Annotated in this window: 391 protein-coding genes, 13 tRNA genes, 1 pseudogene and 1 other annotated feature (2 of these 406 only partly in view); of the genes and pseudogenes, 213 read left to right on the forward strand and 192 right to left on the reverse strand. The window is 62.0% G+C overall.

Going from position 1 to position 461,373, the window contains the following annotated elements; genetic code table 11:
• The 23 genes from I6L33_RS18975 to I6L33_RS19085 all read right to left on the reverse strand — a co-directional run.
• Window positions 1-1,590, reverse strand: partial view of a DEAD/DEAH box helicase gene (locus I6L33_RS18975; RefSeq protein WP_216973111.1) — the 5' end (the start) only. Its footprint begins 2,250 nt before the window's first position; the window shows 1,590 of its 3,840 coding nt (coding positions 1-1,590); it begins with the start codon at window positions 1,588-1,590; its stop codon lies beyond the left edge, outside the window.
• 223 nt (window positions 1,591-1,813) lie between these two features.
• On the reverse strand, window positions 1,814-2,467 hold the full coding sequence (locus I6L33_RS18980; protein ID WP_216973112.1) for a YceH family protein: 654 nt from the start codon (window positions 2,465-2,467) through the stop codon (window positions 1,814-1,816).
• Between the two features lie 132 nt (window positions 2,468-2,599).
• The gene (locus I6L33_RS18985; protein WP_216973113.1) at window positions 2,600-4,315 is read right to left on the reverse strand and encodes a PglL family O-oligosaccharyltransferase; all 1,716 of its coding nucleotides are present in this window, start codon (window positions 4,313-4,315) and stop codon (window positions 2,600-2,602) included.
• A 110-nt stretch (window positions 4,316-4,425) separates the two neighbouring features.
• On the reverse strand, window positions 4,426-5,508 hold the full coding sequence (locus I6L33_RS18990; protein ID WP_254204948.1) for an LPS O-antigen chain length determinant protein WzzB: 1,083 nt from the start codon (window positions 5,506-5,508) through the stop codon (window positions 4,426-4,428).
• A gap of 277 nt (window positions 5,509-5,785) precedes the next feature.
• Window positions 5,786-6,688, reverse strand: coding sequence for a dTDP-4-dehydrorhamnose reductase (gene rfbD / locus I6L33_RS18995; protein ID WP_017778587.1), 903 nt, complete (start codon window positions 6,686-6,688; stop codon window positions 5,786-5,788).
• Between the two features lie 6 nt (window positions 6,689-6,694).
• Window positions 6,695-7,966 carry a sugar transferase gene (locus tag I6L33_RS19000; protein ID WP_026141216.1) on the reverse strand — a complete coding sequence of 424 codons (1,272 nt, stop codon included), beginning with the start codon at window positions 7,964-7,966 and terminating at the stop codon, window positions 6,695-6,697.
• Window positions 7,967-8,025: 59 nt separating this feature from the next.
• On the reverse strand, window positions 8,026-9,453 hold the full coding sequence (locus I6L33_RS19005; protein WP_216973114.1) for a phosphomannomutase: 1,428 nt from the start codon (window positions 9,451-9,453) through the stop codon (window positions 8,026-8,028).
• Complete coding sequence (locus I6L33_RS19010) at window positions 9,453-10,901, reverse strand: mannose-1-phosphate guanylyltransferase/mannose-6-phosphate isomerase (protein WP_201891948.1); 1,449 nt, start codon at window positions 10,899-10,901, stop codon at window positions 9,453-9,455. The genes I6L33_RS19005 and I6L33_RS19010 overlap by 1 nt, the downstream gene beginning before the upstream one ends.
• A 1-nt stretch (window position 10,902) precedes the next feature.
• A complete protein-coding gene (locus tag I6L33_RS19015; protein WP_216973115.1) occupies window positions 10,903-11,901 on the reverse strand; it encodes a hypothetical protein in 999 nt (332 codons plus the stop codon).
• Entirely contained in the window at window positions 11,891-12,490 is a 600-nt protein-coding gene (locus tag I6L33_RS19020; protein WP_216973116.1) for a DapH/DapD/GlmU-related protein, read from the reverse strand. Before I6L33_RS19020 ends, I6L33_RS19015 begins: the two co-directional genes overlap by 11 nt.
• A 3-nt stretch (window positions 12,491-12,493) precedes the next feature.
• Entirely contained in the window at window positions 12,494-13,531 is a 1,038-nt protein-coding gene (locus I6L33_RS19025) for a glycosyltransferase family 1 protein (RefSeq protein ID WP_216973117.1), read from the reverse strand.
• Window positions 13,532-13,557: 26 nt separating this feature from the next.
• Window positions 13,558-14,190 carry a hypothetical protein gene (locus tag I6L33_RS19030; RefSeq protein WP_216973118.1) on the reverse strand — a complete coding sequence of 211 codons (633 nt, stop codon included), beginning with the start codon at window positions 14,188-14,190 and terminating at the stop codon, window positions 13,558-13,560.
• 586 nt (window positions 14,191-14,776) lie between these two features.
• Window positions 14,777-15,664 (reverse strand): glycosyltransferase family 2 protein, encoded by an 888-nt coding sequence (locus I6L33_RS19035; RefSeq protein WP_206866717.1) that lies wholly within the window; start codon window positions 15,662-15,664, stop codon window positions 14,777-14,779.
• A 3-nt stretch (window positions 15,665-15,667) separates the two neighbouring features.
• A complete protein-coding gene (locus I6L33_RS22160) occupies window positions 15,668-16,252 on the reverse strand; it encodes an acyltransferase (protein WP_080631936.1) in 585 nt (194 codons plus the stop codon).
• A gap of 2 nt (window positions 16,253-16,254) precedes the next feature.
• Complete coding sequence (locus tag I6L33_RS22205) at window positions 16,255-16,890, reverse strand: CatB-related O-acetyltransferase (protein WP_324002353.1); 636 nt, start codon at window positions 16,888-16,890, stop codon at window positions 16,255-16,257.
• Window positions 16,862-18,328 (reverse strand): hypothetical protein, encoded by a 1,467-nt coding sequence (locus I6L33_RS22100; protein ID WP_236664602.1) that lies wholly within the window; start codon window positions 18,326-18,328, stop codon window positions 16,862-16,864. The genes I6L33_RS22205 and I6L33_RS22100 overlap by 29 nt, the downstream gene beginning before the upstream one ends.
• On the reverse strand, window positions 18,328-19,155 hold the full coding sequence (locus I6L33_RS19055) for an NAD(P)-dependent oxidoreductase (protein ID WP_010633430.1): 828 nt from the start codon (window positions 19,153-19,155) through the stop codon (window positions 18,328-18,330). The genes I6L33_RS22100 and I6L33_RS19055 overlap by 1 nt, the downstream gene beginning before the upstream one ends.
• Before the next feature lie 2 nt (window positions 19,156-19,157).
• A complete protein-coding gene (gene rfbC / locus I6L33_RS19060) occupies window positions 19,158-19,709 on the reverse strand; it encodes a dTDP-4-dehydrorhamnose 3,5-epimerase (RefSeq protein WP_017765653.1) in 552 nt (183 codons plus the stop codon).
• Window positions 19,710-19,720: 11 nt separating this feature from the next.
• Window positions 19,721-20,584 (reverse strand): glucose-1-phosphate thymidylyltransferase RfbA, encoded by an 864-nt coding sequence (rfbA, locus tag I6L33_RS19065; protein ID WP_010633428.1) that lies wholly within the window; start codon window positions 20,582-20,584, stop codon window positions 19,721-19,723.
• A complete protein-coding gene (rfbB, locus tag I6L33_RS19070) occupies window positions 20,584-21,669 on the reverse strand; it encodes a dTDP-glucose 4,6-dehydratase (RefSeq protein ID WP_216973119.1) in 1,086 nt (361 codons plus the stop codon). Before rfbB ends, rfbA begins: the two co-directional genes overlap by 1 nt.
• A gap of 781 nt (window positions 21,670-22,450) precedes the next feature.
• A complete protein-coding gene (locus I6L33_RS19075) occupies window positions 22,451-23,860 on the reverse strand; it encodes an efflux transporter outer membrane subunit (protein ID WP_216973120.1) in 1,410 nt (469 codons plus the stop codon).
• Window positions 23,853-27,002: an efflux RND transporter permease subunit gene (locus tag I6L33_RS19080; RefSeq protein ID WP_216973121.1), complete on the reverse strand. Its 3,150-nt coding sequence runs from the start codon at window positions 27,000-27,002 to the stop codon at window positions 23,853-23,855. The genes I6L33_RS19075 and I6L33_RS19080 overlap by 8 nt, the downstream gene beginning before the upstream one ends.
• 17 nt (window positions 27,003-27,019) lie before the next feature.
• On the reverse strand, window positions 27,020-28,213 hold the full coding sequence (locus tag I6L33_RS19085; protein WP_216973122.1) for an efflux RND transporter periplasmic adaptor subunit: 1,194 nt from the start codon (window positions 28,211-28,213) through the stop codon (window positions 27,020-27,022).
• Between the two features lie 143 nt (window positions 28,214-28,356).
• Between I6L33_RS19085 and I6L33_RS19090 the strand changes: the two genes are divergently transcribed.
• The 3 genes from I6L33_RS19090 to I6L33_RS19100 all read left to right on the forward strand — a co-directional run bounded on the left by I6L33_RS19090 (window position 28,357) and on the right by I6L33_RS19100 (window position 31,113).
• On the forward strand, window positions 28,357-28,998 hold the full coding sequence (locus I6L33_RS19090; RefSeq protein WP_041203640.1) for a TetR family transcriptional regulator: 642 nt from the start codon (window positions 28,357-28,359) through the stop codon (window positions 28,996-28,998).
• A 237-nt stretch (window positions 28,999-29,235) separates the two neighbouring features.
• Window positions 29,236-29,739 (forward strand): bifunctional 2-polyprenyl-6-hydroxyphenol methylase/3-demethylubiquinol 3-O-methyltransferase UbiG, encoded by a 504-nt coding sequence (locus I6L33_RS19095; RefSeq protein WP_216974150.1) that lies wholly within the window; start codon window positions 29,236-29,238, stop codon window positions 29,737-29,739.
• Between the two features lie 195 nt (window positions 29,740-29,934).
• Complete coding sequence (locus I6L33_RS19100; protein WP_216973123.1) at window positions 29,935-31,113, forward strand: dicarboxylate/amino acid:cation symporter; 1,179 nt, start codon at window positions 29,935-29,937, stop codon at window positions 31,111-31,113.
• 66 nt (window positions 31,114-31,179) lie between these two features.
• On the opposite strand, the gene tesB is transcribed toward I6L33_RS19100, so the two are convergent.
• The 6 genes from tesB to I6L33_RS19130 all read right to left on the reverse strand — a co-directional run bounded on the left by tesB (window position 31,180) and on the right by I6L33_RS19130 (window position 36,413).
• A complete protein-coding gene (gene tesB, locus I6L33_RS19105; protein WP_216973124.1) occupies window positions 31,180-32,043 on the reverse strand; it encodes an acyl-CoA thioesterase II in 864 nt (287 codons plus the stop codon).
• Between the two features lie 201 nt (window positions 32,044-32,244).
• Window positions 32,245-33,168, reverse strand: coding sequence for a 23S rRNA pseudouridine(2605) synthase RluB (gene rluB / locus I6L33_RS19110; RefSeq protein ID WP_005302885.1), 924 nt, complete (start codon window positions 33,166-33,168; stop codon window positions 32,245-32,247).
• The gene (gene scpB / locus I6L33_RS19115; RefSeq protein WP_017780785.1) at window positions 33,161-33,757 is read right to left on the reverse strand and encodes an SMC-Scp complex subunit ScpB; all 597 of its coding nucleotides are present in this window, start codon (window positions 33,755-33,757) and stop codon (window positions 33,161-33,163) included. Before scpB ends, rluB begins: the two co-directional genes overlap by 8 nt.
• A 32-nt stretch (window positions 33,758-33,789) precedes the next feature.
• Complete coding sequence (locus tag I6L33_RS19120) at window positions 33,790-34,725, reverse strand: ScpA family protein (RefSeq protein WP_216973125.1); 936 nt, start codon at window positions 34,723-34,725, stop codon at window positions 33,790-33,792.
• Window positions 34,673-35,293: an L-threonylcarbamoyladenylate synthase gene (locus tag I6L33_RS19125; RefSeq protein WP_005302891.1), complete on the reverse strand. Its 621-nt coding sequence runs from the start codon at window positions 35,291-35,293 to the stop codon at window positions 34,673-34,675. Before I6L33_RS19125 ends, I6L33_RS19120 begins: the two co-directional genes overlap by 53 nt.
• A gap of 238 nt (window positions 35,294-35,531) precedes the next feature.
• Window positions 35,532-36,413, reverse strand: a complete 882-nt coding sequence (locus tag I6L33_RS19130) for a PHP domain-containing protein (RefSeq protein ID WP_216973126.1) — start codon at window positions 36,411-36,413, stop codon at window positions 35,532-35,534.
• 437 nt (window positions 36,414-36,850) lie between these two features.
• Here I6L33_RS19130 and I6L33_RS19135 point away from each other — a divergent pair, with 437 nt between their 5' ends.
• The 9 genes from I6L33_RS19135 to I6L33_RS19175 all read left to right on the forward strand — a co-directional run bounded on the left by I6L33_RS19135 (window position 36,851) and on the right by I6L33_RS19175 (window position 48,075).
• Window positions 36,851-38,485: an anthranilate synthase component 1 gene (locus I6L33_RS19135; RefSeq protein WP_216973127.1), complete on the forward strand. Its 1,635-nt coding sequence runs from the start codon at window positions 36,851-36,853 to the stop codon at window positions 38,483-38,485.
• Complete coding sequence (locus I6L33_RS19140; protein WP_076360037.1) at window positions 38,478-39,092, forward strand: aminodeoxychorismate/anthranilate synthase component II; 615 nt, start codon at window positions 38,478-38,480, stop codon at window positions 39,090-39,092. Before I6L33_RS19135 ends, I6L33_RS19140 begins: the two co-directional genes overlap by 8 nt.
• 10 nt (window positions 39,093-39,102) lie before the next feature.
• Window positions 39,103-40,116 carry an anthranilate phosphoribosyltransferase gene (gene trpD, locus I6L33_RS19145; RefSeq protein ID WP_216973128.1) on the forward strand — a complete coding sequence of 338 codons (1,014 nt, stop codon included), beginning with the start codon at window positions 39,103-39,105 and terminating at the stop codon, window positions 40,114-40,116.
• Window positions 40,116-41,624, forward strand: a complete 1,509-nt coding sequence (gene trpCF / locus I6L33_RS19150) for a bifunctional indole-3-glycerol-phosphate synthase TrpC/phosphoribosylanthranilate isomerase TrpF (RefSeq protein WP_216973129.1) — start codon at window positions 40,116-40,118, stop codon at window positions 41,622-41,624. Before trpD ends, trpCF begins: the two co-directional genes overlap by 1 nt.
• Window positions 41,625-41,700: 76 nt before the next feature.
• Window positions 41,701-42,894, forward strand: a complete 1,194-nt coding sequence (gene trpB / locus I6L33_RS19155) for a tryptophan synthase subunit beta (RefSeq protein WP_005347359.1) — start codon at window positions 41,701-41,703, stop codon at window positions 42,892-42,894.
• A complete protein-coding gene (trpA, locus tag I6L33_RS19160; protein WP_216973130.1) occupies window positions 42,891-43,697 on the forward strand; it encodes a tryptophan synthase subunit alpha in 807 nt (268 codons plus the stop codon). Before trpB ends, trpA begins: the two co-directional genes overlap by 4 nt.
• Window positions 43,698-44,647: 950 nt before the next feature.
• Window positions 44,648-46,828 (forward strand): tetratricopeptide repeat protein, encoded by a 2,181-nt coding sequence (locus I6L33_RS19165; RefSeq protein WP_216973131.1) that lies wholly within the window; start codon window positions 44,648-44,650, stop codon window positions 46,826-46,828.
• A 264-nt stretch (window positions 46,829-47,092) separates the two neighbouring features.
• A complete protein-coding gene (locus I6L33_RS19170; protein ID WP_005302916.1) occupies window positions 47,093-47,335 on the forward strand; it encodes a DUF3297 family protein in 243 nt (80 codons plus the stop codon).
• 197 nt (window positions 47,336-47,532) lie between these two features.
• On the forward strand, window positions 47,533-48,075 hold the full coding sequence (locus I6L33_RS19175) for a beta/gamma crystallin-related protein (RefSeq protein ID WP_216973132.1): 543 nt from the start codon (window positions 47,533-47,535) through the stop codon (window positions 48,073-48,075).
• Window positions 48,076-48,144: 69 nt separating this feature from the next.
• Here I6L33_RS19175 and I6L33_RS19180 read toward each other — a convergent pair whose 3' ends face one another.
• Both I6L33_RS19180 and I6L33_RS19185 read right to left on the reverse strand, forming a co-directional pair.
• Window positions 48,145-48,588, reverse strand: a complete 444-nt coding sequence (locus tag I6L33_RS19180) for an inhibitor of vertebrate lysozyme family protein (protein ID WP_021465168.1) — start codon at window positions 48,586-48,588, stop codon at window positions 48,145-48,147.
• Window positions 48,589-48,769: 181 nt separating this feature from the next.
• Complete coding sequence (locus I6L33_RS19185) at window positions 48,770-49,981, reverse strand: NupC/NupG family nucleoside CNT transporter (RefSeq protein WP_017765670.1); 1,212 nt, start codon at window positions 49,979-49,981, stop codon at window positions 48,770-48,772.
• Window positions 49,982-50,464: 483 nt separating this feature from the next.
• On the opposite strand from I6L33_RS19185, the gene I6L33_RS19190 reads away from it, so the two are divergent.
• From I6L33_RS19190 to I6L33_RS19215, 6 genes are all read left to right on the forward strand, one after another.
• The gene (locus I6L33_RS19190; protein WP_216973133.1) at window positions 50,465-51,619 is read left to right on the forward strand and encodes a YdcF family protein; all 1,155 of its coding nucleotides are present in this window, start codon (window positions 50,465-50,467) and stop codon (window positions 51,617-51,619) included.
• A gap of 367 nt (window positions 51,620-51,986) precedes the next feature.
• Window positions 51,987-52,961, forward strand: coding sequence for a taurine ABC transporter substrate-binding protein (gene tauA / locus I6L33_RS19195; protein ID WP_216973134.1), 975 nt, complete (start codon window positions 51,987-51,989; stop codon window positions 52,959-52,961).
• A 23-nt stretch (window positions 52,962-52,984) separates the two neighbouring features.
• Window positions 52,985-53,752, forward strand: coding sequence for a taurine ABC transporter ATP-binding subunit (gene tauB, locus I6L33_RS19200; protein ID WP_216973135.1), 768 nt, complete (start codon window positions 52,985-52,987; stop codon window positions 53,750-53,752).
• Window positions 53,749-54,579 carry a taurine ABC transporter permease TauC gene (gene tauC / locus I6L33_RS19205; protein WP_216973136.1) on the forward strand — a complete coding sequence of 277 codons (831 nt, stop codon included), beginning with the start codon at window positions 53,749-53,751 and terminating at the stop codon, window positions 54,577-54,579. The genes tauB and tauC overlap by 4 nt, the downstream gene beginning before the upstream one ends.
• Window positions 54,576-55,430: a taurine dioxygenase gene (gene tauD / locus I6L33_RS19210; RefSeq protein WP_216973137.1), complete on the forward strand. Its 855-nt coding sequence runs from the start codon at window positions 54,576-54,578 to the stop codon at window positions 55,428-55,430. Before tauC ends, tauD begins: the two co-directional genes overlap by 4 nt.
• 233 nt (window positions 55,431-55,663) lie before the next feature.
• Window positions 55,664-57,343, forward strand: a complete 1,680-nt coding sequence (locus I6L33_RS19215) for an alpha/beta hydrolase (protein ID WP_216973138.1) — start codon at window positions 55,664-55,666, stop codon at window positions 57,341-57,343.
• A gap of 113 nt (window positions 57,344-57,456) precedes the next feature.
• Here the strand turns inward: I6L33_RS19215 and I6L33_RS19220 are convergent, their stop codons facing one another.
• The 6 genes from I6L33_RS19220 to cyoA all read right to left on the reverse strand — a co-directional run bounded on the left by I6L33_RS19220 (window position 57,457) and on the right by cyoA (window position 63,960).
• Window positions 57,457-58,818, reverse strand: coding sequence for an MFS transporter (locus I6L33_RS19220; protein ID WP_216973139.1), 1,362 nt, complete (start codon window positions 58,816-58,818; stop codon window positions 57,457-57,459).
• 167 nt (window positions 58,819-58,985) lie between these two features.
• Window positions 58,986-59,879 (reverse strand): heme o synthase, encoded by an 894-nt coding sequence (cyoE, locus tag I6L33_RS19225; protein ID WP_117402857.1) that lies wholly within the window; start codon window positions 59,877-59,879, stop codon window positions 58,986-58,988.
• A gap of 11 nt (window positions 59,880-59,890) precedes the next feature.
• Window positions 59,891-60,223: a cytochrome o ubiquinol oxidase subunit IV gene (locus I6L33_RS19230; RefSeq protein ID WP_039213398.1), complete on the reverse strand. Its 333-nt coding sequence runs from the start codon at window positions 60,221-60,223 to the stop codon at window positions 59,891-59,893.
• Between the two features lie 74 nt (window positions 60,224-60,297).
• Entirely contained in the window at window positions 60,298-60,909 is a 612-nt protein-coding gene (locus I6L33_RS19235; RefSeq protein WP_005302934.1) for a cytochrome o ubiquinol oxidase subunit III, read from the reverse strand.
• Between the two features lie 4 nt (window positions 60,910-60,913).
• Complete coding sequence (cyoB, locus tag I6L33_RS19240) at window positions 60,914-62,890, reverse strand: cytochrome o ubiquinol oxidase subunit I (protein WP_216973140.1); 1,977 nt, start codon at window positions 62,888-62,890, stop codon at window positions 60,914-60,916.
• The gene (gene cyoA / locus I6L33_RS19245; protein ID WP_216973141.1) at window positions 62,890-63,960 is read right to left on the reverse strand and encodes a cytochrome o ubiquinol oxidase subunit II; all 1,071 of its coding nucleotides are present in this window, start codon (window positions 63,958-63,960) and stop codon (window positions 62,890-62,892) included. Before cyoA ends, cyoB begins: the two co-directional genes overlap by 1 nt.
• Before the next feature lie 607 nt (window positions 63,961-64,567).
• On the opposite strand from cyoA, the gene I6L33_RS19250 reads away from it, so the two are divergent.
• Both I6L33_RS19250 and I6L33_RS19255 read left to right on the forward strand, forming a co-directional pair.
• Window positions 64,568-66,493: an FAD/NAD(P)-binding protein gene (locus I6L33_RS19250; RefSeq protein WP_117402851.1), complete on the forward strand. Its 1,926-nt coding sequence runs from the start codon at window positions 64,568-64,570 to the stop codon at window positions 66,491-66,493.
• Window positions 66,490-67,683, forward strand: a complete 1,194-nt coding sequence (locus tag I6L33_RS19255; protein ID WP_216973142.1) for a cytochrome c — start codon at window positions 66,490-66,492, stop codon at window positions 67,681-67,683. Before I6L33_RS19250 ends, I6L33_RS19255 begins: the two co-directional genes overlap by 4 nt.
• Before the next feature lie 62 nt (window positions 67,684-67,745).
• Here the strand turns inward: I6L33_RS19255 and I6L33_RS19260 are convergent, their stop codons facing one another.
• On the reverse strand, window positions 67,746-68,081 hold the full coding sequence (locus I6L33_RS19260) for a DUF3634 family protein (RefSeq protein ID WP_042049182.1): 336 nt from the start codon (window positions 68,079-68,081) through the stop codon (window positions 67,746-67,748).
• Between the two features lie 121 nt (window positions 68,082-68,202).
• Window positions 68,203-69,171, reverse strand: coding sequence for a nucleoside hydrolase (locus I6L33_RS19265; protein WP_216973143.1), 969 nt, complete (start codon window positions 69,169-69,171; stop codon window positions 68,203-68,205).
• A 292-nt stretch (window positions 69,172-69,463) separates the two neighbouring features.
• Between I6L33_RS19265 and I6L33_RS19270 the strand changes: the two genes are divergently transcribed.
• The gene (locus I6L33_RS19270; RefSeq protein WP_216973144.1) at window positions 69,464-70,021 is read left to right on the forward strand and encodes a HutD family protein; all 558 of its coding nucleotides are present in this window, start codon (window positions 69,464-69,466) and stop codon (window positions 70,019-70,021) included.
• A 24-nt stretch (window positions 70,022-70,045) separates the two neighbouring features.
• On the opposite strand, the gene I6L33_RS19275 is transcribed toward I6L33_RS19270, so the two are convergent.
• Window positions 70,046-70,252, reverse strand: a complete 207-nt coding sequence (locus tag I6L33_RS19275) for a hypothetical protein (protein ID WP_005302947.1) — start codon at window positions 70,250-70,252, stop codon at window positions 70,046-70,048.
• A 192-nt stretch (window positions 70,253-70,444) separates the two neighbouring features.
• Window positions 70,445-70,885, reverse strand: a complete 441-nt coding sequence (gene azu, locus I6L33_RS19280; protein ID WP_005302949.1) for an azurin — start codon at window positions 70,883-70,885, stop codon at window positions 70,445-70,447.
• Between the two features lie 332 nt (window positions 70,886-71,217).
• On the opposite strand from azu, the gene I6L33_RS19285 reads away from it, so the two are divergent.
• Window positions 71,218-72,258 (forward strand): FAD:protein FMN transferase, encoded by a 1,041-nt coding sequence (locus tag I6L33_RS19285; protein ID WP_211028504.1) that lies wholly within the window; start codon window positions 71,218-71,220, stop codon window positions 72,256-72,258.
• Window positions 72,259-72,414: 156 nt separating this feature from the next.
• Here I6L33_RS19285 and I6L33_RS19290 read toward each other — a convergent pair whose 3' ends face one another.
• Both I6L33_RS19290 and I6L33_RS19295 read right to left on the reverse strand, forming a co-directional pair.
• Entirely contained in the window at window positions 72,415-73,620 is a 1,206-nt protein-coding gene (locus I6L33_RS19290) for an MFS transporter (RefSeq protein ID WP_095592348.1), read from the reverse strand.
• Window positions 73,621-73,875: 255 nt separating this feature from the next.
• On the reverse strand, window positions 73,876-74,301 hold the full coding sequence (locus I6L33_RS19295; protein WP_211052221.1) for an Hsp20/alpha crystallin family protein: 426 nt from the start codon (window positions 74,299-74,301) through the stop codon (window positions 73,876-73,878).
• Between the two features lie 255 nt (window positions 74,302-74,556).
• On the opposite strand from I6L33_RS19295, the gene I6L33_RS19300 reads away from it, so the two are divergent.
• The 5 genes from I6L33_RS19300 (at window position 74,557) to I6L33_RS19320 (ending at window position 82,798) form a co-directional block, all read left to right on the forward strand.
• Entirely contained in the window at window positions 74,557-76,203 is a 1,647-nt protein-coding gene (locus I6L33_RS19300; RefSeq protein ID WP_010633387.1) for a tetratricopeptide repeat-containing response regulator, read from the forward strand.
• Window positions 76,204-76,263: 60 nt separating this feature from the next.
• Window positions 76,264-77,226, forward strand: a complete 963-nt coding sequence (locus I6L33_RS19305; RefSeq protein WP_019840163.1) for an ion channel — start codon at window positions 76,264-76,266, stop codon at window positions 77,224-77,226.
• 112 nt (window positions 77,227-77,338) lie between these two features.
• Complete coding sequence (gene xthA, locus I6L33_RS19310) at window positions 77,339-78,145, forward strand: exodeoxyribonuclease III (protein ID WP_005302963.1); 807 nt, start codon at window positions 77,339-77,341, stop codon at window positions 78,143-78,145.
• Window positions 78,146-78,484: 339 nt separating this feature from the next.
• A complete protein-coding gene (locus I6L33_RS19315; protein WP_005302965.1) occupies window positions 78,485-79,684 on the forward strand; it encodes an efflux RND transporter periplasmic adaptor subunit in 1,200 nt (399 codons plus the stop codon).
• A 9-nt stretch (window positions 79,685-79,693) separates the two neighbouring features.
• Entirely contained in the window at window positions 79,694-82,798 is a 3,105-nt protein-coding gene (locus I6L33_RS19320) for an efflux RND transporter permease subunit (protein ID WP_017786317.1), read from the forward strand.
• 114 nt (window positions 82,799-82,912) lie between these two features.
• On the opposite strand, the gene I6L33_RS19325 is transcribed toward I6L33_RS19320, so the two are convergent.
• Window positions 82,913-84,097, reverse strand: coding sequence for an OmpP1/FadL family transporter (locus I6L33_RS19325; RefSeq protein WP_216973145.1), 1,185 nt, complete (start codon window positions 84,095-84,097; stop codon window positions 82,913-82,915).
• 256 nt (window positions 84,098-84,353) lie between these two features.
• Between I6L33_RS19325 and I6L33_RS19330 the strand changes: the two genes are divergently transcribed.
• The 5 genes from I6L33_RS19330 (at window position 84,354) to I6L33_RS19350 (ending at window position 92,157) form a co-directional block, all read left to right on the forward strand.
• Window positions 84,354-84,791 (forward strand): hypothetical protein, encoded by a 438-nt coding sequence (locus I6L33_RS19330; RefSeq protein WP_216973146.1) that lies wholly within the window; start codon window positions 84,354-84,356, stop codon window positions 84,789-84,791.
• A 293-nt stretch (window positions 84,792-85,084) separates the two neighbouring features.
• Window positions 85,085-86,602, forward strand: coding sequence for an efflux RND transporter periplasmic adaptor subunit (locus I6L33_RS19335; protein WP_216973147.1), 1,518 nt, complete (start codon window positions 85,085-85,087; stop codon window positions 86,600-86,602).
• 73 nt (window positions 86,603-86,675) lie between these two features.
• Complete coding sequence (locus I6L33_RS19340; RefSeq protein WP_216973148.1) at window positions 86,676-89,825, forward strand: efflux RND transporter permease subunit; 3,150 nt, start codon at window positions 86,676-86,678, stop codon at window positions 89,823-89,825.
• Between the two features lie 31 nt (window positions 89,826-89,856).
• Window positions 89,857-90,219 (forward strand): copper-binding protein, encoded by a 363-nt coding sequence (locus I6L33_RS19345; protein WP_017780702.1) that lies wholly within the window; start codon window positions 89,857-89,859, stop codon window positions 90,217-90,219.
• A gap of 402 nt (window positions 90,220-90,621) precedes the next feature.
• Window positions 90,622-92,157, forward strand: coding sequence for a glycosyl hydrolase family 18 protein (locus I6L33_RS19350; protein ID WP_216973149.1), 1,536 nt, complete (start codon window positions 90,622-90,624; stop codon window positions 92,155-92,157).
• A 207-nt stretch (window positions 92,158-92,364) separates the two neighbouring features.
• Here I6L33_RS19350 and I6L33_RS19355 read toward each other — a convergent pair whose 3' ends face one another.
• Both I6L33_RS19355 and I6L33_RS19360 read right to left on the reverse strand, forming a co-directional pair.
• Window positions 92,365-94,059, reverse strand: coding sequence for a pyridoxal-dependent decarboxylase (locus tag I6L33_RS19355; protein ID WP_201882288.1), 1,695 nt, complete (start codon window positions 94,057-94,059; stop codon window positions 92,365-92,367).
• Between the two features lie 188 nt (window positions 94,060-94,247).
• Window positions 94,248-95,264, reverse strand: coding sequence for a lipoate--protein ligase A (locus tag I6L33_RS19360; RefSeq protein WP_010633377.1), 1,017 nt, complete (start codon window positions 95,262-95,264; stop codon window positions 94,248-94,250).
• A gap of 437 nt (window positions 95,265-95,701) precedes the next feature.
• Here I6L33_RS19360 and I6L33_RS19365 point away from each other — a divergent pair, with 437 nt between their 5' ends.
• Entirely contained in the window at window positions 95,702-98,137 is a 2,436-nt protein-coding gene (locus I6L33_RS19365; protein WP_005302980.1) for a diguanylate cyclase, read from the forward strand.
• Window positions 98,138-98,206: 69 nt separating this feature from the next.
• On the opposite strand, the gene I6L33_RS19370 is transcribed toward I6L33_RS19365, so the two are convergent.
• From I6L33_RS19370 to I6L33_RS19390, 5 genes are read right to left on the reverse strand one after another with little or no spacing between them, the layout of a single operon-like run.
• Window positions 98,207-101,392, reverse strand: a complete 3,186-nt coding sequence (locus I6L33_RS19370) for an efflux RND transporter permease subunit (RefSeq protein ID WP_216973150.1) — start codon at window positions 101,390-101,392, stop codon at window positions 98,207-98,209.
• The gene (locus I6L33_RS19375) at window positions 101,385-102,434 is read right to left on the reverse strand and encodes an efflux RND transporter periplasmic adaptor subunit (protein WP_216973151.1); all 1,050 of its coding nucleotides are present in this window, start codon (window positions 102,432-102,434) and stop codon (window positions 101,385-101,387) included. Before I6L33_RS19375 ends, I6L33_RS19370 begins: the two co-directional genes overlap by 8 nt.
• A 36-nt stretch (window positions 102,435-102,470) precedes the next feature.
• The gene (locus I6L33_RS19380) at window positions 102,471-102,917 is read right to left on the reverse strand and encodes a YeeE/YedE family protein (RefSeq protein WP_017765698.1); all 447 of its coding nucleotides are present in this window, start codon (window positions 102,915-102,917) and stop codon (window positions 102,471-102,473) included.
• Between the two features lie 12 nt (window positions 102,918-102,929).
• Entirely contained in the window at window positions 102,930-103,343 is a 414-nt protein-coding gene (locus tag I6L33_RS19385; protein ID WP_010633373.1) for a YeeE/YedE family protein, read from the reverse strand.
• A complete protein-coding gene (locus tag I6L33_RS19390; protein WP_010633372.1) occupies window positions 103,343-103,657 on the reverse strand; it encodes a helix-turn-helix transcriptional regulator in 315 nt (104 codons plus the stop codon). Before I6L33_RS19390 ends, I6L33_RS19385 begins: the two co-directional genes overlap by 1 nt.
• 88 nt (window positions 103,658-103,745) lie before the next feature.
• Between I6L33_RS19390 and I6L33_RS19395 the strand changes: the two genes are divergently transcribed.
• The 3 genes from I6L33_RS19395 to I6L33_RS19405 all read left to right on the forward strand — a co-directional run bounded on the left by I6L33_RS19395 (window position 103,746) and on the right by I6L33_RS19405 (window position 105,652).
• Window positions 103,746-103,931, forward strand: coding sequence for a DUF2892 domain-containing protein (locus I6L33_RS19395; RefSeq protein WP_005302992.1), 186 nt, complete (start codon window positions 103,746-103,748; stop codon window positions 103,929-103,931).
• A gap of 426 nt (window positions 103,932-104,357) precedes the next feature.
• The gene (locus tag I6L33_RS19400) at window positions 104,358-104,732 is read left to right on the forward strand and encodes a hypothetical protein (RefSeq protein ID WP_005302994.1); all 375 of its coding nucleotides are present in this window, start codon (window positions 104,358-104,360) and stop codon (window positions 104,730-104,732) included.
• 191 nt (window positions 104,733-104,923) lie between these two features.
• Window positions 104,924-105,652, forward strand: a complete 729-nt coding sequence (locus I6L33_RS19405; RefSeq protein WP_005302996.1) for an MgtC/SapB family protein — start codon at window positions 104,924-104,926, stop codon at window positions 105,650-105,652.
• 61 nt (window positions 105,653-105,713) lie between these two features.
• Here the strand turns inward: I6L33_RS19405 and I6L33_RS19410 are convergent, their stop codons facing one another.
• The 8 genes from I6L33_RS19410 to grpE all read right to left on the reverse strand — a co-directional run bounded on the left by I6L33_RS19410 (window position 105,714) and on the right by grpE (window position 116,471).
• Entirely contained in the window at window positions 105,714-106,724 is a 1,011-nt protein-coding gene (locus I6L33_RS19410; RefSeq protein ID WP_216973152.1) for a substrate-binding domain-containing protein, read from the reverse strand.
• Window positions 106,725-106,751: 27 nt separating this feature from the next.
• A complete protein-coding gene (locus I6L33_RS19415) occupies window positions 106,752-108,167 on the reverse strand; it encodes a sucrose-6-phosphate hydrolase (RefSeq protein WP_216973153.1) in 1,416 nt (471 codons plus the stop codon).
• Entirely contained in the window at window positions 108,167-109,531 is a 1,365-nt protein-coding gene (locus I6L33_RS19420) for a sucrose-specific PTS transporter subunit IIBC (protein WP_216973154.1), read from the reverse strand. Before I6L33_RS19420 ends, I6L33_RS19415 begins: the two co-directional genes overlap by 1 nt.
• Window positions 109,532-109,612: 81 nt before the next feature.
• Window positions 109,613-110,569, reverse strand: coding sequence for an aminoimidazole riboside kinase (locus tag I6L33_RS19425; protein WP_216974151.1), 957 nt, complete (start codon window positions 110,567-110,569; stop codon window positions 109,613-109,615).
• A 115-nt stretch (window positions 110,570-110,684) separates the two neighbouring features.
• Window positions 110,685-112,175 (reverse strand): carbohydrate porin, encoded by a 1,491-nt coding sequence (locus tag I6L33_RS19430; protein ID WP_216973155.1) that lies wholly within the window; start codon window positions 112,173-112,175, stop codon window positions 110,685-110,687.
• A gap of 263 nt (window positions 112,176-112,438) precedes the next feature.
• Window positions 112,439-113,581, reverse strand: coding sequence for a molecular chaperone DnaJ (dnaJ, locus tag I6L33_RS19435; RefSeq protein ID WP_216973156.1), 1,143 nt, complete (start codon window positions 113,579-113,581; stop codon window positions 112,439-112,441).
• 114 nt (window positions 113,582-113,695) lie between these two features.
• On the reverse strand, window positions 113,696-115,624 hold the full coding sequence (gene dnaK, locus I6L33_RS19440) for a molecular chaperone DnaK (protein ID WP_005303009.1): 1,929 nt from the start codon (window positions 115,622-115,624) through the stop codon (window positions 113,696-113,698).
• A 271-nt stretch (window positions 115,625-115,895) separates the two neighbouring features.
• Window positions 115,896-116,471, reverse strand: a complete 576-nt coding sequence (gene grpE, locus I6L33_RS19445; RefSeq protein WP_005303011.1) for a nucleotide exchange factor GrpE — start codon at window positions 116,469-116,471, stop codon at window positions 115,896-115,898.
• A 266-nt stretch (window positions 116,472-116,737) separates the two neighbouring features.
• Here grpE and nadK point away from each other — a divergent pair, with 266 nt between their 5' ends.
• From nadK to I6L33_RS19495, 10 genes are all read left to right on the forward strand, one after another.
• Entirely contained in the window at window positions 116,738-117,622 is an 885-nt protein-coding gene (gene nadK, locus I6L33_RS19450) for an NAD(+) kinase (RefSeq protein WP_005303013.1), read from the forward strand.
• A 148-nt stretch (window positions 117,623-117,770) separates the two neighbouring features.
• Window positions 117,771-119,435: a DNA repair protein RecN gene (gene recN, locus I6L33_RS19455; RefSeq protein WP_211052274.1), complete on the forward strand. Its 1,665-nt coding sequence runs from the start codon at window positions 117,771-117,773 to the stop codon at window positions 119,433-119,435.
• 601 nt (window positions 119,436-120,036) lie between these two features.
• On the forward strand, window positions 120,037-120,930 hold the full coding sequence (locus I6L33_RS19460; protein WP_211052276.1) for a DHHA2 domain-containing protein: 894 nt from the start codon (window positions 120,037-120,039) through the stop codon (window positions 120,928-120,930).
• A gap of 378 nt (window positions 120,931-121,308) precedes the next feature.
• Window positions 121,309-121,749 carry a universal stress protein gene (locus I6L33_RS19465; RefSeq protein ID WP_095592330.1) on the forward strand — a complete coding sequence of 147 codons (441 nt, stop codon included), beginning with the start codon at window positions 121,309-121,311 and terminating at the stop codon, window positions 121,747-121,749.
• Between the two features lie 224 nt (window positions 121,750-121,973).
• Entirely contained in the window at window positions 121,974-123,137 is a 1,164-nt protein-coding gene (gene macA, locus I6L33_RS19470) for a macrolide transporter subunit MacA (protein ID WP_019840184.1), read from the forward strand.
• Window positions 123,134-125,077: a MacB family efflux pump subunit gene (locus tag I6L33_RS19475; RefSeq protein WP_117402802.1), complete on the forward strand. Its 1,944-nt coding sequence runs from the start codon at window positions 123,134-123,136 to the stop codon at window positions 125,075-125,077. Before macA ends, I6L33_RS19475 begins: the two co-directional genes overlap by 4 nt.
• On the forward strand, window positions 125,074-126,447 hold the full coding sequence (locus I6L33_RS19480) for an efflux transporter outer membrane subunit (RefSeq protein WP_216973157.1): 1,374 nt from the start codon (window positions 125,074-125,076) through the stop codon (window positions 126,445-126,447). The genes I6L33_RS19475 and I6L33_RS19480 overlap by 4 nt, the downstream gene beginning before the upstream one ends.
• A gap of 159 nt (window positions 126,448-126,606) precedes the next feature.
• The gene (locus I6L33_RS19485) at window positions 126,607-127,413 is read left to right on the forward strand and encodes a siderophore-interacting protein (protein WP_017780719.1); all 807 of its coding nucleotides are present in this window, start codon (window positions 126,607-126,609) and stop codon (window positions 127,411-127,413) included.
• A gap of 257 nt (window positions 127,414-127,670) precedes the next feature.
• Window positions 127,671-128,777 carry a 3-deoxy-7-phosphoheptulonate synthase gene (locus I6L33_RS19490; RefSeq protein WP_026141467.1) on the forward strand — a complete coding sequence of 369 codons (1,107 nt, stop codon included), beginning with the start codon at window positions 127,671-127,673 and terminating at the stop codon, window positions 128,775-128,777.
• Window positions 128,778-129,096: 319 nt separating this feature from the next.
• The gene (locus tag I6L33_RS19495; protein WP_139398470.1) at window positions 129,097-129,282 is read left to right on the forward strand and encodes a hypothetical protein; all 186 of its coding nucleotides are present in this window, start codon (window positions 129,097-129,099) and stop codon (window positions 129,280-129,282) included.
• A 55-nt stretch (window positions 129,283-129,337) separates the two neighbouring features.
• Here I6L33_RS19495 and I6L33_RS19500 read toward each other — a convergent pair whose 3' ends face one another.
• Entirely contained in the window at window positions 129,338-129,748 is a 411-nt protein-coding gene (locus I6L33_RS19500; protein WP_005303032.1) for an H-NS family nucleoid-associated regulatory protein, read from the reverse strand.
• Between the two features lie 401 nt (window positions 129,749-130,149).
• Window positions 130,150-130,572, reverse strand: a complete 423-nt coding sequence (locus I6L33_RS19505) for a GNAT family N-acetyltransferase (protein WP_005303034.1) — start codon at window positions 130,570-130,572, stop codon at window positions 130,150-130,152.
• 183 nt (window positions 130,573-130,755) lie between these two features.
• Between I6L33_RS19505 and I6L33_RS19510 the strand changes: the two genes are divergently transcribed.
• Window positions 130,756-131,256, forward strand: a complete 501-nt coding sequence (locus I6L33_RS19510) for an SRPBCC domain-containing protein (protein ID WP_005303036.1) — start codon at window positions 130,756-130,758, stop codon at window positions 131,254-131,256.
• A 75-nt stretch (window positions 131,257-131,331) separates the two neighbouring features.
• Here I6L33_RS19510 and I6L33_RS19515 read toward each other — a convergent pair whose 3' ends face one another.
• Both I6L33_RS19515 and puuR read right to left on the reverse strand, forming a co-directional pair.
• Window positions 131,332-132,609 carry an FAD-binding oxidoreductase gene (locus tag I6L33_RS19515; protein WP_019840188.1) on the reverse strand — a complete coding sequence of 426 codons (1,278 nt, stop codon included), beginning with the start codon at window positions 132,607-132,609 and terminating at the stop codon, window positions 131,332-131,334.
• A gap of 51 nt (window positions 132,610-132,660) precedes the next feature.
• Window positions 132,661-133,275, reverse strand: a complete 615-nt coding sequence (gene puuR / locus I6L33_RS19520; RefSeq protein WP_010633355.1) for an HTH-type transcriptional regulator PuuR — start codon at window positions 133,273-133,275, stop codon at window positions 132,661-132,663.
• A 310-nt stretch (window positions 133,276-133,585) separates the two neighbouring features.
• Between puuR and I6L33_RS19525 the strand changes: the two genes are divergently transcribed.
• The 6 genes from I6L33_RS19525 (at window position 133,586) to I6L33_RS19545 (ending at window position 140,038) form a co-directional block, all read left to right on the forward strand.
• On the forward strand, window positions 133,586-135,049 hold the full coding sequence (locus tag I6L33_RS19525; RefSeq protein WP_216973158.1) for an NAD-dependent succinate-semialdehyde dehydrogenase: 1,464 nt from the start codon (window positions 133,586-133,588) through the stop codon (window positions 135,047-135,049).
• 148 nt (window positions 135,050-135,197) lie between these two features.
• Entirely contained in the window at window positions 135,198-136,487 is a 1,290-nt protein-coding gene (gene gabT / locus I6L33_RS19530) for a 4-aminobutyrate--2-oxoglutarate transaminase (RefSeq protein WP_216973159.1), read from the forward strand.
• Window positions 136,488-136,722: 235 nt separating this feature from the next.
• Window positions 136,723-136,848, forward strand: a complete 126-nt coding sequence (locus I6L33_RS22165) for a hypothetical protein (RefSeq protein WP_005303046.1) — start codon at window positions 136,723-136,725, stop codon at window positions 136,846-136,848.
• A complete protein-coding gene (locus I6L33_RS19535; RefSeq protein WP_005303048.1) occupies window positions 136,845-138,188 on the forward strand; it encodes an APC family permease in 1,344 nt (447 codons plus the stop codon). The genes I6L33_RS22165 and I6L33_RS19535 overlap by 4 nt, the downstream gene beginning before the upstream one ends.
• Before the next feature lie 357 nt (window positions 138,189-138,545).
• A complete protein-coding gene (locus tag I6L33_RS19540; RefSeq protein WP_017765716.1) occupies window positions 138,546-138,695 on the forward strand; it encodes a hypothetical protein in 150 nt (49 codons plus the stop codon).
• Window positions 138,695-140,038, forward strand: a complete 1,344-nt coding sequence (locus tag I6L33_RS19545) for an APC family permease (protein WP_005303054.1) — start codon at window positions 138,695-138,697, stop codon at window positions 140,036-140,038. Before I6L33_RS19540 ends, I6L33_RS19545 begins: the two co-directional genes overlap by 1 nt.
• Before the next feature lie 93 nt (window positions 140,039-140,131).
• On the opposite strand, the gene I6L33_RS19550 is transcribed toward I6L33_RS19545, so the two are convergent.
• Complete coding sequence (locus I6L33_RS19550; protein ID WP_026141468.1) at window positions 140,132-140,512, reverse strand: hypothetical protein; 381 nt, start codon at window positions 140,510-140,512, stop codon at window positions 140,132-140,134.
• Between the two features lie 248 nt (window positions 140,513-140,760).
• On the opposite strand from I6L33_RS19550, the gene I6L33_RS19555 reads away from it, so the two are divergent.
• From I6L33_RS19555 to I6L33_RS19590, 8 genes are all read left to right on the forward strand, one after another.
• Complete coding sequence (locus tag I6L33_RS19555) at window positions 140,761-141,915, forward strand: sodium:phosphate symporter (RefSeq protein WP_017780726.1); 1,155 nt, start codon at window positions 140,761-140,763, stop codon at window positions 141,913-141,915.
• Window positions 141,916-142,074: 159 nt separating this feature from the next.
• Window positions 142,075-142,545, forward strand: a complete 471-nt coding sequence (locus tag I6L33_RS19560) for an FKBP-type peptidyl-prolyl cis-trans isomerase (RefSeq protein ID WP_010633350.1) — start codon at window positions 142,075-142,077, stop codon at window positions 142,543-142,545.
• A gap of 330 nt (window positions 142,546-142,875) precedes the next feature.
• Window positions 142,876-143,643, forward strand: coding sequence for a class III extradiol ring-cleavage dioxygenase (locus tag I6L33_RS19565; protein ID WP_017765719.1), 768 nt, complete (start codon window positions 142,876-142,878; stop codon window positions 143,641-143,643).
• Window positions 143,644-143,879: 236 nt separating this feature from the next.
• On the forward strand, window positions 143,880-148,763 hold the full coding sequence (locus I6L33_RS19570; RefSeq protein ID WP_216973160.1) for a PAS domain S-box protein: 4,884 nt from the start codon (window positions 143,880-143,882) through the stop codon (window positions 148,761-148,763).
• Window positions 148,764-148,774: 11 nt separating this feature from the next.
• Window positions 148,775-149,707, forward strand: a complete 933-nt coding sequence (locus I6L33_RS19575) for a diguanylate cyclase (protein WP_216973161.1) — start codon at window positions 148,775-148,777, stop codon at window positions 149,705-149,707.
• Between the two features lie 186 nt (window positions 149,708-149,893).
• On the forward strand, window positions 149,894-153,148 hold the full coding sequence (locus tag I6L33_RS19580) for a transporter substrate-binding domain-containing protein (protein WP_216973162.1): 3,255 nt from the start codon (window positions 149,894-149,896) through the stop codon (window positions 153,146-153,148).
• Between the two features lie 187 nt (window positions 153,149-153,335).
• Entirely contained in the window at window positions 153,336-154,013 is a 678-nt protein-coding gene (locus I6L33_RS19585) for a Crp/Fnr family transcriptional regulator (protein WP_216973163.1), read from the forward strand.
• 67 nt (window positions 154,014-154,080) lie between these two features.
• A complete protein-coding gene (locus I6L33_RS19590) occupies window positions 154,081-154,620 on the forward strand; it encodes a hypothetical protein (protein ID WP_216973164.1) in 540 nt (179 codons plus the stop codon).
• 53 nt (window positions 154,621-154,673) lie between these two features.
• Here I6L33_RS19590 and tsgA read toward each other — a convergent pair whose 3' ends face one another.
• The 3 genes from tsgA to I6L33_RS19605 form a co-directional block, all read right to left on the reverse strand.
• A complete protein-coding gene (gene tsgA / locus I6L33_RS19595; protein ID WP_095592317.1) occupies window positions 154,674-155,837 on the reverse strand; it encodes an MFS transporter TsgA in 1,164 nt (387 codons plus the stop codon).
• Window positions 155,838-155,890: 53 nt separating this feature from the next.
• Window positions 155,891-156,592: a purine-nucleoside phosphorylase gene (gene deoD / locus I6L33_RS19600; RefSeq protein WP_005303072.1), complete on the reverse strand. Its 702-nt coding sequence runs from the start codon at window positions 156,590-156,592 to the stop codon at window positions 155,891-155,893.
• 288 nt (window positions 156,593-156,880) lie between these two features.
• On the reverse strand, window positions 156,881-157,261 hold the full coding sequence (locus tag I6L33_RS19605) for a hypothetical protein (RefSeq protein ID WP_216973165.1): 381 nt from the start codon (window positions 157,259-157,261) through the stop codon (window positions 156,881-156,883).
• 636 nt (window positions 157,262-157,897) lie between these two features.
• Between I6L33_RS19605 and I6L33_RS19610 the strand changes: the two genes are divergently transcribed.
• Both I6L33_RS19610 and I6L33_RS19615 read left to right on the forward strand, forming a co-directional pair.
• Window positions 157,898-159,709 carry a hypothetical protein gene (locus I6L33_RS19610; protein ID WP_216973166.1) on the forward strand — a complete coding sequence of 604 codons (1,812 nt, stop codon included), beginning with the start codon at window positions 157,898-157,900 and terminating at the stop codon, window positions 159,707-159,709.
• 3 nt (window positions 159,710-159,712) lie between these two features.
• Entirely contained in the window at window positions 159,713-159,982 is a 270-nt protein-coding gene (locus tag I6L33_RS19615) for a hypothetical protein (protein ID WP_216973167.1), read from the forward strand.
• Between the two features lie 373 nt (window positions 159,983-160,355).
• Here the strand turns inward: I6L33_RS19615 and I6L33_RS19620 are convergent.
• Window positions 160,356-160,496 (reverse strand): annotated as a pseudogene (locus I6L33_RS19620) (threonine synthase); the annotation flags it as partial.
• A gap of 10 nt (window positions 160,497-160,506) precedes the next feature.
• On the reverse strand, window positions 160,507-162,102 hold the full coding sequence (locus tag I6L33_RS19625; protein ID WP_216973169.1) for an ATP-binding cassette domain-containing protein: 1,596 nt from the start codon (window positions 162,100-162,102) through the stop codon (window positions 160,507-160,509).
• 406 nt (window positions 162,103-162,508) lie between these two features.
• On the opposite strand from I6L33_RS19625, the gene I6L33_RS19630 reads away from it, so the two are divergent.
• A complete protein-coding gene (locus tag I6L33_RS19630) occupies window positions 162,509-163,411 on the forward strand; it encodes a hypothetical protein (RefSeq protein ID WP_216973170.1) in 903 nt (300 codons plus the stop codon).
• 113 nt (window positions 163,412-163,524) lie between these two features.
• Here the strand turns inward: I6L33_RS19630 and I6L33_RS19635 are convergent, their stop codons facing one another.
• From I6L33_RS19635 to I6L33_RS19660, 6 genes are all read right to left on the reverse strand, one after another.
• The gene (locus I6L33_RS19635) at window positions 163,525-163,773 is read right to left on the reverse strand and encodes a hypothetical protein (protein WP_017784809.1); all 249 of its coding nucleotides are present in this window, start codon (window positions 163,771-163,773) and stop codon (window positions 163,525-163,527) included.
• A gap of 322 nt (window positions 163,774-164,095) precedes the next feature.
• On the reverse strand, window positions 164,096-164,512 hold the full coding sequence (locus I6L33_RS19640; RefSeq protein WP_216973171.1) for an SgcJ/EcaC family oxidoreductase: 417 nt from the start codon (window positions 164,510-164,512) through the stop codon (window positions 164,096-164,098).
• Between the two features lie 94 nt (window positions 164,513-164,606).
• Window positions 164,607-165,881, reverse strand: a complete 1,275-nt coding sequence (gene thrC / locus I6L33_RS19645; protein ID WP_216973172.1) for a threonine synthase — start codon at window positions 165,879-165,881, stop codon at window positions 164,607-164,609.
• Window positions 165,878-166,858, reverse strand: coding sequence for a homoserine kinase (thrB, locus tag I6L33_RS19650; RefSeq protein WP_216973173.1), 981 nt, complete (start codon window positions 166,856-166,858; stop codon window positions 165,878-165,880). The genes thrC and thrB overlap by 4 nt, the downstream gene beginning before the upstream one ends.
• Window positions 166,859-166,860: 2 nt before the next feature.
• Complete coding sequence (gene thrA, locus I6L33_RS19655) at window positions 166,861-169,320, reverse strand: bifunctional aspartate kinase/homoserine dehydrogenase I (RefSeq protein ID WP_216973174.1); 2,460 nt, start codon at window positions 169,318-169,320, stop codon at window positions 166,861-166,863.
• Between the two features lie 68 nt (window positions 169,321-169,388).
• Window positions 169,389-169,522: a sequence feature (Thr leader region), on the reverse strand.
• A gap of 72 nt (window positions 169,523-169,594) precedes the next feature.
• Window positions 169,595-170,287, reverse strand: a complete 693-nt coding sequence (locus I6L33_RS19660; RefSeq protein ID WP_216973175.1) for a tRNA/rRNA methyltransferase — start codon at window positions 170,285-170,287, stop codon at window positions 169,595-169,597.
• A 195-nt stretch (window positions 170,288-170,482) separates the two neighbouring features.
• Here I6L33_RS19660 and aceK point away from each other — a divergent pair, with 195 nt between their 5' ends.
• Window positions 170,483-172,210, forward strand: a complete 1,728-nt coding sequence (gene aceK / locus I6L33_RS19665; protein ID WP_042009064.1) for a bifunctional isocitrate dehydrogenase kinase/phosphatase — start codon at window positions 170,483-170,485, stop codon at window positions 172,208-172,210.
• A gap of 109 nt (window positions 172,211-172,319) precedes the next feature.
• On the opposite strand, the gene I6L33_RS19670 is transcribed toward aceK, so the two are convergent.
• A complete protein-coding gene (locus tag I6L33_RS19670; protein ID WP_010633332.1) occupies window positions 172,320-172,718 on the reverse strand; it encodes an META domain-containing protein in 399 nt (132 codons plus the stop codon).
• Between the two features lie 172 nt (window positions 172,719-172,890).
• On the opposite strand from I6L33_RS19670, the gene I6L33_RS19675 reads away from it, so the two are divergent.
• On the forward strand, window positions 172,891-173,367 hold the full coding sequence (locus tag I6L33_RS19675; RefSeq protein WP_123245596.1) for a hypothetical protein: 477 nt from the start codon (window positions 172,891-172,893) through the stop codon (window positions 173,365-173,367).
• Between the two features lie 5 nt (window positions 173,368-173,372).
• Here the strand turns inward: I6L33_RS19675 and I6L33_RS19680 are convergent, their stop codons facing one another.
• Both I6L33_RS19680 and I6L33_RS19685 read right to left on the reverse strand, forming a co-directional pair.
• On the reverse strand, window positions 173,373-173,852 hold the full coding sequence (locus I6L33_RS19680; protein WP_010633331.1) for a putative 4-hydroxy-4-methyl-2-oxoglutarate aldolase: 480 nt from the start codon (window positions 173,850-173,852) through the stop codon (window positions 173,373-173,375).
• Between the two features lie 42 nt (window positions 173,853-173,894).
• Entirely contained in the window at window positions 173,895-174,311 is a 417-nt protein-coding gene (locus tag I6L33_RS19685) for a DUF3293 domain-containing protein (protein WP_216973176.1), read from the reverse strand.
• Between the two features lie 376 nt (window positions 174,312-174,687).
• Here I6L33_RS19685 and arcA point away from each other — a divergent pair, with 376 nt between their 5' ends.
• Window positions 174,688-175,407, forward strand: coding sequence for a two-component system response regulator ArcA (arcA, locus tag I6L33_RS19690; protein ID WP_010633329.1), 720 nt, complete (start codon window positions 174,688-174,690; stop codon window positions 175,405-175,407).
• A gap of 141 nt (window positions 175,408-175,548) precedes the next feature.
• Here the strand turns inward: arcA and I6L33_RS19695 are convergent.
• Window positions 175,549-175,623 (reverse strand) — tRNA-Gly (locus tag I6L33_RS19695).
• 94 nt (window positions 175,624-175,717) lie between these two features.
• Window positions 175,718-175,791, reverse strand: a tRNA-Gly gene (locus I6L33_RS19700).
• A gap of 201 nt (window positions 175,792-175,992) precedes the next feature.
• Between I6L33_RS19700 and cydD the strand changes: the two genes are divergently transcribed.
• The 4 genes from cydD (at window position 175,993) to I6L33_RS19720 (ending at window position 180,540) form a co-directional block, all read left to right on the forward strand.
• Window positions 175,993-177,762 carry a cysteine/glutathione ABC transporter permease/ATP-binding protein CydD gene (gene cydD / locus I6L33_RS19705; protein WP_216973177.1) on the forward strand — a complete coding sequence of 590 codons (1,770 nt, stop codon included), beginning with the start codon at window positions 175,993-175,995 and terminating at the stop codon, window positions 177,760-177,762.
• Window positions 177,755-179,500 carry a cysteine/glutathione ABC transporter ATP-binding protein/permease CydC gene (gene cydC, locus I6L33_RS19710; RefSeq protein ID WP_216973178.1) on the forward strand — a complete coding sequence of 582 codons (1,746 nt, stop codon included), beginning with the start codon at window positions 177,755-177,757 and terminating at the stop codon, window positions 179,498-179,500. Before cydD ends, cydC begins: the two co-directional genes overlap by 8 nt.
• Window positions 179,501-179,753: 253 nt before the next feature.
• On the forward strand, window positions 179,754-180,125 hold the full coding sequence (rcsF, locus tag I6L33_RS19715) for an Rcs stress response system protein RcsF (protein ID WP_010633326.1): 372 nt from the start codon (window positions 179,754-179,756) through the stop codon (window positions 180,123-180,125).
• 22 nt (window positions 180,126-180,147) lie between these two features.
• Window positions 180,148-180,540 carry a DUF488 domain-containing protein gene (locus tag I6L33_RS19720; protein WP_005303108.1) on the forward strand — a complete coding sequence of 131 codons (393 nt, stop codon included), beginning with the start codon at window positions 180,148-180,150 and terminating at the stop codon, window positions 180,538-180,540.
• A 70-nt stretch (window positions 180,541-180,610) separates the two neighbouring features.
• Here the strand turns inward: I6L33_RS19720 and I6L33_RS19725 are convergent, their stop codons facing one another.
• Window positions 180,611-181,591 carry an NAD-dependent epimerase/dehydratase family protein gene (locus I6L33_RS19725; RefSeq protein ID WP_216973179.1) on the reverse strand — a complete coding sequence of 327 codons (981 nt, stop codon included), beginning with the start codon at window positions 181,589-181,591 and terminating at the stop codon, window positions 180,611-180,613.
• Window positions 181,592-181,820: 229 nt separating this feature from the next.
• Between I6L33_RS19725 and tsaA the strand changes: the two genes are divergently transcribed.
• Window positions 181,821-182,528 (forward strand): tRNA (N6-threonylcarbamoyladenosine(37)-N6)-methyltransferase TrmO, encoded by a 708-nt coding sequence (gene tsaA / locus I6L33_RS19730; RefSeq protein WP_216973180.1) that lies wholly within the window; start codon window positions 181,821-181,823, stop codon window positions 182,526-182,528.
• Between the two features lie 39 nt (window positions 182,529-182,567).
• Here the strand turns inward: tsaA and I6L33_RS19735 are convergent, their stop codons facing one another.
• Genes I6L33_RS19735 through I6L33_RS19750 form a run of 4 tightly spaced genes read right to left on the reverse strand, consistent with a single transcriptional unit; the run spans window position 182,568 to window position 187,250 of the window.
• Window positions 182,568-184,013 carry an HD domain-containing phosphohydrolase gene (locus I6L33_RS19735; RefSeq protein ID WP_095592303.1) on the reverse strand — a complete coding sequence of 482 codons (1,446 nt, stop codon included), beginning with the start codon at window positions 184,011-184,013 and terminating at the stop codon, window positions 182,568-182,570.
• A gap of 50 nt (window positions 184,014-184,063) precedes the next feature.
• A complete protein-coding gene (locus tag I6L33_RS19740) occupies window positions 184,064-185,185 on the reverse strand; it encodes a beta-ketoacyl-ACP synthase III (protein ID WP_216973181.1) in 1,122 nt (373 codons plus the stop codon).
• A 55-nt stretch (window positions 185,186-185,240) separates the two neighbouring features.
• A complete protein-coding gene (locus I6L33_RS19745) occupies window positions 185,241-186,404 on the reverse strand; it encodes a VWA domain-containing protein (RefSeq protein WP_043169931.1) in 1,164 nt (387 codons plus the stop codon).
• Between the two features lie 3 nt (window positions 186,405-186,407).
• On the reverse strand, window positions 186,408-187,250 hold the full coding sequence (locus I6L33_RS19750) for a MoxR family ATPase (RefSeq protein ID WP_005303120.1): 843 nt from the start codon (window positions 187,248-187,250) through the stop codon (window positions 186,408-186,410).
• Between the two features lie 167 nt (window positions 187,251-187,417).
• Here I6L33_RS19750 and cysK point away from each other — a divergent pair, with 167 nt between their 5' ends.
• From cysK to crr, 4 genes are all read left to right on the forward strand, one after another.
• Window positions 187,418-188,386 (forward strand): cysteine synthase A, encoded by a 969-nt coding sequence (gene cysK, locus I6L33_RS19755; RefSeq protein ID WP_005303122.1) that lies wholly within the window; start codon window positions 187,418-187,420, stop codon window positions 188,384-188,386.
• A 442-nt stretch (window positions 188,387-188,828) separates the two neighbouring features.
• Window positions 188,829-189,086 carry an HPr family phosphocarrier protein gene (locus tag I6L33_RS19760; protein WP_005303128.1) on the forward strand — a complete coding sequence of 86 codons (258 nt, stop codon included), beginning with the start codon at window positions 188,829-188,831 and terminating at the stop codon, window positions 189,084-189,086.
• 44 nt (window positions 189,087-189,130) lie between these two features.
• Complete coding sequence (gene ptsI, locus I6L33_RS19765) at window positions 189,131-190,858, forward strand: phosphoenolpyruvate-protein phosphotransferase PtsI (protein WP_005303130.1); 1,728 nt, start codon at window positions 189,131-189,133, stop codon at window positions 190,856-190,858.
• A 43-nt stretch (window positions 190,859-190,901) separates the two neighbouring features.
• Window positions 190,902-191,411 (forward strand): PTS glucose transporter subunit IIA, encoded by a 510-nt coding sequence (gene crr / locus I6L33_RS19770; protein WP_005303134.1) that lies wholly within the window; start codon window positions 190,902-190,904, stop codon window positions 191,409-191,411.
• A gap of 78 nt (window positions 191,412-191,489) precedes the next feature.
• Here crr and I6L33_RS19775 read toward each other — a convergent pair whose 3' ends face one another.
• Window positions 191,490-192,452: a GGDEF domain-containing protein gene (locus I6L33_RS19775; protein WP_216973182.1), complete on the reverse strand. Its 963-nt coding sequence runs from the start codon at window positions 192,450-192,452 to the stop codon at window positions 191,490-191,492.
• A gap of 339 nt (window positions 192,453-192,791) precedes the next feature.
• On the opposite strand from I6L33_RS19775, the gene I6L33_RS19780 reads away from it, so the two are divergent.
• Window positions 192,792-193,337: a cytochrome b gene (locus tag I6L33_RS19780; RefSeq protein ID WP_010633316.1), complete on the forward strand. Its 546-nt coding sequence runs from the start codon at window positions 192,792-192,794 to the stop codon at window positions 193,335-193,337.
• Between the two features lie 83 nt (window positions 193,338-193,420).
• Here I6L33_RS19780 and I6L33_RS19785 read toward each other — a convergent pair whose 3' ends face one another.
• The 4 genes from I6L33_RS19785 to I6L33_RS19800 all read right to left on the reverse strand — a co-directional run bounded on the left by I6L33_RS19785 (window position 193,421) and on the right by I6L33_RS19800 (window position 199,109).
• Window positions 193,421-197,176 carry an AAA family ATPase gene (locus tag I6L33_RS19785; RefSeq protein WP_216973183.1) on the reverse strand — a complete coding sequence of 1,252 codons (3,756 nt, stop codon included), beginning with the start codon at window positions 197,174-197,176 and terminating at the stop codon, window positions 193,421-193,423.
• Window positions 197,173-197,355 (reverse strand): hypothetical protein, encoded by a 183-nt coding sequence (locus tag I6L33_RS19790; RefSeq protein ID WP_010633314.1) that lies wholly within the window; start codon window positions 197,353-197,355, stop codon window positions 197,173-197,175. Before I6L33_RS19790 ends, I6L33_RS19785 begins: the two co-directional genes overlap by 4 nt.
• Window positions 197,352-198,578 carry an exonuclease SbcCD subunit D C-terminal domain-containing protein gene (locus I6L33_RS19795; protein ID WP_216973184.1) on the reverse strand — a complete coding sequence of 409 codons (1,227 nt, stop codon included), beginning with the start codon at window positions 198,576-198,578 and terminating at the stop codon, window positions 197,352-197,354. The genes I6L33_RS19790 and I6L33_RS19795 overlap by 4 nt, the downstream gene beginning before the upstream one ends.
• A gap of 102 nt (window positions 198,579-198,680) precedes the next feature.
• Window positions 198,681-199,109, reverse strand: coding sequence for a GNAT family N-acetyltransferase (locus I6L33_RS19800; RefSeq protein ID WP_005303147.1), 429 nt, complete (start codon window positions 199,107-199,109; stop codon window positions 198,681-198,683).
• A gap of 180 nt (window positions 199,110-199,289) precedes the next feature.
• On the opposite strand from I6L33_RS19800, the gene rdgC reads away from it, so the two are divergent.
• From rdgC to I6L33_RS19820, 4 genes are all read left to right on the forward strand, one after another.
• Window positions 199,290-200,201 carry a recombination-associated protein RdgC gene (rdgC, locus tag I6L33_RS19805; RefSeq protein WP_005303149.1) on the forward strand — a complete coding sequence of 304 codons (912 nt, stop codon included), beginning with the start codon at window positions 199,290-199,292 and terminating at the stop codon, window positions 200,199-200,201.
• Between the two features lie 178 nt (window positions 200,202-200,379).
• The gene (ggt, locus tag I6L33_RS19810) at window positions 200,380-202,158 is read left to right on the forward strand and encodes a gamma-glutamyltransferase (RefSeq protein ID WP_216973185.1); all 1,779 of its coding nucleotides are present in this window, start codon (window positions 200,380-200,382) and stop codon (window positions 202,156-202,158) included.
• 387 nt (window positions 202,159-202,545) lie between these two features.
• Window positions 202,546-204,189: a YbaL family putative K(+) efflux transporter gene (gene ybaL, locus I6L33_RS19815; RefSeq protein WP_216973186.1), complete on the forward strand. Its 1,644-nt coding sequence runs from the start codon at window positions 202,546-202,548 to the stop codon at window positions 204,187-204,189.
• Window positions 204,190-204,587: 398 nt separating this feature from the next.
• The gene (locus I6L33_RS19820) at window positions 204,588-205,769 is read left to right on the forward strand and encodes a M28 family metallopeptidase (RefSeq protein WP_216973187.1); all 1,182 of its coding nucleotides are present in this window, start codon (window positions 204,588-204,590) and stop codon (window positions 205,767-205,769) included.
• 83 nt (window positions 205,770-205,852) lie between these two features.
• Here I6L33_RS19820 and I6L33_RS19825 read toward each other — a convergent pair whose 3' ends face one another.
• Window positions 205,853-206,056 carry a hypothetical protein gene (locus tag I6L33_RS19825; RefSeq protein ID WP_139726329.1) on the reverse strand — a complete coding sequence of 68 codons (204 nt, stop codon included), beginning with the start codon at window positions 206,054-206,056 and terminating at the stop codon, window positions 205,853-205,855.
• Window positions 206,057-206,360: 304 nt separating this feature from the next.
• On the opposite strand from I6L33_RS19825, the gene pykF reads away from it, so the two are divergent.
• The 4 genes from pykF (at window position 206,361) to I6L33_RS19845 (ending at window position 213,367) form a co-directional block, all read left to right on the forward strand.
• Window positions 206,361-207,773: a pyruvate kinase PykF gene (gene pykF / locus I6L33_RS19830; protein WP_019839755.1), complete on the forward strand. Its 1,413-nt coding sequence runs from the start codon at window positions 206,361-206,363 to the stop codon at window positions 207,771-207,773.
• Window positions 207,774-207,923: 150 nt separating this feature from the next.
• Window positions 207,924-211,247, forward strand: a complete 3,324-nt coding sequence (mscK, locus tag I6L33_RS19835) for a mechanosensitive channel MscK (RefSeq protein ID WP_216973188.1) — start codon at window positions 207,924-207,926, stop codon at window positions 211,245-211,247.
• 210 nt (window positions 211,248-211,457) lie between these two features.
• Entirely contained in the window at window positions 211,458-212,291 is an 834-nt protein-coding gene (locus I6L33_RS19840) for a hypothetical protein (protein WP_042007389.1), read from the forward strand.
• Between the two features lie 65 nt (window positions 212,292-212,356).
• Window positions 212,357-213,367, forward strand: coding sequence for a beta-propeller fold lactonase family protein (locus tag I6L33_RS19845; protein WP_216973189.1), 1,011 nt, complete (start codon window positions 212,357-212,359; stop codon window positions 213,365-213,367).
• A gap of 56 nt (window positions 213,368-213,423) precedes the next feature.
• Here I6L33_RS19845 and I6L33_RS19850 read toward each other — a convergent pair whose 3' ends face one another.
• From I6L33_RS19850 to I6L33_RS19865, 4 genes are all read right to left on the reverse strand, one after another.
• Window positions 213,424-214,164, reverse strand: coding sequence for a dienelactone hydrolase family protein (locus I6L33_RS19850; RefSeq protein ID WP_099359608.1), 741 nt, complete (start codon window positions 214,162-214,164; stop codon window positions 213,424-213,426).
• Window positions 214,165-214,209: 45 nt separating this feature from the next.
• On the reverse strand, window positions 214,210-215,736 hold the full coding sequence (locus I6L33_RS19855; protein WP_005303170.1) for a methyl-accepting chemotaxis protein: 1,527 nt from the start codon (window positions 215,734-215,736) through the stop codon (window positions 214,210-214,212).
• Between the two features lie 39 nt (window positions 215,737-215,775).
• The gene (locus tag I6L33_RS19860) at window positions 215,776-216,507 is read right to left on the reverse strand and encodes an ABC transporter substrate-binding protein (protein WP_017781973.1); all 732 of its coding nucleotides are present in this window, start codon (window positions 216,505-216,507) and stop codon (window positions 215,776-215,778) included.
• Between the two features lie 495 nt (window positions 216,508-217,002).
• Window positions 217,003-218,241 carry a uracil-xanthine permease family protein gene (locus I6L33_RS19865; protein WP_019839748.1) on the reverse strand — a complete coding sequence of 413 codons (1,239 nt, stop codon included), beginning with the start codon at window positions 218,239-218,241 and terminating at the stop codon, window positions 217,003-217,005.
• Window positions 218,242-218,546: 305 nt separating this feature from the next.
• On the opposite strand from I6L33_RS19865, the gene I6L33_RS19870 reads away from it, so the two are divergent.
• Window positions 218,547-219,773 (forward strand): Hint domain-containing protein, encoded by a 1,227-nt coding sequence (locus I6L33_RS19870; RefSeq protein WP_216973190.1) that lies wholly within the window; start codon window positions 218,547-218,549, stop codon window positions 219,771-219,773.
• Entirely contained in the window at window positions 219,770-220,111 is a 342-nt protein-coding gene (locus I6L33_RS19875) for an RT0821/Lpp0805 family surface protein (RefSeq protein WP_010633298.1), read from the forward strand. Before I6L33_RS19870 ends, I6L33_RS19875 begins: the two co-directional genes overlap by 4 nt.
• A 112-nt stretch (window positions 220,112-220,223) precedes the next feature.
• Here I6L33_RS19875 and I6L33_RS19880 read toward each other — a convergent pair whose 3' ends face one another.
• The 10 genes from I6L33_RS19880 to I6L33_RS19925 all read right to left on the reverse strand — a co-directional run bounded on the left by I6L33_RS19880 (window position 220,224) and on the right by I6L33_RS19925 (window position 231,954).
• On the reverse strand, window positions 220,224-221,939 hold the full coding sequence (locus tag I6L33_RS19880; protein WP_010633297.1) for an NAD-dependent malic enzyme: 1,716 nt from the start codon (window positions 221,937-221,939) through the stop codon (window positions 220,224-220,226).
• Between the two features lie 237 nt (window positions 221,940-222,176).
• Complete coding sequence (locus I6L33_RS19885) at window positions 222,177-223,148, reverse strand: formate dehydrogenase subunit gamma (RefSeq protein ID WP_216973191.1); 972 nt, start codon at window positions 223,146-223,148, stop codon at window positions 222,177-222,179.
• Window positions 223,145-223,804 carry a formate dehydrogenase FDH3 subunit beta gene (fdh3B, locus tag I6L33_RS19890; protein WP_005303185.1) on the reverse strand — a complete coding sequence of 220 codons (660 nt, stop codon included), beginning with the start codon at window positions 223,802-223,804 and terminating at the stop codon, window positions 223,145-223,147. The genes I6L33_RS19885 and fdh3B overlap by 4 nt, the downstream gene beginning before the upstream one ends.
• Window positions 223,805-223,808: 4 nt before the next feature.
• Entirely contained in the window at window positions 223,809-226,709 is a 2,901-nt protein-coding gene (locus I6L33_RS19895) for a formate dehydrogenase subunit alpha (protein WP_216973192.1), read from the reverse strand.
• Window positions 226,710-226,732: 23 nt separating this feature from the next.
• Complete coding sequence (locus I6L33_RS19900; RefSeq protein WP_005303194.1) at window positions 226,733-226,936, reverse strand: transcriptional initiation protein Tat; 204 nt, start codon at window positions 226,934-226,936, stop codon at window positions 226,733-226,735.
• 69 nt (window positions 226,937-227,005) lie between these two features.
• Window positions 227,006-227,626, reverse strand: a complete 621-nt coding sequence (locus I6L33_RS19905) for a molecular chaperone (RefSeq protein ID WP_017778418.1) — start codon at window positions 227,624-227,626, stop codon at window positions 227,006-227,008.
• Between the two features lie 10 nt (window positions 227,627-227,636).
• Window positions 227,637-229,367 carry a 4Fe-4S dicluster domain-containing protein gene (locus tag I6L33_RS19910; protein WP_216973193.1) on the reverse strand — a complete coding sequence of 577 codons (1,731 nt, stop codon included), beginning with the start codon at window positions 229,365-229,367 and terminating at the stop codon, window positions 227,637-227,639.
• 104 nt (window positions 229,368-229,471) lie between these two features.
• A complete protein-coding gene (locus I6L33_RS19915; protein ID WP_216973194.1) occupies window positions 229,472-230,074 on the reverse strand; it encodes a DUF3306 domain-containing protein in 603 nt (200 codons plus the stop codon).
• Window positions 230,067-230,645: a DUF3305 domain-containing protein gene (locus I6L33_RS19920; protein WP_216973195.1), complete on the reverse strand. Its 579-nt coding sequence runs from the start codon at window positions 230,643-230,645 to the stop codon at window positions 230,067-230,069. The genes I6L33_RS19915 and I6L33_RS19920 overlap by 8 nt, the downstream gene beginning before the upstream one ends.
• A 400-nt stretch (window positions 230,646-231,045) precedes the next feature.
• Complete coding sequence (locus tag I6L33_RS19925; protein ID WP_081050928.1) at window positions 231,046-231,954, reverse strand: hypothetical protein; 909 nt, start codon at window positions 231,952-231,954, stop codon at window positions 231,046-231,048.
• Between the two features lie 233 nt (window positions 231,955-232,187).
• Between I6L33_RS19925 and I6L33_RS19930 the strand changes: the two genes are divergently transcribed.
• Together I6L33_RS19930 and I6L33_RS19935 are read left to right on the forward strand one after the other, a co-directional pair.
• Complete coding sequence (locus tag I6L33_RS19930) at window positions 232,188-233,045, forward strand: formate dehydrogenase accessory sulfurtransferase FdhD (protein WP_216973196.1); 858 nt, start codon at window positions 232,188-232,190, stop codon at window positions 233,043-233,045.
• Window positions 233,046-233,134: 89 nt separating this feature from the next.
• A complete protein-coding gene (locus I6L33_RS19935) occupies window positions 233,135-234,001 on the forward strand; it encodes a helix-turn-helix transcriptional regulator (RefSeq protein WP_025201348.1) in 867 nt (288 codons plus the stop codon).
• Between the two features lie 139 nt (window positions 234,002-234,140).
• Here the strand turns inward: I6L33_RS19935 and I6L33_RS19940 are convergent, their stop codons facing one another.
• Entirely contained in the window at window positions 234,141-236,234 is a 2,094-nt protein-coding gene (locus tag I6L33_RS19940; protein WP_216973197.1) for a cache domain-containing protein, read from the reverse strand.
• A gap of 31 nt (window positions 236,235-236,265) precedes the next feature.
• Entirely contained in the window at window positions 236,266-237,621 is a 1,356-nt protein-coding gene (locus I6L33_RS19945; protein WP_010633286.1) for a sigma-54 dependent transcriptional regulator, read from the reverse strand.
• Between the two features lie 248 nt (window positions 237,622-237,869).
• Here I6L33_RS19945 and I6L33_RS19950 point away from each other — a divergent pair, with 248 nt between their 5' ends.
• From I6L33_RS19950 to I6L33_RS19975, 6 genes are all read left to right on the forward strand, one after another.
• The gene (locus tag I6L33_RS19950; RefSeq protein ID WP_216973198.1) at window positions 237,870-238,712 is read left to right on the forward strand and encodes a substrate-binding domain-containing protein; all 843 of its coding nucleotides are present in this window, start codon (window positions 237,870-237,872) and stop codon (window positions 238,710-238,712) included.
• A gap of 67 nt (window positions 238,713-238,779) precedes the next feature.
• Window positions 238,780-239,481, forward strand: a complete 702-nt coding sequence (locus I6L33_RS19955) for an ABC transporter permease (protein ID WP_005303218.1) — start codon at window positions 238,780-238,782, stop codon at window positions 239,479-239,481.
• A 115-nt stretch (window positions 239,482-239,596) separates the two neighbouring features.
• Window positions 239,597-240,292 (forward strand): energy-coupling factor ABC transporter ATP-binding protein, encoded by a 696-nt coding sequence (locus I6L33_RS19960; protein WP_017781957.1) that lies wholly within the window; start codon window positions 239,597-239,599, stop codon window positions 240,290-240,292.
• The gene (mobA, locus tag I6L33_RS19965) at window positions 240,264-240,902 is read left to right on the forward strand and encodes a molybdenum cofactor guanylyltransferase MobA (protein WP_216973199.1); all 639 of its coding nucleotides are present in this window, start codon (window positions 240,264-240,266) and stop codon (window positions 240,900-240,902) included. The genes I6L33_RS19960 and mobA overlap by 29 nt, the downstream gene beginning before the upstream one ends.
• A complete protein-coding gene (locus I6L33_RS19970; protein ID WP_216973200.1) occupies window positions 240,899-242,644 on the forward strand; it encodes a bifunctional molybdopterin-guanine dinucleotide biosynthesis adaptor protein MobB/molybdopterin molybdotransferase MoeA in 1,746 nt (581 codons plus the stop codon). The genes mobA and I6L33_RS19970 overlap by 4 nt, the downstream gene beginning before the upstream one ends.
• Window positions 242,645-242,707: 63 nt before the next feature.
• Window positions 242,708-243,766, forward strand: a complete 1,059-nt coding sequence (locus tag I6L33_RS19975; protein WP_216973201.1) for an FUSC family protein — start codon at window positions 242,708-242,710, stop codon at window positions 243,764-243,766.
• Between the two features lie 75 nt (window positions 243,767-243,841).
• Here the strand turns inward: I6L33_RS19975 and I6L33_RS19980 are convergent, their stop codons facing one another.
• From I6L33_RS19980 to I6L33_RS20030, 11 genes are all read right to left on the reverse strand, one after another.
• Complete coding sequence (locus tag I6L33_RS19980) at window positions 243,842-245,215, reverse strand: HD-GYP domain-containing protein (RefSeq protein WP_216973202.1); 1,374 nt, start codon at window positions 245,213-245,215, stop codon at window positions 243,842-243,844.
• Between the two features lie 87 nt (window positions 245,216-245,302).
• Complete coding sequence (locus I6L33_RS19985; protein WP_139398987.1) at window positions 245,303-245,923, reverse strand: DUF3332 domain-containing protein; 621 nt, start codon at window positions 245,921-245,923, stop codon at window positions 245,303-245,305.
• Between the two features lie 119 nt (window positions 245,924-246,042).
• Window positions 246,043-247,338, reverse strand: a complete 1,296-nt coding sequence (locus I6L33_RS19990; RefSeq protein ID WP_065016884.1) for a PAS domain-containing methyl-accepting chemotaxis protein — start codon at window positions 247,336-247,338, stop codon at window positions 246,043-246,045.
• A 209-nt stretch (window positions 247,339-247,547) separates the two neighbouring features.
• Window positions 247,548-248,009, reverse strand: a complete 462-nt coding sequence (locus I6L33_RS19995; RefSeq protein ID WP_017781951.1) for a GNAT family N-acetyltransferase — start codon at window positions 248,007-248,009, stop codon at window positions 247,548-247,550.
• A gap of 72 nt (window positions 248,010-248,081) precedes the next feature.
• A complete protein-coding gene (locus tag I6L33_RS20000; RefSeq protein WP_017781950.1) occupies window positions 248,082-248,525 on the reverse strand; it encodes a DoxX family protein in 444 nt (147 codons plus the stop codon).
• Between the two features lie 5 nt (window positions 248,526-248,530).
• A complete protein-coding gene (locus tag I6L33_RS20005; protein WP_216973203.1) occupies window positions 248,531-249,286 on the reverse strand; it encodes a DNA-binding domain-containing protein in 756 nt (251 codons plus the stop codon).
• Window positions 249,279-250,127, reverse strand: a complete 849-nt coding sequence (locus I6L33_RS20010) for a DUF692 domain-containing protein (RefSeq protein ID WP_024941847.1) — start codon at window positions 250,125-250,127, stop codon at window positions 249,279-249,281. Before I6L33_RS20010 ends, I6L33_RS20005 begins: the two co-directional genes overlap by 8 nt.
• A 63-nt stretch (window positions 250,128-250,190) precedes the next feature.
• Window positions 250,191-250,454 (reverse strand): DUF2282 domain-containing protein, encoded by a 264-nt coding sequence (locus I6L33_RS20015; protein WP_005303242.1) that lies wholly within the window; start codon window positions 250,452-250,454, stop codon window positions 250,191-250,193.
• Window positions 250,455-250,807: 353 nt separating this feature from the next.
• Window positions 250,808-251,623, reverse strand: coding sequence for a helix-turn-helix domain-containing protein (locus I6L33_RS20020; protein ID WP_216973204.1), 816 nt, complete (start codon window positions 251,621-251,623; stop codon window positions 250,808-250,810).
• An 18-nt stretch (window positions 251,624-251,641) separates the two neighbouring features.
• Window positions 251,642-251,974 (reverse strand): DUF6506 family protein, encoded by a 333-nt coding sequence (locus I6L33_RS20025; protein ID WP_216973205.1) that lies wholly within the window; start codon window positions 251,972-251,974, stop codon window positions 251,642-251,644.
• Window positions 251,975-252,193: 219 nt separating this feature from the next.
• Window positions 252,194-252,394 carry a YbfA family protein gene (locus I6L33_RS20030; RefSeq protein WP_216973206.1) on the reverse strand — a complete coding sequence of 67 codons (201 nt, stop codon included), beginning with the start codon at window positions 252,392-252,394 and terminating at the stop codon, window positions 252,194-252,196.
• Between the two features lie 214 nt (window positions 252,395-252,608).
• On the opposite strand from I6L33_RS20030, the gene I6L33_RS20035 reads away from it, so the two are divergent.
• Window positions 252,609-252,902, forward strand: a complete 294-nt coding sequence (locus tag I6L33_RS20035) for a hypothetical protein (RefSeq protein WP_010633270.1) — start codon at window positions 252,609-252,611, stop codon at window positions 252,900-252,902.
• Window positions 252,903-252,958: 56 nt separating this feature from the next.
• On the opposite strand, the gene I6L33_RS20040 is transcribed toward I6L33_RS20035, so the two are convergent.
• A tRNA-Cys gene (locus I6L33_RS20040) sits at window positions 252,959-253,032 on the reverse strand.
• 56 nt (window positions 253,033-253,088) lie between these two features.
• Window positions 253,089-253,164 (reverse strand) — tRNA-Gly (locus tag I6L33_RS20045).
• A gap of 249 nt (window positions 253,165-253,413) precedes the next feature.
• Here I6L33_RS20045 and I6L33_RS20050 point away from each other — a divergent pair.
• The 11 genes from I6L33_RS20050 (at window position 253,414) to I6L33_RS20100 (ending at window position 269,867) form a co-directional block, all read left to right on the forward strand.
• Window positions 253,414-256,851 (forward strand): ATP-binding protein, encoded by a 3,438-nt coding sequence (locus I6L33_RS20050; protein WP_216973207.1) that lies wholly within the window; start codon window positions 253,414-253,416, stop codon window positions 256,849-256,851.
• Window positions 256,852-257,267: 416 nt separating this feature from the next.
• On the forward strand, window positions 257,268-258,953 hold the full coding sequence (locus I6L33_RS20055) for an ABC transporter substrate-binding protein (protein ID WP_005303255.1): 1,686 nt from the start codon (window positions 257,268-257,270) through the stop codon (window positions 258,951-258,953).
• 119 nt (window positions 258,954-259,072) lie between these two features.
• Window positions 259,073-260,056 carry an ABC transporter permease gene (locus tag I6L33_RS20060; RefSeq protein ID WP_005303257.1) on the forward strand — a complete coding sequence of 328 codons (984 nt, stop codon included), beginning with the start codon at window positions 259,073-259,075 and terminating at the stop codon, window positions 260,054-260,056.
• Between the two features lies 1 nt (window position 260,057).
• Window positions 260,058-260,978, forward strand: a complete 921-nt coding sequence (locus I6L33_RS20065) for an ABC transporter permease (RefSeq protein ID WP_011706884.1) — start codon at window positions 260,058-260,060, stop codon at window positions 260,976-260,978.
• The gene (locus tag I6L33_RS20070) at window positions 260,975-261,997 is read left to right on the forward strand and encodes an ABC transporter ATP-binding protein (protein ID WP_216973208.1); all 1,023 of its coding nucleotides are present in this window, start codon (window positions 260,975-260,977) and stop codon (window positions 261,995-261,997) included. The genes I6L33_RS20065 and I6L33_RS20070 overlap by 4 nt, the downstream gene beginning before the upstream one ends.
• An 11-nt stretch (window positions 261,998-262,008) precedes the next feature.
• Window positions 262,009-263,001, forward strand: coding sequence for an ABC transporter ATP-binding protein (locus I6L33_RS20075; RefSeq protein ID WP_005303263.1), 993 nt, complete (start codon window positions 262,009-262,011; stop codon window positions 262,999-263,001).
• 114 nt (window positions 263,002-263,115) lie between these two features.
• Window positions 263,116-264,837 (forward strand): glycoside hydrolase family 9 protein, encoded by a 1,722-nt coding sequence (locus tag I6L33_RS20080; protein ID WP_216973209.1) that lies wholly within the window; start codon window positions 263,116-263,118, stop codon window positions 264,835-264,837.
• Window positions 264,830-265,702, forward strand: a complete 873-nt coding sequence (locus tag I6L33_RS20085; protein WP_216973210.1) for a BadF/BadG/BcrA/BcrD ATPase family protein — start codon at window positions 264,830-264,832, stop codon at window positions 265,700-265,702. The genes I6L33_RS20080 and I6L33_RS20085 overlap by 8 nt, the downstream gene beginning before the upstream one ends.
• A 103-nt stretch (window positions 265,703-265,805) precedes the next feature.
• Window positions 265,806-267,674 (forward strand): beta-N-acetylhexosaminidase, encoded by a 1,869-nt coding sequence (locus tag I6L33_RS20090; protein ID WP_216973211.1) that lies wholly within the window; start codon window positions 265,806-265,808, stop codon window positions 267,672-267,674.
• A 215-nt stretch (window positions 267,675-267,889) separates the two neighbouring features.
• Window positions 267,890-269,443, forward strand: a complete 1,554-nt coding sequence (locus I6L33_RS20095; protein WP_216973212.1) for a PAS domain-containing methyl-accepting chemotaxis protein — start codon at window positions 267,890-267,892, stop codon at window positions 269,441-269,443.
• A gap of 67 nt (window positions 269,444-269,510) precedes the next feature.
• Window positions 269,511-269,867 (forward strand): MGMT family protein, encoded by a 357-nt coding sequence (locus I6L33_RS20100; protein WP_017785210.1) that lies wholly within the window; start codon window positions 269,511-269,513, stop codon window positions 269,865-269,867.
• Between the two features lie 15 nt (window positions 269,868-269,882).
• On the opposite strand, the gene I6L33_RS20105 is transcribed toward I6L33_RS20100, so the two are convergent.
• Together I6L33_RS20105 and topA are read right to left on the reverse strand one after the other, a co-directional pair.
• On the reverse strand, window positions 269,883-270,050 hold the full coding sequence (locus I6L33_RS20105; protein WP_005303277.1) for a hypothetical protein: 168 nt from the start codon (window positions 270,048-270,050) through the stop codon (window positions 269,883-269,885).
• A 114-nt stretch (window positions 270,051-270,164) separates the two neighbouring features.
• Window positions 270,165-272,786 carry a type I DNA topoisomerase gene (topA, locus tag I6L33_RS20110; RefSeq protein ID WP_216973213.1) on the reverse strand — a complete coding sequence of 874 codons (2,622 nt, stop codon included), beginning with the start codon at window positions 272,784-272,786 and terminating at the stop codon, window positions 270,165-270,167.
• 361 nt (window positions 272,787-273,147) lie between these two features.
• On the opposite strand from topA, the gene astB reads away from it, so the two are divergent.
• A complete protein-coding gene (gene astB / locus I6L33_RS20115) occupies window positions 273,148-274,485 on the forward strand; it encodes an N-succinylarginine dihydrolase (protein WP_216973214.1) in 1,338 nt (445 codons plus the stop codon).
• 72 nt (window positions 274,486-274,557) lie between these two features.
• On the opposite strand, the gene sohB is transcribed toward astB, so the two are convergent.
• Complete coding sequence (sohB, locus tag I6L33_RS20120) at window positions 274,558-275,565, reverse strand: protease SohB (RefSeq protein ID WP_017785212.1); 1,008 nt, start codon at window positions 275,563-275,565, stop codon at window positions 274,558-274,560.
• Between the two features lie 233 nt (window positions 275,566-275,798).
• On the opposite strand from sohB, the gene I6L33_RS20125 reads away from it, so the two are divergent.
• Both I6L33_RS20125 and I6L33_RS20130 read left to right on the forward strand, forming a co-directional pair.
• Complete coding sequence (locus tag I6L33_RS20125) at window positions 275,799-276,554, forward strand: YciK family oxidoreductase (RefSeq protein ID WP_010633256.1); 756 nt, start codon at window positions 275,799-275,801, stop codon at window positions 276,552-276,554.
• Window positions 276,555-276,671: 117 nt separating this feature from the next.
• A complete protein-coding gene (locus tag I6L33_RS20130; RefSeq protein WP_216973215.1) occupies window positions 276,672-277,556 on the forward strand; it encodes a LysR family transcriptional regulator in 885 nt (294 codons plus the stop codon).
• Window positions 277,557-277,611: 55 nt separating this feature from the next.
• On the opposite strand, the gene I6L33_RS20135 is transcribed toward I6L33_RS20130, so the two are convergent.
• Complete coding sequence (locus tag I6L33_RS20135; RefSeq protein WP_010633254.1) at window positions 277,612-278,784, reverse strand: MFS transporter; 1,173 nt, start codon at window positions 278,782-278,784, stop codon at window positions 277,612-277,614.
• Between the two features lie 161 nt (window positions 278,785-278,945).
• On the opposite strand from I6L33_RS20135, the gene I6L33_RS20140 reads away from it, so the two are divergent.
• The gene (locus I6L33_RS20140) at window positions 278,946-280,085 is read left to right on the forward strand and encodes a MalY/PatB family protein (RefSeq protein WP_216973216.1); all 1,140 of its coding nucleotides are present in this window, start codon (window positions 278,946-278,948) and stop codon (window positions 280,083-280,085) included.
• Between the two features lie 221 nt (window positions 280,086-280,306).
• A complete protein-coding gene (locus I6L33_RS20145; RefSeq protein WP_216973217.1) occupies window positions 280,307-281,689 on the forward strand; it encodes a TAXI family TRAP transporter solute-binding subunit in 1,383 nt (460 codons plus the stop codon).
• Between the two features lie 70 nt (window positions 281,690-281,759).
• Here the strand turns inward: I6L33_RS20145 and I6L33_RS20150 are convergent, their stop codons facing one another.
• The gene (locus I6L33_RS20150) at window positions 281,760-282,668 is read right to left on the reverse strand and encodes a LysR family transcriptional regulator (RefSeq protein WP_216973218.1); all 909 of its coding nucleotides are present in this window, start codon (window positions 282,666-282,668) and stop codon (window positions 281,760-281,762) included.
• 191 nt (window positions 282,669-282,859) lie between these two features.
• Here I6L33_RS20150 and I6L33_RS20155 point away from each other — a divergent pair, with 191 nt between their 5' ends.
• The 4 genes from I6L33_RS20155 (at window position 282,860) to ygjK (ending at window position 288,356) form a co-directional block, all read left to right on the forward strand.
• Window positions 282,860-284,116, forward strand: coding sequence for an adenylosuccinate synthetase (locus tag I6L33_RS20155; RefSeq protein WP_005303296.1), 1,257 nt, complete (start codon window positions 282,860-282,862; stop codon window positions 284,114-284,116).
• Window positions 284,117-284,330: 214 nt separating this feature from the next.
• Window positions 284,331-284,867, forward strand: coding sequence for a YbhB/YbcL family Raf kinase inhibitor-like protein (locus tag I6L33_RS20160; RefSeq protein WP_216973219.1), 537 nt, complete (start codon window positions 284,331-284,333; stop codon window positions 284,865-284,867).
• An 11-nt stretch (window positions 284,868-284,878) separates the two neighbouring features.
• The gene (locus tag I6L33_RS20165; RefSeq protein WP_216973220.1) at window positions 284,879-285,691 is read left to right on the forward strand and encodes a helix-turn-helix transcriptional regulator; all 813 of its coding nucleotides are present in this window, start codon (window positions 284,879-284,881) and stop codon (window positions 285,689-285,691) included.
• A gap of 184 nt (window positions 285,692-285,875) precedes the next feature.
• Window positions 285,876-288,356, forward strand: a complete 2,481-nt coding sequence (gene ygjK / locus I6L33_RS20170; protein ID WP_216973221.1) for an alpha-glucosidase — start codon at window positions 285,876-285,878, stop codon at window positions 288,354-288,356.
• Window positions 288,357-288,435: 79 nt separating this feature from the next.
• Here ygjK and tyrS read toward each other — a convergent pair whose 3' ends face one another.
• Window positions 288,436-289,635, reverse strand: a complete 1,200-nt coding sequence (gene tyrS, locus I6L33_RS20175; protein ID WP_128836282.1) for a tyrosine--tRNA ligase — start codon at window positions 289,633-289,635, stop codon at window positions 288,436-288,438.
• Between the two features lie 114 nt (window positions 289,636-289,749).
• Here tyrS and I6L33_RS20180 point away from each other — a divergent pair, with 114 nt between their 5' ends.
• The 3 genes from I6L33_RS20180 to I6L33_RS20190 all read left to right on the forward strand — a co-directional run bounded on the left by I6L33_RS20180 (window position 289,750) and on the right by I6L33_RS20190 (window position 294,766).
• A complete protein-coding gene (locus tag I6L33_RS20180; protein WP_216973222.1) occupies window positions 289,750-291,063 on the forward strand; it encodes a peptidoglycan DD-metalloendopeptidase family protein in 1,314 nt (437 codons plus the stop codon).
• Window positions 291,064-291,311: 248 nt separating this feature from the next.
• Window positions 291,312-292,415, forward strand: coding sequence for an anhydro-N-acetylmuramic acid kinase (locus tag I6L33_RS20185; RefSeq protein ID WP_216973223.1), 1,104 nt, complete (start codon window positions 291,312-291,314; stop codon window positions 292,413-292,415).
• Window positions 292,416-293,500: 1,085 nt separating this feature from the next.
• Window positions 293,501-294,766: a RidA family protein gene (locus tag I6L33_RS20190; protein ID WP_216973224.1), complete on the forward strand. Its 1,266-nt coding sequence runs from the start codon at window positions 293,501-293,503 to the stop codon at window positions 294,764-294,766.
• A gap of 136 nt (window positions 294,767-294,902) precedes the next feature.
• On the opposite strand, the gene I6L33_RS20195 is transcribed toward I6L33_RS20190, so the two are convergent.
• The 3 genes from I6L33_RS20195 to tkt all read right to left on the reverse strand — a co-directional run bounded on the left by I6L33_RS20195 (window position 294,903) and on the right by tkt (window position 298,019).
• Window positions 294,903-295,274 (reverse strand): DUF1878 family protein, encoded by a 372-nt coding sequence (locus tag I6L33_RS20195; RefSeq protein ID WP_216973225.1) that lies wholly within the window; start codon window positions 295,272-295,274, stop codon window positions 294,903-294,905.
• Window positions 295,271-295,738, reverse strand: coding sequence for a hypothetical protein (locus I6L33_RS20200; protein ID WP_216973226.1), 468 nt, complete (start codon window positions 295,736-295,738; stop codon window positions 295,271-295,273). The genes I6L33_RS20195 and I6L33_RS20200 overlap by 4 nt, the downstream gene beginning before the upstream one ends.
• Window positions 295,739-296,027: 289 nt before the next feature.
• The gene (gene tkt / locus I6L33_RS20205; RefSeq protein ID WP_017765042.1) at window positions 296,028-298,019 is read right to left on the reverse strand and encodes a transketolase; all 1,992 of its coding nucleotides are present in this window, start codon (window positions 298,017-298,019) and stop codon (window positions 296,028-296,030) included.
• 342 nt (window positions 298,020-298,361) lie between these two features.
• Between tkt and metK the strand changes: the two genes are divergently transcribed.
• From metK to gshB, 5 genes are all read left to right on the forward strand, one after another.
• A complete protein-coding gene (gene metK, locus I6L33_RS20210) occupies window positions 298,362-299,513 on the forward strand; it encodes a methionine adenosyltransferase (RefSeq protein ID WP_005303314.1) in 1,152 nt (383 codons plus the stop codon).
• 69 nt (window positions 299,514-299,582) lie between these two features.
• Window positions 299,583-300,116 carry a SprT family zinc-dependent metalloprotease gene (locus tag I6L33_RS20215; RefSeq protein WP_216973227.1) on the forward strand — a complete coding sequence of 178 codons (534 nt, stop codon included), beginning with the start codon at window positions 299,583-299,585 and terminating at the stop codon, window positions 300,114-300,116.
• A 73-nt stretch (window positions 300,117-300,189) separates the two neighbouring features.
• Window positions 300,190-300,891 carry an endonuclease gene (locus tag I6L33_RS20220; protein WP_216973228.1) on the forward strand — a complete coding sequence of 234 codons (702 nt, stop codon included), beginning with the start codon at window positions 300,190-300,192 and terminating at the stop codon, window positions 300,889-300,891.
• Between the two features lie 130 nt (window positions 300,892-301,021).
• Window positions 301,022-301,753: a 16S rRNA (uracil(1498)-N(3))-methyltransferase gene (rsmE, locus tag I6L33_RS20225; protein ID WP_216973229.1), complete on the forward strand. Its 732-nt coding sequence runs from the start codon at window positions 301,022-301,024 to the stop codon at window positions 301,751-301,753.
• Window positions 301,754-301,867: 114 nt separating this feature from the next.
• Entirely contained in the window at window positions 301,868-302,821 is a 954-nt protein-coding gene (gene gshB, locus I6L33_RS20230; protein ID WP_043171821.1) for a glutathione synthase, read from the forward strand.
• 105 nt (window positions 302,822-302,926) lie between these two features.
• Here gshB and I6L33_RS20235 read toward each other — a convergent pair whose 3' ends face one another.
• Window positions 302,927-304,552: a methyl-accepting chemotaxis protein gene (locus I6L33_RS20235; RefSeq protein ID WP_216973230.1), complete on the reverse strand. Its 1,626-nt coding sequence runs from the start codon at window positions 304,550-304,552 to the stop codon at window positions 302,927-302,929.
• 118 nt (window positions 304,553-304,670) lie between these two features.
• Here I6L33_RS20235 and I6L33_RS20240 point away from each other — a divergent pair, with 118 nt between their 5' ends.
• The gene (locus tag I6L33_RS20240; RefSeq protein WP_005303325.1) at window positions 304,671-305,225 is read left to right on the forward strand and encodes a YqgE/AlgH family protein; all 555 of its coding nucleotides are present in this window, start codon (window positions 304,671-304,673) and stop codon (window positions 305,223-305,225) included.
• Window positions 305,226-305,271: 46 nt separating this feature from the next.
• Entirely contained in the window at window positions 305,272-305,694 is a 423-nt protein-coding gene (gene ruvX, locus I6L33_RS20245; protein ID WP_005303327.1) for a Holliday junction resolvase RuvX, read from the forward strand.
• A gap of 45 nt (window positions 305,695-305,739) precedes the next feature.
• On the opposite strand, the gene dtpB is transcribed toward ruvX, so the two are convergent.
• Window positions 305,740-307,242 (reverse strand): dipeptide/tripeptide permease DtpB, encoded by a 1,503-nt coding sequence (gene dtpB / locus I6L33_RS20250; RefSeq protein ID WP_005303329.1) that lies wholly within the window; start codon window positions 307,240-307,242, stop codon window positions 305,740-305,742.
• A 555-nt stretch (window positions 307,243-307,797) separates the two neighbouring features.
• Complete coding sequence (blaAQU, locus tag I6L33_RS20255) at window positions 307,798-308,949, reverse strand: AQU family class C beta-lactamase (protein ID WP_215269943.1); 1,152 nt, start codon at window positions 308,947-308,949, stop codon at window positions 307,798-307,800.
• 218 nt (window positions 308,950-309,167) lie between these two features.
• On the opposite strand from blaAQU, the gene I6L33_RS20260 reads away from it, so the two are divergent.
• From I6L33_RS20260 to I6L33_RS20270, 3 genes are read left to right on the forward strand one after another with little or no spacing between them, the layout of a single operon-like run.
• Complete coding sequence (locus I6L33_RS20260; protein ID WP_005298498.1) at window positions 309,168-310,088, forward strand: MoxR family ATPase; 921 nt, start codon at window positions 309,168-309,170, stop codon at window positions 310,086-310,088.
• A complete protein-coding gene (locus I6L33_RS20265) occupies window positions 310,088-311,074 on the forward strand; it encodes a DUF58 domain-containing protein (RefSeq protein ID WP_216973231.1) in 987 nt (328 codons plus the stop codon). The genes I6L33_RS20260 and I6L33_RS20265 overlap by 1 nt, the downstream gene beginning before the upstream one ends.
• The gene (locus I6L33_RS20270) at window positions 311,061-313,034 is read left to right on the forward strand and encodes a DUF3488 and transglutaminase-like domain-containing protein (protein WP_216973232.1); all 1,974 of its coding nucleotides are present in this window, start codon (window positions 311,061-311,063) and stop codon (window positions 313,032-313,034) included. Before I6L33_RS20265 ends, I6L33_RS20270 begins: the two co-directional genes overlap by 14 nt.
• A 241-nt stretch (window positions 313,035-313,275) precedes the next feature.
• Here I6L33_RS20270 and I6L33_RS20275 read toward each other — a convergent pair whose 3' ends face one another.
• Window positions 313,276-314,718 (reverse strand): sodium:alanine symporter family protein, encoded by a 1,443-nt coding sequence (locus I6L33_RS20275; RefSeq protein WP_005298492.1) that lies wholly within the window; start codon window positions 314,716-314,718, stop codon window positions 313,276-313,278.
• A 742-nt stretch (window positions 314,719-315,460) separates the two neighbouring features.
• Between I6L33_RS20275 and tal the strand changes: the two genes are divergently transcribed.
• Together tal and I6L33_RS20285 are read left to right on the forward strand one after the other, a co-directional pair.
• On the forward strand, window positions 315,461-316,411 hold the full coding sequence (tal, locus tag I6L33_RS20280; protein WP_010633233.1) for a transaldolase: 951 nt from the start codon (window positions 315,461-315,463) through the stop codon (window positions 316,409-316,411).
• A gap of 161 nt (window positions 316,412-316,572) precedes the next feature.
• Window positions 316,573-316,755 carry a DUF3545 family protein gene (locus I6L33_RS20285; protein ID WP_005298488.1) on the forward strand — a complete coding sequence of 61 codons (183 nt, stop codon included), beginning with the start codon at window positions 316,573-316,575 and terminating at the stop codon, window positions 316,753-316,755.
• Between the two features lie 51 nt (window positions 316,756-316,806).
• Here I6L33_RS20285 and I6L33_RS20290 read toward each other — a convergent pair whose 3' ends face one another.
• Together I6L33_RS20290 and ung are read right to left on the reverse strand one after the other, a co-directional pair.
• A complete protein-coding gene (locus I6L33_RS20290) occupies window positions 316,807-317,355 on the reverse strand; it encodes a hemerythrin domain-containing protein (protein ID WP_216973233.1) in 549 nt (182 codons plus the stop codon).
• 157 nt (window positions 317,356-317,512) lie between these two features.
• Window positions 317,513-318,181 carry a uracil-DNA glycosylase gene (gene ung / locus I6L33_RS20295; protein WP_005298484.1) on the reverse strand — a complete coding sequence of 223 codons (669 nt, stop codon included), beginning with the start codon at window positions 318,179-318,181 and terminating at the stop codon, window positions 317,513-317,515.
• 865 nt (window positions 318,182-319,046) lie between these two features.
• Between ung and grcA the strand changes: the two genes are divergently transcribed.
• Window positions 319,047-319,427: an autonomous glycyl radical cofactor GrcA gene (gene grcA, locus I6L33_RS20300; RefSeq protein WP_005298483.1), complete on the forward strand. Its 381-nt coding sequence runs from the start codon at window positions 319,047-319,049 to the stop codon at window positions 319,425-319,427.
• 130 nt (window positions 319,428-319,557) lie between these two features.
• Here the strand turns inward: grcA and I6L33_RS20305 are convergent, their stop codons facing one another.
• The 7 genes from I6L33_RS20305 to hemA all read right to left on the reverse strand — a co-directional run bounded on the left by I6L33_RS20305 (window position 319,558) and on the right by hemA (window position 326,662).
• Window positions 319,558-320,838 (reverse strand): dicarboxylate/amino acid:cation symporter, encoded by a 1,281-nt coding sequence (locus I6L33_RS20305; RefSeq protein WP_216973234.1) that lies wholly within the window; start codon window positions 320,836-320,838, stop codon window positions 319,558-319,560.
• 308 nt (window positions 320,839-321,146) lie between these two features.
• On the reverse strand, window positions 321,147-322,001 hold the full coding sequence (kdsA, locus tag I6L33_RS20310) for a 3-deoxy-8-phosphooctulonate synthase (protein WP_005298479.1): 855 nt from the start codon (window positions 321,999-322,001) through the stop codon (window positions 321,147-321,149).
• A 171-nt stretch (window positions 322,002-322,172) separates the two neighbouring features.
• Window positions 322,173-322,973: a SirB1 family protein gene (locus I6L33_RS20315; protein ID WP_005298477.1), complete on the reverse strand. Its 801-nt coding sequence runs from the start codon at window positions 322,971-322,973 to the stop codon at window positions 322,173-322,175.
• 14 nt (window positions 322,974-322,987) lie between these two features.
• Window positions 322,988-323,371 carry a SirB2 family protein gene (locus I6L33_RS20320; RefSeq protein WP_010633227.1) on the reverse strand — a complete coding sequence of 128 codons (384 nt, stop codon included), beginning with the start codon at window positions 323,369-323,371 and terminating at the stop codon, window positions 322,988-322,990.
• A gap of 43 nt (window positions 323,372-323,414) precedes the next feature.
• Window positions 323,415-324,263 carry a peptide chain release factor N(5)-glutamine methyltransferase gene (gene prmC, locus I6L33_RS20325; RefSeq protein ID WP_216973235.1) on the reverse strand — a complete coding sequence of 283 codons (849 nt, stop codon included), beginning with the start codon at window positions 324,261-324,263 and terminating at the stop codon, window positions 323,415-323,417.
• Complete coding sequence (gene prfA, locus I6L33_RS20330) at window positions 324,263-325,351, reverse strand: peptide chain release factor 1 (protein WP_216973236.1); 1,089 nt, start codon at window positions 325,349-325,351, stop codon at window positions 324,263-324,265. The genes prmC and prfA overlap by 1 nt, the downstream gene beginning before the upstream one ends.
• Before the next feature lie 51 nt (window positions 325,352-325,402).
• On the reverse strand, window positions 325,403-326,662 hold the full coding sequence (gene hemA, locus I6L33_RS20335; RefSeq protein ID WP_005298470.1) for a glutamyl-tRNA reductase: 1,260 nt from the start codon (window positions 326,660-326,662) through the stop codon (window positions 325,403-325,405).
• Between the two features lie 121 nt (window positions 326,663-326,783).
• Between hemA and lolB the strand changes: the two genes are divergently transcribed.
• The 15 genes from lolB to I6L33_RS20410 all read left to right on the forward strand — a co-directional run bounded on the left by lolB (window position 326,784) and on the right by I6L33_RS20410 (window position 334,817).
• Window positions 326,784-327,368: a lipoprotein insertase outer membrane protein LolB gene (lolB, locus tag I6L33_RS20340; protein ID WP_010633224.1), complete on the forward strand. Its 585-nt coding sequence runs from the start codon at window positions 326,784-326,786 to the stop codon at window positions 327,366-327,368.
• 26 nt (window positions 327,369-327,394) lie between these two features.
• Complete coding sequence (gene ispE, locus I6L33_RS20345; RefSeq protein ID WP_026140914.1) at window positions 327,395-328,264, forward strand: 4-(cytidine 5'-diphospho)-2-C-methyl-D-erythritol kinase; 870 nt, start codon at window positions 327,395-327,397, stop codon at window positions 328,262-328,264.
• Window positions 328,244-328,318, forward strand: a tRNA-Gln gene (locus tag I6L33_RS20350). The genes ispE and I6L33_RS20350 overlap by 21 nt, the downstream gene beginning before the upstream one ends.
• A gap of 309 nt (window positions 328,319-328,627) precedes the next feature.
• Window positions 328,628-329,575: a ribose-phosphate pyrophosphokinase gene (locus I6L33_RS20355; RefSeq protein WP_005298464.1), complete on the forward strand. Its 948-nt coding sequence runs from the start codon at window positions 328,628-328,630 to the stop codon at window positions 329,573-329,575.
• Between the two features lie 102 nt (window positions 329,576-329,677).
• Entirely contained in the window at window positions 329,678-331,669 is a 1,992-nt protein-coding gene (locus I6L33_RS20360; RefSeq protein WP_216973237.1) for a bifunctional UDP-sugar hydrolase/5'-nucleotidase, read from the forward strand.
• Window positions 331,670-331,863: 194 nt separating this feature from the next.
• Window positions 331,864-332,460 (forward strand): aminoacyl-tRNA hydrolase, encoded by a 597-nt coding sequence (pth, locus tag I6L33_RS20365; RefSeq protein ID WP_010633221.1) that lies wholly within the window; start codon window positions 331,864-331,866, stop codon window positions 332,458-332,460.
• Window positions 332,461-332,552: 92 nt separating this feature from the next.
• Complete coding sequence (gene ychF, locus I6L33_RS20370; RefSeq protein WP_005298458.1) at window positions 332,553-333,644, forward strand: redox-regulated ATPase YchF; 1,092 nt, start codon at window positions 332,553-332,555, stop codon at window positions 333,642-333,644.
• 235 nt (window positions 333,645-333,879) lie between these two features.
• Window positions 333,880-333,956, forward strand: a tRNA-Met gene (locus tag I6L33_RS20375).
• 8 nt (window positions 333,957-333,964) lie between these two features.
• Window positions 333,965-334,039, forward strand: a tRNA-Gln gene (locus I6L33_RS20380).
• 146 nt (window positions 334,040-334,185) lie between these two features.
• Window positions 334,186-334,260: transfer RNA gene (locus I6L33_RS20385), tRNA-Gln, on the forward strand.
• A 42-nt stretch (window positions 334,261-334,302) separates the two neighbouring features.
• Window positions 334,303-334,377 (forward strand) — tRNA-Gln (locus I6L33_RS20390).
• Between the two features lie 38 nt (window positions 334,378-334,415).
• Window positions 334,416-334,492 (forward strand) — tRNA-Met (locus tag I6L33_RS20395).
• Between the two features lie 45 nt (window positions 334,493-334,537).
• Window positions 334,538-334,612: transfer RNA gene (locus tag I6L33_RS20400), tRNA-Gln, on the forward strand.
• Window positions 334,613-334,648: 36 nt separating this feature from the next.
• Window positions 334,649-334,725 (forward strand) — tRNA-Met (locus I6L33_RS20405).
• An 8-nt stretch (window positions 334,726-334,733) separates the two neighbouring features.
• Window positions 334,734-334,817, forward strand: a tRNA-Leu gene (locus I6L33_RS20410).
• Between the two features lie 243 nt (window positions 334,818-335,060).
• On the opposite strand, the gene I6L33_RS20415 is transcribed toward I6L33_RS20410, so the two are convergent.
• A complete protein-coding gene (locus I6L33_RS20415) occupies window positions 335,061-336,893 on the reverse strand; it encodes an SLC13 family permease (protein WP_017765020.1) in 1,833 nt (610 codons plus the stop codon).
• A gap of 264 nt (window positions 336,894-337,157) precedes the next feature.
• Here I6L33_RS20415 and pnuC point away from each other — a divergent pair, with 264 nt between their 5' ends.
• From pnuC to I6L33_RS20460, 9 genes are all read left to right on the forward strand, one after another.
• The gene (gene pnuC / locus I6L33_RS20420) at window positions 337,158-337,880 is read left to right on the forward strand and encodes a nicotinamide riboside transporter PnuC (RefSeq protein WP_010633219.1); all 723 of its coding nucleotides are present in this window, start codon (window positions 337,158-337,160) and stop codon (window positions 337,878-337,880) included.
• Window positions 337,877-338,602, forward strand: coding sequence for a nucleoside phosphorylase (locus I6L33_RS20425; RefSeq protein WP_216973238.1), 726 nt, complete (start codon window positions 337,877-337,879; stop codon window positions 338,600-338,602). The genes pnuC and I6L33_RS20425 overlap by 4 nt, the downstream gene beginning before the upstream one ends.
• A 128-nt stretch (window positions 338,603-338,730) precedes the next feature.
• Window positions 338,731-339,402 carry a Crp/Fnr family transcriptional regulator gene (locus I6L33_RS20430; RefSeq protein ID WP_216973239.1) on the forward strand — a complete coding sequence of 224 codons (672 nt, stop codon included), beginning with the start codon at window positions 338,731-338,733 and terminating at the stop codon, window positions 339,400-339,402.
• A gap of 43 nt (window positions 339,403-339,445) precedes the next feature.
• Window positions 339,446-339,763, forward strand: a complete 318-nt coding sequence (gene yqfB / locus I6L33_RS20435; RefSeq protein WP_216973240.1) for a N(4)-acetylcytidine aminohydrolase — start codon at window positions 339,446-339,448, stop codon at window positions 339,761-339,763.
• 67 nt (window positions 339,764-339,830) lie between these two features.
• On the forward strand, window positions 339,831-340,232 hold the full coding sequence (locus tag I6L33_RS20440; RefSeq protein ID WP_216973241.1) for a DUF1622 domain-containing protein: 402 nt from the start codon (window positions 339,831-339,833) through the stop codon (window positions 340,230-340,232).
• Between the two features lie 201 nt (window positions 340,233-340,433).
• Entirely contained in the window at window positions 340,434-342,074 is a 1,641-nt protein-coding gene (locus tag I6L33_RS20445) for an alpha-glucosidase (protein ID WP_216973242.1), read from the forward strand.
• Between the two features lie 418 nt (window positions 342,075-342,492).
• Window positions 342,493-344,283, forward strand: coding sequence for a hypothetical protein (locus I6L33_RS20450; protein ID WP_216973243.1), 1,791 nt, complete (start codon window positions 342,493-342,495; stop codon window positions 344,281-344,283).
• A gap of 356 nt (window positions 344,284-344,639) precedes the next feature.
• Window positions 344,640-346,187, forward strand: coding sequence for an ABC-F family ATP-binding cassette domain-containing protein (locus I6L33_RS20455; RefSeq protein ID WP_211028316.1), 1,548 nt, complete (start codon window positions 344,640-344,642; stop codon window positions 346,185-346,187).
• A 12-nt stretch (window positions 346,188-346,199) separates the two neighbouring features.
• Complete coding sequence (locus I6L33_RS20460; RefSeq protein WP_216973244.1) at window positions 346,200-347,339, forward strand: MFS transporter; 1,140 nt, start codon at window positions 346,200-346,202, stop codon at window positions 347,337-347,339.
• A 133-nt stretch (window positions 347,340-347,472) separates the two neighbouring features.
• Here I6L33_RS20460 and I6L33_RS20465 read toward each other — a convergent pair whose 3' ends face one another.
• Together I6L33_RS20465 and I6L33_RS20470 are read right to left on the reverse strand one after the other, a co-directional pair.
• Window positions 347,473-348,882 (reverse strand): PLP-dependent aminotransferase family protein, encoded by a 1,410-nt coding sequence (locus tag I6L33_RS20465; RefSeq protein ID WP_010633210.1) that lies wholly within the window; start codon window positions 348,880-348,882, stop codon window positions 347,473-347,475.
• A gap of 170 nt (window positions 348,883-349,052) precedes the next feature.
• On the reverse strand, window positions 349,053-349,379 hold the full coding sequence (locus tag I6L33_RS20470; protein WP_010633209.1) for a hypothetical protein: 327 nt from the start codon (window positions 349,377-349,379) through the stop codon (window positions 349,053-349,055).
• A 509-nt stretch (window positions 349,380-349,888) separates the two neighbouring features.
• Here I6L33_RS20470 and I6L33_RS20475 point away from each other — a divergent pair.
• The 3 genes from I6L33_RS20475 (at window position 349,889) to nifJ (ending at window position 355,784) form a co-directional block, all read left to right on the forward strand.
• A complete protein-coding gene (locus I6L33_RS20475; protein WP_216973245.1) occupies window positions 349,889-350,914 on the forward strand; it encodes a hypothetical protein in 1,026 nt (341 codons plus the stop codon).
• A gap of 152 nt (window positions 350,915-351,066) precedes the next feature.
• Window positions 351,067-351,837, forward strand: coding sequence for a substrate-binding domain-containing protein (locus I6L33_RS20480; RefSeq protein WP_302054584.1), 771 nt, complete (start codon window positions 351,067-351,069; stop codon window positions 351,835-351,837).
• Window positions 351,838-352,250: 413 nt separating this feature from the next.
• Window positions 352,251-355,784 (forward strand): pyruvate:ferredoxin (flavodoxin) oxidoreductase, encoded by a 3,534-nt coding sequence (nifJ, locus tag I6L33_RS20485; protein WP_216973246.1) that lies wholly within the window; start codon window positions 352,251-352,253, stop codon window positions 355,782-355,784.
• Between the two features lie 67 nt (window positions 355,785-355,851).
• Here the strand turns inward: nifJ and I6L33_RS20490 are convergent, their stop codons facing one another.
• Complete coding sequence (locus tag I6L33_RS20490; protein ID WP_216973247.1) at window positions 355,852-357,216, reverse strand: MDR family MFS transporter; 1,365 nt, start codon at window positions 357,214-357,216, stop codon at window positions 355,852-355,854.
• 178 nt (window positions 357,217-357,394) lie between these two features.
• On the opposite strand from I6L33_RS20490, the gene I6L33_RS20495 reads away from it, so the two are divergent.
• Window positions 357,395-357,991, forward strand: a complete 597-nt coding sequence (locus I6L33_RS20495) for an HAD family phosphatase (RefSeq protein ID WP_017781617.1) — start codon at window positions 357,395-357,397, stop codon at window positions 357,989-357,991.
• Window positions 357,992-358,079: 88 nt separating this feature from the next.
• On the opposite strand, the gene I6L33_RS20500 is transcribed toward I6L33_RS20495, so the two are convergent.
• From I6L33_RS20500 to tapM, 18 genes are all read right to left on the reverse strand, one after another.
• Window positions 358,080-358,877, reverse strand: coding sequence for a DUF1338 domain-containing protein (locus tag I6L33_RS20500; protein ID WP_005298414.1), 798 nt, complete (start codon window positions 358,875-358,877; stop codon window positions 358,080-358,082).
• Window positions 358,878-358,940: 63 nt separating this feature from the next.
• Window positions 358,941-360,410 (reverse strand): succinylglutamate-semialdehyde dehydrogenase, encoded by a 1,470-nt coding sequence (gene astD, locus I6L33_RS20505; protein ID WP_026459006.1) that lies wholly within the window; start codon window positions 360,408-360,410, stop codon window positions 358,941-358,943.
• A 70-nt stretch (window positions 360,411-360,480) separates the two neighbouring features.
• Complete coding sequence (gene astA / locus I6L33_RS20510) at window positions 360,481-361,500, reverse strand: arginine N-succinyltransferase (RefSeq protein ID WP_005298408.1); 1,020 nt, start codon at window positions 361,498-361,500, stop codon at window positions 360,481-360,483.
• Between the two features lie 75 nt (window positions 361,501-361,575).
• Complete coding sequence (locus I6L33_RS20515; RefSeq protein ID WP_216973248.1) at window positions 361,576-362,793, reverse strand: aspartate aminotransferase family protein; 1,218 nt, start codon at window positions 362,791-362,793, stop codon at window positions 361,576-361,578.
• Between the two features lie 277 nt (window positions 362,794-363,070).
• Window positions 363,071-363,652, reverse strand: coding sequence for an aminodeoxychorismate synthase component II (locus tag I6L33_RS20520; RefSeq protein WP_017765005.1), 582 nt, complete (start codon window positions 363,650-363,652; stop codon window positions 363,071-363,073).
• Window positions 363,653-363,672: 20 nt separating this feature from the next.
• On the reverse strand, window positions 363,673-363,888 hold the full coding sequence (locus I6L33_RS20525; protein ID WP_005298403.1) for a hypothetical protein: 216 nt from the start codon (window positions 363,886-363,888) through the stop codon (window positions 363,673-363,675).
• Between the two features lie 124 nt (window positions 363,889-364,012).
• Complete coding sequence (gene trpS, locus I6L33_RS20530) at window positions 364,013-365,017, reverse strand: tryptophan--tRNA ligase (protein ID WP_005298400.1); 1,005 nt, start codon at window positions 365,015-365,017, stop codon at window positions 364,013-364,015.
• A gap of 39 nt (window positions 365,018-365,056) precedes the next feature.
• Window positions 365,057-365,725 carry a phosphoglycolate phosphatase gene (locus I6L33_RS20535; RefSeq protein WP_117402577.1) on the reverse strand — a complete coding sequence of 223 codons (669 nt, stop codon included), beginning with the start codon at window positions 365,723-365,725 and terminating at the stop codon, window positions 365,057-365,059.
• On the reverse strand, window positions 365,712-366,386 hold the full coding sequence (rpe, locus tag I6L33_RS20540) for a ribulose-phosphate 3-epimerase (RefSeq protein ID WP_010633199.1): 675 nt from the start codon (window positions 366,384-366,386) through the stop codon (window positions 365,712-365,714). The genes I6L33_RS20535 and rpe overlap by 14 nt, the downstream gene beginning before the upstream one ends.
• Window positions 366,387-366,655: 269 nt before the next feature.
• A complete protein-coding gene (locus tag I6L33_RS20545) occupies window positions 366,656-367,528 on the reverse strand; it encodes a Dam family site-specific DNA-(adenine-N6)-methyltransferase (RefSeq protein WP_017765003.1) in 873 nt (290 codons plus the stop codon).
• A 70-nt stretch (window positions 367,529-367,598) separates the two neighbouring features.
• On the reverse strand, window positions 367,599-369,206 hold the full coding sequence (locus tag I6L33_RS20550; RefSeq protein ID WP_216973249.1) for an SPOR domain-containing protein: 1,608 nt from the start codon (window positions 369,204-369,206) through the stop codon (window positions 367,599-367,601).
• Window positions 369,196-370,278, reverse strand: a complete 1,083-nt coding sequence (gene aroB, locus I6L33_RS20555; RefSeq protein ID WP_216973250.1) for a 3-dehydroquinate synthase — start codon at window positions 370,276-370,278, stop codon at window positions 369,196-369,198. Before aroB ends, I6L33_RS20550 begins: the two co-directional genes overlap by 11 nt.
• A 14-nt stretch (window positions 370,279-370,292) precedes the next feature.
• Window positions 370,293-370,811: a shikimate kinase AroK gene (gene aroK, locus I6L33_RS20560; RefSeq protein WP_005298388.1), complete on the reverse strand. Its 519-nt coding sequence runs from the start codon at window positions 370,809-370,811 to the stop codon at window positions 370,293-370,295.
• A 191-nt stretch (window positions 370,812-371,002) separates the two neighbouring features.
• Window positions 371,003-373,204: a type IV pilus secretin PilQ gene (locus tag I6L33_RS20565; RefSeq protein ID WP_201891794.1), complete on the reverse strand. Its 2,202-nt coding sequence runs from the start codon at window positions 373,202-373,204 to the stop codon at window positions 371,003-371,005.
• Between the two features lie 16 nt (window positions 373,205-373,220).
• Window positions 373,221-373,751 carry a pilus assembly protein PilP gene (locus I6L33_RS20570; RefSeq protein WP_005298376.1) on the reverse strand — a complete coding sequence of 177 codons (531 nt, stop codon included), beginning with the start codon at window positions 373,749-373,751 and terminating at the stop codon, window positions 373,221-373,223.
• Window positions 373,748-374,347, reverse strand: a complete 600-nt coding sequence (gene tapO / locus I6L33_RS20575) for a PilO family type IV pilus biogenesis protein TapO (RefSeq protein ID WP_005298374.1) — start codon at window positions 374,345-374,347, stop codon at window positions 373,748-373,750. Before tapO ends, I6L33_RS20570 begins: the two co-directional genes overlap by 4 nt.
• Window positions 374,344-374,922, reverse strand: a complete 579-nt coding sequence (tapN, locus tag I6L33_RS20580) for a PilN family type IV pilus biogenesis protein TapN (protein WP_216973251.1) — start codon at window positions 374,920-374,922, stop codon at window positions 374,344-374,346. The genes tapO and tapN overlap by 4 nt, the downstream gene beginning before the upstream one ends.
• Window positions 374,910-375,980 carry a PilM family type IVa pilus assembly protein TapM gene (gene tapM / locus I6L33_RS20585; protein WP_017787953.1) on the reverse strand — a complete coding sequence of 357 codons (1,071 nt, stop codon included), beginning with the start codon at window positions 375,978-375,980 and terminating at the stop codon, window positions 374,910-374,912. Before tapM ends, tapN begins: the two co-directional genes overlap by 13 nt.
• 287 nt (window positions 375,981-376,267) lie before the next feature.
• Between tapM and I6L33_RS20590 the strand changes: the two genes are divergently transcribed.
• Complete coding sequence (locus I6L33_RS20590) at window positions 376,268-378,757, forward strand: penicillin-binding protein 1A (RefSeq protein ID WP_216973252.1); 2,490 nt, start codon at window positions 376,268-376,270, stop codon at window positions 378,755-378,757.
• 69 nt (window positions 378,758-378,826) lie between these two features.
• Here I6L33_RS20590 and oxyR read toward each other — a convergent pair whose 3' ends face one another.
• The 4 genes from oxyR to I6L33_RS20610 all read right to left on the reverse strand — a co-directional run bounded on the left by oxyR (window position 378,827) and on the right by I6L33_RS20610 (window position 383,311).
• Window positions 378,827-379,723, reverse strand: coding sequence for a DNA-binding transcriptional regulator OxyR (gene oxyR, locus I6L33_RS20595; protein WP_010633192.1), 897 nt, complete (start codon window positions 379,721-379,723; stop codon window positions 378,827-378,829).
• A gap of 145 nt (window positions 379,724-379,868) precedes the next feature.
• Window positions 379,869-381,509 (reverse strand): methyl-accepting chemotaxis protein, encoded by a 1,641-nt coding sequence (locus tag I6L33_RS20600; protein ID WP_017764994.1) that lies wholly within the window; start codon window positions 381,507-381,509, stop codon window positions 379,869-379,871.
• Between the two features lie 218 nt (window positions 381,510-381,727).
• Complete coding sequence (locus I6L33_RS20605) at window positions 381,728-382,375, reverse strand: DsbA family protein (protein ID WP_216973253.1); 648 nt, start codon at window positions 382,373-382,375, stop codon at window positions 381,728-381,730.
• A 75-nt stretch (window positions 382,376-382,450) separates the two neighbouring features.
• Window positions 382,451-383,311 carry a Vmh family MBL fold metallo-hydrolase gene (locus I6L33_RS20610; protein ID WP_005298358.1) on the reverse strand — a complete coding sequence of 287 codons (861 nt, stop codon included), beginning with the start codon at window positions 383,309-383,311 and terminating at the stop codon, window positions 382,451-382,453.
• A gap of 127 nt (window positions 383,312-383,438) precedes the next feature.
• On the opposite strand from I6L33_RS20610, the gene I6L33_RS20615 reads away from it, so the two are divergent.
• Window positions 383,439-384,338, forward strand: coding sequence for a LysR family transcriptional regulator (locus tag I6L33_RS20615; RefSeq protein WP_017764991.1), 900 nt, complete (start codon window positions 383,439-383,441; stop codon window positions 384,336-384,338).
• 63 nt (window positions 384,339-384,401) lie between these two features.
• Here the strand turns inward: I6L33_RS20615 and I6L33_RS20620 are convergent, their stop codons facing one another.
• A complete protein-coding gene (locus I6L33_RS20620; RefSeq protein WP_216973254.1) occupies window positions 384,402-385,178 on the reverse strand; it encodes a BPSS1780 family membrane protein in 777 nt (258 codons plus the stop codon).
• 176 nt (window positions 385,179-385,354) lie between these two features.
• Here I6L33_RS20620 and I6L33_RS20625 point away from each other — a divergent pair, with 176 nt between their 5' ends.
• Together I6L33_RS20625 and I6L33_RS20630 are read left to right on the forward strand one after the other, a co-directional pair.
• Window positions 385,355-386,206: a hypothetical protein gene (locus I6L33_RS20625; protein WP_216973255.1), complete on the forward strand. Its 852-nt coding sequence runs from the start codon at window positions 385,355-385,357 to the stop codon at window positions 386,204-386,206.
• 43 nt (window positions 386,207-386,249) lie between these two features.
• Entirely contained in the window at window positions 386,250-387,074 is an 825-nt protein-coding gene (locus I6L33_RS20630; RefSeq protein ID WP_216973256.1) for a M23 family metallopeptidase, read from the forward strand.
• 87 nt (window positions 387,075-387,161) lie between these two features.
• On the opposite strand, the gene I6L33_RS20635 is transcribed toward I6L33_RS20630, so the two are convergent.
• Window positions 387,162-388,496, reverse strand: a complete 1,335-nt coding sequence (locus I6L33_RS20635) for an MATE family efflux transporter (protein ID WP_216973257.1) — start codon at window positions 388,494-388,496, stop codon at window positions 387,162-387,164.
• Window positions 388,497-388,651: 155 nt separating this feature from the next.
• Here I6L33_RS20635 and mscM point away from each other — a divergent pair, with 155 nt between their 5' ends.
• The 7 genes from mscM (at window position 388,652) to frdD (ending at window position 398,586) form a co-directional block, all read left to right on the forward strand.
• On the forward strand, window positions 388,652-391,930 hold the full coding sequence (gene mscM / locus I6L33_RS20640; protein WP_216973258.1) for a miniconductance mechanosensitive channel MscM: 3,279 nt from the start codon (window positions 388,652-388,654) through the stop codon (window positions 391,928-391,930).
• Window positions 391,931-391,952: 22 nt separating this feature from the next.
• Window positions 391,953-392,663 carry a glycerophosphodiester phosphodiesterase gene (locus tag I6L33_RS20645; protein ID WP_216973259.1) on the forward strand — a complete coding sequence of 237 codons (711 nt, stop codon included), beginning with the start codon at window positions 391,953-391,955 and terminating at the stop codon, window positions 392,661-392,663.
• 132 nt (window positions 392,664-392,795) lie between these two features.
• Window positions 392,796-394,673, forward strand: a complete 1,878-nt coding sequence (locus I6L33_RS20650; RefSeq protein ID WP_017764984.1) for a methyl-accepting chemotaxis protein — start codon at window positions 392,796-392,798, stop codon at window positions 394,671-394,673.
• Window positions 394,674-395,190: 517 nt separating this feature from the next.
• Window positions 395,191-396,975 (forward strand): fumarate reductase (quinol) flavoprotein subunit, encoded by a 1,785-nt coding sequence (frdA, locus tag I6L33_RS20655; RefSeq protein ID WP_005298339.1) that lies wholly within the window; start codon window positions 395,191-395,193, stop codon window positions 396,973-396,975.
• A complete protein-coding gene (locus I6L33_RS20660; protein WP_005298338.1) occupies window positions 396,968-397,702 on the forward strand; it encodes a succinate dehydrogenase/fumarate reductase iron-sulfur subunit in 735 nt (244 codons plus the stop codon). The genes frdA and I6L33_RS20660 overlap by 8 nt, the downstream gene beginning before the upstream one ends.
• A 16-nt stretch (window positions 397,703-397,718) precedes the next feature.
• Window positions 397,719-398,117, forward strand: coding sequence for a fumarate reductase subunit C (locus I6L33_RS20665; RefSeq protein WP_005298336.1), 399 nt, complete (start codon window positions 397,719-397,721; stop codon window positions 398,115-398,117).
• A 112-nt stretch (window positions 398,118-398,229) separates the two neighbouring features.
• On the forward strand, window positions 398,230-398,586 hold the full coding sequence (gene frdD / locus I6L33_RS20670) for a fumarate reductase subunit FrdD (RefSeq protein WP_005298330.1): 357 nt from the start codon (window positions 398,230-398,232) through the stop codon (window positions 398,584-398,586).
• Between the two features lie 118 nt (window positions 398,587-398,704).
• Here frdD and I6L33_RS20675 read toward each other — a convergent pair whose 3' ends face one another.
• The gene (locus I6L33_RS20675) at window positions 398,705-399,403 is read right to left on the reverse strand and encodes a hydrolase (protein WP_216973260.1); all 699 of its coding nucleotides are present in this window, start codon (window positions 399,401-399,403) and stop codon (window positions 398,705-398,707) included.
• 94 nt (window positions 399,404-399,497) lie between these two features.
• Here I6L33_RS20675 and I6L33_RS20680 point away from each other — a divergent pair, with 94 nt between their 5' ends.
• Window positions 399,498-400,139 (forward strand): TetR/AcrR family transcriptional regulator, encoded by a 642-nt coding sequence (locus tag I6L33_RS20680; protein ID WP_216973261.1) that lies wholly within the window; start codon window positions 399,498-399,500, stop codon window positions 400,137-400,139.
• Between the two features lie 139 nt (window positions 400,140-400,278).
• Here I6L33_RS20680 and I6L33_RS20685 read toward each other — a convergent pair whose 3' ends face one another.
• From I6L33_RS20685 to I6L33_RS20695, 3 genes are all read right to left on the reverse strand, one after another.
• Window positions 400,279-401,055 carry an ABC transporter substrate-binding protein gene (locus I6L33_RS20685; RefSeq protein ID WP_017787967.1) on the reverse strand — a complete coding sequence of 259 codons (777 nt, stop codon included), beginning with the start codon at window positions 401,053-401,055 and terminating at the stop codon, window positions 400,279-400,281.
• A 56-nt stretch (window positions 401,056-401,111) separates the two neighbouring features.
• Complete coding sequence (locus tag I6L33_RS20690) at window positions 401,112-402,332, reverse strand: winged helix-turn-helix domain-containing protein (RefSeq protein ID WP_216973262.1); 1,221 nt, start codon at window positions 402,330-402,332, stop codon at window positions 401,112-401,114.
• Between the two features lie 133 nt (window positions 402,333-402,465).
• Window positions 402,466-403,104 carry a class I SAM-dependent methyltransferase gene (locus tag I6L33_RS20695; RefSeq protein ID WP_216973263.1) on the reverse strand — a complete coding sequence of 213 codons (639 nt, stop codon included), beginning with the start codon at window positions 403,102-403,104 and terminating at the stop codon, window positions 402,466-402,468.
• A gap of 217 nt (window positions 403,105-403,321) precedes the next feature.
• Here I6L33_RS20695 and I6L33_RS20700 point away from each other — a divergent pair, with 217 nt between their 5' ends.
• The 7 genes from I6L33_RS20700 to I6L33_RS20730 all read left to right on the forward strand — a co-directional run bounded on the left by I6L33_RS20700 (window position 403,322) and on the right by I6L33_RS20730 (window position 409,787).
• Window positions 403,322-403,966 (forward strand): thermostable hemolysin, encoded by a 645-nt coding sequence (locus tag I6L33_RS20700; RefSeq protein WP_017764978.1) that lies wholly within the window; start codon window positions 403,322-403,324, stop codon window positions 403,964-403,966.
• On the forward strand, window positions 403,963-405,429 hold the full coding sequence (locus tag I6L33_RS20705; protein WP_216973264.1) for an AMP-dependent synthetase/ligase: 1,467 nt from the start codon (window positions 403,963-403,965) through the stop codon (window positions 405,427-405,429). Before I6L33_RS20700 ends, I6L33_RS20705 begins: the two co-directional genes overlap by 4 nt.
• Window positions 405,426-406,085, forward strand: coding sequence for a TenA family transcriptional regulator (locus tag I6L33_RS20710; RefSeq protein WP_216973265.1), 660 nt, complete (start codon window positions 405,426-405,428; stop codon window positions 406,083-406,085). Before I6L33_RS20705 ends, I6L33_RS20710 begins: the two co-directional genes overlap by 4 nt.
• On the forward strand, window positions 406,082-406,927 hold the full coding sequence (locus I6L33_RS20715; protein WP_005298312.1) for an SDR family oxidoreductase: 846 nt from the start codon (window positions 406,082-406,084) through the stop codon (window positions 406,925-406,927). The genes I6L33_RS20710 and I6L33_RS20715 overlap by 4 nt, the downstream gene beginning before the upstream one ends.
• Window position 406,928: 1 nt before the next feature.
• Entirely contained in the window at window positions 406,929-407,567 is a 639-nt protein-coding gene (locus I6L33_RS20720) for a tetratricopeptide repeat protein (protein WP_216973266.1), read from the forward strand.
• A gap of 82 nt (window positions 407,568-407,649) precedes the next feature.
• Window positions 407,650-408,339 carry a response regulator gene (locus I6L33_RS20725; RefSeq protein WP_005298307.1) on the forward strand — a complete coding sequence of 230 codons (690 nt, stop codon included), beginning with the start codon at window positions 407,650-407,652 and terminating at the stop codon, window positions 408,337-408,339.
• Entirely contained in the window at window positions 408,336-409,787 is a 1,452-nt protein-coding gene (locus I6L33_RS20730; RefSeq protein ID WP_017780549.1) for an ATP-binding protein, read from the forward strand. The genes I6L33_RS20725 and I6L33_RS20730 overlap by 4 nt, the downstream gene beginning before the upstream one ends.
• Before the next feature lie 42 nt (window positions 409,788-409,829).
• Here the strand turns inward: I6L33_RS20730 and I6L33_RS20735 are convergent, their stop codons facing one another.
• Entirely contained in the window at window positions 409,830-410,327 is a 498-nt protein-coding gene (locus I6L33_RS20735) for an ATP-dependent zinc protease (protein ID WP_216973267.1), read from the reverse strand.
• A 406-nt stretch (window positions 410,328-410,733) separates the two neighbouring features.
• On the opposite strand from I6L33_RS20735, the gene I6L33_RS20740 reads away from it, so the two are divergent.
• The 6 genes from I6L33_RS20740 (at window position 410,734) to I6L33_RS20765 (ending at window position 416,355) form a co-directional block, all read left to right on the forward strand.
• On the forward strand, window positions 410,734-411,777 hold the full coding sequence (locus I6L33_RS20740) for a GMP reductase (RefSeq protein WP_216973268.1): 1,044 nt from the start codon (window positions 410,734-410,736) through the stop codon (window positions 411,775-411,777).
• A 94-nt stretch (window positions 411,778-411,871) separates the two neighbouring features.
• On the forward strand, window positions 411,872-413,083 hold the full coding sequence (gene earP, locus I6L33_RS20745; protein WP_216973269.1) for an elongation factor P maturation arginine rhamnosyltransferase EarP: 1,212 nt from the start codon (window positions 411,872-411,874) through the stop codon (window positions 413,081-413,083).
• A gap of 45 nt (window positions 413,084-413,128) precedes the next feature.
• Window positions 413,129-413,695, forward strand: coding sequence for an elongation factor P (gene efp, locus I6L33_RS20750; RefSeq protein WP_005298294.1), 567 nt, complete (start codon window positions 413,129-413,131; stop codon window positions 413,693-413,695).
• Between the two features lie 139 nt (window positions 413,696-413,834).
• Window positions 413,835-414,461: a DUF2238 domain-containing protein gene (locus I6L33_RS20755; protein WP_216973270.1), complete on the forward strand. Its 627-nt coding sequence runs from the start codon at window positions 413,835-413,837 to the stop codon at window positions 414,459-414,461.
• A 67-nt stretch (window positions 414,462-414,528) separates the two neighbouring features.
• Complete coding sequence (locus I6L33_RS20760) at window positions 414,529-415,281, forward strand: DUF3530 family protein (RefSeq protein ID WP_054545388.1); 753 nt, start codon at window positions 414,529-414,531, stop codon at window positions 415,279-415,281.
• 117 nt (window positions 415,282-415,398) lie between these two features.
• Entirely contained in the window at window positions 415,399-416,355 is a 957-nt protein-coding gene (locus tag I6L33_RS20765; protein WP_017780553.1) for a D-2-hydroxyacid dehydrogenase, read from the forward strand.
• A 61-nt stretch (window positions 416,356-416,416) separates the two neighbouring features.
• On the opposite strand, the gene I6L33_RS20770 is transcribed toward I6L33_RS20765, so the two are convergent.
• Both I6L33_RS20770 and I6L33_RS20775 read right to left on the reverse strand, forming a co-directional pair.
• The gene (locus tag I6L33_RS20770) at window positions 416,417-416,884 is read right to left on the reverse strand and encodes a YMGG-like glycine zipper-containing protein (protein WP_005298287.1); all 468 of its coding nucleotides are present in this window, start codon (window positions 416,882-416,884) and stop codon (window positions 416,417-416,419) included.
• Between the two features lie 209 nt (window positions 416,885-417,093).
• Entirely contained in the window at window positions 417,094-418,653 is a 1,560-nt protein-coding gene (locus I6L33_RS20775) for a diguanylate cyclase (protein WP_216973271.1), read from the reverse strand.
• 288 nt (window positions 418,654-418,941) lie between these two features.
• On the opposite strand from I6L33_RS20775, the gene I6L33_RS20780 reads away from it, so the two are divergent.
• Window positions 418,942-419,544, forward strand: a complete 603-nt coding sequence (locus I6L33_RS20780) for a nitroreductase family protein (RefSeq protein WP_017780555.1) — start codon at window positions 418,942-418,944, stop codon at window positions 419,542-419,544.
• A gap of 46 nt (window positions 419,545-419,590) precedes the next feature.
• Here I6L33_RS20780 and I6L33_RS20785 read toward each other — a convergent pair whose 3' ends face one another.
• Window positions 419,591-420,241, reverse strand: a complete 651-nt coding sequence (locus I6L33_RS20785) for an HAD-IA family hydrolase (RefSeq protein ID WP_216973272.1) — start codon at window positions 420,239-420,241, stop codon at window positions 419,591-419,593.
• Window positions 420,238-420,483 carry a hypothetical protein gene (locus I6L33_RS20790; protein ID WP_017764966.1) on the reverse strand — a complete coding sequence of 82 codons (246 nt, stop codon included), beginning with the start codon at window positions 420,481-420,483 and terminating at the stop codon, window positions 420,238-420,240. Before I6L33_RS20790 ends, I6L33_RS20785 begins: the two co-directional genes overlap by 4 nt.
• 116 nt (window positions 420,484-420,599) lie before the next feature.
• On the opposite strand from I6L33_RS20790, the gene I6L33_RS20795 reads away from it, so the two are divergent.
• Entirely contained in the window at window positions 420,600-421,508 is a 909-nt protein-coding gene (locus I6L33_RS20795; RefSeq protein WP_005298273.1) for a LysR family transcriptional regulator, read from the forward strand.
• Window positions 421,509-421,565: 57 nt separating this feature from the next.
• On the opposite strand, the gene I6L33_RS20800 is transcribed toward I6L33_RS20795, so the two are convergent.
• From I6L33_RS20800 to I6L33_RS20815, 4 genes are all read right to left on the reverse strand, one after another.
• Window positions 421,566-422,522: a sensor domain-containing diguanylate cyclase gene (locus tag I6L33_RS20800; RefSeq protein ID WP_010633159.1), complete on the reverse strand. Its 957-nt coding sequence runs from the start codon at window positions 422,520-422,522 to the stop codon at window positions 421,566-421,568.
• Between the two features lie 162 nt (window positions 422,523-422,684).
• Window positions 422,685-423,347: an excalibur calcium-binding domain-containing protein gene (locus I6L33_RS20805; RefSeq protein ID WP_216973273.1), complete on the reverse strand. Its 663-nt coding sequence runs from the start codon at window positions 423,345-423,347 to the stop codon at window positions 422,685-422,687.
• A gap of 116 nt (window positions 423,348-423,463) precedes the next feature.
• Entirely contained in the window at window positions 423,464-424,030 is a 567-nt protein-coding gene (locus I6L33_RS20810; RefSeq protein ID WP_043171221.1) for a cysteine hydrolase family protein, read from the reverse strand.
• 33 nt (window positions 424,031-424,063) lie between these two features.
• Window positions 424,064-425,227, reverse strand: coding sequence for an FAD-dependent monooxygenase (locus I6L33_RS20815; RefSeq protein ID WP_201970656.1), 1,164 nt, complete (start codon window positions 425,225-425,227; stop codon window positions 424,064-424,066).
• 267 nt (window positions 425,228-425,494) lie between these two features.
• Between I6L33_RS20815 and miaB the strand changes: the two genes are divergently transcribed.
• The 5 genes from miaB to lnt all read left to right on the forward strand — a co-directional run bounded on the left by miaB (window position 425,495) and on the right by lnt (window position 431,221).
• Complete coding sequence (miaB, locus tag I6L33_RS20820) at window positions 425,495-426,928, forward strand: tRNA (N6-isopentenyl adenosine(37)-C2)-methylthiotransferase MiaB (RefSeq protein ID WP_005298264.1); 1,434 nt, start codon at window positions 425,495-425,497, stop codon at window positions 426,926-426,928.
• Window positions 426,929-426,983: 55 nt separating this feature from the next.
• Complete coding sequence (locus I6L33_RS20825) at window positions 426,984-428,027, forward strand: PhoH family protein (protein WP_139725028.1); 1,044 nt, start codon at window positions 426,984-426,986, stop codon at window positions 428,025-428,027.
• On the forward strand, window positions 428,024-428,488 hold the full coding sequence (gene ybeY / locus I6L33_RS20830) for an rRNA maturation RNase YbeY (protein WP_005298260.1): 465 nt from the start codon (window positions 428,024-428,026) through the stop codon (window positions 428,486-428,488). The genes I6L33_RS20825 and ybeY overlap by 4 nt, the downstream gene beginning before the upstream one ends.
• A gap of 95 nt (window positions 428,489-428,583) precedes the next feature.
• On the forward strand, window positions 428,584-429,468 hold the full coding sequence (corC, locus tag I6L33_RS20835) for a CNNM family magnesium/cobalt transport protein CorC (protein ID WP_005298259.1): 885 nt from the start codon (window positions 428,584-428,586) through the stop codon (window positions 429,466-429,468).
• 208 nt (window positions 429,469-429,676) lie between these two features.
• Window positions 429,677-431,221, forward strand: a complete 1,545-nt coding sequence (gene lnt / locus I6L33_RS20840; RefSeq protein ID WP_216973274.1) for an apolipoprotein N-acyltransferase — start codon at window positions 429,677-429,679, stop codon at window positions 431,219-431,221.
• An 87-nt stretch (window positions 431,222-431,308) separates the two neighbouring features.
• On the opposite strand, the gene I6L33_RS20845 is transcribed toward lnt, so the two are convergent.
• Entirely contained in the window at window positions 431,309-431,797 is a 489-nt protein-coding gene (locus I6L33_RS20845) for a zinc ribbon-containing protein (protein WP_005298255.1), read from the reverse strand.
• Window positions 431,798-431,942: 145 nt separating this feature from the next.
• Between I6L33_RS20845 and leuS the strand changes: the two genes are divergently transcribed.
• From leuS to I6L33_RS20920, 15 genes are all read left to right on the forward strand, one after another.
• Complete coding sequence (gene leuS / locus I6L33_RS20850; protein ID WP_216973275.1) at window positions 431,943-434,522, forward strand: leucine--tRNA ligase; 2,580 nt, start codon at window positions 431,943-431,945, stop codon at window positions 434,520-434,522.
• Between the two features lie 148 nt (window positions 434,523-434,670).
• A complete protein-coding gene (gene lptE / locus I6L33_RS20855) occupies window positions 434,671-435,153 on the forward strand; it encodes an LPS assembly lipoprotein LptE (RefSeq protein WP_005298250.1) in 483 nt (160 codons plus the stop codon).
• A 27-nt stretch (window positions 435,154-435,180) separates the two neighbouring features.
• A complete protein-coding gene (gene holA / locus I6L33_RS20860; protein WP_216973276.1) occupies window positions 435,181-436,212 on the forward strand; it encodes a DNA polymerase III subunit delta in 1,032 nt (343 codons plus the stop codon).
• Window positions 436,213-436,253: 41 nt separating this feature from the next.
• Complete coding sequence (nadD, locus tag I6L33_RS20865) at window positions 436,254-436,898, forward strand: nicotinate-nucleotide adenylyltransferase (protein ID WP_216974152.1); 645 nt, start codon at window positions 436,254-436,256, stop codon at window positions 436,896-436,898.
• A gap of 184 nt (window positions 436,899-437,082) precedes the next feature.
• A complete protein-coding gene (rsfS, locus tag I6L33_RS20870) occupies window positions 437,083-437,424 on the forward strand; it encodes a ribosome silencing factor (RefSeq protein WP_005298244.1) in 342 nt (113 codons plus the stop codon).
• A 22-nt stretch (window positions 437,425-437,446) separates the two neighbouring features.
• The gene (rlmH, locus tag I6L33_RS20875; protein WP_005298242.1) at window positions 437,447-437,914 is read left to right on the forward strand and encodes a 23S rRNA (pseudouridine(1915)-N(3))-methyltransferase RlmH; all 468 of its coding nucleotides are present in this window, start codon (window positions 437,447-437,449) and stop codon (window positions 437,912-437,914) included.
• A gap of 156 nt (window positions 437,915-438,070) precedes the next feature.
• On the forward strand, window positions 438,071-439,987 hold the full coding sequence (mrdA, locus tag I6L33_RS20880; protein WP_017765125.1) for a penicillin-binding protein 2: 1,917 nt from the start codon (window positions 438,071-438,073) through the stop codon (window positions 439,985-439,987).
• Window positions 439,980-441,083 carry a rod shape-determining protein RodA gene (gene rodA / locus I6L33_RS20885; RefSeq protein WP_005298235.1) on the forward strand — a complete coding sequence of 368 codons (1,104 nt, stop codon included), beginning with the start codon at window positions 439,980-439,982 and terminating at the stop codon, window positions 441,081-441,083. Before mrdA ends, rodA begins: the two co-directional genes overlap by 8 nt.
• Window positions 441,083-442,081 (forward strand): lytic murein transglycosylase B, encoded by a 999-nt coding sequence (gene mltB, locus I6L33_RS20890; RefSeq protein ID WP_042049677.1) that lies wholly within the window; start codon window positions 441,083-441,085, stop codon window positions 442,079-442,081. Before rodA ends, mltB begins: the two co-directional genes overlap by 1 nt.
• Complete coding sequence (locus tag I6L33_RS20895) at window positions 442,023-442,988, forward strand: septal ring lytic transglycosylase RlpA family protein (RefSeq protein WP_095592191.1); 966 nt, start codon at window positions 442,023-442,025, stop codon at window positions 442,986-442,988. Before mltB ends, I6L33_RS20895 begins: the two co-directional genes overlap by 59 nt.
• A gap of 194 nt (window positions 442,989-443,182) precedes the next feature.
• Window positions 443,183-444,379 carry a D-alanyl-D-alanine carboxypeptidase family protein gene (locus I6L33_RS20900; RefSeq protein ID WP_005298230.1) on the forward strand — a complete coding sequence of 399 codons (1,197 nt, stop codon included), beginning with the start codon at window positions 443,183-443,185 and terminating at the stop codon, window positions 444,377-444,379.
• A gap of 294 nt (window positions 444,380-444,673) precedes the next feature.
• The gene (gene ybeD / locus I6L33_RS20905) at window positions 444,674-444,937 is read left to right on the forward strand and encodes a DUF493 family protein YbeD (protein WP_005298227.1); all 264 of its coding nucleotides are present in this window, start codon (window positions 444,674-444,676) and stop codon (window positions 444,935-444,937) included.
• A gap of 95 nt (window positions 444,938-445,032) precedes the next feature.
• Window positions 445,033-445,725: a lipoyl(octanoyl) transferase LipB gene (gene lipB / locus I6L33_RS20910; protein WP_005298220.1), complete on the forward strand. Its 693-nt coding sequence runs from the start codon at window positions 445,033-445,035 to the stop codon at window positions 445,723-445,725.
• Window positions 445,722-446,687, forward strand: a complete 966-nt coding sequence (gene lipA / locus I6L33_RS20915) for a lipoyl synthase (protein ID WP_005298218.1) — start codon at window positions 445,722-445,724, stop codon at window positions 446,685-446,687. The genes lipB and lipA overlap by 4 nt, the downstream gene beginning before the upstream one ends.
• Before the next feature lie 161 nt (window positions 446,688-446,848).
• Window positions 446,849-447,418 carry an alpha/beta hydrolase gene (locus tag I6L33_RS20920; RefSeq protein ID WP_139431945.1) on the forward strand — a complete coding sequence of 190 codons (570 nt, stop codon included), beginning with the start codon at window positions 446,849-446,851 and terminating at the stop codon, window positions 447,416-447,418.
• 48 nt (window positions 447,419-447,466) lie between these two features.
• On the opposite strand, the gene nqrE is transcribed toward I6L33_RS20920, so the two are convergent.
• The 6 genes from nqrE to I6L33_RS20950 all read right to left on the reverse strand — a co-directional run bounded on the left by nqrE (window position 447,467) and on the right by I6L33_RS20950 (window position 453,126).
• Window positions 447,467-448,066: an NADH:ubiquinone reductase (Na(+)-transporting) subunit E gene (nqrE, locus tag I6L33_RS20925; protein ID WP_010633144.1), complete on the reverse strand. Its 600-nt coding sequence runs from the start codon at window positions 448,064-448,066 to the stop codon at window positions 447,467-447,469.
• 160 nt (window positions 448,067-448,226) lie between these two features.
• The gene (locus I6L33_RS20930) at window positions 448,227-448,520 is read right to left on the reverse strand and encodes a hypothetical protein (RefSeq protein WP_216973277.1); all 294 of its coding nucleotides are present in this window, start codon (window positions 448,518-448,520) and stop codon (window positions 448,227-448,229) included.
• A gap of 318 nt (window positions 448,521-448,838) precedes the next feature.
• Window positions 448,839-449,342: a GNAT family N-acetyltransferase gene (locus I6L33_RS20935; RefSeq protein WP_216973278.1), complete on the reverse strand. Its 504-nt coding sequence runs from the start codon at window positions 449,340-449,342 to the stop codon at window positions 448,839-448,841.
• 40 nt (window positions 449,343-449,382) lie between these two features.
• Complete coding sequence (locus I6L33_RS20940; protein ID WP_216973279.1) at window positions 449,383-450,564, reverse strand: MerR family transcriptional regulator; 1,182 nt, start codon at window positions 450,562-450,564, stop codon at window positions 449,383-449,385.
• 149 nt (window positions 450,565-450,713) lie between these two features.
• A complete protein-coding gene (recJ, locus tag I6L33_RS20945) occupies window positions 450,714-452,444 on the reverse strand; it encodes a single-stranded-DNA-specific exonuclease RecJ (RefSeq protein WP_216973280.1) in 1,731 nt (576 codons plus the stop codon).
• Window positions 452,407-453,126: a disulfide isomerase DsbC N-terminal domain-containing protein gene (locus I6L33_RS20950; RefSeq protein ID WP_025201270.1), complete on the reverse strand. Its 720-nt coding sequence runs from the start codon at window positions 453,124-453,126 to the stop codon at window positions 452,407-452,409. The genes recJ and I6L33_RS20950 overlap by 38 nt, the downstream gene beginning before the upstream one ends.
• Window positions 453,127-453,394: 268 nt before the next feature.
• Between I6L33_RS20950 and mscL the strand changes: the two genes are divergently transcribed.
• Both mscL and I6L33_RS20960 read left to right on the forward strand, forming a co-directional pair.
• Entirely contained in the window at window positions 453,395-453,805 is a 411-nt protein-coding gene (mscL, locus tag I6L33_RS20955; protein WP_005298202.1) for a large-conductance mechanosensitive channel protein MscL, read from the forward strand.
• 167 nt (window positions 453,806-453,972) lie between these two features.
• The gene (locus tag I6L33_RS20960) at window positions 453,973-455,511 is read left to right on the forward strand and encodes a sensor domain-containing diguanylate cyclase (protein ID WP_216973281.1); all 1,539 of its coding nucleotides are present in this window, start codon (window positions 453,973-453,975) and stop codon (window positions 455,509-455,511) included.
• Here I6L33_RS20960 and xerD read toward each other — a convergent pair.
• Window positions 455,508-456,407 carry a site-specific tyrosine recombinase XerD gene (gene xerD / locus I6L33_RS20965; RefSeq protein WP_216973282.1) on the reverse strand — a complete coding sequence of 300 codons (900 nt, stop codon included), beginning with the start codon at window positions 456,405-456,407 and terminating at the stop codon, window positions 455,508-455,510. The two genes, I6L33_RS20960 and xerD, sit on opposite strands and share 4 nt — an antisense overlap.
• Before the next feature lie 184 nt (window positions 456,408-456,591).
• Between xerD and fldB the strand changes: the two genes are divergently transcribed.
• The 4 genes from fldB (at window position 456,592) to I6L33_RS20985 (ending at window position 460,716) form a co-directional block, all read left to right on the forward strand.
• The gene (gene fldB / locus I6L33_RS20970) at window positions 456,592-457,110 is read left to right on the forward strand and encodes a flavodoxin FldB (protein WP_005298196.1); all 519 of its coding nucleotides are present in this window, start codon (window positions 456,592-456,594) and stop codon (window positions 457,108-457,110) included.
• Between the two features lie 298 nt (window positions 457,111-457,408).
• Window positions 457,409-458,809: a TldD/PmbA family protein gene (locus I6L33_RS20975; RefSeq protein ID WP_216973283.1), complete on the forward strand. Its 1,401-nt coding sequence runs from the start codon at window positions 457,409-457,411 to the stop codon at window positions 458,807-458,809.
• Window positions 458,809-460,149: a TldD/PmbA family protein gene (locus I6L33_RS20980; protein ID WP_216973284.1), complete on the forward strand. Its 1,341-nt coding sequence runs from the start codon at window positions 458,809-458,811 to the stop codon at window positions 460,147-460,149. The genes I6L33_RS20975 and I6L33_RS20980 overlap by 1 nt, the downstream gene beginning before the upstream one ends.
• Window positions 460,150-460,323: 174 nt before the next feature.
• Window positions 460,324-460,716, forward strand: a complete 393-nt coding sequence (locus tag I6L33_RS20985) for a VOC family protein (protein ID WP_043170234.1) — start codon at window positions 460,324-460,326, stop codon at window positions 460,714-460,716.
• Window positions 460,717-460,788: 72 nt separating this feature from the next.
• On the opposite strand, the gene I6L33_RS20990 is transcribed toward I6L33_RS20985, so the two are convergent.
• On the reverse strand, window positions 460,789-461,373 hold the 3' portion of the coding sequence (locus I6L33_RS20990) for a L,D-transpeptidase family protein (RefSeq protein ID WP_005298188.1). Its footprint extends 342 nt past the window's final position; only the last 585 of its 927 coding nucleotides appear in the window; its start codon lies beyond the right edge, outside the window; its stop codon occupies window positions 460,789-460,791.

Here is a 461,373-nt window from a genome sequence, read left to right on the forward strand (position 1 = left end):
CGCCCCTCGTGCGGCCGCGGCCGGGCTCAACACGGCCCCCATGCCCTGCTCGGTGGCCACGATCTGCAGCAGTGGCGCCGTGATGGCGAGCTGCAGCTTCTGCCCTCTGGCATTGAACAAACGGGAGTGGTTGGCCAGCGGCGCCCACACCTCGCGCGGCAGCCGCCCCATGTTGCGCGGCAGGGTACGCACCAGCGCCCAGTCCTCTTCGTCGAGCAGGGCGGCGTACTGGGTGGAGAGCAGGGCGGGATCGACCCGGCGACCGGCGGTCCACTCCCCCTTGGCGCTCTGTTTCTGGATCTTGCACTCGAGCTCGGGCCCTTCGGCGTGAAGCAGCCAGACCAGCCGCTCCTGCGGTTTGCGCACGCCGCTGGAGCGGCCCAGTCCCTGCAGCCAGTTGAGCCAGCTGGCCGAGGCGGGAGCCTTCTCCTCATCCTCAGGCGCACTCCCCTGCTCATCCGGCCCGGCGGCCCGCAGCTGCTGCAGCGGGGCGCGTTCTGCCCCCTGCCCCAGCAGCAGGCGCAGCAGATCCTGGCAGAAGGCCATCAAGCGGTGGCGGGGCGCGGCCTCCAGCACGTGGGAGAGATCCCACTTGTGCAGGATGGCCACCTGGGGACTCTGCTCGCCGTGCCGGGCCAGCGCACAGAGATCGAGCCAGAGGTAACCCCAATGGAGCTCCTCCAGCGGCAGTTGCAGGGTGTCGAACAGCCCGACCGCCTGGCCGTGGCGCTCCCCTGCCCACTGTCCCAGCAGATCGGCCAGCAGGGGGAACTGACTGGCCAAAGTGCGCAGCCACTTCTTGCGCTGCTCGCTGGCCAGCACGGGATCCGCCTGCTGCAGCCAGCCCAGCCAGAGCAGGGCACTGAAGGTGGCAGGCCACTGACCCGCGCCCGTCGCGCCCGCTGACGCCTGCCAGGCCCCCAGCGCAGCCAGCAGGCGCTCGGCCAGCGGCTGCTCGTCTTCCTGCTCCGCCAACTGTTGCAGGGCGGGCCAGTGAGTGGTCGCTTCCCCGCTCGGCTCGCCGCAGAGCCATTGCCACTCGGCGGCAAAGCCCTCGGTCAGACCGGCCAGCTCGGGCGCACAGTACTGGGCAAGCGGGGTGAGCGGCCACTGCGGTTGGGGCTCGGCATCGAGCAGGGTCTGCAGGGCGAAGTGCTGCAGCAGCAACCGCTGCCACTGCGGGCTCGAGCTGGCCAGCAGCAGCTGGGCGTCGGGCAGATCGAGCAGACTCAGCAGGTCGGCCGCCAGATAGTAAGCGGGCACTTGCCCGGCCTCCCCCAGACAGAGCTCACGCACCAGCGCCTGGGCCATCTCCTGACCGGTGACCGACGGCACCCGTGCCCAGTTCGGCATGGGGCAGTCGCCGCGGCGCACCGCCAAGATGAGTGCCAGCGTCCCCTCCGCCGTCAGGCTCCACTGCTGCTCCCCGCGCTGGCGAACCAGCCCCTGCTGCTGCAACTGACTCAACTTGTCGAGCAGGGCCTGCCCAAGCGGCAGCTGTTCTTGCAAATAGCGGGTACTGGCGGTGCGCTGCAACTGCAGCTCACCGAGCAGGGCATAACAATCTGAAGAGAGAGTGGACGCAGACATCGAGACTCACGGGCAGGTGCAAAAGCGGAATTTTAACGGGAAAGCGACTGCGGCTCGACCCTTAAGCGCGAAATAACGCAAAAAAGCTGGCGCCTGCTGGTCGGGCCGACCACGACGACGGGACGCAGACAACCCGTCATTGCCGCCCCCGCGGCCCTGACGGGGAAACACAGACATAAAAAAAGGCGCCGTAGCGCCTCTTGGAAAAGATCCTGTTCTGACGTCAGCCTTCCAGACGGGCCAGACGCTCGGCCAGCGCCTGCAGTTGCGCCTTGAGGCTCTCGACTTCTTCCTCCAGCGCCGTCAGTCGATCCGCCGCGGGCGAGGCATAGTTGCCGGTGGGGGTCGCCTCGGCCAACGCCTGCAGATCCACCTCGCCGCTGAACAGGTGGGCATAACGGGACTCCCGCTTGCCCGGCTCGCGCGGCAGCTTGACCACATAGGGGCCACGCTCGATGAGGGTCGCTAGCACCGCATCCACCTCGGTCACGTCATCGAAGCTGCACAGCCGGTTGGTGCGTGAGCGCAGTTCACCCGGCGTCTGCGGACCGCGCAGCAGCAGCTCGCAGATAATGCCGAGCTCCTGGGCGGTGAACTTCAGCTCGCCAAATTCGGTGTTGCAGAAGCGGTGCTGGTAACGGGGCACCCGAGCGTTGAAACCGGCGGTATTGACCACCAGCCGCTTGCGGATCAGCTCATCCACCACGGCCCGGATGTCGAGCTCGGACAGCTCGAGCACCGGCTCGCGGTTGCTCTTCTGGTTGCAGGCATTGACCAGCGCATTGAGAGAGAGGGGGTATTGATCCGGGGTGCAGATCTCTTTTTCGATCAGACAGCCGATCACGCGGGCCTCCAACGGGCCAAGCACTAACTCCATTTCATACTCCCTACTAAGCAAGACGTTGAGGCCACTATCTTAGCCATGGCGCCTCTGCCGTCCAGCAGTGGCCGCCATTTTTGCGAGGCGATGGGGCAGTTGATGAAACATCGCACAACCGCCCCGCCACCGTCAGGAGGATGGCTTGCGCTCCAGCGCCGTGGCCACGGATTTGGCGGCCGTGCCAATCAGCAAGGGATCTGCCGGGTAGAGTGCCAGCGCTTCGCTGCGCAGGGCCCGCGCCTCCTCTTTGCGTCCCAGCGCATCCAGCGCGATCACCATGTTGGCGTAGATATTGGCCCTCGGCGTGTGGCGCACGAAGGCTTGCCCCCACTCTAGATAGGCCTCCAGCTCCGCCTTGTTGCTGGTCTGCAAGCCTACCGCCAGCCGCACCGAGTTGACGTCAAACTCCACCCGGGTCAACCAGGCCATGGGATTGATGACATCGAGCAGCAGGGTCGGCTCCTTGTAGCCGCCGCGCTCGTACTTGGTCACCACCCAGGCGGTGTGCAGCGCCGTCAACATGAAGGGCGCCACCAGCAGGGGGATGGCAATGGCGGTAAAACGCAATAACAGCCAGGGGCGGTAAACATGCTCGCGCCAGCTGGCTCGTCCCGCTTCCAGTAGCCCCTCCTCCACTTCCGCGTCCAGCACATACACCAGCATCAACAAAGCCCACCAGAGCGCGATGGCGTGGTAAAGCGGGTATTCGGTCTGGGTATGCAGCAGGATCGGGGTCACCAGCGCCAGCAGGGCAGTGCCCTTGCGCCAGCCGGCCCGACTCGCCCGCCACAGCAGGACAACGCCCATCAACACCATGCCCAGCATGGGGGCTATCCCCCCCTCTACCGCCCAGTAGAGGAACTCGTTGTGGGGGTGATCGAGGTTGTATTCGATCTGCACCATGGCCGGGTTCAACGCCTTGTCGGCCATGTAGTGATGGAGGAAGGTGGTTTCAAAGCTGCCATAGCCCCAGCCCACCCAGGGAGACTGGGCAATCAGCTTGGCGGCATAGGGCCAGTAGATGGATCGCATGCCGCCGGATTGATAGGCCTCCAACCCACGCCTGAGGCCGTCAATCCAGTATTGGGAGGCAACTCCCAGCAAGATGCCGAGCGCGACCAGTGCCAACACCCTAGCCAGCAGACGATGACGACGCAGCTCGGGCACCAGCAGGAGCAGCGCCAGCAAGCTCCCCAGCTGCCCCACCCGGGATTGCAGCACCACCAACAGCAGGCTGGCAGCCAGGATCACCCCGTAGCGCAACCCACGTAGCCAGACATGAGGATTGCCGCGCAGCTCCAGCCAGCTGGCCAGCGCAAGCCCGGTCGCCATGAAACTGGCCATCACATTGGGTTGTTGAAAGATACCGTAGGGGCGATTGACGTGGGTGTCATAGCCGATCCAGTTGCCCGGTACCAGCAGGTAGTACTGCACCAGGCCCAGCAGCGCCTCGATGGCCACCGCCCCCAGCAACAGATAGAGCAACCGGTCACGGGATACCCGCGCCAGTTGCCACTGATAGAGACAGAACAGAAACAGCAGACCGGCGAACAGCCCCAGCAAACGGGGAATGGCATAGTCTTTCAGTTCAAAGCCGGGATAGGCCATGGGCAGCAGCAGCAACAATCCCCCGAGCCAGAGCCAGCCTTGCAAAGAGGAGAACACCAGCCGCTGCTGCAGCGTTACCCGCCACAGCCCCAACCCGATGACCAGGCTGGCGAAGATCCAGCCCCAGGCATTGAACGGCAGATAGAGCCCGGCCCCTCCGGGGTTGTGCATGAAAAAATGCATGCCCAGCAACCAGTACAGCGCGCTGACGGCAGCAAAGAGACCTGTATTGGTCATCTTCCTTGATCCCCTTTATGTTGTTGAGCAATGTTCATACGTCAGTGGCGCTGATGCAAACATCAAAAAAAGGGGGGCCATAGCCCCCCGTTTCTTATTTCATTTTGTCATCATACCTGTTCTGGCCGGCGAAAAGCATGCCGAGCCAGTACGATGCCGATCCCCAGCATACCGCCAAGCAAGGTGGCCAGCACGACTACCAGAGGACGCTTGGGTTTGTCACGGCTCAAAGGCTCGCTTGGGAAAGCCAAATAGGAAAAAGACTGGAACGATTGTTGCTCAAGTTTGATAGCCCTTAGACTACTCAGCTGTAAGCGAAGATCGCTCAAGGCTGGATTGAGAAGCTCAAGATTTTTCAATTCTTTTAATACCTTGAGCTTCTCAGCAAGCGCTTTAGCCCCCCACTCGATATTAAATCCATCACGAACATTGAGGTTCTCGACCGGGGTCTCGATACCTGCCGCACGGCTGATACGCAGGCTGTATTCTGTACGCGAAACATCATCCTTCAGCTGGGTAAGAGTATCTGCTTTGATGCTGTCATACTGGGACAGCAGGATCTTGATCCGGTTTTGCCAGATTGTCTCCAGTTCCTTGCTCTTCGACACAATCTCCTGTTGCTGGATGAAAGCTATGTATTGTTCCAGCCGCTGCTGAGCCTCAGTTGCAGTGGCCGCCCCAAAAGAGAGGGTAATGTTGTCACTCGGTGTATCCAAAGCCACCGCGCTGATCCCATTAACCATTTTCCTCAGCAGAGCACGCTTCCCTTTATCATCCGTTATCCCGGCAGCCTCTGCATCCATATCCAGATAACCCTTTTCAATCAGAAACTGTCGTTTGTTATTGAAACTGTTGAAGTTGCTCACAAAGTCGCCATAAAGCGCAGCTTTGTTAAACGAATCGAAAATAGTGGCTGGTATCTGAGCGTTAATCAGCTGGTTAACTCTAAGTTCGAGTGATTCAACTTCCTGCAATGACGGTGGTTTTATCTGAGACTGGCTAACCCAAACCTGTGGCGCCAGCAGGGCATAACCGATACCAGCAATAGCAAACACGACGGTGATCATCAGGATTTGTATTTTCTGACGCCACAGCACCGAAAACAGTTCATACAAGTCAATCTCATTACCTGAAGTTGCCTGCCAACCTTGTGGCAATTTATTATCCAAATTGTCTATTTGTTGTTTGTTCATATTCATCTCTAAAAATGAAAAAGTCCCAATAACGACATGCCACACTAACAACCTTCACAAGGCATAGTATAAACATCATTAATCAATAATTTAAAGCCGGTTTCCGTTCACAGCCTTGCATTAAACAAATCCAATAAAAGAATATGATTTAAAAACTAAACAGCCTAATTAAATAAAAGCTGATTCTGATTGCATCAAGAAAAACCATCACTGTTTTAACTATGTATAAGATCATCTAAATAAGAATTTGTTTAGCTGGACTGTTCTAATGAAAGCCTCATATTTCTTTCACCTCTGATATCTTAAGGCTAAACAGCCAATCTTTCATCTGTTCCTGCCAGTGTGGCTGCTCAGTTCCAAAGAGATCTGAAAAATGATGGCAATCCAACCTCGAGTTCAAAGGTCGGCGCGCCTGTTGTGGCCATTCATCCGAATGAATAGCGTGAACATTTATCTGCTCTTTCAACATGCCTAACCGAAACGCCTCATTCACCAGAGCAGAGGCAAAACCATGCCAGCTTGTCTCGCCGCGGCACACCAGATGGTATAGCCCAGCCTTATTAGGTGAGTTCAACACTTGCGACAGCGCCAATACAGATGCTCTCGCCAGCCAATCAACCTGGGTCGGAGCTCCCCACTGATCGTCAACCACAGCAAGTGCTTGCCCCTGTCTGGCCCGCGCCAAAATGGTGCGCGCAAAGTGTCTGCCTTCTCCACCGTACAGCCAGCCAGTGCGAATAATCAAATGATGTGGGCATAGGCGCTGTATGGCGAGTTCACCAGCATACTTGCTCATGCCATAGACATTCAGAGGTCTGGGTTGATCCGTCTCACGCCAAGGCCTGGCTCCTGTCCCGTCAAACACATAATCCGTTGAGAAGTGCACCAGCAACGCCCCCGCATTACTGGCTTCCCTCGCCATACACAACAAGGCCTGGTGATTTGCCATGTCGGCCAGTTCCTGCTCACTTTCAGCCTCATCGACTGCCGTGTAGGCAGCACAGTTGATGATGACATCGGGACGGCAAGCATCAATCCAGCCACACAAGACATCCGGAATCGTGATGTCGCACTCTTCCCTTCCAGGTGCATCCACTTGCCAATGAGGAAACATCTGGCGTAGCGCAGAAAAAAGGGCTCGTCCCAGTTGGCCACGAGCCCCCAACAACAAGATCTTCATCCGGGATCACCGGGCCCCAAAACCGGTCAGGATAGTCCGAATGGTTTTGAACACGATGAGAACATCCAGCCAGAGGGAGAAGTGCTTGATGTAGTAAAAATCGTGTTCGATCTTGATACGGGTATCATCAGCATCAGCTGCATAGCCATGCACGACCTGTGCCCAGCCACTGATCCCGGGTCGTACGATATGACGATACATATAGAAGGGAATTTCCCGATCAAATTGATCCACGAAAGTACGCTGCTCCGGTCTCGGACCTATCAGGCTCATATCCCCCTTGAGCACGTTGAAGAACTGAGGCAGTTCATCGATACGCAACTTGCGGATCACCTTGCCCACCCGGGTGACACGCATGTCTCCATCTTGGGCAAATTGAGCACCATGCTGTTCGGAGTTCTGACACATGCTGCGGAATTTATAAATCCTGAAATCCCGATTGCCCTTGCCCACGCGGTTTTGCAAAAACATCACCGGCCCCGGACTTTCAAGCTTGATCAACACGGCAGTGACCAGCATCAGTGGTGAAAACAGCGGTATGGCAATCACGGCAGCCAGTATATCAAGGCCCCGTTTGACACAGGCATAGACCGGGGAAGGCAGCAGAGAGCCGAGCTGGTTTTCATGCAGATGATCAATCTTCACCCTGCCGGTCAGGGTCTCACTGATCTGCTTGATGTGGTAAACAGGAATGTGGGCCAGTGCACAACGGGCCAGGAAGCGTTCCCATTCCCCTGCCAGGTTGTCATCACGTAAATCAGCGACGACGGCATCATAACGCACGGCTCCCAGATCTGGCTTGTCCAACAGACGCCACTCAACCCCGGTGTGATGCATGAGCGCCTGGTAATCACCAAACGGGAGCAATGCATATTTGGGGGTACGGTAACGACGACCGATAAAGTAGACCACCCAGCAGCAGAGCAGTGCAACGATATATGACTCAAAAAGAACCTGCCTGCTATAGGGAAGACGCAGGAAGAAGAGGACACCTACCAACGACCCATAGAGAGTTGTTACCGTCGGGATCATGTAGGCAACGGGGCTTGCTCCGGGATAACGCAGGAACCGATAAAGCACGATTCCGGTCAACAGGAAGGCGATGAAAGCACCACCCAAGGTATTGATTCTGACAGCTTCAAGATGCTCCCAAAATCCCCATCCCCAACGCTCAAGGGCGGGCAGACACACAGCAAGCAAGGCTCCCAGGAAAAACAGGGAAGGAGGACTGAACAATACACGCTCATACCAGCGTGAGTGACGGCGTTGATAACTCAATGTATTACCCCATGAGCTTAAAGTTTGTGCACATTGCTTTCCAGCAAGCGATTTTAAATCTATTTTTGCAAATAACCAAGACACTGATTCACAATGGACTTCGCCCCTTCCACACTATCAGACTCGGCATAACAACGAAGCTCAGGTGCATTGCCTGAAGGTCGAAGATGCAATACATCTCCTCCGACAAATAAAACTCTCAAGCCATCGGTTTGATCGACTGACATTATATCCAGTTTGTCAAAATTCAGCTTCAGCATTAATGTAGAAATATTGGTTTGCCCAAGCTCAATTATTTCTTTGCTTTTCTCTCTGGGAAAATTTTTTAGCCGATCGGAACAGGTAAATCTATGGGGCAGCGCCTCAACCAATGTTGATATTCTGGAAGTGCGTGAGCTGACAAACAATATCAAGGCCGGCAATACTGCATCCCGCGTAGGCAAAGGAGCCAAAGTTTGTCCATTGAACGTCACCTGACTACCAAGCAGGAATCCACCATTGGCTTCAAAACCAGCCACGGATCCATATTGAGCATTCAATATCGGAAATGCTTCCAGAACATAGGGTGAACCAATTTTGGTATGGGTCACATTGGCAAATTTTCCGGATGCACTAACAGCAGTATTGCAACTGACCGGAATAGCTACTGCTTCAATACCCAGATTGGCGGCACAGAGCAAACCCAGTATGTCGCCTCTCAACCAGTTGCCTGACTCATCAGCCACCAAAGGTCTGTCACCATCACCGTCCGTCGAGAAGATGGCATCAAGATTATGCACATGGGACCATTGTCTGGCCTTCTCTTGATCTGCCTCGGAAACAGCCTCAGTATCGATGGGCACAAAATTCTCGGTCCGCTCAAGAGAAATGACTTCGGCCCCCAATGCCTCAAAGAGTACGGCATAGAGGTCGCGCCCCGCGCTCGAGTGTTCGTAGATACCAAGCCGCATGCCAGTCAGCGGTGCATGTTGGAACAGCGATGTATAGCGTGCTATGTAGGCTGTAGCAGCATCATTTTTTGCCGCCAGGCTGACCAGGTTATTTGTAACACAAAAGGCTTCTTCTGCCGAGACAATGGCCAATTCATCACTCTTGGTGATCTCGCCGTCGGGACGATAAAATTTGAGCCCGTTGCGATCAAATGGAATATGACTTCCGGTCACCATGATGCAGGGGATCCCATCATTCATAGCCTTGTAAGCCAACGCTGGTGTCGGAACCACACCGTAATAGACAGGCTCCAACCCCATGGCCTCGAGGGCCGTTGCGCAGGCCATCGCCATATCATGACTGCTGGGCCGGTTATCAATGGCCAACGCGACCTGCTTAAAGCGATAAGAAGTCCTCATCACGGCAACAAAAGCACAGGTAAATGCAAAACATACGGGAATGGTAAAATCGGTGACAAGACCTCGTGCACCACTGGTACCAAATTCAATACCACTGTGCTTGATCACTTCACTGCTCACAAGATAGTCCTGCTTCATCATTTTTCTCCCCCATCAACTCGGCCATATTTATCACTGAAGCGAATGATATCATCCTCCTCCAGATATTTTCCGGAGCGTATCTCGATCAACTCCAGGTCAACCTTTCCAGGGTTTTCCAGAGAATGTATTGCGCCTATCGGGATAAATGTGGACTCATTTTCGGTGATCAGAAACTCACGTTCGGCATTGGTCACTTTCGCGGTACCTGAAACGACAATCCAATGCTCAGCTCTGTGATGATGCATTTGCGTCGATAGACGCTCACCGGGTCTTATCAATATTTTTTTGACTTGATAACCATTTCCATCATCAATGGAGTCGTACTGCCCCCAAGGTCTATATACCTCTCGATGAGTTTTATATTCCTTACGGCCACAACGTTTCAACTCTTCGACAATAGACTTGACGTCTTGTACCTTGTCTTTATTTGAAACAAGGATCGCATCCTTTGTTTGAATAATAACCAAGTTGTCCACACCTATGGTGGAGACAAGAATAGATTCGGCAGAAACATAGTTATTATGACTTTCGGTCAAAATAACATCACCACGACTGACATTGCCGCACGCATCTTTATCCGATATATTCCACAAGGATGACCACGAACCTACATCATTCCAGCCAGCGTCCATTGGGATAACCACCGCATCCGAGGTTTTCTCCATAATGGCATAGTCAATAGAGTCACTGGGACATTGCTTGAACTCATCATTGTTGATCCGGATAAAATCGAGGTCACTTCTGATATCGTTCATAGAAGCCAGACATGCCTGATATATATCAGGACGTGACAGCTTCAATTCGGCAAGATAACGGCGTGCACTAAACATAAACATGCCGCTATTCCAGTAATACTCGCCACTTGCCAGATAACCCTTGGCAACAGCCAGATTTGGTTTTTCGACAAATTGATTGACACCATATGCTTTTTCTTCATTTAGGAAGGATTTCAGTTCACTACCACGATGAATATAACCATAGCCCGTTTCCGGCGCATTCGGAACAATACCAAATGTAACCAGCTTGCCCGATTCGGCAAACGGGATGGCACTGTTTACCGCGTTGGTAAATGCCTGTTGGTCCTTGATCAAGTGATCTGCAGCCAACACCAACAAGATCGGATCATGCGTATCATCAACATCCTTCAGACTCTGTATTGCAGCCAACGCAATTGCCGGAGCAGTATTTCGCCCTACCGGTTCGAGAATGATGTTATTGGCAAGAATATCGAGTTGGCGAAGTTGCTCAGCCACAATAAAACGATGTTTTTCATTGCACAAGATAAGGGGAGCAGTACATTCTATCTCTGCAAGCCTGTTGACAGTCTCTTGCAGCATCGAATTATTGCCATACAAGTTAAGGAACTGTTTTGGGAAATGCTCACGAGACATCGGCCAAAGCCTGGAACCAGAGCCCCCAGCCATAATTACAGGAATAACAGCCATATTAATTTTCACTTCTTGCCAACAAGTTATCAAGCCATGTAGATATGGACAACGCATCTACACTCAGCGCGGAATTCGACATCACATCCAGGTAGCTAGTACACTGGGAATCAGACCATCGTTTTCCTGTATTCCGGTCAATCACAATGACCTCTCTCATGTCTGCATGACAGAGCACTGCCGCATTCGTCGTTACTAATTGATGACCATCACCCAAGGTTTCCCAAGTACGCATGGTGAGGCCAGTTTGATTGGCATTATGTATGTCGATAACATATTCGCTATGCTCAGCCACATCAGTAATTGTTGCCCTTGCCAGTGGCTTGAATGTGAGCCACTCCTTTGGTGCAGCACGCAAGGCAGGATCAAGAAGATAGTAAAATGCAAATTGCAATTTACTCTGAAAAAATATTTTTACATATGTACTGGCATCATGTTCATGGGAGAAGATGCGTTGCAAGACGGCTACACGATCACCATGATAACTACCGATGAAACTATATTTATATTCCTTGGCAACAGCATGACTATGGTTTTTTTTATCAGAATAGAACAATGGCAAATAGCCATAGCCATACTTTTCACAATCGGCGATATCAAATGTATATGCCGCATCGGCCTTGATTGCCAATAAAGGAAACGTCTTTATATTTGAAATGGAATCCCAGCTATAACAAATGACTCTTGTTTTTGGACTGAGCTTTTTAACTTTATCGATCAGGCAAGGAGAGATACAGGTCCCCTTAACAATAATTATCTCAGCGATTCCAGAAAGCTTGTCAGCAATCGCATCAAAAATTTCAGCGCTATATCTTTTGGCTGCAACTCTTGTATATCCAAGAATATTAAATTTTATCAAAGCCTTTTCTATGGATGAGCACTGTGGTCGGTCAGAAAAAGAGAGAACCGATTCGTAGCGATGTTCAAGTTCATCTGTAAGCAAATTTTTATAATCAAAAAAATCCGGACATATCAACACGGCACCAGCATTACTTCGCATCCACAGCCACCCATTGCCCGCATTGGAAATCAAACCGCTTAATCACTCTTGCCGGATTACCTACCGCAATGGAATTTGCAGGTATATCTCTGGAAACCACCGAATTTGCGCCAATGATTGAGGCCTTGCCAATCGTTACACCAGGCAACACGACTACACCTTCGCCAAGCCAAACATTTGACTCAATCAAGACCGGCTTAGTATGCAGCATGCGCTCCCTGCAAATGGAATCAGGATGAGAGTGCTCTTCTCCACTGTAGCTACCATGATTGAGGTCCGTGATAAACACCCTGCTAGCGATCAATACATCATCACCAATAACAATACTGTCCGCTGCAGCAATATGAACCGAGTCATTTATCTGGCAACGTTCACCAATTATAACTTTGGTACCTTCAGAACCATGCGCTTCTAGTCTGCAATATCTACCCGTAGTAAATCCGCGGCCAATCTTGAATAACTTTTTACCACGGCATTCAAAGGGAGTACGAATTATTTTTGCATTACGGAATATGACTTTTGTGAAAATCACCTCCATTATTAATCTAATACATCCCAAAATACCATAATGCTCTATATAAAATTTCATGCCTTACCCCATCAATTCATGATATACGCGCAAGGTATCTTGATAGCATTTTTCCCAAGAGAATTTTTTAGCCTGAATAAAGCCATCAGTAATTAATTGTTGTCTAATACTCTCAGATTCAAGCTGAGTAAAGGCAATCCTGAACTCATCAACTGTTGCCTCTTTGACCAACAATGCGGCATCCCCAGCAACTTCAGGTATTGAGGAGGTGTTGACCGCAACAACGGGGCATCCAGAACGCATAGCTTCGGCAACAGGAATACCGAATCCTTCATAGCTGGAGGGATAGAACAAACAGTAAGCCTGGTTATATAACTCATTTAATCCGCAATCGGAGACACGCCCCAACCACTTATATCTACCAGGGATACATTCTTCTAACAGAGCAGTCTCTTCAGGAGTTAGAGGTCCACCACCCACAATTCTGAGATTCAAATAAGGAAAGTGCTGCAATGTACGAACAGCGAGCACAAAGTTTTTATACCAACCTCGAGCCCCCACAAAGACAACATTGTCACTTTTCTCGACTCCATCAATTGGAGAGTAGGATTCAGAAACCCCGTTGTATACAACCCTGATCTTATTTCTGTCAATGGGGCAAAAGCGCATCAAATCATCAGCTGTATTTTGAGAGACGCAGATCACCAGATCGCTGTTTTTAATTGCTCGAAACTTTTGCCATGAATGCATCCAGCGGGCAGGCCCTTTCCTATACAACTCGTAAGTAAAATCATGCACTGTGGTTACTGTTTTTACTCTGCGAGTAGGCAATCTATAGTGTGTCGAGTGGAAGATAATGTCATCACCTAGTGAAGATGTATCAACATCACGCCAACGCTCAAGAAATCGTTGCTTTTGGGTTACCAAGATACTACGTTCAGCATCTAATTCTATATTTTCCCCCATCACGGGAAAAAAACGCATAAAGGTCAGAAAGTTTTTTTTATCTTTCTGAAGAAATGAAAGAAACTGATTGAAATATACAGTACAACCGCCATTATTCTGAAGGCTTTCAATAATCCCGTCTATAACTAACTTCATAACTTATTTCTTCCTCTTGGGATATATTATTTTCTCACTTTATCAGATAGATAAAAAATACTAACTGAAAACATAAACAATGACGGACTAAAATACCCTACACCCCGAACAAAAAACTCTAGAACGCTGGATATAAATACCACTGACGCAAATATTTCTTTCTTATTTTCAATTTGTCCTTTACGTATTTTACTGAACACCACAGCCAAACATGTAATATATATAAGCAGAGCTATCACACCGAAAATGCCAAACTCACCCACAATCTTAGGTGCCGTTGAACCACCATCAAACTGGTTAATATCGAAACCGAGTAACTGATGCAACTTAACAGTCGCTTCTCCAGTCAATGTGGTAATGCCGAATTGTTGAAAACCGCCACCAAACCATGACAGTTGCGTTAGTGTCTTTATTGCATTTTCCCATCCTTGGTAGAGCACTAATACAGAAAGATTATTACTGTTGCTAGAAAATGAGAGTCTATCATTAAAATAACTCAGGCTTTCAGCATCAGAAAAAATTAATAATATTACTGTTGCTATCACCAAGGCCAACATGGCTACTGCTATATTTTTCCGAGTCGATAACACAAAAGCCAGCAGTGCTGCAATTAACATTGTAAAATTTTGGATATAGCCAGCCCAAAAAACTACAAACAATAGTACAGCCGTTCCTTTAGATCGACTCGACGTCAAGCAATAATACGAAATAAATGGTGCGGCGACTAATGCGAAATGCGATGGCTCTAGATAAAGAAATGTGGGCTTTGCTAAACCAGTGGAAAAAACATCCACTTTACTCAATGAGAATATTGCATTGAACAACAGAATTAGCGATATCATCAAGCAAGATCGATGAAAGTACTCGTTATCAACATTTCTCAAAAACGACGCTATTGATAACGAACTGGCCAATACGAATATCAATATAATATAGCTAAGAGAAAATCGTTCAGTGTCTGCCTTATTAAAGTTAAATTCAACTAAATTAATTATGTAATAATGAGCTAAAATAAATAGCAACAAACTAATAAGCCAGAGCACACTGGATATACCATAAACTGTCTTCGCTCTTTCTCTACACAAGGATTCATAGACAAAAAACATCGATATAACAAGCAGAGAAGAGAGTAAAATACCAACAGAGAATGATGAGGCATTGTTAAAAATCATCAATAATGATGGAAGCGCAATAAGAATGAACCATCCAAACAATAGTCTCGTGGGAAAAAATGCTATTTTCATACTACATTTTCAACCCATCTAAAATCCCCTTACCAATAGCGCTACGCAATTCGGGATTTTTTATTGTCAGCATTCTGAGAACTCTAGTCATCAGTGTGTATAAAAGGCTGATGAACTTCTTCATACCTTTAATGTTCTTTTTGATAAAATAGATACGATTTCGAGTGAGGTGATACATTCCAAAACGGGAAATATCCCCTCCCGTAGAGCTACCAACCTTATGGTATATTAATGCACTAGGTATTAATTCAACTAAAAAACCTGACTGTACGATACGATATAAAAAGTCAGTATCATCATAATATGCAAAATAGCGTTCATCCATGAGTCCAACCTGCTCCCATACATCATGGGCAATCATGAGAAAACATGTAGGAGCATAAGTAAAACGTGCCCGTCTGATGGTTTGAGGCTGATACACCTCATCAATCATGAAATGTGGAGCAACCGCCTTGAGTTCATCGATTTCCCCACCTGCATACCAAATATTACCCGCAGGATAGTTTAGAATAAGCGGACTCAAAACCTTCACATTATCATCAGTTGCTACCTTGACCAGCTCCGAAAATACAGTTGGTTGCTCAAATAACAGATCGTTGTTAATAAATACTATATAGTCACAACCATCATGTCCTGCTGCAAGAGCCCCCTGATTATTTCCGGCAGCAACACCTACATTATTACCCTGATTATCGATAAATATTGTGCTAACTGCATACTGTTCTGATAAACTCTTAGCCAAATCCAGAGATTCACTGGTTGAGCTATTATCGACTACGTAAAGAGTATAGTTTTTATAATTCTGGCAAGATAGGCTCTTGAAAAAATCAGGTAATACAGAAGGAGTATTATATAAAACGGTGACCAGGCCCAATTTCGGCGATTTCATAATTTATACAGACTCCCAGCTTTGGCTGTCAAAATTGAATTTCTTTATTACTTTCGCAGGAGCACCAGCCACAACGGTATAGTCAGGTACATCTTTGGTGACAACAGAGTTTGCGGCAACCACTGAATTCTTACCGACTGATGCCCCAATTACACAGACATTTTCACCCAACCATGCACCTTCATTAATGGTAACAGACCCTTTGCACAATATCGGCTGATCTTTGATCGGCTTGCTAGTGTCATGATATTGATGAATATTATCAGATATGTATACTTTATCTGCAATTAATACATTATTACATATGTTTACATTTTTTATAGACACTATATGTGCATATCTTCCAACATATACATCATTACCAATATTTATATTAGGATTTATATTACTATCAGTTCTTAACGCTAAAATCCACAAACCCTGTTGAAAATGGGTCCGCTCACCGATACTGATAAACTTCATCCCTTGAAGCATGTCTGGCTTGTATATTGTAGATTTTCGACCAATTTTCTTAAAGCAAAAACAATAAATATAAAAACTCAGAATACCCTTAATTTTCCTACATACTCTAAAGTAAAATTCGTACACAATCATTCCTTTTGATTATCTTTATATATTTTATTTAGATAACAAGACAATTCAGCATCTTGTAACTCCCACCATGGCTTACCATCTATCATGTCAGGAATGGTTCTGTATTTAATTACACGGGCAGGAACCCCACCAACGACAGCAAAAGGAGGTACATCTTTTGTTACAACAGAACCTGCGGCGATGACGGCACCATCACCAATATTAACACCATCTAAAATAATAGAATCAGTCCCTATCCAAACGTCATTACCAATATTAATTCGCTTGGACTCTTCGTGACTTGGTAATGAATTAATGATTGCTTCATCTATTAATTTATATGGAAAAATAGTTTTTACGGAATACAATGCAGGATGAGTGGATATCAAGTTCAGAGGGTGTACCCCAACTCCAACCCTCACGCCATCAGCAATAGAACAAAAGGATCCTATCGTACAGTTATTTATATTTGCATAACCGGCTATATATGTATACCTTCCTATATCGGAGTGGCTAACATGGGCCATACGGAAAAGTATCGTCTTATCAGAGAATCTTGATGTACTATTTCGCACCTTATAAAAGGATGACTTTATTATTATTTTTCTTTTACTAATACTTTTCTTAAATGCTGTTAACAAGCCGCTTAACATTTTTTATTCCCCGGATAATAAATATAGCAACAGGAATTAATACTAGTAACTGTATAATCATTACCGTTTGTACATTGGAGTATAACTTGGAACTCTCTAGGAAAAAAACATTAATTACAGCAGCCAATGGAAGAATAAAGAAAGAGATTGACACTAGAATATACTTTTTATCCAAATTACAGTCTAATGTATATCTATATATGTAAGCCAGCATCAATACCAGTGCTGCACAAGTTGTGGCATATGCAATACCTAAGGCTCCATACTTGCTTACGAAATATATAGATAGGAAAAAATTTAGAACACCTTCTGCTAATGGGTAGTGAGATATACTCAATTGCCTACCTTCAGAGACCATCTTCATTCCATACGGCGATATGACCATCCTTATCGCAAATGCCACGAGCAAGTAATTGAAAATTATATTTGTTTGTTCTGCTTTATCTATACCTATCCATATAGAAAGTACAAATTCAGATATATAATGAGATATGTTAACACCAACAATGATAAACAATCCGAACAAAAATGAAAGAGTAATTACTAACTTGTCGACATCATCCTTTCTCTGTAGAGAGTTGAGTTTCACTATTGGCTGAATTATTGGGTTTATTAAAGCACCAATCACCCCAACAATTGCATTAATCATAGTTAGAGCCAGCATATAGTAGGCAAGGTTAGACACATCATACTTGCCAACTATGAACCCACCAGTACCGGATATAAAATACTGGGCCATATTCCATATAGCTAAACCGCCACAAAATGATAGTAATGACCTCATTCCTGAGCTTATTCTTAGGCTTACCCTTTTACGTTCCTTCCTCTTAAAGCATAAGAAAATAACAGCGTATGATAAAATGTTAACCAAGAGGTATGTAATAGCCATAGGTAACAAACCATACTTGGATGAAATAACTACTATTATTCCAAGAAAAACTCTAGAAGTAAGGTTAACCAAGGCTAATATATCATTCCTTTCGATTCCAGTAAAATATCCGGAGAATACTGAAGAAATAAGACCAAAAGAGAATGAGAGACAGACGATTATAAATGATAGCTTATATTCACCTTCATTACCATGTACAAGCTGTGGCATAAAAAAACTAAAATTGCTTACCACTACAGCTATAGTAATAAAAGATAGAAATAAACTAACAAGAGAAAGCACTAATGCATTTGACATTACTGCTTCAAATTCTGACTCATTTTTCGTGAATTTAGCTAAAGAGGTATATCTTCCAACTGCAATTTGGCTACCAAAACCAAGCAAACTAATAAAAATTCCTGATTGTAGGATAAGAGACCAAACAGAAAATTGCTCCAATGAAAGATTGGCCAATATAAAAGGGGATATAACTATCCCCAATATTACATTTGAAAAACCATTTATTATATTGGCCACTGAGTTCTTCAGCAGTCGATTAAATCCACTCATCAGTGTGCTGCCAAATGAGTTTTAAATTCCGCTATCATCAACTCAATGTCTTCGAGTACATTCCTTGGTTGATAATCAGGGATAAGAGAGATGATCTTACGAATAGCTGTCTGAGGGAAATTTTCATTCGGGAAAGCAATGTTATGCCACACGATTTCACATGCGGTGAATTTATGCAAGACATCCGCTATTTGCTTAGCCGTAATATTATATCCCGCAGCGATATTGATGATTTGACCCACACTATCAGGATGAGTGGCCAAGGTTATACAAGCACGGGCAACATCCGTTACCGAAACGTAATCTTTTGCATAATCTTGGTCAATATACATATCGACCTTGCCGTGATTGATTGCATTACGGGTGATTGCCGGCAAGAAGAGCGGACTGTGTAGCGCAACACCATAGACATTGCTAGGTCTGACGATGGTGATGTCACGGCCACTCTTCAAGCACAGTTCTTCTGATACCAGTTTGGTCAGGTTGAACAACCGGCGCTGATCATCGGAACATACCTTCAGGTCATCTCCTTCTACTGCCGTGTCCTGGTTCATGTATACACGGGTGGAAGAGACATAAAGGAGACGCTCAAACTTGCCTCGTGCCAACAGATCGGCCAGCAAACGACAATTTGCATCAAACACGCCCAGTGGAGCATTCTTGCAGTCACCCTGTCCCGCACTGTAGATCACCGTCCCCAGATCGGTGTCGAATACACTTTCATCGTCGCGCGGCGGAACCCAGACATTCTGGCCAGCAGCTTCCAGCATGCTGACGATCTCGCTGCCGATAAAACCCCGCCCACCAAACACTGTGTAACGTTTCATGCTCACCACCCATTCACCAGGTTGTCGCGGATCTGGGCCAGCGTTGGCTGAACACTGTCTTTCGGTGACAACAGCGGCGCCGTCAACGGCCACTCGATCCCCAACGCGGGATCATTCCACAACAAACCGCTCTCATCGGTCGGATCATAGTAATCGGTACATTTGTATTGGAAATCGGCAGTTTCACTCAGTACGCAGAAGCCATGGGCAAATCCAGGCGGAATGTAAAACTGGATCTTGTTTTCCCCCGTCAGCAAGACAGATTCATGCTGACCAAAAGTAGGAGAGTCTGGCCTCAAATCGACGGCAACATCAAATACACGGCCTTGGGTCACTGTGACCAGTTTTCCCTGTGGCTTGGTTTTCTGGAAATGCAGACCACGCAGTACATTTTGTGTAGAACGAGAACGGTTGTCCTGGACAAAATCCGGCGTGATTCCGGCAGCCTTGTAACGCGCTTCCTGGTAGGTTTCATAGAAGAAACCACGTTCATCGCCAAATACTTTCGGCTCAATAATCAGCAGATCTGCAATTTTTGTTTTGATTACATTCATGTCGATATCTCTTATTTGATCAGACTCAACAAATATTTTCCATAACCTGTTTTTGCCATACTATTGCCAATAGCCTTGATCTGGTCACGGCTCAACCAGCCATTGTTAAGCGCAATCTCTTCAAGACATGCGATCTTGAATCCCTGACGTTTTTCAACGGTTTGCACGAACTGAGAAGCTTCAATCAGAGAGTCATGGGTACCGGTATCAAGCCATGCGAAGCCACGGCCAAGCTGTTCTACCTTCAGCTGACCACGATCCAGATATGCCTGGTTGACGCTGGTGATTTCGAGCTCACCACGCTCGGATGGTTTGATGCTCTTGGCGATCTCGATGACGGAGTTGTCATAGAAATACAAACCGGTGACAGCCCAATTCGATTTCGGTTTTACCGGTTTTTCCTCAATGGACTTGGCACGGAATTCTTCATCAAATTCAACGACGCCAAAGCGCTCGGGATCCATGACCTTGTAACCGAAGACGGTAGCACCTTCCTGATTGGCTATCGCTTTTTGCAACTGCTTGCCGAAGGCCTGACCAAAAAAGATATTGTCGCCAAGCACCAGGCAGACGCTGTCCTGGCCAATGAACTCCTCACCCAGAATAAAGGCCTGGGCCAGTCCGTCCGGTGACGGTTGAACCGTGTATTGCAGATTGATGCCGAACTGCTCACCGTTGCCAAGCAGGCGCTGGAAACTTTCCGAATCCTCGGGCGTCGTGATGATCAAGATATCCTTGATGCCTGCCAACATGAGCACCGAGAGGGGATAGTAAATCATCGGCTTGTCATAAATCGGCAGCAGTTGCTTGGAAATGCCACGCGTGATGGGGTGAAGACGAGAGCCTGAACCACCTGCCAGAATAATGCCTTTCATTACTTCTTCTCCCCGTACTGCTGATCGATCCAGGATTGATAGGACCCGCTCTTGACATTGTTGACCCACTGCTGGTTATCCAGATACCACTGCACTGTCTTGCGGATACCTGATTCAAAGGTCTCTTGCGGTTGCCAGGCGAGCTCGGCGCTCATCTTGCTGGCGTCAATGGCATAACGGCGGTCATGGCCAGGGCGGTCGGCCACGTAGGTGATTTGGTCGCGGTAGGAGCCGGCCTTGGGCACCATCTCGTCAAGCAGATCGCAGATGGTATGAACGACGTCCAGGTTCTGCTTCTCGTTATGACCGCCGATGTTGTAGGTCTCGCCGATCACACCAGTGGTGACCACGGTATAGAGCGCGCGGGCATGATCTTCCACATAGAGCCAGTCACGGATCTGATCGCCCTTGCCATAGACAGGCAGCGGCTTGCCATCGAGCGCATTGAGGATGACCAGCGGGATCAGCTTCTCGGGGAAGTGGAACGGGCCGTAGTTGTTGGAGCAGTTGGTGACGATGGTCGGCAGGCCGTAAGTACGGCGCCAGGCACGCACCAGATGGTCACTGGAGGCCTTGGAGGCAGAATAGGGGCTGCTGGGGGCATAGGGGGTGGTTTCGGTAAAGAGCGGCAGTGCCACACCGGGGGCCACTTCATCCGGATGGGGCAGGTCGCCATATACCTCGTCGGTGGAGATGTGGTGGAAGCGGAAGGCCGCCTTGCGTACCTCGTCCAGACCGTTCCAGTAGGCGCGAGCCGCCTCCAGCAGCATGTAGGTGCCGACAATATTGGTCTCGATGAAGTCGGCAGGGCCTGTGATGGAGCGATCGACGTGGCTCTCGGCCGCCAGGTGCATCACGGCGTCCGGTTGGTGCTGGGCAAACACCCGATCCAGTTCGGCACGGTTGCAGATATCCACCTGCTCAAAGGCATAACGTTCACTGTTTGCGACACAGGCCAAGGATTCCAGGTTGCCCGCATAGGTGAGTTTATCGAGGTTGATAACTGAATCGTTGGTATCCCGAATGATATGACGAACAACCGCCGAGCCGATAAAGCCTGCGCCACCAGTGACAAGAATCTTCATAGTTATGCTCTTGAAAAGTAATAGAAATTCGGTTCTTTTTGAACCAGTTACCATTGTTCATAGTGGTGAAAATGCTCGCTCAAATGGCGGATTTCTGACACCAACCACGAAAAAGACAATAGCTACCGCCCCTGGGTTACAGCCCCCAGATTGCTGCTTTTGACCGGATTGTGTGTGCTGTTGGCCATAGCGCCCTCCAGCTTGGGAAAATTCTGTCACCGCTCCCTGATGACAAAAGTGCGATTTCTCTTGCACATTGAACATGCCAGTTTACAAAAAAACCGCCGTCAATCGTTGCCATGCCCCAAGGGCAAAGTCCGGATTTTAGCGCCTTTCCTGGCCGCTTGAACAGCCATAACAACCCTTCCTGAAGTAAGCGATTTACGCCCTCTCCCGTAGCGGTTCTCTGCTCTTCCAGCAGAAGGAGATGATCTGCCAACCACCAACAAAGCCTCCTTTGAGGCCAAAAAGGTCGTTGCCAGCCGGATTCAAAAGTAAAAATAGTGACAAGCAACGCATTAGTACGGAGCGCGCTCACAAGACCGCCACTTTTTGCCAATCCGGATGGAGACACGTAACACTTTCTTACAATTGCCCCCCGCCGCACACGTAAAAATTCAGCTCTTCCACCAGAGTCTGATACCGATCACAACTCTGTCTGCACGACGTATTATGTCACTTGGGCTTCATATGTATATGTTTTTACAGCAAACAAACAGGGCGAACCTGATGGTTCGCCCTGGGACGGTAAGATAACGCAAGGAGGGAAGTGTGGCTACTGTCAGCTTTTTCCTTTGCTACCCTCGCTATCGGCAGCTTGCCAGCCACCGCCGACGGCCTTGTAGAGCGCGACCTGGTTGCTGAGCTGCGCCAGACGGGTAGTGATCAGCCCTTGTTTGGCACTGAACAGCGAACGCTGGGCATCGAGCCGGGTGAGATAACTGTCCACCCCCTTCTCGTAGCGTACCTCTGCCAGCTTGAAGTAGGTCTGACTCGCCTTCACCAGCGCCTGCTGGGCCTGCAGTTGCTGCTGATAGTCAGCCTGGGCGCCGAGCGTATCCGCCACTTCCTTGAAAGCGGTCTGGATGCTCTTCTCGTAGCTCGCCACCGCCTGCTTGGTGCTCACCTCGGCTACATCCAGATCCGCGATGCGCTTGCCACCGTCAAAGATCGGCAGATTGATCTGCGGCATAAAGGTCCAGGTACCAGTGCCACCGTCAAACAGCCCACTCAACTGGTTGCTGGCGGTGCCCGCCGTCGCGGTCAGCGAGATAGTCGGGAAGAAGGCCGCACGGGCGGCGCCGATATTGGCATTGGCCGCTTTCAGGCTGTGCTCGGCCGCCAGGATGTCCGGGCGCTGTTGCAGCAGGCTGGATGGGGCGCCTACCGGGATGGCCGCCAGCTGCACCTCGGCCAGGGTCGCCGGCTCGGTCATCAGCGCGGGGACGCCGGTCCCGAGCAGCAGCGCCAGGCCGTTGCGATCCTGCTTCACCTGCCGTTGGTACTGGGCCAGGCTCACCTTGGCGCTCTCCAGCGCGGTACGGCCCTGAGCCAGCTCCATCTCGGAGGCGGCCCCCAGCCGGTACTTGTGCTCGGTCAGACCATAGCTCTCCTGCTCGGTGGCCAGGGTCGCCTCGCTCAGCGCCAGCAGTTCCTGATCCGCCAGCAGGGTGAGATAGGCGTTGGCCACCGAGGCCACCAGCGCGATCTGGGTGCTGCGCTGGGTCTCGATTTGCGCCAGATAGGTCTCCAGCGCCTGATCTTTCAGACTCTGGATCCGGCCGAACAGGTCCAGCTCGTAGGCGGTGATGCCGATGTTGGCGCCGTACTGGCTGCTGATGGTGCCCTGCCCCGTGCTGCTGAGATCGTCCGATCCCTGCTGGCGGGTACCCGAGCCATTGGCAGCCAGGGTCGGCAGCTGTGCCGCCCGCTGGATCCGGTATCTGGCCTCGTAGGCCTCCACGTTGAGGGCCGCGATACGCAGATCCCGGTTGTTCTCGAGGGCCGTGGCGATCAACTGCTGCAGGGCGGGATCGAGGAACTGCTTGCGCCAGGAGGAGACGGCCGCCTCCCCCGTCTGGTTGCTCTGCCAGGTGGCGCCTTGTGGCAGCTCGGGGCGCTGGTAATCGGGGGCCATGGAACAGCCCCCCAACAGCAGAGTCACGCTCAAGGCGATCAGGGTCTTAGTCATGTTTGATCTCCTCGGCGTGGGCCAGACGCGCTTGCTTGGTGCTGTGCTTGGTGAAATAGCGCATCACCAGCACGAAGAACAGCGGCACAAAGAAGATGGCCAGCACGGTGGCACTGATCATCCCCCCCATCACGCCGGTACCGATGGCGTTGCGGCTGCTGGCGCCGGCGCCGGTACTGATCACCAGCGGCAATACGCCGAGGATGAAGGCGAGCGAGGTCATCAGGATCGGACGCAGACGCAGGCGCGCCGCCTCCACCACGGCTTCGCTCAGCCCCATGCCCCTGTCATAAAGCTCTTTGGCAAATTCCACGATCAGAATCGCGTTCTTGGCCGACAGCCCTATGGTGGTAAGCAGACCTACCTGGAAGTAGACATCGTTCTCCAGCCCACGCAGGGTGGCGGCCACAATGGCCCCCAGCACCCCGAGCGGCACCACCAGCATCACCGAGAACGGAATGCTCCAGCTCTCGTAGAGGGCGGCCAGACAGAGGAACACCACCAGCAGCGAGATGGCGTACAGAGCTGGTGCCTGGGAGCCCGCCTGCCGCTCCTGATAGGAGAGACCGGTCCACTCGATGCCGATGCCTTCCGGCAGCTGCTTCACCATCTGCTCGATGGCGGCCATGGCGTCACCGGTACTCTTGCCCGGTGCCGCTTCCCCGACGATCTCCATCGCCGGTACGCCGTTGTAACGCTCCAGTCGTGGCGAGCCGAAGCTCCAGTCGGTGCTGGCAAAGGCGGAGAAGGGCACCATCTGACCGGCGCTGTTGCGCACGTACCAGAGCTTGAGATCTTCCGGGTTCATCCGGAAGGGGGCATCCGCCTGCAGGTAGACCTTCTTGACCCGGCCTCTGTCGACAAAGTCGTTCACATAGGCAGAGCCCCAGGCACTGGAGAGCGTGCTGTTGATGTCGCTGATGGAGAGCCCCTGCGCCAGCGCCTTCTCGTAGTCGATCTTGATGTCGAGCTGGGGGGTGTCTTCCATCCCGTTCGGGCGCACCCGCACCAGGTTGGGATCCTGCGCCGCCATGCCGAGCAGCTGGTTGCGCGCCGCCATCAGCTTGTCGTGGCCCACACCGGCCCGATCCTGCAGATAGAAGTCAAAGCCGGTGGCCGTCCCGAGCTCTGGGATCGGAGGCAGGTTGAAGGCGAACACCTGGGCTTCCTTGATGCTGAACAGGTAGCCCATGGCGCGGCCGATGATGGCATTGGCACTGCGATCCGGCGTGTTGCGCTCCTTCCAGTCTTTCAGCTTGATGAAGGCCATGCCGCTGTTCTGACCGCTACCGGCGAAGCTGAAGCCCGCCACCGTCAGCACGGAGTCGACATTGTCCTTCTCGTTCTTCATGAAGTAGTCGCGCATGTCGGCCAGCACCACCTCGGTGCGCTGCTTGGTGGCACCGACCGGCAGCTGCACCATGGACATGATGACCCCCTGATCCTCTTCCGGCAGGAAGGAGGTGGGCATGCGCATGAACAGGATGGCCAGTATCGCCAGCATGGCCGCGTAGATGATGCCGTAGCGCACCCCTTGCTTGACCACCTTGCGCACCCCGCTCTGGTAGCGGTTGGCGCTGGCGTCGAAGGCCCGGTTGAACCAGCCGAAGAAACCGCGCTTGGCACCGAACTCGCCATGCTTGATGGGCTTGAGCAGGGTAGCGCACAGGGCCGGGGTCAGGATCAGCGCCACCAGCACCGACAGCACCATGGCCGAGACGATGGTGAGGGAGAACTGGCGATAGATGGCACCGGTCGAGCCACCGAAGAAGGCCATCGGCACGAACACAGCCGAGAGCACCAGGGCGATCCCCACCAATGCGCCGGTGATCTGGGTCATAGACTTGCGGGTCGCCTCGAGCGGAGAGAGATCCTCCTCGCTCATCAGGCGCTCCACGTTCTCCACCACCACGATGGCGTCATCCACCAGCAAACCGATGGCCAGCACCAGACCGAACATGGTCAGGGTGTTGATGGAGAAGCCGAACGCCGCCATGACGCCGAAGGTCCCCAGCAGCACCACGGGCACCGCTATGGTCGGGATCAGGGTGGCGCGGAAGTTCTGCAGGAACAGATACATGACGCAGAACACCAGGAAGATCGCCTCCACCAGGGTCTGCACCACCTCCTCGATGGAGATCTTCACGAACGGCGTGGTGTCGTACGGGTAGACGATCTCCATGTTGGCCGGGAAGTAGGCGGAGAGCTCGCCCAGCTTGCTGCGCACCTTCTCGGCGGTATCCAGCGCGTTGGCACCGGTCGCCAGCTTGATGGCCACCGCCGCGGTAGGTTGCCCGTTGTAGAGCGCCTCGGCATCGTAGCTTTCACCGGCCAGCTCGACCCGGGCCACGTCTTTGAGCCGTACCTTGGAGCCGTCTTGGTTCACCCGCAGCAGGATGTCGTTGAACTGCGCCACGGTGGATAGCCGGGTCTGCCCCATGATGGTGGCGGTGAACTGCTGATCGGTCACCGCCGGGGTGCCTCCCAGCTTGCCAAACGCCACCTGGGTGTTTTGCGCCTTGATGGCGGCCTGCACATCCCCCGGGGTCATCTGCACCCGGTTGAGCTTGTTGGGATCGAGCCAGACCCGCATGGAGTACTGGCTGCCGAACAAGGTGATGTCCCCTACCCCGTCCAGACGACTGAGCGGCTCTTTGATGTTGGCCACCACGTAGTCGGCCAGGTCATCGTTGGTCATGGCGCCATCTTTGGAGATGAAGGCGGCCACCATCAGGAAGCTGCTGGAGGTCTTCTGGACCCGGATCCCCTGCTGCTGCACCTCTTGCGGCAACAGCGACATGGCTTGCTGCAGCTTGTTCTGCACCTGTACCTGGGCGATGTCGGGGTCGGTTCCCGGCTGGAAGGTGAGGGTGACCGACACCCGGCCGGAGGAGTCCGACTGGGAGGACATGTAGAGCAGGTGATCCAGCCCGGTCATGTTCTGCTCGATGATCTGGGTCACCGAGTCTTCCACCGTCTTGGCGGAGGCCCCCGGGTAGCTGGCGGAGATGCCCACGGCGGGCGGCGCAATGCTCGGATACTGGGCAACCGGCAGGCCTATGATCGCCAGGCTGCCCGCCAGCATGATCACCAGGGCGATCACCCAGGCGAAAATGGGTCTGTCTATGAAAAATCGTGCCATGAGGCGACTACTCCATCCTACTTGTTGACCGGGGCATTGGCCGGCGCCTGGGCAGACGGCGCAGCGGCGCCCTGTTCAGCCGGCGCCACGACAACCCCGGGTTTTACCTTTTGCAGGCCGGCGACGATCACCCGTTCGCCCGCCTTGAGACCAGATTCCACCACCCAGTCACTGCCGACGATGCGGCCCAGCTGCACTTCACGCAGCTCCACCTTGTTGTCCGCCGTCACCACCATCACGGTGGCGCCGCCTTTCGGGGTACGGGTCACCGCGGTCTGCGGCACCAACAGCCCTTCGGCGCGCTCGCCCTCCTGCAGGGTGGCACGCATGAACATGCCGGGCAGCAGCAGCTGATGAGGGTTGGGGACGATCACCCGCAGGGTCACCATGCCGGTGGTCTCATCCACGGTCACATCGGAGAACTGCAGCGAGCCCTCTTCACCGTAGGTGGAGCCATCTTCCAGCTGGAAGCTCACCCGGGCGCCTTTTTGCTCGTCCTGGGTCAGCTTGCCGGCCGCCACCTGGCGCTTGAGGCGCAGCAGATCGGCGGTGGACTGGCGCACGTCCACATACATGGGATCGAGCTGCTGGATGGAGGTGAGGCTGTCGGCCTGCTGGGCCGTCACCAGCGCCCCCTCGGTCACCGCGGACTTGCCGATGCGACCGCTGATGGGGGCCGTGATGCGGGTGTAGGCCAGGTTGATGTTGGCACTCTGCAGCGCCGCCTTGGCGGCACCGATCTCGGCCAGCTGCTGCTTCCAGGCCGCGTCGGCGTCGTCATACTCCTGGCTGCTGATGGCCTTCACCTTCACCAGCTCGGCATAACGCTTGGCCTTGAGGCGGGCGCTCTGCTCGTTGGCCTGCGCCTTGGCCAGGTTGGCCTTGGCACTGGCGACGGCGGCCTGATAGACGGCGGGGTCGATCTGGTACAGCAGCTGACCGGTCTTGACGTCGCTGCCCTCGGTAAAGAGGCGCTTGAGAATGATGCCGCTCACCTGGGGGCGCACCTCGGCGACCCGCAGCGGGGCGCTGCGGCCAGTCAGCTCGGTGGTGAGCTGCAACGGCGCCGTGTGCAGGGTGACGACATCCACCGCGGCCGGCGGCATCGCACCGGGTCCTTGCTGGGCGGGGCCCTGTTCGCCGCAAGCGGTCAGCAGACCGCTCGCCAGCAGCGCAAGGCCGACTGAACGTGCGAGAATATGTTTATGCATGAAAAACCTGAGCCTCTGTCTATCAATGAAAAACCACAGGGTTTATAGGACCCGGTTGGTAAAATTGGAAAGATGAGGCAATATACATACATTCATAAATGTATGTAAGTGACTTTTTTTACTTTTACAAGGTGCGCAGAGAGATGGCCAGAAGAACCAAAGAAGAGGCGCAGCAGACCCGCTGCCACATCATGAGTACGGCCCTGGATCTGTTCTGCTCACAAGGCCTGGCCAAGACCAGCCTGACCGACATCGCCAGGGCCGCCGAGCTGACCCGGGGCGCCATTTACTGGCATTTCAAGAACAAGGAAGAGCTGTTCGTCTCCCTCTGGGAGGAGCTCTGCCAGCCCCTCTCCCACCAGCTCGATGCCTGCGTCTCCGAGCAGGAGCCCGACCCCCTCGGCAAGCTGCGCAGCTTCCTCAAGGGGGTGATCATCAAGATAAGCACCGAACCCGCCCATCAGCAGATGTTCACCATACTGTTCAACCTGGAGTCGCTGGAGGGAGAGGCCATCTCCTTGCGCGAGCACATGCGCAGCCAGTCCAACAACTTCTTCCGGGATCTGGAGATCACCCTGGGCAATGCGGTGCGCCTCGGCCAGCTGCCGCGGGAGCTGGATCTGCAGCGGGCCGCCACCCTGCTGCACTGCACCCTGGATGGCTACATCATCAACTGGCTGCACTTCCCGGATCGCATCGACTTGCGCCAGGAGGCCGACTTTGTGCTGGACAACCTGTTCGCCCTGATCGCCCAGTCCGGCGGCCCGGCCACCCGCCGCACCTGACTCACAGCCGCTCAGCACGGGTCCATTGGCCGGCGCAAATACTCTCCAGTATCCTCCCCTTCCTTTGGCGCCCCGGCGCCAAATTGGCTCAAATTTGCTATAGTCACGCCCCCAAAACTGAGTAGCGTCCCCGAAAAAGTGCCCGCCATGTCCCGTTCGTCTCCCCATTGCCCGCCGATGTCCCTTGCCACCCCCTCAGCCGACCCACTGTCCGTCGCGCGTCAGCAGTTTCTGGCCTTGCTCCATTGTGGTGCCCATCTGCTGGAGGCGGGCTGCGGCGAAGGCGACGATCTCTGCTTCTTTCGCCAGCAGGGGCTGGTGGTGACGGCCTTCGATGCCCGCCTGGCACAGGCCAGGGTAGCCTCGCGGCGCAGCGGCCAGCCGGTGCGGGTCTGCCGCATCGATCAGCTGCGCAGCGTGGTGCCCTATGACGGCATCTGGGCGCGCGGGGCATTGCCGCTGCTCGCGGCCAGCGAGCTCAGCGAGGCGCTGGCGCACCTGGCTGGCCTGCTCAAGCCTGCCGGGCCGCTCTACTGCGCCTTTCCCCACCCCAGTGGCCAGCCTGCCTCCAGCGACGGCACCCCTGAGGCCGCCCCTCCCTTAGCCGAAGATCGCCTCTCCCGACTCGATGAGGAGGGGCTGCGCCGGCACATCGCCCCGCTGCCGCTGCAACTGCAGCAGTGCTGGGAGAGCGAGCAGACGGATGGCCGCTGGCTGCACGCCCTGCTGCTTCGCAGCTGAAGGGCCGCACCAAATTAATCACCCGCGACACTCCGCGATAACCTGGCCAGTGGCTATCACCACCACGATCACATTTAACAATATTTAACTCGACATTAACGCACCTACGACAGACATGATGCGGATTTTGTGTTAAAAAGCGGCATTAAAATCAAAATTAAATAACAAATCAGACACTAACACCTGGATTTACTTATGAAACTTGTCCTCAAACTGGTTGCCGGCATCCTCGCCGGTCTCTTGCTCGGTCTCTACGCCCCTGAATGGGTCGCACGCGTGCTGTTTACGGCCAAGACAGTCATAGGTCAGCTGATCACCTTCACCATTCCGCTCATCATCCTCTTCTTCATCATGAGCGGCATCGCCAGCCTGCCGAAGAACTCCGGCAAGCTGCTGGGCAAGACGGTCGCCCTCTCCTACTGCTCCACCATACTGGCGGGGCTGTTCGCCTTTACCGTGGCCAGCAACCTGATCCCGCGTCTGACCAGCGCCGCCGAGTCCACCGCCGAGAGCGCCATCAAGCTCACCTCCTACATCAATCTGGAGATCCCGCCGCTGTTCGGGGTGATGTCGGCACTGGCCGCCGCCTTCGTGTTCGGCATCGGCATCAGCGCCACCCAGGCCACCGATCTGCGCCGGGTCGCCGATCAGGGCCGCGACATCATCGACCGCCTGCTGGCCAAGGTGATCATCCCGCTGCTGCCGTTCTACATCGCCGGCGTCTTCGTCGAGATGACGGTGGAAGGCACCGTCTTCGCCACCCTGAAGACCTTCGGCGTGGTGCTGGTGATGGCCATCATCATGCACTGGCTCTGGCTCTCCGTGCTGTTCGTCGGCACCGGTCTGGCCCTGGGCCGCTCCCCGGCCCAGCTGATCAAGAACATGCTGCCGGCCTACTTCACCGCCCTTGGCACCATGTCCAGCGCCGCCACCATCCCGGTCGCCCTGCAGGCCAGCAAGAACAACGGCGTGAGCGCCGGCATCGCCAACTTCACCGTGCCGCTGTGCGCCACCATTCACCTGTGTGGCTCCACCATCACCCTGGTGACCTGCGCCACCGCCGTGATGTTCCTCTCCGAGCATCTGGCCATTCCGGGCATCGGCACCATGCTGCCCTTCATCATGATGCTGGGTGTCATCATGATTGCCGCCCCGGGTGCCCCGGGTGGTGGCGTCATGTCCGCACTGGGCCTGCTCACCTCCATGCTGGGGTTCGGTGAGGCCTCCATCGCCCTGATGATCGCCCTCTACCTGGCCCAGGACAGCTTCGGTACCGCCTGCAACGTCACCGGCGACGGCGTCATCGCCCTGTGGGCCGATCGTTTCGCCCAGAGCGACGAGCCAGCGCTCAGCGCCGAGCAGGACGCGGCCTGATAGAGCAAGACGACCATAAAAAAACGGGAGCCATTGGCTCCCGTTTTTTTATGGTCGTAGCGGCACTCACCCGCGGCGGCGGATCACCCCCTCCTGGGCCGTGCTGGCCACCAGCACCCCATCGCGGGTGAAGAACTGGCCGCGCACCAGGCCACGACCGGCGCTGGCGCTCGGGCTGTCCACCACGTAGAGCAGCCAGTCGTCCAGCCGGAAGTCCCGGTGGAACCACATGGAGTGGTCTATGGTGGCCACCTGCATGTCCGGCTCCCAGTACGACACCCCGTGGGGCTGCAGGGCGGTGAACAGGAAGTGGAAGTCGGAGGCGTAGGCCAGCAGGTATTTGTGCACCCGCTGATCGTTCGGCATCTGACCATTGGCCTTAAACCAGACGTGGCGCACCGGCTCGTGCACGTCGGGGCGGATCGGGTCGACCAGGGTCACCGGGCGAATTTCGATGGGCTTCTCGCACATGATCTTGTCGCGCAGGGCGGGCGGGATCTGCTGCTCGTAGGGGCGCACCAGCTCCAGCTCGCTCTTGAGCTGCTCGGGGGGCGTGATCCCCGCCGGCATGGCGATCTGGTGTTCAAACCCCTCGGCCTCGACCTGGAAGGAGGCGTTGAGATAGAAGATGGGCTTGCCGCCCTGAATGGCTTTGACCCGGCGGGTGGAGACGGTCTGACCGTCGCGGATGTTCTCCACGTCGTAGACGATGGGACGGTTGGCATCGCCGGGGCGCAGGAAGTAGGAGTGGAAGCTGTGCACCTGGCGATCGCTGGCCACCGTCTGCTTGGCGGCTGACAAAGCCTGCCCCATTACCTGTCCGCCAAACACGGCCCGCAGACCGAGATCCTGGCTCTGGCCCCGAAACAGGCCCTCCTCGATTTTTTCGAGCGCCAGCAACGCCAGCAGCTCATCAAGTACCTTGCTCATTATTATCTCCTGTGTCAGTGCCGGAAGGCTAACAAGCCCGCCCCCGCCGGGCAACCACCCCGGCCCCCGCCAGCCGCCTGCCTGGCCCCATTAATTCAGCAATCATGCACATTGAACAATAACGGACGCAGCAGGCGCCAACGAAAAGGCCCGCCGAAGAGGCGGGCCTTGAATGGTGCGACCTGACGGCCGACGCGGCGCTTACTTGCTGCCGGTGCCGGAGTTGCGGGTCGAGGCTTGCGGCTTGCGACGGGCGGTCGTGGCACGGGCGCGCGGCTCCTTGCCCTGCATCTCCTTGTGGCGCTTGACGGCGCGACGGATCTGGGCGGCCTGCTTGTGGCGGCTGGCCTTGCCATCCTGCTGCAGATCGACCTTGGACTCGGTCTCCGGCGGCAGGTTGACCAGGCCGCGCAGGTAGTTCACCTCGGGCAGTTTGAGCTCCTGCCAGCCGCCGCGCGGGATGCCGCGATCCAGCTTGACGTCGCCGTAGCGAATACGCATCAGGCGGCTCACCTGCACTTCCTGGGACTCCCACAGGCGGCGCACTTCACGGTTGCGACCCTCGGTCAGGGTAACGTTGAACCACTGGTTCAGACCCTCGCCGCCGGCCGGCTTGATCTTGTTGAACTTGGCCATGCCATCTTCCAGCTGCACGCCCTTGCGCAGGCGCTGCAGCATGGCTTCGGTGATCTCGCCAAACACACGCACCGCGTATTCCCGCTCCACTTCGTGGCTCGGGTGCATCAGGCGGTTGGCCAGCTCACCGTCGGTGGTGAACAGCAACAGACCTGAGGTGTTGACGTCGAGGCGGCCGACCGCGATCCAGCGGGCCCCTTCCATCTTGGGCAGACGATCAAACACGGTGGGACGACCTTCCGGATCGTGACGGGTACACATCTCCCCTTCCGGCTTGTGGTAAGCCAGCACGCGGCAGATCACTTCCTCTGCGGCGCGGGTCTTGACCTGGTGACCATCCACCCGGATCACGGCGTTCACTTCGACGCGATCCCCCAGCGTGGCGACCTTGCCATCCACGCTGACCCGACCTGCGGTGATCAGGGCCTCCATCTCACGACGGGAGCCGTGACCCGCGCGGGCCAACACTTTTTGCAGTTTTTCACTCATCGGGGTTACCTGATTGTTGATCGCTGCCCGTCTCTGCCAACGTCAGAGTGGACAACGAGGGTTGCAGTTCGGGATCAAGCTCGGGGAGCTGCTCCAGACTCTGCAGATTAAAATAATCCAGAAATTCTCGGGTGGTGGCGAGCAGCTCCGGGCGACCCACCACCTCCTTGTGACCTATGCTGCGCACCCAGCCACGTTCTTTCAGGGTATTCACTATCTGGCTCGAGACCGCCACCCCACGGATGGCTTCGATCTCGGCCCGGGTGATGGGCTGACGATAGGCGATCAACGTCAGCGTCTCCATCACGGCGCGCGAATAGCGCGGGGCCCGCTCGCTCCAGAGCCTCGAGAGCTCCTCGGCGTACTCCTGGCGGGCCTGAAAGCGCCAGCCGGAGGCGACCTCCTTGAGCTCCACCCCCCGCTCGCTGTAATCCTGTTTGAGCTCGGCCAGCAGCAGCTGCACGTAGCGGCTGGTGACCGGGTAGTCCGCCAGCACGCTGCTCTTGAGCTCGCTGACGTTGAGCGGACGCCCGGCAACGAACAGCGCCGCTTCGATCAGCGTCTTGAGTCGTTCAGCCGGCAGCGCCATGGTTCGCTCCTCGCATTATCGGCCGCAGCCGTTCAGTGGGCAGCGCCACGCTCGCTCTCCTCATGCTGGCCGGCCAGGGCAAAGTGAATGGGCCCCAGGGGTTCCGCCTGCAGGATCCAGATCAGTTGCTCCTTGCAGAGCTCCAGCAAGGCCAGAAACGTCACCAACACCCCCATGCGCCCCTCTTCGGCACGCAGCACCTGCTCCAGGCGCAGGGTCTGGCCCAGCGAGAGCATGGCGAGGATCTCCGCCATGCGCACCCGGGTCGGGATCTGCTCGCGGCGGATCTGGTGATGTTCAAAATGAGTCGCGCGTTTTACCACACTTTGCATGTAAAGGGCGAGCTCAACCAGCGAAACATCGGGCGCCAGTGGTTTGAGATCGCCAAAATCCGGCGCCATGGCGCTGGCGACAAAGATCTCCCGCTCCAGCCGCGGCAACTCGTTGACCCGCTCAGCCCCCACCTTGTAGCGCTCGTACTCCTGCAGCCGGCGGATGAGGGTGACGCGGGGGTCTTCCCCCTCCTCTTCGTCCTCCAGCTCCGGCGCCTTGGGCAGCAGCATGCGGGATTTGATCTCCGCCAACCAAGCCGCCATCAGCAGGTACTCGGCTGCCAGCTCCAGATTGAGCCCCTGCATCAGCTCCACGTACTCCATGTACTGGGCGGTGATCTGCAGGATCGGCAGGTTGAGGATGTCGAGCTGCTGGCGCCGGATGAGGTAGAGCAAGAGATCGAGCGGCCCCTCGAAGGTATCGAGAAACACCTCCAGCGCATCGGGCGGGATGAACAAGTCCTGGGGCAGCTCGTGATAGGGCTGCCCCAGCACCCGGGCAATGGGAGAGAGCGCCGACGGCGCCCCCTCGCCAGCCCCGGCGGGCGGCTGGGCGGGCGGCTGGGCGGCCGGTTCAACCGTATCACTCAAACGGGGTCGGATCCCCGGCACCGCGCCGACGCAGCACGGGTTCATCGTCGGAGAAGTCCACCACTGTGGTGGGCTGCTCGCCCAGATAACCGCCGTTGACCACCAGATCCAGCTGTTTGCCCAGCTTGTCGAAGATCTCCTCCGGGTCAAACTCCGCCATGTCAGATTCCGGCAGGATCAGGGTGGTGGAGAGCAGCGGCTCACCGAGGGCCTCCAGCAGCGCCTGGGCAATCTTGTTGTCCGGTACCCGGATGCCGATGCTCTTCTTCTTCTCGTTCATCAGGCGGCGCGGCACCTCCTTGGTGGCCTTGAAGATGAAGGTGTAGGGGCCGGGGGTGTTGTTCTTGATCAGGCGAAACGCACTGTTGTCCACCTTGGCATAGGTGGAGATCTCGGAGAGATCGCGGCACACCAGGGTGAAGTCGTGGTTGGGATCGATGCGGCGGATGCGGCAGATGCGCTCCAGCGCGCCCTTGTCACCCATCTGGCAACCCAGCGCATAACCCGAATCGGTGGGATAGACGATGACGCCGCCATTCTGGATGATCTGCACCGCCTGGCTGATCAGACGGGCCTGGGGGTTTTCCGGGTGTACGTAAAAGTGCTGACTCATGACTCGTTCTCGCAATGGGGGCAGCAATCTCTGCCCGCTTGATGGCCGCGAAGCCGGGCTTCACGACACTACCTTACTCTGTTTGGCGCCCGTTGGCGCACTGCAACTCCGGGGCGGTTACCGACTCGCCAGCAACTCTGCGTGTTGCTCAGTGGTAAGCCCGAAGTAACCGGGATACGCCAGCCATAAATATGGCCATACCCTCTTGTCCGGTGTGTTCCCTATTTCGCAAATGCTGTTACCGGCTCGCCAGCAACTCTGCGTGTTGCTCGGTGGTAAGCCCAAAGTGGCCGGGATACGCCAACCATATCGGCATCCCCTCCTTGGGCAACCAGAGGTGGCGCCCCAGCTCGGTCCAGTTGGAGGGGAAGTGAAAATCCGATCCCACCGAGATATAGAGGTCGTGCTCTTTGGCCCACTGGCCAAGATTCGCCCTCTCCTGGGGGCTCTGCTGGGGCAGCGAGACCTCCATGGCATCGCCACCGGCCGCCTTGAAGGCCACCAGCAGCCGCTTGATCCACTTGGCGGTGAGATCGTAGCGGCTCGGGTGGGCCAGCACAGCCAGGCCACCGGCGCCGTGAATGGCGCTGATCGCCTCGCCCATCTCGGGCCACTCTGCCGGCACATAGCCCTTGTTGCCCCGGCTCAGGTACTTTTTGAATACCTTCTGCATGTTGTCGGCCACCCCGCGCGCCACCAGCACCCGGGCAAAGTGGGCCCGGGTCACGGCTGCGTCGCCAGCAAGCTGCTTGGCCTCTTCATAGGTGCCGGGAATGAGACACTTCTCCAGACGACGCCCTATTTCCTGGGCGCGTGCTTCGCGGCGAGCCTGTTGGCCGACCAAAAAATCGGTGAGCGCCACATTTTTTTCATCCACCCCCAGCGCCACGATATGGATCTCGTGATGCTCCCAGCCGGTGGAGATCTCGACCCCGCTCACCAGCCGCAGCGGCAGTTGCTCGTTCTCTATGGTGCGGCGCACCTCATCAATCCCGGCAAGGGTATCGTGGTCAGTAACTGCTAACACCTCGACCTGTTTTTCGGCGGCGCGGCGCACCAGTTCGGCGGGGCTCAGCACCCCATCCGAGGCCGTGGTATGGCAGTGTAGATCGAATCTCATCAGATTATTCCGCTCTCGTGGTCAGGTCACCATGGGTACACATTCGGTGAAAGAAGGCTAAAAAGCGACTTGACTTGGCCGCGGCTTTATCGTTTTCTGTAGGCACTTCATTGCAAACATCTTTTTACAGGACTTTATCATGCAAACGACTTCCATCCTGACCATCTGGTGGTGGCACACTCCCTGACATGCGGGCGTGTGGTCGTTGCTGTACCTGTAAATCTGACAGCAAATAAAGAACCCAAAGAAAAAGCCCGCTGACCCCAGCGGGCTTTTTTATTATCCGGCAAATGGACCTGTGATGAAACCGAGAATTCAGACAAGCAAGCTGACCTGGCGATGGCGCCCCTGAACCAGCCACCCCGGACCCATTAAATTTTCAAGGAATTCAACGTCATGAACATCGGTAAACAGCATCACACGCGAGGGAACGCACTATGACAGCCAGCCATCGCCTTCCTCTGGGTGAATTCGATACCCTCACCCTCAACGCCCCCTATGTGGCCGATCCGCTGGCACTCTACAGCGAGCTCTGCCAGGGTCGCCCCAACAACCTGCTGCTTGAATCGGTGGAGATCGACTCCAAGGCGGGCAAACAGAGCCTGCTGCTGGTGGACGCCTGCCTGCGCATCGAGTGCCGGGGCCGCACCGTGCGGGTGCGCAGCCTCAACGACAACGGCGCCCAGCTGCAGAGCCTGCTGGCCGAACGCCTGCCCGCCGCCGTTGCCCAGAGCCTGGTGGCCGGCGAACTGCAGCTCGACTTCCCGGCTTCTGATCGGGAGCAGGACGAAGACAGCCGTCTCAAGGGGATCAGCGTGCTGGACGTGCTACGCACCCTGCAGCGAGAGCTTGATTGCCAGCTCGGCAAAGAGGCGCTGTTTATGGCGGGCAGCTTCGCCTACGACCTCATCGCCTCCTTTGAAGATCTGCCCGAGGTGCCGGAGGGGAGCAACGACTGCCCCGACTACTGCTTCTACGTGGCCGAGACCCTGATCACCATCGACCACATTGCGCGCTCCACTGCGCTGCTCGCCTGCATCTTTGGCGGCGACAGCGACGAGAGCCGGGTGGAAGACAGATACCACCGCCTGAGCGAGCGCCTCGCCCAGTTCAAGCACGCCTGCCAGCAAGCCCCCGCGCAGGCTCCGGCCACCCCGGCCCTTGCCGGCGGCATGAGCGTGGACAAGAGCGACAAGCAGTTCTGCGCCGAGGTGGAGAAGCTCAAGGGCTTTATCCGCCGCGGCGACATCTTCCAGGTGGTGCCGTCCCGCTGCTTCTCCCTGCCCTGCCCGAACCCCTTGGCCGCCTATCGCCGCCTCAAGCAGACCAACCCCAGCCCCTACATGTTCTACGTGCAGGATGAGGGCTTCACCCTGTTTGGCGCTTCGCCGGAGAGCGCGGTGAAATTCTGCGCCGCCAGCCGCGACGTGGAGATGTATCCCATCGCCGGTACCCGCCGCCGCGGCTTCAACCCCGATGGCAGCATCAACCGGGATCTCGATGGCCGCATCGAGCTGGAGCTGCGTCAGGACGAGAAAGAGGTGGCCGAACACCTGATGCTGGTGGATCTGGGCCGCAACGACATCGCCCGCATCTCGGAGCCGGGTACCCGCTACGTCAAGGAGCTGCTGAAAGTGGATCGCTACAGCCACGTGATGCACCTGGTCTCCAAGGTGGTCGGCACCTTGCGCGCCGACCTTGACGCCCTGCACGCCTATCAGGCCTGCATGAACATGGGCACCCTGACCGGCGCCCCCAAGATCCGCGCCAGCGAGCTTATTCGCATGGTGGAAGGCAAGCGCCGCGGCAGCTACGGCGGCGCGGTGGGTTATCTGAACGGCGCAGGCGAGATGGATACCTGCATCGTCATCCGTTCGGCCTTCGTCAAAGAGGGCGTGGCCCATGTGCAGGCCGGCGCCGGCGTGGTCTATGACTCCAAACCCCAGGCCGAGGCGGACGAGACCCGCGCCAAGGCGGCGGCCGTGCTGGCCGCCATCGCCGCCAGCCATGGCACCTCCCTGCAAGCATTGAGCGCCCAGCAGGAACAACACAAGGACGTGAGTCATGACTAACATCTTCCTGCTCGATAACTTCGACTCCTTTACCTACAACCTGGTGGATCAGTTCCGCTCCCTCGGTTATCCGGTGCGGATCTACCGCAACAGCCTGCCGGCGAGCCGCATCATGAGCGAAATCGCCGCCTGCGAAGGGGACGCCGTGCTGGTGCTCTCGCCGGGGCCGGGTGCCCCCCATGAGGCGGGTTGCCTCATCGACCTTATCAAGCTGGCCCGCGGTCAGGTGCCCATCCTCGGTATCTGCCTCGGTCATCAGGCTCTGTGCGAAGCCTACGGCGGCACCGTCGGCGCGGCGGGCGAAATCGTCCACGGCAAGCGTTCCCTGATTGAGCACAACGGCCACGGCGCCTTCGCGGGGCTGCAAAGCCCCTTGCCGGTGGCCCGCTACCACTCGCTGGTCGCCACCTATGTGCCGGAAGAGCTGACGGTGATTGCCCACTATCAGGGCATGCCCATGGCCATCGAGCAGCAGGATGAGCGGGTGCTGGGCTTCCAGTTCCACCCGGAATCCATCATGACCTCGGAAGGGGCCCGTCTGCTGACTCAGGCGCTCGCCCATATCACCCGTCCAGAAAGCATTTTTTCGACACGCGGCGCGCGGTAAGGAGACCAACATGCATCATCATCTCAACACCCTCTATCAGGGTCAGTCTCTGAACCGTGAAAGTACCCGCGACGCCTTCGGCCAGGTGGTACGTGGCGAAGTGGATCCCATAGTGCTGGCAAGCCTGCTGACCGCCCTCAAGATCAAGGGGGAGACCCCGGAGGAGATCGCCGGCGCCGCCGAGGCGCTGCTGGCAGAAGCGCGCGACTTCCCGCGTCCGGATTACGAGTTCTGCGATATCGTCGGCACCGGTGGCGATGGCCTCAACACCATCAACGTCTCCACCACCTCGGCGCTGGTCGCCGCCGCCTGCGGCCTGAAAGTGGCCAAGCACGGCAACCGCTCGGTCTCGAGCAAGTCGGGTTCGAGCGATCTGCTGGACAAGATGGGCATCAAGCTCGATATGAGCCCGGCGCAGGCGCGCCATTGCCTTGACGAGCTCGGCATCTGCTTCCTGTTCGCCCCCCAGTACCACGCCGGGGTGCGCCACGCCATGCCGGTTCGCCAGGCCCTCAAGACCCGCACCCTGTTCAATGTGCTGGGGCCGCTTATCAACCCGGCTCGCCCCACCTATCAGCTGATGGGGGTCTATGCCCCGGAGCTGGTGCGCCCCATCGCAGAAACCCTGCTGGCACTGGGGCTGAAAACCGGTATGGTGGTGCACGGCGCAGGCCTTGACGAGATTGCCATCCACGGCCCGACCCAGGTGGCCCAGATCCGTGACGGCGAGATCCGCGAATTTCTGTTAACCCCGGCTGACTTTGGTCTCGAGACCTATCCGGTCAGCGCCATTCAGGGCGGAGAGCCGGAAGAGAACCGCGCCATCACCGCCGCCATTCTGGAAGGGCGTGGCACCCCGGCCCACAACGCAGCCATCGCCGCCAACGTGGCACCGCTGCTGCTGATGGCAGGCAAGGCGAAGGATCTCAAGAGCGCGGCCGCCCAGGTGCTGGCGGTGCTGGCGAGCGGCAAGACGGCGGAGCTCGCCGCTCGGCTGGCCACCCTGAGTCATCAGGAGGCATGATGTCAGCCACCATGTCGCATAACAGTCATTCAGAACGCCCGCAGGGCAATAGCCAGCTTCGCAAGGATAACGAGATGTCAGACCTTATTGCCCCCCATGCTTTTCTGAACATGGCCTCCATCAGTCAGACCATTCTCGGCAAAATCGTGGCGGCCAAGCAGGAGTGGGTTGCCGCCCGCAAGCTGGCCCAGCCGCTGGAGAGCTTCCAGAACACGTTGACCCCCAGCGATCGGGATTTCGTCGGGGCGCTCAAGGCGGGCTCCACCCGCTTCATTCTGGAGTGCAAGAAGGCCTCCCCCTCTAAGGGCTTGATCCGCGACGATTTCAGCCCGGAGGCCATCGCCGACATCTATGGCAAATACGCCACTGCCATCTCGGTGCTGACCGACGAGAAGTTCTTTCAGGGGGATTTTGCTTATCTAAGCCGGGTGCGCAGTCGCGTCAGCCAGCCGGTGCTCTGCAAGGATTTCATGATTGACCCCTATCAGGTCTATCTGGCCCGCCACTATCAGGCGGACGCCATCCTGCTGATGCTCTCGGTGCTCACCGACGAGGGCTATCGCGCCCTGTTCGCCGTCGCCAAGGAGCTGGGCCTTGGCGTGCTCACCGAGGTGAGCAACGAGGAGGAGCTGACCCGCGCCATCGCGCTGGGGGCGCCGGTGATTGGCATCAACAACCGGGACCTGCGGGATTTGAGCGTCGACCTCGCCCGCACCAAACAGCTGGCCAAAGACATTCCAAGCGATCGGGTAGTGATCAGCGAGTCCGGCATCAACCACCGCGCTCAGGTGGCGGATCTGCGCCACCATGCCAAGGGCTTCCTGGTGGGCTCTTCCCTGATGGCCGAGCCGGATCTGGAGGCGGCGGTACGCAAGCTGGTACTGGGCCAGAACAAGGTGTGCGGCCTGACCCGCGCCGAGGACGCCGCCGCCGCCCATCAGGCGGGCGCGGTATTCGGGGGTCTTATCTTTGTGGCCAAAAGCCCGCGTTATGTGGACATTCCCGCCGCCCGAGCCGTGATGGCGGGCGCGCCGCTCGCCTATGTGGGGGTATTTCGCAACGCCCAGCCAGCCACCATCGTAAAAACGGTGGAGGCGCTGGGGCTCGCCGCGGTGCAGCTGCACGGGGATGAAGATGCCGCCTATATCGAGGGGCTGCGCGCGCTGCTGCCGGCTGGCTGCCAGATCTGGAAAGCCGTAGGCGTCTCTCTCGGCAAAGAAAGCGGCGAGCCGCTGCCCGCCCTCGACTATCCGGCCGATCGGCTGCTGTTGGATACGAAAGTGGGCAGCCAGAGCGGCGGTACCGGTCAGGCGTTCGACTGGGCCCTGCTGGCCCATCTCGATAAAGCCAAGCTGATGCTGGCGGGCGGCCTTAATCCCGACAACGCCCTGCAGGCGGCGCAAGTGGGCTGCCTCGGCCTTGATTTCAACTCCGGGGTGGAGAGTGCCCCGGGCCAGAAGGATGCGCACAAGATTGCAGCCGCCTTCGGCGCTCTGCGCCAACTGTGAAAAAGCGCTGCGAACCCGCTAAACACATGCACCAAATGAATGAATTGCTTAAGCCTATAAATACAAGGAATAGTCTATGACCCTGCTCAACCCGTTTTTCGGTGAATTTGGTGGCATGTATGTGCCCCAAATCCTTATCCCGGCCCTGCTCCAGCTGGAGAAAGCCTTTGTCGATGCCAAGGATGATCCGGCCTTTATCGCCGAGTTTCAGTCCCTGCTGACCGAGTATGCCGGTCGCCCGACCCCGCTCACCCTGACTCGCAATCTGACCAAGGGCACCAAGACCCGCCTCTATCTGAAGCGTGAAGATCTGCTGCACGGCGGCGCCCACAAGACCAACCAAGTGCTGGGTCAGGCGCTGCTGGCCAAGCGGATGGGCAAGAGCGAGATCATCGCCGAGACCGGCGCCGGTCAACACGGCGTGGCCACTGCGCTGGCTTGCGCCCTGCTCGGCCTCAAGTGCAGGGTCTATATGGGCGCCAAGGATTGCGAGCGCCAGAAACCGAACGTATTTCGCATGAAGCTGATGGGCGCCACCGTCATTCCGGTGCACTCCGGCTCCAGCACCCTGAAAGATGCCTGCAACGAGGCGCTGCGCGACTGGGCCGCCAACTACGAGTCGGCCCACTACCTGCTCGGCACCGCCGCCGGTCCGCACCCCTTCCCCACTATCGTGCGGGAGTTCCAGAAGATGATCGGCGAAGAGGCTAAAGCCCAGTGCTTCGAGAAAGAAGAGCGCTTGCCCGATGCGGTGATCGCCTGCGTCGGCGGTGGGTCGAACGCCATCGGCATGTTTGCCGACTTTATTGATGAGCCGTCAGTGCGCCTCATCGGCGTCGAGCCGGGTGGTCACGGCATCGAGAGCGGCGAGCACGGTGCGCCGCTGGGTCACGGTAGCAAGGGGGTCTTCTTTGGCATGCACTCCTACCTGATGCAAGACAATCAGGGCCAAATTCAGGAGTCCTACTCCGTTTCTGCGGGGCTGGATTTCCCCTCCGTCGGCCCGCAGCACGCCCATCTGGCCGCCATCGGCCGCGCCGAGTACCCCTCGGTGACCGACAAGGAGGCGCTGGACGCCTTCCAGGAGCTGGCCAAATCCGAAGGCATCATCCCGGCGCTGGAGTCCTCCCACGCGCTGGCCCACGCCCTCAAGATGGCCCGCAGTGAACCGGAGAAAGAGCAGGTGCTCATCGTCAACCTCTCCGGCCGTGGCGACAAAGATATCTTCACCGTTGCTGACATTTTCGAGAAAGAAGGAACCTTGTCATGAACCGTTACGCACAACTCTTCTCCCGTCTGGATGAAACCAATCAGGGCGCCTTTGTGCCGTTCGTGATGCTGGGTGACCCCACCCCCGAATTGTCGCTGGCCATCGTCGATGCGCTGGTCGCAGGGGGCGCCGATGCCCTCGAGCTCGGCATTCCCTTCTCCGATCCGGTAGCGGATGGCCCCACCATTCAGGGCGCAGCCCTGCGCGCCTTTGCCAGCCACACCACCCCGGACGACTGTTTCGAGCTGCTCGGCCGCATCCGCGCCAAGCACCCGCAGCTGCCCATTGGCCTGCTGGTCTACGCCAACCTGGTCTATGTGCGCAAAATCGATGGCTTCTACGAGAAGTGCCAGCAGGCTGGCGTGGATTCGGTGCTGGTCGCCGACGTGCCGGTGCAGATGTGCGCCCCCTACAAGGCGGCCGCCGACAAGTTTGGCATCGACAGCATCTTTATCGCCCCGCCCAATGGCGATGCCGAGACCCTGAAACAGGTGGCGGAGCTCGGCAATGGTTACACCTATCTGGTGAGCCGCGCCGGTGTGACCGGTGCCGAGACCAAGGCCGGCATGCCGGTGGAAGGGCTGATCAATACCCTGCGCGAGTTCAACGCCCCCCCCGCCCTGCTCGGCTTTGGCATCAGCGAACCTGCTCAGGTGCGTGAAGCCATCACCGCTGGCGCCGCAGGTGCCATCTCCGGCTCCGCCGTGGTGAAGATCATCGAGACCCACCACCAGAACCCGGAACATATGCTGACTCGTCTGAAAGAGTTTGTGGAAGGGATGAAGGCCGCGACCAATCGATAAGGGACGGCATGAGCCACATGCCATTGGCCATGTCTGCAAAAAGGGAGCCTGATAGGCTCCCTTTCTATTTCCTGCTTGTTGCCGCTCCCAGCATCATCTTTGTCCCCTCTCCCCTTGGGAGAGGGTCAGGGTGAGGGAACCCATAATCACCCGGCGTTATCGAATCGTAGGTTCGAATAGCGAAGCGTATTCGGACGTTCGCGGATTGAATGTGATAGCGTGGCTTTGCCACGCAGTGGAACACCGTAGGGTGCAATAAGCGCAGCGCATTGCACCGCAAGAAATCGTCTGTTCCACGACGACAGACTCTCGCCGGATTCCCGAACCAGCGGTTAGCCCCTTGATGCGGCTTCGCCGCATGGAACGCGAGTGCTCTGCCCTCGACGGGGTTTCGCCCGCCCTTCGGGCGTGGGCGAGTGACTTTTCTTTGCGTGGCCAAAGAAAAGTCACCAAAAGAAAGGCCACCCCCGCTTATTCGCCCGACTGACGTCGGGTACCTTCGTCTCCCCCTCTTGTCCAACGGCACGCGCCGATGGGCCATCCATGGCCCAGCGCCGCTCGCTCGGCATCCTGCCTCGCGGCCTGGACAAGAGGACTCGCCTCAGCGAATAAGAGGGGGATCAAAACCGTGCCAACCTGAAGCTACAGTGCAACAGTGGACAAGCCCCCTCTCCCCTTGGGAGAGGGCTGGGGTGAGGGTATTTCCGCACTCTCTACCAGCCCTGAGCCCACTGACAGCAGCTGTTGCTCACTAATTGATTGAGCCAGCTCAGATTTCTACCAACTATCTCTTTCCATGTCTCGATCCGGCCCCTTATGATAGCCACATAACAATCCATCTCTCGAAAGAGCGCTGTGAAAGCGATTGCTGGTAAATGCAGCAAGGTATGACTCAGTTTGTAGAGGGTTCGCTATATGACAGCGCATAATTAAAACAAGGCTTTAGTAAAATGGATAAGATGCCACCACAATATAATATATCTGACTTAGCTGAATTTATGCGTAAAGCTAAGGATAACAATAAGCCATTTGTATTCTTCACCGGGGCGGGTTGTTCTTTTACAGCAGGGATTCCACTAGCAAAGAAACTAATCGCAGAAATGCATCAACGTTTTAAGACTGAGCTTAAGTTGCTAGTGGGGGCTGATCGCGAAGACTACGGCAAGTGCATGGCGCAGATTGGACGCGATGATCGTAGAAGATTTCTAAAAAGTTATATTGACGAGTCAAAAATCAATTGGGCTCATATTGCCTTAGCGTGTTTACTGCGGGAAGGCTATATTGGCCGCGTTCTGACTTTTAATTTTGATAATCTATTGGCGCGTAGCTGTGGCCTATTGGGCTTGTATCCCGCAACTTACGATTTCACTGCCGCCAATTTAAACCTATACCATTTAATTGATAACCCTGCGGTTGTTCATCTGCACGGACAAAGTCACGGCTTCGCCCAGCTTAATTCCGATGAAGAAACTGCGTCTCATGCAGCGCAATTGAGCCAGTTTGTTTGCGCCACACTGAATGAATCACCAGCGTTATTTATTGGTTACAGCGGGCAGGCAGATGCTTTCTTTCCGCAGATTAAAAATCATTTTTCAGGTCAACATAGAATTTTTTGGGTCGATATGGCGGAACAAGCACCTGCACATATTGCTGACTCTATCTTACAAACAAGCTTAGCGCACTATATGCGTTGTGCTGATGGGGCAGATTTATTTTTGATCGAACTGGCTCAGCAGCTAGATTGTTTTCCACCAATGATCTTTACTGATCCATTCGCTCACTTACTCGATGAGCTAAAAGCTGTCACCACCTATCCGCAGAATGATGAAAATAATGAGAACAATGAGAGTAATGAGAGTAATGAGAGTAATGAATCTTACGGTGATCGTTCTGCATCAACATCGGTTCAAGATATTTTGAATGGGCTACGGCAACGCCTAAAGGAAGCACAACAACGAGAACATGAGACACGGCATCCAAACTATCTTGGATTGTATTTACAGGGTAAATATCAGGACATTATCACATCCTCTGAATCGCTCGGAGCATTGGAAATTGTTGATCAAGTCTGGGTTGCTAGAGCTTATTTGAATAGGGCACTCAAGCAAACTGATCCGGAGCAGGAAATCGAGATGTATGACGCGCTAATCGAGCGTTTTGGCACAAACGATGTGGTAGAAGTTCAAAAACAAATGGCTACGGCACTGCTCAACAAAGGCATCGCGCTAGGTCAGCTGGATCGTTCAGAAGACGGAATAACAGTGTATGACGAGCTAATCCAACGTTTTGGCACAAGCGATGTGCCAGCACTGCAAGAGCTGGTGACTAAGGCACTGATCAACAAAGGCGTCAGGTTAGGTCAGCTGGATCGTTCAGAAGAAGAAATCACAGTGTATGACGAGCTGATCCAGCGTTTTGGCACAAGCGATGTGCCAGCACTGCAAGAACGAGTGGCTAAGGCGTTGATCAATAAAGGCATCACGCTAGGTCAGCTGGATCGTTCAGAAGAGGAAATTACAGTGTATGACGAGCTAATCCAACGTTTTGGCACAAGTGACGAGACCGCGCTGCAAGAACGAGTGACTAAGGCTCTGCTCAATAAAGGCTTCACGCTAGGTCAGCTGGGTCGTTCAGAAGAAGAAATCACAGTGTATAACGAGCTAATCCAGCGCTTTGGCACAAGTGATGTGGCAGAGCTGCAAGAGCACGTAGCTCTGGCACTCGTCAATAGAGGCATCACGCTAGGTCAGCTGGATCGTTCAGAAGAGGCAATCACTATGTATGACGAGCTAATCCAGCGTTTTGGTACAAGCGATACGCCAGCAATACAAGAACAAGTGGCTAAGGCACTGCTCAACAAAGGCGTCAGGTTAGGTCAGCTTGGTCGTTCAGAAGAAGAAATCACAGTGTATGACGAGCTAATCCAGCATTTTGGCGCAAGCGATGAAGCAGCACTGCAAGAACGAGTAGCTAAGGCTCTACTCTACAAGGGCATCACACTAGGTCAGCTGGGGCGTACAGAAGAAGCTACAACTACATATAACGAGCTAATCCAGCGTTTTGGTACAAGCGATGTGCCAGCAGTACAAGAGCAAGTAGCTAAGGCACCGCGTAACAAAGGGCTGGACTAAATATGGGAAAATTAGGATACCTGCATCTCTGAGCAAGACGGAGCATAGCCAGCACTCAAAAAGGTGGGTGTACCAGTATGGGACTTTGGTTGAATGCCGGTATGCTTTTTATCGCACTGGCCGCTACCGTCTATAAAAAGACAGAGCCTCGCTCCCCCTGATCAGGCTTCCGCACATATTCCCTTACTGAAACTGGGCCAACCTTGAGCCCATGACGGGCATTGCCTACAATGACCCACTTTTTATCACACTCAGGTAAATAAAATGAGCGACAACAAACCGGCCCTGCCCGACCGCCTGGCGGCCAACCCGCGCAGCCCGCACCATGTGGCGGAGTGCTTCCAGCACGAGATCGGCATTCGCGTGAACGGCAAGGAGCGCACCAATGTCGAGGAGTACTGCATCAGCGAAGGTTGGGTTAAGATCCCCTCCCCCAAGGCCAAGGATCGCTACGGCAACCCCATGCTGATCACCGTCAAGGGCACCGTCGAGGCTTTCTACGCCTAAGCCGCCCTGACCGCGCGTCCCGTCGGGCCCGCCGCCATGCTGTTCAGAACACCGGCCTTACGCCGGTGTTCTGCTTTGGGCCCTGCATTTTTACGTCGATGGCGGGCAAAGAGTGTCGCAGCGGGCGCCGCTCTCTCTTGCATCGGGGCGGCGTCTCGGCAATCCTTGCCGCCCCTTGAACTGGCAAGATCTCATCCATGAACAAGCTGTTTGTCCTGCTGGCGCTGTTGACCCTGAGCACAGCGGTCCGCGCCGATATCCTTATCAATCCCCAGATCGTGGTGAACGGCCAGAGCCAGGGTGGCGGGCTCATCCACATCTGTACCCTGACCCCCTTCAACAGCGTCTATGCCGATGCGGGGCGCAGCGAGTGGCTGGCGCGCCAGAAGGTGAGCCGCCGCTGCCAGCAGGGCCAGGGCAACAACAGCCTGTTTTGCGAGACGGCCAAGGCGAGCTGCCTGACAACCCGATTGGACGAAGGGGACGACGCCAGCACCCTGCTGGTGTTCGACGGCGCCCATCAGAGCGGCGACTCCCTGCGCATCGACCGGGATATTGCGGATCTCGGCCGCTACGGCTTTGCCAACCGCATCTCCTCCTTCACCGTGCCAGATGGCTGGGTGGTGCGTTTCTTCGAGGAGACCGACTTTCGCGGCGGCTACTACACCCGCAAGGGCGGCGAGCAGGAGGCGACCGACTTCAACAACCGCATCCGCTCGGTGCGGATCCTGAGCCGCTAGCGCCTGGCCACATCACCTCTTCGCCATAAAAAAACCTCTGCCCAGGCAGAGGTTTTTGCTTTTTGATGCTTACTGCCAGTTGGGGTCGGCCTCAACCTGCTTCATCAGGGCGGCCTGCATCCCCTTGTCCGGCTGGCCGAGCCAGGTGTAGCGGGCGAACTTGGACGGGGTTTCGCGGGCGGCGTCGCTATCTGGCAGGTCGATCAGCACGCCCCATACCCGTTTGGCCTTGGCATCCACCAGCAGTTGCATGTAGTGGCTGGCGCAGTCGTGAGGTTTGCAGACCGAGCCGCTCTGATACGGGGTGCCGGCCACGGCTTCGAGCGGGGAGCTGGTGCCATTGCCGCTGCGCACCCACTTGGGCAGGTTCTTGATGCCCTGGGTCGCCTTGGCCCAGGGGGCCTTGAAGTCCGCCGACAGCAGCAGATCAGAGGTATAGGTGGCGGCGGCAAACGCCGGCGCGGCGCCGGCCAGCAGCAGGGAGAGCGCCAATGCGCGCGAGAAACGGGTCATGGTGTGATTCCTTGTTATATGAATGCCTGAACAGGCGCGGGCTGGCCGCGCGCCATCACGCTACCGCCTGCGCCCGCCCCTGTCGAGCCCATGCCGTGCCAAAGCGTCAGTGGCTGGCGCCAGATGGACGACACCCCGCCGCGCCAGTGGCGAGACGGGGTGTGCATGGGGCAAGGGTCGCTTAGCCGAGGGAGGCGAACAGCCCCGCCAGGGTGGCGCTCATCAGGTTGGCCAGGGTCGCCGCCAGCACCGCCTTGAAGCCGAGGCTCGCCACGTCGTGGCGGCGCTCCGGCGCCATGGTGCCGATGGAGCCAAGCTGCACCGCAATGGAGCCCAGGTTGGCAAAACCGCACAGCGCGAAGGTGATGATGATCTGGGTATGGGCGCTGAGATCCTGCTTGATGTTGGCAAAGTCCAGGTAGGCGACGAACTCGTTCATGATCACTTTCTGGCCGATCAAGGAGCCTGCCGCCATCATCTCGCTGGCCGGCACGCCGATGAGCCAGGCCACCGGGGCAAACAGGTAACCCAGCAGCTGCTGCAGGGAGAGATCGGCCCAGCCGAACCACTCGCCCACCGTGGTGAGACCGGCGTTGATCATGGTGATGACGCTGACAAAGGCCAGCAGGATAGTGCCGATGGCCACCGCGATCTTCATGCCGCTCATGGCGCCACCCGCCAGGGCGTCGATGGCATTGCTGTAGTCGCTCTTGTCGAGGGTGATCTCGGCCTGATCGTTCACCTGCTGCTGCTCAGGCACCAGGAGCTTGGCCATCAAGAGGCCACCCGGCGCCGCCATAAAGGAGGCGGCAATCAGGTATTTCAGATCCACACCGAGCCCGGCGTAGCCACCGAGCACAGAGCCAGCCACCGAGGCCATGCCGCAGGTCATCACCGCAAAGAGCTCGGAGCGGGTCATGCCAGCCAGGAAGGGGCGGATCAGCAGCGGGGATTCCCCTTGCGAGAGGAAGATGTTGCCGGTGGCCACCAGGGATTCGGCGCGGCTGGTGCCGAGCAGGCGGTGAATGCCGCCCCCCAGCACCCGGATCACCCACTGCATGATGCCGAAGTGATAGAGCACCGCGATCAGCGCGCTGATGAAGATCACCAGCGGCAGCACCCGCACGGCGAAGATGAAGCCGTTGCTGGCCAGATCACCAAACACGAAGCGGATGCCGCTGTCGGCAAAGCCGAGCAGGGCGGAGACGCCGTTGCTCATGGCGCCGAGCATGATTTGACCGGGGGGGAAGTAGAGCACCAGGGCGGCAAAGCCGGTTTGCAGGGCGAGGGCCCCCAGCACGGTCCGCCAGCGGATGGCACGGCGGTTTTCACTGGCCAGCCAGGCGATAAACATCAGGGCCAGCATACCGACCAGACTCAATAACAGCGTCATCTTGCACCTATGAAGAGAGAAGTTTCATACGGCAAGTCTGCAGACAGGCATCGCAGGGAGCGGGCGGGAGAGGTGCCGACCCCGCGACACGCAGACCACAAACCTACAGGTTAGTGGCGGGTCCCATCCTGGGGTCATTCACGTTCCGGGTGACAGCGAGTATCGGGTGACGCCAACCAGAACGCAGGGAGCCGCGCGCCAGGTGGCAGGTCGGGCGGCGATGGTACAGTGATCGCCGTCACAGAAAAAGCGGTAAAACGATTGGCACCGTCAACTTTTTCACGGCCAAGGTCCCTTTCGCCGAAAACGCGGCAGGATTGCGCCACAACTGAGCCACTTCACAGGAAAACCACACCTTGCTCCCCCCGAATAGGGCAACCCCCCCCCCCCTTCCCCGGATAACCGAAGCGGTTCACGTTTTTTCACGCCCCAACGCGGTACACTGACCAATCACCAAGTTTATGTTTTTATTGAAAAAGCCCCATGGTCCTGGAATGGCCTGGAGCCATCAACCTTCGGTGGAACGCCATCATGATGAAAAGAACCGCGATTGCCCTGACGCTGGCCGGCCTGCTGACACTGCCTGCCGTGCTCCCTTCCGAAGCCTGGGCTGCCCCGGTACGCTCCCTGCAAAAGGAGCAGAATTACGACCAGTACATCAGCAAGCGCCAGGTGGTGGATCAGCTGCTGGCGGACGCCTGGCAGATCTTCAAATCACCCGCCCGCATCTCCACCGCCGGCTTCACCGCCAAGATGCCCAGCAACATGGAGCAGGTCACCGAGCTGCTGCTGCAGGCCTACCAGCTCGAGCCCTATCGCACCGACCTACTCATCTCGGCGGCCAACGCCCAGATCTACAATGGCAACGTGGACAAGGCCATCGGCCTGTTCGAGCAGGCCCTCAGCACCGCGCCCGATGACATCGACCTGCTGAGCTACCTCGCCACCTGGCAGACCTTCAAGCACAACGAGACCGCCGCCAAGGGGTATCAGAGCAAGCTGGCGATCCTCAATCCCGGCCGGGCCGCCGACCTGCAGCGCATCTTCGACACGGTCGAGCGCGTTGTCGCCACCCCGCTCAAGGAGCAGGGTGAGCGCTCACCCAAGCCGGGCAACCGGGCCATCGTCACCCTGGGTTATGCCCTCAATCCCGATGGCTCCATGCACGACATCCTGCTGGGCCGGCTGGAAACCACCCGGGCGCTGGCCAAGGCCAACCCGGCGGCCCTCATCATCCTGACCGGCGGCGTGCCCCAGCACCGTCAGACCGAGGGCAAGCTGATGGCCGACTGGCTGGTGAAAAAGGGGATCGACCGCTCCCGCATCATCGAGGAGAACTACGCCACCAGCACGGTGGAGAACGCCCTCTACAGCGGCTATGCCCTCGCCCGCCACCAGATCGAATACGCCACCCTGGTGAGCTCCGCCAGCCATGTGCGCCGGGGCCAAGCATTGCTTGAGATCGCCTGCTGGCAGAGCGGGCCGGCCGGGATCCGGATAGACAGCGTCAGCTATCCCGACAAACCACTCTCCGAGCTTGCCAAGGTGAGCGACAGCGAGCTGCTCGGCATCTACCGCGACGCCCTGCGCACCTACGGGCTCTGGAGCTACCGCTCCGCCCCCCTGCTGGAGCGTTGAGTTCAGGCACGCCGCGCTCGCCCGGCCCGTTGCCAACGCGCGTCTTACCTCAGCGGCATCCCCTGCCCCATACCAACCCGCCCAACCGGCGGGTTTTATTTTATCCGCCCAGCAAGCCGGTTCGATATTCAATAAATGGGCAAGCATTGCCATATCTGAATAGTCTTGCCGATATTTTCAGCATTTTTTCAGCACCCATTGCCAACCATCAAATATCGACTTGCCATATTGAGATATATGAATAAACGGATTTAATTGCCGTTCTTTTTCTAAGAACCATATTTCATCAGCCATATATTTTCGGTCTTTCCTCAGCCCCCCGATAAATGGGAAAACTGCCGCTTCATTCCCCCGATGGAGCAATATCATGACAGGAAAAGGACATTCCCTCTGGCTGGCGGCGCTCGCCCTGCTCAGCCTGCAAGCCAGGGCCGTGGACGTTACTGTGGCCTACCAGACCTCGGCCGAACCGGCCAAGGTGGCCCAGGCCGACGACACCTTTGCCCGCAGCAGCGGCGCCACGGTGAAGTGGCTCAAGTTTGACAGCGGTGCCAGCGTGGTGCGGGCGCTCGCCTCCGGCGACGTGCAGATCGGAAACATCGGCTCCAGCCCGCTGGCGGTGGCCGTCAACCAGCAGGTGCCCATCGAGGTGTTTCTGCTCGCCTCCAAGCTCGGCAACTCGGAAGCGCTGGTGGTCAAGCCCGGGCTCACTTCCCCTGCGGCCCTGGCCGGCAAGCGCATCGCCGTGCCCTTTACCTCCACCACCCACTACAGCCTGCTGGCCGCGCTGCGGCACTGGGGAGTGGATCCGGCCAGCCTGCAGATCGTCAACTTGCAGCCACCGGCCATCATCGCCGCCTGGCAGCGCGGCGACATCGATGGCGCCTATGTCTGGGCACCGGCCCTCAACGAGCTGACCAAGGGCGGCAAGGTACTGACCGACTCGGCCCAGGTGGGCGAGTGGGGAGCCCCCACCCTGGATGTCTGGGTGGTGCGCAAGGCGTTCGCCAAGGCCCATCCCGAGCTGGTGCAGGCCTTCGTCGACAGCACCCTGGCGGCCCAGCGCGACTACCTGGCCAACCCTGACGGCTGGCTCGCCAAGCCGGACAACCTCGCCAAGCTGGCCAGCCTGAGCGGCGTACCCGAGGCGGACGTGCCCGCGCTGGTCAGGGGCAACAGCTACCTGAGCGCCAGCCAGCAGGGTGCCGAGCTGGGGGATCTGGTGAACCAGACCCTAGTGGACACCAGCCGCTTTCTCAAGGAGCAAGGCAAGGTACAGAGCGCCGGCAACGATTATCGCGACTACGTGACCGACCGCTTCGTCAAGGCTCACGCCCGCTAACCCCGCAAAACAAGGAGGCATGCATGCTGCAGCTCACCCACCTTTGCGCCGATTACGCCGGGCGCAGAGTCCTCGACAACATCAACCTGACCCTGGATGCGGGCGAGCTGATGGTGGTGCTCGGCCCCTCCGGCTGCGGCAAGACCACCTTGCTCAACCTCATCGCCGGTTTTCAGAGCGCCCAGCAGGGCACCATCAGCCTGCAGGGGCGGCCGGTGCGCGGCCCCGGCGCCGAGCGGGGGGTGGTTTTTCAGCACGATGGCCTGCTGCCCTGGCGCAACGTGCTGGACAACGTCGCCTTCGGCCTGCAGCTGGCCGGCGTGCCGCGCCGCGAACGCGATGCCAGCGCGCTGGCCATGCTGCGCAAGGTGGGGCTGGAGGAGGCCCAGGCCAAACCGGTCTGGCAGCTCTCCGGCGGCCAACGCCAGCGGGTCGGCATCGCCCGGGCGCTGGCCACCCAGCCGCAACTGCTGTTGCTCGACGAGCCCTTCGGCGCCCTCGACGCCTTTACCCGTGAGCAGATGCAGACCCTGCTGCTGCGCCTGTGGCACGAGCAGCGCCGGCAGGTGCTGCTCATCACCCACGACATCGAGGAGGCGGTGTTCATGGCCACACAACTGGTGCTGCTCTCCCCGGCGCCGGGGCGAGTCATGGAGCGGCTCACCCTGGACTTCGGCCGCCGCTTCGCCGCCGGCGAGCCCTGCCGCAGCATCAAGTCGGATCCCGCCTTCATTGCGCGGCGCGAGTATGTGCTGGACCGGGTCTTTGCCGAGCGGGAGGTATTTGCATGAGCCTCACCCTCTCCCGTCCGCTCGACCCTGCCCGCCGGATACGCCTGCGCTGGCCGCTGCCACGCCGGCTTGGGATAAGTCTGCTGACTCTGGGTGCCCTCCTGGCACTCTGGTGGCTGGTGGCCAGGCTCGGGCTGATAAGCCCGCTGTTCCTGCCGCCCCCTGCCCAGGTGCTGCAGCAGTTTGCCACCCTCGCCGGGCCACAGGGCTTCATGGACGCCACCCTCTGGCAACACCTCGCCGCCAGTTTGCAGCGCATCCTCATTGCCCTCGCGGCCGCCACCCTGTGCGGTGTGACGGTGGGTCTCGCCATGGGGCTCAGCCCCACCCTGCGCGGCATGCTTGACCCGCTGATCGAGCTCTACCGGCCGGTGCCGCCCCTTGCCTACCTGCCGCTGATGGTGATCTGGTTTGGCATCGGCGAAACCTCCAAGGTGCTGCTCATCTATCTGGCCATCTTCGCGCCGGTCGCCATGGCCACTCTGGCCGGGGTGCAGGGCGCCAAGCAGGTGCGGCTGCGAGCCGCCCGGGCGCTCGGCGCCAACCGCTGGCAGGTGCTGTGGTACGTCATCGTGCCCGGCGCCCTGCCGGACATTCTCACCGGGCTGCGCATCGGGCTCGGGGTCGGCTGGTCCACCCTGGTGGCGGCCGAGCTCATCGCCGCCACCCGCGGCGTGGGCTTCATGGTACAAGCCGCCGGCGAGTTTCTCGCCACCGACGTGGTGCTGGCGGGCATTCTGGTGATCGCCCTGATCGCCTTCACTCTGGAACTTGGTTTACGTGCGCTGCAGCGTCGCCTGACGCCGTGGCATGGAGAAGGACTATGAGCAATTCCCTGCAAATCACCCCCCTCGGCCCCCATATCGGCGCCGAGATCAGCGGCATCAGCCTGGCCGGGCCACTCGATGAGGGCCAGTTCGCCCAGTTGCAGCAGGCACTGCTGACCCATCAGGTGCTGTTCTTTCGGGAGCAGCCCATCAACCCCCGCCAGCAGCGGGCGCTGGCCAACCGCTTCGGCGATCTGCACATTCACCCTGTCTATCCCCACGCGCCGGAGGCCGAGGAGATCATCGTGCTCGACACCCACGACGACAACCCGCCGGACAACGACAACTGGCACACCGACGTCACCTTCATCGAGACGCCGCCGGCGCTGGCCATTCTGGCCGCCAAGCAGCTGCCGCCGGTGGGGGGCGATACCCTGTGGGCCAGCGGCATCGCCGCCTTCGAGGGGCTCTCCCCCCGCCTGCAGCAGTTGCTGGCAGGGCTGGAGGCCGAGCACGACTTCACCAAGTCGTTCCCGGCCCATCGCCACAACGCCAGCCCGGCCGAGTACCAGCGCTGGCAGGAGGCGGCGGCCCGCAACCCGCCGCTGCGCCACCCTGTGGTTCGCACCCACCCCTTGAGCGGTCGGCAGGCACTGTTCGTCAATGAAGGCTTCACCACCCGCCTGCCCGAGTTGCCGGCGCAAGAGAGCGAGGCGCTGCTCGCCTTCCTGTTTCGCCATGTCACCAAGCCCGAGTATCAGGTGCGCTGGCGCTGGCGGGAGCACGACATCGCCATCTGGGACAACCGGGTCACCCAGCATTACGCCAACGCCGACTATCTGCCGGCCCGGCGAGTAATGCACAGGGCCACCGTGCTGGGGGACAAGCCGTTCTGGCGCGCGCCCACGTAACGCCGGAGCCGCCCCCTGCACCGACCGGTCGCACCGCCGTTATTGATCCCGCATAAAATAACGGAGCGCGTTGCCGGTCATTATTTTCAAATAGATCAATGAGGCCACCAAATATCGCCAGAAATATGTAAATCGACACACCTTGCAATATTTCCATACAACTTCCGGCTGCCATCCGGTCGGCCCCTCCCCGTACTATTTCGGGGTTCAGGCTAGATAAATGGAAATAGACAATGAAATACACGCTGCTCATGACCCTGCTGGCACCGGCATTGCTGGCAGGCTGCAATCTGGAAAAGAAAGAGGAGCCCTTCCAGGCCCGCCATATTCGCGCCGGCTATGACGCCGGCCAGGTCTGCCAACAGCTGCGCCAGGGCTGGCAGGAGGACGGCATCGCCATTCCCGCCAGTCAGGTCAGTTGTCACTATCTGACGGTACCGCTCGATTACGACAAGGAGTGGGTCCAGATCAAGGAGACCAAGCGGGAGAAAAGCTCCACCTCGCGCTCCAGCAGTGGCTTTTTCTCCGGCGACAGCAGCCGTTTCTCCTCCTGGTCGAACCAGCCCAGCCGCACCCATGTCAAACAGGAGACCCGCACGGTCAAGGGCGACACCCTGGATATCTTCTATCTGCACTATCGCGCCAGCGGCGACTATCGCGGCACCCTGTTCTACAACCCGGGCGGCCCCACTTCGGCCACCCCGGATCTCGGCCTTTTGCTCGACCTGCTGCGCAGCGCCAACCCCGCCATCCTTGAGCACTACGACATCGTCACCCTGGATCCCCGCGGAGCCGGTTACAGCGCCCTCGGCCACGAGCTGCGCAGCTGCCTGCTGACCGACAAGCAGGGGGTGCGGCCAGACATGACCCCAGCGCAGCTCGCCCAGCTCTTTGCCAGCCGTGACAAGGGCGCCCTGCCGGCACTCGAGAGCGGGGCGGATCAGGGCAAGGCCTTTAGCACCACCCTGCGCGAGCGCTGCGACGAGCCGTTGCGGCTGCATGCGCCGCACCTGGGCTCGCGGGCCGTGGTCGAGGACATGGAGCGCCTGCGCCAGCACCTGGGGCGCGAGCGGATCACCCCCATCACCTTCTCCTACGGCACTCGTCTGGCCGCCCTCTATGCCGCCCGCTACCCGAGCCACGTGGCCAATCTGGTGGTCGACTCGCCGATGTCTCCCGCCGAGAGCCGCTACCCGACCATCTTTCGCCGCGATGCCGAGAATGCCAACCGCATCCTGGCCTGGCGCTTCGGGGATCAGGCGCTGCAGCGCAGCATGGCGGTGACCCGCCAGGTACGCGACAACGGCCGCTATGTGGACAATCAGGGCAATGTGCTCGACCGCGCCAGCTGGGTGGCGGTGCTGGGCGATGCCATCAGCGGCAGCCAGCGCGCCGATCAGCTCGCTTTCTGGCAGCAGGACGACGCCGGCCCCCTGCTGGCCCGCCTCGCCGGGCAGGACGATGACAACCCCTATCAGGAACTGCAGGAGATGCCCTTCTTCAGCGCCATCCACTGCACCGACAACAGCGAGCCCTATGGCTGGCAGGGGCTGGATCCGGAAGATGCCGCCTTCCAGGGGGCCGGTGCCCTGCTGCTGGCCAAAAGCTTCAACACCTGCGCCGACTGGCCTTATCCGCGCCAGCCCATCACCAGCTACGGCGCCAGCGAGATAAAGCTGCCGGATGATGCCAAAGCCCTGGTGCTCGGCGCCGAATACGATCCCAATACCCCCTTCGCCGGTGCCCGCCAGATGCAGGCCGCCTTTGGCAGCGCCGCGCGAATGGTGCAGGTCACGCAGAGCAACCAGCATGGTCAGTTGAACAGCTCCCGCTGCGCCCGGGCGGCTCTCAGCACCCTGCTGCTGGGGGATGCCGCGAGCCTGCCCGCCGAGCAGCGCTGCCTGGCCGACTGAGCCCAGCCCTATCAAACACAGCTGGACGCAATCCAGCGGAATAGAGCCCAGCTGAGCACAGCCCAATAAAAAGCCCGCCGAATTGGCGGGCTTCTTCATGCTGGCAGGCGTCCTCAGGCGGCGACCAGCGACTCCAGATCGCGCCGGCTCAGGCGCTTGCTGTCCACCTTCACATAGACGGAGCGCTCGGCAGCGGCCAGCAGCACGTCGCTCACCCCCTCGCAGGCGCGGATCTTCTGCTCGAGCGCAGTGTCGGCCTCCACCCCTTCCGGCAACACGATGCGCAGGCTGCTCACATAGGGGGGCTCGGCCATGGTCAGGCTGACCCCGAGCCAGACGAGGGCCAGCGCGGCGCAACCGCCAAACACCAGGGCGCCGCCCCCCAGGCTGTAGAGCAGGCCGCCGAGGCTGCCGCCGATGGCCACCCCGATGAACTGGCTGGTGGAGTAGATCCCCATGGCGGTACCCTTGTAGCCGGGGGGCGACTCCTTGCTGATAAGGGACGGCAGCAGCGCCTCCATCACGTTGAAACCGATGAAGAAGATCTGCAGCCCGGCCAGCAGGCCCCACAGCTGCAGGCCGCTTTGCCAGAGCACCAGCTCGGCGACGAGCATCACCAGCACGCAGATCTGGAACACCCGCTTCATCTTTCTGCGCTTCTCGGCATAGATGATGAACGGCACCACGCTGACGAAGGCGATCAGCATGGTGACCAGATAAGCCTGCCACTGGCTGTCGCGGGGCAAACCGGCGCGCTCCAGCAGCGGCGGCAGCGCCACGAAGCTCGACATCAGCAGGGTGTGCACGCAGAGGATGCCGAAGTTGAGCTTGAGCAGGCGCGGGTTGGTCAGCACGGTGCGCATCCCCCCCTTCACCATGCCGGACTCGCGATTGAGCAGGTGGCCGCTCGGGGTCGGCACCAGCCAGAGAGTGACGGCGATGCCCCCCAGCGCCAGCAGGGCGATCAGCCAGAACAGGCCGGAGAGCCCCAGCGCATGGGTGATAAGGGGGCCGGTCACCATGGCAATGGCGAAGGTGATGCCAAAGCTCACCCCGATGAAGGCCATCGCCTTGGTGCGGTTCTGCTCGCGGGTGAGATCCGACAAGAGCGCCATCACGGCGGCGGAGATGGCGCCGCTGCCCTGCAGGGCGCGGCCGAGGATCACCCCCCAGATGGAGTGAGTCAGCGCCGCGATCACGCTGCCAAAGGCAAACATCAGCAGGCCGCCGACGATGAGGGGCTTGCGGCCCACCTTGTCGGAGAGCAGGCCGAACGGGATCTGGAACAGCGCCTGGGTCATGCCGTAGATGCCGATGGCCAGGCCGATGAGCGCCTCGGAGGCCCCCGCCAGCGACATGCCGTAGGTGGTCAGCACCGGCAGCACCATAAACATGCCGAGCATGCGCAACGAGAAGACGGAGCCGAGCGCCCAGGTGGCACGGCGCTCGCCCCTCGTCATGGTGAAATCATTCATGATGGCCTCGATAGGTCAGGAAAAAGGAAGACTCAAGGGGTGGCCGACACGCGCCATGCCACACCCGACACAAGGGAAAAGTGCCCGACGGGGCGGCCCCATAATAACAGAGCCGGGAAGGTTCCCGGCTCTGGATTTCATGCATTTTAGGGGGGCAAGTCACACTATCAGGGCAGCATGCTCACTAATACCGGCGCTGCCTCCGGCTGGAAGTCCACCGACATCATCACGCTGAGACAAGTGATGGTGACGATGGAGAACATGAACAGCTTGCGCGCCCAGAGGGAGTCGTCCACCGCCGCCTTGTAGCCAGACAGCGCCATCCCCAGCCACCAGACGCTGACCGCGGTGGCCACCACCAGATACTTGTAACCGGCATAACCGCCGAGGAACAGCATCAGGGTCGGCACCATAAAGGCCAGGATGTAGAGGGTGATGTGGTGTTTGGCCACCGAAATTCCCTTCACCACCGGCAGTACCGGGATGTTGGCCGCCTGGTAATCCTTGAAGCGGAAGATGGCGATCGCATAGGAGTGCGGCATCTGCCACAGGCTGAAGATCGCCAGCAGGATCAGCGCGCCTGAGTCGAACTGACCGCTCACCGCGCAGTAGCCGATGACCGGCGGTGCGGCGCCGGAGAGGCTGCCGACCAGGGTGCCGTAAACCGAGTGACGCTTCATGTAGAGGCTGTAGACCCCCACATAGACAATGAAGCCCAGCACCGCCAGCAAGGCGGCCAACGGGTTGGCCGCAAAGTAGAGCAGTGCAATGCCCGCAATGCCGAGGGCGCTCGCGTACCAGAGCGATACGCCGGGGGCGATCAGACCCTTCACCAGAGCACGGTTCTTGGTGCGCTCCATGATGCAGTCGATGTCCCGGTCGATGTAGTTGTTGAACACGCAACCGGAGGCGACCACCAGTGATACACCAGCCATGGTCAGGATGAAGAGGGGCACATCCAGGCTCCCCTTGGAGGCCAGCAGGAACCCTCCGATAACCGAGATGAGGTTACCGAAGATGATGCCCGGCTTGGTCACTTGCAGGTATTGCTTCATCATCATTGCCAACCTGCTCAGTGAACCATCATGTTGATGTTGAGGTTGTACATGATCCACAGGGAACCCACGACCACGATGGCGATGATGAGCACGGTAAAGATCAGTGCCACCAGGTTCCAGCGCTCCTCGGACGAGGTGTTCATGTGCAGGAAGTAGACCAGGTGCACGAAGATCTGCACCACCGCCATGCCGACCACGGTGGCCAGCACGGTGGTGTGGGAGGCAGAACCGTCCATCACCATCCAGAACGGCACTGCGGTCAGGATCAGGGACAGCACGAAGCCGATCAGGTAGCTCTTGGCGCTGCCGTGGCTGGCGCCGTGATTGTCAACGGAATGAGTGCTCATTTACATGACCCCCTTCAGATAGGTTCTGACACTGTCGTGGCTGGCACAGTCAATATTGTCAACGGAATGACTCATTACATGACCCCCATCAGATAGACCACGGTGAAGACGCAGATCCACACCACGTCGAGGAAGTGCCAGAACAGGCTCAGGCACATCAGACGGGTACGGTTGCGATCGGTCAGCCCCTTCTTGGCTACCAGCACCATCATCACGATGATCCAGACAAGACCGCTGGTCACGTGGATACCGTGGGTACCCACCAGGGTGAAGAAGGCGGAGAGGAAGCCGCTGCGATCCGGACCGTAACCCTCGGCAATCAGGTGATGGAATTCATAGATCTCCATCGCGATGAAGCCGGCACCGAACAGGAAGGTGATGAACAGCCAGGTATTGACCGCCGCCACCTTGTTCTTGTTCATGGCCAGCATGCCAAAGCCAAAGGTGATGGAGCTCAGCAGCAGCAGCATGGTTTCGGCAAACACGAACGGCAGTTCGAAGATGTCCTTGCCGCTCGGACCGCCGGCGGTGCCGTTGACCAGGACCGCATAGGTCGCGAACAGGGTCGCGAACAGGATGCAGTCACTCATCAGGTAGATCCAGAAGCCGAATACCTTGTTGGCGCCGGCATCATGGTGCCCATCCTCATGGGCACCGTGAGTGTGATGTAGAACGTCAGTCGCCATGGAATTAAGCCACCTTGTTGAGATTTTCAAAATGCTGACGCTCGATCCGCTCGATCTCGTCAACCTGCACGTAGTAGTCCACGTCGTCGTTGAAGCTGTGGATGATCCAGGTGGCGATCATGCCGACGAAACCGGCGATGGCCATCCACCAGATGTGCCAGATCATGGCAAAGCCGAACAGGGTGCTGAAGGCGGCGATGATGACGCCGGCACCGGAGTTTTTCGGCATGTGGATCGGGTCATAGTGCTTGGGCTGCTGATAGGCAGAACCGTCCTGCTTGGCTTCCCAGAACGCATCCAGCCCTTTGATCTTCGGCTCGATGGCGAAGTTGTAGAAGGGGGGCGGCGAGGAAGTGGACCACTCCAGGGTACGGCCACCCCAGGGATCGCCGGTCAGGTCGCGGTTCTTCTCGCGGTCGCGGATGCTGACCACGATCTGGATCACCTGGCACAGTACGCCCAGCGCAATCAGACCGGCGCCGCAGGCAGCCACCACCAGCCAGCCGTGGAACTCGGGATCGATGTTCTGGCTGACGCGACGGGTCATGCCCATGAAGCCCAGTACGTAGAGCGGCATGAAGGCCACGAAGAAGCCGGTGATCCAGAACCAGAACGCGCGCTTGCCCCAGACGTCATCCAGCTTGAAGCCGAACGCTTTCGGGAACCAGTAGGTGATACCGGCGAAGCAACCGAACACCACGCCGCCGATGATGACGTTGTGGAAGTGGGCGATCAGGAACAGGCTGTTGTGCAGCACGAAGTTGGCGGCCGGCACGGAGAGCAGTACCCCGGTCATGCCACCCACGGTGAAGGTGATGATGAAGCCGACGGTCCACAGCATGGGCGAGGTGAACTCGATGCGACCGCGGTACATGGTGAACAGCCAGTTGAAGATCTTCACCCCGGTCGGGATGGAGATGATCATGGTGGTGATGCCGAAGAAGGCATTCACGTTGGCGCCCGAGCCCATGGTGAAGAAGTGGTGCAGCCAGACGATGAAGGAGAGCACGGTAATGGCGATGGTCGCCCACACCAGCGAGGTGTAACCGAACAGCTTCTTCTTGCAGAAGGTCGCCACCACTTCGGAGAAGATCCCGAACACCGGCAGTACCAGGATGTACACCTCGGGGTGACCCCAGGCCCAGATCAGGTTGATGTACATCATCATGTTGCCACCCATGTCATTGGTAAAGAAATGGGTACCCAGGTAGCGGTCTGCGGTGAGCAGGGCGATGGTGACGGTCAGGATCGGGAAGGAGGCGATGATCAGCACGTTGGCGCACAGGGCGGTCCAGGTGAACACCGGCAAGCGCATCATGGTCATGCCAGGGGCGCGCATCTTGATGATGGTGGCGAAGAAGTTCACGCCGGTCAGCAAGGTCCCCAGACCCGAGATCTGCAGACTCCAGATCCAGTAGTCGACCCCGACCCCCGGACTGAACTCCAGCCCCGACAAGGGCGGATAGGCCAGCCAGCCGGTCTGGGCGAATTCACCAACCCCGAGGGAGACGTTGATCAGCACCACGGCCGCGGCGGTGAACCAGAAGCTCAGGTTGTTCAGGAAGGGGAAGGCGACGTCACGGGCACCGATCTGCAGCGGCACCACGATGTTCATCAGACCGATCACCAGCGGCATGGCCACGAAGAAGATCATGATGACGCCGTGGGCGGTGAAGATCTGGTCGTAGTGGTGCGGTGGCAGTATGCCCTCGCCCCCGGCCGAGGCCATGACCTGCTGGGTACGCATCATCACAGCATCGGCAAAGCCGCGCAGCAGCATGACCATGCCGAGGATGAGATACATGATACCGAGGCGTTTGTGGTCGACCGAGGTCAGCCACTCTTTCCACAGATATTGCCACTTGCCGAAATAGGTGATGAGACCGGCGATACCCAGCCCACCCAGAATGATGCCGGCGATCGTGACCATGATGATGGGTTCATGGTACGGAATGGCATCGAGTGTTAATTTTCCAAACATCAGTTAGTACCCGCTTTCACTGTCTTGTCGGCCGGCATGTGACCGGCGTGGTCCATCTGCTCGCCCTGGGCCTCATGGAGCATGGCGTCGCCGTGCTCCATGCCTTCATGGCTCATGGAGGCGTCATGCTCCATGCCTTCGTGGCTCATGGAGGCATCATGCGGCATCGCGGTCTGCGCTTCGCCGTGCTGCATGGCGGCGTGCTCGCCGTGCTTCATGTCGCCCATGAACTTGTTGATGATGTTGACGAACAGCTTGGGATCGGCGCTGGCGAAGTACTCCACCGGGTGGTTTTCGCTCTTCTTGGCCAGGGTATTGAACTCATCCATGGTGTTGAGCGCCTTGGAAGAGGCTTTCACCTTGGCGACCCAGGCGTCGAAACCGGCCTGATCCTGCGTGGCGATGGCGTTGAACTTCATGCCGGAGAAACCGGCGCCGCTGTAGCCACCCGAGATGCCCTTGTACTGGCCTGCCTCGTTGGCGATCAGGTGCAGCTTGGTCTGCATGCCCGCCATGGCGTAGATCTGGCCGCCCAGCTGGGGAATGAAGAAGGAGTTCATCACGGTGTCGGAGGTCACCCGGAAATTGACCGGGGTGTTGACCGGGAATGCCAGCTCGTTGACCGAGGCGATACCCAGCTCCGGATAGACAAACAACCATTTCCAGTCAAGGGAGATGACATCGACCTGGATCGGTTTCACCTCGGATTCCAACGGTTTGTAGGGATCCAGAGAGTGGGAGGTCTTCCAGGTAATCACCGCCAGGATGGCGATAATGATGACGGGTACGGTCCAGACGACCGCTTCAATCTTGTTGGAGTGGGCCCAGTCAGGCGCATAGGTGGCATTGGTGTTGGACGCTCGGTATTTGTAAGCGAACGCCACTGCCATCACGATCACGGGCACCACCACGATCAGCATCAAGCCGAGTGCGGTCAATATCAGTGACTTCTGCTCCAGACCAACTTGCCCCTTGGGGCTCATCAGCGCCATGTCGCAGCCGCTCAGCAAGCCGGCAGTCGCGAGCAACAGCAAAGCGCCCAAGCCCCTCTTTACATCAAAAGGTCTCATGCAATGTCCTCATCTTCGCAAGGCTAAAGTGGTAAGAAAAACGCAGCATTCTATTTCACCGGGGGGGGATGTGAACAACATGAAAAATTAATCTTTCACTTGTGTGCTGTTTGCGATTTCTGTGTGTCGCATGTTAATGGCTTGACGCCGCTGAATTTATCCATATCGGGCCCTTCTCAATTAATCAGCGGCTGGCTCAATTTCATTCAATCGGCGTTGATTAAATGACCACCTCGTCGTTTAACCTTTTATTTTACAAGGATAAGGGGTGTCATTTGGTGGCCTTGCGGTGAAATTTCAGGCGATAATCAGGCCCTGTTTGTCGACCATGGCCGAATAAAGGCGAGACTCGAAATTAACCATAATTAATCAAATTAAATTTCAATTAATTCCTTGGTATTGATGTGGCTTTGCCCCACAAACATGCATATTTCATCTATCTCACCGCCATGGCCATCACATGATCCCCCATTTTGTTTAATAAGTTATTATCAAACCCATGGACTCCATCGGGATATAGCGGTAGGTTGCGCCCCTTCGTTACTCGTCAGTCACGAATTCAACCCTATCCCACTTCTCATTCGACTCTTCATTTACAGGGATTGCCATGAGCATCACACGCAGAGACTTTCTCAACGGCGTCGCCATTGCCATTGCGGCCGGCGTCGCCCCCATCCAGCTGCTGCAGGCAGCCGAAGGCGGCAAGGCGCTGGCCGAGAAGACGCTGGTCTATCCGCCCGCTCTCACTGGCCTGCGCGGCAACCATCCGGGCTCCTTCGAGCCGGCTCACAGCATCGCCCGCGACGGCAAGCAGTATGACTTCGCCCACCTCCCGCTGGAGGGCGAGTACGATCTGGTGATCGTCGGCGCCGGCATCAGCGGCCTCTCCGCCGCCTGCTTCTACCAGCAACTGCTCGGGGCGGACAAAAAGATCCTGCTGCTCGACAACCACGACGACTTCGGCGGCCACGCCAAGCGCAACGAGTTCACCACCCCGGATGGCCTGCGGCTGGGTTACGGCGGCAGCGAATCCCTGCAATCGCCGCGCTCCGTCTACAGCCCGGTGGCGCTGGGGCTGCTCAAGGCGCTGGAGGTCAACATCGACGAGCTGGCCAAAGGCTTCCAGCAGACCTTCTATCCGGATCTGGGCTTGAGCCGCGGCGTCTTCTTTGACGAGAAGCACTTCGGGGTCAACAAGATAGTGAGCGGCGATCCGGGCCACAGCGTGGCCGACGACATCCCGCGCGATCGCTTGAACGGCCGGCCGCTGGCCGAGTTCATCGGCGACTTCCCGTTCGACGACACCGACAAGGCCGCCCTGCTGGCGCTGCACGAAGAGAAGACCGACTACCTGCACGGCATGACCCGCGAGCAGAAAGACGCCTGGATGGAGAGCAACAGCTACACCACCTTCCTGCGCGACAAGGTGGGGCTGAGCGAGCGGGCCATCACCTTTTTCCAGCAGCGTACCGACGACTTCCAGGCGGTCGGCATCGATGCCACCTCCTGCGCCGACGCCCGCCTGTGCGCCCTGCCGGGCTTTGCCGGCATGGATCTCACCCCGCTCGATGCGGAATCCCAGGCCGAGCTGGACGACCCCTACATCTTCCACTTCCCGGATGGCAACGCCGGCCTCACCCGCTTGATGGTGCGCAAGCTCATCCCGCAGGTGGCCCCAGGCCACACCATGCAGGACGTGGTGCTGGCCAGGTTCGACTACAGCCAGCTCGACCGCCCCGAGCACAAGGTGCAGCTGCGCCTTGGCAGCACGGCGCTGCAGGCCAGAAACGTACCGCTCAAGGACGGCAAACAGGGGGTGAACGTCACCTACATCAAGGAGGGCAAGCTGCACCGGGTGCAGGCCAGACAGTGCATCATGGCCGGCTACAACATGATGATCCCCTACCTGGTGCCCGAGATGCCGGAGCCCCAGAAGGAGGCGCTGCGCCAGAACGTCAAGGCGCCGCTGGTCTACACCAAGGTGGTGATCAGAAACTGGCAGCCGTTCGTCAAACTCGGCGTGCACGAGGTCTATGCCCCGGCCGCCCCCTACAGCCGGGTCAAGCTCGACTACCCGGTCGACCTCGGCGGCTATGAGCATCCCAAGAACCCGGATCAGCCCATGTGCCTGCACATGGTCTATGTGCCGACCCTGCCGGGCAGCGGCCTGTCGGCCCGCGAGCAGTCCCGCAAGGGGCGCGCCATGCTCCTCGGCATGCCGTTCGAGCAGCACGAGCAGATGATCCGCGAACAATTGCAGGCCATGCTGGGCGAGGCCGGCTTCAACCATGAGCAGGATATCCTCGCCATCACGGTCAACCGCTGGTCCCACGGCTACTCCTACATCGCCAACTCCCTGTTTGACGACGACGAGCAGTCGGAGCGCTTCATTGAGCTGGGTCGCCAGCCGGTGGGCAACATCACCATCGCCAACTCGGACGCGGGCTGGAGCCCCTATGCTCACGCCGCCATCGACGAGGCGTGGCGCGCCGTCAACGAGCTGGTCGCCCTGACCAAGGGAGGTGCCAAATGATCCGTTCCCTGACTGCCAGCGCCGTGCTGCTGGCCCTGCCCACCTTCGCCCTGCAAGCCGCCCCCGCCATGTCGGCGGGTGAATACGTGGCCAAGCTGGGGGACTGCGCCGCCTGCCACACCAGCGAGGCGAGCAAGCCGCTCGCCGGCGGCAAGGGTTTCCCCACCCCGGTCGGCACCGTCTACGCCACCAACATCACCCCGGACAAGACCCACGGCATCGGCAACTACAGCCTGCCCGAGTTCATCAAGGTGATGCGCGAAGGGATCACCCGCAGCGGCGATCCCCTCTACCCGGCCATGCCCTACACCGCCTACGCCAAGATGAGCGATGAGGATCTCACCGCCCTCTACCACTACCTGATGCAGGATGTGCAGCCGCAGGCCATTGCCAACAAGGCGAGCGACATCCCCTGGCCACTCAACATGCGCTGGCCCCTCAGGGGCTGGAACTGGCTCTATCACGATGACGGCCGCTTCACCCCGGTCGCCGGCAAGAGTGAAGAGTGGAACCGCGGCGCCTATCTGGTGCAGGGGGCCGGCCACTGCGGCAGCTGCCACACCCCGCGCGGGATCGGCATGCAGGAGAAAGCCCTGACCGAGGCGGATCCTCTCTATCTGAGCGGCGCCACCCTGGATGGCTGGTATGCCCCCGACATTCGCGGCAGCCGCTACGACAAGCAGGCCCTCATCGATCTGCTGAAAACCGGCCGCAGCCAGCATCAGGCCGTCAGCGGCCCCATGGCGGAAGTGATCACTCACAGCAGCCAGTACTTCAGCGACGCCGATCTGGCCAGCATCGCCACCTACCTGACCGGGCTGGATGACGAGGCACCGGCCGCCAGGGGCAACCGGGCCTACGCCAGTGCCGGCGGCAAGGCGGACTACGCCATGTACTGCTCCACCTGCCACGGCAACGACGGGCGCGGCAACGACCACGTCATCCCCTCCCTGATCGGCAACCAGACCGTGCTGGCCGAGGACCCGAGCAGCCTGCTCAACGTGCTGCTGCACGGCGCCGAGACCCCCATCACCCAGGGCAATATCGGCTACCACATGCCGGGCTACGGCTGGACCCTCAACGATCAGCAGATCGCCGAGCTGGTCAATACCCTGCGCGCCTCCTGGGGCAATGAAGGGGTGGCCATCAAGCCGGAGACGGTCAAGGCCCAGCGCGCCCTGCACCCATAGGTCACGCCGACCCTAACGAAACGGGCCTCCAGTGGAGGCCCGTTTGCTGTGTGAGTGACGACTCACCCCTTGCGCGGTTTGGAGCCGGAGAGCGGCACCGCCCCCAGCCGGTAATCGCCATAGGGGAAGATGTTGCGAAAGCGCTGGGCCACCGGCTCCGGAATGGAGCGGGAGAAGACCAGCCTGACCCCATCACCATCGCGCTGACCCAGGATGCGCCCGCGCACCGTCTCGTGGCGCAGGATCTGTTTGGCATGCTCGATAAACGCGGGCGACACCTTGCCCCGCTTGACCTGCACCTTGCCGGGGGCAAGCCGGATCTCGAACAGGGCGCCACGCCCCAGCTTCATCAACCACCAGATCAGGGCAATCGCCACCAGCAACGACAACCAGGCCATCCTGTTTCTCCTTCTTCACACGGTTGCAGCCAGTATAAGCCGCAACTGGCCCCCAATTGTTTGGTGCGGATCACAGCCGTACCTCAAGTCCGACCGCAAGCCACCCTGCTCGCCGAGCCCTCTAGCGGTTGCGACCCCAGGCCACCAGCGTCTCCCGATAGAGCGCCAGCAGCGCCTGATCCCGCACCGCCACCCCGACCTGCTGAGCCGGATGGTCGGCCCACTCGTCGTGGGGGTGGGACTTGCCATCAAATTTTTGCAGGGTATGGCCGATGGCAGGGCCGTCGTTGATGACCCGCACCGGCCCCGCGCGCAGGGTGAACAGGGTCGGATCGATCACGTAGGCGATGGCGGACGGGTCGTGCACGTGGCAGCCATCGAGCCCGATCCGCTCGGAGTAGAAGCGCAGGTAGAAGCGGCTCACATCCCAAAGGAAGCGGCCCGGCTCGCCCGCTTCGTCGCGCAGCGCGTCCAGATAGGCGCTGCTGAAGAAGCTCTGCTGGGTCACGTCAAGCCCGATGATCACCACTGGCCAGCGGGCGGTGAACACCCGGTCAGCGGCATCCGGATCGTCGTGGATGTTGGCCTCGGCATAGGGGGTCACATTGCCGCGATGGCCGTTGACGCCGAAGGCGCCGCCCATCACCACCACCTGCTTCACCAGGCCGGCAATCTCGGGGGCCGCCTGCAGCGCCAGTGCCAAGTTGGTGAGCGGCCCTATGGTGACCAGGGTGATCTCGCCGGGCGCGGCCTTCACCGCTTCGACTATGTATTGCCAGGCCGGCCGGGGATCCGGGGTGAGCGTCACCTCCCCCGCCGTCACGTCGCCAAACCCGCTCGGGCCGTGTACCACAGTGGTCGGGCCCACCGGCTCGCGTCGCAGCGGGGCGGCCGCCCCCTGCGCCACATCCGCCTTCATGCCGTATTGCTGCTTGAGCCAGAGGGCGTTGTGGGTGCCGTTCTCGATGGTGGCATTGCCAAATACCGTGGTGATGGCGAGCAGCTCGATGGCGGGGTGGGCTTCGGCAAACAGAATTGCCATGGCGTCATCGATACCGGGATCGGTATCCAGAATGATCTTGTGAGTCATGGGGCCTCCTTGGGCAACAGAGCAGCCAGTGTAGCGAGCCGCCGCCGCTTTAACAGCGACAGGATCACAGCCTGCCGTTTTGCCCTCTCGCCGCCCTGCACAAGTGGTTGCGTTTCATACAGCCGCGACAGGCAAGCAGCCAACGCAAGGGCGATGGCTGGCCTGACTGATGAAACTGATGAAATAGTGGGCGGGCAGTGCGGGACGAACAGACGCAACCTTGTGGGCCGGCGGGCGGGATGGTATCACTGGGCCACACAATTCACTCCGCTCACCACCTGCAGAGGCGCCATTGATCACCCTGATAAAAGAGTCCGACCAGCTGAAGATGCCCTGGAAGAACAAGCAGGGCACCACAGCCCAGATCCTCATCTCCCCTGCCGGCGCCAGCCTCGACAGGCTCGATTTTGCCTATCGGCTGAGCTCGGCGCCCATCAAGGAGGCCGGCCCCTTCTCGAAATTCCCCGGCTATCAGCGCATCCTGCTGCCCATCAGCGGGGCCGGCTTCGTGCTCAACGGCCACCCCTACGCCACCTTCGAGGCGGCCCACTTCAGCGGGGATGACGACACCCACTGTGAGCTGCTGAAAAAAGAGGTGACGGATCTGGGGCTCATCTATGATCCGGCCCGCCTCAGCGCCAACGTGCGAGTACTCAACCTCCCCTTCCCGCTCAGCCTCACCCTGGAGGCGGACAAGACCTATCTCTGCTACCTGCTGAGCGGCCAGCTCACGGCGGCGGGACAGCCCATGGCGGTCAACGAGACCCTGCTGATCAGCGGCGAGCATAGCATCCAGTTCGACTGCCAGAAGAAGAGCGCCATCGCCTTCTTTACCCTGCAGCCCAAATAGGTGGCAGGCGCAGGCCGAGCCCGGTCAGCGTTTCGGCGCCCGGCCGCCGCTGTCGAGGCAGGCCTGCATGGAGTCATAAGGGGTGTAGTGCTTGGTACGGCTGTAGTAGGTACCGCCCTTGGGATGGCAGATGCCGTTGCGGCTCTTCTTCACCGGCGGCTCTGCCGCCAGCGCAATGGCGCACACCAGCAGCAGGCAACAGCCGACCACCCAGTTGATGGCGTTTCTCACGACAAACGACTCCTCTCAGGCGGACCATCAGGCCCGAAAGGGGCCTATCTTACCCGCTATGCTCCCCACTCACCCCGCGCCGGATCATAAAACGGCGCACAGCTCCCGGCGCAGAGCCAAGGTTCCCTACGGCATGGCAAGCGGCCACAAAAAAGCCGGGCACTGCCCGGCTTCTGGATCGACAAGCGCTGCTTAGCCGACCTTGAAGGTGCCCTTCATCATGGCGAAGTGGCCGGGGAAGGAGCAGAAGAAGGTGAGATCTTTGCCGGCCAGGCCGTCGGTCTTGAAGGTGACGCTGGTGCTCTCGCCACCGCCCACCAGCTTGGTGTGGGCCAGCACGCGCGGGTCATCCTTGGGCAGGTAGTTGTTCTCGGCACCGGCACTCATGCCCGCGGTGGCAACGGCCTGATAGTCGGCGGTGTTGGCCAGCGCCCAGTTGTGGCCCATGGCGGTCACCGGCATCTTGCCGGTATGGTTCAGGGTCACGGTCACCTCTTTGCAGGTGGCCGGTACGCTCATCTCCTTGAGGTTGTACTGCATGGCATCATTGCCTTCGATGACCAACGCGCACTCATCGGCCAGAGCCGGGGCAGCCAGGGTGCTCAGAAACAGCAGGGTAATCGCCTTTTTCATCATCCTCTCCTTTGATTGGCAATAGATGGCAACACAATTGCCTGCAGGCTCGCACCATGGCTGGCAAACATGCTGTCAAAATCGACCTTATTCTACTCAACTGTCGTCATTCGGCTATGTCTTTAGCGCAAAGCTGCGGGTCAGGTCACCAGATTGTTCCCATTATTTGACTGGACAAACCGGCCGCGCCGCCCATTAACCACTCTTTGTTTAATTATCTCCCGCCCTTTTCTCCAACCGACGCTCGCCCGCCGCCGCGCCCTTGGCTAAGCTGGCGGCCCCGGCACGCGGCCAAGGCCCGTGCCATCCGTTTTTAGCCAGAGAGATCCCGCATGTCGCTCCTTGCTCGCCCGGCCCCCCGCGGCCTGTTGTTGACCCTGCTGCTGATGCTGACCGCCTGTCAGCCAGCCCCGACCCAGACCCGCATCCAGGGCAAGACCATGGGCACCTATTATGCGGTGACCCTGAGCGATCCCTTCCCGGGCGGGGAGCCTGCGCTGCAGCAGGAGGTCGACGCCCTGCTGGCGCGCATGAATCACGAGATCTCCACCTACGACCCGAACTCCCTCATCTCCCGCTTCAATCAGGGCAGCGGCCAGCCACCTATGGCCATTCCCGCCACCATGGCCAAAATCGTGCAGCAGGGCATCGATGCCGGCCATCTCACCAAAGGCAAGCTCGACGTCACCGTGGGCCCGCTGGTCAACCTGTGGGGATTCGGGCCGGACAAACGTCCGGTCAAGCGCCCCAGCGCCGAGCAGATCGCCAGCGCCCGCCAGAAGGTGGGCATCGACCGGCTGACCTTGACCCCAGAGGGGGATCACTTCCTGCTCGGCAAGGGCATTCCCGATCTCTACCTCGATCTCTCCACCCTGGGCGAGGGGGCGGCCTCCGACGAGATTGCCGGCCTGCTCGAGCAAAAAGGGGTGCACAACTACCTTATCGAGGTGGCCGGCGCCGTGCGCAGCAAGGGCAACAACGCCAAGGGCAAACCCTGGCGGGTGGCCATCGTCGAGCCGTCCGACCAGCCCGGCGCCTTCTCGGACGTGGTGATCCCCAACGGCATGGCCCTCAGCACCGCCGGCAGCTATCGCAACTACTACGAGCTCGACGGCCAGCGCTACTCCCACATCATCGACCCCGCCAGCGGCCAGCCCATCACCCACAAGCTGGTCTCCGCCAGCGTCATCACCCCGACAGCGCTCGAGGCCGACGCCCTCGACACCGCCCTCATGGTGATGGGGCCGGAGCAGGCGATGGCCTTTGCCAGGGCGCACGGGCTCGCGGTCTACCTCATCGTCAAGACCGAGCAGGGCTTCGCCGCCAGCCATACACCCCAGTTCGCCCCCTATCTGGTGGCCAAACAGCCATAAACTGGCAGCCATAACCCAGCCACCATAAAAAAAGAGGCCCCGCAGTGCGGGGCCTCGTTGTTTGCAAGCCGGCGTGATTCGATGGGAATGCAGTGAGGCATTGGCGTATTCCCTCGGCGACAGCAAGCCAGTGAGCGCCGTCAACGCGCTTGCGTGTTAATCCTCGCAGCCGGCAGGCGAGGCCGACGGACGCGCCTCCCGGCGACCCATCCCGTAGAGGGCAAACACCAGCATGCAGATCGCGGTCATCACGGCGAACAGGGCCGGGCCACCCCACACTTGCAAGAACCAGCCCCCCACCATAGGCGAGAACGCCCAACCGAGCCCGGCCAGGGCGCTGGCGCCGAAGTAGCTCCCCTTGAGGTGAGCCGGCGCCATCTGGTCGATCAGCACGTTGAAGAGCGGAAACAGCACCGCCTCCCCCACGCTCAGCAAGAACATCGCCACCAGCCAGGGCCACAGCAGGGCCGGGCTCGACAGGGCGAACATCACCTGGGCCGATGCCATCAGCAAGATGGAGAACTGCAGCCGCAGGCTCACCCGCCAGCGCCGGGTCAGGTGCAGCAGCGGAAACTGCAGGGTGATGATGGTGAGCGCATTGGTGGCCACCAGCAGGGCCACCAGCGTCTCCACCTCGGGGGCGCCGGCGCGGGTCAGGTACTGGATCAGCGGCGACTCCACCTGGGCATAGACCAGATTCATCAGCAGGTTGGCGAGGATGAACAGCATGAAGGCGCGATCCCGCCCCACTACCCTGAGCATGGCCCCCAGGGAGAGACCGGCATCCGGCCGGTTGGCGCAGTCGCGGCGAAAGCCGAGCAGGAAGGCGATGCCGAGCAGGCCATAGCTGGCGGCCGTCACCACGAAGGTCTCCTGGCGCGCACCCAGCCCCACCATGACGCCGATGAGGGGCCCCACCCCCGCCCCCACGTTGAGCAGGAAGTAGCGCAGGTGCAGAGCCAGCTCCCGCAGCGCCTTCTCGGGCAGCAGATCCCCCATCAGCGCCTTGCCCGGGGTATCGATAAAGGCGTAGGAGAGCCCCGAACCAAACACCCCGAGGGTGATGAGCCAGAGGGAGTGGCCGAATCCGAGCAACAGGTAGGCACCGCACGACAGGGCGCAGCCGAGCAGCAGTATGGTGCGCCGGCCGAGCCGGTCGGAGAGCCAGCCGACGTAGAAGCCGATAAGGCAGGAGAGCACGGCCGCGCCACCCAGCAGCATCCCGATACCGGACGCCGAGAGGCCATACTCCCGGTAGAGCAGGATGGAGAGGAAGGGCCAGACCATGAAGAAACTGGTGCGCACCATGAAGGTGCCCAGGATCACGATCCAGACCAGCGGGGGAAAGGGTGGCAGGCGCATGGGAACTCCTTGTCGCGCAATGGTGGCTGATCCGCAGGGGAAAGCATTCAGTGGTATCAAAAGAAACCCATTTGCACAATCCCCTTCTGAAAAAATCCACCCGGAGGGCTGTGCCGGAGCCGAGCGGGGGTGGCCTTGTGATCAGGAACAAGCCGGGGTTGCCGCCAACCCCCTTGCCCTCTCCTCCGCCTGCTCCCCAACCGCCAGAAAGAGCGAGGCCCCACACTGCGGGGCCTCGTGGTGTGCAAGCCGGCGCTACTCGATGGGGATGCGGTGGGGCGCCGGAGTCATCGTCTGCTTGGGCAGTTGCAGGGTGAGGATGCCGTTGTCGAAGCGGGCGACCACCTGCTCCGGCGTCACCTCCACCGGCAGTTCGACGGTGCGCGATACGCTGCCGAAATAGCGCTCGCTGCGCAGGGTGCGCTCATCCTGGCTCTGGCTGTCGTGCTGGCGGATCTCCGCCTTCAGGGTCACCAGCTTGCCGTGCACATCCACGTGGATGTCCTCCTTCGCCACCCCGGGCAGCTCCGCCTGCAGCAGATAGCCGCCGTCGCTCTCCTTGAGGTCCAGCTTGATCTGGCTCGGCAGCGGCTCCCCGTGCAGGGGCCGGATGTAGAAACCGGAGGCCATGTCGTGAAACAGGTCATCAAACAGACTGGTACGGCCTGGTAGCAAACTCATTTGATTCCTCCTTGTGGTCACTGGATGGTCGAAGGCAGGCCCGCGGCCCGCCTCTTTTCAGTCTAAAAACCGGCGTGGGCGCCGCCAGTGCAATCCAGCGCCCGCTTGACCGGGATCAAGGGCCGCGGCGGTTTTTTTCAGGCCCGGCGCCCCCTTGCCAGAGGAAAAACGGCGGCGGCATGGATGTTCAATTGCCTGTCTGCGCGCTTTGGTGGCACACTTCTGTTATCCGCCCGTAGCGCCCTGACCAGACAGATGCAGACACCGGAATCCGAGCCAGAGAAAAAAGCCCCACCCAAACCGAAGCGCATCCTGCTGGTCAACGAACAGCGCTCCTTTCAGGTGATGATGAAGGCGATGCTGATCAACATCGGCATCAGTCGCATCACCTATGTCAACTCGGCCGAAGAGGCCAGACGACGCTGCCAGAAAGAGTCCTTCGACATCTACCTCATCGATTACGAGCTGGGGGTTGGCGAGAACGGTCGTCAGCTGCTGGAGAGCCTGCGGGATCAGAAGCTCATCCCGCCCCAGAGCGTGGTGATCATGGTGAGTGGTGACAGCTCCCGCGCCATGGTGCTGAGCGCGCTGGAGGCCGAGCCCGACGAATACCTGATGAAGCCCTTCTCCCAGGAGCAGTTCTCGTTTCGCCTCAAACGTGCCCTCGCCCGTCGCCAGGCGCTGGAGAGCGTGTTCAGCGCCCTCGCCGAGGAGAACCTGACCACCCTGCTCGCCGCCTGCGCCGAGCGGGCCGATGCGGTGCCGCGCTTTGCCAACTTCTGCCGCTGTCTGCAGGCCGATACCCAGCTCAAGCTGGGCCAGGCCAAGGAGGCCCGCAGCCTGATGCGCCAGCTGCTGGCCGGCCAGGAGAACAGCTGGGCCCGGCTCACCCTCGGCAAGGCGTGCCACACCCTGGGTCTGCACGAGGAGGCGGTGAGCCACCTGCAGGCGACCCTCAAGAACACCCCGCTGATGGTGGAGGCCCACCTCTGGCTAGCGGAATCCCTGCTGGCGCTCGGCAATGACGAGCAGGCCCAGCAGGAGCTCAAGCGGGCGGTGGATATCTCGCCCCAGTCGGTACAGCTCTCCCGCCGGCTGGCGGAGGTGTGCCTGCTGCGCCACGACTACGCCCAGGCCAAGGACGTGCTGCTCTCCCTCATCGACCTGTCGCGCAACTCGATCCACCGCACCCCCCACTATCTGGGGGCCTATATCCAGGCGCTGACCCTCTACGCCCTCAACAGCAACGACATCTACCACATCGCCAACCTGCAAAAGCAGGTCAACTCGGCCCTGTCGCGCATTCGCGATTCGTTGATGATGGCGGAGTTCAATTACCCGGTGTTCGAGCAGATCTGCCAGGCCAGGGTGCAGATCGCCCTGGGGGAGCTGCTCAAGGGCAAGAAGATGCTCTACCGAGCCAACCAGAACTGGCTCGATCAGCCGGCCACCATGCCCCCCAGCCTGCTGGGCGAGACCATACTCGCCCTCTATCAGCTCGGCGAGTTCGAATACGCCGAGAGCCTGCAGGCACTGCTGGCCGAAGACGAGGATCGACTGCTCACCACCTGCATCCAGGCCACCCGCGACGACAAGACGGTGCTGGAACGCCGCCAGCGTTACCAGCAGCTCAACGAACTGGGCATCAAGGCCTATCAGTCCGGCGAGCTGGAGCAGGCGCTCGGCCACTTTCGCGAGGCGCTGCGCCGGGCCCCGGCCAATACCGGTGCCGCCCTCAACAAGATCCAGGTGCTGCTGCAGCTGATGCAGAAGAATCGCAAGAGCCCGGAGTTTGGCGCCGAGTGCAAGGAGACCCTGGAGGTGCTGGACGGCATCCCCCTCAACCCGGCCCAGCAGGACCGTTTTCGCAAGCTGCGTCAGGAGTTTACCCAGCTCAGCTGACCCCGCTCGCCGGCCGCTCGCCTATGCTGATACTGACTCGGCAAGGGGAGGAGACGGGCGATGGCCATGTGTCGATATCTGGTGGCGGATGGCCGCCACTGCAGCGAAGAGGCGGGGGAGCATGATCTGTGCCGCTGGCATGATCCCCATGGCCAGCATCAGGATCCCCACACCGCCCGCGAGCTGGAGCACTACGTCCACCAGGGCGGCCTGTGCCACGGCCTGCAACTGGCCCGCGCCAACCTGGCCGGGCTCAATCTGGTGAAGAAGGGCGCGCCGCACGGCTTTCTGCTGGAGCAGTGCAACCTCTACCGGGCCAATCTGCAGGGGGCTCACCTCTACGGTTTGCGCATGAAAGGGGGCAGCCTGATGAAGGCGGATCTGAGCGATGCCAACTTGCACTGCGCCACCCTCGACGACGTCAACCTGCTCGGCATCCGCTGGCACAACACCCGCCTCGACAACCTGGATACCGGCAAACGGCTGATGCAGGACAGAAAGGGGCGCCGCGAGCGGGACCCGGTGCAGGCCCGGATCTGGTTCAAGGAGGCCGAGGAGACCTACCGGGATCTGCGCAAGGCCTCGGAAGCCCAGGGCATCTTCACCATGTCCGGCCGCTACATCCAGCAGGAGCTCACCATGCGCCGGCTGCAGCTGCCATTCTGGTCCGGCCGCCGTTTCACCTCCTGGATCGTCGATCTCTTCTGCGGCTACGGCGAGGCCCCCATGCGGGTGGTGCTCTTCTCCCTGCTGCTCATCTTCATCTGCAGCCTCTTCTACTTCTTCTTTGGCCTGAGCTTCAACGGCAACCACCTCGTCTATCGGCCCGGCGCCCCTTTCGAGCAGAACGCCATCTTCCTGCTGGAGTGCCTCTACTACAGCGTGGTGACCTTCACCACGCTAGGGTACGGGGACTTCACCCCGGTGGGGCTGTCGCGGATCTTCGCCGCCTTCGAGGCCTTCACCGGCAGCTTTACCCTGGCGCTGTTTGTGGTGGTGTTTGTCAAGAAGATGACCCGTTAAGCCTAGGCGCAACGGGCGTACCACCCCAGAGGTGGCAGCTCGCCTTCACTTGCATCCACCGCCGATTCCTAGTCCAATAGCCACTTATAAAAATGACATGAGCATCCCGGACATGAAGATCATCTCTTTCAATATCAATGGCCTGCGCGCCCGTCTGCACCAGCTGCAAGCCATCATCGACAAGCATCAGCCGGATGTGATCGGCCTGCAGGAGATCAAGGTACACGACGAAGCCTTCCCGCTGGCCGATGTGGAGGCCATGGGCTATCACGTCGAGTTCCACGGCCAGAAGGCCCACTACGGGGTCGCCATCATGAGCAAGCAGAAGCCGGTCAAGGTGGAGAAAGGCTTCCCCACCGACGATGAAGAGGCCCAGCGCCGCATGATCATGGCCACCTTCGAGCGCGAAGACGGCTCCCTCATCAAGGTGATGAACGGCTACTTCCCGCAGGGAGAGAGCCAGGATCACGAAACCAAGTTCCCGGCCAAGCAGAAGTTCTACGAGGATCTGCAGCACTACCTCGAGACCAATCACACCCCGGGTGACCAGCTGGTGCTGATCGGGGATATGAATATCTCCCCCACCGATCTCGACATCGGCATCGGCGAGGCGAACCGCAAGCGCTGGCTGCGGGACGGCAAGTGCTCCTTCCTGCCCATCGAGCGCGAGTGGATGGAGCGTCTGAAAGGGTTCGGCCTGACCGACACCTTCCGCGCCGCCAACCCCACCGAGTGCGAGCGTTTCTCCTGGTTCGACTACCGCTCCAAGGGCTTTGACGAGAACCGCGGCCTGCGCATCGACCTCATCATGGCCTCCGACGCCCTCAAGGACAAGGTGACCGAGACCGGCATCGACTACGAGCTGCGCGGCATCGAGAAGCCCTCCGACCACGCCCCCATCTGGGCTTGCTTCGCCTGATAACGACAACAGAGGGGGCATTTGACGCCCCCTCTGTGACCAAGCCCCCACTTCCCCCGTTTTTTCCTTCTTATAATTTCTCCCTGAGCCCTCGCATCCGGACAACGCCACGCCGAAAGAGGCCTGCGGGCTGACACAGACTGTCGCTGGCTCCTCGCCCCCATGCCGCCAGATGCAGACAACTTTCACTGCCGAGCAGCTTGGGTTCAATATTCGTGCTTTATCATTAAAAAACTGTCAGTAATCCAATAAGTTAAATTTGTAACCATGCAGTTAACCATGTTCATGAAGAGAAAGGGTGGGCGCGGCAATCGTGCACCATCCCACAGGAGTGTGATGATGAAGGTGCAATCCGTCAGGGAAGAGATGTTCAAGCGCGGCTGTATCGCCCTGGCACTGGCCAGCGCACTGACCGCCTGTGGTGATGAACCCGCCGCCGGTGCCCAGGCACTGCCGCCGGTGCCCGTGGTGGTGGCCGAGGTCAAGCTGACCGACGTGCCGCTGACCACCGAGATGGTGGGCGAGACCGCCGGCTTTCGCGAGATCGACGTGCGCTCCCGGGTGAGCGGCATCCTGCTCAAACGGACCTACATCGAAGGGCAGCCGGTCACCGCCGGTCAGGCGCTGTTCCTGATCGACCCCGAGCCCTACAAGGTGGCGCTGGAGCAGGCCAAGGGCACCCTGGCCCAGGAGCAGGCGCGCCTCAACAAGGCCCGCGCCGACCGCGATCGCATCATCCCGCTGTTCAAGCGTCAGGTGGTGAGCCGCAAGGACTATGACGACACCATCGCCAACTACGAAGCCGCCGTCGCCAGTCACCAGGCCGCCCAGGCCAAGGTGAAAGAGGCGGAGCTCAACCTCAGCTATACCCAGGTCACCGCCCCCATCAACGGCATGGCGAGCAAGAGCTCCCAGTCCGAGGGGAGCCTCATCTCCACCAGCGGCGAGAATGGCCTGCTCACCACCATCACCCAGTTCGACCCGCTCTACGTCAACTTCTCCTACTCGGAGCAGGATCGCCTCAACTTCGATAATGCGGTGAAGCAAGGGTTGATTGAAGCCAAGGACGCCACCAACTGGCGTACCCACATCCGGCTGGCCGACGGCTCCGTCTACCCCCAGGCGGGCAAGCTCAACTTCTCCGACAGCCGGGTCGACCCGGCCACCGGCACCATTCGCGCCCGCGCCATCTTCGACAACAAGAACGGGGTCCTGCTGCCCGGCCAGTTCGTGCGCATGACCATCGATCTGGGCACCCGCAAGAACGCCATCGTGGTGCCGCCCCGCGCCATCGTCCAGTCCCAGGCCGACCGCATGGTGATGGTGGTGGATGCCGACAACAAGGTGGTGCCCCGTCCGGTCAAACTGGGGTCGGTGGTCGACAGCGGCGTATTGATCGACAAAGGCCTGCAGGCCGGCGATCGCTACATCGTCGAGGGGCTGATGAAGGCTCGTCCCGGCGCCGTGGTCAAACCGGTTTCCGCCGAGGAGATGAAGGCGATAAACGCCAAGATCACCCAGGGTGCCGCTGGCAAATAAGGAGCCCCCATGTTTTCCAAGTTCTTTATCGAACGCCCCATCTTCGCCAGCGTGATTTCGATCATCATAGTGCTGGGCGGGATGGCGGCAATGCGCGCGCTCCCGGTGGAGCAGTATCCCCAGATCACCCCCGCCGTGGTCTCGGTGACCGCCTTCTACCCGGGTGCCACCCCGGAGGTGATCTCCCAGACCGTGGCCGCCCCCATTGAACAGCAGGTCAACGGGGTCGAGAACATGATCTACATGCAATCCGGCTCCGCCTCCAACGGCCAGATGAACCTCAACGTCTACTTCGACATCGGGGTCGATCCCGATCAGGCGACCATCGACGTCAACAACCGGGTCTCGGCCGCCATGGCCCAGCTGCCGGAAGAGGTGAAGAAGCAGGGGGTGACGGTGCGCAAGAAGTCCACCTCCATCCTGCAGGTGATCACCCTGCAGTCCCCCAGCGGCTCGTTTGATACCACCTATCTGTCGAACTACGCCCTGCTCAACATCATCGACGAGCTCAAGCGGATTCCCGGCGTGGGGGACACCTCCCTGTTCGGCGGTACCGACTACGCCATGCGGATCTGGCTGCGCCCGGACCGGCTGGCCCAGCTGCAGCTCACCCCGAGCGACGTGATCGGTGCCATCCGCGAACAGAACACCCAGTTCGCGGCGGGCAAGATCGGCTCCCAGCCCACCAGCACCCCCACCGACTTCACCTACACGGTGCAGACCAAGGGGCGCCTCGATGACGTGAAGGAGTTCCAGAACATCATCATCCGCGCCATGCCGGACGGCTCCAAGATCCGGGTCAAAGACGTGGCCCGGGTCGAGCTCGGCGGCAAGGACTACGACGTGCTGGCCCGTGCCAACGGCAAGCCGGCCATCGGTATCGCCACCTACCTGCAACCAGGTGCCAACGCGGTGGCGGTGGCCGATCAGGTGCGCGAGACCATGGATCGCCTGCAGGGCCGTTTCCCGCAGGACGTGGAATACCAGATCCCCTACGACACCACAGAGTTCGTGAAGATCTCCATCGAGGAGGTGGTCAAGACCCTGCTCGAGGCGATCGTGCTGGTGTTCGTGGTGGTCTACCTGTTCCTGCAGAACTTCCGCGCCACCCTGATCCCCTGTATCGCGGTGCCGGTGTCGCTCATCGGTACCTTCGCCGGCATGCTGATGCTGGGCTTCTCCATCAACCTGCTGACCCTGTTCGGCATGGTGCTCGCCATCGGTATCGTGGTGGATGACGCCATCGTGGTGCTGGAGAACGTCGAGCGGATCATGAGCGAGAAGAAGTGCTCCGCCAAGGAGGCCGCCATCCTCGCCATGCAGGAGGTCTCCGGCCCCGTGGTCGCCATCGTTCTGGTGCTCTGCGCCGTGTTCCTGCCGGTCGCCTTCATGGGTGGCATGACCGGGGTGATGTACAAGCAGTTCGCCATCACCATCGCCGTGTCGGTGGCCATCTCCGGCCTGGTGGCGCTCACCCTGTCGCCGGCCCTGTGCGCCATCCTGCTCAAAGAGGGCCATCACCAGCCGGCCCGCTTCTTCGTCTGGTTCAACAATGCCTTTGATCAGCTGACCCGCCGCTATGTGCGCGGGGTGGCCTTCCTCAACCGCCGGGTCGGCGTGGCCTTTGGCATCATCGCCATCATCCTCGCCAGCAGCTATGTGCTGTTCCACAAGGTGCCGGGCGCCCTGGTGCCGGACGAGGATCAGGGCTATCTCATCGGCTCCGTGATGCTGCCCGATGCCGCCGCCCTGACCCGTACCCAGGCGGTCGCCAATGATTTTGACAAGATGGCCATGGCCAACCCCAGCGTGAAGGACGTGGTCACTTTCTCGGGCTTTGACATCCTGTCCGGCTCCATCATCAGCAACCGCGGCCTCACCTTCATCACCCTGAAAGACTGGAAAGAGCGTCAGGGCGAGGGTCAGGACTCCTTCTCCCTGGCCAAGACCTTCCAGGGGATGAGCCTGATGGGGCTGGCCGATGGCTTCACCGCCACCTTCAACCCGCCTCCCATCCAGGGCATGTCCACCACCGGCGGCCTCGAAGGCTATCTGCAGAACCGCGGCACCGGCGACGTGCACGCCTTCGCGGGCGAGGTGCAACGCCTGATCGATGCCGCCAAGCAGCGCCCTGAGTTCGCCAGCGTGAGCACCACCTTCCGCGCCAACGTGCCCCAGGTCTACCTGGATCTCGACCGCGAGAAGGCCAAGGCGCTGGGGCTGCCCATCAACGCCGTGTTCGACACCATGCAGGCCACTTTCGGCCAGGTCTACGTCAACGACTTCAACCAGTTCGGTCGTACCTACCGGGTCCAGTTGCAGTCCGAGGCGGACTACCGTGCCAAGAAGGATGACATCCGCAACGTCTATGTCCGCTCCAACAGCGGCGAGATGATCCCCCTCACCAGCCTGGTAACGGTGCGCGATGCCACCGGCCCCGAACTGGTGGAGCGTTTCAACATCTTCCCGGCCGCCAAGATCATGGCCCAGCCGGCGCCTGGGGTGAGCTCGGGTCAGGCCATTGCCGCCCTGGAGGAGATCGCCGCCCAGACCCTTGGCAACGACGCCAAGCTGGAGTGGACCGGCGCCGCCTACCAGGAGAAAGCGGCCGCCGGCAGCGCCGCCACGGCGTTTGGCTTTGGCATCGTGATGATCTTCCTCATCCTGGCCGCCCAGTATGAGCGCTGGAGCCTGCCGTTTGCGGTGATCACCGCCGTGCCGTTCGCCCTGTTCGGCGCCCTGCTCGCCACCTGGGCCGTGGGGCTCACCAACAACGTCTACTTCCAGATAGGTCTGGTGACGCTGGTGGGGTTGGCGGCCAAGAACGCCATCCTGATCGTGGAGTTCGCGGTGATGAAGCATGAAGAAGGGATGACCCTCATCGAGTCGGCCCTGGAGGCGGCGCGCCTGCGTTTTCGCCCCATCGTGATGACCTCGCTGGCGTTTATCCTCGGCTGTGTGCCCCTGGTCACCTCCAGCGGCGCCGGCGCCGCGAGCCGCCACGCCCTCGGCTGGCCGGTCATCGGCGGCATGCTGGCGGCGACCTTCATCGCCATCTTCTTCATCCCGCTCTTCTTCCGCCTCATCATGCGGCGCTCGGAAAAACGGGCCTGACCACTCAAGTCACGCTGCCCCGGCCCCTCCTTCATGGAGGGGCTTTTTTTATCGTCAACGTTCGCCGGCAAGAGAACACATAGCCGGCCACCTCCCAACGTGACGAGTCAGGCCTCAGAACTGGTGCTGCACCCCTATGCTCAAGAAGTTCAGGTAGCTGTTGTGGTAGGTACCTGACAGCTGGGGGCGACCTACCCCCTGTTGATCCACCGCCATGTCGCCCAGCCAGGCCAGGGTATAGCTGGCTTCCAGCCTGGTGGCTGGTGTCAGCTGATAGCTGGCCCCCAGACCCCAGCGCCAGCTCTCGCCCAGCGGGAGGGTAACAGTGCGGTGCACGTCGTCCACGGCGCTGCTGTCATAGCCGATGCCGCTGCTCAGGCGCAGGGCCGGCGTCACATCGAACTGGGCACCCAGGCTCAGGTGCCAGGTGTCCTGGTACTGCATATCAAGGGTTCGGCTCTGCTGTCCCGACGCGAGATCCACCTCGCCAAAGCGGGACCACTGCTGCCAGTTGGCACTGGCCAGCAGGGCCCATTGCGGGTTGAGCTGGTGATAGCCACTCAGGGTCAGGGTCTGCGGGATCATCATCTCCACCCCCAGCCCGGCTCCATTCAGTCGGCTCAACGGCTGATCGTCCAGCTCCCACTTCAATTCGGAGAAGTAGCTCAACCCGATGCGGGAGTCGTTATCCAGCTCGTAGAGCACCCCGAAGGAGGCGCCATATGCCCAGTCGCTGTCGGAAAATGCCTGACTGGTTGAACCGTTCGGCGTCATGTCCAGTGAGGCCTCCAGCGCCCCATGCATGGCGATCAGGCTGGCCCCCACCGACCAGTGGTCATCGACGCGATACGCCAGGCTGGGAGCAAAGGCGATCCCGGTCAGCTTGGCAGACTGCACATAGCCACGCCCCTGCCACCCCTCGCCATAATCGATCCCCAGCCCGTGGCTGCCGAAGAGCCCGAGGCCGGCGACCCACTGCTCATCGAGAGCGTGGGTCAGATAGAGGCTGCCGAGCGGGGCGCTCTGCAGGGCATTGCCGCCGTTGTTGCCCCCCTGCTCCAGATCCAGCTCGAGCTCGCCATATACCACACCGCCATTGACCTGCAACTGGGTGCCTGCCAGCCTGGTCATGCCGGCCGGATTGCTGGCGATGGTCTCCGCCCCCTGGGCGCGGGCGGCCGCCCCTGCGTTGGCCAGGGCACTGTTGGCCGCGCTGGTTTCATACAAGGCAAGGCCACCGGCCATGGCAGAGGGACTCAGCAAGGCTGCAAGCATCAGCGCCAGCCGTCGTTGCTGCATATCGTTACTCCCGAACAATGAACTGGATGGAGACTCGCCAGAGAGACGGCTCAAACCCCCGGTTTGATGCCCTGGCAACTTCTGACTGGTACGCATCCTAACGAGCGAAGAAGCCGGCTTCATTAGGGTTGGCTATACGCCATCGTTAAGTGACGCTTAACGATTCATCAAGCCCCTCTCTGACACGGCCGGGGCCATTGACCTTCTCCTCAAGGCAAGGTTTACAGTGTCCCCAGTCATTGTCAGGATTTTCCCCATGCTCTCATCGAGATTGCCCACAGAACGCATTGCCCGGCTGCTGCTGGGGCTGATGCTCGTCTGCAATCTCACCCTCTGCATCGGCTGGCACGGGCTGGATGCCCTCAACGCCGCCATGGCGCAAGAGCATCAGGCCATGAGCAGCAGCCCCATGCAGGGACTCTCCTGCCACGGGGCATCCCAGGATGCCGGGGCACCAGATGCCGCCAGCCAGGAGTGCCAGATGCACGGCGGGCTCACCTCGAGCAGCAGCCCTGGCTTGCCGCTGCTGGCCGCCCTGCTGACCCTGCTCGCCCTGCCGCTGTTGCTGCTGCCCCTCGGGACGGCCGGCAGTGTGCTGGACAACTGGCTGCGGGATCCCTTCCTGCGATCCCGCGGCACCCACCCTCCCTCCTGGCCGCGCCGACACCTGATGCTGTCGGTGCTGCGCCACTAGAAAGCACTTCTCTCGGGGCGGCCCTTGCCCGTTGCCGCCCACCTTGCCTGACCCTGTGTCGCCGGCTGACCCGGCCATGGCACAGGGAGCCGTGCGCGCTGACACAGCTGCGCCCCGTTTGCCGCCCGGACTCTGGTGATGCCTTGCCTGCACACCCCTCCGGCGCTCTGACAGAAGAGAAGAAGTATCATGTCATTTGCCCCGATCCCCAGCCCCGTGGCCAAACACGGCCGCCCCGCACCTCTTGCCCACTGCGCCTACCTGCCCCACCCGTCCCGGACAGGAGGTTTCCTATGAGCCAGAAATTGCTCGTCTCCGCCCTGCTGCTCGCCCTCGGGGCAGGTGGCGGCTACTGGGCCGCCAAACAGACGGACGGTGGCGCCACCGCCAAGGAGAAGACACCGCTCTACTGGGTCAACCCCATGGATCCCCGCGACAAGCGCGACGGCCCCGCCAAGGACAACATGGGGATGGACTTCATCCCCGTCTATGAAGAGAAGCAGGGCGGCTCCCCCGGCACCGTCACCATCAGCCCCGAGATCCAGCAGAACCTGGGGGTGCGGCTGGCCAAGGTGGAGAAACTGCCCGTCCACCAGCAGATCGAGACGGTGGGCTATGTGGGTTATGACGAGGAGCGCCTCGAAGCCATCAACTCCCGGATGGCGGGCTGGATCCGCAACCTCGCCATCAAGAACGAGGGGCAGCAGGTGACCAGGGGCAGCTTTATCTACGATCTCTACGCCCCGGATCTGGTGAACGCCCAGCACGAATACCTGCTGGCGCTCAATACGACCAATCCCCTGCTGCTGCGCGCCGCCGAAGGCAAGCTCAAGTCCCTGCAGGTGCCGGCGGATCAGATAGCGGCGCTCAAGCGCACCCGCAAGGTGCAGGAGACGGTGCGCATCTACGCCCCGAGCAGCGGCTATGTCTCCGAGCTCAAGGTGCGGGAAGGCCAGTATGTGGAACCCGCCGCGCCCCTGTTCAACATCAGCACTCTCAAGCAGGTGTGGGTGAGCGCCGAGGTGTTCGAGCGCCAGGCCGCCCAGATCAAGGTCGGCGATCCGGTCACCATGACCCTGGACTATGCCCCGGGCCGCCGCTGGCAGGGCCGGGTGGATTACCTCTACCCCACCCTGGATGCCAGCACCCGCACCCTGCGGGTCCGCCTGCGCTTTGACAACCCGGACGAGTTTTTGAAACCCAATATGTTCGCCAAGGTGAGCATCGGCACCGGCAAGGGGGAACCCCGCCTGGTGGTGCCGAGCGAAGCGGTGATCCGCACCGGCAGCCAGGACAGGCTGGTGCTGGCGCTGGGGGATGGCAACTTCAAGTCGGTGGCCGTCACCCTGGGCCCCCAGTTTGGTGACAAAGTCGCCATCGATGAGGGGGTCGAAGCCGGTGACAGCATCGTCAGCTCGGCCCAGTTCCTGCTCGACTCCGAATCGGCCATCGATTCGGACTTCCAGCGCATGACGGCGGTGCGTCCCATGCAGGTGTGGACCCAGGGCCAGGTGCAGAACATCGATCTCGCCGGGCGCACCCTCGGCATCTCTCACCAGCCCATCCCCGAGTGGCAATGGCCCGCGATGGAGATGGACTTTACCGTGGCAGACGGTGTGGACCTCAGCCAGCTGAAACCGGATCAGACCCTGCATCTGCAGGTGGAGCAGGAGGGGGACGAGTACCGCATCATCCAGATCCATGCGGAAGATAAACCGGCCGCAGGCGACGCAATAAAAGAGGCCAAGGGCGAGATGCCAGACATGGAGGGTATGGATCACAGCCAGCACCAGATGGGGGATAAATCATGATCCCCGCCATCATTCGCTTTGGCAGTAACCACACCCAGCGGCCTATCCCGCACCAAGAGGGAGTAGTCAAACCATGATCCCTGCCATCATTCGCTGGTCCGTCGGCAACCGCTTCCTGGTGTTGCTGTTGACCCTCATGCTCACCGCCTGGGGCCTCTGGTCGGTCAAGCAGACCCCAGTGGACGCCCTGCCGGATCTCTCCGACGTGCAGGTAATCATCAAGACGGCCTACCCGGGCCAGGCGCCCCAGGTGGTGGAAGATCAGGTCACCTACCCGCTCACCACCGCCATGCTGGCGGTGCCGGGCGCCACCACGGTGCGCGGCTACTCCTTCTTCGGCGACTCCTTCGTCTATGTGCTGTTTGACGACAGCACGGATCTCTACTGGGCGCGTGCCCGGGTGCTGGAGTACCTGAGCCAGGTGGCCCCCAATCTGCCTGCCGGGGCCCAGCCCCAGCTCGGGCCGGACGCCACCGGGGTGGGTTGGGTCTACCAGTACGCCCTGGTGGACAAAACCGGCAAGCACGATCTCAGCGAGCTTACCTCGCTGCAGAACTGGTTCCTCAAATACGAGCTGCAGACGGTGAACGGCGTCTCCGAAGTCGCCACCGTAGGCGGCATGGTGCGCCAGTACCAGGTGCGAGTCGATCCGGACAAGCTGCGTGCCTACGGTATCCCGCTCTCCCTCATCGAGACCGCCATCAAGCAGGGCAACCAGGAGACCGGCGCCTCCGTCATCGAGATGGCGGAGGCGGAGTACATGGTGCGCTCGAATGGCTATTTGAAGAGCGTGAAGGACTTAAAACAGATTCCGCTCGGCACCAATGTACGCGGCGCCCCCCTGCTGCTGGGTGACGTGGCGGACGTAGTCACCGGCCCCCAGATGCGGCGCGGCATCGCCGAGCTCAACGGCGAAGGGGAAGTGGTGGGCGGCATCATCGTCATGCGTTACGGCGAGAATGCCCAGCACACCATAGACGGGGTCAAGGCGCGGCTGGCCGAGCTCAAATCCAGCCTGCCGGAGGGGGTGGAGATCGTCACCGTCTACGATCGCTCCGACCTTATCCAGCGTGCCATCGACAACCTCTCTGGCAAGCTGGTGGAAGAGTTCGCCGTGGTGGTGCTGGTCTGTCTCGCCTTCCTGTTCCACCTGCGCTCGTCGCTGGTGGTGGTCATCACCCTCCCTATCGCGATTCTGACCGCCTTCATCGTGATGCATCTGCAGGGGATCAACGCCAACATCATGTCGCTGGGGGGCATCGCCATCGCCATCGGCGCCATGGTGGATGGCGCCATCGTGATGATAGAGAACGTCCACAAACATATGGAGCGCACCGAGCTTAACGAGAAGAACCGCTGGCAAGTGATCGTCGAAGCGAGCATCGAAGTCGGCCCCGCCATCTTCTTCTCCCTGCTCATCATCACCATGAGCTTCCTGCCGGTGTTTGCCCTGGAGGCGCAGGAGGGGCGCATGTTCCACCCTCTGGCCTACACCAAGACCTACGCCATGGCCGCCGCCGCCGCGCTCGCCATCACGCTGGTGCCGGTGATCATGGGCTATTTCATCCGCGGCAAGGTGTTGCCCGAGCAGGCCAACCCCCTCAACCGTGGCCTGAGCCAGGCCTATATCCCGCTGCTCAACACCGTGCTGGCTCGCCCCAAAACCACCCTCGCCGCCGCCTTGGTGGTCACGATCGCGGGCTTCTGGCCACTCCAGCACCTGGGCTCCGAGTTCATACCGCCGCTCGATGAGGGGGACATCATGTACATGCCCACCACAGCGGCCAATATCTCGGTGGGCAAAGCGCGGGAGATTTTGCAGCAGACCGACAAGCTCATCCGCACCGTGCCCGAGGTACAGAACGTGTTTGGCAAGGCGGGGCGCGCCGACTCGGCCACCGACCCGGCGGATCTGGTGATGATGGAGACCAGCATCCAGCTCAAGCCCCGGGATCAGTGGCGCCCCGACATGACCCCGGAGAAGCTGAAAGAAGAGCTCGACTCCCTCATCCGCTTCCCCGGCCTCACCAACGCCTGGGTGCCCCCCATCAAGACCCGTATCGACATGCTGGCCACCGGCATCAAGACCCCGGTGGGGATCAAGATCGCCGGCCCGGACCTCAAGGTGGTCCAGCAGATTGGCCAGCAACTCGAGCAGATCGTCGGCAAGGTGGAAGGCGCCGCCTCCGTCTACGCCGAACGGGTGGCGGGCGGTCGCTACGTCAAGGTGGATATCGATCGGCTCAAGGCGGCCCGCTACGGCCTTAACATCGCCGACGTGCAGGCGGTGCTCGCCACCGCGGTGGGCGGCATGGACGTGGGGCAGACCATTGAGGGGCGCGAACGTTACCCCATCAACCTGCGCTATCCCCAGAGCTATCGCGACTCCGTGGCCAGCCTTGAACTGCTGCCCCTGGTCACCCCCAAGGGTGAGCGGATCGCCCTGGCGGACGTGGCCCGGGTCTACATCAGCGACGAGGCGCCCATGCTGCGCAGCGAAAACGCACGCCTCAACGGCTGGGTCTACGTGGACATCCGTGGCCGCGACATCGGCTCCTTTGTGGCAGAGGCCAAAGCCGAGGTGGACAAGCAGCTGGTGCTGCCACCGGGTTACGCCCTCACCTGGTCAGGTCAGTACGAATACATGGAGCGGGCCATGGAGCGCCTCACCTACGTGGTGCCCCTGACCCTCGCCATTATCGTGCTGCTGCTCTATCTCGCGTTTCACCGCTTCCAGGAGGTGCTGCTCATTCTCACCACCCTGCCGCTCGCGGTAGTGGGCGGGATCTGGACCCTCTGGCTGCTCGACTTCAACCTCTCGGTGGCGGTGGGGGTGGGCTTTATCGCCCTGGCCGGGGTGGCGGTGGAGACCGGGGTGCTGATGCTGGTCTACCTCAACCACGCCTGGGACGATCTGGTGGCCAGCGGCAAACCGGACCAGGCCGGTCTGCACCGGGCGGTGGTCCACGGCGCCGCCCTGCGCCTGCGCCCCAAGATGATGACGGTGGTCACCATCATCGCCGGCCTTCTGCCCATCATGTGGAGCCAGGGCACCGGCTCAGAGGTGATGCAGCGCATCGCCGCCCCCATGATAGGCGGCATGGTGACCGCCCTGGTGCTGACCCTGCTGGTGCTGCCCGCCGCCTATTACCTCTGGCGCAGCCGCACCCTGAAGACCCTCGACCACACGACTGCGCAGACGGATACGCCCGCTGCGCCCTGATCAACCGGACAACCCAAACAAGGAAACCATCATGAACTACAAGACGCTGACACTGACCCTGCTGCTGGGCCTCGCCACCCACACCGGCCTGCAGGCCGAGGAGATGATGAACCATCAAGGGCACGACATGAGCCAGATGGGTGACATGCAGCAGATGGAGGGGATGCAGGAGAGGGTGATGACCAAGGGGGTCATCAGCCGCATCGACGTGGCAAATGGCAAGGTCGGCATCAAGCACGAGGCCATCGCGAACCTCAAGATGCCCGCCATGACCATGGTGTTTCTGGTAGCCGACCCGGCCCTGCTCAAGGATCTGCAGGTGGGGGATGCGGTGCGCTTCCACGCCGAAAGCCCGGCTGGCAAGCTGACGGTGACAAGCATCCAGAAGCAGTAACGGGGCCGGGATCAACATGGATGGGGGGGTTCTCCTTCCCCATCCCTTTTCGTGAGCGTGGCTGCCACCCCACTTCAGCCGATTCCCCTCAAACATCCTGAATATAATTCGACATAAGGGGAACACGATATTGTGAGTATCATCCTGCTTGCTATGCCTCGCATTTAAAACAACAGCCTCATATTGACCAAGATGGAAATAACAAAACATTAACAACCGTTCAGTTGACATTCAGCAAAAAACAAACTTATCCCCTTACTATCGAGACTCCCATTGATGACAGGAGTCGCACCAAGACAATAACCAAACAGCCAACAACTCCATCCAATATAACCCTGTATGAGAGCAAGGATATTGCTTTCGGCTCTACTGCGCTCTTGTAGAGATAACTAAGGATATTATATGAAAAAGCATGCTCTGTTCGGTATATTCACGGCACTGGCTGCCGGCCATGCGATGGCACAATCCCCGGAAATCGCCGCTTACTATTTGAGTGGACCGGATGCCCCGGCTAATACTCCCGCCTATTATGCCTCGCTGGATAATCTGGAATCCTTGAGTCAGCAGGTCGCCCGCCAAAAGAGCAACTTCAATAAACTGGTGCTGTCGTTCGTCCAGCCCAGCCTGATCAATTACACGCAAAACGATCTCGCCTGCACCGGGTTATTCGGCTATGTCTGCGACACGGCCACCGTCAATAAAAAACCAAGAGACAATAAATCCACTGCCGATTTCTCCCAGCTCAAGGAGATCATCAACACCTTCAAGCTGCACGGGGTGGAGACCTATATTGCCGTCGGGGGTTGGAACTTCAGCTGTATCCCGGAATACTACGATGTCACCGCGGGCAAGGTGGATGCCTGTGGCCCGGCCGGGGAAAAATATGACTCCTTCCCCAACCCTGGCCCCGGCAACCGCTTCGACAATCCCATCTCCGGCCAGGCCGCGGATCAGGCCTATCGAAACGTGGTTCAGCTGGCCAGCGATCTCGGTGTGGCGGGTATCGATCTGGACTACGAAGAGTTCTGGCACGCGGACCTCAACGCCTACAGCTGGCGCCTGACGCCGGATTCGGTGCAGCTCCCGGCCAACAATCTGGAGTACCTCGACACCGCCGAGCTGATGAGTCAGGGCAAGGGGCCGCTGGTCTATAACAACGACATGCAACTCGATCCCGCGCAGCAGCCCTATCCCAGGATCATGCCGGACACGGTCGACAAGTTTGCAGCCATACTGGGCTCTCTCTACAGCGCCATCGATGCCATCGATCCCGGGCTTGCGCTGAGTACGGCGGCGCCGGCCACCGGCGGGCTCCCCAATATGTCGGCCAACTGGGGCAGCAATGCCCAGACCAGCCACACCTATGGCGGTGCCTGGTGGGGCGGCAACCTGTATGGCCTCATTTACAACACGGCCCTGCAATATCCGCATAAAATAGACCGGCTCAGCACCATAGGCATCATGTCCTATGACCTGAGCGAAACGGACTGCGGCGGGGATACCAATATTCCCTGCGATCTGGCGGGGCAGGTCGATTATTATTACGGCTCCTTCTTCAGCTGGTTGAAATCCGGCGATACCCTGCGACCAGGGCATGCCCTGATAAAAGGGTCCCCCAATTATGCGACCGCATCCATTCAACCGCAGAAGTTGCTGATTGCTCCCCCCATCACGGTCGGCTTCGAAGTCGGCAGGCCGGCCACCGGTAATTTGGTACTGAGCAAAGAACTGCTCGATGACATTGCCAAGCGCACCGCCAAATATTCCCCCTCCGGCATGATCATGTGGGATCTTTATAAAGACAAACGCCATGATGAACCCATGGGTGGTTGGGACCCTGCCTGGGCAAGACCCAACGACGTATTGACCGTCACCTGTGACGTCATGGGATTAAAAGGCGAGGAATATGACTGTGCCAGCACTGTACCCAACCCCTGATACCGAGGCTGGAAATATAGCCTGAACGAAACATGCCGGCGCACCTTGCACCGGCATGCTGTCGTCATATATTCATGGCCTCCGATATGATTGTCGGCCTTATTGATAACCATCCCGGTTCCAATTTCCCAGGCAGATTGTTGAAATGACGGCGCAATAAAAATGGGCAGGTTATTCCTGCCCATTTGTTATATGGAAACGCTGTTCTCAGCCGCGGATATGGTCGATAAAGGCGTCGATCTGCTCGCGGCCGCAGGCCGGGTTCATAAAGACCGCCTTCTCACCGGCGATATAGGAGTACTTGCCGCGGGCGTCGTAGTCGGAGTGGGCGATGGCCTCCACCCAGTTGGTGTAGAGCCCCACCTTGCCACGCCCGGTAAACAGGCTGCGGTGATAGTCGGTGTTGCGCTGCAGGCGCGCCTTGTAGGCGGGGTCCGTGCTGCGCGCCAGCTCGAAGGCGAACTCGGCGTCGGGGTCCTGCACCCACTCGGGGTTGTAGATCTTGAAGCCCACGCTCGGCCCCTGATTCTCCTGCGCCACCAGCTTGACGTTGCCAAGCTGGCTTAACCGGAAGCGGAAGTAGTTGGCGTTTTGCAGGCAGTGGGCCAGCACGGTGCGATACCCCTCGACCCCCAGGTAGTTGAGGGCCGCATAGGCACCAAACAGACCGCTCGCCCCGCGGGAACACTCGATGGTGGACTGCAGGTGGGTCTGGCCCTGGATGTCCCGCTCGAAGTAGGAGAAGTTCTCCGGGTCGTTCTCCATCGCCTTGAGGTCATCCTGCTCTTTTATCATCACCAGGCTGGAGGTATAGGGCACATAACCCCACTTCTGGAAGTCGACGGTGAAGGAGTCGGCGTATCTGAGCTCGGCGAAGCGGCTCACGTTGCGCTCTATGCCCGCCAGAGTCGCGGCGTTGATGGCGAGCGGGTTAGCGGCAAAGTCGTAATCCAGGAAGAAGATCATCGACCAGCCGATGGCGGCATCCACGTGGATGTGCGGCTTGACCGCCACCTCGAACCGCTCGCAGAGGCGATCCCGCAGCTCGACCACGGGTCTCACCTGGTCCACCCCGAAGGTGTCGGTGGTGCCCATGGTGAGCATGATGGTGGGCACCACGTGCTTGAGGGCAAAGCAGGCGGTCAGGGTGCGCTCCAGATGGTCGAGATCGATGTCGTTGTTCTCGCCCACCTGGATGCGGATGGTCTTGTTCTCGATGTCGACCCCGAGCAGAGAGAGGTTGGTGATGTTGGAGTAGTGGCCGCCCTGGGAGTTGATGATGCGGTAATCCTGATAGTGGCCGAGCCCCTTGTGCTTGGCCTCGGGCAGGCTCTTGCGAATGCCGAGCAGGTAGCCATAGAGGTTACAAAAGGTCCCCCCCTGGGTGAAGATGCCGGTGGCGCGGGCCGGATCGTAACCCGCCAGCAGGGCAATCTGGCGCACCACCTTCTTCTCCAGCTCCTCAGCCACCCCGGCATACTCGGAGTAGACCAGGTTGGGGTTGGCGAGGATCCCCATCTGAGCGCCGTAGATAGCGGGATCCGCCGACATGGTGACCACGTTCTCGACGCTGGAGGGGTTCTCCCAGTCTTTGGAGAGGGCGCCGGCAAACAGCAGCTCCGCCATGGGCTCGCCCGGCGTGCGCATGGCTTGCGGCACCGGCATGGTCTCGCACAGGTCGGCGAGGCGGGCGCGACCATCGGGCCAGGCGTTCAGCCGCGCCGACGGGGCCAGGCCGCGGGCGCGAAACTCGTTGAGGGTGGCGAAGCCGGGTTCACGAAAGACCGGCCAGAGATCGGGGTTGCGCGAGAAAAAGTTGGCTTTGACTGTGGCAAAACGACGTTTGAATTCGGGGTGGATGGCGTTGACGCCTTCATCTTTCAAATAGACCAAGTCACTCATTTTTATACCATTAGTACAGCAAATGTGCTGCCCTTATACCCCTGGGTCGCCGTTTGAAACAGCGACAATAACTAATGGCCTCCCCTACTTTTTGTCATGCATGAGGGCGGACAACGGCTGGCAAAAAGGCGCCTTTCGAGCGCCTCTTTTGATTTTGTGATCCACCCGCCCCAACGGCGAGAAAAGCGTCAGCGCAGCGATGCCAGCAACCAGCGCGAGAATGCCTCCAGCTCGCTCTGCAGGGCCGGGAACTCGCCGCGCCACTGGCGCAGCAACTCGTCGATGGCCTCCACCTGATAAGCCACCCCGGGCAAGCGCGCGGCCAGCGCATCCAGCGGCGCCGGATCCAGGCTGTCGCTGAAGATCTGCGCCCGCCCTATCACCCCCTTCTCCACATCGAAGTGCAGCTCCACCCCGCCCCAGCCGAAGCGCTCGTCCAGCTGATGGCTGAAGGCGGGGGCGTGGCCGAAGTTCCACTCCCAGCTGCGCTGGCGGGCGAAGGTCTCGGCAAAGCCGGGCAAGTCTGGCAGCCGCTCTGGGGAGATGTGCTCGGGCTGTACCCGCTCGCCGTAGTGACTGAAGAAGGCCTCGCACAGGGCCTGACTCACCTGGCCATGGTCGATGCCCGGCAGCAGCTCGCCGAGGTTCGCCACCCGACTGCGCACCGAACTGATCCCCTTGGCGGCCAGCTTCTTGGGATCGGGGTTCAGGTAGTGGGCGAGTCGGCCGAGGTCTGCGTCCAGCAGCAGGGTGCCGTGGTGAAAGCCGCGATCATGGGTCTCCCGATAGGCCGAGCCCGACACCTTGCGCTCCCCGTCCGGGGTCGCCACCAGCAGATCGTTGCGACCGGAGGCGAAAGCCTCGACCCCGAGCCGCTTGAGCGCGTCCAGCACGATGGCGGTGGAAATGCTCTTGTCATACTCCGGCTTGCCCGCCATGAAGGTGAAGCAGCTGTTGCCAAGGTCGTGAAACACGGCGCCACCACCGCTGCTGCGGCGAGCCAGGGTCACCCCGTCCTCTTCCATGCGGCGGGTATTGCACTCCTTCCAGGGGTTCTGGGCCCGGCCGATCACCACGGTATTGGCGTTGCGCCACAGAAACAGCACCCGCTGATGCGGGTTCATCTGGCGAAAAATGCACTCTTCCACCGCCAGATTGAACAAAGGATCGTGGGAGTCGGACAACAACAGACGCAATCGGGACATGAGAAGGCCTCATCGGGATGGGAGAACCGCTATCATACCACCCGGGCAGCAAGGATCCGCTTCCCCCCTCCCGCCAATAATTGACTCATAACGCAATAATCGCAGTTTCGACACATTTCGACAGCAAGTTGAAAGTATCCCGTGATACGGCGACACAGACTGACGCATTGCGCTAAAAAGAGCCCAAACACTCGCGCTTATTGAGGTAATCGACAATCAAATACGACTAAAATGCGACCATTTTTATAGGTCATATGGCTCCGTAATTCTTCGCTTAATTGCCAAAAATAACGAGCAGGAAGGCCAAATGTGATGAATGACACAGAAATCATTTTTTCTGTTACGCATCCCCTGTTATAGCGCCCTTTCGCCCCCTTGCGGGCAACAAGGAATTGTTTGACTCTAGGACGGACCATCGTCTCCCGAGAGGAATGAGTATGAGCGTCGTAAATTCCTCCCTTCATCGCCTGCTCTGGTACCTGCCAATGCTTGGTTCGGCGATGTTTTGCGCCTTTTTTTCACCGCCGTCGAAGGCGGTGATTGACAAGGTGACAGTGCAGTTGCCCTGGCAACACCAGTTCCAGTTTGCCGGCTATTACGCGGCCCAGGCCAAGGGTTTCTATCGAGCCGCCGGTCTGGATGTCACGCTGCGACCCGCCATGACCGGCACCGATGTGGTCAACGAGGTGATGTCGGGCAATGCCCAGTTCGGGATCAGCGGCAGCGATCTGCTGCTGGCCCGCGCCAGCGGCCAGCCCATCGTGGTGCTGGCCTCCATGTTGCAGCACTCGCCACTGGTGCTGCTCACCCTGGAGCGACCCGACATTCGCCAGCCGGCGGATCTGGCGGGCAAGCGGCTGATGCTGGAGCCCGGCTCCCAAGAGCTGCAGATCTACCTCAACCGCCACACGCCGCCGGAGAGCTGGATAAAGCAGCCCTACCGGCAGGGCTTGAAGGCATTGCTGGCGGGCAAGACGGATGCCATCAGCGCCTACAGCACCACCGAGCCCTTCTATCTGGCCAAGATGGGCATCCCCTACCGGGTGTTCTCCCCCCGCAGCATCGACTTCGACTTCTATGGTGACAACCTGTTCACCTCGGAGCGCGAGCTGAACAGCAGGCCGGAGCGGGTCTATGCCTTCCAGCAGGCGACCCTCAAGGGGTGGCGCTACGCCATGGACAACCCGGCCGAGATGATCGACTGGATCGTGACCAACTACCCGAGCGGCGCCGGCCGTGATCTGCTGCAGTTCGAGGCCGACACCACCCGGGAGCTGATGCAGCCCGATCTGGTCGAGCCCGGTTACATGCAGCCGGAGCGCTGGCAGCAGATCGCCAGGAACTACCTCGATGCCGGTCTGCTGTCGGCCCTGCCCGACCTGGAGCACTTCCTCTACAACCCGGATCGGGAGCGGATCCGCCAGCAGCGCCAGCTGCTCGACAAGAGCGTGGCGGTGGCCATGCTGATCACCCTCTCCCTGCTGACCCTGCTCGGCATCTTCTGCTACCTCTATCTGCGCCTGCGCCAGGAGGCGCGCGGCCGACAGCGACTGACCCGCGAGCTGGCCCAGAGCGAGCAGCACTACCGCTTCGTGGCGGAGAACAGTGCCGACGTCATCTGGACCATGGACACCACCACCCTACGCTTTCGCTATGTCAGCCCCGCCATCCAGCCGCTCAGCGGTTACGACCCCACCGATGTGCTCACCCTCCCCCTCAGGCAGCTTATTCCGGAGACATCCAGAAAGCAGCTGCGCGCCGAGCTGAGCGGCTCCCTCGCCGCCTGGCAACGCGGCGATCACGAGCAGACCCGCTGCGTCATTCGTACCCAGCTGCGTCACAAGGAGGGACATCTGGTGGCCACCGAGACCATCACCACCCTGCACGGCAACGAGCAGGGCCAGCCCGATGCGATCCTGGGGGTCACCCGCGACATCACCGAGCGGGCTGCCCGCGAGGAGATGATGCGCCGGCTCGCCTTCTACGACCCGCTCACCAACCTGCCCAACCGCCGGCTGCTGCAGCAACGGCTGAAGGAGGTCATGGAGGGCAAGGTGGCCCAGCTCGCCCTGCTGTTCATCGATCTCGACCACTTCAAGCCGATCAACGACACCTTCGGTCATGAGACAGGTGACGTGCTGCTCAACATGGTGGCCGAGCGGATGCGCCACTGCGTGCGGGAGCGGGATCTGGTGGCCCGCCTTGGTGGGGACGAGTTCGTGATCCTGCTGCCCGATACCGGTGACGAGGCGCTGACGGTGGCCGACCACCTGCACCAGCGCCTGCGCCACCCGTTTCGCATCGACGAGGAGCAGGAGCTGCGCATCTCCAGCAGCATAGGAGTGGCCCTCTACCCGGAGCACGGCACCGACCCCAAGACCCTGATGCACCACGCCGATCAGGCCATGTATCAGGCCAAGGGACGAGGGCGAGGCCGGGTCTGTCTCTATACCGCCGGGCTGGATCCGGAACAGGGCTCGCTGGTGTGGCAGAGCAGCCACGAGTGCGGCCACCCGCGCATCGATGCCGAGCATCGCCAGCTGTTCGTGCTGACCAACCGGTTGCTGGAGCACATGAAGGATCACCAGGAGCACCCCGCCCTGTTCCTGGAGTGCATGGAAAATCTGTTCGACGTGGCACGCCACCACTTCACCTTCGAAGAGCAGGTGCTGGCCGAGCTGGGTTACCCCGAGTTCACCAGCCACCAGCAAGACCACCAGCTGCTGCTGCAAAAGGCTGACCAGCTGATGACCGCCGCCAGGGCGGGTACCCTTGGCAACGACGAGTTGCTCAACTTCATCATTCAGGAGCTGGTGGTCGGCCACATGAGCCAGGCCGACCGGCGCTACTTCCCGCTGATGAAGGGGCGCTGAGCCCCGCCAGCCGGCATATCTCCTCCCTGAACGTGTGAAACGAGAAGGGCCACCCGGGTGGCCCTTCTGTCATTGTGCGCCCGGCACATCTGCCGCGCCCCCCTCCGCCCGGCGCGACATCAGGCTGTAGTAGAGCAGCGGGATCACCACCAGGGTGAGCAGGGTGGAGACCAGAATGCCGAAGATCAGGCTGATGGCCAGGCCGTTGAAGATGGGGTCATCGAGGATGAACAGGGCACCGATCATGGCCGCCAGCGCCGTCAGCAGGATGGGCTTGGCCCGCACCTGGGCGGCGCCGATCACCGCCTGCTCGAACGCCATACCGGCGCTGCGCTGCTGCTCGATGAAATCCACCAGCAGTATGCTGTTGCGCACTATGATCCCGGCCAGCGCTATCATGCCGATCATCGAGGTGGCGGTGAACTGGGCCCCCAGCAGGGCGTGACCCGGCATCACCCCGATCAGGGTGAGCGGGATGGGCGCCATGATGATAAGCGGCACCAGATAGGAGCGGAACTGGGCCACCACCAGCAGGTAGATGAGGATCATCCCCACTCCGTAGGCAATGCCCATGTCGCGGAAGGTCTCGTAGGTGATCTTCCACTCCCCGTCCCACAACAGCGCCACCTCTCCCAATTTATCCGGCTGCTGCACGTAATACTGGGGCAGGTCGATATCGGCTCCGGCGGCAAACATGCCGTAGAGCGGGCTGTCGGCATGGCCCCCCATGTCGGCCACCACCATCACCATGGGCCGCATGTTCTTGTGCATGATGTAGCTGGGGGCCACCTCGTCGCGGCGGCTCACCAGCTCGGAGACCCGGATGAGCTGGCCGCTCTGGCTGCGCACCTTGAGCGCCAGGATGCCGGCCAGCTCCCGCTTGTCGCCGGGGGCGAGCTCGACACGGATCGGTACCGGGTACTTGGCCCCCTGATCGTGCAGCCAGCTGGCATCCTGATAGCCCACGCCGCCGTTGAGGGTGGCCACCAGCTCGCCGAGATCGACTCCGAAGCGGGCCGTCTTGCTGCGATCCACCACCAGCCGCCACTTGGGCTGGGGGTCGGTCAGATAGATGTCCACATCCACCAGATCCGCCGTCGCCACGAAGCGGGCCTCTACGGCGCGGGCCGCCGCTTCACGGGCAGCAGGCGTGGGGCCATACACTTCGGCGACTATGGGTGACCAGACCGGCGGGCCCGGGGGCACTTCTACCACCTTGAGATTGCCTCCTACCGCGCTGGCGATGGCCTGCAGCGGCGCCCGCACCGACTGGGCAATCTGGTGGCTGCTGCGATGGCGATCGTGTTTGTCTACCAGATTGACCTGGATATCCCCCACGTTGGCGCCGCTGCGGATAAAGTAGTGGCGCACCAAGCCGTTGAAATTGATGGGGGCGGCGCTGCCGGCGTAAATCTGGTAATCCTTCACCTCGGGCACCCTGGCAAGCTCCCGACCCACCGCCAGCAGGGTGCGCTCGGTCTGCTCCAGGGTCGCCCCCTCCGGCATGTCGAGCACCAGCTGGAATTCCGACTTGTTGTCGAAGGGGAGCATCTTGAGCACTACCCACTGCACCATGGGCATGGCGGCGGCGCCCGCCACCAGCAGCAGGATGACCAGCCAGAGCTTGCGTCTCGCGCTCCTGGCGCCAGCGCCAATCAGGAAGGGGGTCATCAGTCGGTGAAAGAGGCCGGCCCTGGCCTCGCCGTGGGCGACATGCCCCTCGTTCTTGAGCAGATGGCCCGCCAGCCAGGGGGAGAAGATAAAGGCCACCAGCAGCGAGATAAGCATCCCCATGCTGGCATTGATGGGGATGGGGCTCATGTAGGGGCCCATCAGGCCGCTGACAAACGCCATCGGCAACAGGGCCGCGATCACGGTCAGGGTGGCGAGAATGGTCGGCCCCCCCACCTCGTCCACCGCGCCCGGAATAAGGTCCCTGAGGGAGCCTTTGCCCAGGCCGCGATGGCGGTGGATGTTCTCCACCACCACGATGGCGTCATCCACCAGGATGCCGATGGAGAAGATAAGGGCAAAGAGGGACACCCGGTTGAGGGTAAAGCCCCACGCCCAGCTGGCAAACAGGGTCAGTGCCAGGGTGATGACGATGGCGATGCCCACCACCAGCGCCTCGCGCCAGCCCATGCTCACCAGCACCAGCAGCACCACCGCCGTGGTGGCGAAGATGAGCTTGCCGATGAGGGTGTTGGATTTGGTTTCGGCGGTGACGCCATAGTCCCGGGTCACCGTCACCTCGACCCCGGCCGGGATGAGCCGATTCTTGAGGCTCTCGACCCGGGCTTCCACCCGCTTGGCCACCTCTACCGCGTTCTGCCCCGGCTGCTTGCCGATGGCCAGGGTTACCGCCGGATAGCTCTGCTCACCCAGCCCCATCCAGCTGCGCTGGGTCGGGGTCTCCTCCCCAAGCGCCACCTGGGCCACCTCGCCGAGGTAGACCGGCTTGCCGTTATGCAGGCCCACCACCAGCTCACGGGCCTCCTGCTCGCTTTGCAGGAACTGCCCCACCTGCACCTTGATCTCCCGGTTGTCCTGCACCACGGCCTGCTCGTTGCCCGCCTGGTTGGCGGCGGCGAGCCGCTGGTTGAGCTCACCCCAGCTGATGCCGTGGGCGCTGAGGGCCGCCGGATCCGGCATCACCCGCAGCACGGCGCGCTGGCCGCCCAGGCTGTAGATATCGCGGGTGCCGGGCAATCGCTTGAGCTCGGTCTCCAGCTCGTGGGCGACCCGGGTCAGCTCGGCGGCCCCCAGCTGCTTGCTCCAGAGCGTCAGGCTGACGATGGGCACATCGTCGATCCCCCTGGGTTTGACCAGCGGCTGACCGACGCCAAGCCCCTGGGGCAGCCAGTCCCGGTTCGAGTCGAGCTGGTTGTTGAGATCGACGATGGCCTGCTCGCGGCTCACCCCGACCTTGAACACCACCACCAGCAGGGCGCCATCGGGGCGAGAGAAGGAGTAGAGGGTATCAATACCCTTTATCTGGGAGACCACCTGCTCGGCAGGGGTGGTGACGAGGGATTCGACCTCGGCCGGGCTGGCCCCCGGGAAGGGGATATAGACGTCGGCGAAGGTGACATCGATCTGCGGCTCCTCCTCCTTGGGGGTCACCAGCACCGCAAAGAGGCCGAGCAAGAGCCCCACCAGCGCCAGCAGCGGGGTGATGGCCGAGCCCTGAAACAGGGCCGCCAACCGGCCGGCTGGCCCCAGTGTGTTCTTGCTGTCGTGAGCGTCGCTACTCATGGGCCACCGCCTGCTGGCGCGCCCAGCCATCCGGTGCCACCCGATCGCCGCTCTGGACGCCCGCCAGGATCTCGCACTGCCCTGCCTGGCAATGGCCGACCCGCACCGGCGTCAGCACCCAGCCATCCCCCTCCTTCAGGTAGAGACCGCTGAACTCACCCTGCCGGAGCAGGGCCTGCTCCGGCACCTGCAGCAACTTACGTTCGCCCTGCTTGAGCTGCACCTTGAGCCACATGCCGGGCAACACCCCCGCCGTGCTCGGCGGCAGATCGAGGCGCAGCCGAAAGGCGTGGCTCTGGCTGTCGGCATAGTTGAAGCGGGTCAGTTTAAGGGGGGTAACGGCCCTGCCATCCGGCAGCAGCACCTGTGCATCCGACGGCTGGCCGGCGAGGGCCAGCGCAGATTGGGGCAGCTCCACCTCCACCCGCAGGGCATCAAGGGAGAAACCGGAGAGCAGCGGGGTGCCGGGGGCCACCGTCTCCCCCAGCTCTACCAGCCGCTTGGTGACCACCCCGGCGTAGGGGGCGAGGATACGGGTATAGCCGTAGGCCTCCCGGGCCTGGGTGAGGGCAGCCTCGGCGGCGTTCACCTCGGCGCGGGCAGATCTGTCGCTCGCCAGGGCGCTGTCGAGCTGGGCGCGGGTGATCACCCCCTTGGCAATCAGCGCCTGGAAGCGGGCGAGCTGGCGCTCGGCCTCCACCTGCTGGGCCTGGGCCCGGGCCAATCGCGCCTCGGCGCCGGTCACGGCGGCAAACTGCTCCTTGCCGCTGATCTCGAGCAGGGGCTGTCCGGCCACCACCTCATCGTTCACATCCACCAGCATGCGGGAGACCCGACCGCCAGTCTGGGCCGCCACCGTCCCCTGATGGATGGCGCTGACGGTGCCATCCAGGGTGAGCCAGTCGGTCACCTGACGGGGAGCCAGTGTCAGGGCCGCCTCGCCATTCGTCTCGGCAGACCATGCCGTCGACAGCGTCATGGGAGAGACAAGCGCAGATGTCACGGCCAGCAGAATGGCCCCCGGCAAGCGGATCGGTTCCATGATAGTTCTCCTTCCCCGGCAGCGGGGGCAATCCATTCAGGCGGAGCGGGCGTGGCAGCGCTTCTCCCGCACCTTCACCAGGACCCGATCAACCAGCAAGATCCCGGCCACCATGGCGGCTACGAACAACAATATCATGGGCTGGCCACTGGAAATGAGACTCAAGGCAGGCCCCGGGCAGATACCGACCAATCCCCAACCTATGCCGAACAGGGCAGATCCCCCGATGAGGCGGCGATCCAGCTTGGGGGCTGGCACCACAGCCATGGGCTCTCCCAGCAGGCTCAGGCGCCGCGGCTTCACCAGCAAGAAATAACCCGGCATGAAGACCAGCAGGGCGCCCCCCATCACGAACCCCAGGCTGGGATCCCAGGCGCCGGCCAGATCGAGAAAACCGGTAACCCGGGCGGGATCTATCATGCCGGAGATGGCCAGACCCAGACCAAACAGCAAACCGGCGAGCAGACTTGTCAACAAGGTCATCGCAATAGCCTCCTAGAAGAGATGATGAGTCAGAAACACGGTCAGCACACCGGTTGCCATGAAGGTGAGGGTCGCGACGATGGAGCGCACGGAGAGCCGCCCCATGCCGCAGATGCCGTGGCCGCTGGTGCAGCCATTGCCAAAACGCGTGCCGATGCCCACCAGCAGACCAGCCAGCAGCACCAGCGGCCAGGCGGGCAGCGCGGTGAATGCAGGCATGCTGGCCCAACCCAACGTCAGTGCCAGCCAAGCCCCCGCTCCCAACCCCAGCAGGAAAAGCAGTCGCCACGGCGCCCTGTGTTGCAGCGCCCCGGCCAGGATGCCGCTGATCCCGGCCACCCGGCCGTTGCACAGCATCAGGATCAGGGCCGCGAGCCCCACCAGCATGCCGCCCCCCAGGGAGAGCAGCCATTGGCTTTCCATCATCAAGATTCCTTATTTTCTGAGTGACAAAAATGGGTTTGCAGCGCCGCCAGCACATCGGCGGCCGCCTCGCTCACCAGCGAGTAGTAGATCTGCTGGGAGACCTTGCGCGAGCGAACAAGACCCTGGCGCTTCAATACCGACAGTTGCTGGGAGAAGGCCGACTGGCCGAGCTGGCTGCGGGCCAGCAGCTCCCCGACTCCCTTCTCCCCCTCCACCAACTGACAGAGCACCATCAGGCGTTCGGGATGAGCCAGCGCCTTGAGCAGGGAGGCGGCGGCCGTCGCGTGTCTGTTCATCTCGTCGAATTGGCTCATGGGAGTAAATTAGCAATTGCTGATATTTGGTTCTATTGTATAAAGTGACACTAAATTAGCAATATCTAAATTAACTAAGGAGAAGGTCATGACAGTAGAAAACGGAGTAAGAGTGGTCGCGGGCTGCATGTTGTTGTTGTCGCTGCTGCTCACCGCCTGGGTGCACCCGGGCTTTGTCTGGCTGAGCGTCTTTGTCGGGGTCAACCTGATCCAGAGCGCCTTCACCGGCTTCTGCCCGGCCGCAATGATCCTCAAACGGCTGGGGTTGAAATAGCGGCGCGCCAAGGTAGAGAAAAACCTGCCATCTGGGGCGGAATGAGGGGGGCGGGGCATCTCGCCGCCCTCCTATGGCCACGGAGGTAGCCAGCCGGCCCCGACTATTGACGAACTTGTATCTAAATGTTGCTAAATGGGCGATGAGGCTTTACCCCACCGCTCTGGATGAGTACCATCAGGCCGTCCATCAACAGCGGAGACCATCAGTGGGCAACTCATCAAGTGACAGTTGTAGACCGACCCTCGTCGTCGGTACCCGGGTCGCGAGCTAGCCGCAGGTCATCCTCTGCCGCATGCTCGCAGCCCTGCGAGAAGCGGAAATCCACTCCCCTCTTCTCTTTTTACACTTGACGTCTGGTGACCATTGGCCAAAAGCCATGGCCGCCATGCCTGCATAGTTTCTGCTTCCCACAAGGAGGCTGCTATGCGTTTTATTTCAACCCTGTCCGTAACCAACCGGACTCACCCCCTGCTGAGCAGACTGGGTCGCGGCCTGTTGCCGCTCTGGCTGCGTGGCAAGGAGCGCCAGCACCACTACCGGCTGCAGATCCGTTGCGAGGATCGGGCCGACATGGAGCAGGTGCTGGATCTGGTGAACCACACCCTGCAACCGGCGGGCCTGCACCCCTTGCAGTCCCTGCGACCCGGTCGCAGCGGCGGGCGGGAGCTGGTGCTCAATCTGCACTGCACCCCGCCCCAGCGGCGCTATCTGGTGCAGTTCGTGCACCAGGTGGGGGTACATCACCCGGTTCGCTGGGAACTGCATCCGCGCCGCGACCCTGAACCGGCGCTCAATTGAGCAAGCCATAACCGGGGCCAGCCACGCTGGCCCCTTTCAATCCGTTTCGCAGCCCAGCCCGCCATTCTGCATGGCCGGGCCGGGCTTTCCGTGCGTTTTTTTGATGAGGTGATGGCCTTCACGCACGGGGATCAGGCAAGGGAACCCTCGCCCGCCTTCAGGAAGGCCATCTGCAACAGAAGGAGTACGCCATGAGAATGTGGCAACAATTGGACATGATTTCCCTGCTCGACACCCTGGCCAGCCTGCTGCTCGCCTTCGTACTCGGCAGTCTGGTGGGGCTGGAGCGTCAGTATCGTCAGCGTACCGCGGGCCTGCGCACCAATGTACTGGTAGCGGTGGGCGCGGCCCTGTTCGTCAACCTGGCCCAACGCATCTATGACCTGCACGGCGGCACCTACGGGGTGGTGCACGTGGTGGCCTACATCGTCTCCGGCATCGGTTTTCTCGGCGCCGGCGTCATCATGCGCGAATCCGGCAATATCCGCGGCATCAACACCGCCGCCACCCTGTGGGGTGTGGCGGCGGTCGGTGCCGCCAGCGGGGCCGGGCTGGCCATGGAGGCGATCCTCGGCGCCCTGTTCGTGCTGGCCGCCAACACCCTGCTGCGCCCGCTGGTGAACCAGATCAACCGCCGCCCGGTGGACAACACAGACACCGAGGTGACCTACCGGGTGACCGCCCTCACCCAGCGCGAATACCAGAAGGAGGTGCTGCACTGGCTGGAAGAGATGCTGGAGCAGGCCAACTATCCGCTGAGCGAGCTCGACATCGAGCCTTTTGGCGAGCGGGATCTGGAGATATCCGCGGTGCTGCTGGCTACCTCCATCGATGGCGACGAGCTCGATGCCCTGATGGTGAAACTCGGCATCCACCCTCACATCAAGCAGGTGTTCTGGCGCGCCAGTACCACGGATTGAGGCCAGCCCTCGCCCCACAGCAAAAAGCCCCGCACTGGCGGGGCTTTTTCATCTTTTCGGGTTAGCGGCGGCTGCGCCAGCGCACCCTGGGGGGGATGACCTGGGCGGTCTGGGTGGGGGGATTGCCCGCGATAAGTTGTTGCATCAGCTCGAAGGCGGCGCGAGCCAGGGCCGGGCAATCCTGGGCCACCGAGTCGATGCGCATGGGGATGCAGTCGAGCAGGTCGTGATCGTCGAAGGTGCACAGCCGCATCCCTGTCTCCATCAACCCCGCCTCGTTGAGGTAGCGCAGCACCCCTTCGAGCAGGGTGAAAGAGGCGGTGAAGAGCCCCTTGGGCGGCGCCCCGAGCTCGTCCACCAGCTCGGCCATCAGCTGATAGCCCGAGCTTGGCTGGTAGTCGCGGTGACGGACCCGGTCTGATGTGGCCTCCAGCCCGGCGCGGTGCAACCCCAGCTCGTAGCCCGCCAGCCGGTGGCGGCTGGGGGAGAGATCCAGCAGGCCGCCGAAGTAGTAGATCTCCTCCCCGCAGCCGGCCGCCATGTCCTGCACCAGCTCGGCGGTGGCCTTGCAGGCATCCGAGATCACCATGGGCAGGCGCGACTCGCCGATGTGGCGGTCGAGCTGCACAACCGGCAGACGGTCGTGAATGCGAGCATAGATGTCGTCGCTGTGGCCGCTGGAGGCGACGATGAGGCCGTCCACCTGGCGGCTGATGAGGTTGTCCACCACCCGCTGCTCCAGGGTGGGGTCATCCTCGGAGCAGGCGATGAGCAGCTGGATCCCCGCCTCCCGGCAGTGAGCCTCCAAGGCGCGGGCGATGCTGGCGAAACCGAAGTTGGTGAGGTCGGGGATCACCAGTCCCCAGGTGTAACTACGCGCCGCCCGCAGGGAGCGGGCATGGATGCTCGGCTGGTAGTGGCACTCGTCCGCCACCGCCTGGATCCGCTTGCGAGTGTCGTCGGCGATGCGGTACTCCGCACTCTTGCCGTTGAGCACCAGGCTGGCGGTGGCCTTGGAGACCCCCGCGAGCGTGGCTATCTGGGCAATCGTGATCCGTTTTTTCTTCTCCACCTGACCTCCCGGCAAACTGACACCGGGCTATTGTACAAGGCAGGCCGCCAGCGGCCAGTGATCGAGGCAAATTTTGCTGTCGCCACTGTCACAACGTGCGGAAAGTATTGGGTTTTCACCGGGGAAATAGCGGGTAGACAGGGTCTGGCGACCGCCATCCACGAAACACTCCAGGCTGGAGCTGTCGCACAAGACGGTGATGCTCCCCCCAAGCCAGGGGCAGCCTCGCTCCTCCCACTCCCCGCTCTGCCAGTTCTGCCGGCGCAGGACAAGGCGCCCCGGCTGCCACACCAGCTCGGCCACGGCGCCAAACCCGAGGCGTCCCTCCCCGCTCAAGGCCAGGTCCAGCCAGGCCGAGTCGATGGCCAGGGCTGGCAGCTCGCCCGGCGCCCCCTCGAAGCGAGTCGGCTCCCCCTTCAGCGTCTCTATCTCCGCCACCGGCCGCTGGCAGAGCCACTCATCCTGCCAGACGAGCTCCCGCGGGCAGCTCATCTGGTGGATCCAGCCATGCTCGACGGTGGGCTGGCTCATCTCGTTCTCCTCCGGCAGCCCCAGCCAGGCGAACAGCAGGCGGCGCCCCTGACTGTCCTGGGTGGTCTGGGGGGCGTAAAACTCGAAGCCTCGGTCCAGCTCGTGGAAGGTCCCGTGCACGAACTGAGTGCCATCGAAGTGGCCTGCCAGCCAGCCGCACTGGTAGAGGTTGCGATAATCCTCTCCTTGGGGGTCTATGCCCTGGGGGCAGCTGATCAGCACGTGACGGTCCGCCAGAGGGAAGAGGTCCGGGCACTCCCACATATAGCCAAACTCCCCGAGCCCGCCGCGCCCGCTGCCAGCGATGGGGCCGACCAGCGTCCAGCCATCCAGGGTATCGCCGCGATAGAGCAGCACTTCACCCTTGTCATCCAGGGTGCGGGCCCCCAGCACCATGAGCCACTGCCGACCGTCGTGCCACACCTTGGGGTCGCGCACGTGGCCGCTGTAGCCTTCGGGCAGCGCCAGCACGGGTCCGAGCTTCTCGAAGCCCCCCTTGCCATCGTCACGGGCCAGGCACTGGTAGGCGGTGCGGCTGCCGTCCGGGTATTTGACGTTGCCGGTGTAGACCAGGGTCAGGCGCCCCTGCTCGTCGCTCACCGCCGACCCCGAATAGCAGCCATGGCTCTCGTAGACCTCGGTGGGCAGAAGCGCCACCGGCTCGTGCTGCCAGTGCAGCAGATCGCTGGAGGTGACGTGGCCCCAGCCCTTGTTGCGGTGCTCGCAGCCGAGCGGGTTCCACTGGTAGAAGAGGTGATAGCGCCCTCCGTGCTCGATGAAGCCGTTGGGATCGTTGAGCAGCCCCACCGGGGCTGCCAGGTGCCAGCGGGGCCGATGGGGATCGGCCGCCGCCTTGAGCTGTCCGGCCAGCAGGGACCGGACAACCTGGTTGAGGAGATGGCTCTCTTTCATCACTCCACCTTGTACTTGAGCAGGTAGGAGGCGGCGAAGGCGGCGCCAAAGGCGATCACCAGACCGATGACGTAGTGGATGAGGCTCATGGGCTGGACGATGGCCATGCCCGGAATGCCGGTCAGGCCCACCGCCGTCATGCCGACCTTGGCCGCCACCACGTAGGCGCCGCCGCAGGCCCCGCCGAACAGACCGGCCAGGAAGGGCTTGATGTAGCGCAGGTTGACCCCGAAGATGGCCGCCTCCGTGATGCCGAGCAGGCAGGACATGGCCGCCGGCACGGTAATGGCCTTGATCTTCACGTCACGGGTCTTGAAGTAGACCGCGAGACAAGCCCCCCCCTGCGCCACGTTGGCCATGGCCCAGATGGGGAGCAGGAAGTTGACGCCGATGGCCGGGTTGGCCAGCAGGCCCGCCTCGATGGCGTGGAAGCTGTGGTGGATGCCGGTGATGACGATGAGCGAATAAGTCCCGCCGAACACCAGGCCCGCCAGCCAGCCCGCCTGCTCGTAGAGGGCGCTCAGGCCGAAGGAGATGCCATCCCCCAGCACCCGACCTGCCGGGCCGATAAAGAGCAGCGCCACGAAGCCGGTGAGGATGACGGTGAGGAAGGGGGTGAGGATGAGATCCAGAGCATCAGGGATGCGCTTTCTCAGCTGCTTCTCCAGGTAGGACATGAACCAGACCGCCAGCAGCACCGGGAAGACGGTGCCCTGGTAGCCGATCATGGCCACATCCAGCCCGAAGAAGTCCATGGTCTTGAAGCCCCCCGCCACGCCCCAGGCGTTGGTCAGGGCCGGGTGAGTGAGGATGCCCCCCAGCGTCGCCCCCAGATAGGGGTTGCCGCCGAATTCGCGCGCCGCGGTGAAGCCGATGAGGATCGGCAGTATGATGAAGGCCGCCGAGCTGAACATGTCCAGCATGACGAACAGGGCGCTGTCGGCATTGACCCAGCCGTAGGTGCGCACCATGCCGAGCAGCCCCATCAGCAGGCCGGACGCGACGATGGCCGGAATGATCGGCACGAAGATGTTGGAGAGGGTCCGCGCCAGGCGCTGGGCCACGTTGAGCTTGGCCGTCGCCATGTCGGTCAGCTCCGCCTTGCTGGCGGTGCCGGTGCCGGTCAGGGCCACGAACTCCGCATAGACCTTGTTGACCAGGCCGGTACCGAAGATCACCTGGATCTGGCCGGCGTTGCTGAAGCACCCCTTGACCCCGTCCAGCTTGTCGATGGCGGCCTTGTTCACCTTGCTGTCGTCCGCCAGCACCAGCCGCAGCCGGGTGGCGCAGTGGGCGGCGCTGACGATGTTCTCCTTGCCCCCGAGCAGGGGCACCAGATCCTTGGCTATCGCACTGATATTCATATTCTTCCTCTTATGGCCCGCCGTCGGCGGGCCCTTGTCACATGAGAGTAGGGTCTGTCGCCCTGCGGCTCTAGCCGCGGATCAACAGCCGCTTGCGCCCGATCGCAAAAATTCATCCAGCCGGGTGCGGGTGGGCAGTGCCGTCATGGCCCCCTTGGCGGTGGTAGCCAGCGCCCCGCAGCCGTGGGCCCGGGCCAGGATGGCGGGCAGCTCATCCAGAGCGGGCAGCGAGGTCCGTTCGGCCAGGGCCGCCAGCAATCCGGCGACGAAGGCATCCCCCGCCCCCGTGGTATCGAGTGGCGTCACTTTGGGCCCCACCCACTCCAGCAGCTCGCCACCCAGACGGGCCACCACCCCCCCCGCCCCCCGGGTCACCAGCACCAGGGCCGGGCCTGAAATGGTGGCGAGCCCCGCAGCCAGATCGTCCAGACCGCTCAGCAGCTGCAGCTCCTCCAGCGAGAGCTTGACCACGTCCGCGAGGGCGATGGCCTCGCGCACCACGGGCAGCATCTCGGCCGGGTTGCCCCACACCTCGGGCCTCAGGTTGGGGTCGAAGCAGACCCGCCCCCCGACAGCCTTGATGGCCGCCATGGCTTGCAGACAACTGCCGCGTACCGGCTCGTTGGCGAGCGCGATGGAGCAGGTCAGCAGCCACTGCCCGGCCAGGAAGACCGGCAGATCGGCGGGAGTCAGGAACTGATCCGCGCTGGGCCTCACCATAAAGGTGAAGCTGCGCTCGCCCTCGGCATCGAGCTCCACCAGCACCGTGCTGGTGCGATGAGCCGGATCCTGGATCAAGTGACGGGTGTCGACCCCTTCGCTGGCCAGGGTATCGGCCATAAAGCGGCCGAAGGGATCCGCGCCGACCCGACCGATAAAGGCCGACTCCCCGCCGAGCCGGGCAACGCCCACCGCCACGTTGGCCGGCGCACCGCCCGGACACCTGAGATAGTGCTGCTCCCCTTCCGGGATCAAGTCCACCACCGCATCCCCCATTACCCACACACGATTCGTCACCTTGCTACTCCACTGCTGCATCGGATCGACTGTCAAACCCGGACTCTGTTTTGTTGGCTGGCATTATCAGCTAAACCGTTTTAGCCAACCAACAGATCCCGCCGCCGGCTGCCATTTTTGTGATCGGGATAACGAACTAGAACCAGGTTTCCATCTGCACGCCGAAGTTCCACTCGCCGCCGGCGGTGAAGTTGCTTTGGCCCATGGCATCGGTGCTGGCGTAGTTGTCGAGCTCGGAGGACCAGTCCATCCAGGTGGCGAATACCCGCAACTCGGGCCGCTCGAAGAAGCCGGCGGTCTGCGCCTTGAAGGTGGGGGCGAAGGTGAGCTTGGTGAAGTCGCCGCTCACCGCCTGACGCCCCTTGTAGCCCTTGGGATCGAGATCCATGTACTGCCAGGTGGCCTCGTAGACCAGCTCGACGTTCTGGCTCAGCACCTGGGCCAGCCGGCCATTGAGGGTCACCCAGCGGTACTCGTCCCCCTTCACGTAACGATCCTTGCTCTGCTCCGCCAGCAGGGCCGGGGCGATACGCCAGCGGGGTGCGAGATCGGTGGCGCCAAACACGGCGACCCGCACCGCATCGGCGTCCGCCAGCAGCTCGCTGTCGGAGCCCAGCCCCTTGAGCTCGGCACCCAGGCCGTGGCCATACAGCACGGCCGCCTTGGAGAAGCCGGGGTTGATGCCAAAGAAGCTGTCGGCGTGGTAGGCCAGCAGGGTGTGCGCCCCCTTGTTCGCCGTCTCGCTGCCGGCGCCACCGTCGTTGATGCGCGCCTCGTTGTCCTTGGCCGACAGGCCGTTCAGCATCCACTGCCAGTTGCCGACCCGGTTGTTCATGGTGAAGATGTAGCTCTCGATGTCGGAGAGGCCGCTCGCGCTGATGTCGCCGTAGTCGCGTCCGTAGAGAGAGAAGTTCGCCTTCCAGCTGTCGGCCAGCTGCACGTCGTAGACGCCGCCGCCGGTGCCGGCCAGGAACACCACGTCCGAGTCGAGCCAGTGGATGTCGAAGTTGTCCCGATCGAAGCGCTTGCCCGCCCACAGCACAGCATGCTTGAAGGGACCGTCGAAGCTCGCCAGATCGCCGATCTCGGCAAACACCTGGCGGGTATTGAGGCTGGAATCGCTGGCGGTCCAGTCGTTGCTGGTCTCCACCCCGTCCGCCAGCATCAACTTGTAGCGGGCCCAGCTGCCATCGGCGAAGGTCTGGGTCTTCAGCAGGTTGGCCTCCATGTAGGTGTCATCCTCGTTGCCAAGACGACCCACGGCGCCACCCACCGAGCCGGCCGGGGTGATATAGGGGCCGCCGCGACCGCCGTTGCCATTGCCGTTGACCAAGAGGCCCGAGCGGGCATAGCCGTGAAACTCGAAACCCTGGGTCCCGGCGGTCTGCTTGTCCACCTTCTCGCTCTGGGCCTTGGCCACCACGGCCGTCTCGCGGGCTTCGTTTGCCTTGCTCTGGGCCTCGTCGGCCCGCGCTTCGGCGGCGGTGGCGCGCGCCTCGGCCACCTGCACCCGTGCCTCCAGCGCCGCCAGACGGGCCTCGATACCGCCATCCGCCGCCCACAGCGGGCTGCTCATCCCCAATCCCAGCGCTACCGCCAGCGCCAACTTGTGCTTGCACATCGTCATCGTCCTCACCTGTCATCTGTCGCCCGGTCGGGCCTGTTGTTATCGACGACGAGAGCATAGCTAAACCAATTTAGCCAACTCAATACATCAGCTAAACCGTTTCAGCTCAAGTGTGAGCGGGATAACATTCGTACAGCAGGAATTGGCGGAAGTTGTGAGGAAGATCCCTCATCGGGATCCACTCAATAAGCGGGGATCTTGCTAAAGCTGGGGCAAAAAAAGAGCCGGCACAGGGCCGGCTCTTGATATCTGGGTCGCGAACATCAGCTGGTCAGATCGTCGAAGAAGCGTTTCACCCCTTCGAAGAAGCCTTCCGATTTCGGCTTGTGGGTCTTGGCGGCGGCGCCGCTGAAGGACTCGTCCAGCTGGCGCAGCAGCTCTTTCTGGGACTCGGTCAGCTTGACCGGGGTCTCCACCACCACCTTGCACATCAGATCCCCTACCTGGCCAGAGCGCACGGACTTGACGCCCTTGCCCCGCATGCGGAACATCTTGCCGGTCTGGGTCTCAGGGGTGACCTTGAGCTTGACCCGGCCATCCAGGGTCGGCACTTCGATCTCGCCGCCGAGGGCTGCCGCGGTAAAGCTGATGGGCACTTCGCAGTAGAGGTTGTTGCCGTCACGCACGAAGATCTCGTGCTCCTTGACGTGTACCTGTACGTACAGATCGCCCGCCGGTGCGCCGGCTTCCCCCGCTTCCCCTTCACCGGAGAGGCGGATGCGATCGCCGGTATCGACGCCAGCCGGGATCTTGACCGACAGGGTCTTGGTCTTCTGGTAGCGCCCTTCGCCATGGCACTTGCGGCACGGATCCTTGATGATCTTGCCGCGGCCGTGACAGTGGGGGCAGGGTTGCTGCACTGCAAAGAAGCCCTGACGCATCTGCACCTGGCCGGAGCCGTGGCAGGTCGGGCAGGTCTGGGCAGAGCTGCCGGTGTGGGCACCGGAGCCGTTGCACACTTCGCAGTGGACCAGAGTCGGTACCTTGATCTCCTTGGAGACCCCGCGCACCGCCTCTTCCAGGGTCAGCTCCATGGTGTAGCGCAGGTCGGAGCCACGGGCCGGGCCGCGACGGCCACCACCACGGCTGCCACCGAAAATATCGCCAAACACGTCGCCGAAGATGTCGCCGAAATCGGCGCCACCGCCAAAGCCACCGTGGCCACCGCCACCCTGGCTCTGATCCACGCCGGCGTGGCCGTACTGGTCATAGCGGGCACGCAGGTTGGCATCGGTCAGGATCTCGTAAGCTTCCTTGACCTCTTTGAACTTCTCTTCGGCACCGGCATCCCCCTGATTGCGGTCAGGGTGATACTTCATGGCCAGACGCTTGTACGCCTTCTTGATCTCGCGCTCGTCGGCATCTTTCGATACCCCCAGCACTTCGTAGAAATCGCGCTTCGACATACTTATCCTGTTGCTATATCAGCAGTTACGCAGACGGGCGTTGGTCACCCAACGCCCGTAAATTCATAGAATCAAGCCGATGGGCGAAGCGGACTTCGCCCATCTGGGTCGGGCTTATTTCTTGTCGTCTTTCACTTCTTCGAACTCGGCGTCGACCACGTCGTCGTCAGCCTTGGCGGAAGAGGAGGACTGACCGGCGTCAGCACCGGCGGCGCCTTGCGCCTGAGCCTGCTGCTGGGCAATCTCCATCAGCTTCTGGGACGCTTCCAGCAGTGCCTGCTGCTTGGCCTCGATAACGGCCTTGTCGTCGCCCTTGATGGCGGTTTCCAGCTCGCTCAGTGCAGCTTCGACCTTGGTCTTGTCGTCGGCAGGCAGAGCTTCACCGGCTTCGGTAACCTGCTTGCGCACGGAGTGGACCAGACCATCAGCCTGGTTGCGGGCCTGCACCAGCTCTTCGAACTTCTTGTCCTCGGCCGCGTTGGCTTCGGCTTCACGTACCATGCGCTCGATCTCGTCATCAGACAGACCAGAGGAGGCCTGGATGGTGATCTTCTGCTCCTTGTTGGTCTCCTTGTCTTTGGCGGAGACGTGCAGGATGCCGTTGGCGTCGATGTCGAAGGTCACTTCGATCTGCGGCAGACCGCGCGGTGCCGGACGGATGCCTTCCAGGTTGAACTGGCCCAGGGACTTGTTGTCGCTGGCGCGCTTGCGCTCACCCTGCAGCACGTGAATGGTCACGGCAGACTGGTTGTCTTCGGCAGTGGAGAACACCTGGGACTTCTTGGTCGGAATGGTGGTGTTCTTCTCGATAAGCGCAGTCATCACGCTGCCCATGGTTTCGATACCCAGAGAGAGCGGGGTAACGTCCAGCAGCAGTACGTCAGTCTTGTCACCGGACAGAACGGCACCCTGGATGGCTGCACCCATGGCCACGGCTTCGTCCGGGTTGACGTCTTTGCGCGGCTCTTTGCCGAAGAACTCGGCAACTGTCTTCTGAACCAGCGGCATACGGGTCTGACCACCCACCAGGATGACGTCGTCGATCTCGCCAACCGCCAGACCGGAGTCTTTCAGGGCGACGCGAACCGGCTCCAGAGAGTCCTTCACCATGTCTTCCACCAGGGATTCCAGCTTGGCGCGGGTCACCTTGATGTTCATGTGCTTCGGACCGGTGGCATCGGCAGTGATGTACGGCAGGTTGACGTCGGTCTGCTGGGCGGAAGAGAGCTCGATCTTGGCTTTCTCGGCGGCATCTTTCAGACGCTGCAGGGCCAGCTGGTCGTTGCGCAGGTCGATGCCCTGCTCACGCTTGAACTCGTCTACCAGATAGTTGATGACGCGGTTGTCGAAGTCTTCACCACCCAGGTGGGTGTTACCGTTGGTCGCCAGTACTTCGAAGGTGGTTTCGCCTTCCACTTCGTCGATCTCGATGATGGAGATGTCGAAGGTACCGCCACCCAGGTCATAGACGGCAACCTTGCGCTCGCCCTTGACCTTGTTGACGCCGTAGGCGAAAGCCGCTGCAGTCGGTTCGTTGATGATGCGTTTTACATCCAGACCGGCGATGCGACCGGCATCCTTGGTAGCCTGACGCTGGGCGTCATTGAAGTAGGCCGGTACAGTGATGACGGCTTCGGTGACCGGCTCGCCCAGGTAGTCTTCGGCGGTCTTCTTCATCTTTTTCAGCACTTCGGCAGAGATCTGCGGCGGTGCCATTTTCTTGCCTTTCACCTCGACCCAGGCGTCGCCGTTGTCGGCCTTGGCGATGGCGTACGGCATGATTTTCAGGTCACGTTGTACTTCGTCATCTTCGAAACGACGGCCGATCAGACGCTTGATGGCGAACAGCGTGTTCTTCGGGTTGGTGATGGCCTGACGCTTGGCCGGCTGACCAACCAGGATTTCGCCGTCATCGGCATAGGCAATGATGGACGGAGTAGTACGGTCGCCTTCCGCGTTCTCGATCACGCGAGCATGGTCGCCATCCAGAATAGCGACGCAGGAGTTGGTAGTACCCAGGTCAATACCGATGATTTTACCCATTTGACGAATCTCCAAATACTTTGAATAAACTGGCGAGGGGCTCGCCTTAATGCGTTAACGGCTAGGTGGGGCCTGCCAATCTGGCTTTCAAGCTCCCGGCATCAAATTTTTTGTGCCGCCGTGGCCTTGCATCCTATATGGGGTCGCAAGTGGCCACTTCAAGCCCCGCCCTGCAAAAACCCCACCTTTTGTCATGGCCGGGCCATGACGCACCGCAGGGATACACAACAAAAAGCCCGCCAAGCGGCGGGCCTGGGCATCAAGCACCGACTCAGTCGACGGCCTTGGATACCATGACCATGGCCGGACGGATCACGCGACCGTTCAGCTCGTAGCCTTTCTGCATCACGGCGATGACGGTGTTCGGCGCCACGTCGGCACTCGGCACCATGCTCATCGCCTGATGGGCGTTGGGGTCAAACGGCTGGTTGGTCGGATCCAGCGCCGCCAGACCGAACTTGGCCACGCCGCTCTGCATGGATTTCAGGGTCAGCTCGACCCCTTCGATCATCGGCTTGAGGGCGTCGTTTTCCTTGTCGGCCAGCTCGATGGCGCGTTCCATGTTGTCCAGCACCGGCAAGAGCTCGGCGGCGAACTTCTCCAGCGCGAACTTGTGCGCCTTCTCCACGTCCTGCGCCGCGCGACGACGCAGGTTCTCCATCTCGGCGACGGCACGAATGGCGCGCTCGCGCTCTTCGGCAGAGGCTTGCTGGGCAGCTTCCAGCTGCGCCTCCAGCTCGGCAATGCGGGCCTGCTCGGCTGTCACTTCACTGTCTACATCGGTCGGCTCGACTGGCTGGGCTTCCACTTGCTCCATCGCTTCAACCTTTTGTTCTTCGTGGTTCATGACATCTCCAATTGCGGGTTACTTATGAGGGCCCGCTCTCCGGTTGCGCGACCGGACGGCAACGGGCCGACTATGTTGGCGCTATTATGGGGATGGATCCCCGGCTTTCAAGGGGAAAAGGGCGCCATTATCGCCAAGGAGGTGACGCGACAAGCAATTTACGGTGTTTTCCCGCCCCATGGCGCAAGCGGACACGCCGGCAGCAGACAAATCCCCCCCAAAGCGCGGTATACTCCCCCCAATACTCATCCCAGACCCGACAGACCATGGATTCTCCGTTCAAAACCATCGCCCTGATTGGCAAGCCCCACCACGAAGGGGCCAACCAGACCCTGACCGGCCTGCATCAATACCTGACCACCCGCGGTTTTCGGGTGCTGGTAGAGAGCCGGGTGGCCCACGCCCTCGGCATCATGGACGAGAACGTGATGGATCTGGTGCAACTGGGCCAGCAGGCGGATCTCGCCATCGTGGTCGGTGGTGACGGCAACATGCTGGGGGCGGCGCGGGTACTGTCGCGCTTCGACGTGGCGGTGATCGGGGTGAACCGGGGCAACCTCGGTTTTCTCACCGATCTCTCGCCGCAGGATTACCTGCTGCCGCTGGAGCAGGTGCTGTGCGGCCACTACAAGAGCGAGCATCGCTTCCTGCTGGAGGCGGCGGTCTATCGCCACGGCGAGCGCAAGTCCAACAACCTGGCGGTCAACGAGGCGGTGCTGCACCCGGGCAAGATCGCCCACATGATCGAGTTTGAGGTCTACATCGACGGCAGCTTCATGTACAGCCAGCGCTCGGACGGCATCATAGTGGCCACCCCTACCGGCTCCACCGCCTACTCCCTGTCGGCGGGCGGCGCCATCCTCACCCCCAAGCTCAACGCCATCACGCTGGTGCCCATGTTCCCGCACACCCTGAGCAGCCGCCCCATCGTGCTGGACGCCGACAGCGAAGTGCGGCTGCTGGTCTCACCGGACAATCAGGACGACGCCATGCAGGTGAGCTGCGACGGTCAAGTGACCCTGGCGGTCCACCCGGGGGACGAGATCCTCATCAAGAAGAGCAGCCACAAGCTGCATCTGGTCCATCCGCTGGATTACAGCTACTTCCACGTGCTGCGCAACAAGCTCGGCTGGGGCAGCAAGCTGTTCTGATCCCCAGCCCTGCACTCCATCTCTCTCACAAAACGGCCCCTAGCGCGGGCCGTTTTGCATTCCGTCCCGCGGTGACATCTTTACTGTGTGGAAAACCAGTATATACTGGATGCATACACAGTAATGTTGGCCCATACAGGATGAGACCATGCTGACCCAGCTGACCGTCAACAACTTCGCCATCGTCAAGTTTCTCGAACTCGATCTGCAACCGGGCATGACCTGCATCACGGGTGAGACCGGGGCGGGCAAATCCATCGCCATCGACGCCCTGGGCCTGTGCCTGGGGGAGCGTGCCGAAGCCGGCATGGTGCGACCGGACAGTGACAAGAGCGAGGTCAGCGCCCGCTTCCTGCTGGACGGCAACCCGGCCGCTCGCGCCTGGCTGGCCACCAACGAGCTGGAAAACGAAGGGGAATGCATAGTGCGGCGGGTCATCTCCGCCGAGGGGCGCTCACGCAGCTACATCAACGGCGTGCCCGTGCCCCTCACCCAGCTCAAGAACCTGGGCCAGCTGCTGGTCAACGTCCATGGCCAGCATGCCCACCAGATGCTGCTCAAACCCGATTACCAGCTCGCCCTGCTCGATGGTTACGCCGGCCACCATCTGCTGCTCGATGAGGTGCGCCGCCACTACCAGCAGTGGCGCCAGCTGCAGAACGAGCTCAACCGGCTCAAGGCCGAGCAGCAGCAACGGGAAGCCCGCCGCCAGCTCATCGAATACCAGGTACAGGAACTGGATGAATTTGCCCTGCAACCGGGGGAGTTTGAAGAGATTGAAGAGGAGCATCAGCGCCTGGCCAACGGCACCGAGCTGATGCAGGAGTGCGGCGCCTGTCTGGATCTGCTCTATGACAACGAGGAGACCACCATCGCCGGTCTGCTGCAGACTGTCGTCGATCGGGCCGAGGGGCTGGTCGCCATGGACTGCCGGCTGGGCGACGTGCTCGGCATGCTCAACGAGGCCCTGATAGGAGTGCAGGAAAGCCACAGCGAGCTGCGCAGCTACCTGGACCGGCTGGAGCTGGATCCAGAGCGCTTCAACGAGCTGGAGAGCCGCCTCTCCAAGGCCATCAACCTGGCCCGCAAGCACCACGTCAAACCGGCCGAGCTGACCCTGCACCATCAGGAGCTGGCCGCCGATCTGGCGCGCCTCAACTCAGACGAAGAGCGGCTGGAGGGGATGGAAGACGAGCTGGCCGAGGCCCGCCAGGCCTTCGTGCAGGCCGCCGAGGCCCTGAGCCAGAGTCGCCAACGCTATGCCGAAGAGCTCGGCGCCAAGGTGAGTGCCAGCATGCACGAGCTGGCGATGCCGGACGGCCGCTTCGCCATTGAGGTGCGCCCCGATGCCCAGAGCAGCCTGTCACCGCTCGGCATCGACCGGGTGGAGTTCATGGTCACCACCAACCCGGGCCAGCCCATCCAGCCGCTCGGCAAGGTGGCCTCCGGCGGCGAACTGTCGCGTATCAGCCTCGCCATCGTGGTGATCAGCGCCCGCAAGATCTCGACGCCGACCCTGATCTTCGATGAAGTGGACGTGGGGATCAGCGGCCCGACAGCGGCCGTGGTAGGGCGCCTGCTGCGCCAGCTGGGGGAATCGACCCAGGTGATGGTGGTCACCCACCTACCCCAGGTCGCAGGAAAGGGGCACCAGCACATGGTGGTGAGCAAGCACACCGACGGCAAGACCACCGAAACCCAGATGCAGGCGCTGGATCAAAGTGCCCGTCTCAACGAGCTGGCCCGTCTGCTGGGGGGCGATCAGATCACCGACAACACCCTGGCCAACGCTCGCGAACTGCTGGCCTGCTGAGGCAAAGGTCAGCCATCTGCACGCGGGGCCCACGTTGAGGATCAGGTTCCCCGCGTAACCCCGCCTGCTGGTGACGGCGGTTTGCTGCGCCGCGGCGGGTGCATCATCACCATGCCGCCGTTGCCGCATTCTGGAGAGCTCACCCCCCGAGAGATCACTTTCTGGCGGTTTGAATGGTCACGGCCTGCCTGGCCGGATCGAAGCCTCATAGCCTCTCGCTCATACCGAGACGCGGCCTAATCTCTTTGCTTGCCCATCCCCCTATCCACCTCTTGCAGCGTGAACCTTGCGGCCATGGGAGATCCCCCGATGCTTGCCACACAGCTATCTCCTTCCGCTTGTCTCCCTGTCCGAGTTTGCCTCCCTGCCCTAATCTGCGACCCTGGTCTGCCTCCCTACCCAGCCCCAAGGCGATTCAGCAGCAGGAGTGAGCGCCCCTTTTACAACAGGGTCTCGCCCGCCGCAGAGCGGCCTGCGCCGGTTGCCATCAGTGGGGACGGCGCATAGAGTGAATCCAGAGCAGGGCAAGCCCCCTGTTTTCCCATTTGCCCCGCATACCTGATCTTGCCTCAGGTACGTCATCAACCGCAGGAATGGCACCATGCTCCACGTGTTTGGTCACAAGAATCCCGACAGCGACAGTATCTGTACCGCTCTGGTGGCTGCCGACTGGCTCAATCGTCAGGGTCGGGCGGCCCAGGCCTATGCCCTCGGTGAGCCCATCGCCGAGACCCGCTTCATTCTGGAAACCGCCGGCGTCGCCGCCCCGCCCCTGCTGCAGGGCAGCGTGGCCAACAAAGAGGTGTTCCTGGTGGATTTCAGCGAGCTGGAGCAGGGGCCGGATGGACTGGCAGAGGCCGACGTGCAGGGCCTCATCGACCACCACCGCATCGGCACCCTCATTACCCGTGGGCCGCTCGATGCCTGGATCCGGGCCGTGGGTTGCAGCGCCACCGTGCTGCTGGAGCTGATGGGTTACCATACCCTCTCCCGCGCCCAGGCTCGCCTGCTGCTGGGGGCCATCATCAGCGATACCTTCAGCCTCACCTCGCCCACCACCACGGCGCGCGATCGCGCCGCCGTCCATGCCCTGCTGCCGCTGGCGGATCTGGCGCTGGAGCCATTTGCCCAGACCCTGCTGGAGCGCCGCACCCAGCTCGGTGACGCCCCCATGGCCGAGCTGCTCGCCGCCGACGAGAAGGCGTACCGGATCGCCGGTTACCAGCTCTATGTCAGCCAGATCTGCGTGATGGATCCGGGTCAGCTGCACAGCCGGCAGGCGGAGCTGGAACAGGCCATGCAACTGCGGCTGGCAGAGGATGGGCTGGATGCCTATGTCCTGATGCTGACCGACCTGGCTCAGGGGGGCAGCCAGCTCCATTTCGCCAGCAACGGCATCCTGCCCGCCCACCCCATCCAGCTGATCGGCGCCGTCAGTCGCAAGAAAGAGGGGCTGCCCTGGCTGACGAGCTATCTGGCAGGCAAGCCACTCTGACGCTGACCCGGCGAGCCCCGCTTCACGCCGGACTCGCCGCTCTGCTCACCCGTCCCACCCACTCTCTTGTTATCTTGTCGTCTGCCAGCCAACACCCTCCGGCATGGCTCCAGAGAGGGGCCAATCCCTGCTTTGCTCACACTTTTGACGGCTCGCACGTCATTTGCCCACCCAGCCCCGCTTTTCCTTCATTTTCCATTCAACTCAGTCTGTTATGATGATGTAAACGAACATGCCCTGGCGCTGCCTCACCGACACCCGCTGACGCCTGCAGCCACAGGGACAGGTTCGTGCTATGCGACACATAGCGGGTACACAGTGATATGGGACAGGCCGTTTGTCCCTGGTGGCCCGCACCATGCCAAGGGAGAACTGCTTATGACCTCAACCAATATCGTGCTGTTGCTGGAAGGCAAGGATTACGAGCAGGAGACGCTGGCCAAAGCGAGCCAATTGGCACAAGGAATGGGGGGCGAGCTCACCCTGCTGCACCTGACCCACAGCAGCAAGATGCGCCGCAACAGCCTGTCGCTGTCGGAAGAGGAGCGCAGCGCCCAGGGTACGCTGGACGCTAAGGCCATCATCAGCGAGCTCATCACCACCCTGCAACACCCGGTGGATTACCAGTGCCTGGTGGTCGATGACGTGGTGCCTGACCTGAAACGCTGGCTGGCCACTCACCCGATGGATCTGCTGCTGGTCGGCAGTCGCCACCACTGGATGGAGGGCTCCCTGGCCCGCCTGCTTATCTACAAGCTGCCGCTCGACATCCAGATCTGCCACGAGCCCTACGCCAAACAACTCAAGGCCGTCGGCTGACGACCGGCCCCCGCCGACTCAGGCCGGGTACCCGAATGACCTCCCGCAGCGGGCTTTTTCGCCCGCTGCCCCCTACCCCGTCTGCTCGCCAGGAAGCCCGGCCAGGGCACGCTAGTGACAAGACTATCTACATGTTTTCTTACATATTCATCACTGTTTTTTGAGCCTCGTTTGCTGCAGGATGTTGCCCTTGCACGCCTTCGTTCGCTTCTTTCAGGTGAAAAATGAACATCACTACCAAGCAGAGAAAAATTGCCCTGCTCGCCCTTGTGCCCGTGCTCGCCATCGGCTGGTTGGCCTGGCCGAGCAAGGCACCCGAGCCGGTACTGACCGCCGAGGTGACCCGCCAGGACGTAGAGCAGACCGTACTGGCCAGCGGTGTGTTGCAGGCCATCGAGCAGGTAGACGTCGGTGCCCAGGTCTCGGGCCAGGTCACCTATCTGGCGGTAGAGGCAGGTCAGAAGGTCAAGCAGGGAGACCTGCTGGCCGAGATCGATCCGCTGATCGCCCAGAACAACCTCAAGACCGCCGAGGCGGATCTCGCCAGCCGCCGCGCCCAGCTCAAGATCAAGCAGGCCCAGCTCAAGCAAAACGAGCTGAGCTGGCGTCGTCAGCAGCAGATGTTCAGGCAGGAGGCGAGCTCGCGCGCCGATCTGGAGAGCGCCGAAGCCCAGCTGGCCGTGACCAGAGCCGAGCTGCAGGGGGCATTGGCTGAAGTCGACAATGCCCAGATCAAGGTGGAGCGAGCCAAGACGGAGCTCGGCTACAACCGCATTCAGGCGCCCATGGATGGTACCGTCGTCAGCATAGTGACCCGCCAGGGGCAGACCCTGGCCGCCAGCCAGACGGTGCCGACCCTGCTCAAGCTCGCCAACCTGGAGACCATGACGGTCAAGGCGCAGATCTCCGAAGCGGACGTCACCCGGGTCAAGGCCGGCATGCCGGTCTATTTCACCCTGATGGGGGATCCGGACACCCGCTACCACGGCACCCTGCGCACCGTCGAGCTGGCCCCCACCAACATCAATGAGCAGGCCACCAGCACCACGGCCACCAACAACGCCGCCGTCTACTACTACGCCCTGTTCGACGTGCCCAACCCGGATCACACCCTGCGGGTCGCCATGACCACCCAGGTCACCATAGTGCTCGGCGAGCGCAAGCAGGTGCTGACCATTCCGCAGACCGCCCTTGGCAAGAAGCTCGGGGAGAACGAGTACGAGGTCACCCTGCTCAAGGAGGATGACCAGAAGGAGACTCGCCGCATCAAGACCGGCATGAAGGATGACATCAAGGTGGAGGTGGTCAGCGGTCTGAGCGAACAGGAGAAGGTCACCCTGAACCAGGGTTCGCCGGTCAGCGGCAATGACGTGGAGATCATGCTGTGAGCGAGCCTCTGATCCAGCTCAAGGGGATCGAGCGGCGCTACCAGAGTGGAGAGCAGGAAGTGACCGTGCTCCATCCCCTCGATCTCGCCATCGAGGCGGGAGAGATGATCGCCATCGTCGGCGCCTCCGGCTCCGGCAAGTCGACCCTGATGAACCTGCTCGGCTGCCTCGATCGGCCGAGCAGCGGCCAGTACCTGTTCCGCGGCCAGGACACCGCCACCCTGGACGCCCTCTCCCTCGCCAGGCTGCGCTGCCACCACTTCGGCTTCATCTTTCAGCGCTACCACCTCTTGCCGCACCTCAATGCCGCCGCCAACGTGGAGATCCCGGCCGTCTACGCCGGCACACCGCGAGCCGAGCGCCAGGCCCGCTCGCAGGCACTGCTGGCGCGACTGGGGCTCAGTGAGCGCAGCCATCACACCCCGAGCCAGCTCTCCGGCGGCCAGCAGCAGCGGGTCAGTATCGCCCGGGCGCTGGCCAACGGCGGCGAGGTGATCCTGGCGGACGAACCCACCGGGGCCCTCGACAGCCAGAGCGGCAAGGAGGTGATGGCCATCCTCAAGGAGCTGCACGCCCAGGGCCACACCATCATCCTGGTGACCCACGACATGGAGGTGGCCAGCCACGCCGACCGGATCATCACTCTCAAGGATGGCCGGGTGCAGGAAGACAGCGGCCGCAAACCGGCCGCCGCCCCCGTGACCCCGACCGCCGCCCCCGCCGGCAAGGAAGGGGCAGGCCACGACTGGGATCGCTACCGGGAAGCGGCACGCATGGCGCTGCACGCCATGCTGGCCCACCGCATGCGCACCTTCCTCACCATGCTCGGCATCATCATCGGCATCGCCGCCGTGGTGAGCGTGGTGGCGCTCGGCCAGGGGGCCCGTGCCAAGGTGATCGACCAGATCAATGCCATGGGCACCAATACCATCGACATCTTCCCCGGCAAGGATTGGGGGGACGAGAAGGCCGCCAGCATCCAGACCCTCAACAAGCGGGATCTCGACGCCCTGCTCGGCCAGCCCTACCTGGAAGGGGCCAGCCCCCAGATCGCCGCCTCCGGCCAGCTGCGCTATCGCAACAAGACCAACAGCGGCAGCATAGTCGGGGTCGGCAGCGACTTCTTCCGGGTCAAGGGGATGAAGCTCACCAACGGCCGGCTGTTTGACGAACGCGACATCCAGAACCGGACCGCGGTGGCGGTGGTGGACGGCAAGACCATAGAGAGCCTGCTCGGCAAACAGGATCCCGTCGGCCAGGTGGTGCTGGTCGGCACCCTGCCGGTGCGCATCGTCGGCGTGGTGGAAGAGGAGACCGGGTTTGGCCGCAGCGGCCAGTCGGTGAACGTCTGGCTGCCCTACAGCGCCGTGATGAGCCGCCTCATCTCCCAGAACCACTTCAGCCAGCTCACCATCCGGGTCAAGGACGGGGTGCAACCGGCGCTGGCCGAACAGGCCGCCATCGAGCTGCTGACCCAGCGCCACGGGGTGAAGGACTTCTTCACCTTCAGCAGCGACAGCATCATCAAGTCGGTGGAGAAGACCACCGCCACCATGACCCTGCTGGTCTCCGCCATCGCGGTGATCTCCCTCATCGTCGGCGGCGTCGGGGTGATGAACATCATGCTGGTGTCGGTGGTGGAGCGCACCCGCGAGATCGGCATCCGCATCGCGGTCGGTGCCCGCCAGTCGGACATACTGCAGCAGTTTCTGATCGAAGCGGTGATGGTGAGCCTGCTGGGGGGCATGCTCGGGGTGGGGGTCTCCCTCTTCATCGGCCTGCTCTTCTCCCTGTTCGTGGAGAGCATCCAGATGCACTTCTCGCTCTTTTCCATCCTGATGGCGTTTGGCTGTTCCTCGCTCATCGGGATCCTGTTTGGCTATCTGCCCGCCCGCAATGCCGCCCGGCTCGATCCGGTCGAGGCGCTGGCGAGGGAATGACGATGTACCACTTATCCAAACTGGGGCTCTGCCTCACCCTGGCGCTCGGCCTCGGCGCCTGCAGCCAGCAGAGCAGCTATCAGCGGCAGGAGCTGGCATTGGCCGACCACTGGCAGCAGCCGGAGGACGGTCTCACCCGCCAGCTGGCCGGCCCCTGGTGGCAGGGCTTCCACGATCCCGAGCTCAATCGGCTGATCGAGGCCGTGCTGGCTGCCAACCCGGACATGCAGGTCGCCGGCCTGCGCCTGCGCAGCGCTCTGCTCAGTGCCGATCTGGCCGACACCAACCTGACCCCCTCGGTCGATGCCAGCCTCGGCGGCAATGGCACCAAGAATCTGAAGAGCGGCAAGAGTGAAGGCAGCATGGGCCCCTCCCTGACCCTCGGCTACGAGGTGGATCTGTGGGGCCGGCTCGCCTCGGTGCGGGATCAGGCGAGCTGGGAGGCCGAGGCGTCCGCCCAGGATCTGGCCGCCACCCGCCTGATGCTGATCGGCAAGGCGCTCGAGCAATATTGGCAGCTGGCCTACCTCGGCTCGGCCATTTCCCTGGGCCAGCAGCAGCTCGCCAACTATGAGCGCGCCGAGCAGCTGACCCAGGCCAAGTACCGGGCCGGCGCCGTGACCCGGCTCGATCTGGTGCAGGCCAGCCAGCAGAAGGCCGGCAAGCAGGCGGAGCTCAGCTCGCTCCTGATGCAGCAGGAGCAGGCCCGCAACGCCCTGCGCCTGTTGCTCGGTCGCAGCAACGGTCCGCTGGCATTCGAGCCCAAGGCGCTGCCGACGGCCGCCATCCCCACCCTGGCGGTCGGCATTCCGGCCGATGTGCTGGCGCGGCGCCCCGACGTGCGCGCCGCCGAGCTGCGCCTGCGCAAGACCCTGGCGAAGGGGGACGAGATCCGCACCGGTCTCTACCCCACATTGAAGCTGACCGGCGGCGCTAGTAGTAGCTCGGATACCCTGACCCAGGTGCTGCAAAACCCGGTGGGTACCCTGGGCGCCTCGTTGGCGCTGCCCTTCCTCGAGTACAACAAGACCCGGCTCGCCATCGCCGGCGCCAATCTCGATTACCAGATAGCCGAAGCGGAGTTTCGCAAGCAGCTCTATGGCGCACTGGTGGAGGTGGAGGATGGTCTGACCGCCCGCCACCACGGCGAGCAGCGCCTGAGCTACCTGGCCGAGCAGCTGGACTTTGCCAAAGAGGCGGAGCGGCTGGCGAGAGCCCGCTACCAGGCCGGCGCCACCGGGGTACAACCCTGGCTGGATGAACAGAACCGGCTGTGGGACGCCGAGCTCGCCCTGCTCGGCCAGCAGAAGGAGCAGCTCAACACCATGGCCAGGATCTACAAGGCGCTGGGGGGCAGCGATCGCCCCTGAGCCAGAGCCCCCCCTCGCCCCATGGCGAGGGGGGGCTATTTTTCTGCACGCCACTGAACTTCCCTTCGCTTTCCCCTCTCTGACTCTGTCACACAAACCAATTGATAATAATTTTCATTTAATGAAGAATGGGCGCCATTATCAGTCAGGAGTATGCCCATGTCCCAGTCCGCCCCGGTCAACCGCCCCCGCCTGCTCACGGTCAAGCACATTCAGGATGTGAGCCCGCACCTGCGCCGGATCTGCCTGACCAGCCCGGAGCTCGCTGACTACCCCTTCACCTGTGGCGGCGCCCATATCAAGATCATGCTGCCCCAGCCGGGCCAGGCCCATGCCGTGCTGCCCACGCCCACCCCGCAGGGGCCGCGCTGGGAAGACCCGAGCCAGCGTCCCATCATGCGCACCTTCACCATTCGCGCGTTTCGCCGCGAGGCGCTGGAGCTGGATATCGACTTCGCCCTGCACGATGATGGCGGCCCCGCCAGCCGTTTCGCCAGCCAGGCCAAGCCCGGCGATCTGCTGGCCATCTCGGGCCCGGGTGGCCCGGATCCCATGCTGCAACCGGCCAGTTACTACTACATGGTGGGGGATCTCACCGCCCTGCCCGCCATCAGCGCCATGATTGAGGTGATGCCCGCCGATGCCCGCGGCCACATCGCCCTGCTGGTGCCCTATCAGGAAGATGTGCAGGATCTGTCGCTGCCCGCCGGGGTAAGCCTGCGCTGGTTTGTCGGCACCCCCGAGCAGACGGCGCCGCTGGTAGAGTACTTCACCGCCCTGCCGCTGGAGGAGCAACAGAGCTACTTCTGGTTTGGCGGGGAAGAGGGCTTGGTGGTCCCCATGCGCCGCCACGTACGGCGCACGCTCGAGGTGGATCGCACTCGGGTCTACGCCGTGCCCTACTGGCGCCACGGCAAGGATGAAGAGGCCTATCACCATGCCCGTCACGACGTGATGGACAGCTAAACCAGCTGATTTTGTCCTGAAATATCAAGCCCATGGCCTGCCGGTCATGGGCTTGATTGCCATTGGAGCGGCCTTACCCGCCGGCGCTCTCCCCCCATTCTGGTGTGCCACTCGGTTGTGCTTGCATTTGCGGTCGACAACAAGATAATGATAATCACTCTCAACAATAACAGGTGATGACGCCCCATTGCAGCTCCCGTCCGGGTTCCGGTGTGGAGTGCACGTCACTCACTCCTATGCACAGCAAGGTAATCCAGATGGCAGTTTTAAACTCGGTAATGCGCGCCTTCGCGGTGGAGGCACTCCCCACTCCTGCCGACCTGTTGGCACTTCATCCCTGTCCCGCCGAGCTGGCGACCCGGATCGACCAGCACCGCCAGCAGGCTCGCCGGATCCTGGCAGGAGAGGACGATCGCCTGCTGGTGGTGATTGGCCCCTGCTCCATCCACGATCCCCTCGCCGCCCTCGACTACGCCAGACGGCTGGCCTCGCTGGCCCACGCCTATCAGGATCGGCTGCAGATAGTGATGCGCACCTATTTCGAGAAGCCCCGCACCACTGTGGGCTGGAAGGGGCTGGTGTTCGATCCCCATCTGGATGGCAGCAACGACATCAACCACGGCATGCGGCTCGCGCGCCAGCTGCTGCTCGACATCAACCAGCTGGGGCTGGCCACTGCCACCGAGTTTCTCGATACCACCAGCTTCCTCTACCTGGCCGATCTCATCAGCTGGGGGGCGATCGGTGCCCGCACCACCGAGTCGCAAGTTCACCGACAGCTGGCCTCGGCCCTGCCCTGCCCCGTCGGCTTCAAGAACGGGACGGACGGCAACATCCGGGTGGCCATCGATGCCATTCAGGCCAGCGAAGCCTCCCATCTGTTTACCGCCCCCGGCAGCCAGGGCGGCATGGTGGTGATCAAGAGTGAAGGCAACCCGGCCGGCCACATCATTTTGCGCGGCGGCACCCGCCCCAATTACCACCAGAGCGACGTGGAAGAGGCAGCCGAACGGCTGGCACGGCAGGGGCTCTCCCCCCGGCTGATGGTGGATTGCAGCCATGGCAACAGCCAGAAGCTGCACAAGAACCAGATCCGGGTGGCGGGAGAGCTCTGCCGTCAGCTGGCAGAAGGCAGCGACGCCATCGCCGCCGTCATGGTCGAGAGTTTCCTGCAGGGGGGCAGCCAGAAACCGGCCCCTCTGAGCGAACTGGTCTACGGCCAGTCGGTCACCGATGCCTGCCTGTGCTGGGACGATACCCAGACCCTGCTTGCCATGCTGGCGGATGCCGTCGAGCGGCGCCGCCAATATCCGGGACAGCCCCGGCCGGACCCTGTTCGCTGGCCAGCCCAGCTGGCAAGTTGAATCCATAGGGTGAATAAGGCTCCCGTAACGGGAGCCTTATTATTTCCCCACTTTCCTTTTCCAATCTCCCCGCCATACCACCGATTAAATGCCCAGGGCATCTCTTTCCCATAAAAAGTGCGCAGGTATCCGACGCCTGCCGCAATAAAACAACCGGGGTAATACGCTGTGGTTCGTCCAACCAGGTCGCAGACAGTGAGCAGACCGATTAATGCCATGAACAACAACCAAAGGGGGGAGGCAAAGCGCCAGAAACAGGTGATCTCTTAATGCTGATGGTATCGTCCTGGAATGACCTACCTAATACTTGACGGGCTATATGAGTCCAGCAACAGGAGGAGAAGAAGGCAGCCAGTCACACCATAAAAACGATGTCGGTGATGAAAAAACCAGCCAACTGGAAATTAATCGTTCAATCAGGCGGCAACAAATAGGGGTGACATCATGCGACAAAAACCAGTCGGATAAAACAGCATGGGGAATTGACAGGGGCGGCTTTCAATGAGCACAAATAATAATGCCGCCTCATGGGCGGCATCATTCATGATCGACCGAAGGGATCAGATCAGGAAATCATTCAGATCCTTGCCCAGCGCAACTTGCTCGGCAATGGCCTTGGGCATACGGCCCTGACCGGTCCAGGTCTTCTCCTGGCCATCTTCCTGGTACTTGTACTTGGCAGGACGCGGAGCACGCTTGCTCTTGGTCGCGCCAGCAGCGGCAGCCGGGGCGGCAGCGCTGTTCAGCAGTTCACGGGGATCGATACCGGCCTGCTGCAGCATTTCGGTGAACTCGTTCAGCTTGCGCTGACGCTCTTCCTGCTCGGCACGCTCCTGTTCAACAGAATCGGCGCGCTCGTTATATACCAGATCGAACTTCTCTTTTGCTTCTTGCAGCTGTTCAAACGGCAATTCACGGATGGCCGCACGCAGGCTGCGAATGTTCAGCAGAACTTTCAGAAACTCGTTCATTACTTCCTCACAGAATTATTTTTGTTTGTCACAGGGATAACACAGCTTGAGAATAGCACGGCTGTTTGAGAACAACATAATGTTTTTATAACAGCTGTCACTTTCTTAACAAAAAGTTCTGGCTGAATATAGCGACCACTTTATTCAGCCATTACTCATTGGCCCGCCTGCAAGATCGTTTACCATGCAATTCCCCCATGTAACGCATGGCAAATAGATCCGGTACAGCTTGTCATATTTTCCGGCAGGTGATGCCAGCTATTTTTACAATTAGCCACGGCTGTTAATTTTTCCGCCACTCACACGAGACTCTAGGTAGACAATTGACACTATATATTGCCGGCGATGGCTGCCGGCAACCTCTCCTGTGTGGATTGGCAAACTGGGCAAGGCAAACCGGCTTATTCCAGGATCAGCCGCCGCCAGGGGCCGGTGATCTCGCAGTGGCCGGTTTCCGCCGTATTCTGCCAACCCAACCGGTGATAAAACGCCAGCGCCGCCGTGTTGTTGGTGGCCACCTTGAGGGATGCTGGCTTGTTGAAGGGGGCCAGCCCCTGATTCAGCAGGGCCCGTCCCATGCCCTGGCCATGCCAGTCGGCCGAGACATAGAGGTGGTGCACGAAGCTCTCATCGCCCCAGATGGAGATGAAGCCGCAGGGTGTCCCCCCCTGCTCGGCCACCCAGATCTGCTCGCCCCGGGTCTGCTCGTCAAAATCTTCCAGCCGGAACTGGGCGGGATCGACCCAGTGAAAGGTCTGACGCCGCCCTTTCAAAAACAGCTGCGCCAACTGGGGAATATCCGTCTCTCGCATGGCTCTGATCATCAAACTGTCCCTGTCATATGAGTACCACCCCACTCTCCATGGAACACGGGGGCCCTGTCAAATCGCTGGCACAGAATAACGCCGTCGCAATGGCAGGGGTGTGACACTCCTCTGTCCATTTCATGAGCCATGGGACTATACTGCCTGAGTCCCGTGTATGGATGTTTTGAGGCTCGCTGATTTATGGATAACAAGCAGATAGAAGGCAATATCTTTGTTCCGGCCCATATCGACGACGTCTGGCGTGCCTGGACAACCGAAAGCGGCCTGCGCAGTTTTCTGGCGCCGGAATGCCTGATGGTGCCGGAACCGAATGGTCCCTTCGAAATCTATTTCAGACCCGATGCCCCGCTGGGCGAGCGTGGCAGCGAAGGTTGCCGGGTGATGGCCGTCATGCCCCACGACCTGCTCAGTTTCAGCTGGAATTTTCCCCCCTCCCTGCCCCATATCCGCCAACAGAAGACCCAGGTCTGCCTGCGCTTCGTGCCGGAAGGTCAGGGCACCCGACTCTACTTCCTGCAGACCGGCTGGGCCAACGACCCGGACTGGGATCAGGGCTACGCCTATTTTCGGGATGAGTGGCTGGAAACCAGCCTGCCCCGCCTGCAATACCGCTTCACCCATGGCCCCATCGACTGGAACAACCCGCCGGACAAGCAGCAGTTGAAGTCCCTGGCCCAATAAGCGCCCATATAAAGCAAAACACCGCCAGCTGGCGGTGTTTCTTTTTCCTTGAGAGTGTGCACGGCACGGACCGGCTCACACCCCCAGCCGATCGCGCAGGGTGTACCAGGCGGCGCCGGCGGCGGTGAAGGGGATACGGAACAGGCGGCCACCCGGGAAGGGGTAGTGGGGCAGCTTGGCAAACGCATCGAAGCGCTCCGCCTGACCACTCAACACCTCGGAGAGCAGCTTGCCCGCCAGATGGGTACAGGTGACGCCATGGCCGCTGTAGCCCTGCATGTAATAGATGTTGTGGCCGATGCGGCCAAACTGCGGCAGGCGCGACAGGGTGAGCAGGAAGTTGCCGGTCCAGGTGTACTCCACCTTGACGTCCGCCAGCTGGGGGAAGGTCTTGAGCATCTTGGGGATGATCAGCCGCTCGATGTCCGCCGGATCCCGCGCCCCATAGACCACGCCACCGCCATAGATCAGCCGGTGATCGCCGGAGGTGCGATAGTAGTCGAGCAGGTAGTTGCAATCTTCCAGGCAGTAGTTTTGCGGCAGCAGCGAGCGGGCCCGCTCCTCTCCCAGCACCTCGGTGGCGATCACCTGGGTGCCGCACGGCATGCTCTTGCCGGCGAGCTCGGGCACCAGATTGCCGAGATAGGCGTTGCCGGCCACCACCACGTAGCGCGCCTTGACCGCCCCTTTGGCGGTCTTGACCAGGGCAGGCTGACCCGGCGTGATGCTGGTGACGGCGGACTGTTCGAAGATCTTGCCCCCCTGCAAGCGGATCGCCTCCGCCTCCCCCAGCGCCAGGTTGAGGGGGTGAATGTGGCCGCCGCTCTTGTCGAGCAGGGCGCCGACGTAGCGATCGCTCGCCACCACTTCGCGCACACCGTCGGCATCGAGCAGCTCCAGCTTGTCGTTGCCCCACTTCTCCCAGCGCGCCTTCTGCGCCTTGAGCTCATGCAGCTGCTTCTCGGTCTCGGCGGCGAACACCCCGCCCTCCTGCAGATCACACTGGATGTTGTAGCGCTTGATCCGCTCGCGGATGATCTGGCCCCCCTCAAACAGCATGGAACCGAGCAGCCTGGCCTGTTCGGGCGGGCAATTCGCTTCTATGGTGTCGATGTCGCGGCTGTAGGAGTTGACGATCTGGCCGCCGTTGCGACCGCTGGCGCCAAAACCCACCCGGGCCGCCTCCAGTACCACCACCGAATAGCCCTTTTCCACCAAGTGCAACGCGCTGGAGAGGCCAGTATAACCCGCTCCGATGACGCAGACGTCGCACTCCAGCTGTTCGGTCAGCGTCGGATAGGGCGCGTGTTGGTTGGCACTGGCTGCGTAGTAACTGTTTACATGTTCGGTCATGATCCCTGTTTCCTTACAAGTTCTTTTCCCAAACGAGACGATGTCTCGACACTAGAAGTTGGCCGGGGTGTGGGCGCTGACGATACGGCAGACCTGCCCCGACGGATTGCTGAAACTGTGGGGCTCGCCCGTGTCGATCACGTAGCTGTCCCCGGCACTGAGCTGATAGGTCTGACCCGCCACCGTCAGGATCACCGACCCCTCCAGCACGGTACCCACCTCCTCCCCCAGATGGGTGACCTGGCCGCCGGTGTCGGTGCCGGGGGCGTAGGTCTCCAGCATGAAGCCGAGCTGGCGGCGGTTGTTGCCGTTGTGCACCAGCTTCATGGAGACCCCCTGGCTGCCCAGCTCGATCAGCTGCTCGGCCCTGATCACCACGCTCGGCGTGCTCGCCACCTCCTCTTCGGCGAAGAAGCGCGACAGCGGCAGCTCATAGACGCTGAGCAGCTTTTGCAAAGAGGCCACCGACGGGCTCACCTTGTCCTGCTCTATCATGCAGATGGCGCCATGGGTCAGCCCGCTCAGCTCGGCCACCCGCCGCTGGGAGAGCCCCAGCCGGCGGCGAGTGGCGGCCAACCGCTCCCCCATGCTCTGCGCCTGGGTATTCTGCGCCAGCGGGTTGTCGGTCATGGACTGCCAGCGCATCTCGCCCTGTGGTTGCTGCATTCGGCCACCTCCCTGTGTGCCTGGTAGGAGCCATTGGCGGCCCCGGTTAAAATAGCGAGTCAATCCGACCGACCTGTTTGTTATCCTGCACAGTGCACTCCGTTCATTATTTTGCACACCCTGCACCACAGAAACCGGTAAAATCGCTCTAACAGCTCCATTTCTAGCACGCGAGACACAGTTTACTCAAATATATTTAACACTTGAAAAACATTTCAGCTCAATTTATGGTCTTCCTGTGCTTATTATTCTATACGGTGGCGGCACAGGATGAGCCGGCCCCCTGACCCACAATCGAGGCTTGCTATCTATGTCAGCATCACAACCCGCACTCTCCCTGATCAAATCCCTTGCCTATATAGATGGTCGCTGGTGCGAAGCCAGCGGCGGACACCGGTTCGAGGTGCACAACCCGGCCACCGGCCAGGTCATCACCCAGGCACCCGACATGGACGAGGGCGACACCCGCCGCGCCATCGCCGCCGCCCACGCGGCCCAGCCGGGCTGGGCCGCGCTCACCGCCAAGGAGCGCAGCAACCGGCTCTACGCCTGGTTCGAGCTCATCATGGCCAACCAGGAGGAGCTGGCCCGCATCATGACCTGCGAGCAGGGCAAGCCGCTGGCCGAGGCCAAGGGGGAAGTGGCCTATGGCGCCAGCTTCATCCAGTGGTTCGCGGAAGAGGGCAAACGCGCCTATGGCCGCACCATTCCGGGCTTCTCCAGCGATCGCCGGCTGGCCACCATCAAACAACCGGTGGGAGTGGTCGCCGCCATCACCCCCTGGAACTTCCCCATCGCCATGATCACCCGCAAGGCGGGCCCGGCGCTGGCCGCCGGTTGCACCATCGTCATCAAGCCGGCCGCCGAGACCCCGCTCTGCGCCCTGGCGCTGGCGGCGCTGGCGGAGCAGGCAGGGATCCCGGCCGGGGTCATCAACATCGTCACCAGCCATCAGGCCGCGGCGGTGGGCAACGAGCTGTGCAACAACAAGACGGTGCGCAAGCTCTCCTTCACCGGCTCCACCCGCATCGGCAAGCTGTTGATGCGCCAATGCGCCGACACCATGAAGAAGCTGTCGCTGGAGCTCGGCGGCAACGCCCCCTTCATCGTGTTTGACGACGCCGATCTCGACGCCGCCATCGCCGGGGCGCTCGCCTCCAAATACCGCAACGCCGGCCAGACCTGTGTCTGCGCCAACCGCATCCTGGTGCAGGCTGGCATCTACGACGCCTTCGCCGAGAAGCTCACCGCCGCCGTCAAGGCCTTCAAGGTGGGTGACGGTATGGGTGAGGGCACCCAGATAGGCCCGCTCATCAACCCGGCCGCCGCCAGCAAGGTGGCCGAGCTGGTCAAGCAGGCCACCGCCGCTGGCGCCGAGCTGCTGCTGGGGGGCGAAGCCCACCCCGCCGGTCCGCTCTTCTACCAGCCCACCATTCTGGGCAAGGTCGATAAAACCAACCCCATCCTGCAGGAGGAGATCTTCGGCCCGGTGGCGCCCTTGGTGCGCTTTGACACCGAGGCCGAGGCCATCGCCCTGGCCAACGACACCCCATACGGCCTGGCCGCCTACTTCTATGGCCGCGACATCGCCCGCGTCTGGCGGGTGGCCGAGCAGCTCGAATACGGCATGGTCGGCATCAACGAGGGGATCATCTCGACCGAATTGGCCCCCTTTGGCGGTATCAAGGAGTCGGGCCTCGGTCGTGAAGGGGCGGCCGAGGGGCTGGAGGAGTACCTCGAGACCAAATACCTCTGCTTTGGCGGCATCCGCTAGGCAGTCACATCTTGCGCCGGCGGCCGGGCCTGCAACAGGGGCCCGCCACCCGCCGGCGCAGCCATATCAGTTCACAAGGACGAAGTGAGTGCTCCCAAGGGGCCTCGCCACATTGAGACAGGGGCCCCCGGCCCCTCAGGGAGGAAAGATGAGTCAGTCAGCATCAAACAAGGCGTGGCAAGCGCGCCGCGAAGCCGCCGTGGTCAACGGCGTCGGTACCCTGCTGCCGGTGTTTATCGAGCGGGCGCAAAACGCCGAGCTGTGGGATGTGGAGGGCAACCGCTACATCGATTTTGCCTCCGGCATCGCCGTGCTCAACACCGGCCACAACCACCCGAAAGTGGTGGCGGCGGTGCGCGCGCAGCTGGAAAAATTCAGCCACACCTGCTTCCAGGTCACCCCCTACCCCGGCTATATCGAGCTGGCGGAGAAGTTGAATGCCCTGGTGCCCGGCCCCACCCCGAAACGCACCCTGTTTCTCTCCACCGGTGCCGAGGCGGTGGAGAACGCCATCAAGATCGCCCGCGCCCACACCGGCCGCAGCGGCACCATCGCCTTCAAGGGGGGCTTTCACGGCCGCACCATGATGGGGATGGCGCTCACCGGCAAGGTGGTGCCCTACAAGACTGGATTCGGCCCCTTCCCGGGGGAGGTCTATCACCTGCCCTTCCCGAGCGACTATCTGGGAGTGAGCGAGGCCGATGCGCTAGCCGCGCTGGATCTCTGCTTCAGCTCGGATATCGAACCGACCCGGGTGGCCGCCATCATCATCGAGCCGGTGCAGGGTGAAGGGGGCTTCTACCCCGCCTCCGCCAGCTTCATGCAGCGCCTGCGCCAGCTGTGCGATCAGCACGGCATCCTGCTCATCTGCGACGAGATCCAGAGCGGTTTCTGTCGCACCGGCAAGACCTTCGCCACCGAATACAGCGGCATCGAGCCGGACATCATGACGCTCGCCAAGAGCCTGGCCGGCGGCTTCCCGCTCTCCGCCGTGGTGGGCAAGGCGGAGGTGATGAACGCCGCCAAGCCGGGTGGTCTGGGCGGCACCTACGCCGGCTCCCCCATCGCCTGCGCCGCCGCCCTGGCGGTGCTGGAGGTGATCGAAGAGGAGCGTCTCAACCAGCAGGCTCAGGCCCAGGGCGAGCAGATCAAGGCGCGCCTGCAGCAGCTGGCCGAGCGTTTTGACTGCATCGGCGACATCCGCGGCCCCGGCGCCATGGTGGCCATGGAGCTGGTCAAGCAGCACGACGCAAACCAGCCGGATGCCGACCTCACCAAGCGACTGGTGGCCGAGGCGGGCAAACGCGGGCTGGTGCTGCTGGCCTGCGGCGTGCGCGCCAACGTCATCCGCTTCCTGGCGCCGCTGACGGCCTCGCCGGCCATCATCGAGGAGGGGCTGACCCTGCTTGAACAGGCCCTGCAGGCGGCTCACGCCTGATCTGAAACAGAGCATTCGCCCATTAGTGCAAAAAAATGCGTTTTTACCCCCTTGATATGCTTGTCAAGGGGGCAACACGAATGCACAATGCGCCGCCGCGTAAAAGGACCGACCACTTGCTGAGTCAGGTTCTTTTTTTGCGGCAAACAAATCCACAACGAGGCCGGAACCGACCGGAAAAGATAGCGAGATGGGTTGCCATCTCACGACACCCGCTTCTCTAGTGAGGAACACCATGGGGTATTTCACTGCTTTCCTGCCGGCCCGCGCCGGTCTGCGCCGCCTTGCTGGCGCCCCCTATGCCCAGGTTGATGCCGTCAGCCTGATCCCTTCGGCCCGGATTGAGGGGAAAGCACAATGAATGCCCAACCCGTCGGCCTGAAAAAAAGCCTGAAGCTGTGGCACGTCGTCATCATGGGTCTGGCCTACCTGACCCCCATGGCGGTGTTTGACACCTTCGGCATCGTCACCGAAATCACCGAAGGCCATGTGCCCACCGCCTACCTGTTCGCCCTCATCGGCATGCTGTTCACCGCCATGAGTTACGGCCACCTGGTACGCAAGTTTCCCTCGGCAGGCTCCGCCTACACCTATGCCCAGAAGGTGTTCCACCCTTACGTGGGCTTCATGGTGGGCTGGGTCTCCCTGCTCGACTACATGTTCATGCCGATGATCAACATGCTGCTGGCCAAGATCTACATGGAGGCCCTGTTCCCGAGCGTGGAACCCTGGACCTACATCCTGGGGCTGGCCGCCGTCATGACCTTCCTGAACCTGCGCGGCATCAAGCTGGTGGCCAACTTCAACAGCCTGATCGTCATCATGCAGTTCAGCATCATCGCCGTCTTCATCGGCCTCATCGCCTGGGGTGTCTACCATGGCGAGGGACTTGGCACGGTGGCGAGCAGCCGTCCCTTCTTCTCCGATCAGATGGCGGTGGCCCCCCTGCTCACCGGCGCCTCCATCCTCTGTCTGTCGTTCCTCGGCTTTGACGCCATCACCACCCTGTCGGAAGAGACGCCGAACGCGGATCGGGTGATCCCCCGCGCCATCGTGCTGACGGCGCTGATCGGCGGTGTGCTGTTCATCTCCGTCTCCTACTTCCTGCAGCTGTTCTTCCCGGACATCTCCCGCTTCCAGCAGCCGGATGCGGTGCTGCCGGAGATCGCCCTCTATGTGGGCGGCAAGCTGTTCCAGGCGGTGGTGCTGGTCTGCACCACGGTGGCGGTGCTGGCCTCGGGGCTCGCCTCCCACGCCGGCGTGTCGCGCCTGCTCTACGTGATGGGACGGGATCGCGCCCTGCCGAGCCGCTTCTTCGCCTATATCCACCCGACCTGGCAGACCCCGGCGCTGAACGTGCTGCTGGTGGGGATCCTGGCCCTCTCGGCGGTGTCGTTCGATCTGGAGATGGCGCTGGCACTGATCAACTTCGGCGCCCTGGTGGCCTTCACCTTCGTCAATCTGGCGGTGATTGCCCACTTCTACGTCAAGCTCGGTCACAACAAGACGCTGCGGGATCACCTGATCTTCCTGCTGCTGCCCCTGTGCGGCGCCGCCTGCATCGGCGTGCTCTGGCTCAACCTGGAGCCGGCCTCCTTCGAGCTGGGGCTGATCTGGGCCGCCCTCGGCGCCCTCTATCTGCTGCTGCGCCTGACGGTATTCCGGGTCCAGCTGCGCCGGCCGGAAACCGACGCCTCCTGAGCCCCTTTTTCATGACTACTGCGCCCGCCTTTCGCGGGCGTTTTTTTACCCCTGTTCACCCGCCGTGACAGCGGCACGCGCGCCAGAGAGGCTCCGCTCGCTCCCCTGTCAGCACAGGCTGCCAGCCGGGGGCTCAACCCCGACCTGACCCAGGTCAACAAAATCCCCTGACGGGGGCATTTTTGCTTGTGTCCTCCCCCCCCTGAGGGCACAATACGCCGCCCCTGAGAGCCGATGTTTTTTGCAACATCGGTTCTTCGTTTTTAAGGGGTAAACCACATTCACCAAGAGGCCGGACTTTGTACCGGAATTGATACCGAGATTGCCAGGCAATCTCCCGACGTTGTGAGGAAATACATGGGGCATTTCATTGCTTTCCTGCCGGTCCCCGCCGGCGTGCGCCACTTGTCTGTGCCACAGACCGGCGCCCCCTGTGTCCAGCGACGCGCTGCGTCCCTGATCCCGTCCCCCTTCGCCGCCCTGGCGATCACAGAGGAGAAAGCGTGATGGCCGGTGCCAAGCTGCTCAAGACGCTCACCCTCTTCCAGGTAGTGGTGATGGGTCTGGCTTACCTCACACCCATGGCGGTATTCGATACCTTCGCCATCGTCGGTGACATTACCGAAGGCCGCGTTGCCACCGCCTATCTGCTGGCGCTCGGCGGCATTCTGCTGACCGCCATCAGCTACGGCCACCTGGTGCGCAAGTTCCCCTCCGCGGGCTCTGCCTATACCTACGCCCAGAAGGTGTTCAACCCCTACATCGGCTTCATGGTCGGCTGGTCTTCCCTGCTCGACTACATGTTCATGCCGATGATCAACATCCTGCTGGCCAAGATCTACCTGACCGCCATGTTCCCCGGCGTCGAGCCCTGGATCTTCATCTTCGGTCTGGTGACCGTGATGACCTTCCTGAACCTGCGCGGCATCAACCTGGTGGCCAACTTCAACGGCGTCATCGTCTTCATCCAGCTCGCCATCATCACCGTCTTCCTCGGCCTGATGGGCTGGGGCATCTATCAGGGTGAAGGGGCGGCGACCCTGCTGAGCAGCCGGCCGTTCCACTTCGAGTCGGCCGGCATGGTGCCGCTGTTTACCGGCGCGACCATCCTCTGCTTCTCGTTCCTGGGCTTCGACGGCTTGAGCTCCCTCTCCGAAGAGACCCCGAACGCCGGCAAGGTGATCCCGCGCGCCATCGTGCTGACTGCGCTCATCGGCGGCATCATCTTCGTCACCGTCTCCTACTTCCTGCAGCTCTACTTCCCGGATCTGGCCCGTTTCAAGGAGCCGGACGCCGTGCTGCCGGAGATCGCCCTCTACGTCGGCGGCACCCTGTTCCAGAGCGTGGTGCTGGTGTGCACCACGGTAGCCGTGCTGGCCTCCGGCATGGCCGCCCACGCCGGCGTGTCCCGCATCCTCTACGTGATGGGGCGCGATCGCATGATCCCGGAGCGGGTATTCGGCTACATCCACCCGAAATACCGTACCCCGGCCATCAACGTGCTGATGGTGGGTGCCCTGGCCCTCTCCGCGGTGTCGTTCGATCTGGACATGGCGCTGGCGCTGGTGAACTTCGGTGCCCTGGTGGCCTTCACCTTCGTCAACCTGTCGGTCATCGGTCAGTTCTGGGTGCGCGAGAAGCGCAACAAGAGCCTCAAGGAGCACCTGCTGTTCCTGCTGCTGCCGCTGCTGGGTGCCGCCACCATAGGCGCGCTCTGGATCAACCTGGAGCAGAGCTCGCTGGAGCTGGGCCTGATCTGGGCCGGCCTCGGCGTCACCTACCTGTTCCTGCGCCTCGCGGTGTTCCGCATCCCCTTCCGTCAGTACGAAGAGGCGGCCGACTCGCAGTAAGCGGCCAGCGCCAACCAAGCAGAAGGGGAGCCATGGCTCCCCTTCTTGCTGTGCACGCCGCGCTCGCGGCCCCACCTAGAGCGGGCAGGCTGATCAGCCCTGATTGATCACCGCAGTGGCAGCCGCCTTGAGCGGATCTTTGGCCACCGCCTTCACATCCTGCTGGGTCTGCTTTAGCTGCTGACCGGCCTGATTGACCTTCTGCTGGGTCCCCTGCAGCTGGCTCTTGCCCTCCTTGATGCCGGCGGTTTTCTGGTCCAGCACGTCCGTGGTGTGCTTCTTCACCTCGGCCTTGGCCTTCTCTTTCTGCTGGCGCACCAGCTTGTCGGTATCGCAGCGGCCTTTGACCCCCAGGGTCGCATTGAGCGCCTCGTTCTTCATTGCCTTGTCGAGGTTGCACTCGGCTTTCAACACGCTCGCCTGGGCACCGACAGACAGCAGACCCAGGGACAGACACAATACCCATGCACGCATAACAACACCACGCTGGTTGAGATAAGGAAGGCCGCAGCATAACGCCCTGTGCCCCGGCTGCAAGCCGTCAGACGCATTCGCAGCCAAACGGGGCGAGATCCCGGCCCAATCCGACACCTTCTGTCCCATCTTCCCCATCCGGCCATGTCATCAAATCATCACAAAAGTGTCACTTTGTCATATTTCTGTCATGGAGCCCTGCTGTAATGCGCCCGTCCATTTTCAAGCAGACTGTCCCAAGAGGCTTCATGCACAGCACCCCATCTTTTGCACAACAGCAGACCCGTCGTACTGGCCCACTGTTCAACTGGCTCGCTGTGATCACCCTGATCTACCTGATCCTGGTTGCCGTCGGCGCCGTCTCCCACGGCTTCAAGGGCTTCTCCGGCGGCGCCGAGGGCGCGGCCCAGATCTTCGCCTTTGCCAACAACCCCTTCGTCGCCCTGCTGCTCGGCATCCTGGCCACCGCCCTGGTGCAATCCTCCAGCACGGTCACCTCGGTGATCGTCGGTCTGGTAGCCGGCGGCCTGCCCATCGGCATGGCCATCCCCATGGTGATGGGCGCCAACCTCGGCACCACCATCACCAACACCATCGTCTCCCTCGGCCATATCCGGGATCGGGGCGAGTTTCGCCGCGCCTTTGCCGCCGCCACCGTGCATGACTTCTTCAACCTGCTGGCGGTGTTCATCTTCCTGCCGCTGGAGCTGATGTTCGGTCTGCTGCAAAAGAGTGCCGAGGCGCTGGCCACCCTGCTGGTAGGCTCCGCCGACATGTCGATGAAGGGGATGGATTTCATGAAGCCCCTCATCTCCCCGGCCCTCAACCTCATCGACGACCTGGTGGCCTTCTTGCCTGGTAAAGGGCCGGCCATCGCCACCATCGTCATCGGCATCCTGCTGATCCTCGGCTGCGTCACCTGGCTCGGCAAGGTGCTGCAACGGGTGCTGGTCGGCCGTGCCAAAGAGGTGCTGCACAAGGCGCTGGGCCGCGGCCCGCTGACCGGCATCGCCTCCGGCACCCTGGTTACCGTGATGGTGCAGTCCTCTTCCACCACCACCAGCCTGATGATCCCGCTGGCCGGCGGCGGCGTGTTCAGCACCCGTCAGCTCTACCCCTTCACCCTGGGCGCCAATATCGGCACCACCATCACCGCCCTGCTGGCCGCCACCGCCATCAGCGGTGCCGGGGCCAAGCTGGCGCTGACCATCGCCCTGGTGCACGTGCTGTTCAACCTGTTCGCCGTGGTGCTCATCTACGGGGTGCCCTTCCTGCGCGAGCTGCCGGTCAAGGCAGCCGAGGGGCTGGCCCGGGTCGGCAGCGAGAACAAGCTGCTGGCGCTCGGTTACGTGGCGGGCCTCTTCTTCGCCCTGCCCGCCCTGATGATGGTGGCCGCCAAGTAACGACCGCCCTGACGACGAGGGGGAGGCGCCAGTCGCCTCCCCCTGCTCATTTGCCCGTCCGGTCACATCCTGCCCCGCCCCGGCTCGCCCTGACGCCCCGGCTGGGATAAGATGCCGCACTCACTGCCCTCCCGGCATTTCACGACATAGGGATACCCGATGAAACTCGTTCTGATCGCGCTGCTGGTTGCCGGCGTCGCCTACTACTTCTACTCGAGCAGCAACAACAGGAAGCTGGCGGAAGAGAATGTGCGCAAGGGGGCCGAGTTCCTCGCCGCCAACAAGGAAAAACCCCTGGTGACCACCACCGCCTCCGGTCTGCAGTATGAAGTGCTGACCCCGGGCAGCGGCACCGTTCACCCCACCGCCACCAGCAAGGTGAAGGTGCACTACGAGGGCAAGCTGCTGGACGGCACCGTCTTCGACAGCTCGGTCGCCCGCGGCGAGCCCATCGAGTTCGGCCTCAACCAGGTGATCAAGGGCTGGACCGAAGGGGTACAGCTGATGGTGGAAGGGGAGAAGACCCGCTTCTACATCCCCGCCAACCTCGCCTACGGCGATCGCGCCGCCGGCAAGATCCCGCCGGGATCCGTTTTGATCTTCGACGTGGAGCTGCTGGGTATTCAGTAAATTGCTGATGTCTGCCCTGTCGTCCGCAAGATCCCACCCAGCGCCCGTGTTGATCTTCGATGTGGAGTTGCTGGGTATTCAGTAAATTGTTGAGGGCAGGCCTGTCGCCTGTCTGCTCCCCCAGGGCCGGCCACTGCGCCGGCCTTGTTATTGGTGACCTCCCCTCCTTCCCACCCAACACTATCAACCAATAGTGAATAGTGCTTATTCATTGAGCTGGATTGTTAACTCACATCTCGGGGCAGATAATGACCATATCGTCAGCGGCATGTCGCCCTGGCCCACCGTTTTCGGTGCCCTGGCACCGGCACAACGCATATGGAGTCTGTCATGTCTATCGCCCCCGTCTGGTTCATCTCCCATGGCGCCCCGGATCTGGTTCTGCGCGACCAGCCGGCGACCCACTTCCTCAAAAATCTGCGCCTTGGCGATCTCAAGGGGCTGGTGGTCATCTCGGCCCACTGGTTTACCCGCAGCGAGCTGCAGATCAACGTCGAGCCCAATCCGGCCCTGATGTACGACTTCTACGGCTTCCCCGAGCCGCTCTACCACATCCGCTGGCCGGCCAGCAGCCCGCTCTGGCTGCAGGAGGCGGTGAGCGACCAGCTGCTGCTGGCGGGCCTGCCCGCGGAGCCGGTGCGCCGCGAGCTGGATCACGGGGTCTGGTCGCCGCTCTCGCTGATGGATCCCGCCAGCAGCGTCCCGCTGGTGCAGCTCTCCATCCCGGCCAGCTTCACCCCGCGCCAGCTGTGGCAGCTGGGGGAGGCGCTGCAGCAGCTGCGTGCCCAGGGGATCGGCATCCTGGCCTCCGGCGCCATCACCCACAACCTGCGGGCGCTGGGGCCGGAAAACTCGCCGGTGCCGGGCTGGGCCCGCAGTTTCGTCGACTGGCTGGAGCTGACCATGGCCGAGGGTGACAGAGCGGCACTGGAAGATTACCGCGCCCGCGCGCCGGGGGCGGTGGAATCCCATCCCCACGACGATCACCTGCGCCCGCTGTTCGTGGCGCTTGGCGCCGCCGGCCAGGACAAGCCCGTCAAGCTGCACGACAGCTGGGATGGAGGCAGCCTCTACATGGGCTCCTACCGCTTTGCATAGACGCGGCTGCCGTTCAGGCCAAGGTGACGAGCAGGAGAATCGGATACAAACGCCTGCGATTAATGCTAAGTTATGTTGCAACTCATTTGATACCACTTGGGATCGACGCAGAGCGCCCCCCTTCGCGCTCTGCGTTTTGAATGCGAGATATCAGGGTTTACTTTCAATGCATTAACGCGACTCAATAGTCGTATCGGGTGTGCTCTACGTCATCAGCGAGGCAAGGAGGCTTCAGCTTGCGCAATCACCACCCCTTTTTAGGGTTGAACCGCAGTGCAGGCCTGGTATTGCTCATCGGCCTGCTGCTCTCCCTGCTCGGCACCCTCCTCCTCCATTACAGCAATGACAAGCAGGTGCAAGCCAGCATCACGGCGGCCACGGAGCACGTCGCAGATACCGTCAAGGCGCGACTCGATCTGTACCAATACGGTCTCAGAGGGGTACGTGGCGCCATCCTGACTGCCGGCGAGCATGCCTTCGACAACGAGGACTTCGTTCGTTACAGCCTGACCAGGGATGTGGACAGTGAATTCCCCGGTGCCCGCGGTTTTGGCTTCATCAGGCGAGTGAAGGATGCCGAGCTCGACGACTTCATCCAGCGTGCCCGGCGAGATGGGAGGCCAGGTTTTACCCTTCAGCTGCTCTCGCCCTATCGGGGTGAACATTTCATCATCCAGTTTATCGAGCCGCTATCACGCAACAAGGCGGCCATCGGGCTGGACATCGCCTCGGAGCACTCGCGCCGTGAGGCGGCCCTCGCCGCTATCCGCAGCGGCGAGGTACGGCTGACCCCCCCCATCACCCTGGTACAGGCCACGGGCAAGCCAAGGCAATCCTTTCTGATGCTGATGCCCATCTACCGCACCGTGACCACTCCAGCGACTCCCGAGGAGCGAGAGGCCGCCGGGTTTGGCTGGAGCTATACCCCCTTGCTGATGGAAGAGTTGCTGGACGCCCTGCATCTGGAGAGCCCGGCCTTTCACATCAGACTGATCGATGTGACCGACCCCCGGCATATCCAGCCCTTCTATACCAGTGCCATCGACCACGAGTCGCGCAATCCGCACCACATCACCATGTCCAGAGCCGCCGAGCGGGAAATTCATGGCCGCCGCTGGCAGATCAGGCTCGACGCCCACCCCCTGTTCGTGGCGCAGCTCAACCAGACCTCCCCCTATGTGGTGTTGTTCACCGGCGGCCTCTTCACTCTGCTGCTCACCCTGCTCGCGCGCATGCGGGCTCAGGGGCAACAGCAACGTCTGCAACTCATTGAGGAACAGGCCAGACTGGCCGCCATCGTGGCCGGTGCCAGTGACGGCATCATCGCCAAGACCCTGAACGGCGTCATCGTAAGCTGGAACAAGGGGGCCGAAGATCTGTTCGGTTACCCGGCCGGCGAGGCGCTGACCCGTACCGACAGCGCGCTGTTTCAGACGGATCATGACAGCGCCAGCGAGAAGGCGCTGCTCGCCGACCTCAGGCAGGGCGTCCGGATCCCGAGCTTCTCCGCCCGGCGTCGGCACAGGGACGGCCATCTGCTGGATCTCTCCATCTCCATCGCCCCCATCTATGACCATAGGGGCAAGCTGGTCGGCACCTCAGAGACCATCCGGGACATCACTGCCCAGAAACAGGCAGAGGCCAAGATCCTGGAGCTCAACGCCAATCTGGAACATCAGGTGGCAGAGCGCACGGCTGAGCTGAGCAAGATCAACGTGTTATTGAGCAACGTCCTGCGCTCCGCCTCGGCGATCTCCATCATAGCGGCCGATCTGGAGGGCACTATCACCCTGTTCAACGAGGGGGCCGAGCAGCTGCTGGGATACAGCGCCGCCGACGTGGTCGGCAAGGAGACCCCCGGCATCTTCCACACCCGCGACGAGATGCAGGCCCGCAGTGTCGAGCTCAGCGCCCAGTACGGCGAGCAGATCAGCGGCTTCCAGGTATTCGTCTACAAGCCGGAACGGGAAGGGGCGGAGAGCCGGGAGTGGACCTATGTGCGCAAGGATGGCAGCCGCTTCCCCGTCACCCTGGTGATCACCGCCATCCGTGATGAACAGGGGCGCAGTCAGGGCTACCTTGGTATCGGCCTGGACATCACCGACAGCAAGGCGGCCGAGAAGAAGCTGGCCGAGAGTCTCGAGATCACCCGCGCCATCCTGGACACCGCCGTCAACCCCATCATGACCATGGATCCTGACGGTCGCATTCACTCGCTCAACCCGGCCGGTCAGACCGCCTTCGGCTATCAGGCCGGCGAGATCCAGGGCCGACAGGTGCAGACCCTGTTGCAAAGCAGCGATGGGCACGCGCTGGGTGAGGCCCCTCTCGGTGCCCTCAGCGACAGCCAGCTGGCCGCCCTGATGGAGAGGGAGTTTATCGGACGGCGGCGCGATGGCAGCGAGTTCCCGCTGCAGATGTCGATCGGCCGGATGCAGGCGGCGGGCTCCAGCATGTTCGTCTGCATCATGACCGACATGACCCAGCAACTGGCCCAGCGCAACGAGATCCTGTCGACCCGCGATCAGTTGCAGATGGCGGCCGACGTGGCCGAGCTGGGGATCTGGTCATGGGAGCTCGGCAGCAACGCCCTGAGCTGGAACAACCGCATGTTCGAGCTCTACGATCTGCCGCTGACGCTCAGGGACGAGGGGCTCAACTACCAGCACTGGGCAAACCGGGTGCACCCGGACGATCTGGCGGCCACCACCGCCAGCCTGAACCGCGCCGTGGCCGGCACCGGCATCTACGACCCCGTCTTTCGGGTGATGCAGGACAACGGCGATCACCGGGTGATCCAGGCCGGAGCCAAGGTGGAGCGGGACAGCTGCGGCCAGGCGCTGCGCGTCATCGGCTTCAACCGTGACATCACAGCCCAGACCGAGCTGGAGTCCCGCCTGCTCTATGCCAAGGAGCAGGCAGATGCCGCCAGCCAGACCAAGTCCTCCTTCCTCGCCAACATGAGCCACGAGATCCGCACCCCCCTCAACGCCGTACTCGGCATGTTGCAGCTGATCCAGTACACAGAGCTCACCGCCCGCCAGCTCGACTATGTGGTCAAGGCGCACTCTGCTGCCAACTCCCTGCTGGGCTTGCTCAACGATATTCTCGACTACTCGAAGATCGAGGCCAGCAAGCTGCAACTCGATCTGCACCCCTTCGACATCGAGCTGCTGATGCGGGACCTCGCCATCGTACTGGACGGCAACCAGCGCCAGAAAGAGATCGAGGTCATGTTCGATATCGACCCCCACCTGCCCAATCTCCTGATCGGTGACAGCATGCGCCTGCAGCAGGTGCTCACCAACCTGGCGGGCAATGCCCTCAAGTTCACCATCAAGGGGCAGGTGGTGATCACTATGGCGCTGCTGGCCCGCCATGAGCAGACGGTCACCATCCGCGTGGCCGTCACCGACAGCGGCATCGGCATCAGCGCCCACCAGCTGGAGCGCATCTTCGAGAGCTTCACCCAGGCCGAGGCCTCCACCACCCGTCGCTTCGGCGGCTCCGGGCTGGGGCTGGTGATCTGCAAACGCCTGCTCAAGCTGATGGGGGCAGAGCTGCGGGTCGAGAGTGAACCTGGCCGTGGCAGCCGCTTCTGGTTCGACATCACCCTGGCACAGGCCGCCCCCCAGTCTCTCAAGGAGGCCTGTCCGGATCTGGCACCGCCCCCCTACATTCTGGTGGTCGACGACAGCGAGCTGGCGGCAGAGCTGCTGCAACGCACCCTGCTGCAGCTCGGCTGGCAGGCCGAGCTGGTCCACTCGGGGGCAGAAGCCGTCCGCCGGGTCGGCGAGGCCCGTGCTCTGGGCCGTCCCTTCGACATAGTGCTGATGGACTGGAGCATGCCGGGCATGGATGGCCTGAACGCCGCCGCCCAGATCCGGCAACAGGCCGGGCAAGACCCAGCCCCCGGAGTCATCATGGTCACCGCCTACGGCCACGAGGTGTTTACCGAGTCGCACCAGTCGGGCGCCACCCCCTTCGTCAGCCTGCTGACCAAACCCGTGACTCCCAAGCAGCTGGCAGAGGCCATCTATCAGGCCCTCAATGGCCAGGACGTCGCGCCCGCTCTCCCTGCCCAGCACACCCGCCGGCTGAGTGGTCTCACCCTGCTGGTGGTGGAGGACAATCTGCTCAACCGCCAGGTCGCCTGCGAGTTGCTGAGCTGCGAAGGGGCCAGGGTGCTGCTGGCCGAATGCGGGCGGGACGGGGTGGCCATGGTATTGCAGCAAGCCCCCTCGTTTGATGCGGTGCTGATCGACATGCAGATGCCGGATATTGACGGGCTGGAGGCCACCCGCCAGATCCGGGCCCACCCGCAGTTTGCCAACCTGCCCATCATCGCCATGACCGCCAACGCCTCGGAAGCGGATCGCCAGCTCTGCCTGGCTGCCGGCATGAATGAGCATGTGGGCAAGCCCATTGCCCTCGAACAGCTGGTCTCGACCCTGCTGGCCCAGCTTGGCAAGGCTGGCCAGCCAGCCCTTGCCCAGCCCCCGTCCCCCGCAGCCAGCGAAGCCCTGCTGGAAGCGGAATCCGTCATACGCCAGCGTTTTGACAACGATATCGAACTGCTGCAACGGATCCTGAGCCTGTTCGGCCCCGACATGGCAGAACAGCTGGAGGCCTTGCACCAGGCCATCGCAGCTGGCCAGGTCACGGAGGCCTGTCGCATATTGCACGCCATCAAGGGCAGCGCCAGCACCATGGGGGCCTGCCGACTGGCCACCCTGGCCAAGGCGCAGGAGCAGGCCCTGCTCCACGCCGACCAGCCGCAGGCCGCTGCGCTGCTGGCTGACGCCGGCTGGCTACAGCTGTTGCAGGAGACGGTGCGGCTCAGCCTGGAGAGCCTCGAAAAAGCCTTCGCCCCGCCCCCCGACACCACCGCGCAGCCGGCCGATGATGCCTTGTCCCTCGCCGAATGGCGGGAGGCCATGCAGCACATCCTGACGCTGCTGGAGGATGGCAATCTGGCGGCGGTCGAGCTGACCGAGGCCCTGGCGCCCAAGACACCGCCGCAGTTGCACTCCTCTTTTCACCAGTTTGCCGGCCTGATCGACAACCTGGAGTTCGGCGCCGCCCTCAAGTTGGGGAAATCCCTGTGCGTCAACCAATGATGGAGCCCAAGATGGTCCCCTGGAACCTGCCCACCAACCGTCGCCCCAAACTGCTGATCGTCGATGATCAGGCGATCAACATCAGGTTGCTGCACCAGCTCTTTCGCGAAGAGTGCGAGATCTTCATGGCGACCAGCGGGGAGCAGGCTCTCACCCTCTGCCGCAGCCTGCTGCCCGACCTTGTCTTGCTGGACGTCATCATGGACGGCATGAGCGGCCACGAAGTCTGCCAGCAACTCAAGGCGGATCCCGACACCCGGGACATTCCCGTCATCTTCGTCACGGCCCAGCAGGAGGAGACGGACGAAGAGTACGGTTTGTCCCTCGGTGCGGTGGATTTCATCAGCAAGCCCATCAGCCCCAACATCGTCAGGGCCAGGGTGAAGGCCCACATCACCCTCAAGCTGCAGGGGGACTTGCTGCGCAACCTGGCCATGCTCGACGGCCTCACCGGCATACCGAACCGGCGCCAGTTCGATGATGAGCTGATGCGGCAGTGGCGCCAGGGTTGCCGGGACAACACCCCCCTCTCCCTCATCATGCTCGATGTCGATTACTTCAAGCGCTACAACGACCGCTATGGCCATCAGGCCGGCGATCACTGCCTGCAGGCCATCGCCGCCGTGCTGGCCGAGCGGCTGGGCAGGCCGCACGATCTGGTGGCCCGCTACGGCGGCGAGGAGTTTGCCTGCGTGCTGCCCAACACCCCCCTGGCCAGCGCCGTCCATCTCGCCGACAGCATGTGCAGCGCCGTGCGCGAGCTGGCCATCGAGCACCTCGCCTCAGAGGTGGCCAGGGTGGTAACCATCTCCCTTGGCGTGGTCTGTGCCATCCCCAGCCAGACCGGCACGCCGCAACAGCTGCTGGAGGCGGCCGACCGCCAGCTCTACCGGGCCAAAGAGGCAGGACGGGCCAGAGTCGCCGCCGATGGCGAGAGTGTGTGAGTCCTCTGCCGTGCCTGCCCCAGTCCAAATCAGGAGTAAGAGCAGGCCGCTGGCGAGTCCCGCCCCGCCAGCAGCCTTGCCGTTTGCACTGACAAACTGCTGATTAAAGGTTCATTGTGCGCCGCTCTTCGGTAGAATCGCCGCTTTCGATCACCATCCAACCGGCGGGAGGGGCACAATCTGGCAATGAACCTGATCCGACCCCTGCTGCTGCTCTGCCTGCTGCTGCCCCTCTGCGCCCAGGCGCTCACCCTGCACAGTCGCCCCTACCTGCAAAGCCCCCCGGCGCCCGCCAGCACGGCTGACCAGCCCTGGCTCGCCGAAATGACGGCGCTGCGGGTCGGCGTGCTGCGCCACGACTATCGCCCGTTCGCCATGATCGGGCCCGATGATCACTTCGAGGGGATCGCCGCCGACTACCTCGACATCCTGGCCAGGGCGCTGCAAAAACCGGTGAAACTGCGGGCATTCAACGACACGCGCAGCGCGCTGGCGGCGCTGCGGGCCGGGGATCTCGACCTCGTCAACCTCGGCAACCTCAACCTCGGCGCGGCCGAACAGGCGGGCATCGCCCTCAGCCGGCGCTATTTCAGCAGTGCCCCCGTCTTCTCGGCCCTCGCTGCCGAACAGGGGCCGCTGCTGCTGCCGGGCCAGCGGGTCGCCACCGTGCGGGGCTACGTGAACGAGGCCGCCTTCAAGCGCTACTACCCGGATCTGGTACTGGTCAACTACCCCTCCAACGTGGCGGCCTTCGATGCGGTCTTCTTCGGCCACGAGCCGCTGCTGCTAAGCGACCCCCACTCCCTGCACTACCTCAACAGCGAGCGCTTCGACAAGATCCGCCAGCGCAGCCAGGCGCAGCCCGCCATTGCGGCGGACGGCTTTCGCTTCGCGGTGTCGGCCGCTCACCCCGGCTTGCTGGCCCTGCTCGACCAGACCCTGGAGGGGGTGAGCGACGTCACCCGCAGCCTCATCTTCAACCAGTGGAACGGCCCCATCCGCGACATCATCGAGCGCCCCGGCGATCTCTACAGCCGCGAGGAGCGCGCCTGGCTCGCCAGCGCCGGTCCGGTGAAGGTGTGGCTGATGGACGACCTCTACCCCTACGGGGTGCGCGACTACGACAACCAGCTCACCGGCATGTCGGTGGAGATGCTGGAGAAGATCAGCAAACGCTCCGGTCTGCGCTTCGAGTTCGTCAGTTACGGCTCGGAACAGGCGCGCAAGGAGGCCCTGCTCAGGGGGGAGCTGGATCTCATCGGCGCCATCTCCCGCCCGGTGGCCGAGGGCTACCGGCTGCGCCCCTCCCTGCCCTACGCCACCGACGACATCTATGTGCTGGTGGCCCGCAAAGGGGATTCCTTAAACGGCGATCTGGCACAGCTCGCCGGCAAACAGGTGGGCAGCACCATCTACAACCCCATCGCCAGAGGACTTGGCGACAGCCAGGTGAGCTTTCTGGAGAGCGCCGACGAGGCGATGGAGGCGGTCAACGAGGGGCGCCTCGATGCCGCCATCGTGCCGCTCTATTTTGCCCAGCATGCGGTGGAAGGGGGGCGACTCCAGCAGATCCGCATCGCCGGCCCCGCCGACGACCAGCCCATCCGGATGGGCTTTGCAGGCCTCTCCGCCAACCGGATGCTGATGGACATCATCGACAAGACCATCCTCTCCATCGCCCCCAACGAGCTGGCGATGATGAGTTACCAGTGGCGCAACCGCAAACTGCCGGCCCCCACCTTCATGGAGCGCAACGCCCCCTATTTCTACCTGCTGCTGGCGGGGCTGTGCGCCGTCGCCCTGCTGCTGTTTTACCGCAACCGCATGCTCAACCGGCTGGCCCGCTCGGAGCAGGCCTCCCGCCGCCAGCTGGAGGAGCACGTGCGCTTCATCGAGGCGCTCGGCGAGAGCCTGCCCCACCCCATAGTGGTGCGCGACAAGGGGGGCAAGGTGATCCTCTGCAACAGCAAGTACCTGGCCACCCTCAACGCCCCCATCGAGCGGGTGCTCGGCACCTCGTTTGCCGAGGGGCTCAAGGGGCTGCTCGGCGCCGAGGCCATCGCCGCTCTGGAGCAGGATTTTCAGCAGGTGCTGCGAAGCGGCAGCCCCATACTGTCGGATCGCATCTTCAGCCAGCGCGGCCCGCGCCAGTTCGTCTACCACTGGATGGTGCCCTATTTTGACTATCGCGGTGCCATCAGCGGGGTGATCAACGGCTGGATCGACATCACCGAGCGCAAGACCATGGAGGAGGCGCTGCGCCGCGCCAAGGAGCAGGCCGACCGCGCCAGCCGGGCCAAGAGCGACTTTCTGGCCACCATGAGCCACGAGATCCGCACCCCCATGAACGCCATCCTCGGCATGCTGGAGCTGGCGAGCCAGGATCCCGCCCTCGCCCGCCACACCGGCGAGCAGCTGCGCATCGCCTCCGAATCCGCCAACGGCCTGCTCGATCTCATCGGCGACGTACTGGATATCTCCAGCATCGAAGCGGGCCAGCTGACGCTGGCCCCCGAGCCGTGCGAGCTGGCGCCCCTGCTCCACTCGGTGGCCCGCGCCTGCAAGGGGATGGCCGAGCAGAAGGGGCTTGGCTACCGGGTCGAGTTGCCCCCCCTGCCGCGAGTGCTCATCGACCCGCTGCGCCTGCGCCAGATTGTCTTCAACCTGCTCGGCAACGCCATCAAGTTCACCGAGCGGGGGGAGGTGAGCCTGCAGGCCAGCCTCACGGGGAGCGCGGAGCAGCCGCTGCTGCACCTCATCATCCGCGACAGCGGGGTGGGCATCGCCCCCGACAAGCTGCCCGGGCTGTTCAGCCCCTTCTACCGCGCCCACGACCCCTACCAGTTCGCCGGCACCGGCCTTGGCCTCAATATCGCCCGCATGCTGTGCCAGCTGATGGGGGGCAAGATAGCGGTCAGCAGCGAGCTTGGCAGCGGCACCGAGCTCAGGATCCGGCTGCCCCTCACCCCGCTGGCCGCCCCCCACGAGCCCCTCGACGCCGCGTCGCCGCCGGCCGGGCCACTGCTTGTGCCCTCCCCCCGGCCGGTTGCGGCAACCCGGCTGCGGGTGCTGGTGGTGGACGACAACCACGCCAACCAGGTGCTGCTGCGCCAGCAGCTAAAGCACCTGGGCCACGAGGTGAGCGTGCGCGGCAACGGCGCCGAGGCGCTGCAGGCCAGCCAGAGCCAGCCCTTCGATCTCGTCATCACCGACTGCCAGATGCCGCTGATGGATGGCTTCGAGCTGACCCGCCGCCTGCGCGCCCGCGGCCACACCCAGCCCATCTGGGGCTTTACCGCCCACGCCACAGCGCGCGAGCGGGAACTCTGCCTGGCCGCCGGCATGGACGAGTGCCTCTACAAGCCCATCGGCCTGGCCCGGCTGCGCACGGCCCTCGCCAGCCTCGAGCAGACCAATGCCGGCGCCCTGAGCCCGGTCTGATTATCTGGGCCGGATGGCGCGGGGCAGTGCTCCAACCGTATCCGCTCCAGCCGTGTCCACCCCAGTCCTGCCAGCCCGATCCCCGTCACACCTTCGCATGCCAGTGCCGACCCTCGGCCTCTCTAGACTGGAGTCTGCCAGCGGCAGGGTGTGTAATAGCCGTTTGTTTTCAGCAGGCGCGCACATCATGCAACTCAAACCCCTTCTCAAGGGGCGCTTTCAGCCCCACTGGCAAGCCGGCCACGATCTCATCGAACAGGTGGTCAGCTCCTGCATCACGGAGCGGCGCCTGATCCCCGAGGGGGAGCCCCTGATGCGCCAGGGCGAACCGCTACGGGATCTGGTGCTGGTCAAGAGCGGCCGTATCGCCATGGGCCACACCGCCATGAATGGCCGCCGCTTTCAGCTCGGCACCCTGGAGTGCGACCACCAGCTGTTCGGCGAGATGGAGTTCTTCACCGGCTATCGCTGCCAGCTCGACATCATCGCCGAGGAGCCACTGGCGGTGGCCCGCATCGACGGCGAACAGCTGGAGCAGGCGCTGGTCGCCCACCCCAGGGTGGCACTCTTCTTTGCCACCGCCATTGCCATCGACTATCAGGACACGGTGGATATCTTCACCTGCCGCATGCTCTACCCCATCAGCTACAACATCGCCCTCGACCTCTACCACAGCCACTGCCACCACAACCCGGTGAGCGGTTTTCGCAAGGGGTATCAGGAGGCGGAACGCTTCGGCACCACGGACAGGGTCTACCGACGGGCGGTGAAAGAGCTGATGGATAAAGGACTGGTGGAGCGCGGTGAGGAGGGGTTGCAGATCCGCGATCTGGCGGGGCTCAAGGCCTTTCTGGAGCAGCTTTAACAGATTACCAGTTGATTGAAAAATCACCGACTCAGTTCACTTTACAAGCCGACTAATGAGAGGCTCTATGAACAATAAGACTGAAGACTACGCTGAACGTATTTCTAAAATGCCTAAAGATAAGGTTCAGATAATGCGTACGAATGCAGCACATAAAGGCCGTGAAGATATTGTGGCCCTATGCATTACCCGTCTTATGGAATTAGAAAAAATGGAACGTCTCACATTACGTGAGAAGGATTGGGAACCGGGCTGTATTGAGGATTTGATTCTTAAGGTACACGAGCGTTATGAGGCAGTAAAAAGCATGCAACTTGGTCGTAGGTTTGTGGCTACCCGAACCAGGCCAATGTTTGAACGTTGGGGAATTGTAGGCACAGCTGAAAGAACCGTCATTAAAGGTGCCTCTGGTGGTTTTGAGGCACTGGTTCGAGAAGGGGAAGCATCTTCAACATGGGAAGCCGTAATTGCTGCTTTTCCACATCATTTTAGTAAAGAAGCCTGTGTGGCTGCACATGAACGGCTTAATTACTTTCTTACACCAGATCAGATTGGCTCCATTATTAACGAACTCCGTGATGAATCAGAACGGCTCAAAAGAAAATAACTAACACAAAGAGGGGCGGTTTATACCGCCCCTCTTGCTGTTTACTCCCCCGCTCAGGCGAGACAGGGCTGAGGGCGGGCCATGCGCAGCGACGCCACCAGCATGGCGAGGATCACGCCGTAGATAAGCGGGATGGCGTACATTACCGCCTGCAGGCCGATCACCTGCTCGAACATGGCGCTGATGGCCGGGCTGAACATGGCTCCCGCGCTGCCGCTGATGAGGATATAAGAGACATTTTTGCTCGATGCCTGGCGCACAAACGACACCCCGTAGGCGATAAAAGCGTTGTAGAGCGCCGCACAGACAAAGCCGTAACCGTAGGTGAGGTATGGCAGCTGGCTCAGGTTGTCGGTGGTGACGATAAGCGCCGTCATCCCCATCGCCAGCGTGATGATCACCAGCAGGAAGGTGCGGATCGCGATGCGGGTCACGATTGCGGTGGAGACCAGCGCGCCAAGCAGGGCCGCCGTCCAGTACTGGGTGATGATATTGCCCGCCTCCTCGAAGGGGATGCCAAACTTGTTCTTCACGAACATGGGCGCCCAGGTGAGGAAGGTGTAGAGCGCCAGCATGCCGAGAAAAAGCCCCAGCCCGCCGCTGATGATGCCGAGGTTCCACTCCGAGTGCTCGTTGCCGGCACTCTCGCCGCCCGCCTCGCAGCTGCGAAAGTTGGTCAGCACCGCCACCAGCATGGTTGCCAGCGCCACCACGCCCACCGCCAGATAGCTCCAGCTCCACGCCATGGCGTGAGTCAGGGTGTAGGTAGTGACAAGCGGAAAGACCACCCCAGCCACGTTGAAGGTGGCATCCTGCACCACCAGCATGGTGCTCTGCATCCGCGCCTGCCAGACGCTCACCACCAGGGTCCCTGCAATGCAGAGCCCCACCCCGCCGCACAGGCCGATCACCGTCATGGCCGCCATCACTACATAGAGCGAACCGGTCAGATGGAGCGCGGCCGCCGCCAGCGCGATCAGGCCGTAGCAGATCAGCGTCATCCGCTTGAGCCCCACCTTCTCGATGAGGAAGAAGGCGGCAATGGTGCCCGCCAGCGCCCCGCCGTTGAGCAGGGAGAAGATGGAGGCCACCTGATTGACGTCGGCGCCGAACTTGGCGGCGATGGGGTCGATCAGCATGCCGAACTGGGTCGCAAAACCGGCCATCACGAAGTTGGCCAGGAAGCTGATGGCAGTGAGGGAGAGCTTATTGTTCATATTGGATCTCTCTTGGGGTCAGGGTGCGTGCAGAGTTGGGCGGGCTGCGGCGCTTACAGCGCGGTGTGCAACGCCAGCTCGATCATCTGGTTGAAGGAGAGCTGCCGCTCTTCGGCAGTAGTCTCTTCACCGGTCAGGCAGTGGTCGGAGACAGTCAGGATGGCGAGCGCCTCGATCCCCTGCTGATGGGCCAGCCCGTAGAGACCGGCCACCTCCATGTCGATGCCGAGCACGCCGAACTTCTCCAGCGCCGGAATCAGGTTTTCGTCCGGATCGTAATAGAGATCGCCGGTGAAGATATTGCCCACCTTGACCGGAATCGCCTTCTCCTGCGCCTTGGTAAAGGCCTTGTGCAGCAGGGCGAAGTCGGCCGAGGTAGCCATCTGGTAACCGGCGCTGCGCTTGGCATTGGTCGGGGAGTCGGTGCCCGCCGCCTGCGCCAGGATCACGTCACGCATCTGCACGTGGCGCTGGGTCGCCCCCAGACTGCCGATGCGGATGATCCGCTTGACCCCGAAGTCGTTCACCAGCTCGTGGGCGTAGAGCACCATGGAGGGGATCCCCATGCCGTGGCCCATCACCGAGATACGCTGGCCGTTGTAGTAGCCGGTGTAGCCCAGCATATTGCGCACATTGGTCACCTCGCGCGCATCGGTCAGAAAGGTCTCGGCGATATAGCGAGCCCGCAGCGGGTCCCCCGGCATGATGACGGTCTCGGCGAAATCGCCCGGGTTGGCATTGATATGAGCTGTCATTATTGTTGTGCTCCAGTTTGACTCGTGTGGATGAGGGCATCCTAGCCCCCGTCCCCTCGGCCCTTGCAGGACAAAAGTCCTGTTGCCCCGATCGAGATCCCAGTTCCGGCAACTTCTCCAGGGCCACCCCCGCTTGCCCCCCCTTCGCCGCCGCTTGTCGCCCCTGAATCAGCCCTACCCTTGCGGCCAGCGCTGCATCGCCCGCTCAGCGATAACGCCCCTGTGCCCACCCCAAAAAGCGCGGGGGGCCTGCTGGCCCCCCGCGAACACACCGGATAAGAAAACCCCTTACTTGGCGGCGCTATCCTTCACGCACTTCTGGACAAAGCTGTTCTTGGCCGCGCCGGCCAGCTTCTTGTCGGCCGCCGCCTTCTCGCACTTGGCCGCAGGATCCATCGCCGCGCCTGTCTTCACGCACTTCTGGATAAAGCTGTTCTTGGCCGCACCGGCCAGCTTCTTGTCGGCCGCCGCCTTCTCGCACTCGCCGGTCGCGGAGCCGGCGGCATCTTTCACGCACTTGCCGACAAAGCTGGTCTTGGCGGCGCCGTTAAGCTTTTTGGCCGCGGCCTGCGCCTCGCACTGCAACTGGGCTGCGTCGTTGGCAAAGACTGGATTGGCCAGCAACACGCTGCCGCAGAGCAGGCCGAACAGGATGGCAATACGCTTCATATGACGTTCCTTATTGTGATGTGTTGGCATGGTGACCCGTTTGCATGATGATCTGATTGCAAGTAACTGTGATGACAACAGCTGATTGTTGCCGCAGATCCCCCGCCTTGCCAGCCAGGGCCACGGAGCACAGGGCACCATAGCCGCACTATAGCGCCGATTGGCTGAGCGGGATTCTCCCCGGCCAGCTCAGTCTCAACAGCAAGCCAGACCCCTCTTCTCCACGACGCTCGCCAACCCCAATAAAATCAAGGGCCATGGGAATCCTGTGCCCACTCCGTGCGATTTGTTGAGCAAGCGCAAAAAAGGCGATTTTTCTGATAGTTACGTCATTTTTTGACTGGTACGGCCAGATTCGATTGGCTTAACATAGCCATCCGGTGCCTATTGCTGCGATGGGCTGCTGCCCTTGCTGGTTAATAGAGCATATTGGAAGCTGTAATCCACGGGCGGTAGCGTGGGTTTATGCCATTGTCAATGAATAAATTGAACACATCAAAACAATGTTATTCACGTCTTGTAAAAATTCATGAGCCGTCATGTAAATCAATAACACTGACAATGTGAAACACAACCATCTTTAATATCATACATCCCTGTATACACTCTATAACTATTCATAATCAGCATCACAATATGAAACTAAAAGATTTTATACATAATTTATTTCCAAACGTCACATCTATAAACAATCAAGATTTGAGATTTGTTTTACCATACTATACCACCTTAAACAAATCACTAAACTCAAATTTTTTAGATACGAATGATGACAATGTAAACAATATAAGTCAAATAATTTCATGGCCAACAAATATATTTATCGTACTACACACAATACTTGAATTTACAGATAAATATAGATTGATTGTATCTCCGCAAGATGACTTCTCTTGGAAAAGAGATGACCGCGACAAGGTTATATTATTAGCCAGCGAGTGGAATACACTATTAAAATATCAATTAACACCTGATAAAGATGAAAATAATAATGAAATACCTTTTAGTTCGACTCTATCAAGATACAGAAATTTACTTGAAACAATAAAGAGTGTTTTTAATCCAACAAACTTTGACTCTTGCATATATCAACTTTTTGATAATAACCATCAATTTATAAAGTCATTTTTCTTATTATTTTTTTCAATCGATGAAGCATTCTCCTCTTACAATCTAGTCAATAAAAAAGAGCATAAAGAGGCAATATATTGGCATGTAACTTTGAGACGCCTAAACAGCCTTAAAAGAAACATTGAAAATGGAAATAAAAACCCAGCGTTTAACCTCTCTGATTCTGAAAATAAATTTGGGGTCGTAACAATAAAGACAAACACTCCTCAGTCAGGCTTAACCATAAATAATCTCACCCACAATTTGACAACAATAAAACCATCAGTAAAACCAATTGTGGAACATCATTCAAATGAAAGCAATCCGACATCAAACTTTAACATCCTATTTTTGCCATGGCCATTGGAAATAGAAGATAATTTTTTCAGGCCAGCCAAGACAAATCATGATCTTGATGATTATTTTGGTTTTTTCGATTATATCCCTACAAAAGACCCCTCTTGCAACCATTTAATGTCAATTATAGACTCTGCAATTAAAAGAGTTGGAAATATAGACGCTATAGTTTTACCTGAGTGTTCACTAAGCGAAAAAACATTTTCTTCTTACAAAAAAGCTTTAGAAAGTCGCTTCGGAAAAGATGCACCATGCCTTATCTCTGGTGTATATGGAGAAAATAATAAAAACTCTGTATACATTACACACTCAGCAACCGGTTATGATGAACTATCAACAAAAGAACAAGCTAAACATCACAGATGGTTTTTAGATAAAAATCAACTGCAATCATACAACCTTGCAGGAACTTTAAGCCCCTACAAAAAGTGGTGGGAGAATATTAATATAAATAGAAGACAACTCATATCTTTACATTTTGAAAATGGAATTCATTTATGCCCACTTATTTGTGAAGATCTAGCGAGACAAGAGCCTGTCGCACAAGCAGTTAGATCAATAGGACCAAACTTAGTTGTTAGTTTGCTATTAGATGGCCCACAATTACCCCATCGTTGGCCTGGTAAATATGCAGCCGTTTTGTCCGATGATCCCGGCTCATCAGTATTAACTGTTACAGCGTTAGGGATGACAACTCGTTCAACTGGATTGGGTCATCCACCAAGTAGAGCTGTCGCATTATGGAGTGAACCAGGAAAATCTGCAGAAACAATATTATTAGATGATGATTGTCACGGCATAATAATAAATACATCTATTGGCTGTCAAGATGAATGGACATTAGATGGGAGAAAGAAATCAAAGTATATAATAAGGAAGCATCACCACTACTCTATCAAGTTTGAAAAAACCTCGCGTTATGATATAATAAGAAGATGGTATAGAGACAGCGTTATAAACATACAACGAAAAAGGAAATGATACATGAAACTAAATTTTGACGAAAGACAGTTTCTAACGTCTTTATCCTACTCGTTGCTTAATGAGCCTAACTTTGCCACTAGTATTTACACCTCGGCTGTAAACTCAAAAAAATATAACACGCCAATTATAAAAGAGCTTGAATATATATTTAAAAACCCCACAGCAACTTTGTGTGGCGACTATAATGGAAGAAAAGAATTTTTAATGCGTGAAATAGGAAAGATTAAGGATAAAGAAGTGCGTAACATATTTGAGGCGGCATTAAAATAAATATATTTCATATTAATTTTAACACAACTACCCTACATCACTACTTTCTCTACCAATCTGCCTGTACAGATATAGTTATCATCTGACACCGGCCTCAAACCGGAATCTAGTTTACATTATTTTTAGTCCATTCTTAAACATGGTGTAAATAAAAAGCCTCTCAATATCATCTAGCCCAGATATGGCTGTTGGATTTTGTAGTGTTTCATATAGTTGCCCAGATAATCCTAGTACCAGAATTATCTCAGCCAGATAGTTATCCGCTTATCAAACAGCAGTTAGAACTTGGAGTTATCCATTTTTAATCCAGAAAATAAAAATCCCCCGTCACCGGGGGATTTTTTATTTCTATCGGTTATCTCAGCTCAGCGGCTTAGCCCACCAAAAACGCCCTTAACCGGGCAAATTCGGCAGGCAGGTTGTGGGACAAGAGTGGCAGCACGGCGTGCTTGGCCAGCGGGCCGGGCAGCGTCACGTCCAGCCCCAGGCTCTCGTCCACCGGCACCTTGAACTTGTGCAGAGGCTTATACGCTTTTCACCGTCAGCTTCTCCCCCTCCAACCAATACTCCCTTTCAATCCCCACCCCGGCTACAAAGTCGGGATCGTGGGAGACCAGCAGCAGGGTGCCTGGGTAGTCTCCCAGCACCTGAGTGAGCAGCTGGCGCGAGGGGTGATCCAGATGGTTGTCCGGCTCGTCCAGCAGCAACAGGTCGGGCAGTTGCGCCAGCACCATCAAGAGACCCAGTTTTAGCCGCTCGCCGCCGCTCAGACCATGACAGGGCATCAGGGCGCGATTGCCGCGCAGTGCTATGCCCGCCAACCGGGCTCTTGCGTCGCTCTCGCAAAGTGTCGGCGCCGCTGCCAGCAGGTTGGCCAGCGGGCTGAGGTCTCGCGCAATCAGGCTAAGCCCCTGATCAAGGCAGGCCGTCCGGCCATTGATGCGAAAGCTGCCTACCTCGGGTACCAACTCCCCACGCAGCATCTGCAGCAGACTCGACTTGCCGCTGCCGTTGCCACCGGCCAACAGACAGCGAGCCCCCCGTTGCAGCACCAGATCTACCTGCTGATCGTGCCAGCGCCTGTGGCGCGCCGCCGTGATCACCAGCGGCTGGGTCGCCCCCTTGCGATCGCTTTTCGCCGGCCACTGCATGACAAGCGGCTGTACCGCCGCCAGCGCGGCCGCCGCTTCCGCGCGCGCCTCCACCTGGGCACTGTGGCCCCGCTCGTGGCGATCCAGCACCTTGCCAAGGGATTTGCCTGCCTGTTCCGCTTTGAAATCGAGCAGGATCTTGGCTTGGGAGCCGCGCTCACGCCGCCCCTGACTGGCCCGCCTGGCCGCCTGTTCGCGCACCTTTTGCACGCTGCGTGCCGCCGCCGTTTCACGGCGCTCCGCCTGTGCCAGCCGGGCGCTGCGGGCAGCCTGCAGCTCGGTCTGCTGCGCCAAGAACGCCTCAAACGAGAGGCTGGCACTCTGCAGCCCCTGCTCGCCCAGCTCCAGAATCTGGCTGGCCTGATTGAGCAGGCGCCGGTCGTGACTTACCAGCAGATAGCCACCACTGTGGCTGGCCAATCGCTGGCTCAGCCACGCGATGCCACTGGCATCCAGGTGGTTGTCCGGCTCATCGAGCAGCAGAAAGTGAGCAGGCCTCGCAAACAGCGCCAACAGGCGCAAACGGGTGAGCTGGCCGCCGCTCAGGGTGCTGACCGGGGCATGGGCATCGAGTCTGAGGCCCGCCTCTGCCAGCAGGTCGGCAAGATCGCTGCGCAGGTGCCAGCGATCAGCCAGCCGCTCGAAATCGTCCAGGGCGCAGCTCCCCTGCTCGATGCGCTCAAGGGCCCGCAGCGGCTCGCCCCAGCCGATCACGTCGGCCACGCTGGCTCCGTCGGCATAATCCTGCGCGGGCGCAAACTGGGACAACCAGCCGATGGGGGTCAACCACTCAATCTTGCCGGAAGCCGCGCGGCGCTGGCCCGCCAGCAGTTCGAGCAGCAGGCTCTTGCCGATGCCGTTGCGGCCGATCAGGGTGCAGCCCGCAGCGGGCAGAGTGAAGGTAAGGGGCACAGTGCAGGCGACGAAGGGCAGCTGCAAGGCGTTGATATGACATGCGATATGGGTCATCTGAACTCCTGTGGGCCAGTGCGGGAGCCGCAGGCCAAGAGCCAAGCCAAATGACAGGGACACGTGTCCACAAATGGGAAAACAGCAGAGGAATCAGCATCAACCTGTCACGGTAAGACGCACCCGATCTCCCTAGCGGGAGAGGAATCAACAGCGGGGTGCGGACAGGTTAAATGCGCATCGGAGGAAGTACTCATATATCAAAGGAGCCAAGAGGCTAACCCGGCATATGCGAGCAGGTCAACACACATCATCTGGCTCAGATCCTGTTGCCGATCAATCTCAGTCGCAATAAAGGCTCGTACGAAAACCACCTCTAGAGAGATAGTTCAATATCCATATGGAGCACAACTAACGGATGACATGATCTAGAATGTGCGCTCTTTTTTATTCGGGATTCGATTATATGAAACGCGCTTTCTTCGCCGCTCTGACCATGCTGGCTGCACCTGCCATGGCCGAACAGACCATTGCCCACCACTTCGCCACACTGGAATACCAGCGGATCATCGATGGCTGCCAGATGTATCGCCTCAATACCCCGCAAGGCGCGACCCTGCTGTTCGGACACAACTTCAATGACACCGGCGTCAATGCGGAGGGAGGCGCCTCTGCCGGTACCATGGACCTCTACTCCTACATGTATTCGGACCCGAAATATCGCAGCTACTCCCTGCGGAGCACCAATAATCTCTATCAGCCCTCCACCAGCGACTCTTATACCTTTATGACCCTCTCCGTCGGGGCCGGTAGATCCCCCGACAACTTCATGTTGTCCCAGCGCAAGAACATCGAACGGGCGACCTCTTACTCCAGCGGCGATACCCAGCTCTCGATGCATTTCTACGATGGACAGGATCAGCCGAAATATGACAAGGCGATGCCGAAATATCTCTCGCTGTGCGGCAGCAATATTGCCTCCTTCGAGCCATTAACCAGCCTTAGACTGCGCATCGCCAGCTCCACCATCAAGGTGCAGTACCCAAGATTCAACCAGCCTGCCGGGATCAAGGCCAGCAATGATCTGGTCAGCGAAGTCCAGCTCGCCTGGAGCAATGCCGACAACAGCGCCATCACGACCCGTCAACATAAATACACCCGCATCTCCCGTGCCGAGAAACTCGACAAGCCGCAAGATCAGAAGTTTGTCGAACTGGCCAAACTTGGCATCAACGACGACCGCTATATCGACATCAATGGCGACCAGAACCCTCTGATCCCGGGCAAGGAGTATGTCTATCAGGTGCAGTACTGCGACGGTTACGACTTCTGCGAAGCGAGCCCTCAAGTGATTGGCAAAGCCAACTAAGCAGCCCGCTATCGAAGCAATAAAAATCCCCCGCGCTCGGGGGATTTTTATTTCCTGTTTATCCTGGTTGGCGGGCCACTGTCTGCGCCGGGGGCAGGGGGCGGCGTTGACCATCAACGGTTCTTGAGTGCCTCCACCCGGGCGATCAGGATGGCCATAAAGCCGGAGATAATGATCAACCCGACGCTGACAGGCAGCACAGAGACGGCGTAAGGAACAAAAATAGCGCCACCGACCAGAGAATCCGAGAAGATGCTCAAGGGCAGCGGCAACAAGATTAACAGCGCGATATAAACCAGCACCCTGGCGATCACCAGAGGGGTCTTAAGGGATTGCGTTACGACTTTTCGGTACGGCCACATGATGGTTTGCTCCCTGATCCGTTATTATCCGGCCATCGGCCGCGCCCCTAGAAAGGCGTATCGGCCTTGTTCGTCCATGATGGCTTCATGCAGCACCCTGATTAACAGCCACCGAGCGGCTGGTCAAGAGACTCCCCATCGGCGGCCTTTTCCCACGATTTTTATTCTTCTGCGCGCCGCCACTATGGCGGAGAAAACCTGCAACAAACCGGCGCTGCACCACAGCAACCTCTAACAAGTGTTTCTATATCAGCAGCTTGTTGATTGCCTGCCATTCGGGGGCTTGTAGCAGCCCCCGCTCTGGGATAGCCCCTGGGAGCGTTCAGGCAGAAGGCGCGAGGTCCGCCGCAGCCAGCAGCGCAGTGCCATAGGAGTTGTCTATGGTGCAGCGCCACTGCCCATCGGCTTCTTTGCGAAACACATAGGTGGCGCATCGGGTTTCCTCAGTCAGGCTCCCCTGACCATCGGGGTAATTGAGCCGGGTCTCCATGATCACCAGCGCATTGTCGGCCCCCTCGATCACCTCCATGGCGCCCTGCTCCACCTTGAGCTGCCCCTGAAAGTAATCCGAGATGGCGGTAAAGGCGCGGCGGATAGCGGGAATGCCGCGCACCACCATGCCGGGCTTGACCACCAGGGCGGCGTCCTCGGCGTAGAAGGCCATCAAGGCGTCGAAGTCGCGCCGGGAGATGGCGGCGTCGCAGGTCTCGATGAGAGTTCGAAGGGGATGCTGACTCATCTTCACTCCTTATAGGGGGCGGCTTGCCCGCCCTGTCATGAATAGAAAGCAACGGATAGAAAAATCCCCCGGGGTCGGGGGATTGGCAATCAACTTAACCGAGCAGGAAGGCCCTTAGCGGGGCAAACTCCGCCGGCAGGTTGTGGGACAAGAGCGGCAGCACGGCGTGCTTGGCGAGCGGCCCCGGCAGCGGCACGTCCAGCCCCAGGATCTCGTCCACCGACTCCTTGAACTTGGCCGGATGGGCGGTGCAGAGGAACACCCCCACTTCGTCCTCGGCCAGCTGTTCACCCAGCAGATCCCAGGCAATGGCGCCGTGGGGCTCGCACAGGTAATCCAGCTGGTGCAGGCGTTTCAGCGCATCACGGGTCTGGGCATCGTCACGCATGCCTGACCCCAGGGTCTCCAGCGCCCAGCCTTTGCGACGGCACAGCTCTTCTACTCGCGGCCAGTTGTTGGGGCGGCTCACATCCATGGCATTCGACAGGGTTGCCACTGTCTGGTGCGGCTCCCACTGACCGGTTTTCAGGTAGCGCGGTACGGTATCGTTGGCGTTGGTGGCAGCGATAAAGCGCTTCACCGGCAGCCCCAGCGCTTTGGCGATTAAGCCTGCGGTGAGGTTACCGAAGTTGCCGGACGGCACGCTGATGACCGCCTTGGCGCGATCGGCTTTCGGCAGCTGGGCCAGCGCCTCGAAGTAGTAGCAAACCTGGGCCAGCAAGCGGCTGATGTTGATGGAGTTGGCGGAGTTCAGACCAATCGCCTTTTTCAGCGCCTCGTCATCGAAGGACTGCTTCACCAGCGCCTGGCAAGCATCGAAGTCGCCGTCGATGGCGATGGTGCGGATGTTGCCACCCAAGGTACAGAACAGCGCCTCCTGCAGCGGGCTTATCTTGCCCTTCGGGTAGAGGATCACCACCTCGATCCCCTCCAGCCCGTAGAAGGCGTGGGCCACGGCGGCGCCGGTGTCGCCGGAGGTGGCGGTGAGTATGGTGATCTTGTCGTTGGTTCTGAACGCAGCCAAACACTGGGCCATAAAGCGGCCACCGAAGTCCTTGAACGCCAGAGTCGGGCCGTGGAACAGTTCAAGGGCATAGGTGCCATCTTTCAATTTCACCAGCGGCGCCGGGAAGGTAAAGGCGGCACTGACCAGCTCATGCACTTTGGCCGCGGCCACTTCGTCCCCCAGCAGGTGGCTGAGGATGCGGGCGGAGCGCTCCACCAGCGGCAGATCGAGCAAGGCATCCACATCGGCCAACGGCTCAAGCTGCTCGGGGAAGAACAGACCCTGCTCGCGGCCCAGACCCTGACGCACCGCCTGGGCGAAGCTCACCTGTTCACTCTTGTCCTTGATATTGTAAAGATTCATAGCTCGCTTCCTGTTACCCGTGCCCCGGCCATGTCGAGTTTGCAAACCCGGGCAAATCCATCTTCGTTCTGCACGAAATGTGCATCCATCCAATCTTTCATCCGCTCGGCCTGGGCCAGATCCTTCATCACCACGAACACGCTGGGACCGGAGCCCGAGATGCCGGTGGCCAGCGCCCCGTTCTGGGCGGCCTGGGCTCGCACCTCGTTAAAGCCTTCAATGAGCGCCGCGCGGTAGGGCTCGGCAATCACGTCTTTGAGTACACTCGCCGCCAGCCCCTCCTGCCCGGTGTAGCTGGCGTGCACGAAGGCGGCCAGCCGGCGGCCATAGGTGAGGCAATCCTGGCGGCGATACTGGGCCGGCAGAATGGCGCGGGCGGCAGCGGTGGAGACCACTGTGCCCGGGTAGCAGACCACCCAGTACCACTCGTCAAACACCGGAATACCCTGGCTGATGACGCCGTGCTCTTCCAGCACCAGCTGCATGCCGCCCAGATAGCAGGGGGCGACGTTGTCGTAGTGGACGGAGCCGGAGATCTTGCCCTCCATCTCCCCCATCAGCAGCAGCAATTCGTGTTCATTGAGGGGGGCGCCGTGAAAGGCGTTGAGGCCTTCGAGTGCCGCCACCACGCTGCAGGCGCTGGAACCCAGACCCGAGCCCACCGGCAGGTTCTTCTCCAGCACCATTTCGAGCGGCTTGAGACCAAGGCCGCGCTTCTCCAGCGCCTCGCCATAGGCGAGCCAGCAGTCATGGAGGATGTTCTTTTTCGGGTCAGCCGGCAACTTGTGGGCGTAGCGGCCCACGGCTGAGAGGGCAAACGGCACATCGGCTGCCTTGACCTGGACGCGATCCCCCAGCAGAGAGCCATCCACGGGGGCGAGCGCCGCCCCCAGTACATCGAATCCCACGCTCAGGTTGGCGCTGGAGGCGGGAGCATAGGCCACCACGCTGCCGCTCTGGTACATGTCTGAACTCATGCTTACAACTCCTGCTTCCAGTTCTGGGTGCGCAGCACGTCGGCAAAGACGCCCGCGGCGGTCACTTCGGTACCGGCGCCATAGCCGCGCAGTACCAGCGGGATCGGCTGGTAGTAGGTAGAGAAGAAGGCGAGCGCGTTCTCCCCATCTTTGACCTTGAACAGCGGCTCGTCGGCACCGACCGCCTTGATGGCGACCTTGCACTTGCCACCCTCGATGGAACCCACGTAGCGTAGCACCTTGCCCTGAGCTTGGGCGGCCGCGAACTGGTCGCGGAACCAGCCGTCGGCCTCGGGCAGGCGGGCCATAAAGGCTTCCACGTCGCCGCTCACATCAAAGCCCGGCGGCAGTGCCTGTTCTACCTCGACATCGGAGAGCTCCAGCGCCATGCCGGCCTCGCGAGCCAGAATGAGCAGCTTGCGGGCCACGTCCATGCCGTTGAGGTCGTCGCGCGGATCCGGCTCGGTAAAGCCGTTGCCGCGGGCAATCTTGGTGGCATCGGAGAAGGCCATCCCCTCGTCCAACTTGCCGAAGATAAAGGAGAGTGAACCGGAGAGCACACCGTCGAAGGCGCGCAGCTTGTCGCCGGCCTTGATCAGGTTCTGCAGGTTCTCGATGACCGGCAGGCCAGCGCCCACGTTGGTCTCGTACAGGAATTTGCGACGAGTCTGGCGGGCGGTGCGGCGCAGCGCCTTGTAGTAATCGAGCGACCCGGTGTTGGCCTTCTTGTTCGGGGTGACCACGTGGAAACCGGCGGCGAGGAAGTCGGCATACTGCACGGCGATGGCCTCGCTGGAGGTGCAATCGACGATCACCGGGTTGATGAGGTGACTCTCCTCCACCAGCTTCTTCACCGCTTCCAGGCTGAAGCTGTCGCGGGCTTCCACCAGCTGTTCACGCCAGTTGGCGAGGTTCAGCCCATCCTTGTTGACCGCCATCTGGCGGCTGTTGGCGATGCCCACCACCCGCAGGCCAGTGCCCTGCTCGGCCAATACCGGCTGCTGGCGGGCAATCTGATCCACCAGGGCTGCGCCGACACCGCCGACGCCGACCACGAAGAGATCGATGAACTGCTGGCTGCCGAAGAAGTTCTGGTGGCAGGCCTTGATGGCTTCGGCCACCTTGCGATCCCGCACCACCGCAGAGATGGAGCGCTCGCTCGAGCCCTGAGCGATGGCGACGATGTTGATGGAGGCTTGCGCCAGCGAGGTGAAGAAGCGGGCAGCCATCCCCTTGCTGGTACGCATGCCATCACCGATGAGGGAGATGATGGCGAGATCCTGCATGATCTCCAGCGGGTCCAGCAGCTGGTTCTTGAATTCGAGCTCGAACTCGCGCTCCAGCACCTTGCGGGTCTTGTCGCAGTCATAGCTGTGGATACAGAAGCTGACGCTGTACTCGGAGGATGACTGGGTGATGAGGACGATGCTGACCCCGGCGCGGGAGACGGCGGAGAAGATACGGCCGGCCATGCCCACCATGCCCTTCATGCCGGGGCCGGAGACGTTGAACATACACATGCCGGAGAGATCCGAGATGGCCTTCACCTTGAGGTCGTCATCCCCCTGCTCGACGCCGATAAGCGTCCCCGGCCCCTGCGGGTTGAAGCTGTTCTTGATCAGGCAGGGAATGTGGAACTGGGCCACCGGCGCGATGGTTTTCGGATGCAGTACCTTGGCACCGAAGTAGGAGAGCTCCATCGCCTCCTTGTAGGAGAGGGTTTTCAGCAGATAGGCGTCCGGCACCAGGCGCGGGTCGCAGTTGTAGCAGCCCTCGACATCGGTCCAGATCTCGCAGCACTCGGCATCGACGCAGGCGGCCAGCACGGCGGCAGAGTAGTCGGAGCCGTTACGGCCCAGCAGCACGGTTTCGCCCTTGTCGCTGCCACCAGTGAAGCCCGGCATCAGATAAAGACAGTCGGAGCGCAGGCCCTTGGCGGCGAAGCGCAGGCGGGAGGCTTCGATGTCGACGTGAGCTTCGAGGTAGCCGCCGTCGGTCACCAGCAGCGCTTCCGGCACAATGACGTCCAGCTCGAGGCCACGCACCCGCAGCAGCTCGTGCATGAAGGCGATGGAGAGGTTCTCGCCCCGGCTCAGGATGCGAGCCTGCACGTTGTCCGGGCAGAGCCCCAGCAAGCGGATGCCCTGCATCAGCCGCTCCACCTGATCCAGTTCGCTGGTGAGACGGGCCTGCAGCGCCTTGTCATCCAGCGCCGGATAGGCGGCCTTCAAGCCGGCCAGCAGGCGGGAGAAGATGCCGTTGATCTCGAACAGGGTGCTGCTGGCATCCATGCCGCGGCTGGTCTGCTCCACCAGCGCCACCAGGTGGTTGGTCACCTTGGCCGGTGCCGACAGCACCAGGGCAACCTGGGATTGGCCGTGGGTATTCACCGCGATATCGGCGACCCGTAAAAAACGCTCTGCATCGGCCAGTGACGACCCGCCAAACTTCAACACTCTCATCGCTATCTCCCTGTATTCCCTGCAAATTGATCCGCTAATCGGTCTGAAAACTGTCTGAAAACAACCCAACAAAAAAGGCCCGTACTGGGTGGGTACGGGCCTTTTTCTGATTTCTGTGCTTGTTCGTCAGCGCATCAACCGGCCCCAGTGCCACCTGTGGTGGTACCGGTAATAATGGTGGTGGTGATGATGACGCTGGTGAATAACTGCATGACGAACACTCTTGAACGAAGCTGGCTTTTAGCAATACCGCGCCGGGCGCCGGGCTGTCAACCTAAACCTCTTTGCCAAGTTTGCGGGCAAGGTCTTTGCAGAGCAGATGGAGCATGTTCAAATCCCGCTGCTGCAGCATGGGCACTCGGTCCATCACCCATTGATGCAGTTTTTCATCCTGCGAAACACCGAGATCGCCAAGAATTTCTGCTGTTTTGCTTTTCAGCACCCGAACCTGTCCGGCGTTATCAACTTTTTCTGCTAGCACCTCGGGTTCATCGAGCAACTGGCTCAGCTCGTAGGCGTACAGCATGATCGCCTGGCCCAGGTTCAGGGAGGGGTAGCTCACCTTGAGCGGCAGGTAACTGATGAGATCGACCTGGGCCAGCTGCTCGTTGGAGAGGCCCGACTCCTCGCAACCAAACACGATGGCCACCTTCTCCAGGGAAGGCTTGGCCTTGATCTGGTCACGGATCTCGGCCGGAGTGAGGTAGTGCTGATAACGGCCGCGCTGGCGGGCAGTGGTGGCTACCACCAGATCCATGTCGGCCAGCGCCTCCTCCAGGGTGTCGAACGCCTCGGCCTGGGTCAGGATCTCCTGTGCACCGTGGGCCACCCAGCTCGCCTCCTCCTCTTCGTGCACCCGGCTGGCCACCAGTCGCATGGCATCAAAGCCCATGGTTTTCATGGCGCGGGCGGCGGCGCCCACGTTGGCAGGGCGGGCGGGGGCCACCAGCACAAAATAGAGTTTCATCGGGTCTTCTCCTGGGCAGGGCCGAACGTGCAAACCACAGCGGAACGTCGGCAAAACAGGGGCGCAATCTACCGTTTTCACCCGAAAATTGCCACTTGAACAGACGTTTGAATGTTGCCATAGTGGCCAGGAATGTGGACAAATTGCAGCCAATCCCAGGCGCCATCGGCCCGACAGATCACAAGGAAGAAAGAGATGCAGCAGCCATTGGAACAGGCCGTCGCCGAGACGATTCTGCAACGCTTCGAGTCGTTTTACAGTCGGTTTCTCGAAATCACCCAGGGCAGCAAGAGCCGTTTTGAAAACAGCGACTGGCTGGGGGTACAGCTGGCGGGGCGCGAGCGCATCCGCCTCTATGACCACCACGTGGGGGCGACGGCTGGCTCCATTCGCCAGATGATGGGAGAACACCACGCCACCCAGGAGCTGCTCAAGCGGGTCAAGGGGGCCTTCAGCGACCTGCTGCCCAAGTGCGAGAACTTCGAGGTGGCGGAGTCCTTCTTCAACTCCGTCTACCGCCGCATCTTTCGTCATCGCAACATCCGCGACGAAAACCTCTACATCCACCCCTTCGTCAGCCGCGGTGACAAGCCCGATCTGAGCGCATTGCTGCGCATCTATCGCACCGATCTCGCCCACCTGCCGCAGACTCTGAGCCAGCTGCTCGGGGATTACAGCTTCACCCTGCCCTATGAGGACAAACAGCGGGATATTGTCGATATCCATCGTCATCTTGCCGAGAACGGCCCGCATATTCTGCACGATGAGCCTTTCGCCATCGAACTATTGAGAGAGGTCTTCTACCGCAACAAGGGGGCCTATCTGGTGGGGCTGATCCGGGCAAGGGAGCAGGTCTTTCCCTTCATCCTGCCCCTGCTCAGCACCGGCCAGAGCATCTATGTGGATACCGTCATCTTCGAGCCGGATCTCGCCTCCATCGTGTTTGGCTTCGCCCGCGCCTATTTCATGGTCTATGCCCCGGTGCCGGCGCTGTTCGTCGCCTTCTTGCGCCAGATCATGCCCCACAAGCCGGACTACGAGATCTACAACGCCATCGGCTGCCAGAAGCACGGCAAGACCGAGCTCTATCGCCACTATCAGCACCATCTGGCCCAGAGTCGCGAGCAGTTCGTCATCGCGCCGGGCATCAAGGGAATGGTGATGAGCGTGTTCACCCTCCCCTCCTACGACGTTGTGTTCAAGGTGATCAAGGACGAGTTCACCCCCCCCAAGGACGTGAGCCACGAGCAGGTGAAGGCGAAGTACCGGCTGGTAAAGCAGCACGACCGGGTGGGGCGGATGGCCGATACCCAGGAGTTCACCAACTTCGAGTTTCCCCTCGATCGCATCTCGCCGGAGCTGCTGGCCGAGCTCAAGGCGGTGGCCCCCTCTGCGCTCACCATCACCGCCGACAAGCTGGTGATCAAGCACCTCTACACAGAGCGCAAGATGATCCCGCTCAACCTCTATCTGGACAAGGCGGACGAACAGCAGACCCGGCTCGCGCTGGAGGAGTACGGCAACGCCATCAAGCAGCTGGCGGCGGCCAACATCTTCCCGGGGGACATGCTGTTCAAGAACTTCGGCGTCACCCGCCACGGCCGGGTGGTGTTCTACGACTACGACGAGATCTGCTACATGACGGAGTGCAACTTCCGCCAGATCCCGCCACCGCGCTATCCCGAGGACGAATGGAGCGCCGAGCCCTGGTATTCGGTCGCCCCCAACGACATCTTCCCCGAGGAGTTCGCCACCTTCCTGCTGCAAAAGCCGCAGGTGCGCGAGATCATGCTGGCGCTGCACAAGGAGATGTTCGACGCCAACTACTGGAAGATGCTGCAGAGCAACATCAAGGAGGGGGTGTTCGAGGATGTCTATCCCTACCGGCGCAAGAAGCGCTTCAAGTTCCAGCGCGGTGGCTAACCGATCCGCGCCCGTTGCAAAAGGGAGTGCAAATAGCAAAAGGGACGCCGTGGCGTCCCTTTCTGCATCCGGCTGCGTGCACTACGACAGCCTCTGACAAAAACCTCAGTTACTTGGCGGCAGGCATGGCATCGAAGGTGAGCAGTGCCGCCTTGTTGGCGTCGCTCAGCACCAGCTGCTGGCCGCTGATCTGGAAGCTCGCCACTTTCTCCAGCGTCTGCAGGTAGAGCATCTCCTTGCCGGCCAGCTCGCCCATGCACATCATGCGGGTCGAGCCCATGGGCCCCAGTGCCAGTACGCCGTCACCCTGCTGGGTGATGCTGCCGAAATAGCGGTTGCAGCCGCCTTTGCCCGCCACCTTGTCACCGGCGACTTGCAGGGTAAAGGTGTCGCCGCTCGCCCCTTGCAGTTGCCAGGTGGAGGCTTGCAGTTGTGTCAGTTTGGAACCAGTGGCCATGGCGCAGCCCCCCAGGGCCAGCGCGGCCAGCAGAGTCAGTTTCTTGTTCATGGATTCACCTCTCGATATCAGCGAAATAGGGGAAGAAACAGGATGATGGGGGCCTGTGTATCATGAGAGCGGAGCAAATCAAAACTGTTTTATTGTGATCGGGGTTCCCTTTACTAACAGCTGGCATGTGCCATGCTTGTATTCCTGTTCCGGACCCAGGGAGGGGAAAAGAATGGTCAAATCATCCGTCATCGCACTCGTCTCATGCCTCAGCCTCACCGCCCAGGCCGCCGACTGGGATTTCCTCAAGAACGACACCGACAGCCAGCTCTACGTCAAAAGCTACTCAGGCGTGCTGCTCGGCAGTCAGACTCATCACAACGACAGTTTCGATCTCTGGCTCATCAATACCGGCTATCAATATCCGCTGCACGATGGCGTCAGCCTCTACATGGAAGCAGGCCCTGCCATCGGCCCCAGCAGCGAGCAATCCGGTTACAACCTGAGCTCGGGGGTGCGCTATCAGCTCTCCCCCATGCTCAACATCGGCAGCCAGCTCAAACAGCTGGAGGTGAACAAGCCCAGCACCTTGCTGGAGCTCAACACCAGCCTGCTGCTGACCCCGCAGCTGGCCATCACCGCCAACTACGGCGTCAGCGCCTTTCGCGCCGAACAATCCCTCAGCGTCGGGGTCGGCTTCAACTTCTAGCGAGATCAAATAAGCCGGGTGGCACTCACCAGCACGCCGTTGAGATCGGCGTAGACATAGTCACCCGGATGTATGGTCACCCCGGCAAACGACACCACCGCATCCAGCTCACCCAGCCCCCGCTTCTCGGTCTTGACCGGGCAGGGTGCCAGCGCCTTGACCCCCAGCGCCAGCGTCGCCAGCGTGCCCACGTCGCGCACGGCGCCGTAGATCACGATTCCTTCCCAGCCCTGCTCCGCCGCCTTGATCGCCAGCTGATCGCCGAGCAGGGCGCGGCGCAGGGAGCCGCCACCGTCGATCACCATCACCCGCCCCTGCCCGGGCCGGTTGACCAGCTCCCGCACCAGGCTGTTGTCCTCATAACAGGAGAGAGTGACCGCCTGGCCGTGAAACAGCGCCTTGCCACCGAAATTTTGAAACAGCGGCTCCGCCACCTGCAGGGCATCGCCGTACTCGTCACAGAGATCGGGCAGTAGATCCAGCATCATAAGTCTCCTTCCATGGACATGAATTCGCTCATTCTTTCATCAAGCAGAGTCCCTGACAATCCAGTGGGATTCAATTCTGCCCAGATGGTGTGGCTCCCCTGCCAGCAACACCGGCAGCAGCCAGAGCTCCCCCTGTTCCACCCAATAGATGGCATTCTGGCCAAAACGGGCTGCCAGCCGGATGGCCTCGCTGCGCGGGCAGGCCAGCAGCAGCGACGACTCCTGCCATGTTTCATCCAGCGAACTGCCCCTACAAGGCCCCATCACCTGCCAGCCAGGCATGGCTGCAATGGCTCGCCGCAAGGCCCGCTGACGGCGGGTATTGCGACGCATTCCCAGCTGGCGACTGGCCGGATTCCAGGCCGTCACTATGGCGTAGGCAGGCCATTTCGGCGCCGAAAAGGGTGCAATAAAGCAGATTTTTCTGTAGTTTTCCCACAAATTCATGTCAACCACATGTTACATTCCATTACATTTTATAGGGGCGAAAATGGGGGCAACCCCAAGTATCATGCTGTGAACTCAGGGTTTGACCTATATCAAACCAGAGTTAAAAAGTTGCTATCTGACGGCAAAGAGTGTTGTTATGCGCCTGTTAACTGATAAAATGCAGCCACTTTTGTAATGGACTACCTTTCCAGGCTTCTCTCGATCAGACTTATTGAGAGCCTATGTGTGGCACAGGGATGTTTGCCAACGCTGATGCCAAATTCGCGATAATCCGACCTGATATTCATACCCAGGATGACGTAATTAATTTTCAGGACCGGTCGGGTAACGCCAAAGAGTGTTAAAATTTAGATAATTAACTGATAAGAATCTGGGAATACTCATGCAAACACCACACATTCTGATCGTCGAAGACGAACTGGTCACTCGCAATACCCTGAAAAGCATCTTCGAGGCAGAGGGCTATATCGTACTCGAAGCCAACAATGGCGACGAGATGCATCAGGCCCTGACTGCCCACACCATCAACCTGGTGATCATGGACATCAACCTGCCGGGCAAGAATGGCCTGCTGCTGGCTCGTGAGCTGCGTGAGGACGACAACATCGCTCTGATGTTCCTGACCGGTCGCGACAACGAAGTGGACAAGATCCTGGGTCTGGAAATCGGCGCCGACGATTACATCACCAAGCCGTTCAACCCCCGCGAGCTGACCATCCGTGCCCGCAACCTGCTGAGCCGCACCATGAACGTGGCCGCCGGTGGCGAAGAGAAGAAACTGGTGGAGCGTTACCTGTTCAACGGCTGGGCACTGGACATCAACAGCCGCGCCCTGGTCAGCCCGGCTGGCGACATGTTCAAGCTGCCGCGCTCCGAGTTCCGCGCCATGCTGCACTTCTGCGAAAACCCGGGCCAGATCCAGACCCGTGCCGAGCTGCTCAAGAAGATGACCGGCCGTGAGCTCAAGCCCCACGACCGTACCGTGGATGTCACCATCCGCCGCATCCGCAAGCACTTCGAGAGCGTCAACGACACCCCCGAGATCATCGCCACCATCCACGGCGAAGGCTATCGCTTCTGCGGCGAGCTGGAGCAGGAGTAATCCTCCCTCCCGAGTTGAAAAGGCGCCGATGGCGCCTTTTTCATTGCTGCTTATTTCAGGAGTGCCGGTCAGATAGTGAGCCCCGCCCAGAAACGGATAACAAAAAGCCCACTCGCAGGAGTGGGCTTTTTGCATCAAGGCTGGAGCGGGCAGCGGGAATCGAACCCGCATCATCAGCTTGGAAGGCTGAGGTAATAGCCATTATACGATGCCCGCCTGGCATCAAAACTTGCTTGGTGTGATGGGGAAACCCCACGACAGACAGCCGTTTCGGCTGAGGTGACAACAGCCTTGGCCATTATCAGGAATTTGGAGCGGGTGATGGGAATCGAACCCACGTATGCAGCTTGGGAAGCTACCGTTCTACCATTGAACTACACCCGCGTCAGGGCCTCTACTATATGCATTTTGCCGCCGAGCGCAATCACCCCGATACGGTTTTTTACCATAAATCAATCTGTTCGACCAACTAATGAGCAGCAAGCCGCTTTTTCCATCAATCGTTTTCACCGGCCGGAATTTACAAGGTTGCCAAGCCTGGGGGGCGAGGATAGTCTTGCGCCACTCGACGCGAGGATGGTGGTAATGGATAAAAAAACGCAAAAACGACTCTATGGCTGGTTGCGCAATCAATCAAGCCACGGCCGGCGCTGGATCGGCCTCTCCATCGGTTTTGGCCTGGGGCAGGGCATCCTGATGGTGGCGCAGGCCTGGCTGCTGGCCACCCTGCTGCACGGCTTCATCATCGAAGACGCCACCCCGGCGGGATCCATTCCCCTCTTCATTACCCTGCTGCTGGTCACCCTCGGCAAGGCGGTGCTGGCCTATGGCCGTGAGGTGGCCAGCTTCAAGGCAGGCAGCGCGGTGCGCCAGGCCATCCGCGAGCTGGTGCTCACCCGCCTCGGCCGGTTGGGACCGGCCTACATCCAGCGTCGACCGGCCGGTAGCTGGGCCAGTCTGCTGCTGGAACAGATTGAAAACATGCAGGATTTCTTCTCCCGCTACCTGCCGCAAATGGCGATTGCCGTGTTCATTCCGGTGGTGATCCTGGTGGCTGTATTCCCGGTCAACTGGGCCGCCGGCCTCATTCTGCTGGGCACGGCGCCCCTCATTCCCCTCTTCATGATCCTGGTGGGGGTCGGCGCCGCCGATGCCAACCGCCGCAACTTCCAGGCGCTGGCCCGTCTCTCCGGCCACTTCCTCGATCGCCTGAAGGGGCTGCGCACCCTGCAGCTCTTCATGCGCACCCAGGTGGAAGGGGATGCCATTCGCGATGCCTCGGAAGATTTTCGCGAACGCACCATGGAGGTGCTGCGCCTTGCCTTCCTCAGCACCGCCGTACTGGAGTTCTTCGCCGCCCTCTCGGTGGCGCTGGTGGCCGTCTACTTCGGGTTCTCCTATATCGATCACCTGAACTTCGGCCACTATGGCACCAAAGTTACCCTCTTTACCGGCCTGTTCGTGCTGTTTCTGGCTCCCGAGTTCTACGCCCCGCTGCGCGAGCTCGGCGCCCACTACCACGCCAAGGCGCAGGCCATCGGCGCCGCCGAACAGCTGCTGGAGTTCCTCGAGGCCGAGGTGAGTGAACCCGCCTCAGGCAATGCGCCGTTCCATGCCGACTCCCCCATCAGGGTGGAAGCCCGTGCCCTGGAGGTGCTGAGCGCCGAGGGCAAGGTGCTGGTCGGCCCCATCGACTTCACCCTGGAAGCGGGTTCACGCACCGCCCTCATCGGCATCAGCGGCGCCGGCAAGAGCTCGCTGGTCAACGCCCTGCTCGGCTTTGCCCCCTATCGCGGCGAGCTCAAGGTCAACGGCCAGGAGCTGGCCAGCCTCGACATGAGCCAGTGGCGCAGGCAGCTGGGCTGGCTCTCCCAGAACCCGCAGCTATTCCACGCCTCGCTGCGTGACAATCTGCTGCTGGCCAAGCCCGCCGCCAGTGACGGCGAACTGGAAGAGGCCCTGAAACGGGCCCAGGCATGGGAGTTCGCCATGGAGAAGGGACTCGACTATGCGGTGGGGGATCAGGCCGGCGGCCTCTCGGTCGGCCAAGCCCAGCGTCTGGCGCTGGCCCGTACCCTGCTCAAGTCCACCCAGCTGATGGTGCTGGACGAGCCGACCGCCAGCCTGGATCGCCACTCCGAGCGGGCCATCATGACCACGCTGGAGCAGGTCATCGCCAACCAGACCCTGCTGATGATCACCCACCGCCTCGATCAGCTCACCAAGATGGACCAGATCCTGGTGCTGGAGCGTGGCAAGCTGGTGGAGCAAGGCAACTTCCAGCAACTCAGCACCGCGCAGGGGCCGTTTGCCCGCCTGCTCTCCCAACGTAACGAGGGTTCTCTCGATGACTGATCTCTTGCCGTTTCTGCGCCTCTATCGCCAGCACTGGCTCAGCCTCTCCATCGGTCTGCTGCTGGCACTGGTCACCCTGGCGGCCGGGATGGGACTGCTGTCGCTCTCCGGCTGGTTTCTCTCCGCCGCCGCCGTGGCGGGGCTGACGGCGGCCACCCGCGATCACTTCAACTACATGACGCCAGCCGGCGGGGTGCGCTTCTTCTCCATCATCCGCACCGCCGGCCGCTGGGGTGAGCGGGTGGTGAGCCACGACGCCACCTTCCGGGTACTGACCCGGCTGCGGGTCTGGTTCTGGCAAAAGCTCTCGCCACTCTCCACCGGCGCCCTGGCAGGCTTTCGCCAGGCGGACCTGCTCAACCGGCTGGTGGCCGACATCGACGCCATGGACCACGTCTACCTGCGGCTGGTCACCCCTATCGGTGCGGCCCTGCTCAGCACTGCCGGTCTGGTGCTCTTTCTCTCCTTCTTTGACAGTGAGCTGGCCCTCACCCTGGGCGCCATCCTGCTGTTTGGCATGATTGCCCTGCCGCTGGTGTTCTACTTCCTCGGTCGCAAGCCCGGACAGGCGTTGATAGCGGAAAAATCGAGCCTGCGTACCCGTCTGGTGGACTATCTGGACGGCCAGGCCGAGCTGCAGATGTTTGCCGCCGCCCCCCGGGCGCGCGACGAGCTGCAGCAGGCCGAGCAGGCGCTGATCCAGGCCCAGGCCCGCATGGCCCGGGTGAGCGGGCTTGCCAACGGCTCGGTGCAACTGCTGAGCGGCTGGACCCTCACCCTGATGCTGTGGCTGGCCGGCCACGGGGTAGCGGGCGCCGCGCCGGATCCCATCACGGCGCTGATGGTGTTCGCCACCCTGGCCAGCTTCGAGGCGCTGATGCCGCTGGCCGGTGCCTTCCAGCACCTCTCCACCAGCCTCACCTCGGCCCGCCGCCTCAACGAGATCCTGCAAGAGGCCAAGGCCCCCGAGTGGGGCCACGAAGAGCGCCACGCGCAACAGGGGGCGCTGCAGATAAGCGACCTCTATTTCAGCTACCCAGGCAACCCGCAGCCGGTGCTGCGCGGCTGCACCCTGCAGTTGCAGGCCGGCGAGAAGCTGGCGCTGCTGGGCCAGACCGGCTGTGGCAAGTCCACTCTGATGGGACTGCTGACCCGCGAATGGCACCCGCAGGCCGGCAAGATCCTGCTCGATGGCAAGCCGCTCACCGACTACAGCGAAGGGGCGCTGCGCGCCTCTCTCTCGGTGGTGAGCCAGCGGGTGCACCTGTTTGCCGATACCCTACGCGGCAACCTCAAGCTGGCCGCCCCCCATGCCAGTGACGAGCAGCTGGTGCAGGTGCTGACCCAGGTCGGCCTTGCCAACCTGCTGGAAGATGACAACGGCCACAGCGACAGCGGGCTCGATGCCTGGCTGGGGGATGGCGGCCGGCCGCTCTCCGGTGGCGAGCGCCGCCGCATCGGCATCGCCCGCGCCCTGCTGCACGACGCGCCGCTCTGGCTGCTGGATGAGCCGACCGAAGGGCTCGACAGCCAGACCGAGCGGGAGATCATGGAACTGTTGTTCCGGCTAGGGGCAGATCGCACCCTGCTGCTCATCTCCCACCGTTTGCTGGGGCTGGAGCAGATGGACCGGATCGCCCTGATGGAAGAGGGGCAGATCCGCCTCTGCGCCCCCCATCAGACGCTGCTGGCGGACGACTACTACCGCAGCCTGCATCAGCGGCTGGCGCCGGCCTGATGAGCAACGAGAGAGGGGCGCCCGGTGCGCCCCTCTCTCATGACAGCAGGCAAGTCATCTTTGCCGGCAGCGTGAAGCCGCACAGGCAACACGTGGCCGGATCCTTGTCACACCCCGTCCATACGGCTAAAAATGGGGCTGGTCGCCACCGTCGACTGGCCCCTATAATGGCCCCTTCGTTATTCCACAAGATGCCGACATGGAGCGCCTGCGCCTTGCTACTGTCCTCATCACCGACACAAGATACGAGACGATGAAACGCCTGATCCTGATGATGCCCCTGATTGCCTCCGGCTGCGCCGACTTTGCCTTCAACAGCAATCTGGACAAAGAGAACTTCGACGAGTACTTCAAGCCGGGCAGCGTTCAGATCTATGAACAGGGCCAGCTGGCAGATCTCAACTACCTCTACCTCGGCACCGTCGAAGGAGAGTCCTGCCAGAGCGATGCCAAGCAGCCGATCCCCAACGCCGGTGAGGCCCGCACCCTGGCCCGCCGCCGTGTGGCCGACATGGGCGGCAACGGCGTCACCTTCGACAAGTGCGCCGAATTCAGCGACACCCCGGGCTGCCTGAAGCAGGTGATCTGCTACGGTCAGGCGCTGAAAGTCGCCACCGAGAAATAAGCGTCAACTGCAAGGAGCCTGCATGGCACTGGCCATCGTTCGCCTCGGCACACCCCGCCTGCCCGACGAGGGACTGCGGATCGGCACAGTGCGCCGCCCGCCCCGCGGCGTGCCCAAAACCGAGTTTGCCAGCCAGGATTGGTACGACGTCTGGTTCCCCAATCTCGCCCCCAGCAACGACACCATGAAGCTGGGCCAGGCTGCCGAGACGCCCGCCCAGTGGAGCGCCTTCTGCAAACAGTACAAGGCAGAGCTGGCCACTCCCGCCGCCAGGCACGATCTGGCGCTGCTGGCCGCCCTCTCCCACACCACCAACCTGTCGGTGGGCTGTTACTGCGAGCAGGAGTCCCGCTGTCATCGCGCCATCTTGCGCGAGCAACTGACCGCCGCCGGCGCCGCCATGCGCGCCGAATAACGCCGCTCACATCAGACAGAAAAGGGCATCGAGAGATGCCCTTTTGCTTTGCTGCCGCACTTGTTGGCCCCTAGCGGACCAGCTGACGCAGCCGCGCCTCCTGCTCGGCGGTGATGCCGGTGGCCACCACGGCGTCCGGCGCGCCGGCCAGCCACTCGGCCACATCCGCCACCGTCTCCTCCAGCGGCCGAAAGTTGAGGCCCTGTACGATGGCCGCCTCGGCGCTGATGAGGCCATAGCCGGCATACTCGGGCTGTGCATTGGGCAACAGGGTCGGGTAGCTCTGCCAGGGCTCCACCCCGGCGGCCAGCAGCGCGGGCCAGGGCGCCCATTCGGGCAGGATCGGGGTCGCGGGGGCCAGCCTGGCGGCCAGGCGATCCACCCAGTCGCTCAGCGCGATACCGGGCTTGACCAGATTGAAGATGCCGCTCAATTGCTGCTCGGCGGCCCGCAGCACGAACTCGGCGCAGTCGCGCACGTCCAGATATTGCAACCGATCTTCCCCCTGCCCCGGCAGCAGCCAGGGGCCGCCCCGCTGCACCCGCGTGACCCACCAGGCCAGCCGGCCGGTGGGATCATGGGGGCCGCACAAGACGCCCGGGCGCAAGATGCAGAGCCGCTCGCCCCAGCGGGCACGATAGGTCGCCTCGCACAACACCTTGAGGGGGCCGTAATCCTCCGCCATCTCCCCCTCGGCCATCTCGTGCAGCGGCGCCGACTCGTCCTGCCCCGGGTGGGCGAAGTCGCGATAGACACTGATGGTGGAGATGAAGATAAGCCGCTCGCAGCACCCGAGCAGGGCGGCCGACAGGCTCGCCGCCTGTTCGGGGCGATAGCAGCAGGTATCGATGGCTAGATCCCAGCCATCCTGATGGCGATGCAGCGGGGTCAGGTCCCGATCCCTGTCCCCCAGCAGCTGGGTGAGCTCGCGCCAGTCCGGATGCTGGCGCCGGCCGCGATTGAACAAGGTCACCTCGTGGCCCCAGTCCAGCGCCAGTGAGGCGAGATGGCGACCCAGAAATCCGGTGCCGCCGATGATCAGCAGTTTCATCCCTGTCTCTCCTGTGCGGCGCGGCCCATCCTCGATGGCCATGCCGGTTGTGCCGGCCCGCCCTGCCGGCGGACGGCCCTTTCACTCTTCCTGCGCTCACCCTACGCAAGTTGGCGGCGCGATACAGCCTTCGGGCGGCCGGGATGGGAGCAAGATCACGGCAAGCGGGTACGCCTGCGTTTTAAGGGCTGCTGTGCTACATTGCCGGGGTTTTCAGTCAGGATCCGCCATGAAGTTCGAAATCGACACCCTGGGTATCATCCGCTCTCCCTACAAAGAGAAGTTCGCCATCCCGCGCCAGCCCGGTCTGGTCAAATCGGCCCGCGCCCGCCTCGAGCTGCTGCCCCCCTACGATCAGCCGGACGTGCTGCGCGGCATCGAGCAGTTCTCCCACCTCTGGCTCAGCTTCGTGTTTCACCAGACCATGGCGCAGGGCTGGCACCCGACGGTGCGCCCGCCGCGCCTGGGCGGCAACGAGCGGGTCGGGGTGTTTGCCACCCGCTCCACCTTTCGTCCCAACCCGCTCGGCCTCTCGGTAGTCGAGCTGCACGGGGTCGGCCGTGCGCGCGGCAAACTCTGGCTCGAGCTGGGGGCGGTGGACCTGCTCGATGGCACCCCCATCGTCGACATCAAGCCTTATATCCCCTATGCCGACAGCCTGCCGGATGCCCGCGGCGGTTTCGCCCCCGATGCCCCCACCCCGCCGCTGGCGGTGAGTTTCAGCCCGGAGGCGGAGCTGCAGCTGCAGCCTTGGCTCAAGGCCCACCCCGAGCTGCGCCTGCTGGTGAGCGAGGTACTGGCCCAGGATCCCCGCCCCGCCTACAAGAAGGGCAAGCCGGATGACAAGGAGTACGGCGTCAGGCTGTTTGACTGCAACGTGCGCTTTCGCATCAGCGAGCCCAACTGCCTGGTGCTCGCCATCGAGCCGGCCCAGTGAGCCAGCCATAAAAAAACCACCCGTGCGGGTGGTTTTTTGTCAGTCGTGATCCTTGTGCCTGAGGGCAATCTGGCGAAATTCCTCCTCGCAGGCGAGGAAGGCGTCGACGATGGCCGGATCGAAATGGCGGCCACGCCCCTCCACTATGATGGTTCTGGCTTGCTCATGGCTGAAGGCGGGCTTGTAGACCCGTTTTGAGATGAGGGCGTCGTAGACATCCGCCAGCGCCATCAGCCGCCCCGACAAGGGGATCGCCTCCCCCGCCAGCCCGGCCGGATAGCCGCTGCCATCCCACTTCTCGTGGTGAGTGAGGGAGATCTCCCGCGCCAGCCGCAGGAAGGAGTTGGAGCCGAGCTGGGCTTCGGCGCTCGCCAGCGCATCGGCGCCAATCTGGGGGTGGCGCTTCATGATAGCGAACTCCTCGTCCGTCAGCTTGCCCGGCTTGAGCAGGATGGCATCGGGAATACCCACCTTGCCCACGTCGTGCAGCGGCGCCGACTTGAACAGCAGATCGATGGTGGCATCGTCCAGCGGATAGCGCTCCCAGTCGCTGCGGCTCAGCTGCTCCGCCAGCACCTTGACGTAGAACTGGGTGCGGATGATGTGGGCGCCGGTCTCGTTGTCGCGGGTCTCCGCCAGCGAGGCGAGCCCCAGGATGGCCACGTCCCGGGTCAGGTTGAGCTCGTCCTGGCGCGCCTTCAGCTCGCCGATCATCTGGTTGGTGCCGGCGGCAATCAGGCCGAACTCATCGTCACGGATCACCGGCACCCGCGCCTCCAGATCGCCGCACTGCACCTGGGCCATGGCGCGAGTCTGATGCATCAGGGAGAGAGTCAGGTTGCGACCATAGCCGCGAATGATGAGCCAGAGATAACCGAAGGTCACCACCATCACGAAGGCGATCTCCAGCAAGATGTAGTGCTGGGCATCGAGCCGCGGCAGGCTCTTGTCCACCGTGACCAGCCACTCCAGATCCTTGTTGAACAGCAGGAAGAACACAGCGCCAAGCAGGGTCAGGGTGGTGAAGGCGAACAGGGAGAACTTGCGGGAAACCGGCATGGCCAGCGGCTGGTTCAGCACCAGACAGGCCTGATGTTCCCGCAGCTTGGCCCGCTGCCAGTCCCGCTGCAGCGACAGATCCGCCGCCACCAGGAAGCCCAGGGTGCTCATCCCCAGCAGGATCTTGAGGTGGCTCTCCAGCGGAAAATCATACCGGATACCGTTGTAGCCAGAGAGCAGCAAGGCCCCCAGCAGGTAGAAGCCCACCTCCAGCCCGAAGCCTCCCAGCCCCTGACCGGACAGCGTCACCTTGCGCAGCAGCTGATCGCGCAGGACAAACATGATGCCAAAGGTCACCAGCGCGGGCCCCAGCAGCTGGGGCAGCGTCAGGCTCTCCAGGAATGGGCAGACCTGCAGCCCGTAAAGACAAAACAGTGACAGTGTCACCCCGTAGTGAAGGGCGCAGCGCCCCGTGATCCTCTGCATGATTCCACCCAAACCTTATCGTCATGACGGCGGGGAGATGACCCCGCCCCTCACAGGCGCCGCAACAACAGGCTCCCGATCGAATAGCCGGCGCCAAACGAGCAGAGCACGCCGCGGGCCCCCGCGGGAAGGTCGCGATTGTACAGATGGAACGCGATAATGGAACCCGCCGAGCTGGTGTTGCCGTAGCTGTCGAGGATCACCGGCGCCTCCTGCTGGCTGGCATCGTGGCCGAGCAGCTTGCGGGCGATGAACTGGTTCATGGTCAGATTGGCCTGGTGGAGCCAGAGCCGGTTCAGGCTCTCGGCAGTCCAGCCCTGCTCATCGAGCTGGCCGGCGATCTGGTCGCACACCAGCGGCAGCACCTCCTTGAACACCTTGCGCCCCTGCTGGCGGAACAGCTTGTCATCGCCGTAACGGGTGCGCGGGCTGAGCCGGTTTAAAAAGCCGAAGTTGTTGCGGATGTTGTTGGAGTACTGGGTCACCAGCTTGCTGGCAACCAGTTGCCAGGGGTTGGCCACCTGACAATCGGCCTCCCGCTCCAGCAGCACGGCGGTACAGGCGTCACCGAAGATGAAGTGGCTGTCTCTGTCGCGAAAATTGAGGTGCCCAGAGCAGATCTCCGGGTTGACTACCAGCGCCAGTCGGGCGGTACCAGCCGCCAGCATGTCTGCCGCCGTCTTGATGCCGAAGGTGGCGGAGGAGCAGGCCACGTTCATGTCAAAGGCCATGCCGCCCGCCCCCAGATAGTGCTGCAGCTCGATGGAGAGGGCCGGATAGGGGCGCGGCATGTTGGAGGCGGCCACTATCACCAGATCTATTTCCCCCGGCTCGCGACCGGCGGCGATCAGCGCCTGCTCAGCGGCGGCCACAGCCATCTCCACCATGATGGAGGGCTTGTCATCGGGTCGCTCGGGCAGCAGCGGCTGCATGATGTCGGGATCCAGCACCCCCTCCTTGCTCACCAGATAACGGCTCTTGATGCCGGAGGCCTTCTCGATGAATTCGCTGCTCGAATGCTGTTTGGCGGGCTGCTGGCCGGCGTCGATGGCGGAAGCGTTCTCCTCGTTGTAGAGATCCACGTACTGGTTGAAGGCGGCCACCAGCGCTTCGTTGCTGACGGCAAAGGGAGGGGTATAGAGGCCTGAGCCACTGATCACGATAGAGGTCATCTTTGCTCCTCGCCGGGTTCACTCCCGGCTTGTTGGTCTGTTCGGGTAGAGAGGGTCACAGCTGGTCGATGGCCGCAGCCAGACCCGCCAGAGTCAGCGGGTGCATGCGCCCGCCGATCAATTCGTTCATCAACTTGATGGAGGGGTGCCAGAGCCACTCCCGCCGCGGGGTGGGATTGATCCACACCAGCTTGGGAAAATGCTGCTGCAAGCGGGCCAGCCACACCTGACCGGCCTCCTCGTTCCAATATTCGACGCTGCCGCCAGGCCAGGTGATCTCGTAGGGGCCCATGGTGGCATCCCCCACCAGGATCACCTTGTAGTCGCTGCCGTAGGTGCGCAGCAGGCGCAGGGTGTCGAAGCGCTCCTCGTGCCGGCGGGCGTTGTCTCGCCAGACAAAGTCGTAGAGACAGTTGTGAAAATAGAAGTACTCCAGGTGCTTGAACTCGTGGCGCAGAGCAGAAAAGAGCCGCTGCACCTCGGCCACGTGGGCATCCATGGAGCCTCCCACGTCGAAGAAGACCAGCAGCTTGACCCCGTTGTGGCGCTCGGGTCTGAGCTTCACATCGAGCCAGCCCTGCCTGGCCGTGCTCCGGATGGTGTCGTCGAGATCCAGCTCATCGGGGTTGCCCTGGCGCACCCAGCGCCTGAGTTTGCGCAGCGCCAGCTGGATGGCCCGTTGTCCCAGAGGGGAATCGTCGCTGAAGTTGCGATAATGGCGCGCCTCCCATACCTTGACCGCCTTGCCATGCTGGCCCTCTCCCCCCATGCGGATCCCTTCCGGGTGAAAACCGCCGTGGCCGAACGGGCTGCTGCCACCGGTGCCGACCCACTTGTTGCCGCCGGCGTGACGCTCCTTCTGCTCGTTCAAGCGCTGGTTGAGGGTCGCCAGCAGTTGGTCGAACCCACCAAGGGATTTGAGCAACGCCTTCTCCTCGGCGCTCAACAGCCGCTCGAACTCCTTGCGCAGCCACTCATCCGGCAGGCTCTCCGGCAGCAGGGGGATGGCGGCCAGCCCTTCGTAATACTCGGCGAAGGCGCGATCGAAGCGATCGTAGTGAGCCTCGTCTTTTACCAGCAGACAGCGGGCAAGCTGGTAGAACTCATCCATGTCGAGGCTGGCCAGCCGGGCTGCCAGCGCCCCATGCAAGTCCAGCAGCTCGCGCAGGCTGCAGGGGAGCTGGTGGCGACGCAGGTGGGTAAAAAAGTCGATCAGCATGGGTCAGCTGCCGCGTCTGGCCAGAAAAGCGAGCTTCTCAAAGAGATGCAGGTCCTGCTCGGTCTTGAGCAGGGCACCGTAGAGGGCGGGCACCAGCTTGCCTGGCTCGCGGGCGCGCATCGCCTCGGGGGCGATGTCGTCGGCCAACAGCAGCCGAATCCAGTCCAAGAGTTCCGAGGTGGAGGGTTTCTTGCGCAGCCCCTCTACTTCCCGCAGCTCGAAGAAGAGATCCATCGCCTCACCGAGCAGGCTCTCCTTGAGGTCGGGGTAGTGAAGTTTGACGATGGCCTGCATCTCGGCCTTGTCGGGGAAGCGGATGTAGTGGAAGAAGCAGCGGCGCAGGAAGGCATCCGGCAGCTCTTTTTCATTGTTGGAGGTGATGATGACCACTGGGCGCTGGCGGGCCTTGACCCGCTCGCCGGTCTCGTAGACGTCGAACTCCATCCGATCGAGCTCCTGCAGCAGATCGTTGGGAAACTCGATGTCCGCCTTGTCGATTTCATCGATAAGCAGCACAGGACGCTGGTCGGCAGTGAAAGCCTGCCACAGCTTGCCGCGGCGGATGTAGTGGCCTATCTCCCCCACCCTGGGGTCGCCGAGCTGGGAGTCGCGCAGCCTGGCCACCGCATCGTACTCATATAGCCCCTGCTGGGCCTTGGTGGTGGATTTGATGTGCCAGGCGATAAGCTCGGTGCCCAGATGGCTGGCCACGGCCTCTGCCAACTCGGTCTTGCCTGTGCCGGGTTCACCCTTGATGAGCAGCGGCTTCTCCAGCACGATGGCGGCATTGACCGCCATCTTGAGCGCCTCTGAGGCGAGATAGCGATCGCTTCCTGCAAATCCCATAACGTCCATTCCTTTGACGACGAGAGACCTTTTCGCGAGGGAGGTCTCAATAAGAAAGAATAAGCTCTATATCTTGTAATAACATATTGTTATAACAAATCGTCACTTCTCATTCAGAAACCACAGGGTAATCTTGTTTCATCGCCGTAACAAACAGGGATAGCACCATGAGCAAAATTTTTGAGGACAACAGCCAGACCATAGGTCACACCCCTCTGGTTCGTCTCAACCGTGTTACCAAAGGCCGCGTGCTGGCCAAGATTGAGAGCCGAAACCCGAGCTTCAGCGTCAAGTGCCGTATCGGCGCCAACCTGATCTGGGATGCCGAGAAGCGCGGCGTGCTGACCAAGGGCAAGGAGATCATCGAACCCACCAGCGGCAACACGGGTATTGCTCTGGCCTTCGTGGCCGCCGCCCGTGGCTATCCCATCACATTGACCATGCCGGCCACCATGAGCCTGGAGCGTCGCAAGCTGCTCAAGGCGCTCGGCGCCAACCTGGTGCTGACCGAAGGGCCGCTCGGCATGAAGGGCGCCATTGCCAAGGCCAACGAGATCCTCGAGTCCGAGCCCGGCAAATACGTGCTGCTGCAACAGTTTGAAAACCCGGCCAACCCGGAAATCCACGAGAAGACCACTGGTCCCGAGATCTGGGATGCCACCGATGGTGACGTGGATGTGTTCGTGGCCGGCGTCGGTACCGGCGGCACCATTACCGGTGTCTCCCGCTACCTGAAACAGACCAAGGGCAAGGCGGTGGTCTCCGTTGCCGTCGAACCGAGCGAATCGCCGGTGATCAGCCAGCGTCTGGCCGGCCTTGAAATCAAACCGGGTCCCCACAAGATCCAGGGCATTGGTGCCGGCTTCATCCCGGGCAACCTGGATCTCACCCTGCTGGACCGTGTCGAGCAGGTAAGCAGCGATGACGCCATCGAAATGGCTCGCCGCCTGATGGAAGAGGAGGGCATTCTGGCCGGCATCAGCTCCGGTGCTGCGGTGGTGGCCGCAGCTCGCCTCGCCGAGCTGCCGGAGTTTGAAGGCAAGACCATAGTGGTCATCCTGCCGAGCGCTGCCGAGCGTTACCTCTCCAGCGCCCTGTTTGCCGGGGTGTTCAGCGAACAAGAGCTCCAGCAGTAAGTGATCGGATTATTTCAAAACAACGGCGCTCCCAGGAGCGCCGTTTCTTTATGGGCTAGACTGAGCACTTGGCAGCGCCAGTCGACCCCTTATTTTTCGGGGTAAAATAACAAGCAAACCAGTGACGAAAAAAGCAGACATTCTGTGATAAATCTCATATCCTGTGCCGCGTCACGAGGTGTTTGCCGACTAGGTATCACAAAGTAACAAAGTGTTATTTTTCGTTATAAAATAATTTCAGGCCAGCATTGACGCGGCTTGTAGCGCGATAACGGAAAAGAGTTGAGGCAGACACCGAATACTGCACAGAAAATTGACCTGGATTAAACCATTGCAGGTCTGATTTCGTTACTTTACAACATATCCATACTGACACGGTGCGAGAAGGAAGCGTCAAAAGCATCCCTCACACCAAAAAATATCAATAATATGGGGTGAAACCATGTACGAGAAGTCTGTTGTTATTACTGCTGAAAACGGCCTGCACACCCGTCCGGCAGCTCAGTTCGTGAAAGAAGCCAAAGAATTCCAAAGCGAGATCACTGTGGTCTCCGGTGGCAAATCCGCCAGCGCCAAGAGCCTGTTCAAGCTGCAGACCCTGGGCCTGACCAAAGGCACCAACGTGACCATCCAGGCCGACGGCCCGGACGCTCAGAAAGCCGTTGAGAAGCTGGTTGCCCTGATGGACGAGCTGGAGTAATCCAGCTTTATTCCTCCCCCACAGTCGTTTTAATAGGAAGGATTATGATATCTGGCATTCTTGCGTCCCCCGGTATCGCATTCGGCAAGGCGCTTCTTCTGAAAGAAGATGAAATCGTTATCAATCAGGGCAAAATCGCTGCCGAACAGATTGATGCCGAAATCAACCGCTTCCTCGAAGCCCGCACCAAGTCAGCCGCACAGCTGGAAGCCATCAAAGAGATGGCCGGTCGCACCTTCGGTGAAGAAAAAGAGGCCATCTTCGAAGGCCACATCATGCTGCTCGAAGATGAAGAGCTGGAAGGGGATATCAGATCCTTCATCAAAGACAACAAGGCCACCGCTGACAAGGCCATCTACGAGGTCATCGAGCAGTACGCGAAGATGATGGCCGAGCTGGATGACCCCTATCTGCGCGAGCGCGCCACCGACTTCCGTGACATCGGCACCCGTCTGGTCAAGAACGTACTGGGCATCGCCGTTGTCAACCTGAGCACCATCGACGAAGAGGTGATCCTGGTCGCCAAAGACCTGACCCCGTCCGAAACCGCTCAGATCAACCTGAAATACGTGCTGGGTTTCGTCACCGACATCGGTGGCCGTACTTCCCACACCTCCATCATGGCCCGCTCCCTGGAGCTGCCGGCCATCGTGGGTACCAACGACATCACCGAGCGCGTCAAGAATGGTGACGTGCTGGTGCTGGACGCGATCAACAACCAGATCGTCCTCAACCCGACTGCCGAACAGCTGGCCAAGTTCAAAGAGATCCAGGCCCAGTTCCAGGCCGAAAAAGACGAGCTGGCCAAGCTGAAAGATCTGCCTGCCATCACCCTGGATGGCCATCAGGTCGAAGTGTGCGCCAACATAGGTACCGTCAAGGATACCGAGGGTGCCATCCGCAACGGCGCCGAAGGCGTGGGTCTGTACCGCACCGAGTTCCTGTTCATGGACCGTGACGCGCTGCCGACCGAAGACGAGCAGTTCAAAGCCTACAAAGAAGTGGCCGAAGCGATGCCGGATCAGCCGATCATCGTGCGCACCATGGACATCGGCGGCGACAAAGAACTGCCCTACATGAATTTCCCGAAAGAGATGAACCCCTTCCTGGGCTGGCGTGCCGTGCGGATCTTCTTCGATCGCGCCGACATCATGCACGCTCAGCTGCGGGCCATCCTGCGTGCGTCTGCCTTCGGCAAACTGCGCATCATGTTCCCGATGATCATCTCCGTCGAAGAGTTCCGCAGCCTGAAGGCCACCGTAGAGACGCTGAAAGCCGAACTGCGTGCCGAAGGCAAAGCCTTTGATGAATCCATCGAAGTGGGTATCATGATCGAGACCCCGGCTGCTGCCGTGATGGCTCATCATCTGGCCAAGGAAGTGGATTTCTTCAGTATCGGTACCAACGATTTGACCCAGTACACCCTGGCCGTCGACCGTGGTAACGAGATGATTTCCGCCATGTACAACCCGCTGTCACCCTCCGTCCTGACCCTGATCAAGATGGTTATCGATGCATCCCACGCCGAAGGCAAGTGGACCGGTATGTGTGGTGAACTGGCTGGTGACGAGCGTGCCACCCTGCTGCTGCTGGGTATGGGTCTGGATGAGTTCTCCATGAGCGCCATCTCTGTACCGCGTATCAAGAAGCTTATCCGCAACACCAACTTCGAAGATGTGAAGGCCATGGCTGATCAAGCGCTGAGCTTTGCCACCGCCGCCGAAATCGAAGCCTGTGTAGATAACTTTATTAAGCAGAAGGCAGTCTGCTAAGATCGGCTGCAAACAGCGACAATCATCTCTAGGAGCTTTTACTATGGGTCTGTTTGATAAACTGAAGAAACTGGTTTCCGATGACAGCTCTGATACCGGCGGCATCGAAATTTTTGCCCCGCTGTCAGGCGAAATCGTACCGATCGAAGATGTGCCCGACGTGGTCTTCGCCGAGAAGATCGTCGGTGACGGCATCGCCATCAAGCCGGCCGGCAACAAGATGGTTGCTCCGTGCGACGGCACCATCGGCAAGATCTTCGAGACCAACCACGCGTTCTCGCTGGAATCCGACTCTGGTATCGAGCTGTTCGTTCACTTCGGTATCGACACCGTTGAGCTGAAAGGCGAAGGCTTCAAGCGCATCGCCCAGGAAGGTCAACAGGTCAAGCGCGGTGACACCATCATCGAGTTCGATCTGGCCGTTCTGGAAGCCAAAGCCAAATCTACCCTGACTCCGGTGGTCATCTCCAACATGGACGAGATCAAAGAGCTGGTGAAGATGACGGGTGCCGTGACCGTGGGCGAGACCCCAGTGATCCGCATCAAGAAATAAGGCTGCATGGGCCGAACGCCCATCGCTGCAACAAAAAACCGAAGCCCAGGCTTCGGTTTTTTTATGGGCGCCTTCCAGCTACTCCTTGCCGAAGACCACCTGGTTGCGCCCGTTGCTCTTGGCCTGATAGAGCGCCTTGTCAGCCACCTGCAGCAGGCTGTCGCTGCTCTGGCCCTCGCTTCGGGTGGCACAGCCCAGGCTCATCGTCAGGGAGAAGTTCTGCCCCTCCCACGCGACCACATGGCCGATAAACTGCCGGCGCAACTGCTCGGCCCGCTCAACCACAAGCTCAGCATCCACCCCGGGCAGGATCAGCAAGAACTCCTCTCCGCCCCAGCGGGCCAGGTGCTCACCGGCTCGCAGCTGGCCGGTCATGATGCGGGCCACCTCGCACAGCGCCACATCCCCGGCGGGATGCCCGTAGCGATCATTGATCTGCTTGAAGTGATCGATGTCGCCCAGGATCACCGAGAAGGGTTCTCCCTGCAGCCAGAGCGCCTGCAACTGCTGCCCGGCGGCACGCCGGTTGCCGAGCTCGGTCAGCGGATCGGTGCAGGAAATCCGGCTCACCTCCTCTATCATGCAGTGCAGATCGTGAATGTCGCGCAGGGTCACTATGTGCCAGCCCGGCATGGCATCGGCTTTCAACTGGGCCGTGATGGTAAACCAGCGCTGCTGGCCGTTCTTGCAGTAAAGCAGGGCATTCATCTCGGCCACCGCAGCCCCGCTTGCCAGGCTGCTCATCACCGCCTGGTTCCAACGCGAGATGGCCAGCGCCCGGCTCTCCTCGTCGCGATAGACGGTGGCAAACCAGCTGGCCATGTCGGGCAGATCCGTCAGGTCGTAACCCAGTTGCGTCACGAAAGCCCGGTTCACGAACCTGTGATGGCGGGCGGGGATCTCCGACAGCCGGGTGGGGATGCTGTCCAGCGTCTCGCTGCAGGCCGATTCCGAGATCAGGATAGGAAACGGGATCACGTCGAAGGAGCGAAACAGGATCTGCTGCAGCTCGGTCAGGATCACGGGATCTGTGATGGTCAAGGTAATTCCCTTCACCTGTTGAGGATTTTATTAAAGGTAAATGAGGGGAGAAGAGGGGTAAAGCCCTCATTGAACTGGGCTGGGTGCCCGGTTCCCGGCCGCAACACACCCTGCTCTGCGGCTTTGCATCAGCCGTTCTCCCCCCTGGCAGCCTCTCCTTGATGAGCGAAACCAGTTCTTCGACCGGCGCGCTGCCGGCCTGTTACAAATAACATGTTAAAAACACACAGAGATCAAGGTTTTGACACATCTTCGCAGTAACATGGAAAAGTGGCCCGGAGGCAGGACGCCCGATGAGACCACCCGTGATGCAATGCAAGCCCCGAAAAGGATACGAACATGCTGAAAAATACCGAACAACGTTATGGCAGCCTGAGCATAGGGCTGCACTGGTTGACCCTGCTGCTGATGATCGCCGTCTATGCGCTGATGGAGTTCAGGGACATCTTCCCCAAAGGGTCGGTCGGCCGCGACCTGATGAAGGAGTTTCACTTCATGGTGGGTCTGCTGATCCTGGCGCTGGTGGTGGTGCGTCTGCTGGTGCGTGCGAGCAGCCCCTCACCGCGCATCGTGCCCGAGCTCTCCCCTCTGATGCTCAAGCTGGCCAAGCTCGCCCACCTGGCGCTCTATGGCTTCCTGATCCTCACCCCGCTGCTGGGCTGGCTGCTGCTGAGCGCGGGTGGCAAGCCCATCCCCTTCTTCGGCCTTGAGCTTCCCGCCCTCATCGCCCCCAACGACGGCCTGAAGGGCACCATCAAGGAGCTGCACGAGACGCTGGCCAACATTGGCTATGCCCTGATTGCCCTGCACGCGGCGGCATCCATCTACCACCACCACGTACTCAAGGATAACACCCTGACCAATATGCTGCCCGAGCGCAAATAGCCAGCGAGACGGGTTGCACACCAACAAGAAGGCCCCTTTGACAGGGGCCTTCTTGTTCATGGATGGTGAGGTATGACACACCATCAGCCAGGCAGCACCACCCGGCTTTCGCCGCCGCCGAGAGCCTCCACCCTCACCTGCACGCCGATCCGCTCCACCAGGGTCTGCACGTGGGAAATGACCCCGATCTGGCGGCCGGCCGCCTGCAGGGAGTCCAGGCTTGAGAGCGCCAGATCCAGGCTGTCGGGATCCAGGGTGCCGAAGCCCTCGTCGATAAAGAGCGATTCGACCTGGGTCTGGCGCGACGACAGGCTGGAGAGGGCCAGCGCCAGCGCCAGCGACACCAGGAAGCTCTCGCCGCCGGAGAGGGAGTCCACCGAGCGCACCTCGTCCCCCATGTCGAGATCCACCACCTGCAGTGCCAGATCGGTGCCGGGCACCCGCTCCAGCCGATAGCGGGGGGAGAGCTCGGCAAGCTGGGCGTTGGCCTCCAGCAGCAACCGCTCCAGGGTCAGGCTCTGGGCGAAGGTTCGCAGCTTGGCACCGCTGGCCGAGCCGATGAGATCGGAGAGTCGCTGCCAGTGATCCGCCACCGCCTGCTGGGCGGCCAGCTCCTCCTGCAGGGTGCCTGCCTTGAGGGCAGCAGCCTCGGCCTGGGCCAGCGTGCTCTTGCACTGGAACAGCTGCTCGTCGAGGGCACGGCAGTGCGCCTCCAGCGCCGTCAGCCGGCTGTCGAGCTCCTCTGGCGCCAGCGCTGCCAGCTCGGGGTGATGCTCGCGGTAACGATCCCGCTTGCTCTCCTCCAGCGCCAGCGCCCGCTGCCGCTCGGTCAAACGGGTACGCGCCTCGGCGCGGGCATCCTCCAGCGCCTGCAAGGCGGCGCGGCGCGCCTTGAGCTCATCCGGGCTCATGGCCAGCAGGCGGCGCAGGTCATATTCGGCAATGCCGAGGCTGCTGGCGTGGGCAGCCCAGCGCCCCAGCACCTCCCGCCGCCGCCGGCTGCTCACCTGCTTCTCCTGCTCCAGATGGTTGAGACGGGCCTTGAGCTCGGTCTGGCGCTCACGCAGGGCGCGGGCCGCCCCCTGCATCATCTCCAGCTCGCTGGCCAGCTGCTGCAGCCGCTGCTGCCAGCGATGCTCGACCTGGGCTATCTCCTCGCCCCCCAGACAGGTGGCGCGGCTGGTGACCAGACCCTGCCGTTGCTGTTCATGCTCCTTGTAGTCGCGCTCGAGCTTGTGCAGCAGCTCGCGCTGGGTCTGCAGGCGCGCCTCCTGGGCGCTCAGGGCCGGGGTAAGGCTGGCAATCTCGCCGGCCAACCGCTCCCACTCGCTCTGGCCATGCAGCCAGGCCTCGCAGGCCCGCTGCCACTCGTGCCACTGCTGGCTGCCGAGCCACTGGCGCCAGGGCTGGCCCCCCATCTGCTCGTCGAGCCGGTTGCCCCCCTGCTCGAGGCGCTGGCGCAAGGTCGTCTCCTGCTCGCCCATGGCCTTCACCTCCCCCTCCAGGGCGATGCGCTGGCGGTCTGCCTCCTGCCACTGCTGCTCGAACTGCTGGTGCTGGCTGGCCAGCTGGCTCAACTGCTGGCGCACGGCCTGCAACTGCTGCTGCCCCTGCTGGGCCTCACGCAGTTGCTGCTGGCTCCGGGCCAACCCCTGCTCCAGGCTCTGACCGCGGCCCAGCAGGATGCTCATCAACTCGTTCCACTCGATTGGGCTCTGACCTAGCGGCAACGGATGACCGAGCAGGGTATCACCTCCCAGCTGTTGCCAGCGCAAGGTCAGCTGCTCGGCGCGCGTCTCCAGCTCCGGCAGATGTTGCTGGCGCACCGCCAGCTGACGGGCCAGCTCCTGACGCTCGCTCTCGCACTGAATGTATTGGTGATTGAGCCGCTCCCACTCGAGCTCCAGGCCGCGGGCGCGCTCCGCCAGTTGACCCAGAATGCCCGCCACCTGCGGCTGGCTCTGGTGATAGGGGTGCTCCTCGGCACCGCACAGCGGGCAAGGTTCACCGTCGCGCAGGATGTGTCGATGCTGCTCGAAGCTGGCGATGGCACGGGACTGCTCCAGCGCGTGGCGTGCCTCGTCCCGCTGCAGGGCAAGCCGCTCACGGGCCGGCGCCAGCTCGTCGCCGAGGCTGGCCAGCTTGCCGAGCGCCTGCTCCAGCTGGGCTATCTCCTGCTGCAGGCGACCATGCTGCTCGCCGTGATTGCGGCCATAGTCGGCCAGCTCCAACAGCTGGCGCAGCTGGCCCAGCTGTTCGGTCTGCTGCTGCCATTGCTCCTGCGCCTTGGCCAGGCGCCCCTCCCACTGCTGCTCCTGCAGCTCGTGCTGCTGTTGCTGCAGCCGCTCCTGCTCGCGCTGCCAGTAGTCGCGCTCCTGCTGCCCCTGCTCCAGCTGGTGCTGCAACTGCCTGAGGGCGCGCAGCTTTTGCTCACGCAGGGTGAGCAGTTGCTGCAGCCTGCCGGCATCTTCGGCCCAATCCTGCATGGCGGTAAGCAGGGGCTGCCATTGGCGGGCCACCGGCGCCAGCTCCTTGTGCTCTTCAAGCCAGGCGCCCCACTGCTGGTGATGGGCCTTGAGCTGCTCCACCTGCTGGCGCTGCTGGTGCCAGCCCTGCTCCAGATTGAGCTGCACCTCCCGCTCCTGCGTTCCCTCCTGCTGGATCTTCTGCAGTTGCTGCTGCTTTTCCCGAATGCGGGTATCGAGCTCCTGCGCCCGCTTGAGCTCGGGCTGCAGGGCGCCCCACTCGCGCTCGGCGGCGATCTTCTCCGCCAGCAGCTGCTGTTCGGTGAGGGCGCTCTGCTGAGTCTGCTCTTCCAGCTTGCCAAGCTCGGGGCCAAGCTCGGCCAGCAGTTTCTCCTGCTGCTGCACCTCCAGGGTAAGGCGAGCCAGCTCGTCGTGATCGGCGCGGGCCACCTGGGCCTGCTCGGCGCGGGCAAACTCCTCGCGCTCAGGGGCGGCCGCACCGTGGGCCGCCTCCGCTGCGGCCAAGGCCGCCTCCCCCTCCTGACAAGCCTGCAACTGGGCGGCGATGCGGCCGTTGAGATCGCGCAAGTCCTGCATCAGTTGCTGTTGTTGCTGCTCGTGTTTGAGGCTGGTGGCGAGGCTGACCTGCTGGCTCACCCACTGCTCACGGGTCGCCTCGTCCATCAACGCCACGTCGCCGAGCCGCTGGCGGATGGCGGCCAGTTGCTGCTGCTCCTCCCGCGCCCGTTCATGGGTCTGGACTGAAATGGCGGAGTAGAGCTCGGTGCCGGTCATCCGTTCGAGCAGGGCCGAACGCTCGTCGGCGCTCGATTTAAGGAAGGCGGCAAACTCCCCCTGCGGCAGGATGACGGCGCGGCGAAACTGCTCCCAGGAGAGCCCCACCAGCTCGTCGATGCGATCCTGCAGCTCCCGCTTGCTGCCACTGAACACCTGGCCCGATGCCACGTCGGTCAGGCTGCGCTCCTGGGCCTGAAAGCGCCCCTCGGCGCGGTTGCGAGCCCGGCGCACCGCCCAGCGGGCCAGCCAGACCCGGCCGTCGCAGCCGCGAAACTGCACCTCGGCGAAACCGCTGGCGTGGCCACGGCTGAGGATGCCGCGCACGTCGTTGGCCTTGAGCTTCTCCTCGTCATCCATGCGACCCACTTCGGCCACGTTCTTGCGATTGGCGATAAAGCGCGGCATCTCATCAAAGAGCGCCAGGCAGATGGCATCGAGCAGAGTGCTCTTGCCGGCGCCAGTATTGCCGGTGATGGCAAACAGGCCGGCGGACCCCAGGGCGCCACCGGCAAAATCGATGGTAAAGGGGCCGGTCAGGCTGGCCAGGTTCTCACCACTCAAAGAGAGGATCTTCATACGCCACACGCCTCCATCCATACCGACCCGATATCGCGCGTGCTCTTGCCCCCATCAGCCCGGGTATTGCCGGTGATGGTAAACAGGCCGGCGGCCCCCAGGGCACCACCGGCAAAATCGATGGTGAATTGACCGGTCAGGCTGGCCAGATTCTCCCCTGACAGCGACAAGATTTTCATACATTTGCCTCCTTCACCTGCTCCAGGATCTCTTCAAACGACGCCACCAGCTCGGCCTCCGGCTCTCCGTCAAACTGACGCTGATAGCAGAGGCGGAACACCTCTGTGGGGGAAAGCTCATCGAGCCGGCGCTGGCCGGCGCCGTCCGCCAGCCCCTGCCCCGAGCCCTGATAGCTGGTCGTGATGCGGGCCAGGCGCACCGGCTTGTCGGCGATGGCGGCCAGCACGCGCTCGCGGATGCGGGCCTCGGGTTTGGGCAGCAGCAGCCGTACCTCGAGGAAGGGCTGCGCCTGCTGCGGGCAAGCGGGCAGGTCCAGCGCCTCGATGGCCTTGAGCGCCTCGTCGAGGCCGCTCTGGGGCAGCCGGATCATCTCCACCGCGCGGGGCACCGGGATCCGCTCAAGACGGGCCAGCTTGCCCCCCTCAAACGTCACCTCCAGCACCTGATGGTTGTAGTTCGCCTCGGCCAGCGAGAGCGGCAGCGGCGAGCCGCTGTAGTGCACCCCCTCGGCCGGACTCTGAGCCAGGTGCAGATGACCCAGCGCCGTGTAGTCGGCGGCGGCAAACAGCTCGGCGGGCAGGGCGTGCTGGTTGCCGCCGAGCACCCGCCGCTCGGAGAGCTCTGAGAGCTGGCCCGCCGCCAGATAGGCGTGCCCCATGGCGATGAGGGCCTGATCCGGATTACAGCGCGCCCGCCCCTCGCTCAGCACCGCTTCATAGACCTGGCGCACCCCTTCGATGAGTCTGTCCTGCCCCTCGCTGAGCCCTTCCGGGCGCAGATCGCTGCTGCGCAGAAACGGCACGGCGGCACACCAGGCTGCCACCTCGCCGTTCTTGCCTCGCAGCGGCACCAGCAGGCGCTCGGTCTCGAGGCGCCCCTCGTCGTCCCGACTGATGCTGCCCACCAGATGCAGGTCGAAGGCACGCAGCAGCTCGTGGGGGGCATCCAGCTTGGAGGGGGAGTCGTGGTTGCCGCCGATGAGCACCATCTCCAGTGCCGGGTGCTCGGCGCGCAGCCTGGCCAGAAAACGGTAGAGCTGCTGCCAGGCGCTGGCGGGGGGATTGGCGGTGTCGAACAGATCGCCCGCCACCAGCAGGGCGTCGATGTCACGGCTCTTGATGGTGTCGGCCAGCCAGTCGAGAAAGGCATCGTGTTCAAAACGGCGGTCATGGCCATGGAGTTGATGGCCAAGGTGCCAGTCGGCGGTATGCAGGATCTTCATGAAAAAACGGCTCGTATGGAGGTGGTGCCAGCAGCACCCGATGCAGACAAGATGAGGATATGCCTCCCTTTTTTCAAGCCGGACCGGGTGCTGGCGTCAGATTCAGGCGGGCTCGCAGCACATCTGGTACTGGGGATGACCGGTGAGCGGGTCGGCCAGCTCCCCCTCGATCACGAAACCATGGCGACGATAGAAGCGCACCGCCTGATCGTTTTCCACGAAGACCCGGGCATGCAGCCTGGCCCCCTTGGACTTGGCCTCCTGCAGCAGGGCATGACCCACCCCCCGCCCCTGACGGTCGGGGCGCACGAACAGGGCGGCCAGGTAGTCATCCACCAACGCCATGAAGCCGAGCAGCTCGCCGCGCTCCTCGAACACCCAGATACGGGCGCGCTCGAGATAGCGGGTGCGCAGATCTTCCTGCGCCTGCCACCAGCAGGAAGCATCGACAAAATCATGGGCCTGCAGGGAGGCCAGCAACCAGATCTCGACGATCTCGTCCATGTCGTCGGACCGACTCGCCCTCAGCATATTGGTATCCTTGTTAACAACCTTAACATCCGCAGTCTAGGGGAGTTTGATGACGGCTTTGGGGACGGATATGACTCCCTGTGAAGTCGATCGCCCTTTATTTAGCAAGAATGATTGGCTGATCACAAAGCGCCTCTCTAGTACAATGCCCGCCGGACAATCTATGAGACCGAGGACGCCATGTGGTTTAAAAACCTGCAGATTTATCGCTTTACCCGCCCCTTCGAGCTGACCGTCGAGCAGCTGGAAACCCAGCTGGAAGCCTGTGCCTTCACCCCGTGCGGCAGCCAGGACATCTCCCGGTTCGGGTGGGTCAAGCCCCTTGGCAAATTCGGCTCCACCCTGACCCACTCCGCCGCCGGCCACATCCTGCTGTGCGCTCGCAAGGAAGAGAAGATGCTGCCCGGCACCGTGGTCAAGGAGATGCTGGCGGAGAAGGTAGAGGCGATCGAGTTCGAACAGGGCCGTGCCCTCAAGAAGAAAGAGAAGGAAGCGCTCAAGGAAGAGATCATGCACACCCTGCTGCCGCGCGCCTTCAGCCGCACCAGCCAGACCTTCGCCTGGATCAACCCGGCCGACAACCTGATGGTGGTGGACGCGGGCTCCGCCAAGAAGGCGGACGATCTGCTGGCCCTGCTGCGCAAGTCCATCGGCACCCTGCCGGTGGTGCCGGTGGCCCTCAAGAACCCGCCCGAGATCACCATGACCGAGTGGCTGAACGAGGGCAACCTGCCCGCCTCCTTCACCCTGGAGGACGAGGCCGAGCTGCGCAGCGCCATGGAACACGGTGGCATAATCCGCTGCAAGCAGCAGGATCTGATGAGCGACGAGATCAAGAACCACCTGGCCAACGACAAGCTGGTCACCAAACTGGCCCTCAACTGGGGTGAGACCCTGAGCTTCGTGCTGGGGGATGACCTCTCCATCAAGCGCCTCAAGTTCAGCGAAGAGCTGCGCGAGCAGAACGACGACGTCACCAGCGAAGATCCGGCCGCCCGTCTGGATGCCGACTTTGCCCTGGTCACCGCCGAGCTGGCCCAGTTCATCCCGGCCCTGTTCGCCGCCCTGGGCGGTGAAGAGCAGTCCATCTAAGCGAATTGGCTCAGCCTGATTGCAAAAAACCGCCTCCGGGCGGTTTTTTTATGGGCGGGCGCCGGTACGACTTGTTGATAGATGAGTAACTTGTTGATCTGATTCAACAACTTGAGTCATTAGCGCCAATCGTGACATAGTCCCCCCTCATGCTCATAAAACAGACAAGGAGAGTGTCATGTTGCGCAAAACGCTGGGGCTGGCCATCGCCCTCGCTCTGCTGGCCGGCTGCACCGCTCAGCAGAGCCCGCAAACGCCCCCCGCCCACACCCTGATCGCGCCGGAGGCCGCCAGCGGCTGGCAAGAGAAGCAGGGCTGGCAGGGTCACGACTTCATGGTGGCCGCCGCCAACCCGCTGGCGGTGGAGGCGGGCTACCAGATGATCCAGGCCGGCGGCAGCGCGGTGGACGCCGCCATCGCGGTGCAGCTGGTGCTGACCCTGGTGGAGCCGCAGTCCTCCGGCATCGGCGGTGGCTCCCTCATGCTGGTGTGGGACGGCAAACAGGTAGCCGCCGTGGATGGCCGAGAGACGGCCCCCGCCGCCGCCACCGATCAGCTGTTCATGAAGGATGGCAAGCCGATGGCCTTCTACGACGGCGTGGTGGGCGGGCGCTCGGTGGGCGCCCCCGGCACGGTGCGGGCACTGGCGCTGGCCCACCAGCGTTACGGCAAGCTGCCCTGGGCTACGCTGTTCGAGCCCGCCATCACCCTCGCGGAGCAGGGATTCGTGATAAGCCCGCGGCTGGCCGCGCTGCTGGCCAAGGACCCCTATCTTGCAAAGGACCCGGACGCACGGGCCTACTTCTATCAGGCCGACGGCAGCCCCAGAGCGGCGGGCAGCCGGCTGACCAACCCGGCGCTTGCCAAGGTGCTGCGCACCCTGGCAAGCGAGGGGCCGGACGCCTTCTATCGCGGCCCGCTGGCCGAGGCCATGGTGGCCAAGGTGCACGCTCACCCGACCAACCCCGGGGTACTGAGCGCCGTCGATCTGGCCAGCTACCGCGCCAAACTGCGCGACGGTCTCTGCTTTGACTATCGCCAGAGCCGGGTGTGCGGCTTTCCGTCCCCCTCGTCCGGCACCATTGCCCTTGGCCAGATCTTCGGCATGCTGGAGAGTCGCGACATGGCGGCCCTCAAGCCGGTGCCAGGGGAGCAGGGCCAGCCGGCCGCCTCTGCCGAGGCGATCCACCTCTACAGCGAGGCGGCGCGGCTCGCCTTTGCCGACCGCAACCAGTACGTGGCGGACAGCGACTATGTGGCGGTCCCCGTCAGCGGCCTGCTCGACAAACACTATCTGGCCCGGCGCGGCGCCCTCATCGGCGAGCGTTCCATGGGCCTGGCCAACGCGGGCACCCCGCCGCTGGCGCCGGCTCGCGGCCAGGATGCAACCCCTGAGCTCCCCTCCACCAGCCACATCTCCATCGTCGACAAGGCGGGGATGGCGGTCTCCATGACCAGCTCCATCGAAGACGGCTTCGGCTCGCGGCTGATGGTCAACGGCTACCTGCTCAACAACCAGCTCACCGACTTCTCCTTCACCTCGCTGGACGCCGCCGGGCTGCCGGTGGCCAACCGGGTGGAGCCGGGCAAGCGACCGCGCTCCTCCATGTCCCCCCTGCTGGTGTTCGACAAGAGCAGCGGCGAGCTGGAGATGAGCCTGGGCTCCCCGGGGGGCTCCGCCATCATCAACTACGTGGGCAAGACGCTGCTGGGCACCCAGGATTGGGGGCTCAACCTGCAACAGGCGATCAATCTGCCCAACTTCGGCAGTCGCAACGGCCCCACCGAGCTGGAGGCAGGCCGCACCCCGGCCGCCGTGGTCGAGGCGCTCAAGGCGAAGGGGCACGAGGTGGTGTTGAGCGAACAGACCTCAGGCCTGCAGGGGGTGCAGCGCAACGCCGGCGGCTGGCTGGGCGCCGCCGATCCGCGCCGGGAGGGGATCGCCAAGGGTCAGTGAGCCCAGAGGTATGCACCCAACCCTCAATGCAACGAAGCGGCCGGTCGGCCGCTTTTTTTTGTGAGGCCAGGCTGCGCTCGCCTTGGCCACAAAAATCATCACAGATTGATTAATACTGCCAAGATAGGTCAATAAAAATAGAGCTCCTCACCTTAAAAGCATCACTTATCCACTTTTAATCTCAAAATTAGCTTTAAATGTGGATAAAGATTGTCTTTCCACCAAAAACGTATTATTTTTCAACAGAAACGGCAACTGTTGTCCCTCAGACACGCCCCGTGCACGGGACCAGCATCTGTCTCTTTCGCCCCCTGCTCATTGACAGCTGCCCTCTTCGCCCGCGCGGTGATCTGGTAGCCCCCTGACTGCCATTAGCGAGGTGACGACATGGACCACTCCCTTCCCCTGATTACCACCCTGGTCGGCGGCTTCGTGCTGGCCTACATCCTCGGCATGCTGGCCCAGCGCCTCAAGATCTCCCCCATGGTGGGCTATCTGGCGGCCGGCGTCATCTCGGGCCCCTTCACCCCGGGGTACGTGGCCGACATGAAGCTGGTGCCCGAGCTGGCGGAGCTGGGTGTGATCCTGCTGATGTTCGGGGTGGGGCTGCACTTCTCCTTTCGCGATCTGATGTCGGTAAAGCGGATCGCCATCCCGGGCGCCATCGCCCAGATCGCGGTCGCCACCCTGCTCGGCATGGGGCTCGCCTCGCTGCTGGGGTGGGATCCGATCGCCGGCCTGATGTTCGGCCTCGCTCTCTCCACCGCCAGTACCGTGGTGCTGCTGCGGGCGCTGGAGAGCCGCCAGAATCTGGAGACCCTGCAGGGGCGCATCGCCATCGGCTGGCTCATCGTCGAGGATCTGGTGATGGTGCTGGCGCTGGTGATGCTGCCCATCATCGCCGACATCCGGTTCGGCGAGCAGGTCATGAGCTGGCAGAGCATAGCGCTGGATCTGAGCTGGACCCTCGGCAAGGTGAGCCTGTTCGTGGCGCTGATGATGGTAGTGGGCAGCCGCTTCATCCCCTGGCTGCTGACCCACACCGCCAGCACCGGCTCGCGCGAGCTGTTCACCCTGGCGGTACTGACCTGCTCCCTTGGCATCGCCTTCGGCGCGGTCAAGCTGTTCGGCGTCTCCTTCGCGCTCGGCGCCTTCTTCACCGGCATCGTCATGAACCGCTCCGAGCTGAGCCACCGCGCCGCCAACAACACCCTGCCGCTGCAGGACGCCTTCGCCGTGCTGTTCTTCGTCTCGGTGGGTATGCTGTTCAACCCGGCAGTGCTGCTGACCGAGCCGCTGGCGGTGCTGGCCACCCTGTTCATCATCATGTTCGGCAAGTCGGCGGCGGCCTACGCCATCGTGCGGCTGTTTCGCTACAGCAAACGCACCGCCCTCACCATCTCCGCCAGCCTGGCCCAGATCGGCGAGTTCTCCTTCATCCTCATCGGGCTGGCCATAGTGCTAAAGCTGGTGCCGGAAGGAGCCCGTGACCTGATCCTGGTGGGAGCCAGCCTCTCCATCATGCTCAACCCGCTGGTGTTCAACGCCGTCGAGCGCTACCTGGAGAAACACCCGGACGCCGACAACCCCCAGGAGCTGGCCGAGTGCACATGCCCGCCGGTGGAGATGAAAGGGCACACCATACTGGTGGGCTATGGCCGGGTCGGCCGTCTGCTGGTAAGCGGCCTGCAGCAGGCCGGGCGCGAGCTGGTGGTGATCGAGCAGGATCCGCACCGGCTGGAGAGCCTGCGCCAGGCCGACATTCCCCACATCAACGGCAACGTGGCCGATGACGAGGTGCTGTGCCGCGCCGCCATCACCGACGCCAGCTGGCTGCTGGTGGCCATCCCCAACAGCTTCGAAGCCGGCGAGGCCATCGCCCAGGCCAGGCTCATCAACCCGACCATCCGGGTGATCGCCCGTGCCCACAGCGACGACGAGGTGAGCTTCCTCACCAGGCAGGGGGCGGACAAGGTGATCATGGGGGAGCGGGAGATAGCCCTTGGCATGCTGGCCCAGGCGACCGCCTGAACCCGCATTCAGATGCAGAAGAGGGGCCTGCCCCTCTTTTTTATGCCTCTTTGTATACCCGCGCTTTTAGGCACCCAGGCCCCTCCTCACCCATTCCCGCCGGCGTTTCGCGCCGATATGGCATAGTTTGACTCCCTTTGTCAGCCCCCCAGGTCAGGGCCGATCGCCGCAACGGCCGCGAGCACCCTGCTCACCGCCCTCTCGCCAGCACAAAGCTCCGCCAGCCGCCCTCGCCGGCCCGCAGTAGACAGCAGATCCTGCAGCGACCCCTACCGGATTGGGGGTGCGCCGCGCCAGATGGGCAAATTCGCCGTTCAGCCTCCTTGGCTAGACTGGGCCAGTCGTCTTATGACACCCATTTGGCACATGTGCCCACAACCAATCTGGAAGGATCCGCCATGAAACCCTTGTTGACTGCCCTCTTGCTCCCCCTGCTGCCTCTCGCCGTACAGGCCGCCGAGCCCGTCTGGATAACGGTCGGTGCCGACAGCGGCGTCGAGCTCAAGCAGGTGAAAGCCAAGCTGGCCCCCCTGTTCAGCGCCAGCGGCGCCCCCATCCAGCTGGCCCAGATCGAGGCGAGCGAGCTCGGCACCCTCTCCCACCTGATGCACGAAGGTCACCAGCGCTGCGGCGGCTACGTGGTGCACAGCACCCTGGCCGACGCCCTGCAGAGCATGGCCCAGCCCATCAGTCAGAACCTGTTCAGCGCCCCGCCGCTGACCCAGGGAGCCAGCGTCAACCGGCTGCTGCCCTATCTGGATCAGGGCAACATAGTCGGCACCATCAGCCAGCTCGCCAGCTGGCGCAACCGCTACTACACCACCACCACGGGGGTGCAGTCGGCGGACTGGGTGGCCAGCCAGTGGCAGACCCTGAGCGCGACCCTGCCCTGGGCCAGCGTCAGCCGGGTCAAGCACAGCGGCTATCCACAGCAGTCCGTGGTGCTGACCCTCAAGGGCAGCCGCTATCCGGACGAAGTGGTAGTGCTCGGCGGTCACCTCGACTCCACCGCGGGCTCGGCCCCCAACAGCCGCACCCTGGCGCCGGGCGCCGATGACGATGCCTCCGGCATCGCTACCCTGACCGAGGTGCTGCGGGTCATCGCCGAGCAGGGCCGCCAGCCGGAACGCACCCTGCAGTTCATCGGCTATGCGGCGGAAGAGGTGGGGCTGCGCGGCTCCAAGGACATCGCCACCCGCTACAAGGCGGCCAACACCAAGGTGCTGGCGGCGCTGCAGCTGGACATGACCAACTACCAGGGCTCGGCGGAAGATATCGTCTTCATGACCGACTACACCGACCAGGGGCTCACCGGCTATCTGGCCCAGCTGCTGGACGCCTATCTGCCCCAGATCCGCTACGGCTACGACAGCTGCGGTTACGGCTGCTCGGATCACGCCTCCTGGCACAATCAGGGCTACCCGGCCGCTATGCCGTTCGAGTCGCGCTTCAACGACTACAACCCCAACATCCACACCGCCCGGGACACCTTGCAGAACTCTGATCCCTCGGCTGCCCACGCTCTCAAGTTTGCCCAGCTGGCCACCAGCTTCGCCATCGAGATGGGCAAGATAAACTGAGCCGCCAAGGCGCGGTGACGCACCCAACACAAGAGGGAGGCCAGGCCTCCCTCTCTTCTTTTCAAACCTGCCGCTCAGGGCTGTCAATTCGTCCCGGCAAGCGGGAGATTGGAGCGCGGCAAGCCTGGCTGCGCGTGGGCCGTGGCGGCCTGCGCATGCAGCCTTTCAAGGCGCTCGAACGCGCGCAGCGTGCCATCGCGAGGAGCGGGATCGGCCGGCCAGCAGCTGGCGGGCAGCGCCTGCACACCCAGCAGGGCGACGGACAACAGCAGCAGATAAGGGACCATCTTGCAGCACTCCGGTGGCAGCAGAGTGTCTATTCTTGTCGGGGACCGATGACGGTTTGATGAAGGGACGGGATCGTCATTTTACAACATTTGACGAAGCGGGCCGGCGCCGAGATACATATGGCGACATTTATGCCAAATCTGCGCTGACCAGTTAATTTATGCCCTAAAAAGTAGCCGGGAGGAAAACGTTATCCCTGAAAAGAAAACGTTATCTGGTCAAAACGTTGTTTCTGGATCATAAAAAGTATCCAAAAACTGGTGTATATTGCACGGCGGAAACTCCTTAACCATGAAGACTGACATGAAAAAGACCAAAATCGTCTGCACCATCGGTCCCAAGACCGAATCCAAAGAAATGCTGGCCAAGATGCTGGACGCCGGCATGAACGTCATGCGCCTGAACTTCTCCCACGGCGACTACGCCGAGCACGGTGGTCGCATCAGCAACCTGCGCGCTGTCATGGCCGAAACCGGCAAGCACGCAGCCATCCTGCTGGACACCAAGGGTCCGGAAATCCGTACCATCAAGCTGGAAGGCGGCAACGACGTGGCCCTGGTCGCTGGCCAGACCTTTACCTTCACCACCGACCAGACCGTGGTTGGCAACAAAGACAAAGTCGCCGTGACCTATGCCGGTTTCGCCAACGACCTGCGCGTCGGCAACCGCATCCTGGTTGACGATGGCCTGATCGGTCTGGACGTCATCGAAATCACCGAGCGCGAAGTTGTCTGTAAAGTACTGAACAACGGCGATCTGGGCGAGAACAAGGGCATCAACCTGCCGGGCGTCTCCATCAAGCTGCCGGCCCTGGCCGAGAAAGACAAGCGCGACCTGATCTTCGGTTGCGAGCAAGGCGTTGATTTCGTTGCCGCCTCCTTCATTCGCAAGAAAGAAGACGTGCTGGAAATCCGTGAGCACCTGAAAGCCCACGGTGGCGAGAACATCCAGATCATCTCCAAGATCGAAAACCAGGAAGGCCTGGACAACTTCGACGAAATCCTGGCTGTCTCCGACGGCATCATGGTTGCTCGTGGCGACATGGGTGTCGAGATCCCGGTTGAAGAAGTTATCTTCGCCCAGAAGATGATCATCGAGAAGTGCAACAAAGCCCGCAAAGTGGTCATCACCGCCACCCAGATGCTGGACTCCATGATCAAGAACCCGCGTCCGACCCGCGCCGAAGCCGGCGACGTGGCCAACGCTATCCTGGACGGTACCGACGCAGTCATGCTGTCCGGTGAGTCCGCCAAGGGCAAATACCCGCTGGAAGCCGTGACCATCATGGCCACCATCTGCGAGCGTACCGATGCAGTGATGCCGTCCAACCTGTCTGCTGCCAACGACAGCAACAAGCTGCGCATCACCGAAGCCGTATGTAAAGGCGCGGTAGAGACCTCCGAGAAGCTGGACGCCCCGCTGATCGTGGTTGCCACCGAAGGCGGCAAGTCTGCCAAAGCCATCCGCAAGTACTTCCCGAAAGCCTGGATCCTGGCCATCACCACCAACAAGAAGACCGCAGCCCAGCTGGTACTGACCAAGGGTGTGGTTGCTCACGTGGTTGACAGCATCGCCTCCACCGACGATTTCTATCGCATCGGCAAAGAAGCGGCCCTGGCCAGCGGCATGGGTCTGAAGGGTGATGTGGTTGTCATGGTCTCCGGTGCTCTGGTACCGAGCGGCACCACCAACACCGCTTCTGTTCACGTTCTTTAATCGGAACTGAACAAGCTGAAAACGGCGCCCGCGGGCGCCGTTTTTTTTATCTCGCCCCCCTGCTGCCCCTTTCTGCCCGGTGTTAGAATCCACGCGGATTTAATCCAAGTGGGACATCTCCCGAATATCGCGTAATAACCCGGAAGTTTTATGCTCTCAATACCGTTCAAAAGAGCCTCGGCCACCCTGTTGCCGCTGCTCTGCTTACTCGTCAGCCTCTGCGCCCCGCAAGCCATGGCGCAGGACGTGCCCCAACGTACCAGCGTACAACGGGCACTCGACGCCCTCGGCAAGTCGGACACCCTCACCGTCAGCCAGCAGGCCGACCAGAAATTCCTGACCGACACCCTCTCCCTGCTCGACAGCATCGAGAAAGAGAAGAGCAAGGCAAGGAGCCAGAACGAGCGGGTCCGCTCCCTGCCGGCCGAGCTGCGCGACATCAGCGCCAGACTGGATGCCCTGACCCAGGGCAAGAGCGCCGAGCAGATCAAGAGCGAATACGCCAGCATGAGCCTGAGCGAGCTGGAGAGTCGCCAGCCCGACGTCATGGCCAACATGCAGGATGCCCAGGAGGCCCTCGGCACCATCGGCAGTCAGCTCACCAACCTGCAGACCCTGCCGGAGCGGGCCCAGGCCAGCATGAGCCGCGCCTATCAGCGCAGCCAGGAGATCCGTACCCGCCTCAACGCCGGTGACGGGGTGAGCAGCGCCGAGAAGATGAAGCTCAATGCCGAGCTGGCCCTGCTGGATCTGCAGCTGGCCAACCTGCAGAAGGAGCTGGACAACCGCACCAGCATGCAGGATCTGGCGGTCAAACAGCGCGACTACCAGACCGCTCGCCTCGCGAGCGAAGAGCAGAAGCTGCAACTGCTGCAGGAGCAGAGCAGTGCCAAGCGCCTGGGCGACACCGAGAAGACCGCCGAACAGACCGGTGAGCTGGTGGCCGCCGCCGACAGCCCGCTGGTGCAAAAGGAGCAGGAGCTCAACCACCAGCTCAGCCAGCAGCTGGTCAGCGCCACCGCCAGCCTCAACTCGCTGGTGCAGAAGAACCTGCAGGCCAAGAGCTGGCTGGAGCGCGGCACTCAGACCGAACGCAACCTCAACGAACAGGTGCAGATGCTCAAGGGCAACCTGCTGCTGTCGCGCATCCTCTATCAGCTCTACCAGCAGCTGGAGTCCTCCCCCTCCACCTTGGTGAAGAACCTGGAGGAGCAGATCGCCGACCTGCACCTGGCCCAGTTCGAACTGAGCCAGCAGCGTGACCAGCTGTTCCAGAAGACCCAGTATCTGGACAACCTGATCGCCAATAGCAGCGAGCCGGTGAGCGAGGAGGACAGAGCCAGCCTCTCCAAGCTGCTCGACACCCGCATCAGCCTGCTCGACCAGCTCAACCGCCAGCTGGATGCCCAGCTGACCAACGCCATCAGCCTGCAGCTGACCCAGCAGCAGCTGGCGCGGATCTACTCCTCCATCGAGTTCACCCTGCAGCAGCACATCTTCTGGGTGAGCAGTAACAAACCCATCGACGGCAAGTGGTTCATCAGCTGGCCGGCCCAGGCCTACAAGCAGGCCTCCGACTGGGTGCTGAAACCGGACTGGAGCGGCTGGGGTGAGACCTTGCTGCCCATCACCCTGCTGGCCCTGCCGCTGCTGCTGATAGGTGGCCTGCTGATCTGGAAGCGCCCGACGCTGATCGAGCGGCAGAAGAAGATCACCAAGGATCTGGGGCGCTTTCGCCAGGACAGCCAGTGGCACACCCCGGCAGCCCTCTGCTATACCGTGCTGCAACGCCTGCCGGGCAGCCTGTTCATCCTGGCTGCCGGCCTGCTGCTGACTGACTGCGGTCTGCTCAGCTCCAAGCTGATTTTCCAGATCACCCTCAACCTGGCACTCGGTTATCTGGTGTTCAGCGTCTATCTGGCGGTGATGCGGCCGGGCGGCATCGCCGAGAGCCACTTCCGCATTCCGAAAGCCGATCTGCAGGCCAAGCGCACCAGCATGCGCTACCTCTGGGTGCCCTTGCTGCCGCTCATCATGCTGTCGACCAAGGCGGTGGTGGAACCCTCCTCCCTTGGCAACGACGTGGTGGGTCAGGCGCTGACCCTGGCCCTGCTGGGGCTGGCCGCCTACCTGGTGTTCCCCATCTCCCGCGCCCGCATCAAGGGCGAGGCGAGCATGCAGCAGTCCATCACCGCCATCGCCCTGGCGCTGGCACCGGTGGCGCTGATCGTGCTGGTGGGACTGGGCTACTACTACACCGCCCTCAAGCTGACCGGCCGGCTGATCGAGTCCTTCTACCTGCTCATCCTCTGGAGCTTGGTCTATCGTACCGCCCTGCGCGGCCTTGAGCTGGCGGCCCGTCGCCTGGCCTATCGCCGTGCGGTGGCCAAACGAGAACACAAGGCCCAGGAGGATGCGGAAGGGGGAGACACCATCGAAGAGCAGCCCATGGATCTGGAGGATGTCAGCCAGCAGTCGCTGCGTCTGACCCGTACCGTGTTGCTGCTGATCTTCGGCGTCGCCTTCTACTGGCTCTGGTCCGATCTGGTGGCGGTCTTCTCCTACCTCGACAGCATGGTGCTGTGGCACCGCACTGAAGGGACAGGGGCCAATGCCGTGATGTTCCCCATCAGCCTGAGCGACGTGCTGATAGGCTTCCTGCTGCTGGGCGGCGCCTGGTCGCTGGCCCGCAACCTGCCGGGTCTGCTGGAGGTGCTGGTGCTCTCCAAGCTGAACCTGGCCCAGGGCACGGCCTACGCCATCACCACCATGCTCAACTACGTGCTGATCGGGGTCGGCTCACTGACCGCCCTTTCCATGATGGGGGTACAGTGGGACAAGCTGCAGTGGGTCGCCGGTGGTCTGTCGGTCGGTATCGGTTTTGGCATGAAGGAGATCCTCTCCAACTTCGTCTCCGGCATCATCATACTGTTCGAGCGTCCGGTGCGGATCGGTGACACCGTCACCATCGGCTCCTTCTCCGGCACCGTCTCGCGGATCCGCATTCGCGCCACCACCCTGACCGACTTCGACCGCAAGGAGGTGATCATCCCCAACCAGCAGCTGATGACCGAGCGGCTCATCAACTGGTCGTTGAGCGATACGGTCACCCGGGTCATCGTGCGGGTGGGCGTGGCCTACGGTTCGGATCTGGAGCTGACCCGCACCCTGCTCAAGCAGGCGGCGGACGAGAACAGCCGCGTGCTCAAGGATCCGGCGCCCATCGTCTACTTCCTCACCTTCGGTGCCAGCACCCTGGATCACGAATTGCGCTTCTTCGTGAGCGAGCTCGGCGATCGCAACCCGGCGGTGGACGAGCTGAACCGCAAGATAGACCAGCTGTTCCGCGAAAACGGCATCGAGATCGCGTTCAACCAGATGGATGTCTACATCAAGAACATGAAGGATGAAGAGCAGAAGGTGGAGTCCGACTCCACCCAACCTCCCGCCCTGCCGGGCCCCCAGCCCGGTTAAGGCAGCCCCTTATCTCATTCGAAGGCCCCGCAAGGGGCCTTTTTTGTGTCGGTGGCCCACCGCTTGCGCTGGTTTTGTGACGGGCTGGCCAGAATGGGGCACAGTTTGTCGCTAGCCTGAAACGCTTGCCTCCCCGGATGAGGGGCCTGCCAATCCCGGTCGGCCGCGATACACTGAGGAGCCGATCCCCCACATTTGCCAAGGTGCGCCATGAGTTCCCAACCCTCTCTGCTCTCTTTTCTCGGCTCTCCCCTGCTCGGGGTGGCCGCCACCTATGTCGACCCCGCCAGCAAGGAGACCGGCGTCTACATCTGCGGGGTCGAGATCCAGCCAGACAACGAGCTGCTGCTGACCTTCCCCAAGGGACACCAGCTGGCGGTGGGGGAGAAGATCACCCTGCATCTGGACAACCGCACCGGGGTCGACGAGTACGACGCCTCCTTGAGCGTCTATCGCGTCTCCTACAAAGGGGTGATCGCCCGCACCGCTCCGGACAGGGTGCAGGTCACCCCGCTGCAGTTCGAACTCTGGTACGGCAACCGTGTGGTCTACGGCTTCGCCCAGCCGGGCTATCAACATCCGGCCGATGAACGTCCCGCTAGCGAGCTGCCGGTCACCCCGCTCACCGGCCTGCCGGTGCCTGACTTGCGTGAGGTTGAGAACAAGATCGGGGTGCTGGTGACCCGGGCCCAGTCCCAGCCCCACACCACTGTGCTGGCGTTTCTCTCCTCCGATGAGGACGACATCTTCTTCATCACCTTCCCCGAGACCTTCAAGTCGCAGTTGCTCAAGCGGGACGGCCGCTGCCACTTCGCCATCGACTCGCGGGCGGTGTTCACCTACACCCGCGCCATCGAGTGGAACTACACCATCATCGCCGCCGATGCTTACCAGATCCCGCAGGATCACCCGCTGTTCGAACCTATCCGCGCCGCCTTCGTGCAGAAAAACCCGTGGGAAGTGGGCTTTTTCAGCCACCCGCAGGTGGAGCTCTACCACCTCAAGGCCCGCCAGGTGGTCTGCCCGGGCCGGGCAAAAGAGTAGCTCCAGCCGGGCGCGAAAGAGGATAAGATGGCCTGCGGTTGCCTATCACAAGGAGTGAGAAACAGATGCAGCAGGTCGTTTATGTGGCGAGCCCCGCCAGCCAGCAGATCCACGTGTTTGCCCTGGCCGATACTGGGGAGCTCACGCCATTGCAGGTGGTCGACACCCCGGGCCAGGTCCAGCCGCTGGTGATCAGCCCGAACGGGCGCTGGCTCCATGCCGCCGTGCGCCCCGATTTCGCCCTGATAAGCTATCGCATCGAGGCCGATGGCCGGCTGGAAACGCAGGGATCGGCACCGCTGGCGGGCAGCGTCTCCCACACCGCCATCTCGGCCGACGGCCGCTTCCTGCTGGCGGCCTCCTATGCCTTCAATCAGGTTACCGTCTCCGCCATCGGCGCCGACGGCCGGGCAGCGCCCCCCCACCAGCAGCTCGACGGCTTGCAGGCCGCCCATTCGGTCACCCTGCTGCGTGAAAATAAACAGGGCGAGCAGGAGGTGCTGGTCGCCTGCCTCAAGGAGGATTGCATCCGCCGCTTTCTGCTCTGCAAGGAGGGGCGGCTGCGCCCCCATCCGCTGGGGGATCTGGCAACCGCCAGCGGCGCCGGGCCGCGCCATCTGACGCTGCACCCGAGCAATGGCGACCTCTATTGCCTCAACGAGCTCGACTGCACCATCAACCGCTACCGGCCCACCGCCGACGGCGGGATCCGGCTCTGCCAGAGCCTCTCTATGCTGCCAGCCGGTTATCAGGGGGAGCGCTGGGGGGCGGATCTGCACGTGACACCCGACGGGCGTTTTCTCTACAGCAGCGAGCGGGCCAGCAGCCTGCTGACCCAGTTCGCCATCGCACCGGATGGCGAGCTCGGCGTAGTCGGCCACTTCCCGACAGAGACCATGCCCCGCGGTTTTGCCATCGACCAGAGCGGCCACTGGCTGCTGGCGGCCGGGCAGGCTTCCCACCAGCTGGCGGTGCATCGCATCGACCCGATCAGCGGCGCCCTGACCCTGCTGACACGCTATCACGTAGGGGACGGGGCCATGTGGGTGAGCGTACTGGCACGCCATCAGCCATGATCAACAGACAGCAAAAAGCCATGGCACTGCCATGGCTTGCAAACCAGCGCACAGGGTTACTTTGCGGAGATCTCTGCCAGAAAACCGACCAGGCGTTGCCAGGCAAGGGCATCGGCTTCGGCGTGGTACCTGTCTGATCCAAACACACTGAATGCGTGAGGGGCACCACTGTAACTGGTCGCTTCATGGCTGATGCCGGCCTTCTCCAGCTCGCCGATCAAGGCGGCAAACTGCCCCAGGCTGACCGCCTCGTCAGCACTGCCATGCTGTATCAGCACACGTCCCCTGACCTGTTGGTAGTTCTGACCTGGCGGCGTCTCCAGCCCGCCATGCACGCTCACTGTACCGTGCAGATCCGCCCCGCTGCGGGCCAGCTCCAGCACGGCGGCACCTCCGAAACAGTAACCGAGCGCCACGACCTTTTCCGGTTTGCCTCCCAACCTCGTGGCCTCGGCCAGCGCCCCGGCGAGCAGGGTCCGCATGCTCGCCCTGTCCTGGTATAGCGCCCCTGTCAGCCGCTTTTTATCCTCCACCGCAGTGGGTCTCACGCCAACGCCGAACAGGTCGGCGGCAAACACCCGGTAACCCAAGGCCGCCAGCATGTCGGCACGCTTCATTTCATACCCGGTCAACCCATCCCAGTCATGGACCAGCAGCACCAGAGTTGACTGCTGACTGGCCCCCGCCAGATGATAACCTTCGAACGTCCGCCCTTCGACCTGATACCTGACGGACCCGGCCTGCAATCCTCCTGCCCACAGAGCCCAGAACAGGACAAGCATCCTGGTTACTCCCATCATCCACTCCTCTGCCTTGACGGCCAGCTCGCTGGCGCCCGGCGATCACACCCTGAACTGTTTGAGCAGACTGTCCAATTGAGCCGACAGCTGGCGCAAATCACTGCTGGCATCGGCTACCTGCCCCACCCGCGCCGCACTGTCGTTGTTGAGCCCTGCGATGCGATTGACGCTGTTGCTGACCTCTTCCGCCACCGAGTGCTGCTCTTCCGAGGCCTGGGCGATATACATGTTCATTTCACGGATAAGGCCGACCTGGGTCTTTATCTTCTCTACCGAGAGCTGCACGTCGGCGGCTTGTGCCCCCGCCTGGGAGGCCTTGTCCTGACTTTGCTGCATACCAGAAACCAGATTGTGGGTCGCCTGCTGCAAGCGCGCGATACTGGCACTGATCTCCTCGGTTGACTGGCGTGTACGGCCGGACAGCGTTCTCACCTCATCGGCTACCACGGCAAACCCGCGCCCCTGATCCCCGGCTCTGGCCGCCTCAATGGCGGCATTGAGGGCCAGCAGGTTGGTCTGTTCGGCAATGCCGTTGATCACTTCGATGATATTGCCGATGCTGCTGCTCTCGCTCGACAACGAACGGATCAGGTTGGCGACCCGCTCCACCTCGCCGACCAGCTGATGAATGGCTTCATTGGCTTGTCCTGCCAGCTTGTAACCCTGCTCCACATAGAGACTGGCTTCGTCGGTCGCACCGGATGTCTTGACCGCATTGCCCGCCACTTCCTGTACCGCATGACTCATCTGGGTGATGGCGGTCGCAACCTGATCCAGCTCTGACTGCTGTTCGGCGCTGCCGTGCCGGGTATCGGTCGCCAGCGAATCGCACAGCTCCGCCGTCTGCAAGACGCCTGCCGACAGGGTATTAATCTCCGACACTGTCCCCTGCAGCTTGGCAATGAATTGATTGATGTTGCCAGCCAGCGCCCCCATCTCGTCATGCCGGCGGATCTTGAGGCGCTGGGTCAGATCCCCATCTCCCTGGGCCAGATCGAAGACTGCGGAGTTCATCTGCCGCAAGGGGCGCAGCACATTGCGATGGATCAAGACCATCAGCAACAGGATGATGCCGACGTCCAGCACCACTATCTGCCAGACGGTGGTGATGAGCAGATGGCGCAACTGGATCAAAATGGCCCGATCACTGCTGACCACCAGCAGATTGGCCACCGTCTTGAGCTGGCCGTTGTCGTCGTAGACCAGCTCATGGCTGGCATGGCTGCCCAGATCGGCAGGCAGCTTTGCCACCACCTGAATTTCACCGGCATCATCACGGACAAACCCCGCAACCAGCTTGTCCTTGTTGACCACCAGCAGGCTGCTAAGCGCATCCGTGGCCAGCTCGGATTTGAGGGATGCCTCGACAAAAGCCGATTCGTAATTCCACAGCGGACCAGGCAAGGAGAGCTGCAACCGGCTGATGGCCTGCTCGACCATCTCGGCCTGTCTGCGGTAGCTCTCCTCCCTGGCGGCGTTGTAGTTATATCCACCAAACAACACCAGCAGCAGACTCACCGACAGGGAGGTCAGCACGGCAATCCTGAACGTCAGACTATTCCAACCCATGGTTCCCTCCCGATATCGGCAACGACGTCTTGTTACAACTTAATGGTACTTGGCATTGATCTTGTCGATGGTGCCATCCGCCTTCATGGCGGCCAGGATCTCGTTGAGCTTGTTGATGAGCTCATCCGGGGCTTCCTTGTTGAAAGCCAGGCTCATCTGGGTTTCCTTGAACACAAACACCGGCTTGGGACTGGACGTCTTCTCCTGGGCGGCCAGATAGGGGGCCAGGTACTCCCCGGTCGCCCAGAGATCGATGCGACCAGCCTCCAGTTTCTTCACGTTGGCGGTATCGTTGGCCGCCAGCTGCAGCTTGCCAAACCCTTGCGCCTTGAGATATTCGGCAGCGGCATCACCGTTGTAGCCCCCAACCGAATACTGCTTCGCATCTTCCAAGGAGTTGACCGTGATGGTGGAAGACGGATTGGCAAAGAAAACCCAGTTGTTGTTGACCAGCGGCCCGACCCACTTGAAGAGGTTTTCCCGCTCCGGCGTGCGCGTGGTGGAGTACAGGGCGGTATTGGGCGTGCTGAGGGTATCTTCGTAGGCACGCTTCCAGGGCATCATGCTCAGCTTGTATTCGACCCCGGCCCGCTTGAACAGCTCCTCCACCACCTCCGTGGAGAGGCCGACTATCTTGCCACCCTCCCCCTGCATGTTGAACGGCGGATAATCCTCGGTCATCACGTTCAAGGGTGCCGCCTGTACGGCTCCCAGCGCCAGCACCGAAGAGGCCGAGAACAGGGCGCTTTTCCACAACAGTTGATATTTCATTGCAACCTCACTTTGCTCACAGCTCGTCCCTCAATGTCCGCACCAGTCGATGTGCGGACCCTTACGACCCTTCTCGGATCGTGCCGGCTTGCACGGTTTGCCGCGCCTTCGTCATGTCGGCGGCAAGCAGATGGGGTGGTTTAACAGGGTGTGACGGCCAGAACAGCATCATAAGAAGAGAGGAAGATGCATCCCATGATGGGGGGCGTAAACGCCTCTTTTTTCATACTGATCCGCACAGCACAGTGTCAAACCTGACCTTTAGCAAAGGTCAGGAACAGGGATCCGTCAAATGGTGCCCTGGCCAGACAGGCTTCAATCAACCCCTCTTTTGAGGCTTGCGGATACTCTCGGACGACAATGCCTGCTGGCGAGCAAGCTATTGACTTTATACGTATTAACGCCTCCACCGGCCCAGCGATGTGTCAGATGGCGGAAAAGAGAGAGGCCACCCTGAGGTGGCCTCTGCAAGACAGGGATACGCCGTCCGTTGACTCAATCCTTGGCGCTCTCCATGGCACCCTCTTCGGAGTGCTGGGGCAGGATGAGGTTGAGCAGGATGGCGGCCACCGAGGCCAGACCCACGCCCGCCAGGGCGAAGTCACCGATCTTCATCTCCAGCGCGCCGACACCCACGGTCAGGGTCACCGCCACAATGGCGATGTTGCGCGACAGCCCCAGATCCACCTTGGACTCCACCAGGGTCTTGAGACCGATGGCTGCAATGGATCCGAACAGCAGCAACATGATGCCGCCCATCACCGGCATCGGGATGGAGGTGAGCAGGGCGTTGAACTTGCCGAAGAAGGCCAGAATGATGGCGAACACCGCGGCCCAGGTCATGGTGACCGGGTTGAAGTTGCGAGTGATCATCACGGCACCGGTCACTTCGGCATAGGTGGTGACGGGAGGGCCACCGATGAAGCCGGCGAAGCAGACGCCGATGCCGTCACCGGCCAGGGTACGGTGCAGACCCGGGTTCTTGGTGTAATCCTTGCCGGTCACGCCACCGATGGCCAGCACGCCACCGATGTGCTCGATACAGGGGGCGATGGCTACCGGCAGCATGAACAGCGCCGCTGCCCAGTTGATCTCCGGGGTCACGAAGTGGGGCAGCGCCAGCCAGGGGGCGTTGACCATGCCGTCGAAACTCACCTGACCCATCAGCACGGCAGAGACATAGCCCGCAATCACGCCACACAGGATGGGGATGAGCTTGATCCAGCCCTTGCAGAACACCGCCGCAATCAGGGTGACCGCCAGCGAGATGCCGGCCAGGGTCAGCGCCGTCGAGGCAGGCATCACCTGCTCACCACCGGCACGGCCCATGGCCATGTTGCAGGCCACCTGGGCCACCGACAGGCCGATCACCATGATCACCGGGCCGATCACCACAGGCGGCAGCAGTTTGTGCACAAAGCCCATGCCGCGGGCGCGAATGAGCGCGGCCAGGATGAAGTACATGAAACCGGCGGCAAACAGACCGAACATGGTGGAGGGCAGGCCCCAGGTCTGAGTGGCGTAAATGATGGGGGCGATGAAGGCAAAGCTGGAACCGAGGAAAATCGGGACCTGGCGGCGGGTGCAGAGCTGGAACAACAGGGTGCCTACACCGGCGCCAAGCAGGGCCATGGAGGGGTTCAGTCCGGTGAGCAGGGGCACCAGCACCATGGCACCGAAGGCGACAAACAGGATTTGCAGCCCGGCGACGCTTTGCTTGACTAAGGAAAACATGGATGTCCTTAATTTTTTGATAACTGACAGGGATATTTGACACTTTTCAGTTATCACAAGACTTTTTCAAGGCACTGAATGAGCCATTCGGCGTCATTTGTTGCCTCTTACTGCTTGGGGAGGGCATGGAACTGGCTTTTTAGGCGGGATTCGTTGCTACAAGCATCGAGGATGCGATTTTACGCACTTTTATGGCCGGCGCCAATCGTTTTTCCATGCTGTTTTGTTTGTCAATGGCTCCCCTGCCCCTCCATCAGCCCGCCCTATACTTGATGACGTGAACCCAGCCGGACAAGGAGTCCCCCATGTCACAGCCTACTTTCAAACCCAGCCAGCGCCGACTGCTGGTGGGTTCGGCCATCGCCCTGGCCCTGTTTGCCACCCCGCTGAGCTATGACTTCAGCCACCATCAGTGGCAGGTGAATCAGGCCTATGCCAAGTCCTGTTTCGTGACCGGCACCCGCATCCTGATGGCCGACGGAGAGGAACGTCCCATCGAGACCCTGCAAGCCGGTGAACGGGTGCGGGATCAATATGGCCGCAGCAACCTCATCCTCTCGGTCGAGCGGGTACTGCTGGGAGCGCGCCGGCTCTACGGGCTCAACCGGCTGGCTCCCTTCTTCACCGCCGAGCACCCCTTCCTGACCACCCGCGGCTGGGCGGCCATCGCGCCGGCCATAACCCGTACCGAAAACCCGACTCTCGCCGTGCTGCCGCTCTTTACCGGCATGCACCTGCTGGGGTGGTCTGAGCATGGCAACGCAGGCAACCTGGCGCTGGCCCCGCAGCCCGCCCTGTTGCTGCTGGAGTCCCTCTGCTGGATTGACGCCCCACCCACCACGGCACTGTTCAACCTGATCCTGGATGGCAGCCACAGCTATGTCGCCAATGGGCTGATCGTTCACAACAAGGATGGCGACGGCAATAGCGGTGGGGGTGACAGTGGTGGTGGAAGCAGCAGTGGTGGCGGCGGTAGTAGCAGTGGTGGCGGCGGTAGTAGCAGTGGAGGTGGAAGCAGCAGTGGAGGTGGAAGCAGCAGCGGTGGAGGTGGCAGTGACAGCGACGGCGGCAGCAACAGTGGCGGCGGCAGTGACAGCGATGGTGGCAGCCATGGCAGTGACGACAACGGCGGTGGGGAGCACGCCGGCGGCGAGCAACATGCCGGAGGGGACCGCCATGCCGGTGGCGAACAGCATGGCGGCGGGGAGCGCCACGCCGGCGGCGATCGTCACGGTGGTGGACGAGGCCTGGGCAATGGCCTCGATGACAACGGAGTGGACGCCGTCGATGCCAACGGCAACGAGATCCGGGGCGATGGCACGGTCGACGACAACGGCATGGATGCCGTCGATGCCAACGGCAACGAGATCCGGGGAGATGGTACGGTCGATGACAACGGCATGGACGCCGTCGATGCCAATGGCAACCAGATCCGGGGCGACGGCACGGTCGATGATCGCAACCAGACACTGACCGATGCACAGGAGCAAGCCCTGATCCAGCAAGGGTTCAACAGCAAGGAGCAACCATGAGCCGTTATCTGCTGATCTGCCTGGCGCTGTGGTTGTCCGCCTGTGCCACCCAGCCAGCCGCCCCGCTCTACCACCAGATGGACAAGCAGGACGTGGCACTCGCCAACCAGGCCCTGGCCGAGGCGCTGCAAACCCGTCCCAAGGGTCAGAGCCTCACCTGGTTCAACCCCGCCAGCCGCCACTCGGGCAGCGTCACGCCGCTGCGCACCTTTCGCCATCCCAACGGCCTCTGGTGCCGCGACTATCGCGAGCAGCTCTATATAGGCCAGGCCAGCCAGCAGTGGCAGGACACCGCCTGCCGCAGCAAGGCGGGGCACTGGCTGCCGCTGCGCGGCTGACAAGATAGCTGACCGCTCAAGGTGACAAAACAAGAGGGGTGGCCATGGCCACCCCTCTTCTATTGCAACTATTGCAACTATTGCAACTATTGCAAGTGCAAGCTTACGCCCGTCATACCCGGCGGTAGGGCAGATAGACCGGCTCCCACATGTGGTTGAGGATGTGCTGCTGCAGATCCTGACCGATCAGCGGGTGGGAGGGATCCCGCCGCACTATGTCCTTGAGCACCGCCGTTGCCACATGCACCGAGATGCTGCGCAGCTCGCGAATGCGCGGATAGACGGCCCCTTTGGCCAGGTCCACCTCGCTCACGCACTCCGCCAGCGCAAAGGCGGCGGTGGTGAAGATGTCCGGCGTGATCTCGCGGATCTGGCTGACGATGGCTGCCAGGCCCACCCCCGGGAAGATGAAGACGTTGTTGCCCTGGCCGACCCGGAACTCCTGCCCCTCGTAGTGCACATCCTTGAACGGGCTGCCAGTGGCGACGATGGCCTTGCCCTGGCTCCAGCGATAGATGTCCTCCGGCAGCGCCTCGCAGTTGGCAGTCGGGTTGGAGAGCGGGAACACCATGGGACGTGCGCAGTGGTTGAGCATCAGCTGGATATGCTGCTCCTTGAAGGCGCCACCGGCACCGCTGGTCCCCAGCAGTACCGTGATGGGCACGTGGCGCAGCACGTCGGTCAGGTTGGCCTTGCCGGGCACTTCGGTGTCCCAGCCCGACAGCAACAGGCCTGGCTTGGCGTAGCGGCGCTTGTACTCGTCCAGCCCCTCACGGTTGTCGCACACCAGCCCCTGGGTATCCAGGATGTAGATGCGATCGCGGGCCGCCTGGGGATCCAGCCCTTCGCGGATCATGCCCGCACAGATCTGATCCGCCACCCCGACCCCGCCGGCACCGGCACCATAGACCAGGTAGTTCTGCTGGCCCAGGGTCTCGCCCTTGACCTTGACCGCCCCTATGATGCCCGCCAGCACCACGGCCCCGGTCCCCTGAATGTCGTCGTTGAACGACGGCAGGGACTGCTGATAACGGGAGAGGTTGTTGAAGGCGTTGGACTTGCTGAAGTCCTCCCACTGCAGCACCGCATTGGGGAAGTGGCGCTTGACCCCGGCCACGAACTTGTCGATGAAGTCGTCGTACTCCTTGCCGCGAATGCGCTTGTGGGGCTGGCCCAGATACATGGGGTCATCCAGCAGCGCCTGGTTGTCGGTGCCCACGTCCAGCGCGATGGGCAGGCAGCAGGCGGGGTGGATGCCGGCCCCCAGGGTATAGAGGGAGAGCTTGCCGATGGGGATGCCCATGCCGCCCACCCCCTGATCACCGATCCCCAGGATCCCCTGGCTGTCGGTCACGACTATGATGCGCACCGACTTGGCATCAAGATGACGGGCCAGGGAGCCCATATCCTCGACGTTCTTCGGGGTGATGTAGAGGCCGCGCGGCTTCTGGAAGCGGTGGCTGAACTCCTGGCACGCCTTGCCCACGGTCGGGGTATAGATGTAGGGGGTCATCTCCTCCACGTGGCGCGCCAGCAGGGCGTAGAACAGAGTCTCGTTGCGATCCTGCAGGGCCCGCAGGTTCTGGTACTTCTCGATGTCGCTGCAGGCGCTCAAAAAGCCCTGATAAACCCGCTCAAGCTGGGCTTCAAACGTTTGAACCTGGGGAGGCAACAGGCCGTCGAGCTCGAAGTCGGCGCGCTCCTGTTCGGTGAAGGCAGTACCCTTGTTGAGGTTGCGATCGTTGAGCAGATCGGTGCCCGTCAGTGCAACGGGGCGAAAATCTTGTCCCTGTGCATCTTTCCACAGCAGATATTGTCCGGTAGCCATAGTCATTCTCTTTGATTTACGTGAAATTGCCGTTCGGCAGGAGAGCAAGACTCATAATGAAATCAATCATATGACGTTTGGTCGTTTCATTTTGTGAGCTTGGGCATACCCTGCGGCCAAAAACCGTGGCAGGACGGACTTCGGCCTCATTCAGACCATTCACATCGGTTAAGTTGCGCGCACAACAAAGGGGCGCCGCAGCGCCCCTTCTCTTTCATTTTGATATCTTGGTCAATCTCAGCCGGACTTGCCCGTTTTAGGCTCGTCGAGCTGGTGCTTCACCTCTTCATACCAGAGGTCGTGGTGCTCCCTGGCCCAGGTCTCGTCCACCTCGCCGGTCACCATCCCCTCCAGCGCCCCTTCCAGCTGGAACAGGCCCATGTAGATATGGAAGATGAAGCCGCAGATGAGGATCAAGGCGCCGATGATGTGGATGAAACTGGCCCACTCCATCTGGCGGCGCAGCTGGCCGAAGATGGGGAAGTCCAGAAACAGCCCGGTCGCCACGACGATGCCGCCAAACCAGATCAGCAGCCAGAAAATGGCCTTCTCGCCGCCGTTGGAGAAGCCCGCCGAGGGGTGACTCCCCTTGTGGGGTCCCAACATGCCGCCCGCCTTCATGAACCACTGCACGTCCACCATGTTGACGATGTTGTGACGGAACCACTTGATGAGCACTCCCATCAGGCAGAGGAAGAAGAGCGGCCCCACGTAGTTGTGGAACACCTTGGCGAACCAGATCCAGTTCTCCCACACCCCCATGCTCACCACCGGCTTGATGAAGTGCTTGCCGTAGATGATGGCCAGCCCCGAGCCGGACAGGGTCAGAAACATGCCCGCCGTGGTCCAGTGCAGCGCCCGATCGAGCCTGCTCCAGCGCTTGAGCTTGCGCCCGGTACGCGGCTTGGAGAGCTTGGTCGGCCCCACCACCCAGTACATCAGGCCGCACATGGCCAAAGAGCCGAAGATGGCGATGGCACCCAGCGGCGACACCCATTTGGTTTTCACCTCGAACCAGAGCTGGCCCGGCACCGAGATGAGCACCCCGTGCTCCGGCGAGCGGGAGGTGGTCACCCCCTCCTGCCCATCCTTCACCGCGCGCCAGTAGTCGGCGCCGGCAAAGCCGATCGTCTCCTTCTGGGCATCGGCAAAGCCAGGTGCACTGAACAGCAGCAAGGCTGTCAGCAGCCCTGTCAGCCAGTGTCTCATTGGCCACCCTCCTGCTTGCCAGGCTTGAGCCCCTTGCCTCTGCCATCGCGGGGTTGGCTGGCGTCGTGGAACAGATCCTGCTCATCCCCGCCCCAGCCCGCGTGAGGGGCGCCGCGATAGGCCACCCGCTCGCGGAAGATGTCGGAGATGACCTGCGCATCCCCCGCCAGCAGTGCCTTGGTAGAGCAGAGCTCGGCACACATGGGCAGCTTGCCCTCGGCAATGCGGTTGGCACCGTACTTCTGGCGCTCCGCCTCGCTGTGATCCTCTTCCGGGCCGCCGGCGCAGAAGGTGCACTTGTCCATCTTGCCCCGATCGCCAAAGGCAGCGGTTTTCGGGAACTGGGGCGCCCCGAACGGGCAGGCAAACAGACAGTAGCCACAACCGATACAGAGATCCTTGTTGTGCAGCACGATGCCGTCGTCGGTGTGATAGAAGCAGTCGGCCGGGCAGACCGCCATGCAGGGAGCGTCGGTGCAGTGCATGCAGGCGACCGAGATGGAGGTCTCCCCCGGCAGGCCGTCGTTGAGGGTCACCACCCGGCGGCGCTGGATGCCCCACTCGAGGGCATCGTCGTTCTCGTTCTTGCACGCCGTCACACAGCCGTTGCACTCGATGCAGCGCTTGGTGTCACACATGAATTTCATTCTGGCCATGAGATCAGGCTCCTACTTGGCGAAAACGGCACAGGGTGACCTTGGTCTCCTGCATCTGGGTAACCGGGTCATAGCCATAGGTGGTGACTATGTTGACCGACTCTCCCAGCACATAGGGGTCTGACCCTTCCGGATATTTGGCGCGCAGATCCTGGCCCTCGAAGTGGCCGCCGAAGTGGAACGGCATAAAGGCAAGCCCAGGTTTGACCCGCGGGGTCACCAGCGCCTTCACTTTCACTCTGCCCCCTTCCGGCCCCTCCACCCACACATCCTGACCGTCGCGCACGCCGACGTCGTTGGCATCCGCCGGGTTCATCTCGACGAACATCTCCTGCTGCAGCTCGGCCAGCCAGGGGTTGGAACGGGTCTCGTCGCCGCCCCCCTCGTATTCCACCAGACGGCCGGAGGTGAGGATGATCGGGAACTCCTTGCTGACGTCCTTCTCCTGCACCGAGGCATACTGGGTCGGCAGGCGCCACAGGCTCTTGGCATCGGGCCAGGTGGCGTAGTCAGCCAACAGATCCCGGCGCGGGGTATAGAGCGGCTCGCGGTGCTTGGGCACCTGATCCGGGAAGGTCCACACCACGCAGCGCGCCTTGGCGTTGCCGTAGGGGACGAAGCCGTGCTTGATGGCAACCCGCTGGATGCCACCGGAGAGATCGGTCTTCCAGTTGCGCCCCTCGGCCTCTTTCTTCTCGGCCTCGGTCAGCTCATCCCACCAGCCAAGCTGTTTCATCAGATCGGCGGTGATCTCGGGATAGCCGTCTTCCACTTCGCTCCCCTTGGGCCAGGAGTCTTCGGCGAGCAGCGAGACGCCCTGATACTCGATGCCGAAACGGGCGCGGAAACCGCCGCCCCCTTGCGAGACCGGAATGCTGGTGTCGTAGAGGATATGGCTGCCGGGGTGTTTCATCTCAGGGGTGCCCCAGCAGGGCCAGGGCAGACCGTACACCTCGCCGCTGACCGGGCCGCCTTCGGCCTTGAGGTTGGTCTTGTGGAAGGTGTGCCAGTTCTGCTGGTGCGCCTTGAGCCGCTCCGGGCTCTGGCCGGTGTAGCCCACGCTCCACATGCCGCGGTTGTACTCGCGGGTGATGTCTTCCAGGAGCGGTTCGTTGTTCTCCACCTTGATGTGCTTGAACAGCTCATCGGCAAAGCCGAGCTTCTTGCTCAAGAGATACATGATCTCGTGGTCGACCTTGGATTCGAACAGCGGCTCGACCACCTTGTCGCGCCACTGCATGGAGCGGTTGGTGGCGGTGACGGAACCATAGGTCTCGAACTGGGTGGTGGCCGGCAGCAGGTAGACGCCGTCGGTACGATCGTTCATGACGGCGGCGACGGTGGGGTACGGGTCAACAATCACCATCATGTCGAGCTTTTGCATCGCCTTCTTCATCTCCGGGCCGCGGGTCTGGGAGTTGACCGCATGGCCCCAGTAGAACATGGCGCGGATGTTGGCACCCTGCTCGATGAGATCGGCGTTCTCCAGCACACCATCCACCCAGCGGGAGACCGGAATGCCGTTGTTGTTCATCGGCAGCTTGCCGTTGTAGGCCTTGTTGTCAAAACGCGCCTTGATCCACTCGTAATCGACGTCCCACACCCGGGCCCAGTGCTTCCAGGAGCCCTCTTCCAGCCCGTAGTAGCCGGGCAAGGAGTCGGAGGTGACGCCAAAGTCGGTGGCACCCTGCACATTGTCGTGACCACGGAAGATGTTGGTGCCCGCCCCGCTCTTGCCCACGTTGCCCAGAGCCAGTTCGAGGATGCAGTAAGCGCGGGTGTTGTTGTTGCCGGTGGTATGCTGGGTACCGCCCATGCACCAGACCACGCAGCCGGGGCGATTGTCGGAGAGCAGCTTGGCGGCGCCATACACCTCTTTTTCATTGAGGCCGGTCACCCGCTCCACTTCGGCCGGAGTCCAGCGCGCCACCTCTTTTTGCACCTCGTCCATGCCAAAGACGCGGGTGCGGATGAACTCCTTGTCTTCCCAGCCGTTCTTGAAGATGTGCCAGAGCATGCCCCAGATAAAGGCGACGTCGGTGCCCGGGCGCAGGGAGAGGTACATGTCCGCCTTGGCTGCGGTGCGGGTGCGACGCGGGTCGACCACCAGGATCTTGCAGCCGTTGCGCTCTTTGGCCAGCAGGATGTGCTGCATGGCGACCGGGTGGGCCTCCGCCGGGTTGGAGCCGATGAACATGATCGACTTGCTGTTGTGCATGTCGTTCAGGCTGTTGGTCATGGCGCCGTAGCCCCAGGTGTTGGCGACCCCGGCGACCGTGGTGGAGTGGCAGATCCGCGCCTGGTGATCCACGTTGTTGGTGCCCCACAGGGACGCCATCTTGCGAAACAGGTAGGCCTGCTCGTTGGAGTGCTTGGCGGAGCCGAGCCAGTAGACGCTGTCGGGGCCGGACTCCTTGCGAAGGCGCAGCACCTCGTTGCCCACCTCTTCGATGGCCTGCTCCCAGCTGATGCGCTGCCACTTGCCGCCCACCAGCTTCATCGGGTACTTGAGGCGACGCTCGCCGTGGCCATGCTCGCGCAGGGCCGCCCCCTTGGCGCAGTGACCGCCAAGGTTGAAGGGGTGATCGAAGGCCGGCTCCTGACCGGTCCAGACGCCGTTCTGCACCTCGGCATAGACGCCGCAGCCCACCGAGCAGTGGGAGCAGATGGTGCGCTTCACCTCGACCGGCACCCCGGCCGCCACGGTCTTGGCCTCGGCCCGCTGCATCATCGCCGGGGCCAGCCAGCCGGCCGCCACGGCACCACCCGCCACCAGACCGGAATTGACCATAAAGGCGCGACGGGTCAGCCCCTGACCGCGAGCGGTCCCATTATTTTGCAAACCGCCTTGCAAGCTGCCCTGCTCGCCCGCCTGGGGCTGCTCGGCACGTTTCGTCAGTTTCATGAGTTCTCCTTCACTGAGCCGGCTCAGTCGGTGCCGCGCAGGGTGCGATAAAAGTCGTGAACGTGGGGGGTCTCCCGATAGCCCTTGTCGGGTTCGGTGTCGTGGGTCAGCACCTCCTTGCCCACCACCCGGCCGGTGGCACCGGCCAGCACGCCTATGGTGGCAACCACCCCCACCCCCTTGATCAGATTGCGGCGGGACGGGTCTTTCAGCTGTTCATCGCTCATCTTTCTGTGACCTCTGTTGTTATGGTCGGCTGCGGTGAGCCGGTTTTGCTATGAGTGGGCGGCGCAGCGTCATGGCAGCGTCACCACCGGGCTGCCAAAGGGCAGGCGCAGTTCCTGTTCCAGTTTGAAGAAATCTTCGGCAAGGGCCCCGACCGCCCGGTAGAAGCTGCCCCCTTTCGCCTGTTGCTGATCGCGGCAGCAGGCGAGTACCCAGGGGGCAAGGTGGCGCTCATAGAAGCGGTTGCGATCCGGGTGCTGCTCGGCAATCAGTACCGCCATCACCTCACAGAGGGCAGCCAGGTGATCTTCCGGCTCGCACACCCCGCTCTGACGCTCGAAGCCGAGCGACTGCAGATCGGCGCGCAGCACCGCCAGCGGCAGCTCCATCAGGGAGCCGGTGAGATACCAGGAGGCAAACGGCACGATTTCCCCGCGCCCCAGCCCGATAAAGAGATCCTGATACTCCTCGGCAAGCTCATGCTCGTGATGGCTGCTGGCCGCCAGCTGCACCAGCCCCAACCCTCTGGCAAAGGGGCCGGGCATGGCTTGCAAGCCTTGCAGCCAGGCGAGCTGTTCGCCACGAGGGGCGGCGCGCCAGAGGCTCGCCAGCAGGGCGTAGAGATCGGCGCTGCTCTGTTCCAGTTCGGTCATGGTCAGTTCGCCAGCCTTTTCGTTATGTTGTTCGCTCATCACTGACCCCTCACACCTTGAGCTGGGAAACGGGATCCGCCGCCAGCGCCGCAAACACATCCTTGACCCGGCAGTCCTCGCACATCAGCAGCCGCTGGGCGGCCTCGTTCTGGAAGTGGGAGTGACCGGCCAGTTTTTGCTGGATGCGGCGGATAAGGGAGGCCGGCGCGAACGGCTTGCCACAGCGAATGCAGCAGGCCGCCTCTTCGGCTTTGAGGTTCTGCACGGCGCGGCGCGCCTCGGGCACCGGTTGCAGGCGGGGCGTGAGCACTATGGCCTGCTCGGGGCACGCCTTTTCGCACATGCCGCACTGGATGCAATCCTGCTCGATAAAGTTGAGGCCGGGCGTGTGCCCCACCGCATGCAGGGCGCGGCTCGGGCAGACCGCCACGCAGCCCATGCAGAGGGTGCAGTCAGCTTCTTTGAGCTCCACGCTGCCGTAAGGGGCGCCGTGGGGCACAACCAGCGGCTCGCGGCTCCCCTCGTTGGCCTGCCAGAGGGCATCGAAGGCGGCAAACAGGTTCTCCCGTTTGTCTCCCTTGAGCGGCTTGTCCAGCAGGGCTGCGGCTGGCTCGCCGGAGATCGGCTTATCTTGTTCGGCATCCGGGTTAAACAGGGCGATGCGGTCTGCTGTGAGGCCGGCGCCAGCCAAGAGCACGGCAGCGCTCGCCAGCTCCCGCTCAACCAATGCCCGGACGCTGGCGGGGACGTCGTCGCCCAGTGCAATGCGCACCGCGCTGGCGCCATAGGCGAGGGCGGCGAACCAGCTCTCGATGCCTAAGCTCGCGCTCTCCTCCACCCAGACCGGCAGCCAGTTGGCGGGCAAACGGGTGAGTTCGGCTTCCACCCATTCGCGCTCATTATCAGCGGCGATCAGCAACTGGGGCGCGTCGCCCCCCGCCTCCCGGTAGTGCTTGAGCAATCGGAAGAGGTAGTCGCCGCTGGTATTGGCGTCAGGCTGGTGATAGGCAATCGCCCCGGTCGGACAGGCCGAGGCGCAGCTGCCAAAGCCCTGACAGAGATGGGGATCGATCTGGATGCGACCATTGACGGGCTTGAGGGCATCGGTCGGGCAGACATCGAGGCAACGGCTGCAACCGGGCACGCCGCGGGCGGTGAAGGCGCAGGCCTCGGGGTCGAGACGAAAATAGCGCGGCTTGTCGAAGATACCGGTGAGGGCACAGAGCTCGGCAAGCCGTTCGGCCAAGCCAACATCATCTACCAGATGCAGATAACCCACCGGCGGGCGCTCCAGCGCAAACAGCGGGACGCGGCCCAGATCAGCCACCAGATCGAAGCGCGGTTCGCTACCGACCGTCGCTTGTTGTGGAAAACAGAGCGCAGCCAGAGAGATACGCTCACCCTGCCCATTGAGGCCGGTGAGCTGGAACTGACCGAGATACCCTGTCAGGCCCGGCTCGCGCAGGGTCAGGGCATCCAGAGCGGTGGTAGCCTCGAAGATGGCCTCGAGATCTGCCGCCTCGGCGTCATGGACCGCTTCGGTCACCAGCAGGATGGGCGTCACCCCGGCTGGCAGCAGGCTGGCGGCGCGGCGAATGCTGTCTTCCGGGCCGACCAGCAGCAGGCGCCCCTGACTCTGGTAAGAGACGGTGGCCGGGATCAGGTTGTCGGTCTTGACCGTATGCTGCAGGGCATGGGCGCGGGCACGTTCGTTGCGCGCGGCCACGCCATCGGCGGTCAGAGTTGCGACAGATGTTGTTATGGGTTGTTCGATGCTCACATGCACTCCTGTGCGCGCCACCTCGTGGGATGGCGTGCTTGTTGGTCAGCTGGGAGAGCAAGAGCCGAGCCAACTCCCCCAGGAAAAAAGTGACTGGCAGGGAGTCAGGATCCCAAATGCTCCATTCCCCCATCCTTGGTTGGGACATTTTGTCCATCATAATCAACCAAAATGTCCCGATCGTCGGTGTGGGTTTGAGAATGGTTATCAGCCAACCCTTGCGGTTCGCGGGTTATGGCCGTGGCGGCTACCGTCGCCGGTTCGGGTGCGGCAGCGGTTAAGTGAGGGGCTTCGCCATCGGGCGTGCTCACCTGCTCCACCAGCCAGTTGCGCAGCCCGGCGCTCAGGGCTGCGGGCAGCAATTCGGGCTGGCTGAAATCCTGGGTGTAGTCGTCGAGCCCATCCGGCTTGTGGCTGCGAAACATGGCGCGCAGCGCCTCCCTGTTGGGGAGTTTGGCCTTGCCCGGCTGGGCCGTTTTCAGCTGCGGTTCGCCACTCTCAGCCCCTTCAATGACAAGTGGCTCACTCCCCCCCTTGTCAGTACTGACTACGCGGCCATCCAGCTCAGTATCTGGATTTTCAGCTTCGCCACTGCCTTCGATTGGGGCGGCAACCGCCTCGGGGGTGGCCTCTTCCCCTGGCTGCAATACCTGATGCTTGCGCGCCTCGCTCTTGCGAGACGACCAGCGCTTGAGGAACTCACTCATGGGCGCTGTTTCCGGCCTTGTTTACGGTACAGGTTCCGGCGTCGCTGCCACGCTCGCGACCATCGGGGCCGGTGGCTTTGACGGCGCCGCAACTGGCTTGATCTACCGTATCGACACCGAGCTGATCCTGCGCCCGTCCCTTGCCTTTTTTGCCCTTGCGGCGGGCCTCCAGCAGCTCGCCGTGGCGACCGATAAAGGCCTCCACCCAGGCTTGCAGCGCTTCGGGCAGCGGGCAGGAGAGCACCTGCCGCTCGCCATCCATATAGGCGGCGGCCACGGTCTGGCTCAGGGTCAGGCCATCGGCCACAAAGCCACTGTCCACGCGGCTTCCGGTCACAAACAGACGGGGCGAGCCGGAGCTCAGATTGAAGCGATAATCCCCCCGTTCGTCACGAAACAGAGTAAGGGGCAAGGCGCCGGCAGCTTCAGGCTCGGCGGGATGGAGCGCCGCAATCTCGAAACGGCGGCTCTGCCAGCGGCCCACCTGGCTGTCGATGGCCTTTAACTCCAGCTGCAGCCAGCGCTGCGGGGAGAGGGGTTTGGTTGTCTCTTGCACTGTCACGGCTCCCATCAGAAGGTCTCTGCCGGGCCGCCCTCCCCCTTGCTTAGCCCCAGTCGGGGAAGGCCAAGACGGAAAATTCAGGGCAGCCACGGCCATCAATGGGATAAGACTTAGCAAGAGTGGGGCCAAGGCAGATTTGGTGGTTGATGGGGGCTTTGATGGGGGCTTTAATGCAGGTTGGCGCGTTGTGCGGGATATGGGTTGGCGCTGGCTTAGGTTGGTGCAGAGCGCAGCGAAGTCCAACATGCGGCGTAACACCAATCCGCCAGCGCCTAATCAGTAGGGATGGCAATAATCAAATAAGGCCGAATTATCCGATTATTGCCTTTGGAAATTGCTCGCGGTAAACGTTGGGCTTCACTTCGTTCAGCGCCAACCTATGATTCAGCCCAATATTCAAGATCTCATATTAAATCACATATCTTTTCACTGTTCTTGCAATAGCCAACACTGAATCCTCAAAACCATTACAGATGACCTCTGCACTGTCTTTCTTTATTCTGTTTAACCATTCATTTGTGTCTTGAGGGTAAGGATCTACAACTAATAAATCAGCATGAGACTCCTCTAATGGCTGCCAAATATGAGAATCATGCTCGATATATTTTATACCGACTAAAACTATTAGGTCTGATGTCGAGATAACACCCTTATAATCTTCTTTAACTTTATTAATTAATGCCGAGTTAATTACTACCCGTTTCCCTTTTTCGTATAGAGAGAGCACAGGACTCAGATCACTATTTCTAGGATCACCACACCAGCTCACAACTTCCTCATGTGTAGATACAGCATCGGTTTGCAAACCTTCAAAGAAGGTTCCACAACCGATCATGGTATTACCACTAAAACTACAACCGTTTGGAATTCTAGGTAGAAAGTTTGATGAACCATGAGGCTTTAATACGTTAACCCCTTGACCTGAGCAGTTATAATCCGATGGATAACCAGTCAACCCCAAAGCCTGCTCAATTAATGTGTCATAATTTAATGTAACAATATTAATCTCACTCATATATCTACGAAGCTTATTGAAAAGTCTCGCATATGCATTCTCTGGTGTTATTTTAAATTTAGAAAGATAGCATGCAATTTCTTTTTGCAATGGATTTATCTTTCTGCTGTCGTTGGCTATGTATGCCATGCCTTCTTCAAAGCCACGCTCAATAAAAACATCTTTAATATCTTGTGGTAATGCGGCAAATGCTCTGTTTAAAGACACCAGATTGTCAAAAAGATAATTTCCTAATGGAGGATTATATGGAATGGTTCTACCAGAACCATAACTTGCACCAGCACCAAAAATCAATGTTATCAATCGATCCCCCTAAAATAAGACCACCATATCATTTAAAAGCACATCATTAATATGACACTACCATCATGCTAACAAACAAATAAACTAATGACATTCAAAATAATGTCCAGCTTTCGCCCACTGCATCAATACTGTTTGGCACCGACATTTTCTATGCTCATATCTACATGAATATGGAACAAAACTTGCTATATCCCTCCCCTTAGATCAAGGCAACCGGTCGCGAGGGGCCCATGACACCGACCTTTATCAAAAGCAATGCCGCCGCCCAGCTCACCATAGCCGTCGAGGTGATGGATGAGCAGGGCACGCTGCAAACCCGCCAAATCGCCTGTGAGCGGCCACTGACGGTCTACCTCAACTGGAAGGAGATAGTAACCCTGATGACGCTGGGGGCCCGCCCCGAGGCGCTGGTACTGGGTTATCTCAAAAATCAGGGCTTTATCGAGGATATTTCGGCCATCGAGTCGGTGATCGTCGACTGGGAGAGCGAGGCCGCCGCCGTGGTGAGCAGCCAGCAGGCCGCCGATCTCGACAAATCCTTGGAGAAGAAGACCGTCACCTCCGGCTGCGGTCAGGGCACCATGTATGGCAGCGTGATGAAGAAGCTTGAAGGGGTGGTATTGGCGGCGCCCGAGCTTAAACAGAGCACCCTCTACGCCCTGCTGAAAGCGCTGTCGGCCCATAACGAAACCTACAAGATGGCCGGTGCCGTGCATGGCTGCGCCATCTGTCGCGGCAGCGAAATCCTCTCCTTTGTCGAGGACGTAGGGCGCCACAATGCGGTGGATACCCTGGCAGGCGAGCTCTGGATGCGCGGCGAGAGCGGCCACGACAAGATCTTCTACACCACAGGGCGGCTCACCTCGGAGATGGTGATCAAGGTGGCGCAGATGGGCATTCCGGTGCTGCTGTCGCGCTCCGGCGTCACCCAGATGGGGCTGGATCTGGCCCGCCAGCTCGGCATCACCATGATTGCCCGCGCCAAGGGGCGCCACTTCGAAGTCTTTAGCGGCCACGACCAGCTGGTGCTGGACGAGAAACCGCCGGTGCTGGCGCCCGGTTCGGCCGGGCGCGGGATGCGGGACTAGGCAATGAACGAGTTGATGAGTACCCAGCAGATCGCGCTGTATCTCGACCACGCCACCACAGAGGTCAGGAACAAGCCATGAACGAGTTTATGAACGTGAAGCAGGTGGCGGAGTACCTCGATCTCAACGAGAAGAAGGTCTACCAGCTCGCCAACGAGGCGCGCATCCCCGCCACCAAGGCGACCGGCAAGTGGCTGTTTCCGCGCTCCCTGCTCGATCGCTGGCTGCTCGGCAGCTGCCACGAGGGGGTGATGAACGACCGGCTGCTGTTGGCGGGCTCGGACGACGTGCTGCTCCACTACGCCAGCAGCCGCTTGGCCCAGCAGCTCGGCACTCAGGCGCTGGTGGGTTACACCCCGTGCGGCACTCGTCAGGGACTGGCGATGCTGGCGCGCGGCCACGTGGATCTGTGCGCCATCCACTGGGGCCAGGCCGAGGAGGCCCACCTGCGCCACCCGGCGCTGGTGCAGCAGTATCAGGGCCACCGGCAATGGGTGATCGTACATGGATTTCGCCGGGTACAGGGGCTGGTGCTGCGCCAGGGGCTGCAACCCAAAGAGGCGAAAGAGGCGCTTGACTGGCGCTGGGCCATGCGCCAGGAGGGGGCCGGCAGCCAGCGCGCCCTGCAGGAGTGGCTGCAAACCCAGGGGGAGTCGCTGACCCGGCTGGAGCGCACCCTCGAGGTCAACAGCGAGCGGGAGCTGGCCGCCGCCATCAGCCGCGGCGATGCGGACGTCGGGCCCGGCGCCCAGAGCACCGCCACCGAGTTCGGCCTCGACTTCGTACCGCTGTCTCAGGAGTGCTTCGATCTGGTGATGCCGCAGGGGGTCTTCTTTCGCACCCTGCTGCAACAGCTGATCGGCTGGCTGCAATCCCCCGAGGGGCGCGAGCTGGCGGCCCGCCTCGGCGGCTATGACCTGACCCAGAGCGGCAAGCTGGTGTGGAGTCCGCAGTAAGTATCCCCTCACTCGCCCGTAAAAAAGCCCGCCACTTATTGGCGGGCTTTTTTGTGCCTCACTCTGAATTGCGACAGTCCCCCCTCCCCCTTAAGGGCAATGCGCGCCCTTCAAGTTCGGCGGGCTTTTTATGATGTCGTCATGACTGGGGCTCGACGCTTGCCTCACGCCCCTCGGCGTTGAGGGCGATGCGCCACCCTTCCAGCTGGGCTGGCTCGCCACCGCTGGCCAGCCGGGCGTGGCTGCGCAATCGGATGGTAAAGCAGCTGCCCTGCCCCGGGGTGGAATCTACTAACAGCTCCCCGCCCCAGCGGCTGATGATGCGGTGACTCAGGGCCAGCCCCAGCCCGGTGCCGGTGGCGCGGGTGGTGAAGAAGGGGTCAAAGATCTTGTCGATGATAGCCGCCTCGATGCCGCTGCCGTTGTCGATGACTCGCACCTCGGCCCCCTGCAGGGCCCCGGCGTCATCCAGCCAGTCACGGCTCTCGACCCGGATCTCCCCCTGCTCCCCCAGCGCATGGCTGGCGTTGACCAAGAGGTTGATCAGCACCTGCAGCAGCTGCTGGCGATCCGCCTCGATGGGCTGCTGCGCCCTGAGATCGGCCACCAGGTTCACCTGCTGCTGACGCAGGGCGGAGCGCACCAGAGTGAGGCTCTCCTCGATGATGGGGGTGAGGTGCTGCCACACCGGCGCCGTCTCGTAGTCGCCAGGGCGGGAGTATTGCAGCAGGCTGCGGGTGATGGCGCGAATGCGCTCGATCTGGGCCAGCACCAGCGCCAGCTCTTCGCTCACCGGCGCGGCCGCCTCCCCCAGCTCCAGCTTCATCAGCTCCACGTTGCCGAGGATCACCGCGAGCGGGTTGTTGATCTCGTGGGCCACCCCGGCGCAGAGCTCGCCGAGGGCCGCCAGCTTCTCGCTGATGAGCAACTGCTGACGGGCCTGGGTCAGCATATGGATGTGGTGCTCTAGCTCGGCGGTCTTCTGCTCGAGGCTCTGGGTGCGCTCGGCCACCTTCTGCTCCAGCTCGTCGGCGCTGCGGGCCAGCTGCTGGCGGTGCGCCGCCTGCCTGTCCAGCATGGCGTCGAACTGGCGGCCGAGCTGGGCCAGCTCGTGATCGGGGTCGAGGTAGAGCTCGCCGATGCGGGCCGGCCGACCCGCCTGCACCTGGCGCACCACCTTGTGCATCCGCTCGATGGGAGTGAACAAGTCCCGCGCGCCGCGATAGACCAGCAGACCCGAGAGCAGCAACAGCAACACCACGCCGGAGCCCAGCTCCAGCAGATTGGTGAGGTAGGTGCGAACAATGGGCCACTCGAGAAAGCCGACGTAGAGCATGCCGATGCGCTCACCATTGGCGCCCAGCAGCGGCTCATAGCCCGACACATACCAGGCGTCGTGCACGAAGGCGCGGTCAATCCAGGGCTCGCCGCGGCCCAGCACCTGTTCGCGCACCGGCGCCGAGGCCCGGGTGCCCACCGCCCGCCCCAGCTGCTGGCTGCTGCTGGCGGGCACGTTGGTGCTCACCCGCAGATCGCCGAGAAACAGGGTGACGCTGCCGATGCTGCCGGCCGGCAGGGTGTTCTTGGCGAACACCTGACCCTTGAGCTCGTCCACCAGCCGGGTGCTGCCGTTGATAAGCTCCCCCCCCTCCAGCACGCCCCAGAGGCTGCCATCCCGCCCCATCACCGGGGTCAGCGAGAGGCTGATCAGACCACGAGTCTCCTGCCCAGCGCCCGGCTCCAGCTCTTTGTCCAGTACGGCGCGGCTGGCCAGCGCCGGCGAGAGCGCCAGCAGCTGCTCCCGCGACCAGACCACGAAGTGGCTGACGCTGCGCCCGGCGGCGAGGGCCGCGCGATCCTGCTCTGGCAGCTGATCCAGCTCGCTGCCGCTGCGCAGGCGCAAAAAGTCGAGACCGTAGTTGGCGGCGAGCGGCATCACCCACTGGCGCAAGCGGGCGGGGGATTCACGCAGCTGCTGCTGGAAGGCCCAGGCATCGCGCAGGTGCTCGAGGTGCTCGGCCTGGCGCTGCTGCTGCACGCTCACCGCGTGGTGGGCCACGCCCAGGTCGCTGCGCACCGTGGTGAGCAGGTTCTGCCAGCTGTAGGTGAGGGTCCAGTAGAGGGTAAGCCCTATCATGCCGGCCAGGGTCAGCATGATGGGCACCGAGGTGAGCAGCAGCAGGCGCCAGCGCACCTTGGTTCTGAGCAGCCCAGGGAGCAGCGCCAGCCTCATGACTCACTCCGGCGGCAAGGGGTGAGCCGGCTCATTCGATGGCCCACTCCTTAAACTTGCGCTCCAGGGTCTTGCGCGCCACCCCGAGCACCCGGGAGGCGGCCGACTTGTTGCCGTCAAAGCTCGCCACCACCTGCAGGATGTGGGCCTTCTCCACCTCGGCCAGCGCCCACTCCAGCGGATAGCCCTCCTCCCCCCGTCCCGACTCGGCCGGCTTGGCGCTCTGCCAATATTCGGCGGGCGGCTTGCCCAGCAGCAGGCAGCGCTCGATCAGGTTGCGCAGCTCGCGCACGTTGCCGGGCCAGGGGTAGGCCTGCATGGCTACTACATCTTCATGGGTCCAGTGCAGGGCGCCCATGCCCATCTCGGCGGTGAGCTGGCGGGTGAAGTGGTGCACCAGGGCGGGGATGTCGTCGATCCGCTCACGCAGGGGAGCCACCGGCAGCGCCACTACGTTGAGACGATAGAAGAGATCTTCGCGAAACCGGCCCGCCTCCACCTCCGCCTTCAGGTTGCGGTTGGTGGCGGCGACGATGCGCACGTCCACCGAAAGCTCCCGCTCGGCCCCGACCGGGCGGATGGCCTTCTGCTCCAGCGCCCGCAGCAGGGAGGCCTGCATGGCGAGCGGCATCTCGCCGATCTCGTCCAGAAACAGGGTGCCCTGATGGGCGACCCGAAACAGGCCGTCGCGCCCCTTGCGGGCACCGGTAAAGGCCCCCTGCACGTGGCCGAACAGCTCGCTCTCTAAAAGCTCGGGGGCGATGGAGGCGCAGTTGAGGGGCACGAAGGCCCCCATCCGGCCGGAGAGCTGGTGCAGGGCGCGGGCCACCAGCTCCTTGCCGGTGCCGGACTCTCCCTCCACCAGCACGGCGGCGTTGGAGGGGGCGACCCGGGCGATCAGCGTCTTGAGCTCGCGGGTCCTGGCGCTGTCGCCGATCAGGGTGGGCGGGAACAGCTTGCTCACCTCCCGGCGCAGCAGCAGGTTCTCCCGCTCCATCTGGCGGCGCTCGATGACCCGGTCCACCGCCTGCACCATTTGATCCAGGTTGAAGGGTTTGAGAATGAAGTCGCTGGCACCGAGCCGCAGCGCCTTGAGGGCGGTCTCCATGTCGCCAAAACCGGTCATGAAGATGATGTCGCTGCGCCGGGTGGCGGGATCGATGGCCTCGTGCCACTCGATGCCGGAGCGCCCCGGCAGGCGGATGTCGGCAATGATGAGATCAAAATGCAGGCGACAACGCAGGGCTTCAGCCTCCTCCACGCTGGCGGCCGTCTCTATCTGGGCGAAGCGGCGGGCCAGCGCCTTGGCGAGAAAGCTGCGCATGCCGGGTTCATCGTCGACGATGAGCAAGGAGAGGGCGGACCAGCGGCTGGCGGGTGCAGTCATGAAAAAAGTACCTCAGATTCGACAAGGTTCCGGGATTGTCCCACCGACCTTATAAACTGTGGGACATTTTGTCGCTAACCGGCCCCAAGTGCCAACTCCGTTTATTAAAAGCGACGGTGCCATCACGCAATTAGGGTGCTTAACCAACTGTTTTCACATTAAAAACCGTGCCAAACAGGGCATGTGGTCAGCTTGGCACCCTGCTTGCTTAGTCCTGCCCTCTCTCCATCACCGGGTACCCTGACATCATGATCACAGCCACAGTGCGCAAACGCCTCGCCCTTGCCCTCTCCTCCGCCCTGCTGCTCAGCCTGCCGCTCTGGAGCGCCGCCAGCCATGCCGAGACCAGGGCGCCCATCCGCCTCGCCACCACCACCAGCACCGAACAGTCCGGCCTGCTGGGCTGGCTGCTGCCCCAGTTCACCAAGGAGACCGGCTATCCGGTGCAGGTGATGGCGGCCGGTACCGGCCAGAGCCTGAAGATGGGCGAGAACGGCGACGCGGATCTGGTGATGACCCACGCCCCCTCTGCCGAGAAGGCCTTCGTCGAGGCGGGCTTTGGCATCGAGCCGGAGCACCTGATGTACAACGACTTCGTCATCGTCGGCCCGGCGAAAGACCCGGCCGGTCTTGGCAAGCTGCACGACGCCGCCAAGGCGCTGGAGGCCATCAAGGACAAGGGACAGACCTTTATCTCCCGCGGGGACGAGTCCGGCACCCACATCAAGGAGAAGACCCTGTGGCAGGCGGCCGACGTCAAGCCCGAGTTCGCCGGCTATAAGTCTATCGGCCAGGGCATGGGGCCGACCCTGACCATGGCTTCGGAGCTGGGTGCCTACACCCTGACCGACCGCGGTACCTGGCTCGCCTACCAGAGCAAGCTGGATCTCGCCGTGCTGCTGGAGGGTGACAAGCGGTTGTTCAACACCTATCAGGTGATCCTGGTCAACCCCAAGCGCTACCCGGATCTCAACACCGAAGGGGCGCGCACCCTGAAGAACTGGCTGGTCTCCCAGCATGGCCAGCAGCTTATCGGTGACTTCAAGGTGGCCGGCCAGCCGCTGTTCGTGGCCGACGCCAAGCCGCAGTGATGCCACGGCCGACCCTGCTCGACCTGCCCCTGGCGCCCCTCGCCACCTTGAGTGACGGAGGCGCCCGGTGCCGACCCTGATCGAGACCACACTGGCGGCCCTTTCGCTGCTGTTCAGCGGCGACGCCGAACTGTGGCAGGTGGTGGGGGTCTCCTTCTCGGTGTCGGGCCTGGCGCTCGGGCTGGTGCTGCTGCCGGCCCTGCTGCTCGGCTTCGCGCTGGCCTATCTGCCTATTCCGGCGCGCTGGCTCTGGCTCTCCTGCATCAATACCCTGCAGTCGGTGCCGACCGTGGTGATTGGCCTCTTGCTCTACATGCTGCTGTCGCGGGCCGGCCCCTTCGGTGACTGGAAGATGCTGTTCACCCAGCAGGCCATGGTGGTGGGGCAGATGCTGATCGCTTTTCCGGTCATCGCCACCATGGCCCACGCGGCATTCGTGCAGAGCGACCGGCGCGCCTGGGAGACCGCCCGCACCCTGGGGCTCTCCTGGCCGAGGGCGCTGCTCGGGCTGATGCGCGAGTGCCGCTTCGGCCTGCTGGCGGCGGTGATCGGCGCCTTCAGCCGCATAGTCACCGAGGTGGGCTGCTCCATGATGGTGGGGGGCAACATTTTGCACTTCACCCGCAACATTCCCACCGCCATCGCGCTGGAGACCCAGAAAGGGGCCTTCACCCAGGGGGTGGCCCTTGGCATCGTCTTGCTGAGTCTGGCGCTGCTGCTCAACCTGTTGCTGACCGCGTGCCGTGGTCACAGCTACTTGAAGAACTGACCATGGCACAGCGCACTATTATCCATAACCAAATGCTGCTGACCCCACCGCTGTCGCGGTCACGGTTATGTGAAGAAGTGACCATGCCCCCACCGTCCATCCATCGGAGTACGCCATGGCCCTGACCGCCCACCAGCTGATGATGCGCTTTGGCGAGCGCGACCTGTTCCAGATTGAGCAGCTCTCCATCGCGGCCGGCGACGCCGTCTGGCTGCGCGGCGCCAACGGGGTGGGCAAGACAACATTGCTCAAGATCCTGGCCGGCCTGCTCACCCCGACCCGGGGCCACACCAACCTCCCCTCTGGCTGGCGCGGCAAGCTCGGCCAGTGGCTCAAGCGCGATCCGGGGCCGGGCCGGGTCACCTACCTGCACCAGACCCCCTACCTGTTTGATCGCAGCGTGCACGACAACGTGGCCTGGGCCCTCGGCCATCGCGCCGCCGACGAGGTGCGGGTGTTCGAGGCGCTGCGCCGGGTCGAACTGGAGAGCCTGGCGCGCGAGCACATCAGCATTTTGTCTGGCGGTGAGCGCCAGCGGCTGGCCATGGCCCGCGCCTGGGCGCTGCAGCCCGCCTTTCTGCTGATGGACGAACCCACCGCCAATCTGGATGCACATTCGGTTGCCCTGATGGCCGCCATGGCGCAAGATCTGCGGGAACAGGGCAGCGGCCTGGTCATCATCAGCCACCAGAGCAACGATCTGACCGACCTGTGCGAGCGGCAATGGACCCTCGCCCGGGGCCGGCTGCACGAACCCACTCCTTTGAAAATCATCGAGCGACATGACCTCACACAGCGAACCTCGTACTGACCGCTTTCCCGTCTCCGCCGTGGTACTGGCCGGCGGCCGCGCCACCCGCATGGGAGGCGCCGACAAGGGCTGGGTCGAGTTGGCGGGCCGCCCTCTTATCGACCATGTGCTTGACCGACTGAGGCCCCAGGTGGACGAGATCCTTATCAACGCCAACCGCAGCCAGGCCCGCTACCAGGCACTGGCCCCGGTCATCGGCGACGACAACCCCGACTATCTCGGCCCGCTGGCGGGCATGCAGGCCGGCCTTGGTGCCGCCCGCCACGACTGGGTGCTGTTCGTGCCCTGCGACGGCCCCGCCCTGCCCCGCGATCTGATGGCGCGCTTTCGCGCCGCACTCACCCCGGCGACCGAGCTGGTGGTGGCCCATGACGGCGACTGGCTGCAACCCGTGGTGGCCCTGCTGCACAAATCCCTGCTCCCCTCCCTGTCCGCCGCGCTGGCCGAAGGAGAGCGCAAAATCGATATCTGGTTTGCCCGTCACAATATGGCGGTGGTGAGCTTTGCCGACCAGCCGGATGCCTTCATCAATCTCAACAGCCCGGACGAGCTGGCCGCCTACGAGGCGCGCCTGCCAGACGCCGCGACCGGACAAGGAGCCACCTCATGACCCCGGCCCCCACCCTGCCCCTGCTCGGCTTTGCCGCCTGGAGCGGCACCGGCAAGACCACCCTGCTCGAGCAGCTCATCCCTTTGCTGGTGAGCCGCGGTCTGCGCCTCGGGGTGCTCAAGCACGCCCACCACGACTTTGACATCGACCAGCCGGGCAAAGACAGCCACCGCCTGCGCCAGGCCGGCGCCAGCCAGATGATGGTGGCCTCCCGCCGCCGTCACGCCCGCATCATCGAGACCGATCTGGGTGAGGCCGATTTTCGCGAGCTGCTGGCCAGCTTCGATCAGCGCAGCCTCGACCTGCTGCTGGTGGAAGGGTTCAAGCACGAGCACTTCCCGAAAATCGAGCTGCACCGCGCCGCCATCGGCAAGCCGCTGCTGTTCCCGATTGATCGCAACATCATCGCCCTGGCCAGCGATCAACCCCAGCAGACCGCCCTGCCCCGGCTCGATATCAATGATCTGGAGGCCATCGCCGACTTCGTCTGCCACTGGCTCAAGGAGAGTCAGACGCGGGAGCAGGAGGCTGGCAACGGCTTTCTGTCGGTCGAGGCTGCCCGCAACGCCATTCTCGATGCCCTCACCCCAGCCACCGCCTGCCGCGACCTGCCGCTCGCCCGCTGCCATGGCGCCGTGCTGGCAAGCGACCTGGTGAGCCCCATCAATGTGCCGCCCCACGCCAACTCGGCGATGGACGGCATTGGCCTGCGCAGCGACGATCTCGCCGCCGGGCGCTGGCAGCTGGTGGGGGAAGTGCTGGCGGGTCAGCCGCGCAGCGAGCCGGTGCTGGCCGGGCAGGCGGTGCAGATCATGACAGGCGCCCCGCTCCCCCCCGGTGTCGACACCGTGGTGATGCGCGAAGAGACCCGGCTTGACGGTGAATGGGTCAGCGTCAGCGCCCCCGTCAAGGCGGGGCAGAACGTGCGCCAGGCCGGCGAAGATCTGGCGCTGGGCGCAGTCGCCATCGCGGCCGGCACCCGCCTCGGCGCCCCTCAGCTCGGGCTGGCGGCTTCTCTGGGGCAGGCAACCCTGACGGTACGCGCGCCGCTCAAGGTGGCGCTGTTCAGCACCGGCGACGAGGTGCAGGCACCGGGCGAGACGCTCGCCCCCGGCCACATCTTCGACAGCAACCGCTTCACCCTGATGGCGCTCATCGCCGGGGCCGGCTGCGAGGTGATGGACCTTGGCATCATCCCCGATGATCCCGCCATCCTGCGCCAGCAGCTGGCACAGGCCGCGGCCGACGCCGACCTGGTGCTGAGCTCGGGCGGGGTGTCGGTGGGCAATGCCGACTTCATCAAGCAGGTGCTGGCCGAGCTTGGCCAGATAGCCTTCTGGCGCATCCAGATGCGGCCGGGTCGACCGCTCGCCTTCGGCCAGCTGGGGCAGACTCCCTTCTTCGGCCTGCCCGGCAACCCGGTGGCCGCCATGATCTGCTTCCTGCAATTCGTCGAGCCCGCCATCGCCCGCCTGCAGGGCCGGGTGTGGCAGCCGCTGCGCCTCTCAGCCCTGGCCGAGCAGCAGATGAAGAGCCGACCCGGGCGCACCGAGTTCCTGCGCGGCATCTTCCATCAGGACGCCAGCGGCGTGCTGCGGGTACGCACCACAGGGCCGCAGGGCTCCGGCATCCTCAGCTCCATGAGTGATGCCAACTGCCTGATTGAAATCGTCCCCGCCCAGCCGGCCATCGCGGTCGGCGAGCGGGTCTGGATCCACCCACTCCAGGGACGAGTGGCCTGATACCGGTCTCCACCCCGCCGGGCGTGGCGGGGTGGCTGCCCCCATGAATCCGAGGCTTGTCCCTTGCGCCTGAATGCCCCCCTCTCCCGACTCGATCTGCTGATCTACGGTCACTACCGCATCGTCCATGGCCTGCGCATCGCGCTCGCCTTCATGCTCACCTTTCTGCTGACCCGCGAGCTCAAGCTGCCGGAAAGCACCTGGCCCCTCATCACCTTGGTGGTGGTGATGGGCCCCATCTCGTTCTGGGGCAATGTGCTGTCGCGTGCCCTGCAGCGGGTGGTCGGCACCATCTTCGGCGCCAGCTGCGGGGTGGTGGCGCTCTATCTCGAGCTCTACTCCCTGCCGCTGATGCTGCTGTGGTGCGGCTGCATCATGTTCCTGTGCGGCTATCTGGCGCTCGGCAAGCGTCCCTACGTGGGGCTGCTCATCGGCATCACCCTCGGCGTCACCATGGGGGCCATGCCCGGCGACATCGAGACCGCCCTGTGGCGCAGTGCCGACGTGATCCTGGGTTCATTGCTGGCACTGCTGTTTTGCAGCATCTATCCCCAGCGCGCCTACAGCCACTGGCGGCTGCAGATGCACGACACCCTGCAGCAGGCCCAGCGGCTCTATCACACCCACCTCTCCCCCAACGTGCTGGAGCGACCACGCCTCGCCCACAGCCACGCCAGATTGCTCTCCAAGATGGTGAGCCTGCGCCCCCTACTGACCCCGGCGGTCAAGGAGACCCGCCTTGGCAGCGCCCTGTTCGAGGCGATCCAGACCACCATGCGCAACACCCTCTGCACCCTGGAGATGCTGGCCAACACCTACTGGCGCGATCGCCAGAGCCACTTCCTGATGCAGAGCACCCCGGAACTGCGCGCCTGCCAGCAGGCGACCGAGGCGCTGATGAGAGAGCTGGCGCTGATGCTCAAGAGCGGCGAGCTGCAGGGCTCGGAGCTGGCCATCAGCCGTTTGCAGGAGGCGGCCGGTAGAGTGCGGATCGACGCCGGCGGCGAGGCCGCCATCAGCGGCTATCTGTGGCTCAACCTGCAGCTCACCGAACAGCTCACCCACCTGCGCCGGCTGCTGGGCCTGGTGTTGCATCCACCCCGCAGCCAGAGTCGCCCATAGCAAAACGCCCCGCAAAGCGGGGCGTTGTCGTCTCAGGCCAATGACAAATGACTGCAGCCCGATATGGCGCAAATATTAACTGGCGCTTGCCAGCGGTTGCTCGAGCGGGAGATAGAGGGAAAAATCCTGGATCCCCGCCCGCAGAGCGGCAAAGCAATCCGGATCAATGGCCGTCCCCAGATTCTCGGCCATCATCTCCAGCGCCTGGGGCACCGGGATGGCGCCGCGATAGGGACGTTTGGCAGTGATGGCATCAAAAATGTCGGCCGTGGTGATGATGCGGGTTTCCAAGGCTATCTCGTCCCCTTTCAATCCTTTAGGGTAACCCTTGCCATCGAGGCGCTCATGGTGGGCACCCGCCACTTGCGCCAGCTCTTCAAACGCACCTATGCGACTCAGGATCTCCTCGGTATAGGCGGCATGCATCTGCACGGCGGCCCACTCCTGCGCATCAAGTTTGCCCGGTTTGTCGAGAATGGCATTGCTCACCCCCAGCTTGCCCACGTCATGGAGCAGAGCACCGCGCTTGAGCCAGCGTCGTCTCTGTTCGGACAACCCCATCTGAGTGGCAAGAATGTCGGTATAGAGTGCCACTCGGCCGCTATGACCGGCGGTGTAGGGACTTTTGGAGTCCACCACCTGACCGAATGCCGCGGCGATCTCGTCCAGATAGTCTTCATCCAGAGCGACTTCCCCCTGCCCGGCCGGGTGAACGAACACCCACTCAGCCAACCTGGGATCCGCCAGTCCTTGCCAGAAGTCACCATCCGCCAAGGCTTCAAATTCGCTAACCAATTGAGGATCAAACCAGCTGCCGCTGCGCTCGCGCAGCTCTTTGAGGGCTGCATCCGGGCCAGCAGTAGCGTGAAACACATCCACCACCTGGCAGAGCAGCGCTATGCGAGAGAAGAGTGGAATCGCGTCACCGGCCAGTTGCAACGGCCGACCTTTGCCGTTCCAGTGCTCATCCAGAGAGAGGATGCCGGCGGCGACCTCTTCACTGAAACGCAGTTGACGAGCGATGTCTGCCCCCCGATGGCAACGGGTCTGGATCAGCTCGTTGGCTATCTGATCGCCGTTGCGAAAGATGTGAAACAGGCTGCGAAAACGCCCAAGCAGATCCGCCTGCAGGCCGGTGTGGCCCAGCACGAAGTTCACCACCTCGGAGAGAGAGCCATCCACCAGCTTGAAGTCGCGTTTGAAGTGAAGATCGTCGGTGAGATAGAGTTCGCAGATACGGGCCGCATTGCTGCTACACCCCAGATCCTTAAGCAGCAGCATGTAATAGAGGTCATGACGCTGTCGAGCATCCAGCGCCAACCGTTCGGCCAGACGGGAACCTATCCAGCAACAGCGAATACAGTGCCCTCTTGGTTGACCCTCAGTCATGTCGAGCGCATGACTGAGGGAACCAATCAACTCTGCCAACCGCAATCCATTCACCGTCATAGCCTGTATCCCTGGTCATCTTGGCGATTTTGCCTGCTGACTAGGTATACCTTATCCAGAGAGGAATAGATCTGGATTCAGATGAATTTATACCTCGGCGCTACCGGTCCGTGCTTTCTCCTCCAGCTGGGCCGGCGTCAGGGTCGACACCAGCCGGCCGTCGAAGTAGATGTCCAGCAGCTCGCCGCGCTTCTCGCCGCGCATCAGGCTGCTGCGCCCGTCCAGGTAGTGCACCTCCATCTGGGCGGTGCGCTCGTCCGGGTAGCTTACCTCCACCTCGCGTACCCCTTGTGGCAGCAGGGCCAGCGGCACCTTGTTGAGGGAGGGATCCAGGTGCTGGTTGACCTTGATCAGGGCGTCGAGCTTCTGATCCACCAGCGCCGGCGACTTGCCGGTGATGGGGTTCTTGCCCGACCAGAATTCGATGGTGTTGAACACGAAGAGATCCGCGGTGGCCGCCAGACCGTAGACCGGCGAGAGCAGGATGAAGACCCCGGCCCGGCCGTAACGGTTGTCCACCACGCTGAGGTTGCCCTTGGTCACCATGGAGGAGAGCCCCATCTGCCCCATGCAGCCGCTCAGTCCCACGCTTGCCACCACACCTGCCAGCAGCGCCAGCGCCCTGCCCTCTCTTCTCGTTGCCATCGTCTTTATCTGCTCCAGAAATAATGAGGCGGCAAGCCTAAACAGGCCGCCGCCGACGGGCAATTCACAAGCAGGGAGCGATACAGCAGGGGTTCAGATTGAGATTTCGACTGCTCATATTGCGTGCAGGTCGTTGAAATAGTGGTCAAGGCGGCCCGCATGAAGAGAGGGCCGCCAGCTGACTAGATGGAGAGGCTGGAGACGGTTGCCGAGACGTTGTTGGCCTCCTGCCGGATCTCCACCATCACCTCGTTGACCTTGTCGATCTGCTGCTTGCCGAGCTCGGCGCTGCCGGCCACCCTGGCCATGTCGTCGGTCACCCTGGCAGTCAGCTCGCGGTTCTTCTGCACCACCTTGGCTATCTCGTCGGTGGAGAGCGACGTGCGAGCCGCCAGCTGGCGCACCTCGTCGGCCACCACCGCGAAACCACGCCCCTGATCCCCGGCGCGGGCCGCCTCGATGGCCGCATTGAGGGCCAGCAGATTGGTCTGATCGGCAATGCTGCTGATGGTGGAGACGATGGCCTCGATGCTTCTGGACTGCTCGTTGAGCTGGTTGATGAGCAGGATGGTCTTGTCCACCTGCTCGCTGATGAGCGACGAGGTCTCCACCACGGAGCGCAGCAACTCAGCCCCCTGTTCGGCACAGCGCAGGGTCTCCTGCGCCGTGGCGTGAGCCACCTGGGTGGCATCGCGCACCGCATGGCTCTTGGTGACACGATCAGTAATGTCGCTGGCAAACTTGATGACCCGGCTCACCTTGCCGCTCTCGTCGCGAATGGGGTTGTAGGTGGCCTCCAGCCAGATCGCCTCGCCATGGCTGTTGCGCCGCAGGAAGAGCCCGGACTTGAATTGCCCCTGAGCCAGCTCTTCCCAGAAGCGGGGGTTCTCCTCATAGAAGGCGTCATCGCACAGGATGCGGTGATTGCGCCCCTTGAGCTCGTTCAGGGTGTAGCCGACGCAACTCAGGAAGTTGGCGTTGGCCGAGAGGATGTCGCCGCTCGGGGTGAACTCGATCATCGCCAGCGAGCGTTCGAGCGCCTTGGAGACCGCCTCCTGGTTAAGCAGCTGCTGATGCTCGGCGGTAACGTCGCTGGCGATCTTGATCACCTGGGTCACCCTGCCCTGCGACTTTACCGGGAAGTAGCTGGCCTCCAGCCAGACCACCTCGCCCCGCTTGTTGCGGCGCGAGAAGATGCCGGACTTGACCCTGCCCTGCTTGAGCTGGGCCCAGAACTGCTGGTACTCGGCGGAGCGGGCCAGCTCCTGGCTGCAAAACATCCGGTGGTGCTGACCCTGCAGCTCCATGGCGCTGTAACCCATCAGGCTCAGAAATGGCTGATTGGCCTCCAGGATCTCGCCATCCGGGGTGAAGATGATGGTCGCGATCCCGGCCTTGACCGCCTCCACGAAGCCCTGTGATTCGGCGAGCTGTGCCTGGCAGGCCTGCAGTTGCGCCTTCAGCTTGTTGTTGAACATGGGTGTCATACCTCTGTAATGACCTGACAAGGTGGGAACGGGCACAAGACTCGGCGTCAAGGTGAACCGGCACGAGCCTGTTGAGGCTGATCATAGTTGAGCATGGTGACTCGATCAGAATTTGGCCGAGATTTTGCCGCAGCCAGGGAGAGGTTCGCAGCGCCCGTATCCCGTTGGCAGGCGTGATACGGGCAGGGCGGCAAGCGGGATCACCCGGGTTGCCACTCCAGATAGGCGGGGTTGCTCACAAACCCCATCCGCTCGTAGAGGGGCCGCCCCTCTTCGCTGGCATGGAGCCAGACCCGGCCCAGCTGCTGCCCCCTCGCATAGTCCGCCATCTGGTCCAGCAGGGCACCGGCCAGTCCCTGCCGGCGATGGGCAGGCAGGGTATACATGTTGAGCAGATAGCCCTCCCTCCCCGTCAGATTGCCGGGATAGGGCGGGCGCACGAAGAGCGCCAGGGTTGCGCTCGCCACCACCTCGCCATCCACCTCCGCCACCCAGGAGCGGGCACTCTCCTCGGCCTGCGCCGTGCTGAAATAGGTGGTGGTGGCCTGCCACAGCGGCAGATCGGCCAACGGCTCGCTCAGCTCCCCCACCTCGCAAAACAGCGCCATGCGCAGGGTCACCAGCGCGGGAATGTCTGCCTGCGTTGCCTGCCGGATGATCATCGCCTCTCCTCCTTGTGATGAAATGAACAGGCACCCCGCAGGGTGCCTGATGAGAGTGCCAGTGTGGCGGCTTCATCCCCGCCTGACAAGGCGCCACTGATCCAGGGCCAGCGGCCCCGCCCCCCACACCGCCAGGGTCAGCAGCATCCAGCCCCACAACTGGTGATCGTAAAAGCCGCCGGCCCAGAGGGCGGGATAGGAGAGCACCGCCATGATGTTGAAGGCAAACAGCAGGGCGGCGACCGGTCGGGTGAAGAGCCCAAGCAGCAGCAGCACCGGCAGCAGCAACTCGGTGGCCGTCCCCAGCCAGGCTGCCCACTGCCAGGGCAGCAGGGGCACCCGATACTCGAACTCGAACAGGTAGAGGGTGCTGTCCCAGGCGCTCAGCTTGAGCCAGCCGGAGCGCAAGAAGACCGCCGCCACCCAGCATCTGGCCAGCAGCAACAGGGCACCGCTCAGCCACCAGGGGGCGGCCGGCCCCCGTTGCTGCATCAGGGGGAACTTGTGGTTTGTCATCGAATTTACTCCAGCGTTGAGGTCACATCGACCAGCAGGCCCAGGGTGACGAGGCGGGTCAGAGACTCTGCAGCCTGCGCATCTTGCGCCAGCAGGGTCGACAGGGCGATGCCCTGGCGGCAGCCATCCAGCAGGTGCCACTCCCCCTCGCTCAGGCGCAGCGGCAATACCCGACAATCGGGCTGTTTCTTGAGGGCGAGCCAGGCGGGGGCCGCCAGATCGTGCACCGCCTCACCCTGGTGCAGAGCCATCTGCCAGAGGGCCTCCACCGGGCGAAGGCTGTCGAACAGAAGCAGATCACAGGCCGGGATCAGCACCAGCGTCTGCCAGGCCGCTGGCGGCAGGGCCGCCACCCGCTCGGCCGGCCAGTGGCGCACCTCGGGGGCCAGCAGGCTGGTGCGCTCCAGTGCCCACTCGAAACGGGCAAGCTCCCCCAGCCAGGGCAGTTCGGCGGTGGTGGGCAGCCCGGCGAGCCAGTCGCCAAAGCCTGCGCCGTAGTGCATCACGCTCCCTTCGCAGAGGGGCTCCGCCAGTACAAAGCCGCGCGCCGCGGCGTCGAAAAACGCCTCCCCCACCATGACCTTGACCGCCGGGTAACTGCCCGCCAGCACCTCGCCAAGGCTCAGGATGAAGTGGTTGCGATAGACCTGCAGCACGGCATCGGCCGGGAAGAGGCGGGAATGGACGTGGGGCAGAATGGCCTCGCTCTGGCCAAGCAACCCCTCGGCAAACTGCTGCTGCCGGTGGGCCAGCTCAGACATGGGTGGCCTCCGACGCAGGATGGGCAGCCATGGCGGCATCCAGCAGGGAGCTCGCACGCTCGGCCTCCGCCAACAGCACGGGGAGCGGCGGTATCTCGAGATCCCACTCGATCAGGGTGGGGATGGCGCGCTGGCGGCAGATCTCGGCATAGAGGGCCCAGACCGGCTCGCTCACCGGCGCGCTGTGGGTATCGATATAGAGGTGCCCCTGCGGCAGGGACTTGTCGGTAAAACCGGCCAGGTGGATTTCACCCACGGTGGCGATGTCGATGGCAGCCAGATAGTCACGGCACGCAAAGCCGTGGTTGAAGGCACTGACGTAAAGGTTGTTGAGATCGAGCAGGATGCCGCACTCGCTGCGCCGTTGCAGCTCGGCCAGAAACTCCCACTCCGGCATCTCTCCCGCCAGTTGCAGGTAAGAAGAGGGGTTCTCGATCAGCAGCCGGCAGCCGAGTGCATCCTGCACCTGCATGATCTTGTCGCTCATGGTGAGCAGGGCCTCCCGGGTATAGGGCACCGGCAGCAGATCGTTGAAGTGGCGCCCCCCGATGCTGCCCCAGCTGAGGTGCTCCGAGATGCGCACCGGCTTGATGGCGCCGGCCAGGGCCGAGAGGCTGGCAAGGTGAGCAAGGTCGAGCCCATCGGCCGACCCCAGGGACATGCCGACCCCGTGCAGGCTGACCGGATAGTGCCGGGCCAGCTCGCTCAATACCTGAAAACCCCGGCTGTGCCGTTCGAAGTAATTCTCGCTGTGCACCTCCAGCCAGCCGACGGCCGGCAGGGTACGCAGCATCTCGTCGTAATGGGGGGTTCGCAATCCAATACCAATCAAGGGGTTCATCGCAAAGACTCGCGGTTGGCCATCAAAAGAGGGCCACGGTGCACAACACCGTGGCGCCCAGCCTTACTTGGGTTGCAGCGAACCGCCGGCCAGCTTCTCGCACAGACCCTTGGGCACCACCACGAAGGCGTCGCCCTGGGCATCCATCTTGGCGGTGCCGGCGCAGGAGTTGGTCTTGGTCGCACAGTCGTTCTTGCTCGCCTTCACCACGCCGTAGCACTTCTCCTTCTCGTCGGCAGCCATGGCCGGGGCGGCAATGAACTGGGCGCCGAGGGCCAGCAGACCGGTCATGGCGGAGGCGATGGCAGTGCTCTTTTTAACGTTCATTCTCTGTTCCTTCTGATTGTGTGTAGTGTGCCCGATCATTCGCGACCGGATGCCTTCCATAGAACCGGCGCTGCGACGAAATGATTTCAAAAAAAATGCAAAATCGGCACATCTATAAAAAACACAATTAGTAGTGTGCTGTTTTAAAAGGAGTTTTCATGATGCTCTCGGCCCCTTGGCATTGACATCAAGACGGCGACAGAGACGATGGCATGGCGGTGACGGGGTAACCGGTTCGCCTCCCCGACCATCCCGACGCGGGTTTGCCGGCACATTTTCACCAGCGCGCTGCGGCGAGAGGCGAGCTGGTCGCAAGGCGAGATGAACAGAAAAGCGCCGAGCGGGCTGAGCCGTCAGAGCGATCCGACCGGCCGGTTTATCTGCGGGCTGTAGTGGTTGAGGCGCCGGTGCTCAGGGGTGAGCAGTTGCCCGGGCGAGCGCCCGGTAAAGAAGTGACAGCTCTTGATGAAATGGGGCTGATCGCAATAGCCCTGTTCCAGCAGGGCATCGAGCGACGGGGCACCCGACAGCAGCTGGCGCAGCGCCCTTTGAAAGCGGGCGGTACGCAGAAAATAGCGGGCATCTACCCCGAGATGGCTGCGCAATCGCCGCTGGAAGGTGCGTGTGCTCATCCCCAGTTGCTGCTGCAACTCGATTGCCGGTGTGCCGTAATAGAGCCGCTCTATCGCTCGTACCAGCGCAAGATCCCGCGGCGGACAACTCGCTACCTGCCGGCGCAACCAGGCGCCCAGCGCCCCTGCCCCCTCCTGCATCAACCACTGCGGGTCGGGGCAGACAATCCCCAGCTCATCGAGGGGCAGCACCCGATCGCTCAACTGCTCGAGCGGCACGCCAAACAGATCGAAACAGGCCGAAGAGCGCAGCCGCAGCCCCAGCAGATGAATCTGGCCATGGGCGGCAAAGCGCAGGTGGGCATGGCGCGGGCAGAGCAACACGGCCGCCCCCGTGGCCACGGTGACGCTGCGGGGCGCGTCTGCTGACGAGAGGATCGTGATGGTGAGGGAAGCCCCCAGATTGAACAGGATCTCGGCCCCGGTGCCGGGGAACATCTCAGGCATCGGCAGGGAGTGACAAAGGCGCCACTCCCAACCTTGCGCCAGCCAGGGCGCCAGATCGGGAGCGGGCTGAAATTTACGGCACTGCATCATGATGGGAGGCGATATTGCTCACTGGCTCGGTTCGGAGGCGGACAGGAAGAGGGTATCACCGCTGACATGGTCGAGACAGGGATGGCGATCGAAGCGCACCACGCCTATCTCCATGCGCCCCGAAGCCGCCTCCACCATGGCGGCGACCCCCAGGTGACCAAATCCGGCACACAGCTCCACCGCCCTGATCCCCTCCCGATATAGCTCGTCGAGCAGTTCACGGCCTCCCTGATAGTCGGGCACGGAGATCGTCTTCACATGAACTTTCTCCGTCTTGACCCAGCTGGCGTGGCGGGCGGGATCCGCCCCCGGTGCAACGAAGATGAAGGCGGCCTTGAAAATATCGGACATATAAAAAGCTCCTCGGTTCAATGAGTCGCCACTCTACCCGGGATCCCGCGGGCCGGATTGTACCGCGGCGCCACCCGCCCTCATCGTGCAAGACAAAACCTGACGCATAGGGCGCCATACAGACCTCATTTCTCCCTGTTGAATGCAATTTGCGCGGCCAGGGGCCATAAATGCAAAAGAGACAGCCGAAGCTGTCTCTTTTGTCATCAAGCCGGGACCTCAGTAGAAGATCCGCTCGCCGCGCTCGCTCATCTTGAGCCATACCGGTTTGGTGCTGGTTTTGCTCCAGATCCGGTGCAGATAGCTGTAGAAACGGGCCCGGTCGCTGCGAAACAGCATCACGGGGAAGGCCAGCATACCCACCAGCAGCACATAGAGGCGACGAAGAATTATCTGAGTAAAGGAATAGGGATGAAACATGATAGCACTCCTCACTGGTAAGACCACTGAGCAAAGATTACTCCACAATTTGTAGGATTACTACACCAGGAATCCCATTTTTTCGCAAAAAATGCCCTGAAAAGCCACAAAGTGAAATTGGGTTACATCCATTAACTTACAGGCAACAAAAGCTGGCAAAGCGGCCGTGTTTGACCAGATTTAATGAGTTGGTAGTCAACATGGAGTCAAGGCGATGAAACCCGCAGAAATGGCGATCATAGGGATCCTGGGCCTGCTGATCTGGTCAGAATGGCAGGACTGGCAGCTCAACCGGGACGACAGCATCACCCTGGCCTACAAGGGGGCCCCCACCGTCAGCCTGTGGCAGTGCGGTCAGTTGAAACAGAAGATGATGGATGTGACCGAACACTCGGCCGAAGTGCAGTTTCAGTACCGGGGACAGGACCTGACACAGGTAAACCGCTATCTGGAACGGGAGTGGCAGCAGCAGGGTTGCGAACAGTTGTTGCTGCAGCAGGGATACTGATACGACAAAACGCCGCACGAAACGGTCGATATCGGAAAATTCAGACAGGGAGAAGATGGAGGCACGTTCCGGAGTCGAACCGGACTAAACGGATTTGCAATCCGCTGCATAACCGCTTTGCTAACGCGCCATGCTGACAAGGCATTGCCTTGAAAGTGATATCCATGATTGGTGCCATGGAGAAATTGGAGCGGGAAACGAGACTCGAACTCGCGACCCCGACCTTGGCAAGGTCGTGCTCTACCAACTGAGCTATTCCCGCATTACTGCTTGTGTGCCAGTTGCCTGACAACGAGGCGCATTATACGTACCCCGAGCAGAGGCACAACCCTTTTTTCTCACTTCTAGCCCTTTCTCGTGCTGTTTGCTCAGGGTTTAGACGGCTTGCCCAAAAAAAACGCGCCAGGCTGTGACCCAGCAGGCGAATTCAAGATAAAGTCATTGAAATGATTAGCCTTTAATCAGAGACTTGCGGCGGTTAGTAACCGGATTCTCAATTGAAAATCTCCCGATGAAATGGATCTTCAAGCCTCGTGGACTCAGGCCGCAGCTGATGCTGGCATTTTTTATGCTGGCCATGGTGCCCTTCCTGGTTGTCACCCTGTTTTTCCTCTATAGCCACGGCAAGGATCTCACCACCCAGACCTCCAACCATCTGGTTTCCGTTCGCAACATCAAGAAGAGCCAGCTGGAAGATTACTTCGGCAACCTCAAGCAGCAGATCATCAACTTTTCCCAGCAGGATTTTGCCGGCAACAGTATCGGTCGCTTCTACGGCTTCACCGGCGCCTTCGAGAAACTCGGCACCACACCGCAGGAGGCTCGCGCCCGCGCCCAGGCCCGCTATGTGCCGGGCTCCTGGGATCAGTTGCAAAAGCCTGACAACACCCCCGACATCGAGCCCTCCATCAGTGCCCTGATCCTGGCGGACGAGATGTATGGCCGGGTGCATCAGCGCTTTCATCGCGGCTACGCCGACATGGTGCGCAAGTCCAACTACAGCGACATCTTCCTGATCGACCTCAACGGCGACGTGGTCTATTCGGTCACCAAGCGTGCCAACTTCGCCACCAACCTGCTCTCCGGCCCCTACCAATCGAGTGGTCTGGGCCAGACCTTCGCCAAGATCAAACGGCGCCTCGACGGCGGCCAGAAGCCACAACAGATCTTCGAGTTCACCGATTTTGGCCGCAACGAGCTGACCGGCCAGGTGGTCGCCTACATGGCCGCCCCCGTGATGCAGTACGACTATGTGCGCGGCGTGGTGATCTTCGAGCTGCTGCCGGACAAGCTCAACCAGATCATGGCAGAGCGGGAGGGGCTCGGTGCAACCGGCGAGACCATCCTCATCGGCCCGGACAAGCGGATGCGCGCCAACGCCTGGCTGGCCCCCGAGTTCAGCGTGGAGAACAGCTTCAGCCCCAACTTCCGGCCGCTGCAGACACCGCTGGTGGTCAAGGCGCTCTCCGGCGAGCAGGGGGTCGGGCTGTTTCGCTCCTACCACGAGGACGAGGTGCTGGCCGCCTACACCCAGGTGAAGGTGTTCGACACCGAGTGGGCCTTCATCGCTGAGATCTCCACCAGCGAGGCCTATCGCCCCATCCGCCAGCTGGAGACCCTGGTGATCTTGCTGGGGGCCGGCTCATTGCTGCTGCTGATCCTCTTCTCCCGCTGGCTCTCCCACTCCATCACGGCGCCGCTGCGCTCTCTCACCGCCGCCGCGGAGCAGGTGGCCGATGGCGCCCTGGATCACCCCATCGCCATCGCCCGCACCGATGACGACATCGACCGGCTCGCCCAGGCGTTTCGCCACATGCAGCGCTCGGTGAAGGACAAGATCGAGCTCATCGAGCGGCAGACCCAGGAGCTGCAGCAGCAGGTCAAGCTGACCCACAAGCAGAACCTCAGCCTGCAGCAGGCGGACAAGCTCAAGGATGAACTGCTGGCCAACACCTCCCACGAGCTGCGCACCCCCATTCACGGCATCAAGGGAATGGCCGAGTCCATGCTCGCCAGCCAGCAGGACTTGACCGAAGGGCAGCAGAAACAGCTGGGGCTCATCATCAAGAGTGCCGACGGCCTGGCGCGGCTGGTGGACGATCTGCTGGACTACCACCAGATGCGCTACGGCCAGCTGGAGATCCACCCCCAGCCTGTCTCCTCCAAGGGGGTCATCCGGCTGGTGCTGGATCTCTGCCAGCACCTGGTGCAGGCCAAACCCCTGACTCTGGTGGACAAAACCCCGGCCGAGCTGCCGCCTGTGCTGGCGGACGAGCAGCGGCTCGAACAGGTGCTCTACAACCTGGTGGGCAACGCCATCAAGTACACGCCACAGGGCAAGGTGGTGCTGAGCGCCCTGGTGGAGGGCAACTTCCTGCACATCCGGGTGACCGACACCGGCATCGGCATCGCCAGGGATCACCTGGAGCACATCTTCGAGCCGCTGGTGCAGATGAGCCCGGAGGTGAGCAAGCAGGGGGCCGGCCTCGGCCTCTCCATCACCCGCCAGCTGGTGCACCTGATGGGGGGCGAGCTGTTCGTGGAGAGCGAGCCGAGCGTCGGCTCCACCTTCGCCTTCACCCTGCCGCTCGCCAGCGGCAAGGCGGGCAGTCTGACCCTTGACAGCCGCCAGATAGAGCATCAGCTGGTGCGCCAGCAGCCGCTCGCCCTGCCCGACTGGGAGAGCGATGACCTCCCCCCGCCGCCCGAGGATGCGCCTCTCATCCTGGTGGTGGACGACGAGCCCATCAATTTGCACATACTGCGCCACCTGCTGCAGCCCTGCGGCTACCGCATCCTGCCCAGCAGCGACGGCCACGACGCGCTGGCCAAGCTGGCCCAGGAGCCGGTCGACCTCATCCTGCTGGACGTGATGATGCCGACCCTCTCCGGCTTCGACGTCTGCCGCCGGTTGCGGGAGCAGCATCCCAAGGAGAAGCTGCCGGTACTGCTGCTCACCGCCCTCAACCAGCCCAAGGATATCGAGGAGGGTTTCAACGCCGGCGCCAACGACTACCTGGTGAAACCCTTCTGCAAGGAGGAGCTGTTCGCCCGGGTCAGGGCCCTGCTGGAGGCGAACGCCGGGCGCGCCTCTCTGGTGGAGAACCGCTTGCTCAAGCAGGAGATAGAGCACCGGCTGGTGCTGCAGGAGCAGCTGCATCAGGATCAGCAGCGGCTGCTGGTCCTGCTCGGCGAGGGGGCCGATCCCATGGTGTTCATCGATGGTCAGGGCACGGTGCTGTTCGCCTCCCGGGTGCTGGCTCGCCTGCTGGGCCAGGAGCCGGAAGCCATGGAGGGACAGCCGCTGGACGACTGGCTGGCCAGTCCGCTGGCCAGCCAGTGGCCCGGGCTGCAGGCCGGCCAGGAGCAGTCGCTGGCATTTCTGGTGGCGGGCCAGCGGGACGAGCTCAACGCCCGCGCCCTGCCCATCAGTCTGGGGGGGCAGGCCGCCTATGCGCTGGCCCTCAGCACAGAGTCGCGGCCCGACGAAAACCGGGTGATGGCGCTGGAGAACGCCCTCAAGAGCCTGTCGCGCCAGGCCATCATCGAGGATGGCCAGCTGCTGGGCGAGCTGAGCCGGCTGGGCGGGGAGTTCCGTTCGCTCGCCGACGATCTCATCCGCCAGCAGGATGACGAGCCATTGCGCCGCGCCCTGGTGGACACCATGCGGCTCACCCTGGATGCCTGGCAGCAGAGCACCGGCAAGGGCAAGATAGTGCTGGCCGAGAAGAGCAAGCTGTGGCGGGTCTACATGGACCGCTCCAGCCCGCAGACCCGCACCCTCGACAAGTACCTGAGCCTGGACACCCTGCCCAAGGCGCCGCGCTGGAAGACGGTGGTCGCCACCGCCGAATACGTGCTCAGCCACGGCCCGCTCAACGAGGCCCAGCGCCAGCAGTTGCACCACAGCGCCCAGACCCTGCGCCAGCTCGCCACCCGCAAGAGCTAGCGCATCCCCTCCCCGCCCCCATCTCCAATCTGAGCCCTGGCTCACACTTGGCGGGGCGGTTTTTTTTTGTGCAAAATTAAGCCCGCTCCCCACGTCAAAACGAGAGCCGATCCAATTCACACAATTGTCATGAGAGGCAGATTGACGGGGACTTATTACGTCAGAGCAATTAACATAACCTCATGATTTAAATCGAGTTAAAAGCCATTTTGACGAAATTGACGTGATAGCACCGATTTTTACGATATCGACGATCTGAACAGTTGTTGTTTTCCTGTTAACTCTGCTTTGCTAGGGACGTTGGATGACACAACTACAAGGGTGAAAAACCTGACCAACATTGAGGGCCGACCTCCCCAGCATGCGAAGTCGGTGCTCAAATCCAAACAAGGAATATAAATAAGAAAGGAAATAATATGCTTGCCAAAGTATCCAAAATCTCTACTGCTGTAATGCTGGGCACCATGATGCTTGCCGGCGCAGCCGGCAACGCCATGGCGGCCGACAACAAGACGGTGCTGACCCTGGTCGCACAACAGGAAACCGCGTGGGTCAAGAACTTCAACCCCTTCCTGCAGGCTGGTCTGCTGCACACCACCCGTCACTTCATCTATGAACCCCTGGTGATCTTCAACGATATGCAGGGCGGCAAGCCCGTCTATCGTCTGGCCACCCACTTCGAGTTCAGCAAGGACCTCAAGTCCGTCACCTTCGATCTGCGTGACGGAGTGAAGTGGTCGGACGGTCAGCCCTTTACCGCCGATGACGTCCTCTTCTCCTTCAACCTGGTCAAGGCCAACAAGGCGCTGGACGAGCGCTCAATCTGGACCCAGATCAAGAGCGTCGAGAAGCTGGCTCCCAACAAGATCAAGTTCGACCTGACCGACGTCAACACCAACGTGGTGAACGACCTGGTGCTGGTGCCCATCGTACCGGAGCATCAGTGGAAATCGGTGAAAGACCCGGTCGCCTTCACCAACGACAAGCCGGTCGGCACCGGTCCCTTCACCGAAGTGGACAACTTCTCCGCCCAGCTCTACACCCAGTGCCGCAACCCGCACTACTGGGACAACGCCAACCTCTCCATCGACTGCCTGCGCATGCCGCAGATGGCCACCAACGACCAGGTATTGGCCGCGGTGATGAAAGGTGACGTGGACTGGTTCGGCTCCTTCGTGCCGGACATCGAGCGCCTCTACGTCGGCAACGATCCGAAGAACAACAAATACTGGTTCCCGGCCTCCGGCACGGTGGCGTTCAACGTCAACTTCCAGGCCAAGAAACCGGGCAACCACGAAGCCTTCAACGACGTCAACTTCCGCCGCGCCTTCTCCATGGCGATGGACCGCCAGTCCATGGTGGACATCGCGGGCTACGGCTACCCGACCGTCAACGAGTACCCGTCAGGTCTGGGCAAGGCGTTCGACTCCTGGAACAACCCGGAAGTGGACAAGAAGTACGGCAAGTACAACAAGTTCGATCTGGAAGGCGCCAAGGCCCTGCTGAAACAGGCCGGCTACAAGGATTGTGACGGCGACAAGTTCCTCGACACCCCCACCTGCCAGAAGATCGAGTTCAAGGTGCTGGTACCGAACGGCTGGACCGACTGGGTCAACACCGCCCAGATCGGCGTGGAAGGGCTGCAGGCACTGGGCCTGAACGCCAAGACAGCCACCCCGGAAGCCACCGTCTGGACCGAAAACCTGATCACCGGTGACTTCGACGTCGCCCTGCAGGGTTACTTTGCCGGTGCCAACCCGCACAAGTACTTCGAGACCGCCTTCCACTCCCGCAACATGGGTGAGCGCGGCAACCGCTTTGCGGCGCCCCGCTACAAGGATCCGGCGCTGGACAAGCTGATCGACGACTTTACCCAGACCGCCGATGCCGCCAAGCAGAAGGAGATCATGTTCGAGATCCAGGACAGGGTCGGTGCCAACCAGACCATCATCCCGGTATTCAACAACCCGACCTGGTACGAATACAGCACCAAGCGTTTCCACGGCTGGTTCAGTGCCGACAACCCGGTCGCCAAGCCGCAGGTTCACCCGGACACCCCGGAGCGTCTGCTGCACGTGTTGTCACTCAAGCCGAACAGCTAATCAATCCCGGCCCCCTGCGGGGGGCCCTCTTCCCCGCCCATTCCCCTTATCTCCCGGCTCTGCCGGGGTTGGGGTAACTATGCCCTGCGCGGGGCGGACCAGCAGTAAAAGGTATCATCATGGGATTCATACTGAGACGCTTTTCCTTCTATCTGGTCGCCTTTCTGGTGGCCGCCACCATCAACTTCCTGCTGCCCAGAGCCATGCCGGGGGACCCCGTCTCCGTCATGTTTGCCCGGGCCGGCGCCATGATGGAACCCGCCGCGCTGGAGGCCCTCAAGGCCACCTTCGGTTTCGTGGACGGCCCCATCGGCACCCAGTTTCTCACCTATGTGAAGAGCGTCTTCACCTGGGATCTCGGCACCTCGGTGCGCTACTACCCCCAACCGGTCGCCGACGTGCTCGGCCGCGCCATCGGCTGGACCCTGTTTCTGGTGGGAACTTCCACCATTCTGAGCTTCTCCATCGGTTCCATCGTCGGCATCTTCGCCGCCTGGCACCGGGGCGGTCGTCTCGACAGCATCCTCTCCCCGCTCACTCTGGTGATGCAGGCCATTCCGCCTGTGGTCATCTCGCTGCTGGCGCTCTTCCTGTTCGGGGTGAGCCTGGAGTGGCTGCCCATCGGCTACGCCTACAGCCCGGAGATCACCCCCGACTGGGGCTGGGAGCACATCAAGAGCATCCTGACCCACGCCATCATGCCGGTGGGCACCCTGGCCATGGTGCAGGTGGGGGGCTTTCTCATCACCATGCGCAACAACATGATCAACCTGCTGGGCGAGGACTACATCACCATGGCCAAGGCCAAGGGGCTCTCCAGCAACCGGGTGATCTTCAACTACGGCGCCCGCAACGCCATCCTGCCGAGTGTCACCGCCCTCTCCATGGCGCTCGGTTTCGTCATCGGCGGATCCCTCATCACCGAGGTGATCTTCAACTATCCCGGCCTGGGCCTGACCCTCTATCAGGGCATTCTGGCCCGCGACTACCCGCTCATTCAGGGGCAGCTGCTCATCATGACCATCACCATGCTCAGCTTCAACTTCCTGGCCGACGTGCTCTACGTCTTCCTGGATCCCCGTCTGCGTACCGGAGGCAAATAAGATGCGCATGCCGACTATTCTGAAAATCCTGCTGGGCAACAAGAAGGCCGCCTGCGGCCTCTTCATCGTGGTCAGCTTCGTGCTGATGGCGCTGTTCGCCCCGCTGCTGGCCAGCTACGAGCCGACCAAGCGGGTCTCCCGCCCGCACCAGCCGCCCAGTGCCGAGTACGTGATGGGCACCACCCGCATGGGTCACGACATCTGGGCCCAGTTCACCAACGGCGCCCGCATCTCCCTGATGGTGGGCTTCGGTGCCGGCATTCTGGTGTGCGCCCTCGCCATCACGGTCGGCATCACCGCCGGCTACTTCGGCGGCGTCATAGACGAGTGCCTCACCTTCCTGATGAACGTGGTGCTGGTGATCCCCAACCTCCCCTTGCTGCTGGTGCTGGCAAGCTTTATCGGGGAGGCGTCGCCGACGGTGATCGCGCTCATCATAGGCTTTACCTCCTGGGCCTATGGCGCGCGGGTCATCCGGGCCCAGACCCTGGCGCTGCGGGAGAAAGAGTTCGTCATCGCCGCCGAGGTGCTGGGCGAGCCGGCCTGGCGCATCATCCTGGTGGAGATATTACCCAACCTTATCTCCATCATAGGGGTGAGCTTCATCGGCTCCATCATCTACGCCATCGTCACCGAAGCGACCCTGGAGTTCCTCGGCCTGGGTGACCCCACCGTGGTGAGCTGGGGCATCATGCTCTACAACGCCCAGACCTCCAGCGCCATCCTGGTCGGCGCCTGGTGGGAGATCCTGGCCCCCTGCTTCGCCATCGCAACGCTCGGTGCCGGCCTGGCCCTGCTCAACTTTGCCATCGACGAAATCGCCAACCCGCAGCTGCGCTCCCACAAGGGGCTCAATCGCTGGAAGAAACTCGCCGCCCCCGTCACCACGCCGGTGCCGGCCGTACAGGAGAAGACAGCATGAGATCGCAACAACCCCTGCTGTCGGTACGCAACCTCTGCGTCGACTACATCACCGAGAACGGCGACGTGCGCGCCGTCAACTCGGTCAGCTTCGACATCGCCCCCGGTGAAGTGTTCGGCCTGGCCGGCGAGTCGGGCTGCGGCAAGTCCACCGTCGCCTTCTCGGTGGCGCGGCTGCACAAGCCGCCCGCCTACATCAGCGGCGGCGAGATCCTGTTCAAGGGGGAGAACATCCTCCACTACGGCGATGAGCGGCTGCGCAGCTACCGCTGGCAGCAGGTGTCGGTGGTGTTCCAGTCCGCCATGAATGCGCTGAACCCCGTGCTGCGTATGGAGGAGCAGTTCTGCGACGTGCTGCTGGCCCACAACCCTGGGCTCACCCGCTATGAGGCGATCAAGCGCGCCCAGGAGCTGCTCGCCATCGTCGACATCCACCCGAGCCGGCTCAAGGACTACCCGCACCAGTTCTCCGGCGGCATGCGCCAACGACTGGTGATCGCCATCGCCATGGCGCTCAATCCCGAGCTCCTGATCATGGACGAGCCGACCACGGCGCTCGACGTGGTGGTGCAGCGGGAGATCCTGCAGAAGGTCTATGCACTCAAAGAGAAGTTCAACTTCTCCATCCTCTTCATCACCCACGACCTCTCGCTGATGGTCGAGTTCTGCGATCGCATCGGCATCATGTACGCCGGTGAACTGGTGGAGGTGGCGCCGGCCAAGGCGATCCTGACCGCGCCGCTGCACCCCTATACCAGGGGGCTCGGCAACTCCTTCCCGCCCCTGCACGGCCCGAAGAAGGTGCTGGAGGGGATCCCGGGCACGCCGCTCAACCTGCTGGAAGTACCGGTCGGCTGCCGCTTTCAGGCCCGCTGCGCCAGGGTGCACGAGCGCTGCCGTCAGGAGTACACCAAGCTCGCCGAGATCCGCCCCGGCCAACAAACCGCCTGTCACCTCTATGAGGTGCAGGATGAGCAACAAGATCCCCTGATCTATCTGGACAAGGCCGCTGGCTGTTAAGGATGTCTGTCATGCAAATCGCCAAAACCGACGCCCCCATCATCGAAGTCCAGCACCTCTACAAGGACTTCCCCGTCAACTCCAATGCCATCAAGAGCGGCAAGATGCGGGCCCTCTCGGACATCACCTTCAACCTGCACCGGGGCCGCGCCCTGGCGGTGGTGGGAGAGTCCGGCTCCGGCAAGAGCACCATCGCCAAGATCATCGCCAAGATGTACAAGCTCTCCGGCGGCCGCATCCTCTATCGCGGCCGCGACCTGGAGGAGTTCAACAAGGGCACTGCCCTGCTCGACTACCGTCAGAGCGTGCAGATGGTGTGGCAAGATCCGTTCGGTTCGCTGAACCCGACCCACACCATTTACCACCACATCGCCCGCCCCCTGCTGCTGCACAGCAAGGTGATCGACAAGCGTGACCTCCCCGACATGGTCTATGGCCTGCTGGAGAAGGTGGGGCTCACCCCTGCCAAGGCGACTGCGGCCAAGTACCCGCACCAGCTCTCCGGCGGCCAGCGCCAGCGGGTCAACATCGCCCGCAACCTGGCGGTGGAGGCGGAAGTGGTGCTGGCGGACGAGCCCACCTCCATGCTCGACGTCTCCATTCGCATCGGCATCCTCAACCTGATGGAGCAGATGAAGGACGAACTCGGCGTCTCCATGCTCTACATCACCCACGACATCGCCACCGCCCGCTACGTGGCCGAAGATCTGGCGGTGATGTACGTCGGGCACATGGTGGAGTGGGGCGAGGTGGACGAGATCCTGCACCACCCCCAGCACCCCTACACCCAGCTGCTCATCTCGGCGGTGCCCGACCCCGAGAAGAGCATCCACGCCGAACTGGAGGGCGGCCGCAAGGGGGAGATCCCGCTCTGGACGCCGGAATCCTGCGGTTGCCCCTTCGCCGGGCGCTGCAATCAGGTGATGCCGCGCTGCAAGGAGACCCTGCCCCCCGTCAGCAAGCTCGCCGACAACCACTTCGTACGCTGCTACCTCTACGAGTGAGGGTGAGCCTTGAACCGGCCGGACAGCGCTGTCCGGCCATGCCTCGATACGGGGCGGCCATGGCCCCGTAATGTGCCTCACCGCCTGTCGGTGAACCACAGGAGTAATACCTCGATGGAACTCTTGATCAATCAGGTGGGTTACCCGTGCGATGGGGAGAAGATCGCCCTGCTGCAAGCCACCCCCGCCCATGACCTCGGCGGCTATGTCAGGCTGCAACGCCAGGGTGATGGCCAGATCCTGTTTGAAACCCCGTTGCAAGCGGCCGGCAGCGTCCCAGGCTGGCAGGGCCGCGCTTACTGGCGCGCCGACTTCTCGGCATTCCAAGAGCCCGGCCACTATCGGCTGGAGGCGATCACCGCCCAAGGCATTGTCCGCTCTACCCGCTTTGTCATCGGCCCCGATCTGCTGGCCAGCCGCTGCCTCTCCGACGTCATCCACTACTTCAAGGGACAGCGCGCCAGCGGCGCCTTCGATCGGGCCGACCGCAGCGCCCGTCTGTTTGGCACCGACCTGCGCCGGGACGTGCACGGCGGCTGGTTCGATGCCAGCGGCGACATGAGCAAATACCTGAGCCACCTCTCCTACGCCAACTACCTCAACCCCCAGCAGACCCCCATGGTGGTCTGGGCCCTGCTCAAGTGCCGGGAGCTCTTGGCCCCGCGCCGCGACATCGACGGGATCAACCTCTGCAAGCGGCTCAATGACGAGGCGCTGCACGGCGCCGATTTTCTCTGCCGGATGCAGGATGAGTCGGGCTTCTTCTACATGACCCTGTTCGACAAGTGGAGCAAGGATCCCGAGCAGCGCGAGCTGTGCGCCTACGCCACCCAGCAGGGGCTCAAGTCCGCCAACTGGCAGGCGGGTTTCCGTCAAGGGGGCGGCATGGCCATCGCCGCCCTGGCCCGCGCCGCCCGCGAAAGCATCAGCGGCGACTTTGATGCCAGCCGCTACGCCGAGGCGGCCAGACGCGGCTACCTGCACCTGCGTGAGCACAACCTGGCCTATCTGGACGATGGGGTCGAGAACATCATCGACGACTACTGCGCCCTGCTGGCAGCGGTCGAGCTGACCCGCACCCTGGGCCCAGAGTGGCTGGCAGAGGCCAGAGTGCGGGCCGGCAAGCTCTGCGCCCGCCAGCACCCTCACCCGGAGCTCGGCCACTATTGGGCGGCCAACGAGGATGGCTCGCGCCCCTACTACCACGCCGCCGAGGCGGGCCTGCCGGTGCTGGCCCTGCTGGAATACGTGGAAATCGAGCCGGACTGGGAGCGCAAGAGCGCGGTGCAGCGGGTGATCGAGCAGGCGCTGGCCGCCGAGCTGGCGCTCTGCGCCCGCCCCGGCAACCCGTTCGCCCTCGCCCGCCAGTATGTGAAGGGGGTCGATAAGGCCCCCCGGGTGAGCTTTTTCATGCCCCATCACAACGAGTCGGGTTACTGGTGGCAGGGGGAGAACGCTCGCCTCGCGTCGCTCGCCGCCATGGCGTTTGCCGCCGCCGCCCAGCTGCCGCGCCAACGCAAGCCGTTGCTCACCTTCGGCCAGCACCAGCTCGACTGGATCCTGGGACAGAATCCCTTCAACGCCTGCATGCTGGCGGGCCATGGCAGCAACAACCCCACCTACACCGCCGGTTATCCCAATGCGCTGGGGGGGATCTGCAACGGCATCACCGCCGGCTTCGATGACGAGGCGGAGGTCGCATTCATTCCAGAGGCGTACAAGGATCGGCTGGATCAGAACTGGCGCTGGGGCGAGCAGTGGATACCCCACGCCGCCTGGTTTGCTCTGGCCATCACTTGGCAGAATGCGCACGGAAATGGAGGTCGACATGATTGAGTACTGGGTCGGGGTCGATGGCGGCGGCACCCACACCCGCGCCCGCATTCGGGATCGGGCCGGCAAGCTGCTCGGCGAGGGGCGCGCCGCCGGCTCCAATCTGGAGCTCGGCATCGCGCTCGCCCACGGCAACGTGCTGGCCGCCATCGAGCAGGCCCGTATCGAGGCAGGGCTGACTGTGGATGCCCAGCAACGGATGGGGGTCGGGCTGGCGCTCGCCTCCGCCGAGCTGGCCGACTGCTATCACGCCATGCTGACCATGCCCTTCCCCTTTGCGAGCGTGCGACTCACCTCCGACGCCTTCGGGGCCTGCCTGGGCGCCTTTGGCGGCGAAGAGGGGGCCATCCTCATCGCCGGCACCGGCTCGGCCGGGCTCATCTATCGCCACGGCCAGCTGTACACCTGCTCCGGCCGCGGCTTTCTCATCTCGGATCTGGGCAGTGGCGCCTGGCTGGGGCTGCGCGCCATCCAGCAATCCCTGCTCTGCCACGACGGCATCCTGCCCCCCAGCACCCTGGCCATCCGCTTGCTCGATCACTTCAAGCGGGATCAGGCCGAGGTGGTACGCTGGGCCGCCCGCGCCATCCCCGCCGACTACGGCCGCTTCGCCCCCTGGGTATTCGATGCCGCCAGCGACGGCGACGAGCTCGCCTGCCAGCTGCTGGATGAGACCTGCCAGCAGCTGGCCACCCTGCTGGAGGGGATGCGCCAGCTGGGCGCCGACCGGATAGCCCTGCTCGGCGGCATCGGCATGCGCCTCGCCCCCCGTCTGGCACACCTGCCGCTGGTCAGCCCCGGCGCCGACGCGCTGGAGGGGGCCATCCTGTTTGCCAAGACGGAGACGCTGCCATGCCTGCACTCCTGAACCGGGCGTACCGTGCCAGCACCGGCACACCCTCCCCTCAACCATCGCCAGCCGCCTTTACCATGGCGGCCGGCCCCCTGCTCGTGCAACCGAAGGAGTTTTCATGTCCGCACCCCTGATCCACACCCAGGTCGACCGACGCGATGGTGACGACGTCTGGTTTCGTTTCAGCCTGAGCCAGCTGCCGGATGCCCCCTGGAAGCTCCACTTCTGCCTGGCCCGTCACATCGACCCCGGCTCGGTAGAGGGAGGGGAGCTGGAGCGCCAGAGCGGCAGCTACAAGGTCTTGATCCCGCAAACGGGGGCCAGCGAGCTGCGCTTCTGCTGTCGCAGCACCCCCATCAAGCGCCTCTCCGACATGCCGCGCGGCTTCTTCCTGAGCCTGCCCCGGGCCAGCAGCGGCTCCCAGCTGATGCCGGTGGAGCTGACCGGCGAGGAGCTGGGCCTGCCACAATCCGCCACTGCGGCGCCAGATCTCCCCGAGGTGGAGCCCCTCGCCGGCATAGTGCCCCAACCGGATCGCTTGTTGCTGCTGGAGGGCAACTTCCGGCTGGCGGAACGCGCCCACGTCAGCGGCCCGAGCCCCCTGCTCGGCCCGCTGCTGGCCCACTTCAACGAGCTGACCGGGCTCGCGCTGGCGCAGGATCACGACGCCGAGATCCGGCTGGTTGAAAGCGGTCTGGGCCCGGAGGCCTACCGGCTCACCATCACCCCGGAGGAGATAGTGATTGCCGCCGGCGGCGAGGCAGGTTGGCGCCATGGCCTCGTCAGCCTGGCCCAGTGGTATCTGCAGCACGGCGAGAGCCTGCCCTGCATCGAGCTCAGCGACGCGCCGCGCTTTGGCTTTCGCGGCATCTTTCTCGACTGTGCCCGCCACTTTCACTCCCTCACCACCCTCAAGCGCCTGCTCAAGCTGATGAGCCTCTACAAGTTCAATCGCTTCCACTGGCACCTGACCGATGACGAGGGGTGGCGCCTCGAGATCAAGGCCTTCCCCCAGCTGACCGAGCTGGCCGCCTGGCGCGGCCACGGCCTGGCCGTCGGGCCCCAGCTGAGCGGCGGCCCGGAGCCCTACGGCGGCTACTACACCCAGAGCGAGGTGCGCGAGCTGGTGGCCTACGGCGCCGGGCTTGGCATCACCATCATTCCGGAAATTGACATCCCCGGTCACTGCCACGCCGCCATCAAGGCGCTGCCCGAACTGCTGGTGGAGGAGGCCGACCGCTCCCGCTACCTGTCGGTGCAATATTTTGACGACAACGTGCTCAACCCGGCGCTGCCCGGCACCTATCAATTCCTGGAAGCCGTGATGGACGAGGTGTGCGAGCTGTTCCCGGGGCCACTGGTGCACATGGGGGGAGACGAGGTGCCCAGCGGGGTCTGGACCGACAGCCCCGCCTGCCAGCAACTGATGAAGCAGCAGGGCTATCAGGATTGCCGCGAGCTGCAGGGCCACCTGCTGCGCCACTGCCAGCAGTACCTGGCCGGCAAGGGCAAGCGGATGCTGGGTTGGGAGGAGATCCTGCATGGCGACAAGGTGAGCCGGGACGCCACCATCTTCGCCTGGACCAGCTTCCAGGCCGGGCTCGATGCGGCGACGGCGGGCTATCCGGTGGTGATGGCGCCGGCCCAGCACCTCTATCTGGACCTTGCCTGGAGTCAGGACATCCAGGAACCCGGCCTCTACTGGGCGGGCACCCTCAATCTGGCGCAGGTCTACGCGTGCGACCCGGCCCCAGCCGATTTCCATGCCAACGATAACATCCTGGGGGTGCTGAGCCCCTTATGGTCGGAACTGATCACCTCTCGCGATCGTCTCGACTATATGTTGTTCCCGCGCATGCTGGCGACCGCCGAGGTGGCCTGGAGTGCCCCCGCCCGCAAGGGGTGGGAGCACTTCGCCGCCCGTCTGCCGGGCCAGCTGCAGATCCTCGACCAGCTCCAGGTGCGTTACCGGGTACCGCAGAGGTAGTGTTATCTTTTTTCCTTGGCGGCCTGATGGCCGCCTTTTTTTACGATTAACCAACAAAACATCAACTTGCCCCTACCATTCATCCGCCATTGTTGGCAAAATTCAGCCCCCTATGAAGCCGGTCTGCCGCCTGCTGGCGCGAGCCAGCGGCCATCTCCAGATCTGCCACAATAACAACGACAAAGTTATCAACAAGAACATCGGAGCGTATTCCTATGGCCCGCAGAGACGTCCATACCCTGGACAGCGAAGTGGAGTTTCCTGCCGACGAACAACTGGTCTCCACCACGGATCTGCGCGGGGTGATCACCTACGCCAACCCCGCCTTCTGCCGCATCGCCGGCTACTCGGTCGACGAGCTGGTCGGCCACAACCACAACCTGGTGCGCCACCCAGACATGCCCAAGGCGGCCTTCGCCGATCTCTGGGCCCGCCTCAAGGAGGGCAAGCCCTGGCGTGGCATGGTGAAGAACCGCTGCAAGGATGGCCGCTACTACTGGGTCGATGCCTATGTGACCCCCATCTACGAGGGCAACCGGATCAGCGGCTATCAGTCGGTGCGCTGCAAGCCGGATCCCCAGCTCAAGCGCATCGCCGGCCAGGCCTACCAGGCCCTGCTCAAGGCCGAGCGCGGTACCGGCAGCCGCCTCCCCTCCCTTGCCCGGGTGCGCGCACCGGCCATCGCCCTGCTGCTGCTCGGCCTGATGGGCTGGGCCTTCGCCAGCCAGGGGGCCATGACCGCCCTGCTGATGCTGCTGCCCCTGCTGCTCATTGGCGGCGCCTACTGGCGCGAGATCTTCGCCCTGCCGCTCTATCTGCAGCAGCTGGGCCGCGAATACGACAGCCTGACCCGGCTGGTCTACTCAGGTGACGGCCCCGGCGCCATTGCCGATTTTCACATCAAGATGCTGCAGGCCCGCATCCGCACCGTGCTGGGCCGGGTCAACGATGCGACCAACCCGCTGCAGGCCCTGGCCAGCAACCTGAAACAGGCTTCCCATCAGGCCTGCCTCGACATCAACGAGCAAGATGCCCAGACCCAGCAGATGGCCGCCGCCATGACCCAGATGGCCAGCACGGCCCACGAGATCGCCCGCAACATCCAGGACTCCAACGGTCAGGTGAGCGAAGCCCGCAGCCGCTGCCAGCACACGGACAAGCAGCTGGCCCAGACCGAGCAGCGCATCGAGCAGCTCGCCAGACAGGCGGAGCTGGCCTTCAACTCGGCGGTGGAGCTGGCCAGCGAGTCGGAGCGGATCGGCAGCGTGATGGGAGAGATCCAGGGCATCGCCGACCAGACCAACCTGCTGGCGCTCAACGCCGCCATCGAGGCGGCCCGGGCTGGCGAACAGGGGCGCGGCTTTGCTGTGGTGGCCGACGAGGTGCGCACCCTCTCCACCCGCACCCACAAGGCGACCGAGCAGATCCAGGGCAGCATCCAGCAGATCCAGCACACCCTGGGCCGCTGGAAGGGGATGATGCAGGAGAACCTGCAGCAGACCCGCGAGTGCGCCGAGATGACCCGTCAGGGCTCCAGCAGCCTGCATACCGTGCTGCAGGAGATCGAGCTGGTGACCGAGTTCTCCACCCAGATCGCCGCCGCCGCCGAGCAGCAGCAGACGGTGGTGGAGGACATCAGCCGCAGCATCCACCAGATCTCCGAGTACTCCCACGCCAACAGCCAGAAGATGCAGGAGGTCGACGACTCCAGTCAGGAGCTGCTAGAGCGGGCCAGGCAGCTCAAGGGGCTCAGCCAGACCTTCGGCTGACACATTTGCCAGTCACCCGACAGAAGCGCCACAATGGCGCTTCTGTTGTTTTTGACGAGTCAACTTCATGAGAACGGAATCGACCCCCACCCCGCTGAACAAGGTGGCCCGCATCGAGGCGATCCTCGCCCTGATCCCGGCCGGTCGCGTGGTGAGCTATGGCCAGGTCGCGGATCTGGCGGGGCTGCCAGGCCGGGCCAGGCTGGTGGGCAAGGTGCTGCGGGAGACCGACAAGGTGCTGCCCTGGCACAGGGTGCTGGGCGCGGCGGGCACCATTTCACTGCCCAAGGGGTCGGCAGGCTTTGACAGACAGGCGGGATTGCTGCAGGAAGAGGGGGTGCCCGTGATTGGCGGGCGGGTCAGGATGAAGGAGTGGCAGTGGCAGCCCGACCTCGCCGAGCTGCTGTTTCTCCTGCCCTTCTGACGATGGCGGCCCGCCTCACCGGGTGATGGGGGCCAGGATCTCGTCACTGCGCACCTGCACCGGGATGGTTTCATACTCCCGTTGCAACAGCACCAGCAGACTCTGCTTGTCCACTTCCAGCACATAGGCGGTTCCTTCCCGGGTCAGACAGGTCATTCCCGGCCGGATCTCGTTAATCTCCATCACAACCTCCGTGTCCAGCGCTGCCATCCTTGCAGCGGTTTCAGTATACCGCCATCTGAAAACAAAAAGGCCCCTGCGAGGGGCCTCTTTCATCAGAGTGTGCGCGCTGCGCAATCACGCCTTCTTCGACTTGGCCAGGCTCTCCTGCCACTTGCCGTTGTCGTAGTGCGCCGTCCAGCCGGTCGCCTTGCCGTTGACCTCGGTCATCACGTACTGCTCCTTGGTCTTGCGACTGAAGCGCACGATGGAGGCGTTACCGTCAGGATCTGACGCCGGGGCATCGGCCAGGTACTGGTGCTTGGGCGACAGGCGCTCCTTGAAGCGCTTGAGCTCTTCCACCAGCGGCGCACGGGTCTCGCGGGATTTCGGGAAGTTGCTGGCGGCCAGGAACAGGCCGGCGGCCCCGTCACGCAGCACGAAGTGGGCGTCGGACTGGGTGCATTTCAGCTCCGGCAGCGGTACCGGATCTTCCTTCGGCGGCGCGATATCACCATTTTTCAGGATCTTGCGGGTGTTCTTGCAGGTGTCGTTGGTGCAACCCATGTACTTGCCGAAGCGGCCGTTCTTGAGCTGCATCTCGCTGCCACAGCGGTCACACTCGATGCTCGGCCCTTCGTAGCCCTTGAGCTTGAACTGGCCTTTCTCGATCTCGTAGCCGTCGCAATCCGGGTTGCGACCGCAGACGTGCAGCTTGCGGCTGTCGTCGATGATGTAGGCATCCATGGCGGTACCGCACACGCCGCAGCGGTGCTTGGCGCGCAGCGCCTCGGTTTCGGCCTCGTCACCGTCGGTGGCGGAGACGAACTCGTCGGCGGAGACCAGGTTGATGGTCTTCTTGCAGCGCTCTTTGGGCGGCAAGGCGTAACCGGAGCAGCCGAGGAAGACCCCGGTGGTGGCGGTGCGGATGCCCATCTTGCGGCCGCAATCCGGGCAGTCGATGTCGGTCAGCACCATCTGGTTGGCACGCATGCCCCCCTCTTCCACCGGCAGATCCGCTTTTTCCAGCTCCTGGGTGAACTCGGCGTAGAAGGCGTCCAGCACCTTCTTCCACTCCAGGCTCCCCTCGGCGATGCCATCGAGCTTGTCTTCCATCTTGGCGGTGAACTCGTAGTTCATCAGCTCGACGAAGTTTTCCACCAGCCGGTCGGTGACGATCTCGCCCATCTTCTCGGCGAAGAAACGGCGGCTCTCGACCCGCACATAACCACGGTCGACGATGGTGGAGATGATGGAGGCGTAGGTGGACGGGCGGCCGATGCCGCGTTTTTCCAGCTCGCGCACCAGCGCCGCTTCGGTGAAGCGCGCGGGCGGCTTGGTGAAGTGCTGGCGCGGATCCAGTTTGACCAGTTTCAGCACCTCACCGACGGTCACCGCCGGCAGCTGGCTGTCTTCACCCTTGCGGCCCATTGGCGGCAGCGCCTTGGTCCAACCGGCGAAGCGCAGGGTGCGACCGCGCGCCTTGAGCTCGAACTCGCCCGCCTTGACGGTCAGGGTGGAGGAGTCGTACTGGGCCGGGGTCATCTGGCAGGCGACAAACTGACGCCAGATGAGGTCATAGAGCCGCATGGCGTCCGGCTCCATCCCTTCCAGCATCTCGGCCGTCACCAGCACGCTGGAGGGGCGGATCGCCTCGTGGGCCTCCTGGGCATTGGCCTTGGCACCGTACAGATTCGGCTCGGCCGGCAGATAGGCGGCGCCATACTGCTCGCCGATGTATTCCCGCACCGCGTCGACCGCCTCTTTGCTGAGGTTGGTGGAGTCAGTACGCATATAGGTGATGTAACCCGCCTCATAGAGACGCTGTGCCATCATCATGGTCTTCTTCACCCCGAAGCTCAGACGGGTGGAGGCCGCCTGTTGCAGGGTAGAGGTGATGAAGGGAGCGGACGGCTTGGAGCCGGTCGGCTTGTCTTCCCGGTTCACCACCTTGTAGTCGACCCCTTCCAGGGCGGCCACGGCGGCAAAGGTCTCGGCCTGGGTCACCGGCTTGAAGTCGGCGCCATTGCGGCTGACCACTTCCATGCGCAGATCGCTGTTGTCCGCAGTCAGCAGATCGGCGTTGAGATCCCAGAACTCCACCGGCACGAACGCCTTGATCTCGCGCTCTTTATCGACGATGAGGCGCACCGCGACCGACTGCACCCGGCCGGCGGAGAGGCCGCGAGCCAGCTTCTTCCACAAGAGCGGAGAGACCATGTAACCCACCACCCGGTCGAGGAAACGACGGGCCTGCTGGGCATTGACGCGGTGAATGTTCAGCTCGGACGGCTGGGCGAACGCCTCCTGGATGGCGGTCTTGGTGATCTCGTTGAACACCACGCGCTTGTAGCGGCTGTCGTCGCCGCCGATGATCTCGCGCAGGTGCCAGGCGATCGCTTCCCCCTCTCTATCCAAGTCGGTTGCGAGATAGATGGTGTCGGCCTTCTCGGCCAGACTCTGCAACTCGCTGACCACTTTTTCCTTGCCGGGCAAAATCTGGTAGTTGGCCTGCCAGCCTGCGGTCGGATTGATCCCCATCCGTGAGAACAGGGCATTGCGCTCCTTGGCAGCCTTTTCTGATTCGCTCAGCTTGATGCCGCGAATGACAGGTTTTTTGGGCTCGTTGCTGGCGCTGCCGCTGGTCGGCAGATCGCGCACGTGACCAACGCTGGATTTCACCACGTAGTCCTTGCCCAAATATTTGTTGATGGTCTTGGCCTTGGCCGGAGACTCCACTATGACCAGTGATTTGCCCATGCTGTAACTATTATCCTCATTGCACCCGACGGGGTTGGTGTGCGGTTTTGTGGGGCTGTATAAGAGATTTGACGGGAAAAAGCAATCTTGTGAGCAAATTTGCCCAGCAGCCCGAACCACCTTGCTTCTTTATTTATTAATGCGAAGCCGAGCCGCGGGAAGCAACCGCTTTTTTATTTTTATGCTATATCCACCCTCTTTTTATATTGGAAACGACATAACCAACCGCTCTTGTAACATAACAAACCAGTTTCGTTATCAGCTTGTTACAAAAGACAAAATCTCCTTATAATGGCTGCATCCCGCAGCATTGTGCGCGGAAGGAACCGCTACCCATATAAAAATCGAAAGGATGTACTCAATGAAGCACTTCGAGGTCAACTTCGACGGCCTGGTCGGCCCGACCCACAACTATGCCGGCTTGTCCTATGGCAACGTCGCCTCCCAGAACAATGCCAAGGAAGCGTCCAATCCGAAGGAGGCCGCCAAGCAGGGTCTGCGCAAGATGAAGGCCTTGACCGACCTCGGCATGGTGCAGGGGGTACTGGCCCCGCAGGAGCGGCCGGATCTCGCCACCCTGCGCCGCCTCGGCTTCACCGGCAACGATGCAAGCGTCTTGGCCCAGGCTGCCAAACAGGCGCCCGCCGTACTGGCCGCCTGCTATTCGGCCTCCAGCATGTGGACCGCCAACGCCGCCACCGTCTCCCCCAGTGCCGATACCCAGGATGGCCGCATCCACTTCACCCCCGCCAACCTGACCAACAAGTTTCACCGCTCCCTCGAGCCCGAGGTGACTGGCCGCATCCTGCGCGCCGTGTTCAACAACGACCGCCATTTCTATCACCATCAGCACCTGCCGGAGAACGACCACTTCGGTGACGAGGGGGCCGCCAACCACACCCGGCTGTGCCGCGCCTATGGCGAGTCCGGGGTCGAGCTGTTCGTCTATGGCCGCAGCGCCTTCGACGTCTCCCAGCCCGCCCCCAAACGCTACCCGGCCCGCCAGACCCTGGAAGCGAGCCAGGCCATCGCCCGCCTGCACGGCCTGGGGGACGAGAGCGCCGTCTTCATCCAGCAGAACCCGGACGTGATCGATCAGGGGGTGTTCCACAACGATGTGATCGCGGTGGGCAACCAGAACGTGCTGTTCTTCCACCAGCAGGCGTTTCTCAACACCGCCTCGGCGCTGGCCGAGGTGCGCACCAAGTTCGGTGACGGCGAGCTGCACTTTATCGAGGTGCCCACTGCCGAGGTGTCGGTGCAGGATGCGGTGAAGTCCTATCTGTTCAACACCCAGATCCTGACCTTACCGTCCGGTGAGATGGCGATCATCGCCCCTACCGAGTGCCGCGACAACCCGGCGGTGTCAGCCTATCTGGCCAATCTGGTAACCCTGGGCACCCCCATCAAGGACGTCCACTACATGGACGTGAAGCAGAGCATGAGAAACGGCGGCGGCCCCGCCTGTCTGCGGCTGCGGGTCGCCATGAACGACACCGAGCTCGCCGCAGTCAACCCGGCCTGCCTCATCACCGACAGTCAGTTTGCCCGCCTGGACGCCTGGGTGGAGAAACACTACCGCGACAGCCTGGCGCTGGACGACCTGCGCGACCCGGCCCTGGTCATGGAGTCCCGCACCGCGCTGGATGAGCTGACCCAGATCCTGAAACTGGGCTCCGTCTACCCGTTCCAACGCTAAAGCGCTACAACCCTATAAAAAAGAGAGCCGGGCAAGTGCCCGGCTCTCTTTTTTCCGTCCTTGAACTGCGCCTCAGCGCCAGGGCCCCTGCTGCCACAGCCGACCCAGACCGGACTCCAGCGCCACGGCAGCCTGCTGGCCCAGCTTCTGGGTCAGGCTCTTGGGCTTGCTGTAGCGAATGCCGACCACCTTGTGCTGGCTGGCCTGGGCCAGCAGATAGTCATCGCTGGTGCAGAGGCTGTCCACCAGCCCGAGCTGCTTGGCCTGACTCGCCAGCCAGTGCTCGCCTGTGGTGACCTTGTCGATGTCGAGGTTGGGTCTGTGCTCGGCCACGAATGCCTTGAAGCGCTCGTGAATGGCGCTCAGCTCCTCGCGAAACTTCTCGCGCCCCAGGTCGTCGTTCTCGCCGAACATGGTGATGGTGCGCTTGTACTGGCCGGCGGTGTGCATCTCGAACTCGATGTCGTGCTTTTTCAGCAGCTTGTTGAAGTTCGGCAGCTGGGCGATCACCCCGATGGAGCCGACGATGGCGAACGGCGCCGCCAAGATCTGATCAGCCACGCAGGCCATCATGTAGCCGCCGCTCGCCGCCACCTTGTCGATGGCCACGGTCAGCTTGATGTCACGATCCCGCAGCCGCTGCAGCTGGGAGGCCGCCAGACCGTAGCCGTGCACCACGCCGCCGCCGGATTCGAGCCGCAGCAGCACTTCGTCCCCCGGCTGGGCCACCCCTATCACGGCGCTCACCTCTTCGCGCAGGGAGGCCACCTCCTTGGCATCCATGCTGCCGTGAAAATCGATGACGAACAGCCGGCTGCGGGCATCTTCGCTCTTGGCTCGCGCCTTGTGCTCGGCCTTGCGCGCCTTCTCCAGCTGCTTGCGCTCCGCCTTGCCGGCCAATGCAGCCTGCAACTGGTGACGCCCCTGCTCCAGCTCGCTGGATAGATCGGTGACCACCAGCTCCCCCTTGCGGGATTTGGGCTGACGGCTGCTTACCACCATCAGGATGACGGCGCCGATGGCGAGCAGTAGGGTAATGGTCTTGGCCAGGAACAGGCCATATTCGGTCAAAAATGCCACTTGATGCTCCACTGGTGTGCCCCCGGGGGGACGATTTTTTCACATTCTAGGGAGTTTGCCCGGTGCGCGCAAAAACTCTGCGTCAACCCGTCAGAAATGCCAATCGACAATCACAACCCCTCTGATTTATTCACATTTTTGCCATCTCATACTGGTCAAACGCCGTGCGGGATCAGTACACTTGCCCCTCTATTGCCGGGCGCATCAGCCACGAATTGTTAACAGGAGTTGTCATGTTCGATTATCAGGCCCCCCAGGATCTGCTCAAGGACAAGGTCATTCTGGTCACGGGTGCCGGTGACGGCATCGGCCGCGAAGCGGCACTCACCTATGCGGCCCACGGCGCCACCGTGATCCTGCTCGGACGCACCAGCGCCAAGCTGGAGGCGGTCTACGACCAGATCGAGGCGGCCGGCCACCCGCTGCCCGCCATCGTGCCGGTGGATCTGAAGGGGGCGACCGCCGCCCACTATCGCGGCATGGCCGAGACCTTCGCCCAGCAGTTCGGCCGCCTCGACGGCGTGCTGTTCAACGCCGGCCTGCTCGGCACCCTGTCACCGTTCGAACACATCCAGGAGCAGGAGTGGGACGAGGTGATGCAGGTCAACGTCAAATCCGAATTCCTGCTGACCCAGGCGCTGCTGCCGCTCATCCGCCAGACCGCCAAGGAGCACGGCGATGCCTCCATCGTCTACACCTCCTCCAGCGTGGGTCGCAAGGGCCGCGCCTACTGGGGCACCTATGCCATCTCCAAGTTCGCCATCGAAGGCATGATGGAGGTGCTGGCGGACGAGCTGGAGAACACCTCGGTGCGGGTCAACACCCTCAACCCGGGCGGTACCCGCACCAAGATGCGGGCCAGCGCCTTCCCGGCCGAAGATCCGCAAACCCTCAAGACCCCGGCCGACCTGATGCCGCTCTATCTCTATCTGATGGGAGTGGACAGCAAGGGCAAAACCGGCCAGACCTTTGTGGCCCAGCCCAAATAAATCAACAAAATAACCCCAACCCTGCGCGGCATGGGGTTAAATTCAATAGGGTGCCGTCGGCACCCTATTGCGAATATGGCAAGGCCCGTTCCATCCAGTCCCTTATCAGGTTGAGATATGTTTCGTCCCAAGAGCACGTTTGAGCAATGGCGGATCTTTCAGGCCGTGGTGGATTGTGGCGGCTACGCCCAGGCCGCCGAGGCGCTGAACAAGAGCCAGTCCTCCCTCAATCATGCGGTAGCCAAACTGCAGCAGAGTCTGGGGGTGGCCCTGCTGGAGGTGAGAGGGCGCAAGGCGGTACTGACGCCGGCGGGGGAGATCTTCCTCAAGCGTGCCCGTCAGCTCAGCCAGCAGGTGGAAGAGCTGGAGAACCTGGCCAACAACCTGGAGCGGCAGTGGGAACCGCAGATCAACCTCTATGTGTCGGTGATGCAGCCGCGCGAGCGGCTCTATCGGGCGCTGGCCCACTTCTATCCCCGCAGCCGGGGCTGCCGGGTCAATCTGCACGAGCGCATCCACTGCCACTTCAACGCCCTGCAGGTGGGGGATCTGATGCTCTCGGAGCACCTGCCCCACGATCGCACCGGTCTGCCACTGGACGAGGTCTGTCTGCTGCCGCTCTGTTCGGCCGAGCACCCGCTCGCCACCCAGGGGGGTGCCATCGCCGCCGAGGCGCTGGCCGGCCACAACCAGATCAGCCTGCATCCCCCCATTCACCGCTCGGTGGACTGGAACGACGCGGACGACACCGGCTGGAAGGCGACCCACTACCACGAGGTGATCGCCATGCTCAGGCTCGGCCTCGGCTATGCCTGGCTGCCCCGCCACCTGGTGCAGGAGGAGCTGGCGAGCGGCGAGCTGGTGGCGCTGGATCTGGCCGGTGGCAACGAGCGCCACCTCTATACCTATCTGCTGACGCCGTCGGCCGACGCCCTGGGCCCGGCCACCGAGCTGCTGCTGCGCTGCCTGCGCAACGAATATCAGGACGACAGCGACCGCTAGCCCGCTCCCCCGCCGCCATCAGGCAGTGAGGCGGGGCTGACCCACCCCTTTGGCTTCAGACGTTCGGCACCCGCCAGCAGGCGGCCAGTGCCAGCAGCGCCAGCCCCATGGCCACCATGAAGACCCCGTGAAAGCTCCAGATCTCCGCCACAGTCCCCGCTATCGCCCCCGCCATGATGGAGCCGGTGCGGATGCTGTTGGCGAACAGGGTGGTCGCCACCCCGGCGCGGCCCGGCATCAGATCCTGGAAGTAGGACATGCCGATGCCGGCGACGATGCCGATGAAGATGGCGTTGAGCAGTTGCAGCGCAATGAGGGCATGCTGGCTCGACAGGGTCACCAGCCCCACGTAGAAGCCGACCCCGGCCAGCACCGCCAGCAGCATCATGGGGCGCTTGCCAAAACGCTGGGTGTAGTGACCCGCCAGCAGCATGAAGGGGATCTCGAGAGCCGCCGCCGTGCCCATCAACACCCCGGCCAGCTTCTCCTCCAGCCCCAGCTCGCGGGTGATGTAGAGCGGCATGTTGATGAGGTACATGCTGTTGCAGGTCCACATCAGGGTGGAGGCGATGAAGAGCGCGCGCACCGACGGATCCCGCCAGCTGCTGACCCGCTCCACCTCGCTGTCCATCACCGGCAGCGGCAACGAGGGCAGCCAGCGCCACACCACGAAGGCGCAGAGCAGATAGGCGAGTGCGGAGGCAAGGTACATCACCTCGAAGCCGTAGCCGATGGCCAGCGCGAAGGCGATGGGGGGCCCTATCACCCAGGCCAGCGAGAACTGGGCCCGCAGCACCGAGCTGAACATGTCGGCCCGCTTGTTGCGGCTGTCGGCGTATTCCCGCGCCAGCGCAAACAGCTGAGGACTGGCGGTGGCCGCCAGGCTCGCCAGCAGCACCCCCAGGCTCACCAGCAGCCAGTATTGCCGGTTCCAGGCAAACAGCAGGGAGAGCACCACGCCGGCGAAGCAGCAGCGCAGGATCAGCCGCTTGCGATCCCCCTTGTTGTCGGAGCGGTGGCCAAGCCACTGGCTGATGAGGATGCCGATCACCGCGTTGACGGTATAGAAGAGCCCCACCAGGAAGGGGCGCACCTGCACCTCCTCGGCCAGGAACAGGCTCAGGGTGGGCACCTGCAGCGCCACCGCCACCCCGGTCATGAAGGTCACGGCCAGAAAAGAGAGAGAGACGGGATCCGTCCTGTTGCGGGCAGCAGTCAACAAGCGCATAGAATTACCACTGATTGGAGGGAAGAAAACTGGCCAAAATTCGGCAAGTGCATGAAATGGCGCCGCTTATTTTATGCCATTATCAAGAGCCACCTCAAGGCTTGCGACCCCGTCGCCGACCCCGTACAGTGAAAGCCCACTGGCCAGCATAAGGATTTCACATGTTTGATTTTGACCGGGAAATAGATCGCAGCGGCACCATGAGCCTGAAATGGGACAAGTACAAGGGACAGGACGTGCTGCCCATGTGGGTCGCCGACACCGACTTCGTCTCGCCCCCTGCCGTCGTCGAGGCCCTCACTGCGCGGGTCGCCCACGGCATCTTCGGCTACTCCCGCCCCTCTCCCCGGCTGATCGAACTCATCATCACGCGGCTGGCCAGCCGCTATGGCTGGACCATCCAGCCCGAGTGGCTCGTCTTTCTGCCCGGGGTGGTGCCCGGTCTCAACCTGGCCTGCAAGGCCTGGAGCCAGCACGGGCGTGGCATCATCACCCCCAAGCCGGTCTACTACCCCTTCCTGCAGGCGCCGGGCTTCAACGACCGGCCGCTGCTCACCGTGCCCATGGTGGAAGAGGCCGGCCGCTGGGTGCTGGATATCGAGGAGCTGGAACGCCAGGCGCCGGCGGCGGATCTGCTGCTGCTGTGCAACCCGCAAAACCCGGGCGGCACCGTCTTCACCCGCGAGGAGCTGCTGGCCATCGACGCCATCGCCGAGCGCCACAACCTGGTGATCTGCTCCGATGAAATTCACTGCGACCTGTTGCTGGACAAGGACGCCCGCCACATCCCCTACGGCGCCCTCAGCCCGGCGGCGGCCGAGCGTTCGGCGGTGATGATGGCCCCGAGCAAGACCTTCAACATCGCCGGGCTCTGCTGCGCCTTCGCAGTGGTGCCCAATGCCCGTCTGCGCCTCAAGCTGCAGCAGGCGATGCGCGGCATCAGTGCCGACGTCAACCTGCTGGGCTTCGTGGCCGCCGAGGCGGCCTATGAAGGGGGCGAACAGTGGCTCAGCGAACAGCTCGACTACCTGGCCGCCAACCTGGCGCTGATCGAGCAGGCGGTCGCCCGCTGGCCCGGCATCAAGCTGGCGCGCCATCAGGCCACCTACCTTGCCTGGATCGACGTGAGCGCGTTGGGGCTGGACGATCCCATCGCCTTCTTCGAGCAGGCCGGGGTGGGGCTCTCCCCCGGTGCCCAGTTTGGCGACGGCCAGTTCGTGCGGCTCAACTTCGGCTGCACCCGGGCCCGCCTCGTCGAGGCGCTGGCCCGCATGGAGAAGGCCATCTTGGCTCGCCGCTGAGCCCCTGCGGGGCGGCGCCGGCCGACCCCGCAATATAATCTGTCCGACCTGATCCGTATCCGCACGCAATAGGGTATATTTTGGCGACGCCCCACCCCGGCCATCCCGGGGCGCCAGGGGCCACCCAACACGGCACCGGCCGCCCTCTTGCGGGCAACGGCCCGATGCCAACCGGGATGGGACTGACCCATCCTTTTTATCAGCCAATGATCCGGTTCACTATGTTCCAACGCGTCTTGCACCTTCTGCCCATCCGGCTGCGCCGAGCCCTGCCCTGGCTGGCAGCGACCCTGGCCCTGCCTCTGCAGGCCGCCACCTATCTCACCATCGGCACGGGGCCGCTGAACGGCGTCTACTATCCGACCGGCGGCGCCATCTGCCGGCTGCTCAATGAAGAGAGCGGCAGCCACGGCCTGCACTGCTCGGTGCAGAGTACCTCGGGTTCCCTCGCCAACCTGAAAGCGCTGGTGCAGGGCAACATCCAGCTGGCACTGGTGCAGTCGGACGTACTGCATCACGCTGCTCACGGCACGGGCCCCTTCCAGGGCCAGCCCCCCGCCGATCAGCTGCGCAGCCTATACCGCCTCCATCAGGAGTCGCTGACCCTGCTTGCCAGCGCCACCAGCAACATCAACACCCTGGCCGACATCGAAGGCAAGCGGGTCGATCTCGGCAACCCGGGTTCCGGGGAGCGGGTCACCAGCCAGGCGCTGCTCGACGCCATGGGCTGGCAGGCCAAGAGCTTTGCCCCCCTCATCCCCGCCGCGGCCAACAACCGGCTGGAGGGGCTCTGTGACGGTACCCTGGACGCCGCCTTCGTGGTGGCGGGCCACCCCAATCAGGCCATCGGCGATCTCACCGGCCGCTGCAAGGCGCGCCTCATCCCCATCGAGGGGGAACAGATAGACAGGCTGCTCAAGCAGCACCCCTACTATCAGCGCGGCCGCATCGGCGCCAACCTCTATCCGGGCCAGACCAGCGGGATCAACACCTTCGCCGTCACCGCCGAGCTGGTGGCGCTGGCCAGCCTGCCGGATAGCGAGGTGCGCACCGTGCGCGACGTGTTGAGCGGCCGGCTCAAGCAGTTCACCCGCCTCCACCCGGCACTGACCCAGCTCACCCTGGAAGGGATGCTGGGTGAGGCGGAAGTGCCGCGCCACGCCGGCATGACGGATGCTCCGCCCACCCTGCTGCCCGAGAGCCTGAGCCCGGCTCCGGCGACCTCGGAGGCCCTGGCTACTTCAGCGGCGCAGCCCACCGAGATGGCACGCCCCGCCGGTGAGGATGCGAAACAAGCCGCCGGCGAGACAGGCGCCCCCTCCCCGGAAGGCACGCCCGCCACTTCATCCGGGCAGACCCCTGGCGCCCTGCTGCCGACCCCCTCTGCAGCCGCGGCCACCGAGCCGGGCGCAAGTAACGTGCTCGAAGGGGCCGCCGTGGAGCAGGGCGGCACGCTGACGGGCACGGCTGCGCCAAGCCCCTCTGCCGTGATGAGCGGGGCACAACCCGCCTCGCCGGCCCCCGCCGAACCGGCATCGACAGCACCGGCACCGGCCGCACCAAGCGGCGCCTCACCGACCGCAGAGGGCACGCCTGCCCAGTAAGACCGCCAAACAGCCACAACGACAGAGGCCACCCAAGGGTGGCCTCTTTTTGTTTCCATATTGGGTGGGCTCAAGCCCCGGTGTCCGGCAACGGTGCCGGGCGCTGGATCTCCTGCTCCACCCAGTGCAGCAGCTGCTTGATGGCACGCGACAGCACCTGGTTCTGGCGCACCACGTACCCTAAGCTGGTGCCGGGAAAGTCGGTGAGCCGGATCACCGGGGCGGTCAGCTTGAGCCGCGGGTGAATGGAGAAGTCCGGCACTATGGCCACCCCGAAGCCCGCCTCGGCCCAGTCGAGCTGGGCGTCCACGCTGCCCACTTCCATGATGCGGCAGCTGGGCAGGCCGAGCAGCGGCAAAGAGGGGTCGATGAGCGCCCGGGTACGGGTGTCGTGGCCCAGCAGGATCAGGGTCGGCTCGTCGAGGGGATCGCTCTCCCCCGCCTTCGCCCGCGCCTGCCAGCGGGCGAGACCGTGGCCCAGCGCGCACCAGGTCACCTGCTGCAACTCGGTGTAGAAGAGCGGCTCGCTGCGCTTTTGCGCCATCACGAAGCCCAGATCCGCCTTGCCCGCCCTGACCAGCTCAGCCGCCTGATCCGAAGTGGTGTTGAACAGGGTGAGGTCGATGCCGGGGAACTCCTGCTTGAAGCGCTGAAAGGGCTGAATGAGCAGCAGGCGCGAGATGATGTCGCTGGCGGCGATGGCCAGCGTCCCCTGGCTCAGCTGGTTGAGGGCGTTGAGATCGGACTGGCAGAGCTGCAGCTCGGCGATGGCGCGCTCGGCACTTTGCAGCAGCCGCTCGCCGGCCTGGGTCAGCCGAAACGGGCTGCGCTCGATGAGCTTGACCCGGGTGGCCTGCTCCAGATTCTTGAGGTGCAGGCTCACATTGGGCTGGGTCATGTGCAGTTCGGTGGCGGTCTGGCCGAAGTGCTGCAACCGGGCCAGGGTGACGAAGGTGTGCAGCCAGTGGATGTCCAGCATGAGGGTCCTCCTGTGCCGCCCGGCAGCGGCCCCCCTGCTCAACAACGGCGAGGCGGCGCGACCAGGGGGCAGTTTGCCGATAAATTCGCCGCAATTATATGACTCTCTTATCAGAATTATAAAGATAATTAATTTTTCTAATCCGCCCCGGCCTCCTAGGATGATCGCCTAACGTCTTAGGAGAAAGAGTCATGTCGTCTATCGTAGTCGTAGGTGCCAACTGGGGTGATGAAGGCAAAGGCCGCATCGTGGATTATCTGGCAGGCCAAGCAGGCGCCAGCATTCGCTTCCAGGGCGGCAACAACGCCGGCCATACCGTCGTCAACGACCTTGGCACCTTCAAGCTGCACCAGGTTCCGAGCGGTGTGTTCAACCCGGATTGCCTGGTCGTGCTGGGCCCGGGCATGGTGATCAGCCCCGAGAAACTGACCGTCGAGCTGGACGAAGTGAAAGCCTCCGGCGTCACTCCCAAGCTGGCCATCTCTGATCGCGCCACCCTCTGCCTGCCGCTGCACGCCATGGAAGATACCCTGGAAGAGCAGCGTCTGGGCGACGGCGCCTACGGTTCCACCCGTCAGGGCATCGCCCCTGCCTACGGCGATCGCGTCATGAAGAAAGCGATCCTGGTGGGCTGGCTGAAGCAGCCGGAAGTGCTGGTCGAGCGCATTCAATTCTTCCTCGACTGGAAACTGCCGCAGCTCAAGGCCCTCTACCCGACCTTCGAATTCAACCAGACCGCCCAGGAGATGGCCGACTGGCTGCTGGAAGTGTCCGCCCCCTGGATCGACTCCGTCTGCAACGTCAGCATGCCGCTCAAAGCGCTGCAGGCCGAAGGCAAGACCCTGCTGTTCGAAGCCCAGCTGGGCGCCGGCCGTGACCTGATCTACGGCGAATACCCCTGGGTGACCTCCTCCCACGTTTCCGGCGCCTATGCCGGCATCGGTGGCGGCCTGCCGGGTCTGCGTCCCGAGCGCGTCATCGCCGTCGCCAAGGCGTTCAGCACCTCCGTCGGTACCGGCACCCTGCTGACCGCCATGGAGAACCAGGACGAGTTCCGCAAGATCGCCAACGAGTTCGGCGCCACCACCGGTCGTCCCCGTGACGTCGGCTACTTCGACGCCGTCGCCACCAAGAACGGTGTCGAGCTGCAGGCTGCCAACGAAGTGGCGCTGACCAAGCTGGACTGCCTGACCGGCCTGCCGGATCTGAAGATCTGCGTCGCCTACGAAGGTGCCCACACCGAGAACCCGATCTGGCCGCAAACTGCCGGTCTGAAGCCGGTTTACGAAGTGATGGAAAGCTGGAGCGAAGACATCACCGGCTGCCGCACCTTCGCCGAGCTGCCCAAAGCGGCTCAGCAGTACGTACTGCGCATCGAAGAGCTGCTGGGCGTACCGGTGCCGATGGTCTCCGTCGGCCCGGGCCGTGACGAGATGATCCTGCGCTAAGTCGCGCGACCAGCTGTCAGCACAGTAAAAAACCGGCATCCATGATGCCGGTTTTTTTATGCCCGAGGGCACCACCGCGCTTTCGCAGCGCTCACCAGCAATCAACACAACAACTCATATCATGGCGGCAAGACGACCGCTTTGAGCGGTTTGGTCACTCACCTTCTCCCCCTCTTCGCTAGACTGATCCCATCATCCACCGAGGAGCCTCACCATGAAGATTGCCAAGCGTACCACCCTGCTCTCCCTGCTGTGCCTGGCAGCCCTGCCCGCCAGTGCCATGACCCTGAAGAGCAGCGACATCCACGAAGGCCAGCTGATGGACAAGGCCTTCAGCTTCAACGGCTTTGGCTGCAGCGGCGACAACCGCTCGCCCCAGCTCAGCTGGCAAGGCCTGCCCGCCGGCACCAAGAGCGTCGCCATCACCGCCTATGATCCAGATGCCCCCACCGGCAGCGGCTGGTGGCACTGGCTGGTGGTGAACCTGCCGGCCAGTCAGAACGAGCTGCCGAGCAACGCCTCGGGCAAGCTCAAGCAGGGGCTGGAGCTGAAAACAGACTTCGGCAACCAGGGTTACGGCGGCCCCTGCCCGCCCGCCGGCCACGGCATGCACCGCTACCAGTTCACCGCCTGGGCTCTGCCCCAGGCCCTGGAGGTGAAGGCAGACACCCCGCCCGCCATGGTAGGCTACATGCTCAACAGCATGGCCCTTGGCAAGGCCACCCTGACCGCCACCTTCGTCACCCCCTAGGAGTCCGCCGGATGAGCACGCCTCTGCTGCAACTGCACCACTATCTCGGGATCCGCCAGCAGCCGCTGCACCGGGTGCTCATCTACGCCCCCACCATCATCTGGGTGGAGCAGGGTCACAAGCAGTTGTGGTGGCAGGAGAAGCGCCTGGCATTCGATCAGGCGAGCTGGCTGCTGATCCCGGCCGGTCACCAGCTCACCTTCGTCAACCAGCCGGAGCAGGGCAAGTTTCGCTCCCGCGCGCTGACCCTGCTGACCCCGCCCCCCATCGAATGGCTTAGCGCCGCCCAGGCCGGCCCGCTCAGGGAGCCGCGCCTGGCGGTCAGCCCGGCGCTGGCCTTCTGTTTCGAGCTGGTCTGCTCCATGGCGGATCGGCGGCTCAATGAGGCCACCCAGGCCCAGCTGCTGCAGGGCTTTTATGCCGAGCTGCAGGCCGCCGGCGGGCTCGACCTGCTGTTTCCCGCCCATACCATGACCCTCGGCGAGCGGCTGGCCCGCTACCTCGGGGTGGAGCCGGGCGTCGACCACACCCTGGAGGGAGTGGCACCGCACTTCGCCATGAGCCGCGCCTCCATGGCGCGCAAGCTGGCCGCCGAGGGGCGCAGCTTTCGCCAGCTGCTGACCCAGGTGCGCATGAGCCATGCCCTCACCCTGCTACAGCAGGGGATCACCCCGCTGGAGACAGCCCTCGCCTGTGGCTACGACTCCCCCAGCCGCTTTGCCGCCCGCTTCAAGCAGGAGTTCGGCCTGACCCCCTATCAATACCTGCGCACCTGCCCCTCCTCCCTCTCGCTGACTGCCGCCAGAAAAGTAAATAGTTACTAAAATATCGAGTTATGTAACCTCGTGTAACCGGGTGATCCGGCTCACACCACCCCCTCCTGCACTGTGACGCAGCGCCAAAAATCCCGTCACCATCGCCCTATAATGGCTCTCGCAAACGCTTTCACTAAAACAAGCACTAAAAAACACCTTCCTTAACCTACAGAAATTGTCATTGGAGCGAGAAATGTTTCGTAAAAGTTTACTATCCATCACCCTGAGCGTCGCCCTGTTCGGCCTCACTGCCTGCAACGGCAATGACTCCAGCAGCCCGGCCACCCCCAGCGCCACCCTGGCGAACCAGTATCAGAACGTGATCGACCGCAGCGGCACCCCGCTCCAGTTCCGTGACTTTGACAGTTACTCCAACCTCAAATACAACCCGCTGCTCGATCTCGGCGCCTGGCACGGCTTCCTGCTGCCCGCCAGCGACAGCGAATGGGGTGGCTTTACCGGCCCCATGGTCATCGCCGAGGAGTACAGCCTGTTCTTCGCCAGCGAATTGGACAAGCTGACCCTGAGCGACGAGAGCGGCCGCGCCTTCCCGCTCACCAGCGCCAGCAAGCAGGCGCTGTACGCCATCCCAGGGGCCCTGGTGCAACGCTTCGAATTTGACCCCTTCACCCTGGAGCTGGAGCTGCGCTATGGCGATGCCCGCACTGCGCTGGTTCGCACCCGCCTCATCAACCACACTGACGCCCCCCTCACCCTCAAGCTCAACTGGCAGGGCGAGCTGCTCAACCAGTGGGATGCCAACAAGACGGTCGCCGAGCAGTACCCCGCCTGGACCCGCACCATCAGCCAGACCGAGCGCGGCGTGGCATTCCAGTTCGGCAAACTGCGCAGCACCTGGAACATCATGCAAAGCGGCAGCGCCAGCTACCGCATCGATCGCACCCTGCCGAGTCGCACCACCCTCGACGAGCAGGGGCTCGGCTACGTGAGCGAGGCCAGCCTCACCCTGGCCGCCAAGGGCCAGCAGGACATCTACACCCTGCAGAGCTATGTCCACAGCAGTGCTGACGCCGACCGCTTCGAGCAGAGCCGCCAGGCGCTGCTAGCCGACCCCGCCAGCCATTTCGATGACTCCATTCGCCGCTGGGAGGATTACCTGGCGCGCGGCCTCTCCAATCAGGGGATCCCGGAATCGGAGCGGCGCATCGCGGTCAAGGCAATGGAGACCCTCAACGGCAACTGGCGCTCACCGGCCGGTGCCATCCTGCACGACGGGGTGACCCCCTCCAACACTGCCCGCTGGTTCGACGGGGTCTGGGCCTGGGACAGCTGGAAGCATGCCTACGCCATGGCCCACTTCAACCCGGAAGTGGCCAAAAACAACGTACGCGCCATGTATGACTACCAGATCCAGGCCGATGACCCGGTCCGGCCGCAGGATGCCGGCATGGTGATAGACGCCGTCTTCTACAACAAGCTCGCCGATCGCGGTGGCGACGGCGGCAACTGGAACGAGCGAGACACCAAGCCGCCCCTCTCCGCCTGGGCCATCTGGGAGATCTACAGCGCCACCCAGGACAAGGCCTTCATCGCCGAGATGTATCCGAAGATCCAGGCCTATCACGACTGGTGGTATCGGGCGCGGGACAACAACCGCAACGGCATCATCGAATATGGCGCCACCCGCCACGTCGAGCACAACGACGAGTTCGGCAACATCACCTTCAAGGTGCAGTACCCGACGGGGGTACCGGCCGGGCTGGATCTGTCGAGCTGCACCAATGAGGGTGATGGCTGGTATGGCTGCGCCGGCATGGCGCTCTACCAGCAGGTGTTGAGCGTCGGCGGCTACGCCGACATGGATATCGGCGCCCAGCACGGGGCCGGCTGGGAGTCCGGCATGGACAATGCCGCCCGCTTCGGCTTTATCGAACCCGACCAGCTCAAGCGCTATGCCGACAAGACCTATGGCGGCGACCTGGCCAAGGCGCGCCAGGACTGGAACGTCTTCTTCTTCGAAAACCATCAGGACGACGGCAGCCTCATCGGCTTCTCCATCGATCAGGAGTCGGTGGAGCTCAACGCCTTCCTCGCCAAGGAGAAACGCATCCTGGCCGACATGGCCGAGCTGCTCGGCAAGCCGGACGAGGCGAGCCGCTATCGCGAAGGGGCGACCCAGCTGGCCGGTTATATCAACAGCTGCCTGTTCGATGAGGCCTCCGGCTTCTATTACGACCGCCAGATAGCCCAGGGGGATCTGCCCGATGCCAACGGCTGCGTCGGCAAGCTGTTGACCGCCCGCGGCCGCGGCCCGGAAGGGTGGAGCCCGCTCTGGGCCGAGGTGGCGGACCAGGAGAAGGCGGCGCGGGTGCGCGAGGTGATGCTCAATGCCCAGGAGTTCAACACCAGGGTGCCGCTCGGCACGGCGGCGCTGACCAACCCGGCCTACGACCCCGACATCTACTGGCGCGGCCGGGTCTGGCTGGACCAGTTCTACTTCGGGGTGAAGGGGCTGGAGAACTACGGCTATCGCAGCGATGCCCAGACGCTCGTCAACAAGCTGTTTAGCAATGCCGAGGGGCTGGCGGGCAGCGGCCCCATCCGCGAGAACTACAACCCGGAAACCGGCGCCATGCAGGGGGCCAGCAACTTCAGCTGGAGCTCGGCCCACCTCTATATGCTCTATCGCAACTTCCTGAAAACAGAGGGCTGATCCCTCTTTGCAGCAATGAGCCAACAAAAAGGCCTCCGCAAGGGAGGCCTTTCTTATGGCAGCGCCAAGGGCTGGCGACTTACTTGACGGTCACCCGGGCAAACTTGCGCTTGCCGACCTGGTAGACGGCGGTGCCGGCACCGATGAGAGCCTTGCCATCCTCCAGCTTCTCGCCGTCCACCTTGACCGCGCCCTGCTTGATCATCCGCAGCGCTTCGGAGGTGGTGGCCACCAGATCGGCGTCTTTGAGCAGGTTGGCGATGGCCAGCCCTTCGCCTTCCAAAGCCAGCTCGACTTCCGGCATCTCGTCCGGAATGGCGTTCTTGGAGAAGCGCTGGGTGAAGTCTTCGTGGGCCGCTTCGGCCGCCGCTTCGTCGTGATAACGGGCAATGATCTCCTTGGCCAGCCAGATCTTCACGTCACGCGGGTTGAGGGTGCCGGCGGCGATGCCCGCCTTGAACTCTTCGATTTCAGCCAGCGGACGGAAGGAGAGCAGCTCGTAGTAGTTCCACATCAGATCGTCGGTGATGGACATGATCTTGCCGAACATCTCGCCCGGAGCGTCGTGCACGCCGATGTAGTTGGCCGCGGACTTGGACATCTTCTTGACGCCGTCCAGGCCCACCAGCAGCGGCATCATCAGCACGCATTGGGTCGCCATGCCGGCATCTTTTTGCAGCTCGCGGCCCATCAGCAGGTTGAACTTCTGATCGGTACCGCCGAGCTCGACGTCCGCCTTCAGCGCGACCGAGTCATAGCCTTGCAGCAGCGGATAGAGGAATTCGTGAATGGCGATGGACTGGCCGTTGCTGTAGCGCTTCTTGAAGTCGTCGCGCTCCATCATGCGGGCCACGGTCTGCTTGGCCGCCAGCTTGATCATGCCGGTCGCGCCCAGCTCGCCGAGCCAGGTGGAGTTGTACTCGATGCGGGTCTTGGCCGGGTCGAGGATCTTGAACGCCTGCTCTGCATAGGTGAGGGCGTTGTGCTTGATGGCCTCTTCGGAGAGCGGCGGACGGGTGGCGTTCTTGCCGGAGGGGTCACCCACCATGGCGGTGAAGTCCCCGATCAGCAGGATCACTTCATGGCCCAGATCCTGGAAGGTCTTCAGCTTGTTGAGGATCACGGTATGACCCAGATGAATGTCGGGAGCCGTCGGGTCCATCCCCAACTTGATGCGCAGCGGGCGCCCTTCCTTCAACTTGGCGACCAGTTCTTCTTCCACCAGAATTTCTTCCGCTCCGCGCTTGATCTCGGCTAGCGCCACCTCGAGCTGGGACATTTTTTGACTCTCCAATCACGATTCCACAGGGCCAGACATATTACTGGAATGGCGGGCCAATTGGAAAGGCGGTAAACTCCGACATTCTTCCCGGCTCAACTTCGTCTGCTTCTCATGGTCATTTGGCACGCCTTCAACTCTCTCCCCCACTGGCACCGCAAGATGGTGCTGATCCTGAGCATCATGGTGATGATGCTGGCGGCCTGGCCCAGCGAACAGGCGGTCGCCACCCGGGTCGATGATAACGGCAACGAGCTGGCCATCGAGCAGCAGGTCGACGAGGAGGCGCTGCTGGCCCGGACCGAGCCCGTGGTCGCCCCGCCCAAACCGAGCTACATCACCAAGCTGGTGAAGGTGCGCAGCGGCGACAACATGGGGGTCATTTTCCAGCGCCTGGGCCTCAGCACCACGGATCTGCACCTCATCGATCAGCTGAACGGCACCGACACCCTGCGCCTGCTCAAGCCAGGCCAGGAGCTCACCTTCAAGCTCACCAAAGGCGGCGAGCTGCACAGCCTCTACTATCCCCACAGCCTGGAGCAGGCGCTCAAGGTGATCCGCAAGGATGAGGGGTTTGTCGCCCGGGCGGTCAAGCTCGAGCTCGACACTCGCGAACAGGTAGCCAAGGGCGAGATCCGCTCCAGCTTCTGGGGCGCCGCCGTCGACGCCGGCATGACCGAGGATCAGATCATGGATCTCGCCGCCATCTTCGGCTGGGATATCGACTTTGCCCAGGACCTGCAACCGGGGGACAGCTTCCGGGTGGTCTACGAGGAGAAATTCCAGGATGACGAGCGGGTCGCCTCCGGCGACATCCTAGCCGCCGAGTTCGTCAACCAGGGCGCCATCTACCGCGCCGTGCTGAACGAGGATGGCAACTACTACACCCCGGATGGCAAGGCGATGCGCAAAAGCTTCCTGCGTGCGCCGGTCAACTTCAAATACATCAGCTCCAACTTCAATCCGCGCCGTCTGCACCCGGTCACCGGCAAGGTACGCCCCCACAACGGCATCGACTACGTGGCGCCGGTGGGCACCCCCATCATGGCGGCCGGTGGCGGCAGCGTGGTGGCCGCCGGCTACAACCAGTTCAACGGCAACTACGTCTTCATCAAGCACGCCGGCAACTACGTGACCAAGTACCTGCACCTCTCCAAGCGCACCGTCAACAAGGGGCAGCGGGTGAAGCAGGGCCAGACCATCGGCCTGCTCGGCGGCACCGGCCGGGTCACCGGGCCGCACCTGCACTATGAATTCGTGGTGGGCGGCGTGCACAAGAACCCGCGTACCCTCAACCTGCCGCAGGCGGAGTCTCTGAGCGGGCGGGCGCTGGCCAGCTTCAAGGCACAAGCCATGCCCCAGCTGGCCAAGCTGGACAGCCCCGAACTGCAGCTGGCCCAGAACAAGCGGGCCAACGGCGGCAACTGAGCCACCATGCCAGAGAGCCACAAGGAGCAGTCATGAGCGAGCGTTATATCGGCTTGATGCCGGGTACCAGAATACGGCATGGAATCGAGGCCGCACTCTCTCTCACGTACTTTTTCCCGCTCTGCAAGTAAGGAAGCCTGATGACTGAACGCTATATAGGCTTGATGTCCGGGACCAGAATACGGCATGGGATCGAGGCCGCTCCCTCTCTCACGTACTTTTTCCCGCCCTGCAAGTAAGGAAGCCCCATGACTGAACGCTATATAGGCTTGATGTCCGGTACCAGCATGGATGGCATTGACGCCGTGCTGGTGCTGATCGAGGGGGATGAACTGCGGGTCGAGGCGGCCGTCAGCCACCCCTGGCCCACCGCCCACGAGCTGCACGCACTCAGCACCCCGGGCGACAACGAGATCGACCGCATGGGGGTGGCCGACAACCTGGTCGCCCGCGAATTTGCCGCCGCCACCCACGCCCTGCTGGCCAAGGCAGGGCTGACTCCCAGGGATATTCGCGCCGTCGGCAGCCACGGCCAGACCATCCGCCACCGTCCCCAGCTCGGCTTTACCCTGCAGATCGGCAACGCGGCCCTGCTGGCGGCGCTGACCGGTATCGACGTGGTGGCCGATTTTCGCACCATGGACATGGCCCTCGGCGGTCAGGGGGCGCCACTGGTGCCCGCCTTCCATCAAGCCTTCTTTGCCCGCCCCGGCGCCCTGCGGGTGGTGCTCAACCTCGGCGGCATCGCCAATATCTCTGTACTGCCGGGCCAGGCCGATGGCGTCTATGGCTTTGATACCGGCCCGGCCAACACCCTGCTCGACGGCTGGTATCGCCGCCATCACCCCCAGGGAGCCGGTTACGATGCCGGCGGCCAGTGGGCGGCCAGCGGCCAGCTTATCCCTGCACTGCTGGAGCAGCTGCTGGCTCACCCCTACTTTGCCGCCCCTCACCCCAAGAGCACAGGACGGGAGATGTTTACCCTCGACTGGCTCGATGGCGAGCTGGCCGGCCACGCCCATGCCCCGGCGGATGTACAGCGCACCCTACAGGCGCTCACCTGCCACAGCATCGCCCGCCAGCTGCCCGCACTGGCTGATGCACAGAGCCAACCCGAGCTGTATGTCTGCGGCGGCGGCGCCCATAACGCCCCGCTGCTGGCGGAGCTGGCCAGCCTGCTGCCCCGCTGGCGCATCGCCAACACGGCCGAGCTGGGGATCGCCCCCGACTGGATGGAAGGCGCGGCGTTTGCCTGGCTGGCACAGCGCTTTATCCACCGCCAACCCGGTAACCTGCCGGCTGTCACCGGCGCCAGCCGCCCTGCCGTGCTGGGTGCTCTCTATCCCGCCTGAGCCAGGACTAGCCCAAGGCGCCGCCTGAACAAGGAGGGCAACCTGCCCTCCCATATGCCGGTGCCAGCCGCCCCGCGATACTGGGTGCCCTCTATCCCACCTGAGCCATACCTGGTCCAAGGCGCCGCCTGAACAAGGCACCTGCAACCCAGGCGGCCGACCTCTCAAACACCAGACCCTGTCGCGCCGCCCATGGGGCGATGCCGGGTTTTTCCGCCAGAACAGGGCAACGCGGCAGCGCTATCTTGTCCGGGCTCCAGGCACAAGGTTCACACCCGCTGAACCAGCCTGCCCCCCCTGTAGCACCCTTCGCCCGATATCGGCTGGGCTGGAACATCCGTCCTGATATTTGCCCCTGATGGCGCTTGTCCCACGCTGCAATTTCATTGCATAAACCTGACGGGTGCCATCTGGAAAATAACGGCAGCTAATATCTGGCAAATAACGGCTGCCCGCGGCGAGCTTTGCCTGCAAATAAGCCGACAGCTATGCAAAATCACTGAATGATATGTCAGGAGCCGACGAATGGGCACAATAACCGCCCCCGGCTAGCATATTTTCCATGCATATGACAGCCCCTTTCAACGCAATGAAATGCATAGCCATGCATAGTTTTTTGCATTAACAGCGAAATAGTGCCAATCATTAACGCTTTATTCACATGGCCGATCGCTGAGCATGATGACGGGAAGCCACGCCATTCGGCCTTCACCACCATAACGCACTATATGAAGCCATTTATCCCGTCATTTATCGTGCATTGAATGCCATTCTGGCTATATTTCAGAGCGTTGAGCCACCTCATAGAAATGCGATCCCGGTTTGCATCCCCTGAATACCCTTCATAGAATCCTCTCGTCTGAGATAACCAACCCAATCCATACCTCTGTTATCCGATCGCCTGCACTGGCGACCTTGACTCAATATGCGAGGCGATGTTTGCCACCCGTCATAATTGGCGGGAATGGCCGGCTATTGCCGAAATAAAGAGGAGAGCCCGCTCGCTGGCGAGCCGGGCGGCCATCAGAAGATGAGGGAGGGTGACCCGTACCTACACCAATAATGATTGAAAAAGGAGTATCGCCATGAGTGGTACCATCATCAAGTCAGCCAGAAATACCGCCAATGCACCGCAGGATCTGAGCCCCAGCACCCAGAGCGTGGCGTTCTCCCACTACAACAATATCTCCGCCCAGCTGCCGGTCGACCCGAAAACGGGCGCACTGGTCGCAGGGGATATCAAGGCGCAGGCCAGACAGTGCCTCACCAATATCAAGGCCATCGTCGAGAGCATCGATCATGTGATGGATGACGTGGTCAAAATCACTGTATTTCTCAAAGAGATTGCCGATCTCGACGCGGTCAACGCCGTCTATGGCGAGTTCTTCCCCCACCTGCTGCCGACTCGCACAGTGCTGGCGGTGGCCGGTCTGCCGCTCGGCGCCGCCGTGCAGATGGACGCGCTCATCTCCAACGGCGAAGGCACCTTCCCGCAGGCCCCCTGCCCGCTGCTGAAGCTCTCTCGCAACAGCGACAAGGCGCCGCAGGATCCGCACTCGACCCATACCGTCGCCTTCTCCCACTACAACAATATCGGTGCCCAGCTGCCGGTCGATGCCGCGTCGGGCCAGCTGGTCGCCGGCGGTATCCAGCAGCAGGCGGAACAGTGCCTGCGCAACATCAAGCACGTGCTGGAGAGCATCGATGTACCGTTTGACGATATTGTCAAGGTCACCGTCTATCTGACCAGCCTGGCCGATCTGGACGCCGTCAACGACGTCTACACCACCTTCTTCCCGGACTCCGCGATTGCCCGCGCCGTCGCCTATCTGCCGGCGCGCAGCGTGATCGTGGCCGCCGCCCTGCCGCTGGGCGCCCGGGTGCAGATGGATGCGGTCATCTCCCACGGTGACGGCACCCCGCCGCAGCTGGTGGAAGACAGACACAATCTGGTGATCAGCGCCCGCAACACCGACAAGGCACCGCGCAGCCCGCTGCACACCCAGACCGTCGCCTTCTCCCACTACAACCACATCGCCGGCCAGTTGCCGGTTGATCTGGCCACCGGCAAGATCCTGACCGGTTGTGTCAAGGAGCAGACCGCCCAGTGCCTCGGCCATATCAAGACCATCGTCGAGAGCATCGGCCATGTGATGGACGATATCGTCAAGGTCAATATCCAGCTGAAGAACATCGCGGATCTGGCGGAGGTGGATGCCATCTACACCAAATACTTCCCGGCCTACCTGCCGGCCCGCACCGTGATTGGCGTGAGCGAGCTGCCCGGTGGCGCCCTGGTGCAGATTGATGCTGTGATGTCCAACGCGGAAAGTACCCCGCCGCAGGCATAAGACATGCCCTGAATAATATAAAGAGACCGGCTATATGCCGGTCTCTTTTTAGGTAATACGAAGGGATATGATTTTAATGGTATCAACTTAAAAAACGCGAACGTCCGATTACGCTTCGCTAATCGAACCTACGAACTCATCTTCGAGTGATTGAGTGAAATTCAATTGGAGTTGATGGTTCGAAACTCATTGCATAACCATGGCATACCTCTACCCATTGATGGTTGTTATAAAAAGCCAAGATAATTGATTTGACCGTTTGATAACCTATCGAAAATTCGTTTCTCAAAGCATGCTCAAACTCTGACCAATTGATGGTTTCTCCAGAGTTCAACTTCTCATCATATATTTGGAATATATCGTGAGCTTTATCTAATTGAGCCTCATCCCACCCCATAGATAAAATTAGAGATTGAACGGGATAACGTTCAAAATCAATACACTCAGACAGAATAGATATATGATACTCAAGTTTATTGAGCTTTAAAATTACATCATCAACATTCATGCTTTACCCTCCAATGAAAATATACGCGTTCCAGATTGAGAAATTGCATCCTGCACCAAGCTTTGTAGATCATGTGTATCACTAGGATTAATATTCTTTGAATTCAAACCTAATTCATAGTTATTTAACTTGCGTTGTGCATTCGTTAATATTAAGCGAATATCGCCATCAAGACCGTTTGAATCCAATGCCCCTAGAGAAAAATCAAAATGTGACTTAATATTTAATATTAACTCGTTAACCTTTAAACCTCTTGGAATATTGGAAGAACTTGTAGGCAACATGCGAATATCATCTTGAGCCCTTTTTAGCCTTTCAGAAGAACCTAATAGATTAATTTTACGAACATCACACTTAATCTGTTCTTTGTAATTTTTTGTCTTTCTCGCTTGAATTATCGTTATTCCTGTTGCGATAACTGTTACCACTGTTCCGATAAGAGTTATCATACTATCTGTTGTCAAAACAGCGCTCCCTTTAGCGATGCTACACAGAAAAAACATGAGCGCAGGATGTGCACCCTATTTTCGTCCTACAACTCAAGAAGTATTAACATATCTAAGCGTACCGAATGACTCTAAAAAGGGAAGCCAAACTTTATTAAAAGACAACACAGATCAACTTATTCCTGAAATACGGTTAAAGATATTCTGTTTTACACCTAAAGAAACGCCCCCCATCTTGCGATGGAGGGCGTTTTATTTTCCGACTATTGGGCCTGCGCGACCCAACGTTCAGGAATTACAGGGGCTATTACAGGGACTCTGCGGTCGCAACCACGTTTTCCACGGTAAAGCCGAATTCCTTGAACAGCAGCTCGGCCGGCGCGGACTCACCGAAGGAGCGCATGCCGATGATCTTGCCGCCAAAGCCCACGTACTTGTACCAGTAGTCGGCGATGCCGGCTTCGATGGCCACACGCTTGGTGACGGAGGACGGCAGCACGGACTCTTTGTACTCGGCAGACTGGGCGTCGAACACGTCGGTAGACGGCAGAGAGACCACGCGCACGGCACGGCCCTTGGCAGTCAGCTGCTCATAGGCGGCCACCGCCAGTTCCACTTCGGAACCGGTGGCGATCAGGATCAGCTCAGGGGTACCGGCGCAATCCTTCAGCACGTAGCCACCCTTGGCGGTGTCGGCCAGCTGCTGGGCGGTGCGGTCCATCTGGGCCAGGTTCTGACGAGAGAAGATCAGAGAGGTCGGGCCGTCGGTACGCTCGATGGCGTGTTTCCAGGCGATGGCGGATTCAACCTGGTCACACGGACGCCAGGTGCTCATGTTCGGGGTCAGACGCAAGGAGGCGATCTGCTCGACCGGCTGGTGAGTCGGGCCATCTTCACCCAGACCGATGGAGTCGTGGGTGTAAACGAAGATGGAACGCTGCTTCATCAGGGCGGCCATGCGCAGGGCGTTGCGGGCGTACTCCATGAACATCAGGAAGGTGGCGCCGTAGGGGATGAAACCACCGTGCAGGGCGATGCCGTTCATGATGGCGGACATGCCGAACTCGCGTACACCGTAGTGGATGTAGTTGCCGGAGGCATCGTCGTTGGTCAGGGACTTGGAGCCGGACCACATGGTCAGGTTGGACGGAGCCAGGTCGGCAGAACCACCCATGAATTCCGGCAGCAGCTTGCCGAAGGCTTCCAGTGCGTTCTGGGACGCTTTACGGGTGGCGATCTTGGCCGGGTTGGCCTGCAGGTTTTCGATGATCTTGGCGGAGTCGGCAGCCCAGTTGGCCGGCAAGTCGCCTGCGGTGCGGCGCTTGAACTCGGCAGCCAGTGCCGGGTGAGCGGCTTCATAGGCGGCGAACTTGGCAGCCCAGTCGGATTCCAGCTTGGCGCCCTTCTCTTGACCGTTCCACTCGGCAGCGATGTCGGCCGGGATAACGAACGGTGCGTGGTCCCACTTCAGGAAGGCACGAGCGGCGGCGATCTCGTCGTTGCCCAGCGGTGAGCCGTGGCAGTCGTGAGAACCGGATTTGTTCGGGGAACCGTAACCGATGATGGTGCGGCAGCAGATCAGGGTCGGCTTGCCGGTCTCTGCCTTGGCGGCTTCGATGGCAGCGTTGATCGCTTCCGGGCTGTGACCGTCAACGGCCGGGATGACGTGCCAGCCGTAGGCTTCGAAGCGCTTGACGGTGTCGTCGGTGAACCAGCCTTCCACGTGACCGTCGATGGAGATGCCGTTGTCATCCCAGAACGCGATCAGCTTGCCCAGTTGCAGGGTACCGGCCAGGGAGCAAGCCTCGTGGGAGATACCTTCCATCAGGCAGCCGTCGCCCATGAAGGCGTAGGTGTAGTGGTCAACGATGTCGTGACCCGGCTGGTTGAACTGCTCGGCCATGGCCTTCTCGGCGATCGCCATGCCCACGGCGTTGGTGATGCCCTGACCCAGCGGACCGGTAGTGGTCTCAACACCCGGCGCGTAACCGTACTCCGGGTGACCCGGGGTGCGAGAGTGCAGCTGGCGGAAGTTTTTCAGATCGTCGATGGAGAGGTCATAACCGGAGAGGTGCAGCAGGGAGTACAGCAGCATGGAGCCGTGGCCGTTGGAGAGGATGAAACGGTCGCGGTCGGCCCACTTGGGGTTGTTCGGGTTATGTTTCAGGTGGCTGCGCCACAATACTTCGGCGATATCCGCCATTCCCATGGGGGCGCCCGGGTGACCGGAGTTGGCTTTTTGAACGGCATCCATACTCAATGCGCGAATGGCATTGGCAAGCTCTTTACGAGAAGGCATCTGTATCTCCTGCGATTGCTTCATTTGATGGCCAAGATTAAGGCGCGTCATTGTCCCAGCAGGGGGCGCGGCGTGCAAATATTATCTGGGCGAATAAAGCCGCTTTGGGAGCTCAATCGCTTTTCTTGACGGGGCAAACGATTGAGTCATGACCACTATCTACCCCAAATGGGGTGAAGAACGGATCTTGTTCGGCCAGGGGGCGGCAAAACCAAAATAGTGCTGGCAATCGAGGGGGTCGCTAACTAAAATGGACGTCCAGATGTAGATACCTCTACAATCATCCTATCATCACCCGGTTATTGCTGCGGCGATAACCCCAGACAAGCTGAGAATCCCATCATGGCAAAGCTGTTTACTTCCGAGTCGGTCTCCGAAGGCCATCCCGACAAGATTGCGGATCAGATCTCCGATGCGGTCCTGGACGCCATCCTCAAGCAAGACACCAAGGCACGCGTTGCCTGCGAGACCCTGGTCAAGACCGGCATGGTCATGGTGGCCGGTGAAGTAACCACCACCGCCTGGGTAGACATCGAGCAGATCGTGCGCGACACCGTGCGCGAGATCGGCTACACCCACTCCGACATGGGCTTCGATGCCGACTCCTGCGCCGTGCTGAACGCCATCGGCAAGCAGTCCCCGGACATCAACCAGGGCGTTGACCGCAGCGATCCGCTGGAACAGGGCGCGGGCGACCAGGGCCTGATGTTCGGCTACGCCACCAACGAAACCGACGTGCTGATGCCGGCTCCCATCACCTACTCCCACCTGCTGGTGAAGCGTCAGGCCGAAGTGCGCAAGAACGGCACCCTGCCGTGGCTGCGTCCGGATGCCAAGAGCCAGCTGACCTTCGCCTACGACGACGCCGGCAAGATCATCGGTGTGGATGCCGTGGTGCTCTCTACCCAGCACGCCGAATCCATCAGCCACAAAGACTTGGTTGAAGCGGTGCGCGAAGAGATCATCAAGCCGGTGCTGCCGGCCGAGTGGATCAACAAGGACACCAAATACTTCATCAACCCGACCGGCCGTTTCGTCATCGGCGGCCCCATGGGTGACTGCGGTCTGACCGGTCGCAAGATCATCGTCGACACCTACGGCGGCATGGCCCGTCACGGTGGTGGCGCCTTCTCCGGCAAGGATCCGTCCAAGGTTGACCGCTCCGCTGCCTACGCCGCCCGCTACGTGGCCAAGAACATCGTCGCCGCCGGTCTGGCCGATCGCTGTGAAGTGCAGGTCTCCTACGCCATCGGCGTGGCCGAGCCGACCTCCATCAGCGTCGAAACCTTCGGCACTGCCAAGGTGGCCGAGGATCTGCTGGTCAAGCTGGTGCGCGAGCACTTCGAACTGCGTCCGTACGGCCTGATCCAGATGCTGGATCTCAAGCGCCCGATCTACCAGGCCACTGCCGCCTACGGTCACTTCGGTCGCAACGAGTTCCCGTGGGAGCAGACCGACAAGGCCGAACTGCTGCGTTCCGCCGCCGGCCTGTAAGCGTCGCGCTTGTGGTATAAAGGGGAGCCTGGCTCCCCTTTTGCTTGTCCGCCATTTGCCGAGAACCCGATGTCCGCCACCGCTACCCGCCTCGACCCCACCCTGCACCAGCAGCTGCTCGCGCGCGTCGACGCCTGTTTTGTGCAGGCCGAAGCACGCCTTGGCCGCTCCTTTCCCCGCCCGCAGGTGCACTGCAACATGCGCGGTCGGGCGGCGGGTTCGGCGCGGCTGCAGACCTGGGAGCTGCGCTTCAACCCGGCCCTCTATCAGGCCAACCAGCAGGCGTTTCTGGCCGAGGTGGTGCCCCACGAGGTGGCCCATCTGCTGGTCTATGCCCTGTGGGGCGAAGGGCGTGGCAGATCGCGGGTGCTGCCTCACGGCCGCCAGTGGCAATCAGTGATGCGGGAGCTGTTCGGCCTCGAGCCCAGAACCACCCACAGCTTCGATCTGGCGGTACTGGCGCAGCCGACCATCCCCTATCGCTGCCTCTGCCAGCAGCACCAGCTGTCGGTGCGCCGCCACAACAAGGTGGTGCGCGGCGAGGCCCGCTACCACTGCCGTCGCTGCAAGCAGCCGCTGGAGCGGGTCGTCACCTCGCAGTAAGCCAGCCGGTGTCGCGCCCTTGTGGTAGGGTGCCCGCCATCGTTCGTCTATCATCCCGTTTGCAAGGAATCCCATGCGTCTCATCTCTTCCCTCGCCCTGACCCTGCTGGCCGGTTTGCCGCTGCTCAGCGCGCCCCTGCATGCCCAGACCTTTCGCGAAGCCAAGCAGGATCTGGTCAAGCTCTACCGGAGCCAGCCCGCTGTCACCACCATCTACTGCGGCTGCAACATCGACTACCAGGGCAAGAAAATGAGCCCGGATCTGGCCAGTTGCGGCTATGAGCCGCGCAAGCAGCCCAAGCGCGCCGCCCGCATCGAGTGGGAACACGTGGTGCCGGCCTGGGAGTTCGGCCACCAGCTCAAGTGCTGGCAGCAGGGCGGCCGCAAGAACTGCGGCAAGAGCGACGAGTTCAACCAGATGGAGGGGGACATGCACAACCTCTTCCCCGCCGTTGGCGAAGTGAACGGCGATCGGGCCAACTTCCGCTTCTCCGACTGGAACGGCACCCCGGATCAGTACGGCCAGTGCCGGATGCTGGTGGATTTCAAGGAGCGCCGGGTGCAGCCACCCAAGGGGCCGGTACGGGGCCAGATTGCCCGCGCCTACCTCTACATGAGCCAGCAGTATGGGCTGCGTCTGGCGGCGCAACAGCGTAAACTGTTCGAAGCCTGGGACAGGCAGTACCCGGCCGACGGCTGGGAGTGCGAGCGCAATCGCCGCATCGGCAAGCTGCAGGGCAATACCAACCCCTTTATTGAAAAGCAGTGCCAGTAACCCCATTTGACCTGGGAGGGGGATCGCCCCCTCTTATCATGAAACCCTTCACCCTCTGTCTCGTGAGCCTTGCTCGCCGCCGTGCAGTAGGATATTGAAGGGTTTCCAAGCAAGAGACTGACTATCAGCCATGCGTATTCCACGTATCTATGAACCGGCCGCCCTGCAGGTGGGCCAGACCCTCGCCCTGTCGGAAGACGGCGCCAACCACATCGGCCGGGTGCTGCGCATGCAGCCGGGTCAGCAGCTCGAGCTGTTCAACGGCGACGGCAACCAGTACCCCGCCACCATCGCCAATGTGGGCAAGAAGTCCGTTGAGGTGACCATCGACAGCTGCGAGCAACGCTCGGTGGAGTCACCGCTGGCCATCCACCTCGGTCAGGTGATCAGCCGCGGCGACAAGATGGACTTCACCATCCAGAAATCGGTGGAGCTGGGCGTCACCTGCATCACCCCGCTCTTCTCCGAGCGCTGCGGCGTCAAGCTGCCGGCCGATCGGCTGGAGAAAAAACGCGAACAGTGGCAGAAGGTGGTGATCAGCGCCTGCGAGCAGTGCGGCCGCAATACCGTGCCCGAGGTGCGCATGCCGATGGAGCTGGACGCCTGGCTGGCGGAAGAGACCAAGGAGCTCAAGCTCAACCTGCACCCGCGCGCCCCTTACAACATCAACACCTTGCCGGTTCCCGAGCATGGCGTGCGGCTGCTGATCGGCCCGGAAGGGGGCTTGTCGAGCGACGAGATCGCCCGTACCGTGCAGGAAGATTTCAAGGAGATGCTGCTGGGGCCGCGGGTGCTGCGCACCGAAACCGCCGCCCTGACCGCGATTACTGCGCTGCAGTGCCGCTTCGGCGATCTCGCTTGATACCATAGGCCGCATCGATCAGCCCCATGGCAACATCGATGCAGCCTCAAGCGGCCGATTACGCTGCGCTAATCGACCCTACAACCCCCTCGAGCCATTAAGAAGGAACAGCGGATGACCATTAAACTCGGCATCGTGATGGACCCCATCTCGGCCATCAACATCAAGAAGGACTCCAGCTTCGCCATGCTCGAAGAGGCGCAAAAGCGCGGCTACGAGCTGTTCTATCTGGAGATGAAGGATCTCTACATGGAGGGCGGTCGCGCCTTCGGCACCATGCGTCCGCTCACCGTCAAATATGACTATGCCGACTGGTACAGCCTGGGCGAGGTGGTGGATCAGCCGCTCTCCAGCCTGGACGTGATCCTGATGCGCAAGGATCCCCCCTTCGACACCGAGTTCATCTACGCCACCTACATGCTGGAGCGGGCCGAGGACGAGGGTTGCCTCATCGTCAACAAGCCCCAGAGCCTGCGCGACGCCAACGAGAAGCTCTACACCGCCTGGTTTGCCGAACACACCCCGACCACGCTGGTGACCCGCCGCGCCGACAAGCTGCGCGCCTTCCACGCCCAGCACAAGGACGTGATCCTCAAGCCGCTGGACGGCATGGGCGGCGCCTCCATCTTCCGCATGAAGGAGGATGACGCCAACGTCGGCGTCATCATCGAGACCCTCACCGCTCACGGCAGCCAATACTGCATGGCGCAGACCTATCTGCCCGCCATCAAGGATGGCGACAAGCGGGTGCTGGTGGTGGACGGTGAGCCGGTGCCCTACTGTCTGGCCCGCATCCCGGCCCAGGGGGAGACCCGCGGCAACCTGGCGGCCGGCGGCCGTGGCGAGGCGCGCCCCCTGAGCGAGGCGGACTGGGCCATCGCCCGCGCGGTGGGCCCGACGTTGAAAGAGAAGGGGCTCATCTTCGTCGGCCTCGACATCATCGGCGATCGGCTGACCGAGATTAACGTCACCAGCCCGACCTGCATCCGCGAGATTGAAGCGGCCTTCGACGTGCACATCACCGGCATGTTGATGGACGCCATCGAGCGCCGGCTGGCCAAGGCTTAATCCGTCCCAGCCCAGCTGTGACGACAGATGATAAACAACAGAGGCGGCCCCGGGGCCGCCTCTTTTCTATCCATCCATCAATCCATCTATCCAGCGTCAGTCCCCTCAGCAGCGGAATTGCCCCACCTTCTCCTTGAGATCCCCCGACAGCTGCTCCAGCTCGTGACAGTTCTGGTTGAGCTGGGTGGCCGCCCCGGTCGACTCGGTCGCGATATGGGCGATGTTGACCACGTTGCGGGTGATCTCCTCGGCCACCTTGCTCTGCTCCTCCGCCGCCGTGGCAATCTGGGTATTCATCTCGTTTATTACGTTGACCGAGCTGACGATCTCGCCGAGCGCCTGACCACAGGCCAGCACGGTTCGGTTGGACTCCTCCACCTGTTCCAGCCCCTGCTCCATGCTGCTGGCCGCCTGATTGGCCCCCTGCTGCAACTTGACGATGGTCTTGCCGATCTCTTCGGTGGAGCGCTGGGTACGCTGGGCCAGGGTGCGCACCTCGTCGGCCACCACCGCAAAGCCACGCCCCTGATCCCCTGCCCGCGCCGCCTCGATGGCGGCGTTGAGGGCCAGCAGGTTGGTCTGCTCGGCGATGCCGCGAATGGCGTCCATCACGCTGCCGATGTCCCGGCTGTCATCCGCCAGCTGGGTGATCATGGCCGCCGTGTTCTGGATCTGGGAGGAGAGGTGTGACATGCGCGCAATGGCATCCTCCACTATCTGATGGCCGTGCCGTGCGCTGTCGTCGGCATGACGGGCCGCATCGGCCGCCTGGTTGGAGCTGTTGGCCACCTCGGCCACCGTGCTGCTCATCTGGTTCATGGCGGTCGCGGTCTGATCCGTCTCCGCCTGCTGCTGGGCAAACCGCTGGCGGCTCTCGACCCCGATATGGGCCAGCTGGGCCGATGCCCTGGCAAGCTGCTCGGCGGTCTCGTTGATCTGGGCGATGAGGCCGCGAAAATGGCGGATCACCTCGTTGAGGGAGTGCGCCAGGCTGCCCATCTCATCCTTGCGCAGCACGGGGGCCAGCCGGCTCAAGTCGAGATCCGTCTGCATGCCGCGCAGGATCTGCCCCATGGCCGCCAACGGCTGGCTGACGCTGCGCCCGGCCCAGATCCCGATGAACAGGACGCAGCCCCCCGCCACCACAAACAGCACCACAAACAGCTGGGTCAGCTGCTGCCTGAGCTGGTTGAGCTCGGCCACGTTCTCTTCCGCCTCCTGCAGCTGGAACGCCACCTGATCGCTCACCGCGTCGCTGACCGGGTCGATCACCTGATAGAGCGGCATGATGGCGGCGGCGAGCGCCGCGTTGTGTTCGCCCGGCGAGCCCTCCAGCAGCCCCATCACCTTTTCTATCTCCCGGTTGGCGGCGGTAAACAGCGCCTCCACCTTGTCCGCCCGCCTGCGCTCCTCGTCACTCATGTCGTGGCTGCGATACTGGCGCCAGATGGTGGCGATCTCCTGCTGGGCGGCGCTCATGTCGGCCTTGGAACGGGCCGGTTCGAAGCCCCCGACGTTGGCCTTGTTGGCGGCATCGATCACCTTGACCGCATAGAGATCGGCGATCTGCTTGAGCTCCTTGAGCTGGACCACCTCCCCCTGATACATGGCGTTGATGCCGGTCATCAGCCGGGACATCGCCTGGGTTGCTCCTATGACCAGCAGCAACAGCGCCAGCAGGGGAACCACACAGCCCAGGATCAACTTCTGCCTGATTGAAATACCTTCCATGGCTTTCTCTCCACTGAAACAGATTGACTGGTCTGAGCCAGCCGCCCAAAAAGCGGTTTTGCCAGACGAAGCGAGCTGCCATAATTGACTTCAAATACCTTTGCAATATTTGGCCCATATGCAAACACTGCAAAATCACTTCCTGCTCGCCATGCCGAGCCTCACCGACCCCTATTTCGAGCGCTCGCTGGTCTATCTGTGCGAGCACAACGAAGAGGGCGCCATGGGGCTGGTGGTCAATATTCCGGTGGACATGTCGCTGGAGACCATGCTGGATCAGCTCAAGCTGGCACCGCCCGCCAACCCGGAACTCAAGCAGCCGGTGCTGCAGGGGGGGCCGGTTCACGCCGATCGCGGCTTCGTGCTGCACAGCTTCCGCCCCGGTTTCAACTCCACCCTGCAGGTGGGGGATGAGCTGATGGTCACCACCTCCAAGGACATACTGGAGACCCTGGGTACCGAGGAGGCACCGGCACACTGGCTGGTGGCGCTCGGTTACGCCGGCTGGAGCGCGGGGCAACTGGAACAGGAGCTGGTGGACGGCGCCTGGCTGGTGATCCCCCCCAATCCGGATCTGGTGTTCAAGACCCCCATCCACCAGCGTTGGCAACGCGCCGCCGCCAGCATCGGGGTCAATCCCGTTCACCTGTCCAGCGACATCGGCCACGGCTGATGCAATCTGCTGTGCAATTTGCGACGCATTCTGAGGAAATTACCCAATGTCATCACGCAGTATCATGGGCTTTGACTACGGCACCAAGAGCATAGGGGTCGCCATCGGTCAGGAGCTCACCGGCACGGCCCGCCCGCTGCGCGCCCTCAAGGCCAACGACGGCATCCCCAACTGGGACGAAATAGACAAGCTGCTCAAGGAGTGGCAACCGGACCTGCTGGTGGTGGGTCTGCCGCTCAACATGGACGGCACCGAGCAGGAGATCACGGTGCGCGCCCGCAAGTTCGGCAACCGCCTGCACGGCCGTTTCGGCAAGCAGGTGGAGTTCAAGGACGAGCGGCTCACCACCACCGATGCCCGCGCCCGCCTGTTCGAACAGGGTGGCTATAGGGCGCTGGAGAAGGGGAGCGTGGATGGCGTCTCCGCCCAGCTCATCCTGGAAGCCTGGATGGAAGAGCAATACGACTGATCTGCCGGGGTGAGGCGCTCGTGCGCCTCACCCCTTCTGCCCCTCTCAGGCCTTGGCCTGCGACAGCTCCTCCTCCTCGCCATGGCGCTCACCGGCCTGCATCATGCGGTTGAGCCAGGGCACCATCAGCCCCATCACCCCCGCCACCAGCAGGGTCACCAGACCAATCTTGCCAAACACGTCCGTGTAGATGGGCAGGGTCTGCAGCGGATCCGTCACCCCTTGCGGCACCGCGGTAAAGGTCGCCACATAGCCCCCGAGCAGGGAGGCCATCGCCTGGGTCAGGAACCACATGCCGAGGATGAAGCCCATCAGCCGCTGCGGCACCAGCGCCGCCACCATGGCCAGCCCCAGGGCGCTGATCATCAGCTCCCCCAGACTCTGGAACAGATAGATGAGCACCATGAACCAGGGTGAGGTGAGTCCCTGCGCATCGGCAAACCAGATGCCGGACGCCGCCGCGGTGAGAAAACCGAGGGAACAGAACAGCATGCCCAGGGTGAACTTGAGCGGCATGGTGAGATCCCGCCCCTGGCTGCCCAGCCGGGTATAGATCATCGCCAGCACCGGGCTGCCCAGCACCACCCAGAAGGGGTTGAGCGCCTGGAAGCTGACCGGGTTGACGGTCACCCCCAGCATTTCATGGTGCATGTTGTTGATGGCAAAGAAGTTGAGCGAGGTCGGCATCTGGGCATAGAGCACGTAGAACACCACCGCCTCCAGCATCAGCACGAAGGCCACGTACATCTTGTTGCGCCCGACGCTGTCAAGCTTGAACGCCTCGCGAAAGAAGAAGACCACCACGGCCAGGGTCACCGTCATCAGCACCATGTTGGCGATCACCACGTGGTGCATCAACCAGGCGCAGAAGAAGACCAGGGCGACCGAGCCCAGCAGCACCAGCAGCAGCTTGCCGTAGTCGAGCGGCAGGTGATCGGGGGCCGAGCCTATTCCCTTGACCATGCGACGGCAGGCGAAGAAGGTGAGCAGGGCGATCACCAGGCCAACCCCGCACAGGTTGTAGGTCACTGTGTAGCCGTAGTGATCGGCCACCACGGGAGCCAGCGACAGGGAGATGAGCGAGCCGACATTGATCGACATGTAAAACAGGGTGAAGGCGCCATCCAGCCGGGGATCACCGGGCTCGTAGCACTTGGCGAGCAGGCTGGCGGGGTTGGCCTTGAACAGGCAGTTGCCGACGGCGATGGTACCCAGTGCATAGAAGATGAGATCGGGGTTGTAGATGGACATGCCGGTCATGAAGTAGCCGATGACCAGTACAATGGCCCCCAGCACCATGGTGCGCTTGGTCCCCAGAATATGGTCACCCACGTAACCGCCCACCGAGATGAGGCCGTACACCAGCGCCGAGAAGGCACCGAAGGTGATAAAGGACTGCTCCTGGGAAAAGCCCAGCTGCTGGACGAAGAACACCGCCAGCAGGCCCTGGACGCCGTAATAGCCGAAGCGCTCCCAGAGCTCGACGAAGAAGATCATGAAAAAGGGTTTTGGTTGTTGCAACAACCCGGTCGGGGTGGATGGACGCATGCTAACCTACCTGTCTGTATGTATTTTCTTATTCATGTGAGCGGCCCCGCAGCCGGGTTGGCCAGGGGTCGCAAGCTTGCTGCCGCGATGCAGACGAAGGGGGGAACAGGCCGACTGGCCCGGATGGGGTGATGCTGAGGGGGCGATGGTTTTCGCCATGCCATGAACCTCCCTGCTCGGGTCATCGATCCCTTGCTGGCGGCAGACCGAATATCGGCGGGCAACCAAAAATGGGGATCGAACGGGCCTTCCTCTCCTGCCGCGACTCGCTTCCAGTCAAGATGGCCCGGCATTCACCGCATAACGTTAAAACATCGAGCAATCATTACTATTTATGATAATTAACTACATATGAAGCAAATAAGCCGTAGATCACACTTGTAACTAAACTATCAGTGAAGTTTTCTAATACGGCGGGATTAGTTTTGTTAATCTCAAACGGGTCTTTATTTTACTGCCACCCCCAGACCAGATGACAACGCCGGGCAAAGCCCGGCGTTTTTCAGAACAGGTGGGTTACAGCAAATGGCGCCGTGACCCGCGGCCAGTGCCGACTCAGGGAGCCAGCTTGCTCAGGATGGCGTGGGCCGCCTTTACCCTCTCCTGGATGGGGTAGTTGCGGTTGGCCAGCATGACGATGCCCACTCCCTTGGCCGGCACGAAGACCACATAGGCGCCAAAGCCGTTGGTCGAGCCGGTCTTGTTGAAGAGCCGCTGGCTCCCCATCTCCTTCGGCGCGGCCGTCGTCGGATTGGCCTTCATGATCACCTGGGCCGAGTTGCCCGTCAGCAGCGTCTGCTCGCTGACCGGATAGGGGTAACTCTCCCAGCCCAGCCCCTGGGTCATCTCGCCTACCGAGTAGCGCCCCTGGTGGGTCAAAGCGATGGCCTGCTGCAATCCCTTGTCATCCACCCCGTTGATGTTGGCCTTCACGAAGGCGAGCAGATCAGCCGAGCTGGTCTTGATGCCGTAGGCCTCGTCCGCCAGCACCCCTGGCGTGACCCTGATGGGCTTGTCCTCTTTCGAATAGCCATAGGCGTAGTTCGCCATCGCCTGCTTCGGCACATTGATATAGGTGTGATGCAGGCCGAGCCCGGGCAGCAGGGTCTGCTCCATCAACTGGGCAAACGGCTGCTGCAGACTGCTCGCCGCCAGATAGCCGAACAGGCCGATACTGGGGTTGGAGTACTGGCGATGGCTGCCTGGTTGATAGGCCGGCGTCCACTGGCGATAGTAAGCCTGCATCTGCTCGAGCGATTCCACCTCGTCGGGGAATTGCAGCGGCAGACCCCCGGCACTGTAAGTGGCAAGCTCGGCCATGGTAATGCCATCAAAGGCGGAGCCCTTGAGCCAGGGAGCGTGCCGGCTCACCTTGTCATCCAGCCCAATGCTCCCCTTGACCACAGCGTAGGCCCCCAGGGTAGCGGTCAGGGTCTTGCTGACCGAGCCAATCTCGAACAGGGTCTGCTCGCTGACCTTCTTCCCCGTCGCCAGCTCGGCAACCCCGTAGTTGAAGTAGTGAGCCTTGCCATCCTTGAGCACTGCCACCGCCATGCCCGGGATCCGTTGCTCTTTGAGCAACGGTTGGATGCTGGCATCGACCACGGAGCGCAGGGGATCGGCCGGTGAAGTGGCTTCGGCATGGGCCAGACCGGTCCACATCAGAGTGGCCACAGCCCCCCACAGGATGGTTTTTCGTTGTTTCATAGAACCTTCTCCTAAATCTATATGTAGGTTTGCTGACTCAATAACTAGCAGTGGTGAGAGCATATCTTCGAATCATGTGTGGAGTATGAAGTTCTGTGAAGCCAATGTGAAGTTGCCAACCAAACCATCCAGATTCAATGAGTTATCCATGACTTGTCCCCCTTGTCATGCCGCTGGCGTATAAGCTGTAGGGGCAACGACACCGAGGGGAGGCACCCGTGCAGACACAACCACAGATAACCCGGCTGCTGACGGCGCTGGAGCAGGTGATCCTGGGCAAGCCGCTGCAGCTCAAGATTGCCCTGGTGACCCTGCTGGCCCGCGGCCACCTGCTGATCGAGGATCTGCCCGGCATGGGCAAGACCACCCTGGCCCACGCCCTGGCGCAGGTGCTGGGGCTCGACTGCCGGCGGGTGCAGTTCACCGCCGATCTGCTGCCGGCCGACCTGCTGGGGCTGCAGATCTTTGACCCCCAGCAGCAGCAGTTTCGCTTTCACCCCGGCCCAGTCTTTGCCCAGGTGCTGCTGGCGGACGAGATCAACCGCGCCAGCCCCAAGGTGCAGAGCGCCCTGCTGGAGGCCATGGCCGAGGGCAAGGTGAGCATCGAGGGGCAGAGCCACCCGCTCCCCTCCCCCTTCTTCGTCATCGCCACCCAGAACCCGGCGGATCAATCGGGCACCTACCCCTTGCCGGAATCCCAGCTCGATCGCTTCGCGGTGCGCCTCTCTCTGGGCTTTCCGACCCCGGAGGCGGAGCGGCGGCTGCTGCGTGGGGCCAGCCAGAGCGCCCCCCTCGAACGCCAGCTCGATGCCGCAGATCTCGCCGCCCTGCAGGCCGAGGCGGCGCAGATCCACCTCGCCGATGCCACCCTCGACTACCTGCTGGCACTGGTGCAGCAGAGCCGCTTCGACGCCGAGCTGCCGCAGCCGCTCTCGCCCCGCGCCGCCCAGACCCTGCTGGCGGTGAGCCGGGCCTGGGCGCTGGTGGCGGGCCGCCGCTTCGTCAGCGTGGAGGATGTGCAGGCGGTCTTCCCCTACGTGGCCGAGCACAGGCTCAGGGGGAGCTTCGGGGTGCAGCGCGGTGAAGCCTGCCCGCTCAGCCAGCGCCTGCTGGCCCGGGTCGATCCGGATCGCCCCTGATGAACTGGCGCCAGCGCAGAGCCAGGTGGCAGCAAGGCTGGCTGGCCAGGCGCATCCCGCCGGCGCGCCAGCTCACCCTGCAGGGGCGCTGCCTGTTCATTCTGCCTACCCGGCTCGGCCTCTGCTATCTGCTGGTGATGCTGGCCATCTATCTGCTCGGCACCAACTACCAGAACAACCTGGTATTGCTGCTGGCCTACGGCCTCGGCAGCCTGTTCATGGTCACCATGTGGCTCACCCACCGCAACCTGCTGGGGCTGGCCCTGCTGGGGGGGTCTGCCGTGCTGGGAGAGGTGGGCAGCCCCTTGCCCATGCGCATCACGGTGCGCAGCGAACGGCCGTTGCAGGCACTGCAGTTTTCCCTCAATGAAGGGCGGCTTTGGCTGGCGCAGGTGGATGCGGTGCCCCAACCCCTGCTCCTGCCGGTGCTGGGTAGCCGGCGCGGGCGCCTGTCGCTGGAGAGGCTGCGAGTGGAGAGCCGCTACCCCCTCGGCCTGTTTCGCTGCTGGTCGCTGCTGGATTTGCAACTGGAGGGCTGGCTCGCCCCGGCCCCCGCGTACGGCCCCTTGCGCGGGGAGGCCGCGACCGACGCGGCGGGCAACCGGGGACAACCCACCCCGGCCTCGATGGGAGATTTCGACATGCTGCGGGCCCACCAGAGCGGCGAGCCGCTCAGCCGGGTTGCCTGGAAACAGCTCGCCCAGGGGCGCGGCCTGCTGGTGAAGCAGTTTTGCGAGCCGGGGCAGGATGATACCCACCTCTCCCTCTCCCGGGTTGGCGGCCAGGATCTCGAAGCGAGGCTGGCGGTGCTCGCCTGGTGGTGTGACGACTATGCCAAACGGGGCATTCCCTTCAGCCTGACCCTGGCGGGCCGGACGCTCGGGCCGGACAGTGGCCCCGCCTTTTTGCAGCGCTGCCAGCTGGCGCTGGCTCGCGTCGATGCCGTGGAGTCGCCGCAGGAGGTCGACCTCGATGCTGCTCGATAACCGGCGCCTGCTGCCGCTGCTCGCCCTGCTGCAGTTGCTGCTGATCCCGGCCCTCTGGCCCCAGCTGCAGCTCTGGGTGATGGCCGTCTCGCTGCTTGCCCTGGGCGTGCGGGCCATGATGCTGTGGCGGGGCTGGCGCCCACTGCCCGCCGCCGCACTGGCTCTGCTGGCCATACTGGGTGTGGCACTGCTGGGCTGGCAGTGGCGCCAGCTCGGCACCCTGCCGGCCCTCATCAACCTGCTCTGGCTCGGCTACGGTCTCAAGCTCATCGAGGTACGGCGGGAGCGGGATGTGGAGCAGGTGCTGCTGCTCGCCTTCTTTCTGGTCGCGCTGGCGCTGGTGCAGCGGCAAAGCATGGGCTGGGCCCTGGCAATGGCGGGGGCACTCTGGTTGGCGGTCACCACCCTGCTGGCGGCGGTGCAGCCCCTCGGCCAGCGACTATGGCTGCGCGCCGGCGTCACCCTGCTGCTGACCGCACCCCTGCTGCTCACTCTGTTTCTGCTGCTGCCAAGGCTACCGCCGCTCTGGCAGATGCCAAGCAGCAACCGCGCCCTCTCCGGCCTCTCGGAGGAGGTGGCCCCCGGCGACATCAACGAGCTGGTCAACTCCTCCGAGCTCGCTTTTCGCATCAGCTTCGCCTCAGCGCCCCCCCTGCCCCAGGAGCGCTACTTCCCGCTGATGCGCCAGGAGCTGTTCGATGGCCGCCGCTGGTTGTTAAGCGATGAGGTGCGCCGCTGGCAACAGTCTCAGTCCGTGCAGACGCAGCCGGCGGCCAACCCGGCGACACCGCTGCCTGCCGGCGGCTATCAGGTGATCGCCGAGCCCCAGCGCCACCGCTGGACTCTGGCCCTGGCCAACCCCGAAGTATTGAGCGGCCCGGTCACCTTGAGCCCCCTCGCCACCCTCTATCGTCGCGATCGGGGGGATAGCCGCGTCAGCTACCGGGTCAGCACGGCCGCCACGGCGCCACCAGCCAGCCAGGCGACCCGCCAGCTCAACCTGCAGTTGCCCGCCACCGGCAACCCCAAGGCGCGGGCCCACGCCCTGATGCTCAAGGCCCGCCATCCGACGCCGGAGGCGCTCGCCGCCGCCCTGCTGGGCGAGTTTCGTCAGGGCGACTTCTACTACACCCTGCAGCCACCACGGCTGGGGCAGGACGGGGTGGATGATTTTCTGTTCGAGAGCCGGCGCGGTTTTTGCGGCCACTACGCCATGGCCACCGCCTTCGTGCTACGGGCGGCCGGCATCCCGGCCAGGCTGGTGACCGGCTACCTTGGCGGCGAGTGGAATCCGAGGGGCAACTATCTGGAGGTGCACCAGTTCGACGCCCACGCCTGGGTGGAGTATCTGGATGAGCAGAACCGCTGGCAGCGGCTCGATCCCACCGCCGCGGTGGCGCCCCAGCGCATCGAGGGGGGCGTGCCGGCGGCCCTTGGCGGCGAGTTCGCCGCTGCTGACCCGCTCTCTTTGCAGCGCTATCGCAACTGGGTCCTGCTCAACCAGCTGCGCTGGTGGGGGGCCAACCTCGATTACCAATGGACCCGCTGGGTACTCAACTATGATGCGGCCAGCCTGTGGCAACAGCTGGGGCAACGCTGGCCGGCACTCTCAGGCCATACCCACTGGCTTATTCTGGCCACACTGATGGGGGTAGCCAGCCTGGTGGGCGGCCTGCTGCTCTGGCGCGGCCCGACCCCGGCCAGGCTGCGGTTATGGCAGCCCCTGCGCCGGCGCGCCGCCCGCCACGGCTGGCAACCGCAGGCGGGGGAGAGCCTGGCCAGCTGGTGCGAGCGCCTCGCCGATCTCAGACCCTCGCTGGCGCGGCCGCTGCGACAGGGGGCCTGGCTCTACCGGCGCTGGCGTTATGCCCCGCTGTCTCCCACGCAGCGCCAACGCACCCTGCACCAGTTGCGGCGCCGGCTGCACCAAATCTGCCGGCGCTGGGATGCACACGGCTGACGGCCAGGCAGCGTCAACATACCTTGTGCCAGTTGCGACGACGACTACGTCAGATCTGCCGGTGCTGGGATGCCAACAGCTGACGGCAGTGTAGCGTCAACACACCTTGCACAAGGTACGGCGACGACTGCGTCAGATCTGCCGGCGCTGGGATGCCCAAAGGTGACGACGATGAAACGGCGCCCAAACAAAAGGGGAGCCCATGGCTCCCCTTGTTATCAGACAACGGCGACTGCGAGGCTTATGCCTGTTTGCTGTTTTGCGCCGGATTGTCCCAGATACCCTCTTCCAGCTGGCTGCGGATCTCGGGGTACTTGTTGGCATCGAAGGTGGGCAGCTTGCCCAGCTTGAGCTGGTCGTTGTAATCCTTGGCCAGCTTGATGGCTACCCCCGAGAGCAGCAGAATCGCCACCAGATTGACGATGGCCATCAGCCCCATGGAGACATCCGCCATGGCCCACACGGTCGGCAGCTCGCCCACCGAACCGAACATCACCATGCCCAGCACGAACAGGCGGAACAGCATCAGGCCGCCCTTGTGGTTGTGCTCGAGGAACACCAGGTTGGTCTCGGCGTAGGAGTAGTTCGCCACGATGGAGGTGAAGGCGAAGAAGAAGATGGCCGCCGCGATGAAGATGTTGCCACCGCCACCGATCTGGGAGGAGAGCGCCCGCTGGGTCAGCTCAACACCTGTGATGCCTGAGCCTGGCTCAAACTGGCCGGACATCAGGATGATGGCGGCAGTACAGGTACAGATGACGATGGTGTCGAGGAACACCCCCAGCATCTGCACATAGCCCTGGGAGGCCGGGTGCGGCGGATAGGGGGTCGCAGTTGCGGCGGCGTTGGGGGCGGAGCCCATACCGGCTTCGTTGGAGAAGAGGCCGCGCTTGATGCCGTTGATCATCGCCTGGGAGATGGCGTAACCCAGTGCACCCGAGCCTGCCTGCTCAAGGCCGAGAGCGGACTTGATGATGAGGCTGAACACACCCGGCAGCTCGTGAATGTTGACCAGCACCACGAACAGCGCCATCAGGATGTAGGCCAGTGCCATGAAGGGCACCACCAGCTCGGCGAAGCGGGCGATGCCGCGGATGCCGCCGAAGATGATGAGGCCGGAGAGCACCACCAGAGCCAGACCGCTGACCCAGTCGGGGATGCCGAAGGCCACGTTCATCGCCAGGCTGATGGAGTTGGCTTGCACCGCGTTGAACACCAGACCGAACGCCAGGATCAGGCAGAGCGAGAACAGCACCCCCATCCAGCGCATGCCGAGCCCCTTCTCCATGTAGTAGGCTGGGCCGCCACGGTAGTTGCCATCCTCATCCTTGACCTTGTAGAGCTGGGCCAGGGTGCTTTCGACGAAGGCGGTCGCCATGCCGATGAAGGCGATCAGCCACATCCAGAAGATGGCGCCCGGGCCACCCAGATAGATGGCCACCGCCACACCGGCCAGGTTGCCGGTGCCGACGCGGGCGGCGAGGCTGGTACAGAGGGCCTGGAAGGAGGAGATACCGGCCTTGTCTGATTTGCGGCTGTTGCGCAAAACGGAAAACATGTGGCCGAAGTGGCGGACCTGGATAAAACCCAGACGGAAGGTAAAGAAGATGCCGACGCCGATGAGCAGGTAGATGAGCACGGCTCCCCACATCAGGTCGTTAATCATTGCGATCAAGGTGTCCATATTTCTCTCGTTGTTATCACATCCATGGTCAGTCTGCGCTGACCCCTTGCTGTCGATTTCTGAATTTGCGGTTCACTAAAGGGGCGGAATCTAGCATAGCGAAGGAGTTCAGAATAGTGATCGGGATCACTGCGGAAACAAAAAACGAGCGTTTTAGCGCAATAAAGCTTCATTTAACTCGCAAAATTTCAACAAAACTGAGAATCCAATCAATCGGCCAACAAATTAGACCCATAAGAAAACCTTTTGGCAATTATCTACATAGAGGTAGAAGCGGGAAAACGGAGGCAAACCATTACGCAAGCGTTTACCCATCGGGGATGCCAAAACGGCCCGGTTTCGCCAAACGTTTTACACGTAATAAAATTTCAAGTGGCTGACCACACAATTTATGTGATCGAGGGCACAAAACAGATAATCAACCAAAAAAGTTGTTTTTGACGAAGGATAATTTCAGCGACTAAAAACAGATAAAAGTCGTTTTTTATCAAACACTTTTATCCACTCCTTCCCGCCTGCGCCAGGGAGTGGCTGATAAGCATACAGCCCCCCCTATTGCAGGATGCGCCACATCCGTATTAATTAGGCAGGCAATGACGATGGGGCCTGCCCATCGCGCTTTTCTGAGCCTGAGTCGCCGGGATTTTGTAATTTTATTTCAGAACTGTCGTCTCACGCCCGCCACCCCCGAGCCTGCGTCCTCACCAAGAGAGTGCGCCCTCATAAAGAGATGATATTTGCCATGGCCGATAAATTAACCCAGCTGAAAGCCCTGACCACAGTTGTCGCCGACACCGGCGATATCGAAGCCATCAAGCGCTACCAGCCCATCGATGCCACCACCAACCCCTCTCTGGTGTTGAAGGCATCCGAGATCCCCGAGTACGCGGCACTGATCGAAGACGCCGTCACCTGGGCCAAGGCCCAGAGCCAGGACAAGGCACAGCAAATCATCGACGCGGGCGACAAGCTGGCGGTCAACATCGGTCTGGAAGTGCTGAAGATCGTCCCGGGCCGCATCTCCACCGAAGTGGACGCCCGTCTCTCCTTCGACACCGAGGCCAGCATCGCCAAGGCCCGCAAATTGATCCGTCTCTACAACGACGCCGGCATCAGCAACGATCGCATCCTGATCAAGCTGGCCTCCACCTGGGAGGGGATCCGTGCCGCCGAGGTACTGGAGAAAGAGGGTATCCAGTGCAACCTGACCCTGCTGTTCTCCTTCGCCCAGGCCCGTGCCTGTGCCGAAGCCGGCGCCTTCCTGATCTCCCCGTTCGTGGGTCGCATCCTCGACTGGTACAAGGCCAAGAACGGCCGTGACTACACCGCCAGCGAAGATCCGGGCGTGGTCTCCGTCACCTCCATCTACAACTACTACAAGCAGCACGACTACCCGACCGTGGTCATGGGTGCCAGCTTCCGCAACACCGGCGAGATCCTGGAACTGGCCGGCTGCGACCGCCTGACCATTGGCCCGGCCCTGCTGGAAGAGCTGAGCAAGGCTGAAGGTGCCGTGGTACGCAAACTGGACTACACCGGCGAGCGCAAGGCCAAACCGACCCCGATGACCGAAGCCGAATTCCGCTGGGAACTGAACCAGGACGCCATGGCTCACGAGAAGCTGGGCGAAGGCATCCGCATGTTTGCTATCGACCAAGGCAAGCTGGAAACCATGCTGGCCAGCCGCCTCTGATCGCTGCGCCATCTGCCGACAAAAACCGGGTTCCCGCAAGGGCACCCGGTTTTTTTTATGGGCGCAGGATCCGCTGTCATGGGTTCGTCACGAAAACGTTTTATTTTCAATGCCGGTATGTTATACGGATGGTGAAAACGAGAATAACCAAGGAGGGAGCCATGGAAATGTTCAACTTCGATTATGAAGATGTAGTTGAGCTCGGTTCACGTAGCCGCGGGACAACGGGAAAAAAACGTAAATGGCGTGAGATAGAGGCGTTGAAAGACAAGCATCGCCTGCAGAAGGAGCTGCAATCCATCGACATCGCCTACGAAGGTCTCTCAGACGAGATCGAGTTGTAAAAACAAGGCCCCGGTTAACCGGGGCCTTGTTTTTCAAGAGAGTGTCGATCCTCAGGAAGAGATCGGCAGCGACAGGCGCTTGGCCAGATCCTGAAAGTGCTGGCTGATCTCGGGCCCGAACAGGGGATCCCCGATGGCGCGGTTCTGCCAGACCTGCTCGAGGTGACGCCAGTCATCCTCGGTCAGTGAGTCGCGCAGATGGGGGAAGATGACCCCCTCTTCGTAGTTCATGTGCGCCTCCTGCAGCGCCACGAACTGCTCCAGCTTGGCGGTGAACTGATCGAGCGGAATGACCGCATCCATCAGGATCATCTCCACCATCTCCCTGAGCTCGGCACCGGCCTCCACCAGCTTGGCATGCTCCTGTTGCAGCCGGTTGGCCACATCCCCTTCCACTACCCGGTACTTGAGGTAGTAGTCATAAATGATGTCTTCCTTCGGATGGTGATACTTGTCCGATACCTCCCGCAGGTAATCAACCACATCGCGGATCAGGAAATAGCTGACCCTTTCTTCGCTGCGAATGGCTGTCAGCTTCTGCTTGAGCAGACCCAGCAACCGGGCGATGTTGAGATGATCCTTGTGCAGACTCGCTAACATAGGCACTCCTTGCGCTGAAATGAAACGATTCTGATCCGAGTATACGGCCATTTATCGCGCCAACTTTGCACTCAATCAAGTCAGCTGCAGACAAAACGGCCAATGGCACATGCTGTTTCGCCCTCCCGATGGAGCAAATCCAGCTGCCTGCCCCGCGCTATTCGCAGACCGAGTGCCAGTTGATGGGGCTCATCCCCTGCTGGCTCAGCAAGCGGTTGGTCTCGGAGAAGTGGCCGCAGCCGATGAAGCCGCGATGGGCAGAGAGCGGGCTGGGATGCGGCGCGCTCAGCACGTGATGACGCTGCCTGTCGATGAAACGCCCCTTCTTCTGGGCGTGGGCGCCCCACAGCAGGAAGACCACCCCCTGACAGCTGGCGTTGATCTGCTCGATGACCCGGTCGGTGAAGGTTTCCCAACCCAGATGGGCATGGGAGTGGGCCTGGCCCGCCTGCACCGTCAGCACGGTATTGAGCAGCAATACCCCCTGGGTGGCCCAGGACTCCAGAAAACCGTGACTGGGTGTGACAAAACCCGGCAGATCCCGCTGCATCTCCTTGTAGATGTTCACCAGCGAGGGAGGCGTGCGCACCCCGGGCAGGACGGAGAAGCAGAGGCCATGGGCCTGGTTCGGACCGTGATAGGGATCCTGACCCAGGATCACCACCTTGACCTGATCCAGCTCGGTCAGCTTGAAGGCGTTGAACACGTCGGTGGCCGGCGGGTAGATCACCTTGCCCGCCTCCCGCTCGCTCCTGACGGTCGCCAGGGTTGCCTTGAAATAGTCCTGCTCCTTCTCGGAGCCAATCACATCAGTCCAGGTCAGCACCCCAATCTCCTCATTGAATCTGTCGGGGGAGGCTATCTTTCGACTCAGCCGCTCATGCGTGCAGGCCGGTGCGCCTCTCTCCTCGATATACAGGGCCGGATGGATGGCCTGCGCCCTGTCCATCCACACGGGCACAGCGCAGCACGCCACCATCCTCGATGAATACGGCAGGCCCGGGGTCACCTTGCTTTTTACGCAGGCCAATCGGCCAGCACGCGCCCCCTGCCCCCATTAATGCAGCAAGGGGCTCAGGATAGGGGGCCAGCCCCCAAGACGCAACCAGGATGCCCCTGCGGGTTCCTTCTCCCGGCCAAGCCGTGGCCACCGCGCTCACCTTTCGGTCGCTGCTGGCCATCTTCGGGTGAGCAAGAGGTCGGCACCGAACTCCCACGTGACTCCCCATGGCCTCGTCTGGCGATGGCTGGGCCACTCTCCCGCTCGCCTGCCGACCCCCATCGCCCTCTTTATCCTTGGTTAAGCCTCTCCTTCACCTCTTTGGCGTATCCCCATCATTGGCTTATCCCCTTCACCTACTGTATGGCGAATCCAGCTTCGAGCGGGCTGGAACATGAAAAGATGTAGTTAAATTACTAGATTTAATTAATGAAAGATGCATAATTTGGATATCTTTCATAATCAGAAAAATGAACTATTTTTGATTAATCTCAATAATTTAATCCCTTCACATCCGCGCAAATCGCGTATTTTTTGATTTAGATCAATTTTCGTAATATTACCATCGTGGTATATATGACCCAACAAAGTAAAGGTGTAAGGCAAGGGCCCTTTAAATCATCTCGGTGGTTTAAATACATCAGGGTAATGTCCTTACAGTTGAATCCGCTTTCCTATGAGGAGTCATACCATGATCAAGGGCATCCAAATCACCCAGTCTGCCAACGCCGCTCTGCTGAACTCGTTCTGGCTGCTGGACGAAGAGAAGCAACAGGCTCGCTGCATCTGCGCCAAGGGTGATGCCTTTGCCGCCGATCAGGAAGTCAGCCTCTCCGACCTGGGCCAGTTCGAATACCGTGAATTGCCGGTACAGGCCGAGCCGGCAGTCGAAGGTGGCCAGCACCTGAACGTCAACGTCCTGCGTCGCGAGACCCTGGAAGACGCCATCGCCAACCCGGAGAAGTACCCGCAGCTGACCATCCGCGTCTCCGGCTACGCCGTGCGCTTCAACGCACTGACCCCGGAACAGCAGCGTGACGTGGTGACCCGCACCTTCACCCAGAGCCTGTAAGTCGCTCTGCAACAACCGGTATCATGAAAAACGGCCCAAACGGGCCGTTTTTTTATGGCTTGAATTCACCCACCCCCGTTGGCAGCCCGTGCTCGACAGGCTGGCAGCGCACGACGCAGGTATCGGTGGTTCAATGCAGATCCACCTTGACCGCCAGCGGCGGGTTGTTCAGCGCCTCGTGCATCTGCTGCTCGTCAAGCTGATCGCAGTAACGGGCCACCACCAGGGTTGCCACCCCGTTGCCGATGAGGTTGGTCAGGGCGCGGGCTTCCGACATGAAGCGATCGATGCCGAGGATCAACGCCAGCCCGGCCAGCGGCAAGTGGCCCACCGCCGAGATGGTGGCCGCCAGCACGATGAAGCCGCTGCCGGTCACCCCGGCCGCCCCCTTCGAGGAGATGAGCAGCACCACCAGCAGGGTGATCTGCTGGAACAGATCGAGCGGGGTATTGGTGGCCTGGGCGATGAAGATGGCCGCCATGGTCAGATAGATGGAGGTACCGTCCAGGTTGAAGGAATAACCGGTCGGGATCACCAACCCCACCACCGACTTCTTGCAGCCGAGCGCCTCCATCTTGACCAGCATGCGCGGCAATACAGATTCAGAAGAGGATGTACCAAGCACGATCAGCAGCTCTTCCCGGATATAGGAAATAAAACGCAGGATGCTGAAACCATTCGCTCTGGCAATACTGCCCAGCACCAGGAAAATAAACAGCAGGCAGGTCATGTAGAAGCAGGCGATTAATTGTCCGAGCTGAACCAGCGAGCCGATACCATATTTACCGATGGTAAATGCCATGGCACCAAATGCCCCCACCGGCGCCAGCCGCATGATCATGTTGATGATCCCGAAAATAACCTGGGAGAAGCTGTCGATGACATTGAATATCACTTTGCCCTTCTCGCCGATATGGTGCAGGGAGAAGCCAAACAGCACCGCAAATAACAGCACCTGCAGAATGTTGCCGCTGGCAAAGGCGCCGATCACGCTGCCCGGGATCACGTCCAGCAGGAAGGGGATGATGCCCTGTGCCTTGGCCTGTTCGGCGTAGGCCGAGATGGCGCTGGCATCCAGCGTGGCGGGGTCGACGTTCATGCCAGCCCCCGGTTGCAGCAGGTTGACCACGCACAGCCCGATGATGAGGGCGATGGTGCTGACCACTTCAAAATAGAGCAGCGCGATGGCACCTGTCTTGCCCACCGCTTTCATGCTCTCCATGCCGGCAATGCCGGTCACCACGGTGCAGAATATAACCGGGGCGATGATCATTTTTATTAATTTGACGAAGCCATCTCCGAGCGGTTTCATGTCCGCTCCGAGGTCGGGATATATATGTCCCAGGATGACTCCGAGGGTGATCGCTAACAACACCTGAAAATACAGGCTGCTGACTATTTTTTTCTGCATTCTTAACGTCCTGTCAGTTTAATGAGATGTGTCATGGCAGAAATACGCATGCAGCAAGCCGTGACGAAATATGGATTATCTCGCCCGGTTCGTGCCGTTCCCTCATCACAACAGGGGCTACTTTCACATGTTGAAAGAAGCAATTAATAGACATCAATCACACAACAGATTTAACAACATTAACACCATAGCAACCAGGATGTATTTATTCCGCGATTGATTTATGCTGGCCCAGGAAATAAAAACAGCGCGAAAACAAAAATGCCCCGCAGTGCGGGGCATTTTTATGGGGCCAGCGTGGGCCAGGTTCAGATGGAAGTATCGAGCGGCTCGAAGCCCTTGACCAGATCGTCGATAGCCTTCATCTGCTTGAGGAAGCCTTCCAGCTTCTCCAGCGGCAACGCGCTCGGGCCGTCGCAACGGGCCACCTTGGGGTCCGGGTGGGATTCGATGAACAGACCCGCCAGGCCCACCGCCATGCCGGCGCGGGCCAGCTCGGCCACCTGCTCGCGACGACCGCCGGAGGCGGCGCCCATGGGGTCACGGCACTGCAGGGAGTGGGTCACGTCGAAGATGACCGGGTAGCCGCCGGTGCTCTTCTTCATCACCCCCAGCCCCAGCATGTCCACCACCAGGTTGTCATAACCGAAGTTGACGCCGCGCTCGCACAGGATCAGGCGATCGTTGCCGCACTCTTCGAACTTGTCGGTGATGTTCTTCATCTGGCTTGGGCTCAGGAACTGCGGCTTCTTGATGTTGATGACGTTGCCGGTGCGGGCCATGGCCTCCACCAAGTCGGTCTGGCGCGCCAGGAAGGCGGGCAGCTGGATGACGTCGACCACCTCGGCCACCGGTTTGGCCTGATGGGGCTCGTGCAGATCGGAGATGACCGGCATGCCGAAGGTCGCTTTCAGCTCCTGGAAGATCTTCATCCCCTCCTCCAGACCCGGACCGCGGTAGGAGTGGATGGAGGAGCGGTTGGCCTTGTCCCAGCTCGCCTTGAACACGAACGGGATACCCAGCTTGGAGGTCACTTCCACGTACTTCTCGCACACGGCCATCGCCATGTCGCGCGATTCCAGCACGTTCATGCCACCGAACAACACGAACGGTTTGTCGTTGGCGACGTCGATGCCATTGACCTTGATATTCTTCTGTTCCATCTCAGGCTTCCTTAGGTAAAAGGGCTTGCAGGGCTTGAATCCACATCCGGCCGCACAGCCCAGGGCTGCGCGGCCTCGATACTCGTCTGTTGCATCTCCCAGGCCTTGCATGCAGCGGCATGGGACTCTTCATTCGGCCAGGGCCTCGCATGCAGCGGGGCCGTCAGCCCCTCAGTGGAGGGGCTTGGGGCTCAGATCCAGGGCGGCCAGCTGGGCTTTCAGCACGTCGGCCACCGGATCGTCCGGACACTGTTCAATAAAGTACTCAAAATCGTCGGCAGCAAAGCGCGGGCAGTCGAGCTGCTCGTAGATGAAACCGCGATCCCGCGTCTCCAGTGGGTCGCCGGGCTTCATCCGCAGCAGCAGTTCGCTGCAGCGCAGCGCCTCTGTCATCCGGTCTTCCCGCAGCAGGGCGCCCTTGCTCACGTTGAGCAGCCGCTCGATGATCTCCCACTGGCCGGCAGGCTGCAGGTGATCCGAGGTGAGGGTGGCCAGATTGCCGAGGGCCCCGCGCAGCAGCAGCTCGATGTGGTGCAGGCTCAGCTCATCGCCGGTGAAGGGGTCCACATAGACCTCTCCCTCGCTGCCGGCGAAGCTCACCAGGAAGTGGCCGGGGAAGCAGATCCCCTCCACGTCCAGCCCGAGCTTGCGCCCCAGCTGGATGATGAGGATGCCAAGGCTGACCGGAATGCCCTGCTTGCGGGCCAGGACCTGGGCCAGATCGCAGTTGGCCACCGAGAAGTAGTCCTGCCAGTCGCCGTGAAACCCTAAGGTCTGGTAGAAGCCCTGCAGCAGCTGACGGCGCACCTGGTCGCAATCCCCCTCCTCGATGGCCTCGTCCAGCCAGGCGTCGAGCCGGGCCAGCTCCGCCGTCCCGCGGCCGCTGATGCCATGGATCTCGTCGCTCACCGACAGCGCCAGCTCGGCGATGTCATGGGCTTCGAAATCGGTCCATTCGTCTACGCGTATCATCGTCATCATCATCCTTAACCGAACAGGCTGGCCTGCTTGTAGACGGCCAGCTTGGCGATGAAGAAGAGCCAGCCGAGGGCTCCCAGAAACGCAAACCAGCGGATGCCGTTACTGCGGGCCAGGCGCAGTGCCATCATGGCCAGAAAGGCCACCACCAGGATGGCGGTCAGCTTCTCGCTGAGCCAGGGGGTGGCGTTGTTGAGCGGATTGAGATCCAGCACCATGCACAGCAGCACGCCTGAGAGCACCACCAGGCCGTTGAGCCAGCCGCTCAACCGAAGGGTACGGGCGCTGGCGGCGCGGCTCGAGCCGGTCTGCAGCCAATAAAAGCGCAACATGAACATCAGCACGGCCAAGCCAATCAGCAGCAGGTGCAGATGTTTGATAGCAAAATACATAACGTGTCCTTGAACAGAGGCAGGCCCGGCCCGCCCGTCATCATCACCGAGCCAGCCGCCCCAGGGTCACCCGCTCGTTATCACCGTAATCGCGCACGGTTTCCACCTGCACGTAGTCCTGTTGCAGCAGGAGTTGACGCACCGCCTCCCCCTGCTGCCAGCCATGCTCCAGCAACAGCCAGCCGCCCGGCAGCAGATGAGCCGGTGCGCCGGTCACGATGAGGCGAATATCCGCCAGCCCCTGCTCGTCCGCCACCAGGGCGGAGCGGGGCTCGAAGCGCACATCCCCCTCATCGAGGTGCGGATCCGCCCCGTCGATGTAGGGCGGGTTGGAGACGATCATCGCAAAGCGCGGCGCCTGGCTTGGCGAGGGCTCGACCAGCGGTTCGAACCAGCTGCCGTCGCGCACCTCGATGGGCAGACCCAGCGCGGCACTGTTGGCGCGCGCCAGGGCGGCTGCCGCCGGCATCCTGTCCACCGCCCATACATCGGCATCCGGTCGCTCCGACTTGAGCGCCAGTGCGATGGCGCCGGTGCCGGTGCCCAGATCCAGCAGAGCGCAGGGGCCTGCTGGCAGCCGCGCCAGCGCCTGCTCGACCAGCACCTCGGTGTCGGGGCGCGGGATCAGGGTGGCGGGACTCACCTTCAGCGGCAGCGACCAGAACTCCCGCTCGCCAATCAGGTGGGCGATGGGTTCGCCATTGAGACGGCGTTCGAGCCAGCCCTGCAGGGTCGCCTGCTGGGCGGCATCGAGCTCGCGCTCCGGCCAGGTCATCAGGTAGCTGCGCCGGCACTCCAGCAGATGGCAGAGCAGCGCATCCGCATCCGCGCGGGGGGACTCCCCCCCTGCCAGGGTCGCCATGATGTGGGCGCGAGCCTGCTGGATCTGCATCAGTTGCTCTCGGCCAGGGAGGCGAGCTGGTCGGCCTGGTACTCCTGGATCATCGGGCTGATGACGCAGTCCAGGTCCCCTTCCATGATCTCGCCGAGGCGATAGAGGGTGAGGTTGATGCGGTGCTCGGAGAGGCGCCCCTGCGGGTAGTTGTAGGTGCGGATGCGCTCGGAGCGATCCCCCGATCCCACCAGGTTGCGACGGGTGCTTTGCTCGGCGGCGCGGTGGCGCTCATCCTCGGCCGCCTGCAGACGGGCGGAGAGTACCGACATCGCCTTGGCGCGGTTCTTGTGCTGGGAGCGCTCATCCTGACACTCCACCACCAGGCCGGTGGGCAGGTGGGTGATGCGGATGGCGGAGTCGGTCTTGTTGACGTGCTGGCCACCGGCCCCGGAGGCGCGGAAGGTGTCGATCTTCAGATCCGAGGGGTTGATCTCGATCTGCTCGGCTTCCGGCACTTCCGGCAGCACGGCGACGGTACAGGCGGAGGTGTGCACCCGGCCCTGGGATTCGGTTTCCGGCACGCGCTGTACCCGGTGACCACCGGATTCAAACTTGAGGCGGCCGTAGACGTGCTCGCCCTCCACCTTGGCGATCACCTCCTTGTAGCCGCCATGCTCGCCGTCGTTGCAGCTGACGATGGAGACCCGCCAGCCCTGGCGCTCGGCATAGCGCGAATACATGCGAAACAGATCGCCCGCAAAGATCGCCGCCTCGTCACCACCAGCGCCGGCGCGGATCTCCAGATAGCAGTTGTTGTCATCCTTGGGGTCGCGCGGCAACAGCATTACCTGCAGCGCCTGCTCCTGCTCCTCGAAGGTCGCCTTGGCCAGCGGCAGCTCCTCCTGCGCCATCTCGCGCAGGTCGGCATCCTCTTCTTCCAGCATCTGGCGGGTGGCGTCCAGGTTCTCTTCGGCCTGGCGGAATTGCTGGAAAGCGTGAACGATATCTTCCAGCTGGGCATATTCCCGGGTCAGGGCGCGATAGCGATCCTGATCCGCGGCCACGTCCGGCTCGCCGAGCATGGCCTGTACTTCTTCGTGGCGCTCGATGAGGCCTTCCAGCTTTCTGATCAGTGACGGGTTCATAAATCTTGTGTTCTCGATGGAGGACGGGACGACCGGGTGATCGCCCCCAAACTATGACTCTTGTGACAACCCCAGCACCTGGCGCAACTGGGCCAGCTGGTGGTGATCCCCCTGGGCGGCGGCCTGGCGCAGGGCCTGGGTCGGTGCGTGGATCAATTTGTTGGTGAGGCGGTGGGCCAGCGCCTTGAGCGCCTGCTCGGCAGGCTCGCCCTGCTGCAGGGCCAGCAGGGCGCGCTGCAGCTCTTCATCGGCCACCTGTTGGGACTGGTGGCGGTAATCGCGGATGAGATCCACCGAGTGGAGGCTGCGATACCAGCCCATGAAGTCATCGCGCTCTTCCTGCACGATGAGCTCCGCCTCGGCGGCGGCCCGTTTGCGGGTCTCGAGGTTCTGCTCGATGATGCCCTGCAGGTCGTCCACCGTGTAGAGATAGGCGTCCGAGAGCTCGTCCACCTCCGCCTCGATGTCGCGGGGCACGGCGATGTCCACCAGGAACATGGGCCTGAAGCGGCGAGCCTTGAGCGCCCGCTCCACCATGCCCTTGCCGATGATGGGCAGCGGGCTCGCGGTGGAGCTGATGACGATGTCCGCCTCGTGCAGGTAGTCCGGGATCTCTTCGAGCGTCATCACCTGGGCGCCGAACTCCTCGGCCAGCAGCTGGGCCCGCTGCAGGGTGCGGTTGGCCACCATCATCTGGGTGACGTTCTGCTCGCGCAGGTGACGGGCCACCAGTTCGATGGTCTCGCCGGCGCCGACCAGCAGCACCTTGGTCTGGGAAAGATCGGAGAAGATCCGCCGTCCCAGGCTCACCGCGGCAAAGGCCACCGACACGGCGCTGGCGCCGATCTCGGTATCGGTGCGCACCCGCTTGGCCACCGAGAAGGATTTCTGGAACAAACGCTCCAGCGCCCCCTTCACCGCCTCGGACTGCTGGGCATGGGCATAGGATTGCTTGATCTGCCCCAGGATCTGCGGCTCTCCCAGCACCAGGGAGTCGAGCCCGCAGGCCACCCGCATCAGGTGGCGGACCGCCTCCTCGTCTTGATGCCGGTAGATGGCTGAGACCACCTCGGCCGCATCCAGGTCGTGAAACCGCTGCAGCCACTGCAACACCTGCTCGCCCTGCCCCTGCTCCAGGCTGCAGTAAAGCTCGGTGCGGTTGCAGGTCGAGACGATCACCGCCTCGCTTACACCGGGTTGGGCGACCAGCTCACGCAAGGCGCGATCGATGCAGTCCGGGCCGAAGGCGACCCGCTCCCGCAAGGCGACACTGGCGGTGTTGTGGTTGATTCCGAGGGCAAGCAAACTCATGAGTGGGCGTGGATCGTTTCTGTGCGCAGGGAGTAAAGGCTGCCAATTGTACGAGAAAGGGTAAGTCTTTAAAAGCGATACGGCCCCCCCGTATACTGTGCCAAATCACCTTTTCCGGAGCATGACCTTGTTGTTGCGTCTTTTCACCCTTGGCTGCCTGCTGTTGCTGGCCGGTTGTGCCACTACCCAACCCCAGCGCGATCAGGTCAACTGGCAGCAGGAGCGTACCCGGCTCGAGCAGCTGACCCACTGGCAGCTGTCTGGCAAGATGGCCATCATCACCGCCCAGCAGAAGGGCAGCGCCCGGGTCAACTGGCAGCAGGATGGCGACGACTATCGCCTCAACCTCACCAGCCTGATCGGCACCCACATCCTCGAACTCTCCCGCAGCAAGGGCGAGATCACCCTGATCGACAACGAGGGCAACCCACACCAGAGCCAGGATGCCGAGGCGCTCGTCTATCAGCTCACCGGCTGGAACATTCCGGTGGCCGGGCTGCCGGCGTGGATCAAGGGCTTGCCGGGCGAGGCCGAGTTCGAGCTCAACCCCGACCGCAGTCTGGCCAGCGTGCGTGACGGTCAGTGGCAGATCGTCTATGGCGACTACCGGGATCAGGACGGCTATCGCCTGCCGCACCTGCTCACCATGACCGGCCAGGGCAGCCGCCTCAAGCTGCAGATCAACCAGTGGACCATCACCCGCTGATGGCGGCCATCGACAAGGACTCCCCCATGAGCGCCATGCGCTGGCCGGCTCCGGCCAAACTCAATCTCTTTTTACACGTCAACGGCCGTCGCCCGGACGGCTACCACGAGCTGCAGACCCTGTTCATCTTCCTCAACCACGGCGACTGGCTCGAGTTCGAGGTGATCCCGGCCAGCGACAGGCTCACCCTGAGCCCGGCCATTCCCGGCGTGCCCGATGAACAGAACCTGATCATCCGCGCCGCCCGTCTGCTGCAGGCCAGGCTGCCGAGCCCGCAGGGGGCCCATATCAGGCTGGAGAAGGTGCTGCCCATGGGCGGTGGCATCGGCGGTGGTTCATCGGACGCCGCCACCACGCTAGTGGCCCTCAACCACCTCTGGCAAGCCGGCCTGAGCGAAGACGAGCTGGCCGAGCTCGGCGTGCAGCTGGGCGCCGACGTGCCGGTGTTCGTGCGCGGCAAGGCCGCCTTTGCCGAGGGGGTCGGTGAGCGGCTGCAGCCGGTCGAGTTGCCGAGCGCCTGGTATCTGGTGCTCAAGCCCGATTGCCATGTGGCGACCGCCGCCGTGTTCCAGGATCCGGACCTGCCCAGAGATACCCCGAAAATGGCATTGCACAATCTGCTGGAAGGGGAGTGGAAAAACGATTGCGAATTGCTGGTGAAAAAGCGCCACCCCGAGGTTGCCAATGCGCTCGGCTGGTTGCTAGAATACGCGCCGTCAAGAATGACGGGCACAGGAGCCTGCGTCTTTGCTCAGTTTGAAGACGAAGTGGCTGCTCGGGAAGTGTTGGCAAAAGTGCCGAGAGAGTGGGATGGATTTGTCGCCAAGGGCGAGAACATATCACCACTCTTCGCTACATTGCAACAAGTCAGTGATTGGGGTATCGCCAAGCGGTAAGGCAGCGGGTTTTGATCTCGCCATTCCTAGGTTCGAATCCTAGTACCCCAGCCATCTCCTGAACATCGAACAGGGTATATCGATTCACCTGCCGCAGCAGTCTTGCCGGGAGTGCACACTCCCCCTCGCCGGTTGCAGCACCCATCGTTACCCTGTCGTCTTCGGGAAGGTCACTGGTCATCATGGATGACGGGGCGTCGACCAGCACGACGCTCAACCGGCTTGCCGCATGTAACGTGGGCACCTGACCTGAAAGCAGCCTATAGTGGTCTGACCCGTCAACTTGATAAATCGTTTGCCCCCAAACGATAAGGGTCTAATCAGACTCCCCACATACTGGATGCAACCCCGAGGTTTCAAACCGTGCCTGACATGAAGCTGTTTGCTGGTAACGCAACGCCGGAACTAGCCCAGAAGATCGCAGATCGCCTGTTTATCAAACTCGGCAATGCTGCCGTAGGTCGCTTTAGCGACGGCGAGATCAGCGTACAGATCAACGAGAATGTACGTGGTGGCGATATCTTCATCATTCAATCCACCTGTGCCCCGACCAACGACAATTTGATGGAATTGATCGTGATGGTGGATGCTCTGCGTCGTGCTTCAGCTGGCCGTATCACTGCCGTAATTCCCTACTTTGGCTATGCCCGTCAGGACCGCCGCGTCCGCTCCGCCCGTGTTCCCATCACCGCCAAGGTCGTCGCCGACTTCCTCTCCAGCGTCGGTGTGGATCGCGTGCTGACCGTTGACCTGCATGCCGAGCAAATCCAGGGCTTCTTCGACGTCCCGGTCGACAACGTGTTCGGCAGCCCGGTGCTGCTGGAAGACATGAAGTCCAAGAACCTCGAATCCCCCGTGGTCGTGTCGCCGGACATCGGCGGCGTGGTACGTGCCCGTGCCATCGCCAAGCTGCTGGACGATACCGACATCGCCATCATCGACAAGCGTCGTCCCCGCCCGAACGTCTCCCAGGTCATGCACCTGATCGGTGACGTGGCCGGCCGAGACTGCATCATCGTCGACGACATGATCGACACCGGCGGCACCCTGTGCAAAGCCGCAGAAGCCCTGAAAGAGCGCGGCGCCAAGCGTGTATTCGCCTACGCCACTCACCCGGTCTTCTCCGGTTCCGCCGTGGAGAACATCAAGAACTCCGTGATCGACGAACTGATCATCACCGACTCCATCCCGCTCACCGCGGAGATGAAGGCGGTCGACAAGGTCAAGCAGCTGACGCTCTCTTCCGTGCTGGCCGAAGCCATTCGCCGCATCAGCAACGAAGAGTCCATCTCTGCCATGTTTGAGCATTGATAGACCCTGTTGTGACAAAAACCGCCAGCTGGCGGTTTTTGTCTTTCTAGTCCCAGTTACACCCGGTATTGCCCTGCCCCGTCGCAGGTTAAGGATTGTTCCATGAATCGCTTGCGCCCGCTGCTGCTCCTCGCCTTCTGCAGCTTCCTGTTCGCCTGTCAGCCCAACAATGAAAACCAGCCTTTCGTGCTGACCCTGGCTCATATGAACGACACCCACTCCCAGTTTGACCCGGTCAACGCCGAGCTGAAGGGGCCTCTCTTTGGCAAGCAGGGGGAGACCGACACTCTCTACACCCGCTTCGGCGGTTATCCGCGCCTGCTCACCATGGCGAAATCCTTCCAGGCCGACGCGCTGGCCAAGAACCAGCCGCTCCTGCTGCTGCACGGCGGTGATGCCTGGCAGGGCAGCGGCTACTTCAAGCTCAACGAGGGGATGGCCAACGCCGAGCTGCTGAGCCAGTTCGGCCTCGACGCCATGGCGCTGGGAAACCACGAATTCGATCTCGACAACCAGAAGCTGGCCCGCTTCATCAAGGGGGTCAACTTCCCGGTGCTGGCCGCCAACCTGGATACTCGTGACGATCCGGATCTGCGCCACGCCGCCAACCTCAAGCCATTCGTCATCTACGCCTTCGACGGCAACCAGAAGAGCCCGGTCACCGACATCAACAACCTGCCCCAGGGCAAGCAACTGGTCGCCGTGATGGGGCTGGTGCTGGAAGACATGGCCAACATCTCCCCCAACGTCGGCAAGCTGCGGTTCGGCAATGAAGTCACCTCGGCCCAGGCCACGGTGGATCTGCTGCGCCAGCACGGCATCGACCACATAGTGGCGCTCACCCACATCGGCAACCAGCGGGATCTGGCGCTGGCGGCCAAGGTGAACGGCATCGACGCCATCGTCGGTGGCCACTCCCACAGCCTGCTCGGCGATTTTCGCAACATCGGCTGGGGCAACACCGGCGAGTACGCCCAGTTGGTCACCAACCCGGACGGGGTCGGCATGACCTGCGTGGTACAGGCCGGCTCCTATGCCCAGGCCATCGGGCTGGCCCGGGTCAGTTTCGACGCTCAGGGCAGGGTCATCTCTTGTCAGGGTCAGAACCAGCTGCTGGCCAGCCGCGACTTCTTCGCCGACCCCGCCCGCAAGCAGGCACTGGATGAGGCCCGCAGCAAGCAGGCTGGCAAGTTCATCGACGCTCAGCCCAACCTGGTGACCGTGGATGAGGATCCGCGCCTGCGCGGCATCATCGACAGCCACTACAAGCCTGCTCTGGAGCAGGCGTTCGGCCCCGTCATCGCCACCATCCCGGCCGCCCTGCAAAATGCCCGCCGCCCCGGCGACAATGGCAGCGACAGCCACGGCTCCGACGTCGCCCCGCTGGTGGCCGAAGGGCAGTACTACTGGGCCAATACCCCGGCGGTGCAGGCGCTGACCGGCGGTCCGGTCCACTTCGCCCTGCTGGCGGTGGGCGGCGTGCGCGCCGATCTGCCGGCCGGCGAGCTGCGCGAAGGGGATGCCGCGCTCACCCTGCTGCCATTCAAGAACCAGCTCTCGGTGCTGACCCTGACCGGCGCCGACGTGCGTTCCCTCTTGACCGAGACCATCACCGCCACCCTGCCCGCCAGCGCCCACGCCGGCAAGTTCCCCTACGGCGGCCACCTGCGCTACACCTTCACCGAGACCACCCCGGGCAAGGGCGGCGCCCTGACCCAGTTGCAGTGGCAGAATGCCGACGGCCAGTGGCAGGATCTGGTGGACAACCAGCGCTATCGGGTGGTGATGAATGCCTACAGCGCCAACGGCAACGATGGCTGGCAGGCGCTGGCCCGCGCCCAGGCGCAGCAAGCCGAGCGGCTGGATCTCGCCTGGCAGGATGGCAAGCTGACCGGCTTCCCGGTCGAGCGGGTGGAGCAGCGCGGCGATCAGCTCAGCGCCCGCTATGCCACCGGCCATCAGCTTGACTGCAAGGCGAGCGGCGTGGATTGCGGCACCGACGCCGCCTCCTTCGTTGCCTACGTGCGCGATGCGCGTCCCACCCTGACCGCCCTGAACGAAGAGACGGTCACCCTGGTGCGTGCCGCGCAGTAACCCGGCCCCCGCCGGCAAGCTACAAAACGGGCCCCGCACTGGGGCCCGTTTTGCTGACGTTGGCCACCGGTTCCCCGCTTTTCCCCGGCACTGGCCGAGCTTTGGTTGAGTGATCGCCAGTCGGCGGCTAGAATATTGCGTCCCATTGCCCTGGGCAGTCGGCCCATTGCAAGCAGCGAGTGAAGAAATCAAGCGTGACAAGCCAAATCAAACTGATCGTGGGGCTGGGCAATCCCGGCCCGGAATATGCCAAGACTCGCCACAATGCGGGCGCCTGGTATGTGGAGCAACTGGCACGCTGGCACAATGTCAGCCTGCGCGAAGAGCCCAAGTTCTTCGGCCACACCGCCCGCATCCAGGTAGATGGCCAGGATGTGCGCCTGCTCATCCCGAACACCTACATGAACCTCTCCGGCAAGGCGGTGGCTGCGCTGGCCCGCTTCTACCAGATCGAGCCGGAAGCCATGCTGGTGGCCCACGATGAGCTGGACCTGCCCCCCGGCATCGCCAAATTCAAGCAGGGCGGTGGGCACGGCGGCCATAACGGCCTCAAGGACATCATTGCCAAGATGGGCAACAACAACAATTTCTTCCGGCTGCGGCTGGGGATAGGTCACCCGGGCGCCAAGGAGCTGGTCGCCGGTTTCGTGCTGACCAAAGCGCCCAGCAGCGAGCAGAACCTGATCGACGCCGCGCTGGACGAATCCCTGCGCGCCACCGACATTCTGTTCAAGCAGGACATGACCAAGGCCATGAACCGGCTGCACAGCTTCAAGGCCGAGAAAGTCTGAATAGAGATGCCTGACACGCGTCAGGCTCGCACAATATGACAGGGCTGCCCGCGCGGCCCTCACACAGCATCCATCACGTAAGGTAACAATCCATGGGTTTTAAATGCGGTATCGTGGGCCTGCCCAATGTAGGCAAATCCACCCTGTTCAACGCGCTGACCAAGGCCGGCATCGAAGCCGCCAACTTCCCGTTCTGCACCATCGAGCCGAACACCGGCGTGGTACCGATGCCGGATCCCCGCCTCGACCAGCTGGCGGCCATCATCAATCCGCAGCGCGTTGTGCCGACCACCATGGAATTCGTGGACATCGCCGGCCTGGTGGCCGGTGCCTCCAAGGGCGAGGGCCTGGGCAACCAGTTCCTGGCCAACATCCGTGAAACCGAGGCCATCGGTCACGTGGTGCGCTGCTTCGAGGACGAGAACATCGTTCACGTGGCGGGCAAGGTCTCCCCGGCTGACGACATCGAGGTGATCAACACCGAGCTGGCCCTCTCCGATCTGGATGCCTGCGAGCGCGCCATCAACCGCCAGTCCAAGCGCGCCAAGGGCGGCGACAAGGATGCCAAGCTGGAAGTGGAAGTGCTGGAGAAGATCAAGGTGGCACTGGAAGACGGCCAGATGATCCGCGGCATGAAGCTGGACAAGGACGAGCTGGCCGCCGTCAGCCACCTGAACTTCCTGACCCTCAAGCCCACCATGTACATCGCCAACGTGGCGGAAGATGGCTTCGAGAACAACCCCTACCTGGATCAGGTGCGTGAAATCGCCGCCGCCGAGAATGCCGTCGTGGTGGTGGTCTGCTGCGCCATCGAAGCGGACATCGCCGAGCTGGATGACGAAGATCGCGCCGAGTTCATGGCGGATCTGGGCATCGAAGAGCCGGGCCTGAACCGGGTGATCCGCTCCGGTTACGAGCTGCTCAAGCTGCAGACCTACTTCACCGCCGGCGTGAAGGAAGTGCGGGCCTGGACCATTCCGGTGGGCGCCACCGCCCCGCAGGCAGCGGGCAAGATCCACACCGACTTCGAAAAAGGCTTTATTCGTGCCCAAACCATCGCCTTCGAAGACTTTATCGCCTACAAGGGTGAGCAAGGCGCCAAGGAAGCGGGCAAGATGCGCGCCGAAGGGAAGGATTACATCGTCAAGGATGGCGATATCATGAACTTCCTGTTCAACGTCTAATCCCATGAGAGGCCAGCATTTGCTGGCCTCTTTTTTTATCTGGCCCAAGCACCTATCTGCTGGATATGTCGTAAAAAAAACCAGATTGTTGGGCTTTTGCGCGACAGCGACCAATAACTCGCCAAACGCACTCAAATTCGTTTTTTCAAACAAAAAAAGGGTTGACGCCCCAGAGCCAGATACGCATAATTCGGCCCGCACAGTGACGAGGCAACGAGGCACTGGAAGCAAGGTTGGCTATGTAGCTCAGTTGGTTAGAGCATCGCACTCATAATGCGGGGGTCACAGGTTCGAATCCCGTCATAGCCACCATCTCTAGTTGGGGTATCGCCAAGCGGTAAGGCAGCGGGTTTTGATCTCGCCATCCCTAGGTTCGAATCCTAGTACCCCAGCCATTATTTCAGTTGTCGGCATTAAGGTGTCGGTGACAGGTCAAGGGAAGCAGTGATGAGTGTTGAACTCGTCAATGTCTCCAGGTTCAAATCCTGGTATCCCGGCCATTGTTAAAAGATGTTTGATAGACTCTGTCAGACATTGCTGTTGGGGTATCGCCAAGCGGTAAGGCAGCGGGTTTTGATCTCGCCATCCCTAGGTTCGAATCCTAGTACCCCAGCCATTCTTAAAAAGATGTTTGATAGTCTCTGTCAGACATTGCTGTTGGGGTATCGCCAAGCGGTAAGGCAGCGGGTTTTGATCTCGCCATCCCTAGGTTCGAATCCTAGTACCCCAGCCATTATTCTGTTCTCTTCCACCCAGTGGTTGACAACAAACGGCTATGTAGCTCAGTTGGTTAGAGCATCGCACTCATAATGCGGGGGTCACAGGTTCGAATCCCGTCATAGCCACCATTTTGAAGAACGTTCCTTCAATCATCTGATTGCAAAGAACACTGTTGGGGTATCGCCAAGCGGTAAGGCAGCGGGTTTTGATCTCGCCATCCCTAGGTTCGAATCCTAGTACCCCAGCCATTTTTACTTGTATTCGACGAAAGTCGTGCACAAGACGGCTATGTAGCTCAGTTGGTTAGAGCATCGCACTCATAATGCGGGGGTCACAGGTTCGAATCCCGTCATAGCCACCATTACTCTTGCGGAAGTGGCGAAATTGGTAGACGCACCAGATTTAGGTTCTGGCGCCCTAGGCGTGAGAGTTCGAGTCTCTCCTTCCGCACCATCGAAAGCAGTACCAAACAGACCAGCTCAGGCTGGTTTTTTTGTATCCGGCGTTTGCCACTTTTCTCTTCCCCTCTCCATGCCATTGCACCTCTACAACCCCTCCCATGTATCAGCGGCTGGGCCTTGTGCTCTCCTCTGCGACGACGCTCATGCCCCGCTCCCGTTTTATGCCGTCCTTTTCATGTCAGATTACTGCGGGCAATAAAAAGGCGGCCCGCAGGCCGCCATGTCATGTGCGTCGTCAGAACGGGAAGAACCAGGGGATGGCGATGACGCTCACCACCATCACCAGCGCCGTAAAGGGCACGCCGATGCGCACGAAGTCCACGAACTTGTAGTTGCCTGGGCCCAGCACCAGGGTGTTGACCGGCGAGGAGACCGGCGTCATGAAGGCCGCCGAGGCGGCGATGGCGATGGTCATGGCAAACGGATAGGGCGAGACCCCCATCTGTTGGGCCGTGCCGAGCGCGATCGGCGCCATCAGTACCGCCGTCGCGGTGTTGGAGATGAACAGCCCGATGACGGCGCACAGGGCGAACAGACTGGCCAGCATCACCCGCGGCCCCATTTCCCCCACCGCCGAGATCAGTGCGCCGACGATGAGATCCACCCCGCCGGTCTTTTGCAGCGCGAGCGCAAAGGGCAGCATGCCGACGATGAGGATCAGGGTCGGCCAGTGGATGGACTTGTAGGCGCTCTCCATGTCGATGCAGCGAAACTTGCCCATCAGCAGGCAGGCGATCAGCGCCGCTATCACGTTGGGCACGGGATCGGTCACCATCAGCACTATCATGACCCCGAGCGCGATCAGGGCGTGAATCGCCTGACTGCGGGCCGGCGCCATCTCGTCCACTTCGGCCGGCAGCCCCAGCAAGAGGAAGTCGCGGCTGTGGGTCTGCAGCAGGCGGATCAGGCTCCAGTTGCCCACCACCAGCAGGGTATCCCCCATCTGCAGCGCCTCGTCTACCAGCTTGCCGCCAAGCGCCTCGCCGGCGCGGCGGATCCCCACCACGTTGAGGCCGTAGTGGGAGCGAAACGCCACCTCGCGGATGCTCTTGCCGAGCAGACGGGATTCGGGGATGAGCGACACCTCCGCCATGCCCACCTCCCGCGCCTGATCGGAAAAATACTCCCCGCGCAGGATCATGGGTTCGAGCCGCGCCTCGCTGCAGAACTCCCGCACGTCCGCATCGGGGTCGGACATGTCGATGAGCAGCACATCCTTGGCCTGGAACTCGGTGACGCCGGAGACGGTCACCATCACCCGCCGGAACTTGCGCCAGCGCTCCACCCCGATGACATTGGCCCCGTAGCGGGCCCTCAGTTGCAGCTCGTCCAAGGTCTGGCCGATCAGGGGAGAGTCGGGCCGCAACGCCAACCGGCGCGCCCGCCCGGCCAGCCGATAGTCGCGAATGAGATCGCGCATGGTACTGCGCCCGCTCTGCTTGTGCTTGCCCTCCTCCTCGCTACGTACCAGAGAGGTGCGCATCAGCAGCATGTAGAGGATCCCCATCCCCAGGATGATGACCCCCATGGGGGTGAAACCAAAGAAGCCGAAGCCGTGGATGTCGTGGCGCATCAGCTCGCTGTTGACCACCATGTTGGGCGGCGTCGCCACCAGGGTCATCATGCCGCTGATGAGGCCGGCAAAGCCGAGCGGCATCATCAGCCGGCCGGCCGGGATCCCCATCCGGTTCGCCACGCTCAGCACCACAGGGATGAAGATGGCCACCACCCCTGTGCTGCTCATCACGGCCCCCAGCAGGGCGACCGCCACCATCAGCAGCACCAGCAATCGGGTCTCGCTGCTGCCGGCCACCTTCACCAACGCGTCCCCCACCTGATAGGCGATGCCGGTGCGCACCAGCCCCTCTCCCACCACGAACAGGGCGGCAATCAGGATGACGTTGGGATCGCTGAACCCCGCCAGCGCCTGTGGCAGGGTCAGGGTGCCGCTCAGCACGAACAGTATGATGATCAGCAAGGCAACCACGTCCATGCGGACCCTGTTGCTCACAAACAGATAAATGGCGCCCACCAGCATGCAGAGGACCCAGACCAACTCGGAATTCACGCTCGCTCCTTTCGTTCAACACCACCCCGACCGCAGCGGGGGGATTCCATCAAACCACAGCCCACTCATCCCCATTTTGTGACATGTCAATAAAGGGCAGGGCATCATCGCATATCAGGGTGTCATCGGGGGCCTAAAGTTGCTTGCGGTTTGTCCATTCTTTGAGGTGGCTCGGCCCTGCACGGACAAAAGTCCTGCAAAGACCCCCACGCCGCCCCTAGAATAGGCCCGGTTCACGCCCCCCTATTTTCCAAGGAAATGAAAATGAGCATATTCGAGTGGTTCAGCATCAATCACACCCTGGTGACCATACCGCTGGGTGGCGGCTACGCCATGTCGTGGATCGAAGCCGTCGGCACCCTGTTCGGGCTGGCCTGCATCTGGTGCGCCAGCCAGGAGAAGACCATCAACTACCTGTTCGGGCTCATCAACGTCAGCCTGTTCGCCATCATCTTCTTCCAGATCCAGCTCTACGGCCTGTTGCTGCTGCAGCTGTTCTTCTTCTGCGCCAACCTCTATGGCTGGTACGCCTGGACCCGCCCGGCCAACGCCCAGGGGGACACCCTGCAGATCCGCTGGCTCAGCAAGTCCAAGCTCGTCGCCACCGCTGCCGTGAGCGTGCTGGCCATCGCCCTGCTGACCCTCTATATCGACCCGGTCTTCGCCGCCCTGGCACGCACCTCGGTCGCCCTGCTCAACCTGTTTGGCGCCAACCTCGCCACGCCCGAGCCCTCCCCCGATGCCTTCCCCTTCTGGGATGCCAGCATGACGGTGCTCTCCGTGGTGGCCCAGATCCTGATGACCCGCAAGTACGTGGAGAACTGGATCCTCTGGGTGGTCATCAACATCATCAGCATCGGCGTCTATGCCGCCCAGGGGGTCTATGCCATGTCCCTTGAGTACCTGATCCTGCTGTTCATCGCCGCCAACGGCACTCGCCTGTGGATGGTCAGCGCCAAACGTCCGCAACAGGAAGTGATCGCATGAGCCTGCTGCCCCATCTGCAATGCCGCCCGGACCAGATCGCCGAGCGGGTGGTGCTGTGCGGCGACCCGGCCCGGGTCGACCGCATCGCCAGCCAGCTCGATGAGTGTGACGTGCTTGGCCAGCACCGGGAGTTTCGTCTGATCAACGGCCGCTACCAAGGGCTGCCCATTACGGTGTGCAGCACCGGTATCGGTGGCGCCTCCGCCGTCATCGCGCTGGAGGAGCTGGTGCAGGCGGGTGCCCGCGCCCTCATCCGGGTCGGCTCCGCCGGCGCCCTGCAGCATGAGATAGCGCTGGGGGATCTCATCGTGGTGGAGGGGGCGGTGCGCAGCGAAGGCGCCTCGCAGGCCTATCTGCCGCCTGAGTACCCCGCCTGCGCCGACATCCGCCTGCAGGCCGCCCTGCTCGCCCATCTCGGCGCCAGCGGCCAGCCTCACTGGCACGGGCTGGTGCGCTCCCACGACAGCTTCTACCGGGATGATGAGCAGGAAGTGTGTCGCTACTGGCACGCCCGCGGCGTGCTCGGGGCGGACATGGAGAGCGCCTCCCTGCTCGCCGTCGGGCGCCTGCGCAAGGTGCGGGTAGCCGCCGTGCTCTGCAACGTGGTGACCTTCGAGCAGGATGTGCAGGAGGGGGTGAGCGACTACGCGGCCAGCGAGGCCGCCATGATGACCGGCGAGCGGCTGGCCATTGCCGCCGCCCTCCACGCCCTGACCCAATAGGCCGGGTCTGCCGGGGCAGTAGCCAGCCCCGGCAAAACGTTAAGCCCGGCACATTCGGGGGCACCAGCGCTGGCATCCCGCCCCCGCCCTTGCTAGCCTCATGGCCCTCGTCAAGCCGGGCCTTCCCCATGCAGCAAAAACCCTATCCGCTCGGTCGCTTTCACGCCGAGCTTGCCGCCCTCGAACCGCGCTTTGCCGCGGCGCTGGCGGCCTGCACCCTCCATTCGCGCCGCTTTCTGCCCGGTGAACCCATCATGCGCCAAGGGGAGCTGTGCGAGCACCTCTATCTGGTGGCGCAGGGCCGCATCTCCCTCAACAGTGCGGTGCACTCGGGGCGGCTGTTTCAACTCGGCGAAATCGAGTGCCACCAGCAGATCTTCGGCGAGATGGAGTTCTTCAGCGCCACCCCGGTGCAGTGGAGCGTGGTGGCCGAGACCGAGCTGGACGCCGCCGTCATCTGCGCCGACAAGCTGGCCAAACGGCTGCTGGCCGAGCCCGAGCTGACCCTCTTCTTCGCCGCGGCGCTTGCCAGCGACTATCTGGATACCCTGGACATCACCACCAGCCGGTTGCTGCACCCCATCGCCTACAACATCGCCTTCGAGCTGTGGCGCGAGCGCCAGCGTACCCCCATGCTCGGCTCGCGCAAGCGGGCCCACGAGGCGGCGCGCTTCGGTACCACCGAGCGGGTCTATCGGCGCGCCCTCAAGGAGCTGATCGAACAGGGCATAGTTGCCGACGGCAGCGACGGCCCGGTCATCGCCGATCTGGCCAGGCTGCGCGCCTACCTCGACCTTTGATTTCCATTCACCCCATTTCGATTCACCCTGTCAGGAGAGTGCCATGTCTACCCATCCCGAGTTCACCTTCTTCAGCCGCTTCGTCGCCGACATCCAGGCCGGCCGCAAGACCATCACCATCCGCGACGAGAGCGAGGCCAACTGGCAACCCGGCCAGCGGCTGGCGCTGTTCACCAACCCGGAGCACCAGCCCTTTGGCACCATAGAGGTGCTCTCGGTCAAGGCGGTCGCCTTCGATGAGCTCAATGACGAGCACGCCCGCCAGGAGAACATGACCCTCCCCGAGCTCAAACAGGTGATCCGTGACATCTACCCCACCCTGTCGCCGCTCTATGTCATTGAATTCAAACTGCTTGATTGAGCCGGATTTGGTCTTTGCCGAGCGATGTGTTAATAGTGTCCTCTTTTGAATCAGGGAGGTGACCCGAGTGTTTGAGATAGCGAGCCTGCGAGAGGGCATGATGCACGGGGTCGAGCTGTTCCAGCTGCTGCTGGAGATCATCTCCATCGCCTGCGTGGTGATAGGGCTGGGCAAGACCCTCTGGCTGGCGGCGCGGGTGCGGGATCACGAGCCCGGCTTTCCCCATATCCGGCTCTGTTTCGGCAGCTGGCTCATTCTGGCGCTGGAGTTCCAGCTCGCCGCCGACATCCTGGCCACCACGGTGGCGCCGAGCAAGGAGGAGCTGATCCGTCTCGCCATCATCGCGGTGATCCGCACCTTCCTGAACTACTTCCTCGGCAAGGAGCTGGAAGCCCAAGCGGAACGCCAGCAAGACAAGGCAGAGCGCCAGCAGGAGCAACACAGCGAGCAGGTCAAGGCGCCCAAGTAGCCCGTTTCCTTGCACAGCATCATCGCTGAGTGTTGTGCCATCCCGACCCCCCCCCGTGGCTCGGGATGGTCCAGCTGTGATCCTCCCCTCACTTCTGACAACAAGCCACCAATGGAACCCTTTTCAAGATTTTCCCTACCCTGTTGACTTCCCGCTCATTTGCGTAAGATAAACCATCGCTTCCCCCAACCGGCCCGGCTGATGAACCCGCAACCTCTCCACACACCCGACATCGATCTCGATAGTTGCGTCATCTACCAGATCTACCCCATGAGCTTTCAGGACAGCGACGGCGACGGCATGGGCGACATCAACGGCATCCGCCAGCGTCTCGGTTATCTGGCCACCCTGGGGGTCGACATGCTGTGGCTCACCCCCCTCTATCGCTCTCCCAAGCGGGACAACGGCTACGACGTGGCGGATTACCGCGCCATCGACCCCGCCTTCGGCACCCTGGCCGAGATGGAGCAGCTGATAGCCGAGGCGGCCGCCCACGGCATCGGCATCATGATGGATATCGTCGCCAACCACACCTCCACCGAGCACGCGTGGTTTGTGCAGGCGCTGGCAGGCGATCCCCGCTATCAGGCCTACTACGTGTTTCGCGACCAAGCCTTCGTCGACGCCCACCCGGTTACCTCGATTTTTGGCGGCAGCGGCTGGCAATATGTGCCGGCGCTTGATCGCTACTACCTGCACAACTTCGATGCGAGTCAGGCCGATCTGGACTGGGACAACCCGGCGGTGCGGGCCGAAATGGCGGCGGTGATCCACTTCTGGCTGGGCAAAGGAGTAAAAGGGTTTCGCTTCGATGTGATCGACATGGTGAGCAAGGATTGGGACCGGCTTGCCATGAGCAATGGCCCGCGCCTGCACGACTATATCCGCGAGCTCAATGCCGAGAGCTTCGGCGGCAAGGGGATCATCACGGTGGGGGAGACCTGGTCGGCCGCTCTCGCCCATATGCAGAACTATTCGAACCCCGACGGCAGCGAGTTCAGCATGGTGTTCAACTTCGAGCATCTGGGGCTGGGCAGTGACAAGTGGTCATCCCGCTTCGATCCCCTCGCCTTCAAGCGAGCCATGGCCCGCCACCAGCAAGGGCTACATGGGCGTGGCTGGAACAGCCTGTTTCTCGGCAACCACGATCTGCCCCGCGCCGTCTCCCGCTTTGGCGATGACAGCCCGAAGTGGCGGGAAACCAGCGCCAAACTGTGGGCCATGGTGCTGCATCTGATGCAGGGCACCCCCTTCATCTATCAGGGGGAGGAGCTCGCCATGACCAACCGCCACTGGCAGCCGGGCGAGCTGCGCGACCTGGAGGCGATCAACTACCGCGCCAGCCAGGCGGGGCTGGACCCTGCCGAGCTCGCCCGCCGCCTCGATGCCATCGGCCGCGACAACGCCCGTACCCCGATGCAGTGGGACGCCGGCCCCCACGCCGGATTCAGCACGGCCACCCCCTGGATTGCCCTCAACGCCAATCACCTCGAGATCAACGCCGCCGAGCAGCTGGCCCGCCCCGACTCGCCGTTTCACTGCTATCGCCAGCTCATCGCCCTGCGCAAGGCCCATCCGGTCATTCGCCACGGCGACTTCGAGTTGCTGGATGGGGACGACCCGGAGCGCATCGGCTATCGCCGCTGCTGGCAGGATCCAGCGAGTGGAGAACGGCACACCCTGCTGCTGCTTGCCAACCTCACAGCGCCCCCCCTGGTCATGCCGCACCTTGACCAGGTGGAGGCAGGTGCCACCCTGCTGACAAGCAACTACCCGGGGCAGCCCACCGCCACCTTTGCCCCCTATCAGGCGGCGGCCTGGCTGCTGCCAGCAAGGGAGTAACGGCACTCCCTGGCTCGGCGCCAGCCTTCGTCAAGGGGGCTGGCCCCTGTGCTTCCCTCTGGTTATTCCCCTCCCGCCGACCCTGCCGACCCGCACCGGCGATTTAGTCACTTAAAAACTTCGCATTTAACGGCTCGTACGACACCGCTTTGAAATATCCGACCCTGCCTCGCTATCGACAATTGAAATAGTGCAACACCCTGTTTTTGCTGGAAATAAGCAGCATCAAAAAAGACTCGTTTGTCATCAAGTGAATATATTCAACGCGGTTTAGCCTGGGTTAAAAGTCAATTCAGATTTGCGCTCTTGTGGTTCTTGGCGAGCTCCTTATGGTTTCCATCCGAAGCGTGCAGCGCAGCGCCGTACGCCGACGTTCAGGCTTGCGGGCACCAGCCCGCCATAACAACAGGACATCATCATGCGCAAAACCGGCGTGGCACTCGCCATCTCCAGCCTCTTCTGGTTCCACTCGGCCATGGCGGCCCCTCTGATCTTCCCGGACGACCCTGCCCTCAGCAACGGCCAGCACTCCCCTGCCCTCGAGCGCAGCTTCCAGCTGGCCCAGGACGATCTGGGCAACCGGATCCACCAGCTCCACCTGCCCCTCCAGACCGAGCCGGAACTGGTGGCGGAGCTGGAGCAGATTGGCAGGGAACAGGGCTTTTCGGTCAGCACCCACGCTGACATGTACGCCTGGACCGAGGACAACATGTGGTTGTCGCGCGATGGCGCCCTCGTCTTCCGTCCCCAGGCACCGCTGGCCGACAAGGGGCGCTACCACGCCTTCGTCACCGCCCTCACCGAGCAGAGCCCGGAGGCCGAGCAGGAGGGGCACCACAGCCTCGGCAGCCAGGCCTCCCAGGGGCTCAACGAAAGCATGCTCTCCCAGGCCAACACCTTCGCCGAGGCGCAGGGACGCGAGCTCATCCCCACCTTCTCCATCATCGATGGCGGCAACATGCTGACCGGCCAGCGCCCAGACGGTACCCCCTATGCCCTGATCGGTCGAGACGCCCTGCTGCAAACCACCCTGCACCACAGCCGGCTGGATAGCGAGCGTATCGCCACCCGCCAGCAGAAGATGGATCGCGACGGCGAGTTTCGGCTGCAACTCAGCGAAGAGGAGTGGCTGGGCAGCCCCCATACCTTCCAGAAGGGCCATGACACCGAGGTGGACCTCATCCTCCTGGAGGCGGCCAACCTGCTGCCACAGGGGCTCGATGAGCCGCAGCGCCACGCCTTTGCCAAAACCGCGCGAGCCAAGGCCGAGCTGGCTCAGTCCGAGGTGAACTGGGTGACCCGCCAGGCGGCGGAGCAGCGCATGTTTCTGAGCACGCAGCAAGGGGAGCGCATCGCCGAGCGCTATCGCGCCATCCACGGCCAACCGCTGCCGGCCTCCTTCGACCTGCTGGCCCAGCTCAAACGGGAGTACGCAGGGCTGGTGGTAACCGCCGGGCTGCACGCCGACTTCGGCGATGAGCAGATATCCGATGCGCTGCAGACGCTGACGGCCGATGCCGCCACCCTGACCCGGCTTGGCCGCATGTTGCAGGCCGGCGGCTATCAGCGAACTGGGCTGACCGAGGCCGAGCAAGCGCACCAGACCCGCCGCTTCCTCGCCATGATGGCCATCAGCCAGCGCCTGATGGCGCAGGAGCTCAAGGTGGCCGAGCGGGATCTGGTGATCCTGGCCCAGCCCGGTTTCCACCTCGACATGGCCATGCGCCCGCTGGCCGACGGCCGTATCCTCTTCAACGATCACGCCGCCAGCGCGGCGCTGATCGAGCAGGTGCTGGCCAGCGATGCCACCCTGAGCGACAGTGAGCGGCAGGAACTTGCCAAGAGCGTGACCGACCTGCGCCAGCAGGGCGAGCGCTGGCACAAGATCCATGCCCTCATCCATCAGCAACTGCGCGATGCCGGCCTGACCCCCATCGCCACCCCGGGCGCCTTCAGCGTGGACAAGCGGCAGGTGAACTGGATGAACGGCATCATGGGCACCCGTCAGCAGCCCTTCTACATCACCAATGCCGCCAGCATCGCCCCCCTCAATGAGGCGTTCGCCGCCTGGTTGCAACGCGAGGTAGCCGGGATCACCCCCTATTTCGTGGGGCAGGCTGCCAGCAACCGACGGGACGGCTTGAACCAGGCGGAGGCCCTGCTGCGCGGCAGCGGCGGACTGGACTGCATCACCCTGCACCACGAGTAGCGCCAGGGTCGCAGATTTGACTCACCGGCAAATTCTGGGTATTTTGCGACCAGAATTTTTGTTGGACCGTTTTTCAATGTTGTACATCCTGTTCAAATGCTCGGTCAGGAGGCTGTGCTCCGTGCACTAACACGATGAAGTGTTGCCCGGAGCCCATCGACTGAATCTTCATCAGCTGCGCGAATGCCCTCTCTTTGGGAGGCTGCCCCGCATCTGATGAAAACAGGAGACACAGGCCGGCGAGATGCTTCATCGCCGGCCTTTTTGTCTCTGCCATTTGGCAGCGTTTCACCTTGCTGAGACGGGGGGCCGGTACGTCGCGTACCTGCCCCCCGTTTTTTATGGATGTTACAACCATGAGTGTGCTCACTATCCACAACCTGACCTATCACATCGGCGACAAGACCCTGTACCAGCAGGCGAGCTTTCGTCTCAACGCCGGCGAGCATGTCTGCCTCACCGGCCACAACGGCGCCGGCAAGAGCACCCTGCTCCAGCTGATCCAGGGGGAACGCCTGCCAGACGGCGGCGACATCCTCTGGCAGCCCGGCATCAAGGCGGGCTATCTCGACCAGCACGCCGCGCGGGATGGCCACCTCACCCTGCGGGGCTACCTGCAGTCGGTGTTCGCCGATCTCTATGAGGCGGAAGCCGAGATGCTGGCCCTCTACGCCGACCCCGAACTGGGGCCGCGGCAGCTGGCCCGGGCGGCCGATCTGCAGGCGCACCTGGAGAGTCAGGGTTTTTACCAGTTAGATCCGCGCATCGACGAGGTGGCGGCCGGCCTCGGCCTGACCCAGCTCGGCATGCAGACCCTGCTCGCCAGTTTAAGCGGCGGCCAGCGCCACAAGGTGATGCTGGCTGGTCTGCTGCTGCGCACGCCGGAGGTGCTGTTGCTCGACGAGCCGACCAACTACCTGGACACAGCCCACGTCGACTGGCTGGCGGGCTACCTGGAGCGCTTCCCCGGCGCCTTCCTGGTGGTCTCCCACGACCGCGCCTTCGTCAACCGCATCGCCACCGCCATCGCCGACATCGACCGCCAGCAGATCCACACCTATCGCGGCAACCTAGACCAGGCGCTGGCCCAGAAGGGCGCCGCCGAGGCGCTGCACGCCCGTCAATACCAGGCCCAGCAGCGGCAGATCGACAGGCTCGAGCAGTTCATCGCCAAGAACGGGGCCGGGGTCAACGCCAGCATCGCCAACGGCCGCAAGAAACAGTTGGCGCGCATCGAGCGCCTGGCCGCCCCCGAGCAGATCAAACCGGTCACCCTCAGCTTTCGCGCCGCCCAGGGAGGCCACCCGCAACTGCTGGCCGCAAGCGAGCTGGAGATCGGCTACAACCAGCCCCTGCTGGCGCCGCTCAGCCTGCAGCTGCGCCGCGGCGAGAAGGTGGTGATCGCCGGCTTCAACGGCATCGGCAAGTCGACCCTGCTCAATACCCTGACCGGCCGCCTCGCCCCGCTCGCCGGTGAACTGGCCCTGGCCCCCGGCCTCAAGTCGGGTTACTTCGAGCAGGCGCTGCACTGGCCCGATCCCGCGGCCACCCCGCTGGCCCTGGTCAAGGCCGCCGCCCCCGGGCTGGATGACAAGGGTGCCCGCCAGCAGCTGGCGCGCCTTGGCATCGGCGGCAAGCTGGCCATCCAGCCCATCAGTGCCCTGAGCGGCGGTGAGCAGACCCGGGTCAAGCTGTGCCGACTGGCGCTGCAGCCCACTCATCTGCTGATATTGGATGAGCCGACCACCCACCTGGATGCCGGCACCAAGGCCGCCCTGCGCCAGGCCCTGTGCGACTACCCGGGCAGCGTGCTCGCCGTCTGCCACGAGCCGGCCTTTGTGGCCGACTGGCCGGATCGGGTGGTGGACATCCAGCAGTTCGCCGCCGTGTCGACCCAAGTTTAAGGAATAAAAATTATGTTACTGAAAGTACTGCTGTTTTTGATTGCATTTCTGGTCGGGGCCGATGAGCTGATGCTGGGGCCCCTGCTCGCCCCCATCGGCGCCGAGCTGGGGGTCGCCCCGGAACGGGTGACCCTGTTCATCACCGCCTACAGCGTGGCGCTGGCCCTCATCGCCCCCCTGCTCGGCGGCCTGTCGGATCGCCACGGCCGGCTGCGGGTGATGCTGCCGGCCTCCCTGCTGTTTGGCGCCGCCTCGGTGGCCACCGGCCTGGTGGCGAACTTCGAGGTTGGGCTGGCGACCCGGGTGATCACCGGGCTGGCCAGCGCCGGCATGCTCCCCATCGCCTTCGCCATGGCGGCGGACGGCGCGCCGGCCGACGCCATGAAGCGCATCGCCTGGGTGCAGTCGGGGCTCACCCTCGGCATGATCTCTAGTCCGGCGGTGGGCGCCCTGCTGGCCCAGCTCAGCAGTTGGCGCACCCCCTTCATCGTGCTCGGCCTCTGCGCCTGGGCCGTGGCGGCGGCCCTGGCCTGGCTCACGGCGCGCACGCCGCAGGTGCATGGGAGCGGCACGCCCCCCGCTGCGCAGGGCTCGGTGCTGGCCATTCCGGGGGCTCTCGGCGCCCTGCTCGCCATGGGGTTGGGACTGGGGGGCGGCATCGGCCTGTTCAACCTGGTCGGCCAGCACCTGCACGACAGCCAGGGGCTGCCGGTCTGGTCGGTGGGGCTGCTCTACGGCGCCCTTGGCGTGATCAGCGTGGTCGGCAACGTGCTGATGCCGCGCCTGGCCGGTTATGTGGAGAGCGGCCGCCCCCTGATGCGCGGCGCCCTGGTGGTGTGCGCCCTGGTCAGCGCCTTCTTCTACCTCTATCCGGCCGGCAGCCTGGCCAGCCTCGCCCTGCCGCTGGGCCTGTGGGCGCTGGCCGGCGGCATCGGCTCACCGGCGTTGCAGGGTTACATCGCCCAGCTCGCCCCGGCCCAGCGCGGCATGCTGATGTCGCTGGCCATGACCCTGATGCACCTCGGGGTAGCGCTCTGGTCCGCCGTCGCCGGCTTTGCCTACAGCGCCGGCCCCATGGCCATGGCCCTGCTGGCCCTGTTGCTGTTTGGCGGGGCCATCCTCGCCCTGCGCCCGGTGCGGCTGCCGGGCTGAGTACAACAGGCACAATGACAAGAGGGCTCCCGCGGGAGCCCTCTTCATGACCTCTGCCATGTGGCAGACGACGCTTGATAACCAGCCCCTCCTCTTCACAAGCCGAGGGATGTGCATCACCCAAGGATGGCGCTCACTCTGCCGGCCACAGGGACAACAGCTGCTGCACGGCCCGATCGGCCTGCTCTGCGCTGGCAAAGTTGGCAAACCCCATCATCACCCCCCTTTGCTGCGCCGGGTTCATGTACCAGCTACTCAGGGCGTGCAACGCCAGCCCATTGGCTTGGGCGACCTCGACCAGCTGCTGATCCGTCACGCCCCCGGCAACCTGCGCCAATAGCTGGATCCCGCCAGCCTGCGGCTGCACCCGCAACCGGTCGCCCAGGCGGGTGGCCAAGGCATCGACCAGATAGCCATGCCGCTCGGCATAGACTCTGCGCATCTTGCTCAGGTGGCGGGTGAAATGCCCCTGATCCATGAAGTCTGCCAGGGTGGCCTGCAGCACCGGATTACCCGCGCCGGGCAGCTGCGCCACCAGCTCGCGAAAACGGGCGACCTGCGCCTCGGGCACCACCAGATAGGCCAGCCTAAGGCCGGGGTAGAGCACCTTGCTGAAGGTCCCCGTGTAGAGCACGCGCCCCTGATGATCCAGGCTCTTGAGAGGGGGCAAGGGCCGGCCGTGGTAGCGAAACTCGCTGTCGTAGTCATCTTCGATGATCCAGGCATGGCGCCGCTCTGCCCACTCCAGCAGCGCCAGTCGACGCGGCAGGCTGAGGGCCACCCCCATCGGGCTCTGGTGGGTGGGGGTGACCACCGCAAACCGGGCCTCGTCGGCGGTTTGCTCACCCAGGCTGACATCCATGCCGTGCATGTCGACGGGCACCGGGTGCAACCGCAGGCCCGCCTGCTGCAAAAACTGGCGCGCATGAAAATAGCCAGGCTCTTCAAACCAGCCCAGATCTCCCGCTCGCAGCAGGGCGCGGCACACCAGATCCAGCGCCCCCCGATAACCAACCGTGATGAATACCTGTTCGTGGCTGCAGCGGATCCCCCGCGAAATGCCCAGATAGGTGGCGATGGCGCGGCGCAGGGCCGGGTGCCCGGCCGGATCCGGCGTCACCATCTCCATATTGCGCAGATGCCGGGTGGCAAGCCGGGCCCAGCTCTTGCGCGGGAACAGATCCAGCGCGGGCACACCCAGCTGGAACGGCAGGATTTCGCTGTGAGGGATCCCCTGGGTCGGCGCAGGCGCGGCGGCGGGTCGGGGAGAGGGCGGCGCCTCGACGAGCCTGTTCAGCCCGGCGGCAACCACAGTGCCCGCGGCACCACGGGATATCAGATACCCTTCACCGATCAGCATCTGATAGGCCATTTCAACCGTGCCGCGCGCAAGGTTGAGTTCGCTTGCCAGACTGCGCACCGAGGGCACACGGTCACCGGCGTTCAAGGCTCCGCTCGCGATGGCATGGCAATAGCGCTGGTATATCTGCAGATAGAGCGGGGTTGCCTGCTCCCGGCTGAGGTTCAGATCCTGAATGTCCATGAGAAGGGTCCATGAAATATGGCTCTGTATTCTATCACTTCCGTTGTTTATCCATTATCCACTCCTGTTGGCATCACGATAGAAGAGCAGCATGACAATATTGGCTGATAACACCCTGTACCATGAAAACATGGTATATGGCGCCATCACGGGCGTGCATTGGCTGACCGCTATTTGCTGATCAGCGTTAGCTTGTCAGTGGTAAAGGTGGTCGTACCGTGGCCATCTGTCGCCGACTTTATTTTATCCGCTTCAGCATTGAATTTTTCGGCAGACAAGGTGACCTTGCCAGAATATTCCATGCCATCCTGGCTTTTTCTGACCGAATCGGCAGAGACAGTCACAGACTCATTATCATTTACCTTCAATATGACATTACCGGTAAATTCCTGAACCGTTCTGGTTTTATCTGAAGATATTTCCATGGCCATGGCCGAGGAGGTAAATAAAAGTGAAAGAGACAGCAGCGCCGCCTTATTAACAGTGAACTCGAACACGACACACTCTCCTTGGTATAGCGCTATCAGTTGGCGTATTTTTTATACAAGCCTGCTCAATACGTCAAGATTAAAATCCATCGCCTCCCGCCCGTCTTTATATCACGCTATGGCCGAATTATCTCTGCCAGCCTGCCGGTTGTCGGCAATCAATAAAAGGGAGTCAAAAGAGATCTCATTACTCCCTGTTATCTGTATGGACTACTCCATATGACCATTCTTGTCCCTGTTACCCCTTGGCCGCTTTTTTTATCCTCACATTATCAACCTGGCACTCAGTTAAAGGGGAAATAAAACATATGCATTACCTGACCTCCTTGCTGAGATATTCCCTGGAATAGATTGGCCCACCTCTCTCCGGCCCCGATTGCTGGGAGCCGACTCTCGGTCACTGCGGCCGCTCGCTCATGGCGGCATGACGGGTTGCCCCGCGCAGGATATCGCGCCGCGGTTATCTGAATAGACCCGAATCAAGGTGGTTTTCCGCCCTATCAAGCAGGAATATCAGTATGTCCCTACCTTCCAGGATCGCGGACGAGAGCCGCGAGCACATCATGGTGCAGCGCCCTCACTCACTCTGTCTGCTCCCCCCGCTGGCCGCGCTCGGCTATCCGTTTCTGTTGATGATCTTCAACAAATGGGTCGGCCAGAGCGGCGCTGCCAGTCTGCTCGGCGCCCTGCTCTCGCTGCTGCTGGCCTTGGCCGTTCCCCTGGCGGGGCTGATCGTCGCCAATCGGCCCGGCATCGCCACAGGCATGCGTCGACTGGCTTACCTGAGCGTGGCGGCCCCCAGCCTCTATGTCCTGCTCGGAGTGGTGCAAACGCTGGTCGGCAGCCCGCTGCCCGATGTGCTGGTGTGGTCTCTGTTCTGGGTTGGCGCCATGCTGCTGGGGTGGGAGTCACACCAGACAGAGGCAGTGCAGGCCCGTCCCGTGAGCGGACTGGGACGCTGGCGCGTCGCCCATGGCATCAGCGCGCTGGTGCTCTGTTGTTATGTGATCTTTCATCTGGCCAATCATCTGACCGGGCTGGTCGGCCCCGAGCTTCATGCCCGGGTCATGGAGGCGGGTCGCACCGTCTACCGGGCCGGCGTTGTCGAACCCCTGCTGGTGGCGGCGTTTCTCTTCCAGGTCGGCTCAGGTCTCTACCTTGCCTGGCGCTGGAGCAGTACCCGACATAACTGGCTGACCACCTTCCAGATCGCCTCTGGCGTCTATCTGTCGGTGTTCGTGCTAGGGCACATGAACTCGGTGTTCATCTATGCCCGCAGCTTCCTCGGCATACCGACCGACTGGAGTTTTGCCACCGGTGGCGAGGCGGGCCTGCTGATGGATCCCTGGAATATTCGCCTGGTGCCCCACTACACCCTCGGCGTCTTCTTCGTACTGGCGCATCTGCTGGCCGGGTTGCGGGTGGTGCTCGCGGCCCACGGCGTGGCAACGAGCCGCATCAGGCTGCTGTGGTACACCGGACTGGCCGGCTCGGCAGCCCTCGCGCTGGCCATCATTGCCGGTATGGTGGGCGTCAGAATATAAGAAAGAAGAGATGTCAAATCATGGCTTGTGCCGCTTTAAATAGTATTGATGCCTGACCATGAAATATTTCACCGTTCATATTTCGTTGAAATAAATTCGATAAACGACCGGTCCTTTTCGCTTGAACCATCAGTCCAAAAGGAGTGTAGATAATGAAAAAAAATATATTTATGACGGCTTCCGCATTGGTAACCATGCTGACCAGTTATGCCACATTGGCGGACGTCAACTTATATGGCCCCGGCGGGCCGCACACCGCCTTGATCAAGGTGGGCAGCGCCTTTGAAGCGGAGACGGGGATCAAGGTGAACGTCCATTTCGGGCCGCAGGCGACCTGGAATGACGATGCCAGCAAAAACGCCGACATGCTGTTCGGCGCCTCCGAGCAATCGGCCCTGGCGATCGCCACCGACCATCAGCAGCAGTTCGACATCAACAAGATTACCCCGCTCTACCTGCGCCCGGCCATCATTCTGGTCAAGAAGGGCAACCCCAAGAATATCAAGGGGCTGGCCGATCTGACCAAACCGGGTATCGGCATAGTCGTGCCGGAGGGTGCCGGGGTCAGCAACACCTCGGGAACCGGGGTGTGGGAAGACATGATAGGTCGCACCGGTGACATCAAGCTGGTCGCCGATTTTCGAAACAACATAGTGCAATACACCCCCAACAGCGGCAGCGCCCGCAAGGCGTTCCAGGAAGATCCCCGTGTCGATGCCTGGATAACCTGGATTGACTGGGCCAGGAGCAACCCGGACGTGGGCGACGTGGTGGCGATTGAAGAACAGCTGGTGGTATATCGGGATGTGAACATCGTCCTTAACAAGAATCCGAGCCAGGATGCGGTACGTTTCGCCGAATATTTGAAAGGGGGAAAATCAAAGCAGATTTTTCAGCAGCTGGGCTGGTCCGATAAATTTTAATGACAAGAGAATGATGACCTTCTGATGACTATTATTGCATGCCAGTGCAGGGACGCATTGGCATCTATTACCCCATAAACAGGATGGTCTGATTCATCAGATATTTATTTTGGCAATGCCGACTCTTGCTTAATAAATATGAAGCCTTAATTCATCGAGCGGATAAATTTGAATATTGACAATCACAACGGCGAGACATTACTCATATTAGTGTTCCATCACATATTTTTCTTGCCGCAACATTGATTCACCCCAGCGCAGGATCAGCGAATTCACCGTCACAGGTCAGTGACACAGATTGCCACAAGGAAGGGCACAGCACGCTTTCGCTCCCCCGGGGCAAGGCCCGGTCTCTTTTGTCGTTTGCGTACCCACGCCGACTGTGCAACCAAGGTTTGAGAATGAAACACGACATGCTAACGACGGACGCCAACAGCGCCGTTGCCTCCGTGGTTTATCGCACCAGCGAAGTGATCGCCATCTATCCCATCACCCCCAGCTCCGCCATGGCCGAGCAGTCGTCGGCCTGGGCAAGCCAGGGCAGTGCCAACCTGTGGGGGGATGTGCCACGGGTGGTGGAGATGCAGTCGGAGGGGGGCGCCATCGCCACCGTCCACGGTGCCCTGCAGACCGGAGCACTGGCGACCTCGTTCACCTCGTCCCAGGGGCTGCTGCTGATGATCCCCAACCTCTACAAGCTGGCGGGCCAGCTCATTCCCTTCGTGCTGCACGTGGCGGCGCGCACCGTGGCGACCCACGCCTTGTCGATCTTCGGTGACCACTCGGACGTGATGGCGGTGCGCCAGACCGGCTGCGCCCTGCTCTGTGCCAGCAATGTGCAAGAAGCCCAGGACTTCGCCCTCATCTCCCAAATAGCCAGCCTCAACAGCCGGCTCCCTTTCATCCACTTCTTCGACGGTTTTCGCACCTCCCACGAGATAGCCAAGATAGTGCCGCTCGCTGACGACACCCTGCGCGCCCTGCTGCCCGCCGAGGCGATCCGGGCCCATCGGGAGCGGGCGCTGACCCCCGACAAGCCGGTCATTCGCGGCACCGCCGCCAACCCGGACACCTACTTCCAGTGTCGGGAGGCGAGCAACCCCTGGTATGACGAGGGCTATCGCCACGTGAGCGAGGCGATGGACGCCTTCGGCGCGCAGACCGGCCGTCACTACCGGCCGTTCGAATACCTGGGTCACCCAGAGGCCGAGCGGGTGCTGGTGCTGATGGGGTCCGCCATCGGTACCTGCGAGGAGGTGATCGAACATCTGCTGGCCCAAGGGGAGAGGGTGGGGCTGGTGAAGGTGCGCCTCTACCGCCCCTTCTCGGCCGCGCACCTGCTGGCGGTCATTCCCGCGAGCGCCAGCAAGATAGCGGTGCTGGATCGCACCAAGGAGCCGGGCGCCCAGGCCGAGCCACTCTATCTGGACGTGATGGCGGCACTGGCCGAGGCGGTCAGCCGGGGTGCGCGGGCCAGCCTGCCGCGGGTCATCGGCGGACGCTATGGCCTCTCTTCCAAGGAGTTCGGCCCGGCCTGCGTGCAGGCGGTGTTTGACGAGCTGGCGCTGGCTAACCCACGCCCGCGCTTTACCGTCGGCATCTTTGACGACATCACCGGCCTCTCCCTGCCGCTGCCGACCTCAGTGCCCCCGGCCAGCCACCTCAAGCTGGAGGCGCTCTTCTACGGCCTTGGCAGCGACGGTACCGTGTCGGCGGCCAAGAACAGTATCAAGATCCTCGGCAACCACACCGAGCTCTACCCCCAGGGCTACTTCGTCTACGACTCCAAGAAGGCGGGTGGCCTCACCGTCTCCCACCTGCGGGTGGGAACGCGGCCGTTGCAGTCGGCCTACCTGGTGGAGGAGGCAGACTTCGTCGGCTGCCACCAGTGGCAGTTCATCGACCTTTACCAGATGGCGGAGCGGCTCAAGACGGGGGGCATCTTCCTGCTCAACAGCCCCTATGGTGCGGCCGAGCTCTGGGGCCGCCTCCCCCTCGAGGTGCAACATGCCCTGCGCGAGAAGGGGGCCCGTCTCTACACCATCAACGCCGCCAAGATTGCCCGCGACTGCCAACTCGGCCAGCGCATCAACACCGTCATGCAGATGGCCTTCTTCCAGCTCACCGCCATCCTGCCGCTGGATGAGGCCATCCGGCTGCTAAAACAGGCCATCGCCAACAGCTACGGCAGCAAGGGGCAGGCGCTGGTCGAGCGCAACTGGCAGGCCCTCGCCGCCACCTGTGAGGCGCTGACTCAGGTGCCCCTCGGCGAGATGGAGGCCGGCAGTCGGCCCCGCCCGCCAGTGGTCTCCCCCAAGGCGCCTGACTTCGTGCAGACCGTCACCGCCGCCATGCTGGCGGGGCTTGGCGACAGCCTGCCGGTCTCCGCCTTCCCGCCAGACGGCACCTGGCCGGTGGGCACCACCCGCTGGGAGAAGCGCAACATCGCCAAGGAGGTGCCCATCTGGCAGGCAGACCTCTGCACCCAGTGCAACTACTGCGTGGCGGCCTGCCCCCACTCGGCCATCCGCGCCAAGGTGGTTGACAAGGCGGCCATGGCCGATGCCCCCGCCACCCTGGATGCATTGGATGTGAAGGCCCGCGACATGCGCGGTCAACAGTACGTGCTGCAGGTGGCGCCGGAGGATTGCACCGGCTGCAACCTCTGCGTCGAGGTGTGCCCGGCCAAGGATCGTGCCGAGCCGAGCCGCAAGGCGATCAACATGGAATCGCGGCTGGATCACCTCGAGGCCCAGAAGGCCAACTACGACTTCTTCCTGGACTTGCCCGAGCGCAGCGCCGAGCAGCTGGAGCGCATCGACATCCGCACCTCCCAGCTCATCTCGCCGCTGTTTGAATACTCGGGCGCCTGTTCCGGCTGCGGCGAGACCCCCTATATCAAGCTGCTGACCCAGCTCTACGGGGACAGGTTGCTCATCGCCAACGCCACCGGCTGCTCGTCGATTTATGGCGGCAACCTGCCCAGCACTCCCTATACCACCAATGCGGACGGGCGCGGGCCGGCCTGGGCCAACTCCCTGTTCGAAGACAACGCCGAATTTGGCTTGGGCTTTCGGCTCACCGTGGATCAGCATCGCGAGCGGGTGCGCCGCCTGTTGGCGAGCCTGGGGGACGCCGTCCCGGCCGAACTGCAACAGGGGCTGCAGGACGCCAGCCTGCCGGTCGCCGAGCAGCGGGCCCATATCGCGCAGCTGCGCGCACTGCTGGAGGGGCGCACCGACGCCGCGGCCCGGGAGCTGGCCCGCGATGCGGACTACCTGGTGGAGAAATCGGTCTGGCTCATCGGCGGGGACGGCTGGGCCTACGACATCGGCTACGGCGGGCTGGATCACGTGCTGAGCCTGGGGGAGAACATCAACGTACTGGTGCTCGACACCCAGTGCTACTCCAACACCGGCGGCCAGCAGTCCAAGGCCACCCCGCTCGGCGCCATCACCAAGTTTGGCGAGCAGGGCAAGCGCAAGGGGCGCAAGGATCTCGGTGCCAACGTGATGATGTACGGTCACGTCTACGTGGCGCAGATCTCCCTCGGCGCCCAGATGAACCAGACGGTGAAGGCGATCCAGGAGGCGGAGGCCTACCCAGGTCCGTCGCTCATCATCGCCTACAGCCCCTGCGAGGAGCACGGCTACGATCTGGCCCAGAGCCACGAGCAGATGAAGCAGCTGACCGCCACCGGCTTCTGGCCGCTCTATCGCTACGATCCGCGCCGCAAGGAAGAGGGCAAGGCGCCGCTGGCGCTCGACTCCCGCGCCCCCAGCGCGTCGCTGGCCGACACCTTGCAGCAGGAGCCCCGCTTCGAGCGCCTCACTCGTCAGCTGCCGGAGGTGGCCAGCCGGCTCTATGAGGAGGCGCAGGAGGATGCCCACCGCCGCTTCGCCTGGCTGAGCCAGCTGGCCGGCAAAGAGGCGCCGGCGCAGGAGTAAGCGCTCAAGTTGCCACCAATAAAGAGGGCTCCCCACGGGGAGCCCTCTTTTTATCGGCTGGCGGCCATCAGGCGGGCATGTCGGCCAGCTCGTGGCGCTTCAACGCCAGCAGGGTGACCAGCAGGGCGGCACTGGCGATCAGCGCCATGCCGATATAGGTGGCGCTGAAGCCGGGCGCCAGCTCGACCGGGCTCAGGCTGGCCAGGTTGTGGCTGCTGCCCGCTGGCAGGGCGGAGTGGAACAGCACAGCGCAGATGGCCACCCCGACCGCGCCCCCCAGCTCGCGGCCGAAGTTGAACAGCGACATGCCGATGCCGCGATCTTCCCGCGGCAGGGCGTTTTGCACCACCACCGAGAGCGCGGGCAGCACCAGGCCAAGGCCGATGCCGGCAAACGCCAGTCCCAGCCTGATCCAGACGTCGAAGTGGATCTGCCACAGGGCCAGCGCCGCCAGGGCGAACCCCACCACCACGAAACGCTTGTAGTAACCGGTGTGGCCGATCAGCTTGCCGCCGACGAAGGCCCCCGCCGTGATGCAGACCATGAAGATCACCATGATCTCGCCGCTGTCGCTGGCGCTCATCCCCTTCTGCCACTGCATCTGCAGCGGCAGGTAGACCAGCACGGCGAACATCAGCAGTTGCGAGGCCAGCGCCAGCAGCACGCTCACCAGATAACCGGGCTGACGCGCCAGGTGGGCCGGCAGGATGGGGTCATGGGCCCGCCGCTCGATCAGCACCAGCAACAGCAGGGCCACCACCAGCGCGGCCGCGAGCCAGATAGCGGGTAGCGCCGCCTCAGGCGAGAGCAGCAACAGGGTGAGAGTGGTGACAGTGATGAGCAGCGCCGCCCCCTTCCAGTCGAAGCGGCTGTGACGACGCACATTGAGGTGGCCCAGGTTGCGGTTCACCAGCCAGAGGGCGATGGCCCCGAGCGGCAGGTTGATCCAGAAGATCCAGCACCAGCTGAGCTGCTCGGTAAAATAACCGCCGAGCAAGGGGCCGGCGATGCTGGAAACCGCATAGACCGCCGAGATGTAGCCCTGATACTTGCCCACCTCCCGCGGCGGTATGCTGTCGGCGATGACGGTGAAGGCGAGCGCGATCAGGCCGCCGCCCCCCAGCCCCTGCAGCACCCGGGCGGCCAGCAGGGTCGGTAGATCCTGGGCCAGGCCGCAGGCCACCGAGCCGGCCAAAAACAGGCCTATACCGATGTTGAGCATGCGCACACGACCGAACATGTCGCTCAGTTTGCCGTAGATGGGCAGGGCGGCGGTGGCCGCCAGCAGGTAGGCGGTGACCACCCAGGTGAGGGCGGCGCCGGCATTGAGCTCGGCCCCTATGATGGGCAGCGGAGTGGTGACTATGCTCTTTTCCAGTGAACCCAGCGCGATCACCAGGGCCACGCTCGAGAAGATGGTTTTGGGGGACATAAGACGGGCTCGCTCCTTTGTTGCTCCAGCGTCTGCGGCGCAGAACTTGTTATTGTCTCATACATCACCGGCAGATGACCAAAACCAAGGCATCCGTGCCGGCAAGCATGACCCCGGTCGCGGCAATGTGCCCCCCGCTCTGGTAGGCTGCCCTTTTACCCCGAGAGGAAGCAGCCCCATGTCCGAGCAGTTCCGGTTTGAGCAGTACGACGCCCTGATTTTCGATATGGATGGCACCCTGGTGGACTCCATGCCGCGCCACCTTGATGCCTGGGAAATCACCAGCGCCGAATTCGGCCTGCCCTTCGATCGCGCCCGGCTCAACGAGTACGGCGGCATTCCCACCCGCAAGATCGTCGCCATCCTGGCCGAACAGCATGGGCTGGATATCGATGTGGAAGCCTTCGCCCGCCGCAAGGTGGCCCTCTACATGGAGCATATCCAGCAAGTGAGCGTCTTTCCTGCCATGTGGGAGCTGGTCAGGCGCTGTCACGGCAAGGTCCCCATGGGTATCGGCACGGGCTCGCCGCGCAATCAGGCGGAGTCGATCCTCAAAAGCACCGGGCTCGATGCCTATATCCAGGTGGTAGTGAGCGCCGACGACGTGATCAACCACAAGCCCCACCCCGACACCTTCCTGCAAGTGGCCGAGCAGCTGGGGGCCAACCCCGCCAACTGCCTGGTGTTCGAAGATACCCAGATCGGCCTGCAGGCCGGCCGCGCTGCTGGAATGGAGACGGTACTGGTGCTGGAGGGGGAGCTCTACCAGCGCTAGGCCACACAACCCTCGCGGTCACCAATGAAAACGCCTCCGCAAGGGAGGCGTTTTGCATGCAGCAGTGCCGGAATCACCCGGCCCCGGCTTACATGGCGTTGGTGGACTCGAAGATCTTGTCAGCCGATGCCTCGACGAAGCCCGGATAGAGCACGCCGTCGGCCTGCGGGTAGCGCAGGGCGAATTCGTAGAAGCAGCTCGGGATGGTGCGCACACCGTCGCTGAAGGCCACGTCCGCCTTGTCGGCCATGGTGGAGGATTGCTCCAGCATCACCTGCGGGTCCCCTTTCACCTCGCCGCCCACGCTGTTGAGCACGAAGCCGGCCGCCTTCAGAGCAGCGTTCACCTGCTCTATGGTGTCGAAATCCCGCAGGCGGTTGATGTTGACGGTGAAGTGGTTGGCGCGATAACCCCAGGCCGCCATCCAGGCCGCATACTCGCTTTCGGCCAGCAGAGTCTGGTAGTCGGCATAGGAGACCTGCCAGGGGGCACCGGCATAGAGGAAGGCGGCGGTATCGGTCAGATGATCGGGCACCTGATCCACCAGCTTGTGGATGATGGCCTGAGCGCCTTCGGAGAGCTCCTCAACCTTCAGCTCGCTGATGAACACCTTGGGGGCGTCCGGATCCTTGTGCTCGAAGTGCTTGGCGTAGAGCTTCTTGGCCTTGAACACGTACTCGCCCTTCTGCTCGTAGCCGAGCGCCAGGAAGTGGGCCGCCAGCTTCTCCAGCCCCAGCTTGGGCAGGTTGTAGGTACGAAACGCCACGTGATCGTTGACGATGGGTTCACCGCCCCCCAGCAGGGTGTGCACCTTGTGGGCACTCGGGGTCACCTTGATGTAGTTGTCCCACAGATGACTGAACAGGGTGTCGATATCCTTTTGCATCTCTCTTTCCTTTGATTGCGGGTACAGACAGGGGCACCCTGAGGTGCCCCCTTTTCGTTGTTGTCAGAAGCTCAGGCCGGGAGACAGCTGATCCGGCATAGCAGCCTTGCTGTCTTCGACGGAAGCGACCGGATACGCACAGTAGTCTGCGGCGTAGTAGGCGCTCGCCCTGTGGTTGCCGGAGGCACCGATACCGCCGAACGGGGCGGCACTGGAGGCACCGGTGATGGGCTTGTTCCAGTTGACGATGCCGGCGCGAATGCGCTTGAAGAAGTGGTTCCAGTCCGCCTCGCTGTCGCCGAGCAGGCCGGCCGAGAGGCCGAAGCTGGTGGCGTTCGCCTTCTCGATGGCGGCATCGAAGTCGTCGTAGCGAATGAGCTGCAGCAGCGGGCCGAAGTACTCTTCATCCGGCAGCGCGCTGACCGCAGTGACATCTATGATGCCTGGGGAGACGAAGCCGGTGCCCTCATCCAGGTGCTTGAGAGTGAGCAGGCTCTCGCCACCGAGGCGCTGCAGGTTGGCTTGCGCCTCGACCATGCCGAGCGCTGCCTTCTCGCTGATCATGGCGCCCATAAAGGGCTGAGCCTCGTCATCGTAGTGACCGACCTTGATCTGGCCGACTACCTCCACCAGGCGCTTGACCAGAGCATCGCCCCGCGCACCGCGCTCGACGAACAGGCGACGGGAACAGGTGCAGCGCTGGCCCGAGGTGATGAAGGCGGATTGCACGATGGCATGGACGGCGCCGTCGATGTCGCTCACGTCTTTCACGATCAGCGGGTTGTTGCCACCCATTTCCAGGGCCAGGATCTTGCCCGGCTGGCCGGCAAACTGCTGGTGCAGGAAGTGGCCGGTGCGGGACGAACCGGTGAAGAAGAGCCCGTCGATGTCCGGGTTGCCGGCCAGCGCCTTGCCGGTGTCCACCTCGCCCTGCACCAGGTTGAGCACGCCCTTGGGCAGCCCCGCCTCCTGCCACACCTTGACCATGGCCTCTGCCACCATGGGGGTCAGCTCGGAGGGTTTGAACACCACGGTATTGCCAGCGATCAGCGCCGGCACGATGTGACCGTTGGGCAGGTGGCCCGGGAAGTTGTAGGGGCCGAACACGGCGACAACGCCGTGGGGCTTGTGGCGCACGAATGCCTTGGCGCCCGGCATGGGGTTCTCCACCGTGCCGGTGCGCTCGTCATGGGCGCGGATGGAGATAGCGATCTTGCCCTGCATGGCGGCGACCTCGGTACGGGTCTCCCACAGCGGCTTGCCGGTCTCGCGGGCGATGGTCAGGGCCAGCGCCTCCTTGTGCTCGCCAAGCAGGTCGGCGTAGCGGCGCACGATGGCCAGACGATCGTCGAGGGCCAGATCGGACCAATGATAGAAGGCTTGGCGGGCGGCCTTGACGGCGGCATCAACCTGGGCGGCGCTGGCGGCCTCCCCTTGCCAGATCACCTGATTCTTGGCCGGATCCTTTGATTCGAACGGCTTGCCTTCACCGGCCAGCCACTGACCGTCGATAAACTGCACTAAATGAGTCATCCAATCACTCCCTGTGGTATGCAGGCAGCCGAGGCTGCCTGTTTCATATTCGGTTTCGTCGCCAGCCGGATCAGTCGAGATCGACGGCACGCACCATGTCGCCATCCTGCACCTTGAGCGCCGCCGCCATCTTGGGCGGAATGATGGCCTCATGCTTGTCGAGATCGACCCGGATGTTGCCGTAGCAGGCGCGGTAGTGCTCGTAGCGGGTGTTGCAGATCAGGTGGGTCTTGCCGCCGATGGGCTCGCCCACCAGTACCCGCAGCTTCTGGCTGCGGCGCACGCTGCGAATGTTCTTCACGTCGCACTCGACGGTGGGGCCGGCATCGAAGATGTCGACATAGCCACGATTCACGAACCCTTCGTCCTGCAGCATCTTGATGGCCGGGCGGGTCTTCTCGTGGGTCTGACCGATGACGGCGCGCGCCTCGTTGCTCAGCAGATTGACGTAGATGGGGTACTTGGGCATCAGCTCGGCGATGAAGCGCTTCTTGCCGATGCCGGTGAGATAGTCGACGGTGGGAAAATCCATCGAGAAGAAATGCTTTTGCAGCCACTCGTAGAAAGGGCTGTGACCATCGCCATCGGAGACGCCACGCATCTCGGCGAAGACGGTTTCGTCAAACAGCTCGGGGTGTTCGGCCATGAACAGAAAGCGGTGCTTGGAGAGCAGACGGCCGTTGAGCCCCTCGCGGGCGCATTCGCGCAGAAACAGGGTGCAGAGCTCGGAATTGCCGGTGTAGTCGTTGGAGAGGGTGAGCGTCTCCACCACGTTGTAGATGCCGAGCTTGGGGGAAGAGTGCACCACCTTGCCGATGTGATAGTTGTAGAACGGCTGGGACAGGCCCACGGCCGCATCGATGGCGCAGGTACCGACCATTTCGCCGGTCTCCAGATCCTCGGCGACGAAGAAATAGAGGCAGTCACCCTTGCCCGCAGGCTTGTCCGAGAAGGTCTGGGTGGAGGCGTCTATCTTGCGCTGCAGCAGTTCATCGTTGACGGGCAACGAGGTCATGCCGGTGCCGGATTCGATGGCACAGGTCTTGAGACCGGCAAAATCTTTTTGCTCGATGGGACGGATAACCAACATAAATGACAACTCCCTTTCATTGACGACAGGTGGGGGCCCGGCTCCTGCCGGGCGGGTTCCCCACCTCAATTTGGATCAGGCGTTAACCACCTGGGCAACCGCTTTCTCGAACCGGGCCAGCCCTTCCTTGATGTCCGCTTCCGGAATCACCAGGGACGGCGCGAAACGTACCACGTTGGTACCGGCAACCAGCGCCATCAGGCCCTGATCGATGGAGGCCAGCAGGAAGTCACGGGAGCGCCCCTTGTAGTCGTCGTTCAGCACGGCGCCCAGCAGCAGCCCCTTGCCACGCACTTCGCTGAAGCAGTGGTACTTGGCGTTGATGGCTTCCAGCCCTTCGCGGAACAGCTGCTCGCGCTGCTTGATGCCGCTCAGCACTTCCGGGGTGTTGATCACGTCGATCACCGCCTCGGCCACCGCACAGGCCAGCGGGTTGCCGCCGTAGGTAGAGCCGTGAGTGCCCACTTTCAGGTGGGAGGCGATTTCGGTGGTGGTCAGCATGGCGCCGATGGGGAAGCCACCGCCCAGCGCCTTGGCGCTGGTGAGGATGTCCGGCGTGACGCCCAGACCCATGTAGGCAAACAGATCGCCGGTACGGCCGACGCCGGATTGCACTTCGTCATAGATCAGCAGGGCGTTGTGCTGGTCGCACAGCTCGCGCACCCCTTTGGCAAACTCGTCGGTGGGACGAATGATGCCACCCTCGCCCTGCAGCGGCTCCATCACCACGGCGCAGGTATTGTCGGAGATGACCTCAGCCAGTGCGGCCAGATCGTTGTAAGCCACGTGGGTGATGTCAGCGGGCTTGGGACCGAAACCATCGGAGTAGGCAGCCTGGCCACCGACACTGACGGTAAAGAAGGTACGACCGTGGAAACCCTGATGGAAGGCGATGATCTGGGTCTTGTGGGCGCCAAACTTCTCGATGGCGTAGCGACGGGCCAGCTTGAGGGCGGCTTCGTTGGCTTCGGCACCGGAGTTGCAGAAATAGACCTTGTCGGCGAAGGTAGCGGCGACCAGCTTCTTGGCCAGGCGCAGAGCCGGCTCGTTGGTCATCACGTTGGAGAGGTGCCACAGCTTCTCGCCCTGGCTTTTCAGGGCCTCGACCAGCTTGGGATGGCAATGGCCCAAGCCATTGACGGCGATCCCGCCGGCGAAGTCCACATACTCACGGCCTTCCTGATCCCAGACACGTGACCCTTCACCACGCACCGGGATGATCTTGGCGGGCGCATAGTTGGGAACCATCACTTCATCAAACACTTCACGTGTCACTGCCAACAACTCTGACATATTGCTCTCCTTCGATCTGGCGACAGAATAATCCACCGCCCAAAAGTTAAATCCATGTAAACACATCGGCATTGTCACAGAAAAAAAGCTAAAAGTCTGCAACAAAGCGCGTTACAGGGAACAATGTTCGATTGCCCGTGAGATTTTAGGCAACCGCATTGCATAACGGCTCAGGGGGTGTTGGCAAGAGATAATTTGGACAGGGAGGCAGGTGAATAAAGTGTCAGGGAAAATATTTTTGGCCTCATCACGATTTTGAGAGGCCGATCACAACTTGTCAGGAATTTGCCAGAAAATTGGCCAGCAATTGATGGCCCTGTTCGCTCAAAATGCTCTCCGGATGGAACTGAACCCCCTCTATATTCAACTGCTTATGGCGCAGGCCCATGATCTCGTCCGGGCTGCCGTCGGCATGTTCGCTCCAGGCGGTGATCTCGAGACAATCGGGCAGGGTGTCGCGCTCCACGATGAGCGAATGGTAGCGGGTGACCCGCAGCGGGTCGTTGAGCCCCTTGAAGACTCCCTCCCCCCGATGGCGGATGAGCGAGGTCTTGCCGTGCATCACCTGACGGGCGCGCACCACCCGGGCGCCAAAGGCCTGCGCCAGCGACTGGTGGCCGAGACAGACGCCGAGAATGGGAAGCTGGCCGGCAAAACGGGAGATGGCCGCCAGAGAGATGCCCGCCTCGTTTGGCGTGCAGGGGCCGGGAGAGATCACCAGATAACGGGGAGAGAGCCGGGCGATGGCGTCCAGCGTCAGCTCGTCATTGCGCTTCACCACCACCTCCTGTCCCAGGGCGCCAAAATATTGCACCAGATTCCAGGTAAAGGAGTCGTAGTTATCGATCAACAACAGCATGGGTCAACCAGGGCAGAGAATTAACGATCCAGATAGCGGCCCTGCTCCATCTCGCGCTCGCGCTGGCACTCGGCCAGGTAGATGGCGGCGGCGATGGCGGGGATTTTGTGGTGCTTGTCGATGGCGTTGGAGACCATCAGTTGCAGGGTATGCAGGTTCTTGGCCTTGCGGAACTTGCGCAGCCAGTGACCCTTGTCACCCAACTCTTCAATCGTGGTATTTGATTCGACAGACATGCTAACTCTTGGGGCAGACGCCCGCGTTTGAAATTGGAAGATGAAAACAACGAATAGCAGGTCGGGTAAAACAAAGAAAGCCAGGCAAATACCCAGCTCTCTTCTACTACACCTTCCCAGTATGTCAGGCTCGAGGAACGAAGCCGACTACATCATATACGCTGGCCAGGGTTTTTTCAGCCCTTTCCCGCGCCTTTTGTGCACCTGCCGCCAAAATGGCCTGCAGATGAGCCTCATCCTGACGCAGCTCGTGGAAGCGCGCCTGGATCGGCTCCAGCAAGGCAACCACGGCCTCGGCGGTTTCGGTCTTGAGGTGACCGTACATCTTGCCTTCGAAATGCTGCTCCAGCTCGGGGATGGAGCGACCTGTCACCCCGGACATCAGGGTCAGCAGGTTGGAGACCCCCGGCTTGTTCTCCGGATCGAAACGCACCACCGCCGGCTCGTCGGAGTCGGTCACCGCGCGCTTGATCTTCTTGACGATCTGCTTGGGATCTTCCAGCAGGCCGATGAAGTTGGCCTCGTTGTCATCCGACTTGGACATCTTCTTGGTCGGATCCTGCAGGCTCATCACCCGGGCACCTTCGGTCGGAATGAAGGGCTCCGGCAGGGTGAACACCTCGCCGTAGAGGTTGTTGAAGCGGGTGCAGATGTCGCGGGTCAGCTCCAGGTGCTGCTTCTGGTCGTTGCCCACCGGCACCTGATTGGCCTGATAGAGCAGGATGTCGGCCGCCATCAGTACCGGATAGCCGAACAGGCCGACGTTGACGTTGTTCTCGAAACGGGCGGACTTGTCCTTGAACTGGGTCATGCGCGACAGCTCGCCCATCTGGGTGTAGCAGTTCAGGATCCAGCCGAGCTCCGCGTGCTGCGGCACGTGGGACTGGATGAAGACGGTGCTCTTGGCCGGATCGATCCCCACCGCCAGATAGAGGGCAGCGGCGTCCAGGCAGGCCTTGCGCAGGGCGGCCGGATCCTGGCGGGTGGTGATGGCGTGCAGATCGACGATGCAGTAGAGGCAGTCGAAGTCATCCTGCATGTTGACCCACTGACGCAGGGCCCCCATGTAGTTGCCGATGGTCAGCTGGCCCGACGGTTGGGCCCCGCTCAATACGATAGGTTTAGTCATCAGAGTGTTGATCCTTGTTATTCGGCCTGCCTGGCCAGCTTATTCGGCCAGCAGCGCGTCGAGCTGGGCAAACTGCTCGCATACCCAGTCCGGGCGGGATTCTGCGATGGGACGGCCATAGTTGTAGCCGTAGGTCAGCCCCACCACCTTCATGCCGGCGGCCTGGGCGGCCAGCACGTCATTTTCGGAGTCGCCCACCATCAGGGTGCGCGACGGGCTGACGCCCAGCTCGTGACAGGCCAGCAGCAGCGGTTCCGGGCTCGGTTTCTTGACGGGCACGCAGTTGCCCCCCAGCCAGAGCGCGAAGCAATCGGCGATGCCGAGGGCATCGAGGATCGGCTGCACGAAGTGGCTCGGCTTGTTGGTCACGATCCCCTGCCGGTAGCCCAGCGCCTGCAGGCGGCGCAGGCTCTGCTCGACCCCGTCATACATGGCCAGCCCTTCCAGCAGGCAGGCCTGATAGTGACGATCAAACAGCGGACGGGCGCTGGCAAACAGCTCGGGCGCCGCGCGATAGTCCAGCGCACGCTGGATCAGCTTGTCGGCACCGTTGCCGACCCAGGTCCGTACCACGGCCTCGTCGGCCTCGGCCAGCCCGAGTTCGGTCAGCGTACGGTTGACCGCCAACGCCAGTTGCGGGGCGCTGTCGATAAGGGTGCCGTCCAGATCGAACAGCACCAGGTCAAAATTACGTTCAGCGTTTGACATGAGAGAGCTCCGCCCGCATCTCGTCGATCACCGCCTTGTAGTCCGGGCGGCTGAAGATGGCAGAGCCGGCCACGAACATGTCGGCACCTGCCTGGGCAATTTCACGGATGTTCTCCACCTTGACCCCGCCGTCGATCTCGAGACGGATGTCACGGCCGCTCTCGTCGATCAGGCGGCGCACCTGGCGCAGCTTGTCGAGAGTGCCAGGAATGAAGCTCTGGCCACCGAAGCCCGGGTTGACCGACATCAGCAGGATCACGTCCAGCTTGTCCATCACGTATTCCAGGCAGGTGAGCGGGGTGGCCGGGTTCAGCACCAGACCGGCCTGGCAGCCCTGCTCCTTGATGAGGCCCAGGGAGCGGTCGACGTGGTCGGACGCTTCCGGGTGGAAGGTGATGAGGGAGGCGCCAGCCTTGGCAAAGTCGGGAATGATGCGATCCACCGGCTTGACCATCAGGTGCACGTCGATGGGGGCTTCGATACCGTAGTCACGCAGGGCCTGACAGACCATGGGGCCTATGGTCAGGTTGGGCACATAATGGTTGTCCATCACGTCGAAATGGACCACGTCGGCACCGGCGGCCAGCACCTTGGCGACATCGTCCCCCAGACGGGCAAAGTCGGCGGAGAGGATCGAGGGGGCAATCAGAAAGTCTTTCATCAGCGTCATCCATTGGCAGCGTGGCAGAAAAAACGGCGCAATTTTACCGCAAACGAGCGCCGAAAACGACCCGCACACGGTACGGAAAAAGCGAACGCCATCATCACCGCAAACGAGCGCCGAAAACGACCCGCACAGGGTATGAAAAAAGCGGACACCATCATCACCACAAATGGATGCTGAAAGCGACCCGCACACGGTATGGAAAAAGCGAATGCCATCATCACCCGCGGGAGACATAAAAAACGGCACCCAAGGTGCCGCCTGTCTCAGCCGAGTGGCGCCAGTTCGGCGTCGCTCGGGTAGTAGCCCTGCTCCGGCTCGATGCCGGGCGGATAGAGCGCCAGCAGCTCGGCTACCTTGTTGCGGGTGCCACCGTTGCGGCTGATGGTGCGTTTGACCAGGATCTCGTCGAGGCGGGCACCGCGATAGAGTTCGCGGGTCAACTCGATGTCGTGGTTGCTGATGAGCACGGGCACCCCTTTGCGGGCCGCGGTGTGGCGGGCCAGCCTGGCCAGCACGGCCTGATCGTCCAGGGTAAAGCCGCCGGCCGAATAGGTGGTGAAGCTCGCCGTGGTGGAAAGCGGCGCATAGGGCGGATCGCAATAGATGACCCAATCCTCTTCGGCGCGCTGGATGGCGTCGGCATAACTTTCACAGATGAAGGTCGCCTTCTGTGCCTTCTCGGCGAAGGCCCACAGCTCTTTTTCCGGGAAATAGGGTTTCTTGTAGGAACCGAACGGGACGTTGAAGCCCCCTTTCTTGTTGTAACGGCACAGGCCGTTGAAACCGTGCCGATTCAGAAACAGGAACAGCAGAGCACGCTCGAAACTGGTATCGGCCTGATTGAACTGGGTACGCAGCCGGTAGTAGGCGGCCTTGTGGTTGTGCTCGGCCACGAACAGCTTGCGCGCCTCGGCGATGAAGCTGTCCGGCGTCTGCTTGAGGTGGTTGTAAAGCCCGATCAGATCCGGATTGATGTCGTTGAGCACATAGGCGTCGTAGTCGGTGTTGAGAAACACGGACCCGGCCCCGACGAAGGGCTCCAGCAACACACGCCCGGCCGGCAAACGCTCGGCAATCTCTTCAACCAGGGAGTATTTTCCCCCGGCCCATTTTAAAAAAGCGCGTGTTTTTTTCATGGAAATCCGGTGTTAAGAAGGCATCGACCAAAAAAGGGGGACGATTCTACCCCCTTCCCGGCCAAAATGGCTATTGCTTCAACTCTTTTTGTACCTGCGCAAACGACTTGGGCCAGGGTTGACCCTTCAGCAAGGCGGGCGACAGCTTGCGAATGGCGGCCTTGGCCTGGTTGCTGCTGGCGTAGTCCCCCTGCAGCACCACATACCAGGGGCTGCCGCGGAACTGGGTCTGATAGACCCAGATCTTGCCGGCAAGGCCATTCTCGGCCACGAACTTGTCAACCGCCTTGGTGTTGCTCGCCCCCATCAGCTGGATGCTGTAGTGGCTGCGCGGCTTCTTGTTCAGGGTAGCGGCGGGAGTCAGCGCCACCTTGGGTGCAGGTGTCGCCAGCGGCTCGGCGGCAGCCGGTTTGACCACCGGCTTGCTGGTAGCCTGCGCTGACTGAGCCTTGGCGGCTGTTACTGGCTGGGCAGCCTGGGCGGTGGCATTGGGTGTGGCCGCCTGCTTGGCAGGCGCATCCTGGGTGGCTGCAGCCCGGGAATCGGCACCGGTCAGCTCATCCACAACCGCCGTGGGCAGGGCTCCGCTGACGTTGGGCTGCTTCATCAGCTTCTCGACCACCTCGTCGGAGATCACCACCCGGCGCCCCTCGTAGTTGGTCGATTCGGTGGTAACCGTGTCGCTCTCCACCGCCTTGGGCAAGGCCTTGGCATCGGGCTGCCAGTCACGAACCACACCACCCTGATTGGTGGCGGCACCATCATTGTTCACACTCTGATTGCCGTTCTGGCTGCTGTTGCTGCCGCCGACGGTGAGCGGATCGCCACCCGACACGGGGATCGGCAGCGCCGTGCTCTGGGCGGGTTCAGACACGGCCCCTTTGTCATCACTGCTGAACAGGGCCGGCAGCAGATAACTCAGGGCCAGCAGGCCGCCGGCAACCAGTGCCAGCAGGGTCGCAATCTTCTTGACGGGCAAATCGGCCTGACGTTTCTTGGGCCTTCTGTCGGTCATGATATCCTCCAGTAACTGCATGATGGTGGACGGATGTCCATTCGCCACTTTCAGGATCTCTTCCACTTTCGGCTTGGGCAAGAGGGCTGTCGGGATCTTGAGCTCTTTGGCCTTCTCATACAAGAAGATACGTTGTTCGGGGGCGCTCAGCGGCGCGACTTCCAGCTCCAGTGCCGGCATGGCACGCCCTTTGAGCAACGCCTTCTGGGTGCGACACCAGACGTCACTGCCGGACACCATGATCGCCAGCTGATGGGGCACAGCCAGGGTGTCGTTGTGGCGGCACAGACTCCACAGCTCGCCAACCAGTTCGGCCGGCAGCTCGTCTGCCCGTTCGATCAGCAGCAGCAATGTGGCCGGTTTGCCCTCCAGCATGCGAAAGAAGCTGTCTGCCAGCGCATCCTGTGGATTGAACAGCGGGCGGGCCACCACCTGGGGCAGCAACAGCTGACGCACGTCCACCATCTTCATGGCCGGACTGCCGATGAGGCTGGCGACGCGGACTTTTTCAGGCAGACGATCGAGCATGTCCTGGCACAAGGTGCCGCGACCGCTGCCGGGTTTGCCGGAAAGAAAAATGAAAGGATGATTGAATTCAATCAGATGCAGCAGCCGGTCAACCAGCTGCCGCTGGGAAGGAAGCTTCAGCAGTTTATTTGTCACGACCAGACTCGATCACCGCCAGCAGTTCAGCATCGGAGACATCGGCCACCACCTGGGCATGACCGATGCCAACCGGCAGCACCAGACGCAGTTTGCCTTCCAGTACCTTCTTGTCGCGACGCATGTGGCGAATGAAGGCGGCAAAATCCATCTCGGGCGGGGCCTGTACCGGCAGATTGGCCGCCAGCAGCAGCGCCCGGATACGGGCTACGTCCTGCTCGGTCACATCGCCACGGGCCTGTGCGGTCCAGGCAGCCAGCATGGTGCCCGCCGCCACGGCTTCGCCGTGCAGCCAGTTGCCGTAGCCCTTTTCGGCTTCGATGGCATGGCCGAAGGTATGACCCAGGTTGAGCAGGGCACGCACGCCATGCTCGGTCTCGTCCTGACCGACCACGTCGGCCTTGATTTCGCAGCAGCGGCGGATGGCATAGGCCAGCGCGGCCGGCTCCTGCGCCTGCAGACGGGACATGTTGGCTTCGAGCCAGCAGAAGAATTCGACATCCCAGATGATGCCGTACTTGATCACCTCGGCCATGCCGGCGGCGAATTCACGGGCAGGCAGGGTCTGAAGGCACTCGGTGTCGATGACCACGTGTCTGGGCTGATAGAAGGCCCCGATCATGTTCTTGCCGAGAGGATGGTTGACGGCGGTCTTGCCGCCGACGGAGGAGTCAACCTGGGAGAGCAGTGTGGTAGGCACTTGAATGAAAGGAATGCCACGCTGGTAGCTTGCCGCAGCAAAGCCGACCACGTCGCCTATCACACCGCCCCCCAGGGCGATCAGAGTGGTATCACGGCCATGGTTGGTTTCCAGCAGAGCGGACATGATCCGCTCGAAGGTTGCCAGGTTCTTGTAGGCCTCGCCATCCGGCAGGATCAGGTGTTCAACCTTATAACCGGACAGCAGCTGGGTAATGCGCTCAAGATACAAGGGGGCGACAACGATGTTGGTCACTATCATGACCCGCTTGCCCTTGATGGTTTGCGTCAGCACCTCTGCATGCTGCAACAGACCTGCCGCTATCTCGATGGGATAGCTGCGTTCACCCAGTTCGACCTTCAACCTTTCCATGGACGTCCTCTTGATTACATGCCGATCAACTTGACGATTTGATTGGCAACAACTTTTGCGCTCTGGTCATCAGTCTGGATGACAAAGTCAGCCACTTCTTCGTACAGGGCGTTGCGCTCTTGCGCCAGACGCTCGAGTACTTCGCGCGGCGGCTCTTCGGTTTGCAGCAGCGGGCGACGTTTGTCACGTTGCGTCCGGGCCAGCTGCTTCTCAATGGTGGTCTCGAGGTACACCACGATGCCGCGAGCAGAGAGTTTGTTGCGTGTTTCACGGCTCTTGATGGCACCGCCACCCGTTGCCAGCACGATACCCTGCTGTTCGGAAAGGTCACCAATGACCTTCTCTTCGCGGATCCGGAAACCCTCTTCGCCTTCAACATCGAACACCCAGCCGATATCGGCACCACTGCGGCGCTCAATCTCATGATCTGAGTCGAAAAACTCCATATGCAGTTGTTCTGCCAGATGTCTACCTATGGTGCTCTTGCCCGCACCCATGGGACCTATCAGGAAAATATTGCGTTTCTCAGCCATGTCTTTTCGTTAGTAATTACAAACTGTACGACCCCGACAAACTCTCGATCGGGGTACCTATGAACCTTATCTTGCGATGGATCAGGAGGGGGATTATCTCAATAGAAATCAGGACTGGCAACCGCAGCCCTTACGCCCCAGCCTCATTGGGGCGTAAGGTTATATGTGTTTTACCTTCACATGTAAAGTCTTCAGAAAGTCTCGGTGACTATCTTCGGTGTCACGAAAATCAGCAGCTCCCGCTTTTTGTTCGCGCTGGTCGTCTTGCGAAACAGTACCCCCAGACCCGGGATATCACCCAGCAGGGGGACCTTGGTCACATCGTTTGTAATAGTCTGCTGATAGATACCGCCCAGCACCAGTGTCTCGCCATTGTTGACCAGCACCTGGGTGGTGATCGACTGGGCGTTGATGGAGACGGCATCGCCGGTACCGGTAGGTACGGTTTCACCCTTGGTGTCCTGGGTCACGGTCAGATCCAGGATCACCCTGTTGTCGGGAGTGATCTGCGGTGTCACCTTGAGACTCAGCACTGCCTTCTTGAAGGTGACCGAGGTAGCCCCGCTGGAGGAGGACTCCACATAGGGTATCTCGGTCCCTTGTTCGATCAGCGCCGGCTTCTGGTTAGCGGTAGTCACCCGGGGGCTGGCAATGATCTCGGCCTTGCTCTCCTTCTCCAGTGCCGACAACTCGAGATCCAACAAGGTGCCGTTCGCCAGCCGCGCCACCTGGAAGGCCAGGGTACCGGCGGCGTTGGTCACCGGCAGATTGACGTTCAACCGATCGTCCACCCCGGGACGGGTAATGGTCGAGCCACCGTTGTTGTTGCCGGAACCATCATTGCCCTCGATGGAGCCCGAGGTACTGTTGCCGTGACCATCGTTCTTGGTCACCCCCCAGCGTACCCCGAGTGCCTCGTCGAAGCCGTCGTCTATGGTCACCATGCGCGCTTCGATCACCACCTGCTTGACCGGGATATCCAGAATATCCAGCATGCGCTTGATGTTGCTGATGACGTCGGCGGTGTCCTTGACTACCAGCACGTTGGTCCGCTCATCCACGCTCACCGCCCCCTTGGCAGAGAGCAGCTTGGTGCTTTCAGACGAAAGCAGCGCCGCCACCTCGGATGCCTTGGCATAGTTTATCTGCAGGTATTCGGTGTAGAGCGGAGCCAGATCGGCGACCTGATTGCGACTCTCCAGCTGCTGTTTCTCGCGGGCGGCAATCTCTTCTGCCGGTGCAACCAGCAGAATGTTGTTGTCGAGCCGCTTGTCGAGTCCACGCACCTTCAAGATGATGTCGAGGGCCTGCTCCCAGGGCACCCCATCCAGCCGCAGGGTGATGTTGCCCGACACCGAGTCCGTGGTCACCAGGTTGAGATTGTTGAAATCCGCGATGAGCTGCAACACGGTTCTGACCGGAATATCCTGGAAATTGAGAGAGATGGGTTTGCCCTGATACTGCTTGCCGGCACTCGCTGCGGTGCGCTTTTTCACCTCGACGATGAACATCTTGTCTGCCTGGTCGTAGCGATAATCAAACTGGCCATTGACCGACAGCTCGAACAGGGTGTCATTGCCCTGGCGAAACACCTCAACCTGAGAAACAGGGGTGGCAAAATCCTGCACATTGATCAGATTGAGCAGGTCGTCCGGAACCCGGGTGCCGTGAAACTTGGCCAGCACAGTCTGACCGCGGCTGCTGACGTCCACGGCGGCAGAGCTGTTATCCAGCGTCACCAGAAATTCCCCCTGTCCGTCCTTGCCACGTCGAAAATCCACGCCTTTGACGGAGTTGAAGTAAGCGCCACTGGCCGAAGTTTGCGGGGTTGGCAACACAGGTTTGCTGGCAACCGGCGCCGCCACCGGGGCACTCTGGCGGGCAAGCTGCTGGCTGTTGATTAATGCCGACGAGGTTGCCGGCGGGGTATTGATAAGGGCGGACGAATTCGGCTGGGGAGCCACCATCCCGGAGGAAGAGGTCGTGGTTGGCAGCGGCATGGCCGCCTTGTCCCCCAACGCAACTAACAGCTTGTTGCCCTGCTGGTGCACCTGATAGGGAGTCAGTTGATCGAGCGCAATCTTGATATCGAGACCCGCCCCCTTGCCCTCTACCTTGATGTTATCCACCCCCTGCTGCTTGATGGGCAGGGGATTCACGTTGAGTGCCCCCACCGCCCCCGGCACATGCAGCAGCAACTGGTTGGGTTCATAGGATAGCCGATCGGTAAACCCGCTGACCGGTTCACTGAAACTCAGCTCCAGCAGCAGTTGATCGGCCATCAGCGGATTGACTTTGACCTCCTGCAGGGTGGCCACCGCCCAGGCCTGGCCCCATGCACCGACGCAAAACAGCAGGGCCACTCTGGTTGCCTTACCTATTGTTGTTCTCATCGCAGTTCATCCCTGATTATCGTTTTGCTTCAAGATTGGCCATGCCCAGCTGGGTTTCTCGAGTCACCCAGCATCCCTTGCCGTCCGGTATAGTCTCAATCAAATCCACATAAGTGTCAGTGATCCTGATCACCCGCCCCTGATCCAGCCCCATATGCTGGTTGAGGCCCACTCGGATGGACTGACCATCCGGCGTTCTGATCAGGGCCCAGAGCTGCCCCTGCTTGCCAAGGGAACCCTGCATGCTCAGGCTGGCCAGTGAATAGTTCTCCAGCACCTCTTTCTCTCTGTTGGCGACAATCTGGGCGCAATCCGGTTTCACCTTGGCATCCGTCTTGGCACTGCTGGCCTCGGGCTGGGGAGCGATGAAGGGACTGCGCTGGTCACTGAGATGATAAGCCATGGGAGAGAAGGGCTTTATTTCGGGAAGAGGTTCAATGGGAACCGGCTTTCTGGCCTTCACCTCGGCCACGTAATTATCCATGTCATCCTGACCGCCGCAGGCCGTCAGCAACAATGCCGGCAACAAAACGCAGAGTATCCTCATTTTTTCTGCTCCACCGTCTTGCCGTTGTATTTATAGGTCTTGGCCAGCATCGACATGGCGATCATGTCATCCTGCTCCTTGCCCTGACCCAGCGTGAACGACTCCAGAATGACGATCCTTGGCAAGGCCGCCATGTCAGCCGTGAACTTGCCGATCTCATGATAGGTACCCACCACTTCTATTCGCATGGGCAGCTCGGTGGAAAACTCGTGCTTGATCTCCGGCTCCCAGTTGATGCGATTCAACTTGAGGCCATTGTCGGTGGCGATGAAGCTGATGTCATCCAGCAGCCCGGCCACTTCATGGGTATTGGGCAGCTGTTTGAGCTGGGTATCGACCAGTTGTTCAAGCTGCACCATCTGCGCCTTGTATGCACCGAGATTGGCGGCCAGCATCGCCTTGCTCTCAAACTGTGACTTGAGCTCCGCCTCCTTGTCGGTTTCCTGGGTCAACAGAGTCAGCGACTTGGCAATCACGTAGTAATAGATGGCGCCCCCAAGCAGGGCACAGAAGAACAGGATGAAGATCCCCTTGGCCAGTTTGGGCCAGCTGGCAATGTTGTTGAAATCAAGTTCGTTGAGCTGTTGCAGGTTCATTTCTGCCCCTTAGCCATCTCGAGGCTGGCTCCAGCCGCCACGGCGACCTGGAACATCATGGAAAACTGGCTCAGGGAGACGGGTGCCACATCGGCCGCAAAGATGGTGCTGATCTGCGACTGCCCCAGCCAACCGGAACCATCGATGCGACGCATCATGCTGGCCACCCTGCCATAGGCTTCGGTCTTGCCGTTCACGTCGATCCGGTTGTCCTGCAGAGCCAACGTGTTGAGATACACCCCATTGGGTACCAACGAAGGCAGCTGGTTGAACAGACGAACCGGCAGGTTGCGACGCATCTGCAGATGCTCGATCAGCTGCATGCGGTCAATCAGCTCCTTGCGCCGCTCCTTGAGCAGGCGGATCTCGCCAAGCTGGGCATCGAGTATGGTCATCTCCTGCTGCAGGCGCTGGTTGCGCTGCTGCTGATGGCCGATCTGCTGTTCCACCAGCCAGTCAGCGGCAAAACCGAGGGATGCCGTGATGGCCATGAAGATACCGAGCATGACGCCGAACTGCTTCTTCTGCCGCTGGGCCCTGGCCTCGCGCCAGGGCAAGAGGTTTATATTTGACATGGCGTGAAGCTCCTCAATGCCAGACCCAGCGCCGTCATGTACTTGGCACCATGGGCAGCGACCTCTCCCTTGGGTTTGCCGAACAGGGTAAAGGGATCGGGATGCAACACCTCGCAGCTGAGCTCGTTGCCAATCTGAGCCGCCAACCCGGGCAGCAGGCTGCCCCCTCCGCTCAACACCAGTTTGGAAAGCTCCCGGTGGCCGGAAGAGCTGCAAAACAGCTGGACGTTGCGCCGCACCTGCTGCAGCAACGCATTCATGTGGGGCAGCAACACATCCAGCTCGTGATCGATCGGCAACTTGCCCTGCAGCTTGGCCTGCTCGGCATCATCCAGAGAGAGGCTGTAGAAAGAGGCCAGTGCCTGGCTGTATTGGTCGCCACCGAAGTTCTGCAAGCGGGAGTAGATCACCTCCCCCTTCACCAGCGCGGCAAATGTCATGGCGCTGGCGCCGATGTCGATGACACCGACCGGTTTGTCCCACTCCTGCAGCTCAGGCAGACAGGCGAGTACCGCCCGCCCCAAGGCGTGTGCCCCGACATCCACCACCTTGGTGGTCATGTCGGCTTCCGCCAGCGCGGTGACCCGACCATTCACGCTCTCGGTGCGGGCCGCGCTCAGCAGCACCTCCTGGCGCTCCTGATCGGCGACCTTGCCCAGGATCTCGAAATCCAGGCTCACTTCATCGAGGGGGAAAGGAATGAGTTGTTCAGCCTCAAGCTGGACCTGATTTTCCAGCTCGCTTTCACTCAGGCTGGCATCCACCTGAATGACCTTGGTGATCACGTTGGAACCGGTAACGGCAGTAGCCACATACTGGCTGCTGCCCGAGATGAGGCGCTTGAGGCCCTTGAGAGACTGGCCGACCCGCTCGATATCCTGCAGCTGATAATCGACCAGGGTGCCTTTGGGGGTGGCAACCTCCGCCACGGATTCGAGGTGCAGCTTGCCGGGACGGCCGGTGATGGTCACGGCCTTGATGGTCTGACTTCCAAAATCAATGCCTGCCAGTGGAAGCAGAGAACCCTTGTTGAATAGCCCAAACATATACACATCCATGCGTTATATGGGTTTTAGGATTGATTGTAGGACAGCTAATCAGAAGATGATGGCTTAACTCATCCTAAATGCTCTATCTATCAATGTCATAAAGTTTATGCCGAAAAGTGATGCAACTCGCTTTCCGAGCCGCGCCCTCCTCCCCTTGGTTATTGAGTCGCAGAGTGCTAACCTCCCGCCTCTTCTCGAGGAGCCGGACCATCGTCAGGAAAACCTCGAATTCACGAAGGCAAAAGGGCTATACTCTGCGCCCGTTGGCTAATTTTAAGACGATTGGTAGTTCTTCCATGCTGAAATGGCTCGTACGCCTGTTTATTGTCATGATGCTGGGTGCTGTGCTGGGTGTTGCCAGCCTCATCGGTATCTACTTCTACATCAAGCCCCAGTTGCCGGATGTGACCGCACTGCGCGACGTCAAGCTGGCCACCCCGATGAAGGTGTACAGTCGGGATGGGGAATTGATCTCCCAATTTGGCGAAATTCGTCGCATCCCCCTGCATCTGGATGAAATTCCCCAGTCCATGATCGATGCGGTGCTCGCTACCGAAGATGCCCGCTTCTACGAGCACCCCGGCATCGACCCCATCGGCATTCTGCGGGCTGCCACCGTCTGGGCAGTTTCCGGCCAGGCACGCCAGGGCGCCAGTACCATCACCCAGCAGGTTGCCCGCAACTTTTTCCTGAGCAACGAGAAGACCCTGGTGCGCAAGATCAAGGAGGTGTTCCTCGCCTGGCGCATCGAGCAGAACCTCTCCAAGGACGAGATACTGCAGCTCTACCTCAACAAGATACCGCTCGGCTATCGGGCCTTCGGGGTCGGCGCCGCCGCCCAGGTCTATTTTGGCAAAGAGGTGAAAGAGCTCACTCTGGACGAGATCGCCATCATTGCCGGTCTGCCCAAGGCCCCCTCCATGCTGAACCCGATCCGTTCGCCGGAGCGGGCCTTCGCCCGTCGCAACGTGGTGCTGGGTCGCATGCTGGAGACAGGCAAGATCACCCAGGCCCAGTATGACGAAGCCTCCAAGATGCCGATCAAGGCCCGTTATCACGGTGCCGAGACCACCCTCAACGCCCCCTATCTCGGCGAAATGGTTCGCCAGAAGATGGTGGAGCAGTTTGGGGAAGATGCCTACACCATGGGCCTGCACGTCTACACCACGGTCACCGCCAAGCGTCAGCGGGCAGCCCGTCAGGCTCTGCTCGACGGCGTGTTCGACTATGACACCCGCCATGGCTACAAGGGGGTGACCGCCCAGCTGTGGAAGAGCGGCGAGGCCGACTGGGATTACGACAAGATCATGGCCCATCTGGCCAAGCAGCCGACCTATCAGCCGCTGATGGCCGCCGTGGTCACCAAGCTGGGTGACAAGAGCGCGACCATAGTGCTGAAAAACGGCAAGCAGGCCGAGCTTGGCTGGAACGGCATCAAGTGGGCTCGTTCTTTCATCACCGACGATCGCCAGAGTTTTGCCCCGAAATCGGCACGGGACGTACTCAAGGTCGGCGCCCAGATCTGGATACGGGAGAAGGGTGAAGAGCTGCTGCTCTCCCAGATCCCCGAGGTCAACGCCGCCCTGGTGGCCATGAATCCGCAGGATGGCGCCATCGAGGCGCTGGTCGGCGGTTTCAGCTTCGAGCTGTCCAAGTTCAACCGGGTCGATCAGGCACGTCGCCAGATAGGCTCCAACATCAAGCCTTTCCTCTATGCCACCGCGCTGGAGCAGGGCTATACCCTGGCCTCGCTCATCAACGATGCGCCGATCAACCAGTGGGATCCCTCCAAGGGCCCCATGTGGCAGCCCAAGAACTCCCCGGCCATCTATGACGGCCCCACACCGCTGCGCCTTGGTCTTGCCAAGTCGAAGAACGTGATGTCGGTACGACTGATGCGCGCCATCGGGCTGGATACCTATATCGACGGCCTCACCCGCTTCGGCTTTGCCCGCAACACCATCTCGCCCAACGAATCGCTGGCGCTGGGTGCGGCCGAGTTCACCCCGCTGGAAGTGGTGCGCGGCTATTCGGTGCTGGCCAACGGCGGCTTCCAGGTCACCCCCTACTTCATTACCGAGGTGACTGACAGCTTCGGCGCGCCTCTCTATCAGGCCAACCCGGCCGCCGCCTGCCGTGATTGTGGCGTACTGGCCGCCGCCGGTCTGGACAGCGCGGATGCCTATGCCAATACGGCCCCCGACTGGAAGGCCCAGTGCCCCATCGATCCTGTCGTGCCCAACAACATGGCGCCGCAGACCATCAGTGCCCAGAGCGCCTTCCTGGTCACCGATACCCTGACCACCGCCATCTGGGGCGGCAATGGCTGGCGCGGCACCGGCTGGCGGGCGGCTCGCGATCTCAAGCGCCACGATATTTCGGGCAAGACCGGGACCACCAACGAGTCACGCGATGCCTGGTTCTCCGGCTATACCCCGAACCTGGTCGCCACCTCCTGGATCGGTTTTGACAACCACCAGCGTGGCCTGGGCCGGGCCGAGTTTGGCGGCGGCGCCGCACAGCCCATCTGGATCGACTTCATGAAGACGGCGCTCAAGCAGATCCCCGAGCGCAAGATGCCGGTGCCGGAAGGGATCATCACGGTGCGCATCGACCGTGAAACCGGCCTGCTAACCAACCGCACCGATGGCAGCAGTACGGACGAGTTCTTCAAGGAAGGCACCGAACCGACCCGCTTCGCCACCCAGAGCTCGGATGGCAATCAGGTCTATGGCGGCGACGGCTCGGACACTGACGGCCCTGTCTCCACCGACGATATCTTCTAAGCAACCGCAGCAGACAAAAACCGGCGCCCAGGCGCCGGTTTTCTTTTGGTGAACACGAATGCGTTGTCGTCAGCCGAGCAGGCTTTTCATCAGGCTCGAGATGCGGGCCGCCAGCTCGTTGAAGCAGGGCCGGCGCACCGAGTAGTGGCGGTAGAGCAGCGCTATGGTACGCCCCGGTACCGGATCGATCACCGGCCGGTAGCTCACGCCGCCCTCTTCGGTATTGGCAGGCACCGCTAGCCTGGGTACCAGCGTCATGCCGCTGCCGGCTGCCACCATGTTGCGCAGCGTCTCCAGGCTGGTGCCCTTGAAACGTTGATCCTCGCCGATGCCGGCGGCAAAACAGAAGCCCATCGCCTGATCCCGCAGACAGTGGCCATCGGCCAGCATCAGCAGCTTCTTGCCCTTCAGATTGCTGAGCGGCACCGCCTTGGCCTTCGCCTCCGGATGCTGCTGGGGCACCGCCAGCCACATGGGCTCCTGATAGAGAGGGATGGAGCCAAACCCTTCCATCCCCTCCAGTTCGGCCAGGATCAGGCAGTCCAGCTCCCCCTCTTCCAGCCGTTTGAGCAGCACCTGGGTCTGCTCTTCATAGAGGTAGAACTCCAGCTTGGGAAAATGTTCGCGCAGATCCTGGATGATGTGTGGCAACAGATAGGGACCGACGGTGGGAATGAAGCCGATGTGGATCTCGCCAGACATGGGTTCGGCAAAGTGCTGGCCTATGCTCTTGAGTTCGCGCACCTCTTTGAGCACCTTGCGAGCCTGCTGCGCCATGGCATCGCCAGCCGGGGTAAACAGCACCTTGCGGGAGGTGCGCTCGATCAGGATCACCCCCAGCTCATCCTCCAGCTTGCGCAGCTGGCCGCTCAGGGTCGGCTGACTGACGAAACAGCGCTCGGCCGCCTTGCGAAAGTGCTTCTCCTCTTCCAGCGCCACCAAATACTCGAGATCGCGAAGGTTCATACATCCAGAATCCTGCCAACCAATGGGGCCATTAGCATGCCCAAGAACGGCGGGAGGGACAAGGGATGGTGAGATTGGACAGACCATGCACAGGGGATAAATAAAACGGGCCCGGATCCTGGCCCGTCGGGTCAGCGTCGCCTCATCACACCCGGAAGCGGCGTACCAGCTCCTGCAGCTGGGTGGCCAGATGGTTCAGGTCGTTGCAGGCCTGCGCCATCTGGGTCGCCCCGGCCGCCACCTCTTCCGAGGCATGGCTGATATTGACCACGTTGCGGTTGAGCTCTTCACTCACCGCCCCCTGCTCTTCGGTGGCGGTCGCAATCTGGATGTTCATGTGGGAGATGCTCTCCACCGAGCCGCTGATCTCGGAGATGGACGCCCCCGCCTCACGCGCCGTACTGACGGTGGAGTTCATCATATCCTGACTTTGCTGCATGGTGGTGCCGGCCTGCTCGGCCCGCTGCTGCAGTTCGGCAATGATGGTGTTGATCTGGGAGGTGGAGTCCTGGGTCCGTTTCGCCAAGGTGCGCACCTCATCGGCCACCACCGCAAAACCGCGCCCCTGTTCCCCGGCCCGGGCCGCCTCGATGGCGGCGTTCAGTGCCAGCAGGTTGGTCTGCTCGGCGATCCCGCGAATGACCTCCAGCACCATGCCGATGTTGCGGCTGTCGTCACCTAACTGATGAATCACCACGGCGGTGCTCTCGATGGCTCCGGCCACCTGCTCAATGCGCTTGATGGAGTCGTTGACGGTGCGGGCCCCCAGCTCGGCGGTGCTGCTGGCGGCGCTGGCGGCACTGGCGGCATCGCTGGTGTTGCGGGACACCTCCTGCACCGTCGCCTGCATCTCGTTCATGGCGGTGGCCAGCTGGTTCAGCTCGTGCTGCTGGCTGTTCATGTTGTTGGCGGACTGACGGGCAACCGCGCTGATCTCTTCGGCCGCAGAGCTCAGTTGCACCACGGAGCCGGAGACTTCACTGACCAGATTGCGCAAGTTTTTCTGCATTTCGCCAAAGCCCTTGGCCAGTTGACCCAGCTCGTCATTGTTGAACTGGCTGGTGTCAAGATGGGTCGCCAGATCACCTCCCGACACTTTACCAACCACCTCCAGCAACGCGTTGACCGGGCGCTTGATCTGCTGAGTCAGATACCAAGCCACCAACACCACGAAAAGCAGCGTCACGAGTCCAATCGCTATGCTGAGCAGTTTGGCTGACTCATATGATTGCTCACTGCTGGTATGCATGGCACTACCAATGCGGTCGTTAATCTCGCGCAACGTCATTGTGAGCTGAGTGGTCTGGTCCAACGTAGTGCGGGTAATGCCATCCCGATACTCGCCAATCTTGGCGCCTTCGTTGTTCATGACCGCTTGATACAGCTGATCATGGGCGCTGAAGTAGGCCTCTCCTGCTGGTTGCAAGGCACGATAGGTCTGCTCTTCTTCTGCGTCGTTGAAAGCCAAACGGCCATAATCCGACAACGCTTTTAGAAAGCGAGCCTTGGCATCCGAGAAACTGTCGTTCCGTTTGGCGATATCCGCCTGGTCATTGTTGGTCAACGCAATGACCATGGCCAGCTCGGCTCGACGCGCATCCAGCAGCGCAACGTGCATTTGGCTGGCATAGCGAATGGAAGGCACCAGGTTATTGACAATAAGCTGAGTGTTCGCATTCAGGTAGGAGAGCCTGGAGATCCCAAATCCGGCGATGACCAGCACCAATAATGCCAACACCGCAAAACCGGCGCTCAACTTCTGACCTATAGACATATTTTTGAACATGATTGGTATCCTTGGCGGCTAGACGCAAGCCCCTGACATCGAACGTCCGGGCTATCCCCATAGAGCATAGCGCGATGATTGCAAGCGGATGATTTTCAAACTATCCGCGGCTCAATATATCGCCCTTCACGGGGATAGCATGAGGGTCGCCCAGGCAAGAAAATCCACTCAGGACTCATCCGATCAAGGTTATCTTCGGCAGGACACCAATTCCCCCCTCAGCGCCCCATCAGCTGCTGGATATGGCGGGCAAATGCTTGCGGCTCGCCCAGGAAAGAGGACGCTGACAGGGGCGTTACCTTGTCCCCCCGCACCAGCCCCAGAGTCGGGTAACCCTGCCCGCCGAGACGACGCATCCAGACCTGGCTGTCCGCCAGATGGCTTGCCAGCTCAACCGCCTGATAAGCCTGCACGAAGGCCTCCTGCGCAATGCCCTGCTCCGCCGCCAGGCTGGTCAGATGCTCGAGAGAACCGATCCAGATGCCATCGCGATAGTGGGATTGCTGGATGCGGTGCAGCATCACCAACCCATTGCCCCCCAAGGATGCCACCGCCAGGATGGCGCGGATCGGCTGCTCCGAATCCAGCAGCAGGCCATCTCGCAGCAGCAGCTCGTTGAAATAGCGCTCGCCGAAAGGCTGACCGGTCAGCGCCTGGATCCGCTCGTCATGGGGGCGCACATAGTCGCGCAGCGCCTGACCCATGGCCTGGCGGCGGCCACCCAGCCAGAGACCGCCGGCATGCAGTTCGATCTGCAAGCCGGCGACATCGGCCGCGGCTTTCAGCAGCGGGGCAGCGCCATAGCACCAGCCACAGAGGGGGTCATAGACATAATGGAGGGTTGTTTGCACTTCGTTCATCATCATTCTCGCTTCAATTCTGGATAAAAAACCGGGCCCTCGGGCCCGGTAAAAAAACACAGGGAAGTAGGCGTCAGGGGGTTACCACTTCATCTCGCCGGTATTGACCTTGGCACCGATGGCCAGACCATCGTCGACCGGCAGGGACGGGTAAGCCTTCTTCAACGCTTCAATCAGCTGCCCGGAGTTCTTGGCCTTGGCCAGCTCCTGCTCAAAGCGCTCTACGTAGTCACGGGTGAAGGTCACGGCTTCGGTACCCTTGGGCGCAGTCCCCAGGAAGTGACCCGGCACCACGCGCTCAGGCTTCAGAGCCAGCAGATTGTTCAGCGCCTTGACCCAGTTGCTGCGAGCGGCCTTGGTCTGGCTGTCCGCCATCCACACATGTACGCCGCTGTAGACCGGCACACCACCCAAGGCAGTCTTGATAGACGGCGCCCACAGGTAGGCATTCGGAGTGTTCATCTCCTTGATCTCGATCTTCTCGCCATCCAGGGTCAGGTGGCTGGCCGTCATCACTTGCGGCACGGTCAGGCTTTTGGGTGCACCCTTGCCCAGAATGGGGCTCCAGTAGCTCAGCTTGGCATCCTTGGTCTGGTTGATGTGGTCAACCACATGTTGGTCGGCCAGCACCTTGACGTCGGGGAACGCGGCCATGACAGGTTCCAGACCGAAGTAGAAGTCGGGGTCACCGGCACTGATATAGACGGTGGTCAGTTTCTTGCCGCTCTTCTTGATCATGTCGACCAGTGCCTGACCATTTTGCACGTCGAACTGGGCATCGATCAGGATCGCCTCCTTGTCACCGGCCACCAGTGAAGAGGAGACCGGGAAGATGGCCTTCTCGCCAGGGTTGTAGACAGTTACGGTCAGTGGGGCAGCCATGGCGGCACCGCTCAGCAGGGTGGTAGCCAGGGTCAGATTGCGGATCAGGGTATTGTTCATCGGGTATTCCTCATCAAGTCATCAGGGGTTCATCAGATGGACACAGTTTATTGGATCACTTTCGGTACAAATACAGCATAATGAGCGCATCACTGTTGCATTAATCGAGCATATAGAGAGCCTGAACATGGATCGACTGACCGCATTGCGGGTCTTTGTCAGCGTAGTCGAACAGGGCAGCCTGAGCGGCGCCGGGGAGAAACTGGAGATGTCGCGTGCCATGGTGACCCGCTATCTGGCGGAGCTGGAGCAGTGGATGGGGGCACGGCTGCTGCACCGCACCACTCGCCGGCTCAGCCTGACCGGCCCGGGGGAAGAGGCGTTGAACCGGGCCCGGGCCATGCTGGCGCTGGGGGAAGAGATGGAGCAGATCGCCGTGCGCGGCGACGAGGCGCCCAAGGGGCAGCTGCGCATCACCAGCAGCTATTCGCTCTCGGAAGCCCTGCTGGTGGGGGCCGCCAACGACTACCTGGCGCGCTATGCTGGCACCGCCATCGATATCCTGCTGCTGGACCGGACCGTCAACCTGGTGGAGGAGCGGATCGATCTCGCCATCCGCATCACCAATGATCTCGATCCCAACCTGGTGGCCCGCCGGCTCGGCACCTGCCACTCCGTGGTCTGTGCCAGCCCGGCCTATCTGGCCAGGCACCCGACGCCGCACAAGGTGCAGGAGCTCGCCCTGCACAACTGCCTCACCTACACCTATTTTGGCAAGAGCCTGTGGGAATTTCAGGGGCCGGACGGGCCCGAATCTGTGCCGGTCAGCGGCAACCTCAGCGCCAACATCTCCAACCTGTTGCTGGAGGCGACCCTGGAAGGTGCCGGCATCAGCCTGCAGCCTCGCTATTCCGCCCAGCCCCATCTCGAGACCGGCACTCTGGTACCGCTGCTGGAGCAGTGGCAGCCCAAGCGACTCGGCGTCTACGCCGTCTATGGCACCCGCAAGCAGATGTCACCGCTGTTGCGCAGCTTCCTCGACTTTATGGTGGAGCGAATGGCCGCCGACCCCATGTGGCGTGATTAAACCGGCATGAAAAAGGGGCCAGCAGGCCCCTTTCGTTCAATATGCCAGACTCGCTGGCCGCATTCAGGCTTCGAAACCGCTCAGCGGGGCCTCGGCCGGCGTCTCCTGCGCCACATCCAGGAAGATCTCCCGATATGCCACATAGATGGAGTAGTTGAGCGCCGGGATCACTACCAGCAGCCCCACCAGCATCAGCGCCGCACCAAACAGCATCAGGATGGCGGCGACTATGCCCCACCAGAGGAAGGGCCACATGTTGGTCAGGCAGCCTTTGAAGCTGAGCTTGGCCGCCTGCAGGATCCCCACGTCGTGGAAATAGATGAGCGCGGGGGCGAAGGTAACGGCCATCAGCACCGGGATCAGCAGCGCCAGCCCCAGCAGCAGGCAGAGCAGCAGCCCCTGGGCCTGGGCCGCCGTGACCACCAGGGATTCGGGATCCTGGGTCAGCAGGGAGGTAAGCCCCCACATGGAGAGCAGCCCCAGGCAGATGAGACCGATCAGGCTGAACAGGGCCAGCACCAGCAGCCCCCCCAGCATCAGCGGGGTCAGCTTGTGCCGAAAGCCGGAGAAAAAGTCGGCGAAGCGCAGCGGGTTGCCTTCATAGCCGTGGTGGGCCACCGCCACCCAGCCGGCGCCCCACACCATGTAGAGCAGCTGGGAGATGAGGCTGCCCGCCGGCAGGCGCTCCAGCAGCAGACCGACCGCAAACCAGACGAGAACCATGCCGACGCTGGCCCCCATCCCCTTGTTGAAGATATCGAAGCCGGACCGCACCCAGACCCAGCCACGCCCTATGGGGTGACGAGCGGGAGCTGTGCGCAGGGGGGACAATCCATTCATAACATTTCCTCGGATGAAAACGGCTGGTTGCCGATTCTAGAGCCATGGGGCCCCCGACTCAATGGCGGGCCGCCGTCGACACCGCAGGTGCACGTCATGGCTGCTTGTATCAGACGTTACGGTTATCATAAGAGACCCCTCTGCAAGGGGCATTCACTTATTCAAGAGAATCCAAAATGTGTACATCTCACCTGGCGCCGCTGCTGCTGGCCTCCCTGTTGCTCAACCTCTGGCAGTGGCAAGCCGACCACACCGCCGCCCAGCCGGAATCAGAGGCCGCCGGCACCGCCCGCTCAGCCCAGTGCGACGCGTCAGCTTCCCAGAGCAGCAGCCAGAACCCGGGGCAAAGCCTGCTGGCCAAGCTGCCCGGCAAGGGCCCCCAGAGCGAGCCAGCTCCCACCCAGGAGGCGCTCCCCTCCAACCCCGAGCTGGAAGCCGCCATCAGCCAGTGGAGCCAGTCGAGCGAAGGGTCCGTGCTGATCGAACGGCTTTATGACGCCGAGCAGGGCAGCCAGCTCACCACCGTATTCGATCGGCTCGACATCGTGGAGGACGTGCGCGGCCAGGTGCAGGAGCAGCTGCGCGAGCTCTATCGCCTCGGCTTCGATCATCCCGACGCCTATGAGCAGGAGAGCCAGCGCATCTGGAGCAACCTCAGCAACCTGCTGGGGGAGGATACCCGCACCCGGCTCGAGCAGGAGATCTACTCGGGCGACACCAACCGTCTGTTGGAGATCCAGGGCCGCCTGGCGGAGCGCGGCGAGCTGCTGGCACCGGCCCAGCGCCAATCCCTGACGCGCCTGTTGAGCGAGGCGAACCAGCAGCTGGCCCAACAGGAGAGCGGCGATGCCGGCACCTATCTGGAGAACCAGCGCGCCTATACCCAGCGGGTACTGGAGAGCAGCCGCGGCTTCCTGAGCCCGGATCAGCTCAAGGTGCTGCAAGACATGCTGGAACTGGATCTGGTGCGCCAGGAAGTCTCGGTTCAGATGGAAGCCATCTACCAGCGCTTCCAGCCAGCCTCCTGATTTCGTTACCTTTTCGTCTTAGTCAACCCAGCCTGGAATCATCATGAGAGTCGTTTGTTGTCTATTGTTGCTGCTGGCCAGCCAGTCCGCCCTCGCCGAGGGCTTCATCAGTCTCCTGCTCAACCACCCGGTGCCTGGCGGTGTCGCCGTGGTGCCCCTTGGCAGCGAGGCGCAGGCCCCGACCGCCCGCTATCAGGACAAGCCGGTGCTGGTGGTGCGTGAAGAGGGCAAGCGCTGGATTGCCATCGTCGGCATCCCCCTCAAGAGCCAGCCCGGCCCCCACCAGCTGCAGGTGAGCGATGGCCGCCCCCTCGGCTTCACGGTCGGCAGCAAGCACTACCGGGAGCAGCACATCAAGCTCAAGAACGGCCGTCAGGTCAACCCGTTGGCCGAGGACATGGCCCGCATCAACCGCGAGCTGGCGGAACAGACCCGCGCCTACCAGACCTTCAGCCCGGCCCAGCCCAGCAACCTGCTGTTCGACAAACCGGTGGAGGGTCCGCTCTCCAGCCCGTTCGGGCTGCGCCGCTTCTTCAACGGCGAGGAGCGCAACCCCCACTCCGGCCTCGACTTCGCGGTCGGTGCCGGCACCCCCATCAAGGCACCAGCCGCTGGCAAGGTGATCCTGATCGGCAACTACTTCTTCAACGGCAACACGGTGTTCGTCGATCACGGCCAGGGGCTCATCAGCATGTTCTGCCACATGTCGAAGGTCGACGTGAAGCTGGGCCAAAGCCTGCCCCGCGGCGGCATCGTCGGCCGGGTCGGCGCCACCGGCCGCGCCACCGGTCCCCACATGCACTGGAACGTCAGTCTCAACGACGCCCGCGTCGACCCCGCCATCTTCATCGGCGCCTTCAAGCCCTGAGGCCGGAGACCTGTCGCGCGCAGGCAGGGGCGTTCAAAACGAAAAAGGCAGCCGAGGCTGCCTTTTTCATGGACGAATGACCACATGTCAGGCAGCGCTGTGCTGGCGCGCCTCCCTGTTCATCGCCCGCCACATCACCAGGACCAGCAGGGTGCTGCAGGTGGGCAGCGCCAGCCAGACGCCGGGTACCCCCCACAGGGAGGAGAAGCCCCACAGAAAGCCGCCGATCAGCACCAGCTTGCCGCCGGTGAGCAGGGAGGCGATGCGAGCCCGGTTGATGGCCTGGAAGTAGGTGGCCCCCACCAGCAGCAGGCCTTCCATCGGCAAGCCCCAGAAGTAGAGCCAGATGCCCAGGCTGGCCACCGGCAACAGGGCCGCGTTGTCGCCGGCAAACAGGTAGACCACCCCCTCCGGCCAGAGATAGAGCGGCAGCATGCCGCACAGGGCCACCAGCAACGTCACCCCGAGCGCCAGGTTGCGCACCCGCAGCACCCGTGCCCAGTTGCCCGCCCCGGCGTTGAAGCTGGCGATGGGCTGGATGCCCATGGCGATCCCCTCGAAGATGAGATAGAAGAAGGCTTCGCTGTAGCTGATGACCCCGTAGGCGGCCACGTGCAGCGAGGTGCCGACCGAGAGCAGCGCCTTGTTGTGCAGCGCCAGCACCACCGACAGGTAGAGGTACATCAGAAAGCTCGACACCCCGAGTCGCAATGTCTCCCCCATCAGCCGCCAGTCTGGCCGCAGGGTATCCCAGCGAATGCGCAGCTGGCTGCGCGGGGTGAAGAAGTGCCACAGGCACAGCCCCCCGGTCACCGCCTGGGAGAGCATGGTGGCAATGGCGGCCCCCGCCAGCCCCCAGGGGATCACCGCCATCAGCAGGTAGTCGAGCAGCACGTTGAGCACGCCGCCCCCCACCAGGATCCAGGTGGTGAGGCCGGGTCGCCCATCGTTGCGCAGCAGGGCGGTAAAGGCCATGGAGAGCACCGCGAACACCCCGAGCCAGGAATACCACTGCAGATAGGCGTATCCAGCGTCGAAGATGGCCCCCTCCGCCCCCATCCACACCAGCATCTCGTCACCGTAGTGGATGCCGATGAAGGCGAGCAGCGCCGAGGCAATGAGCACCATCACCAGCGCGTTGCCGACGATGTGACGGGCCCTGGCCTGCTCCCCCTTGCCCAGATAAAACGAGGCGAGCGCCGAGGAGCCCATGCCGATCAGCGCCCCCACCGCATAGAGCACGGCGCAGATGGGGTAGGCCAGCATCATGCCGGCCAGGCCGTCCTGGCCCAGGATATGGCCGACGAAGATGCCGTCTATGGTGACATAGATGCCGGTGACCAGCATGGCGGCCACGGTCGGAGTGACGTAGCGCCAGAACAGGCGGGAAAGGGGGGCCGTGCCCAGATCGACTGCGGACATAGGATGCTCAATGGAGGGGAAAACGGCCGGAATGATAGCCAAAGCGGGCCGGGATCGCCCGTTATTTATGTTACAAATCATTAATATGGAAAACTTTACCCGCCCAAGCCCCTGCTTTAGGCTAGGGCGACTCCACCTGAACGGAAACGTGCGCCATGTTGCAACGCCTGCTCTCCCTGCTGCTCTGCCTTACTCTTCTCTCTCCCCTTGCCCAGGCCGATGACGCCATCACCCAGGTGGAAGAGCTGCTGCAGAGCGTGCCCAAGACGGACACCCCGGAGAACCAGAAGCTGCGGGAGAGCTACCAGCAGGCGCTGCAATTTGCCCGGGAAGCCCAGCGCTACCGCGAGCAGGGCAAGGCCTATCAGCAGGTGCTCATCGACTATCCCAAGGAGTCGGCCCGCCTCAAGGAGAGCCTGCACAACTACCAGCCCCAGCCTCGCCCTGCCCTCTCTTCCCTGAAGGAGGAGGCGCTGCGCCAGGCCATCGGCCTGAGCAGCAACCGCCAGCTCAACCTGCGCAAGGAGCGCCAGGGGGTGATGGACAGCCTCAACCAGCTGGAGAGCACAGGCCAGGAGTATCACCTGCGGGTCGACGAGCTGCGCAAGCAGTTGCAGCAGACCCGTGCCCTGCTCGATCGGCTCAGCTTCAGCAGCGAGTCTGACCGCCAGCAGGATGCCCAGCAGCTGGTGACCCGCCTCAAGGAGCAGAGCCTCTCCGACCGGATCCAGATGCTGGAGCTGGAGCAGCTCTCCGCCCAGCAGCGCAACGATCTGGGCAAGCTCAGGCTGCAGGAGCTCAACCTCGCCATCACCGACGAGGACGAGTGGCAGACCAGCCTGCTCAACCAGCAGAACCAGCTGCGCCGCGACAAGACAGAACAGGCGCTGGCGGAGAGCGAGCGGCTGCGCAAGCAGCTCACCTCCGACATGCCGCTGCTGCTGGAGCAGCAACAGCAGAACCAGGCGCTCTCCATCCAGCTCGGCGCGCTCGAAGATCAGATTGAGCGGGTGCAGGACGAGCAGCGGGTGATCGACACGAACCTCTCGACCCTGAACGACCTGGTCAACTCGGTGCGCGAGCAACTGGAGTGGCTGCAGATCAGCAACGCCTACGGCGAGAACCTGCGCAGCAAACTCTCGGATCTGCCCGCCTACTTCCCCCTCGACAAGCTGGAGTCGGCCATCGTCAACGCCCGCATGGCCAAATACCAGTACGAGACCGAGCAGGATGCCCTCAAGGATCCGCGTCAGCTGCGCGATCAGCTGCTGACCACCGACGGCATCACCCTGGATCGCGCCCAGCTGGCGGTGCTCGACAACCTGCTCAAGGCCAGGCGGCAGCTGCTGACCCGACTCAACGACGCCGCCGACAGCCTCATTCAGGAGCAGACCCGGCTCAAGCTGCTCTACAGCCGCCAGAACAGCAAGATCGACGAGATCCGCGAGCTCAGCGCCAGCCACCTGTTCTGGATGCCGGACGTGCGACCGCTCACCCCTGCCGTGCTGCTCGGGGTGCCGGCCGCCCTCGGCCTCGCCCTCAACCCGGTCAACTGGCTGCAGCTGCCCCAGGCCATCGCCGAGAACAACCCCATCACCCTCACCTTCGCCGGTATCGGCATCCTGGTGCTGGCCTGGTGCTGGTTCAAGCTGGCTCGCCACCTGACCCACTACAGCCAGTACATAGCGCCCCGCATCGGCAAGGTGACCCAGGACAAGTTCAGCCTCACCAGCCGGCTGCTGATGCGCTCCCTGCTGGCCTCCCTGCCGCTGCCCGCCATGGTGCTGATGGTGCGCGGCCTGCTCGACGGCGCCTGGCAATACCCGTTCGCGGTGGCGGTGGCCCGCGGCCTCGGCGAGATCTGGTTCCTGCTGCTGGCGCTCTTGATGGCCCGCCACCTGACGCTGGAGAAGGGGATCCTGATCCTCCATTTTCGCTGGCAGAAGGAGAGGGTGCAGAAGGTGTGGAGCCAGTTTCGCACCCTGCTGCTGGTGATCATCCCGAGCTTCTTCGTGCAGGGCATGGCCAACAGCTATCAGGAGCACGCCTTCTACGACTCCCTCGGCCGGCTGGCCTTCATCGTCGGCGCCCTCTGGCTGCTGCTGTTCTTCGCCCGCCTCAACCGGGAGCGGCTGCCGCTCACCTGGGGCCAGGCCGACATGAGCAAGCCCCACCTGCTGCACCACTTCATCTGGAACAGCCTGATGCTGGCGCCGCTGCTGGCGGTGATCGGCTCTCTGCTCGGCTACTTCTATACCTCCCGCATCCTGCTGCGCCAGCTGGAGCTGAGCCTGCTGATGGGGCTGGGTTGCCTGCTCGTCTACTATCTGGCGCACCGCTGGATGCTGATCCAGCGCCGCCGCCTCGCCTTCGAGCGGGCCAAGAGCAAGCGCGCCGAGATCCTGGCCCTGCGCGGCCGGGAAGAGGGACACGACGAGCTCAGCTCCGAGATCCCGGACGTGGTGGAGGACACCGAACTGGATCTGGACACCATCAGTGCCCAGTCCCTCGGGCTGGTGCGCACCCTGCTGATGCTGGGCTTCACCATGCTGGTGGTGGTGCAGTGGTCCGAACTCAACTCGGCGTTCAGCTTCCTGCGCAGCATCGAGGTGTGGCAGGTGAGCAGCAAGATCGGCGGCATCGAGCAGGTCGTCGCCATCACATTGCAGGATCTGATGCTGACGGCCTTCACCTTCATCCTGACCGTGGTCACCGCCCGCAACCTGCCGGGCCTGATGGAGTTGACCCTGCTCCAGCACCTGAGCCTCTCTCCCGGCACCGGTTTTGCCATCACCACAGTGACCAAGTACATAGTACTGGTGGTGGGGGCGCTGACCGGCTTCTCCATTCTCGGCATCGACTGGTCCAAGGCGCAGTGGATGGTGGCGGCCCTCTCCCTGGGCCTGGGTTTCGGGCTGCAGGAGATCTTCGCCAACTTCGTCTCCGGCCTCATCATACTGTTCGAGAAACCGATCCGGCTCGGCGACACAGTCACCATCCGCGAGCTGACCGGCACCGTCACCAAGATCAAGACCCGCGCCACCACCATAGTGGATTGGGACAGGAAGGAGATCATCGTCCCCAACAAGGCCTTCATCACCGAGCAGTTCATCAACTGGTCGCTGTCCGACGCCATCACCCGGGTACGGCTGCGCATCCGCATCGGCCTGACCCAGGAGCCGAGAAAGATACAGACCATTCTGGAAGAGTCGATCAAGGCCTCCACCCTGGTGCTGGAGACCCCCTCCCCCGAGGTGTTCCTGATCGAATTCACCGACTCGGCCCTGATCTACGAGATCCGGCTCTACGTGAACAGCATGGATCACCGCATGCCCATCACCCACGAGGTCCACTCGCTGGTGCTGGAGAAACTGCAGCAACAGGGGCTGGGGCTGCCGCACCAGCAGATCGACATTCGTCTGAGCCGGGCCTGAGTCGCCCTCACAGGAGCACAACATGCAGATCATCGCCCATCGCGGCGCCAGCGGACTGGCACCGGAGAACACCCTCAAGGCCATCAGGCTAGCGCTGACGCTGGGGGCTGAAGCCATCGAGATCGACGTGCAGCAGGCCGACGGCGAACTGTGGGTCTTCCATGACCGCAGATTGGAGCGCTGCACCGACGGCCGCGGCGTGCTGATGGCCCAGTCACGCACCTATCTGGAAAGCCTGAATGCCGGCGAGGGAGAGGGGATCCCGACCCTGTGGCAGGTGATGGAGGCCATCGCCGGCCAGGTCGAGCTGCATATCGAGCTGAAAGGAGCACAAACAGCCGACGAGGTGGCCCGACTGACCCGGCGTGCCGAGGCCGAGCTTGGCTTCACGACCGCCCAGTGGGTCGTCTCCTCCTTCCACCATCCCGAGCTTGCCCGCTTCGCCGCACTGCGCCCCGAGATCAGGCTGGGGGCGCTCACCTCCACCATCCCCCTCACCCAGGCGGCCTTTGCGGCCGAGCTGGGTGCCTGGTCGCTCAACTGCGACGTGGATTTTGTCGATCAACAGCTGGTACAGGATGCCCACAAACGCGGGCTAAGAGTGTTGGTCTATACGGTCGATGAACCCGCCGATCAAGCGATGCTGGCCGCCATCGGCGTCGACGGCATCTTCACCAACCGGCCGGATCGTTTTCTGCCATCCGCCAAATTGGACTCATTGTGTCGGGGGTGATCGATAACCGCTGATTTAAGCTATAAATTTAATGGCGCACCGGGATACAAAAAGTTCGACTTTGGCCGATACAGTGTTGGCCCATAACAATAAAACCACACATCGCAGACTGAAGCTCACAAGGATGTAAACATGAACTTATCCATCAAGAACAAGCTTGTCCTCGCCATCGGGGTCATTATCCTGGTCATAACAGGCCTGCAGGTCTGGTACAACACAAGTCAACTGAAAAGCGAGACCCGGCGTCTGATCTGGAGCTTCATCGACGACAGCTCGGTCTCGAATGTCAAAGGCATCTCCCGCTGGCTGGATGCCCGCATCGGCATGGTCACCGCCACCAAGGAGGCCTTCGCCAAGGAAGACGAACCCATCAGCCATCTGGCCCAGACCATGAACGCAGGCAACTTCGACCTGGTCTACGTGGGCACCAAGGATGGCAAGATGATCCAGAGCAAGCCGACCGACCTGCCGGCCGGCTATGACCCCCGTCAACGTCCCTGGTACAAGGACGCCATGGCAGCCGGCAAGCTGGCCATCACCTCGCCCTACGCCGACATCACCACGGGTCAGCTGATCATCACCATCGCCGAGCCCTTCACCCGGGGCAACACCCAGGGGGTCATCGCCGGTGACGTCTCCATCGATGCCCTGGTACGCGATGTGCTGGCCCTCAATTCGGAAGGCACCTACGCCATCCTGGTTGACGGTAATGGCACCATCATCGCCCACCCGGACAAGGAGCTGGCGCTCAAGCCAGCCACCGCCCTCTCCCCCGATCTGACCGCAGCCAAAGTCAACGAACTGGCCCATGACAACACCATCTCCGAGATGGAGATCAGCGGCAAACCCAGCGTATTCGACCTGACCGAGATCCCGAACACCAACTGGTATTTCGGCATCGTGGTGGACGAAGCGGTCGCCTACCAGTCAGTCTCGCGCATGGTCACCTCCGCTCTGCTGCAAGGCCTGCTGACCATCCTCATCGTGGCCGGTTTCTCCTACGTCGCCATCAGCGGCTCCCTGGCACCGTTGAAGACCCTTGGCGAGGCGATTGCCGATCTCTCCCGCGGCAACGGGGATCTGACCCGCCGCGTCAAGATCGAGCGGGAAGACGAAGTGGGTATAGTCGCCAAACACGTCAACACCTTCATCGACCGCATCCACGTGATGGTGCAGGACATCTCCAACTCCTCCGGGCAACTGAACCAGCAGGCCAAGTCGTCCCACAACATGGCGGAGAAATCGAGCCAGGGTCTGGCCCGCCAGCAAAACGAGATCTCCCAGATCGCGACTGCGGTGCACGAGATGTCCGCCACAGCGGTGGAGGTGGCCAGCAACGCCGAGCAGACCGCCGATGCGGCCCGCAGCTCCTCCAGCAGCTGTGAGCACGGCAAGCAGGTGATCGCCCGCAACCAGCGCTCCATCACGGATCTCGCCACCCAGGTCAAACAGGCTTCCGGCATCATTCAGGAGCTGGAGAAGAACGCTCAGGAGATCAACACCATCCTCTCCACCATACAGGGCATCGCCGAGCAGACCAACCTGCTGGCACTGAACGCCGCCATCGAAGCAGCCCGTGCCGGCGAGCAGGGCCGCGGCTTCGCGGTAGTGGCCGACGAGGTGCGGGTGCTGTCACAGCGCACCCACAGCTCCACCGTCGAGATCCGCAACATGATCGAGACCCTGCAGCGCAACACCCAGGGCGCCGTCAGCACCATGCACGAAGGCCAGCTGCTGGCCCAGAACAGCGTGGAAGATGCCAACGATGCCACCCAGGCACTGGAGCAGATCACCGCCTCCATCAACCAGATCTCCGACATGGCGACCCAGATCTCCAGCGCCGCCGAGGAGCAGCGGGCCGTTACCGACGAGGTGAGCCGCAACATCCAGGCAGTCAAGGACGTCTCGGACGAGCTGGCGGTCGATGCCGACAGCTCACGCCATCTCTCTGAACAACTTAAAAATATTTCAGGTGAACTGAGCAATCAGGTCGGCATGTTCCGCATCTGATGCTGATCGACAAAAGGGGCCATGCAGGCCCCTTTTTTTATGAAAAAATGCTTTGGTTTCAATAGTTATTACCACATCAACCCGCAGGGATTACCGACTTTCCTGCACGAAACCGGTCAGCCCTCGATCCTGCAACAGCTAACTCACCGTGACATTCGGATTAGTTTTTTGAACTCAATCACCACATTCTTCTATCCGTGAATAATTCTTATTAAATATTTTTGATAAAAAACTTAAAAACTTTGGGGGTAATACCTAAAAAGAGAGGTGTTTCTCATTTTTTTGAAAGAAAACTACGTATAATCCTGAGCTTAAAATAACCATAGTAATGACAGCGGCTGATACCGATAACTGCAGGATGGCGATAATTACGGCGTTTTCATCCAAGGAATGGGGTGATTTTGATAAAGATCACCATTGCCAAGCACTAAAACAGACCAGTTTGACTTGCATCAAGCCTGAATTTTTTTCATAGAGCAAAATCGTGCCCAGCAAATCTATCCCTAAGGAGGCAGATGTGGATATTATCAAGACCGATGTCGCCATCATCGGTGCTGGTGGTGGTGGCCTGCGTGCCGCAATCGCCATAGCGGAAGCTCACCCGGAGCTGGAGATCGCCCTGATCTCCAAGGTCTACCCGATGCGCAGCCACACAGTGGCCGCAGAGGGCGGCGCCGCCGGTGTCGTCCGTGATGATGACTCCCTCGAAAACCACTTCAACGACACCGTCTCCGGTGGCGACTGGTTGTGTGAGCAGGACGTGGTCGACTACTTCGTCAACAATGCCACCAACGAGATGATCCAGCTGGAGCACTGGGGTTGCCCCTGGAGCCGCAAGCCGGACGGCAAGGCCAACGTGCGCCGTTTCGGCGGGATGAAGATCCCCCGTACCTGGTTCGCGGCAGACAAATCCGGTTTCCACATTCTGCACACCCTGTTCCAGACCTCCATCAAGTACCCGAGCATCAAGCGCTTTGACGAGCACTTCTGCATGGATCTCATCGTGGAAGATGGCCGCGTCCAGGGTGTACTGACCTTTGACATCCAGAACGGCATCACCCGCTTCATCCAGGCCAAATCCGTCATCCTGGCCACCGGTGGCGCCGGCCGTGTCTATCGCTACAACACCAACGGCGGCATCGTCACCGGTGACGGCATGGCGCTGGCCTACCGCCACGGCGTACCGCTGCGCGACATGGAGTTCGTCCAGTATCACCCGACCGGTCTGCCGGGCACCGGCATCCTGATGACCGAAGGTTGTCGTGGTGAGGGTGGCATCCTGCTCAACAAGGATGGCTACCGCTACCTGCAAGACTACGGCTTGGGCCCGGAAACCCCGGTCGGCCAGCCGAAGAACAAGCACATGGAGCTGGGTCCCCGTGACCGCCTCTCCCAGGCCTTCTGGCAGGAGCAGCAGAAAGGCCGCGTGATCCAGGGCCCGATGGGCGACGTGGTTCACCTCGACCTGCGCCACCTTGGCGAAAAGTACCTGAAGGAGCGTCTGCCGTTTATCTGCGAACTGGCCAAGGCCTACGTGGGTGTGGATCCGGTCAAGGAGCCGATCCCGGTACGTCCGACTGCCCACTACACCATGGGCGGCATCGAGACCAACGGCGCATGCGCCACCCGTCTGCCGGGCCTCTATGCCCTGGGCGAGTGTGCCTCCGTCGGTCTGCACGGCGCCAACCGTCTGGGTTCCAACTCCCTGTCCGAGATCGTGGTGTTCGGCAAGGTGGCCGGTGAGCACGCCGGTGAATTTGCCAAGACCCAGTCTCATGGCAACACCCAGGCGCTGGCCGCCAAGGCCGAGGCGCTCATCAAGCAGCACCTCTCCCTGCTCGATATCGACGGCACCGAAAACCCGGCGGATATCCGCAACGAACTGGGTATGTCCATGGAAGCCGGGGTCGGTATCTACCGTACCGAAGAGCTGATGCAGGGCACCATCGACAAGATCAACGAGCTGAAAGCCCGTTACAAGAAGATCAAGATCAACGACAAGTCCTCCGTCTTCAACACCGATCTGCTGTACGCCATCGAACTGGGCTACATGCTGGACGTGGCCGAAGCCATGGCGCACTCCGCCATCAACCGGAAAGAGTCCCGCGGTTCCCACCAGCGTCTGGACGGTTACGAGGAGCGCGATGACGTCAACTTCCTCAAGCACACTCTCTCCTTCTACAACGGCGAAGGGGCCCCGACCATCGACTATTCCGATGTGAAGATCACTAAATCCCAACCGGCCAAGCGCGTGTACGGTTCCGAGGGTGAGAAACAAGACGAGGCTAAGAAGAATGGCTGAGATGATCGAAATTGAAATCCTGCGCTACCGTCCCGAGCAGGATAACGAGCCCTGGATGCAGACCTTCCAGGTGCCCTACCTCAAAGAGATGTCCCTGCTGGATGCGCTGCAATACATCAAGGATCATCTGGACTCTACCCTGAGCTTCCGCTGGTCCTGCCGGATGGCGATCTGCGGCTCCTGCGGCATGATGGTCAACGGTATTCCGAAACTCGGTTGCAAGACCTTCCTGCGCGACTACCTGCCGGGCAAGATGACCATAGAGCCGCTCAACAACTTCCCGATCGAGCGCGATCTGGTGGTCGACATGTCCGACTTCATCGAGAAGCTGGAGAGCATCAAGCCCTACATCATCCCGTCTGAGCCGCGCAACCTGTGCGATGGCGAGTACACCCAGACCCCGGCTGACATGGCGAAGTATCACCAGTTCTCCATGTGCATCAACTGCGGTCTGTGCTACGCGGCCTGCCCACAGTATGGCATCAACAAGAAGTTCACCGGTCCGGCGGCCCTGGCGCTGGCCTATCGCTACAACGCCGACAACCGCGACAGCGCGTCCAAAGAGCGGATGAAGATCATCAGCCAGGACGAGGGCGTCTGGGGTTGCACCTTCGTGGGCTACTGCTCCGAAGTGTGCCCGAAAGGCGTGGATCCGGCGGCGGCCATCCAGCTTGGCAAGGTCGAGAGCGCCAAGGACTACATGATCGCCATGTTCAAGCCAGATTGAGAGCAGGAATGAGACCATGAACAACACCAATAGCAAGCGTAAGCCTTACGTCCGCGAAATGAAGAAAGACTGGTGGCTGAAGAATGCCTTCTACACCGGCTACATGATCCGCGAGGGCACCAGCATCTTCGTCTCCATCTACGCCGTCGTGCTGATGTGGGGTCTGCTGCGGCTGGTACAGGGTCAGGAGGCGTTCAACGGCTGGCTGGAATCCCTGCAAAGCCCGATCGCCATCCTGTTCCATGTCATCGCCCTGGCAGCCTGCCTGTTCCACGCCAAGACCTGGTTCGCACTGGCGCCGAAAGCCATGCGCATCTTCCGTGGCGAAGACCTGGTGCCGGAGAAGCCGATCGTCATCGCCCAGTATGTGGCGCTGGCGGTGGTATCCCTGCTTGTCCTGATCATCGTGGCCTGAGGAGAAAACAATGAGACGTTCTGACGAGCCTGGTTATTGGTGTCTTTTTGGTACCGGGTTCTCATTCAGAAACGTTGGCCACGATCACTCAATCATGATTTGAGGAAAAAATATGAGACGTTCTGACGAGCCTATATATTGGGGTCTGTTTGGTGCCGGCGGCATGGTCGTTGCCATGCTGCTGCCGGTCATTGTCCTCATCACAGGTCTGCTGGTGCCCATGGGCATCATGGACGTGGAGACCATGAGCTACGAGCGCGTGCTGGAATTCGCCAGCTCCTGGTGGGGTGCCTGCATCCTGCTGGCCATCATCGCCCTGCCCATCTGGCACGGCATGCACCGCATCTACCACGGCCTGCATGACTTGGGGATCCACACCACCAAGCTGCACCACTATGTGTTCTATGGCTTCGCCTTCCTGGTGTCCGCCATCACCCTGGGTCTGCTGATGGTGCTGGTGTTCCAGTAAGCACATCCAGACTGCATGACAAACCGGGCCAAGTGCCCGGTTTTTTATGTTCATCTCTGCTGCTCATCTCCGCCCGATAGCAGGCCAGCCGTTTGATGAGACAGCTTTCAACATCCCTTCACCAGAGCCGCGGTGCCGGCTCACGGCCGTTTTCCGCGTAGTAGAGCGACGGCAGAAACTGCGCCAGATAGCTGAATTCGCTGTAGCAGTGGCGCATCAGATTGAAGCCTATCTCGTCCGGCACCTCGTCAAGCGGATTGGTGCAGGCCTTGCCCAGCAGGAAGCGGCTGCGCAGCACACAGCCGTATGGGGTATCGCGCGCCAGGTGCAACATCTCACCATCCAGCGGCGCCCCGTTCTCATCCAGCGCCACCTCATCGCCAAAGCCGATACGGGCACAGATGGCGGCAGAGAGAGCCTGTGTCTCCCGCGCCTCCTGCAGCGGCTGCGGGGCGAACACCTCTTCGGCGCCGTGGAACTTGAGGCGAGCCGCCACCGGCGGCAGCTCGGCAAGCCACTCCACCGCCTCTATGCTGGCTCCCACATAACGCTCACCTCTCTTCCAGTGATGATCCCAGCCCCGGTGCTCGACGTGGTCGTGGGGGTGCCACCACCGGATGTGCTGGGTCGTCTCGAAGAAGGTGAACCACCAATCCAGCATGCGCCCCTTGCAGCCGTGCAGATCGGTGCGGATGGCGACCGTCAGCAGGCCCTCGGTGCTGCGGGTCAGGCCCATTTCCAGGCGCAGCGGCTGCGGTCTTAGCAACTCATTGATGTCATGGACGCCCCAGGGGGCAAGCAAGGCGGAAGTATTCATGATGAGACTCCGATAAATTTAGGAAACGAAGTTCGTTTCTTAAATTACGCTATGCCTGTATGCTGAGTCTGTCAATGCTTTCCAGGAGCCCATCATGTCACAGCAAACCGATGAAGAGACACGCTCACGAGGCCGTCCGGTCACCCCGGAAGCGGACCTGCGTGCCGCCCTCGCCGAGGCAACGCTGACCTTGCTGCTCAAGGGAGGATACGGCGCCACGACCGTTGATGCGGTGGCCAAACAGGCGGGGGTCGCCAAGAAGACCCTCTACCGCTTTGCCGCCAACCGCGACGAACTGGTGGCGCAGGCGGTGCGCAGCTGGACCGATGCCTTTCAACCCGCATTCGAGCAGGATGCCACTCACCCAGGCGCCCTGGGGGAGATGCTGGAGCAGGGCTTGCAGGCGATTGCAGATCAGGTGCTGAGTGCTCAGGCGGTGGGCATGTTCCGGCTGCTGCAGCATGAGTTCACGGGGCGCGATACCCTGTTGATGGCCTATCAGGAGAACGGTATTGCGCGCGGCAGGGCGACGCTGGCGGCGTGGTTGCAGCGCCAGCAGCAACTGGGCTGGTTGCGCGAGCTTGATTCAGCCCAGACCAGCGATCTGCTGCTGGCGATGACCATGGCGGAGCCGCTGCGCCAGATGGCGCTCGGCTTGCTGGCGCCGGGCAGCGATATCCGCGCGCGCATCGCCGCCGCCGTTGCTCTGGTCCTGCCCGGCCTGGTACGAGGGTAAAGCCCCCTCGGCCAGGAGGCCGCGTCACGGCAAAGGGCGAGATGACATCAGAACGCGAAACCTGCCGAGAAGTTGCCGCCCCAGTCAGCGCCATCACAGCCATAAAAAACCGGGCATCAGGCCCGGTTTTTTATGGTCATCACTCCATCGGCGGCAAAAAACGGCGCATCACCTCGTCGCTGTAACCGCTGTCCTGAAACTCGATCAGCAACTGGTTGAGGCGGGTCACCAGCTCATAGGAGCGCGGCGACCCCTTGCTCACCAGCAGATAGAAGCCCTTGCGGCTGGGCAGGGCGAGGTGGAGCAGCCCGCTCTCGCTCTGGTAGATGCCAAGGCCGATACCGCTCATCAGGGGTTCAATCTCGCTGGGCAAAAAGTCACAGCGATCGCGCCCCAGCATGTCCAGCGCCTGCTGCAACTGCTTGAGCCGTCGCGGCTCCTGCGCCAGCCCGTAGGGGGCATAGTTGTAGCCGAGCACCCCGCACACCCGTGAGCGATTGACCGTCTGCAGATCGGGCGCCTCGGGGAAGCGCCGCTTGAGGTAGAAAAATCCGAGGTGGGTGTAGTAAAGCGGCACGCTGTAGAAAGCATATTCCGCCCGCTCCGGCTTGTAACTGGCGTCCCAGGTCAGCTCGCACAAGCGGTTCTGGCGATAGTCGGCCAGCTCCTGCTGCACCCTTGCCCAAGGCAGATAGCGGATCTTGTAGGACAAACCGAGCCGCTTCAGGGCCTCGAGCACCTGGGTTGTGGCAGAGCCGGTGAGACGGCCGGTATCGGGCACGCCATCCTTGCGCTCCCAGTAGGTGAAGGGGGCCCACTCGTTGCCCTCCCCCAGGCAGATCTGCACCTCGGGCTGGGCCGCCTCCACCAGCCCGGTCAGGCCCCATCCCAGCAGCAACAACATGGCTCGCGTCATTGTCTCCCTCCTTCGCCTCCCTTGCAGCTTAGTGCAGACGGGGGTGATGCTCCCCGTCAGGGTGCCCCCTCCTGCCACAGGGCCAGCAGGGGCGCGGGGATGGCGCCGTAGCGCAAGGTCGGAGTCTGGTGCCAGTCGGCCAGCCGCTGCAGCGCTTTGGCCAGCTCCTGCGCCAGGGTCCGGGTCACCCTGACCCCCGCCTCCAGATAGAGGCTCTTTATCTCGAAGGTCTCCTGCTGGCGATGGGCCTTGGCGTCCATCCTGCCCACCAGCTTGCCGCGATGCAGCAGCGGCAGCACGAAGTAGCCGTACTGGCGCTTGGGGGCCGGGGTGTAGCACTCGATGCGATAGTCGAACTGGAACAGTTCGCTGGCCCGCTTGCGATCCCAGACCAGCGGATCAAACGGTGACAGCGCCGTGGTGTGGCTGGCCTTGAGGGTGCCAGCCTGAGCCCGGGCCAGCTCGTCCGCCAGCGAGGCGTGCACGAAGGCGCCGTGCTGCCATCCCTCCACCCGCACCGGCAACAGTTCTCCCTCGTCCGCCAGCTGGTGGAGCAGGGCGTCGTATTTGCCGCGTCGCAGCCGATAGTAGTCGGCCACCCAGCCGGTCTTGACCAGCCCCAGCGCCCGGCAACTGGCTCGCACCATGTCCCTTTGCGCCTGTTCCGGGCTCGGCAGATCCCGCTCGTCGCGCCACTCGGGCATCACCCGCTCGGCCAGATCGTAAACCCGCTGGAAGTTGCGCCGCTCGCGCACCATCAGCTGGCCTGCGGTGAACAGCACCTCCAGATGGCGCTTCTCCGGCTTCCAGTCCCACCAGCCATTCCCCTTGCCCCCCTTGCGTTCAAAATCGGCCGCCCGCACCGGGCCATGCTGGCGAATGCGCTCGATGATCTCGCCGATCTCCTGCTGATGGGTGGCGAGCCAGTTGGCCGAAAACTTCCAGCCCATGGCGGCGGGATCCAGCATGCGGTGGCGCAGCAGGCGGTAATCCTCCCGCGGCACGAAGCAGGCCTCGTGGGCCCAGTATTCGAAGATATTGCCCTCGGCCAGCAACTGCTCCAGCCAGCCTGGTTCGTACTGCCCCAGCCGGCTGAACAGCACCAGGTAAGGGCTGCGGGCCACCACCGAGATGGTGTCTATCTGCAGCAGCGCCATGCGGCGGATGGTGGCCAGCAGATCGGCCGGTTTCGCCTTGCCACGGCGCGGCGTCAGCAGCCCTTGGGCCGCCAGTTGTAGATGGCGGGCATCCTGTAGTGAAAGATGGGGAATCGACATGACGAACCACTCCTTGGTGTCGGGATACGGGCGGTTGGCAACGCTTGGGGGTCAATACAGGGAAACAGGCAGGCGGATCCCGCCAATCAGGCCCTCAGCATGCCCAAGCCGCCACCAAATGGAAATGCCCCGTTCAGGGTTTGGTGAACACCGCCACATCCTGATGGGGAAACTCAACCTCTGCCTGCCAGCGGTCTGCTAGGGCACGAAAGGAGGCTTCGGCAAAGAAGACGATGTGAGTCGGATCGTGGCGATAGCGCCACTGCCGAAAGCGCTCGTCCCCCAGCACCCGCTGGGTCTGCAGCACCAGCAGGCCGCCGGGCTTGAGGCAGCCCCACAGCGTCTCCAGCACGGCGCGCGGCTCGGCGATGTGCTCGACCACCTCGGTGCTGGTGATGAAGTCATACTGCCGCGTCAGCAATTCGGGCTCATCGGCATAGAACTTGTCGTAGCCCGCCATCTGGTAGCCCGCCTCCCGCCCCATGGCGATGAGCGCCGGGCCCGGGCCGCAGCCAAAATCGAGGCCACTGGCCGGCGGAGGCAGCCGGCGTTGCACCTCGCCGAAGGCTCGCAGCAAAAAGGCGCGATAGCGGGGGTCATCCACCTGGTTGTCGTGGCCGTCATAGACCGCCTTCTCGCGCTCGGGATCCAGGTGCTCGGCCGCATCCAGCCAGACCAGCTCGCAGACCCGGCAGCGATGGTACAGCTTGCCGGCCACCGGCAGCTCATAGGCATCGGTGGCGCAGCAGAGCGGGCAGGATAAGGGGGTCATGGCATCTCCTCTCGAAAGCGGGGCGGGCAGAAGTGGCCGCAGCTTGCCTGCCAGGCTGGCGGCTGACAAGGTTTTTGTCCGGCCGCCCCGCAATCGGGTCACAGCTTTACCTCTCTTTTCAATCAGTTGCCTCTGTGTGAAACAGATTTTTTACCTCTTAAGGGTTTCTTAAGTTTGCCCCTTTAGTCTGATGACAATCGACAAGAAGGAGCCATCCATGACCACCGACATTCAAGCCCCCTATCGGCTGGCGCTGGCCGATACCCCGCAACAGGTCATGGCACTGCAGGGCTACATCCAGGCGGCCTACAGCCAGGAGTTCAACGCCCGCATTCCCCATTTTCTGCCCTGCCTGCTCGGCCTCTACCGGGCCGACGGCCTGCTGGTCGGCGCCTGCGGTCTCAAGCTGGCCGGCAGCGAGCGCCTCTATCTGGAACAGTATCTGGAACAACCCATCGAGGCCGCCATTGAAACCCGGCTCGGCGCCCCCGCCCGGCGAGATCGCATCGTCGAGGTGGGCAACCTCGCCTGCAGCGAGCCCGGCAACGCCCGCCTGATGTTTGCGGCGCTCTGCCGTCTGCTGTGCGACAACGATCTCGATTATGTTGTGTTCACCGGCACCGCCAAGCTGCGCAACAGCTTCCACCGCCTTCACCTCACCCCGGTGGAGCTGGCCCCCGCCCAGGCCGACAAGGTGGGTGACGACGCCAGCGCATGGGGCGCCTATTACCACTGCCAGCCCAAGGTGATGGTCGGCGACCTCGGCCTCGGACGGCAAGCGCTGGCACAGGGCAGCCTGCTGCTCTCCCTGCTGGCCCCCATGCCCTCCCTGTTCAACTGCCCGCACCGGAGCGCCTTATGATGCTGTTTGACCAAATCGCCTACTTCGCCCGCCAGACGCCCCACAGCCCGGCCCTCGCCAACAGCCAGCACAGCCTCAGCTACGAGGCGCTGTGGCAGCAGTTGCCAGCGCTGGCCGACCGCCTGCAGATGGCCGGGATCAGCCGACTGGCGCTGCAACTGGACAACGGCCTGCCCTGGGCGCTCATCGATCTCGCCTGCGCCATGGCCGGTATCGTGGTGATCCCGATCCCCCACTTCTTCAGCCTGGAGCAGCAGGAGTGGTTGCTGGAGAGCAGCGGCGCCGATGCCCTGATCGGCCCCCACCATCCGGGCTGGCAGGCCAGCGAACCGCTGACGCTCGCGGTCGGTGAGCTGCCGCTGTGGCGCCGTACGCCTGCCCGGCTGCCCCCCCTGCCGGCCGGCACCGCCAAGATCACCTATACCTCCGGCACCACAGGCCAGCCCAAGGGGGTCTGCCTGTCGCTGGCCCAGATGATGGCGGTCTGCAGCTCGCTGGCCGAACGGGTCGCCCCGGCCAAGGTTGAGAAACACCTGACCCTGTTGCCGCTCACCACCCTGCTGGAAAACCTCACCGGTCTCTACGTGCCACTGCTCACCGGTGCCTGCAGCCGCATCCCTTCGCTGGCAGAGCTCGGCTTTGCCGGCTCCAGCAAGCTGGATCCGGCCACCCTGGCCCAGGCCCTGCTGCGCTGGCCCACCCACAGCCTGGTGCTGGTGCCCGAGCTGCTGCGCCTGCTGCTGGCCCTGTGCAGCGCCAACCCGGCGCTGGCCGAGCAGCTGGCCGGCCTGCGCTTCGTCGCGGTGGGCGGCGGCAAGGTCTCGCCCGAGCTCATCAGCCGGGCCCGCAAGCTGGGGCTGCCGGTCTACGAGGGATACGGCCTGTCGGAGTGCGGCTCCGTCGTGGCCCTCAACGGCCCCGACGGCCACAGCCTGGGCAGCGTCGGCCAGCCACTGCCCCACTGCCGGGTATCGATCGCCGCCGACGGCGAGATCCTGGTGGAGGGAGCCGCCATGCTCGGCTATCTGGGCAGCGACGAACCGGCGCCAACACGGGTCACCACCGGCGATCTGGGCCACCTGGATGATGAGGGCTATCTGCACATCACCGGGCGCAAGAAAAACGTCCAGATCACCGCCTTTGGCCGCAACTTCTCCCCCGAGTGGGTCGAGGCGGAAGCCCAGCTCTGTCCGGCCATCGCCCGCATCGTGATCTTCGGCGACGGCCAGCCGGCCAACGTCGCCCTGATCCAGCCACTGCCCGGCGCCGACGCCCAGCTGGCCCAGCAGATCGAGCAGCTCAACCATCGCCTGCCCGACTATGCCCGCATCCATCACTGGCTGCCGGTGGCGCTGGATCAGCATCCGGAGCTGTTGACCGCCAACGGCCGCCCCCGTCGCGAACGGATTTATCACCACTTTTCCCGGCAGATCAGCCAATGCCTTACAGGAGAGACCTCATGAGCTTCTATCAAGTGCTGCAACAAGCCACCGCCCCGGCCCGGGAGCATCTGTTCAACGCCCCCATCATAGAGGCGTGCCGCAAGGGGGAGATCTCCCGCGACATCTACCTGCGCTTCCTCGCCCAGGCCTTCTATCACGTGCGCCACACTGTGCCGCTCTTGATGGCCACCGGCGGCAAGCTGGGCCAGGAGTACGAGTGGGTGCGCGGCGCCATCAAGGAGTACATCGACGAGGAGTACGGCCATCAGGAGTGGATCCTGAGCGACATCCGCGCCTGCGGCGGCGATGCCGAAGCGGTGCGCCACGGCCAGCCCGAGCTGCCCATCGAGCTGATGGTGGCCTTTCTCTATGACCAGGTGCAGCGCGGCAACCCCATGGGCTTCTTCGGCATGGTACAGGTGCTGGAGGGGACCAGCGTCGCCATCGCCCTGACCGTGGCCGACCAGCTCAAGGCGGGCCTCGGCCTGCCGCCCCAGGCCATGAGCTACCTGAGCTCCCACGGCGCACTGGATCAGGATCACCTCAAGTTCTTCGAATCCCTGATGAACCGGGTGGAAGCCCCGGCCGATCAGGCGGCCATCATTCACTCGGCCAGGGTGGTCTACCGCCTCTACGCCGACATGCTCTATCAACTGACGGAAAACCAGACATCATGAAGCTTGAAGGAAAACTCGTGCTGCTCACGGGCGCCAGCGGCGGGATCGGCGAGGCGCTGGCCCAAGAGCTGGCGGCCCAGGGAGCGCACCTGTTGCTGCACGGACGCAGGGCCGGTGCACTGGAGCGGCTGTGCAAGGAGCTGCCGCACCCGGAGCGCCACCAGACGGTGATCGCCGATCTGGGCTCGCCCCAGGAGCGGGCCAGACTGCTGCAGCACCCGGCGCTGGACGAGGGGCTGGACGTGCTGATCAACAACGCCGGCTGCAACCAGTTTGCCTGGCTGGAAGATCAGAGCAGCGAGCAGGTCGAGCGCCAGCTGCTGCTCAACGTCGAGGCGCCGATCCAGCTCACCCGCATGCTGCTACCCCGTCTGCGCAAGCCTGCGGTGATCATGAACATCGGCTCCAGCTTCGGCGCCATCGGCTACGCCGGCTACAGCGTCTATTGCGCCAGCAAATTCGCCCTGCGCGGCTTCAGCGAGGCACTCGGCCGCGAACTGGAGGGAACCGGCATCCAGGTGCTCCACTTTGCCCCCCGAGCCACCCGTACCCGCCTCAACTCGGAGGCGGCCTACGAGATGAATGCCGAGCTCGGCACCCACACCGACAGCCCGCAGGACGTGGCCGAGGAGGCCGTCATCGCCCTGTGCAACGAAACCCGCCGCAGCTGGCTCGGCTGGCCGGAGAAGCTGTTCGTGCGGCTCAACGGCCTGTTGCCCGGCCTGGTCGACCGGGCGCTGGCCAGGCAAAAACCCATCATAGAGCGCTATGCCCGCCACCCGGCGCCCGCTGCCGGCACGTCGGGGCACGCCACTTCCGTCATGACAGAGAAGGAACGTTAAGATGAAGCACGCCACTTTCCGCCCCCGTTTCACCCACGGCGCCCTCCTGCTGCTCATGCTGGGCTCGGGGATGGCCCAGGCCGCCGACGCCCTGCCCGCCATCCAGCAGCAGTGGGCCGTCTGTCAGTATCAACAGACCGGCAAGGCCAAGGAGAGCTGCCTCGAACAGCTGAGCAGCGAGGCCGATCAGGCCAGCGCCAAGGAGGCTTTTCGCACCGATCTGCTGATCTGGTCGGCCATCGTCAAGAGCACCTGGGCCGGCGCCAAGGGCGGGCTGGGTGCGCTCGGTCTGGTCAAGGAGGCCAAGGCCAAGCTGGAGATCGCCCTCAGGCAGGACCCCAAGGCACTGGACGGCTCCGCCTACACCAGCCTGGGCTCGCTCTACTACCAGGTGCCGGGCTGGCCGGTGGGCTTTGGCGATGACGAGAAGGCCGAGCAGCTGCTCAAGCAGGCGCTGGCCATCAACCCGACCGGCATCGACCCCAACTTCTTCTACGGCGACTTCCTGCTGGATCAGGGCCGCAAGGCCGAGGCCAAGGGCTATCTGGAGAAGGCGCTGGCCGCCCCGCCCCGACCGGGTCGCGAGCTGGCGGATCTGGGTCGGCGCATCGAGATCCGCGACCGCCTCGACAAGCTGTAAATCCGTTCGGGATCAGCGGGCTATTTAAACTCTGCCCACCAGCTTGCATACTGGTGGGCAGCGTCTTTTGAGGGGAATAACAATGCGGATCCTGTTGGTGGAAGATGATGTGATGCTGGGCGACGGCATGGTGGATGCCCTGCGCAGCAGCGGCTACACGGTGGACTGGCTGCAACAGGGACTGCCCGCCCTGTCGGTGCTCAAGAGCGAGGAGTTTGCCGCCCTCATTCTGGATCTCAACCTGCCGGACATCGACGGCATCAGCCTGCTGCGCAAGCTGCGCCGGGAAGGGCAGACGCTGCCAGTGCTGATCCTCACCGCCCGCGACGCCCTGGACGACCGGGTGCTGGGGCTGGATGCGGGCTCCGACGACTACATGGTCAAGCCGTTCGCCCTGCAGGAGCTCAACGCCCGCCTGCGCGCCCTGGTGCGCCGCAGCAAGGGCCAGGCCCAGGCGGTGCTCGAGTACGGCGAGCTGCAGCTCTATCCCGAGTCCCAGCAGGTCACCTATCGGGGCGAGCCGGTCAAGCTCACCCCCCACGAATACAAGCTGCTGCAGGAGCTCATCACCCAGAGCGGCCGGGTACTGAGCAAGGATCAGCTGCAGCAGAGCCTCTACGGCTGGGACGAGGGGGCCGAGAGCAACGCGGTGGAGGTGCACATTCACCATCTGCGCAAGAAGTTCTACAGCGACCTCATCCGCAATATCCGCGGGGTCGGCTACATCATTCCCCAGCTTGAACAGGCCCAGCGCCGGGACGGCCGGGCATGACGCGTCCCCGCTCCATCCGCCGCTTTCTGCTCTCCGGCATCCTGGCGCTGGTCAGCGCCAGCCTGGCCGTCAGCGCCCTCATCGGCTATCTGGAAGCGAGCCACGAAATGGAGGAGCTGTTCGATGCAAGGCTCGCCCAGTCGGCCCGCATCACCAACCAGCTGCTCGGCCGCTATCTGGAACAAAACGGCGAGCTGCCCGCCAACGGCACCGTCTATCAGGAGTGGGAGCAGAGCAACCCGGAGCCGTGGCAGAAAGACAAGAGCTTCAACCTGCGGGGGGAAGACAGAGAGCTCACCCCCTTCGGCCACGAGTTCGAGCGCAACCTCTACTTCCAGCTGCTGAGCGAGCAGGGCGGCATACTGCTGCGCTCCCCCAGCGCCCCCAGCCAGCCCCTCGGCACCCTGGCCCCCGGCTTCAACAGCGTCACCAAGGACAACCACGAGTGGCGCACCTTCACCCTCTACAACCAGGATGCGCAGACCTGGCTCATCGTGGCGGAGCGGGACGACGAGCGCAGCGAGCTGGCCAGCAAGATGGCTACCCTGACCATGCTGCCGCTGCTCATCACCCTGCCCTTCCTGCTCGGCCTGTTGTGGTGGCTCATCTCCCGCGGACTGGCGCCGCTGCGCCAGCTGGCCCAGGCCATCGGTGAGCGCCACCCGGCCAACCTGAGCCCGCTCAACCTGAAGATCCGGGCCCAGGAGCTGACCCCGCTCACCAACGAGATCAACCGGCTGATGTACGCCCTTGCCGACACCATAGAGCGGGAGAAGCAGTTCACCAACGAGGCGGCCCACGAGCTGCGCACCCCGCTGGCGGTGCTGCGCATCCACAGCGAGAACGCGCTGGCCGCCGAGGATGCCGAGAGCCGTCAGCAATCCCTGCAGAAGATGCTGCTGGCGCTCGATCGCAGCGATCGGCTGCTGCGCCAGCTGCTGACCCAGGCCCGCATCGACAACCAGCAGGGGCTGGAGCTGAGCGAGCTCAACCTGAACCAGCTGCTGCAGGGCACCCTGGCCACCCTGGCCCCCATCGCCCTGAAAAAGGATCAACAGCTGTCGCTGGAGGGCACCGAGCAACTGACGGTGATGGGGCAGGCCACCCTGCTGGAGCTGATGTTCAGCAACCTCATCGACAACGCCCTGCGCTACACCCAGGCGCAGGGCGAGATCGTGGTCGAGGCGTGCCAGGAGGGGCACAGGGTCAGGGTCGACATTCGCGACAACGGCCCCGGCATCCCCACCGCCGCCCTGTCGCGCCTGTGCGAGCGCTTCTTTCGGGTCAATCCCCAGCAGGGGGACGGGGTCGGCCTCGGCATGGCCATCGTCTCGCGCATCGCCCAGCTGCACGGCGCCGATCTCGACATCCACAACCGGCCAGAAGGGGGGCTGGAGGTGAGCGTGCTGCTGCCCGCCCCTGCCCGCCAGACCCAACCAGCGCAATGAGAAACGGGGGCCTGGCCCCCGTTTCTCATGCTGCTATTCGCCTCAGCGACAGCTCGGCTGCACCGTGAAGGTGCGGCTCGAATCCACTGCGCCGAGATCCGCCAGCAGGCGGCGTCCCAGCAGCACCGGATAGATCATCTTGCTGCGATCCCGCAGGGTGAACCACTCCTCGTACACCTTGTCGCCCAAACAGATGGACATGGTGACCGTGGGGCGCTGCTCCATGCCGCCGGCGCCACGCACCGTCACCATGTGCTCCACCGGCCGCTCCAGGGTCTGGCTCACCTGCCGGTCAGTATTGGCATCGGTCACCAGCAGGGTAAAGCGCACCCAGGGCTTGCCGTCACGCTTGAAGTGGCGCAGATCCCGCGCATCGAGCGAGGAGGTGAGCGCCCCGGTATCCAGCTTCATCTTCACCGCCACCCCGCTCGGCATGATGAGCCCCTTCTCAATCCAGCCATAGATGGCGGGCGCCGGCGCGGCGAGGGCCGGCAGGGCGAACCCGGCCAGCAGCAGCGGTATCATTCGCAATCGGATCATGTCTACTCCTTGTCAGGACGGGGCCGACACAGGCCCGAGCCGCCCAGAGTGGGGATGGAAGGCGCCGCTGTCAACCGCTGAAAAGCACGGCAGACCAGCGAGTGACGAGTGGCCGGATGCGGTGCGTCAGCAGCCTGCGGTGACGGAGCAGAACAGAGTCATCAGAAGCTGACCTGGCAGGCAAGGAGGGAGGCAAGATTGGCGTTGGATGAAACCCGAGGCTGTGCTCAGGTTGTGACGCCAAAGGCTACCACAAGGCTTCGCGAATTATCAGTCTTGTTCCGGAGGGATTTTTGCCTACACTGTTGTAAACCGGAGGCCCTGAAAACCACCGGTTTTTTTGTGCCTGCCGAAAAGTTGCCACTGCAAAGTGACCTATCAAACAAGGCTCAATAAGGAATTCGTAATGCGTATCGAAGAAGACTTGAAGCTCGGTTTCAAGGATGTCCTGTTCCGCCCCAAGCGCTCTACTCTCAAGAGCCGTTCCCAAGTCAGCCTGACCCGCCAGTTCACCTTCAAGCATACCCAGACCCAATGGCAGGGCGTGCCCGTCATCGCCGCCAACATGGATACCGTCGGCAGCTTCGCCATGGCGCGTACCCTGGCCGGCTTCGAGATGATGACCGCAGTACACAAGCACTACAGCCTTGCGCAGTGGCAAACCTTCGTGAGCGAAACCGACCCGGCGCTGCTGGGCCATGTGATGGTCTCCACCGGCACCTCCGAGGATGACTTCAACAAGACCCGCCAGATCCTGGCCATGTCCGAGGCGCTGCGCTTCATCTGCGTCGACGTGGCAAACGGCTACTCCCAGCACTTCGTCGAATTCGTGCGCAAGATCCGCGAGGCCTGCCCCAACCACGTCATCCTGGCGGGCAACGTGGTGACCGGCGAGATGGTGGAGGAGCTGATCCTCTCCGGCGCCGACATCGTCAAGGTGGGCATAGGCCCGGGTTCGGTCTGTACCACCCGGGTCAAGAGCGGCGTCGGCTACCCGCAGCTCTCCGCCATCATCGAGTGTGCCGATGCGGCCCACGGCCTGGGCGGCCAGATCGTCGGTGACGGCGGCTGCACCTGCCCCGGGGATGTGGCGAAGGCGTTTGGCGGCGGCGCCGACTTCGTGATGCTGGGCGGCATGCTGGCGGCCCACGAGGAGTGCGGTGGCGAGATCGTCGATGTAGATGGCGAACCCTTCATGAAGTTCTACGGCATGAGCTCGTCCAGCGCCATGGACAAGCACGCCGGCGGCGTCGCCGAGTACCGCGCCTCCGAGGGCAAGACGGTGCTGCTGCCCTACCGCGGCCCGGTGGAGAACACGGTGCGCGATATCCTGGGCGGCGTGCGTTCCACCTGCACGTATGTGGGGGCCAGCCAGCTGAAGGAACTCACCAAGCGCACCACCTTTATCCGGGTGCGCGAGCAAGAGAACAACGTCTACGGCAAGGAGTAACTCGCCGCAGCCACCGTCACGCGCTGACGGTTAGAAGCCAGCCAACCGGTGTGCTACCCTGCGCACCGGTTTTTTGCATCTGGAACCCCACGACATGACAAGCCCCCTCCCCCCGTTTGACTGGGACATCTTCTGCTGCGTAGTGGACAACTTCGGTGACATCGGTGTCACCTGGCGGCTGGCCCGCCAGTTGAAACAGGAAGGAGCGCTCCCGGCACAGGAGAGTGAGGTTCAGGTGCGGCTCTGGGTGGACGATCTGGCGAGCTTCGCCCGCATCTGCCCTGGGCTAGACCCGGCGTTGGAGAGCCAGTGGGTCGACGGCATCCATATCCAGCACTGGCACGAGACCCTGCCGGCGGACACCATCCCGGCCCGGGTGGTGATCGAGGCGTTCGCCTGTGAACTGCCCGCCCCCTTCATTGAGCGAATGGCGAACCAGCCCAGGCCCCCCTGCTGGCTCAACCTCGAATACCTCTCGGCCGAGAGCTGGGTCGAGGATTGCCATGGCCTCGCCTCACCCCAGCGTCTCGAGAGCCAGAGTCTCGGCAGCCTGAGTCTCAACAAATACTTCTTCTTCCCGGGCTTCACCGCCAGAACCGGCGGCCTCTTGTGCGAGCGCGGTCTCATCGTCGAGCGCGAGCGCTGGCAACAGGATAAGGCGGGCCTTGCCGCCTACTGGGCGAGCCTGGGCCTGCCCCCCAAACAGGAGCTCGAGCTGCGGGTCAGCCTCTTTACCTACGAGAGCGCCGCCCTGACCAGCCTGGTCGAGAGCTGGTGCCAGGGCGCCACGCCCGTCACCCTGCTGCTGCCGCTCGGGCGCTCCCTCAACGACGTGCTCACCGGCGCCGGGCTGGCAGATGCCGTCCCCACGGCCCGGGCGGGGGATCTGCTGCGCGTGGGCAACCTCACCATCAAGCTGCTGCCGATGACCGATCAGGCCGGCTACGATCGGCTGCTGTGGAGCTGCGATCTCAACCTGGTGCGCGGCGAAGACTCCTTCGTGCGGGCCCAGTGGGCTGCCCGCCCCTTCCTCTGGCATATCTACCCGCAGGAAGAGCAGGCGCACATGGTCAAGCTGGACGGCTTTCTCGACCACTATCTGGCAGAGCTGCCCACCGCCACCGGCCAGTGGCTGCGCGGTTTCAGCCATGCCCTCAATCAGGGGGAAAATACCCGTGAATGGTGGGCCCAATGGCCGGATCACGCCGCGATATGGCAGCAACATGGGCGACACTGGTCACATAAGCTGCTCCAGGACGGGGATCTCGTCACGAGGTTGGTGAAATTTTTAGAAAGCCGTATATAATCTGGCAGTTTTTATCCGTCCGTTTCACGAACAGGAATTTTTTACATGAAAACCGCACAGGAAATCCGCGCTGGTAACGTAGTCATGATCGGCACCGAGCCGATGGTGGTCCAGAAGGCTGAATTCAACAAATCCGGCCGTAACTCCGCCGTGGTCAAAATGAAGCTGAAAGGCCTGCTGAACGGCAGCGCCACCGAGACCGTCTTCAAGGCCGACGACAAGCTGGACGTTGTTCAGCTGGAACGTAAAGAGTGCACCTACTCCTACTACTCCGACCCGCTGTACGTATTCATGGATACCGAATACAACCAGTACGACGTCGAGAAAGACAACCTGGGTGACGCGCTGAACTACCTGGTAGACGGCATGGAAGATCTGTGTGAAGTGACTTTCTACAACGAGAAAGCCATCTCCGTAGAGCTGCCGACCACCATCGTGCGCGAAGTTGAGTACACCGAGCCGGCTGCCCGTGGCGACACCTCCGGTAAAGTGACCAAGCCTGCCCGTCTGAAGGGCACCACCTACGAGCTGGCCGTTGCCGCCTTCGTAGAGATCGGTGACAAGATCGAAATCGATACCCGCACCGGTGAGTTCAAGCGTCGCGTCAACTAAGTTGACCCCTTGGATCAGTGGTAAAAAAGCGAGCCGTCGGCTCGCTTTTTTTATGGGCGTATCGGCCCCCTGGCTGTATTCGCGGCGCAAACATGGCTAAATGGGGCATGCTGGTTTGTGCCATCCTCCGGAGCGCCCCATGACATCCCTGCACAAAGCGCTGTTACTGCTGTTGACCCTGCTACTGCTAGTCCTCTCCGGCTGGCAACCCTATGACAGGGCGACCTGGCTGATGGAGGTCGCGCCCGTGCTCATCGCCATGCCGCTGCTTGTCCTGACGCACCGCTCTTTTCCGCTCACCAGCCTGCTCTATCTGTGCATCACCCTGCACGCCATGGTACTGATGCTGGGCGGCGCCTACACCTATGCCCGCGTCCCGCTCGGGTTCGAACTGCAGCAGTGGCTCGAGCTCGGTCGCAACCCCTATGACAAGATTGGCCACTTCTTCCAGGGCTTCGTGCCCGCCCTGGTGTGCCGTGAGATCCTGCTGCGCGGAGGCTATGTGCAGGGCCGGCGCATGCTGGCGTTTCTGGTGGTCTGCGTGGTGCTCGCCATCAGCGCCACCTACGAGTTCATCGAGTGGGGAGCCGCCCTCGCGCTCGGTCAGGGGGCGGATGAGTTTCTCGGCACCCAGGGCGATCCCTGGGATACCCAGTCCGACATGTTCTTCGCCCTGATTGGCGCCGTCACTGCCCTGCTGCTGCTCTCCCCCCTGCACGACCGCCAGCTGGCCAGGCTCGCCAGCACCGACCGGCCGTCACCCTAGCGCTGCCACTTACCCCTTCAGAAAACCGGCCTGGTGCCGCTAACCCGAATAACCGGGGGAGCGCACTATGACCAGACTGTTCTTATCACTGCTGTTACTGACCCTGCTGGCAGGCAACCCCTTGCAGGCCAGCGAGGGCACACCGCTCACGCCCCTCGACTACTGGCAGAACAGCGACTGGCAGGGGCTGCCCAACAGCACCCAGATCGACAAGCAGACGGTGCTGTTTGCCAAGCACGACAGCGACAGCTATGTGGGGCTGGCCATCCTCTTGCCCGACTGGCAGCGCAGCGGCCAGCTGTGGCAGCTGACCCGAGCCCTCGGCCGGCTCGGCTTCGATACTCTGCTGCTGCTCCCCTCGCCCCAGCAGACCGAACTGGACCCCGCCGCCGAGAAGAAACAGCAGGCCATCGACGACTTTCGCAAGCAGTTCGCCACCCGCATCAGCAAGCTGGGGGACGCCAAGCTGCAGGAGGGGGGCTTCAAGCTGATACTGGCGCAAGGCACCGGCGCCGCCTGGGCCACCAACCTCATCGCCAGCGAACAGCTGCCCGCCCCCGATGCGCTGGTGCTGCTCGACGGCTTCTTCCCCGACCAGCAGAGCAACCAGATCTTCGCCAAGGAGATCGCCCAGGCCACCATGCCGACCCTCGACCTCTATCAGGAGGATGGCGGACGCTGGCCACTGCTGGCCGCCGAGGCGCGCAGAAGCGAGAGCCGCCGCAGCCACAAGCTCAACTACCGCCCCTACGCCCTGCTGGAGCTGGATGAAACGCCGACCCGGATCCAGGGCTGGCTCACCCACCTCGGCTGGCTCTGACCCCAAAAATGCCGTCTGTCTCACATCCGGCGCGATTGCCAAGGCCTTGAGGTGCAGCAAACTGGCCCTCGGCCGCCGATGTTTGGCATCATGGACGCCTCAACGGCAGGAGGCTTCATGCAGCAAATTGTGTTTCTCGACAGCGATACCCTGGATACCGGCATCACCCTGCGCCACCCCGACTTTCCCCACCACTGGCAGAGCTACCCGAGCACGGCCCCCGAACAGGTAGTGGCGCGGCTCAAAGACGCCAGCATCGCCATCATCAACAAGGTGCGCATCGGCGCAGCCGAGCTGGCCCAGCTGCCGGAGCTCAGACTCATCGCGCTGGCCGCCACCGGCAGCGACAACGTGGATCTGGAGGCGTGCCGCGCCGCCAACGTCGGCGTCTGCAACATCCGCAACTACTCGGGCCCCTCGGTGCCGGAGCACGCCATGGCGCTGATGCTGGCCCTGGCGCGCAACCTCTTCTGCTGGCGCCAGTCGCTGCTGGAGGGGCGCTGGCAGCAGAGCGGCCAGTTCTGCTTCTTCGATCACCACATCACGGATCTGCACGGCAAGCGGCTCGGCATCATCGGCAAGGGGACGCTCGGCCAGGCCCTCGGCGAGCGGGCCAGGGGGATCGGCATGGAGGTGCGTTACGCCCAGAGCCAGGTCGGTGCCAGCCACGACGAGGATCGGCTGCCGCTGGACGAGCTGTTGCAAAGCGCGGACGTCATCAGCCTGCACTGCCCGCTCACCCCCTATACCCGCAACCTCATCGGCGAGCGGGAGCTGGGGCTGATGAAGCCGGGTGCCCTGCTGATCAACGTCGGCCGCGGCGGTCTGGTGGACGAGGAGGCCCTGCTGCGAGCGCTGGCCAACGGTCGCCTCGGCGGCGCCGGTTTCGACGTGGCGAGCGTCGAGCCGCCGCCCCCCGACCACCCCTTGATGAAGGCGCTGCAGTACCCCCACTTCATCCTCACCCCTCATGTGGCCTGGGCCAGCGAGGAGTCGATGCAGCGCCTCGCCGATCAGCTCATCGACAACATCAACGCCTTCGCCGAGGGGCGCCGCCAGCACCGGCTGGTGTGACCCCTCTGGCGACCAAAACAAGAGAGGGGCCCGTCGGCCCCTCTCTCAATGCTGGCGGCGATCAATCATCGTCGTGCCATCTGTGTTTCTTGTGCTTCTTGTGTTTCTTGTAGTGCCTGTGATCATCGTCGTAGTAGCGATCGTTGCTCTTGTGGCCATCCCCGGTCTTGGCCCCGATGGCAGAGCCGCTGGCCCCGCCGACGCCGGCCCCGATCAGTTGACCCGTGCTGCCGCCCACGCTCTTGCCGATGGCGGCCCCGCCCAGCGCCCCGACGGCCCCGCCGAGGGCAGCTTCATTCTTGTTGCCCTTGTTGGCCGTGGCCGCGCCACCGGCCGCCCCGCCCAGTGCCGCCCCCACCAGGGCGCCGGTGTCACCGCCCAGCTCCTTGCCGATCATGGTGCCGGCCACGCCGCCCGCACCGCCGCCCAGGATGGTGTTGAGGGTCTCCGACGCCTGCGCCGCACCGCTGGCCAGCAGCAGTGAGCCCAACAGGGCCAGGGCGCGCATGCCGTGCTTGTTCATCTCCATGGGGTACTCCTGTCAAACCTGATTAATTTCCCCGAACTATACGATTCCCGGCAAAGGGCGCCACTGTCGCAGCAGAGCGACACCGCCTCCCGCGCCGCCTTCGATGTCGGTCAATTAGCTCATAAGATATTGAATATAAATACGTAAATGACATCAGATGGAAATTGGACAGCGAACGGTGCTGAGGCCCACCGAGCGGCAGCGGTCGCTTAGCCGTTATCCATATGACAGGATCTGTCAGCATCTCCGTCCGGCCGGGGCCACTGCGTCAGCGACCAGCCGTCGCGCCCCAGCCGTTTGCTCCGGTAGAGGCACTCGTCGGCCCGCTCGAACAGCAGGGTCCCGTCCTCCGGGCAGTGGGCGCCGCCCACGCTCAGGGTCACCGCCTCGTGAAACTCGCGCCAGCGCTGGTTGCGCACCCTGGTCAGCAACCGGGTCAGCCCCGCCTCCAGCTCGCCGCGCGGCCAGGGCAGCAGGGCGGCAAATTCGTCACCCCCAATCCGGAAGACGCCGCCACTGCCAAGCTCGCTCACCAGCAGCTCGGACACCCGGCAGAGCACGCCATCCCCCACCGCATGCCCCCAGCTGTCGTTGATGCGCTTGAAGTGATCCACGTCGAACAGCAGCAGCCAGTGGGGTGTCGCGCGCTCTTCCAGCTCGGCGCGACGCTGGGTGAAGGCCCGCCGGTTCATGATGCCGGTGAGGGGATCGTGCAGCAGCGCATCCTGCCCCTGCAGAAAACTCGCCCGCACCTGATCTATCTCGCTGAGGCTGTCGTGTACGAACCAGGTCTTCAGCCGGCCGGGTCTCCTGGCCTGGGTCGGATCCCGCACTATGCCGGTCAGCGAGCCCGCCACCAGCGCCTGCTCCTGATTGAACACCCGCACCAGAAAGTTGATGCTGCAAAACCAGATGGCAAACAGCAGGAGCAGCGGCAGCGCCACCATCAGCAGGGCTTCTTCAAGGTCGTCATGAAACAGCCTTGGCGGCAGATAGATGTTGAGATCCCAGTCGATATCCTCCAGCTCGCGGCGCAGATGGCTGCCGTGCCAGATCACCGCCAGCCCCTTGTCCGCACCGCCCGGCTCGGCCGCTGACGGCTGATAGAGCCCCATGTTGCTGCCCACCACCAGCTTTCCGTCCTCCCGCGCACTGATGTAGATGGCCGCCCGGTTGCTGCCCATGGCCCGCTGCAACGCCTGTTCGATGGTGTTGAAGGACATGTCGACCATCAGCAGGCCGAGCAGTTGATCGTCCAGCCCCTTTACCCGCTTGATGAGGGTCAGGATCGGCTTTTGGGTGTCGAACGCCGGATAGGGGCCGAACCAGACGAGATCCGCCCCCGGCATCGACAACGCCCGATACCAGGGCCGGCTGGCGGCACGATACTCGACCGGCTGCAGCCAGGCCGGGTAGCTGCTGAGGCGATCCGTCTGCGGGTGATAGAAGTAGATGTAGTGGCTGTCGCGCTTGATCTGGTGGGCAATGGCCCAGAGCGGGTTGTCGGCCGGCTCGCCGCGGGCGATGGCGGCCTTGTCCAGCGATGCCTCCAGCACGGCGATCTGACGCTGGTTGGCCAGCACCAGTTCGTGGATCAGGGCCGCTTCGAGGGAGGAGAGCATGTGACCGTAGCCGGTCACCGTCTTGTCGATGCTGCGCAGATAGCTGGCCATCGCCAGGGTGAGGGTGACCACCAGCACCAGGGCCCCCAACAAGAGGGTAAACGAGGTCAACAGATAATAACGCCGACTAACCAACCACTGGATCATCAACACTCCGCAACAAAAACTGAAATGCGAGAATTTTATGGTGCTCAAACGGAATTATTCATTGATTGATATCAGCCTGATTTCGGCTAACTGACAAAAAACACATAAACGTGATACTGCTCATCCATACGGTAGATATGTATATCAACAAAAAGTAAAAACAGTGACCACTGTGCGTTGACGGCTAACCCGCAAGAGGGTGTTATAGTCTACAACTCGAGCAATCGGAGCCGGATGGCCTTGCCAAGGATCACCGAAGACGATTCCCCGTCAAACAAAGGAGATGTTATGAGCAGTCCGTTTATCGAACAGATCAAAGTACGTCGTACCATCTATGCCCTGGGTGACCAGGTTTCCCATACGCCGGAGCAGCTGACCGCCCTCATCCAGGACGCCATCAAGCACAGTCCCTCCTCGTTCAACTCCCAGAGCTCCCGCGCCGTCATCCTGTTTGGTGCCCAGCATCACAAGCTGTGGGATATCGTCAAGGCAGAGCTGAAGAAGATCGTGCCGCCGGAAGCCTACGCCCAGAGCGAAGCCAAGGTGAATGGCAGCTTCCGCGCAGGTGTCGGCACAGTGCTGTTTTTCGAAGATACCGACGTCATCAAGGATCTGCAGCAAAAATTCGCCCTCTACGCCGACAACTTCCCCATCTGGTCGGAACATGCCACCGGCATCGCCCAGTTTGCGGTCTGGACCACCCTGGCCCAGGAGAAGATCGGCGCCTCCCTGCAGCACTACAACCCGCTCATCGACGAGGCGGTGCGCAAGGAGTGGAACCTGCCCGCCAGCTGGCTGCTGCGCGCCCAGATGCCCTTTGGCAGCATCCAGCAACCGGCCGGTGACAAGACCTTCATGGACGACGCCGTGCGTTTTCGCGTGTTCAAGTAATAGTCCCGTCGCCAGTCAGGCCCCCGCTCGCGGGGGCTTTTTGTTGTCAGGTGAGCAGCGTCAGCTGCAGACCCTCAGCCTCCACCACCACGCTCACCTGGCGCCAGTCCTGGATCAGGGCGCTGATGCCGGGACTGAGCCGCTGCCTGCCCCCCACCTGTACCACGCGGCAACCCGCCCGCAGGGCGCTGCTGATGCCGGCGGGCGCATCTTCAAACACCAGGCAATCGGCGGCGGCCAGCCCCAGGTGCTCTGCCGCCAACAGATAGGATTCGGGATCCGGCTTGCCGTGTTCTACATCCTCGGCCCCCACCAGCAGAACGGGCAGCGGCAGACCGGCGCTGCGCAATCGATGCCTGGCCACCCGCTGACTGGCGGAGGTCACCACTGCCCAGCGCTCGACGGGCAGACTTGCCAGCAGGGGCCGGGCGCCGGCGAGGGCCTCGGCCTGGCCAGTGTGATGGATCTCGAGATCGTCGAGCAGGGCCACCTCCTGCGCCAGGTCGAGCTGCGGAGCCAGGGTGCGGATCACCTCCCGCGAGCGCACCCCGTGGCACATGGTCAACACGGGCTCGGGATCCAGCCGGTGGCGGCGACACCAGAGCCGCCACACCGTCTCCACCTCGCCGGTAGAGTGCACCAGGGTGCCATCCATGTCCAACAGCAGGGCGCGGGCCCGCAGCGTGAGCATGCTCATGAAACGGCTCCGGCCACGGCGGGTTCGGCCCCGGCCAGGATCTCGCCGAAGGCCCGCCGCTGGGCAGCCTGCTCATAACAGGCCAGCGCCTGCTCGGCATTGCTCGCCCAGACTTGCAGCGGACCCACCGCAAAGCCCTGCTGCAACAGGCTGGTCAGCAGCTCCCCCGTCTCCGGTGCAGCCAGCGGCTGGGCCAGCACCAGATCTCCCTTGATCAAAAACAGATAGCGTTCGGCAGGCATGAATGACTCCTTGTTAGCAAGCTGACGGGGCCGACAGGGCCCGCTTCAGGTCTATTAGAACAAGGCAGTTAGATAATTTATAATCACAAAATGGCCACTTTCGATAACCAAACAGAATGAAATTCGATTTGAGACAGTTGCAGGCCTTCGTGACCCTGGCGGAGACCGCCAACTACCGGGAGGCCGCCAACCGCCTGTTCATCACCCAGCCGGCGCTCACCAAGCAGATCCAGGGGCTGGAGCAGACCCTCGGCAGCACCCTGTTCAACCGGGGGCGTCACGGCGCCGAGCTGACCGCCATCGGCACCCAGCTGCTCACCCAGGCCAGGGCGCTGGTCGAGCATGGCAAGGGCTTTGAGCGCCACGCCCTGGCGCTGGCCAGCGGCATTGCCGGGCGACTCAAGATTGGTTTCGGGCTGTCGAGCTTTGCGCTGGCGCCGGCGCTGGTGGCCCGCTTCAAACAGCAGGCCCCCGATGTGATGGTGCACCTGCAGGACATGACCTCCGCCATCCAACAAGAGCGGCTGCTGTCGGGCCAGCTGCAGCTCGGCTTCATGCGCCGGCCCCAGGCCCCGCAGCTTAGGGAGCACAGGCTGCTGACCGACCGGCTGGTGCTAGCGGTGCCGACCCAGATGACGCAGCCGGATCCGGCCGCCTTCGACATCGAGCAAGCCTTGGCCAGCCAGCCATTGCTGCAGATGGTGGGGCACCGCTGCCCCGGCCTCAGCCAGCAGATCGCCAGCTTCCTCGGCGCCAACCGGCTGACTGGCATGGTGCAGGAGGCGGAAGATATCCAGACCCTGGTGGCGCTGGTGGCCGCCGGCATCGGCAACGCCATCCTGCCTCGCAGCGTTAGCTTCATCGCGGGCCGGGACGTCACCCTCTATCCCCTCTCCGGCCCCTGCTCCGAGTGGGAGATAAGCCTGGTGTGGAACCCCGACTTTGCCGACCCGATCCGCGACCGTTTCTTGCAATTGGTCGTCGATGCCCATCCCGAACCGCAGCCGGCCGGGCAACAGCGTTAACAGCAAGCAGAGTCGTTCATAGAGAGCAGGGTCGCAGGCAGGATAAAACGAAGAATATCAGGGGGATGGCAGGGCACTGCAGCTGACGCTGTGGCAGCGATTCTTGCCCCCCTGCTTGGCCAGATAGAGCGCCATGTCGGCGGCGCTCAGCAGCTCCTCCTCCGAGGCGCGGGCCTGCTGCGGCAGCAGGGTGGCGATGCCGACGCTGGCGCTGAGCCTAAGGGTGTCCGCCCCCTGGATCAGCAGCTCGCCGATACCGAGACGAATGGCCTCCCCCATGCGGGCGGCGGCCTCGGCCCCGGTGTTGCCGAGGATCAGGGCAAATTCGTCGCCGCCGAAACGGCTCGGCAGATCGGTGGCTCGCTGGCAAAAGGTGCTCAGCAACCGGCCCACCTGCTGCAAGAAGTCATCCCCCACCTGATGGCCGAAATGGTCGTTGCACAGCTTGAAGTTGTCCAGATCCAGCATGATGAAGGAGAGCGGGGTCTGTTCGCGCATGCTGCGCCGCCACTCGTTGTGCAAAAAGCTGTTGAACAGTCGTCGGTTGGCCAGCCCGGTCAGCGGATCGTGCAGGGAGAGGTAGGCCATATCCAGCTCCTGCAGCTTGCGCTCCGTGACGTTGATGTGGCTGATGGTGTAGAACTCGACCTCGATACCCGGGATGGCGGAGACCCGCATCATGAACCAGCGCTGGGTGTCCGGGCTGTGACAGGGGTACTCCAGATGAAAGTGCTGCTGTTCATGACGCAGCACCCGCCGGATCCCCTCCGCCGCCATCAGGGCCAGCGGCTCCACCGAGTTGTCGCACACCCGCAAGTAGTTGACCCCCAGCCAGTCATAGCCTGCCGGCATGCCATTCTGCTCGGCAAAGCGATTCCAGGCGAGGTTGGTGTAGTGGATGACGCCATCCCGGTCGATCACCGAGATCTGCTCCTCCAGCGAATTGAGCAGCGCGGCCAGGTATTGCGCCCGATCGGAGAAGTGAAACAGTGAGCCCTGAAAATAGTCCGCCATGACCGCACTCCTCACCCAAAAACGACGTCCCCGGCATGACCGCGACAACCAGAGCCATCCCGGCCCGCCCGCGTGTTGCCAATGACCGGGGCCACACCTGCCATGACCCGACCAACAAGATAATGATAGATGATCAACGACTTGAGTCGGCCTCCGAGTCCGCTAGTGGCCACACCACTGCCGCTCGCAGGGGATGCCGTCGCCCTCGCCGTCCATCCTGGTATTGGGGCAGTTTTGCAAAAACCAGGTCGCCTCCTCGCAGGAGGTCATCTGGGAGCAGTATTGCCGACCGTCGCACTGGCGGACGAAGGTGGCGGCCTGCTGCGGGCTGTCCGAGGGGTTGGCCTCTGCCTGGCTGAACGAGGAAGTGGAGGTAGGTGAAACCGACTCAACCGAAAAACGGGAGTAGAGGGAGAAGATCCCGATCAGCACCAGCAGCGGGATGAGCTTGCCGAGCCAGTGGCTGCGGCGCCGGTTGGCGGGGCGAGGACGCGTGTGCTGCGGGGTAGGCCCGCTGCTCGCCGGGATGCGATTGCCCTCCGACATGCGGCGACCCGCCGGAGTGGGTCGACTCTCATTGCCGTCTGCCAGCGACAAGGGACGCTCGGGGAAAAAAACCTGCTCGGCCCTGGGCTTGCCATCCTGGCCGGCCCCCACCAGGTAGGAGACCCGCTCCCCCGCCATGGGCGGCAGGCCGTCGCACCTCAGTGCCGAGATGTGCACGAACAGTTCAGCCCCTTTCGGGGCACCCTCCCCCTGCTCGGGTGCGATAAAACCAAAGCCGCGCGCTTCGTTCCAGCGCACGATCCGTCCCTGATAACGCATGTCCCCATCCTTGTGGCCATCGATGCTCGCTTCATGTTGCCCAAAATGGCTGCGGCCCGACAGGGGGCCGCAGACAAAATGTCAAAACAGTGAGCAAGCTCCGCCTGCCGCCGGGATCAGGCCAGCTGGGCCACCTTGATGATCTCGGCGATGCGACCGAGCAGACGCAGCGAGGCGTGGTGCTCGTTGGCATCCGCCGCTGCGCAGGCATCTTCCAGGATGGTGATGGCGTAATCCCGATCGTGACCCTCCCGCGCCGCCGCCTGAATGGCCCAGCCGGTACTCACCCCGCACAGATAGAGGTGCTCGATGCGATTGGCCCGCAGCGCCGGCTCCAGCGCCGTGCCGTAGAAGGGGCTGACCCTGGGCTTGGTCAGCACCAGATCGCCGGGTTGCACGTCCAGATCAGGGTGAAAGTCGGTGCCGGGATCGGCCAGCGACAGCGCCCCGAACTGGTGGGCCCGGCCAAACATGGGGGAGCCCTTGGGCTGCAGCAGATAGTGCGGGTCAAAGCCCACCTTGACCTGCACCACCAGCCAGCCGTGGGCGCGGGCATGGGCCAGCGCCTGGTTGGCGTGCGCGATGGCGTCCTGCTCCAGCACATGGGCCGCCGAGGCGGCGATGCGCCCGTCCGGGTGGGCGATGTCGTTGATGAAATCGATCACCAGCAATGCCTTGTTCATGGGCTCTCCTCCCTCATGATGGCGCCACGCGCCTTAAACCAGCCCCAGCGCATAGCGTAGCGCCATCTCCTTGAGCGGGCCCGCCTTGTCCGCCAGATTGAGGGCCAGGTTGCGGGCCAGCTTGAGGGGGCCTATCTCGTTGCTGAAGACGCCGTAGAAGAGATCCATCCCCGACTGCATCAGCAGGTTGTCCGGGCGGCGCCGCCGTTCATAGCGGGTCGCCAGTTCGGGCTTGTGCCACTCGGCACCGGCACTGTGCAACAGATCCGCCCAGCAGGCCACGTCCTTGAAGCCGAGATTGACCCCCTGCCCCGCCAGCGGGTTGATGGTGTGGGCGGCATCGCCCAGCAGCACCACCCGGCCGGCGTGGTAGTCGTTGGCGTGGCGGCGCACCAGCGGGAAGCTCCCCTTGCCGGTCGCGGAAAAACCACCGAGGCGAGCCGGGAAGTGGCGGCGCACCTCGGCGGCCAGCCCCTCGTTGCTCATGGCCGCCAGCGTCCGGATCCGGGCCGGACTGTCATACCAGACCAGGGAGCCGTGCCGGCCCGGCAGCGGCAGGAAGGCGCGCGGACCGCTCGGGGTGAACTGTTGCCAGGTGATGTCTTCCTGCTCGAAGTCGGTGTCGATGTTGATCAGCATGCAGTGCTGGCGGTATTCAAAACGCGACACCCCGATGCCGGCCAGCTGGCGGGTGCGGGATTCGGCGCCATCGCACGCCAGCACCCAGCGGGCGGCTAGCTCGCTGCCATCATCCAGGGTCAGCACCGCCTCGTCCGCGCCCTGGCGCAGGCTGGTCACCGCTGCCGGGGTGTGGGTCTGGATGTTGGGGAAATCTTCCATGCGTCTGAGCAGCGCCAGCTGCACCAGCCGGTTCTCGATGATGTAGCCGAGCTGGGGCAGGCCGAGGTCGGCGGCGTTGAAGTGGGTGGCGAAGCCATCCAGCTCCCAGGTCTCCAACCGGCGATAGGGGCACAGCCGCATCTGTTGCAGGTGTTGCCAGGCACCGGCCTGCTCCAGCAGCGCCACCGAGGCCTGACTGATGGCGGAGACCCGCAGATCCAGCGGCTGCTCGGCGGCGTACTGCTCCGGCAACCGGGTCTCGATGACCCGGATGGAGAGGCCCTGCGCCGCCAGCAGACAGGCGGTGGCGGCGCCGACCATGCCGGCCCCGACAATGGCGATATCACACTGTTCCATAACTTGATTCCTGCAAGGGGTGGGCCCGGGCAAGGGGAGAGCGCAGCCGGACCGAATGGTCACATGATACCGCAAGGGGCGCCGAGAAACAGTGAAGGCCGTGGAGAATTAGTGCGCCAAATCAAGGAGAAAGCCGATGCCTGCCGAGGTGGCTACGGCTGCGTTCCGACCATGGCGGGCTGGATATTTGCTAGGCAGTCTCCGGATTGCGGAGTAAAATGCCCGGTCCTTTGACCATGCCGCATTCAAAACAAGTCAAGAGAAGCAATGAGCAAGAAACTTCACATTAAAACCTGGGGCTGCCAGATGAACGAGTACGACTCGTCCAAGATGGCCGACCTGTTGGATGCCAGCAATGGCTACACGCTGACCGAAGAGCCCGAAGAGGCAGACGTCTTGCTGCTCAACACCTGCTCCATCCGCGAAAAGGCGCAGGAGAAGGTGTTCCACCAGCTGGGACGCTGGAAAAAACTGAAAGCGAACAAGCCCGGTCTGGTGATCGGCGTGGGCGGCTGTGTCGCCTCCCAGGAGGGGGACAACATTCGCACCCGCGCCCCCTATGTGGACATCGTGTTCGGTCCGCAGACCCTGCATCGCCTGCCCACCATGATCAAGCAGGTCCAAGAGGGACGTGGCGCCCAGGTGGACGTCGCCTTTCCCGAAATCGAGAAGTTCGACAGCCTGCCCGAGCCGCGCGCCGAAGGGGCGACCGCCTTCGTCTCCATCATGGAAGGCTGCTCCAAATACTGCTCCTTCTGCGTGGTGCCCTACACCCGCGGCGAGGAGGTGAGCCGTCCGCTCGACGACGTGCTCTATGAAATTGCCCAGCTCGCCCAGCAGGGCGTGCGCGAAGTGAACCTGCTCGGCCAGAACGTCAACGCCTACCGGGGCCCGACCTTCGACGGCGGCATCTGCACCTTCGCCGAGCTGCTGCGACTGGTGGCAGCCATCGACGGCATCGACCGCATTCGCTACACCACCAGCCACCCCATCGAGTTCACCGACGACATCATCGAGGTCTACAAGGACACCCCGGAAGTGGTCAGCTTCCTGCACCTGCCGGTGCAGAGTGGCTCCGACCGCATCCTGACGATGATGAAGCGCCCGCACACCGTGCTGGAGTACAAGTCCAAGATCCGCCGCCTGCGCGCCGCCCGTCCCGACATCACCATCAGTTCCGACTTCATCGTCGGCTTCCCGAACGAGACGGACGAGGATTTCGAGGCCACCATGAAACTCATCGAGGATATCAACTTCGACATGAGCTTCAGCTTCATCTACAGCCCGCGCCCCGGTACTCCGGCCGCCGATCTGCCCGATGATGTCGACATGGAGGTGAAGAAAGCCCGCCTGAGCCGCCTGCAACACGTCATCAACAACCAGGCGATGCAGATTGGCCGCGCCATGCTGGGCTCCACCCAGCGCATCCTGGTGGAAGGGCCCTCCAAGCTCGACCCCATGCAGCTGTGCGGCCGCACCGAGAACAACCGGGTGGTCAACTTCGAAGGCCCGCACACCCTGATCGGCGGCTTTGCCGACGTGGAGATCACCGAGGTGCGCCCCAACTCCCTGCGCGGCAAATTCCTGCGCGGCGAGAACGAGATGAACCTGCGCATCGCCACCGCCCCGAGCGAAATCCTGGCCCGCCGCCCGGACAACGTACCGGACCAGCTGGGCGTGGCCGCCTTCACTCCCCACTAATCTGTTCACCCCATCCGGCCCCGGCCGGATGGGGTCGCGTCAAGACGAGGACACTTTGAGCCGACACATCTCGACCCTGAATCTGCATCTGGAACCCGCCGACAACCAGCGTCTCGCCAGTCTGTGCGGCCCGTTCGATGACAACATCAAACAGCTGGAGCGCCGCCTCGGCGTCGAGATCAGCTACCGCGACAACCACTTCCAGCTGCTGGGTAAACAGGCCCAGGTGGACGCGGCCGCCGTCATCATCAAGCACCTCTATGTGGAAACCCAGCCGCTCAAGGGCGGCAAGGTGACCGACATCACCCCCGACATGGTCCATCTGGCCATTCAGGAGTCGCGGGTGCTGGAGCAGGATGACGAGCCGGCGCCGAGCATCCCCTACGGCAAGGAGGTGACGGTCAAGACCAAACGTGGCCTCATCAAGCCGCGCAGCCCCAATCAGGCCCAGTACATCGCCAATATCGTGCGCCACGACATCTGCTTCGGCATAGGCCCTGCAGGAACAGGCAAGACCTATCTGGCGGTGGCGGCGGCGGTGGATGCGCTGGAGCGCCAGGAGATCCGTCGCATCCTGCTGACCCGGCCAGCGGTGGAAGCGGGCGAGAAGCTCGGCTTCCTGCCCGGCGATCTCTCCCAGAAGGTGGACCCTTACCTGCGCCCGCTCTACGACGCCCTGTTCGAGATGCTGGGCTTTGAGCGGGTGGAGAAGCTGATGGAGCGCAACATCATCGAGGTGGCGCCGCTCGCCTACATGCGCGGTCGAACCCTCAATGACGCCTTTATCATCCTGGACGAGGCCCAGAACACCACCACCGAGCAGATGAAGATGTTCCTGACCCGCATCGGCTTCAACTCCAAGGCGGTGGTCACCGGTGACATCACCCAGATAGACCTGCCCCGCAACCAGAAGTCGGGCCTGCGCCATGCGCTGGAAGTGCTGCAGAATGTCGATGGCCTGTCGTTCAACTTCTTCCAGTCCGCCGACGTGGTACGCCACCCAGTGGTGGCCCGCATCGTGCAGGCCTACGAGGCGTTCGATGCCAAACAGGCGGCCGACAAGGTCGCCACCCACACCAGTAAAGAGAGTGCCCAATGAGCGTGACCCTGGATCTGCAACTGGCCAGTGCCAGCACCGACGGCCTGCCGAGCGAGGCCCAGCTGCAGGGCTGGCTCGACGGCACCATTCTCGGCTTCCAGCAGGAGGCCGAAGTGACGGTACGCATCGTCGACGAGGCGGAGAGCAACGAGCTCAACCTCACCTATCGCGGCAAGGACAAGCCCACCAACGTGCTCTCCTTCCCGTTCGAGGCACCACCCGGTCTGGAGCTGCCGCTGCTGGGCGATCTGGTGATCTGCCGCCAGGTGGTGGAGCACGAAGCCATCGAGCAGGGCAAGCCGCTGATGGCCCACTGGGCCCATATGGTTGTGCACGGCAGTCTCCATCTGCTAGGTTATGACCATATCGAGGATGACGAGGCCGAAGAGATGGAAGCGCTCGAGCGCGACATCATGCAGGAGCTCGGTTTCGCCGATCCTTATCTGAACGACGAAGAGTAAACCGCGGGATGGTCATCGCCTTGAAACAGCCGATGGTCATCCTCATATAGCCACAACGATTTCAAGTGTGTTCATACGAGTAACCAAGAGAGAAAATGACCGACGATCACCCTAGTACCGGCTCGCCGAAGAAAACCTGGCTCGACAAACTCAGCCAACTCTTCCAGGGCGAGCCAAAAGACCGCAACGATTTGGTGGAAGTGATAGCCGACGCCGAAGAGCGCGATCTCATCGATCAGGACACCAAGGACATGATCGAGGGGGTGCTCGAAATTGCCGAGCTGCGCGTGCGCGACATCATGATCCCCCGCTCCCAGATGGTGACCATCGAGAAATCCCAGCCGGTGGACGAGATCCTGCCGGTGATCATCGAGTCGGGCCACTCCCGCTTCCCGGTGATCAACGAGGACAAGGATCACGTGGAGGGCATCTTGCTCGCCAAGGATCTGCTGCCGTTCGGGTTCGGCGGCCACCACGCCAGCGAGCCGCTGCAACTGGAGAATATCCTGCGCCCCACGGTGATCGTGCCCGAGAGCAAGCGGGTCGACCGGCTGCTCAAGGAGTTTCGCGAAGAGCGCTACCACATGGCCATCGTGGTGGACGAGTTCGGCGGCGTCTCCGGTCTGGTGACCATCGAGGACATCCTTGAGCTCATCGTCGGCGAGATTGACGACGAATTCGACGACATCGAAGACGAGCCGGACGAGATCCGCCGCATCAGCAAACGGGTCTTCTCGGTGAGCGCCCTCACCGAGATCGAGGATTTCAACGACTTCTTCGGCACCCAGTTCAGCGATGAAGAGGTGGATACCGTCGGCGGTCTGGTGATGCACGCCTTCAGCCACCTGCCCAAGAAGGGCGAGGAGATCGAGCTGGACGGCTACCTGTTCAAGGTGATGCATGCCGACAAGCGTCGTCTGCAGCAGTTGCAGGTGAAGATCCCCGACAACCATGTCGCGGCACAGTCCGAGGCCCAATAAGCCCTGGTCCGAGTCAACAGCGCCCCGCCCGTCGGGGCGCTGTTCGTTTGACCACGTGCCCCCTGTTTCCCACCGGCTACCGGGCCCGTCATCACCCTTTTATCCCCTCGCTTCGGGCCGTCGGCCGGGAGGCTCGCCGTTGACCGCCTTTACGGGTTAAGATACCGGCCATTCAACCCATAGCAGTCCAATCCGAGCCTCATCGCCCGTGAAATTACAGCCCGCAAAATCGAAACTTCTGACCAGCCTGTTTGCCATGGCCTCTGGCGCCATCGCCGTGCTGGCCTTCTCCCCCTTCAACTACTGGCCGCTGGTGATCCCGTCCCTGCTCGGCCTCTACGCCCTGCTGGACAAGGCCACCCCCAAGCAGGCGGCCTGGCGCGGCTTTGGCTACGCCATGGGGCTGTTTTTGCCGGGACTGTGGTGGATCCACGTCAGCATGACCATGTTCGGCGGCATCGCCTTGCCGGTCGCCTTCGTGCTGCTGGCCGGGCTGTCGGCCTATCTGGCGCTCTATCCGACCCTGGCCTGCTGGCTGTTTGCCCATTTCTTCCGCGAACGTCACTGGAGCCGCTGGCTGCTCGCCTTCCCGGCGCTCTGGCTGATGGCCGACTGGCTGCGTGGCTGGGTGATGACCGGCTTCCCCTGGCTCTGGTTTGGCTACAGCCAGATCGACGGGCCGCTCAAGGGCTTTGCCCCCATCCTCGGCGTACAGGGCATCACCCTCGCGCTGTTGCTGACCGCCTCCGCCCTCTGGCTGCTCTGGCAGAGCCGCAAACCGGCCTGGCTGCTGGTGCCGGTGGCCCTGGTGGGCGCCGCCCAGGGGCTGATGCAGCTCAATTGGGTGACCCGAGGTGAACCGGTCAAGGTGGCGCTGGTGCAGGGCAACATCGAGCAGTCCCTCAAGTGGGATCCGGAGGCCCTGGTGCCGACGGTGCGCAAGTATCAGGATCTGAGCCGCGAGAATCAGGATGCCGACATCATCGTCTGGCCGGAATCCGCCATCCCGGCCATCGAGAAGGAGATGGGCAACTACCTGGAGAGCCTGGACAAGGCGATGAAGGTGAACGATACCGGCCTGCTGGCGGGGATCATCCATTACGACCTCGAGCAGCAGCGCTTCTTCAATACCGTGCTCGGAATGGGGGTGCAGGATGCGGAAGGCAAGGAGTCCTACTACTACCAGCACAAGAACCGCTACTACAAATATCACCTGCTGCCCATCGGCGAGTTCGTGCCGTTTGAAGATCTGCTGCGCCCCATCGCTCCCTTCTTCAACTTGCCCATGTCCTCCTTCAGCCGCGGGGACGAGGTACAGCCGAACCTGATCGCCAAGGGACTCAAGTTTGCCGCCGCCATCTGCTACGAGATCATCTTCCCGGACGAGGTGCGCCGCAACGTGCAGCCGGACACCGACTTCCTGCTGACCGTCTCCAACGACGCCTGGTTCGGCACCAGTATCGGCCCCTGGCAGCACATGGAGATCGCCCGCATGCGCGCCCTCGAGCTGGCCCGCCCGCTGCTGCGCGACACCAACACCGGCATCACCATAGTCACCGAGATCGACGGCAGCATCATCGCCCAGATCCCGCAGTTCGAGGCTGGCGTGCTGCGCACCGAGGTACGTCCCGCCCACGGCGAGACCCCCTATCTGCGCTTTGGCAGCTGGCCCATGTACGGCATCGCCGCCGCCCTGCTGGCACTGGCCCTGTGGCTGCGTCCCCGCGCCCACCCCTGGGCGCGCAAGGACTGACCCAGTCGTACAACTCGATAAATGAGAGAGGCGCCCTTGGGCGCCTCTTTTTATGGCTTGGCTTATGGCTTGACACCATCTGGCTGCTCAGGGAGAGAGCGGCTCACGGTGATATTCATCGGCCCCGCACTCGGGGCAGGTGCCAAGCTGTTCCGGGTGCAGCACGGTATGGCGCCACTCGCAGTGATCGCACACCAAGACCCCGAGCCCCACCCAATCGCCGGCCCGGTAGACCCCCTTGTGCTCCAGCTCGTCCGCCAGCTCCTGCCACTCCACCTGGGTGCGGTCGGTCACGTCCGCCAGCCAGGACCAGGCGGTATCTTTGAGCGCCAGCATAAAGGCGGACTCCTCCACCTGCTCATCCTTGCGCCCCTCGTCATAGTTGCCCAGATCCCGCTTCACATACTCGGCGATCAGCGCCAGCTCGTCCTGGGTCAGATCCCCGGCCGCCTCCAGATAGGCCTGTACCTTGGCGATCATCCGGTTGAGGCGCTCCCCCTGGAACTGTTCTGTCTCTTGCCACTGCTTTTGCAGTTCGGCAATGAAGGCTTCGTACCCTTTTTGACGTTTGTCCATGGCCGTTACTCCTCTACTGAACCCTGATCGAGCCCGGCTTAAGGCCCGAGGGACGCTGGCGGTTGTTGCCGCCGCAGGATATGGGTATTCTATTGCGATTTCCCAGCTGATTTATCTATCCATTTCACAGATCCGGATGTCACCAATGCAAGAGCAATACGTTCCCCAATCCATAGAACCAGCAGTGCAAAAGCACTGGGATGCCAAGAAAACCTTCAAGGCGGTGGAGAAAGTAGACAAGGAAAAGTTCTACTGCCTCTCCATGTTCCCCTATCCGTCTGGTCGTCTACACATGGGGCACGTTCGCAACTACACCATAGGTGATGTGATCTCCCGTTATCAACGCCTCAATGGCAAGAACGTGCTGCAACCCATCGGTTGGGACGCCTTCGGCCTGCCGGCGGAAAACGCCGCCATCAAGAACAACACGGCACCGGCGCCCTGGACCTACGAAAACATCGAATACATGAAGAACCAGCTGAAGATGCTGGGTCTGGGTTATGACTGGGATCGCGAGCTGGCCACCTGCAAGCCGGACTACTACCGCTGGGAGCAGTGGTTCTTCACCAAGCTCTACGAGAAGGGTCTGGTCTACAAGAAGACCTCTTCCGTCAACTGGTGCCCGAACGACATGACGGTGCTGGCCAACGAGCAGGTTGTCGACAACTGCTGCTGGCGCTGCGATACCCCGGTGGAGCAGAAAGAGATCCCCCAGTGGTTCATCAAGATCACCGACTACGCCGAAGAGCTGCTCAACGACATCGACAACCTCGAAGGCTGGCCTGAGATGGTCAAGACCATGCAGCGCAACTGGATTGGCCGCTCCGAAGGGGTCAACATCAGCTTCGCCATCGACGGTCAGGCCGAGCATCTGGAGGTCTACACCACCCGTCCGGACACCTTCATGGGCGTGACCTATGTAGGCATCGCCGCCGGTCACCCGCTGGCGCTGCAGGCCGCCGAAAGCAATCCGGAGCTGGCCGCCTTTATCGAAGAGTGCAAGAACACCAAGGTGGCCGAAGCCGAGCTCGCCACCATGGAGAAAAAGGGCATGGCCACCGGCCTCTACGCCATTCACCCGCTGGATGGCCGCAAGGTGCCGGTCTGGGTCGCCAACTTCGTGCTGATGAACTACGGCACCGGCGCCGTGATGGCAGTACCGGGTCACGACCTGCGTGACCACGAATTCGCCACCAAGTACGGCCTCGAGATCAAGCCGGTCATCAAGCAGGCCGACGGTGAAGCGCCGAACGTGATCGAAGCCGCCTACGCCGAAAAGGGCGTGCTGTTCAACTCCGGCGAGTTCGACGGCCTCGACTTCCAGGCAGCTTTCGATGCCATCGCCAACAAGCTGGAAGCCCTCGGCCACGGCAAGCGCACCGTCAACTACCGTCTGCGCGACTGGGGTGTCTCCCGTCAGCGCTACTGGGGCGCCCCCATCCCCATGCTGACCCTGGCTGACGGCACAGTAGTGCCGACGCCGGAAGACCAGCTGCCGGTGCTGCTGCCGGAAGACGTGGTGATGGATGGCATCCAGAGCCCGATCAAGGCCGATGCCGAGTGGGCCAAGACCACCTACAACGGCCAGGAAGCGTTCCGGGAAACTGACACTTTTGACACCTTTATGGAGTCCTCCTGGTACTACGCGCGCTACTGCTCCCCGGACTACGACAAGGGCATGCTGGATCCGGCTGCTGCCAACCACTGGCTGCCGGTGGATCAGTACATCGGCGGCATCGAGCACGCCTGTATGCACCTGCTCTACGCCCGCTTCTTCCACAAGCTGCTGCGTGATGCGGGCCTGGTGAACAGCGACGAGCCGTTCAAGCGCCTGCTCTGCCAGGGCATGGTGCTGGCTGACGCCTTCTACTACAAGGACGAGAAGGGCGGTAACGTCTGGGTCAGCCCGCTCGACGTCAAGGTTGAGCGCGACGACAAGGGTCGCATCACCAAGGCGGTCGACCTCGAAGGCCGTGAAGTGATGCACTCCGGCATGACCAAGATGTCCAAGTCCAAGAACAACGGCATCGACCCGCAGCTGATGGTGGAGCGTTACGGCGCCGATACCGTCCGTCTGTTCATGATGTTCGCCTCCCCGGCCGAGATGACCCTGGAGTGGTCCGACTCCGGCGTAGAAGGTGCCCAGCGCTTCCTGCGCCGCCTGTGGCGCATCACCTTCGAGCACGTCTCCGGTGGCGCCGTTGCCGCGCTGGATCTGGCCGCCCTCACCAGCGACCAGAAAGCCGTGCGCCGCGAGCTGCACAAGACCATCGCCAAGGTGAGCGACGACGTGGGTCGCCGTCAGACCTTCAACACCGCCATCGCCGCCATCATGGAGCTGATGAACAACCTGGCCAAGCTGGGCAGCGACGCTCAGGATCGCGCCCTGATGCAGGAAGCGCTGGAAGCTGTGGTGGTCATGCTCTACCCCATCACCCCACACATCGGCTTCGAGCTGTGGAAGATGCTGGGCAAGGGCGACGACATCGATCACGCGGCCTGGCCGGTGGCCGACGAGGCCGCCATGGTCGAGACCGAGAAGCTGGTAGTGGTGCAGATCAACGGCAAGATGCGCGGCAAGTTGACCGTGCCGGCCGAGATCAGCCAGGCCGACGTCGAGAAGCTGGCCATGGCCGATGCCTCGGTCCAGAAGTTCACCGACGGTCTGACCGTGCGCAAGGTGATCTACGTGCCGGGCAAGCTGCTCAACATCGTAGCCAACTGATGCCATATCGCTTACTGGCAACCGGGTACCGGTTCGGGTCGACGCAACTGCGTCGCCAACGGAGCGGTTGCCAAGCGGTCACAGCAAACGGATGATAACGGCGGGCCCTGCGCCCGCCGCTCTTCACTTCATGCAAAGAGGATTTTCTATGGGCACCACCCTCACCCGCTGGATGGCCATCCTGCTGACCGGTCTGCTGCTGCAGGCCTGCGGCTTCCAGATGCGCGGCACCGCCATCCCGCCCGAGTTGATGACCATGAAGGTGGTCGGTGACAACAAGAGCGACTTCTACCGGCTGGTCACCACCCGCCTCAAAGCCGCTGGCGTCGAACTCGCCGACAAGGAAGGCATTCCGGTGCTGACCCTGTCCGGCGTCGGCAGCACCAGTCAGGTCGCCTCCGTCGACTCCATCGGCCAGGCCCGTGAGTACGTGCTGGGCTACAACACCCAGTTCACCGTCTCCATGCCGGGCAAACCGACCCAGGTCTTCCCCATCGCCTTCAACCGCAGCTTCCTGAACAAGCCGGACGCGGCGCTCGCCTCCTCCCGCGAGCAGGAGCAGCTCGGCAAGGAGATGCAGGAGCAGGCCGCCAACCTGGTGATCCGCCAGCTCAGTCAGGTCAAATTCTGATGCGCCCATCCTGATGAGAGTGTGTTGATGAGAGTCTATCCCGAGCAGTTTGCGGATCATCTCAAGGCAGGGCTCAAGCCCTGCTATCTCATTTTTGGGGACGAGCCCCTGCTCAAGCTCGAGGCCATCGACGCCGTGCGCCAGGTGGCGCGCAAACAGGGCTTCGATGAGCGCCACAGCTTCGTGGTGGAACAGGGGCTGGACTGGAGTCAGGTCTACGATGCCTGCCAGGCCATGAGCCTGTTCTCGGCCCGCCAGATCATCGAGCTGGAGCTGCCGGCCAAGGTCGACAAGGATCTGGCCGCGCGCATCAGCGAGATCGGCAAGCAGCTCCACCCCGACCTGCTGCTGGTACTTAGCGGCAATCGTCTCAACCAGACCCAGATGAAGGCAGCCTGGTTCGACAAGCTGAGCCAGAGCGGCACCTATGTGCCGGTCAACCACCCCGAGCCCCGCTTCTTCCCGCGCTGGATGAGCGCCCGCTTCCAGCGCTTCGGCCTCAAGGCGCTGCCGGATGCGGTCAATTTCATGTGCCACTCCTACGAGGGCAACCTGCTGGCCGCCAGCCAGGAGATCGAGAAGCTGACCCTGCTCTCGCCGCCCCAGCCCATCAGCGTCGCCTATCTGCAGGAGACCATCATCCGCCACGCCCACTTCACCCCGTTCCAGCTCATCGACACCCTGCTGGAAGGGAAGGTGAACCGGGCCCAGCGCATCCTGCTGGCCCTGCGCGCCGAAGGCACCGAGCCCGGCATGCTGGCCTGGACCCTGTGCCGCGAGCTGGAGCAGCTCACCGAGCTGGCGCTGGCGGCCCGCGCCGGTCAGCCGCTGGTGGAGCACTTCTCCCGATTGCGCATCTGGCAGAGCCGCCAGCAGCTTATTCAGCAGGCGCTGACCCGGCTCCCCTTCGCCAAGCTGCAGCAGTTGTGGCAGCTGATGGCCCGCCTCGACGACGCCCAGCGTCGCTTCGATACCGAGCAGGCCTGGCTGATGCTGCAGACCATCGCCCTCGGTTTTCGCGATGGCACCCCCTTGCCGCTGGCGGGATCTGACGCATGAGCCAGCCCGTCGACATCCCGGCCATCCCCGGAGGGGAGCCCATGCTGCAGCCGCCCATCGGCATCCTGGGGGGGACCTTCGATCCCATCCACATCGGCCATCTGCGCCCGGCCATCGAGGCCCGCGACGCCATTGGTCTGGCCGAAGTGCACCTGTTGCCGAACCATATCCCGCCCCACCGCGCCAGCCCCTTCTGCTCGAGCGAGCAGCGTCTGGCCATGGTTGCCCTGGCGGCGGCGGAAAACCCGGGCTTCGTGGTGGATGAGCGGGAGCTCAAGCGCGATACCCCCTCCTGGACCATCGACACGCTGATCGAGCTGAGGAGCGAGCTGCCGGACACCCCGCTCTGCTTTCTGATGGGGATGGACTCCCTGCTGAGCCTGCCAAGCTGGCATCGCTGGCAGGAGCTGCTCGATTACGCCCACCTGGTGGTGAGCACCCGTCCCGGCTGGCAGCCGGATTACCCGGCCGACGTGGTCGCGCTGCTGGCCCGCCACCAGACCTGCGAAGTGGCGGAGCTGCACCAGCTGCGCCACGGCCGCATCTGGCTGGCGGACAACCTGCCCGTCGAGCTGTCGGCCACCCGGCTCAGAGAGCGCTTGGCGGCGGGGGTGGATCCCCGCTATCTGCTGCCGCCATCGGTGGCGGAGTACATCCGCCAGCAGGGGCTCTATCGACCGGCCTGAACCCGGTTTGCCGAGGTGGTTGTCCGACGCGGATCGCGCACTATAGTGATCAACAGGGGGCCGTTTTCCGAACGGGCACGGCCCCTGTTCCACTCCCCTTCACCGGACTGGGAAACGGGAGTGACCATGATATAATCCGCCGCCCTCACGCCGTGAAAGCGCGCCGGAATACAGGAGAGACTCATTGCAAGGCCAAGAACTGCATGCCTTTATCGTCGACAAGATCGATGACATGAAAGGCCGCGACATCATCACCCTCGATGTGCGCGGCAAATCCAGCATCACCGACACCATGATCATCTGCTCCGGCAACTCCAGCCGTCACGTCAGCGCCATCGCCCACCATCTGGCCAGCGAAGCTCGCCATGCCGGGCTCGATCTGCTGAGCGTGGAAGGCCAGCTCACCGGCGAGTGGGTGCTGGTGGATCTGGGCTCCGTCATCGTCCACGTGATGCAGGATGAGCATCGCGATTTCTATCAGCTGGAAAAACTCTGGAGCAACACCGCTCAGGTGAATGCGCAATAAACGAGCACAAGTGTAACGACCGATGAAAATCCAGTTGATTGCGGTGGGCACCAAGATGCCCGCCTGGGTAGAGCATGGCTTCGAAGAGTATCGCCGCCGTTTCCCCAAAGACATGCCATTCGAACTTGTCGAGATCGGCGCCGGAAAACGTGGTAAAAATGCCGACATTCCCCGCATTCTGCAAAAAGAGGGGGAAGCCATGCTGGCTGCCGCCGGCCGCTCGCGCATCGTGACCCTGGACATCCCCGGCAAACCCTGGACTACCGAGCAGCTGGCCGTGCAACTGGAAGCCTGGAAGCTCGATGGCCGCGACGTGGCCCTGCTGGTGGGTGGCCCGGAAGGGCTCTCCCCCGAGTGCAAGGCTGCCGCCGAGCAGAGCTGGTCGCTGTCGCCGCTGACTCTGCCCCATCCGCTGGTGCGGGTGCTGGTGGCCGAGAGCCTCTATCGTGCCTGGAGCATCACAACCAATCATCCGTATCACAGAGAGTGAACCATGCGCTATTCCAGCATCACCCTCACATACCCGTATCACAGAGAGTGAGCCATGCACTATCCAAGGATTCCTCTCTCAAACCCGAATCACAGAGCGTGAGCATGCACATCTGCACCCCGTTTCTCACCTGCTCGACAGTCATAAGGTAGCGGCATGCTGAAGACTCGCATCGAAATGCGCGACCACAGCGCCGAGGGTCGCCTCTTCTTCCGACGAACCCTAGTCGCCTACGTTGGCATGATAGTGCTGATGCTGGTGCTGCTGGGCAATCTCTACTACCTGCAAGTAGAGTCTTACGACACCTACCAGACCCGTTCCAACGACAACCGTATCCGCGTCGTGCCGGTGGCGCCGCCGCGCGGCCTCATCTATGACACCAACGGCGTGCTGCTGGCGGAAAACCGCCCGGTCTACAGCCTCGAGATCGTGCCGGAAGAGACCAAGGATCTGGAGAAGACCGCCGACGAGCTGATCGCCCTGCTGAAGCTGCCGGAGGGGACCAAGGAGAAGTTCCTGGCGGAGGTCAAACGCCAGCGCCGCTTCAAGCCGGTCGCCCTGTACGAGAAGCTGACCGAGTATCAGGTCGCCCTCTTCTCGGTCAACCAGCACAACTACCCGGGTGCCAGCATCGAGGCCTACCTCAAGCGCTACTACCCGTTTGGCGACACCCTGACCCATGCGCTGGGTTACGTGGCCAAGATCAACACCCGCGACGTGGAGCGCCTCGACAAGGAGGACAAGCTCGCCAACTATGCCGCCACCAAGGATATCGGCAAGCAGGGGGTGGAGAAGTACTACGAGGACCAGCTGCACGGCGTGGCAGGCTACCAGGAGGTCGAGGTAAACAACCGCGGCCGGGTGGTGCGCACCCTCAAGTTCCAGCCGCCCGAGCCTGGCAAGGACATCTACCTCAACATCGACATCCGCCTGCAGCTCAAGGCCCAGCAACTGCTGGCCGGCCGCCGCGGCGCCATCGTGATGATGGATCCCAATACCGGTGCCCTCCTGGCCATGGAGTCGAGCCCGAGCTATGACCCCAACCTGTTCGTGACCGGCATCTCCAGCGCCAACTACTCGGCGCTGCTCAACGATCCGGCCCGGCCGCTGGTGAACCGCACCACCCAGGGCATCTATGCCCCCGCCTCCACCGTCAAGCCCATGATGGCGGTGATGGGGCTCAACGAGGGGGCCATCACCCCCAACTACCGCTACTTCGGCGGCCCCAGCTTCTCCATCCCCGGCACCACCAAGAAGTTTCGCGACTGGCGCCGCTGGGGCCACGGCTGGCTCGACGTCTATCGCGCCATCGAGGTGTCGGCTGATACCTACTTCTACGATCTCGCCTACCGGGTCGGCATCGACAAGATCAACAGCTACATGACCAGGTTCGGCTTCGGTCAGTACAGCGGTGTCGACATCTACGAAGAGACCAAGGGGGTCATGCCGTCCCGCGACTGGAAGATGGCCCGCTGGCGCCAGCCCTGGTATCAGGGTGACACCATCTCCATCGGTATCGGCCAGGGCTACTGGAGCGCCACCCCGATCCAGCTGGCCAAGGCCATCAGCATCCTGACCCAGAACGGCCACGACGTGACGCCGCACCTGCTCAAGAGCACCGCCTCCATCGATGGCGTGGTCAACGCCCCCATCAACCCGAACATGGCCATCCAAACCAAGAGCGACAGCTACTGGCAGGTGGCCAAGGACGGCATGTGGCGGGTCATCAACGGCCACGAAGGGACCGGTCGACGCGCCTTTGCCAACACCCCCTACAAGGCGGCGGGCAAGTCCGGCACCGCCCAGGTGGTGGGCCTCAAGGAGAACCAGGTCTACAACGCGGCCACCACCAAGGTGGAGCATCGCGACAACGCCCTGTTCGTCTCGTTTGCCCCGTTCGAAGCACCCAAGGCGGTAGTCGCCCTGGTGCTGGAGAACGCCGGGGGCGGCAGCGCCATGGCGGCGCCGGTCGCCCGCAACATGCTGGATGCCTATCTGCTGCCGCCGGAGCCCCAGCTGCCGCCGGCACCGGCCAAGAAGCCCCAATCCGAAGAGGTTGCCTCTCATGAGTAACTCCGCTCGCCAGCAGAGCATCTGGTACAAGCTGCATATCGACTTGCCGCTGCTGCTCGGCCTGCTGACCCTGATGTCCCTCTCCATGGTGGTGCTCTACTCCGCCTCCGGTCAGGACGTCGACTCCATCGTGCGCCAGCTGGTGCGCGGCGGACTGGCGTTCGCCCTGATGATCGGCATGGCCCAGCTGCCACCTTCTCTCTATGCCCGCTGGTCGGTGCCCCTGTTTGCGGTGGTGGTGCTGCTGCTCATCGCGGTGGACGTGTTCGGCCACATCGGCAAGGGGGCCCAGCGCTGGCTGGACCTCGGCTTCATGAAGTTCCAGCCCTCCGAGGTGATGAAGCTCTCCATGCCCATCATGGTGGCCGCCTGGCTCAGTCGTCATTCGCTGCCGCCCAAGTTCAGCCACCTGGTGCTGAGCCTCATCATGGTGCTGCTGCCCACCCTGCTGATCGCGGCCCAGCCCGACCTTGGCACCTCCATCCTGGTAGCCGCCTCCGGCTTCTTCGTGATCTTTCTGGCGGGGATCAGCTGGTGGCTCATCGGCCTCGCGGTGCTGCTCATCTGCGCCTTCATGCCGGTGCTCTGGTTCTTCCTGATGCACGACTACCAGCGCCAGCGGGTGCTGATGCTGCTGGACCCGGAGAAGGACCCGCTCGGCCGTGGCTACCACATCATCCAGTCCAAGATCGCCATCGGCTCCGGCGGCGTATTCGGCAAGGGCTGGCTGCAGGGCACCCAGTCCCAGCTGGAATTTTTACCCGAGCGGCATACCGACTTTATCTTCGCGGTGTTCAGCGAGGAGTTCGGCCTGGTGGGAGTCGCCCTCCTGCTGGTGATCTACCTCTACATCATCAGCCGCTGTCTGTTTATCTCCATGCAGGCCCAGAACAGCTTCGAACGCCTGCTGGGCGGAGCTCTGACGCTGACCTTCTTCGTCTACGTGTTCGTCAACATGGGGATGGTGAGCGGCATCCTTCCGGTGGTAGGGGTCCCCCTGCCGCTGGTGAGCTACGGCGGCACCTCCATGGTGACCCTGATGGCCGGCTTCGGCATCCTGATGTCTATCCAGACCCACAGAAGGTTGCTGGCCTGATGCGACTGGCCGGTGTGTTGCTCTCGCTCGTTGCCCTGAACGCAACGGCGGCCGTCGAGCCCCCCGGGCTCGCCCGGCTCGCCGAGCAGCAGCAGGTGCCGCTGGCCGAGTTGCAGGCCGCCACCGCCCAGGCCAGCCTGCGCCAGGAGGTGCTCGACACCATCAGCCGCCCCTGGGAGGCCAAACCCTGGCATCGCTACCGGCCGCTGTTCATCACCCCGGAGCGGATCCGGGACGGGGTCGGCTTCTGGCAACGCCACGCCGCCACCCTGGCGCGGGCCGAGCAGACCTATCAGGTGCCGGCCTCCCTCATCGTCGCCATCATCGGCATCGAGACCTTCTACGGCCGCCAGATGGGCCGCCATCCGGTGCTCGACAGCCTCTACACCCTGGGCTTTCACTACCCCGAGCGGGCCGACTTCTTCGCCAAGGAGTTTGCCCAGCTGGTGCTGCTTGCCCGGGAAGAGAAGTGGCCACTCACCCTTCTCAAGGGCTCCTATGCCGGCGCAATGGGGATGGGTCAGTTCATGCCCTCCAGCTATCGCCACTATGCGGTCGACTTCGACGGCGACGGCAAGCGCGATCTGTTCGCCAACCCGGTGGATGCCATCGGCAGCGTCGCCAACTATTTTGCCGAGCATCAGTGGCGCTGGGGGGAGTCGGCGGTCGAACCCGCCTTGATCGGACTGGCGCCAGTGGGTACCCTGCTGAGGCCGGCCCCCGAGCTGACCCAGACCTGGGCCGAGCTGGCCGCCGCGGGCATTGAACTCGCCACCCCGCTGGCACCCGACACGCCGGTGAAACTGCTGGCATTGGAACAGGCCGATGGACCGGAATACTGGGTCGCGCGCCACAATTTTTACGTGATCACCCGCTATAACCGCAGCCCGCTCTATGCGATGGCGGTGCATCAACTCAGTCAAGCAATCCAGGACGCGTATGCATTACAGCCACAAACTTCTCCCGCTCAGCCTGACCTTGTTGCTGGCCGCCTGTAGCAGCCAGCCGGAACAGCTTCCCCCGCCTCCCGAACCGGTCCAGCCGGAAAAACCCCAGGTCATCGAGATCCCGCAGGCCACCGGCGCCATCCCGCGTCCCGAGCCCCTGAGCGCCAGCGGCAACCGTGACTACTGGATTGGCAAGCAGAAGAACGAGGTGTGGCGCGACATCAAGCATTACAGCGAAGAGGGGACCGCCAGCTGGCTCTCCCAGGATCTGGACGGCCAGAAGACCGCCAACGGCGACGTGCAGGACAGCAAGCTGTTCAGCGCCGCCCACCGCAACCTGCCGCTGCCAAGCTATGTGCGGGTCACCAACCTGGACAACGGGCAGGAGACCATAGTGCGGGTCAACGATCGCGGCCCCTTCGGCAGCGATCGGCTGATCGACCTCTCCCATGCCGCCGCCACGCAGCTGGGGATGGTGGAAGGGGGTGAGGCGCGGGTACGGCTCGAGCTCATCAACGACACTCCGGATCAGATGGTGCTCATGGCCCCCATGAAGCCCATCGAGATGACGCCGACCACACCGGCCGCCGCGGCCCCCGTCGCTCAGGACGGCTTCGTCGACCAGCCCACCGAGCTGGCCATGGCCACGCCGGCCGCCGCCGAACAGGCCCCCGTCAAGGCGCCGGTCACCAAACCCGCCAAACCGGCAGCGGCCAAGACGGCGGCGCCCGCCAGCAGCGGCGAGGGCAAGATGATCCAGGTGCTGGCCAGCGGCTCGCAGGCACGGGCGGAGGCGATGGGCAAGGTGATGACCCAGCGTCACGGCCTGCCCTATCGGGTGGACGCCCATGGTGCCATCTTCCGGGTGCTGATCGGCCCCGTGCCTGCCGACCAGCAGGCCGCCACCCTGGAGAAAGTGCGCCAGGGGGGGCTGGAGCAAGCCTTCATCGTCCCCTGAGCGTCTCAGGTTCAAGCTGACCGAACCGCCCTCTGTGGCCCGCCATCACGTCGTTTCCCGGCGTGATGGCGGCTACGGAGGGAGAAAAAACCAGACCAGATGGCACGTCGGGCTTTGACCGACGGTCGCTTCTGGTATAGTGAAGCCCGCATTTTTAACTTGGGTTACCCCAACCAGGCACCAGGAATTTCAAGATGTCCAAATTTGCCCGTTCAGTTATTCTGGCCTCCCTGATAAGCGCCACCGCCCAGGCCAACACGCCTGTACCGACCCCGACGCCGAACGCCAACCCCGTGGTGGTTCCCGCCGCGCCGGAGATCTCCGCCAAGGCCCACATCCTGATCGACTACTACTCCGGTCAGGTACTGGCCGAGCAGAACGCCGAAGAGCGTCTGCCGCCCGCCAGTCTGACCAAGATGATGACCTCCTACATCATCGGCCAGGAGCTGCTGAAGGGGAACATCAAGCGCACCGACATGGTGACCATCAGCCAGAACGCCTGGTCCAAGAACTACTCCGACTCCTCCAAGATGTTCATCGAGGTGGGCAAGCAGGTTTCCGTCGATGATCTCAACAAGGGCATCATCATCCAGTCCGGCAACGACGCCTGCGTCGCCATGGCCGAATTCCTGGCGGGCAGCACCGACTCCTTCGCCAGCCTGATGAACAGCTGGGCCGCCAAGCTCGGCATGAACGACAGCCACTTCATGAACCCGCACGGTCTGGATGCGGAAGGTCACTACAGTACCGCTCACGACATGGCGCGCCTGGGCCAGGCCCTGATCCGCGACCTGCCGGAGGAGTACAAGATCTACGCCCAGAAATCCTTTGTGTTCAACGGCATCACCCAGCACAACCGCAACCGCCTGCTGTGGGATCAATCCCTGCAGGTTGACGGCATCAAGACCGGCCACGTCAGCCAGGTCGGCTACAACCTGGTCTCCTCCGCCACCAACAACGAAGGCATGCGCCTGATCGCCGTGGTACTGGGCGCCAGCAGCGAAGCCTCCCGCGCCGCCGAGAGCAAGAAGCTGCTCACCTACGGTTTCCGCTTCTTCCAGAGCCTGACCCCCTACAAGGCCGGCACCGAGCTGGTGACCCAGAAGATCTGGATGGGCGACAAGCCGGAAGTGAAGCTGGGCGTCGACAAGGACGTCTCCGTGCTGGTCACCCGTGGCCAGGGCAACAACCTCAAGGCGGACTTCCAGCTCGAAAGCGAGCTGAAGGCACCGCTGGCCAAGGGTCAGCGCGTCGGCACCGTGTTCCTCAAGCAAGGGGACAAGGAGATCAAGCAGGTCCCGCTGGTCGCCCTGGAAGAGGTGCAAGAGGGTGGCCTGATGAGCCGTCTGTGGGACTACCTGGTGATGCTGGTTTCCAGCTGGTTCAAGTAATCCGCACGCAGGATCCCGACCAAACAGCGGCGCCAACAGGCGCCGCTGCTGTCTTTTTGGGGTCGGGCCAGTCAATAACCCTGTAAACTGCAGGTTCCGCCGACTGACGATTTGTGGTAAAAAGCAGCACCTCCATCCCTTGTCTGCCGGTCCGGCCTTGATCCCGGCCCGGGCAATGCCCATATACACTTGAGCAGTGCCCCGCACAGACGGGGGCATGGCGGCCCCGAGGGGCCAACGGCCATTAGCCACAAGCAAGAAAGTCGTCTCGCGACGACCGCAAAAGGTGAGTAAATGAATACCAAGTTTGATGAACTGCTGGAGTTCCCCTGCAAGTTCCCGTTCAAGGTGCTCGGCGTTGCCGACCCGGCCCTGCCGGACATGGTGGTGGAAGTGCTGCAGCAGCACGCCCCCGGCACCTACAGCCCGACCGTCCAGCCCAGCTCCAAGGGCAACTACCACTCGGTCCGGGTCACTGTGACTGCCCAGAGCAAGGAACATATCGAAGCCATGTATACCGCCCTCGGCAACATAGAACTGGTTCGCTACGTCCTGTAAGTCGCCTCTTTCGCCCCGCCACCGGGGCGACTGATTATTTGCCGCCGGCGACCAGCGCCGTGCCGGCCGACCCAAGCGCCTGTCAGTGAGGAAAGATGTCACCCCAAACTCCCGCCGAGTCATCACAGTCCGCCAGCCAGCTGCTGGTGAGACAGCTGGGCCGTCGTCCCTACCAGCCGGTATGGGATGCCATGAAGGCCTTCACCGACAGCCGCACCCCCGACACCCCGGACGAGTTCTGGGTGGTGGAGCATGACCCCGTCTACACCCAGGGGCAGGCCGGCAAGGCCGAACACCTGCTCGCCCCCGGCGACATCCCGGTGGTGCAGAGCGATCGCGGCGGTCAGGTGACCTATCACGGCCCAGGCCAGCTGGTGCTCTACGTGCTGGTGGACGTGCGCCGCAGCAAGCTGACGGTGCGCGAGCTGGTGACCTGCCTGGAGACCGCCATCATCAACACCCTGGCCAACAGCGACATCAGCGCCTATGCCAAGGCCGATGCCCCCGGGGTCTACGTGAAGAACGAGCTCGGCATGGAGGCCAAACTGGCCTCCCTTGGCCTGCGCATTCGCAAGGGGTGCTCGTTCCACGGGCTGGCCCTCAACATCAACATGGACATGACCCCCTTCCTGCGCATCAACCCGTGCGGCTATGCGGGCATGGCCATGACCCAGACCAGCGCCCTGGGCGGCCCGCAGAGCGTGGCCGAGGCGCAATCCATCCTGGTGGCCGAACTGGCCCGCCTGATTGGTTATCAAACAATAACAAACACCGAGAGTGAATCATGAGCAAACCCGTTCGTATGGAGCCGGGCGTCAAGCTGCGCGATGGCGACAAGATGGCCCTGATCCCGGTGAAATTCATGCCGGATCCCAACGAGGAAGTGCTGCGCAAGCCTGACTGGATGCGGATCAAGCTGCCACCGTCGAGCCAGAAGATCGAGCACATCAAGAGCACCCTGCGCAAGAACAAGCTGCACTCGGTGTGTGAGGAAGCCTCCTGCCCCAACCTGGCGGAGTGCTTCAACCACGGCACCGCCACCTTCATGATCATGGGCGCCATCTGCACCCGTCGTTGCCCCTTCTGCGACGTGGCCCACGGCCGCCCGCTGGCGCTCGACCCGGAAGAGCCGAAGAAGCTGGCGCTGACCATCAAGGAGATGGGGCTGAAATACGTGGTGATCACCTCGGTGGACCGCGACGATCTGCGCGACGGCGGTGCCCAGCACTTCGCCGACTGCATCAAGCAGATCCGCGAGCACAGCCCGCAGACCCGCATCGAGATCCTGACCCCGGACTTCCGCGGCCGGATGGAGCAGGCCCTCGAGGTGTTCCGCGAGACCCCGCCTGACGTCTTCAACCACAACCTGGAAACCGCCCCGCGCATGTACCGGGTCGCCCGCCCGGGTGCAGACTACAAGTGGTCGCTGGAGCTCTTGCGCCGCATCAAGGAGATGCACCCCCATGTGCCGACCAAATCCGGCGTCATGATGGGGCTGGGCGAAACCAATGAAGAGATAGTCCAGGTGCTCAAGGACCTGCGCGAGCACGGCGTCAACATGCTGACCCTGGGTCAGTACCTGCAGCCGAGCCGCCACCACCTGCCGGTGAAGCGCTACGTGCCGCCCGCAGAGTTCGATGAGCTCAAAGATGTGGCCATGGAGCTCGGCTTCAGCCACGCCGCCTGCGGCCCCTTCGTGCGATCCTCCTACCACGCGGATCTGCAGGCCAAGGGGGAAGAGGTCAAATAAGCCTCTGCCCGCCGACAGCAAAAGAGCGCCTTATGGCGCTCTTTTTTATGCAGGTCGCAAAGCACATCCTGCTGGTTGGCGCCCCCGAAACGGGCATGTCGAGGGGCCTTGGTCGCTGTTATGATGTGGCCGCCGTTATCGTCAACCGCCCAGGATATACCATGTCTCAAACCCGCCTCTTCATCGTGCACGGTTATACCGCCTCCCCCGACGCTCACTGGTTTCCCTGGCTCAAGGCCGAGCTCGAGGCCCGGGATGTCCGGGTCGAGGTGCTGGCCATGCCTGACCCCCACCACCCAAAACCCGCCACCTGGGACGCGGCCATGGACAGCCTGGTGCAGGATCACGACGAGCGCACCTTTCTGCTCGGCCACAGCCTCGGCTGCATCACCATACTGCGCCAGCTCGACCGGCTGCCCGCCGGCAGCCAGGTGGGGGGGATCCTGCTGGTCTCGGGTTTCGATCAGCCGCTGCACACCCTGCCGGAGCTGGATCCCTTCATGACCCCGGACTATGACCCGGCCCGCATCATGGCGCTGGCCCCCCGCCGGGTGGTGGTAGCCTCCCGGGATGATGCCATCGTGCCCTATCCCTACAGCCAGCACCTGAGCGAGCGGCTGGCTGCGCCGCTCTACAGCCTGGAGCATGGCGGCCACTTCCTCGACCGGGACGGCTTTCTGACCCTGCCGCTGGTGCGCGACCGGCTGCTCGCCATGCTGGCGGAGGGCTGAGGCAGACAACAACGGCCACCAGGGTGGCCGTTGTTGTTTTCGACCCGGCTAGAACGACATGCCGGAGAAGGACATGAAGCCGAGCGACATCAGCCCGGCCACGATGAAGGTGATGCCAATCCCCCTCAACCCCTCTGGCACATCCGCATACTTCATCTTCTGGCGCAGGCCGGCGATGGCGACGATGGCCAGCAGCCAGCCAAGGCCTGAGCCCGCTCCATACACCACGGATTCGATGAAGTCGTAGTCCCGCTGCGCCATGAACATCACCCCGCCGAAAATGGCGCAGTGCACCGTCAGCAGCGGCAGATAGATGCCGAGCGCGTGATGGAGCGCCGGAAAGTGCTTGTCCAGCACCATCTCCATCACCTGCACCAGGGCTGCCAGCACCCCGATGTAGACGATGAAATCGAGAAAGCTCAGATCAAACTCGCCGAGAAAGGTGCTCTCCGGGCGCAGGATATGGCGGTAGATCAGGTTGTTGAGGGGGATGGCGATCACCATGACCACCAGCACCGTCAGGCCAAGGCCGAAGGCGGTGTTGATGTTCTTGGAAACGGCCAGGAAGGTGCACATGCCAAGGAAGAAGGCCAGCGCCAGGTTTTCGACAAAGATCGATTGAATGAAGAGGTTTACGTAATAGTCCATCGGGTCGGCTCACAACGGGTACGAACGGGAGCCGCCTCCCTGCGCGCAAGCGGGCACGAAGGCGGAGCAAGAGGCGCCGGATCGGAGCCTGGCCCGCAGGCAGTACTCTGTGGCTGGGATCAGGATCGGATCGAACGGGCGCACGGCATACAGCCGGCCTCTAGTCGCTGTGACAGAACCGAAATTGCAGATGGTGGCAGCATCGCAGCCGCCGATGCAGATAGCCGAAGTGCTCGGCCAGCTGCCTGAGGTAGATGAGGGGCAGGAAGAACAGCAGGCCGCAGAGCAGGCCGAGGATCTCGTGCTGGAACCAGGCCAGCAGCATCTGGTAGAGCTCGGCATGAGCGGCCCCTTCCAGTCGCCGCCCCTGCTCGAAGCCGAGGCGCCACTGGGAGGCTGGCGGCAGGCTGGCGCTGTCGAGCAGCCCCCGCTGGGCCGGCTCGTGCAGCTGCATCGAGCCTCCCTGCCCTCCCGTTGCCGGCCCCGGGGTTGCAACGACCCCTGCCGCGGCAGAGGCGGCAAGCCAGAGAAGGCAGGCGATGGCGAGGGCCATCGACCAGGTCGACAGTCGGCCAGGGGGCAGCAAGGGATGCATCCGGTTCAAACAAAGAGGAACAAGAGGGGCAAATTTATCACAATTCCTCGATTTATTGAATTTACCATATGGGAAATCAGCTTTAATCGATGCTAAAAGCCCTGATTATCAAAAAATCCAGCAATTAAAAACCACCATGAGAGCAAGCGCCATGACGTCTGCTCTCATGGTGAGGACTCACCCCTGCTCAAAGGCCTGATGGTAGCGCACTTCACCATGGGCCATGGCGGCGCCGAACGAGCGGGCCATGAAGTACTCGGCCGGCACGCCGGGCAGCGTCAACCCCGGCTCGGACACGAAGCCGAAACGGCCGTAGAAGCCGGGCTCCCCCAGCACCACGCAGCCGGCCGCCCTCATCCCCTTGAGCTCGGCCAGACCCGCCTCCATCAGCCGTGAACCCAGCCCCTTGCCGTGCAGCTCGGGGGAGACGGAAATGGGGCCAAGGCCATACCAGTGCGGGCTGCCATCGCTGATGGTCACCGGCGAGAAGCAGAGGTGGCCGACCACTTGCCCCTCCTGCTCCGCCACCAGCGACAGACTGAGTGCCCCGGCCTGGCGCAGGTCGCGCACGATCAGCTGCTCGTTGTGATCGGTATGGGGAGCCTTGAGGAATGCGGCCACTGTCACCGCTTCAATGGCGTCGTGATCGGCGCCCGTTTCGGGTCGAATGAGGATGTTCATAAGGTTTTCTCCGTTTGTTATCTTGCAATGGATGGCCTGATCAGACTGCCTGCAGGCAGCAGATCACATAGCCATAGCTGCCCAGGTATTGGCGGTGGATAGCCACTTCCCGGCTCAGATCCTGCCAGGCTGGGCTATCCCCCAGCTCGGCGCGATGGCGCGCCAGATTGCGTTCGATGGGATCCTGATAGTTGTGCCAGGCCCTTTGCGGTAACTGGGTGTGCCACAGGCAGCGATACCCCGCCTCCTGCACCGTCTTCAGCAGGCCAGCCAGGGTCTGCATGGCGGGATAATCCCGCAGCCAGAACGCCAGCGCCTCCTCTGGCGGCGTGTCTGTCAGCCACACCAGGTCGCTCAGCACGATGCAGGCATCAGGGCCGGCAAGGTGCGCCCGCCAGGCTTTGAGCGCATTGGCCACCCCTATGGTGTAGGCGCTCCCTTCGGCCCAGATTAGGTCGGCGGGGGCCAGCTCCAGCGGCAGCGCCGCCATGTTGACGCACAGGGTGGTGACGTGCTCAAAGCCAGCCGCGCTGACCGATCTGGCCACGGCGGCCAGCGCCTCCTCGTCGAGATCAATGGCCACGATGGCGGCATCCGTCACCTGTGCCAGCGCCATTGTGGCGGCGCCGCGCCCGCAGCCCATGTCGAGGATCCGGCGCGGTTGAATAGGCAGCGCGGCAAACTGCTGCTGGGTGAAGGTGCGATCTCCCGGTCCCCAATAGCTCATGCCATCCAGCAACTGTTTAAAATCCTGGATGTAGCGATCATGCTCGTTCATGTCTTTGCTCAGCCACTGCAGGTGATAACGCTCCTTTTCACTGAATCCCTGCTTCATCACCCAGTCGAAGTAGGCCTCTGGCGCTTCACGCTGCAGTTGCAACTGCCAGGCCTTGAACTCGTTGCCGGAGTGCGCACGCAAGCCAGCGAGGTCTGCCAGCAGATCCCGCGCTCTCTGCATCCGCGCCAGCTCGCCGTCCAGCTCTCTGACCCGGGCTTGCAATACCTCCTGATCTATCTCCCCCGCCAGACAGGCGAGGCACTGCTTGAGGCTGAGCCCGCCCGCCTGCAGGGCCTGCACCATCCGCAGCCGCTGCAGATCTTCATCGTCGTAGTGGCGATAACCGTTGGCACCCCTCGTTCCCGCAATCACCCCCAGCTTCTCGTAATAGAGCAGGGTGGAGCGGGCCAGGCCGCAGCGCCTGGCCAGTTCGGATATTTTCATGACAGCGACTCTCAGTGGGGTCCGTGACCCGATGAAGGAAAGCTTAAACTGTGAAGCAATAGACGGGTCAACGGCAAAATCCGGGTTCATACCATAAAAAAACGGCCACCCTGAGGTGGCCGTCATCGGCAGCAAGAGAGACTCACGGATCAGAGGCCGGCGGCTTCCAGATGCTCCACCAGCAGTTGCACGCTGCGGTTGCCGCGCCACTCGTTGACGTCGAGCCGGTAGACCAGCCGCACCCGTTTGACCGAGGCATCGGGCCAGCGCTGCAAGTCGACCCCGAAGGCGATGGCATCCACCGCGTGGCCGGAATCCGTGGTCAGCATCATCTTGAGGTGCTTCTCCCCCACCAGCCGCTGCTGCACCAGCACGAATTCGCCATCGAACAGCGGCTCGGGGAAGGCCTGACCCCAGGGGCCGGAGGCACGAATAAGCTCCGCCAGCTCGAGGGTGAGCTCGTCCGGCAGCAGTTCGCCGTCGGTGAGCAGCACCCCGGTCAGCAGCTCAGGGGTCACCAGCTCGCCGATGACCGCCTCGAAGGCGCGACCGAAGGCCTCGATATTGGCCTTGGGCAGGGTCAACCCCGCCGCCATGGCGTGGCCACCAAACTTGCCCATCAGGCCGGGGTGACGGGTATCGAGCAGCTCCAGCGCATCGCGCAGGTGCACCCCGGGGATGGAACGCCCGGAGCCCTTGAGCTCGGTGTCGCTGCTCTCGGCAAACGCGATGACCGGGCGGTAGTACTTCTCCTTCACCTTGGAGGCCACCAGCCCCACTACCCCCTGATGCCACTCATCCCGGTGCAGCACGATACCCGACGGCACCTCGCCGTCACGAAACCGGATCTGCTCCAGGGTGGCCAGCGCCTCCTGCTGCATCCCCTGCTCGATCTCCTTGCGCTCCTGGTTGAGGCTGTCCATTTCGGATGCTAGCTGGCGCGCCAGGTTGATGTCTTCGCTCAGCAGGCAGGCGACCCCGAGCGACATGTCGTCGAGCCGGCCCACCGCGTTGAGGCGCGGCCCCAGCGCAAAGCCGAGATCGGCGGCGCACAGGCGACGACCATCGCGACCGGACACGTCCACCAGCGCCTGGATGCCGGGGCGGCAGCGGCCGGCCCGGATCCGCTGCAGGCCCTGATGGACCAGGATGCGGTTGTTGCCATCGAGCGCCACCACGTCGGCCACGGTGCCGAGGGCCACCAGATCCAGGTAGTCCGCCACGTTGGGGGCGCGCAGCCCCTGCCGCTCATACCAGCCGCTCTGACGCAGATGGGTGTTGAGGGCCGCCATCAGATAGAAGGCGACCCCGACCCCGGCCAGCGACTTGGAGGGGAAGTCGCAGCCATGCTGGTTGGGGTTCACTATCGCGTCGGCGTCAGGCAGCTCCTGGCCCGGCAAATGGTGATCGGTAACCAGTACCTGCATGCCGGCCGCCTTGGCCGCCGCCACCCCGGCGATGCTGGAGATGCCGTTGTCCACCGTGATGAGGAATTCGGCGCCGCGGGCCACCGCCAGCTCGACGATCTCGGGGGTGAGGCCATACCCGAACTCGAAGCGGTTGGGCACCAGAAAATCGATGTGGCGACCCCCCATGGCGCGCAGGGCCAGCACGCACAGGGCCGAGCTGGTGGCGCCGTCACAATCGAAGTCACCGACGATGAGAATGCGCTTTTGCGCCGTCAGCGCCTCGGCCAGCAGGGGCACTGCCTGCGCCATGCCGAACAGGCGCTGGGGTGGCAGCAGCTGATTGGCGCTGCGCTCCAGCAGGGCAGGGTCTTCGACTCCACGGCTGGCGAAGATTTGCCGCAGCAAGGGATGAAGGGTGGCGGGCAGATGGGTATCATCCACGCGCGGACGACGACGGATTAGCAGGGGCATCGATGTGATCCAGTATCTTGAGCAGTTGTTCAGGGCTCTGATAACCGCGCAGCAGGTCGCCATTTGGCAGGACCCAGCTCGGCAGTGCCTTGATCCCGAGCCACTGGCTCAGGCCGATATGATGGGCAAGGATCTCATTACAGCCGCTCTCAGGCAAACGATCACTGAGTTCGAGTTCGCGCAGCAGCCCGGGATCACACCAGCGCGCCTGCGCCTCGGCCAGATCGGCAAAGGGGCCAAGCACCGGCAGCAGCTGCACGCTCACCCCCCTCGCCTGCAAGGCGGACAGCTCATCCAGGGTGGCGCGACAGCCGCGGCAGGCGAGATCGGTAAACAGGGTGAGGCGGTGGCGCTCGGGCACGGCCTTGAGCTGCATCCGCCGCTCGCCGATCTGGGCCAGGGCCAGCTGCCGCTGTTGACGCTGGCCCAGCATGGTGAGGTTCTTCATGTCGTGGGCCAGATCCAGCATGGTGCCCAGCAGCACATGGTCGCCTCTGGCATCGGTATAGAGGGGCCCCTGCGCGGTGCCAAGCAGATAGAGGCCGGAGACCGGGGTCTCGTCCACCAGGTAGACCTGCACCCCGAGCCGCCGCTCTATGGTCTGTTTCAACAGTTGGGGATCCATCCCCGCGCTGACGGCAAAAGAGCCCAGCAGCATCATTCCCAGCAGTAAATAGTGCACTTTTTTACTCACTTGGCATGAACGAATGGACTCACAAGGTTACTCAGCAAATATGCTCGCCTCAACTGCTTGATTACTGATTGATTACTGATTGATTAATAGAAGGGTCGCAAAAAATCCCGATCTGACAGGTTGCCAATCGGGCAAAGCCCCAGCAAGCTAACCGGGACGACAGGAAACACGACGGTCATCCTCTGTTTTCCTGATGTTTTATTATTCAAACACCAGGGCGGCCCAGGCCGCTGCTAGCCCATTTTTGGAGGGGAAAATGAGTCTGATTCAAGAGTTCAAGGCCTTTGCATCCAGAGGCAACGTCATCGACATGGCGGTCGGTATCATCATCGGGGCCGCCTTCGGCAAGATCGTCTCCTCCTTCGTCGGTGACGTGATCATGCCGCCCATCGGCCTGATCCTGGGGGGCGTGGACTTCAGCGACCTCGCCGTGACCCTGAAGGCCGCCGAGGGCAGTGCGCCGGCCGTGGTCATCGCCTACGGCAAGTTCATCCAGACCATCATCGACTTCCTGATCATCTCCTTCGCCATCTTCATGGGGCTCAAGGCCATCAACACCCTAAAGAAGAAGCAGGAAGAGGAAGCCGCGGCACCGGCCGGCCCCACCAAGGATCAGGAGCTGCTGACCGAGATCCGCGATCTGCTCAAATCCCAACAGGGAAAATAAGCGCCAGCTCCTGTCGTGTACTGGAAAAAAACCGCCTTCGGGCGGTTTTTTAGCTACATCAGCAACGGAACACTTTACACTTGGCATCACCCAGACCCTGAACTGCATCTGCCCCCATCCCACGCACATCATGCTTGAATGAATGTAAACCTACAGGAATCATCGCCATGACATCCCCGACAGTGAAGACCAGAGCGAAACATGGTTTCATTCTGCGCTATTTGCTGTTGCTCTCCCTGCCCCTGCTATTGATGACAGCCAGCAACCTCTATCTGTTTTTCATCAAACAACAGAACGTAGTACGCGAGCGCATGGAATTTTTCAGCAGCAGTACGGCCCAGCAATGGGACAACGCGCTGAGCTCGGTCGAAGAGCAACTCAATATTCTGGCGGTGGATCTCGCCAACCATGACGGCGTGCTCCCGCCGGAAATGCGGGCGCGGCACTACTCGGTGTGGCAGCAGCTCAGCCGCTCGGGCAGCCTGCTGAAGGGGCTCTACTATGTGCAGCGGGACAATACCCTGGTCAACTTCAACCACCAGCTCCCCCCTTCCCCCCAGGCAATGGCCAAACAGGCATGGTATCTGGAGGCCATCCATACGCCGGGTATCAATATCTGGAGTGCCCCCTATCTCGACACCGTCCAGCACATTCCGGTGGTGACCCTGTCGCGGGCGGTCTTGAACCACAGCGGCAAGATAGTGGCCGTGATTGGTCTGGACGTCGAGCTGTCGCGAGTCTCGGACCGGATCGGGCGCATGCTGCAGGGCGGCAAGCAGATGACCTACCAGCTCTACGATCGCAGGTATCAGCACATCGTGGCGCACAGCAACCCGCTGCTGAACGCCACCCCGCTCGACGAGCCCTGGTTATCCCGGCTCCAGGGGAAAAATGGCGCGATCCAGAGCCAGGATGACGAACTCATCGCCTACTACACCCTGGCCAACAACCCCGGCTGGCAGGTCATCATCATCTACCCCTTCAGCAACTCTTTCGTCATCAGGGAGCTGCTGCCCAACATGATGATGGGGCTGTTGCTGTCGCTGGTCATGTTCATCCTGGTGGCCGTCATCTTCCATCAGCGGCTGGAGAACACCATCGGCATGCTGGTGCAGGTGGTGCGCCAGCTGCGGGTCACCCCGCCGGGACAGCCCCTCATCATCCCCCGCATTCCGGGCATCGAGGAGCTGGAGGACGAGATCACCCTGATTTCGGACCAGATGCAGGCGGAGAGCGAGAAGGCCCAGCGCGATGCCCTGACCGGGCTCTACAACCGCCGCTACATGGACACCCTGCTGAGCGAGCTGCACCAGCAACATACCCCCTATGTGCTGGCCATCATCGACATCGACAACTTCAAGCAGATCAACGACCGTCATGGCCACCCCGCCGGCGACAGCGTGCTCAGACGCACCGCCTCCCTGGGCAGCCAGTTGCTGGAGGGCAAGGCCACCCTCTGCCGCTTTGGCGGCGAGGAGCTGGTCGCCATCTTCGAGCAGGGGCGGCTTAAGGAGGCACAGCAGCAGATGGATCAGTGGCGCCGCGCCATGGCCACGCAGAATTGGCGCGAACCGGGCTTGACCGTCACCTTCAGCGGCGGGCTGGCCGAGGCGCTGGATGCCCCGCCCGCCGAGGTGCTGGCCCGGGCGGATGCCGCCCTCTATCGTGCCAAGCAGGAGGGGAAAGATCGCCTCTGTCTGGCCTAGGCGCGCGGGTGGTGCTGGCCGTGCAGCGCCTTGAGCCGCTCGTTGGCCACGTGGGTATAGATCTGGGTGGTGGAGAGATCCGCGTGACCCAGCAGCATCTGCACCACCCGCAAGTCGGCGCCGTGGTTGAGCAAGTGGGTGGCGAAGGCGTGGCGCAGGGTGTGGGGAGATAGCTCCCCGCTGATCCCGGCCCGCAGGGCATAGAGCTTGATGCGGTGCCAGAAGGTCTGGCGGGTCATCATCTGGGCCCGCTTGGAGGGGAACACCACGTCCGAGCTGGTGCCCCCCAGCAGCAGGCCGCGCCCCTCACGGTAATAGCGCTCCAGCCAGTGCACCGCCTCCTCGCCCATGGGGACCAGCCGCTCCTTATTGCCCTTGCCCACCACTCGCACCAGCCCCTGGCGCAGGCTGACATGCTCGGCGGTGAGCCCCACCAGCTCGGAGACCCGCAGCCCGGTGGCGTAGAGCAGCTCGAGCATCGCCTTGTCGCGCAGCTCCAGCGGGTCATCCACCAGCGGCGCTTGCAGCAGCGCCTCCACCTCGGCTTCGCTGAGATCCGATGGCAGCTTCTTGGGCAGCTTGGGCCCCTCCAGCAGTACGGTGGGATCGTCGCTGCGCAGCTTCTCCCGATTGAGATACTGGTAGAAGCGGCGCAGGGCCGACAGGAAGCGGGCCGTGCTGCTGGCCGCGAACTGGTGGTCCACCCGCCAGGCGAGGTAGTGCTGGATGTCGTCCAGCCCGGCCAGCAACAGGGAGCCCCCCTGCTCGTCGAGCCAGAGGGAGAATTTTTCCAGATCGCTGCGATAGGAGCTGACCGTATTGTCGGAGAGGCCCCGCTCCAGCCAGAGGGCGTCGAGAAACGGCTCGATCAGGGGATGGGATTCAGCTTTGCTCATGGTACGCCACGCTCAGGGAAACAGGCCCCCATTGTAACGTGTCGACCCACCCGGCCCGCAAGGCAGGCTTGTCCATGGCCCGGCAAAAAGTGAAGCGCGCCGGGCAATCTGCTAGACTGGCGCCCTCCCCCGGGCGCCGCTGTGCCGGTCACGCCCCTTGCCTACTGCGATCAAGAGAAGAGCGATGAAGATAGGTTTGTTTTACGGCTCTACCACCTGCTACACCGAGATGGCCGCCGAGAAGATCCGCACCCTCATTGGCCCGGAGCTGGTCGATCTCCACAACATCAAGGACGTGCCCCTCATCCGCATGCAGGAGTACGACATCCTGATCCTGGGCATCTCCACCTGGGACTTCGGCGAGCTGCAGGAGGACTGGGAATCCCGCTGGGAAGACATTGCCGACCTGCATCTGGAGGGGCGCATCATCGCCCTGTTTGGCCTCGGCGATCAGCTGGGCTATGGCGAATGGTTCCAGGATGCCCTCGGCATGCTCCATGACCAGCTGGTGCCCAAGGGGGTCAAGCTGGTGGGCTACTGGCCCAACGAGGGGTACGAGTTCGACGCCTCCAAGGCGCTCATCGACGATGGTCGTCACTTCGTCGGCCTGGCCCTCGACGACGCCAATCAGTACGACCAGACCGAATCGCGCATCGAGCAGTGGGTCGACCAGATTTTGAGCGAGATCCACGAACTGCTGTGACGCCGGGTTTTCTGACAGCAGTGGCGATGGCCCCCTGCCATCGCCCGCTCCCCGTACGGCATGTCGAAAAAGGCCTTGTGACAGGCCCCTTGAACAGACGTCAGCTGCGACGCTTCCCCGCCTGCCGCCCCAGGTTTCGGACCACCGGGCGCATAAATCGCACCGATTTTCTCAATCGGTATCATCGCATGACGCTATAGCGACTTTTTTATGCTGGTCTGCAACAATGGAAGCGACACCCCATAACAATCACAGCCGGGTGTCGGAAGCAAACGGACAGACCAGAAAAGGACATTCTATGACCCCATTCTCCCTGTTGGCCCCCGCCATCGCCCGCGACGTGCTCGATCACGCGCTGGCGCTGGGTGCCGACTTCGCCGAGCTGTTTGTGGAGCGCAAGCGCCGCAGCCAGCTCAGCCTGCTCTCAAGCCAGATAGAAAACATCAGCGGCGGCCTCGATTTCGGCATCGGCGTGCGCCTGTGCTACGGCCACAAGGTGCTCTACGGCTACACCAACCTGGCCGATCGCAACGAACTCTTGCGCATCGTCACCCTGCTGGCGGCCAAGGACAGGCGTGACCCCGTGGTCACCGCCACCGCCTTCGATTTCACCCGCCTGAACGATCGCAACCCGATCGCCCTGCCCCTGTCGGCCGACAAGCTGCTGGAGCAGAAGATCGCCTACCTGCACGCCATGGATGCCGCGGCCCGCGCCGAGAGCAACAAGGTGAGTCAGTTTGCCGGCAACGTGCTGGGCTGGGAGCAGGAGGTGGAGATCTTCAACAGCGAAGGGGTGCAGGTGAGCGATCGCCGCCACTACAACCGCATCATGGCCCAGACCATCGCCGCCCTTGGCAGCGAGCAGAGCGTCGGTTACGAAGCCCCCGGCGCCATGATGGGCTGGGAGCACGCCGCCAGTATCGATCCCCGCGAGCTGGCCCTCACCGCCACCCGCCAGGCGCTGGTGAAGCTGGGGGCCGCCCCCTGCCCGAGCGGCAAGCTGCCGGTCATCATGGAGAGCGGCTTTGGCGGCGTCATCTTCCACGAGGCGTGCGGCCACCTGCTGGAAACCACCTCGGTGGCCAAGAAGGCCTCGGTGTTCCACGACAAGATGGGCCAGCTCATCGCCAATCCGGCGGTCAGCGCGGTGGACGAAGGCTTGCAGGGCAACGCCTGGGGCTCCATCAACGTCGATGACGAGGGAATGGCGACCCAGCACACCCAGCTCATCAAGGATGGCGTGCTCACCGGCTTCCTGGTGGACCGGATGGGGGCCCTTCGCACCGGCTACGCCCGTACCGGTTCCGGGCGGCGCGAATCCTACAAGTTCGCACCGGCCTCGCGCATGCGCAACACCTATATCGAGCCGGGCAATCACAGCCTGGACGAGATGCTGGCGACGGTGGAGCACGGCATCTATGCCAAGCGGATGGGGGGCGGCTCGGTGCAACCCGGCACCGGCGAATTCAACTTCAACGTGCAGGAGGCCTACCTCATCGAACACGGCAAGATCACCCGGCCCCTCAAGTCGGCCACCCTGATCGGCACAGGCCCGCAGGTGCTCAAGGAGATCTCCATGGTGGGGCGCGATCTCGCCCTCTCCGCCGGCATGTGCGGCTCGGTCTCCGGCTCCATTCCTGCCTCGGTCGGCCAGCCGCCGCTCAAGGTTGACAATATTCTGGTGGGGGGGAACGCCTGATGAGCCAACTCGACATGAACCAACTGCTGACCCGCCTGCTGGACCAGATCGCCGATCTCGATGCCGAGGCGGACATCATCGCCAACCAGGACAAGGCCTTCTCCCTCAAGGCCGACAAGGGCGAGCTCAGCGAATACAAGGTCACCAGCAGCCAGCAGATCGGCATTCGGCTGATAAAAGAGGGCCGGGTCGGCATCGCCTATTCGGAGTCTCTCGACGAGTCTGCGCTGACCGCCATGGTGCAGGATGCGCTGGATGCCAGCCGCTTCGCCAAGGTGGACCCGGATCAGACCATCGCCGTGCAGCAGAGCCGGCTCACCACCGACTGCGCCGAGATCAATCAGCCCGACACCACCCCAGTGGAGGAGAAGATTGCCCTGGCCCTGCGCCTCGAATCGGAGATGCTGGCGCTGCCGGACGTGACCGGCGCCCCTTACAACAGCTTCTTCGAGGGAGAGGGCCGGCTGTGGCTCGCCAACAGCCAGGGCAGCCTCTGCCAGCATCAGGCATTCAGCGTCGGCTGCTACAGCTCCGCCCTCATCGAGCGCGACGGCCGTCAGTCCATGTTCTCCCAGGGGCAGTATGAGCGCCGCTTCGATGCGCTGGACAGCCAGACCCTCATCCAGCAGATCCACGCCGTGGCCGACGGCCTGCTGGCGGGAGACGCGGTGCCGAGCGGTCACTACAGCGCCATCTTCGACACCAATGCCCTGGCCAGCCTGTTCGGCTGCTTCCAGGCCGCGCTGTCGGGCAAGTGGGCCCAGCAGGGGATCAACCCCTGGCGGGGCAAGCTGGGCCAATCGGTGGCTTCCCGTTGGCTCACCCTGGAGAGCCGGGCCTATATGCCGGGCGGCATGCACATCAAGGCCTTCGATGGCGAGGGTGCCCCCACCCGGGATCTGCTGCTGATCGGCGAAGGGGAGCTCAAGACCCTGCTGCACAACAGCGCCACCGCCCGCCACTTCGGTGTGGCCAGCAACGGCTCGGCGGCCCGCAGTGCCCGCAGTGCGCTGGATGTCAGCCCGCGCCACCTGGTGTTCGGGCTCGGCCCCCACAGCGAGGCCGAGGCGCAAGCCGGCGAGTATCTGGAGCTGGTCAAGCTGGACGGCCTGCACTCGGGCGCCGATGCGGTGAGCGGCGACTTCTCGTTCGGCGCCTCCGGCTTCCTGTGCCGGGACGGTGTGCGGGTGGCACCGGTACGCGGCATCACGGTAGCGGGCAACTTCTATCGCCTGCTGGGCGAGCTGGAAGCTGTCGGCAACCTGCTGCACCACGATGATGGCAAGAGCTTCTACTCTCCGCTAATCCGCTTTGGCGGATTGAGCATTGCCGGCAAGTAACTGTATATCGAGGAAAAAACCTCCAGTTCCCCACCCGAAAGCGGCGCCTGATGGCGCCGCTTTTTTAGCTCTGGCGCCCCTGATGGGCCGCTCCTAACCTCTAAGAAGCTGTCTACGACCTGCCGCGAGAGGCCGTCAGCAAGGAACAGAGCCGCCGGTCGCATCGGCCGGCACATGCAGGAGATCACCAAGATGGACAATACCCTGGTCTGGGCCGACATTCCGACACGGGATCTGGATCGCGCCATGGCCTTCTACTCGGCCCTGCTCGACGTGCCGGTCACGCCGATACAGGAGGAGATCCGCTTCGCCATGCTGCGCCACGACGGCAACAACGCGGCGGCCTGTCTCGGTCCCATGGACAAGTACCACCAGCCGGGGCACTCGGGCCCCCTCATCTACCTCGCCCTGGGCGATCGCCTGCAGGAGGCCGAGCAGCTGGTGCCCAGCATCGGCGGACGAGTGCTCGAGCCCCTGCACAGCATCGGCAGCGGCCATGGCTCCCGGGTCATCATCGAAGATACCGAGGGCAACTGGCTGGCCCTTTATGCGCCGCCGGCCGGCTGACGACGGCTGCACCCAGAAACAACAACGGCGACCTGATGGTCGCCGTTGTGCATGAGCCAGTCTCCCGGGTCATCAGACCTGCGGGTTGAGACGGGTCGGCATGCCGGTACGCTGTTCCAGCACCTGTTTGACCACGTTGGAGTCGCTCTCCGCGTGGGCGATGAAACGGGTGGTGGCCGGGGTCATGGGCAGCGGCACGGAGGCGGTGGAGTTGAACTCCGCTTCGGTGCGTGACAGCGGCTCGTGCACTTCCATGTAGCGGCTGCCATCCGGCTCGACCGTGGTCTTGACCGGCTGGTTGACGAACTGGACGCGAGTGCCGACCGGCACGTGGTCGAACAGGTACTTGATGTCGTCGGCGCGCAGGCGCACACAGCCGCTGCTCACCCGCAGGCCGATGCCGAAGGTGGCGTTGGTGCCGTGGATGGCGTACAGGTTGCCGATGTAGAGCGCGTGCAGGCCCATGGGGTTGTCCGGGCCGGCCGGCCAGACCGCTGGCAGGGTCTTGCCCTGGGCGGCGTAGCGGCGACGGATATTCTCGGTCGGGGTCCAGGTCGGGTTGGCACGCTTGCGCTCAACCTTGGTGATCCAGTTCTCCGGGGTGTTGACCCCCAGCTGGCCGATGCCGATGGGTAGCACCTGCACCACGTTCTTGCC

Origin of the sequence: Aeromonas sp. FDAARGOS 1403 (assembly GCF_019047325.1) — a bacterium.
Lineage (GTDB): Bacteria > Pseudomonadota > Gammaproteobacteria > Enterobacterales > Aeromonadaceae > Aeromonas > Aeromonas dhakensis.

Bases quoted from the DNA above. Each gene is read 5' to 3' on its own strand.
- I6L33_RS18980 (WP_216973112.1), bottom strand. From the start codon at position 2,467: ATGGAGTTAGTGCTTGGCCCGTTGGAGGCCCGCGTGATCGGCTGTCTG.
- I6L33_RS18985 (WP_216973113.1), bottom strand. From the start codon at position 4,315: ATGACCAATACAGGTCTCTTTGCTGCCGTCAGCGCGCTGTACTGGTTG.
- I6L33_RS18990 (WP_254204948.1), bottom strand. From the start codon at position 5,508: ATGAACAAACAACAAATAGACAATTTGGATAATAAATTGCCACAAGGT.
- rfbD (WP_017778587.1), bottom strand. From the start codon at position 6,688: ATGAAGATCTTGTTGTTGGGGGCTCGTGGCCAACTGGGACGAGCCCTT.
- I6L33_RS19005 (WP_216973114.1), bottom strand. From the start codon at position 9,453: ATGAAGCAGGACTATCTTGTGAGCAGTGAAGTGATCAAGCACAGTGGT.
- I6L33_RS19010 (WP_201891948.1), bottom strand. From the start codon at position 10,901: ATGGCTGTTATTCCTGTAATTATGGCTGGGGGCTCTGGTTCCAGGCTT.
- I6L33_RS19015 (WP_216973115.1), bottom strand. From the start codon at position 11,901: ATGCGAAGTAATGCTGGTGCCGTGTTGATATGTCCGGATTTTTTTGAT.
- I6L33_RS19020 (WP_216973116.1), bottom strand. From the start codon at position 12,490: ATGAAATTTTATATAGAGCATTATGGTATTTTGGGATGTATTAGATTA.
- I6L33_RS19025 (WP_216973117.1), bottom strand. From the start codon at position 13,531: ATGAAGTTAGTTATAGACGGGATTATTGAAAGCCTTCAGAATAATGGC.
- I6L33_RS19035 (WP_206866717.1), bottom strand. From the start codon at position 15,664: ATGAAATCGCCGAAATTGGGCCTGGTCACCGTTTTATATAATACTCCT.
- I6L33_RS22205 (WP_324002353.1), bottom strand. From the start codon at position 16,890: ATGTTAAGCGGCTTGTTAACAGCATTTAAGAAAAGTATTAGTAAAAGA.
- I6L33_RS22100 (WP_236664602.1), bottom strand. From the start codon at position 18,328: ATGAGTGGATTTAATCGACTGCTGAAGAACTCAGTGGCCAATATAATA.
- I6L33_RS19055 (WP_010633430.1), bottom strand. From the start codon at position 19,155: ATGAAACGTTACACAGTGTTTGGTGGGCGGGGTTTTATCGGCAGCGAG.
- rfbC (WP_017765653.1), bottom strand. From the start codon at position 19,709: ATGAATGTAATCAAAACAAAAATTGCAGATCTGCTGATTATTGAGCCG.
- rfbA (WP_010633428.1), bottom strand. From the start codon at position 20,584: ATGAAAGGCATTATTCTGGCAGGTGGTTCAGGCTCTCGTCTTCACCCC.
- rfbB (WP_216973119.1), bottom strand. From the start codon at position 21,669: ATGAAGATTCTTGTCACTGGTGGCGCAGGCTTTATCGGCTCGGCGGTT.
- I6L33_RS19075 (WP_216973120.1), bottom strand. From the start codon at position 23,860: ATGACTAAGACCCTGATCGCCTTGAGCGTGACTCTGCTGTTGGGGGGC.
- I6L33_RS19080 (WP_216973121.1), bottom strand. From the start codon at position 27,002: ATGGCACGATTTTTCATAGACAGACCCATTTTCGCCTGGGTGATCGCC.
- I6L33_RS19085 (WP_216973122.1), bottom strand. From the start codon at position 28,213: ATGCATAAACATATTCTCGCACGTTCAGTCGGCCTTGCGCTGCTGGCG.
- I6L33_RS19090 (WP_041203640.1), top strand. From the start codon at position 28,357: ATGGCCAGAAGAACCAAAGAAGAGGCGCAGCAGACCCGCTGCCACATC.
- I6L33_RS19100 (WP_216973123.1), top strand. From the start codon at position 29,935: ATGAAACTTGTCCTCAAACTGGTTGCCGGCATCCTCGCCGGTCTCTTG.
- tesB (WP_216973124.1), bottom strand. From the start codon at position 32,043: ATGAGCAAGGTACTTGATGAGCTGCTGGCGTTGCTGGCGCTCGAAAAA.
- rluB (WP_005302885.1), bottom strand. From the start codon at position 33,168: ATGAGTGAAAAACTGCAAAAAGTGTTGGCCCGCGCGGGTCACGGCTCC.
- scpB (WP_017780785.1), bottom strand. From the start codon at position 33,757: ATGGCGCTGCCGGCTGAACGACTCAAGACGCTGATCGAAGCGGCGCTG.
- I6L33_RS19120 (WP_216973125.1), bottom strand. From the start codon at position 34,725: ATGAACCCGTGCTGCGTCGGCGCGGTGCCGGGGATCCGACCCCGTTTG.
- I6L33_RS19125 (WP_005302891.1), bottom strand. From the start codon at position 35,293: ATGAGTCAGCACTTTTACGTACACCCGGAAAACCCCCAGGCCCGTCTG.
- I6L33_RS19130 (WP_216973126.1), bottom strand. From the start codon at position 36,413: ATGAGATTCGATCTACACTGCCATACCACGGCCTCGGATGGGGTGCTG.
- I6L33_RS19135 (WP_216973127.1), top strand. From the start codon at position 36,851: ATGACAGCCAGCCATCGCCTTCCTCTGGGTGAATTCGATACCCTCACC.
- I6L33_RS19140 (WP_076360037.1), top strand. From the start codon at position 38,478: ATGACTAACATCTTCCTGCTCGATAACTTCGACTCCTTTACCTACAAC.
- trpD (WP_216973128.1), top strand. From the start codon at position 39,103: ATGCATCATCATCTCAACACCCTCTATCAGGGTCAGTCTCTGAACCGT.
- trpCF (WP_216973129.1), top strand. From the start codon at position 40,116: ATGTCAGCCACCATGTCGCATAACAGTCATTCAGAACGCCCGCAGGGC.
- trpB (WP_005347359.1), top strand. From the start codon at position 41,701: ATGACCCTGCTCAACCCGTTTTTCGGTGAATTTGGTGGCATGTATGTG.
- trpA (WP_216973130.1), top strand. From the start codon at position 42,891: ATGAACCGTTACGCACAACTCTTCTCCCGTCTGGATGAAACCAATCAG.
- I6L33_RS19165 (WP_216973131.1), top strand. From the start codon at position 44,648: ATGGATAAGATGCCACCACAATATAATATATCTGACTTAGCTGAATTT.
- I6L33_RS19170 (WP_005302916.1), top strand. From the start codon at position 47,093: ATGAGCGACAACAAACCGGCCCTGCCCGACCGCCTGGCGGCCAACCCG.
- I6L33_RS19175 (WP_216973132.1), top strand. From the start codon at position 47,533: ATGAACAAGCTGTTTGTCCTGCTGGCGCTGTTGACCCTGAGCACAGCG.
- I6L33_RS19180 (WP_021465168.1), bottom strand. From the start codon at position 48,588: ATGACCCGTTTCTCGCGCGCATTGGCGCTCTCCCTGCTGCTGGCCGGC.
- I6L33_RS19185 (WP_017765670.1), bottom strand. From the start codon at position 49,981: ATGACGCTGTTATTGAGTCTGGTCGGTATGCTGGCCCTGATGTTTATC.
- I6L33_RS19190 (WP_216973133.1), top strand. From the start codon at position 50,465: ATGGTCCTGGAATGGCCTGGAGCCATCAACCTTCGGTGGAACGCCATC.
- tauA (WP_216973134.1), top strand. From the start codon at position 51,987: ATGACAGGAAAAGGACATTCCCTCTGGCTGGCGGCGCTCGCCCTGCTC.
- tauB (WP_216973135.1), top strand. From the start codon at position 52,985: ATGCTGCAGCTCACCCACCTTTGCGCCGATTACGCCGGGCGCAGAGTC.
- tauC (WP_216973136.1), top strand. From the start codon at position 53,749: ATGAGCCTCACCCTCTCCCGTCCGCTCGACCCTGCCCGCCGGATACGC.
- tauD (WP_216973137.1), top strand. From the start codon at position 54,576: ATGAGCAATTCCCTGCAAATCACCCCCCTCGGCCCCCATATCGGCGCC.
- I6L33_RS19215 (WP_216973138.1), top strand. From the start codon at position 55,664: ATGAAATACACGCTGCTCATGACCCTGCTGGCACCGGCATTGCTGGCA.
- I6L33_RS19220 (WP_216973139.1), bottom strand. From the start codon at position 58,818: ATGAATGATTTCACCATGACGAGGGGCGAGCGCCGTGCCACCTGGGCG.
- cyoE (WP_117402857.1), bottom strand. From the start codon at position 59,879: ATGATGATGAAGCAATACCTGCAAGTGACCAAGCCGGGCATCATCTTC.
- I6L33_RS19230 (WP_039213398.1), bottom strand. From the start codon at position 60,223: ATGAGCACTCATTCCGTTGACAATCACGGCGCCAGCCACGGCAGCGCC.
- I6L33_RS19235 (WP_005302934.1), bottom strand. From the start codon at position 60,909: ATGGCGACTGACGTTCTACATCACACTCACGGTGCCCATGAGGATGGG.
- cyoB (WP_216973140.1), bottom strand. From the start codon at position 62,890: ATGTTTGGAAAATTAACACTCGATGCCATTCCGTACCATGAACCCATC.
- cyoA (WP_216973141.1), bottom strand. From the start codon at position 63,960: ATGAGACCTTTTGATGTAAAGAGGGGCTTGGGCGCTTTGCTGTTGCTC.
- I6L33_RS19250 (WP_117402851.1), top strand. From the start codon at position 64,568: ATGAGCATCACACGCAGAGACTTTCTCAACGGCGTCGCCATTGCCATT.
- I6L33_RS19255 (WP_216973142.1), top strand. From the start codon at position 66,490: ATGATCCGTTCCCTGACTGCCAGCGCCGTGCTGCTGGCCCTGCCCACC.
- I6L33_RS19260 (WP_042049182.1), bottom strand. From the start codon at position 68,081: ATGGCCTGGTTGTCGTTGCTGGTGGCGATTGCCCTGATCTGGTGGTTG.
- I6L33_RS19265 (WP_216973143.1), bottom strand. From the start codon at position 69,171: ATGACTCACAAGATCATTCTGGATACCGATCCCGGTATCGATGACGCC.
- azu (WP_005302949.1), bottom strand. From the start codon at position 70,885: ATGAAAAAGGCGATTACCCTGCTGTTTCTGAGCACCCTGGCTGCCCCG.
- I6L33_RS19285 (WP_211028504.1), top strand. From the start codon at position 71,218: ATGTCGCTCCTTGCTCGCCCGGCCCCCCGCGGCCTGTTGTTGACCCTG.
- I6L33_RS19290 (WP_095592348.1), bottom strand. From the start codon at position 73,620: ATGCGCCTGCCACCCTTTCCCCCGCTGGTCTGGATCGTGATCCTGGGC.
- I6L33_RS19295 (WP_211052221.1), bottom strand. From the start codon at position 74,301: ATGAGTTTGCTACCAGGCCGTACCAGTCTGTTTGATGACCTGTTTCAC.
- I6L33_RS19300 (WP_010633387.1), top strand. From the start codon at position 74,557: ATGCAGACACCGGAATCCGAGCCAGAGAAAAAAGCCCCACCCAAACCG.
- I6L33_RS19305 (WP_019840163.1), top strand. From the start codon at position 76,264: ATGGCCATGTGTCGATATCTGGTGGCGGATGGCCGCCACTGCAGCGAA.
- xthA (WP_005302963.1), top strand. From the start codon at position 77,339: ATGAAGATCATCTCTTTCAATATCAATGGCCTGCGCGCCCGTCTGCAC.
- I6L33_RS19315 (WP_005302965.1), top strand. From the start codon at position 78,485: ATGAAGGTGCAATCCGTCAGGGAAGAGATGTTCAAGCGCGGCTGTATC.
- I6L33_RS19320 (WP_017786317.1), top strand. From the start codon at position 79,694: ATGTTTTCCAAGTTCTTTATCGAACGCCCCATCTTCGCCAGCGTGATT.
- I6L33_RS19325 (WP_216973145.1), bottom strand. From the start codon at position 84,097: ATGCAGCAACGACGGCTGGCGCTGATGCTTGCAGCCTTGCTGAGTCCC.
- I6L33_RS19330 (WP_216973146.1), top strand. From the start codon at position 84,354: ATGCTCTCATCGAGATTGCCCACAGAACGCATTGCCCGGCTGCTGCTG.
- I6L33_RS19335 (WP_216973147.1), top strand. From the start codon at position 85,085: ATGAGCCAGAAATTGCTCGTCTCCGCCCTGCTGCTCGCCCTCGGGGCA.
- I6L33_RS19340 (WP_216973148.1), top strand. From the start codon at position 86,676: ATGATCCCTGCCATCATTCGCTGGTCCGTCGGCAACCGCTTCCTGGTG.
- I6L33_RS19345 (WP_017780702.1), top strand. From the start codon at position 89,857: ATGAACTACAAGACGCTGACACTGACCCTGCTGCTGGGCCTCGCCACC.
- I6L33_RS19350 (WP_216973149.1), top strand. From the start codon at position 90,622: ATGAAAAAGCATGCTCTGTTCGGTATATTCACGGCACTGGCTGCCGGC.
- I6L33_RS19355 (WP_201882288.1), bottom strand. From the start codon at position 94,059: ATGAGTGACTTGGTCTATTTGAAAGATGAAGGCGTCAACGCCATCCAC.
- I6L33_RS19360 (WP_010633377.1), bottom strand. From the start codon at position 95,264: ATGTCCCGATTGCGTCTGTTGTTGTCCGACTCCCACGATCCTTTGTTC.
- I6L33_RS19365 (WP_005302980.1), top strand. From the start codon at position 95,702: ATGAGCGTCGTAAATTCCTCCCTTCATCGCCTGCTCTGGTACCTGCCA.
- I6L33_RS19370 (WP_216973150.1), bottom strand. From the start codon at position 101,392: ATGAGTAGCGACGCTCACGACAGCAAGAACACACTGGGGCCAGCCGGC.
- I6L33_RS19375 (WP_216973151.1), bottom strand. From the start codon at position 102,434: ATGGAACCGATCCGCTTGCCGGGGGCCATTCTGCTGGCCGTGACATCT.
- I6L33_RS19380 (WP_017765698.1), bottom strand. From the start codon at position 102,917: ATGACCTTGTTGACAAGTCTGCTCGCCGGTTTGCTGTTTGGTCTGGGT.
- I6L33_RS19385 (WP_010633373.1), bottom strand. From the start codon at position 103,343: ATGATGGAAAGCCAATGGCTGCTCTCCCTGGGGGGCGGCATGCTGGTG.
- I6L33_RS19390 (WP_010633372.1), bottom strand. From the start codon at position 103,657: ATGAGCCAATTCGACGAGATGAACAGACACGCGACGGCCGCCGCCTCC.
- I6L33_RS19395 (WP_005302992.1), top strand. From the start codon at position 103,746: ATGACAGTAGAAAACGGAGTAAGAGTGGTCGCGGGCTGCATGTTGTTG.
- I6L33_RS19400 (WP_005302994.1), top strand. From the start codon at position 104,358: ATGCGTTTTATTTCAACCCTGTCCGTAACCAACCGGACTCACCCCCTG.
- I6L33_RS19405 (WP_005302996.1), top strand. From the start codon at position 104,924: ATGAGAATGTGGCAACAATTGGACATGATTTCCCTGCTCGACACCCTG.
- I6L33_RS19415 (WP_216973153.1), bottom strand. From the start codon at position 108,167: ATGAAAGAGAGCCATCTCCTCAACCAGGTTGTCCGGTCCCTGCTGGCC.
- I6L33_RS19420 (WP_216973154.1), bottom strand. From the start codon at position 109,531: ATGAATATCAGTGCGATAGCCAAGGATCTGGTGCCCCTGCTCGGGGGC.
- I6L33_RS19425 (WP_216974151.1), bottom strand. From the start codon at position 110,569: ATGCAGCAGTGGAGTAGCAAGGTGACGAATCGTGTGTGGGTAATGGGG.
- I6L33_RS19430 (WP_216973155.1), bottom strand. From the start codon at position 112,175: ATGACGATGTGCAAGCACAAGTTGGCGCTGGCGGTAGCGCTGGGATTG.
- dnaJ (WP_216973156.1), bottom strand. From the start codon at position 113,581: ATGTCGAAGCGCGATTTCTACGAAGTGCTGGGGGTATCGAAAGATGCC.
- dnaK (WP_005303009.1), bottom strand. From the start codon at position 115,624: ATGGGTAAAATCATCGGTATTGACCTGGGTACTACCAACTCCTGCGTC.
- grpE (WP_005303011.1), bottom strand. From the start codon at position 116,471: ATGAACCACGAAGAACAAAAGGTTGAAGCGATGGAGCAAGTGGAAGCC.
- nadK (WP_005303013.1), top strand. From the start codon at position 116,738: ATGGATTCTCCGTTCAAAACCATCGCCCTGATTGGCAAGCCCCACCAC.
- recN (WP_211052274.1), top strand. From the start codon at position 117,771: ATGCTGACCCAGCTGACCGTCAACAACTTCGCCATCGTCAAGTTTCTC.
- I6L33_RS19460 (WP_211052276.1), top strand. From the start codon at position 120,037: ATGCTCCACGTGTTTGGTCACAAGAATCCCGACAGCGACAGTATCTGT.
- I6L33_RS19465 (WP_095592330.1), top strand. From the start codon at position 121,309: ATGACCTCAACCAATATCGTGCTGTTGCTGGAAGGCAAGGATTACGAG.
- macA (WP_019840184.1), top strand. From the start codon at position 121,974: ATGAACATCACTACCAAGCAGAGAAAAATTGCCCTGCTCGCCCTTGTG.
- I6L33_RS19480 (WP_216973157.1), top strand. From the start codon at position 125,074: ATGACGATGTACCACTTATCCAAACTGGGGCTCTGCCTCACCCTGGCG.
- I6L33_RS19485 (WP_017780719.1), top strand. From the start codon at position 126,607: ATGTCCCAGTCCGCCCCGGTCAACCGCCCCCGCCTGCTCACGGTCAAG.
- I6L33_RS19490 (WP_026141467.1), top strand. From the start codon at position 127,671: ATGGCAGTTTTAAACTCGGTAATGCGCGCCTTCGCGGTGGAGGCACTC.
- I6L33_RS19495 (WP_139398470.1), top strand. From the start codon at position 129,097: ATGAGTCCAGCAACAGGAGGAGAAGAAGGCAGCCAGTCACACCATAAA.
- I6L33_RS19500 (WP_005303032.1), bottom strand. From the start codon at position 129,748: ATGAACGAGTTTCTGAAAGTTCTGCTGAACATTCGCAGCCTGCGTGCG.
- I6L33_RS19505 (WP_005303034.1), bottom strand. From the start codon at position 130,572: ATGATCAGAGCCATGCGAGAGACGGATATTCCCCAGTTGGCGCAGCTG.
- I6L33_RS19510 (WP_005303036.1), top strand. From the start codon at position 130,756: ATGGATAACAAGCAGATAGAAGGCAATATCTTTGTTCCGGCCCATATC.
- I6L33_RS19515 (WP_019840188.1), bottom strand. From the start codon at position 132,609: ATGACCGAACATGTAAACAGTTACTACGCAGCCAGTGCCAACCAACAC.
- puuR (WP_010633355.1), bottom strand. From the start codon at position 133,275: ATGCAGCAACCACAGGGCGAGATGCGCTGGCAGTCCATGACCGACAAC.
- I6L33_RS19525 (WP_216973158.1), top strand. From the start codon at position 133,586: ATGTCAGCATCACAACCCGCACTCTCCCTGATCAAATCCCTTGCCTAT.
- gabT (WP_216973159.1), top strand. From the start codon at position 135,198: ATGAGTCAGTCAGCATCAAACAAGGCGTGGCAAGCGCGCCGCGAAGCC.
- I6L33_RS22165 (WP_005303046.1), top strand. From the start codon at position 136,723: ATGGGGTATTTCACTGCTTTCCTGCCGGCCCGCGCCGGTCTGCGCCGC.
- I6L33_RS19535 (WP_005303048.1), top strand. From the start codon at position 136,845: ATGAATGCCCAACCCGTCGGCCTGAAAAAAAGCCTGAAGCTGTGGCAC.
- I6L33_RS19540 (WP_017765716.1), top strand. From the start codon at position 138,546: ATGGGGCATTTCATTGCTTTCCTGCCGGTCCCCGCCGGCGTGCGCCAC.
- I6L33_RS19545 (WP_005303054.1), top strand. From the start codon at position 138,695: ATGGCCGGTGCCAAGCTGCTCAAGACGCTCACCCTCTTCCAGGTAGTG.
- I6L33_RS19550 (WP_026141468.1), bottom strand. From the start codon at position 140,512: ATGCGTGCATGGGTATTGTGTCTGTCCCTGGGTCTGCTGTCTGTCGGT.
- I6L33_RS19555 (WP_017780726.1), top strand. From the start codon at position 140,761: ATGCACAGCACCCCATCTTTTGCACAACAGCAGACCCGTCGTACTGGC.
- I6L33_RS19560 (WP_010633350.1), top strand. From the start codon at position 142,075: ATGAAACTCGTTCTGATCGCGCTGCTGGTTGCCGGCGTCGCCTACTAC.
- I6L33_RS19565 (WP_017765719.1), top strand. From the start codon at position 142,876: ATGTCTATCGCCCCCGTCTGGTTCATCTCCCATGGCGCCCCGGATCTG.
- I6L33_RS19575 (WP_216973161.1), top strand. From the start codon at position 148,775: ATGGTCCCCTGGAACCTGCCCACCAACCGTCGCCCCAAACTGCTGATC.
- I6L33_RS19580 (WP_216973162.1), top strand. From the start codon at position 149,894: ATGAACCTGATCCGACCCCTGCTGCTGCTCTGCCTGCTGCTGCCCCTC.
- I6L33_RS19585 (WP_216973163.1), top strand. From the start codon at position 153,336: ATGCAACTCAAACCCCTTCTCAAGGGGCGCTTTCAGCCCCACTGGCAA.
- I6L33_RS19590 (WP_216973164.1), top strand. From the start codon at position 154,081: ATGAACAATAAGACTGAAGACTACGCTGAACGTATTTCTAAAATGCCT.
- tsgA (WP_095592317.1), bottom strand. From the start codon at position 155,837: ATGAACAATAAGCTCTCCCTCACTGCCATCAGCTTCCTGGCCAACTTC.
- deoD (WP_005303072.1), bottom strand. From the start codon at position 156,592: ATGACAGCTCATATCAATGCCAACCCGGGCGATTTCGCCGAGACCGTC.
- I6L33_RS19605 (WP_216973165.1), bottom strand. From the start codon at position 157,261: ATGAAGCGTATTGCCATCCTGTTCGGCCTGCTCTGCGGCAGCGTGTTG.
- I6L33_RS19610 (WP_216973166.1), top strand. From the start codon at position 157,898: ATGAAACTAAAAGATTTTATACATAATTTATTTCCAAACGTCACATCT.
- I6L33_RS19615 (WP_216973167.1), top strand. From the start codon at position 159,713: ATGAAACTAAATTTTGACGAAAGACAGTTTCTAACGTCTTTATCCTAC.
- I6L33_RS19625 (WP_216973169.1), bottom strand. From the start codon at position 162,102: ATGACCCATATCGCATGTCATATCAACGCCTTGCAGCTGCCCTTCGTC.
- I6L33_RS19630 (WP_216973170.1), top strand. From the start codon at position 162,509: ATGAAACGCGCTTTCTTCGCCGCTCTGACCATGCTGGCTGCACCTGCC.
- I6L33_RS19635 (WP_017784809.1), bottom strand. From the start codon at position 163,773: ATGTGGCCGTACCGAAAAGTCGTAACGCAATCCCTTAAGACCCCTCTG.
- I6L33_RS19640 (WP_216973171.1), bottom strand. From the start codon at position 164,512: ATGAGTCAGCATCCCCTTCGAACTCTCATCGAGACCTGCGACGCCGCC.
- thrC (WP_216973172.1), bottom strand. From the start codon at position 165,881: ATGAATCTTTACAATATCAAGGACAAGAGTGAACAGGTGAGCTTCGCC.
- thrB (WP_216973173.1), bottom strand. From the start codon at position 166,858: ATGAGTTCAGACATGTACCAGAGCGGCAGCGTGGTGGCCTATGCTCCC.
- thrA (WP_216973174.1), bottom strand. From the start codon at position 169,320: ATGAGAGTGTTGAAGTTTGGCGGGTCGTCACTGGCCGATGCAGAGCGT.
- I6L33_RS19660 (WP_216973175.1), bottom strand. From the start codon at position 170,287: ATGAAACTCTATTTTGTGCTGGTGGCCCCCGCCCGCCCTGCCAACGTG.
- aceK (WP_042009064.1), top strand. From the start codon at position 170,483: ATGCAGCAGCCATTGGAACAGGCCGTCGCCGAGACGATTCTGCAACGC.
- I6L33_RS19670 (WP_010633332.1), bottom strand. From the start codon at position 172,718: ATGAACAAGAAACTGACTCTGCTGGCCGCGCTGGCCCTGGGGGGCTGC.
- I6L33_RS19675 (WP_123245596.1), top strand. From the start codon at position 172,891: ATGGTCAAATCATCCGTCATCGCACTCGTCTCATGCCTCAGCCTCACC.
- I6L33_RS19680 (WP_010633331.1), bottom strand. From the start codon at position 173,852: ATGCTGGATCTACTGCCCGATCTCTGTGACGAGTACGGCGATGCCCTG.
- arcA (WP_010633329.1), top strand. From the start codon at position 174,688: ATGCAAACACCACACATTCTGATCGTCGAAGACGAACTGGTCACTCGC.
- cydD (WP_216973177.1), top strand. From the start codon at position 175,993: ATGGATAAAAAAACGCAAAAACGACTCTATGGCTGGTTGCGCAATCAA.
- cydC (WP_216973178.1), top strand. From the start codon at position 177,755: ATGACTGATCTCTTGCCGTTTCTGCGCCTCTATCGCCAGCACTGGCTC.
- rcsF (WP_010633326.1), top strand. From the start codon at position 179,754: ATGAAACGCCTGATCCTGATGATGCCCCTGATTGCCTCCGGCTGCGCC.
- I6L33_RS19720 (WP_005303108.1), top strand. From the start codon at position 180,148: ATGGCACTGGCCATCGTTCGCCTCGGCACACCCCGCCTGCCCGACGAG.
- I6L33_RS19725 (WP_216973179.1), bottom strand. From the start codon at position 181,591: ATGAAACTGCTGATCATCGGCGGCACCGGATTTCTGGGTCGCCATCTC.
- tsaA (WP_216973180.1), top strand. From the start codon at position 181,821: ATGAAGTTCGAAATCGACACCCTGGGTATCATCCGCTCTCCCTACAAA.
- I6L33_RS19735 (WP_095592303.1), bottom strand. From the start codon at position 184,013: ATGCAGAGGATCACGGGGCGCTGCGCCCTTCACTACGGGGTGACACTG.
- I6L33_RS19740 (WP_216973181.1), bottom strand. From the start codon at position 185,185: ATGACCTCTATCGTGATCAGTGGCTCAGGCCTCTATACCCCTCCCTTT.
- I6L33_RS19745 (WP_043169931.1), bottom strand. From the start codon at position 186,404: ATGCTGATCGACTTTTTTACCCACCTGCGTCGCCACCAGCTCCCCTGC.
- I6L33_RS19750 (WP_005303120.1), bottom strand. From the start codon at position 187,250: ATGGGATTTGCAGGAAGCGATCGCTATCTCGCCTCAGAGGCGCTCAAG.
- cysK (WP_005303122.1), top strand. From the start codon at position 187,418: ATGAGCAAAATTTTTGAGGACAACAGCCAGACCATAGGTCACACCCCT.
- I6L33_RS19760 (WP_005303128.1), top strand. From the start codon at position 188,829: ATGTACGAGAAGTCTGTTGTTATTACTGCTGAAAACGGCCTGCACACC.
- ptsI (WP_005303130.1), top strand. From the start codon at position 189,131: ATGATATCTGGCATTCTTGCGTCCCCCGGTATCGCATTCGGCAAGGCG.
- crr (WP_005303134.1), top strand. From the start codon at position 190,902: ATGGGTCTGTTTGATAAACTGAAGAAACTGGTTTCCGATGACAGCTCT.
- I6L33_RS19780 (WP_010633316.1), top strand. From the start codon at position 192,792: ATGCTGAAAAATACCGAACAACGTTATGGCAGCCTGAGCATAGGGCTG.
- I6L33_RS19785 (WP_216973183.1), bottom strand. From the start codon at position 197,176: ATGAAGATCCTCTCTTTGAGTGGTGAGAACCTGGCCAGCCTGACCGGC.
- I6L33_RS19790 (WP_010633314.1), bottom strand. From the start codon at position 197,355: ATGAAAATCTTGTCGCTGTCAGGGGAGAATCTGGCCAGCCTGACCGGT.
- I6L33_RS19795 (WP_216973184.1), bottom strand. From the start codon at position 198,578: ATGAAGATCCTGCATACCGCCGACTGGCACCTTGGCCATCAACTCCAT.
- I6L33_RS19800 (WP_005303147.1), bottom strand. From the start codon at position 199,109: ATGCTGAGGGCGAGTCGGTCCGACGACATGGACGAGATCGTCGAGATC.
- rdgC (WP_005303149.1), top strand. From the start codon at position 199,290: ATGTGGTTTAAAAACCTGCAGATTTATCGCTTTACCCGCCCCTTCGAG.
- ggt (WP_216973185.1), top strand. From the start codon at position 200,380: ATGTTGCGCAAAACGCTGGGGCTGGCCATCGCCCTCGCTCTGCTGGCC.
- ybaL (WP_216973186.1), top strand. From the start codon at position 202,546: ATGGACCACTCCCTTCCCCTGATTACCACCCTGGTCGGCGGCTTCGTG.
- I6L33_RS19820 (WP_216973187.1), top strand. From the start codon at position 204,588: ATGAAACCCTTGTTGACTGCCCTCTTGCTCCCCCTGCTGCCTCTCGCC.
- I6L33_RS19825 (WP_139726329.1), bottom strand. From the start codon at position 206,056: ATGGTCCCTTATCTGCTGCTGTTGTCCGTCGCCCTGCTGGGTGTGCAG.
- pykF (WP_019839755.1), top strand. From the start codon at position 206,361: ATGAAAAAGACCAAAATCGTCTGCACCATCGGTCCCAAGACCGAATCC.
- mscK (WP_216973188.1), top strand. From the start codon at position 207,924: ATGCTCTCAATACCGTTCAAAAGAGCCTCGGCCACCCTGTTGCCGCTG.
- I6L33_RS19840 (WP_042007389.1), top strand. From the start codon at position 211,458: ATGAGTTCCCAACCCTCTCTGCTCTCTTTTCTCGGCTCTCCCCTGCTC.
- I6L33_RS19845 (WP_216973189.1), top strand. From the start codon at position 212,357: ATGCAGCAGGTCGTTTATGTGGCGAGCCCCGCCAGCCAGCAGATCCAC.
- I6L33_RS19850 (WP_099359608.1), bottom strand. From the start codon at position 214,164: ATGGGAGTAACCAGGATGCTTGTCCTGTTCTGGGCTCTGTGGGCAGGA.
- I6L33_RS19855 (WP_005303170.1), bottom strand. From the start codon at position 215,736: ATGGGTTGGAATAGTCTGACGTTCAGGATTGCCGTGCTGACCTCCCTG.
- I6L33_RS19860 (WP_017781973.1), bottom strand. From the start codon at position 216,507: ATGAAATATCAACTGTTGTGGAAAAGCGCCCTGTTCTCGGCCTCTTCG.
- I6L33_RS19865 (WP_019839748.1), bottom strand. From the start codon at position 218,241: ATGTTTTCCTTAGTCAAGCAAAGCGTCGCCGGGCTGCAAATCCTGTTT.
- I6L33_RS19870 (WP_216973190.1), top strand. From the start codon at position 218,547: ATGTCACAGCCTACTTTCAAACCCAGCCAGCGCCGACTGCTGGTGGGT.
- I6L33_RS19875 (WP_010633298.1), top strand. From the start codon at position 219,770: ATGAGCCGTTATCTGCTGATCTGCCTGGCGCTGTGGTTGTCCGCCTGT.
- I6L33_RS19880 (WP_010633297.1), bottom strand. From the start codon at position 221,939: ATGGCTACCGGACAATATCTGCTGTGGAAAGATGCACAGGGACAAGAT.
- I6L33_RS19885 (WP_216973191.1), bottom strand. From the start codon at position 223,148: ATGAGACACTGGCTGACAGGGCTGCTGACAGCCTTGCTGCTGTTCAGT.
- fdh3B (WP_005303185.1), bottom strand. From the start codon at position 223,804: ATGGCCAGAATGAAATTCATGTGTGACACCAAGCGCTGCATCGAGTGC.
- I6L33_RS19895 (WP_216973192.1), bottom strand. From the start codon at position 226,709: ATGAAACTGACGAAACGTGCCGAGCAGCCCCAGGCGGGCGAGCAGGGC.
- I6L33_RS19900 (WP_005303194.1), bottom strand. From the start codon at position 226,936: ATGAGCGATGAACAGCTGAAAGACCCGTCCCGCCGCAATCTGATCAAG.
- I6L33_RS19905 (WP_017778418.1), bottom strand. From the start codon at position 227,626: ATGAGCGAACAACATAACGAAAAGGCTGGCGAACTGACCATGACCGAA.
- I6L33_RS19915 (WP_216973194.1), bottom strand. From the start codon at position 230,074: ATGAGTGAGTTCCTCAAGCGCTGGTCGTCTCGCAAGAGCGAGGCGCGC.
- I6L33_RS19920 (WP_216973195.1), bottom strand. From the start codon at position 230,645: ATGGGAGCCGTGACAGTGCAAGAGACAACCAAACCCCTCTCCCCGCAG.
- I6L33_RS19930 (WP_216973196.1), top strand. From the start codon at position 232,188: ATGACACCGACCTTTATCAAAAGCAATGCCGCCGCCCAGCTCACCATA.
- I6L33_RS19935 (WP_025201348.1), top strand. From the start codon at position 233,135: ATGAACGTGAAGCAGGTGGCGGAGTACCTCGATCTCAACGAGAAGAAG.
- I6L33_RS19940 (WP_216973197.1), bottom strand. From the start codon at position 236,234: ATGAGGCTGGCGCTGCTCCCTGGGCTGCTCAGAACCAAGGTGCGCTGG.
- I6L33_RS19945 (WP_010633286.1), bottom strand. From the start codon at position 237,621: ATGACTGCACCCGCCAGCCGCTGGTCCGCCCTCTCCTTGCTCATCGTC.
- I6L33_RS19950 (WP_216973198.1), top strand. From the start codon at position 237,870: ATGATCACAGCCACAGTGCGCAAACGCCTCGCCCTTGCCCTCTCCTCC.
- I6L33_RS19960 (WP_017781957.1), top strand. From the start codon at position 239,597: ATGGCCCTGACCGCCCACCAGCTGATGATGCGCTTTGGCGAGCGCGAC.
- mobA (WP_216973199.1), top strand. From the start codon at position 240,264: ATGACCTCACACAGCGAACCTCGTACTGACCGCTTTCCCGTCTCCGCC.
- I6L33_RS19970 (WP_216973200.1), top strand. From the start codon at position 240,899: ATGACCCCGGCCCCCACCCTGCCCCTGCTCGGCTTTGCCGCCTGGAGC.
- I6L33_RS19980 (WP_216973202.1), bottom strand. From the start codon at position 245,215: ATGACGGTGAATGGATTGCGGTTGGCAGAGTTGATTGGTTCCCTCAGT.
- I6L33_RS19990 (WP_065016884.1), bottom strand. From the start codon at position 247,338: ATGTTCAACAACAAGCTGAAGGCGCAACTGCAGGCCTGCCAGGCACAG.
- I6L33_RS19995 (WP_017781951.1), bottom strand. From the start codon at position 248,009: ATGATCATCCGGCAGGCAACGCAGGCAGACATTCCCGCGCTGGTGACC.
- I6L33_RS20000 (WP_017781950.1), bottom strand. From the start codon at position 248,525: ATGACAAACCACAAGTTCCCCCTGATGCAGCAACGGGGGCCGGCCGCC.
- I6L33_RS20005 (WP_216973203.1), bottom strand. From the start codon at position 249,286: ATGTCTGAGCTGGCCCACCGGCAGCAGCAGTTTGCCGAGGGGTTGCTT.
- I6L33_RS20010 (WP_024941847.1), bottom strand. From the start codon at position 250,127: ATGAACCCCTTGATTGGTATTGGATTGCGAACCCCCCATTACGACGAG.
- I6L33_RS20015 (WP_005303242.1), bottom strand. From the start codon at position 250,454: ATGAACGTTAAAAAGAGCACTGCCATCGCCTCCGCCATGACCGGTCTG.
- I6L33_RS20020 (WP_216973204.1), bottom strand. From the start codon at position 251,623: ATGATGCAGTGCCGTAAATTTCAGCCCGCTCCCGATCTGGCGCCCTGG.
- I6L33_RS20025 (WP_216973205.1), bottom strand. From the start codon at position 251,974: ATGTCCGATATTTTCAAGGCCGCCTTCATCTTCGTTGCACCGGGGGCG.
- I6L33_RS20030 (WP_216973206.1), bottom strand. From the start codon at position 252,394: ATGTTTCATCCCTATTCCTTTACTCAGATAATTCTTCGTCGCCTCTAT.
- I6L33_RS20035 (WP_010633270.1), top strand. From the start codon at position 252,609: ATGAAACCCGCAGAAATGGCGATCATAGGGATCCTGGGCCTGCTGATC.
- I6L33_RS20050 (WP_216973207.1), top strand. From the start codon at position 253,414: ATGAAATGGATCTTCAAGCCTCGTGGACTCAGGCCGCAGCTGATGCTG.
- I6L33_RS20055 (WP_005303255.1), top strand. From the start codon at position 257,268: ATGCTTGCCAAAGTATCCAAAATCTCTACTGCTGTAATGCTGGGCACC.
- I6L33_RS20060 (WP_005303257.1), top strand. From the start codon at position 259,073: ATGGGATTCATACTGAGACGCTTTTCCTTCTATCTGGTCGCCTTTCTG.
- I6L33_RS20065 (WP_011706884.1), top strand. From the start codon at position 260,058: ATGCGCATGCCGACTATTCTGAAAATCCTGCTGGGCAACAAGAAGGCC.
- I6L33_RS20070 (WP_216973208.1), top strand. From the start codon at position 260,975: ATGAGATCGCAACAACCCCTGCTGTCGGTACGCAACCTCTGCGTCGAC.
- I6L33_RS20075 (WP_005303263.1), top strand. From the start codon at position 262,009: ATGCAAATCGCCAAAACCGACGCCCCCATCATCGAAGTCCAGCACCTC.
- I6L33_RS20080 (WP_216973209.1), top strand. From the start codon at position 263,116: ATGGAACTCTTGATCAATCAGGTGGGTTACCCGTGCGATGGGGAGAAG.
- I6L33_RS20085 (WP_216973210.1), top strand. From the start codon at position 264,830: ATGATTGAGTACTGGGTCGGGGTCGATGGCGGCGGCACCCACACCCGC.
- I6L33_RS20090 (WP_216973211.1), top strand. From the start codon at position 265,806: ATGTCCGCACCCCTGATCCACACCCAGGTCGACCGACGCGATGGTGAC.
- I6L33_RS20095 (WP_216973212.1), top strand. From the start codon at position 267,890: ATGGCCCGCAGAGACGTCCATACCCTGGACAGCGAAGTGGAGTTTCCT.
- I6L33_RS20100 (WP_017785210.1), top strand. From the start codon at position 269,511: ATGAGAACGGAATCGACCCCCACCCCGCTGAACAAGGTGGCCCGCATC.
- I6L33_RS20105 (WP_005303277.1), bottom strand. From the start codon at position 270,050: ATGGAGATTAACGAGATCCGGCCGGGAATGACCTGTCTGACCCGGGAA.
- topA (WP_216973213.1), bottom strand. From the start codon at position 272,786: ATGGGCAAATCACTGGTCATAGTGGAGTCTCCGGCCAAGGCCAAGACC.
- astB (WP_216973214.1), top strand. From the start codon at position 273,148: ATGAAGCACTTCGAGGTCAACTTCGACGGCCTGGTCGGCCCGACCCAC.
- I6L33_RS20125 (WP_010633256.1), top strand. From the start codon at position 275,799: ATGTTCGATTATCAGGCCCCCCAGGATCTGCTCAAGGACAAGGTCATT.
- I6L33_RS20130 (WP_216973215.1), top strand. From the start codon at position 276,672: ATGTTTCGTCCCAAGAGCACGTTTGAGCAATGGCGGATCTTTCAGGCC.
- I6L33_RS20135 (WP_010633254.1), bottom strand. From the start codon at position 278,784: ATGCGCTTGTTGACTGCTGCCCGCAACAGGACGGATCCCGTCTCTCTC.
- I6L33_RS20140 (WP_216973216.1), top strand. From the start codon at position 278,946: ATGTTTGATTTTGACCGGGAAATAGATCGCAGCGGCACCATGAGCCTG.
- I6L33_RS20145 (WP_216973217.1), top strand. From the start codon at position 280,307: ATGTTCCAACGCGTCTTGCACCTTCTGCCCATCCGGCTGCGCCGAGCC.
- I6L33_RS20150 (WP_216973218.1), bottom strand. From the start codon at position 282,668: ATGCTGGACATCCACTGGCTGCACACCTTCGTCACCCTGGCCCGGTTG.
- I6L33_RS20155 (WP_005303296.1), top strand. From the start codon at position 282,860: ATGTCGTCTATCGTAGTCGTAGGTGCCAACTGGGGTGATGAAGGCAAA.
- I6L33_RS20160 (WP_216973219.1), top strand. From the start codon at position 284,331: ATGAAGATTGCCAAGCGTACCACCCTGCTCTCCCTGCTGTGCCTGGCA.
- I6L33_RS20165 (WP_216973220.1), top strand. From the start codon at position 284,879: ATGAGCACGCCTCTGCTGCAACTGCACCACTATCTCGGGATCCGCCAG.
- ygjK (WP_216973221.1), top strand. From the start codon at position 285,876: ATGTTTCGTAAAAGTTTACTATCCATCACCCTGAGCGTCGCCCTGTTC.
- tyrS (WP_128836282.1), bottom strand. From the start codon at position 289,635: ATGTCCCAGCTCGAGGTGGCGCTAGCCGAGATCAAGCGCGGAGCGGAA.
- I6L33_RS20180 (WP_216973222.1), top strand. From the start codon at position 289,750: ATGGTCATTTGGCACGCCTTCAACTCTCTCCCCCACTGGCACCGCAAG.
- I6L33_RS20185 (WP_216973223.1), top strand. From the start codon at position 291,312: ATGACTGAACGCTATATAGGCTTGATGTCCGGTACCAGCATGGATGGC.
- I6L33_RS20190 (WP_216973224.1), top strand. From the start codon at position 293,501: ATGAGTGGTACCATCATCAAGTCAGCCAGAAATACCGCCAATGCACCG.
- I6L33_RS20195 (WP_216973225.1), bottom strand. From the start codon at position 295,274: ATGAATGTTGATGATGTAATTTTAAAGCTCAATAAACTTGAGTATCAT.
- tkt (WP_017765042.1), bottom strand. From the start codon at position 298,019: ATGCCTTCTCGTAAAGAGCTTGCCAATGCCATTCGCGCATTGAGTATG.
- metK (WP_005303314.1), top strand. From the start codon at position 298,362: ATGGCAAAGCTGTTTACTTCCGAGTCGGTCTCCGAAGGCCATCCCGAC.
- I6L33_RS20215 (WP_216973227.1), top strand. From the start codon at position 299,583: ATGTCCGCCACCGCTACCCGCCTCGACCCCACCCTGCACCAGCAGCTG.
- I6L33_RS20220 (WP_216973228.1), top strand. From the start codon at position 300,190: ATGCGTCTCATCTCTTCCCTCGCCCTGACCCTGCTGGCCGGTTTGCCG.
- rsmE (WP_216973229.1), top strand. From the start codon at position 301,022: ATGCGTATTCCACGTATCTATGAACCGGCCGCCCTGCAGGTGGGCCAG.
- gshB (WP_043171821.1), top strand. From the start codon at position 301,868: ATGACCATTAAACTCGGCATCGTGATGGACCCCATCTCGGCCATCAAC.
- I6L33_RS20235 (WP_216973230.1), bottom strand. From the start codon at position 304,552: ATGGAAGGTATTTCAATCAGGCAGAAGTTGATCCTGGGCTGTGTGGTT.
- I6L33_RS20240 (WP_005303325.1), top strand. From the start codon at position 304,671: ATGCAAACACTGCAAAATCACTTCCTGCTCGCCATGCCGAGCCTCACC.
- ruvX (WP_005303327.1), top strand. From the start codon at position 305,272: ATGTCATCACGCAGTATCATGGGCTTTGACTACGGCACCAAGAGCATA.
- dtpB (WP_005303329.1), bottom strand. From the start codon at position 307,242: ATGCGTCCATCCACCCCGACCGGGTTGTTGCAACAACCAAAACCCTTT.
- blaAQU (WP_215269943.1), bottom strand. From the start codon at position 308,949: ATGAAACAACGAAAAACCATCCTGTGGGGGGCTGTGGCCACTCTGATG.
- I6L33_RS20265 (WP_216973231.1), top strand. From the start codon at position 310,088: ATGAACTGGCGCCAGCGCAGAGCCAGGTGGCAGCAAGGCTGGCTGGCC.
- I6L33_RS20270 (WP_216973232.1), top strand. From the start codon at position 311,061: ATGCTGCTCGATAACCGGCGCCTGCTGCCGCTGCTCGCCCTGCTGCAG.
- I6L33_RS20275 (WP_005298492.1), bottom strand. From the start codon at position 314,718: ATGGACACCTTGATCGCAATGATTAACGACCTGATGTGGGGAGCCGTG.
- tal (WP_010633233.1), top strand. From the start codon at position 315,461: ATGGCCGATAAATTAACCCAGCTGAAAGCCCTGACCACAGTTGTCGCC.
- I6L33_RS20285 (WP_005298488.1), top strand. From the start codon at position 316,573: ATGGAAATGTTCAACTTCGATTATGAAGATGTAGTTGAGCTCGGTTCA.
- I6L33_RS20290 (WP_216973233.1), bottom strand. From the start codon at position 317,355: ATGTTAGCGAGTCTGCACAAGGATCATCTCAACATCGCCCGGTTGCTG.
- grcA (WP_005298483.1), top strand. From the start codon at position 319,047: ATGATCAAGGGCATCCAAATCACCCAGTCTGCCAACGCCGCTCTGCTG.
- I6L33_RS20305 (WP_216973234.1), bottom strand. From the start codon at position 320,838: ATGCAGAAAAAAATAGTCAGCAGCCTGTATTTTCAGGTGTTGTTAGCG.
- kdsA (WP_005298479.1), bottom strand. From the start codon at position 322,001: ATGGAACAGAAGAATATCAAGGTCAATGGCATCGACGTCGCCAACGAC.
- I6L33_RS20315 (WP_005298477.1), bottom strand. From the start codon at position 322,973: ATGATACGCGTAGACGAATGGACCGATTTCGAAGCCCATGACATCGCC.
- I6L33_RS20320 (WP_010633227.1), bottom strand. From the start codon at position 323,371: ATGTATTTTGCTATCAAACATCTGCACCTGCTGCTGATTGGCTTGGCC.
- prmC (WP_216973235.1), bottom strand. From the start codon at position 324,263: ATGCAGATCCAGCAGGCTCGCGCCCACATCATGGCGACCCTGGCAGGG.
- prfA (WP_216973236.1), bottom strand. From the start codon at position 325,351: ATGAACCCGTCACTGATCAGAAAGCTGGAAGGCCTCATCGAGCGCCAC.
- hemA (WP_005298470.1), bottom strand. From the start codon at position 326,662: ATGAGTTTGCTTGCCCTCGGAATCAACCACAACACCGCCAGTGTCGCC.
- lolB (WP_010633224.1), top strand. From the start codon at position 326,784: ATGACCTTGTTGTTGCGTCTTTTCACCCTTGGCTGCCTGCTGTTGCTG.
- ispE (WP_026140914.1), top strand. From the start codon at position 327,395: ATGAGCGCCATGCGCTGGCCGGCTCCGGCCAAACTCAATCTCTTTTTA.
- I6L33_RS20360 (WP_216973237.1), top strand. From the start codon at position 329,678: ATGAATCGCTTGCGCCCGCTGCTGCTCCTCGCCTTCTGCAGCTTCCTG.
- ychF (WP_005298458.1), top strand. From the start codon at position 332,553: ATGGGTTTTAAATGCGGTATCGTGGGCCTGCCCAATGTAGGCAAATCC.
- pnuC (WP_010633219.1), top strand. From the start codon at position 337,158: ATGAGCATATTCGAGTGGTTCAGCATCAATCACACCCTGGTGACCATA.
- I6L33_RS20425 (WP_216973238.1), top strand. From the start codon at position 337,877: ATGAGCCTGCTGCCCCATCTGCAATGCCGCCCGGACCAGATCGCCGAG.
- I6L33_RS20430 (WP_216973239.1), top strand. From the start codon at position 338,731: ATGCAGCAAAAACCCTATCCGCTCGGTCGCTTTCACGCCGAGCTTGCC.
- yqfB (WP_216973240.1), top strand. From the start codon at position 339,446: ATGTCTACCCATCCCGAGTTCACCTTCTTCAGCCGCTTCGTCGCCGAC.
- I6L33_RS20445 (WP_216973242.1), top strand. From the start codon at position 340,434: ATGAACCCGCAACCTCTCCACACACCCGACATCGATCTCGATAGTTGC.
- I6L33_RS20450 (WP_216973243.1), top strand. From the start codon at position 342,493: ATGCGCAAAACCGGCGTGGCACTCGCCATCTCCAGCCTCTTCTGGTTC.
- I6L33_RS20455 (WP_211028316.1), top strand. From the start codon at position 344,640: ATGAGTGTGCTCACTATCCACAACCTGACCTATCACATCGGCGACAAG.
- I6L33_RS20460 (WP_216973244.1), top strand. From the start codon at position 346,200: ATGTTACTGAAAGTACTGCTGTTTTTGATTGCATTTCTGGTCGGGGCC.
- I6L33_RS20465 (WP_010633210.1), bottom strand. From the start codon at position 348,882: ATGGACATTCAGGATCTGAACCTCAGCCGGGAGCAGGCAACCCCGCTC.
- I6L33_RS20475 (WP_216973245.1), top strand. From the start codon at position 349,889: ATGTCCCTACCTTCCAGGATCGCGGACGAGAGCCGCGAGCACATCATG.
- I6L33_RS20480 (WP_302054584.1), top strand. From the start codon at position 351,067: ATGAAAAAAAATATATTTATGACGGCTTCCGCATTGGTAACCATGCTG.
- nifJ (WP_216973246.1), top strand. From the start codon at position 352,251: ATGCTAACGACGGACGCCAACAGCGCCGTTGCCTCCGTGGTTTATCGC.
- I6L33_RS20490 (WP_216973247.1), bottom strand. From the start codon at position 357,216: ATGTCCCCCAAAACCATCTTCTCGAGCGTGGCCCTGGTGATCGCGCTG.
- I6L33_RS20495 (WP_017781617.1), top strand. From the start codon at position 357,395: ATGTCCGAGCAGTTCCGGTTTGAGCAGTACGACGCCCTGATTTTCGAT.
- I6L33_RS20500 (WP_005298414.1), bottom strand. From the start codon at position 358,877: ATGCAAAAGGATATCGACACCCTGTTCAGTCATCTGTGGGACAACTAC.
- astD (WP_026459006.1), bottom strand. From the start codon at position 360,410: ATGACTCATTTAGTGCAGTTTATCGACGGTCAGTGGCTGGCCGGTGAA.
- astA (WP_005298408.1), bottom strand. From the start codon at position 361,500: ATGTTGGTTATCCGTCCCATCGAGCAAAAAGATTTTGCCGGTCTCAAG.
- I6L33_RS20515 (WP_216973248.1), bottom strand. From the start codon at position 362,793: ATGTCAGAGTTGTTGGCAGTGACACGTGAAGTGTTTGATGAAGTGATG.
- I6L33_RS20520 (WP_017765005.1), bottom strand. From the start codon at position 363,652: ATGCTGTTGTTGATCGATAACTACGACTCCTTTACCTGGAATCTGGTG.
- I6L33_RS20525 (WP_005298403.1), bottom strand. From the start codon at position 363,888: ATGTCTGTCGAATCAAATACCACGATTGAAGAGTTGGGTGACAAGGGT.
- trpS (WP_005298400.1), bottom strand. From the start codon at position 365,017: ATGACTAAACCTATCGTATTGAGCGGGGCCCAACCGTCGGGCCAGCTG.
- I6L33_RS20535 (WP_117402577.1), bottom strand. From the start codon at position 365,725: ATGTCAAACGCTGAACGTAATTTTGACCTGGTGCTGTTCGATCTGGAC.
- rpe (WP_010633199.1), bottom strand. From the start codon at position 366,386: ATGAAAGACTTTCTGATTGCCCCCTCGATCCTCTCCGCCGACTTTGCC.
- I6L33_RS20545 (WP_017765003.1), bottom strand. From the start codon at position 367,528: ATGAAAAAAACACGCGCTTTTTTAAAATGGGCCGGGGGAAAATACTCC.
- aroB (WP_216973250.1), bottom strand. From the start codon at position 370,278: ATGGAAAGGTTGAAGGTCGAACTGGGTGAACGCAGCTATCCCATCGAG.
- aroK (WP_005298388.1), bottom strand. From the start codon at position 370,811: ATGGCTGAGAAACGCAATATTTTCCTGATAGGTCCCATGGGTGCGGGC.
- I6L33_RS20565 (WP_201891794.1), bottom strand. From the start codon at position 373,204: ATGAGAACAACAATAGGTAAGGCAACCAGAGTGGCCCTGCTGTTTTGC.
- I6L33_RS20570 (WP_005298376.1), bottom strand. From the start codon at position 373,751: ATGAGGATACTCTGCGTTTTGTTGCCGGCATTGTTGCTGACGGCCTGC.
- tapO (WP_005298374.1), bottom strand. From the start codon at position 374,347: ATGAACCTGCAACAGCTCAACGAACTTGATTTCAACAACATTGCCAGC.
- tapN (WP_216973251.1), bottom strand. From the start codon at position 374,922: ATGTCAAATATAAACCTCTTGCCCTGGCGCGAGGCCAGGGCCCAGCGG.
- tapM (WP_017787953.1), bottom strand. From the start codon at position 375,980: ATGGATGTGTATATGTTTGGGCTATTCAACAAGGGTTCTCTGCTTCCA.
- I6L33_RS20590 (WP_216973252.1), top strand. From the start codon at position 376,268: ATGCTGAAATGGCTCGTACGCCTGTTTATTGTCATGATGCTGGGTGCT.
- oxyR (WP_010633192.1), bottom strand. From the start codon at position 379,723: ATGAACCTTCGCGATCTCGAGTATTTGGTGGCGCTGGAAGAGGAGAAG.
- I6L33_RS20600 (WP_017764994.1), bottom strand. From the start codon at position 381,509: ATGTTCAAAAATATGTCTATAGGTCAGAAGTTGAGCGCCGGTTTTGCG.
- I6L33_RS20605 (WP_216973253.1), bottom strand. From the start codon at position 382,375: ATGATGATGAACGAAGTGCAAACAACCCTCCATTATGTCTATGACCCC.
- I6L33_RS20610 (WP_005298358.1), bottom strand. From the start codon at position 383,311: ATGAACAATACCCTGATCCGCAATCTGACCCTGGCTACCACCCTGCTG.
- I6L33_RS20615 (WP_017764991.1), top strand. From the start codon at position 383,439: ATGGATCGACTGACCGCATTGCGGGTCTTTGTCAGCGTAGTCGAACAG.
- I6L33_RS20620 (WP_216973254.1), bottom strand. From the start codon at position 385,178: ATGAATGGATTGTCCCCCCTGCGCACAGCTCCCGCTCGTCACCCCATA.
- I6L33_RS20625 (WP_216973255.1), top strand. From the start codon at position 385,355: ATGTGTACATCTCACCTGGCGCCGCTGCTGCTGGCCTCCCTGTTGCTC.
- I6L33_RS20630 (WP_216973256.1), top strand. From the start codon at position 386,250: ATGAGAGTCGTTTGTTGTCTATTGTTGCTGCTGGCCAGCCAGTCCGCC.
- I6L33_RS20635 (WP_216973257.1), bottom strand. From the start codon at position 388,496: ATGTCCGCAGTCGATCTGGGCACGGCCCCCCTTTCCCGCCTGTTCTGG.
- mscM (WP_216973258.1), top strand. From the start codon at position 388,652: ATGTTGCAACGCCTGCTCTCCCTGCTGCTCTGCCTTACTCTTCTCTCT.
- I6L33_RS20645 (WP_216973259.1), top strand. From the start codon at position 391,953: ATGCAGATCATCGCCCATCGCGGCGCCAGCGGACTGGCACCGGAGAAC.
- I6L33_RS20650 (WP_017764984.1), top strand. From the start codon at position 392,796: ATGAACTTATCCATCAAGAACAAGCTTGTCCTCGCCATCGGGGTCATT.
- I6L33_RS20660 (WP_005298338.1), top strand. From the start codon at position 396,968: ATGGCTGAGATGATCGAAATTGAAATCCTGCGCTACCGTCCCGAGCAG.
- I6L33_RS20665 (WP_005298336.1), top strand. From the start codon at position 397,719: ATGAACAACACCAATAGCAAGCGTAAGCCTTACGTCCGCGAAATGAAG.
- frdD (WP_005298330.1), top strand. From the start codon at position 398,230: ATGAGACGTTCTGACGAGCCTATATATTGGGGTCTGTTTGGTGCCGGC.
- I6L33_RS20675 (WP_216973260.1), bottom strand. From the start codon at position 399,403: ATGAATACTTCCGCCTTGCTTGCCCCCTGGGGCGTCCATGACATCAAT.
- I6L33_RS20680 (WP_216973261.1), top strand. From the start codon at position 399,498: ATGTCACAGCAAACCGATGAAGAGACACGCTCACGAGGCCGTCCGGTC.
- I6L33_RS20685 (WP_017787967.1), bottom strand. From the start codon at position 401,055: ATGACGCGAGCCATGTTGTTGCTGCTGGGATGGGGCCTGACCGGGCTG.
- I6L33_RS20690 (WP_216973262.1), bottom strand. From the start codon at position 402,332: ATGTCGATTCCCCATCTTTCACTACAGGATGCCCGCCATCTACAACTG.
- I6L33_RS20695 (WP_216973263.1), bottom strand. From the start codon at position 403,104: ATGACCCCCTTATCCTGCCCGCTCTGCTGCGCCACCGATGCCTATGAG.
- I6L33_RS20700 (WP_017764978.1), top strand. From the start codon at position 403,322: ATGACCACCGACATTCAAGCCCCCTATCGGCTGGCGCTGGCCGATACC.
- I6L33_RS20705 (WP_216973264.1), top strand. From the start codon at position 403,963: ATGATGCTGTTTGACCAAATCGCCTACTTCGCCCGCCAGACGCCCCAC.
- I6L33_RS20710 (WP_216973265.1), top strand. From the start codon at position 405,426: ATGAGCTTCTATCAAGTGCTGCAACAAGCCACCGCCCCGGCCCGGGAG.
- I6L33_RS20715 (WP_005298312.1), top strand. From the start codon at position 406,082: ATGAAGCTTGAAGGAAAACTCGTGCTGCTCACGGGCGCCAGCGGCGGG.
- I6L33_RS20720 (WP_216973266.1), top strand. From the start codon at position 406,929: ATGAAGCACGCCACTTTCCGCCCCCGTTTCACCCACGGCGCCCTCCTG.
- I6L33_RS20725 (WP_005298307.1), top strand. From the start codon at position 407,650: ATGCGGATCCTGTTGGTGGAAGATGATGTGATGCTGGGCGACGGCATG.
- I6L33_RS20730 (WP_017780549.1), top strand. From the start codon at position 408,336: ATGACGCGTCCCCGCTCCATCCGCCGCTTTCTGCTCTCCGGCATCCTG.
- I6L33_RS20735 (WP_216973267.1), bottom strand. From the start codon at position 410,327: ATGATCCGATTGCGAATGATACCGCTGCTGCTGGCCGGGTTCGCCCTG.
- I6L33_RS20740 (WP_216973268.1), top strand. From the start codon at position 410,734: ATGCGTATCGAAGAAGACTTGAAGCTCGGTTTCAAGGATGTCCTGTTC.
- earP (WP_216973269.1), top strand. From the start codon at position 411,872: ATGACAAGCCCCCTCCCCCCGTTTGACTGGGACATCTTCTGCTGCGTA.
- efp (WP_005298294.1), top strand. From the start codon at position 413,129: ATGAAAACCGCACAGGAAATCCGCGCTGGTAACGTAGTCATGATCGGC.
- I6L33_RS20755 (WP_216973270.1), top strand. From the start codon at position 413,835: ATGACATCCCTGCACAAAGCGCTGTTACTGCTGTTGACCCTGCTACTG.
- I6L33_RS20760 (WP_054545388.1), top strand. From the start codon at position 414,529: ATGACCAGACTGTTCTTATCACTGCTGTTACTGACCCTGCTGGCAGGC.
- I6L33_RS20765 (WP_017780553.1), top strand. From the start codon at position 415,399: ATGCAGCAAATTGTGTTTCTCGACAGCGATACCCTGGATACCGGCATC.
- I6L33_RS20770 (WP_005298287.1), bottom strand. From the start codon at position 416,884: ATGGAGATGAACAAGCACGGCATGCGCGCCCTGGCCCTGTTGGGCTCA.
- I6L33_RS20775 (WP_216973271.1), bottom strand. From the start codon at position 418,653: ATGATCCAGTGGTTGGTTAGTCGGCGTTATTATCTGTTGACCTCGTTT.
- I6L33_RS20780 (WP_017780555.1), top strand. From the start codon at position 418,942: ATGAGCAGTCCGTTTATCGAACAGATCAAAGTACGTCGTACCATCTAT.
- I6L33_RS20785 (WP_216973272.1), bottom strand. From the start codon at position 420,241: ATGAGCATGCTCACGCTGCGGGCCCGCGCCCTGCTGTTGGACATGGAT.
- I6L33_RS20790 (WP_017764966.1), bottom strand. From the start codon at position 420,483: ATGCCTGCCGAACGCTATCTGTTTTTGATCAAGGGAGATCTGGTGCTG.
- I6L33_RS20795 (WP_005298273.1), top strand. From the start codon at position 420,600: ATGAAATTCGATTTGAGACAGTTGCAGGCCTTCGTGACCCTGGCGGAG.
- I6L33_RS20800 (WP_010633159.1), bottom strand. From the start codon at position 422,522: ATGGCGGACTATTTTCAGGGCTCACTGTTTCACTTCTCCGATCGGGCG.
- I6L33_RS20805 (WP_216973273.1), bottom strand. From the start codon at position 423,347: ATGCGTTATCAGGGACGGATCGTGCGCTGGAACGAAGCGCGCGGCTTT.
- I6L33_RS20810 (WP_043171221.1), bottom strand. From the start codon at position 424,030: ATGAACAAGGCATTGCTGGTGATCGATTTCATCAACGACATCGCCCAC.
- I6L33_RS20815 (WP_201970656.1), bottom strand. From the start codon at position 425,227: ATGGAACAGTGTGATATCGCCATTGTCGGGGCCGGCATGGTCGGCGCC.
- miaB (WP_005298264.1), top strand. From the start codon at position 425,495: ATGAGCAAGAAACTTCACATTAAAACCTGGGGCTGCCAGATGAACGAG.
- ybeY (WP_005298260.1), top strand. From the start codon at position 428,024: ATGAGCGTGACCCTGGATCTGCAACTGGCCAGTGCCAGCACCGACGGC.
- corC (WP_005298259.1), top strand. From the start codon at position 428,584: ATGACCGACGATCACCCTAGTACCGGCTCGCCGAAGAAAACCTGGCTC.
- I6L33_RS20845 (WP_005298255.1), bottom strand. From the start codon at position 431,797: ATGGACAAACGTCAAAAAGGGTACGAAGCCTTCATTGCCGAACTGCAA.
- leuS (WP_216973275.1), top strand. From the start codon at position 431,943: ATGCAAGAGCAATACGTTCCCCAATCCATAGAACCAGCAGTGCAAAAG.
- lptE (WP_005298250.1), top strand. From the start codon at position 434,671: ATGGGCACCACCCTCACCCGCTGGATGGCCATCCTGCTGACCGGTCTG.
- holA (WP_216973276.1), top strand. From the start codon at position 435,181: ATGAGAGTCTATCCCGAGCAGTTTGCGGATCATCTCAAGGCAGGGCTC.
- nadD (WP_216974152.1), top strand. From the start codon at position 436,254: ATGCTGCAGCCGCCCATCGGCATCCTGGGGGGGACCTTCGATCCCATC.
- rlmH (WP_005298242.1), top strand. From the start codon at position 437,447: ATGAAAATCCAGTTGATTGCGGTGGGCACCAAGATGCCCGCCTGGGTA.
- mrdA (WP_017765125.1), top strand. From the start codon at position 438,071: ATGCTGAAGACTCGCATCGAAATGCGCGACCACAGCGCCGAGGGTCGC.
- rodA (WP_005298235.1), top strand. From the start codon at position 439,980: ATGAGTAACTCCGCTCGCCAGCAGAGCATCTGGTACAAGCTGCATATC.
- mltB (WP_042049677.1), top strand. From the start codon at position 441,083: ATGCGACTGGCCGGTGTGTTGCTCTCGCTCGTTGCCCTGAACGCAACG.
- I6L33_RS20895 (WP_095592191.1), top strand. From the start codon at position 442,023: ATGCATTACAGCCACAAACTTCTCCCGCTCAGCCTGACCTTGTTGCTG.
- I6L33_RS20900 (WP_005298230.1), top strand. From the start codon at position 443,183: ATGTCCAAATTTGCCCGTTCAGTTATTCTGGCCTCCCTGATAAGCGCC.
- ybeD (WP_005298227.1), top strand. From the start codon at position 444,674: ATGAATACCAAGTTTGATGAACTGCTGGAGTTCCCCTGCAAGTTCCCG.
- lipB (WP_005298220.1), top strand. From the start codon at position 445,033: ATGTCACCCCAAACTCCCGCCGAGTCATCACAGTCCGCCAGCCAGCTG.
- lipA (WP_005298218.1), top strand. From the start codon at position 445,722: ATGAGCAAACCCGTTCGTATGGAGCCGGGCGTCAAGCTGCGCGATGGC.
- I6L33_RS20920 (WP_139431945.1), top strand. From the start codon at position 446,849: ATGTCTCAAACCCGCCTCTTCATCGTGCACGGTTATACCGCCTCCCCC.
- nqrE (WP_010633144.1), bottom strand. From the start codon at position 448,066: ATGGACTATTACGTAAACCTCTTCATTCAATCGATCTTTGTCGAAAAC.
- I6L33_RS20930 (WP_216973277.1), bottom strand. From the start codon at position 448,520: ATGCAGCTGCACGAGCCGGCCCAGCGGGGGCTGCTCGACAGCGCCAGC.
- I6L33_RS20935 (WP_216973278.1), bottom strand. From the start codon at position 449,342: ATGAACATCCTCATTCGACCCGAAACGGGCGCCGATCACGACGCCATT.
- I6L33_RS20940 (WP_216973279.1), bottom strand. From the start codon at position 450,564: ATGAAAATATCCGAACTGGCCAGGCGCTGCGGCCTGGCCCGCTCCACC.
- recJ (WP_216973280.1), bottom strand. From the start codon at position 452,444: ATGCCCCTGCTAATCCGTCGTCGTCCGCGCGTGGATGATACCCATCTG.
- mscL (WP_005298202.1), top strand. From the start codon at position 453,395: ATGAGTCTGATTCAAGAGTTCAAGGCCTTTGCATCCAGAGGCAACGTC.
- I6L33_RS20960 (WP_216973281.1), top strand. From the start codon at position 453,973: ATGACATCCCCGACAGTGAAGACCAGAGCGAAACATGGTTTCATTCTG.
- xerD (WP_216973282.1), bottom strand. From the start codon at position 456,407: ATGAGCAAAGCTGAATCCCATCCCCTGATCGAGCCGTTTCTCGACGCC.
- fldB (WP_005298196.1), top strand. From the start codon at position 456,592: ATGAAGATAGGTTTGTTTTACGGCTCTACCACCTGCTACACCGAGATG.
- I6L33_RS20975 (WP_216973283.1), top strand. From the start codon at position 457,409: ATGACCCCATTCTCCCTGTTGGCCCCCGCCATCGCCCGCGACGTGCTC.
- I6L33_RS20980 (WP_216973284.1), top strand. From the start codon at position 458,809: ATGAGCCAACTCGACATGAACCAACTGCTGACCCGCCTGCTGGACCAG.
- I6L33_RS20985 (WP_043170234.1), top strand. From the start codon at position 460,324: ATGCAGGAGATCACCAAGATGGACAATACCCTGGTCTGGGCCGACATT.